Here is a 450,208-nt window from a genome sequence, read left to right as displayed (position 1 = left end):
TGCGGCCTGCAGTTCGACGAGCAGACGCCGGGTGGCCTGCTCGGCGCCGGCTTCCAGTCGTCGGCCGGCCTGCCGGTGATCAACATCGCCGGCTGCCCGACGCATCCCGGCTGGGTCGTCGACACGCTGGAAAAAGCCGTTTTGGAAGGGTTGACCGTAGCGGACCTCGACGAATACGGACGGCCGCTGCTTTACGCCGGCGAACTGGTCCATCACGGCTGCGCCCGCAACGAGTTCTACGAATTCAAGGCCAGCGCCATGAAGCAGTCCGACCTCGGCTGCCTCATGGAAAACCTCGGCTGCAAGGGCACCCAGGCGCATGCCGATTGCAACCTGCGGCCGTGGAACGGCAGCGGTTCCTGCCTGCGCGGCGGCTTCGCCTGCATCGCCTGCACCGAACCCGGTTTCGAATCGCCCGGCCACGCTTTCCAGGAAACGCCCAAGCTGGCCGGCATCCCGATCGGCCTGCCGACTGACATGCCGAAAGCCTGGTTCGTCGCGCTCGCCGCGCTGTCCAAATCGGCGACACCGAAGCGCGTACGCAATAACGCCGTCGAGGATCATCCGGTGGTCATGCCGGCGGTGCGCAAAAAGGGCGGTGGCAAGTGAGCCGGATCGTTGTCGGGCCATTCAACCGCGTCGAAGGTGATCTCGAGGTCAGCCTTGATCTGGAGGCCGGCCGCATCCAGTCGGCGCAGGTCAATTCGCCACTCTTCCGTGGCTTCGAACAGATCATGGTCGGCCGCGCCCCGCTCGACGCGCTGGCCATCGTGCCGCGCATCTGCGGCATCTGCTCGGTCGCCCAGTCGGCGGCCGCGGCCTCGGCGCTGGCCGGGGCGATGGGCGTCGTTCCTACGGTCAACGGGAAAATATCGCGAAATTTGATCTGTGCCACCGAAAACCTGGCCGATCACCTGACGCATTTCTACCTCTTCTTCATGCCCGATTTTGCCCGCCCGGCCTATGCCGACCGGCGCTGGTATCCGGCCGTTGCCCAACGCTTCACCGCGGTCAAGGGGGATGCCGCGGCCGAAGTATTGCCGGCCCGTGCCGGCTTCCTCCGAATGATGGGCTTCCTCGCCGGCCGTTGGCCGCATACGCTGGCCATCCAGCCCGGCGGCAGCACGCGGGCGATCACAGCCGGCGAGCGCATCCGCCTGCTGGCCTTGCTTCGCGAATTCCGCGGCTTTGTCGAAAAACGCCTGTTCGGCGACTCGCTGGCCGCCGTTGCCCAACTGGCCAGCAAGGATCAGCTACTCGCCTGGGCCGATGGGCGAGCCGGTGATTTCCCCGCCTTCCTGAATGCTGCGACGGACCTCGGTCTCGATAAACTCGGCCGCGCCTACGACGCCTTCCTGTCCTACGGTGCTTACGGCCTGTTTCCGGCCGGCACCTGGCAGGCCGGGCAGGCGGCAGCTTTCGACCCGGTCGCCATCGACGAAGACACCACCAGCGCCTGGCTGGCAGCCGGCCAACCGCGCCACCCGGCGCAGGGCGAAACCATCGTCGACGCCAACAAACCCGACGCCTACACCTGGTGCAAGGCGCCGCGCTATGCCGGCCAGCCCTTCGAAGTCGGCGCCCTGGCCCGCCAGGTCATCGCCGGTCACCCGCTGGCCCTCGACCTGATCCAGCGGGACGGCGCCAGCGTCATGGCCCGCGTCGTCGCCCGCCTGCTCGAACTGGCCCTCGTCCTGCCCGCCATGGAAGGCTGGGTGAATGCCCTGCAGCCCGGCGAGCCCTTCTGCGCCCACGGCGACATGCCCGAAGACGCCAGCGGTACCGGCCTCGTCGAAGCCGCCCGCGGCAGCCTCGGCCACTGGCTCAGCATCAGGCGCGGCCGCATCGAGCGTTACCAGATCATCGCCCCGACCACCTGGAACTTTTCCCCGCGCGATGCCTCGAACCGGCCCGGCCCGCTCGAACAGGCACTCGTCGGCATGCCCGCCGGCGAAGGCGCGCCGCCAACGGTCCAGCATGTCGTGCGCTCCTTCGACCCGTGCATGGTGTGCACGGTGCATTGACCCGGTGAGTGTTTCCCGGCGCCTCGGGTAAAGTAGCAATCCAGCCACCGCGATCAGCCTCAGGAAAGCATGCCCGGTCTTCAGATAACACTCTCCAGCACCTTCAACCGGTTTTTCGAATCGGAAAAATCGAGCGGGGTCTTGCTGATTTTCTGCACGATTATCTCGCTGGTCATCGCCAACTCGGCTTTCGGCCCGGGCTATATGGATCTCTGGCATATCAAGGTGGCCGGGCTGAGTCTCGAACACTGGGCCAACGATGGGCTGATGGCGCTGTTTTTCCTGTTTGTCGGGCTGGAGTTGGAGCGCGAGTTGTACGTCGGCGAACTGTCGAATTTCCGCAAGGCCTTGTTGCCGATCATCGCCGCGGCGGGCGGCATCGTGGTGCCGGCGGGAATCCACTATGCGCTCAATGCCGAGATGCCGACTCAGGCCGGAGCAGGGATTCCCATGGCGACCGACATCGCCTTCGCGCTCGGCGTGCTGGCCCTGCTTGGCAGCCGGGTGCCGGCTTCGCTCAAGATTTTCCTGACAGCACTGGCGGTCATGGACGATCTGGGGGCCATCGTCGTCATCGCCATTTTCTACACGGCTAATTTCTCGCCGGCCTATCTGCTCGCGGCGCTCAGTGTTTTTGGCGTGTTGATCGTGCTCAATCGCCTGCGCGTGATGTCGTTGCTACCCTATCTGCTGGGCGGTGCGCTGATGTGGTTCCTGATGCTGAAATCCGGGGTGCATGCCACCATTGCCGGGGTCTTGCTGGCTTTCGCCATTCCTTTTTCCGGCCCTACCGATGACGAATCCTCGCCATCGCACCGTCTCGAACACTTGCTGGAAAAGCCCGTGGCCTTCATCATCCTGCCGATTTTCGCGCTGGCCAATACGGGGATCGTCATTGCCGCCGGCTGGCAGAACGAACTGCTGTCCAGCAACAGCCTGGGCATTCTCGGCGGGCTCGTTCTCGGCAAGCCGCTCGGCATTTTCCTGGCCAGCCTGCTCGCCGTCCTGGTCGGTGCCTGCGTCCTGCCCGGCGACCTCAAGTGGCGCCATATTTTCGGCGCCGGTCTGCTCGGCGGCATCGGTTTCACGATGTCCATCTTCATCGCCAACCTGGCTTTCCCGGGCAGTCCGGATCTCGTCAATGGCTCGAAAATGGCCATTCTGAGTGCCTCGCTGATAGCCGGGGCGCTCGGTTTTCTCTGGCTGAGATTTTCCGGTTCGACCCGGTAATACTTGAAAATTGGCTGTTTTTTCCGGTTGACCGTGACTTCCACGGTCAACCGGAAAAAACAGCCAAAATTGAAACTCGCCGGGTGCTATCCGGCGCATGCCTTTGGTATGCTTGGCCGCTAGTCCAGCCTGAAAAGCGCACCGCATGAAGCAGACAACGACGTATTACGACTTGCTGGAAGTGAGCTCGCATGCCGATCTGGCCGAGATCACCTCCGCCTACCTGAGAATTTCCCGCGAGCTGGCCTCGGGAAACAGCCCGCTCGGGGCGCCCGAGGCGGAGTTTCGGCTGAAGCTGGTCAAACATGCCTACGAGGTGCTTTCCAGCCCGTCGCGCCGCTCGGATTACGATGCCGGCCTGACGACGCGCGGCGTTGCGCCGTCGCTGGCGGAGCAGACCATGCATATCGAAGTGGCGCTGGAGGCTAAGAAATGGAGCCCGATCCGGCGCTTGCTGACGATCATCGCCGGACTCATGATCTTCGGCATGGTCATGCAGATCGGCGCCACCTACATGGCCTACCAGCGGGCTTCGGCGCTGGGCGGCGGTGATCCCGCATCGCCGGCGGCCGAAAAAGTTTATCTCCAGGATTTCTACCAGACCTACGGTATTCGCGCCGCGAGCAAGGCCGAGGCAGATTTGCTGCTGGCCGACATGAAGCGCAAGGAGCAGGCCGAGCGCGAGGAAACCCAGAGTCAGCGTCTCGTCGAGCAGCAGGAGCGCGAACAGCGGCGCTTCGAGGAGGAGTCCCGGCGTCTCGGGGCCGAAGTCTCGGCCAATCTGCGGCGAGCCGAGCAGGAGGCCGAGCGGGCTCGGGAGGAAGAAATCCGACGCAAGGAAGAGGCCGAACGGCGGGCGAAAGAAGAGGATCTGGCCCGCCGGCAGCGCGAAATCGAGCGCTTCCGTGGGCGCAGTTTTTCGTCGGGCGAGTGATTTTCCGTCGCGTGCGCCAAGCTGAGATCAGCGCCAGAAAGCCGCTTCACCGGATCGCCGGCTTCCTGGCCTGCAGCATTTTCGTCGTCGCTCTGGCTGCCTGCCAGCGGTTCAGTGCCAGTGATTTCGTCGGCAAATGGCAGTCCTCACGCGCTGTTACGCCCATCCATCTGGCCGCCAACGGCGAGTGGGAAATCCGTCAGGACGACGGCAGCGTCCTGCAATACGGCGTCTGGCGCTACGAAGACAAAAAAATCATCTGGAGCATCAAGGAGGGCAGTCGGGTGATCGACGATCCGACCCCCGTGCTTGCCGTCGAGCGCGCCGAGTTCAGGCTGAAAGAGCGGGATGGCGCGACGACCGTTTTCCGCCGTCTCGAGTGACCGCCGCGCCGACGGAAAATGACTTGGTAATTTCCCGGCTGGCTCATTAGACTGGAACTGTTGCCGTACGTAGCTTGATCAGCCCGATCTGCTAGCGAAGGAGTCCAAAAATGTCCCCGCTCATTGCCTTCTGGAATCTTGAAAACCTCTTCGCGCCCGAAGGCTTTCCGGGGCGCGAGCCGTGGCTCGCCAAGGCCATGCAGAAGGAGCTCAAGGGCTGGTCGGAAACGTTGTTCAAGCGAAAGATCGCCCAGCTCGGCGCTATCATCGTCCGCATGAAGGAGGGCGCCGGCCCCGACATTCTGGGCGTCTGCGAGGTTGAAAACCGTTTTGCCCTGCAGGCCCTGGCCGACCAGCTCAACCATGCTTTGCCGGCGCGCAATTACCAGCTCGTTCATGTCGATTCGGGGCGCGATCAGCGCGGCATCGATACCGCATTTCTGTTCGACGCCAACCAGTTTACTGCCAAGATGGACGAGCTGTTTTCGCACTGGGTCATGCGCCAGACCGGCACGCGCGATATCACGCAGATCACTTTCGTTGCCCCCTCTGGCAAGCAACTGGTCATGCTGGCCAACCACTGGCCGTCACGCTCGTCATCGACCGGTGACGGGGCGGAATATTCGGCCGGTTTCCGCGCCACGGCGGGCGAAACGCTGGCTTATTGGCACGGCCGGATTCGCGAAGAGAAGGGTGACAATACTGCCGTCATCGCGTTCGGCGACTTCAACGACGAACCCTTCGACCGATCCGTCACCATCCATGCCCAAGGCCTGCGCGACAAGGGTGATGTCTCGCGGGCAAAGAGCGCCAAGTTCTACAACCTGAGCTGGGAATATCTGACGGTGATGACCCAGGACCACAAGGGCAACCAGCGCCTGCTCAACGGCACGCTGTATTTCGGCGGCGATGCCAGCCTGTTCGACCAGATCCTGATTTCACCCGGCCTGCTCACCGGCAAGAGCGGATGGCGGACGGTTGGTGGCAGCGCGCGCATCGAGGCCTATCCGCCCATGGTCAGCCATCGCGTCGGCGAAGGCCCGATCCGTTTCGGGCTGCCGGCCGGCGATGTGGCTGAAAACGTCAATCTGGACGGTTACAGCGACCATTTTCCGGTGTCGGTCCGCATCGAAGAGGTTTGATCGGGCGCCGCAGCGCCCGACCTTCTGTCTAGAAACCGATCTTCCGGCTCCGCCCCATGCGGGCCTGTTCGAAATCCCGCCCTTCCAGCCAGTTGCGGCCTTCCAGCTTGGCTGTCCCGAAGGCGGCGAGCAGGCGTTTGCGCATGTCGCGCGGCGGTAGCGAGCCGAGGCGTTCGAGCACCGCTTCGTCGGCTTCCGGCGGGAAACCCCAGTCGTGCTGGCCGACGATTTCGCGGTACAGCGCGGCAGCAATGCTGATGGCGGCGTCGTGGTCGGGGCGCGGCACTTCGTAGACGTTCATGCGGTTGAGAATCGGCTCGGGGATCGAACGTTCGTCGTTGGCCGTCGTCACCCACAGGATGTGCGAGGCGTCGATGTCGATGTCGATGAACTCGTCCTTGAAGGCGCGCGCCGTGTCATGTTCGAGCAGACCGTAGAGCGAACCCATCGGGTCGTAACGCGAATCGCCGCCGGCCTTGTCGATTTCGTCGAGGACGACGATGGGGTTGGCGTAGTCGCCATGGACCAGCGTGTGCGCCACCTTGCCGGGCTTGGCGTTGTTCCATTGCGAGGATGCTCCCGAGAGCACCCAGCCGGCGGTTAGCGAACTCATCGAGATGAATTCGTGGCCGGTGCCGAGGCGGGACGCCAGTTCGCGGGCGAAATGGGTTTTGCCGATGCCCGGCTCGCCAAGCAGCAGGATGGGCGTGAAGCTCATCGGCTCGTTGCCGGCCACCGAGAGGGCGACGTACTTCTTGAGGTCGTCGATCACGTCGCTGAAATTGGGGCAGGTGTCGTAGAGATCGTCGATCATGTCGGCGCCGGTCGGGCGGATCAGGAAACGGCCGCCGCCGCGCTGTTTCATCTTGTCGTAGAGGCTGGCCAGCGCTTCGTTGCGATTGCCGGCTGCTTCTTCCATGGCGCGGTCGATGGCCGCCACGTCGTAGATGGTGCGCTCTTCAGCGACCGAGAGTCGGATTTCACTGTGTGCCATGATGACTTCCTCCATGCGCTCTTAGACCGGTTAACGGATCCAGCGTGCTACGGGTTTAGTCGAGCATATTTCGTTCCCGGTGCCGGGTGGTGGTCATCGAGAAGGGGGGAAACCATTGGCGCAAGGGGCTTTGCGGCTTTCAATAAGGGCGAAATGGCAATTTGAAATTTGGCCGTTTTTTCCGGTTGACCGTAGCAATCCGACAATTTGTGCCCCTCTTTGGAGCGTTCAGTGCTCCGGGTAGAGCAGTTTCTGCGCCGTCTCGAACACCTCGCGTTCCTCGAAGCGAACATGGTCGTAGAGCAAGGTGGCGAAGCGGGCGAGGAGCTCGCTGTCCGGTTCGGCCAGGCGCCGCTTTAGATCGCGCAACTCGGCGTGCTCGGCTAGCGTGCGCGCTACCAGTTCGCCGGCCCCAACAGCGGCCAGTGCGGGCAGCAAGTCTTTTTCTTCGCTCTGGAAATGGTTTTCGAGCGCCTCGGCAAAGGTCTCGACAATCTTTTCCGCCGCCTCGGCGATGGCCAGCGCATGTCCCGAATCGCTGGCGAAGCGGGCCAATCGGGACAGCTTGAGGGCGTGGTGGTGTTCGCGCGACAGTTGCTGCAGGGCGGCATGGCGTTTCATCGGGCACCTCGTTTGGCGTTACGCCGGACTAAAGTCACCAGCGTTGCAATGAAGACGATGAGCACCAGACCGTTCAACAGGGCGGCGTTGTGGCGCAGATCGAAATTGTCGGCCAGCCCGCCAAAGACGCGCAGCGCCAGCGTCAGATGGAGCAGCGCGAGCGGCAGGTAAAGGGCCGGGTGGTAGGGAATCTTGATGCGGGTGACGGCGGGAAAAATGATTGGCGCGTGGCCGAAGACCATGGAAAACACGAAGCCCAGGCCAATGGCGTGCAAGGCCGCATCGCGCCATTCATGGCCGGGGGGGAAGGCACCCGCCAGCCCGAGCAGGCCGGCCGCGAAGAGCCAGGCGTAGCCGGAAAGCAGGCAGGCGGCGATGAAGCGGGTCAGGCCCTCGGTGGCGATGTTGCGGCGGGCGATGTCGTAACGCAGCAGCCAGAGGGCGAGGGCGATCAAACCGGCGGCGAAAAACCGGTCGAGTCCGGCCACGGCGCTGAGCAACAGTACGCCGACGATGGCGATGAAGAGCTTTTGGGCGAGCGGTGGCGTGGGCAGAAAACGGGTCAGTTCGAGGCGTTCGCCGGCGATGGTCAAAACGAGAAAAAGCAGCCACCAGGCCACGGCAGCGCTGATATTGCCGGTAGCCAGCCAAATTAGGTTGCCGACCAGCCAGCAACCGGCGGCCAGGGTCAGGATGATGGTGAAGACGGCGACCTGACGGCGCAGGGCGACGGCGCTGGCGGCAATCAGGCCGAGCGCGCCAAGGCTGCCGAGGATCTGGCCGAGCAGCAGCGGGGCGCCGGCGAGCAGCGCAATGCCGCTGGCCCCGGCCGCCAAGGGTGCGAGATAGGCCCAGTTGCGACCCGCCGCGACGGCGCGTTCGAGGCTGATCACCGTGCCGAAAAAGGCGGCGATCATGAGCGGCCCATGCACGCCGGCGGCCTGCATGGCGGGAGCGGGCACCTCCCAGCCGAGGCGGGCGAGGCCGGCCATGACGCCGCCGAGCAGCGAGAGCATGCCGAAAAAGAGCAGCGGCAAGCGGCCGCCGGGTTTGAGGTCGGCCATTTACGCGCTGTCCGCCTCGTTCCAGCCCAGGCTCAGCCGGCATTTCTCGCTCATCATCGACGGCGCCCAGGGCGGTTCCCAGACGAGGCGGATTTCCGGCTGGCAATCGGCCGGCAGGATGCGGTCGAGCTCCGCGTAGGCGTCATCGACGATCATTTCGCCCATCGGGCAGGCTGGCGAGGTCATGGTCATTTCGATGAGCAGTTTGCTGCCGTCGAGGTCGATACGGTAGATCAGGCCGAGATCGACAATATTGGCGCCGACCTCGGGGTCGACCACCTTGCGCAGGGCGGCGCGGATCTGTTCGGTATCGAGGGCAGCGGTCATCGGAGCCAGACGTTAGAATGTGGTTCGGCCATCCTAGCATCGCGTTTTGAGGCCGTATTTAGCACGGAGCAAAGAACATGGAACGCTTCACAATTTCTTTGGATGAGGCTTTGGCCAAGGAATTCGACCAGCTGATCGCGGCCCGCGGCTACAGCAACCGCTCGGAAGCCGTGCGCGACCTGATCCGCGGCGCCATCGAGAGCGACCGCCAGCGCGAAACGCCCTCCGGCCACTGTGTCGCCAACCTGTCCTACGTCTATAACCACCACGAACGCGAACTGGCCGAACGCCTGACCGGCCTGCAGCACGACCACCACGACCTGACGGTGGCGGCGCTGCACAGCCACCTCGATCACGACAATTGCCTCGAATCGGTCATCCTCAAGGGCTCCACCGCCGATGTCCGCCAATTTGCCGATGCGCTGATGGCCGAACGCGGCGTCCGCCACGGCAAGCTCAACGTCATCGCGCTCGAAGCGGAACATCATCACGCCCACGACGATCACGGCGAAGCCCATGTCCACTATCGTCCCGCCCGCTGATCTTTCCGCCGAGTCACCCCTGCCGCCGGGCGGCGAACAGGCGTGGATCGAAGTCATCCAGAAAATGGACGAGGTCTACAACGACCTCCTGCAATACGAAGTCGCCCTCGAAGAAAAGAACGCCGCGCTCGAAGAGTCGCACCAGTTCATCGAGAGCGTGCTCGCCTCGATGTCGGACATCCTGATCGTCTGCGACCGCAACGGCGGCATCGAGGAGGTCAATTCCTCGTTGCTGCACATCTCCGGCAAGACGGCCAGCGAACTCGAAAAGACCCCCGTCTTCGACCTCTTTGCCGACGACATCGAACGGGCCAAGGCGCGCGACATCTTCGCCCGCTACGGCCGCGAAGGCGTCCACGATTGCGAGTTCTTCCTGCGCGCCGGCGACGGTTCGACTGTGCCGGTGTCGATGAACTGCACACCGCGCCTGTCGCAGACCGGGAAGCTCATGGGCATGGTGGTCACCGGCCGGCCGGTCGGCGAACTGCGCCGCGCCTATTCCGCCTTGCGCCAGGCGCACGACGACCTCAAGCGGACGCAAGGCCAGTTGCTGCACGCCGAAAAGATGGTTTCGCTCGGCCGTCTGGTCGCCGGCGTGGCGCATGAGCTCAACAACCCGATCAGCTTCGTGCTCGGCAACGTGCTGTCGCTCAAGCGCTACGCCAGCCGGCTCGAAAGCTACCTCGGCGCGGTGCATGCCAGCGACGCGGCCGAAGATGGCGCCTTGCAGACCATGCGTCAGGAGCTGCGCATCGACCGCATCCTCGCCGACATGCCGCACCTCATCGACGGCATGATCGAAGGGGCCGAGCGCACGCGTGACATCGTCGATGCGCTCAAACGCTTTTCGGCCGTCGACAAGATGACGCCCGAGCAGGTCAGCCTCAACGAAGTCGTCGAGCGCTCGGTGCGCTGGGTGGTGCAGAGCGCGGCGGCCAATTTCACGGTCAACACGAAAATATCGCCAAATTTGAAATGCTCCGGTTCGTCGGGACAACTCCAGCAGGTCATCATGAATCTCGTGCAGAACGCCTGCGATGCCACGGCCAGCCAGCGGGAGCCCGGCTTGACCGTCAGCGGCGGCATCGAAGATGGCATGGTGATCCTACGCTTTGCCGACAACGGGCCGGGCATTTCCGAGGAACATCTGGGCCGCCTGTTCGAACCCTTCTTCACCACCAAGCCGGTCGGTCAGGGCACCGGTCTTGGCTTGTCGATCAGCTACAGCATCGTCGAACGCCATGGCGGCAAGCTCAGCGCCCACAACCTCCCGGGCGGCGGGGCGGAATTTGTCCTTGCACTTCCGGTGGAAAGTCGCTGACCATTTAGCGGGCATTCTGGCCAGCTTTCAGACGATGAAGTCAATACGAACAACGACTTATTGATCTGGCACGGTCTTTGTATGAAGATGAGTATAAATTTCATACAAAGCCCATGGAACCTCTGCCCTCCGACTGGCTGTCGCTACTCATCCTGACCTTCGTGCTCGGCATGAAGCATGGTTTCGACGCCGACCATCTGGCCACCATCGACGGCCTGACCCGCTACAACGCCCGCACCCGGCCGGGTCTGGCGCGCTATTGCGGCACGCTGTTCTCGCTCGGCCACGGCGCCGTGGTCATGGCCATTGCCCTCGGCGTCTCGGCGCTGGCCGGGCGGTGGGAAGTGCCGGAATGGTTCGGCACCCTGGGCGCCGTGATTTCCATCGCTTTTCTCGTTGCCTTGGGCAGCCTGAATCTGGCCGCGGTGCTCGCCGCCGAACCCCATGAAATGGTCCAGCCGGTCGGCCTAAAGGGCCGCCTGCTCGGCAACCTGCGCCATGTTTCGCACCCGGCGCTGATCGCGCTGGTCGGCGCCCTGTTCGCCCTTTCCTTCGACACGCTGTCGCAAGCCGCTTTCTTCGCCCTGACGGCCACGCAATTCGGCGGCTGGGAACATGCGCTGATTCTCGCCCTGCTCTTCATGCTCGGCATGCTGCTGACCGACGGCATCAACGGCCTGTGGATCGCCCGCCTGATTGCCCGGGCCGATCAGGTGGCGCTCATCGCTTCGCGCGTCATGGCGCTGGTGGTGTCGGGCGTCAGCCTGCTGGTCGCTGCCTTCGGCGCCGCCAAAATGCTGTCGCCGGCGGTCGATATGTGGAGCGAAGGCAAGGAATTGATATTCGGTTTTTCGCTGGTGGCGATCATCGCCCTCAGCTTTATTGCCGCGGTGCGCCTGACGCGCCGGCCTGTGGCGGCCTGACGACTTGGCGATGGGGGATGGCCGGGCGACCGGCTTTTTTAAGCGATGGGTTTAAGAAAAAAAATATTTAGTTCATATTTGATGGTGGCGATGACGGCTGTCGTGGCCCATGAGTCGACCGAACTGTCCGCCGTCGAAGTCCGCGCCAAGGCGGAAAACCTCGAAGGCATTGCGGCGTCAGGCAGCGAAGGCGTGGTTTCCAGCCAGCGCCTGGCCGCAGTGCCCATCCTGCGACCCGGCGAGGCGCTGGAAATGGTGCCGGGCCTGATCGTCACCCAGCACGCCGGCGACGGCAAGGCCAACCAGTATTTCCTGCGCGGCTTCAATCTTGATCACGGCACCGATTTCGCCACCTATGTTGGCGGCGTCCCGGTCAACATGCCGACGCACGCCCACGGCCAGGGCTACACCGATCTCAATTTTTTGATTCCCGAGCTGGTCGACCGTATCAGTTACCGCAAGGGGCCGTACTTTGCCGAGGAGGGCGATTTTTCGTCAGCCGGTGCGGCGCACATTGATTATTTTCGTCAGATCGAGGGGACGCTGGCGCAATTGACGCTCGGCCAGAACGGCTATGCGCGCAGCCTGCTCGCCGGTTCGCCAGAGCTGGGTGGCGGACATTTACTTTACGCCCTCGAACTGTTCCACAACGACGGGCCGTGGCAGGTCGAGGAGCATTACCGCAAATTGAACGGCGTCCTGCGTTACAGCCAGGGCACGCGAAATGACGGTTTTTCGATTACCGGCATGGCTTACTCCGGTCGCTGGAGATCGACCGACCAGATCGCCCAGCGCGCCATTTCCAACGGTACCGTCGACCGTTTCGGCTCGCTCGATCCGACGACCGGCGGCGAGACGCATCGCTACAGCCTGTCCGGCGAGTGGGCCAAGCGCAGGGAAAAGGCACAGAGTAAGGCCAATGTCTGGTGGTTAAAGTCCGACCTCGATCTGTGGTCCAACTTCCAGTATTGCCTGAATGCCGGCTGTCCGCCGGGCGACCAGTTCAAGCAGGCCGAACGTCGGCAGGCCGGCGGGTTCGCCGTTTCGCATGCGATGTTCGATCGCTGGGGCAATTTCGAAGTCGAGAACAGTATCGGCCTGCAGGGACGGGTCGATGATTTGAATCCGGTCGGTCTCTATGCTACCAGCGCGCGCGAAACGGTCAGCACGGTGCGCGAAGACAAGGTGACGCAGCGCAGCCTCGGCCTGTGGGCGCAAAACGAGATGCATTGGACCGAGTGGTTCCGCTCCGTCCAGGGCTTGCGCGCCGACACCTACGATTTCACGGTCGACAGCAATTTAGCGGCAAATTCGGGAAAAGCCAGCGACCAGATGGTGACGCCCAAGCTGGCGCTGATCTTCGGGCCATGGCGCAAGACTGAGCTTTATCTCAATTACGGCCACGGTTTCCATTCCAACGATGCGCGCGGCACGACCATTCGCGTTGATCCGGCCGATGGTGTGACGCCGGTGCAGGCCGTCAAGCCGCTGGTCCGGACCAAGGGTTACGAGCTGGGCCTGCGTTCCGAAATTGTGCCAGGCTGGCAGTCGACCGTCGCCCTGTGGCAACTCGACTCGGCCTCCGAACTACTTTTCGTCGGCGATGCCGGGACGACCGAAGCTTCCCGCCCATCACGCCGCTACGGGGTCGAATGGACCAATCTCTACGTGTTGTCCGACTGGCTGGCGGTCGATGCCGACCTCGCCTGGTCGCATGCCCGCTTCCGCGACCACGACCCGCTGGTCGGCGACACCATCCCGGGGGCGGTGACGACAACCGCCAACATCGGGCTGACATTGGATCACCTCGGCCCCTGGTTCGGTGCCGTACGCCTGCGCTACTTCGGGCCGCGGCCGCTGATCGAGGACAACTCGGTCCGCTCCGGCGCGTCAGCACTGACCAACCTGCGCGTTGGTTACAAATTCAGCCGGCGCACGCAGCTGGCGCTCGACATCTACAACCTTTTCGACCGCAAGGTGAATGACATCGAATACTGGTACGACTCGCAGCTTGCCTCCGAGGGGGCAGCGGTCGATGACCGGCATATTCATCCCACCGAGCCGAGAAGCCTGCGCCTGACCATACGCCATGGATTCTGATCTGTAATTATGAATTATACTTCCAGCGGCGCAACGATTGGAGTACCCTAACGGGTTTTCCCTAATACCTAAATCCCCAGGAGAATCCGTGGAAAAGGATCTGCGCGAAGCCGCTCTCGAATACCATCGCTGGCCCACCCCGGGCAAGATTTCAGTCCGCCCGACCAAGGGCCTGACCAATCAGCGCGACCTCGCGCTGGCCTACTCTCCGGGTGTTGCTGCGGCCTGCGATGCGATCGTCGAAGATCCGGCGACGGCCGCCTGGTACACCTCGCGCGCCAATCTGGTCGGCGTCGTGACCAACGGAACCGCCGTGCTCGGCCTAGGCAATATCGGCCCGCTGGCTTCCAAGCCGGTCATGGAAGGCAAGGGCTGCCTGTTCAAGAAGTTCGCCGGCATCGACGTTTTCGACATCGAACTGGCCGAGAACGACCCGGACAAGCTGATCGACATGATTGCCGCCCTTGAGCCGACGCTCGGCGGTATCAATCTTGAAGACATCAAGGCCCCCGAGTGCTTCTACATCGAGCAGAAGCTCAAGGAACGGATGAACATTCCGGTCTTCCATGATGACCAGCACGGCACCGCGATCATTTCCGGCGCCGCTATGCTCAACGGCCTGAAGGTCGTCGGCAAGAAGATCGACGAGGTCAAGGTTGTCGTCTCGGGCGCCGGCGCCGCCGCCATTTCCTGTGTGAATCTGTGGTGCGATCTCGGCGTCAAGCGCGAGAACATCACCATTTGCGACTCCAAGGGCGTCATCTATGTTGGCCGCCCGGGTGGCATGGACGAGACCAAGGCACGCTACGCCCAGAACACCGAGATGCGCACGCTGGGCGAAGCGCTGGTCGGCGCCGATATTTTCCTCGGCCTTTCCGCTGCCGGTGTTGTCAAGCAGGACATGGTCAAGGCCATGGCTGACAAGCCGATGGTCTTCGCGCTGGCCAACCCGACTCCGGAAATCATGCCGGAACTGGTCAAGGAAGTCCGCCCGGACGCGATCATCGCCACCGGCCGTTCCGACTATGTAAACCAGGTCAATAACGTCCTGTGCTTCCCGTTCATCTTCCGCGGCGCGCTCGACGTTGGGGCGACGCGCATTACCGAAGAAATGAAGATGGCCTCCGTGCGCGCCATCGCCGAACTGGCCGAAGCCGAAGTGACCGATGAAGTGGCCATGGCCTACCCGGGCGCCGATTTATCCTTCGGCCCGGAATATCTGATTCCCAAGCCCTTCGACCCGCGCCTGATCGTCAAGATCGCCCCCGCCGTCGCCCAGGCTGCCATGGATTCCGGCGTCGCCACCCGGCCGATTACCGACTGGGCCGCCTACCGCGCCAAGTTGTCCGAGTTCGTCTATCACACCGGCGTCGGCATGCGTGCCATCTTCCAGGCTGCCCGTCAGGCCAAGGGCAAGCGCATCATCTTCGCCGAAGGTGAAGACGAGCGCGTCCTGCGTGCCGCGCAGGTCGTCATCGAGGAAAAGTTTGCCCGACCGATCCTGATCGGTCGTCCGGGTGTCATCGAGCATCGCCTCGAAAAAGCCAAGCTGCGCATCAAGCCGGGTGTCGATTTCGATGTCGTCAATCCGGAATCCGACGAGCGCTACCGCGAGTGCTGGATGGCTTACCACAAGGCCATGGCGCGTCAGGGCATCACCCCGGCCATCGCCAAGGAAGCCATGCGGCGCAAGCCGACGGTGATCGGTGCCATGCTGCTCAAGCTCGGCTACGCCGACGGCATGATCTGCGGCATGACCGGCCAGTACAGCCATCACCTCGGCGTGATCAGCCAGATCATCGGCAAGCGCCCCGGGGTCAGCACGCTGGCGGCGATGAATTATCTGATGCTGCCGGGCCGCTCGCTATTCATCTGCGACACGCACGTCAACGAAAACCCGAACGCCCAGGAAATCGCCGAAATGACGCTCATGGCAGCCGAGCAGGTCAAGCGTTTCGGCAGCCATCCGAAGGTTGCGCTGCTCTCGCATTCCAATTTCGGTTCCAGCAACTCCGAGTCGGCCCGCAAGATGAGCGTCGCGGCCGGGCTGGTCTCGGCCATGTCGGCTGGCGAACTGGAAGTGGATGGCGAAATGCATGGCGACTCGGCACTCAATGAAGATCTGCGCCGTGAAGCCAATCCGGATTCGCCACTCAAGGGCGAGGCCAACCTGCTGGTCATGCCGAATATCGACGCGGCCAACATTTCCTACAACCTGATCAAGATGACCGGCGGCGAAGGCGTCACCATCGGCCCCATCCTGCTCGGTGCGGCCCGTCCGGTGCACGTGCTCACCTCGACCGCCACCGTGCGTCGCCTGGTTAACATGACTGCGCTGGCCGTCGTGGAGTCCATGGAGCGCTAAGCTCGGCACAACAAAAAGGCGCGGGAGGGAAACCTCACCGCGCCTTTTTATTTTTGGCCGTTTTTTCCGGTTGACCGTGGGAATGCAGTTTCTGGGGCTTTACTCCGTCAAACCGGCCAGGATCTTGCCGTGAATGCCGCCAAAGCCGCCATTGCTCATGACCAGGATGTGGTCGCCCGGCTGCGCAGCGATGACGATCTGGTCGACCAGTCGGGCCAGGTCATCCTCAACGACAGCGCGCTCGCCCATCGGTGCCAGTGCCTCGCGCGCATCCCAACCAAGATTGCCGGCGTAGCAGAAGGCCATATCGACTTCGCGCAAGCTATCCGGCAACTGCGCCTTCATCGTGCCCAGCTTCATCGTGTTTGAACGCGGCTCGAGCACGGCCAGAATGCGCGCCTTGCCGACCTTGCGACGCAGGCCGGAAACCGTCGTTGAGATGGCCGTCGGGTGATGGGCAAAGTCGTCGTAAACCGTTACACCACGGACTTCGCCGCGCACTTCCATGCGCCGTTTGACGTTCTCGAAGCGCGACAGAGCATCCAGCCCCTGTTCGAGCGGGACGCCGACATGGCGGGCGGCAAGCAGTGCGGCACAGGCGTTAGCCCGGTTGTGGTCGCCGGAAAGCCCCCAGACGGTGCGCCGAATCTTGCCGTCGGGCGAGTGCAAAACCAGTTCGCCACGGGCGTCGTCGCCGGTCACGCGATAGCCGTCCGGGGCGTTGAAACGCTCGACCGGCGTCCAGCAGCCGCGCTGCAAAACGCGGTCGAGGCTGGCCTCGGCGGCATTGGAAACGATCAGTCCGGATTGCGGTAGGGTGCGAATGAGGTGGTGGAATTGCGTCTCGATGGCTGCCAGATCGCTGAAGATATCGGCGTGATCGAATTCAAGGTTGTTCAGAACGACCGTCCGCGGCCGGTAATGGACGAACTTGGAACGCTTGTCGCAGAACGCCGTGTCGTACTCGTCGGCCTCGATGACGAAGAACGGTGTGCCGCCCAGTCGGGCCGAGACGCCGAAGTTCAGCGGTACGCCGCCGATCAGGAAGCCGGGATCCATGTTTGCGGCCTCGAGTATCCAGGCCAGCATCGAGGCTGTCGTCGTCTTGCCGTGCGTACCGGCCACGCCCAATACCCAGCGGCCTTGCAGCAGGTTTTCGGCCAGCCATTGCGGCCCGGAAACATAGGGCAGGCCCTTGTCGAGAATGGCTTCGAGCAGTGGATTGCCGCGCGAAATGGCGTTGCCGATCACGAAGATGTCTGGCTTGAGTGCCAGTTGCTCGGTGTCAAAGCCTTCGATCAATTCGATACCGGCGCCGCGTAGCTGGTCGCTCATCGGCGGATAGACGTTGGCGTCGCAGCCCGTGACCTTGTGGCCGGAGTCGACCGCCAGTTGGGCGACGCCGCCCATGAAAGTGCCGCAGATGCCGAGAATGTGAATGTGCATTTCAGTTCGAGCCGTTAGAATGGGGGCGATTTTACCTTGATCGAGTCCCCATGACCCGTCATGAACGGCAACGTACTAGCCCCGGAACACGGGCCAGCATCGCTAGCGCCGCCGCCCGCCTGATGGCGGAGGACGGCATTACCGATTATCACCATGCCAAAAAGAAGGCGGCCCGCCAGTTGGGTCTGCCTGAAAATTCAGCCTTCCCGGACAATGCCGAGGTCGAGGCCGAATTGCGCGCCTACCGCAGCCTTTATCAGGGTGAAGAGCATGAAGAGCTTGTCGCGGCATTGCGCCACACGGCGCTTGAGTTGCTTGATTTGCTCGCCGCCTTCAATCCCTACCTGACCGGTTCGGTCCTCGATGGCACGGCCGGCGAGCATTCGCGCATCGATATCCAGCTGTTTGCCGATAGCGCCAAGGAGGTCGAGATATTCCTGCTTAATCGGGGAATCGATGCGTCCCATGTCGAGGTGCGCAATGAACGGGTTGAGGCAGTGTTGCGCATGGAAACCGATACGGCCGACGCTGACCTCATCATCATGCCGCCAAACATGGAGCGCGTTAGCCTCAAACGTCACGATGGGCGACCGCATGAGCGCATCCGGGCTGATGTCCTGCGCGCCTTACTAAAGGAATAGACTGGACAAGTTGCAGCCATTTGCGGCAAACTTGCAGCTATGACGAAGCGAAAAACTGCTTCCAAGCCGGTCGAAAAGCCTCGTGTCCTAGTCATCCACGGGCCGAATCTGAACCTGCTTGGCACACGTGAACCCGAGCATTATGGCCGGGTAACCCTGTCGGACATCAACATGTCGCTGGCGCGCATGGCCGAAACGGCCGGCGTTGATCTGGAGGCGTTCCAGAGCAACCATGAAGGTGCGCTCATCGAGCGCATCCATGCCGCTCGCGAACAGGGGGTCCGCGCCATCATCATCAATCCGGCAGCGTACACGCATACCAGCGTGGCCTTGCGCGATGCCATCGCGGCGGTGGCGATTCCGTTCGTCGAAGTGCATCTTTCCAATGTGCATGCGCGGGAACCGTTCCGCCATCACTCGTATTTTTCGGACCTGGCCATCGGCGTCATCTGCGGGCTGGGTCATGAGGGCTATCTGCTGGCCCTCGAATATCTGCTTAACAAGCTTAATATTGAATAGTCCGGCTCAGGCCGGACACTTGTGCCCGACGGGCACAACATAGAAGGGAGTCTCCATGGATCTGCGTAAACTCAAGAAACTTATCGACCTCGTTCAGGAATCCGGTATTTCCGAACTGGAAGTGACGGAAGGCGAAGAAAAGGTTCGCATCGCCAAGCATTACGGCACCGTTGCTGCCGCTCCGCAGCAATACTATGCACCGCCTCCCCAGATGGCACCGGGGGCGCCGGCTGCTTCCGCAGTCAACCTTGATGACGAGGACGAATTGCCGGAAGGTCATATCGTCAAGTCGCCGATGGTCGGCACCTTCTACCGCTCGCCGTCACCCGGCGCCGAAGCTTTCGTGCAGATCGGCCAGACCGTCAAGCAGGGCGAAACTCTGTGCATCATCGAGGCCATGAAGCTGCTCAACGAGATCGAGTCTGATGCCTCGGGCGTGATCAAGGCCATCCTGGTCGAGAATGGTGAGCCGGTGGAGTTCGGTGAGCCGCTTTATGTGATTGGCTGATATGGCCATGTTTGAAAAGATTCTGATCGCGAATCGCGGCGAAATCGCCTTGCGTATTCAGCGTGCTTGCCGTGAACTTGGCATCAAGACGGTGGTCGTGCACTCCGAGGCGGACCGCGACGCGAAATACGTCAAGCTGGCCGACGAGTCGGTCTGCATCGGACCTGCCTCCTCGTCACTGAGCTACCTCAACGTTCCGGCCATCATTTCGGCGGCGGAAGTGACCGATGCCCAGGCGATTCACCCGGGTTACGGTTTCCTGTCGGAAAACGCCGACTTTGCCGAGCGCGTCGAGACTTCCGGCTTCGTTTTCATCGGTCCACGCGCCGAAACCATTCGCCTGATGGGTGACAAGGTGTCGGCCAAGAATGCAATGAAGGAAGCCATGGTGCCTTGCGTGCCGGGCTCCGAGGGCGAGTTGCCGGACGACCCGAAGGAAATCGTCAAGATCGCCCGCGCCGTCGGCTATCCGGTGATCATCAAGGCCGCTGGCGGCGGCGGTGGTCGTGGCATGCGCGTTGTGCACACTGAAGCGGCGCTGGTCAATGCCGTGGGGATGACCAAGCAGGAGGCTGGCAGCTTCTTCAACAATCCTGCCGTGTACATGGAAAAGTACCTGGAAAATCCGCGTCACGTGGAAATTCAGGTCTTGGCCGACGAATACAAGAACGCGATTTACCTCGGCGAGCGCGATTGTTCGATGCAGCGCCGTCACCAGAAGGTGATCGAAGAGGCTCCGGCGCCGCATATCCCTGCCCGCCTGATCGCCCGTATCGGTGAGCGTTGCGCCGAAGCCTGCCGGAAGATCGGCTATCGCGGCGCCGGTACTTTCGAGTTCCTCTACGAGAATGGCGAGTTCTATTTCATTGAAATGAACACCCGCGTTCAGGTCGAGCATCCGGTCACCGAAATGATTACCGGCGTTGATATCGTTCAGGAGCAGATTCGCGTCGCGGCCGGCGAGAAGCTGCGCTACAAGCAGAAGGACATCGTCTTCCGCGGCCATTCCATCGAATGCCGAATCAACGCCGAAGATCCCTTCACGTTCGTGCCGTGCCCCGGCAAAATTGAGTTTTATCACCCGCCCGGCGGCCCTGGCATCCGCGTCGATACGCACATTTACCAAGGCTATACCGTGCCGTCGCATTACGACTCGATGGTCGCCAAGGTCATCGCCTATGGTGACACGCGCGATCAGGCCATCCGTCGCATGCGTATCGCCTTGTCCGAAATGAGCATCCAGGGTATCAAGACCAATATCCCGCTGCATCAGGAACTGATGCAGGACGCCCGTTTCGTCGAAGGCGGCACGAGCATTCATTACCTCGAACAGAAACTCGCCGACAAGGGCGAAGTGAAGCTGTAAGCGATGGGCTGGCAAAGTGTCAGTTTCCTGACCGACGCGGCGCATGCCGAGCCGATCTGCGACGCCCTGCTCGAAGCAGGCGCGCTGTCGGCCAGCATTGAGGATGCCGATGCCGGTACGCCAGATGAGCAACCGCTTTTCGGCGAACCGGGATCAGTTCCTAGCTCGGGCTGGACGCATTCGCGCATCGTCGCCCTGCTTGAGCCGGATGCCGATATCGATGCTCTGCTCGGCGAGGCAATTGCGGCCATCGGCCTCAGTGAAGCGCCGGCCTACACGGTCGAGACGGTGGAAGAGCAGAACTGGGTGCAACTGACCCAGTCGCAATTCGACCCGATCCGCGTTTCAGAGCGCCTGTGGATCGTGCCGTCATGGCACGAAACGCCGGACCCGGCGGCGGTCAATCTGATTCTTGACCCAGGCATGGCCTTCGGCACCGGCTCGCATCCGACCACCCGGCTCTGCCTGGAGTGGCTGGAGCGCAACGTCTCCGACGGCTGCACCGTGCTCGACTATGGCTGCGGTTCCGGCATTCTGGCCATTGCCGCCGCCCGTCTGGGCGCTGGCCGCGTCGCTGGCGTCGATATCGATCCGCTGGCAGTCGACGCGGCCCGCTCGAACGCCGAGCGCAATGGCGTGGTCGCACTATTCGCTGATTCGGCCATGCCGGTCGCCGGCGAGTATGATGTTGTCGTGGCCAATATTCTTTCCAATCCGCTTCGCGTTCTGGCGCCGGCCATCTGCGCGCATGTCCGTTCCGGCGGACGTCTGGCCCTGTCCGGCATCCTGCGCGAACAGGCGGAAGAAATCATCGCCATCTACGCCCAGTGGCTACCGATGCAGGTCGCCGATAAGCGCGAAGACTGGGTGTGTCTGGAAGGAATCAAACCTTGATGCGGACGCGCTGTCCGGCCTGTACCACGGTTTTCCGTGTGACGTCCGAGCAGTTGCGCCTGAGAGCGGGCAAGGTTCGTTGCGGTAACTGTCAGGCCGTCTTCAACGCTTTTGACGAACTGGTCAGCGAGGCGCACGAGCCCTTGATCGAGACGCCTGTTGCCGAGGTGGCTGTACCGCAAGACGAACCGGCTTTCCCTGAATCTGATACGTCTTTCGAGGCGCAGGAAATCGAGGCGCCGGAAATTGAACCGGACATCGAACCGGACATCGAACCGGAAGCGGCGGTTGATGATTGGGCCGGAGATCTGCCGCCGGAAACGGTCGAAGAGCCTTTTGTCGAGCCGCCAATAACGGATCAGTTTGAACAACCGGTCGATGCCGCGCCGGAGGATATTCCACCTGTTGACGCCGAACAGTCCGAGGCACTGCTGGCTGTTGAAGCCGAGCCGATTCAGGCGCCGCTTGAAGAGCCACTTGTCGAGTCTCCCGAGGAGTCGACGCAGGCGGCGCGTCAGGCCGGGCTGGTTGCCGCGCGCGAACTGATCGACTCGGGCTCCTTCAACCGCTGGTCGGCGGGAACGCTGGCCAGTGATGGTTTGGGCGGTTTCGAGAGCGAATCGAATCACCGGGCGGTCTGGCCCTTCGTTCTCGTCGCGATTTTGCTGTTGGTCGGCCTGCTTGGCCAATTGGTCTACTACTTCCGCACCGATATCGTGCTGCGTTTCCCCGGCGTTGTCGGGCTGTACGAACTTGCTGCGGTGGACATTCCTCTGCCGCGGAATGCTGCGCTGGTTTCGATTGAAACATCCGATCTGCAATCCGATAACGCTCGCGGCCTGTTCGTGCTGCAAGCCACGCTGAAAAACCGGGCCGGCTATGCCCAGGCCTGGCCGGCGCTGGAATTGAGCCTGACCGATACCAACGATGCCGTGGTTTCCCGACGCGTCATGTTTGCCGCCGATTATCTGCCACCTGGCACGATCTCCGACACCTTTCCGGCCAACGGCGAAATGGCCGTCAAGCTGTGGATCGAGGCCAAGGAGAGCGGTGCCTCCGGTTACCGTCTTTATATCTTTTATCCCTGATCTGACATGACAACACTAATTTGCGGTTCGCTGGCCTTCGACAACATCATGGTCTTTCCGGACCGTTTCAAGAATCACATCCTGCCCGAGCAGATTCACATCCTGAACGTGGCTTTCCTGGTGCCGGAAATGCGCCGCGAGTTCGGTGGCTGTGCCGGCAACATTGCCTACAACCTCATGCTGCTCGGCGGCGAGCCGATGATCATGGCGACGGTTGGTGACGACGCCGCGCCCTATCTCGACCGCCTCGACAAGCTTGGCTTGGCGCGCACCCATGTTCGTCAGGTCAGCGGCAGTTTTACTGCGCAGGCTTTTATCACCACGGACCTCGACGATAACCAGATCACCGCCTTCCATCCGGGGGCGATGAGTTTTTCGCACCTCAACAAGGTCGAGAGCGCGAACGCCCAGCTCGGCATCGTTGCCCCGGATGGCCGCGAAGGCATGATGCAACATGCCCGTGACTTCGCCGATGCCAGCGTGCCGTTCATCTTCGACCCGGGCCAGGGGCTGCCGATGTTCAATGGCGACGAACTGCTCGATTTTATCAAGCTCGCCGATTACGCCTGCTTCAACGATTACGAAGCCAAACTGCTGTGCGATCGGACCGGTCACAGCCTGGAGCAACTGGCGGGCAGCCTGAAGGCACTCATTGTGACGCGTGGTGGCGAAGGCTCCGAGATCTACGCCGATGGCGTACGTCACGACATTCCGTGCGTCGTAGCCGACGAAATCCTCGATCCGACCGGCTGCGGCGACGCCTACCGCTCTGGCCTGCTCTACGGTATTGCCAACGGTTTCGATTGGCTGACGACCGGCCGTCTGGCCGCAGTGATGGGGGCCATCAAGATCGCGCATCGTGGCGGCCAGAATCACCAACCGAGCCGCGAGGAAATCGCCGGGCGTTATCTAAAGGCTTTCGGCACGCAACCTTGGTGATCAAGGCAGCGATGAAACATCGCTGTCATCTTCGGGCAAAGTGCATGTAACAACGCTCGTCCAGACTTGTTCTCCACGAATACAAGGAGAACAAAGATGGAAAATATCCATAAGGCGGCTGGTCGCAGCCGTCCCGAAAAGAAGAGCCTGGCTGTCGGCTTCGCCCGCAGCCAGAGCGATATCCTCGACGCGCAGCGCCTGCGTTACCGCGTTTTTGCCGGTGAAATGGGCGCCAACTTGCCGAGCCGCATCCCCGGTGTTGACCACGACATTTACGATCCGTACTGCCAGCATCTCGTCGTGCGCGACACGCAGACCAGCGAGATCGTCGGCACCTACCGCATCCTGACGCCGGAAAATGCCCGTCAGGTCGGCTATTACTCCGAAAACGAATTCGACCTGACCCGTCTGCAGCATCTGCGCTCGCGTCTGGTCGAGATTGGCCGTTCCTGTGTTCATCCGGATTACCGGACCGGCGCGACGATTACCTTGCTGTGGTCTGGTTTGGCCCAGTTCATGATCGAGAACAGCTACGACTACCTGATGGGTTGCGCCTCGATCAGCATGGCCGATGGCGGCCACGCCGCGGCCAGCTTGTATAATCGTCTGGCTGCCGATCACCTCGGGCCGCAGGAATACCGGGTTTTCCCGCGTTGTCCGCTGCCTTTGGCTGCCCTGCAGCAGGATTTGCCGGCCGAAACGCCGCCGCTGATCAAGGGCTACCTGCGTGCCGGGGCCTGGATCTGTGGTGAGCCGGCTTGGGATCCTGATTTCAACACGGCAGACCTGCCGATTCTGATGCCGATGGCCAAGGTTTCCGGCCGCTACGCCAAGCACTACCTGGGATAAGAACACTGAGCCAGACCAATTTAGCGATTCGCGCTTTCCGGATACTTCGCATCGTCCTGCTGGTGATCAGTGGGGTGCTTTTTTCGCTGTGCGTCTTCCCGCTGTGCAGCGAGCGCAAACGTCTGGCGCTCAAGGCCAGCTGGGCGGCGGCCTTGCTCGATGCACTCGGCGTCGAGGTCGAGGCCGACTTGACGCATGCGGTGCCGGGTGCCTTGCTGGTGGCCAATCATATTTCGTGGATCGATATCTACGTCATCAACTCGGCGTTGCCAGCGGCCTTCGTGTCGAAGGAAGAAGTCCGGCACTGGCCGCTGATCGGCTGGCTGGCGGCGAAGAACGACACGATATTTTTGCGCCGTGGCAGCCGTGGGCATGCAAAGGTGATCAACGAGCAGGTGGCTGATGTTCTGGAAAAGGGCAAACATGTCGCCGTTTTTCCTGAAGGAACGACCACCGATGGTCGGAGCCTGCTGCATTTTCATGCGGCATTGATCCAACCGGCGCTGGCCGCCGGGCGGCCGGTATTGCCGGTGGCGATCTCGTATTGGGAACTCGATGGCCAGCGTAGTTTGGCGCCGCGTTACGACGGCGATATTTCCATGGGGCAATGCACGGCTGCCATTATTGGCCGAAAACGGCTGATTGCCCGGCTGGTGACGACGCCGGTGCGTGGCATGAATGGTGAAGACCGCAAGCAGGTGGCGGCCGAGGCGCGCGAAGCTATCGCTTTAGCGGCAGGGCTTCCGTTGGTGAGCAATCCACTTGAAACACCTGCCGATCTTCGAGCCGGACAGCGGTCAGGTGGCCTCCCCACAGGCAGCCTGAGTCGAGCGCCAGCAGATTCGGCGTAACTTTCAGACCGAGTGCCGACCAGTGGCCGGTAACCAGTACGGCGTCGGCACTTTTCCGGTTCGGTAGATCGAACCAGGGCAGATGGCCGGCCGGTGCGTTGGCCAGCTTGCCCTTGACCTTGAACTCCATGACGCCATCCAGCGTGCAGAAGCGCATGCGGGTCATGGCGTTGACGATGACGCGTAGCCGCGGCCAGCCGCTCAGCTTGTCCGACCAGCCAGCAGGCTCGCTGCCCCACAGGTTGAGGATGAATTCGCGAAAGTTCGGGCCCTGAAGTGCGTCTTCGACCTCGCGGGCCAGTTCGCGGGCACGGGCTGCCGTCCATTGCGGCAGCAGGCCGGCGTGGACCAGGCAGTACTCGCCTTCGGTATGGCAGATCGGCTGGTGGCGCAACCAGTCGAGTAGCTCGTCGCAGTCCGGGGCCTCCAGGATTTCCTGCAGTGTGTCGTCCTTGCCGCGAAACTTGGCGCCGCCTTCGGCGACCATGAGTAGATAGAGGTCGTGGTTGCCGAGCACGGTGACTGCCGCAGGCCCGAGTGACTTGATCAGGCGCAGTGTTTCCAGCGAATGCGGGCCGCGATTGACCAGATCGCCGACCAGCCACAGGCGGTCGGTTGCAGGATCGAAGGCACAGCGTTCGAGGAGCCTCTGCAACGAGTCGTAGCAACCCTGGATGTCGCCGATGGCGTAAGTGCTCATTGCTACGGTCAACCGGAAAAAAAGGCCAAAATTGAAATTCCTGTTTACTCGACGGTTACCGATTTCGCCAGATTGCGCGGCTTGTCAACGTCGGTCCCCTTGACCAAGGCGACGTGGTACGACAGCAGTTGCAACGGAATGACGTGGAGAATCGGCGACAGCTCGCCGTAGTGCTCGGGCAGGCGCAGGATGTGCACCCCTTCCGATTCCGGGATCTCCGAGTCTGCGTCGGCAAAGACGTAGAGTTCGCCGCCACGTGCCTGGACTTCCTTGAGATTCGATTTGAGCTTGTCGAGCAATTGGTCGTTCGGAGCGACCGAAATGACCGGCATGTTGGCATCGACCAAAGCCAGCGGGCCGTGCTTGAGCTCGCCGGCCGGGTAGGCTTCGGCGTGGATATAGGAGATTTCCTTGAGCTTGAGCGCGCCTTCCATGGCAATCGGATAGTGGCGACCGCGCCCTAGGAAAAGGGCGTGATGCTTGTCGGCAAAGCGCTGGGCCCAGGCCTTGATCTCGTCTTCGAGCTCGAGCACCTTGTTGACGGCGACCGGCAGGTGGCGCAGCTGGTGAATGTAGGTGGCTTCCTGTTCTTCGCTCAGGCGGCCCTTGACCTTGGCAGCAACCAGCGTGAGCAGGAAGAGCGCGGCGAGTTGGGTGGTGAAGGCCTTGGTCGAGGCGACGCCGATTTCCGGGCCGGCGCGGGTGATGAAGCGCAGCGCGCATTCGCGGACGATGGCCGACTCCGGCACGTTGCAGATGGCCAGCGTCTTGGTCTGGCCGAGTGACTTGGCGTGACGCAACGCCGCCAGCGTATCGGCCGTTTCGCCGGACTGCGAAATGGCGACAATGAGCTGGCGCGGGTTGGGTACTGAGACGCGGTAGCGGTATTCGCTGGCGATTTCGACATTGCACGGCACGCCGGCAATGCGCTCCAGCCAGTAGCGGGCGGTGAAGCCGGAATGGCTGCTGGTGCCGCAGGCCAGAATGAGTATCGAGTCGACATCGGCCAGCAAGTTGCCGGCTTCGGCGCCGAAAATGCCGGGCTGGATGGTCTTGCTGCCGCCGACGATCTCCAGCGTATTGGCCAGCGCTTCGGGTTGCTCGAAGATTTCCTTCTGCATGTAGTGCTGGTAGTTGCCGAGTTCGACGGCTGCGGCCGAGAGCTGGGAAACATGCACCGGACGCTGGACCGGCGTACCGTCGAGGCGGGTGATCCTGACGTTGGCTGCAGTCAACTCGGCGATGTCGCCGTTTTCCAGATAGACCATGTTGCGCGTCACTTGCAGCAAGGCCGAGGCGTCAGAGGCGGCGTAGTTGCCGGTGTCGGAAACGCCGAGCAGCAGCGGCGAACCTTCGCGGGCGACGATGATCTTGCCCGGCTGGGTGTGATCGATGACGGCGATGGCGTAGGCGCCAACCAGACGCTTGCAGGTGATCTGCACAGCCTTGAAGAGGTCCGGCTCGGTCTTTAGCGTGGCCTGCACGAGGTGTGCGATGCTTTCGGTGTCGGTGTCCGAGGTGAAGACGTAGCCCTGGGCGGTCAGTTCCGTACGCAGCGACTCGTAGTTTTCGATGATGCCGTTATGAACGACGGCAATGCTGCCGGAAACGTGCGGGTGGGCGTTGCGTTCGCAGGGCACGCCGTGGGTGGCCCAGCGGGTGTGGGCGATACCGGTGATGGCCTGGGTGTTGGCCGAGGCGGCTTCGAGTTCGGCGACGCGACCAACCGAGCGGACGCGTTCGATGCTGTTGCCGGCGATGACGGCCAGTCCGGCCGAGTCATAGCCCCGATATTCGAGCTTCTTCAGACCTTCGACGAGAACCGGAACGATGTTCTTGTCGGCTGCTGCCGCGACGATGCCACACATAGCTGATCCTTAAACCTTGTAGTAATCGCGATACCACGCGATGAAGCTATTGACGCCTTCCTGGACCGGTGTGCCCGGGACGAAGCCAACCCAGTCGTTGAGCAGATCGGTGTTGGCGTAGGTGGCCGGAACGTCGCCATCCTGCAAAGGCAACAGACGCTTTTCGGCCTTCTGGCCGAGGGCGTTTTCGATGGCGCCGATGAAGTCGAGCAACTGCACCGGGTTGTTGTTGCCGATGTTGAAGACGCGGTAAGGCGCGTTACTCGTTGCCGGATCGGCGGAAATCGCGTCATATTCAGCGTTGACCGCAGCATTTTTGTCGAGCACGCGGATGACGCCCTCGACGATGTCGTCGACGTAGGTGAAGTCGCGCTGCATGTTGCCGAAGTTGAAGACGTCGATGGGGCGGCCTTCCAGAATGGCCTTGGTGAACAGGAAGAGCGCCATGTCCGGCCGGCCCCACGGACCATAGACGGTGAAGAAGCGCAGGCCGGTCGTCGGCAGGCCGTAGAGGTGGCTGTAGGTGTGCGCCATGAGCTCGTTGGCCTTCTTGGTCGCGGCGTACAGGCTGACCGGATGATCGACGCTGTCGTGCTCGGAGAAGGGCATCTTGGTGTTGCCGCCGTAGACGCTGGAGCTTGAGGCATAGACCAGGTGCTGGACCTTATGGTGGCGGCAGCCTTCGAGAATATGGGTGAAGCCGACGATGTTGCTCTCGATGTAGGCGTGCGGGTTTTGCAGCGAGTAGCGAACGCCGGCCTGGGCGGCCAGGTGGATGACCTTGTCGAATTTCTCGTCGGCGAACAGCTTGTCCATGCCGGCGCGGTCGGCTACGTCGAGTTTGACGAAGCGGAAGTTCGGGTGCGAGGTCAGGCGCTTCAGGCGGCTTTCCTTGAGCGAAACTTCGTAGTAATCGTTCAGGTTGTCGAGGCCGACCACTTCGTCGCCGCGCGCCAGAAGGCGCAGAGAGGCGGTTGAACCGATGAATCCGGCGGCGCCGGTAACAAGAATTTTCACGGAATTGCCCTGAAGAGAAGTTGCTGGATTTTATCGCAGTGCAGCATTGATTTTATGACGCTTGCGCATATTCAGTCGAATCGCGCAATCGCAAGCGGCTGGTGCGTGCCGGCATTTATAATTGCGGCTTCGAAAGTCGTGATTTTATCCGCCGATGCGTATTTTGATCGTGAAAACTTCCTCGCTCGGCGATGTTATCCACAACCTGCCGGTGGTCAGCGACATCCGGCGGCACTTTTCTGATGCGACAGTCGACTGGTGCGTGGAAGAAAGCTTCGCCGCCATTCCGCGCCTGCATCCCGGCGTTGGCAAAATCATTCCGGTCGCCGTCCGGCGCTGGCGAAAAAACCTCTTCAAGACGGCAAGCTGGCAGGAGATCACCGAATTTCGCCGTGGTTTGCAGGCTGATGCTTACGACGCCGTTGTCGATACCCAGGGTTTGCTGAAAAGCGCCTTGATGGCCAGGCAGGCCAACGGCCCGACGCATGGCTATGACGCCAATTCAGCGCGCGAACCGATGGCGGCGAGGTTTTACGACCGGAAATTCAGCGTTTCACGCGAGTTGCATGCTGTGGTGCGCAATCGTCGGCTGGCTGCTGCGGCGCTGGGGTACACGGCCGACGGCGACCTTGACTACGGCATTCAGGCAGCACCCGCCGGTTTTGGCTGGCTGCCGCATCGGCCTTATGTCGTCTTCCTGACCGCCACAAGCCGTGACGACAAGCTGTGGCCGGAAGCAAACTGGCTGGCCTTGGGACAGCAACTGAATTCGCTGGGGATCAGCGCGGTCCTGCCCGGTGGCAGCCCGGTCGAGCGCGAACGGGCGAGTCGGCTGGCGGCGGGGATTCCCGGCGCCGTGGCCGCGCCGGCCATGAACATCCCTGATCTGGCGGCACTGCTCGCCGGTGGTCGTGCCGCGGTCGGCGTCGATACCGGCCTGACCCATCTTGCCGTTGCCCTCAAGGTGCCGACTGTCGCGCTCTACACGGCGACCGATCCCGGCCTGACCGGCGTCCTCGGTGTCGGCTTTTGCTGCAATCTGGGCGGCAAGGAGCAAATTCCTTCACCGGCAGCCGTGCTCGCCGAATTGCAGTCGGCGCTGGCCTGATGGCGCGGTTTTTCTATTCGCTGCTGCTTTACCTGATCACGCCGCTGATCTGGTTGCGCCTGCTCTGGCGCAGCCGCAAACAGGCGGAATATCTCCAGCATCTTGGCGAGCGCTACGGTTTCTATCGCCAACCGGTGCCGAAAAAACTAATCTGGGTGCACGCCGTCTCTGTCGGCGAAACCCGCGCTGCCCAGCCGCTGATCGAAGGCTTGCAGGCGCGCTGGCCGGAACATCGCATCCTGCTCACCGGGATGACGCCGACCGGCCGCGACGCCGGGCAGCAGGTCTACGGCGACAAGGTCATTCAGGCCTATCTGCCCTACGACTACCCGGGTGCGGTCGACCGTTTCTTCCGCCATTTTTCCCCGGCTTTCGGCGTGCTCATGGAAACGGAAATCTGGCCTAATCTGCTGGCTGCCGGGAAACGTCGCAAAGTCCCGATTTTTCTCGCCAACGCCCGGCTTTCCGCGCGCTCGGCCCGCGGCTACGAGCGATTTTCGGCACTGGCCGGACCGGCTTTTTCGGCGCTGACCGGTGTCGCCGCGCAAACGGCAGGCGATGCCGAACGGATCGCCGAATTGGGCGCCACCGCCGTCGAGGTTTGCGGCAACCTGAAATTCGATGTCACCCCACCAGCCGACAAACTCGCTCTCGGCCACGAATGGCGGGCGGCGATCGGCCAGCGACCGGTCTGGCTGGCGGCCAGCACGCGCGAAGGCGAGGAGCCGCTAGTGCTCGAGGCGTGGCGCCGGATGGCCGTTCCCGATGCCTTGCTCGTGCTCGTGCCCCGTCATCCTCAGCGCTTCGACGAAGTGGCTGGCTTGCTGGAGCAGCAAGGTTTACGTTCTGTCAGGCGCAGCCAAAGTTTGCCGGCGGCCGACACACAGGTCTGGCTCGGCGACAGCATGGGCGAGATGGCGGCCTATTTCGCGTTGGCCGATCTGGCCTTCATTGGTGGCAGTTTGCTGCCGCTCGGCGGGCAGAACCTCATTGAGGCGGCGGCTTGTGACTGTCCTGTCGTTGTCGGCCCGCATACCTTCAATTTCAAGCAGGCGACCGAGGATGCGATTGCGGCCGGCGCCGCATTGCGCGTCGACGACCCGGAAATGCTCGCTGCCACGGTCAACCGGATATTTGGCCAAAAAATGAAATTGGCCGAAATGCGCACAGCGGCGGGATTGTTCGCCCGCGCCCATCAGGGCGCGGCTGGGCGGATGCTGGCGCTTATAGCGCGCTGGACGGATCCAGCAGCGCGTTGATCTGGGCGACGTCGTCCTCGCCCAGCGAACCGGTTGCCGCCTTCAAACGCAGTTGCGACAGCAGCGTGTCGAGCGTTGCCCTCGCCAGATCGCGGCGGGTCACGTAAACCTGATTTTCGGCATTCAGCACGTCGATATTGATGCGCACGCCGACTTCATAACCGAGTTTGTTCGATTCGAGGGCCGACTGCGAAGAGACTAGCGCTGCCTTGAGCGCCTTGACCTGGGCCAGCCCATTGGTCACGCCGAGATAATACTGGCGGGCCGACAGTGCGGCGCCACGGCGGGCGGCATCGAGGCCGGATTGTGCCGCAGAGCGGTTGGCCGCTGCCTCGCGCTGGCGCGAAATGGTCAGGCCACCTTGGAACAGCGGAATGTTGAGCTGGATGCCGATATTCTGATAATCGGTATCGTAGGCTCCACCGTAGTTCTGGAGAAACGACTTCGAATGACCCTGATTTGCCACCAGATCGAGCGTCGGATAGTGGCCGGCGCGCTGCTTGTCCACCTCGCGCGCCGCAATGTCGGCAGCGGCCTGCTGGACCTGCACGGGAATGCTGTCCTTCTCGGCGGCAGCGACCCACTGGCTCATGTCGCTGGGCTGCGGCATGGTCAGTTCGGCATCCTTGCGTGTTGTTGCGAGATTGCCCGGCGTCTTGCCGATAATCGCCTGCAAGGCATGTAGCTTGACCTCGAAGTCGCTTTCAGCGGCGATCTCCTGAGCCGAAGCCAGATCGTAGCGGGCCTGTGCTTCATGCGAGTCGGTGATGGTTGCGGTGCCGACTTCGAAGTTTTTCTTGGCTGATTCCAGTTGCTGGGCGATGGCCGTCTTGTTGGCGCGCACGGCCTTGAGGTTTTCGACGGCGTAGATCGCATCGAAATAGGCTTGCGCGACGCGCAGGATCAGATCCTGCCGGGCCTGAACGAAATTGGCTTCGGCCTGCGCCACCTGCAGTTTGGACTGGTCGTACGACACCCAGTTCTGCCAGCGGAACAGGGGCTGCGACAGGGTCAGCTGGTAGCCATTGGAATTGTATTGCGGCTTCGACAGCGTCGGGCCGTTGTGGGTCGAAATCTCGTTCTTGTTCCACACTGTATTGCCCGACAGCGTCAGGCTGGGCAGCAGCCCGGCCAGGCCCTGCGGTGCTTTTTCCCGACCGGCATCGAGTGTTGCCCGAGCCGCGGCAAAAGTCGGGTCATTGTCCTGCGCATCGCGATAGACCTGCATGAGGTCAGCAGCAAACAGCGGGGAAGCGAGCAACTGAGAAACGAGCAGCCAGGCGAGTTTTTTCATGCCAACCTCAATAACGACGCATACTGGAATCGACTTCGCCGGCCCATGCCTCGACGCCACCCATCAGGTTATAGACGGCGCCGTAACCTTGGCGCTCGAGAAACATGGCGACCTGCATGCTGCGGCCACCGTGATGACAGATAACGACGATGTCCTGCCCGGGTTCGATTTCGGCGCATCGCATGGGGATCAGATGCATGGGGATATTCTGCGATCCGGCCAGTTGGCAGAGCTCGATTTCCCAAGGTTCGCGCACGTCGAGCAGAACCGGGCTGGGCCGGCTATCGTCGGCCAGCCATTCGGCAAGTTGTTGGGCGCGAACCTGTTGCATCAGAACGAGAAACTATCCTTGGCGGTGACGCCGTCGAGTGCCGGAATGACCGTCTCGAACAGGTTGACCGTGTTGTAGATGCCGTCGGCCGTGCAGGTGATCAACTGGGCTTCCATGACCGGGGCTTCGCCGACGACGACAGCCAGACGGCCACCGACGCGCAGTTGCTTGAGCAGGGCAGCGGGAACGGCGGGCAGGGCGCCAGAAACGACGATGGCGTCGTAGGGGCCGCGCTGGGACCAGCCATTGGCGCCGTCACCGAGTTCGACGGTGACATTGGTGACACCGGCACGCTCAAGATTCTGTTTGGCGATATCGACCAGCGCCGGGCGGCATTCGACGGTGACCACGTGCTCGGCGCGGGCGGCCAGCAGGGCGGCCATGTAGCCGCTGCCGGTGCCGATTTCAAGAACCTTGTCGGTCTTCTTGAGGCCCAGTTCCTGCAACATCTTGGCTTCAATTTTCGGCGCCAGCATCATCTGGCCGTTGCCGAGCGGGATTTCCATGTCGGCAAAAGCCAGGTTGCGATAGGCCGGAGGAGCAAAATCCTCGCGCTTGACGACGAAAAGGAGGTCGAGAACCTGCGGATCCAGAACATCCCAGGGACGGATCTGCTGTTCGATCATGTTGAAGCGTGCTTGCTCGATGTTCATTGGTGGGTCTCCGCAGACTGAATATTAGCACGAGCTAATATATTGATTCCGACAAATCAAAATTATACCCGACTCTCTTTTTCCGGCTTGCGCAAACCCTGGCGCAGCAGGTCCATATGTATGCGCAAATAGGTCTGCGGATCGCTCTCGGCGCTTTGGCAGCAGCTCATTGAATAGCGCCAGATGAGCAGCATCAGAATGGGGGCGATGACCACGTCGACGGTTGTTTCGACGTCCATGCTGCGGAATTCGCCACTGTCCATGCCACGGCGCAGGGCGCTGGCTACCAGTGCCCGGCCGCGACTGATGACGTTCTCGTAATAGTAGCTGGCCAGTTCGGGGAAGTTTCGCGCCTCGGACACTATTAGCTTCGGGATGCCGGCAAATGCGGTCTGGCCAATTTTTGTCCACCAATTCTGGAGCAGGAGTTCGAGCAGCTCGAAGCTGCAGCCGCTATGTTTGGCCGCAATCGCCTCGTTTTCGGCGATGACCGGGATGATCCCTTCCTGAACCACGGCCTTGAACAGCGCATCCTTGTTCTCGTAATAGAGATACAGCGTCCCTTTCGACACGCCGGCGCGCGCCGCGACATCTTCCAGACGGGTGGCGGCGAAACCTTTGTCGACGAACAGATGCAGCGCCGCTTCGAGAAGTTCGGAGGGGCGGGCTTCCTTGCGTCGCTTGCGGGGGATGGGGATGGCAGACATGGTAACTTAATGACTCGTTGGTCATTAAGTTACCATCGCGGCTACTTTCCGGTCAACGGCCTTCCTTGATCAGGCGGCCGCCCGAGGGCTGGATGGGCCGGGCGTTGTTCTTGTAGAGCCGGCTGAAAATGTTGATCTGATCCGGCGAAACCTGCACCGGCTGCTTCATGACCAGCCACAGCACGCCTTCGGAGCAAGGCGGCGTGGTCAGCGAGCCCATGTAGGTGTAATAGTTGCGGGCGGTCGGCAGCAGGGTATTGAGGTCGATCGTGGTGGTTGGCGGTGCTACCGGCAGGTTCTTTTCCAGCGGCATGTTGTTCCACAGGGTCTGGATGAAGGCGTTCTCCGTGCCGCGTTCGAGCAACACGGCGACAACGGCGAGCTGGCCATCGTCGGCCTTGTGCACGAGGTGGGCGACCATGTCGAAGCGCTGGCCATTGACCTTTTCTTCCGACGGACGATGGAAATGGAACTGGACCAGTTCGTAGGTCTTGCCGGTCAGCGAAATCGAGCTCTCGCCGATTTCGACCTGAACCGTGTGGCCGTTGTCGATGATGCGGAAGGTCGAGGGCTGGTAATTGAACTTGATCGGCTCCAGATCGACCTTGATGCCATCCTTGATGTCGATCGGCGACTGCCGCTGGCCAATGGCGCACACCTTGTTGTTCTGGTCGAGTTTCGACCAGTTTTCCGGGCCGCCGGCGCCTTCGTAATCCCAGTGGATGTGCGCATGTTGCACCGCCGGCTCGCTGTGGGCCAGTTCCAGCATGTAGCCTTCGGAGTGGGTGCTCTGGGGCTTGGGCGCTTTTTTCGGTTTTGGTGCTGGCGCCTGACTGGTGTGAACGACGACGGTCGCCGCCTTCGGTGCAGCCACCTTGGCCGGCGCCGGCGTGGGTGCCGGTGGCGGCGGTGCGGGAGGTGCCGCTTCCTTGGCACTTTCCTTGGCGCCTTCCATGGCCGCCTTGAGATTCGGCCGGATCGACGGAATCGCGCTTTCTTTCAGCGGTGCCGCGCCATGGGCAGCGTCGCTGGCTTTCACGGCATCGGGTTTTTCGGCCTTGGCCATTTCCTTCTTGAGCATCGCCTCGTTGGCGGCTTTCAGCTGGCCGGCTGCCTCGTTGGCTTTCTGGGCAATCTCGGCGGCGCCCTCCTTGGGTGGGCGACAGACTTCACGCAGCACCTTGTCGTCCAGCGTGCCGGTGCGCACCGGCAGGTCGGCGCCCTTGATCTCCTCTTCGCGGACAACGTCGTTCTCATTTTTCTTGAAAACGCGTTTGATCGTGTTGGCGCTGCGCGTCGAACAGTCGTAGCGGGTGAATGCCTCGATCACGCGGTAAGGCGCGCCGGAGCGGCCGTCCACCAGTTCCTTTTCGAGCACGACCCGACCCTGCGCCTCAACGATATTGCCGTCACGTTTCAGACTCGTGCGGTTGAGTTCAATACGTTTGCCCGGTTCGGCCGAAATGGTTTGCCAGGCGGGCGCGGCTGCGGCACCGAAAGGCAGGGCGACCAGCAGGCTGGCGATCATCAGTAGGCGCATCTTGGTTCCCTTGTTTTCTCTTTGCATTCTGGCGCTTGTCGATGATATTTCGGCTGGTTTCGAGAAATCTTGAGCGCATTTTGTCATTCCTTGCATTTTGCCTGTATTTCCAGTAACTTGCAGCCTCTCGTTAGGGGTGCCCGACTGGATTCGGGCTGAGAATCACCCTTCGAACCTGACCGGGTCATGCCGTCGTAGGGAAACGAACTTTGTTGCTCCTTGCCCGTCTTACCCCGCTGCATCCACGCAAGGAATAACCATGAACGCCACCGAACAGTTTCTCGCCGCCAACGCTCACGTTGACGCGGCCGCAGTCCAGCCACTGCCCAATTCCCGCAAGGTTTACATCGAAGGTTCCCGTCCGGACATCCGCGTCCCGATGCGCGAAATCTCGCAGGACGACACGCCGACCGCCTTCGGTGGTGAAAAGAACCCGCCGATCTACGTTTACGACTGTTCCGGCCCCTATTCCGACCCGGCCATCAAGATCGACATCCGCTCCGGCCTGCCCGCCCTGCGCGCCGCCTGGATCGCCGAGCGCGGCGATGTCGAAGAACTGCCCGACCTGAGTTCCGAATTCGGCCGCAAGCGCGCCACCGACAAATCCCTCGACGAACTGCGCTTCCCCGGTCTGCACCGCAAACCGCTGCGCGCCAAGGCCGGCAAGAACGTCAGCCAGATGCACTACGCCCGGCAAGGCATCATCACCCCCGAGATGGAATACGTCGCCATCCGCGAAAACAACAATCGCCGCGCCTACATTGAATCGCTACGGTCAACCGGAAAAATGGGCGAAAAAATGGCTGCCCTGCTCGGCCGCCAGCACCCGGGCCAGAATTTCGGCGCCAGCATTCCGGAAGAGATCACGCCGGAATTCGTGCGTAGCGAAATTGCCCGTGGCCGCGCCATCATTCCGAACAACATCAACCACCCGGAAAGCGAGCCGATGATCATCGGCCGCAACTTCCTCACCAAAATCAACGCCAACATCGGCAACTCGGCCCTCGGCTCTTCGATTCAGGAAGAAGTCGAGAAAATGACCTGGTCGATCCGCTGGGGCGGCGACACGGTGATGGACCTGTCCACCGGCAAGAACATCCACGAAACGCGCGAATGGATCATCCGCAACAGCCCGGTCGCCATCGGCACCGTGCCGATCTATCAGGCGCTCGAAAAGGTCAACGGCAAGGCCGAAGACCTGACTTGGGAAATCTTCCGCGACACGCTGATCGAGCAGGCTGAGCAAGGCGTCGACTACTTCACCATCCACGCCGGCGTGCTGCTGCGCTACGTGCCGCTCACCGCCAACCGCATGACCGGCATCGTCAGCCGTGGCGGCTCGATCATGGCCAAGTGGTGTCTGGCCCATCACAAGGAAAGCTTCCTATACACCCACTTCGAGGAAATCTGCGAAATCATGAAGGCCTACGACGTCGCCTTCAGCCTTGGCGACGGCCTGCGCCCCGGCTCGATCTACGACGCCAACGACGAAGCCCAGCTCGGCGAACTGAAGACCCTTGGCGAACTGACCCAGATCGCCTGGAAGCACGACGTGCAAGTCATGATCGAAGGCCCCGGCCATGTGCCGATGCACATGATCAAGGAGAACATGGACCTCCAGCTCGAATACTGCGACGAAGCCCCGTTCTACACCCTCGGCCCGCTGACCACCGACATCGCCCCGGGTTACGACCACATCACCAGCGGCATCGGCGCCGCCATGATCGGCTGGTACGGTACGGCCATGCTCTGCTACGTCACGCCCAAGGAACACCTCGGCCTGCCCGACAAGGACGACGTCAAGACCGGCATCATCACCTACAAGCTCGCCGCCCACGCCGCCGACCTCGCCAAGGGCCATCCCGGCGCGCAGATCCGCGACAACGCGCTGTCCAAGGCACGCTTCGAGTTCCGCTGGGACGACCAGTTCAACCTCGGCCTTGACCCGGACAAGGCGCGCGAATTCCACGACGAAACCCTGCCCAAGGAATCCGCCAAGGTCGCCCACTTCTGCTCCATGTGCGGCCCGCACTTCTGCTCGATGAAGATCACGCAGGAAGTGCGCGAATTCGCAGCACAGCAAGGGCTGGATGAAGCGGCGGCGTTGGAGAAGGGGATGGAAGTGAAGTCGGTGGAGTTCGTGAAGGCCGGGGCTGAGGTTTACAGCAAGGTCTGACACGGTCAACCCGAAAAAGAGTCAAAAAGGCGACTGACTTAGTCGCCTTTTTCTTTATTGCCCCAGCGAATTCCGTATGATCCAGGCATGATCAACGCCGCCTACTTTAATGCAAGCATTGCCGAGTTTCTGGCTGCAAATAATGACGAGATACTTGGTGCGCTGACGCGTCGCCACGGTTTCAGTCTTGAGCATCAACAGAAACACGCCTGGTCGGCGCAGATTGTTTTCTTGAAAAGCATATTTCCTGGCAATTTGTCGGGGCAGGTCTTTTTCGAGTTTTCGATCCCCCGAATGGGCAAGCGTGTCGACCTTGTGCTCGTCATCAGTGGCGTAATTTTCCTTGTCGAATTCAAGGTTGGCGCCCAGCATTTCGAGCGTTCAGGTATCGAACAAGTCCACGACTATGCGCTGGACCTGAAGAATTTCCATTCAGGGAGCCATGAACTCCCTATCGTGCCGGTTTTGGTTTGTACTAACGCCCAGTTCTCCGAGCTCCCCGAACTTGTATGGGCCGAAGACAGTGTTGCCGAGCCCGTCGGCGTAGCGCCAGTGAACCTTTTGCCGCTTATCCATCAGGTACTGCTCGATCGAAGCGATGCGGAACCGATAGATCCTCGTGGCTGGGCTACTTCGGGCTATCAACCAACGCCAAGCATCATCGAAGCGGCCTTGGCGCTGTACCGTCAGCACGACGTGCGGGAAATCTCGCGCTCGGATGCCGGGGCTCAGAATCTTGCTCAGACCACTGACTGTATCCAAGCAATTATTGAAGGTGCCAAGGCGAATCGAAGGAAGGCGATCTGTTTTGTCACTGGCGTGCCAGGAGCCGGTAAAACGCTGGCCGGGCTGAATATTGCGACAGCTCGTGCCGAAGTGCATGTGGACGAGCATGCCGTGTTTTTATCGGGCAATGGTCCGCTGGTTGATGTTTTGCGCGAGGCGCTTGCCCGCGATCAGTCTGTGCGGGATGGCATTTCAAAAAAAGATGCCCACCGCAAGGTAGCCAGCTTTGTTCAAAATATTCATCATTTTCGGGATACGGAACTGAGCGCAATAAAGCCGCCGGTTAACCACGTAGTGGTCTTTGATGAAGCTCAGCGTGCCTGGAATCTTGAGCAGGCCAGCAAATTCATGCAGCAGAAGCGCGGTTTGCTCGAATTCAATATGTCTGAACCGGCATTTCTGATCAGCGTGATGGATCGTCATGAAGACTGGTGCGTCGTTGTCTGCCTAGTCGGCGGTGGGCAGGAAATAAACACCGGCGAAGCAGGGCTGACCGAATGGCTCATTGTCCTGAAAGAACAGTTTCCCGATTGGCTGGTACATGTGTCACCGCGCGTCGACGATGCGGATTACCTTTGGGCAGAGGAAGCTAGGCAGGCTCTTGTTGAGTCGAGAGTCGTCAGGGATGAGGCGCTGCATCTGGCAGTTTCGTTACGCTCCTTTCGCGCCGAAGCGCTGTCTGACTTCGTTGGGCACGTTGTCGAAAATAAGCCAGAATTCGCCCGAATGGCATTTGCTGGAATAGCTGAAAAGTATCCAGTCGTGCTGGTCCGGGACCTTGAAATCGCGCGCAACTGGGTGCGCCTTCGGGCGAGAGGTAGCGAGCGATATGGCTTGCTCGCTTCCTCGGGCGGATATCGGCTTCGTCCGGAAAGTGTTTGGGTCAAGGCAAAAATTGACGCACCAGTGTGGTTTCTGAACGAACGTAGCGATGTTCGTTCATCGTTCTACCTTGAAGAGGTTGCTACTGAATTTGATGTACAAGGTCTTGAACTGGATTGGGCTGTCATCTGTTGGGATGGTGATTTCCGTCACGGAGACGGCGAGTGGCAGCATTTCAGTTTCCGCGGCACCAGCTGGCAGCGCATGAATGCGAGTCAGCGACAAATATATTTGAAGAATGCCTATCGGGTTTTGCTAACTCGTGCGCGGCAAGGTATGGCGATCTTCATCCCCCGAGGGAATGTCAATGATTCCACTCGTCAGCCATCGTTATACGATAAAACCTTCGAGTATTTGCAGCGCTGTGGACTGCGAGAATTCGTCGGTTGAGGCTGTGTTCGGCCCTGTGTTACGCCATTTACTTTCATTTACAGCCCGGTAACCCACCTTAACAGGGCCTTGGGGGAGTATTCGTCCTGTCGCTTGACCCGCTTGGGTCGGCTAATTTGAACAAGAGGACGAAGAGATGAAAACTACTCCGAACAGCAATATCAAACGTTTCCTGATTGCCGCCAGCGTGGCTTTGGCCATTCCGCTTTCCGCGGCGGCTTTTGGCGGTCATGGCAGTCATGCCGGCTGCAGTATGGAAGCCCATGGCGGGCCGGGCCATCACATGATGGGGGGCAACATGCTGCCGCCGCATCTGCGCGGCTTGAATTTGACCGAGGCGCAGCAGGACAAGGTTTTCGAGATCATGCATGCGCAGGCGCCGGTGATGCGCGACAAGGCCAAGGCGCTGCGCAAGGCCGAGAGCGATCTGCGGGCGCTGACCTCGGCGGCGGATTACAGCGAAGCCAAGGCGCGCGCGCTGGCTGACGAGGCGGCCAAGGCGATGTCGGAAATGACGCTGGCGCGGGCCAAGGCGGATCGTCAGGTGTTCGAGGTGCTGACGCCGGAGCAGCGCAAGCAAATGGCTGAAGCGAAGCCGACCGAGCGCGGTCCGCGCGGTCGTGGCGACGGTCCGCGCGGGGCGGCTGCTGATGCTGCCAAGCCAGCCGGTCGTTGATCCGGGTTTTTGAAACTTGGGGGCCGATGGCCCCCATTTTATTTTTGCCCGATTTTTCTGGTTGACCGTGGAAGTCATCGGCACCGAACGGGAAAGCCGAATCTGCGACAATCGGGCATGCCCGAAAAGCCTTGCCCCGCCGTTCCCTTGCCGATGGCCTGCCGCCCCAATTGCGGCGCCTGCTGTATCGCGCCGTCGATCAGTTCGCTGAACAAGCCGGGCGGCGAGCCATGTCGGCATCTCGATGGCGATTTTCGTTGCCTTATTTTCGCTAATCCGGAGCGGCCGGATTGCTGCGCTGGCCTGCAAGCGTCAGCCGAGATGTGCGGTTTATCCCGAGAGCATGCGCTCAATTGGCTGGCCGAACTCGAAGTTTTGACACATCCGGGATAGTAGAATGCGGCCTCCCCAACTTGGCATAAGCGCAGGCTGCACCCCATGGACCCGATTCTTCTCCTCAAAGCCCTCATTCTCGGCATCGTCGAAGGGCTGACTGAATTCCTGCCGATTTCCTCGACCGGCCACCTTATTTTGGCCGGCGATCTACTGGATTTCAACGATGATCGCGGCAAGTTGTTCGAGATCGTCATCCAGTCCGGCGCCATTCTGGCCGTCGTCTGGGAATACCGCGAGCGCCTGCTTGTCGTGGCGCGCGGCGCCTTCAGCGACAAGGCGGCGCAGAAATTCATCCTCAACCTGTTCGTCGCCTTCCTGCCGCTCGCCATCCTCGGGCTGGCTTTCGGCAAGGCCATCAAGGCCAACCTGTTCAACCCGATTGCCGTGGCGACCACCTTCATTCTGGGCGCCTTCGTCATCCTGTGGGCCGAGAAGCGCGAGCACACCATCCGCGTCCAGACGGTCGAGGAAATGACCCTGCTTGATGCCCTGAAAATGGGCTTCGCCCAAGCCGTGGCGCTGATTCCCGGCACCTCGCGTTCCGGCGCAACGATCATCGGTGGCCTGCTGTTCGGCCTGTCGCGCAAGGCGGCGACCGAGTTTTCCTTCTTCCTCGCCATCCCGACGCTGGGCGCGGCCACCGTCTATCAGCTCTACAAAGAACGCGCCTTGCTCAGTGCCGACGATATCGGCATGTGGGTGGTCGGCTTCATTTCCGCCTTCATTTCGGCCTTTTTGTGCGTGCGCTGGCTGCTGCGTTTCATTTCCAGCCACGATTTCACGCCCTTCGCGTGGTATCGCATCGTCTTCGGCATTGTCGTCCTGATGACCGCCCACTTCGGCTGGGTGCAATGGACCGCCCACTGATCGTTTACCTGCACGGCTTCTGCTCGTCGCCGGCGTCGTGGAAATCGCAGTTGCTGGCCGAAGAGATGGCGCGCCGTGGCATGGCGGCGCAGTTCGTTTGTCCACAACTATCTTGGGTACCCGATGAGGCAGTGGCCAGTGTCAGCCGCCTGATCGAACAGGCCGGTGGGCCGGTGACCTTGATCGGCAGTTCGCTGGGCGGCCATTACGCCAACCATCTGGCCGAAAAGCACGGCGTGAACGCCGTGCTGATCAACCCTGCTGCGGTCGACCGTCTGGATTTGGCCAAATTCGTCGGCGACCATGCCAACTTCCATAGCGGCGAGCGTTTCACCTTCACCGAAGCGCACGCCGCGCAGCTGAAAGCCCAGGTTCGCCGGCCGACGCCGGGGCGCTACTGGCTGCTCGCCGAAACCGGCGACGAGGTGCTGGATTACCGGCAGGCCGTGGATTTCTACGCCGGCTGCCGGCAAACGGTGTTGCCGGGCGGTGACCACGGCTTCACGCAATTTCCCGGCTTCGTGCCGCAAATCATTGAATACGCTGGGCTATAATCCGTCGATGAATGTATTGTTTGAAGAAGATGGCGGCTTCAAGGCCGGCAGCATCATGGCCGACAACGACAGCTCGTTGCAGGTCGAAATGCCTACCGGCAAGCGCAGCAAGATCAAGGCCGCAACGGTGTTGCTACGTTTCGAGAAACCGTCGGCGGCGGCCTTGCTCGATCAGGCCACGCCGCTGGCCGAAGAAATCGAAGCAGAATTCCTCTGGGAGTGCGTGAACGATGGCGAATTTTCGTTTCTTGATTTTGCCCGTGATTACTACGGACACGAGCCCAGTCCGCTCGAAGCGACGGCGGTGCTGCTTGCCGTGCATGCCGCGCCCGTCTATTTCCACCGCAAAGGCAAGGGCCGCTTCCGCAAGGCGCCTGCCGACATTCTCGCAGCTGCTTTGGCCAGTCTTGAAAAAAAGCGTCAGCAAGCGCTCACGATGGAAGGCTGGATTGTCGAGCTGAGAGAGTTCCGCCTGCCGCCGGAAATCGGCGCCATGACCGATGCCCTGCTCTACGCACCAGATCGCAACAAACCCGAAACCAAGGCCTTCGAGACGGCCTGCGCCGAAACCGGCCTGACCGCAGCGCAAATGCTCTTCAAGTGCGGCGCCATCAAGTCGCCCTACTTCCTGCACTACCGCCGTTTCCTGCACGAACAGTTCCCCAAGGGCGTGGCCTTTCCGCCGCTTGAGGCGCCGAAGCTGCCGCGCGACCTGCCGCGCGCCGATGTTCGCGCTTTCTCGATCGACGACGCCAACACCACCGAAATCGACGACGCGCTGTCGGTCGTCAGGCTGCCCGGCATCGGCTCGCGCATCGGCATCCACATCGCTGCCCCGGGGCTGGCCATCGCGCATGGCTCGCCGCTCGACGGCATCGCCCGCGCCCGGCTGTCGACGGTCTACATGCCCGGCAACAAGATCACCATGCTGCCCGACGCCGTGGTCCAGAACTACACGCTGGCCGGCGGCGTCGATTGCCCGGCCGTGTCGCTCTACCTGACGGTCAATGACTCGCTGGAAATACTGAGCCACGAATCGCGGCTGGAGATGGTGCACATCGCCGCCAACCTGCGTCACCACGAAATCGAACCGTGGTTCAACGCCGAAACGATCAACGGCCCGCTGCCCGACCAGCCGTTCAAGGACGAACTGGTGCACCTCTGGCATTTCGCCAACGCCTGCGAAGGCCGGCGCGGCAAGCCGTCGGCGATGCAAGGCATCAACGACTACAACTTCGAAATCGGCGGCGATCTGGCCGATCCGGACAGTTGCACGGTCGAGATTTCCGAACGCAAGCGTGGCAGCCCCCTCGACAAGCTGGTCGCCGAACTGATGATCGTCGCCAACTCTACCTGGGGCGGCCTGCTCGCCGAGAGGAACGTCGCTTGCCTGTACCGCGCCCAGACGCAGGGCAAGGTCCGCATGACGACTTCGCCGCTGCCGCACGAAGGCCTCGGCGTGCCGCAATACGCCTGGATGACCTCGCCGCTGCGCCGTTACTGCGATATGGTCAATCAATGGCAGCTGATTGCCTGCTTGAAGGGCGAAACGCCGGCTTTTGCCCAGAAATCGGCCGAATTGTTCGGTGCGATGCGCGATTTTGAGCAAACCTACGCCGCCTATGCCGATTTTCAGCGCCAGATGGAGCGTTACTGGTGCCTGCGCTGGATCCAGCAACGCGGTTTGACTGAAATCGATGCCACCGTGCGCCGCGAGCAGAGCGTCAAGCTCGACCATTTGCCTTTGTTGCTGCGCGTCCCATCCCTGCCGGCTGATCTGGTGGCCGGGCAGCGCGTGCGTCTGGCCATCGAGAATCTTGATCTGCTGGCGCCGGAAGTGAGCTGTCGTTTCGTGAGCCTGCTTGGCGAAAACAATCTGGCCGACGCCACGGAGGACGAAGAGCAGTGAAAAAGAAGAGATCGTCCCTGCGCGCTGCCCGGGCGGCGCAGCAAGATCGCCGCTTGTGGCTCGCAGTGGGCATCTCTGTACTTTTTCATGGCTTATTGCTGTTCCTGAATTTCCAGTTTCCGGAGGCTTCCCAGGCCTTCCGCGAAAAGGCCATGGACATCATCCTGGTCAACGCCAAATCCGCGCGCAAGCCGACGGATGCCCAGGCGCTGGCTCAGGCCAATCTCGATGGTGGTGGCAATACCGATGAAAACCGGCGGGCCAAGACGCCTTTGCCACCCTCGCCGCAGAAAAACGATGGCGACGCCATCCAGCAGATGCAGCGTCGCGTCCAGGAACTGGAAACTGCTCAGCAGCGGTTGCTCGCTCAGGCGAAGAGTCTGCGCAACATCGCTGCGGCGAATACGGCCACCGAGCAGCCATCGCCGGTCGTGCCCGTAGTCAGTGGATTGGATCTCGCCGAATCGGCCAGGGCCATGGCCCGTCTCGAGGGCGAGATCAGCAAGTCGGCCGACGAATACAGCAAGCGGCCACGCAAGAAATTTGTCGGGGCGCGCACCGAAGAATACGGTCTGGCTGCCTACCTCGATGGCTGGAAACAAAAGATCGAGCGGATCGGGACACTGAACTATCCGCCGGAGGCGCGTGGCAAGCTCTATGGCGCGGTGGTGATTTTTGTCGAATTGCGCGCCGAGGACGGCAGCCTTTACAGCGCCGAGATTTCGCGTTCGTCCGGGCACAAGATTCTCGATCAGGCGGCGTTGCGCATCCTCCGGATGTCGGCGCCCTTCGGCGCCATTCCGCAGCAGGCTTTGGGCGGAGCGACTGTGTTGTCCTTTGCCCGGACCTGGTATTTCATGCAGGGCGACGCCCTCAATACGGCCAACAAATGAGCGATCTGTACTGCGTCTTCGGCAATCCGATTGCCCATTCGAAATCGCCGGCCATCCATGCGGCCTTTGCTTCTGTGAGTGGGCAGGATTTGATCTACGAGGCGCGCCTTGCGCCGATCGATGGCTTTAAACAGGCGATTGCCGAATTCGTTGCGGCGGGGGGCAAAGGGGCGAATGTCACCGTGCCGTTCAAGGAAGAAGCGTTCCGCTTGGCGACGCGCCTGTCCGAGCGCGCGGCGCGGGCCGGGGCGGTCAATACGCTGGCTTTCAACGGCGCCGAAATCTTCGGCGACAACACCGACGGCGCCGGGCTGGTTCGCGACATTGCGCACAACCTCGGCTTTTCGCTGGCCGGCAAACGCATTTTGCTGCTCGGTGCCGGTGGCGCCTCTCGTGGCGTGATCGCGCCCTTGCTGGCAAACAAGCCGGCTTCACTGTTCATCGCTAATCGCAGCGCTGACAAGGCCGTCATGCTGGCACAGGCGTTTTCGGACATTGCTACGGTCGACGCCGGAAATTTCGCAAAAACCGCCGGTAAAAGCTTCGATCTGGTCATCAACGCCACTTCAGCCAGCCTTTCCGGCGAAAGCCTGCCCTTGCCGGCGGGAATCTTCGCGCCGGGCAGCCTGGCTTACGACATGATGTACGGCAAAGGGGAAACGCCTTTCCTGGCGCTGGCCCGCGAGCAGGGTGCGGCACAGCGGGCGGATGGCCTGGGCATGCTGGTCGAGCAGGCAGCCGAAGCCTTTTTCGTCTGGCGCGGCGTGCGCCCGGTGACCGCGCAGGTGCTGGCCGAGTTGAGAGCCAAACTGGCCGGATGAGAGTCGTCGGCCACTGGTTGAAATGGGCCGCGCTGGGCCTGCTCGGGCTATTCCTGATCTGGCAGCTCTGGCTGCTTGGCTGGGTGCTGTTCTGGGGCTGGGTCAATCCCGGTGAAACCCGTTTCATGGAAATTCGTCTGGCCGAAATACGCCAGAAGGCGCCTGATGCCCGGCTCAAAAAACAGTGGGTGCCCTATGAGCGGATTTCGATCCATCTCAAGCGCGCCATCATCTCGGCCGAGGATGCCAAGTTCGTCGATCATGAAGGCTTCGACTGGGAAGGCATGCAAAAAGCCATAGAAAAAAACCAGAAGCGGGGGCGTTTCGCGGCTGGCGGCTCGACCATCAGCCAGCAACTGGCAAAAAATCTGTTCCTGACGCCAACCAAGTCCTATTTCCGCAAGGCTGAAGAGGCGATCATCACGCTGATGCTGGAAAACCTGTGGAGCAAGCGACGGATTCTCGAGGTCTATCTCAACGTGATTGAGTGGGGCAATGGCGTCTTCGGCGCCGAGGCAGCGGCCCGCCATTATTACAACGCCAGCGCCGCCCAGCTCGGGCCGGAACAGGCGGCGCGGCTGGCCGGCATGGTGCCGAATCCGCGCTTTTATGACCGCAATCGCAATGCGCCCGGTTTGGGGCGCAAGACGGCGATCATTCTGGGCCGTATGCCGGGCGCCGAGGTGCCGTGATTTATTGCCGGAATACGGGTTTAACGCAGTAACCCGGCCTTCCGCCCGGTGCTAAAATGCCCCACCTTTTGCGGCGCCGCACCATGAGCGAAGAAGCCCAGCTGACCGATACCGAAGACTTGCAGGAACGCCTCGCCGAGGTGCAGACCCTGCTCGCCCGGCACAAGCTGGTTGAGGAGCTGGTGCACCGGCAGGAAGGTCCGCGCCACAACCTGGTCGAGGGAATGGTGCACAAGCAGCACCTGAATGCGCTGCAGGCCCGCCTCGAGCCGATGCATCCGGCCGACATCGCTTACGTTCTCGAAGCATTGCCGCAGGACGAGCGCCTGATTGTCTGGGGGCTGGTCAATCCGGAGCTCGAAGGCGAAGTCCTGCTCGAAGTATCGGACGCCGTTCGGGAAACCCTGATCGACTCGATGGAGCGCACCGAGCTGGTCGCCGCCGCCGAAACGCTCGATGCCGACGAGCTCGCCGACCTTGCCCCCGACCTGCCGCAAGGCGTTATCGACGACGTTTTCCGCGGCTTGCCGATCGAAGAGCGCGAGCAATTGCGCGCCGCGATGTCCTATCCGGAAGAGTCGGTCGGTTCAATCATGGACTTCGACATGGTCACCGTCCGCGAGGACGTTTCGCTCGAAGTTGTGTTGCGTTATCTGCGCCGTTTCGACGAACTTCCCGACCATACCGATCAACTTTTCGTCGTTGATCGCGATGAACACCTCAAAGGCGTGCTGCCGCTCAACATCCTGCTGGTCAATGAGGTCGAAGTCGAGGTTGGTACGCTGATGCAGACCGATTTCGTCGAGTTTGAACCCGACGACCTCGCCGAAGAGGCGGCCAAGGCCTTCGAGCGTTACGACCTCGTCTCGGCCCCGGTGCTCGACCCGGATGGCAGGCTGGTCGGTCGCGTGACGGTTAACGAGGTGGTGGACTACATCCGCGAAGAAGCCGAGCACGAGCAATTGGCCCAGGCAGGTCTGCGCGAGGAAGAAGACATTTTCGCCTCGGTCTGGGACTCGGTGAAGAACCGCTGGGCCTGGCTGGCGGTCAATCTGGTTACTGCTTTTGTTGCTTCGCGCGTCATCGGCGCTTTCGAGGATTCGATTGAAAAACTCGTGGCGCTTGCCGCGTTGATGCCGATTGTCGCCGGTATCGGCGGCAACTCGGGCAATCAGACGATCACCATGATCGTCCGCGCCATCGCCATGGGTCAGGTCCAGCCCGACGCCATGCGCCGCCTGCTGCGCAAGGAGCTCGGCGTGGCGACGATCAACGGCCTGATCTGGGGCAGCTTGCTCGGCATTGCCGCGTGGTGGCTGTACGGCAGCGTCAAGCTCGGCCTGGTGATGACCTCGGCGGTGACGCTGAACCTGCTGCTGGCGGCGTCGGCCGGCGTCGGTATTCCGCTGCTGCGCCAGAAGTTCGGCGCCGATCCGGCGATGGGCGGTTCGGTGATGATCACCGCGCTGACTGACTCGGGCGGTTTCTTCATCTTCCTCGGCTTGGCGACGCTACTGCTGATGTAACCGGGCGGCCATTTCAATTTTGGCCGTTATTTCCGGTTGACCGTGGCGATCAGTGCGAGTCCGGCGTCAGCAGCTTCAAACCGACGATGCCGGCAACGATGAGCCCGATGCTGACCAGCCGCGCCACTTCCTTCGATTCACCGAACAGGAATATGCCGAGGATCGCCGTACCGACGGCGCCGATGCCCGTCCACACGGCGTAGGCCGTGCCGAGCGGCAGCACCTTGAGCGACCAGCCGAGCAGGACGACGCTGGCAATCATCGCCACCACCGTCGCGGCCGATGGCCCCAGGCGGCTGAAACCCTCGGTGTATTTGAGCCCGACCGCCCAGCCGATCTCGCAAAGGCCGGCGACGAACAGGATCAGCCAGGCGGAAGCCGAGCTCACTTGATTGTGGCGAAGTAAGCGTCGGCAGCCGCGATGGTTGCCGCGATGTCGGCATCGCTATGTGCCGCCGAGACGAAGCCGGCTTCGAAGGCCGACGGCGCGAAGTAATGGCCGGCGTCGAGCATGGCGTGGAAGAAGCGGTTGAAGGCTTCCTTGTCGCAGGCCAGCACTTCGTCGTAGGTGCCCGGGCACTTATCGGCGAAATAGAGGCCGAACATGCCGCCGATGTTCTGGGCGGCGAAGGCGACGCCATGTTTTTTCGCGGCGGCGACCAGGCCGTCGCACAAGGCCTTGGTTTTGGCGGTCAGTGCTTCGTAGAAACCGGGTGCCTGAATGAGCTTCAATGTGGCCAGACCGGCCGCCGTGGCAATCGGGTTGCCGGACAGCGTGCCGGCCTGATAGACCGGGCCGAGCGGGGCGATCTGTTCCATGATGGCGCGTTTGCCGCCGAAGGCGCCGAGCGGCATGCCGCCGCCGACCACCTTGCCGAAGGTGGACAGGTCCGGCGTGATGCCGAACAGGCCTTGCGCGCTTTTGAGGCCGACGCGGAAACCGGTCATCACTTCGTCGAAAATCAGCACCGAGCCGTTTTTCGTGCACAACTCACGCATGGCGTTCAGGAAGGCTTGGGTCGGGGCGATCAGGTTCATGTTGCCGACCACCGGTTCGACGATGACAGCGGCGATCTTGTCGCCATGCTTGGCAAAGGCGTCGGCCAGTTCCTGCGGGTCGTTGTAGGTGAGGACCATGGTGTTCTCGGCTACGCCGGCCGGAACGCCGCTTGACGATGGATTGCCGAAGGTCAGCAGGCCGGAGCCGGCCTTGACGAGCAGGCCGTCGGAGTGGCCGTGGTAGCAGCCTTCGAACTTGATCAGGATGTCGCGGCCGGTGTAACCACGGGCCAGGCGGATGGCGCTCATCGTCGCTTCGGTGCCTGATGAAACCAGGCGGACCATGTCCATCGACGGTACCAGGTCGCAGAGCAGGTCGGCGATGTCGACTTCCTTCTCGGTCGGCGCGCCGAAGGACAGGCCGTCGACGACAGCGGCCTGGACGGCGGCGATCACGTCCGGATGGGCATGGCCGAGGATCATCGGGCCCCACGAGCCAACGTAGTCGGTGTACCACTTGCCGTCGGCATCCTGCACCTTGGGGCCGACGCCCTTCTGGAAGAAACAGGGCGTGCCGCCAACCGAACGGAAGGCGCGGACGGGCGAATTGACGCCGCCCGGAATGTGGCGCTGGGCGCGTTCGAACAGTTGCTGGTTGCATGAGGTCATGACTGGGCTTTCTCGAAAAGGCGTTGATAGGCGGTGGCGCGCGCCGCGATGTCGGGGGCGCTGAACAGGTCGGTGATGACGGCGAGCAGGTCGGCGCCAGCGGCGATGAGCGGCGGCGCGTTGGCCAGCGTGATACCGCCGATGGCGCAGCTTGCTACGGTCAACCGGTTTTTTGCGGCAAAAAACAAATCGCTGCCGGCGAGCGGTGCGTTCGGTTTGGTCGGTGACGGATAGACTGCACCGAAGGCGACGTAATCGACGCCGGCTGCCTCGGCCGTTTGCGCGGCGGCGAAATCGGCGTAGCAGGATGCGCCGAGAATGCGGTTGGGTCCGAGCATGGCGCGGGCTGCCATGAGGTTGCCGTCATCCTTGCCCAGATGCACGCCATCGGCCTCGACGAGAACAGCCAGGGCCAGATCGTCGTTGATCAGCAATTTTGCATTGTGACGGCGGGTCAGTTCACGCAGTGCCCGGGCGCGGGCGACGCGTTCGGGCATGGTGCTGGTTTTGTCGCGATATTGAACGATCCGGCAACCGCCGGCCAGGGCAGCTTCAACCTCGCTGAGCAGACGGGCGCCATCGGCGTGCTCCGGCGTGATGGCGTAAAGGCCACGCAATTTATGCTCCATCAGTTTTGCCGTCGTCCTTCTCTTCATTTTGGCCCGGTTCGTTATCGTCGCCGCGTGCCCAGAAAAAGCGGTCCGGGATGAACTGGCCCATGCCGGCCCGGAAACCGGCGGCCAAGGCTTGCCAGGTGTAATCCTGGGCGTCGTGCACAGCGTCTTCCATGCTGGCTCCGCCGGCGATGCAGCCGGCAATGGCCGAAGCCAGCGTGCAGCCGGAGCCGTGGTAACTGCCCGGCAGGCGTTCCCACTGGTCGCGCCGAATGACGCCATCGGCGCCGTACAGCGTGTTGACCACCTTCGGGGTGTTTTCATGCGTGCCGGTAATCAGCACGTACTGCGCGCCCATTTCAATCAGGCGCTGGGCGCACACGTCGATCGAGGGCTCGCCTTCGTCTTCGTCATTTTCGGCCAGTCGCCGCGCTTCCGGCGCATTCGGTGTGAGCAAGGTGGTTTGCGGCAGCAACATTTCGCGAATCGCCGAAATGACATCCTCGCTCGACAGCTCGTCGCCCCGCCCGGATGCGAGCACCGGGTCGAAGATCACCGGGATCTCCGGGTAGTCCGAAATAATTTCGGCGACCGCAATCACATTCTCGACACTGCCCAGCATGCCGATCTTGAAGGCCGCCACCGGCATGTCTTCGAGAACCGTTCGCGCTTGCTGCTCGAGCAGCTCGGCGCTGACTGCCTGGACGCTCTGCACCCCCACCGTGTCCTGCACGGTCAGCGCCGTCAAGGCACTGAGCGGATGGCAGCCGAGGCTGACCAAAGTGAGGATGTCAGCCTGCATGCCGGCGCCGGCCGATGGGTCGCTGGCCGAAAAGACCAGCACCATCGGCGGACAGGGCGGTGTGGGGGTGGTGGAATTCATTATGATTCGCGCCCTTGGCGGGAGCGAAGGGAATTGGGTAAGATGGCCGCGATTTTATCCGAATCTCGAGGCTGCCGAAGTGCTCATCGGAAAGCTGTGACACTGTTATAGGCATTGCCTTGCCGTAATACTTCCGTAGTATGATGCACCGATAACGCCTCCGTCAGAGGCACAGGGGACAGGGATAGTGGCTGATTTATCCAGACTGCGCGGCGTCAGGGTCATGGTCATTGACGACAGCAATACAATACGGCGTAGCGCCGAGATTTTTCTCGTCCAGGCGGGCTGTCAGGTTGTACTGGCCGAAGATGGGTTCGATGCGTTGGCCAAGATTGCCGACCATCAGCCCAGCGTCATCTTTTGCGACATCATGATGCCGCGTCTTGATGGCTACCAGACCTGCTCGCTGATCAAGAAAAATCCCAAATTCAAGGCCACGCCGGTCATCATGCTTTCCTCAAAGGACGGCTTGTTCGACCGGGCGCGCGGGCGCATGGTCGGTTCCGACCAGTACCTGACCAAACCATTCACAAAAGACAGCCTGCTGCAAACGGTCGCCACGTTTGCTCTGCCGGCCGAGACAGAATCCAATACGTAGCTCAGGGAGAGCACATGCCCGTAAAGAATATTCTTGTTGTCGACGATTCGCCCACTGAGCGCTTTTTTACCGTCGACTTGCTGACCAAGGCCGGCTATCAGGTGACCACTGCGGAAAATGGCGAGGAGGGGATCGCCAAGGCCAAGGCCAGCAAGCCCGACCTGATTCTCATGGATGTCGTGATGCCCGGGTTGAACGGCTATCAGGCAACGCGCACCCTGACTCGCGATGAAGAAACCAAGAATATCCCGATCATTGTCTGCACGACCAAGGGGCAGGAAACCGACAAGATCTGGGGCTTGCGCCAAGGTGCGGTCGACTATCTCGTCAAGCCGCTGAATCCGGAACAATTGCTGCAACGAATTGCCGCGCTGCCGTAATCCAGATGGCCCGGAAAACCAGTCTTCGTGATTTTCAGGAATATCTGGCGACGCGTCTGAGCAATGCGGCCAAGGGTAAGGGATCGTCGTCCTGGCTCGGTGTCGAGGCCGGCGGCGAATCATGGCTGGTCGATCTGTCAGACGGTGGCGAAATCGTTCAGGCCTCTCTGCTGGCGCCCGTCCCCATGACCCACCCGTGGTTTGCCGGGATTGCCAATATTCGCGGCAACCTGCATGCGGTCAGCGACTTTTCGCTCTTTCGCGGCGGTCCGCCCATTGTTCAGAATGCCAACGCCCGTTTGTTGCTGATCGGTGCCCGTCACGGCGTCAATGCCGCGCTGCTCGTATCGCGCATGCTTGGCCTGAAAAATCCTGATGATTTCACCGCCGAACCGGTCGATGCTTCGATGCCGGCCTGGGGCAGGCAGCGTTTTGCCGATACGCAGGGAAAAGTCTGGCACAAGCTTTCGGTGCGCGAACTGCTCGCCGATCAGGATTTCATGAATATCGGGGTTTAACAGAGGGCTTTCGCCCCTACCCCAAGTGGAGGATTTCCATGGCTTTCAGTTTCAAGCTTCCGAAGATTGCAGGTGGTGGATCATCTGCCCAGATGACCGTTTCGGCCGATATGCCCCCGGGCAAAATGCCGTTGCCTGCTTTCCTCGCCGGGCAGCCTGTCATCCAGCAGATGAAGATACTCGGCGGTATCTTCATCGCCCTGCTCTTGCTGATTGCCGGCCTGGTTTTCCACGACAACCGTGAGTCAACCCACAACACGGCTTACATCGCGGCCTCGGGCGAAATGCGCATGTTGTCGCAGCGGTTGGCGAAAGCGTCGTCGCTGGCGCTGCAGGGCAATGCGGTGGCCTTTACGCAGTTGAAAGAGTCGCGCGAAACCTTCGGCAAACTGTTCGATCAACTCTCGAATGGTGGCGAAATCGGCAATGTCAGCGTTCCGCCTTCGCCCGACAGCGTTCGCCCGCAGCTTGAAGCCCTCGGGGAGCGCTGGGGAACGACCGACAAGGACGCGGAAACGGTGATCGCCCAGGAGGCGAACCTCGTTGCCCTGGGCAAGAACGTCGCGACCATCGACAACAAGAATTCGGCGATGCTTGAGCTGACCGAACAGCTGGCTACGCTGAAACTGCAGGGCGGTGCATCGTCGCGTGACATTGCCTCGTCCAACCAGTTGGTCATGCTCACCCAGCGTATCGCCAAAAATGCCTCGGCCCTGCTCGTCGGTGACGAAATCAACCCGGAAGTCGCCTTCCTCCTCGGCAAGGATACCAACGCCTTCCGCGACATCCTGGGCGCCCTGAGCAAGGGTGGCAACGATGCCGACAGCCGCAGCAAGCTCGATAGCCTGGAGGTGGCCTTCAAGGAGTATCAGGGGGCAATTGCCAGCATTCTCGGCAACATGCAGCCGCTGGTCCTTTCCAAGCAGGCCGGTTCGCGGATTTTCCGCGAGAGCGAGGATTTGCTGAAATCAACCGACGACCTGGCCGTGGGTTACCAGCAAGGTCTGGCTGAACGCGGCATGTATATCGTGCTGCTGATCGTGCTGACCCTGATTGCATTGGCCACGCTGGCCTTGCTGGCCAAGATTTATCTTGACGATACCGGGCGTCGCGCTGCGGACGCGGAAGACCAGCGTCACGCTTCGGAGCAGACCAACCGCGAAAACCAGGACGCCATTTTGCGTCTGATGAACGAACTGGGCGACTTGGCCGATGGCGACCTGACCGTTACCGCGACCGTCAGTGAAAACATCACGGGCGCCATCGCTGACTCGATCAACTACACCATTGAAGAACTGCGCGTGCTGGTCGGTCGTATCAATGACGCGGCCAACCGCGTGACTGCGGCAACCGAAATCGCTCGCCAGACCTCAGCCGAACTGCTCGATGCGGCCGAACGGCAATCCTCCGAAATTCAGGAGGCCGGTCAGTCGGCTCTGGAAATGGCGCGCTCGATGTCCGAGGTTTCCGGCAATGCAACGGAGTCAGCCCAGGTTGCCCGGCAGTCGCTGCAGGCTGCTGAAAAGGGTACGGCGGCCGTGCAGGATTCGATCAAGGGCATGAACGAAATTCGCAACCAGATTCAGGAAACCTCGAAGCGCATCAAGCGCCTTGGTGAAAGCTCGCAGGAAATTGGTGAAATCGTGGAACTGATTTCCGACATTACCGAGCAGACCAACGTGCTGGCGCTCAACGCCGCCATTCAGGCCGCCTCCGCCGGTGATGCCGGGCGCGGTTTTACGGTGGTTGCCGAGGAAGTGCAGCGGCTGGCCGAACGTTCCGGCGAGGCAACGAAACAGATTGCGGCGATTGTGAAGACCATTCAAACAGACACCCAGGATGCTGTGTCCGCCATGGAACAGTCGACCCGCGGTGTGGTCGAAGGGGCCAAGCTGTCCGATGCGGCCGGTCAGGCGCTGTCCGAGATCGGCGACGTGTCACGCAATCTGGCCGACCTGATTCAGAGCATTTCCACCTCAACCCAGAATCAGGCTGATTCGGCTACCCAGGTGGCGCGCCTGATGCAAGACATCCTGCACGTTACGGAACAGACAACGGCCGGTACGCAGCGCACAGCACAGGCGGTCGATGAGCTGACTGCGCTGGCTTCTGAACTGAAGGGCTCGGTCGCCGGCTTCAAGGTCGACTGACGATAATCGCGAGAGATTATGAACGCGGCAACGGAATTTGATTTGGGCCCGCTGACGTGGGTCAAGGGCGAAATTGATCTGGCCTTGCAACGCGCCGAGCAGGCGCTCGACGAATATGTCGCGAGCGCCGACCGGACGCAGCTCAAGTTCTGCCGGACCCATGTTCACCAGGTGCATGGTGCGCTGGCCATGGTTGGCCTGGACGGCGTAACACTGCTGACCGAAGCCACCGAAGCCTTGCTCGCCGGCATGGAGGAGGATCGACTGCCCTCCGGGGATGCAGCGGTCACCGTTCTGCGCCAGACATTGAGTGCCTTGCGCCAGTATCTCGATGACCTGATGGCGGGCGAGCCCAACCATCCGCTCGTGCTGCTGCCTGTTTATCAGGAACTGGAGGCTGCTCGCGGCCTGCCCGGCGCGCATCCCTGCGATCTGTTTTATCCCGATCTTTCGCGTCGTCCGCCGAAACGCGAGGGCGACGTGCCCATCCTTGATTCCGACGAGCTCCTGCGCACGCTCAAGGTCAAGCGGATGCAGTTCCAGAAAGGCCTGCTGCGCTGGTTGCGCGATCCGGCCGATGCTGAAACCGGTCGCCGCATGATGCGAGAGGCCATCGCCGAAATCGAAGCCGTCCAGCCGACACCGGCCGCGCGTTCCTTCTGGTGGATTTCTCTCGGTGTCCTTGAAGCGCTGGCTGATCCCGTGCTCGGCGCCGATCCATCGTCGCGTCAGCTTTGTTCCCGCATCGATGCCCAGATCCGGCGTCTGGTCGGCGGCTCGAACAATGTGGCCGAGCGCGTTCTGCGCGAATCCCTTTATTACATTGCCCAGGCGCCGGCCGATCTGAGCCCTGAAATTGCCGAGGTCCAGTCGGTTTTTGCCTTGGCCGATCTGCTGCCGAGCGCCGCTTCTCAGGTGGCACCGCTGCCGCATCACGGTGAATTGCGCAAGTTGCGCGAGACGCTGACGGCGGCTGAAGAGTTATGGAGCCGGTTTTGTACGGGCAATACGGGCAGTCTGGCTGGTTTTGTCGACAATGCGCGTAACTGCGCCCTGCTGACCGAAGAAATTGGCCAGACCGATCTCAAGCGTCTAGGTCAGGGGCTTGGTGCCGTCGCCAATTGGTTGTCCGAAGAGCCTTCCCGCTTCAACGATGCGGTGGCCATGGAAGTGGCCACCACCATCCTGCTGCTCGAGAATGCGCAGGAAAATTTCCGCCGTCTGGGCACCGATTTCGCGCAGCAGGTCGACCTCATGGTCGCTCGCCTCTACGCTTGTATTGCCGGCCGGCCGGCGGCTGACGAGGGCATCCCGCTGCTCGACGAGATGACCCGGCGAGCTCAGGAAAAACTGCTGATCGGTCAGGTTGGCCGGGAAATCCAGAACAATCTGGCGCAGATCGAACAGGCGCTCGACGGATTTTTCCGCGATCCGAGCAAGGCGCATGACCTTCTCCAGCTGGACAATCAGATCAAGCAGATCAGTGGGGCATTGGCCATGCTTGGCCATTTTGGCGCGGTCAACAGCCTCAAGGAATGCGCGGCCAGCATCCATCGATTTGCCCAGGCGGACTATCAGCCGGCCAGTGAGGACTTCGAAGCTGTTGCCGACCAATTGTCGTTGCTCGGCTTCTTTGTGGATTCCCTGCAAAACGGCGAAACCGATTTCGATGCCTTCGTTCGTCGCATGAGCGGCGAGGTTTCGGATGAGCCGGTGCCGGAAGTGGAGGCTGCCGCGGCGCCGACGGTCGAGGCACTCCTTGTCCAGCAGGCGCGCGACATGCAGGTTCTTGCCGATGCGCTCAAGGAAGCGCCGGAAGATGCTCGTCTGCACGATGAACTCAAGCAAAATCTGCAGGACATCCAGAAGGATGCCGACCTTGTCGCCAACCGCGAACTTGGCGAGTCGGCCAAGGCGGCGCTGGCTGCCTTGCAGTCCGGTGTCGAGCTCGATGCCGCCTTGTCCGGGCTCATGCCCCAGGCACCCGACGCGCCGGCGCCTTCCGCTGAAACACTGCAACTGGCCGAATCGACCCACGAAGAGATCGACGCTGAACTGCTGGCTATCTTCCTCGAAGAAGCCAACGAAGTCCTGGCCACTATCGCTGAGCAGAAAGCCTTGCTGGCTGCCACCCCGGATAACGTCGAGGCGCTGACCACCGTTCGCCGCTCCATGCATACCCTGAAGGGTAGTGGCCGGATGGTCGGCCTCAAGGATCTCGGCGAAGCAGCATGGGAACTGGAACAGACGCTTAACCTCTGGCTGCGCCAGGATACGGCGGTAACGCCTGATCTCCAGCGCATGATCGAGGAATCTCACGCCTTGTTTGCCGAGTGGGTCGTTCATCTCGAGTCGGGGCAGGGCCGAGCTCCCGACCCGACGGCTTTGGTCGCTCTGGCGGCACGCCTGCGTGGCGTGGATGTTCCGGCGGCGGTACCGGTTGAAGAAACACCGGCGGTGATTGTTGAGACAGTCCTGCCGGTTAGCGAGCCAGTCGAGGTGCCGGCACTTGAACTGCCGGAAGAAACCCCGGCATTGGTCGAAGAACAGCTCGAGTCACTTGAAGAGCCTGTCGCCTTGCTTGAAGAGGCTCCGCTGGTGGCAGAGGAAGTGTCCGACTTCGCCATCGAACTGCCAGAACTCGAAAGCACCCTGGAAGACGTCGATCAGCCGATCTCGGAGTCTGAAGAGATCGAAATTCAGGCCTTGCCGGACGAGCCGGAGATTCAGGCCGAGCCGGAAGAGACAGTGCTACGGTCAACGCCGGAAAACGAGCAAATTTCGAATGTCTCGACGCCGCCGGCCAGCGAATCGCCGACGCTTTACGACATATTCCGCGAAGAAGCCCGCGGCCATCTGCAGACGCTGGTTGAGAGTTACGCCGTTATCGATGCCAATCCATCGGCGCCGACCACCTTTGAAATGACCCGTGCCGCCCATACCCTGGGTGGCATTGCGGCAACCGTCGGCCTGATGCCGCTCCATCGGCTGGCCATCGCCCTTGAACACGCCTTGTTGCGGCGCGACGGTTCGGGGCAGGCGGAAAGCATTGAAGGCATTGAAACCGTTCGTCAGGCCATCATCACGCTCGAAGAAATGTTTGCCGGGCTGGCATTGCAACGCTCGCCGGACGAGCAGGTCCAGTTGATTGCGGCGCTGGAGGATATATTCCTCCATGCCACCCAGCCTGCCGATGAAATGCCACCCGCCGGTGCCGAGATCATCGAGCTTCCGGGCAGGGTTGCCGAAGTCGCCGAGACTCTGGCCGAGCCGGTCCAGGCCGTGCCGGTAGTCGTGTTGCCGCAACTGAACGACGAACTCGACGAACAACTGCTGCCGATCTTCCTTGAGGAAGCCGTCGATCTGACGCGCGACCTGACCACCCAGGTCCGCGCCTGGCGCAGCGATCTGACCGGTGATGCGGCGCCGCATGCGATTGCCCGACTGCTGCACACCTTCAAGGGCAGTGCGCGCATGGCCGGGGCAATGAATCTCGGCGAAGCGACCCACCATCTCGAAGCCCGGCTTGAAGAAATGCTGCGCGCCGGCCACGTGACGCCGGCCTTCATCGACGAAATCGAAAGTGGCTGCGATGTGCTCGACCAGGCCGTCGAGCGTCTGCGCGCCGGACCTCAGGAGCCGGTTGCTGCGGTGGCGCCAGAACCGGGCGCCGAGACGCTTGCCGCCGAAGGTCAATTGCCGGCGGCCGAAGCCGAGGCGGATGCCGAGGCTGGCGGTCAGCGGGCAACCTTGCGCGTCCGTGCCGATCTGATCGATCGTCTGGTCAGCGAGGCGGGCGAACTGTCGATTGCCCGTACCCGGATCGAAGGCGAAATGCGCAGCCTGAAGGGCTCCTTGCTCGAACTGACGGAAAACGTCATTCGTTTGCGTCGCCAGTTGCGCGAAATTGAAATTCAGGCCGAGTCGCAGATTCAGGCCCGTGTCGCCCAGACGCCGGACAGCGAGGTCGATTTCGATCCGCTTGAACTCGACCGTTTCACCCGCTTTCAGGAACTGACCCGATTCATGGCCGAGTCGGTGAACGACGTGGCGACGGTACAGCAAAGTCTGCTCAAGAATCTTGACGACGCCAACGCGGCGATTCTCGCCCAGTCGCGCCTCAACCGCAGCCTGCAGCAGGAGCTCATGGGCGTGCGCATGGTGCCGTTCGCCAGCCAGACCGAGCGCCTCTACCGCATCGTCCGGCAGACTGCCAAGGAAGTCGGCAAGCGGGCCAATCTGGATATCGTCGGTGGTCAGGTTGATATCGACCGTTCGGTGCTCGACAAGATGCTGGCGCCGATCGAGCACATGCTGCGCAATGCCGTGACACACGGCGTCGAAAGCCGTGACGAGCGCCTGGCCGCCGGCAAGGCCGAGGCCGGCGAAATCGTCATCAAGCTGTCGCAGGAAGGTAACGAAATCGTTCTGGCCATGAGCGACGACGGCAAGGGGCTCGATCTGGGCCGCATCCGGGCGCGTGCTGAGGCCATGGGCTTGCTCCCGCCGGGGCAGGCGGCCGATGAAAAAACGCTCTTCGATTTCATCTTCCAGCCCGGATTCTCGACGGCCTCCGAAGTGACCCAGCTGTCCGGCCGCGGCGTCGGCATGGATGTGGTGAAAACCGAGGTCGGCGAAATTGGCGGCCGTATCGAAATCCAGTCGGAGTTTGGTCAGGGCACCACCTTCCGTCTCTACCTGCCGCTCACGCTGGCGGTAACGCAGACCCTGCTCGTTCGTGTTGGCACCCATCTCTACGCGGTGCCGTCGACGATGATCGAACAGGTCAAGGAAATGAAGGAAAAGGCGCTCGCCGCCGTTCGCGAAAAAGGCGAGATCGAGTGGCAGGGCAATCGTTACCCCTTCCATTTCCTGCCCCATCTGCTCGGCGACATGGAGGCCGTACCGGAGGCGCACCGTCAATACTGGGCGCTGTTATTACGTTCGGGCTCGCAACGGGTCGGTATCCTCGTCGATGAACTCAAGGGCAACCAGGAAGTCGTCGTCAAGAACATCGGCGCCCAGCTTGCCCGCGTCGTCGGTATTTCGGGTGCCACGGTGCTCGGCGACGGCAAGGTCGTGCTGATCCTCAACCCGGTTGCGCTGGCCAGCCGGACAACGGTTTCCAGCGTCCATACCGCCGTGCCCACCATGCTGCCGCCGGTGATGACGGAAGTCGCCCACTTGCCGACCGTGATGGTGGTCGACGATTCGCTGACCGTGCGCAAGATCACCAGCCGCCTGCTCATGCGTGAGGGCTATCAGGTCATTCTGGCCAAGGATGGCGTCGATGCGCTGGAGCAACTGGTCGAGGTGACGCCGGATGTCATTCTGTCCGACATCGAAATGCCGCGTATGGACGGTTTCGATCTGGTCCGCAACCTGCGCGCCGACGCCCGCCTGCGCGCGTTGCCGGTGGTCATGATCACCTCGCGGACGGCCGACAAGCATCGCAACTACGCGCTCGAGATCGGCGCCAACCACTACCTCGGCAAGCCGTACGACGAAGCCGAGTTGCTGGGTATCGTGGCCGGTTATTGCAAAAAATAGCCTGAATTTCCGGTTGACCGTGGGATTCCACGGTCAACCGGAAATATTGCCTAAATTTTAAGTATCGCGTAGCGCGCCAAAGTCTTTTCCCTGGCCGCAGCGTGTTCAACAATCGGCGCCGGATAGTTCCGCCCGATCACCACCCCAATGCTCTCCTGTTCGATGCGCCCCATTTGCCACGGCGAGTGGATGTATTTGTTGGCGACTTTCGCCAGTTCGGGCACGTAACGGCGGATGAATTTGCCCTCCGGGTCGAAGCGCTCTGACTGTGTCACCGGGTTGAAAATGCGGAAATACGGTTGTGCATCACAGCCAGTTGAGGCCGCCCATTGCCAGCCGCCGTTGTTGGCCGAGAGGTCGAAGTCGTTGAGCTGGTTGGCGAAATAGCGTTCGCCGAGCCGCCAGTCGATGCCGAGATCCTTGCTCAGAAATGAGGCGACGATCATGCGCAGCCGGTTGTGCATCCAGCCGCTGTGATTGAGTTGGCGCATCGCCGCATCGACCAGCGGATAGCCGGTTCGCCCTTCCTTCCAGGCGGCCAGGCCAGCCGGCCAGTCGTCCCAGTGCACGGCATCGTAGGCTGGCTTGAAAGCGCTGCCAACGACGTGCGGAAAATGATCGAGGATCATGAAATAGAAGTCGCGCCAGATCAGTTCGTTGAGCCAGGTCGTGTCCTTGGCGGTCAGCGCAGTGCGGACCAGTTCGCGAATGCCGATGGTGCCGAAGCGCAGATGCACCGACAGATAGGAAACGCCCTTCACCGCTGGGAAATCACGCAGCGCACCATAGCGTTCAATGCGCTCCTGGCGGAACTCATCCCACAAGGTGCGGGCACCCGACATGCCGGGGCGGATGCCCAGTTCGTCGAGGTCAGTCGCCGCGAAGCCGATGTCGGCCAGCGTCGGGACGCCCGCCAATTCCTTGCCGGCTAGTTGCCCACGGCAAGGCCATTCGGCGCAGTCGGCAGCGGTCAGGCGCTTCAGCCAGGCATTTTTGTAAGGCGTGAATACCGAAAAAGGGTTGCCAGCCTGGGTCAGCACCTCATTGCCATCGAAGACAGCCTGATCCTTGAAGGCGTGAAACTCGATGCCGCTCGCCTTCAGCGACTCGGTGACGAGGGAGTCGCGCCGTTTGGCCGCGGGTTCGTAATCGCGGTTGGCATACACTGCCGACACGCCGAGTTCCCTGGCCAGTGAGGGAATTTCCTCGGTCGCCCGGCCATGGCGGACGATCAGACCGCCACCCTTGGTGCGCAGGGCCGCATCGAGTTCGACCAGCGATTGGCGAATGAAATGAACACGCCGGTCGCGCCGGCCGGGCAAGGCGTCGAGAATTTCAGTGTCAAAAACAAAGGCGCAATAAACCTGTTGCGCCCCGGCCAGTGCCGCGCTCATGGCGGCGTGGTCATGGTCGCGCAGGTCACGGCGAAACCAGACGAGGGCTTTTTCTTTTTTCATGGTTGGTTTGTACCCTCCCGGCGATTAAAATTCCAGTCATGGACAACGTCAACCTGACCGACAACTTCCTCATCGCGATGCCGACGCTGGAAGACCCGTATTTCTCCAATTCCCTGATCTACATTTGCGAACACAATGAGAACGGGGCCTTGGGGATCATCGTCAATCGCCCGATTGACATGAATCTGGCCGGCTTGTTCGACAAGATCGACATCAAGCTGGAGGCAGAAAGTCTGGCCAACCTGCCGGTCTATTTCGGTGGCCCGGTCCAGCTTGACCGCGGCTTCGTCCTGCATCGCCCAATCGGCAAATGGCAGTCGACGTTGGCCGTCAATAGCGAGGTCGGCCTGACCAGTTCGCGCGATGTGCTCAATTCCGTGGGCAGCGAAGGTCTGCCGGCCGAAATCATCGTCACACTCGGCTACTCCGGCTGGGATGCCGGGCAGCTTGAAAATGAGCTGGCGCAAAATTCCTGGCTGACCGTGCCGGCCAAGGCTGAAATCCTCTTCGACCTGCCGCCGGAAGAACGCCTGCCGGCCGCCATGCAAAAGCTTGGCATCAGCTTTACCCAGCTCTCCGACGTGGCCGGTCACGCATGAGCAGGTCAGCTCGTTGATGGGCACTGTCCTCGCGTTCGACTTCGGTGAAAAGCGCATCGGTGTCGCCACTGGCGAAACGATGCTCGGCACGGCCCACCCGCTGACCACCATCCACGCCGAATCGAACGACGACCGTTTCGCCGCCATCGGCAAACTGGTCGCCGAATGGCAGCCGGTGCAACTGGTCGTCGGCCTGCCCATGCATGCCGACGGTACGCCGCACGAAATGACCCGGCTGGCGACCAAGTTCGCCGAGCGCCTCAAGCGCCGCTACAACCTGCCGGTCGGCTTTGCCGACGAGCGCCTGACCTCGGTCGATGCCGAATCCCGCCTGCGTGAAACCGGCCGCAACAGCAAATCCGCCAAGCCGCTGCTCGATGCCGTGGCCGCCCAACTCATCCTTCAAACCTGGTTCGAAAGCCCGCACCATGTCATCCCATCCTGAAGTTTTGCCCGATGCCGAGGCGCAGTGTCGCCAGTTGGCCGAGCTGATACGCCCGAATCTCTCGAAAAATCCTGCGCTGGTCGGCATCTACAGCGGCGGCGCGTGGATCGCCGAGCGCCTGAAGGAACTGCTCGATTTGCCGGAAGAGATCGGCCTCATCGACGTCTCCTTCTATCGCGACGATTTCGCCGAAAAGGGCCTGCACCCGCAGTGCAAGCCGACGGTCATTCCCTTCGATGTCGAAGGCCGCCATCTGATCCTGGTCGATGACGTGCTCTACACCGGGCGCACGACGCGGGCGGCGATCAACGAACTGTTCGACTACGGTCGTCCGGCCTCCATCGAACTGGCCGTGCTGGCCGACCGCGGCGGCCGCGAGTTGCCGGTGGCCGCAACCTACGGCGCCTGGGGCGTCGAGTTGAACGACAACCTGAATCTGGTGCTCGCCAAACAGGATGACGGTCGACTGGCCTGGAGGATGGAAAATGCATAACCCGCAGTTGAACAAGGATGGCGAACTGACCCACCTGCTGTCGATCGAAGGCCTGCCGCAACGCATCCTGACGCAGATTCTCGACACCGCTGCATCGTTCATGGAAGTCTCGGCCCGCGACGTCAAGAAGGTGCCGCTCCTCCGCGGCAAGAGCGTCTTCAATCTGTTCTTCGAGAACTCGACGCGGACGCGGACGACCTTCGAAATCGCCGCCAAGCGCCTGAGTGCTGACGTCATCAACCTCGACATCAACAAATCGTCGGCCAGCAAGGGCGAAACCCTGCTCGACACCATCGACAACCTCGTCGCCATGCACGCCAACCTGTTTGTCGTGCGCCACGCCTCGAGCGGCGCGCCCTACCTGATCGCCGAGCACCTGCAGCGCATCGGCCGTGACGACGTGCATGTCGTCAATGCCGGTGACGGCCGCCACGCCCACCCGACGCAGGGTCTGCTCGACATGTACACGATCCGTCACTACAAGAAAGATTTCACGCAATTGCGTGTGGCCATCGTCGGCGACATCCTGCACTCGCGCGTCGCCCGTTCCGACATCCACGCCTTGACCACGCTGGGCGTCCCGGAAGTCCGCGCCATCGGACCGGAAACCCTGCTACCCAAGCATCTCGACAAGCTCGGCGTGCATGTCTTTCACGACATGAACGAAGGTTTGAAAGACGTCGACGTCGTCATCATGCTGCGCCTGCAGAACGAGCGGATGACCGGTGCGTTGCTGCCCTCGGCCGGCGAATATTTCCGCCACTACGGCCTGACGCCGCAAAAGCTGGCGCTGGCCAAGCCCGACGCCATTGTCATGCACCCGGGGCCGATGAATCGCGGCGTCGAAATCCACTCGGCGGTGGCCGATGGGGCGCAGGCCGTGATCCTGCCGCAAGTCACGTTTGGTATCGCGGTCCGCATGGCCGTCATGAGCATCGTTGCGGGGAACTGATAAATGAACATCGAAATCAAGAACGGCCGCGTAATTGACCCGAAAAACGGCGTTGACCGTAGCACTTCGCTATTCATTGCCGATGGCAAGGTTGCCGGGCTCGGCGAAGCGCCGGCCGGCTTTGCTGCCGACAAAACCATCGACGCTGCTGGCTGTGTTGTCTGCCCTGGCCTCATCGACCTCGGCGCCCGCCTCAACTCCATCGAAGCCGAACTGGCCGCCGCCGTCGCCGGTGGCGTGACTTCGGTCGTCGTGCCGCCCGACGCCGATCCGCCGCTTGACGAGCCGGAACTGGCCGACCGTTTGGTCCATCGCGGCGCCGAAATCGGCAAGGCGCGTGTCCTGCCTCTTGGCGCGCTGACCCTCGGCTTGCAGGGCGAACGTCTGGCTGAATTGGCGGGTCTCAAAAAAGCCGGCTGTGTCGCCTTCTCGCAGGCCAACAAGCCGGTGACCGATACCGAGGCGCTGCTCCGCGCGATGGAATACGCCGCCACTTTCGATTTCGCCATCTGGCTGCAGCCGCAGGATTACTGGCTGTCGCGCAACGGCATCGCCCATGAGGGCGAGGTGTCCAGCCGTCTCGGTCTGGCCGGCATTCCGGTCGCCGCCGAAACCATCGCCGTCGGCACCATCGTTCAACTGGTGCGCGATACCGGTTGCCGCGTGCACCTGACCCGCCTGTCGTCGGCGGCTGGTGTGGCGCTCGTCCAGCGGGCGCAGCACGAAGGTCTGCCGGTGACTTTCGACATCGGCGTCCATCACCTGCTGCTCACCGAAAACGACATCGGCTACTTCAATCCGCACGCCCGTTTCAGCCCGCCGCTGCGCGCCCAAAGCGACCGTTTGGCCTTGTCGAAAGCCGCTGCTGCGGGTCTGGCCGCCATCTGTTCCGACCACACGCCGGTTGGCGCCGACGACAAGTTGCTGCCTTTCGGCGAAGCCAAACCGGGGGCGACCGGGCTTGAAGTGTTGTTGCCGCTCACCCTGAAATGGGCCGAAGAAGCCGGCGTCAGCCTGCCTGACGCGCTGGCCCGCATCACTTCGGCGCCGGCTACTGTCCTCGGCATGCCCAGCGGTCAACTCGGCGTCGGCGTAGCGGCCGATATCTGCATCTTCGACCCGGAAGCGACCTGGCAATTGACGCCGGAAGCCCTCAAGAGCCGTGGCAAGAATTCGCCATGGACCGGCTACATGATGACCGGCAAAGTGAAGTCCACGCTGGTTGGCGGACGCGTCGTTTATCAGGCTTGAGGCGTTTTCAGTACTGATTCGCCTGGCCGTCTGAGCTGTCGATTCATGGTTTAATCGCCGCATGGATCCACAGCTCACGACGGCCACCCAGCGCATCATCAAAATCCGGCGCGACTACAACACCTGGGTAGCCAACGAAACCCTGGAAGACTACGCGCTGCGGTTTACGCCGCGCAGCTTTCGCAAATGGTCCGAGCTGCGCGTCGCCAACACGGCTTTCGGCGCGGCCTCCTTTCTGGTACTCGAAGCGGTCGGCGCGACCATGCTCGTCCAGGCTGGTTTTCTCAACGCTTTCTGGGCGATTCTCGCCACCGGCCTGATCATTTTCCTGATCGGCCTGCCGATCAGCGTCATGGCCGCCCGGCACGGGCTGGACATGGATCTGCTGACGCGCGGCGCCGGCTTCGGCTACATCGGCTCGACGATCACCTCGCTGATCTATGCCAGTTTTACCTTCATTTTCTTTGCGCTCGAAGCGGCGATCATGGCCTACGCGCTCGAGCTCGCCTTCAAAATTCCACCGGTCTGGGGCTATCTGATCTGCGCGCTGGTCGTCATCCCGCTGGTTACCCACGGCGTCACGGCGATCAGCAAACTGCAGGCATGGACCCAGCCGCTGTGGATTTTCCTGCTCGTCCTGCCCTATGCCTTCCTGTTTCTTGAAGACCCGCAGGCGCTGTCCGGACTTTGGCAATACGGTGGCGAGCGCGGCGGCGATGCCAGCTTCAATCCGCATCTGTTCGCAGCGGCGCTGACCGTCGGCATCGCGCTGGTCACCCAGATGGCCGAGCAGGTCGATTACCTGCGCTTCATGCCGGAAAAAAAGCCGGCCAACAACCGCCTCTGGTGGCTCGCCGTCATCATCGGCGGGCCCGGCTGGGTGGTTCCTGGCGTCCTCAAAATGCTCGGCGGGGCGCTGCTCGCCTGGCTCGTGCTGCGCAACGGCATCCCGGCCGAAAAGGCCGTCGATCCCAACCAGATGTACCTGATCGGCTTCTCGCACGTCTTCGACAACACGACCCTGGCTATCGCTGCGACGGCGCTGTTCGTCGTCATTTCGCAGCTCAAGATCAACGTCACCAACGCTTACGCCGGCTCGCTGGCCTGGTCGAATTTCTTTTCCCGGCTGACCCACAGTCACCCGGGGCGCGTCGTCTGGGTCGTTTTCAATACGCTGATCGCGCTGCTGCTCATGGAGCTCGATGTCTTCCAGGCGCTCGGTCAGGTCCTCGGCCTCTACTCGAACATCGCCATTTCGTGGATGGCGGCCGTTGTTGCCGACCTCATCATCAACAAGCCGCTCGGCCTGTCGCCGCCGGGGCTGGAGTTCAAGCGCAGCCACCTTTACGACATCAACCCGGTCGGCGTCGGCGCCATGGCCATTGCCTCGGCGCTGTCGGTCGGCACCTTCGTTGGATTGTTCGGCGAGGCTCTTCAGCCCTATGCACCGTTTGTCGCGCTGGTCGCTGCCTTCCTCGTTTCGCCGCTGATTGCCTGGGGAACGGGCGGACGTTACTACCTGGTTCGTCCGAAAGAGATTGCGACGGTCAACCGGAAAAAATGCTCAATTTGCGAACGCGACTACGAGGGCGAGGACATGGCTTACTGCCCCGCCTATCAGGGGCCGATCTGCTCGCTGTGCTGCACGCTTGATGCCCGCTGCCATGACCTTTGCAAGCCGCAGGCCAGCCTCGGCGCGCAATGGAACGCGGTGCTCAGGCGCATCCTGCCCAAGGCGGCGCTGCCCTATCTCGAAACCGGCCTCGGCCACTACCTGCTGCTGATGACCGGTATCGTGCCGATTCTGGCGCTCATCCTTGGCGTGCTGTACACCCACGAACTGCTGGCCCTCGGTGCGCCGGAGCAGGCAGTCATCGCCCGCCTGCAGGACAGTTTTATCAAGACCTTCGCCGCACTGCTCATGCTTTCCGGCGTCATCGCCTGGTGGATGGTGCTGACCCAGGAAAGCCGGCGCGTCGCGCAGGAGGAATCGAACCGCCAGACGCAGTTGCTCATGCAGGAAATCGAATCGCACCAGCGCACCGACGAGGCGCTGCAAAAAGCCCGCGTCGTTGCCGAGCACGCCAATCAGGCCAAGAGCCGCTACATCACGGCGATCAGCCACGAACTCCGGACGCCGCTCAACAGCATCCTCGGTTACGCCCAGATTCTCGCCGCCGACGAGGACGTGCCGCCCAATCGCGCGCAGGCGGTCAGCGTCATCCGCAAATCCGGTGACCACCTGCTGTCGGTCATCGAAGGTACGCTCGACATCGCCCGCATCGAAGGCGGCAAGCTGACGCTCGACGTCAAGGCCATGGATTTCCCCGAACTCATGCAACAGATCGTCGGCATGTTCGAGCTGCAGGCGCGCAACAAGGGTTTGTCTTTCGAGTTCCGCCCGGTCGGCGAACTGCCGGCCGTCGTCCGCGCCGACGAAAAACGCCTGCGCCAGATCCTCATCAACGTGCTCGGCAACGCCGTCAAATTCACCGTGCGCGGCGGCGTCACTTTCGGCGTCGAATGCCGGCGCGACATGGCCATCTTCGAAATCCGCGACACCGGCCCCGGCATCCCGGCTGCCGACATGGAACGCATCTTCGAACCCTTCACGCGCGGCAGCAGCGTGCAAGCCGGCGGCAGCGGCGTCGGCCTGACCATCGCCCGCATGCTGACCGACCTCATGGGCGGCGAAATGCAGGTGTCGAGCACGCCGGGCGAAGGCACGCTGTTCCGCATCCGCCTCTTCCTGCCCTCCGTGCATTCGGCGCAGGCGGCGAAGGAGCTGCCGAAACTCAACCGCATCGGCTACGTCGGCGTGCGGCGGCGCATCCTCGTTGTCGACAACGAAAAGGTCGACCGCGACCTGCTGCAAAATGTTCTCGAACCGCTCGGCTTCGTCGTCGAGCAGGCCGCCAGCGGCTACGAATGCCTGGCCGCCGTGCCGCGTTTCGCGCCGCACCTCATTTTCATGGACCTCGGCATGCCCGGCATCGACGGCTGGGAAACCATTCGCCGCCTGCGCCAGCAGGGCCACAACGAGGCCAGCATCGCCATCCTCTCGGCCAATGCCTACGACAAGGGGCTGGACAACGATGTCGGCGTGACGCCCGAGGAATTCATCGTCAAGCCGCTCAAGGTCGACGAACTGCTCACCTGGCTGGGCCGCAAGCTCGACCTCGAATGGGTGATCGCCGATGCGCCGGCTGCGGTGGCACAGACCACGCCGGCCGAACCGCTCCCCCTGCTGCCGCCTGGTGAAACCGACATGGCCGCGCTCGATGAACTAATTACCCTCGGCTACCTGCGCGGCATTCTCAACAAGCTCGCCGAAATCGAGCGGATGGATGCCTCGCACGCCGAATTCGTCCGCGTCCTGCGCGATCTTGCGCGACAATTCCAGTTCGATGCGATGAAGGAAATTCTCAGGAAAATGCGCGATGCCAGCCGTTGACCGCAACATTTCGGACATCGTCCTGATCGTGGACGATGTGCCGGAAAACCTCTCCCTGCTGCACGATGCGCTCGACGAAGCCGGCTACACCGTGCTCGTCGCGACGCACGGCGAAGCAGCGCTGCAACGCGCCCGCCAAAGCCTGCCAGACGTCATCCTGCTCGATGCGCTGATGCCCGGCATGGACGGTTTCGAAGTCGCCCGTCGCCTGAAGGCCGATTTCACGACCCAGCACATTCCCATCGTCTTCATGACCGGCCTGACCGAAACAGAGCATGTCGTCGCCGCCTTCGCCGCCGGTGGCGCCGATTACGTCACCAAGCCGATCCGCCCGGCTGAAGTGCTCGCCCGCATCGCCGCCCACATGGCCAACGCCCGCCAGATGAAGCAGGCGCGCAGCGCGCTCGACGCCTTCGGCCAGGCCACCGTCGCCGTGCGCGCCGCCGACAGCAAGGTCGTCTGGCAGACGCCGCTCGCCCGCAGCCTGCTCAACGCCTATTTCGCCAACCCCGAAACCGTCGCCCCGGAAGAACTGCTGGCCTGGATCGCCGCCGCCCTGCGCGCTCGCGCCGACGGCCGCGAGGCGCCGGCCCTGCTCGTCGCCGCAGGCAATAAACGCCTGCTCGCCTCCTTCCACGACCAGACCGGCGACGACGAATGGCTCGTCGTGCTGCGCGAAGAAAACGACGCCTCGGCCGTCGAATCCCTGATCGCCGCCTTCCGCCTGACCCAGCGCGAAGCCGAAGTGCTTTACTGGGTGGTGCAGGGCAAGACCAGCAACGACATCGGCGAAATCCTCGGCAACAGCCCGCGTACGGTCAACAAGCACCTCGAACACGTCTTCGAGAAACTCGGCGTCGAAACGCGCACGGCAGCGGCCAATCTGGCCATGAGCAAGATGCGCGGGGCCTGAGTCACGCCCGGTTACGGTCGGTCGGGGAGGATAGGCGGCTGCTCAGCCGGCGATGTCTTAGTTGATGTCGCGGCCGTTACGAGGTGGCGAGCGCACTCAGAAATCCTTCGGCATCGGCCCGGATGCACTCGAGATTCCAAGCCCGCAACCGGATGACCGTCGTCTCGAAAACTTCCGGAACGATGAAATAACCTGAAATCTCTGGGCCAACCTCGGAAAACAACCGCACGATGCTCGGGTCGCGCAGCGACGACCCGACGACAATCACCAGCTTGTCCGTTAGCAGATTGCGGACGGCCTGCCACAAATTGGGACGAAGCCGATCAAGCAGCAGCACCTCGCGCTCGTTGAGTACCAGCGACTCCGGCTGACTGACAGAACCGTGCAGATTGACGATAACTCGTTCGGGGAGCCTCGTATCGTTAATTTCCGTTGATACGATGGGGCGCGGCTGGCCGCTGACCAGATCGGCTTCCTCGAAAAGCCCGTCGTAGTTGGTCGTGATGATTTGATCAAAAACGCGCACGGCGTTGCGGTGCGCCGTCGTCGGCTGCACCCCTTGCGGCGGGCGGACCAAACTGGCTACCGCGGCAAGCAATCCGCTTCGCCCTTCTGGGAGTCCCTCGACATCCGTTGCGACGCCGGAGAATGCACTGCTCACAGGATTGGCCTGATAGTCGGGATAGTGCGCGTGCATCGCCTGAACTAGTCGTTGAGCAAAAAAAGCAGCCGAGGGCAGGCCGGCTGCCAACGAAATCCCGGCGCCGGCAAACAGCACAGCTTTCTTTGTCTTTACATGATGACTCAGGCGTGGCGGTAGCTGGGGCAAGGCCGATGAGCCAGCGGGCGCTAGGGGCAATAACGAATTGCCGGCCAATTCCGCGCGCTGGCGGATTCTTTTTTGCTGAAAATCGTCGGTCAATACATTGATGATCGATTCGCCGACCTTGCGGGCCAACTCGAAGGCATTACCAAACTCGCCAGCGATGCCGCCGCGCTCCCAACTGGCCACCAGGTCGCGGAGTGCTCCGATACCCTTCTTGTCGTTCCGGCTTAGTTTCGTTTCATGCGACAAGGTTTTGAAGAAAGCGAGCATCGGCAAGCCGAGTGCCTTGGCCTCGATCACTTCGAGATGGGTCACGGAGTACCCCGTTTCGCTCTTCTGGCCGCTATCCGGTATCCAGCCGTAACGTTCGCCAACGACCAGAACGAAGAGATCGCATGATCGAATCTCCTTGGCGATGCGATCCCAAATTTGACCTTGTCCAGGTAGCCAATCTTCTGCAATCACCGCTTCGATATTAAAGCTGCTCAGCAATTGCTCGATGGCAATCCGTTCATTGACCAAATCCTTCATCGTGCTACTGATGAATACCCGCAGTTTGCCCATGCGTTCCTCCCTTTTGGTCGATTAACGCAAAGCTGGTATGGCAATGTCAAGCGATTCACGCCATCTTAGGCAAGGGGCACGTTTTCGGGACAGTCTGCGCCGGTCAAGATTGGGGTGCGCCGGAAAATGCCTGGGGCGACTCCCTATACAGCTTTAAAGCGGGTCGAAACGTATTTCCATTGCCCTACGCAATCTAACGTATTTCTCTGGAATAACCCCGGCCGTAATCTGACGCTGCACTGCACCAATGCAGTTTGACCAGACACCAAAACCGAGGAGCTTCCATGAGCAATCGTCGCAACTTCATCAAGGCAACCGTACTTTCCGCCGCCCTGGCTTCCATTGGCATGGCCGCCCATGCCGCCGACACCATCAAGGTCGGCGTGCTGCACTCCCTGTCCGGCACCATGGCCATTTCCGAGACCGCGCTCAAGGAAACCGTGCTGATGACCATCGACGAAATCAACAAGGCTGGCGGCGTGATGGGCAAGAAGCTTGAGCCGGTCGTTGTCGACCCGGCTTCCAACTGGCCGCTGTTCGCCGAAAAGGCCCGTCAGCTGCTGACCAAGGATAAGGTTGCCGTGACCTTCGGCTGCTGGACCTCTGTTTCCCGCAAGTCGGTGTTGCCGGTTTACAAGGAACTGAACGGCCTGTTGTTCTACCCGGTTCAGTACGAGGGTGAAGAACTCGAAAAGAATGTCTTTTACACCGGCGCTGCGCCCAACCAGCAAGCCATTCCGGCCGTCGAATACCTGATGTCCAAGGATGGCGGCGAAGCCAAGCGCTTCGTGCTGCTCGGTACCGACTACGTCTATCCGCGCACCACCAACAAGATCCTGCGCGCCTTCCTGAAGTCCAAGGGCGTGGCTGACGCCGACATCATGGAAGACTACACGCCGTTCGGCCACAGCGATTACCAGACCATCATCGCCAAGATCAAGAAGTTCGCCTCCGAAGGCAAGAAGACCGCCGTCGTTTCCACCATCAACGGTGACTCCAACGTGCCGTTCTACAAGGAACTCGGCAACGCCGGCCTGAAGGCCACCGATGTGCCGGTCGTCGCCTTCTCGGTCGGCGAAGAAGAACTGCGCGGCGTCGATACCAAGCCGCTGGTCGGCCACCTGGCTTCGTGGAACTACTTCATGTCGCTCAAGAACCCGGAAAACGACAAGTTTGTGAAGATGTACCGCGACTGGGCCAAGAAGGCCAAGCTGCCGAACGCCGACAAGGTCGTGACGAACGACCCGATGGAAGCTACCTACATCGGTATCCACATGTGGAAGCAGGCCGTCGAGAAGGCCAAATCGACCGATACCGACAAGGTCATCGCCGCCATGGCCGGCCAGACTTTCAAGGCGCCGAGCGGCATCATGTCGAAGATGGACGAAAAGAACCACCACCTGCACAAGTCGGTATTCATCGGCGAAGTGAAGGCCGACGGCCAGTTCAATGTCGTCTGGAAAACCCCCGGCCCGGTCAAGGCCCAGCCGTGGAGCCCGTACATTGCCGGCAACGACAAGAAGAAGGACGAGCCGGAAATGAAGTAATCCGGAGCTACTGTCAGTCGCAGGAACGGGGGCTTCGGCCCCCGTTTTTCATTTTGGGCAAAATTTCCGGTTGACCGTGGGAATGCGGGCGGGGGCGGGGTTTGGGCCGCACTTTTGGCATCGAAAGTGCTTACTCCCTGCCGGAGGCGACGATGACCGCAGTTTTGTCTGTCATTTGTCGCACACTCATCCTGTCCTTGTTGCATTCGATACTACGGAGAGCATCGTGCCCGTACTGACTGAAAATACCACCCTGATCGCACTCAAATCGGCCAAACCCACCGGCCTGGGCATGACCCAGCTCGGCATTCCCGTGCTCGACAGCACTCAGGTGAAGAAGGGCAAGCTGCATGAATTTCTGCAGGCCACCGAGGACGGCAAGGTCGGCCGCCGTTACCAGAACATCCGGGTAACCGCGGTCAGGACAGCCGAAGGCGGCGTCGAGTCGGCCAAGGTCTTCCTGCAGTTCGAGGTCTTCGGCGACGACAACGTGCCGGAAGGCGCCTGCGGCGGCTACACGGTGGCGTTGCTGAGTTGCGCGGACGTTCTGCTGACCCTGCCGGCGAGCAGTCTCTTCCTGCCCTATGGCCGCGCCTGGTACGAGAACCAGGCGGTCTTTGACGTGCCGCTCAGCATCTTCGACAAGGCAGACCAACTGCAACTGACGGTTGCGGCCGATCGGGTTCGGCCAATCTGAGCGCTGACGGTGGTTCAGGCGGGCGGTGTGATGCCACCGGCCGCCAGCTGTCGTTCCAGCGTGTCGGCGGCGGCCGCGATATCCAGCACGCGCCGGCGCATCAGCGCCAGCATTTCGCCGAGCAGCACGGCCGGTGGTGCTTCCATGACGCCCAGGCCAACCAGCCAGCTGGCCAGGGCCGCCTCGTTGCGGTCAAGGGCACGCGCGGTTTCGCGTTGCCAGTCGCTGCCGTAGAGCAGGCGCGCGTTGTCGCGAAAGAGCCGGCGTGCAGCTTCGTCGGCGGCCGTGGCGTCAAGCGGCAGGGCAGTGCCGCCGGCCTCCTCGGCAGCCATCGGCTGCGTCTGCATGGCTTCAGCCAGACGGCTCAGTTCGGGCAGGATGGAGCGCACCAGTTCCAGGCCGCTCAGCGGCACGATCCAGCAACGGTGCTTCGCACTCCAGCGCGTTTTTGGCGCCCAGCGCAGCAGGCGCTCGATGGTGTCGGTGTACTCGGCCTTGATGATGATGGCGCGGTCGGTGGCATAAACCCACGGGTTGGCTGGCAACGGATGGGTGGTGAGGCGGGCGAGGGCTTCTTCGTCGGTCAGCATGGCAGGTGGCGTGCCGGGTTAGTCCGGAGGCACAGCCGCAACAACACTACGACTTGCCAGTTGGCGAGACGGAGGCCTTGGCCGCCGATTTTGATTTTGGCCATTATTTCCGGTTGACCGTGGAATCGCCTTTTTGGCTGCTTCAGCGATCCACGGCCTCCGGCCGGTGCCTCAGACGCGCAGCAGGGCCTTGACCAGGCGTTCCGACAATTGGTCTTCGGTGAATTGCGGTTCGTTCGGCGGGTAGAGGGAGTTTTCTTCGATCTCGAAACCCTCGGCGGCGGACAGGGCACGGAGTTCCTTGATTTTCAGGCAGGCCTTCAACTGGGCGCCCAGTTCGGGATTGGCTCTGGCTTTTTCAGAAAAGGCCTTGATCGGTGCAACGGACATGATTTCTCCTTGGGTTAAAACAAAATGGGCATTGCTTTGGCAGCCGGGTCAGGCCGGAAAGTCGAGCGTTTCCGGATCGTCTCCGGCGTTCTGAATCACGGCCTGGGCCAGCCTGCCGTCCGAGTGATAGTGGTAATCGTGACAAACCTCGATCTCGCCATAAACCATCTTCTCGCAGCGTTTCAGCAAGCCGCCGGCGTCAAACGCCCCACGGTAGAAAGTGTTGCGGTTGCGCATGTCGTCAGCGGCGAGTTCGCCCACCAGATTGAGTGGCAGGCGAGCCCCGCTGTAGCTCGTGAAGTAGCGGATCGTCAGATCGGAGGAGGTCATGGCTGGTTCAGGATTGTCGGATAGACCACAAAAACCCGCCAAAAAAGCAGGTCAGGGACTGAACTAGCAAATTCAGGACCAAGGCGCGCCCGGCGGGGCCAAAGCCCTACGCAATTCATCGTATTCCTGATCGCCGGCCCGCCCCGTAATCTGTCGTTGCACTGCACAAATTGCGGACGGGAATTTGATGAAAAAAACGCTAATAACACTATTGCTCAGCCTCGGCAGCCTGTCGGCGCAGGCCGCGCTCGACCCGGCGCAGGTGCGCCAGCTGGCCGCCGAGGATTCGACCGACAAGGTGGCGGCCATCCGCCAACTGACCCAGATGGCCGACCCGGACGCCGTGCGCGTCCTCAAGGCAATGGCGGAAGACAGCCTGTTCCTGGCCGGCGACAAGGTGGTGATCATCGATGGCGACAAGGCTTTCGATGGGGCGACCGGCGAAGCGATCAAGATGCCGGCCAACCCGGAGTCGCCGACCGTCAACAACCGAATTCGGGGTGAATTGGCCAGCGCGCTGGCCGCGCTAAAGTTGTTCGACGCTGATGTGAGCGTCCGCCTCGCTTCCGCCCAGAAACTGCAAAGCCAGGTCACGCCGGAAATGGCGCCGCTGCTGGCGCGGGCGCTGGAGAAAGAGACCGACGCGCAGATCAAGGCCCTGCTCGTCCTTGCCCACGCCCAGGCAAATCTCGCCAACACCGACCCCGCCGCCCGTCTCGCCGCCGTCCAGGCGCTGGCCGAAACCTCTTCGCCCACCATCAAGAGCGTCCTCCTGCCGCTCACCGAAAAGGCCGGCGAGGCCGATGACAAGGTGCGCTACGAAGCCATTGCCGCGGTGAAAGCCATCGACAGCCGGCTGGCGATCGCCGAGAACGTCGGCCGCGCCTTCTCCGGCCTGTCGCTGGGCAGCATCCTGCTGCTTGGCGCACTCGGGCTGGCCATCACCTACGGCGTCATGGGCATCATCAACATGGCGCACGGCGAGCTGTTGATGGTCGGCGCCTACGCCACCTACGGCATGCAGACGCTGTTCCGCGCCTACTTCCCGGAAGCCATCGACTGGTACCTGCCGGCCGCCATCCCGGTCGCCTTCTTCGCCGCCGCGCTGGTCGGCGTCGTCATGGAGCGCACGGTCATCCGCTGGCTCTATGGCCGCACGCTGGAAACCCTGCTCGCCACCTGGGGCCTGTCGCTGGTCCTGATCCAGTCGGCGCGCGTGCTGTTCGGCGCGCAGAACGTCGAAGTCTCGAACCCGAGCTGGATGTCGGGCGGCATCGAGGTCATGCCCAACCTGATTCTGCCGTGGAACCGCATCATCATCGTCGGCTTCGCCATGTTCGTGCTCTTCCTCGTCTGGGTGCTGATGAACAAGACGCGCCTCGGCATGTTCGTCCGCGCCGTGACACAGAACCGCCCGATGGCCGGCTGCGTCGGCGTGCCGACTTCGCGCATCGACACCATGGCCTTCGCGCTGGGCGCCGGCATCGCCGGGCTGGGCGGCGTCGCGCTCTCCCAAATCTCCAACGTCGGCCCGGACATGGGCCAGGGCTACATCGTCGATTCATTCATGGTCGTCGTCGTCGGCGGCGTCGGGCAACTCGCCGGCGCGGTCTGGGCGGCGCTCGGCCTGGGCATCTTCAGCAAACTGCTCGAAGGCTGGGCCGGGGCGGTCATCGCCAAGATCAGCATCCTCGTCTGCATCATCATCTTCATCCAGAAACGGCCGCAGGGCATCTTCGCCCTCAAGGGCCGTTTCGTCGAGTAAGGCTGAAAACGTCATGAACACGCGCAACAACCTAACCCCCCCCAGCCCCCCCTTGTCAGGGTGGGAGTGCGCCAGCGGTGAATTGACCACCTCTCCCTCCCCTGAGAAGGGGAGGGCCGGGGAGGGGTTTGCCTTTTACCTACTCCCCGCCCGGAGCCACCATGCGTAAGCCCCTCACCCTCCGCATCCTGTCCTCCCTCGACGCTAAAAGCTGGATCGCCCTCGGCATCTTCCTCGCCCTCGCGCTAATCGTCGTCCCGGTCCTCCACCTCAACTTCCCCGAAGACAGCGCCCTGCACGTTTCGACCTACGCCATCACGCTGATCGGCAAGATCATGTGCTACGCGCTGGTCGCCGTAGCGATGGACCTGATCTGGGGCTACGGCGGCATCCTGTCGCTCGGCCATGGGCTGTTCTTCGCCCTCGGCGGCTACGCCTTCGGCATGTACCTGATGCGCCAGATCGGTCGCGACGGTTCCTACGGCGCCGACCTGCCCGATTTCATGGTCTTCCTCGACTGGAAGGAACTGCCCTGGTTCTGGGTCGGCAGCGACAGCTTCGGCTGGGTCGCCTTCCTGGTCATGGCCGTGCCGGCGCTGGTCGCTTTCGTCTTCGGCTACTTCGCCTTCCGCTCGCGGATCAAGGGCGTCTATTTCTCGATCATCACCCAGGCCCTGACCTACGCCGCGATGCTGCTTTTCTTCCGCAACGAGACCGGCTTCGGTGGTAACAACGGCTTCACCGACTTCAAGCGCGTGCTCGGGTACACGATCACCTCGTCGGAAACGCGGCTGGTGCTGTTCGGCCTGACCGCCATCATGCTCGCCGTGACACTGGTCTTCGCCGCCTGGCTGGTCAAGTCGAAGTTCGGCCGCGTGCTCACCGCCATCCGCGATGCCGAATCTCGCGTCATGTTCATCGGCTACAACCCGCTCTGGTACAAGCTGACCATCTGGGTCATCTCGGCCGTGCTCTGTGGCATTGCCGGAGCGCTCTACGTGCCGCAGGTCGGCATCATCAACCCGTCCGAAATGAGCCCGGCCAACTCGATTGAAATCGCCATCTGGGTCGCGGTCGGCGGGCGCGGCACGCTGATCGGGCCGATCATCGGCGCCTTCGTCGTCAATCTCGCCAAGAGCTGGTTCACGGTGAGCTTCCCCGAATACTGGCTGTTCTTCCTCGGCCTGCTCTTCATCGTCGTGACGCTGATGCTGCCGCAAGGCCTGGTCGGCCTGTGGAAGAAAATCATGGCGAAGAAAGGAGCGGAAACATGCTGAACACCGTCGATCTATTCGAGGACGACCGTCCGGAGGGCAGCGACGGCGCCGACCAGATGGGCCACCTCGTCACTGGCGAGCTCGACCTGTCGCATGGCGTCGCGCTCTACCTCGAAGACATCACCGTCAGTTTCGACGGCTTCAAGGCGCTCAACAACCTGAACCTGGCGATCAATGCCGGCGAACTGCGCTGCATCATCGGCCCCAACGGCGCCGGAAAGACGACGATGATGGACGTCATCACCGGCAAGACGCGGCCTGATTCGGGCAAGGCCTTCTTCGGCCAGTCCATCGACCTGACCCGCCTGACCGAGCCCGAAATCGCTCACGTCGGCATCGGCCGCAAATTCCAGAAGCCGACCATCTTCGAGCAGCACACCGTCTTCGAAAACCTCGAACTGGCCATGAAGACCGACAAGCGCGTCTGGAAAAGCCTGATGGCCTGGCTGGCTGGCGACGAGCGCGACAAGATCGCCGAAACCCTGCGCCTGATTCGCCTTGATGGCCAAGCTGACCGCCAGGCCGGCCTGCTCTCACACGGCCAGAAACAGTGGCTGGAAATCGGCATGCTACTCATGCAGGAACCGAAGCTGCTGCTGCTCGACGAGCCGGTTGCCGGCATGACCGATGACGAAACCATGCGCACCGCGGAGCTGTTCGTCTCCCTGGCTGGCAAGCATTCGCTGGTCGTCGTCGAACACGACATGGCCTTCGTCGAAAAGCTCGGCGGCCTCGTCACCGTGCTGCACGAAGGCTCAGTGCTGGCCGAAGGCGATCTCGCCACGGTGCAGAACGACCAGCGCGTCATCGAGGTGTATCTCGGCCGCTGAGTCGGCCGCTGTACGGATTTCATTTTTGGGCAATTTTTCCGGTTGACCGTCGAAACCCCGGCAGCCACCCCGAACAGGACAAAACATCATGTTGAAAGTCGATACCCTCAACCAGGCCTACGGCGGCAGCCACATCCTGCGCGGCCTCAGCTTCGAGGTCAAAACCGGCGAAGTCACCACCCTGCTCGGTCGCAACGGCGTCGGCAAAACCACGCTGCTCAAGTCGCTGATGGGCCTGGTCAAGACCAAATCCGGCTCGATCACCTTCGACGGCAAGGACATCACCCACCTGCCACCGCACGAGCGCGTCAAGGCCGGCATCGGCTTTGTCCCCCAAGGTCGCGAGATATTCCCGCGCCTGACCGTCGAAGAAAACCTGCTCATGGGCCTCGCCACAAAACCCGGTAGCACGCCCATCCCGCAACGCATCTTCGACATGTTCCCGGTCCTCAAGCAGATGATGCACCGCCGCGGCGGCGACCTTTCCGGCGGCCAGCAACAACAACTCGCCATCGGTCGCGCCCTCGCCATGGGCCCGAAACTGCTCATCCTCGACGAACCCACCGAGGGCATCCAGCCATCGATCATCAAGGACATCGAACGCGCCATCCGCATGCTGGCCGAAACCGGCGAAATGGCCATCCTGCTCGTCGAGCAGTACTACGATTTCGCCGAATCACTGGCCGACCAATACCTGCTCATGGAACGCGGTGAATTCATCATGCGCGGCCGGGGTGAAACGATGCCGCAGGACGGTGTGCGGGAGGCGTTGGCCGTGTGATTCCGCAGTCTTCAGCGCCTCGAATCCAATAGCGGGGGATTTCGATTAGTTAAATAAATTAAATATTTTCACAATTCTGTCATCAATAAACCATGTAGATCGTTTTACAGTGAATCACCTTCTCTATTTTCATGATCCGGGCATGCTCAACAACACGTTGATTTTCACCATCAGCCTCCTGCTGGCGCTGGCCACGCTCGGATCACCGTTGCCCATGACACGAAAAGGGAAGGGAATTCGGATCGTTGCACTCGTCGCTTTGTATCTCGGCGCGGTGCTTGGCACGCTATGGATTTTCGATGGCAAATCGGCACTGGCCATTTTGGAGCTGGGATTATTGCTGACGGGGATTGCCAAGTTGATCGCAATGAATTTCAGGATTGTTCACTCCGCCCGCTACCCGAAACACTGGCGCTGCTACTGACGGTTGGTTCGAACACGCAAGGGCGTGCGCATTACTGCGTATTCCCGTCGACCTTTGCTTTCCCGGATAATCCGGCCATGACCTCGCGCCTTCCTGTGTCTCTGCCCGAGCATTCGCCGAGCTGGCATGCCGAGTTGCATCTTGGCTTCGCCCGCCAGGGCGAACGCACGGTGCTGCGCGAAAACCGGCATCGCGGGCCGTTGCGGGTGCAGAAGGCGCTGTATCCGGAGGGCGATGCGCTCTGTCAGGCCATCTTGCTGCACCCTCCATCCGGCATTGCAGGCGGCGACCATCTGGCTATTTCGGCCGAGCTTGGTGCCGAAGCGCATGCCCAACTGACGACGCCGGGGGCTGGCAAGTGGTACCGCAGCGGTGGTGCCGAGGCTTCGCAGTGCATCGCTTTTTCGGTGGGGGAGGGCGCCACGCTGGAATGGCTGCCGCAGGAAACCATCGTTTTCGACGGCGCCCGGGCGCGCATGGAAACCCGTGTTTCATTGGCCGCTAACAGCCGTTATATCGGCTGGGACATCCTTTGCCTCGGTCGTGCGGCGGCAGGCGAGCGTTTTGAGAAGGGGCGTTTTGACCTGTTTTTTCGGGTTGACCGTGGCAATGCGCCGATCTGGCTTGAGCGCGGCGGTTTCGATGGCAACGACGCCATGTTGAGCAGCCCGGCCGGCTGGGCTGGCGCCACGGTGTGCGGCACCTTGCTGTGCGCCTTTCCCGAATTGCCGCAGCAGGCGGCGGCCCTGCTCGAAGCCTGCCGCAAGGTCATCCCCGCCGATGGCGCCAATCACGGCCTGAGCGCCTTGCCCGGCATGCTCGTCGCCCGCTATCTCGGTGACAGCAGCGAGGCTGCCCGTTTGTGGTTCGCCGAGCTGTGGGCCATCCTGCGCCCGGCCTGTTGCGGTCGCCCGGCCGTTACCCCCCGAATCTGGAATACCTGAGGAGTCTTCATGGAACTGACACCCCGCGAAAAAGACAAGCTGCTGATCTTTACCGCCGGCCTGCTCGCCGAACGGCGCCAGGCCAAGGGCCTGAAGCTCAACTACCCGGAAGCCGTGGCGCTGATCACCTGCGCCATCATGGAAGGCGCCCGCGAAGGCAGGACCGTCGCCGAACTGATGCACGCCGGCACGCAGGTATTGACCCGCGCCGACGTGATGGACGGCATCGCCGAGCTGATCCCGGAAATCCAGGTCGAAGCGACTTTCCCGGACGGCACCAAGCTGGTCACCGTGCATAACCCCATCATTTGAGGCGCTGACATGATCCCCGGAGAACTCCTCGCCGAACCCGGCGAACTCGAACTCAACGCCGGCCGGCCGACGATCACGCTGGTTGTCGCCAACACCGGCGACCGGCCGATCCAAGTCGGCTCGCACTATCACTTCTACGAAACCAATGCCGGCCTGAGCTTTGATCGCGAAGCAGCCCGTGGCTTCCGCCTCGACATCGCTGCCGGGACCGCCGTCCGCTTCGAGCCGGGGCAGACGCGTACCGTGCAACTCGTGGCATTGGCCGGTGACCGGAAGGTTTACGGTTTCCGTGGCTTGATTCAGGGGGCGCTGTAATGAGCACAAAGATTACCCGTCAGGCTTACGCCGAAATGTTCGGCCCGACGACCGGCGACCGCCTCCGTCTGGCTGACACCGAGCTGATCATCGAGGTCGAGAAGGACCACACGATCTACGGCGAGGAGGTCAAATTCGGCGGCGGCAAGGTCATCCGCGACGGCATGGGTCAGGGCCAGCGCGTCTCGGCGGAAACCGTCGATACCGTCATCACCAACGCCCTGATCGTCGACGCCGTAACCGGCATCGTCAAGGCTGACATCGGCTTGAAGGACGGCCGAATCGCCGCCATCGGCAAGGCCGGCAATCCGGACATCCAGCCCGGTGTCACGATAGTCATCGGCCCCGGCACCGAGGTCATCGCCGGCGAAGGCATGATCGTCACGGCCGGCGGCATCGACAGCCACATCCATTTCATCTGCCCGCAGCAGATCGACGAAGCGCTCTACTCCGGCGTCACCACGATGATCGGCGGCGGTACCGGCCCCGCGACCGGCACCTTCGCCACCACCTGCACACCGGGCCCATGGCACATCCACCGTATGCTCGAAGCCGCCGATGCTTTCCCGATGAACCTCGGCTTCCTCGGCAAAGGCAACGCCAGCCTGCCGGAAGCCCTGCGCGAACAGGTCGAGGCCGGGGCGATGGGCCTCAAGCTGCACGAAGACTGGGGCACGACACCGGCCGCCATCGACTGCTGCCTGACGGTGGCCGACGAGATGGACGTCCAGGTCGCCATCCACTCCGACACGCTCAACGAATCGGGCTTCGTCGAAGCGACGCTGGGCGCCTTCAAGGGTCGCACCATCCACACCTTCCACACCGAAGGCGCCGGCGGCGGCCATGCGCCGGACATCATCAAGGCAGCCGGCCTGCCCAACGTCCTGCCCAGCTCGACCAACCCGACCATGCCGTACACGGTCAATACCATCGACGAGCATCTCGACATGCTGATGGTTTGCCACCACCTCGACCCGAGCATCGCCGAGGACATCGCTTTCGCCGAAAGCCGCATCCGCCGCGAAACCATTGCCGCCGAAGACATCCTGCACGACCTCGGCGCCTTCTCGATGATGTCGTCCGATTCGCAGGCCATGGGCCGCGTCGGCGAAGTCATCATCCGCACCTGGCAGGCGGCGCACAAGATGAAACTGCAGCGCGGCGCTTTGCCGGAGGACAACGCCCGCAACGACAATTTCCGCGTCAAGCGCTATATCGCCAAATACACCATCAACCCGGCGCTGACCCACGGCATCGCCCACACCGTCGGCTCCATCGAAGTCGGCAAGCTGGCCGACCTGGTGCTGTGGAAACCGGCCTTCTTCGGCGTCAAACCGTCGCTCATTTTGAAAGGCGGCATGATCGCCGCCGCCGCCATGGGCGACCCCAACGCCTCGATCCCGACGCCGCAGCCGGTGCATTACCGGCCGATGTTCGGCAGCTTCGGCAAGGCGCTGAAAACCTCGGTGACTTTTGTTTCGCAGGCGGCTTTGAAGAATCCGGCCGTCGCCGCGCTCGGCTTGAGCAAGCCGCTGGTCGCCGTCTCCGGCACGCGCGCGCTGCAGAAATCGGACATGGTGCACAACGGTGCGACGCCGGAAATTACCGTCGATCCGGAAACCTACGTGGTCATGGCGGACGGTGTGCATCTCTTCTGCGAGCCGGCGACCGAACTGCCGCTGGCGCAGCGCTACTTCCTGTTTTGAGGGCTTATGAATCACACAAAAGCAAACCCCTCCCCGACCCTCCCCTTGTCAGGGGAGGGAGTGGTGGGTCAGCACCCGCCGACCGATCCCCCTCCTGACAAGGGGGGGCTAGGGGGGGTTAGCCTTTACCTGATTCTCAACAAACGCACCACTGCCCCTGCGACCGACTCCGTCGCCCTCGCCTACGACGAACGCAAGCGCAGCCGCCTCAAGGTGACGCTCGCTTCGGGTGTAGAAGCCGGCATATTTCTCGAACGCGGCGACCATCTGCACGGTGGCGACAAACTGGCCGCCGAAGATGGCTCGGCCGTCGTCGAAATCCTCGCCGCCCCGGAAAAGCTCATTGAGGCCGTCGCCGACAGCCCGTTGCTCTTCGCCCGCGCCGCCTACCACCTCGGCAACCGGCATGTGCCCGTGCAAATTCTGCCGACCGAAAACGGCGGCAAGCTGCGCTTTCAGACCGACCACGTGCTGGCCGACATGGTGCGCGGCCTTGGCTGCACCGTGAGCGAAACAGAAGCGCCGTTCCAGCCGGAATCCGGCGCCTACGGTTCGCATGGGGGCCACCAGCACGGCGACGATGAGCCGGCTCCCGACCTGCACAACCCCGGTCACGGCCCGCATCGTTCGGTGCCGAAAATCCACCAGTTCAAGCCGCGCTAAACGGGAAATTTGCCGACATGCCCTACGTCAACGTTCAAATCACCAAGGGTGCCACCCGGGCACAAAAGGCAGAAATCGTTCGTGATATCACCGACTCGCTGGCCCGCGTGCTGGGCAAGAAGCCGGAGCACACGCACATCGTCATCCAGGAAATCGACGACGAGAATTGGGGCTTCGCCGGGCTGCTCACTGACGACTGGAAAAAGCAGCAAGCGACCGGATGAATCCAGCTTCGTCAATGCTGCAACTCGCCCGCCTGCTGCAACTGGCCAGCCCGGCCCTGCCGGTCGGTGCCTACACCTATTCGCAGGGGCTGGAGTGGGCGGTTGAGTCCGGCGTGATTCGCGATGAAGCGGGGGCCGGGCGCTGGATCGCCGACCTGCTGCACAACGGCATCGGCAGTTACGAGGCGCCGCTGGTCGTTGCCTTGATGGCGGCGTGGTCGGCCGGCGATGTTGGCGAAATCGACTGTCTCAACGCCGAATTCCTCGCCAGCCGCGAATCGGCCGAACTGCGGGCCGAAACGGCGCAAATGGGTTTTTCGATGCGGCGCCTGTTGCGTGACTTGCGCGACGATTCGCTGGGCGGTGTGATAACCACGGTCGAAGCCCTGCCGGAAGTCGCTTTCCCGACGGTCTGGTCCGGCATCGCCGCCGCCTGGCAGATCGACCCGGAAGCCGCGCTCACCGCCTACCTTTGGTCGTGGGCCGAAAACCAGGTGATGGCCGCGTTGAAGGCAGTACCGCTCGGTCAAGCCGCCGGCCAACGCCTGCTGGCCGATCTCGGGCGGCAAATCCCCGATGTCACGGTCAACCGGAAAAATTGGCCAAAAACGAAATGGTCCAACTTCACGCCGGCCTTCGCGATTGCTTGTGCGCGGCATGAAACGCAGTATTCAAGGTTGTTTCGGTCTTGAGATGACGGCCAAACCCCTAACCCCCCCCAGCCCCCCCTTGTCAGGGGGGGAGCAGAACACTCCCTCCCCTGACAAGGGGAGGGCAGGGGAGGGGTTGGGGTTTCTCAAATACGAAAAACGCCTGACCACCCTCGCTCGTGCCAACCGCAAAGCCCCTACTCCCGCCGAGAACCTGCTCTGGCAGAAAGTTCTGCGCAGCCGCCAGTTCGACGGCCACAAATTCCACCGCCAGAAACCAATCGGCCCCTACGTCGTCGATTTCTACTGCGCCGAACTGAAGCTGGTCATCGAAGTCGACGGCGACAGCCATGCCGAGCAGGCTGAATACGACGCCCAGCGCACAGCCTTCTTGGGAAGCCACGGCCTGCACGTCCTGCGCTACGCCAATCGCGACATCCTGAACAATCTCCCCAGTGTTTTCGAACACCTGCAAACCCAATTGGAAACACCATGAGCAAACAAGCCTTACGCGTCGGCATCGGCGGCCCCGTCGGTTCCGGCAAGACCGCCCTGACCCTCGCCCTGTGCCAGGCCCTGCGCGAGCAGATCGACATGGCTGTCGTCACCAACGACATCTACACCGCCGAGGACGCCAAGTTCTTGGTCAACCATTCGGCGCTGGCGCCCGAGCGCATCATCGGGGTCGAAACCGGCGGCTGCCCGCACACGGCCATTCGCGAGGATGCCTCGATCAATCTTGAGGCCATCGACCGCCTGCAACGGGCCTTTCCCGATGTCGAACTGATCCTCGTCGAATCGGGTGGCGACAACCTCGCCGCCACTTTTTCGCCCGAACTTTCCGACCTGACGCTCTATGTCATCGACGTCGCCGCCGGCGAGAAGATTCCGCGCAAGGGCGGACCGGGTATCACCAAGTCCGACCTGCTGGTCATCAACAAGATCGACCTCGCCCCGATGGTCGGCGCCTCGCTCGAGGTCATGGCGCATGACGCTAAGGTTCAGCGTGGCGAGCGGCCTTTTGTCTTTTCCAACCTGAAAACCGGCGAAGGCCTGGACCAGATCATCGCCTTCATCCGCGAACGCGGGATGCTTTAAGCGCCTGATTTACGCCGAGGCGAAAGCGGCGATGGCACCGACCTCGGCACCCTGAACTTCCAGCACCTTACGCCGCGAAGTCTGGCCGCTTTTCAGGTTGACCGCCGACTTTGGCAGTTTCAGCGTTTCGGCGATGAACTTGACCAACGCCTCGTTGGCCTTGCCGTCCACCGGCGGCGCGGCGAGGCGGATTTTCAGCGCGTCGCCATGCAGCCCGGCAAACTCGGTTTTCTTGGCGCCGGGTTGGATGTGCAGGGTCAGCGTGATGCGGCCGTCGGCGGCCTGGCGGAACCAGTCGCTCACAGGAACATCAGCAGCGCTTGCAGGAGCAGGATGGCGACCAGCGGCGACAGGTCGATGCCCGAGATCAGCGGCACGATACGGCGAATCGGATCAAGAAGCGGCCGGGTAAGTTGGTGGGCCGGCGCCGACAGCGGCGAGTAGGGATTGACCCACGACAGCACGGCCTGCAGGATCAGCGCGCCGATCAGGATGTACACCGCCAGCCGCAACAGCGCGCGGGCGGCATGCAAGAGGATCATCGGTGCCAGCGCCGCGACGTCAACTTCGCCAAAGCTGCTGGAAGCGCCGACGATGATGCCTGTGAACAGCAGTTGCAGCGCCAGCGCGGCAACCAGGCTGGCCCAGTCGAAACCGCCGGCGCCGGGGATGATGCGGCGCAGCGGCTTGACAGCCCAGTTGGTCAGCTTGACGACGAAATCGCCGATCTGTCCGGCAAAGGAGACGCGCATTGCCTGCATCATGAAACGCAGCAGGAACAGCGTGCAAAAGAAGCTGACGACGGCGTCGAGCAGGAAAACGATGGCTTGCATCAATCAGCTCCGAGAATCTTGCCAAGTTCCTGGCCACGGGCGGCAGCGGCCATGCAGCCGGCGACGATGCCTTCCTTGACGCCACGTTCGGCCATGACCTGCAGGGCTGCTGCCGTCGTGCCGCCCTTCGAGGTGACGCGTTCGCGCAGGATAGCCGCCGGTTCGCTCGACTGGGCAGCCAGCGCGGCGGCGCCCTGGACGGTTTCGATGGCCAGCAGACGACCCTGTTCCGGAGTGAAACCGAGTTCGGCAGCGGCCTGTTGCAGCGCTTCGATGAACAGGAAAACATAGGCCGGGCCGCTACCGGAAATGGCGGTGACGCCATCGATCTTCGCTTCGTCGTCGATCCACACCGTGGTGCCGACGGCGCGCAGTACGCGGTCGGCGGCAGCGCGCTGGTCAGCGCTCACTTCCTGCAGGGCGCACAGCCCGGTGATGCCGGCGCCGATCAGGGCCGGCGTGTTCGGCATGCAGCGGACGATCTGGCGATGACCACCGAGCCAGCGCGACAGGGCCGTCATGTCGAGCCCGGCGGCGATGCTGATGACGACAGCGTTGCCCAGTTTGCTGACGAGCGGCGCGACGGCTTCCTTCATCTGCTGCGGCTTGACGGCGAGCACGAGGATGTCCGGCCCGGCGGGCGCGCTAACAGCGCTGTCATGACATTCGACGCCGTAAGCGGCGGCCAGCTTGGTGCGCGCTTCGGCGCCCGGGTCGATGACATCGATGTCGCCGGCCGCGAAGCCCTGCTTGAGCATGCCGCCGATCAGCGCGTTGGCCATATTGCCGCCACCCAGGAAAACAATCTTCATCTGTAATTTCTCTCACCAAAAATGGCCGTGCCGATGCGGACGATGGTCGCGCCTTCGGCAACAGCTGCTTCAAGATCGTGGGACATGCCCATGGACAGGGTGTCGAGCGGTATGCCCGCCGCCCGGATGTGGTCGTAAATTTCCCGGACCTGACGGAACGGCGCGCGCTGGGCGGCCGGATCGTCGGTCGGCTCGGGGATGGCCATGAGGCCGCGCAGTTGCAGCCCGGGCAGGGACGCAACGGCTCGGCACAGGTCCAGCGCTTCATCCGGCGCGCAGCCGCTTTTGCTGGCTTCGCCGGAAACATTGACCTGGACGCAGACCTGCAGGGGCGGCAGGTTGGCCGGGCGCTGGGCCGACAAACGTTCGGCAATTTTGAGGCGCTCGATCGAGTGCACCCAGTCGAAGTGCTCGGCCACGGCGCGCGACTTGTTGCTCTGCAACGGGCCGATGAAATGCCATTCGAGATTGAGTCCGGCAGTCGCCGCCACCTTGTCGACACCTTCCTGCACGTAATTTTCGCCGAAGGCGCGCTGGCCTGCATCGGCGGCTTCGATCACGCTGGCCAACGGCCAGGTTTTGCTGACCGCCAGCAGGCGTATGCTTTCCGGTGAACGGCCGGCAAGCACCGCGGCATCGCTGATACGGGCCTGGACAGCTTGCAGGTTGTCGGCGATTGCGCTCATAATCCATTGGGAATTAACAACAAACCAAGTATACACGCGCTCCGAGGACGATCCGCATGGACATCACCGAACTGCTGGCTTTCAGCGTCAAGAACAAAGCCTCCGACCTCCACCTGTCCTCCGGCCTGCCGCCGATGATCCGCGTGCATGGCGATGTCAGGCGCATCAACCTGCCAGCCATGGAACACAAGGACGTTCATGGCATGGTGTACGACATCATGAACGACGGCCAGCGCAAGGTTTATGAAGAGACGCTGGAATGCGACTTTTCCTTCGAAATCCCCAATCTGGCGCGTTTCCGGGTCAATGCCTTCAATCAGCATCGCGGCGCCGGCGCCGTCTTCCGGACCATTCCGTCCAAGGTGCTGACGCTCGAAGAGCTCAACTGCCCGAAGATTTTCAAGGAGATTTCTGAGTATCCGCGCGGCATCGTGTTGTGTACCGGGCCGACCGGTTCGGGCAAATCGACGACGCTGGCGGCGATGGTCAATCACGTTAACGAAAACGATTACGGCCATATCCTGACCGTCGAGGATCCGATCGAATTCGTCCATGAATCGAAGAAGTGCCTGATCAACCAGCGCGAGGTCGGGCCGCATACGCTGTCCTTCGCCAACGCCCTGCGCTCGGCGCTGCGTGAGGATCCGGACGTCATCCTGGTCGGCGAAATGCGCGATCTGGAAACCATCCGTCTGGCCCTCACCGCGGCCGAGACCGGCCACCTGGTGTTCGGCACGCTGCACACTTCGTCGGCCGCCAAAACGGTGGACCGCGTGGTCGACGTCTTCCCGGCGGCGGAAAAGGAAATGGTCCGCTCCATGCTGTCCGAATCGCTGCGCGCCGTCATCTCGCAGACGCTGCTCAAGACCAAGGACGGTAGTGGCCGGGTCGCGGCGCACGAAATCATGATCGGCACGCCGGCCATCCGCAACCTGATCCGCGAAAACAAGATCGCCCAGATGTATTCGGCCATCCAGACCGGCCAGAATTTCGGCATGCAGACGCTCGACCAGAATCTGATCGAACTGGTCCGGCGCAACGTGGTGTCGAGCGCCGAAGCGCGCTTCCGCGCCGCCAACAAGGATGCTTTCCCGGCTTGATCCGGGTTGCCAATAGCACAAACGAGGGGAAAGTATGGAACGCGACCAGGCAATGAAATTCATGCACGATCTTTTGCGTTTGATGTCGCAAAAGAAAGGCTCCGACCTTTTCATCACCGCCGGCTTTCCGCCAGCCATCAAGATCGACGGCAAGATCACGCCGGTCTCGAACCAGATTCTGACGCCGCAGCACACGGCCGAACTGGCGCGTTCGATTATGAATGACCGCCAGGCTTCGGAGTTCGAAGCAACGAAGGAATGCAATTTCGCCATTTCGCCGGCCGGCATCGGCCGTTTCCGGGTCAATGCCCTGGTTCAGCAGGGTCGTGTCGGTGTCGTCTGTCGGACGATCAACATGAGCATTCCGACGCTGGATGAGCTGCTGTTGCCCCCGGTGCTCAAGGATCTGGCGATGACCAAGCGCGGCCTGATCATCTTCGTCGGCGGCACCGGTACCGGCAAGACGACGTCGCTGGCGGCCCTCGTCGATTACCGCAACGAGAATTCGTATGGCCACATCATTACCATCGAAGACCCGATCGAATACGTGCACGAGCACAAGAACTGTATCGTCACCCAGCGTGAAGTCGGCGTTGATACCGACGACTGGGGCCCGGCGCTCAAGAACACACTGCGCCAGGCGCCGGACGTTATCCTGATGGGCGAAATCCGCGACCGCAATACCATGGACTACGCCATCGCCTTCGCCGAAACCGGCCACCTGGCATTGGCGACGCTGCACGCCAACAGCGCCAACCAGGCCATCGACCGGATCATCAACTTCTTCCCGGAAGAGCGTCGCCAGCAACTGCTCATGGACCTCTCGCTGAACCTGCGCGCGCTCGTTTCGCAGCGCCTGATTCCGAAAAAAGATGGTCGCGGGCGGATGGCGGCGATCGAGGTCATGCTCAATTCGCCGCTGATTTCGGACCTGATCTTCAAGGGCGAAGTGCACGAGATCAAGGAGATCATGAAGAAGTCGCGCGAGCTCGGCATGCAGACTTTCGACCAGGCGCTGTTCGACCTCTACGAAGCCGGCAAGATCACCTACGAAGATGCGCTACGCAACGCCGACTCGCTCAACGACCTGCGCCTGCAGATCAAGCTGCATGGCAAGGAGTCGAAGGACCGCGATCTATCGACCGGCATCGGTCACCTCGACATCGTCTGAGCCAAAGGAGCCTCTTATGCACGCCATGAAACATTCCATTTTTGCCCTGTTTTTCGGGTTGACCGTGGGAGTCGCCCAGGCCGGGGCGCTCGACGCCATTTCCAGCGGCGATGCCAGTGCCGGCGTCAAGGAAGCGCTGGCCAAGGGCGCTGATTACGCTGTTGCCTCACTTGGCAAGAACGGCGGTTTCCTTGGCAACGACAAGGTCAAGATCAAGCTGCCCGGTTATCTGGAAAAGGCCGATTCGGCCCTGCGCATGTTCGGCATGGGCAAGCAGGCTGACCAACTGGTCGAAACGATGAACCACGCGGCCGAAAATGCCGTGGCCGAAGCCAAGCCTATCCTGACCGAATCGATCAAGAAGATGAGCGTCAAGGACGCCAAGGACATCCTGACGGGCGGCGAGGACAGCGTGACGCAGTATTTCAAGCGCACGTCCACTGATCAGCTGAGCGCCAAGTTCAAGCCGATCGTCAAGAAGGAAACCGCCAAGCTCAAGCTGGCCGACCAGTACAACAAGTTTGCCGGCAAGGCGGCGAGCGCCGGTCTGGTCGATAAACAGAATGCCGATGTCGACAGCTATGTGACGCAGAAGGCCATGGATGGCCTGTTCCTGATGATCGCCGAAGAAGAAAAGAAGCTGCGCGCCAATCCGCTGGGCGCCGGCAGCGATCTGCTGAAAAATGTCTTCGGCGCGCTGAATTAAAGCTATCGGCTTTAAATGCCGTAATTGGGGGCAAGGAGCCCCCAATGAAACTCACCCGTTTGTCGAGCACCACGCAACGCGCCACTCGTGAATCGAGCGAGCGCGTGCGTCCGGTCGACAACGAACAGATTCGGCGGGTCGAAGTCATGGAAGGCATCGAAGGCGATCGCCAGCGCAGTTTGCTGCAGGAGATCGCCGAGGTTGATCCGGGTGCCGTCGGCGACTTTCACGGTCAGGAGCGCGTGCTGCAAGGGGCGCGCGACGTTGCGGCGCAATTGCTCGAAATGGATTTCGGCACGGATAGCCTGATCAAGCCCGGTGTGCCGCTCGATCGCCTGATCGGCATTGACGACACGGTTTGAAGCCATTCCCACGGTCAACCGGATTTATTGCGTGAAACGTAAAAATGGTCGATTTTCAGCATTGAGTCGGTAGGTTAGAATCAAGGCAACCTATCCAGCGCGCCCCGCCTCGTCGGGGCGCCGTCATTTGCAGAGTCATGTCCGGCCTCAATCAACCGCAACGCGAAGCGATCCACTACCTCGACGGCCCACTGCTGGTGCTGGCGGGTGCCGGCTCGGGCAAAACGCGGGTGATCACGCAGAAGATCGCCTATCTGGTGCAGAGTTGCGGCTTCAATCCGCGCAATATCGCCGCCATCACCTTCACCAACAAGGCCGCCAAGGAAATGCAGGAGCGCATCGGCAAGCTGCTCTCCAAACCCCTGGCCGATGATTTGCAGATTTCGACTTTCCACTCGCTGGGCGTCCGCATCCTGCGTGAAGAAGCCAAGGCGCTCGGCTACAAGCCGCGTTTCTCGATTTTCGATTCGGCCGATTGCGCCGGCATCATCAGCGAAACGGCCGGCACCGTCGACAAGGCGACGCTACGCATCGTCCAGTCCACCATTTCCAACTGGAAGAACGGGCTGATCACGCCTGAAGCAGCCCGGCATCTGGCCACTGACGAACATCAAAAGCTGGCCGCCCACGCCTACCTGTCCTACGAGGCGACGCTCAAGGCCTACCAGGCGGTCGATTTCGACGACTTGATAGGTCTGCCGGTCAAGCTGTTCAGCGAGCACCCGGAAATCGCCGACAAGTGGCAGAACCGCCTGCGTTACCTGCTGGTCGATGAATACCAGGACACCAACGCCTGCCAATACCAGCTACTCAAGCTATTGACCGGCGTCCGCGCCCAATTCACGGCGGTGGGTGACGACGACCAGGCGATCTACGGCTGGCGTGGCGCCGACATCGAGAATCTCAAGAAACTGCCGACCGAGTTCCCGGCGCTCAAGGTCATCAAACTTGAGCAAAATTACCGGTCGACCGTCAGAATCCTCAAGGCCGCCAACAACGTCATCTCGCACAACGAAAAACTGTTCGACAAGAAACTGTGGTCCGACCTCGGTCACGGCGAACAGATTTCCGTCACCGCCTGCCGCGACAACGATGCCGAGGCCGAAGGCGTGGTCATGAAGCTGCAGGCCCACAAGTTCGAGCATCGCGCCAAATTCAAGGATTACGCCATCCTCTACCGCTCCAACCACCAAGCGCGGATTTTCGAGGAATACCTGCGCGACCACCGCATTCCCTACCTGCTCTCGGGCGGCAAATCTTTCTTCGACAAGGCCGAAATCAAGGACATCACCGCCTACCTGCGTCTGCTTGCAAACGAGGACGACGACCCGGCCTTCATCCGCGCCGCCACCACACCCAAGCGCGGCATCGGTGCGGCGACGCTGCAGGTGCTCGGTATCTATGCCGGCGAGCGTCATGTCTCGCTGTTCCAGGCCGCTTTCGAAGAGGGCTTCGCGCACCGCGTCCAGCCCCGTCAGCTCGATCCCCTGCTTGAATTCTGCAACTTCATCAATCGCACCCAGTCGCGGGCCAGCAAGGAACCGGCACACCAGGTTCTGCCCGATCTACTCAAGGCCATCGATTACGAAACCTTCCTCTACGACCACGAAGAGGAGCGCACGGCGCAAACACGCTGGGCCAACGTCTGCGAATTCGCCAACTGGCTCAACAAGAAAGGCGAGCTCGATGGCAAAACGCTGGTTGACCTGACCCAGAGCATCGCCCTGATCAACATGCTCGACAAGAAAAATGACGACGAATACGACGCCGTGCAACTGTCGACGCTGCATGCCGCCAAAGGCCTGGAGTACCAAAATGTCTTCCTGGTCGGCGTCGAGGAGGGCATCCTGCCGCACCGCGAATCCATCGATCCAACCAAGATCGAGGAAGAGCGCCGCCTGATGTACGTCGGCATCACCCGCGCCCAGCACACCCTGAACATTTCCTACTGCGAACGCCGCAAACAGGCGCGCGAATTCGTGCCCTGCGAGCCATCGCGCTTCATCGATGAAATGGGCAAGGAGGATGTCCGCTTCACCGGTGGCAAACAGGATGTCCCGCCCGACAAGGCCACCGGCAGCGCCCGGCTCGATGCCATGAAGGCCATGCTGGCTGGAAACAAGCGCTAACCGCTTGGTGACACCCCGTTACAACGGGTTACGCTGCTCATGACATCCGGGCAGTAACCAGTCGCGTTATTCGGCACAAGGCAGCGCAATTTTGCAAAGCCGGATCAAAAACCGAATCAACAACACTGGAGAATCAAAAATGACCAAACAACTCGTCGCCATCATCCTTGCCACCGCTTTTGGTGTTGCCCACGCCGCTGATGTCAAACCAGCCGCTGCTGAAGTGAAGGCTGCTGCCGCCCCGGTCGCCGCCACCGTCAAGGCCGAAGCCCCGAAGGCTGCTGAAGCCGTCAAGGCGCCGGAAGCCAAGCCGGCCGTCGCCGCCACGGAAGTGAAAAAGGAAGAAGCCAAGCCGGTTGCCAAGGTCAAGAAGGCGAAGAAGGCCGTCGAGCCGGCTGCGGCCGCCGCACCCGCTGTGGCACCGGAAGCTGTAAAGGCTGCCGAAGCGGTCAAGAAGTAAGGAAGTCAGTCGCTGCCAGCCAAAAGCGGCACAAGACCGGGCGCCCACGAGGCGCCCTTTTTTACGTCCACGAAAATTACGTCCACGAAAAAGGGAGGCCGCAGCCTCCCTTGATGTGAGCGACGAAGTCTTATTTCGCCTTGCCCATCACGTATTCGACTGCACCCTTGATTTCGTCGTCGGACAGCGTGGCGCCGCCCTTCGGGGGCATGGCACCCTTGCCATTGGTCAAGCTCTTGATCAGCGCATCCTTGCCGGTAGCGAGACGCGGTGCCCAGGCAGCCTTGTCGTCGATCTTCGGAGCGCCGGCTGCGCCGGTGTTGTGGCAGGCGCCGCAGACCGTGTTGTAAATCGTTGCGCCATCGCGAGGGCCGCTGGCGGCGGGTGCTTCGGCCTTGGCCAGTTCAAATCGGGCAACCGGTTGAATGCGAATGTCTGCTTCGTCGGCAGCGCTGCTGGTGGTTGCCGTGGAGCCGCCCTTGTTGGCGGTCAGCGGGTAAATGACAGCAATCAGAATGGCGGCGACGATGATCGTTGCCCACATGATGCTCTTGGAAGAATGTTGCTCGGCCATGCTCAAGACCCCAGTGCAATGTTTAAAAACACCATTATAACGGCGCGGGGCGGCGGCTGAGCAAAAAAAACCCCGCCAGCGGCGGGGTTGAAATTCTCGAAAGGGGGAATTTCGAGAGGAGGGGTTCAATGCACAGTTGCAGTGTAGGTTCCCGAGCCCCCGAAGTCTGTCGTTCTTTCGTAGCCTTCTGTAACAAAATGTGGCTGTACTAAGTTTGTGCGATGCACAAGGCTGGCGAGCAAGCGTAAAAAAGGCACGGAAGCGCCTTTTCGGGCGTGCCGTGCCGATGGCTTTTCGCCAGTTTTTCGGCGACTCAGCTTTCGATGCGGCAGATCTCGACAGCGCTTTTCGGCACCTGGTAATCGGTTGCGAGCTGGTGCATGGCAATGTCCTCAATGGCTTCGCCTTCACTTACGACGAAATGGCGGGCGCCCGAGTAGTCCTGCGGGATGCCGGCGCGGTCCTGGGTAATGCGGTAATGGATCTTGACGTTCATGGCTGTTCTCGATTTATGGACAATTATGGTTTCTGCCAGTCGAGTATAGCCCTAATATGTTGCGGTGCAATATCGGTTTACCACAGGTTCTTTGCGAGCCTGTCGGGCTCAGCTTTTCGCCAGGTCGTCCAGTGTGTTGAAGTTGCCGAAGGCTTCGCTTTGATCGGAAAAATCGACTTCAATGGCAGCCATGTCGGCGCACCATGCCGCAACCTTGCGGCCTCCGCCCTCAAGGTAGGCTTCCAGCGGCGCTAGAAGCGAGCAGCGGCACAGGCAAAATACCGGGTGCAGACGGCCACCGGCCTTGGCGATGGCCAGGTTTGCTTGTGTATTTCGCAGAGCGCCGTATAGACGATTGACCAGATCGAGCGGCAGCTCGGGCGAATCGCAAGGCGCCGTGAGAACCAGCGGTGTTTTGGCGGCAGCAAGGGCGGCATGCAGACCGGCAAGCGGACCGGCGAAGCCAGTGATCTCGTCGGCCAGTACCGGGTAGCCGAAGGCCGCGTATTCTGCCGTGCTCCGGTTGGCGTTGATCAACAGGTGGTCGACCTGTGGGGCCAGGCGCTTGGCAACATGCCAGACCAGCGCTTTGCCGTCATAGAGCTGCAATCCCTTGTCGACGCCACCCATGCGCGTTCCCAGTCCGCCGGCCAGGATGACGCCGGTAATCAGCTCTTCGGGTTCTTTGGCGGTCGGGATAGGCATTGCTTCTGGGTCACATGCTAGGATTGACCATTATGTCCGAACTGGAAAAACTTGCCGAAAGTCTTGGCCGCCTGCTCATCGAGCGTGGCGAATGGCTGGCGGCTGCCGAGTCCTGTACCGGCGGCTGGCTTGCCCAGTCGGTGACGGCGATTGCCGGCAGCTCGACATGGTTCGACCGTGGTTTCGTCACTTATTCCAATGCCGCCAAGGTCGACATGCTGGGCGTTCCCGAAAGCGTGCTGGAGCGCCATGGCGCCGTTTCCGAAGCCGTCGCGAGGGCGATGGCGCAGGGGGTTCTGGCGCATAGCCGGGCCGACTGGTCGGTGGCGATTACCGGCATCGCCGGGCCGGGTGGCGGTTCGCCGGACAAGCCGGTGGGCACCGTCTGTTTTGCCTGGGCCGGCAAGGATGCGGGATGCGAGGCGCAGACCTGCCTTTTCAGCGGCGATCGGGCGGCGGTTCGCGAGCAATCTGTCCGCCACGCGCTCAATGGCCTGATTGAACGAGTTGAGGCGACTGTTTATAGCGCTTGAGGCAGTCGGGGTTTTCCGGGATACTCGGAAATAACACAAAAATTCGAAAAAAAACACCATGCAAAGTCGGCCGGGTGACATCGATGCGTTACGTTGAGCTCAATCGCGAATCCATCGATCAGGCACTGAACGAATGGTCTCCAAGTCAGGCTGGGGCGGGCGTTGTAGCCTTGTTGCCGGAGGCGGAAAAAGATCATCTTTCGGTATTGCAGGAGGCTTGTCGGGAGCGCGGCCTGGCTTTGGCCGGTGGCATTTTCCCGGCTTTGGTCGGCGAGCGGCGTTTTCTGACCCACGGCGTCTGGCTCCTCTGTTTCGATCAGATGCCGCCGCATTTCCTGTTGCCGGCGCTAAACACGGCGGCCGATGCCGTCGGGGCGGTGGTCGCGGCGGCGCGCGAGGGCTTGAAAACCTATCCGCCCGGGGCGCCGAAGCCGACCTTGTTCATGGTTTTCGATGGCATGCTGCCCAATGTTGCCAGCCTTCTCGACGGCATCTATCTTGAGCTGTCGAATCGCGTCGAGTACGGCGGCGTCAATGCCGGTAGCGAGACATTTCAGCCTATGCCCTGCCTGTTCGACGACAGGCAGGTGCTGGGCGACGGAGTCCTTGGCCTGCTCTTGCCTGGCACCATGGCGCCGACGCTTGAGCATGGCTTCGAGCAGCCGGAACGGGCGATGAGTGCGACGTCGACCGAGGGCAACCGGGTCGCCATGATCGACTGGCGGCCGGCATTCGACGTCTATCAGGAAATCATCAAGGCGCAATACGGCATCGACCTGACGCGTGATAATTTTTACGAGTACGCCGTGCATTTCCCGTTCGGCATCCTGCGCGCCAATGGGGACGTCGTGGTGCGCATTCCCGTGGCGCTGGCTGATGATGGTTCGCTCTTCTGTGTCGGCGAAATTCCTGAGAACGCCATGCTGGTTTTGCTCCAGGCGCCTGCTGCCGGGGCGCATGGCTGCATTGGTCGGCTGGCCGAGCATCTGCGTAGTGCCCATGGCTCGCTGCAGGGGACGCAGTTGCTGGTATTTTATTGTGCCGGTCGGCGCATGCATCTCGGCGGCGATGCCGAAGAGGAACTGGCCGAGCTGCAGGCGGCAACAGGTGTTGGCGAGCTGGCTGGCGCCCTGTCGCTCGGGGAGATAGGCAGTACGGTGCGCTGGGGCTACCCGATGTTCCACAATGCAACCCTGGTCTGTTCGCCCTGGCCCGTGCCATGAATCGCGAGCAGATTATCAGCGTACTTTATGATCTTTCGCTGACCATCGGCGGCGAGGTCGGCCTCGACAGCCTGCTCAAGAAAACGCTGCAGCGCCTGCTTTTCCATACCTCGTTTCCGGCCGGTGTGGTCCTGGCAGCGCCGAATGTTACGGAGTTCGGAGTATCGGCCACGCTCGAAACCTCTGTCGGCGACTACCGGCTGGCCGAACGCCACGGGGCGACTTTCAATTTGCCGGCCGGCTTGCTTGCCGGCAAAGTCCAGTTGCTCGACGACGCCGCTCTGCTGCGCGCGTTTTCGCTCGACGAGGCTTATGTTTATTGTCTTCGCCTGCCGGTGGACGCGCAGTACACCATCCTGCTTTTGTCGCCTGCAGCACCTGCCTCCGAGCTCCCTCTGACGCAGATATTCCAGCCGGTGCTGGCCAATCTGGCCAAGGCGATTATTCTTTGTCGCAACAATGAGCGATTGACCCAGGCGCTGGCCAATGACCGCGATGACGCGCGCGCCGAGCTGGCAGTGGCGCTGACCCAGAGTGAACGCGAGCGGGCTTTTCTCGATTCGCTCTATGCCGCGATCCCCGACCTGGCTTGGGTCAAGGATCCAGACGGTGTCTATTTGTCGTGCAATCCGAGTTTTTCGCGGCTCTACAACGCGAGTGAATACGACATTGTTGGGCGCACCGATGATGATTTCGTCAGCAAGGAACTGGCCGAATTTTTCCGCGAGAACGATCGGGCGGCGGCCGCTGCCGGTGGTCCGACGATTAACGAGGAATGGCTGACGTTCGCCGACAACGGCTATCGTGGGCTCTTCGAGACGATCAAGACGCCAATGCGCGACAAGGAGGGGGAGTTGATCGGCGTGCTTGGCGTGGCGCGGGATATTACCGAGCGCCGGCGGGTCGAGGAGGCCTTGCGCAATAGCGAAGCCGAACTGGAGCAGCATCGGCGCCATCTTGAAACGATGGTGGCCGAACGTACCCGTGACCTGGCGCAGGCCAATGCCCGCCTCGAACAAACCCAGTTTGCGATGGACCGGGTGGGGCTGGGCATCCATTGGGTCGATGCTGACGGACGTTTTGTGTACGTCAATCATGTCGCGGCCGAGATACTCGGCTATTCGGTCGACGAATTGCTGCTTCTCGGCGTGCCCGATATTGACCCGGCCTTTCCCCCGGGCGGATTTTTCGAAGCGACGGCGGAAATTCGGCAGACCGGCCGCGCCAGCCTGGATAGCTGGAATCGGCACCGCGACGGCCACCTGATTCCAGTGCACCTCAACATCTATTTTCGGCCGGAGACGGCCAGCGAACCGGCGCGTTTCATCACCTTCGTCAGCGACATCAGCGAACGCAAGCGGGTCGAGCAGGAGTTGCGCGAGGCGAAGGATCTGGCTGAGTCGGCGACCAGGGCGAAGAGTGCCTTCCTGGCCAACATGAGCCATGAGATCCGGACGCCGATGAACGCCATTCTCGGTTCGGTGTACCTGATGCGCCGCGGCGGGGTGGACGATGCCCTGAAGGTGCCGCTGAATCGTATTGAAGCTTCGGGTCAGCACCTCCTGTCGATCATCGACGACATTCTCGACTTGTCGAAAATCGAGGCCGGCAAGCTGGTGCTTGAAGAGGCGCCGCTCATGCTGCCCCGCCTGATGAACGAGGTTGCCGAAATACTGGCCGGGCCGGCGCGCGAGAAGAACCTGGCCTTGCGCGTCGAGTCCGCCGTGCTGCCGGGCTGCCTGCTCGGTGACGCGACGCGGCTGCGTCAGGCGCTGCTCAACTACGCCAATAACGCGATCAAATTCACCGAGCGCGGCACGATCAGGCTGCGTTGCAAGGTGCTAGAGGAAAATGCGGACAGCGTGCTGATCCGGCTGGAGGTTTCGGATACCGGCATCGGCATTGCGCCCGAAGCCCTCGCCCGGTTGTTTTCACCCTTCGAGCAGGCCGATCCGTCGACCACCCGAAAGTATGGTGGCACCGGCCTCGGACTGGCGATCACCCGGCATCTGGCGGCCTTGATGGGCGGCGAGGCGGGAGGCGATAGTACGCCGGGCAAAGGCAGCGTGTTCTGGATCACGGCGCGCCTCAAGCGCCAACTGGATGACAGCGGCTTTCCGTCTTCCCCGGTGCGGGGCAGTGACGTCGAGGCCATGCTGCGCAGCAAATTTGCCGGACGGCTTGTCCTGCTCGTCGAGGATGAGCCGATCAACCGTGAAGTGGCGCAGATGCTGCTGGAAGACGTCGGCCTGGCCATCGATGTGGCCGAGGATGGTATCGAGGCGGTGGACAAGGTGTCCCGGAACAACTACGGGCTGGTCCTCATGGACATGCAGATGCCGCGCATGGATGGGCTGGAGGCGACCCGGCGCATTCGTCAGCTGCCGGATGGCCGGAGCTTGCCGATTCTGGCGATGACCGCCAATGCCTTTGCTGAAGATCGCGAGCAGTGTCTGCTGGCCGGCATGAACGATTTTGTCACCAAGCCGGTCAATCCGACCCTGCTTTATACAGCTTTGTACCACTGGCTGGGCGGCGCGACAGGCGCAAGTCCCGGATTTTCCCAACTGCCACGGTCAACCGGAAAAACCGTCCAAATTTGAAATCTTAAAGTCCCGCTTCGGCGGCGATTGCCTGGAGCAGTGGGGCGACCAGCTTGGCGGCGGGACCTTGGGGCTGTCGATAGCTCACCCAGGTCGTGTGTTTTTCGCCGGGCAGGGTGTAGATCGAGATGGCGAACGGGCAGAAAACGATGTTGTGCGGGTCCATTTCCATCATTTTGCGTGACAACCCGGCCGAGCAGAATTCGATGATTTCCGCCTGCTCGAAGATCTGGCGCGTCGCGCCGATATCCGCGCCGGTGCGGTTCAGCATGTCGGCGATATGCGAGGTGTAATTGATCACCAGCCCGCGGTTTTCGATGGCCATGACGATGGCGTCGCGGGTGTCGACAAAATTGCCGGCCAGCTTTCGTTTGACCATCCACTCATCGGCTTGGGCCACTGTAGCGGCCAGCGCGAAGCACAGCAGAAATGTGAGGTGGCGCATGCGGGTTCCTGTATTAGCGATTTCTGATGCGTTCATTGTAGGCGATGTCCTGCGCCTGCGGTCGACACGAAAAAACAGCCAAAAATCTTATTCAGGCAGCGGCTCGAACAGCGCGGCGAGATCGTCGGTGCCGAACTTGACGTCGACGCGATAGTCGTCGGACAGGATACCGGCGGCCAGTTCCGCCTTGCGTTCCTGCAAGGCAAGAATCTTTTCCTCGATACTGCCGCTGACGATGAGCTTGTAGACGAACACCGGCTTGTCCTGGCCGAGGCGGTGGGCACGGTCGGTAGCCTGGTTTTCGACGGCCGGGTTCCACCACGGATCGTAGTGGATCACGGTGTCGGCCGCGGTCAGGTTGAGGCCGACGCCGCCAGCCTTCAGGCTGATCAGGAAAATCGGCACTTCGCCGTCCTGGAAACGGCGGATCGGCACTTCGCGGTCGACCGTGTCGCCGGTCAGCGTGACGTAGGCGATACCGGCCTTGTCGAGTTCGTGCTCGATGAGCGCCAGCATGCTGGTGAATTGCGAGAAAACCAGAACCTTGCGACCTTCGTCGACCAGTTCGGGCAACATCGCCATGAGCAGATCGAGCTTGGCCCGTTCCGGCACCTTGCGGGCCGCCGTGGCCTTGACCAGGCGCGGATCGCAGCAGACCTGACGGAGCTTGAGCAGGGCATCGAGGATGACGATCTGGCTGCGCGCGAAGCCGCGGTTGGCGATTTCGTCGCGGACCTTGGCATCCATTGCGGCGCGCACCGTTTCGTAGAGGTCGCGCTGGGCGCCTTCGAGTTCGACGCTGCGGATGATGATGGTTTTCGGCGGCAGTTCCTGGGCGACGTCTTCCTTCTTGCGGCGCAGGATGAAGGGGCGGATGCGGCGGGCGAGCAGGGTGCGGCGACGGAGGTCGCCCTGCTTCTCGATCGGCGTCCGCCAGTGGCGGGTGAACTGTTTGCTGGTGCCGAGGAAGCCGGGCAGCAGGAAGTCGAACTGACTCCACAATTCGCCGAGATGGTTTTCCAGTGGCGTACCGGTCAGGCACAGGCGATGCCGGGCATCGACCTTGCGCACCGCCTCGGCGCTCTGGCTCTGGGCGTTCTTGACCGTCTGCGCCTCGTCGAGAATGAGCAGGTGGTAGCTGTGCTGCATCAATTCCTCGGCGTCGCGCCAAAGCAGCGGATAGGTCGTCAGCACCACGTCGTGCTGCATGATTTGCGGGAACAGGACCTTGCGCTCGGGGCCATGCAGCGACAACACCTTGAGGTCGGGGGCGAAGCGCGCCGCCTCGTTCTTCCAGTTGAAGATCAGCGAGGTCGGCAGGATGATCAGGGCCGGCTTGTCGAGACGCCCGGCTTCCTTTTCCATGAGCAGGTGGGCCAGCGTCTGCGCCGTCTTGCCGAGGCCCATGTCGTCGGCCAGGATGCCGGACAGATTGTGCTCGCGCAGGAACTGCAGCCAGGCCAGGCCTTCCTTCTGGTAAGGGCGCAGGTCGAGCTTGAAACCGGCCGGCGGCTCGACATCGCCAATGCCCTGCGCCTTGAGCAGGCGCTCGGCCAGGGCCATGATGTCGCTCTGGCCGCGGAACTGCCAGCGGCTGATGTCGGAGAGTTCGGCCAGGCGTGGCGCATCGAAGCGCGACAGGCGCAGCGTGTTGCCGCCGGTAAAACCGTCGAACAGGTCGATCAGCGTCGCGGCCAGCGGCTTGAGGCGGCCGGCCGGGACGCGCAGGCGCTTGCCGCGGGGGGTGTAGAGATCGATGCCCTCGTCGTCGGGGACGCGTTCGAGTTCGGTCGCTTCGAGCCAGCGCGGGTCAGTGCGGAAAAGATTGGCCAGCAAGGGAGCGAGCGGCAGGCGCTCGCCTTCGACCATGACGCCCATGTCGAGGTTGAACCAGCCGTTATCAGCCTCGTAAAGCTCGGCCTCCCAACCATCGACTTCGATGACGTGGTGGCGGAAGTCCTCGGGGAACTCGATCTGCCAGCCAGCTTCCTTGAGGCGCAGGGTGCCGTCCTGCATGAAGGGTACCCAGCTGGCCTCTTCGGCCAGCCCGTAAATGCCCTCCGGCGGGCTACCGAAGGTGTGCAGGGTGTGCCCGGGAATCTTCTGCAGGCCACAGCCTTCAAGCGCCAGCAGCGACTTGGCTTCATCGTCCGGGCGGCGCTTCAGGCGGATGGTTTCGCCTTCCGGCAGGGTGATGAATTCGCTCTTTTCTTCCGGACGAACGTCGGCATCGCCGTAACGGAAAATGACCTTGGCGACATCGAAGGGGCCGCCGCCGAAGTTCTGCGGATAGCTGCGCCAGGCCCGTTGGCCGTGCGTATGCAGCGTTTCGAGTTGCAGGATGGGAATCAGCGGCGCATCGACCAAGCGCAGGCGAGCACCGGCATCGGAGCCAGGCAAGGGCAGGTCGGGTGCCAGTTCGGACAGCGCTTCGGCCACCAGCGCCGCTTCGTTGGCGGAGAGCGGCGGCAGCGAGAACAGACGGTTGATCACGTCCGGATTGCCGGTGACCTCGAGCGGCCCGGCTTCGCCCTCGGCCAGATCGATGTACCACGGCGGATCGACGGCGACGATCATCTCGGCCGACGGATCCGGCTTGAGGTGCGGCCGCTGGAAACCCATGCCGTCGACCTGCCAGCCGATGCTGGCCGGTCGGGTTGGCCCGGCGTTGAGCGGCAGACCGAGATCGTCCTCGGGGTACAGTCGGTGGCTGGCCGCCATGCGTTGCAGGATTTCGGCGCCATTCTTGGGGCCCAGGCCGAAGGCGCGCAGGCCGGTTTCATGGCCGCGGTCAGCCCAGATCAGGCGCAGGATGCCGAGGTCTTCTTCATTGACGAACTGCGGCGGGGTGACCAGTGCGCGGTCCACCTTCCACCATTCCTCGGCGCTCTCCGGATACTTGCCCTTGCGGATCTCGATGCCGAACTGGCGCTTGTCGGCCGTCCATTTCAGGATATAGAACAGCTGCTGGCGGGCGCTGGCCGGACGGGCCTTTTTCTTGGCGACGGCGACCGAGACGCGGCGCAGGTCTTCGAGCCAGGACAAGGCGCTGCCGCTGACGTGCTCCTTCGGATTGCGCTCTTCGATAGCCTTGAGCAACATGGCGGCAACGTGTTTGCAATGCTTGCCGGCCGAGCAGGTGCACCGGCTGATCACCGCCATCTCACCACTCTGGGCTTGGCTCAGGTAGGCCTGCGCGACGTAGGGCTCGCTTGACGAACCAGGCACCAGCGCACGCATCTGGCTGCCCTCGATGCTCAGGTCACGAACCAGGTCAACGTAAGGCCGGGCCTTGTTGATGTCGCGCGTGGCGAACCACTCGGCGATGTTCTCTTCTGTGAAGGTGGTGAGGTTGACTACGGCCATCGGCGGTCAGGCAACCAGCGCGCCGACAAGCAGCGCGAGGAGCAGGGCGATGATGGCCAGCCAGCGGTTTTGCTGCTGCTGGACGGCGATCAGGCGATCGAGTTGCGGTTGCAGGTCAGCCTTGGCCGGCTGGGCCAGCGCCTGATGGACAAGGCGCGGCAGTTGCGGAATGGTCCGGGCCAAATAGGGAGCTTCCTGCTTGAAGCTGCGAAGCAGCCCGCGCCAGCCAATCTGCTCGCTCATCCAGCGCTCGAGGAAAGGCTTGGCAGTGGTCCACAGATCGAGTTCCGGGTCGAGCTGACGACCGAGGCCTTCGATGTTGAGCAGGGTCTTTTGCAGCATGACCAGTTGCGGCTGGATTTCGACGTTGAAGCGGCGCGATGTCTGGAACAGGCGGAGTAGCACCTTGCCGAAGGAAATATCCTTGAGCGGGCGGTCAAATATTGGTTCGCAGACGGCGCGAATGGCGGCTTCGAACTCGTCGACCCGGGTGTCTTTGGGCGCCCAGCCGGATTCGATGTGAGCTTCGGCAACGCGCTTGTAGTCGCGGCGGAAGAAGGCGAGGAAATTCTGCGCCAGGTAATTCTTGTCGGAATCGGTCAGCGTTCCGACGATGCCGAAATCGAGCGCGATGTAGCGGCCGTCCGGGGCGACGAAGATGTTGCCGGGGTGCATGTCGGCATGAAAGAAGCCATCGCGGAAAACCTGGGTGAAGAAGATTTCGACGCCGGCCGCCGACAGCTTGGAGAGGTCGATGCCGTCGGCGCGTAGCTTGTCGATCTGCGAGATCGGCGTGCCCTTCATGCGCTCCATGACCATCACGGTCGACGTGCAGAAATCCCAGTAAATCTCGGGGACGATCAGCAGCTTCGAATCGGTGAAGTTGCGGCGCAGTTGCGAGGCATTGGCCGCTTCGCGCATGAGGTCGAGCTCGTCGCGCAGGTATTTGGCAAATTCGGCGACCACTTCCCGTGGCTTGAGGCGCTTGCCGTCGGCACACAGCTTTTCGAGCAGCATGGCCAGGTTGTCCATGAGCGCCAGATCGTGCTCGATGACCGAAAGCATGTTGGGGCGCAATACCTTGACGGCGACTTCATGGCCGCCATCTTCGGCGTGCAGCTTGGCAAAATGGACCTGCGCGATCGATGCGGAGGCGATTGGTGTCGGGTCGAATTCGGCGAAAACCTCACTGGCCGGTCGGCCATAGGCTTTTTCGATTTCGGCGAGGGCGAGGTCGGAGGCGAAAGGCGGGACCCGATCCTGAAGTTTGGCCAGTTCGTCGGCAATGTCCATCGGCATCAAGTCGCGTCGCGTAGACAGTACCTGACCGAACTTGACGAAAATCGGGCCGAGCGCTTCGAGGGCGAGGCGCAGGCGGACGGCGCGGGGCGTCGACAGGTCGCGCCAGAATTGCAGGGCGTTGGCAAGGCGCACCAGGCGGCCGCTCGGCTCGTGTTCGAGCACCATTTCGTCGAGGCCGAAACGGCTGGCGACTGAGGCGATCTTGAGCAAACGAAGGAGACGCATGTGGACTGTAAACGCCGGCCGGGCCGGGCAAAATCGCTAAACGAGCATGTTAACACGCCAACGGCGGTTGCGCCCCCGTGATTTGCGACTGTTTGAGTCAGCCGGGTTGCGCCAACAATCTTGCAATGAGGCGTGGGCAATGGGATAAACTCGATATTGAAACCTGCCAGTGTCATGCTCCGCCACCCTTAGCCATTCGAAGCGTTGATGAACGAACCGAAACATCCCTCCGTTATCGCTCGCGAGGCGCTCAGGCGACTCGCGAGCAGTCAATTGGCCCCGACGCCGGCCAATTACCAGGCTTGCTATAACGAAATCGCCAATCTTCCCAATGTCCCGGCATTTCCGGAGGCGCAACTGCGGGAGCTGCTGGGCGAGTTGCCGGTCCGCAACGAAGCGCAGAAAAAGCAGCTGGACAGGCTTTCTGCCGCGATTGCCAAGCGTAGCTGGCAGGGGGTCAAGGAGTCCTTGGCAGCCTTTGCGCAAGCTGGCGAGTCGCGCCTCCATGAGGTCGGTATGCATGCCCTGGCGCCAGCCCTGCCGGGTGAATTTGCCGGCAAGCTGGCGCGTTTCGTCGAGTGTGTGCTGCCGGCGCTTGGTGAAGAAGATTCACGAATTCTCAGCGTGGCCGGTGAGCTGCTCCTGTTGCTGCGGCAGCCGGCGGTTGATATCGGGCAGGTCCAGGCGCTCTTTGGCAGCCTGACGTACCAGGCTGTGTTCGCGGCCGAGGAGCAGGTCGAGATCAAGGGCTCCCTGCTCAAGTTGCTGCACCTGATTATTGAAAACATCGGCGAACTGAGTACGGACGACAGTTGGCTCAAGGGGCAGATCGACGGGCTGTTGGCCAGCGTGGCGCCGCCCTTGACCCTGCGCCATCTCGATGAAATGGAACGGCGCCTGCGTGATGTCATGGAGAAGCAGGGGCGTGCCAAATCGCGTTCGGTCGAAGCGCAAGCTGAAATGCGCCATATGCTTGCCGAGTTTATCGAGCGTTTGGGCGTAATGAACCAGTCGAGCACCGAGTTCGAGGGGCGGATCGAGGCCAGCGCCCGCCAGATCCAGCAGGTTTCCCGTATCGAGGATCTGAAGCCATTGCTCGACGACGTTATCGCGGCGACGCATGCGATGGCCGAGGAGACGGCAATCTCGCGCGAACAGTTGAAAGGTCTGCAGGAAAAGGTGGTGGTGACCGAGGCGGAGCTTATCCACCTGCATCAGGAACTGGATAGCGCCAGTGCCCTCGCCCGCCACGACCCGCTGACCGATGCCCTGAATCGCAAGGGGCTGGAGGAGGCGATGGATCGCGAAATTTCGAGTATGCGGCGCAAGGAAGCACCATTGTCGGTCAGCTTGCTCGACATCGATAATTTCAAGAAGCTCAACGACAGTCTCGGTCACGAGGCCGGCGATCGTGCCTTGGTTCATCTGGCCGATGTGGCGCGGCGCAGCATGCGGCCGAGCGATACGCTGGCCCGCTATGGTGGTGAAGAGTTCGTGGTCGTCATGCCGGATACGAAGCTTGAACAGGGCATCGAGGCCATGGCCCGCCTGCAGCGGGAACTGACCAAGGCGATCTACATGGCGGGGAATGAAAAGATCCTGATCACCTTCAGCGCCGGGGTTGCCCAACTGGCTGTCGACGAGTCCGCTACCGACGCCATCCGGCGCGCCGACCAGGCGATGTACCTGGCCAAACGCGCCGGCAAGAACCGCGTGATGGGCGGCTGAAGGATCGTTTGTCGATGGACTTGAGTCACGGCTTTCCGCCGGTTGCCGATCCGTCGGCGCGGGTGCTCGTTCTCGGCAGTCTTCCCGGCAAGGCCTCGCTCAATGCGCAGGAGTATTACGCCAACCGGCAAAACGCCTTCTGGCGCATCATGGGCGACCTGATCGGCGCCGGCCCCGACCTGCCTTATGCGCAGCGGCTGGAGAGCTTGCGCTCGGCCGGCATCGCGCTGTGGGACGTGATTGCCGCCGGCGAGCGGCCGAGCAGCCTGGATGCCGATATCGTCAAAGACTCGGTTCGTGTTAATGATTTTTTGGCATTTTTTGCTGTTCACCGTGGGATTCGTCGTGTTTTCTTCAATGGAGGGGCAGCCGAGGCGACTTTTCGCCGCTATGTCTTGCCCACCCTGCCGGGGGCGGATTTGCAGTTGATTCGCTTGCCATCGACCAGTCCCGCCCATGCCGCCAGCCGCTACGCAGACAAGCTCGCGGCATGGTCGGCGATTGTTGCGCCGGCCAAATAAGTAGGGATCGGCAGCGTATAATCGACGTTTTGCAAATTTTCGCCCCAAATCAATGCCCCTAGACGTCAAATCCCAGCTGACCGCCCTCCTGCAACAGGCGCTGGCCAGCGTTGCACCGACTGCAACCGATACCCCCATTCAACTTGAGCGGCCGCGCGATCCGACGCACGGTGACTTCGCGACCAACCTGGCCATGCAGTTGGCCAAGGCGCTGAAGAAAAACCCGCGTGAGATTGCCCAGCAGTTGGTCAACGAATTGCCGGTGTCGGCGCTGGTTACCAAGGCTGAGGTGGCTGGGGCCGGCTTCATCAATTTCACCCTTGATGCCGGCGCCAAGACGAGCGTCGTCAAGGCGGTGCTGGCCGAGGGCGAGAATTTCGGGCGGTCTACACTCGGTGGCTGGCAAAAGGTGCAGGTCGAGTTCGTTTCGGCCAATCCGACCGGCCCGCTGCACGTCGGCCATGGCCGCGGCGCGGCTTATGGCGCTTCGTTGTCCAACCTGCTGACCTTTGCCGGCTGGGATGTGACCCGCGAGTATTACGTCAATGACGCCGGTCGGCAGATGGACATCCTGGGCTTGTCGACCTGGCTGCGTTACCTCGAGCAGAACGGCGTCGATGTGCCCTTCCTGCCCAATGCCTATCAGGGCGACTATGTGCGCGATATGGCCAAGCAGATGAGCGCCGCGCACGGCACCAAATTTGTTCGCCCGGCAGCCGACGTGCTGGCCGGAACGCCCGGTTTGCCGGACGCCGAGCGGGCCGACGACGAGGCCAAGCGCCAGCGCGACCAGCACCTCGATGCCCTGATCGCCAACGCCAAGACCTTGCTCGGCGCCGACTGGCCTTATGTCCATCAGCACGCCTTGTCCGAGCAATTGGCCGACGGCCGCAACGATCTGGAGGAGTTCGGCGTTCATTTCGACGTCTGGTTCTCCGAGCAGGCATTGTTCGATACCGGTCTGGTTGCCCGCTGCGTGGATCTGCTCGAAAAGAACGGCCATCTGTACGTTCAGAATGGCGCCCGCTGGTTCAGGTCGACCACGTTTGGCGACGAGAAGGATCGTGTCGTCCAGCGCGAGAACGGCCTCTACACCTATTTCGCTTCGGACATCGCCTATCACCTCAACAAGTTCGAGCGCGGTTTCGACAAGGTCATCAACATCTGGGGCGCCGATCACCACGGTTACATTTCCCGCGTCAATGGCGCGATCACCGCCCTTGGTCTGGATGCCGGCAAGTTGCAAGTGGCGCTCGTCCAGTTCGCCGTGCTCTACCGCAATGGCCAGAAAGCATCGATGTCGACGCGTTCCGGCGAGTTCGTCACCCTGCGCGAATTGCGCAGTGAGGTCGGCAACGATGCTTGCCGTTTCTTCTACGCCCTGCGCAAGTCCGACCAGCACCTCGATTTCGACCTTGATCTGGCCAAGAGCCAGACCAACGAGAACCCGGTTTATTACATCCAGTACGCCCACGCCCGCATCTGTTCGGTGGTCAATCAGTGGGCCGGTGATCAGGCGACGCTGGAAGATGCCAACCTATCGTTGCTCAGCAATCCGCGCGAACTGGCGATTGCCAGCAAGCTGACCGAATTCCGTGACCTGATCGACAACGCTGCCCGCGAACTGGCGCCGCACCTGATTGCCTTCTACCTCAAGGATCTGGCCGGCGAGTTCCATGGCTGGTACAACGCCGAGCGCATGCTGGTTGACGATGCCGCCATGCGCGATGCCCGCGTCGCCCTGGCCGTCGCCGTTCGCCAGACGATACGCAATGGTCTGACCATTCTGGGCGTCAGCTGTCCGGAATCCATGTAAGGAATTGCCATGAGTCGCGATATGAAGCCCCGCAAGAGCCAGCCGGCGAAAAAGAAGGCGGCTGGCGGTACGCTGGTCGGCATGTTCATTGGTCTGGTCATCGGCATCGGCATGGCGGCGGGCGTCGTCTGGTACCTCAACAAGTCACCGCTGCCTTTTGTCGAGCGGGCGCAGCCGCCGGCCCGGGGCGATGCGGCCAATGGCAAGAACGGTCAGCCGAGCCAGCCGCTGGCGCTGCCCGGCAAGCCGGGCGATCCGATTCCGGAAAAACGCTTCCAGTTCTACGACATCCTGCCTGGCAAGGCCGATGCGGTGCCCGACAAGGTACCCAAGCCGGACGCCAAAAAGGAAGAGCCGAAGAAGGAGGACAAGAAGGAAGACTCCAAGGAGTCGAAAACACCGCTCTTCCTGCAGGCCGGTTCGTTCAGTACGGCGCAGGACGCTGACAACCAAAAGGCCAAGCTCGCGTTTATGGGTATAGAGGCCGTTGTCCAGCAGGTCATGATTCAGGACAAGACCTTCTATCGGGTCCGTGTCGGTCCGTACACCAAGATAGATGAATTGAACAAAGTCCGTGCCGAGCTTGCCAAATCAGGCGTTGAAGCCCAACTTGCCAAATAGGAGTTACGAATGAAGGATGCACGTCGCAGTTTCGTCGGTTCCGTTTTTGCCCTTTTTTTCGGGTTGACCGTAGCAATGCCGTCGTTTGCTCAGGGCCCGGCCTATACACCGATCAGCCCGGCCCAGCCGACTGAGGATGCGGCGAAAATCGAAGTCCTCGAGTTTTTCAGCTACGGCTGCCCGCATTGCGCCGATTTCAATCCGCTGCTGACGGCTTGGGCCGCCAAGCTGCCGGCCGACGTGGTCGTCAAGAAGGTGCCGATCACCTTCGGGCGCGCTGCCTGGGCCAATATCGCCAAGCTCTACTACGCGCTGGAAATCACCGGCGACCTGCATCGTCTTGAGGGCGAGGTCTTCCGGGCGATTCATGGCGAGCGCGTCAATCTGTTCGACGAAAGAACGCTGACCGAATGGGTCGTCAAGAAGGGTGTGGACGCCAAGAAATTCGGCGAAACCTTCAACTCCTTCGGTGTCATGAGCAAGGTCAAGCGTGCCGACCAGATGGCGCAGGCTTACAAGATCCAGGGTGTGCCGGCTTTGGCAGTCGATGGCAAGTTCCTGATCGGCGACATGGGCTTCAACGAGAAGCTGGCTGTTGCCGACAAGTTGATCGCTCAGGCGCGCAGCGAGAAATCCAAGGGCGCCGGCAAGAAATAATTGACGCTTAAAGTCTTCATCACAGGCGCCTCGTCGGGAATCGGCGAGGCGCTTGCCGTTTACTACGCCGCCCAGGGCGCCATTCTGGGCCTGGCGGCGCGGCGAAACGAATTTCTCGAGGCATTGAACCAGCGTCTGGGCGGTCAGCATGCCTGTTACGCGCTCGATGTCAGCGATGCGCCGGCCCTGCATGCCGCTGCTACCGATTTCATTGCCCGCTTCGGCGCGCCGGACATCATCATCGCCAACGCCGGAGTCTCAGCCGGAACGCTTACCGAATTCGAGGAAGACCTCGCGGCCTTTCGCCGGATCATGGACATCAACGTCTTTGGCATGGCGGCCACCTTCGCCCCGTTTATTCCCGCCATGAAGGCGGCGGCCGGCGAGAAACGCCTGGTCGGCATCGCCTCGGTCGCCGGCATTCGCGGTCTGCCCGGTGCCGAGGCCTATTCGGCCTCGAAAGCGGCGGCCATCGCCTACCTGGAAAGCCTGCGCCTCGAAATGCGACCCTACGGCATCAAGGTCGTCACCATTGCGCCGGGCTACATCGAAACGCCGATGACCGAAATCAATCCCTACAAAATGCCGTTCCTGCTGCCGGTCGATCAGGCGGCATCCCGTTTCGCCGCGGTGATCGCCCGTGGCACCAGCTATTCGGTCATTCCCTGGCCAATGGGTGTCGTCGCCAAAATCCTGCGCGTCCTGCCCAACTGGCTATACGATAGCCTGTTCACAAGCGCCCCGCGCAAGCCGCGCGGCTTGTTAAAATAGCCTGAACCTTGAAACCTCAGTTGACCGCTTACCCATCCCCGTCCAGCCGCATGAATACTGACCTCTGTGCCTTCGAATCAATTCACCCATGGGGTGACAGCGCTACGCGGCCGCTGGCACGCTTGGTCGGGCGCCCGGCTTTGTCGCTCCTCCTGGCAGGCATGAGCCTGCCGCGTCGTCGCTTCGCGCCGGCCATCCCGCCCAAACGCACCATCAGCCGCGTCCAACTGAGGTTTCAAGGTTGATGCTAGAACTCAAGATCAACGGCGAAGCCCGCCAGTTTTCCGAAGCGCTGACCGTGACCGGCTTGATCGAACAACTCGGCTACACCGGCAAGCGCATCGCCGTCGAACGCAACGGCGAAATCGTCCCCAAGAGCCAGCACGCCACGACGGCGCTGGTGTCGGGCGACCAACTTGAAATTGTCGTCGCCGTCGGCGGCGGCTAAGGAGACTGCTCCATGCATCAATTGACTATCGCCGGTAAGGCGTACCGTTCCCGTTTGCTGGTCGGCACCGGCAAGTACAAGGATTTCGCCGAAACCCGGGCGGCCATCGACGCCTCCGGTTCGGAGATCGTCACCGTGGCGATACGCCGCATGAACATCGGCCAGGACCCGAGCCAGCCCAATCTGCTCGACGCTCTGCCGCCCTCGCAATTCACCATCCTGCCCAATACCGCCGGCTGCTACACCGCCGACGACGCCGTGCGCACCCTGCGTCTGGCCCGCGAACTGCTCGACGGCCACCCGCTGTGCAAGCTCGAAGTCCTCGGCGACCCGACCAGTCTCTTCCCGAACATGCCGGAAACCCTAAAGGCCGCTGAAACCCTGGTCAAGGATGGCTTTCATGTCATGGTCTACTGCTCGGACGATCCCATTCAGGCCAAGATGCTCGAAGAAATCGGCTGCGTCGCGGTCATGCCGCTCGCTTCGCTGATCGGCTCCGGCATGGGCATCCTCAATCCGTGGAACCTGCGCCTGATCATCGACAACGCCAAGGTGCCGGTCATTGTCGATGCCGGTGTCGGTACGGCGTCTGACGCTGCTATCGCCATGGAACTCGGCTGCGACGGCGTGCTGATGAACACCGCCATTGCCCACGCCAAGAACCCCGTTCTCATGGCCAGCGCCATGAAGAAAGGCGTTGAAGCGGGCCGCGAGGCTTTTCTGGCCGGCCGTATGCCGCGCAAACTCTACTCGGCCGACCCGTCGTCGCCGACTTCCGGATTGATCGGCTCATGAGCGATACCCCCCTGATTCAACCGGCCGCCGTCGGCGAAGGCGTCTACGAAGAAGGCCGTGAGGGCTATGGCCACATCAAGAGCTACGTCCGCCGCGCCGGCCGCATGTCGTCGGCGCAGGAAAACTACTACGCCGAGATGATGCCGAAGATCGGCGTCGTCTATGTCCCGCAGCCCATCGACCTTGCTACGGTCTACGGTCGAAATGCCCCGAAAATCCTCGAAATCGGCACCGGCATGGGTGAAACCACGGCCAAGATTGCCGACGCCAACCGCGATAACGATTACCTCGGCGTCGAAGTGCATGTGCCGGGCGTTGGCGCGCTGTGCAAGCAGATCGCCGAGCGTGAGCTGAGCAACCTGCGCATCTGCCAGCATGACGCCGTCGAAGTCGTCCGCGACATGCTGCCCGAAGCTTCGCTCGACGGCGTGCACGTTTTCTTCCCCGATCCATGGCACAAGGCGCGCCACAACAAACGCCGGCTGATCCAGTCGCCCTTCGTCGCGCTGCTTGCCTCGCGCCTCAAGCCGGGCGGCTATTTCCACTGCGCCACCGACTGGGAAGAGTACGCCCACCAGATGCTGGAAGTGCTCTCGGCCGAACCGACTTTGGCCAACAGCGCCGACGGTTTTGCGCCGCGCCCCGAATACCGCCCGCTGACCAAATTCGAGAACCGCGGTATCCGCCTCGGTCATGGCGTTTGGGACGTGATTTTCCGCAAAAAATAGCTGGCAGATTAATGGTGCCTGAGTAGAATGAGAATCGGGATTTGTCAGAAAAAATGAGGAAATCATGAAAACAACGAAAATTGCTTCCGCTGGTTTGTTGCTTCCCTTCCTGGTAATTGCGCTGTCTTCTGCCCCGGCATCGGCCGCTGATCGTTCCGGCAAGGAAGTCGTCGATACGGTCTGTGCCGCCTGCCATACGACCGGCAAGGATGGCGCTCCCAAGATCGGCGATCAGGCAGCCTGGGCCGAACGCGCCGCCAAGGGCCTGGACAAGTTGACGCAGAATGCCATCAGTGGCGTTCGCAACATGCCGGCCCACGGCGGTCAGGCCGCGTTGTCCGATCTCGAGATGACCCGCGCCGTCGGTTACATGGTCAGCGGCGGCAAGGCCGCCGATGCGAAGAAGGCCGCCAAGGCCGCGAAGTCGCGTACTGGCGAACAGGTGGTCAAGGAACGCTGCCAGGAATGTCACACCAGTGGCAAACAGGGCGCGCCGAAACTGGGTGACATGAACGACTGGAAACCGCGTCTGCAAAATGGCGTCGATCCTTTGATCAAGTCCGCGATCAACGGCCACAACTCGATGCCGGCCCGTGGTGGTCTGGCCAATCTGAGCGATGTCGAAATGAAGGCCGCCGTCGAGTTCATGGTCAGCAAGACGGGCGGCGCTGCACCGGCCAAGTAATCTCCGGCGGCCTGTGGCCGCTCGAAATGGCGAAATGCCGGCATCCAGCGATGCCGGCATTTTTATTTTTGCCGAGCAAGATGGCCGCCTGTTCAGGGCTTTGGCGATGCGTGTCCGGGTGCTAGTCGTCGCCTCGTCATGCGCCGACGTTGGCGGGCTGTTAAACTCTCGCGCCTCAATGACAGCAAACCGGGAATGATTCATGTGGTTCCGTAATCTCCAGCTTTACCGCCTGCCGACGCCGTGGAATATCGACCTCGCCAAATTTGATGAACAACTGGCCCGCGGCCCGTTCGTGAAGTGCCCGAGCAACCAGCCGATGAGCCGGGGCTGGGTATCGCCGCGCCGCGATGGCGCGCTGGTCTATTCGCTCGGCCAGCAGTGGATGATTGCCCTGAGCGTCGAGCAGCGCCTGCTGCCGTCGTCGGTGGTCAATGACGAGGTCAAGGAACGCGCCGAACTGGTCGAAGCCCAGCAGGGTTACGCCCCGGGCCGCAAACAGCTCAAGGAACTGCGCGAGCGTGTCACGGAAGAACTCATGCCGCGCGCCTTCACTCGCCGCCGCACGACCTACGTCTGGCTTGATCCGCAAAACGGCTGGTTCTGCGTCGATGCCGGTAGCCCGGCCAAGGCCGAAGAGGTCATCGAGCATCTGCGTCATTGCCTCGACGACTTCCCGCTGACCATGCTCCATACCCAGGTTTCGCCACAAGCGGCGATGGCCGATTGGCTGGCTGGCGGCGACGCCCCGGCCGGCTTCACCATCGACCGCGATTGCGAACTGAAGGCGGCCGGCGAAGAAAAGGCGGCCGTACGTTACGTTCGTCATCCGCTCGATGGTGACGAGATCAGTGTCGAGATCAAGGCCCATCTGGCCAGCGGCAAGATGCCGACCAAGCTGGCCCTGACCTGGGATGACCGCATTTCCTTCGTCCTCGGCGAAAAGATGGAAATCAAGCGCCTCGCCTTCCTCGACCTGCTCAAGGAAGAAGCCGAGAAATCGGCCGAACACGCCGACGAGCAGTTCGACGCCGATTTCGCGCTGATGACCGGCGAACTGTCGCGTTTCCTGCCGCAACTGCTCGACGCGCTGGGCGGCGAGGTCGTCGAAGAAAAATGAAAGACATCGACGCCTGCCCCTGCGGCAGCGGCAGGCGTTATGCCGAATGCTGCGGTCAACTGCATTTTTCGGCCAAAAATGAAATGACGCCCGAGGCGCTCATGCGTTCGCGCTACAGCGCCTACGTACTCAAGCTGGCAGATTACCTGCTGGCCAGCTGGCATCCATCGACCCGCCCGGCCAGCATGGACCTGGCCGAAGACGACGGCACCAAATGGCTCGGGCTGGAGATCAAACGCTGCGCGCAGCAGGATGAAAATCACGCCACCGTCGAATTCGTCGCTCGCTACCGCATCGCCGGACGCGGCCATCGGCTGCACGAAATCAGCCGCTTCGTCCGCGAAGACGGCCGCTGGTTCTATGTCGATGGCGACATTGATCCAGGCACCATCACCGCTTGACCGGGCGCCCGCGCCCACCCTCTGAAGAAAACGAATACCCCATGATCATCCTCAAGAACGTCACCCTGCGCCGCAGCTCGAAAGTGCTGCTCGACAAGACCTCCGTCACCATCAATCCCGGTGAGAAGGTCGGCCTGGTCGGGCGTAACGGTGCTGGCAAATCGACGTTGTTCGCGCTGCTCAACGGCACGCTGCATGAGGATGGCGGCGATTATTCGATTCCCAAGCAATGGCAGATGGGCCAGGTGGCGCAGGACATGCCGGAAACCGAGCAATCGGCCACCGACTTCGTCATCGACGGTGACACCAGGCTGCTCGCCGCCCGCAACGAGGTGCACGACGCCGAAGCCAGCGACGACGGCATGCGCATGGCCGAAGCCTACATGGCGCTCAACGACGCCGGCGAGCACGATGCCGAAGCGCGCGCCCAGTCGCTCATTCTCGGTCTCGGTTTCAAGGTTTCCGAACTGCACAACCCGGTCAACAGCTTCTCCGGCGGCTGGCGCATGCGCCTGCAACTGGCCCGCGCCTTGATGTGCCCGTCCGACATCCTGCTCCTCGACGAACCGACCAACCACTTGGACTTGGATGCTCTCGTCTGGCTGGAGGCGTGGCTCAAGCGCTATCAGGGTACGCTGGTCATGATCAGCCACGACCGCGAATTCCTCGACGCCATCACCGGCGTCACGTTGCACATCGACAACGCCAAACTGGTCCGCTACGGCGGCAATTACAGCAAGTTCGAGGATATGCGTGCCGAGCAGATGCTGCTCCAGCAGGCAACGATGGCCAAGCAGGCCGAGAAGATTGCCCACCTTCAATCCTTCATCAACCGCTTCAAGGCCAAGGCCAGCAAGGCCAAGCAGGCCCAGAGCCGGGTCAAGGCGCTCGACCGCATGGAAAAGATCGCGCCGGTGCTGGCCGATGCCGAGTTCACCTTCGAGTTCCAGGAACCGCAGAACCTGCCCAACCCGATGCTCTCGATGATGGACGTCACCATCGGCTATCCGCCGGCCGAAGAGGCGCCGGCCGGCACGCCGCCAACGGTTATCGTGCGCGGCATCAACCGCTCGGTGATGGCCGGCCAGCGCATCGGCATCCTTGGCGCCAACGGCCAGGGCAAGTCCACGCTGGTCAAGACCATCGCTTGCGAATTGGCGGCGATCAGCGGCGACCTGACCGAGGGCAAGGGCCTCAACATCGGCTACTTCGCCCAGCAGGAACTCGACGTGCTGCGCCCGCAGGACACGCCGCTCGAACACATGGTCCGCCTGGCCAAGGAGGCGATTGCCAACGGCCGCAGCAACGTGCCGGGCCGTGAGCAGGAATTGCGCAATTTCCTCGGCACTTTCAATTTCGGCGGCGAAATGGTCAAGCAGGCCGTCGGCACCATGAGCGGCGGCGAAAAGGCCCGGCTGGTGCTATGCATGATCGTCTGGCAGCGCCCGAACCTGCTGCTGCTCGACGAACCGACCAACCACCTCGACCTCAACACCCGCGAAGCACTCGCCGTTGCCCTCAACGAGTTCGAAGGCACCGTCATGCTGGTCAGCCACGACCGCGCCTTGCTCCGTTCGGTCTGCGACGAATTCTGGCTAGTTTCCAAGGGCGGTGTCGCGCCGTTCGACGGCGATCTGGAGGACTACCAGCGCTACCTGCTCGACGAGGCCAAGCGGGTGCGCGAAGAGGCGTCGGCGGCGCAGAAGAAGCTGGCTGCCTAACAAGCAGCCTTTCGCAAATATTCACAATCGGTGTCATGCCGATGGATTAGGATGGCCTAACCTAATTCCTTGTGGAGAGAAAATCATGGGTCTTCTTGATTCGGTCGTTGGTGCATTGGCGGGTGGGCAATCCGGTGGCGAAAGCCCGCTGCTGAATATCGTCATGCAGCTGATCAACAACCCGCAGTCGGGCGGTCTGGGTGGGCTGGTCCAGTCCTTCCAGCAGGGGGGGCTGGGCAATATTGTCAATTCATGGGTTTCAACCGGCCAGAATCTGCCGATTTCGGCCGAACAGATTCAGGCTGTCCTTGGCGGTGGCAAGCTGCAGGACATTGCTGCGCAACTGGGTATGTCGGCGGAGCAAGCGTCGGGCGGTCTGGCCGATCTACTGCCACAAGTAGTCGACAAGCTGACCCCGAATGGCCAGGTTCCCGAAGGCGGCGATCTGCTGGCTCAAGGCCTGGATATGCTGAAAAAAGGCGGCTTGTTCAGCTAAAGAAAACGTTCGAGCAGGACGTTCAAAAAGCGCCGACCCTTCGCGGTCGGCGCAATCTTTTCCGGGCCGACGACGAGAAGTCCGTCGGCCTCGGCCGCCTTCAGTTCCGACTGGATACCGATCATCGGCTGGGCAGTGCGCGCTTCGTATAACGATGGATGAAAGCCGTCGGCCAGACGCAGCGCGTTCATCATGAATTCGAAAGGCAGGCTCTTGGCCTCAACCTGGGTGTCTTCCTGCACGGCATTGCCGCTGCGGATATTGTCGAGGTAAGCCTTCGGGTGTTTCCAGCGCATCTGGCGCAGGACGCGGTCGTGCAAAGTCAATTTCGAATGGGCCCCGGCGCCGATGCCGAGGTAGTCGCCGAAATACCAGTAATTGAGGTTGTGTTTGCACTGCTTGCCGCGCTGGGCGAAGGCCGAGGTTTCGTAATTGGCGTAGCCGGCAGCAGCCAGCCGGGCCTCGATGCTCTCTTGCATGTCGGCGCAGATGTCTCCTTCCGGTAGTTCGGGCGGGAAGGCGGCGAAGCGGGTGTTCGGCTCGAGGGTCAGTTGGTAACAGGAGAGATGCGAAGGCGAAAAGCTCAGCGCCGTTTCGACGTCAGCGAGCGCTTGCTCATGCGTTTGGCCGGGCAGACCGTACATCAGGTCGAGATTGAACGAGTCGAAATGCTCGCCGGCAAGTTGCGCGGCCCGCTTGGCTTCGGCGGCGCCGTGGATGCGGCCGAGGGCTTTCAGATGATCGTCGTTGAAGCTCTGGATGCCGAGCGACAGGCGATTGACGCCGGCCGCGCGGAAGCCGGCAAACTTCTCGGCCTCGACGGTGCCCGGATTGGCTTCGAGCGTGATCTCGGCGTCCGGCGCCAGCATGGCCAGCGCCCGGAAGGCGGCGATCAGTTCGTCGATGGCGGCCGGCGAGAGCAGGCTGGGCGTGCCGCCGCCGAAGAAAACGCTGACTACGGGCCTGCCCCAGATCAAAGGCAGGGTGGATTGCAGGTCGGCGATCAGCGCATCGACGTATTCGCGCTCAGGAATCATCCCGTTCGCCTCATGCGAGTTGAAATCGCAATACGGGCACTTCTGTACGCACCATGGCACATGGACGTAGAGCGCCAAGGGTGGGGAAACGCGGAATTCGAGCGGTGCTACGGTCGACCGGAAATTTTGGCTAAAAATGGGAATTGTGCGGGCCACGGTTTACAGCGTCGGCAGGCGGGCAATCAGTTTCTGCATGGCCTGGCCGCGATGCGATAGCTGGTTCTTGATTGCACCGTCGAGTTCGGCCGCCGTCTGGCAGTGCGTCGGCACGTAGAACAGCGGGTCGTAGCCGAAGCCGTCGGCGCCGCGCTGGGCTTCAAGAATGGTGCCGTGCCACTCGCCTTCGGCGATGATCGGCTGCGGATCGTTGGCTGAACGAACGAGGACAAGAACGCAGGCGAAATGGGCCCGGCGGTCGGTTTGTCCGGCGAGGTCGGCGAGCAGTTTTTCGTTGTTGCGCGCATCCGATTTCGGCTCGCCGGCATAGCGGGCCGAATAGACGCCGGGCGCGCCGCCGAGGGCGGCGACGCACAGGCCGGAGTCGTCAGCCAGCGCCGGTAAACCGGAGGCTTCAGCGGCATGGCGAGCCTTGGCCAGGGCGTTTTCAACAAAGGTGCAATGCGGCTCTTCGGCTTCCGGAATGCCCAACTGGCCTTGCGGAATGACTTCGAAGCCAAGCGGTGCCAGCAGCGAGTTGAGCTCCTTCATTTTTTTTGCGTTGTTCGAGGCGAGGACGAGCTTTTTCATGCCGTAACTCTCACTCAGCCAGGGCGCTTTGCTGGGCGGCGGTGAGCTGACGGATGCCCATGGTGGCGAGGTCGACGAGCATGCTCATCTGCTCGCGAGTGAATGGCTCGCCCTCCGCTGTGCCCTGGATTTCGACGATGCCGCCAGCGCCGGTCATCACGACGTTCATGTCGGTATCGCAGTCCGAATCTTCCGGATAATCGAGATCGAGAACCGGGGCGCCCTTGTAGATGCCGACCGAAATGGCGGCAACGTGGTCGCGCACCGGGTTGGCCGGCAGCTTGCCAGCCTTGACCAGTCCTTCGCAGGCTTCATAAAGCGCCACCCAGGCGCCGGTGATCGAGGCGCAGCGGGTGCCGCCGTCGGCCTGCAGGACGTCGCAGTCGAGCGTGATCTGGCGTTCGCCGAGGGCCTTGAGGTCGGTCACGGCGCGCAGGCTGCGGCCGATCAGGCGCTGGATTTCCTGCGTCCGACCGGTCTGCTTGCCCTTGGCCGCTTCGCGCGACGAGCGGGTGTGCGTGGCGCGCGGCAGCATGCCGTACTCGGCGGTGACCCAGCCCTGCCCCTTGCCGCGCAGAAACGGCGGCAGGTTTTCTTCGACGCTGGCCGTGCACAGCACGCGGGTGTCGCCCATTTCGATGAGCACCGAGCCTTCGGCATGGCGCGTGAAATTGCGGGTGATCTTGACGGTGCGGAGTTGATCCGGCTGGCGTTGGCTGGGGCGCATGGTGTTCCTCATTTTTTCGGGGTGTATTTGTCGATGGCGGAGCGGATTTCCTCGATCGCCAGCTCGATTTCGTCGTCGCTGAGGTCGCTCTTGTAGGCCGGGTTGCGGCCGAATTCGTCGAGGCGCGTGGTGACTTCGTCCTGGGTCATTGTCTGGGTCGAAATGGCGCTGCTCGCCGTTTCGACGTAGGCGTCCTCCCAGCGCACGGCGACGACGGACAGGTTGTCGCCGTGGGCGCCGCCCTTGAGTTCGGCCTGATTGAGCAGCATCGGCACGACTTGCAGCAGGTTGGAGCCCTTCAGCGCGACAGCCATCATCTCGCCGGACATTTCGCCCCACAGGCCATCCGTGGCAAGCAGGACGACGTCGCCATGAGCGAGCGGCGTCTTGCGCGAAAACTCGATTTCCGGCGGATGCGGGCTGCCCAGGCAGCTGTAGATCTTGTTGCGGTCCGGATGAAAGACGGCCTGCGCTTCGGTGATCATGCCTTCCTCGACGAGCAGGCGGATGCGCGAATGATCCTTGGTCTGGGTGATGACCTTGCCTTCGCGGATCAGATAGAGCCGCGAATCGCCGGCATGCGCCCAGTAGGCGACGTTGTCCTGGACGATGCAGGCGACGCAGGTGGTGCGCGGCGTGTCCTTGAGGCGATGGCGGGCGGTGTAGTCGAGAATGGCGTGGTGGGCGTTGGTCATGCCCTTTTGCAGAAAGCGGAAGGGGTCGCCGAGCACCGGGCGCGCTTCGCGCTGGAATGCATCGGCCAGCGTCTGAACCGCAATCTGGGCGGCGATTTCACCGTAGTGATGCCCACCCATACCATCGGCAACGACCATCAACAGGGCATCGCGCGAGTAGCAATAGGTCGTCCGGTCCTCGTTGTTGGCGCGGCCACCCTGACGGCTTTCCTGATAAATGGTGAATCTCATTGCATCGGCTTCCTGAGTTTATCGACGAAGCGGCCAATCCAGCTCGGTGACGGCTTCGGGCGGGGTGGGGTGACGGTCTCGACGAGCGCCTTTTGCAGGGCAAAAACGCTTTGCGGACGGTAAAGATGGTTGAGGTTGAGGCACCAGTCGATGATCTCAAGCAGGCGGTCCGAGAACTGGCCGTCCCAGCGCATCATGGCCGGCGCCAGGGTGTCCTTCTTCATGCGCGCATCGGCGGCTTGCGGTGCGCTGCCGGCCAGGCAGGCATACATCGAGGCGCCGACGCTGTAGATGTCGCTCCATGGCCCTAGATCCTTGCGCGAACCGTAGTGCTCGGGCGAGGCGAAGCCGGGGGTGTACATCGGCTTGAGGATGGGCTGATCGGTAATCAAGGTCTGGCGGGCGGCGCCGAAGTCGATGAGGACCGGCGTGTTGTCGCCACGCAAATAAATGTTCGACGGCTTGAGGTCGAGATGCAGCAGCTTGTTCGAATGCACTTCGCGCAGGCCGTTGAGCATGCGGGTGAACACCCCGCGCATGAAGCGCTCGGAAATGTGCCCCTGATGTTTCTGGATGAATTCCTGCAGCGTCCGGCCGTGTTCGTACTCCATGACCATATAAACCGTATCGTTGGCGCGAAAAAAGTTCAAAACGCGGATCACGTTGGGGTGCGACAGGCGGGCCAGGGCGCGGCCTTCCTCGAAGAAGCACTTCATGCCGTAGCGAAAGGCGCCCAGGTGTTCGGCCGTAATGACCGGGTTGATATCCCCGCGCGTGCGCAGGGCCAGGCTGTTGGGCAGGTATTCCTTGATCGCGACCTGTCGCCCGGCCTGATCAGTCGCCAAATAGACAATAGAAAAGCCGCCGAGCGAAAGCTGGCGGTCTATTGTGTACTCTTCTAGCAGGTGGCCGTTCGGTAACGGCTGATTGGCTTGTTGCGCCATGGAGCTCGCGGTTATGATGCAATTTCAGGCATTTTCGGGCGTGTTGTCCGGACTGTAAAGCAAGGGATTCCCGATAATGATTTGTAGTATGACCGGTTATGCCGTTAAAACACGTGATTTAGAGCACGGAACGCTGCAACTCGAGCTAAAAAGCGTCAATTCACGCTATCTCGATTTTCATTTCCGCGTTGCCGAAGACCTCCGCGCGCTGGAAATTCCGCTGCGCGAATTGCTCGCCGCCCGCATCAATCGCGGCAAGGTTGAGTGCCGTCTCTCCTTCAATGCGGCGGCCGCCAAGGCCGACCAGCTCAAAATTAACGGTGAGCTGCTGGCCACGCTGAAGTCGCTCAACGAGCGTGTGCGCGGCGAAATGCCCGAGGCGACGCCGCTGTCGGTCAACGAAACCCTGCGCTGGCCCGGCATGTTCGGCGAACAAAACGTCGACTTCGCTGAGCTGAGTCCTGAAGTTATGGCCCTGGCGCGCGACGCGCTGGTCGATTTCACGGCAACCCGCGGCCGCGAAGGTGACAAGCTGGCCGAAACGATCATCGACCGCGTCAATGCCATGCGCGACATCGTTCGCCGCGTCGCCCCGCGCATTCCCGAAGCGCAGGCCATCTACACCGAAAAGCTGCGCCAGCGCCTGACCGAAGCGCTCGGCGGCGCCAGCGACGACCGCGTCCTGCAGGAAGTGGCCGTCTTCGCGACGCGTATCGATGTGGCCGAAGAGCTGGCACGTTTGACCACCCATCTCGATGAAGTCGAGCGTGTGCTCAAGCAGGGCGGCGCCTGCGGAAAACGCCTCGATTTCCTCATGCAGGAACTCAACCGCGAAGCCAATACGCTGGGCTCGAAGTCGGCGATTACCGAGGTTTCGCAGGCATCGATGGAACTCAAGCTGCTTATCGAGCAAATGCGCGAGCAGATTCAGAACCTGGAATAAATCGGGAGTAGCGGATTGACCTGCGGACGGCGCAGGCCAATTTCAATTTTGGCCGTTTTTTCCAGTTGACCGTAGCAAGTTGGTAATCCCGCAGCGGCGGGCGTTTTTCTGAGGTGTCCCATGGCCGGAAATCTTTATGTAGTGGCTGCACCGTCCGGTGCCGGCAAGACGACGCTGGTTCGCCTGCTGCTCGAGCAGGAGAAAACCGTCCAGCTCTCCATTTCCTACACGACGCGGGCGCCGCGCCCGGGTGAGGAAAACGGGCGCGAATATCATTTCGTCGACGCCACCGAATTCCAGGCGATGATCGCCCGCCAGGAATTCCTCGAGTGGGCCGAAGTGCACGGCAATTTCTACGGCACCTCGAAGAAATGGATCGCCGACGAATTGGCGGCTGATCGGGATGTCCTGCTCGAGATCGACTGGCAGGGCGCGCAGCAGGTGCGGGCCTTGTTCCCGCAGGCGATCGGTGTCTTCATTCTGCCGCCGTCGATGGAAGAATTGACCCGCCGCCTGACCGGCCGCGGCACCGACAGTGCTGACGTCATTTCCCGCCGTTTGGCCGCTGCGCAGGCCGAAATGCGCCATGTCGGGGAATTCGACTATGTTATTATTAACGACCAGTTGGCTCAGGCTCTGGATGATTTGCGTGCGGTTGTACGCGCCTCCCGCCTGAGTTTTGGGGCTCAGCGTGCCCGACACGCCGCCCTGTTTCAAAGAATGATCTGATTTTTGAGGTTCCCATGGCTCGCGTTACCGTTGATGACTGTCTGAAAAGAATTCCCAATCGCTTCATGATGACCCTGGCAGCCGCCCATCGCGCCCGTCAGCTGGCCAATGGCGCGACCCCGCTGGTCGACGGCGAAAAACACAAGCCGACCGTTGTCGCGCTCAAGGAAATGGGCGCCGGCAAGATCGGTCTGGAAGTGCTTAACCGCGGCCAGTCCTGAAAGCAGGGGCGGTGAAGACTGATGGGTTCCGTGCCGTCGCCTCTGCCGCCTTTTGATGAGGAACCCGCCTACCGGGTTTTCCTCGATAGTCTCGATTACCTTTCCCCGGCTGAACTAGAGAAAATCAAGGCGGCGTACGCTTACGCAGCCAAGGCGCACGCCAGTCAGCGGCGCATGTCGGGCGAGGCCTACATCACGCATCCGCTGGCTGTCGCCGGCGCCGTCGTCGAGTGGCGCATGGATGTCGACGCGATTGCCGCGGCGCTGCTCCACGATGTGCTCGAAGATACGGGGACCACCAAGCACGAGCTTGCCGAGAAATTCGGCAAGGAAGTCGCCGAGCTGGTCGATGGCCTGTCCAAGCTCGACAAGATGGAATTTGCCTCCTACCAGGAGGCGCAGGCCGAGAATTTCCGCAAGATGCTGATGGCCATGGCGCGCGATTTGCGCGTCGTGCTCATCAAGCTCGCCGACCGCCAGCACAATCTGGCGACGATGTCGGCCATGCGCGCCGACAAGCGTGCCCGCATCGCCCGCGAAACGCTGGAAATCTACGCCCCGATCGCCTTGCGGCTCGGCCTCAACAAACTTTACCGCGAGTTGCAGGACACCTCGTTCCGGCTCATCCACCCGCATCGCGCCGAGGTGCTGACCAAGGCGCTGACTACGGCGCATGGCAATCGCAAGGAACTGCTGACCCGGATTCTCGACGGCATCAACGACAAGCTGGCGCATGCCGGCCTCAAGGCCGAGGTGTTCGGTCGCGAGAAGAGCCTGTACTCGATTTTCCGCAAGATGAAGGACAAGCACCTGTCGTTTTCGCAGGTGCTCGACATCTACGGCTTCCGCGTCGTTGTCGACAACGTGCCGACCTGCTATCTGGCGCTCGGCGCGCTGCACAGCCTGTTCAAGCCGGTGCCTGGCAAGTTCAAGGACTACATCGCGATTCCCAAGGCCAATGGCTATCAGTCGCTGCACACAACGCTCATCGGGCCCTATGGCACGCCGGTCGAAGTGCAAATCCGCACGCGCGAAATGCACAACGTCGCGCAGGAAGGCGTCGCGGCGCACTGGCTGTACAAGGACATGGACGAGTCCAGTGCCGATCTGCAGATCAAGACGCACAAGTGGCTGCAGTCGCTGCTCGAGATGCAGACCAGCGATTCGGCCGAGTTCTTCGAAAACGTCAAGATCGATCTCTTCCCGGACGAAGTCTACGTCTTCACACCCAAGGGCAAGATCATGGCCATGCCACGCGGCGCGACGGTGGTCGACTTCGCCTACGCAGTGCACACCGACGTCGGCCACCACTGCTCGGCGGCTCGCGTCAATCACGAGCTGGCACCGCTGCGCACCGATCTGCGCAATGGCGACCTGGTCGAGATCATCACCTCGCCGCAGGCCAGCCCCAACCCGGTGTGGCTGACCTATGTGAAGACGGGCCGGGCACGCAGCAAGATCCGCCATTTCCTGCGCACCATGCAGAACGAGGAATCGGCCCGCCTCGGCGAGCGCCTGCTGCGCCAGGAGCTGCTGTCGCTCGGTGTCGTGCCGATTTCGATCCCGACGGCGGCCTGGGATCAGATGGTCAAGGCTGGTGGCCAGAAGAATATCGAAGAGGTCTATACCGAAATCGGCCTCGGCAAGCGTCTGCCTTCGGTCGTTGCCCGCCGCCTGCTGGCCCGCGAAGACATGACCAACGAGGTGCCGAGCGGCATGGCGCTGGCCATCCACGGCACCGAAGGCATGGCCATCCAGCTGGCGCGCTGCTGCCAGCCGATTCCCGGTGATCCGATCATCGGCTCGATCCGCAAGGGCAGCGGCCTGATCATTCACACGCATGATTGCCAGGCCATCCGCAAGTCGCGGTCGACCGAGCCGCAGAAATGGATCGATGTCGAATGGGAGCCGGAAGAAGGCAAGCTGTTCGAAATCCGCATCAACGTCGAGGTCAAGAATGCGCGCGGTGTGCTGGCCCAGGTGGCGTCGGCCATTGCCGAGGCTGGGTCGAATATCGAGCATGTTTCGATGGACGCCGACCCGGAACGCCTGTTTACCTCGCTGCGTTTCACCATTCAGGTCGCCCATCGCAACCATCTGGCGGCGGTCATGCGCGGCATGCGACACATCCCGGAAGTCACCCGTATTACCCGTGAAAGGGGAGGCGACACTTGAGGGTCCTCGTGCTGGGGGCGGGCGTTGTCGGTACAACGAGCGCGTGGTATCTCGCCCGTGCCGGGCATCAGGTGACGGTCATCGACCGTCAGCCGGCGGCCGCAGATGAAACAAGCTTTGCCAATGGCGGGCAGATTTCGGTTTCTCACGCCGAGCCGTGGGCCAATCCGCATGTTCTGACCCATCTGGTGAAATGGCTGGGCCGCGAAGATGCGCCCTTGCTCTGGCGCTGGCGGGCCGATCCGGCGCAACTGGAATGGGGTCTGCGCTTCCTCGGCGAATGCCTGCCCGGGCGGACCCGGCGCAACATTGCGGCGATTGTCGCGATGGCGTTGTACAGCCGTAGCCGCCTGCAGGCGCTGCGCCAGGAATTGGCGCTGGAGTACGACCACCTCGAGCGCGGCATTCTGCACATTTATACCGATCGTCAGGAGTTTTCGGCGGCGGTCGAGGCGGCGCAGTTGATGCGCCAGTTCGGGCTCGATCGTCTCACGGTCGACGCCGAAAAATGCCTGGAAATAGAACCGGCGCTGGCCGGCGCCAAGGCGCTGCTGGTCGGCGGCGACTATACGCGCTCCGACGAAACCGGCGACGCCAAGAAATTTACCTGTGCCCTGGCCGAGCGGGCGACGGCGCTTGGCGTCGATTTTCGCTTCGGCACGGCTATCGAACGCATTGCTGCCGGCGGCAGCCAGATCGCCGGCGTTGTCGCCCAGGGCAAGAACGGCGCTGAGTTGCTGACGGCGGACGCCTACGTTGTCGCGTTGAGCAGCTACTCGCCACAATTGCTCAAGCCGCTCGGCATCCGCCTGCCGATCTATCCGGCCAAGGGTTATTCGGCGACGCTGACGCTGGCTGAAGATAGCGTGGCGCCGATGGTTAGCGTCACCGACGACGAGTGCAAGCTGGTCTTTTCCCGCCTCGGCAACCGCCTGCGCATCGCCGGTACGGCCGAATTCAACGGCTACAACCTCGATCTCAATCCGGTCCGTTGCCAGGCGCTGATCACGCGCACCCGCCAGCTTTTCCCCGAACTCAAAACGCTCGGCGAGCCCGAGTTCTGGTGCGGCCTGCGCCCGGCGACGCCGTCGAACGTGCCGATCATCGGCCAGACGCGTTATGGCAACCTGTGGCTCAACACCGGCCACGGCACGCTGGGCTGGACGATGGCCTGCGGCTCGGCGGCCGCTCTGGCCGACCTGATGAGCGGCGCCCAGCCCGAACCGGATTTCCCCTTTCTGAAATGCTGATCGACACCCACTGCCATCTCGATGCGGCTGAATTCGATGCTGATCGGGACGCGGTGTATGCCGCCGCGACGGCGGCGGGGGTGGGGCGGATCGTGGTGCCGGGTGTCACGGTCAACCGGAAATTTCGGCCAAAATCGAAAATTGCCGACTACCCTGGCTGCCTTGAGGCTTACGGTATCCATCCGCTTTACGTCGACCAGTCCAGCCCGGAAGACCTGTCCCGGCTGCGCGACTGGCTCCAGCAGGCGCCGCCGGTTGCCGTCGGCGAGATCGGGCTGGATTTCTACGTAAGCGGCCTCGACATCGAGCGTCAGACCCACTTTTTCATCGAACAACTGAAGCTGGCTCGCGAGTTTGATTTGCCGGTACTGCTCCACGTCCGCCGGGCCATCGACCCGGTGCTCAAACAGTTGCGCCGGATCGGCGTGCGCGGCGGCATCGCCCATGCCTTCAACGGCAGTCGGCAGCAGGCCGATGAATTCATCAAACTCGGCTTCGCGCTCGGCTTCGGCGGGGCGATGACTTTCAGCGGCTCGACGCGCATCCGCGAACTGGCCCGCACGCTGCCGCTCGAATCGATTGTCCTCGAAACTGATGCGCCCGACATTCCGCCGGCCTGGCTCAACGGCGGCCGCAACGCGCCGGCCGAGTTGCCGCGCATCGCCGAGGTGCTGGCCGAATTGCGCGGAATCTCGCTGCCTGCGCTGGTGGCGCAGACGGCTGCCAATGCACGGGCCGTGCTGCCGGCCCTGCAAGCGGATATCTAGGCCGGCCGGCGCCGATTACTCGGCGACGACCAGGGGGCGGATCTCCGCATTGGCCTCGATCCTGGTGAGCCGGCCAGCGTCATCGAAAATTGCTTTGAATTCGCCCCGGCTACTCAGCCAGAAACGCCAGGTCTTGCTTTCCAGATCGGGATTCTCGTCGCTGACCGGGTAACCGACCGCCATGATGACCTGCTCGCGGGTCATGCCCTTGGTCAGGCGGGCGGTGCCAATGGCTTCCTGAATATTCCGGGGATAGGTGTTGAGTCTCTCGAGCGGATCCTGGACAACGACGTAACGCCGGGCAAACGTTTCGAGCGAAATGCTGCGGCTGTAATCGTTGCCGATGTCCTGCTTGCGTCCATTGATCACGACATGGACACGGTTCTTGCCGTAACCGTTCATGGTCAAAGGCGTTCCGGCAGGAATCATCGTCTTGCCTTGACCAACATAGTTGATGTCACTGATCCACGCGCCATCGGTGCGCATGTTGCAGCACAGGAAACCGGCCGTCTGGGCGGCGGCGCTTGCCGACGCGAGTGCGGCAAGGCAGAGCATCATGAAGCGTTTCAAGGTGTGTTTCCTCAAGGTCTGCAGTTGGGGGGGGCGAGCGCAATCCTAGCATTCTCCGGGGCCGCCATTGAAGCTGGGGCCGGGTGCCGTCGCGTCGCAAATGAATGGTCCGGCTGCCTTGGCTGGTGCGGCATTTGATCGCCGTCAACATTCCACCAAGAAGTTTAGGGGTATTTCCCCGATTTGATCTGCGCTAAAGAAGCGTCGTCTTATGGGCGTAGATTGCCCGAGCTGACACTTAACCGATGGGGCGTGGCATGGACATGAAAGTTTCCTCCGGCATCAATATTTCCAGCGTCATTCTCGGCGTTTTGCCCGCCGACACGGCGATGCTCAGCAAGAGCCTGCGCGAACTCGAGGGGGTCGAGGTCCATGCGGTTGGCGAAGATGGCCGGATGATCGTGACGATCGAATCCGGCGACGAAGACAACACCAGCAATATCTTTGAGGCGATACGCCAGATGCCGGGAGTGATCTCGGCCTCGCTGGTTTATCACCAGTACGAATCCGATCCAGATGAGGAGGCCTGAGATGATCGAAGTGAAACTTACCCGGCGTGATTTCATCAAGAGCAACGCAGTCGCGGCGGCCGCTACCGTCGCCGGCATCAGCGTGCCGAACGCCGTCATGGCGCAGCAGGCGGGCAAGGGCGATGGCGTGCGCTGGGACAAGGGCGTCTGCCGCTACTGCGGAACCGGTTGCGGCGTGCTGGTCGGCGTCAAGGAAGGGCGCATCGTGGCCACCCAGGGCGACCCGGATGCCCCGGTCAATCGCGGCCTGAACTGCATCAAGGGCTATTTCCTCTCGAAGATTCAATACGGTAAAGACCGCCTCATGTCGCCGATGCTGCGCATGAAGGACGGCAAGTACGACAAGAACGGCGACTTCAAGCCGATCACCTGGACGCAGGCTTTCGACATCATGGAGGAGAAGTGCAAGGCCGCGCTCAAGGAAGGCGGACCGCGCAATATCGCCATGTTCGGCTCCGGCCAGTGGACGGTGTGGGAAGGCTACGCCGCCGCCAAGCTCATGAAGGCCGGCTTCCGTACCAACAACCTCGATCCCAATGCCCGCCACTGCATGGCCTCGGCCGTTGCCGGCTTCATGCGCACCTTCGGCATCGACGAGCCGATGGGTTGCTATGACGACGCCGAGCACGCCGACGTTTTCGCGCTGTGGGGGTCGAACATGGCCGAGATGCACCCGATCCTGTGGTCGCGCATCACCGACCGCCGACTCAGCGCCAAGCACGTCAAGGTGCATGTGTTGTCCACCTTCAACCATCGCTCCTGCGAGCTGGCCGACAACACGCTGATCTTCAAGCCGCAGTCCGATCTGGCCATCCTCAACTACATCTGCAACCACATCATCCAGACCGGTGCGGTGAACAAGGAATTCGTCGCCAAACACGTCAAGTTCGCCAAGGGCGTGACTGACATCGGCTATGGCCTGCGCCCGAACCACCCGCTCGAAAAGGTGGCCATGAACAACGGCTACCCGGGCGAAGAAGGCAAGCCGAAGGGCAACCCGAACAACTCGACGCCGATGACTTTCGACGAGTTCGCCGCCTTCGTCTCCGAATACACGCTGGACAAGGCGCACGAGATTTCTGGCGTGCCGAAAGAGAATCTCGAAGCGCTGGCCAAGGCCTACGCTGACCCGAAGGTCAAGGTTGTTTCCTACTGGACCATGGGCTTCAACCAGCACACCCGCGGCACCTGGGTGAACAACATGATCTACAACGTGCACCTCTTGGTCGGCAAGATTTCCGAGCCGGGCAACGGGCCGTTCTCACTGACCGGCCAGCCGTCCGCCTGCGGAACGGCGCGCGAAGTGGGCACCTTCGCCCATCGCCTGCCGGCCGACATGGTGGTCATGAATCCCAAGCACCGCGAGCTGTCGGAAAAGCTCTGGAAGCTGCCGGCCGGGACCATTCCCGAGTGGATCGGCCTGCATGCCGTGGCCCAGAGCCGCGCCCTGAAGGACGGCAAGCTCGGCTTCTACTGGACGTCGACGACCAACAACATGCAGGCCGGGCCGAACGTCAATGACGAAATCTATCCGGGTTGGCGCAATCCCAAGGCTTTCGTCGTCGTCTCCGATGTCTACCCGACCGTCTCGGCCATGGCCTCCGACCTCATCCTGCCTTGCGCCATGTGGATGGAAAAGGAAGGTATGTACGGCAACGCCGAGCGGCGTGGCCAGATGTGGCGCCAGCAGGTCAAGGCGCCGGGCGAGGGCAAGTCCGACCTGTGGCAGTACCTCGAGTTTTCCAAGCGCTTCAAGATCGAAGAAGTCTGGCCGGCCGAGTTGCTCGACAAGAACCCGGAGTACAAGGGCAAGACCATGTACGACGTGCTATTCGCCAACGGCCAGGTCAACAAGTTCGGGCTGGACGAAGTCGCCAAGGTTAACGCCCACGGCATCAAGGACTACATGAACGACGAGTCCAAGGCCTTCGGCTTCTACGTGCAGAAAGGCCTGTTCGAGGAATACGCCTCGTTCGGTCGTGGCAAGGCGCACGATCTGGCCAACTTCGACGTCTACCACAAGGCGCGCGGCCTGCGCTGGCCGGTGGTCGATGGCAAGGAAACACTGTGGCGCTTCCGCGAGGGTTACGACACCTATGTGCCGAAGGGCGAGGGCGTGCGTTTCTACGGTTACCCGGACGGCAAGGCCATTGCCTTCGCGCTGCCCTATCAGCCGGCGGCCGAAATGCCCGATGCCGAATACGACCTGTGGCTATGCACCGGCCGCGTGCTCGAACACTGGCACACCGGCTCGATGACCCGGCGCGTGCCGGAGCTCTACAAGGCGATGCCCGATGCCGTGATCTACATGCACCCGGAAGATGCCAAGAAGCGTAGTCTGGCCCGTAACGACGTGGTCAAGGTGGCGACCCGGCGTGGCGAAATCCAGTTGCGGGTCGAAACGCGCGGCCGCAACAAACCGCCGCTCGGGCTGGTTTTCGTGCCCTTCTTCGACGAACATCGTCTGGTGAACAAGCTGACGCTGGATGCAACCTGTCCGATTTCGAAAGAGACTGATTACAAGAAGTGCGCGTGCAAGGTGGTCAAGGCCTGAGGGACTGACCGGAAGAGCAATCAGGGAGTGCCGAACGGGTGGGAGCGGGGCCCACCCGTGCCGGCTGAACTGAACAAGTGATGAAAGCGATGACAGAAAAGACCCCAAAAAGCGCGGCAGCCCGCCGCCAGTTCATTTTCGACTCGGCCAAGATGGTGTGTGGCGTGGGCATGCTCGGCCTCGGGCTTGGTTTGTACGCCAAGCAATCGAAGGCCTTGCCGGCGCTTGCCCTGCGCCCGCCCGGCGCCCTGCCGGAAGATGATTTCCTCGGCGCCTGCATCCGTTGCGGCATGTGCGTGCGCGACTGCCCGTACAACACGCTCGAACTGGCCAAGCCGGAAACACCGGTGGCGACTGGGACGCCGTTTTTCAATGCACGCAACATCCCGTGCGAGATGTGCGACGACATTCCGTGCATCAAGGCCTGCCCGACCGGCGCGCTGGATCACAGCCTGACCGACATCAACAAGGCGAAGATGGGCGTCGCAGTACTGATCGACCACGAAACCTGCCTCAATTTCCTCGGCCTGCGCTGCGACGTCTGTTATCGCGTCTGCCCGGTCATCGACAAGGCGATCACGCTCGACATGGTGCCCAACACGCGCACCGGTCGTCACGCCATGTTCCTGCCGACGGTGCATTCCGAGCACTGCACCGGTTGCGGCAAGTGCGAGAAATCCTGTGTCCTCGAAGAGGCGGCGATTCGCGTCCTGCCGCCCAAGCTGGCCAAGGGCGAGCTCGGCAAGCACTACCGTATCGGCTGGGACGAAAAATCGAAGGCCGGCCAGTCGCTGATCGACGAATCGAAAATGATGGACCTGCCCGACCGCCTGCCGGAGGGCGCCGTTCTGCCCGGTCACTACGATCCGGCCAGCGGTCACACCGAGTCCTTGCGCGGCATGCCCGGCAGCGAAGCGGGCGCCATCCCGAGCTTGCCACCCGGACTGGGGGGCAAGCCATGAGCGCCGTCCAGGGTAAACGTACCGGGGCCGAAGCGGTGGCCGAAAAAGGCTGGCTGCGGGCCCACAAATGGCTGATTCTGCGCCGCATTTCGCAGTTTTCCATTCTCGCCTTGTTCCTGGCTGGGCCGTGGTTTGGCCAGTGGATCGTCAAGGGCAATCTGGCTTACAGCTACACGCTGGGCTTCCTGCCGCTGACCGATCCCTACGTTGCCCTGCAATCGATGGTCACCGGGCATTTGCCGGAAACCCTCGGTCTGGTCGGCCTGGCCATCGTGCTGGTGTTTTATCTGCTGGTTGGCGGGCGGGTTTATTGCAGCTGGGTCTGTCCGGTCAATATCGTTACCGATGCGGCCGGCTGGTTGCGTGGCCGTCTTGGCATCAAGGGCAGCTCGCAATTGAGCCGCAGTACGCGCTACTGGATACTCGGCATGACCCTCGTCGGCTCGGCGCTGACCGGCGTTGTGCTCTGGGAGCTGATCAATCCGGTTTCCATGCTGCATCGAGGCCTGATTTTCGGCATGGGAATGGCGTGGACCGTGGTCCTTGTCGTTTTCCTGTTCGATCTGTTCGTGACCAGTCGCGGCTGGTGTGGCCGGCTTTGCCCGGTCGGCGCCTTTTACAGCCTGATCGGCCGGTGGAGTCCGGTCCGGGTTTCGGCGCCGGCGCGGGCCGCCTGCAACGACTGCATGGACTGTTTCGAAGTCTGCCCCGAACCGCAGGTCATCCGGCCGGCGCTGAAGGGTGAAGGCAAGGGCGTCGGCCCGGTCATTCTGAGTCCGAACTGCACCAATTGCGGTCGTTGCATTGATGTCTGCTCGAAGGAGGTCTTTACCTTCGGGGTACGGTTCAATAACCCGGTTTCCACTGCCCAGCCTGCGGTGACGCAGTCGGAAGCCCGCTGATTATCGAGTTCAAGAGGAGGAGCGCCCATCATGAAAACAACGCTGAAGACGAGATTTGCCATTCTGGCAGCCGCTGCTTGCTGGGCGCTTTCCGGTCCGCTCGCGCTGGCCCAGGACTCACCCAAGCCGATGCGGGGGGCGGACGTGAGTGCTGCCGATCAGGCGCCGGAAGCCAAGAAATACCTGGGCGGCAAACCGGGCGGCCAGGAAAAAGTGGCGCGCACCTACCGCGACCAGCCACCGGTCATTCCGCACGCCGTCGAGAATTTCGACGAAATCACCCTCGAAGAAAACCAGTGCCTGACCTGCCACAGCGCCGATACCTACAAGAAGAAAAAAGCGCCGAAGATCGGCGACAGCCATTTCCGTGATCGTGACGGCAAGGTCCTGCCGACCACCTCGTCGCTGCGCCACAACTGCACGCAATGCCACGTACCGCAGGTCGATGCGCCGCCGCTCGTCGAAAACGATTTCAAGGGCGATCTGGCTGAAGGGAAAACCGCCAAGGGCAAGAAAAAGAACTGAAGCAGCAATCAATAGCGAAAAAGGGAGCCGAGGCTCCCTTTTTTGCTGTCTGGCCGGTCTTTTCAGTTTCGTCGCTGATTGCTACGGTCAACCCGAAAAAGCGGCCAAAAATGAAATGTGCTATGCCGTCTTTCAGGCCTCAGCCAGCACGCCGCGCATTTTCTGCAGGGCCTTGACTTCGATCTGGCGAATCCGCTCGGCCGAAACATCGAACTCGGCGGCCAGGTCGTGCAGCGTGGCGGCTTCGCCTTCCGGCAGCCAGCGGGCTTCAACGATGCGGCGACTGCGCGGGTCGAGCGCGGCCAGCGCTTCGTGCAGACCTTCGTCGTGCAGGCGGGCGACGGCCTTGTTTTCGAGAACGCGGGTCGGTTCGTAGCGCGAGTCGGCCAGGTAATCGATCGGCGCAAAGGCCTCGTCGCCGTCGTCAGGATTGCCTTCGAGCGCGATGTCGCGGCCCGAGAGGCGGGTTTCCATCTCGACGACTTCGTCCTGCTTAACGCCCAGACGCGCTGCGACTTCAGCTGCTTGCGTGCCGTTCAGTGTATCGACGCCTTCGTAATCGCTCTTCAGGCTGCGCAGGTTGAAGAACAGCTTGCGCTGGGCCTTGGTGGTGGCCACCTTGACCAGACGCCAGTTCTTCAGGATGTACTCGTGAATCTCGGCCTTGATCCAGTGCATGGCAAACGACACCAGACGGACGCCACGCGTCGGGTCGAAGCGCTTGACGGCCTTCATGAGGCCGATATTGCCTTCTTGGATCAGGTCGGCATGCGGCAGGCCATAGCCGAGGTAACCGCGGGCAATGGAGATGACGAGGCGAAGGTGCGAAAGCACGAGCTGACGCGCCGCTTCCACATCGCCTTCGTTGTGGAAACGCTCGGCCAGCCGGATTTCCTCGGCCTCGGCCAGCATCGGATAACGGTTCGCCACCTGGATGTAGGCGTCGATGTTGCCGATTGCTGACGGGATGGGAAGTGTCAGGGCATGGGTCATAGCGTAATGTTCTCCTTCATTTACATCTATATATTAGCACTCGCTGCCTATGAGTGCTAAGGGGTGGAAAAAGTTTCCCGATGCGTGGCGTATTGGAAACAGCTCAGGCCGGCTCCAGCTGCCGGGAAAAGCGCTCCAGGACGTGGCCGGTCATGCCTTTGGCCAATTCTTCCTCGCCATAAAAAACAGTGCCCAGATTGTCTTTGCGCAGCATTTCCGACTCCGCCTCGCTGTGGGTGCGCAGGACAATTTCGATGTCCGGATTGAGGGTCCGTGCCGTGTCGACCATCTGCCGAACATTGATCGGGTCGGGGCTGGCGATGACCAGCATGGCCGCGTCGGCGATATGGGCCTGGATCAGGACGGAAGGCTCGCTGGCGTCGCCCGAGACGGCGGCAACGCCTTTGTTGCGCAGGCTTTCGACCAGTTCGCGGTTCTGCTCGGCGACCACGTAGGGAACCCCCTGGCGATCCAGCGCCTCGGCTATCCGGTGCCCGACCCGGCCGAAACCGACCAGCACCACCTGCTTTTCGAGAAACTTGCGCTCGGTGCTCATCGGCAGTTCGGCGTAGGGGTCGCCGCGTTGTTCGAGTTCGCGGGCGACAGCGGATTTGTCGAGAACCCAGCGGCGCAGCGGCTCGATGGCCGAGAACATCAACGGGTTGAGGGCAATCGAGCACAGTGCGCCGGCGAGGATGAGGCTCATCCCTTCGCTGCTCATCAGGCCGAGGGCCTGGCCCAGCCCGGCCAGAATGAAGGAAAACTCGCCGATCTGGGCGAGGCTGGCGGCGACGGTCAGCGCCGTGTTGAGCGGGTATCTGAGGGCGAGCACCAGCCCCATGGCGGCCAGCGTTTTGCCGACCATGATGATGGCGACGACGCCGAGAACCTGCCAGGGCTTGTCGACCAGGATCGATGGCTGGAAGAGCATGCCGACCGAGACGAAGAAGAGCACGGAGAATGCATCGCGCAGGGGCAGGGATTCTTCGGCGGCGCGATGGCTGAACTCGGATTCGCGCATGACCATGCCGGCGAAGAAGGCGCCGAGTGCAAACGACACGCTGAACAACTGGGCCGCGCCGTAGGCGATGCCGATGGCGGCGGCAACGACGGACAGCGTGAACAGCTCGCGCGAGCCGGTGGCGGCGATGTGCCAGAGCAGCCAGGGGATGAGCTTGCGGCCGACGAGCATCATGAGGCCGATGAAGGCACAGACCTCGAGTAGCGTCCGGGCGATGGTGATCCACAGTGCCTGGTCGCCAACGGTGGCCGACGCGTTGCCGCCGAGAATGCCGGCCAGCGGCGGCAACAGGACGAGGACGAGCACCGTGGCCAGATCTTCGACGATCAGCCAGCCGACCGCGATCCGGCCGTTCATGCTGTCGAGAACCCCCCTAGCCTCCAGCGCCTTGAGCAGCACGACGGTGCTGGCGCAGGACAGCGAGAGGCCGAAGAGCAGGCCATGCCCCCATTCCCAGCCCCAGCCCCAGGCCACGGCCATGCCGAGCAGGGTGGCGCAGGCCATCTGGACGACGGCGCCGGGGACGGCGATGCGCTTGACAGCCATGAGGTCGCCCAGCGAAAAATGCAGGCCGACGCCGAACATGAGCAGCATCACGCCGATTTCGGAGAGCTGGGCGGCGATACTCATGTCGGCGACAAAGCCCGGCGTGGTCGGGCCGATCAGGATGCCGGCGGCGAGATAGCCGACCAGTGCGGGAATCTTCATGCGTTCGGCGGCAAAGCCGAGGATCAGGGCGATGCCGAAGCCGGCAGCGAGCGTGGTGATCAGGGGAATGTTGTGGTCCATGGGGGCCTTGGTGAATCGATTGTTTGCTTTTACCGGACGGTCTCCTTTCGGACAAGCAGGGCGGCCCGAAGATTCCCTGCGGAAAAGCCAAGCGCTTCAATCCTTGGCCAATGGCTTGGTATAGTCGCTAACCGGATTCGCTCCTGCCATCGCTCAAAATCGTGTCCACCAACCCCTATCGCGGCCGTTTCGCCCCATCGCCCACCGGCCCGCTGCACTTCGGCTCACTGGTTGCCGCCGTTGGCAGCTACCTCGATGCCCGCACGCAGGGTGGCGAATGGCTGGTGCGCATGGAGGATGTCGATACGCCGCGCAACGTGGCGGGGGCGGCCGATGCCATCCTGAAAACGCTGGCGGCTTTCGGCTTTGAATGGGATGGGCCGGTGTTGTATCAGAGCAGCCGATTCGAGGCTTACGCGTCTGCGCTGGCGCAATTGCGGCGCTCCGGTCTGGCCTACGGCTGCGCCTGCTCGCGCAAGGAAATTGCCGATTCGGCAACGCGCCCGGCGGTGGATGGCGGGCTGGCCTATCCCGGTACTTGTCGGGCCGGCTTGCCGGCGGGGCGGGAGGCTCGGGCCTGGCGGTTACGCGTCAATGATGACGAAATCGCCTTCGTTGATCGCCTGCAGGGACGCGTCGCCCAGCATCTCGAAAGCGACGTCGGCGACTTCGTGCTGCGTCGGGCCGATGGCTTGTTCGCCTACCAACTGGCGGTCACGGTCGATGACGATTTTCAGCAAATTTCGCAAGTCGTGCGCGGCGCCGATCTGCTCGCTTCGACGCCGCGCCAGATCTGGCTGCAACGCTGTCTGGGTTTTGCCACGCCGAGCTACGCCCATCTGCCGGTGGCGGCCAATGCGGCTGGCGAGAAGCTGTCAAAGCAGACGCTGGCCCGCCCTTTGGCGAGTGAGATCGCGGCGGCCGAGCTGGTTCGGGCCTTGGATTTTCTCGGTCAGGCCGTGCCGGCCGAACTGGCCCGGGCGACGGTGGCTGAGGTCTGGGCCTGGGGGCTGGCGAACTGGTCGTTCGCCGCGATTCCGCGGCAACCGGCGATCATCGTTCCTCTGGCTTAGTTTCCTCGCTCTGCCAGTGGCGCTGGCTGTAGCCGGCGATGCCGACCATGGCGCGGACCAGCCCGTAGGCCAGCCAGCGCAGAAAGCGCGAGTGGATGGGCTGGCGCGACAGTTCTTCGGCGAGCAGTTCGCGGGCGCCGATGGCCATGGCACTCCGGAGGCTGGCTTCGAGTTCGCCGGCAAACCCGGCGTCGCGCACGACGAGATTGGCTTCCTTGGCCAGGAGCAGGCTGAAGGGGTCGATGTTCGATGAGCCGACGGTGGCCCACTCGCCGTCGATGACGGCGACCTTGGCGTGCATGAAACTCTTTTCATACTCGAAGATGCGGATGCCGGCGGCCAGTGCGGTGGCGTACAGGGTCTGGGTGGCGTAGCGGAATAGCTGGTGGTCGCTCTTGCCTTGCAGTAGCACGGTGATGCGCACGCCGCGCTGGGCCGCAGCATAGAGCGCGCGGCCGAAGCGCAGGCCGGGCAGGAAGTAGGCGTTGGCGATCAGGATGTCGTGTTTGGCGTTGTCGATGGCGTCGAGATAGGCGTGCAGGATGTCATTGCGGTGCCGGATGTTGTCGCGGATCAGGAAAGCCGCGTTCTGGTCGCCGGCGGCCGCGCAGCAGGGATCGGCCACCGGGGCGAGGCGGAAACGTCGCTTGAAATTGACCCACGACACGGTTTCCCACATCCGGCGCACGGCGTGATGCACCTGGCGGAGGACCGGCCCTTCGACGCGCACGGCGTAGTCGTAGTGCGGGCGCATGTCGAACGGCGCGTTGTTGTCGTCGATGACGTTGATGCCGCCGACGAAGGCGACGCGTGCGTCGATGACGACCAGCTTGCGGTGGAGGCGGCGCAAGCGGTGGCGCTTGAAGTGGAAGCGGCCGATTTCGGGCCGGTAGAACATGGCGCGGACACCTGCCACGGTCAACCGGGAAAAGAAGTCGAATTTGAAATTGCGTGCCCCGAAGCCGTCGACCGTGACATTGACCTGGACGCCGCGCTCGGCCGCCCGGCACAGGGCGTTGGCCACCTGATGACCAATTACGTCGTCGGCGAAGATGTAGCTTTCAAGGTAGATCTCGACTTCGGCCGCGTCGATGGCGGCGAGCAGCGCGGGAAAATAATCTTCGCCCGAGTTGAGCAGAGTGAGCCGGTTTCCCGGCACAAACTCAGCGGCCATGCCGGGTCAGGTGAGCCGACAGCGCGGCGTGATCGGAAATGGCCGACCACGGCATGCCGTGATGGACTTCGGTACGCTTGACGTCGAAGCCGCGCACGTAGATGCGGTCGAGGCGGAACATCGGCATGGCGGCCGGAAAGCTGCACACCGGCTTGCCGGCCGGGCCGCTGAACACCTCTTGCAGGCCGAGGCGGCGCGTCAGGTTTTCGCCAACCCGGTTGCGCCAGTCATTGAAGTCGCCGGCGACGATGAGCGGTGCATTCGGTTCGGCCAGGCTGTCGAGGTAATCGGCCAGCGCCGCCATCTGCTTGCGCCGCGAATAGCCGAACAGCGACAGGTGCACGCAGACGCAATGCGCGGCCGGGCCTTCCGGCAGTTCGATCCGGCAATGCAGCATGCCGCGTTTCTCGAACTGCAGGTGGGTAACGTCCTGGTTGTGGGTATGCAGGATGGGGAAACGCGAGAGGATGGCGTTGCCGTGGTGGCCGTGGTCGTAGAGCATGTTGCGACCGTAGGCCGAGGCCGCCCAGACGTCTTCGGCGAGGAACTCGTGCTGCGGCGAGTCGGGCCAGTCGTCGTGGTTCTCGGCATGGCCGAGGTGCAGCCCCTGGACTTCCTGCAAAAACACGATGTCCGGGTTCAGACCGCGCAGGCGCTCGCGTAGTTCATGCACCATCATCCGCCGATTGAATTGCGAAAAGCCCTTGTGGATGTTGTAGGTGGTGATGTGCAGCGCGGGCTGGGTCATGGGTTCAGGAGATCGCCAGCATGCGGTCGAGGGCCAGTTTGGCCAGCGTCGCTTCGTGGGCCGGCACGGAAATCTGGTTGACCACTTTGCCGTCGACCAGATTTTCCAGCGTCCACGCCAAGTGCTGCGGGTCGATGCGCTGCATGGTCGAGCACATGCAGATGGTGGTCGCCATGAACTGGACGATCTTGTTCTGCGGCAAAACCTCCTTGGCCAGGCGGTCGACCAGGTTCAGTTCGGTGCCGACCAGCCAGCGCGTGCCTTCCGGCGCTTCCTTGATGGTCTTGACGATGTGTTCGGTCGAGCCGACGTAATCGGAAGCGGCGCAGACTTCGAAGTTGCATTCGGGGTGGGCGATGACCTTGCCTTCCGGGTACTTGGCGCGGAAGGCGTCGATGTGCGATTTCTGGAACATCTGGTGCACCGAGCAATGGCCTTTCCAAAGGAGGATTTTGGCCTTCTTGATCTGGGCCGGCGTCAGGCCGCCGAGTTCGAGATCGGGGTCCCAGACGACCATTTCGTCCATGGCGATGCCCATGTTGTGGCCGGTCCACCGACCGAGGTGCTGGTCGGGGAAGAACAGCACTTTGGGGCGACGCTCGAAGGCCCATTTGGCAATGGTGCCGGCGTTCGATGAGGTGCATACGATGCCGCCGTGTTCGCCGCAGAAGGCTTTCAAATCAGCAGCCGAGTTGATGTAGGTGACGGGGGTGACTTCTTCTTCGGCGTTGAGCACCTCGTTGAGTTCGCGCCAGCAGCGCTCGACCTTGGCCAGGTTGGCCATGTCGGCCATCGAGCAGCCAGCCGCGAGGTCAGGCAGGATGGCTTTCTGGTGCGGGGCGGTCATGATGTCGGCGACTTCGGCCATAAAGTGCACGCCGCAGAAGATGACGAATTCCGAATCGGTCTGCGAGGCCAGGCGCGACAGCTTGAGCGAATCGCCGGTCAGGTCGGCGTATTGATAGACGTCGGCGCGCTGGTAGTGATGGCAGAGGATGACGGCCCGCTTGCCGAGCTTGGCCCGGGCGATACGGATGCGCTCATGGCAGGCCTCGTCGGAGAGACGGTTGAAGGGGTCGAAGGCGATGGTGGCTGTTTGCATGCTGTTCTCTGAATCTGGCCATTTCATTTTTGGCCGTTTTTTCCGGTTGACCGTGGGATTATCCCTGAATCCAGGGCAGTCCGGTCTTGCGCCAGCCACCGATGGTGTTGCGATGCCCGTTGGCATCCTTGTCGCCCTCGAAACCTTCGAGGATGTTGAAGCAGGCGTTGTAGCCGGCTTCGGTGGCGGCCGTGGCGGCGGCGACCGAGCGCACGCCGCTGCGGCAGAGGAACATGACCAGCGCTTCGGGATCGACCTGGCGCTTGAGTTCGGCCACGAAGTTCGGGTTGCGCACGCCGCCCGGGTATTGGTTCCACTCGATCTCGACCGCCCCGGCGACCCGGCCAACCCAGTCCCACTCGGCGCGAGTCCGGACATCGACGATTTTGGCGCCGGGCGCCAGGCGCAACAAGTCGCTCGCCTCCTGCGGTGTCAGCTCGCCCTGATAGGCGCGGCCAAGGGCTTGGCCGCGAGCCTGGGCCAGACTGAGTATCTCGGTTAACTTTCCCATGATGTCCAACTGCTAAAATTGCACGTTAATAGTATAGGGCAGACATCATGGGACTTGAGCATCACCTCGCCGTCTCCGCTACCCCGGCCGAGCGCTCGGCCGCGGCGCAGAAGGCGACCTGGGTCAGCGTCGCCGTCAACCTGGTGATGACCGTCGCCCAGCTCGTCGTTGGCTGGTTGGCCCACTCGCAGTCGCTGGTTGCGCACGGATTGCACTCGTTCTCTGACCTGCTCTCGGATTTTCTCGTCATCTACGCCAGCCGGCAGAGCGCCCAGCCGGCTGATCGGTCCCATCCCTACGGCCACGCCCGCGTCGAAACTGCCGCAACGCTGGCGCTTGGAACCTCGTTGGTCTTGATCGGTGGCGGCATACTGTGGGAATCCGGCATGCGTCTCCAGCATGTCGAGGCCCTGCCGACCGTCGAGCTCGCCGCCTTCTGGGTGGCGGTGGCCACGGTGATTTCCAAGGAGGCCTTGTATCGCTACCTGATACGGGTTGCCGAAAAGCTGCGCTCACAACTACTCATCGGCAATGCCCTGCACACGCGAGCCGATGCGGCGTCGGCGCTGGTCGTCGTGGTCGGCATTGGCGGTGCGCTGCTCGGCTGGTCCTTTCTCGACCTGCTGGCCGCGGCGCTGATGGGTTTCATGATCCTGCACATGGGGGGGCGTCTGGCCTGGGGCGCCATCAAGGAACTGATCGATACCGGGCTCGACGACGCCCAGGTCGAGGCCATCCGGCAGACCCTGCTGGCGACGCCGGGCGTGCGCGACCTGCACCAACTGCGGACCCGGCGCATGGCCCATCAGGCGCTGGTCGACACGCATGTCCAGGTTGATTCGCGGATCAGCGTCTCGGAAGGCCATCGCATTGCCGAATCTGCCCGCGCCAGAGTCCTGCGCGAACATCCCGAGGTGCTTGATGTGCTCGTGCACATCGACCCGGAAGACGACATGGACCCGGATACCTACGCGATCCGATTGCCGGCGCGGGATGCCTTGCTCAGCGAACTGCAACCATTGCTGGCCGGCCTGCCCGAGCCGGAAAAAATCGTGCTGCACTATCTGAAAGGCCGGATCGAGGCGGAGGTCTTCTACAGTTCCGCCCTGTTCGAAAATGGCGAGGCACTACGGCAGGCCGAGATTCTCCTGATCGACCGTCTGAAAACGCACCCGCTGATTCGTCGGATATCACTGAACTGTCTTGTTGCACCAAAATAGTGCCGTATTTTTACTGCTTGGCACAATTGTGGTGCGCAAATTCTTTGCTTAAACCCTGCATCTCATTGTGGCAAAATGCAAAGATTACTCGTCGGCGTTTGGCATGCTTTCTGCTAAATGAACCGGGTTACAAATTTTTGATTGTCGCCGGATCGCCCGGCAACTTGTTTTCTTAGGAGATTAAGGCATATGGCAACCCCGCAAGACGTGCTCAAGATGATCAAGGAAAACGACGCCAAGTTCGTCGATTTCCGTTTCACCGATACCCGTGGCAAGGAACAGCACGTCACCGTGCCGGTTTCTGCCTTCAGCGAAGACAAGTTCGAAAACGGTCATGCTTTCGACGGCTCCTCGATTGCCGGCTGGAAGGGCATTCAAGCCTCCGACATGCAGCTGAATCCGGATCCGGCAACTGCCTACATCGACCCGTTCTTCGACGAAACCACCGTTGTCCTGACCTGTGACGTGATCGATCCGACCGATGGTCGTGGTTACGACCGCGACCCGCGCTCCATCGCCAAGCGCGCTGAGGCCTATCTGAAGTCCTCCGGTATCGGCGACACCGCCTACTTCGGTCCGGAACCCGAATTCTTCATCTTCGACGGCGTCGAGTGGAATGTCGACATGTCCGGCTGCTCCCTGAAGATACATTCTGCCGAAGCAGCTTGGGGTTCGGGCGAGAAGAACGACGGCTCCGGCTCCACCGGCCACCGTCCGACCGTCAAGGGCGGCTACTTCCCGGTTCCCCCGGTCGACAGCCTGCACGACATCCGTTCGGCCATGGTCCTGACCCTGGAAGCCCTCGGCTGCCCGGTTGAAGTTCACCACCACGAAGTCGCTACTGCCGGTCAGTGCGAAATCGGTACCGTGTTCAACACCCTGGTCAAGCGTGCCGACCAGACCCAGATCCTGAAGTACGTTGTGCACAATGTTGCCCACCAGTACGGCAAGACCGCCACCTTCATGCCGAAGCCCATCGTTGGCGACAACGGTTCCGGCATGCACGTTCACCAGTCCATCTGGAAGGACGGCAAGAACCTGTTCGCCGGCGACGGCTATGCTGGTCTGTCCGAACTGGCCCTGTTCTACATTGGCGGCATCATCAAGCACGCCAAGGCCCTGAACGCCATCACCAACCCGGGTACCAACTCCTACAAGCGTCTGGTCCCGCACTACGAAGCGCCGGTCAAGCTGGCTTACTCCGCCAAGAACCGTTCGGCTTCGATCCGCATTCCGTACGTTGCCTCGACCAAGGCTCGTCGTATCGAGACCCGCTTCCCGGATCCGATCGCCAACCCGTACCTGTGCTTCGCCGCGCTGCTGATGGCCGGCCTGGATGGTATCCAGAACAAGATTCACCCGGGCGACCCGGCTTCCAAGAACCTGTACGACCTGCCGCCGGAAGAAGATGCAGCCATCCCGACCGTCTGCGCTTCCCTCGAAGAAGCCCTGGCATCGCTGAAGGCTGACCATGAGTTCCTGACCCGTGGCGGCGTCTTCTCCAACGACTGGATCGATGCCTACATCGACCTGAAGATGGACGAAGTGAACAAGGTTCGCATGACGACCCACCCGGTCGAGTTCGATCTGTACTACTCCTGCTAATCAGCCGGATACGCAAAGAGGGCGGGATTTCCCGCCCTTTTTTTGTTTACTTTTTCCTGGCTCGGCCGTTAAGTCCGGTACACTCAAATAATTGACAGGAATATTGACGATGATGCGCAGTCCGCTTGCTCTGCTTGTCGCTTTGTTGCCGCTCTCGGTTTCGGCCCAGACGATCTACAAATGTGTCGATGTCAATGGCAATACGACTTATGCCAGTGCCCGGATCGACAAGAATTGCAAGGTGATTTCCAGCGGACCGGAAAATGCCATGCCGGCGCCACCCCGGGCAAAGCCGGCAGGGGCTGCAGCCAATCCGTCTCCTGCGGGCTTTCCTCGCGTACAGGAAGACACCCAGAGGGCGCGCGACGGCGATCGTCGCCACATTCTCGAGCAGGAACTGGCTGGCGAGCAGCGCAACCTTGAGCAGGCACGCAAGGATCTGTCCGAGCAGCAGGCGGCCGGTTCGAGTAGTGACCGGCTAGCACCCTACCGCGACCGCGTCGGGCAACATGAGCGCAATATCCAGGCGATCCAGAAGGAACTGGGGAATTTGAAGTAGCTGTCAGCTATCAGGATTGAGCTGTCAGGGGAGGTTTGAGGGCGCCAAGGCGCCCTTTGCTTTTGTTTGCTAACGGCTAATAGCTCGATCCTCGATCCTGACCTTGTACCAGGCCGCATAGAGTGCCGGCAGGAAAAGCAAAGTCAGCGCGGTGGCGACGATCAGGCCGCCCATGATGGCAACGGCCATCGGTCCGAAAAAGTCGTTGCGCGATAGCGGAATCATGGCCAGTACGGCCGCGGCAGCAGTCAGTACAATGGGCCGGAAACGCCGTACCGTCGACTCGACAATCGCTTCATGGCGCGGTTTGCCGGCAGCCATGTCCTGCTCGATCTGATCGACCAGAATTACCGAGTTGCGCATGATCATGCCGAACAGCGCGATGGTGCCGAGTAGCGCCATGAAGCCGAACGGTTGCCGGAAAACGAGCAGGAACAGCGCTATCCCGATGATGCCGAGCGGAGCAGTGAGCAGCACCATGACGACGCGGGAGACGCTTTGCAACTGGATCATCAGGATGGTGATCACGGCCAGCACGAAGAGCGGAATGCCGGCCATCACCGAGCCGGAACCCTTGGAGGATTCCTCGACCGAGCCGCCGGTGGCGATGTGATAACCGTCGGGCAAGGTGGCCTGGATGGCATCGATCTCCGGTTTGATGCGGTCGACGACGGTGGCGGGCTGAATCTTGCCGTACAGGTTGCCGCGCACCGTGATCGTCGGCTGGCGGTCGCGGCGCCAGATCAGTCCTGCTTCGAAGCTGTGTTTGAGACGGCCGATCTGGCTCAGCGGAACGCTCTTGCCGGCTCGTGTCGGTACCGCCAGATCATCGAGTGACGACAGGTGGCTGCGTTCCTCGCGGTCGCCACGCAGGACGACGTCGATACTCTTTTCGCCTTCGCGGTAGCTGGTCACCGTATAGCCGTTGAGCGACATGTTGAGCAGGGCGGCGATGTCCTGACTGGAAACGCCGAGCAGGCGGGCCTTGTCCTGATCGATTTCGATCTCGACCGACTTCGAGAGTTCGCTCCAGTCGACGTTAACGTTGGATAACTCCGGGTTCTCGCGCATGACCGTGGCGACCTTGGTGGCCGCCTGGCGTAGCGTGGCGAAGTCTTCGCCGGAAATGCGGTATTGCACCGGATAACCGACTGGTGGCCCGTTTTCGATACGGGCGATGTTGCCGCGAGCAGCGAAGCTGTCATTTTCGAACAGTTTGATCAGTCGACCGCGGACGGCTTCTCGCGCCTCGACGTCGCGTGTGACGATGACGACCTGGCCGACATTGCTGGCCGGCAGTTGCTGGTCCAAGCCGAGGTAATAGCGCGGCGCTCCTGATCCAACGAAGGCCATGTAATGTTCGAACTGGTCGAATTCAGCTTTATCCTTGTCCAGCCACTGTTCAAGGCGCTTTGTCTCGGCGTTGATGGCGGCAATCGACGCCCCTTCGGGGAGACGCAGTTCGACGTTGAGTTCAAGGCGGGTCGAGTTCGGGAAGAACTGCTTCTGCACCTTGATCATGCCGACGATGGATAGCGCAAACAGGATGATGGTGACGCCAATGACCAGCCAGCGCCGCCCGACGCACCAGCTGACCAGTTGGCGAAAGCGGGTATAGAACGGCGTACCGTAGACGTCATGGTCTTCGGCGTGGGCCGGGCCGTTCAGGCCGATCTTGTCGAACAGGCGGGCGAGGCGGGGCAGGCGTTTTTCCAGGCGGCTGCTCTGGTGCGCCGCGTGCGGGTTGGGCAGCAGCTTGTAGCCGAGCCAAGGGATGGCGATGACGGCGGCCAGCCACGAAATGAGCAGGGCGACGGCATTGATCTGGAAGAAGGCGAAGGCATATTCGCCGGTCGATGACTTGGCCAGGGCAATCGGAATGAAGCCGGCGACGGTGACCAGCGTGCCGGAGAGCATCGGCCCGGCCGTGCTCGTGTAGGCAAAGGAGGCAGCGCGGGTGCGTTCCCAGCCTTGTTCCATTTTCACCCACATCATCTCGACGGCGATGATCGCATCGTCGACCAGCAGGCCGAGGGCCAGAACCAGCGCGCCGAGCGACACCTTGTGCAGGCCGACGTTGAACAGGTACATGGCAAGAAAGGTGGCGGCCAGTACGAGCGGGATCGAGATGGCAACAACCAGTCCGGTGCGGATGCCGAGGCTGATGAAGGTGACGAGCAGGACGACGATCACCGCTTCGGCCAGGGCCTGCGTGAAGGCTTTGATCGAGCGGGCGACGGCTTCCGGCTGGCTGGTCGCCACGCCGATGTCGACGCCGACCGGCAAGGCTGCCTGCAGTTTGGCGATGCGCGTGTTCAGTGCCTTGCCAAGTTCGATGATGTCGCCACCCTTGGCCATCGAGACGCCAATGGCGAGTGCCGGCTTGCCGCCAAAGCGGACCTGCGTGGCTGGCGGGTCAATGGTGCCGCGCCGGATTTCGGCGATATCGCCGAGCCGGAAACTGCGGCCGCCAGCCCGGATCAGGGTGTCGGCCACGGCCTGCACGCTGTTGAAAGCCCCGCCGGGCCGAATCTGGATGCGCTCGCTGGCCGTCTCGAAGAAGCCGGTGCCGGCTACGGCATTCTGCTGATTCATTGCCTGGACGATGGTCGTTTGGTCGATGCCCAGCGTAGCGAGTTTGGCATTGGAGAGTTCAACGTAAATCTTCTCGTCCTGTATGCCGAAGATTTCAACCTTGCCGACCTGTGGCACGCGCAGCAGTTCATCGCGAATGCGCTCGGCCTGGTCCTTGAGTTGCGGATAATCGAAGCCTTCCGCGGTCAACGCGTAAATATTGCCAAAAACGTCGCCGAACTCGTCGTTGAAGAACGGGCCCTGAATGCCAGCCGGCAGGGTGTGGCGAATGTCGCCGATTTTCTTGCGCACCTGGTAGAACACGTCGGGTACGTTGGCTGGCGGCGTGCTGTCCTTGGCGAAGAACATCACTGTCGATTCGCCGGGGCGCGAGAAGCTGGAAACGCGGTCGATGTAGGGTGTTTCCTGCAGTTTTTTCTCGATCTTGTCGGTCAGTTGCTGCTCGACCTGACGGGCTGTCGCGCCCGGCCAGAAGCTGCGGATGACCATGATCTTGAAGGTGAAGGGCGGATCTTCGGCCTGGCCGAGCTTGCCGTAGGCAAAAACGCCCATCAGCGCGATGGCGAGCAGGAAGTAGCCAACCAGTGTGCGGTGGTGCAGCGTCCAGTCGGACAGGTTGAAGCGGTGGCTCATCGCTTAGCGCTGCCGATCCGGCGTCGTGGCCGCCTTGGCCTGAACTTCCTGACCGTCGACCAGCTTGCCGGCGCCGCTGATGATGACCAGTTCGCCGGCAGCCAGTCCGCCGCTCAACTCGACGCCATCTTCGCGGAAGCGGGCAACCTTGACCGGGTGGGTGGCAACCTTGCCATCCTTGACGACGCGGACCAGCGGACCTTGCCCGCTATCGATCACGGCACTCAACGGGACGATAAGCGTGCTATCGACTGCGCCATCAAGGGCGACGCGGGCCGTCATGCCAAGGCGAACCTCGGGTGGCGGATTGCGAATGCGAATACGCGCCGCGTAGGTGCGGGTTGCCGGATCGGCGGCGGGCGACAGCTCGCGCAGTTCGCCGCGCAAGATGATTTTGGGGGCGGCCCACAGGCTGACGGCGAGGTTTTTGGCGGCTTTCAGTTCAGCCAAACGGCTTTCGGGAATGGCAATGGCGACTTCCTTTTCCTCCGGGCGGGCGACGCGCATCACGGCCTGGCCGGTGGTTACAACCTGACCGGCATCGACGAGAACGGCCGTGACGATGGCCGGAAATTCACTGCTCAAGGTGCCATAGCTGCTCTGGTTGCCGCTGATTCGGCTTTGTGCGCGGGCCTGCTCAAGACGGGCCTGGGCGCTGTTGTAGGCATTGTCCTTGGCGTCGAAGGCAGCCTGGCTGACGAATTTTTTGGCGGCCAGGCCGGCATAGCGTTCGCGCTCGGCGCGAGCCGTGGCGTGCTCGCTTTCGGCGGCAGCCAGTTGGGCGCGGGCGGCTGCAGCGGCCAGTTCGAGATCGGCCGGGTCGAGGCGGGCCAGCGGCTGGCCGGCCTTGATTTCGGCGCCGGCATCGACGAGACGGGCGGCGATTTTGCCGCCGACACGGAAAGCCAGATCGACCTCATGCCGGGCGCGGATTTCGCCGGTATAGACGCTGCCGTTCAGCGGCGCACTGGCTGCGGCCTGGACCAGCACGGTGCGGGGTGCCGGTGGCGTGCTGTCGCCAGCCTGACAGCCGGCGAGAACGGTAGCTGCAGTTACCAGTAAGGCGGCAACACGGGGAGCGGTCTTGATCATATTGGGAGGTCCGGTGGACAGTGATCCGGATGATAATGAACGATTGGTCAGTAACGCAAGTTATCATCAGTAGGGGGTGTCGAATCGCTACAATGGCGGGCATGAACGTTACACATTCTTCCTTTGCCGGCCTTGATCTGCTGGCTTCTGCGGTGCTTCTGCTTGATGACGCACTGGCCATCCGCTATATCAACGCGGCCGGCGAAAACCTGCTGGCCGTAAGTAGTCGTGCCGTGGTCGGCAAGACGCTGACGACCATCTGCACCTGCTCGGCGAGCTTGCAGTCGGCGCTTGATAATGGCTTGAACAACAACTGGGGCTACACCGGCCAGAATGTCGAGTTGAAACTCAGCGATGGCGAAGCCCTCAACATCAACTGCACGGTGACGCCGCTACGCCCGGATATCGCGCCCGGCGTCCGCCTGCTGCTTGAACTGCAGCCGATTCAGCATCATCTGACGGCGACGCGAGAAGAGCGCCTGATCGAGCAGCAGCAAGTCAGTCGTGAGTTGATCCGCAATCTGGCCCACGAAATCAAGAATCCGCTCGGCGGTATTCGGGGCGCTGCCCAGTTGCTTGAGCACGAACTGGCCAATCCCTCGCTCAAGGAATACACGCAGGTCATCATCAAGGAGGCGGATCGTCTGCAGGACCTGATGCAGCGCTTGCTGACCCCGCATCGGGCGATGTTGCCGACGACGGTTAATATCCACGAAATTCTCGAGCGGGTGCGCAGCCTGCTGACCGCCGAGTTTCCTGGTTCGCTGAGCGTTCGTCGCGATTACGACACGAGCCTGCCTGAACTGGTCGGTGATCGTGAGCAGTTGATCCAGGCGGTCCTCAATATTGCCCGCAATGCGGCGCAGGCCATGGGCGGCGAAGGTGAGATCGTTCTCCGCACGCGCTCCCTGCGCCAGGTGACCCTGGCCAAGAAACGCTATCGCCTGGCCATGGAAATCAAGGTTATCGACAACGGCCCGGGCATCTCCGACGAAATTCGCGAGCGCATGTTCTACCCGCTGGTCTCGGGGCGCGAAGGAGGGAGCGGTCTGGGGCTGACCATCGCCCAGAATTTCATCCAGCACCATCACGGCACGATCAATTGCGTCAGCCGGCCCGGCCACACGGTCTTCACGCTCAATTTGCCGGTAGAGCAGGCTTGAGTCTTGCTTCTATCAAGGCCATTCTGAACACATAATGAGCCAACAAAATATGAAACCGGTCTGGGTCGTAGACGACGATCGCTCCATTCGCTGGGTGCTGGAAAAAACCCTGTCCCGCGAAGGTATCCCGTTCAAGAGTTTTGCCTCGGCCAGCGAGGCCATTTCGCAGCTCGAACAAGGCATCGAACCGCCGCAAGTGCTGATGTCCGATATCCGCATGCCCGGCCAATCGGGGCTGGAGCTGCTGCAGGAGGTGAAAACCCGTTTTCCGTCGGTGCCGGTCATCATCATGACCGCTTACTCCGATCTGGAAAGCGCGGTTGCTGCCTTCCAGGGGGGCGCCTTCGAATACCTGCCTAAACCCTTCGACGTCGATCAGGCAGTCGAGCTGATTCGCCGCGCCATTGATGAATCGATGCACCAAAGTGGTGCGGCTGAGGAAGAAGGGCTGGTTCCGGAGATTCTCGGTCAGGCGCCTGCCATGCAGGAAGTCTTCCGCGCCATCGGCCGGCTGGCCCTGTCGCACGCGACGGTGCTCATTACCGGCGAGTCCGGTTCGGGCAAGGAACTGGTGGCGCGCGCCCTGCATCGCCATAGTCCGCGCGCCGACAAACCGTTCATCGCCATCAACACCGCGGCGATTCCCAAGGATTTGCTCGAGTCCGAACTGTTCGGCCATGAGCGCGGTGCTTTTACTGGCGCCCAGGCCCAGCGGCGTGGCCGTTTCGAGCAGGCCGAGAGCGGCACGCTGTTTCTCGATGAAATCGGCGACATGCCGGCCGAGTTGCAAACCCGCCTGCTGCGCGTCTTGTCCGACGGGCATTTCTACCGCGTCGGCGGTCATTCGCCGATCAAGGCCAACGTGCGGGTCATTGCGGCGACGCACCAGAACCTCGACACGCGGGTCAAGGATGGGCTGTTCCGCGAAGATTTGTTCCACCGCCTGAACGTCATCCGTATCCGCCTGCCGGCACTGCGCGAGCGTCGCGAAGACATTCCCTTGCTGACCCGCCATTTCCTGCAGAAGAGTGCGCGGGAGCTTGGCGTCGAAACCAAGCGACTGACCGAATCCGCCTTGAAATACATGAGCGGCCTCGATTTTCAGGGCAATGTGCGCCAACTGGAAAACCTCTGCCACTGGCTGACCGTCATGGCGCCCGGCCAGCAGGTCGATATCAGCGACCTGCCCGGCGAATTGCGCGAAGCGACGCCAGTGTCTTTGTCCACCGATTGGGAAAGCGCGCTGGAAGGCGAGGCCGACCGCATGCTGGCACGCGGGATTCCGGATATCCACGGCGTTCTGTCGCAGGTTTTCGAGCGCATCCTGATCGCCCGGGCGTTGGCCCATACTGGCGGCCGGCGGATCGAGGCGGCGCAGGCGCTGGGCATCGGCCGCAACACGATCACCCGCAAGATCGCCGAACTCGGTATCGATGGCGGCAAGGAGCACGCGGCGGAGTAAAATCCGCCGCATGACATTGATCGATCCCGTCTTGCTGAAAGCGCGGCTGGCTGGTTTGGCCGGCCGCTTTGATGTCGACGCGCTGGACGAATGCGATTCGACGAGCAGCGAACTCATGCGCCGGGCCGAGCGCGGCGCACCGTCCGGCTCGGTCGTCGTCGCCGACCGGCAAAGTGCCGGGCGCGGGCGGCGAGGGCGGAACTGGTTGTCATCGCCCGAATCCAGTTTGACCTTTTCGCTGCTCTGGCGATTTCCCGGTAATGCGGCCAGCCTGAGCGGTTTGTCGCTGGCCGTTGGCGTTGGTCTCGCCCAGGCCATGGAAAATCTTGGCGCCCATGGCGTTTGCCTGAAATGGCCGAACGATGTGCTGCTACGTTCTGGCGACGATTTTGCCAAGCTGGCCGGCATTCTGATCGAATTGTCGTCCGACCGTCGTGGCACGCAGGCGATTATCGGCATCGGCCTCAATCTTGCGCCGCCGACGGGCGATCTGCCGCAGCCAGCAGCCGGTTTGAGTCAGGCTTGTCCCCAGCCAATTGATCGCCATGACGTATTTGCCGCCATCCTCGGCCAGCTGGCGGCCGTGCTCGACACTTTCACGGTCAACCGGTTTTTTGGGCTAAAAATGAAATGGCAGAGCTATCACGCCTGGCAGGATCAGGCCGTGCAAATCCTTGGCGACGGTGAAGAACTGAAGCGCGGCCGCTGCCTCGGCGTCGATGACGATGGCGCGCTACTGCTCGAAACCGCAGCCGGGATCGAACGCATTTTTTCCGGCGACGTCAGCCTGCGCCGCGCATGATTATCTGTCTCGACAGCGGCAATAGCCGCATCAAATGGGGCGTCCATGATGGCAAGCAATGGCTGGCCCAAGGCGCCGTCGCCCACGCCGAGGTCGAACAGTTGCAGCGACTGGTCAATGACTGGCCGCATCCGGCCAAGGTCATGCTGGCCAATGTCGCCGGCTCCGAGGCTGGCGAGCGAATTCGTCAGCAACTTGCGCCATGGCTGCCGGTGTTTTTTGAGGCGCGCTCGGAAGCTGCGCGTTGCGGCGTCACCAACCATTATCTGAAACCGGAAAAGCTCGGCGTCGACCGCTGGTGTGCGCTGATCGGCGCCCGTGGCCTGAGCCCGACCGCCGCCATCGTCGTCATGGCGGGAACGGCGACGACCGTCGATACCCTCGACGCCGACGGCAATTTCCTCGGCGGCCTGATTCTCCCCGGCGGCGAGCTGATGCGCCGTTCTTTGGCCGCCGACACGGCGGCGTTGCCATTCGCCGATGGCCGCCACGCCGACTATCCGCGCTGCACCGACGACGCCATCGTCACCGGCTGCATCGAGGCGCAGGTCGGGGCCATAGAACGGGCCTGGCAGCGACTCGGCAATATCGACAAGGTCTGCCTGCTGTCCGGCGGCAATGCAGCCAGTCTGGCCCCGCATCTGGGTATCCGCTGGCGGGCGGTAGCCAATTTGCCGCTGGAAGGTTTGCTCCGCCTGGCGTTCGACGCTTGAACAAACGCCGGCGAGCGGTGACAATCCGCTGTCATTGCGCCACCTCCGGGAGATTCCATGTTCGATCCGGTCATTAGCAGCCTGCCGGCCTTTGCCGGCTATTTCGCGACAGCCATCGGGCTGCTTGCAGTCTTTCTCGTTCTCTACGTCTTCGTCACGCCCTACAGCGAGCTGGCCCTGATTCGTGAGGGCAACACCGCCGCGGCGATCAGCCTGGCCGGCGCCATTGTCGGTTACGCGCTGCCGATTGCCGTGTCGGTGGCAGCCAGCCACAATATTTACGTGATGATCGGCTGGGGCGTCGTCGCCTGTGTCGTCCAGCTCATGGCCTACATCGTTGCCCGCTTCGCGCTGCCGCAAATCAACCTGAACATTCCGCAGGGCAAGGTCGCCTCCGGGATCTTCCTCGCTTCGCTTTCCCTCGGCATCGGCATCCTCAACGCCGGCTGCATCGCCTGACCTTCAAGGAGAAAACCCATGGCTCTGATGGACTTCATCAAGAAACAGTTTATCGACATCCTGCAATGGACCGAGGATGGCGACGGCACGCTGGCCTGGCGCTTCCCGATGGCCGAGATGGAAATCCAGAACGGCGCCAGCCTGACGGTGCGCGATTCGCAGATGGCGCTGTTCGTCAACGAAGGTACGGTCGCCGATGTCTTCGGCCCGGGCATGGTCAAGTTGACGACGCAGACGCTCCCGGTCCTGACCTACCTGAAAAACTGGGACAAGCTCTTCGAATCCCCGTTCAAGTCCGACGTCTACTTCTTCTCGACGCGCACCCAGCTCGACCAGAAGTGGGGTACGCCCAACCCGATCACCATCCGCGACAAGGAATTCGGCATCGTCCGCCTGCGCGCCTTCGGTATCTATTCGTATCACCTGACCGATCCGAAAGTTTTCTACCAGAAGATTTCCGGTACCCGTGACATCTATACCCGCGAGGAACTCGAAGGCCAGTTGCGCAACACCATGGTCGCCGGGCTGACCGACCTGTTCGGCGAATCCGGCGTGGCCTTCATCGACATGGCGGCCAATCAGGACGAGTTCGGCAAAGCGATGCTGGCCAAGGCCGCACCGATGTTTGCCGAGTACGGTCTGGCCCTCGACTCGCTGGTCGTCCAGAACGTCTCGCTACCCGAAGAGCTGCAGAAGATTCTCGACCAGAAGATCGGCATGAACATGATCGGCGACATGCAGCGCTACACGCAGTACCAGGTCGCCAATAGCATTCCCGATGCCGCGAAGAACGAAGGCGGCATGGCGGCGATGGGCGTTGGCCTGGGGGCCGGTGTCGGCTTCGGGCAAGTCATGGGTCAGGCGATGGGCGCTGCATTGCAGCCGACGGCGCCAGCCCCCGCAGCAGCGCCGATGTCGGCCGACGAAGTCGTGGCAACGCTGGAAAAACTGCACGGGCTGGTCGAAAAAGGCATCCTGAGCCAGGCCGAGTTCGACGCCAAAAAAGCGGAATTGCTCAAAAAACTGAGTTGACCGTAGCAACGTGGCTGTCACTGCCCACTGCCCTTCCTGCGGGGCGCCGGTTGTCTTCAAATCGGCGTCCTCGGTCTTTGCCGTCTGCGAATACTGCCAGAGCACGCTGGTTCGTCACGACCAGAATCTCGAAGACATCGGCAAGATGGCGGCGCTGGTCGAGGACCGTTCGCCGCTGCAACTGGGGGCGGAAGGTAGCTACAAGGGCGTCCATTTTGCCCTGATCGGGCGCATCCAGATCAAGTACAGCCAGGGCATCTGGAACGAGTGGAACCTGCTCTTCGACGACATGCGAACCGGCTGGCTGTCGGAGGCTGGCGGTGAGTACGTACTCACATTTGCGCAGTTCGTGCCCGAGGTGCTGCCGCAATTCGACGCCCTCAAGATCGGCCAGCGCTTCGTGCTGGCCAGCCAGACGTGGACGGTCAGCAACATCGAAAACGCCGAGTGCGTCGCCGGCCAGGGAGAGCTGCCGTTCAAGGTCGGCGCGGGCTATCCGGTTGCTGCGGTCGACCTGAGAAATCAGGCCAATTTCGCCACGCTCGATTATTCGGAGACGCCGCCGCTGTTGTTCGTTGGCGAGGCGGTCGACTTCACGTCGCTGAAAATGGCCAACTTGCGCGACGGCATGGCCGTGCCGACCAAGACGGTCGCGGCCCGCGTTTTTCGCTGCCCGGCTTGCGGCTCGCCGATGGCGGCCCGCTCGCGGGAAATTCTCGCGGTCGGCTGCGCTTCCTGTGGCGCGGTGGTCGATACGGCCGATGAGAGCTACAAGGTTCTCTCGAAGTCGCTCGGCATGCGCGACGAGAAATACACGCCGCGCCTGCCGCTCGGCAGCAAGGGACGGCTTGAGGGCAAGCCGGTCGAAGTCATCGGCTTTCTCGTCAAACGCTGCGTGGTTGACGGCCTGGCTTACCACTGGAGCGAATACCTGCTGGCTGGCGAGCAAGGCACCTACCGCTGGCTGACCGAATACAACGGCCACTGGAATGTCGTCGATGTGCTGTGCAAGCCGCCGGCTGGCGGCATTGTCGAGGTCGAGAACGTTCTCTTTGGCGGGCAGGCTTTCAAGCATTTCTCGACCACGCAGGCGGCGGAGGTCGTGCAGGTGGCCGGCGAGTTTACGTGGCGGGTCCGGCGCGGTGAAACCAATCGCGTCGTCGATTACGTGGCGCCGCCGCTCATGCTGTCGAGCGAGTCGACGGGCAACGATCTGAGCTGGTCGCAGGGCTTCTACGTCGAGCCGCAAGTGATTGCCGAGGCTTTCAAGCTGAAAGCAGATTTGCCCGAGCCGACTGGCGTTTTCGCCAACCAACCGAATTCTTGGGGCGAGACGAATCGGCGGATTTGGGGGCTGTTCTGGAAGTTGGCGCTGGCCGCTATTCTGGTTCAGGCTTTCTTCATCTTCATTTCCAGCGGCAAATTGCTGCTGCGCCAGGATTTCACCTTCGAGCCCTTGCGCAGCGATGAGGTGCAGACCCGCGAATTCGAGATCACCGGCAAGCCGCGCAAGATTGCTGTGAAAAACCAGACCTCACTCAACAACAACTGGATTGGTCTCGACATGATGCTGGTCAACAAGGCGACTGGCGCGGCGTGGCCAGCGGCTCGGGAGGTGTCGTACTACAGCGGCTACGACGATGGCGCGTGGAGTGAGGGCAGTCGGGATGACGAAATCGTCTTCCTGAATATCCCGGCCGGCACCTATTACCTGACGCTCGATCCGGACATGCCGCCGGAAAAGGCGGTCGCCGTGCGTGATCGTGTCGAAGTCCATACCGCCAGCGCCGGCTGGTCGAATTTCGTGCTGGTGATGATTTTCCTGATCATCTTTCCGATCTTCAGCGCCATGCGTCACGCCGCCTTCGAGGCGCGGCGCTGGGCCGAAAGCGACCACGCGCCGGTGAGCAGCGATGATGCGGATGGAGACGACTGATGTTCGACAAACTCACCCTCGCCACCGGCGTCTTAGCCGTGCTGTTCTTTGCCTACGCCCAGCAGCAGGGCTGGAATATGTTCGACAACGTGGCCAACCCATCGCACGGCGGCTCCGGCAGTAGCCGGACTTATCACAAGTAGTCGGCTAGTCCCCGCCTCCGCCACAGCCCCCACCACAGCCGCCGCCATCGGATGACCCTGAGTCGCCGGAGCAGCCGCTACTGCCGCTGCAGCCAATGTGGCTGGCGCAATAGCCCGAACCGGCAGCGCCTCCACTCGCGGCCAGGCAGTCCAGTTGATAGACGAAGCCACCGGCGATGCCCAGCGCGGCATCCAGAGCAAACAGGCGGGGCAGGCGTTCCGGGGTTTTCGGGTTGATCTTCTCGTGGGCGCAGGCCAGTCGCCAGGCGCGCTTGAGGCCGTCGCTGGCCTGGGTCGGCGTGCGCATCGCTTCGGCCGGCGTGTGGTGCAGGAAGCGGCCGAAGGCGTGGCGGCAGAACTTGTCGTACTGCCGTGTGAACAGGATGAACTCATGCCAGGCATCGTCTGCCGCCTGCGATGGCATGGCGACCATGCGTTGGCCGGCCTTGCGGCAAAGCTGAAAATAATCGTCGAGCGCCGCGAAAACTTCGCTGCGCTGCTCGGCACTCAGTTCCGGCCGGCGGGCCGCCAGCCGTTGGTCGAGAAAACGCTGGTAAGGATAGGCGGCGATATACGTCCCGCGCCTCTGCCGGCTCCAGTTGCGCCAGAGCAGAACGGCCACCAGCGCCAGCAGCGAAATGAGGACGATCTTGCCCATGGTCAGCCGTTGATATCGAAGCAGAGATATTTGATTTCGAGGTAATCCTCGATGCCGTATTTCGACCCTTCGCGACCGAGGCCGGACTGCTTGATACCGCCGAAGGGCGCGACCTCGTTTGAAATCAGCCCGGTATTGACGCCGACCATGCCGTATTCGAGCGCCTCGCCCACCCGCCAGCAACGGCCGACATCGCGCGTGAAGAAATAGGCGGCCAGGCCGAACTCGGTGTCGTTGGCCATGGCGATGGCTTCGGCCTCGGTTTCGAATTTGAAGAGCGGGGCGACCGGGCCGAAGGTTTCTTCGCGGGCGACCTGCATGGCGGTCGTCACATCGGCCAGCACGGTGGGCTGGAAGAAGTTGCCGCCGCGTTCGTGACGAGCGCCGCCGCACAGCACACGGGCGCCCTTGCTGAGCGCGTCGGCGACGTGGGCCTCGACCTTGCTCAGGCCGGCAGCGTTGATCAGCGGGCCTTGCGCGACGCCGTCTTCGGTGCCGTCGCCGACCTTGAGGCCGTTCGCCTTCTCAGCGAACCTGCTGGCGAATTCTTCATAGATGCCCGACTGGACGAGAAAGCGATTGGCGCAAACGCAGGTCTGGCCGGTGTTCCGGTATTTGGCGGTCAAGGCGCCGTCGACCGCAGCATTGACATCGGCGTCGTTGAAAACGATGAACGGTGCGTTGCCACCGAGTTCGAGCGACAGTTTCTTGATGGTCGGCGCGCATTGCGCCATGAGCAGTCGGCCGACAGCGGTCGAGCCGGTAAACGACAGCTTGCGGACGATGGGATTGGCGCACAGTTCGCCGCCGATCTCGGCAGGCTTGCCGGTCACCACATTCAACACCCCGGCCGGGAAACCCGCCTGCTCGGCCAGCACGGCCAGCGCCAGCGCACTGAGCGGCGTCGCTTCGGCCGGCTTGATGACGACCGGGCAACCGGCGGCGAGGGCCGGGGCGACCTTGCGGGTGATCATGGCGAAGGGGAAATTCCACGGCGTGATCGCCGCGCAGACGCCGATCGGCTGCTTGATGACGATCAGCCGCGTGTTCGATGCCGGGCTGGGAATGCTCTCGCCGTAGGTGCGCTTGCCTTCTTCGGCAAACCATTCGATGAACGAGGCGCCGTAGATGACTTCGCCTTTGGCTTCGGCCAGCGGCTTGCCGCATTCGGCCGTGATGATCTGTGCCAGGTCGTCGACGTTGTCGAGGATCAGCCGGTTCCAGGTCTGCAGAATCTGGGCCCGACGGCGGGCGGTCAGGGCGCGCCAGGCCGGCCAGGCGGCATTGGCGGCATCGATGGCGCGGCGGGTTTCGGCAGCGCCGCAGAGCGGCACTTCGCCGATCTGCTCGCCGGTCGCCGGGTTGATCACGGCGAAGGTCGAACCATCATCAGCGGCATTCCAGTTTTGGCCAATTTTTCTGGTTGACCGTAGCAAGTCGGTGTTTTGCAGATTCATGGTCTTGAAAATTCCTGTAAAAACGGTAAGTTGCAAATTGTTCCAAGAAGGCACTCTAGCTTGATGCGTATTCCCGTCCTGATCCCTATCTTCCTGTCAGCCCTGCTGCTCGCGGCCTGCGGCAGTCCCGCGCTGCGTTCTGGTTCATCGCCGGAAACTATAGCGCAAGGCTCGCGTCCGGTCAGCGAGAAGGGCAATGAAGTGGTCTTCTATGCCATGGGCCTGATCGATACCGGCTACCGGTTTGGTGGCAAGAACCCCGAAGCCGGGCTCGATTGCAGCGGCATGGTCAGCTACATCTATGGCCGGGCGGCCGGCCTCAAGGTTCAGGGTAGCGCGGCGGATATCGCCCGCAATGGCCGGGCGATCGAGCGGGCCGAATTGCGGCCGGGCGATCTGGTTTTCTTCAACACGCTTAACCGCTCGTTTTCGCATGTCGGGATATTCATCGGCGATGCCCGCTTCATCCACGCCCCCTCGACCAACGGGAAGGTCCGCATCGACCGTCTCAGCGACAGCTATTACGCCTCGCGTTTTGAAGCGGCGAGAACGCTCTTCGACTGAACTCAGTTGGCGGCTGATTCAATCGCCGTAGCAACGCGCTGTCGCAAATCATCGAGGTCGTCGCCCGAGATGCCAAGGAAGTCCAGCGCCCGCGCGAACAGATCGTTGCCGACCTCGATGTCCTCATCAAGGATTTCGCTGAGCAGGTGCTCGGCGACCTGGGTTACGGCAATCAGGGAAAGCGCGCCACCCGGTAAAGTCCGATCCGGCAGGTCGTAGGCATCCTTCTCGTGATGAAAGCGGATAGCCTGGCCAAGAATGGCCGGCAGCCCCCAGTTGCGGACCAGCAATGAACCAACGACGGGATGGCTGCAGGGGTAATACTGTTCTTCTGCCACATTCAGCATGATGCCTTCGCGGCGGCATTTCTCCAGAACCTCGCCGTAATTTGGAAAGCGGCGCATCAACAGCGGTATCGCTGCATCGTGAAACAGCGCATAGGTGTAGGCGGCATCGGGCGAAATCCCGTACTGGCGGCGGGCAATCAGGCTCGATGCCAGAGCCAGCATCGTTGTTCGCTTCCAGAATTGCTCGAGCCACGCCGCCGGCAGTCCCGTGACACTGGCGCGCAGGGCCGAGGCGACCACCACGCACAATACATTCTTCGTCCCGAGACGCTCGACGGCCTTGCGTACGCTGGAAACCGGGCTGCTCGTGCCAAAAAGGGGCGAGTTGGCCAGCTTCAGGGCTGCCGCAGACATGCCGGCATCGCTGCTGATGATCTCGGCGAGCCGGATCAGGTCCGGTTCATCTTTTTGTCCCTCTTCCATGGCATCGCTGACCATGCCTGGGCAGGTCGGGATATCGATGGTGGCAATGACCTTCTGCAGGTCTTCCGGAGACAACTCGTTGTTGCTATGGGTCATTGGGGGCGATTTATGCAATATTGTTGATTTATAAAAGCTTAATGCTGTTCGCAGCATGGACGCAAGGCTTCCCTTGGAGGTAGAATCCTCCCCTCCCAAGGCGCCCGTAGCTCAGCTGGATAGAGTACTGCCCTCCGAAGGCAGGGGTCACTGATTCGAATTCAGTCGGGCGCACCAATATTTTTAACACGAAACCCGCATGGCTAAAGGCTTTGCGGGTTTTTTGTTGTTATGTCATTGGGGTTGGTTTGTTGCGCGTACGGAATCTGTACGGAAATTCGCTGCTGAGATATCGCCTCAGAATGCGTCGATCTGAACCCCTAGAGGGAACTTCCTTGGGAGTGCTTCCATTAGGAAGGAATGCCCAAATCGTGCTACCGCCGAATACGCAATATTTGCAAACACGGGGTGGTTTAGATCGCTGTCGGTAGTGTCGTAGAGAACGTCCATTATTGGCGCGGAGTTGGCATCACCAATCCGAATAAGCCCAATATGGAGGCTCATTGGGCGTACTTGTTCCACCAGTGCAAGGCGTACTCGCGACAAAATATCAGGAGTTGCGCCGAGTGTTTTTTGTAGTTCGATATTCAAATACTCACTAAGCCGAACGAACCTAGCGCTTACCGTATTGCCTGTTGGATGCACCCCTTCGGGGGTGAGCGCATTCACGGCCTTGCGAAGCCAGTCTGCGGTTTGTAGTGCTGTGCTGTAAAGGGTTTCTGCGGATGTTCGCAAGTCAACGTGAACTCCTACAACCATCCTAGACGGAACAAAGTCTGCGTAACTAATAGCGGGCAGACTCAATCCGGTTCGTGCGGTTGATGCAGTTGGGGCATCCATTGTTAATACAGCCTCTCCCTCACTTCCTTGCGTGATCTTTAGTCGAACATTTGGACCAACATTGTCGTCATGCACATATATGTGCGATATCCATGAGTCTTGAACTTCCGTTGAGTCATGATCAATTGGTGGGTTGCCGGACGAGCGAAAGCCAACTGTACAGATTGCGTGCAATCCATTTCCGGCCAGCTCACCAATTAGAAGGACGGGGTAGCCAGATCGAATGAATGCCGCTATTGATGCGCTAAAACGAAGTGGGTTGAAAGCAGTTAAGCCCATTTCTAATCGCTTATCCCCCTCGACAATTAATGGCGAAAGGTTCCAGGCTTTAATGGCTTCAGCAATTTGGTAGGGTGTTAGCCCGTCAGAGGGAAAAACACGTGCACCTAACGATGCTGTCTCGTGTGCAGAGCGAGTGATATCGGCGGTGGTAGGAATCGCATGATGATCGTCAAATGCCGATGAGTGAAACATGGTCCACAGACCAACAGTGGCGCATGCGCCTACCCCTGTATCCTGTTGTTGCCATGCGAGGCCGCTTATCTTAAGAACGATTCCTGCAAGATTGCAGCGATATTCCCTTGATGGGCTCACAACTCGTGGAGTCATGACCGTATGATCTTCATACCAAGCCAGAACGGTTCTGCCGAGTGGGGCTTTGGGAATTGGTCGAAGAACAATGTAGCCCAAATATCTGGACTGAAGGGATTTCTGCGCGGAAATATCACCAGATGCGGCGACTTCTACGTCTTGACGGAGAACGGCAGGTCCGAAAAAAACATGTAGTCGGCGGCATACGTTAGGGTAGCCGGCTGCGCTTACACCATAGAACGCGGAAAATTCAGCTAGGTAGTCGCGGTCAAAATAGTTTTGCTCCTCGATTATTGAGGATGCGCCTAAGTCTGCTAAATACCCTCGCAGATAGTGGACTTGTTGGTGGTCTGCTATAGCTTTTAGCGGATCACTGGCGCCATCAAATTCGTGAAACAGCAATGCACGTGGGCTGTGCATGTGCGCGAGCCCTTATCGAACGCGAACGAAAGCGGCCGCTTCTGAAAGTGCAATAGACCGGAAAGCATTGAGTTTGTCCTGCATCGTAGGAGAAACGTTTTTCAGCGCTGATGCGAGTTGATCCACCTGGGCAGGGCTGTAGGTCACCTGAGAGGCATCAAATGTTGCCTTTTGCGGTGCTGCTGTCCAAAGGGTTTGGTGGGTGAAAGCGTTCATTTGGGTATCTGTCGATTCAGCTTGCGTATTCACTAGAAGCACCTCCGATAGGACAGCGACTTCATCAAAAAAAAGCACTTGATTGTATCAAAATGATTCGAACTCATACATAAGACTTCGGAATAATTATGCATCCAAATCGTAACCGTGGTGTGAAATTCATCGCTTCCATGTGCAAATTATTTGCCGAAATAAAAAATATTAAGCGCATGTTGTTGCGTAAAATTTACCGATATGGTAAATTTTGGTTATTGGACGCAACATATAACGCGAGGGAAACGCAATGAAAATTACTGAATTTGGAAAGGTGGTGCGTAAAGCGCGCCTCGATGCTGAGGTTTCGCTTCTACAGATGGCTAATGAATTGGAGGTTTCTTCTGCATTTTTGAGTGGTATGGAAACCGGGCGTAAAAAAATCACGGAAGAGTGGCTTGTGAAGATTCAGCAGTTTTTCACGGATCGCAACATTGAATTACCAATGCTCTCCGAAGCGGCCGATGTTTCTAATAAATCGGTCAACCTCGAAGGACTTAGCCCCGCACACCAGATGCTTGTTGCCGGGTTTGCTAGGACATCACTGAGTAACGATGAGTTGGAAAACCTAAAGAAGTTGCTTGAGGCCGCAAATGCAAAAAAGGATAAAAAATGATCGGTGATGGACCGCTGGGAGGTTTTCGAGTCGCCGGACGGGGGGTTGCGGATATACGAATATCCGCAGATAACGTTCGGCGCGTCTTGGAAATTGGCGATGCCCCACAATGCATCAACATCGGGTTGCTACTTGACAGCCTCAGCGTGAGGTACGGCATAACATATGACGTACTTGAGCGGGGGGAAATGCCTCATTCAGACGTGGAGGCGTGCTGGGACCCTGAGAGTATGACGATGCATATCCGTGACGACGTGTTTGAAGGGGCTTGCTGGAACGATCCACGTGCGCGCTTTACCGTTTTTCATGAACTTGGGCACGGATTGCTCGGGCATCGTAGAACGATCAATCGGGCGCAGGCTGTTGCAAAGCTGAAGGTGTATGAAGACTCAGAGTGGCAGGCAAATCAGTTCGCCGCTGAGTTTTTGATGCCATTGGAGGTCATTCAGCGCGACGGACTTACAACGGCATTCGAAATCCAGATGCACTTCGATGTGTCGTTCCAGGCGGCAGAGCGCCGCTTTAATCAGCTTGAAAAGCGCGGAGAACTTCCGTGCGTATAAAAACAAATGACCTTAACGCGCCAACGTTAAGGCCATTTGCAGGCGGGCTGAGCATTTACAGCCTGTGCCGGTACTTCGACCGCCGGCAACGTATGTTGAGACGGGTATTTCGTGTAAGCGCGCGAAATTTACCATTGAACTCAATACGCGTCCACCTCCGCGAGTGTCGACAACCATCGATACAAGGAATGAATCATGGGACCGAAAATTGTTCGCGTGACTTCTTACCCGCGCTACCGCTATGGAAAATGGGAACAAGTCTGCACCCATCTCCGTAGCCTGCCGGCATAAGCAGTCGTATTCAAACAAAAAGCCGAGGTTCGCCCTCGGCTTTTTTATGGCCCTTCGTCTCGCTTTTCAGGCTTGTCGTTACCCCTTCCTTGGCTCGCTTGCCCGTTTCATGAAGCCCTGAACATATATTGCAGGGAGTTCGACATTTATAGTCCTGTTGGTGCCGTAAATTCGTACATCCAGCCCCTTCTTGGACATGGAGTTCAGTTGCTCGTCAGTGATGCTTAGATAGAAGTCTTCATAGGTAACTCCTCTGCCAACGCTAGACCTGATTTTCTGGAACCGAAGCTCACCGGCATTCTTGTCAAAGGCGCTTTCGAAGAAGCACCAACCCAATTGAGAAAAGGTGGTTACTAGCAGTTGCGAAGAACCGTTAACTCGTCGCAACCGAATTCCCCCGCCCCCGTCCAGACCGAATGAAATTGTCACGTGCGGACCTTCGATAACTTGAGTTTTTGAGTACTCATCAAACTTGACCTGTGTTTTCTGATATGTCTCCTCAACGCTGCTAGGCGGTGAATTGGCACAACCAACCAAAGACACTACAGCCAGAAAGATAAAGAAACGTTTCATGCTTGTCCTTTAGGTATGGTGTGTCACGGTAAATTCCAATCGCATTAATTGAGAGGATTGTCGACTATAGTCCGAAGACGTACCAAATAGGAATCCCCATGCTCCGGCTGCATGAAACAGAGCGGCGCAGATCAAGCATTTGGAGAGGTTCTACGCGAACTCCGGAAGGGGGCGGGTGTAACCCAAGAAACCCTTGCACTCGACGCCGGTCTTGATCGCACCTTTATTTCAATGTTGGAGCGAGGGCACCGGCAGCCAACATTGCAAACGCTTTTAACCCTTGCTCGCTGCTTGGGTGTGCCTGCCTCAGAGATTGTCGCTAAGGTTGAGTCGCGTTTGGAATAGTAGTTGTCCGGGCTGCACGAATGCAGCAAAAAAAAACCCGGCACTAGGCCGGGGTCGTTGGTCGGCAATACTTCGGTCAACCGACAATGCTTTTGATGGCTGAACGGTTGGCACGAATCACATTGATGATTGCCCGTTCACCTTCCTGCGTCGATAGTCCTTCACTGACTACGCTAGCACTGTCGACCATGTTCATGATCTTCACATTACTTTGCACAGTCGGTGCGGCTGCCTGACCACTCAGACCCCCGTTCAGGATATTTCGCGGGTCATCGGTTCGCAATACTTCCTCGTTTCTCTTCAGGATGGCCGGGTATTCGTTTGGAGCTAGACCGGCAATACCGCCCGTGTGATAGCGAGGGGCACCCATGAACATGAACGGCGAAACTTGACGGACGGGACCTGTGCCCACACCGACTAGTCCACCCTCATGCTTAACCGCGCCGCCAATCAGGCCAGATATTGCGCCGCCCCAACTGCTGTTTTGAATCGCCTTCAGGATCAATTGCTTCATGATCATCGCGGCAATTTCGCGCATGAAGTCGGCGGCGAAGGTCAGGAACGCACGGCCTGTGTCTCGAATGGCATCGCTCCATGATCGTTGACCAACAATTGCACCGCCTATTGCTTCACCCATCGTGTTGAACGCTTGCAAGGAACGTGCGGTGATCAGGTCTTCAATCTGTTTGCCGGTGATTTTGAAGGTGTCGTTCAGTGATTTGCCGCTCACCTTCGCTAGTTCCAGCTTGGCGATAAACGCGTCTAGGGTGACAGGATCAAGGGCACCCCGTAACGACTCGGCAAACGCTTTTGCGACGTCAACCAGCCCTTCGATTTGCGGCTGCAGTGTCGTGATTGTTTGTTCGGTCTGCGTCCGTGCTTCTTCTGACGTGATCAGCGAGGCGGTTTCCTGATCTGCGATAGTTTTCAAGCGGTCGGAACGGGTAGCCAACAGGTTGTTAATGTCACCCTCAAGCCGCTTCAGTTCGTCCCGGTAATAGCGTTGAGTTTCGACCTGCTGCAACTCGGCAACCCCGGCGTCGAGTCTGAACTTGGCCGCGTCTGCATCGCCTGTGGACATGCCGTTCTTGTCCAACTTCAACCGGAAATCCTCGATTTCCCGATAGGTCGACTCATACTGAGAGCGGACAGCAGCGAGGCGGGATTCGAGGTTGGTTTTTCGTGTCTTCCCGGCTGCAGCGTCGACCGCGTCGAGTTTCGCCATCAATGCCGCGCTTTCCGCTGCTAGACCGTCGTTAAACTTCACAATGGTCTGTGCACGCAACTGATTCAAAGCGGCGTCCAGGCGAGCGGTGAACTCTTTACCTGCTTCACCCCCAAGGGTGCCGATTTTGCGGGTAAGGGCGGCATACTGGCTATCGATGGCGTCCAGTTGTGACCGTAGACTGTCGGTCTGCGAACGGTCTAGCTTGGTGTCGATTGCTTCGAGTGAACGGGTGATCTCGTCAATTAGATGCTGTCGTTTCGAAATTTCGGCTTCAGTCGGTGCGGCTTTGCCCGATGGCTTCCCGGTCGGTCGTTCGGTTTGTGCGGCTGGTTGCTTTGCGGTCGTTGGTTTCGGCTTGCGCTCGGCATCCGTCCACATCTGTTGCCCAATATCGCGGATTTTCTCGATATCCCGCTGCATCTGTGCCCTGATCTCGGCAACCCGTCCACCTTGCTCGTCATATTTGGCGGTCAGTTTGTCCAACATCTTGCCGACACTCGCGGCAAGGTCGACACGCCCAATTGCCTGCAGTCCCTTTTGCAGGATTTCCAGCATTTGACGGGTGCCCCAAGTAAAACTGTTGAGCATGCCCACCATCGCGTTTTTCGCGTAACGGGGTATCTCTTCCCAGACGATCAGCGCCCCCGCCTTGATGCGCGTCCACGCTTCTTCCAGGCCGGTAACCAGGGCTACCCCGGCTTTCCTGACTACCTCGAATTCCTCGTTTGCCCATGTGCCGATACTCCAACCGACAAGGGCAGATTGCATCAGCAGGAACGCACCACGGATCAGGCCAAGTTCCTTGATCGCTAATTTCCCATCAGCGGCAAGGGTCTTCAGACCTCCGGCGAAGTCGACCAAGCCTGCAGCGGCTTTCCCGGCTGTATTGAGGGCATATATCCCGGCAAGCGCCTTCAAGACAATCAGCACCTCGTCTGCATTCTTGAGCAACCATACGGCAGCATCGGCAGCAGCGGAAAATCCAGCGGCTAGACCCTCGGCAAACGTCTTCCCGTCTTCACTCTTCAGGGCATCCGTAATCTGGATAATTGCCTTCCTGAACGCATCGGCAAAACCGGCATCTGCTATCGCCAGCTTGAACCCGATGACGGCATTGTTCAGCCTCGCCTGTTCGGCGCTCAGTGATTGCATCGCCCCCGGCAACTGGTCGGCAACGGTGCGCCGGTATTCCTCGGCAATCGCTACCAACTGTTCAGCGCTAACCGCGCCGTCCTTCATGGCCTTATCAAGGTCGGGGTAGGTGTCCTTCAGTGCTTTGGCGGCAACTTGGAACGCCCCGAAAAGCCTATCCCCCAGTTGACCGCGTAGTTCCTCGGCTTGGATTTTCCCTTTCGAGGTGATCTGTTCGAGTGCCTTGAATACGCCGTCCAGATCATCAGCGGACAAGTTCGCAACGCGCCCCACCTCGGCAAAGGCTTCCCAGATATAGCGGATTTCCTCGCGGCTTCGCCCGGCCATTGTGGCAGCAGCGGAAAACTTGGCGTAACCCTTGGCCGCTCGGTCGAACTCAATGCCGATTCTGTCCGCTTGAGCCTTTACATATTCATACTCTGCATCGATCAGCGCCCGGTCGTTGCCAACCGATAAGCCAAGCTGATTTTTCACGCCTTCCCGCGATGAATAGGCACTGACGGCACCCCCGGCAAGGCTTGCGGCTTGTTGAACGCTCACATAGGCAGCCGCCATCCCGACTAGCTGTAGTTTGATACGTTCCAGGGCTTCAGGCACGCCACTACCGGCAAACCGCTTGCCAGATGTCACAGCCTTGTCTATCGCGTCTTCCTGCGCCTTCAGCGCAACGTTGCCGCGTAGGATCATCGTTGCCATGTTGGCTTGCGCATCGGCAATTTTCGCAGTGTCTACGCCGTACTCCTTGAGCCGCCCGGCTGAAGCGTCGAGACGTGCACGCGCTCTCTCCAATGCAGTGCCAGCCCGGTCGACGGCAGCACCTAGCCGGAATTGCTGGTTGACCTGCTTTTCGGTCAGGTCTGCGCCCTTGGTCAGTGAGTTAACGAACGCTTCCTGTTTCGCCTTCGCCGTTTCGAGACGTTGCTGCAGGGTCGTCAAGGCGGCTGTCTGTTTCTCGTATTGCCGGGACTCACTGAACGCGGCGGCAACGGTCCGCAATGTCCGCTCTAGCTTCTGATACGTGGTTTCCAGTTCCTTGACGCTGGCAACCCCTTTACCTGCATCGGTGGCTTGCTTTTCCTGCACCTTCGCCAGCTTGTCGAGTTGGTCGGTTAATTCGGTCAGGCTCTTTTGCCCCTCATACCGGGCACGAATCCGCAGTTCTACACCTTTGGTTTCCATGTTCATGGCGTTCACCTTTTCAGTCGCACAAGTCGAGTGTTGCGACAAATTTTTCGAGTTGCTTACCGCCTTTTTCCGAGATGACAGCCGCCATGCACATCTGCATAACCACGGCGTCTAGCTTCTTTCTCCCGGCTTGTCGGTGTCGGATGATCTCGGCTTCAGTCCAGACTGTTGCCAGGGGATACCGCCTTGCGGCGGTGTGGCCTGCTTCAAGCAACAGCGAGACATCGCGTCGAGTACCCCGGTAAATGGTCAGGTATTGCGGTTCCCCGTCATCGGCTGCCCCGTTCCCGCACGAAGCATGAACAGCCGCAACACGTTTCCCATGTCGACCTCTTCGAAGGTCAATTTGAAAACGGCGGTAATGGCGCGAATCTGCAGGCCGATAGGCATCTTTGCCGCAACGTCGACCGCGCTCGGGTCACCTGCAGCACATGCAATCATGTCGGCAACCAGGGCAGGCGCTTTGTTGATTGTCTGCATCGGGTCAGGCTCACCCTCGAACCATGTCTCGATTAATGCGCCGTGTCGTTGAATCAGGCCCGTCAGGTCGTCCGCGTTGATCCCTCGCAAGGTGATATTGCCGGTCGACGTCTCAAGGGTGATTTCTTGCGGTTTGTAGTCGTTGAATGACATGGTGCCCCCTTAGACGGTCATGGTCGGTTGGGGGGCGGTCGTGTTGACCTGTTCGAGGCTGCGGTGAAACCCACACCCGGCATCTGGTCTTTGCCCGGTTGCCAGAACAACACGGGCGAGGGCGGCAAATGCGAGCGAACCTGTCACGCGTTCATCGATACGTTGACGCGGTCGGTCGGGTTGGTTGGTTGAATTTTGCACGGTCGTACCTTTCGGAAAAGTTGGAGGTTGTAGGCAGGACGAATCACTGCTGACTGCTATTCGGTTTTCGCGTTTTACGAGGGCTACGAGGGCTACGAGGGTTACGGCTGCACGAATGGCAGCGGGTGAGGCGTTTTTATGGATTACATAATTGAACCGTTTGGGTCCTTGGCCGTTTGAACCAGGGGAGCGCGGGTACGCAGAGTCCCGGTTTTCAAGAATTTGCCGATTCTTCTAGGGCACCTATGCCAAACCCGACAGTGAAGAAGACAGCCCCCTCGGTACAATTTTTTATGTCTTCTTCGCCTTCTTGGGTAATTCAGTGTCGCCTTCGTCATACCCCCACGGTGAACGAAGAAGACGAAGGCGGCGAAGAGGACGAAGGCGACACGTGTACGGTGTGTCGGGTTGTCTGTCTGCTTGGTGGTCGACCTGTCACTAGGGCGAAGAAGGCGAAGAAGACAGGTTGTCGCCTTCGTGGTCGGCTCAGAGTTCATCGTTATCCCCTGACATGCCGTCACCTTCGGAAATCTCGCATCCAGGTAATTTCCACCACCAAGCACCGTGAAAAGCGGATTTTTCAGACATGCCGCCAATCTTCTTTAGAGCGCGCTGCAGCTTCTTCTCTCCGTAACCGCGAGCCTCGCCATACTCATAAACGTCGACCGCTCTCATGGGGGCTAGGGTCAAAAGGTCACGTAACCAACTTTCGGCGCTGTCCTCGTTTTTGGCTGTCTGCTCGCCTTCTGTTGCGGCAATCAGTTCGCGTGCATTTCCTGACACCTGCTCACCCCAAACGACACGGCTAGATGTCAGGCCAGGGTGACCAGCGATGTCTACCTGTTCAAGGCTGTATCGAAACCCGCCCCCGTCTGGTCCGATATTCGACTTCGAACGGGTCAGAAGGTATTCACCCGAGGTGTGATCCTTGGCGGTTGCCAACACCACACGGGCAAGGGCAGCAAACGCTAGTGAACCGGTCACACGTTCGGTCGTGTCGCGTCCGCTCGTGCCCTTCGTGAAGTGAGTAATACCAAGCAGACACGCGCCGATTTTCGAGGCAAGGTCGACCAGGGGTTGCAGGCCGCGCCGCACTTCTGCGTTTTTGTGACTGTCGCCGGCAACGGCTGAAACGATAGGGTCGACAACGATCAAACGAACGTCACCAAGTCTTTCAACCTGCGATTGTAGTAACGGCATATCGCGTGCCGGGTCAAACGGGCGGTTGCCATCGGGGCCAATGGCGTCGACCACAAAATGAACGCGGGAAAGGTCCGCATTTGACGCGAGCAAGCGAGGGACCAGGGTATCTTTTGGGTCGTCTTCCCCTGACCAAATAACCGCGTTACCGCGTTCACATGTGCTCCCATCCGGCCATTTACCCCCGGTCGTCACGGTTGCCACCATCGCCATAGCTAGTGTGGTCTTGCCGGTTCCAGGTGAACCCGCCGTCAAGATCATCTTGCCTTGTGCCAACCACTCCAACCAAAGCCACCCGATAGCCTCGGGGGTGATCTGGTCGGCACGTAGTAGGTTGACCGTGTTGTCGAGAGACGTGAACACGTCGTCCGTGTCATCAATGCCCAATTCCCGCAACTTCGCAAAACAGCGGCGATTGAATCCGTTTTCCGCACCGTGCGTGTGAAGACAATGGAAGGTGCCTTGCGTGTACCCGTTTGTGTGCGCCGGGTAATAGATCGTCGACGATTCACCCGACTCTGACGAGTGCTCATCGGCTAGCAGGCAGGCAACATTCAACCCCCCGTCCTTCCGGTACGACTTGAAGTAAGGCGACTTGATCAACCATTGAGCGGTTGGGTCGTTGCTCCAAGCGTCGTGCACTTTATGCGAACGACTGACGGGCATACCGTCGCCTGTGTCGTCCGAAATGACGAGGTTGACCATGTCGCCAAACTCACCGACCAGGAAACCGCTACGGCGCGTCACAGGGTCGTTGACGCCTTCCTCGAATACCGGGGCGGCTGTGTAGTGCAACTGAATAGAGTCAAACAGCGTCGAATCACCCTTGAAGCCGCTACGGGTTGCCCATTGGCGCAGTTGTTCACTGCGGTAAGGCGTTTTAGACCATGCCCAAATGTGGACGCGTAGCCCTTCCTTGGAGAGGTGCCCGAAACTGGCTGATAGTTGCCAGTGAATCGATACGCCGTGAAACTGGCTTGGGAGGTTATTTTCAACCCACTCACGGACAGCCCCGACAGGGTCGACCATCGCATCACGGTCTGTCGTGTGCCTATCGACATCGATCAGTAACCAGTGGTGCGGATCATCACGGAAAAGTGATTTACGCCGTAAAACCTTGCCGCGTTCGAAGTCTTCCGGACATTCGGCCTTTGCGATTTTGTCGCCTAGATATGCCCCACGGATTACGGCTGCATGTGAATCCGTTTCGAGTTCGGTCAACACGGTCGACAGGGTGTGAATGCTGTCGACCTTTCGTGATTCCAGCGTGTAATTTTTCCCTTTTCCGTGTGCCTCGATAGTCCCGTCTGTCTTCCAGGTCTTCGTTTGCGGAATGGTCGGGTGCCTGAGTACGGTCAACGTGTCAGTTGGCATGGTTTCCTCCTTGACCGTAAAACACTGCACCTTTCACCGCCATGTCGACAGCCGTTGGTCGACTATAGATTTCGGTCAGCTTCCCTTTGTGGTTCACATGGATTGTGAGGATTGATTCCGTCGCATTGTCTGCGGCGAGTGGTCCACGGTGCAGGCCGTAACTAGTGATACCCCGCATCGTTGGGAAACTAACTTGAACATCGGCAAGGGGGCCGCTTACCATTTCAACGATTGCCCTTTTGATCCTTTCGCACAGTTGGTCAATGGTCTGCTTTGTGACTGTCGGTGCGCCTGGGTACTCGGCTAGAACCTCGGGCAAGTCATCTGTGAACCCCTCTACTGCCAATGTGGCGAGAGTCAGCACGTAGTAATACTCAAGGTTTTTACGATGAATTCGATATGCTGCTATTGGGAAATTTGTTGACTCGATATAACGATTGGAAATATCGTTCGTTTCGCCGGTTAGTACACATGAGGGGGAGGGGCCAATTGTCGGATTGGCCCTTTTTCTATTGCATCTCATTTGGGGGTGCTCCCTCACAGGCCATTGAAGGCTGCAGGGTTGGCGATATACGCCCTGATATCCTCTACTCGCCACGCAACGCGACGCGCCCCGAGGCGAACGGGTTGAGGAAAACGCCCTGCTTTTACATCTTCAAGGAATGCAGCACGTGAAGAAGGTATGACCTTCAAAACGTTGTTCGCTCTGACGAAACCTTCAGCGGGGAGTGTGTAATTCGCGACAGCCGGGGAGGCTGGTTTATTTCTAGCAGGCATCTCTGTAACTCCTAGTGGGTTATGACTACAGAGACGCATTTAATAGACCCTATTATACAAGGTCAAGTTGTTGAATTTAAACACTAAACAACTATCTACAACCCAAACAAACTATCGGCAACCATAAACAATTTTCGACAACTTTTAATAAGCGAAAATGCCTATTTTTGGTTACACACTGTTACAAATTAAAAAGGCTGCCGGTCATTTTTCAACGACAGGCAGCCCAAAAATGGGGGCGGGGTGTCTGGTCCTACTGTTCTCGCGTGATCGTGGTTAGGCGTTCGCCAATCATCCCTAGCTCTGCCCCGACGTATTCAGCCATTCCCGCAAGCATGGCAAGCGAGTCACCAACGGCTTTGTCGACGTGTTCTTGCTGATTGTCCAAAGTCGGCTTAAACCCGGCCATCTGTGCAGCGATTTGCTGTACTCGCGTAGCTAGGTCGGAAAGGTTGGTAGACTCGTGTGTAGCCATTTCAAAAACTCCCTGTGATGTTGTGGTTAGGGTTGCCTCGGTGTTGGTTCACTAGGGCTTCCCGCATTGCCTGAGTCCGTCAGGCATCGGTAGTGCCCTACAGCATTGCAACCGCGTCGAGTTTCGCGGTCACAACGGAATGCTTGAGGTGTCCATAGTTCGCTTCGATCATGGCAACGGATGTCCCGGCCAACTTGGCAACGATGAATGAATCCATCCCTGCTAGGATCATTTCGCTGATTGCCGTGTGGCGAAGGCTGTACATGACAACGGCGCTCGGTAGCTTTGCGGCGTCGACGGACTCCTTGAAAATCTTCTTCCAGCTATCTTTGTTCCAGCGTTGACCGTATGAGGTCGCAAGCATGGGGGCGGCTCCAATTTTGTCCTTACCGACTTCAGCGAAGAAAGCAGCGGCGGCTGTCGATATGGCTACGGTGCGCGAGCCTGTCTTGCCTTTGAGTGTCAGGCATCCAAGGCGCCTGTCAAAGTCGGATGCGTTTAGCGTTGCCAGTTCGCCGGGGCGAGCGCCAGTGAGCAGCATCGCCTTGACCAACAGTTTCAAGTCGTCTGGGCTGGCTTTCAGAAGTGCGGTGCGCTGTTCCATGCCAAGGAAAGCATCTTTCCTGCGAGCACCAACTTTCGGGAAGGCCTTAACAGTTTTCCATCCGGCATCGGTGGCAACTAGGCGATTGTTCATGGCGAGATTTAGCGCGGCCTTGAAAGTGGCTAGGTTACGGTTTGCGGTGTCCTTGGATCGCCGAATGTCTTCCTCGTCTGCTTCGTCGTCATCATCAATCTGCTCATTCATCCATTTTTGAACGTTCGAGGTTTTGAGCTTGTCGATTGCCAGCTTGCCGACTGTGGCCTCGTAGACCAGTCGGCTAAATCGGCCTTCTGCATCCTTGGCGGTGCTTGTCCGACCTTCGGCCTTCAGGGCGTCGACATAGGTTTCGCAAACCTCTTTGACTGTCGTCACTTTGGGGGATGCACCCTGCTCGCAGGCAGTCACCCAAGCGCGTGCAGCCTTGGCGGCGTCGTCGAATTCCTTGAAGTTGCCTAGCGCCCGGTATTTCTGTTTTCCCTCGTCGTCACGCCAACGGGCAATCCAAGTTCCTTCGCCATCGCTTTCAAGCCGGCGATAACCAATCGCGGCACCCTTCTTGAGCAATTCCCAATACGGTTCGCGCCTGGGGGCGAGTCGGTCGCGCTTGTTCTTGCTGTCGATAGTGTTTGCCATGGTGTTTTTTCCGTACGGAATCTGTACGGAAAGTCTACCCTGAACAATATAATACTTCAATAGTTATCAAATGTTTGATTTACAACGATTAGTTGTATCTCGTGATACCTAGAAAAACACTAAATCCCGCCCTCCGAAGGCAGGGGTCACTGATTCGAATTCAGTCGGGCGCACCAATATTCAATGATTCAGGCCACTTTCGAGTGGCCTTTTTCATGTCGGACTGATCCTCGTACGGAAATCAGGATGGCGCCTTGCCTTCAAGGGGCAGGCTGATTCGGAAGCACGTTCCCTGGCCGGGGGTGCTGCGTACATCCAGGCTACCGCCGTGCTTTTTGACGATGATGTCGTAGGAAATCGACAAGCCCAGCCCGGTCCCTTTGCCTACGGGTTTGGTGGTGAAGAAAGGCTCGAAAATGCGGTTCCGCACTTCTTCGCTCATGCCCTGTCCGGTGTCCTCGATCTCGAACCACACTTGCTTGTTCCCGGTTCCCGAGCGGACGAAAATCTTGCCTTGTTGCTCAATGGCCTGAGCGGCATTGACCAGCAGGTTCATGAATACCTGATTGATCTGGGCGGGGACGCATTCGACCGGTGGAATGTCCCCCAGCTCGCGGACGATTTCAGCCTTGTATTTGAGCTCGTTCCAGACGACGTTGAGGGTGCTTTCAATCGCGGCATTGAGGTCGGCTTGCTGGTGTCCGGCCTGGTCGACGTGGGAAAAGTCCTTGAGATCCTGCACGATCTTGGTGACCCGGCTCAGGCCCTCCTGCGATTCGGCAACCAATGACGGCAGGTCTTCGCGCAGAAAGTCGAGATCCGCTTTCTGGCGAGCCGCTGAAATATCGTCGGGTGCTCCGCTTTCGTAGGCGCTGATGACGTTGAGCAACAGGGAAACGTAGGTCTTCAGGGTGCCCAGGTTGGAATTGACGAAGCCGACCGGATTGTTGATCTCGTGCGCGACGCCTGCCGCGAGTTGGCCGATGGCGGCCATTTTTTCGGATTGCAGCAATTGCTGTTGTGCTTCTTCGACCTTGGTCAGCAGCAGCTCCAGTTCCTTGCGGTCGTTTTCCAACTTGATATTGGCCTCGCCGAGCTGCGAGGTGCGCTCGGCGACGATTTCTTCCAGATGATTCTGGTACTGCCGCAGGTCGTCCTCGGCGCGGTGGCGCTCGGTCACATCCTGCAGGGTTTCAATGGCGCCGATGCGTTGCCCGTCGGCATCGCACAGTGGCGCCGCGGTGAAGAACAGCCAGCGCCCGTTATCGCCCATGTGGGGGAACAAGGCTTCGCCCTCGAAGGCGCCAGCGATGTTGGGCGAGCGGCGAAAATGGCCGTGATAATAAGTGTCGAACTTGTCCTCAAGACTGCCGTCGACGATCAGGTCGGCCATGACCGGGCGGCTTTCCGGATAAAAAGCCTTCCATTGCTCCATTGTGCCGACCATGTCGGCTGCCGGCAGCCCGCTGATCATGGCGCAGGCCTGGTTCCAGTGGGTGATTTGATGCCTGGCGTCAATGACGAAGGTCGGCACCGGGTCGCCATCGATAATCTGGGCAAGCAACTGCTGCATGTTGCGCTTGCTCGCCTCGGCGCGCTTGTGTTCCGATTCGAGCAGTTTTTTCTGGGTCAATTCGACCTGTTGCATGGCCAGCTTGAGACGCCCCTGCTCGACCACCAGTTGCTCGTTGGTCTGTGTCAGGGCCTGGGTGCGCGCCACAACCTGGGCTTCCAGGGTCGTGTTGGCCTTTTCCAGTTCATCATTGCGTGCGGCGATCATCCGGAACATCGCATTCATGCCGTTGAGCAGGCTGGTCGTCGCCGGGTCGGCGACCATGCTTTTTTCTTCTTCGAAAGCCTGTTCCGGCGCCATCCCGGCCCGGATTTTCCGGATCTGGCGGGCCATCGACTGGTCCATGCCGAGGATGTGATGGGCCAGCCAACTACTCAGGAAACGTAAAAGGAATTCCAGATCGCCACTCTGCATGTCGCGCATCTTGACCACCTGCTGGCCGAAATCGGCATGCACTTTGCGGTGGATTTCGGTAAAGCGCGGGTCGCAGCCGGTACTGACCATCAGCTCATCTTCATGCTGGAAATGGGTTACCGCATACTCGATGAGTTGCACCAGCACCTTGTCGATTTCTTCCGGCGGGGTGGACGTGGATTGGTGTTCGATGATCCAGTTGATCAGGCTGACCAGGCCTTGATGCTCGGTATCGACCACCGGCTCCCCGGTAACGAAGCTGTCATTCCAGACAAAAATATCCATGCTCAATCTTCTCCTGTCACCGGGCCGAGTACCCGAAGAATTTCTTCCGGGGTGGTGGCGCCAGCCTGTACACGCTCGACGGCGTGATGGATGATGCTGCGCAGACCCCTTTGCCGGGCCTGACGGCTGATTTCGAGAACGCTGGCGCCGCTGCCTATGCAGTCACGTAACTGGTCGTCGAGGGTCAGAATTTCGTAAATGCCGAGGCGGCCCTTGTAGCCGCTGCCGTGGCAGGTAGTGCAGCCCTGGCCGCGGCGGATTTCGCTGACCTCGGCAAAGGTGCTGCCCAGGCGCGAGATGACGGCCGGGTCCGGCGCCGCCGGCTGGCTGCAGTCCGGACAAACGCTGCGCACCAGGCGCTGGGCGATGATGCCTTCGAGGGCGGTGGCGACGACATAGGGTTTGAGGCCGAGGTCGAACAGCCGGGCAATGGTGGCGACGGCCGAGTTGGTGTGCAGGGTGGAATAGACCAGGTGCCCGGTCAGCGCCGCGTGAAAAGCGACTTCGGCGGTGTCGAAGTCGCGGATTTCACCGAGCAGGATGACGTCGGGGTCCTGGCGGAGCAGGGCGCGCAGGACGGCCGGGAAGGTCAGCCCGATCTTTTCGCGAATCAGCACCTGGCCGGCCATGTCGAGGTAGTACTCGACCGGGTCTTCGATGGTGACGTAGTTCTTGTCGGGCGTCGCATCGTGCTGGAGCAACGAGTAGAGGGTCGTCGTCTTGCCGCTGCCGGTCGGGCCGGTGGCCAGGATGATGCCTTGCGGCTTGGCCACCATGTCGGTGACGCGACGCAGGTCGCTGCTCGAAAAGCCAAGTTTCTCGATGCTGTGGACTGTCGAGTTGCGGTCGAGGATGCGCATGACGATTTTTTCGCCATTGATCGTCGGCAGCGTCGAAATCCGCAAATCGACCATGCGCATCGGCGTTTTGACGGTGATGCGACCATCCTGCGGGCGGCGCCGTTCGGAAATGTCGAGTTCCGACATGATTTTCAGACGCGAGACGAGCGATTGATGCAGGTGATGCGGGATATGGATCTTGTCGGCGAGCACGCCGTCGATCCGGTAACGCACGACGACGCTCTTGGTGCGCGGCTGAATGTGGATATCGGAGGCGCCAAGGCGGATCGCCTCGACGATGATCGCATTGGCCAGCCGGATGGCCGGCGGGGCCTCGGTGTCGCGCAAGAGGTCTTCGAGCTTGGCGACCTCGTCATCCTCGATGACGATCTCGATCCCTTCGTAGGGATCCGGCGAACTGACCAGCGTTTCCAGTTCCTTGAAGTCGACCTCGCCGCCGCCGTAGATTTCATCGACCTTCTTGCGAATGGCCGCGATATCGGCTGTAACCGCATTGATGTCGAGCCCGGCCGTGAAGCGGACTTCGTCGATCAGCCCCTCGTCGAGCGGGTCGGCCATGGCCAGCAACAGGCGGCGGCCGTCGAGCTTGAGCGGCACGACCCCCTGACGCAGGCAGAAGCTGCGCGGGATCAGATCGGTCAGCGCGGCATCGACCTGGAACTCTGGCAGCTGGACTTCCTCGATCATCATGTCGGTCTTGAGCAGCTCGCGGATGCGTCGTTCGGACACCCAGTCGTTCTCGAGCAGTAAGGTGATCAGCGGCTCCTTGCGCCGTTCCTGCTGCAGGGTCAGTTCCTGCAACTGGGCATCGGTGAGCAGGTTCTTCTTGTGCAGCATGATGCCGAGCCGGCTGCGGTGGGTGGCGGCGAGTCGGGAGAGGGCAGAAATTTCCTTCGCCTTCTGTTCGTTTTCAGCGCGCAGGCTCTTGTTCCGGCTGATCAGGTCGAACTGTTCGAGGGCCAGGGCCACCGTGATGCGCAGATCGTCGTCGTTCCAGGGCTTGAGAATGAACTTGTAAACGGCGCCTTCGTTGATGGCGCCCATGACCGCATCGGTGTTGGCATGGCCGGTGAGCATGATGCGGATGGTTTCCGGCGAGCGTTTCTTGACCTCCTGCAGGAACTGCGCGCCGTTCATGCCGGGCATCATGAAATCGCTGATGACCAGATGGATGGGCCCGGTGGCGAATTTTTCCAGTCCTTCCTTGGCGCTCCAGGCGGTGATGACCTCGTAGTTTTCCTGGCGAAAAACGCGGCTGAGCGCCTTGACGATGCCCGGTTCGTCGTCGACGAAGAGCAGGCGGTAGCGCGGTGGTGTGAGGTGCGTTGCCGGCGCCTGCGGTGCCGGGGTCTTGCCGGTGAATAGTGAGGAATAATCGGTCATGACGGCGTTGGAAAGAACATGGTGACGGTGGTGCCGACATCGGGCTGGCTGTCGAGACTGATGCGGCCACTGTGGGCGTGGATGACATTGCGCGCTGTCGCCAGTCCGAGGCCAACGCCGGAGCCGACCGGGCGGGTCGTATAGAACGGCTCGAAGGCATGCTCCATTTGTTCCTTGGTCATGCCGACACCGGTGTCGTGGATGCGGACGACGATGCCCTCGTCGTCCGCTTCGGAGGATATCTTGACCTCGCCGGGCCGGCCGGCATCCTTGATCGCCAGCACGGCATTGCGGATGACGTTGAAAAAGAGCTGGTTGATATGCCCCGGCAGGCAAACGAAGCTGGGCAGGGGGAGCAGATCGAAACGGAAATTGATGCCGGCCGGCATCTGCGTTTCGACCATCTTGGCTGCCTCGTGCAGGCAGTTGTTGAGGTCCGCGTATTCTTCGCTGGCCCGGTCGACATTCGAAAATGCCTTCAAATCGGCGACGATGCGGGCGATGCGCTCCATGCCCTTGGCGCTGTCGTGGAGCAGATCGATGCTGTCTTCGAGTATGAAGTCGAGGTCGAGCGCCTGCCAGCTTTCCGCAGCTGAACCCGGATGTGATTTCAGTTCGGCAAATTTGCCGACGTACTTCTCGAAGGTGGACAGATTGCTGCGCACGAAACCGAGCGGGTTGTTGATCTCGTGCGCCATGCCGGCAGCCAGTTGACCGACAGAGGCGAGTTTTTCGGCCTCGTAGAGCATTTGCTGGCGCTCTTCCAGTTCGCCGACCTGCTTTTTGACGCGGGCTTCGAGTTCGGCCGACAGCGCCTTGTAACGGGCTTCGGATTCGCTCAGGCGGGCGTGTTCGCGCTTGAGCGACTCGAAGTCTTCGGCGACCGATTCAAGGTGCAGTGTCGATGCCATCTTGAAGCGCACCTGGGCCCGCAGCAGCACCAACATGAGATTGCGCGCGGCGCTCAGGGCCGCAGCCGACGCTGTACGGCTCAGCAGGTAGCCGACCGGTTCGAGTTCGAGGATCAACGGTTCGCGGCGAGCCTCGGGCGAGGGCTGTCCCCAGAGGGTTTTCCCGGCATTGTCGATCATGGCGAAATCGCCGCCGAGTAATTCGCTGAGTGCCGCGCCGAGCCTTTCGTGGCTGGCTGCGTCAAGCAGTTCGTCGAGCCGCCACTCGCGGTCGAAGCCCTGGGTCACGCGCTTTTCCCCAGGGCGCCGGCGACGAAGGCATCTTCGCTGAGGCCGTGCTCCGTCTGCAATTTCAAATTTGGGCCAAAATTCCGGTAGACCGTGCGAATGAGCAATTCAAAGGTCGTTTCGATGCCCTGCCCGTTCAAGGCGACGGCAAAGACCAGCGGCCACGGTGCGGCCGACCAGCGTTCGCGGATTTCGGCCTCGGGAACGGCATTCGGCAGGTCGCACTTGTTGAACTGGACGACCATGGGCAGGTGCTCGAAATCCAGGCCGACCCGGGCGCAGTTGGCGGCCAGGCTCTGGAAGGATTCACCGTTGTTGGTCTCCTGGGCGCGATCGGCGTCGGCGACGAAAACCACGCCATCGGCGCGCGATAGCACGGCCTTTCGCGTGCCGTCATGGGCGACCTGGCCGGGCACGGTGAATAGCCGGAATTTGATGAGCAGTCCGGATGGCGCGCGAAAGCCGAGCGGCAGCAGATCGAAGAACAGCGTGCGGTCGTCCTTGGTCTCCATGGTCATGACCTCGCCCTTCAATTCCGGGGCGAGCAGGTCGTGCAGGCGCAGTAGATTGGTCGTCTTGCCGCTCTGCGCCGGGCCGTAATAGACCAGTTTGAAGCTCAGGTGCTGGGCATCGCTTTCCGGCATGGTGCAGTCAGCCTTTGTTTTGAAACTCGGGATCGAGAACGACCGAGCCGTCCGGCCCCCAATTGACTTCGGTGATGCCGGGCTCGATGCGCTCCAGCCGTTCGGCTTCGATTTGTTCGGGCGTGATGTCACCCATTTCGAGACGGACCAGATTGGCCAGCTGGCGGTTTTCCAGCATCAGGTCGCGGTGGGCCAGGGCCTGACCGATGGCCGACATGAGGTCATAGTCGTTCCACGGCTTACCGATGAAACGGTCGATGCCGACTTCATTGACGGCGCGGACGAGGGCGTTGAGATCGGCGTAGCCGGAAAGAATCAGGCGGGCTGCATCGGGCTGGATGGCCTTGGCCGCCTTGAGGAATTCGATGCCATCCATGCCCGGCATGCGGTAGTCGCTCATGAACAGGTCGAACTCTTCGTTCCGTGCGGCCTCCAGCGCGGCCAGCGGCGAATTGAAATCGAAAATTTCAAGGGCGTAGCTCTTCGGGCCGTAGGTACACGGCGCCAGGCGCAGGACTCGTTTGAGGGATTTGAGGATCGATTCCTCGTCATCGACGATCAGGATGCGGCTCATTTTTCCTCCTGGCGAATATAGAGGGTCAGCATTTGCTGTTCCGAGTTTTCCATCTTGACCAGTTGGCCGATGATTTCTGCGGTCAGTGCCGTGCCCTTGGCCAGCAGCAGATAACCGTCACGGTGCATGAGGTCGCGGCTGAGCAGCATTCCCGTCTTCAGGTGCATGGTGCGCAGGGGGATTTCCGTAAAGCCGCTCTTGACGGTTTCGGCGAGCAGGGTTGCGAAGGCGTCAACAACGGCTGGGTCGTAGCGCTTGCCGCGATTTTCGATCAGAAAATTCAGTGCCTCGGCAGGCTTCAGCGGACGCTGGACCAGGGTGCCGATGATCAGCGAGTCATATTCGTTGACCGCTTGCAGGATGCGGCTGCCCTGCGGAATGGCGATGCCGGCCAGGTGGTCGGGGTAACCGCTGCCGTCATAGCTTTCGTGGTGATGGCGGACAAGGATAGCCGCGTCCTTGAATTTGTCGATGCCCATCAGGATGTTCTGGCCAATGACCGGGTGCTTCATGACCAGCGCCCGTTTTTCAGGGGTCAGCGTATTGAAGGGCTTGCCCAATAGCTCGTCGGGCAGGCCGAGCTTGCCGATATCGTGCAGCAGACCGGCCAGCATGATGTTCTGGACCTCGGCATCGGGCAGTTTGAGGCGCTGGGCGACGCTGCGCGCATGCTCCGCCACGCGCCGGCCATGGCCGGAAATCTGGCTGCCGGCCTGACCGCTACGTAGTTCGATCAGCCCGGCAAATACCTGGACGCTGGTCAGAAACGCCTTTTTCAACTCGCTGTGAGTTTGCTCGACAAAACTCAGTGCCTGGCGCAACTCGGCGGTACGGTCGGCGACCTTTTGTTCGAGACTGGCGTTGAGCTCCTTCAATTGATCATTTTGCGCCTGGGTCAGCGAGGAGAGGCGCAGGTTTTCCCGCTTCAGATTCTGGTGTTCGATGGCTTCGGCGACGATGCTGACGATCTCGTTGTCGTCCCACGGTTTCGAGATGTAACGATAGATTTCGCCCTGGTTGATCGCGGCAACGGTCGATGTGATGTCAGCGTAGCCCGTCAGCAGAATGCGCATGACATTGGGCCAGCGAGCACGAACCTCCTTGAGAAAGGTGGCGCCGTCCATTTCCGGCATGCGCATGTCGGAAATGACCAGATCGATTTGTTCTTTCTCGAGTACTTCCAGCCCGGCGGCGCCGCCCTCGGCAATGAAGATGCGATAGCCGTGTGGCCGGAACAGGCGCCGCAGGGCGGAAAGAATGCCCGGCTCGTCATCGACGAAGAGCAGGGTGGGAGGGGCGATCGCCTCGCTCATGATGAAGTCTCCGAAACTTTTGGTTCAGTGTTCTGTTTTTGATTGATGGGCAGTAACAGACGGAAAGTGGTGCCTTGCCCCTCAACGCTTTCAACCTCGATTTGGCCGCCGTGCCGTTTGATGATCCCGTAGGACAGCGAAAGCCCTAGCCCGGTCCCCTTGCCAACCGGCTTGGTTGTAAAGAACGGCTCGAAAATCCGGTTGATGTGCTCCGGCGCGATCCCTTTGCCGGTATCGCTGATTTCGATGCAAATCCTGTCTTCGCCGCGCCGGCTGGTGCGAATGGTGATGCTGCCTTGTGTTTCAATGGCGTGGCCGGCATTGACCAGCAGGTTCATGAAAACCTGGTTGAGTTGCGAAATCAGGCAGAAGACATGGGGAATCTCGCCATATTCCTTGATCACCTTGGCCTTGTACTTCAGCTCGTTCCAGACAATGTTCAGGGTTGAATCGATCCCCTGGTGGAGGTCCGCTTCCTGCCACTCCTGCTCGCCGACGCGCGAGAAATTCTTGAGATCCTGGACGATCTTGCGGACCCGGCCAAGGCCATCCTTCGACTCGGCGAGAAGACTGAAAATGTCTTCCTTGAGGAAGGCGAAATCGTGCTGCTCGAGCAGTCGCCTGATTTCATCTTCGTGGGGGTTGGCTTCGCCCGGCGTGCAGAACAGGGTTTGGTAAGCAGCGATGATGGCTATGAGGTCATGTACGTAGCCATCCAGCGTACCCAGATTGGAGTGAACGAAGCCGATCGGGTTATTCAGTTCGTGGGCTACGCCAGCCGCCAGTTGTCCGATGGAGGCCATTTTTTCCGATTGCATCAACTGGTTGTTGGCTTCTTCAAGGCGCTTGTTGAGTTTTTTCTGCTGACTCAGCGCATCGTCCATCAGCGATTGCTGGGCTTTGCGTTCGGTAATGTCCGTCAGCACCCCATCGTAAAACTCAGGTTTGCCCTCGGCGTCGAGACGAACGATGGTTCGACCAAGCACCCAGACAACCTGGCCTTCGGCTGTGACCAGGCGGTATTCCTGCGCGAAGCGTGGCACCCCTTCGGCGGCGTAGCGCTTTGCTTCCTCCAGCACCCGTGGCTGGTCGTCGGGGTGAATCACATCAAATACGGTGGGCTGCCCCGCGATCAGTTGTTTGGGTGTGTAGCCCCATTGCCGGACATTGTCCGAAATAAAGACCAATGGCCAGCCTTCGGTGCTGCGCGAGCGGAAGCAAACCACCTGGCTCGCATTGACCACCTGCGTAGCAAGGCGCAGCGCGTTTTCGGAACGCTGCCGGCAGACGATCCGCCAGGTCTCGCTGCCGATCAATTGCACCGTTTCGACGTCGAAATCGGTGTAATTCTCCGCTTTGTTGCCGACGCCCGTCATCATGCGGACGGCGCCTTCTGCCATGACCGGAATGCTGAGCAGGCGGATCAGTGCCGAGTGGCCGGGGGGAAGCCCGTGTTTGTTCTCGGCGCTGGCGTAGTCATTGATAATGACAGGCTGTTTTTTACGCGCTGCATCGGCCCAGATGCCCGCTTCTGAAATGGGGTAATGGCTGTCGAAGGCGGCCGTGCAGTAATTCTTCAGCGTGCTGGACGACCAGGCAACCAGTTCGATGGTCACCCCATCGTCATTGACCAGGTGCATGAAGCCAATGACGCTTTGCGTCAGTTCTTCGGCGCGCTCCAGCGCGTATTGCATGAACGCTTTTTCAGGCAGTTCCTCGGCTTTTTTCGGCAACTCCAGCAAGACAGCGGAACAACGGGCCTGCTGGGCAAGTTTGAGCTCGGTCAAGCGACGCTCGGTGACATCGATCGTGATGCCGCCCAGGTCGGCGCTGCCATCGTCGCGGGGAATGATGAACTTGGTGCTTTCAAAGACCCGCCCGTTCCATTCGTCCTCGATTTTTTCCGTGATGCCGGTGGCCAGAATGCGCTCATCGTCGGCGAATACTTTCTGGCCGAATTCGCCAGGAAATGCCTCGGTCGAGATGCGGCCCAGCAACTCTTCAGGTTTGATTCCGAATTGATCCTGAAAGCCTTTGTTGGCTAACAGAATCCGAGAATCAGCTGTCTTGACGTAGGCGCTGCCGGGCAGATGGTCGATAAAACGCTGGAGCATTTTGACCGAGGAGCTCCACTCGGTTTCGGCAAGTACCCAGTTGCTGATGTCTTCGACGATGACGACAAAAAAATCAACCTTCCCGTTAGCCTGGCGGATCGCGCGCGCCGAGATGGCTGTGAAAACAACGGCGCCATCCTTGCCGATAAAGCGTTTTTCCATCGCATAGCCGTCGGATTCACCACGCAGGACGGAATCAAATTTCTTGATGTCCATTTCTGCGTCATCAGGGTGAGTCAGTTCTGACCATGTTTTTTGCATCAGCTCTTCGGTTTTGTAGCCCAAAATCCGACACAGCGACGGGTTCACCGACAGCAAGGTTTTTTCGGGTGATATCGTGGCGATCCCGACCATGGCATAGTCAAAAATAGCCTGGAATCTTGCCTCTTGCTCCATTTCGCGCATCCGGGTGCGCAGCCAGAACAAGACGCACATCGCTGTGAAAAGGAGCAGGGCCCCGGCCACGACCCACTTCTCAAGTGTCCCGTCGGCATCGCCATGGAACTGGGTGCCGACGATGACCACAAAAGCCACCGGCAGGAAGCGCCAGAGAAAAGTGGCTCGCGGGCTAGGGCTCATGCTCACCCTTTGGCAATCCGGAAAGCTTCGCGGATCTGTTCGCGCAGCATGTCGTCATCCCAGGGCTTGGTCAGGAATTTGTAGATGGCACCGCGATTGATTGCCCCCGTCACCGATTCGATATCGGTATAGCCGGTCAGTACGATGCGGATGGTGTCCGGATAGAGCTGGCGAACGCGGGCGAAGAACTCGGTCCCCGACATGTCGGGCATGCGCTGGTCGGAGAGAATGACCTGTACCGGATGCTTGGCCAGATGCTCGAAAGCCGCGGCGGGCGAATTGGCTGTCAGGATGTTGAAGCCTTCCCGGCGCAGCAAACGTGACAGCGAAGTCAGAATATTCGGCTCGTCGTCAACAATAAGCAGCGTCTGCGCCTTTTCGGCTGGCGTGTCGGCGAGCTGCAGGCGCTTTTTGCCGGCCAGCAGTTGCTCGAATTCCGCCGCCGGTAGCGGCCTGCTGAACAGATATCCCTGCATCGCGTCACAGCGTCTGCTCCGCAGGAAGCTGGCCTGCGCTTCGGTTTCAACGCCCTCGGCCAGTACGCTCAGGTTGAGGCTGCGGGCCATGACAATGGCCGCCGAAGCAATCGCCGCGTTGACCGGGTTTTCAGTAATGTCGCGGACAAAGCTCTGGTCGATCTTGATCTTGTCGAAGGGCAGGCGCGAGATATAGGCCAGCGACGAATAACCGGTGCCGAAATCATCGAGCGAAATCTTGATGCCGAGTGTCTTGAGGCTTCGGCACTGGGCGATAGCTTCGTCGATATCGTCGATCAGGGCGCTCTCGGTAATCTCCAGTTCCAGCGCCCCGGCTGGCAGGCCGGTTTCGGCCAGGCACTGGCTGACCAGGCCAGGCAGGTTGGCCTGGCGAAACTGGCGAGACGAGAGGTTCACGGCAATGCGCAGGTTGGCCAGGCCAAGGTCCAGCCACTGCCGGGTTTGCAGGCAGGCGGTACGCAACACCCATTCGCCAATCGGCAGGATAAGCCCGGTTTCTTCGGCGATCGGGATGAACTCGGCCGGGGAGATTGAGCCGAATGCCGGATTGTTCCAACGCAGCAGGGCTTCCATGCCGATCATGTTGCCGCTGTCGAGACTGATCTGAGGCTGGTAGTAAACAGTCAGTTCATTGCGTTGCAGGGCTTGCCGCAAGGCCGCCTCAAGCCCGAGTCGGCGGGCGGCATCGGCATCCATTTCCGGCGAATAGAAACGGAATGTGTTTTGTCCGCTCTTTTTGGTGCGCAGCAGGGCGGCATCGGCGCACTTCATCAGGGCATCGACATCGTTGCCGTTGCGGGGGGCGACGGCAACGCCGATGCAGGCGGTAATGGCGATGGTGTGCTCACCGACCTCGAAGGGAACGGCGATGGCATCGAGCATGCGCTGGGCGAGCGCGATGGTGTCGCGCTCGTGGCTCAGGTTGGCCATCACGAAGCCGAATTCGTTGCCGGAGCGGCGACCGATGGTGTCGCCATCGCGCACCTGCAGATTGAGGCGGCGCGCCACCTCGATCAGTATCGCGTCGCCAACGGGTGGGCCGAGCGTGTCGTTGATGAAGCGGAAGCGGTCGAGGTCGAGCAGGAGGACCGCTGTCTCCCGATTGAAGCGGTGGGCACTGATCAGGGCCTGGCCGAGGCGGTCGGCAAACAGGCTGCGGTTGGGCAGGTTGGTCAGCGGGTCGAAGCTGGACAGGTATTGAATGCGTTCGGCCGCGGCATGGCGCTCCGAAAGATCGCTGAATACGCCGACGTAATTTGTCAGATTCCCTCTTCTGTCGCGTACGGCCGAAATGTTCAGCCATTCGGTCACCAGTTCGCCGTCCTTACGCCGGTTGGTGATCTCGCCCTGCCAGTTGCCGTGCCGGTTGATGGCTTCCCACATGTCGCGATAAAACTCGGGGCCATGCACCCCGGAACGGAGGATGCGGGGGTTTTTGCCAAGCGCTTCGCTGCTGCTGTAGCCGGTCACCTTGGAAAAAGCCTGGTTGGTGAGCAGAATCTCGCTGTTGGCGTCAGTGATGCAGACGCCATCGCTGATGCCGGTAAAGACAACCGATGACAGCCGTTGCTCGGCATCGGCCGTCTTGCGCCGGCTGATGTCGGCCATGGTCCCGAGAACCAGCGCCGCTTTTCCCTGGGCATCGCGGCGCAGTATCCGTCCCCGCGCCTCCATCCACACCCAGTGACCATCAGCATGGCGCATGCGCAATTCTTCGACATGGATTTCGTCACCGTGGCCGGGCTGGTCCTCCATGCTCTGCGCTATCGCGTTGCGGTCTTCCGGGTGAATCAATTCAAGCGTGGCGGCGATGGTCGTCGGCCCTTCTGTCAAGCCGAGGATCCGCGACAGGCTGGGGCTCCACTGGTTGCTGCCGCGTTCGTGATCGTGTTCCCAGATGCCGAAGCCGGAGGTGGCGAGGGCCACCTGCAGGCGGGCATCGAGTTGAGTGTTTTCCGCCACCCGCCGGGCAACTTCCTGCTCAAGCCAGGCCTTTTGCCCGGCCACCATGTCGCGGGCCCGTTTCAGTTCAAGCTGGGCCTTGACGCGGATGCCGAGGATCGCCGGATTGATCGGCTTGGTGATGTAGTCGACGGCGCCTTCGTGGATGCCGCGTTCCTCGTTTTCCGGGTCGTCGAGGGCAGTAACGAATATCACCGGAATGTCGCAGGTTTCGCCATCGGCGCGTAGCGCCCGGAGCACCTCATGGCCATCCATCTCGGGCATCATGACATCGAGCAGGATGAGGTCGGGGTGGGGCGGTAGCCTGGCGTAGCGCAGGGCGACCGGGCCACTGTTGGCAACCCGGACGTCAACGCCGAGGTTGCTGATCATTTCCGAAATGGCGGCGAGGTTGTCCGGCACGTCGTCGACAATAAGCACAATGGGCTTGCCTGGCCCCTGAGTCTTGTTGTCCTGGTGTGTCATGCTTCCCGCTCCCCTCGCATTTCATTCACGAACGCTAGTCTCCCTCGCCAAGCTCGCTCAGACAAGGCATTGCGCACGTTCTCGAGAAATAATTTCAGGCTATCTGTTTTTTTATACTTTCGGTCAGGGCCATTGCGCCATCAAAGTTGAAAATGGCGATTTGCTGGCGCAATTGCTCGCACTCGGCCGGGCAACAACGCTTTAGATCCGTTTTGATCTGATTGAACTGGCGGGTTGCTTCGATATCTCCCGTGCTCAGCAACTTGTACAGCGCATCGATTTGTTTCAGCAGCGCCTGAGCATTGGCTTTTTCTTCCATCTCATCCCGTTGCGGCGTGGCTGTTGTGCGTCGGGCGACATCCGTTGCGGGCAGGTGTTTGGCGAGCAAGGCATAGAGCGCATCGGGATAGACCGGCTTGGCCAGAAAGTCGGTCATTCCGGCCTCGAGGCAGTTTTCCCGGTCGGCGTCAAAGGCGTTTGCCGTCAGTGCGATGATAGGTACCGAGGCCCCGTTTTCCAGGGCGCGAATTTGCCGGGTGGCATCCAGTCCGTTGAGTTCCGGCATCTGGATATCCATCAGGATGAGATCGAAATTTGACTGTTTATACCGGTCGACCGCAAGCAAGCCATTTTCTGCGGTGACGACCTCGAGACCGACGCTGGTCAGTAGTTCAACGGCGATATCACGGTTGATTCGCTCATCCTCGACCACCAGAACGCGTCCTTTCAGTTGCCCCTGTTGCACGCTTTCCGGCACAGGCGCCGCTTCATCCCTGGCCACGCCAAGGCGGGCGGTTATCCAGAAACGACTGCCGACGCCCGGCGTGCTTTCGACGCCGACTTCGCCACCCATCAGTTCGGCGAGGTGGCGGGCAATGGCCAGGCCCAGGCCGGTGCCGCCAAAGCGCCGGGTGGTTGAGCTGTCGAGTTGCTCGAAGGCGTTGAACAGGCGTGCCGTATCTTCGGGACGGATGCCGATGCCGGTATCGCTGACACTGAAGCGGCAGGTCATTTCGTCACCTTCGATGCCCAGCAGTTCGCCGGCGATTGAAATCGAACCGTTTTGCGTGAACTTGACTGCATTGCCGGCAAAATTGAGCAGCACCTGGCGCAGGCGAGTGACGTCGCCAATGGCCCGTTCCGGCAAGGTGCTCGTATCGATGTGCAGGCTCAGTCCCTTGCTGGCGACCCGGTCGCGAATCATCGCGCCAATGTTCTGCAAGACCTCGGCCGGCGCAAAAGCGTAACTTTCGAGCAGTACCTTGCCCGCCTCGATTTTCGACAGATCGAGAATATCGTTGATGATCTGCAACAGATGCTCGGCGGCGGCCGAGACCTTGAGCAGCTTTTCGTGCTGGTCGGGTTGCAGGGGGGTTTGCCTGAGCAGGTAGTTGAGGCCGATGATGGCGTTCATCGGTGTGCGGATTTCATGGCTCATGTTAGCCAGAAATTCCGATTTGGCCCGATTGGCCGAATCGGCCTTTTCCTTGGCGGCAGCCAGTTCGCTCGTGCGCTGCTCGACCTGTTTTTCCAGGTGCCGGCGGTGGGCGTGCAGTTCGGCCTCGGTCTGCCGGCGTTCGGTGATGTCTTCCTTGACCGCGACGTAGTGGGTGACCGCCCCGTTGTTGTCACGCACCGGCGATATGGTGGCCAGTTCGAGATAGTGCGAGCCATCCTTGCGCTGATTGATGAACTCGCCGCGCCAGGCCTTGCCGGCGAGCAGGGTTGGCCACATGTCGCGATAGGTTTCGGGGGGCGTCTCGCCGGACTGGAGAATGCTCGGATTCTGGCCAATGGCCTCGGCTGCCGTGTAGCCGCTGGCCTTGGTAAAAGCCTCGTTGACGAAAATGATTTTGGCCTTGAGGTCGGTGATGACGATGCTCGCCGGGCTTTGCTCGACGGCGGTGGACAGCCGGCGCAAGCCTTCTTCAGCGGTTTGAAGCTGCTGGTTGAGTTCGCGTAGCTGCTTGAGCTGGGCCTTGAGTTTGTGTTCCGCCTGCTTGCGCTGGGTGATGTCCATCGTCATGCCGCCCAGTTGTCGATTGCCGTGGCCGTCATCGACGACGAACTTGGTCGACTCGTAATCCCGGCCGTTGAAACTTTCCTCGATGACAACGGTGCCGCCGTTTTCGATCACTTTCCGGTCGTCGTCGGCAATTTTTTCGCCGAATTCGCCGGGGAACAGTTCCTGGCTGGTCTTACCGATCATGCCGGCCGGATCCATGCCGAGCAGGGTCTGGAATCCGCGGTTGGCCATGAGTACGCGGGAGTCGGCATCCTTGAGGTAAGCCGTACCCGGGATGTGGTCGATGAAACGCTGCAAGGTCAGCAGGGCGTGCTGGTTTTCTTCGCTTTTTTCCTGAAGCTGGCTATCAAAGGCTTTTTGTCGACGTTGGTATTGGAAGAGGAGCAGCGTGGAGCCGGCCGCCACCAGCAGGAAAAGGAGGGCGCGGGTGCTGGCCTGGGTTTTCCAGAGAGCAAATATTTCATCGAGGTCGCGGGCGGCGCCGATAACCAGTGACGAGGTCATGCGCAGGCCCTCGGGTTGCAGGGTACGCATCGACACCAGGCGCTCCCTGCCGAGTGCGTACGACACGCCGGTCATCAGGCTGGCGGTCTGGCCGCTGGCCATGTGGCGCTGGAAAAATGAGCCGGGAACGTTCAAGGAGACCCCGGTGATCGTTTTTGCTTGCTCGGGTACGAGAGCCAGCATCTTGCCTCCGCCATGCACCACAAAAAGGGTGGTTTCGCGGCCGGCATGGATGGAGTGGAGCAAGCTGCCAATGTTCTCGTTATCGATGGTGGCGGTGACGATGCCGGCGAACTCACCGCTCGGTCCCTTGACCATGCGCGCCAGCATCATCGTGTAGGCGCCCAGCGTCGTGACAAAGGGTTCGCTGAGGTAGAGCTTGTTCGGGTCCGGATTTTTCAGGACGGTCTGGAAGTATTCACGCTGGGCAAAGTTTTGCCCGACCAGCTGGCTCCGGTTGCTGGCCTGCACGGTGCCGCTGGCATCGAAATAGGCCAGTGTGCGCACCCCCGCCAGGGCCTGGGTCAGCATGCCCAGTTCGTGGGTGACGATGGCCAACCCGTCCTGGTGGGTGAGTTGCACGGGCAAGGTGTCACGGAGCTTGTCGACGACCACGCTCATCGACTTTAGTCGGCGTTCCAGTTCCTCGGCGACGACCAGGCTGTGGTTCTCGAGCCGCTCCCTGGCTTCTGCCTCGATCCGGCCGTAGGCCTGGATCTGGTCGAAGGCGATTTGCGCCCCGAGCAGAAGCAGGCCGATGCTCAGCGCTATCCATTGCAGGCGATAGGCCCGCCGCCGCATCCGGGCGTTCGAAATATCGACGCTCATCGCGATTGGCTCAAGCCTCTCCCGCCTCGTAGGCGGATAGCGTTACCCCGGCATGGCTGAGCATCTCGCGGATCGATTTGATGTCCGTCCGGCTGCAGGTATTGCTGTTGTGTGGGTGATGCAGGAAGGCTTCAACCTTGTTGAGCGTGATCTTGTAGCGGGCGCCGTGCGCCGGTTCGATCTCGGCGCCGAGGTGGTTGAGCAGCGATTCGATCTCGCGCCAATGAATGTTGGCCGACGGTGGGTCCTGAAAGATGCTGCGCATCAGGTGGGCATGCTTGTGACTCATGGCGAATCTCCGAGCAGGTTATGCCGGCTATTCTATGCCTGTGCGGTGTTGCCGTGTCAGGCGAAAACGATCTTGAGCAGGGCCAGGCAGAGCAAAGTGTAGCCGGCCGCGACAAGGTCGTCGGCCATGACGCCGAAGCCGTTTTTGACGTGCTCGTCAAAATAGCGGGCCGGCTGCGGCTTGGTGATGTCGAAATAGCGGAAAAGCGCGAAGGCGGCCAGTTGCCAGAGGAAAGTGGCTGGCGTCATCATGAGGATGAGCCAGAAAGGCACGATCTCGTCCCAGACGATGCTGCCGTGGTCCGGATCGCCGATGGCGCGGCCGGTGACGTCGATGAACCAGATGCCGCCGAGGTATGCCACGGTCAACAGGAAAAACAGGCCAAAATCGGAAAAATGGTGGTGGAAGAGGGCGAACGTTGCCCACGCGAACAGCGTGCCGAAGGTGCCTGGTGCTTTCGGAGCTAGCCCGCTGCCACAGCCCAGCGCGAAGAAATGCGCCGGGTGGGCGATCAGGAAATTGAGGTCAGGTCGCTTGGCCAAAGTGGTCGTATCCCTTGCTGCCGAATTCGACGGGCTTGCCGTCCGGGTCGAGGACGGTGACCTCGCCGCTCGGCCCGGCCACCATTTCGCCGATGTTCCAGAGCGGCAGTTCGAGTGTCGCGGCGATCTGCGCGATGGCCAGGCTTTGCGTCCCTGGTGCGGTGAAGCACAGCTCGTAATCGTCGCCGCCGGTCAGCTGGCATTCGAGAGCGATGCGCCGAAGGTCGGCGTCGTAGCTCTCGCCCTTGGGCAAATGCGGCAACTGGACGAGCTTGACGGCGGCGGCGCAGCCCGAGCGTTCGGCGATGTGGCCGAGGTCGGCGAGCAGGCCGTCGGAAACGTCGATGGCGGAAGAGGCGATGCCGTTCAGGGCAAGACCGAGGGCGACGCGCGGCCGGGGCTTTTCGAGGGCGCCGACGCACAGGCGCGGCCAAGGCTCGGGCAGTTTGACCTTGTCCTGCAGGTGGGCGAGGCCAAGGCTGGCCAGGCCGGGGCGGCCGGAAACCCAGATCTGGTCGCCAATCTTTGCGCCATCACGGCGCAGGGCGCAGCCCGGTTCGACTTCGCCGATGGCCGTAATGCAGACGTTGAGCGGGCCTTTGGTGGTGTCGCCGCCGATGACATCGACGCCGTACTCTGCCGCACAGGCAAAAAAGCCTTCGGCGAAGGCGGCGATCCACGCTTCGTCGACCGCCGGCAGGGCGCCGGCCAGCGTCACCCAGCGCGGCTGGGCGCCCATTGCGGCGAGGTCGGACAGATTGACCGCCAAGGCTTTCCAGCCGAGGTTCTTGGGATTGGTATCGGGCAGAAAATGCGTGCCGGCGACCAGCATGTCGGTGGTTACCGCGAGTTGCTTGCCGGGCGTCGGTGCGATCAGCGCGCAGTCGTCACCGGGGCCGAGGACGGCCGACGGGGTGGGCCGGGCGAAATACTTGTTGATCAGGTCAAACTCGCCCGGCATCAAACTATTTGCTGCCCTGCTTGCGCGCGGCAACCTCGTCGGCGCGAACGACGGCGGCGATCTTGTCGAGCACGCCATTGACGTACTTGTGGCCGTCGGTGCCGCCGAAAGATTTGGCCAGCTCGATAGCCTCGTTGATGATGACGCGGTAGGGCGTTTCGGGATGGTTGTTCATCTCGAAGGCGCCCATCATCAGGACGCAGGCTTCAATCGGCGAGAGTTCGCTGAACGGCCGGTCGAGGTGCGCCGTTACTTGCGAAACCAGCGCCTCGCGCTGACCGATGATGCCGCGCAGACTGCCAACAAAGAATTCACGGTCGGCCTTGGCGAAGCCTTCCATTTCCGGGGCGTAGGCTTCGATGGCGGCTTCATCGGCACCACCGACGCGCCACTGGTAGAGGCCTTGCAGGATGAATTCGCGGGAGCGGCGACGGGCCGACTTGGGCGGCGCCTTGACGTCGTGGGGGTGTTCGCTGTCGCTGAGGAAAGTGGTCATTGGAGCAGGGCTTTCTGAAGGTTGGCCATTTCGACGGCAGCCTGGGCGCAGTCGCTGCCCTTTGGCTGGGTGCGGATTTCGGCCTGTTCGTCGGTGTCGCAGGTCAGGATGCCGTTGGCGATGGGTACGCCGGTGTCGAGCTGGACTTCCATGATGGCGCGGCAGGAATCGTTGGAAACGACTTCGAAATGGTAAGTGTCGCCGCGGATGACGGCGCCCAGGGCGACCAGCGCGTCGAAGCTGCCGCTTTGCGCCATGGTTTGCAGGACGAGCGGGATTTCCAAGGCGCCGGGGACGTTGGCGATGGTCATGTCGGCATCGGCGACGCCGAGGCGCTTGAGTTCGGTGACGCACGACGAAAGCAGGGCTTCGCAGACTGGCAGGTTGAAGCGGCTCATGACGATGCCGACCTTGAGGCCGGCGCCGTCGAGGTTGTTGTCGTATTCAAAGATGTTGTCGAAACGGGACATGGCTTACAACTCCGCGGGTGTCGTGACGAAACCGGTGACTTCGAGGCCAAAGCCGGTCATGGAGGGCATCTTGCGCGGGCTGGAGAGCAGGCGCATCTTGGAAACGCCGACATCGCGCAGGATCTGGGCGCCGATGCCGTAGGTGCGCGGGTCCCATTTGACCGGGCCGCTCGGGGCGGTGCCGGTCAGGCGCGAGAGGATGGCTTCGCCGTCTTCCGGGCGGTGCATGAGGACGATGACACCGTGGCCGAACTTGGCCATGGCCGACTGGGCTTCCTCGATGGAGAAGGACTGGCGCTTGCTGGCCGGGTCGAGGAAGTCGAGGACGGAGAGCGGTTCATGGACGCGAACCAGCGTTTCGTCGCCGGCCGGAATGCTGCCCTTGACCAGTGCCAGATGGGTCGCGCCACTGGCTTGGTCGACGTAGGCGTGCATGGTGAAATCGCCGTGGGCGGTGCTGATGGTCTTGCTCGTGACGCGCTTGACCAGGGTTTCCGAGGCGGCGCGGTAGTGGATGAGGTCGGCGATGGTGCCGATCTTCAGGCCATGTTCCTTGGCGAATTCCATGAGCTCCGGCAGGCGGGCCATGGTGCCGTCGTCGTTCATGATCTCGCAGATCACCGAGGACGGCTCGAGACCGGCCATGCCGGCCAGGTCGCAGCCGGCTTCAGTATGGCCGGCGCGGACCAGCACGCCGCCTTCGCGGGCGGTGATCGGGAAGACGTGGCCGGGCTGGACGATGTCGTCGATGGTCGTGTTCTTGGCGACGGCGACCTGGATGGTGCGCGCCCGGTCGGCGGCCGAGATGCCGGTGGTGACACCTTCGGCCGCTTCGATCGAAACGGTGAAGGCAGTGCCGTACTGGGTCTTGTTGTTCTTGGCCATCTGGACGAGGCCAAGCTTCTTGCAGCGGGCTTCGGTCAGCGTCAGGCAGACCAGACCACGGCCGAATTTGGCCATGAAATTGATCGCGTCGGGCGTGATGTGTTCGGCGGCCATGACGAGGTCGCCCTCGTTTTCGCGGTCTTCTTCATCGACCAGGATGACCATGCGACCGGCCTTGAGTTCGGTGACGATCTCGGCGGTGCTGGCGATGGCGGGATGGGGTGGCATTGGGGTGTCCGGGAACAGCAAAAGGGGGGTGCTATTTTCGCAGAAACAGGGGATCAGCACATGACTTTAGTGCCTTGGCGCCGACAGGATTCAGGGCAGATAGGCTTCGACCTGGACGCGCAGGCGGACTTCGTCGCCGATGAAGGGGATGCCGTTGTTCAGGCCGAATTCCGAACGACGCAACACGCCGATGGCGTCGGCTCCGCAGCCGCGCAGGCGGCTGGCCAGATTGAGGCCGCATTTGAAGCGGCTGACTTCGAGGCGCAGCGGCCGGCTTTCACCGAGCATGACGAGGACGCCGTCGACGGCGCTGAGTTTTTCTTCGGTGAAAATGAGTTTCTGGCTGCGAAAGAAAATGTAGGGAAAGTCCTTGGCCTTGAACCAGTCGTCGCCGCGCAGCACGTCGTCGCGCAATTCAAAACCGGTGTCGAGCGAGGCGGTTTCGATGCTGATGTCGATGCGGCCGGTTTTCGTCTCGGCGTCGAATTCGACGACGCCGCTGCTCCGGTTGAACTGGCCGCGCTGCGTCGAAAAGCCGAGATGATCGATCTCGAAGCTGGCGTAGGTGTGCGCCGGGTCGATGGTGTATTCGGCGGCCTGGGCCAGGGGCAGGCAGGCGGCGAAAAGCAGGGCGGGGAGGATTCTCACGGTCAACCGGAAAAAAAGGCCAAAAATGAAATGGCGATGGCGGTCTGACCGTGTGGGGTAGAAGCCGTTCCCCTCAATTCGCGGTAGCATCGCTGCCCATGCGGCATGCCCTCCTTTTCTCCGTCTTCGTCATCGCTTCCTGCGGGCTGGCCTACGAGCTGATCGCCGGCGCCCTGTCGTCCTACCTGCTCGGCGACTCGGTGACGCAGTTCTCGACGGTGATCGGCACCTACCTGTTCGCCATGGGCGCCGGGTCGTGGCTGTCGAAATACATTACGCGCGACCTGATCGGGCGCTTCATCCAGATCGAACTCATGGTAGGCCTGCTCGGCGGCTTTTCGGCCATCGGGCTGTTCCTCGTTTTCACCTGGCTGGGCGGGCCGTTCAAACTGGTGCTCTACCTCGCCGTGTTCGGCGTCGGCGTGCTGGTAGGCCTCGAAATCCCCCTGGTCATGCGCATCCTGAAGCGTGAACTGGCCTTCAAGGACCTCGTGTCGCAAGTGCTCACTTTCGATTATCTCGGCGCGCTGGCGGTCTCCATCCTCTTCCCGCTGGTACTGGCGCCGCAGATCGGCATGGTCCGGACGGGCCTGCTGTTTGGCGTGCTCAACGTCGCCGTGGCGCTCTGGGCACTGCATCTGTTCCGCGATCAACTGCCATCGCGGCGTTGGCTTGCTGTGCAAAGCTGGACGGTCTTCGGCCTGCTCGCCGCCGGTTTCGCCGGGGCCGGGCAACTGACGACCATTGCCGAAACCCACCTCTACGCCGACGACATCATCCACGCCGAAACGACGCCCTACCAGCGCCTCGTCGTCACGCGCTGGCGCGACGATCTGCGGCTGTTCATCAACGGCAACCTGCAGTTTTCCTCGCACGATGAATACCGTTACCACGAGGCGCTGGTCCATCCCGGTCTGGCCAGCCTGCCGGGGGCGAAGCGGGTTTTGGTGCTCGGTGGCGGCGATGGCCTGGCCGTCCGTGAAATCCTCAAGTACCCGAATGTCGAGTCGGTAACCCTGGTCGATCTCGACCCGGCGATGACCGATCTGTTCTCAAAGGCACCTGCCCTCGTCGCGCTCAATCAGGGCGCGCTGAGTTCGCCCAAGGTCACGGTAGTCAACGCCGACGCCCTGCAGTGGCTGGAGGAAAGCCGCGAGTACTTCGACTTCGTCGTCATCGATTTTCCCGACCCGGCCAATTACGCGCTGGGCAAGCTGTACACGTCGGCCTTCTACCGCCTGCTCGAAAAACGCCTGTCGGCGCGCGGCCTGATCGTCGTCCAGTCGACCTCGCCGCTTTTCGCTCGGCAATCCTACTGGTGCGTCGTGACGACGCTGGAAAGTGTGGGTTTCAAGACGGCGCCGTACCACGCGCTGGTCCCGTCCTTCGGTGAATGGGGCTACATCATCGCCGGCCGGCAGGAATTTTCGATTCCCACGGTCGACCGGAAAAAAACGCGATTTTTGACATCCGAAATCCTCCCCGGCCTGTTCGAATTCCCGGCCGACATGGCGCGCCTGCCGGCCGAGGTCAATCAGTTGAACAATCAGGTATTGGTGCGAACTTTCGAAGACGAGTGGCGCAAGGTCATCCGTTAGCGCCGCTCAGTGGCGAGGTGGGCCTTGAGGTAAGCCACCGTATCGTCGAAAGGCATCGGCCGGCTGAACAGGTAGCCTTGCAGGAAATCGCAGCCCAGCCCGGAGAGAAAGTCGCGCTGGGCTTCGGTTTCGACACCCTCGGCGACCAGCTCGAGACCCAAGCTGTGGCCCAGGGCGATGGTCGCGGTACAGATGGCCGCGTCGTTGACGTCGGTCTCGATGTCCTTGACGAACGAGCGGTCGAGCTTGAGCCGCTTTATTGGCAGGTGCTTGAGGTAAGCCAGCGAGGAGTAGCCGGTGCCGAAATCGTCGATGGCCAGCACGATGCCCATGGCGGCCAGCTGGTCGAGGATGGACAGCGTCATCTCCGGGTTTTCCATGGCCGTGCTCTCGGTTACCTCAAGCTCGATGTCCTCGGGCAGCAGGTCGTAGCAGGCCAGCGCGCCACGGACGAGGAGCAGCAGGTTTTCATGGCGCAACTGCTGGGCCGAGATGTTGATGGCGACGCGGATGCCGTCGATGCCATGCTTTTTCATGACGCGGATGAGCCGGCAGGTTTCCCAGATCACCCAGTCGCCGAGCGGCTGGATCAGGCCGGTTTCTTCGGCGATGCAGATGAAGCGCAGCGGTGATACCGACCCGAATTTTGCATTGTTCCAGCGCAGCAGGGCCTCGACGCCGAGGACCCGACCGCTGACCGTTTCGATCTGCGGCTGGAAGTGCAGCGAAAACTCGCTGCTCGCCGGTGAAATGGCGGCAATCGCCTGGCGCAGCTCGTTTTCCATCGCCAGACGCTCGCCCGCCGCCTCGTTCATCCGGGCCGTGTAAAACTGGTGATTGTTGCGACCAGCACTTTTCGCGTGGTACATCGCCGTATCGGCGTTGCGCAACAGGGTGCCGGGATCGCCGCCGTCGATCGGATAGAGGCTGATGCCGATACTCGGCGTGGCGTAGAGCACGTGATCGGCGATCCGGTAGCTGTCGGCCAGGTTGCTCTGAATCTTGCTGGCGACGCGGGCGGCGGTCAGCGGTGATTCGATGTCGGGCAGAACGACGACGAATTCGTCGCCGCCGATGCGTGCCACGAGATCGCTGGCCCGCACGCATTCACGCAGGCGCAGCGCGACATTCTGCAGCAACTGGTCGCCGACATGATGGCCCAGCGTGTCGTTGATGTTCTTGAAATTGTCGAGGTCGATCAACATCAGCGCCAGCTGCTTGCCCTCTCGCTCGCAACTGCGCAGCGATTGCGCCAGTTGCGACTCGAAGGCCAGCCGGTTGGGCAGATTGGTCAGCGGGTCGTGATAAGCCAGGTAGGCCAGACGGTCGGCAACCTCGTGGCTGGCGTCGATCTCGGTGTAATTGGCGACATGGTTGCGGACGCTGCCATCGGCGTTGCGCAATACCGAAATCTTGAGGAGGCGCGGATAGTTGGCGCCATCCTTCTGCTTGTTCCAGATCTCGCCTTCCCAGTAATCCTGCGTGTCCAGCGCCTGCCACATGGCCGCATAAAAGTCAGGGGAGGCCCGGCCGGAGGACAAAATGCGCGGATTCTGCCCGATCAGCTCTGCAAGCGAATAACCACTCAGTCGGGACAGGGCGCCGTTAGCCGCAACAATCAGATTCTGGCCATCAGTCACCAGCATGCCTTCATCGCTCTGCTCGAAGGCACACAGAAAGACCTTCCCGGACAGGAGATCCTTGTCCGGTGGGGGCAGGCTGCTCGCTACTGCGTTGGCGCTGGTCATAGAGTCATTCAGACTGTATATGAGGTTATTCTAATCTTCCAATCAGACGTTAAACAGGAAATTCAGCACATCGCCATCCTTGACGACGTACTCCTTGCCTTCGGCGCGCATCTTGCCCGCTTCCTTGGCGCCGGCCTCACCCTTGTAGGCAATGAAATCGTCAAAGGCAATAGTCTGGGCGCGGATGAAGCCACGCTCGAAGTCGGTATGGATGACGCCGGCCGCCTGCGGCGCGGTGTCGCCCTGATGAATGGTCCAGGCGCGTACTTCCTTGACGCCGGCCGTGAAGTAGGTGGCCAGACCAAGCAGCTTGTAGCCGGCGTGGATCAGGCGGTCGAGTCCCGGTTCTTCGAGGCCGAGATCAGCCAGGAACATCTGCTTCTCTTCTTCGTCGAGATCGGCGATTTCAGCTTCGATGGCAGCACAAACAGAAACGACCTGGGCCTTCTCGGTAGCTGCGTGGGCGCGCACGGCGTCGAGGAGCGGGTTGTTTTCGAAGCCGTTTTCGGCAACGTTGGCGACGTAGAGCACCGGCTTGGCGGTGATCAGGCAGAACGGCTTGAGCAGCGCCAGTTCTTCCTTGGAGAAATCGAGGGCACGTACGCCCTTGGCCTGGTCAAGCTGGGCAAAGCAGCGTTCGAGCACAGCCACCAGAATCTTCGCTTCCTTGTCGCCGGAACTGGCCGGACGGCGGTAGCGATTGAGCGCCTTTTCAACGGAGGCCATGTCGGCCAGCGCCAGTTCGGTATCGATGACCTCAATGTCGCGCAGCGGGTCGACGCCACCGGAAACGTGGATCACGTTGTCGTCGGCAAAGCAGCGTACGACGTGCACGATGGCATCGGTTTCGCGGATGTTGGCCAGGAACTGGTTGCCCAGGCCTTCGCCCTTCGAGGCACCGGCGACGAGGCCGGCAATATCGACGAATTCGACGATGGCCGGCTGCATGCGCTGCGGCTTGACGATCTCGGCGAGCTGGGCCATGCGCTTGTCCGGCACCTCAACGATGCCGACATTTGGCTCGATGGTGCAGAAGGGGTAGTTTTCCGCCGCAATACCTGACTTGGTCAGAGCATTGAAGAGGGTGGATTTGCCGACGTTGGGCAGGCCGACGATGCCGCATTTCAAAGACATGGGTTTTCCTAAGTGGTTGCCAACTAAACGGCTTTGCCGTGCAACTGTTGCTGGGCGCCGGCAAAATCTCCGGCGGCGAGTTTGGGCCACGCCAGCAGGCAGCGGGCGAGGGCGTGTTCGATATCCGGCAGCTCATCCTTGCGCGGCTGGTGCAGCACGAAATCGACGACCTGCTGGGACAGGCCGAGTGTGCGCGGGTGGCCAATGCCAAGGCGCAGGCGCCAGAAGTCCGGTGTGCCGAGTTTGGCCTGGATATCTTTCAGGCCGTTGTGCCCGCCGTTGCCGCCGCCCTGCTTGAGGCGAATGCCGCCGGGGGGCAGGTCGAGCTCGTCGTGGATGACGAGAATCTCTTCCGGGGGAATCTTGTAGAAATTGGCCAGCGCCGCCACCGACTGGCCCGAGCGGTTCATGAAGGTCATCGGCTGCAGCAGCCAGGTTTCGCCGACGCGCGCCGCCTTGCCGTAGAACTTGGCCTGCGGGGCGAGTGAAGCCTTCAGTTTGTCAGCCAGATGGTCGACAAACCAGAAGCCGACGTTGTGTCGGGTCGCTTCATATTCCGGGCCGGGGTTGCCGAGGCCGACGATCAGGCGAGGTGGGTTCATGGGCTATAAGTGCGAAAAAGCCGCCGGCGGCATGATGCCAGCGGCGGCTATGACTGCAGGATGCCGGAAATTACTCGGCAGCAGCTTCGCCTTCAGCGGCGTCAGCAGCGCCAACCTTGCCGGCAACGATACCGACGACGACGTCGTCAGTAGCGTGGGCAACCAGCTTGACGCCGTTCGGCAGCTTGAGCTGGGAGAGGTGGATGCTGTCGCCGACATTCAGTGCGGACAGGTCGACTTCGACGAACTCGGGCAGATCCTTGGCCAGGCAATGCACGTCGACTTCGGTGATGACGTGGTTGACCAGACCGCCGTTGAGCTTGACGCCCGGGCCAACTTCTTCGTTGGTGAAGTGCAGCGGCACCTTGATGTGCAGTTCGTGCGTGGCATCAACGCGCTGGAAGTCGATGTGCAGAACCAGCGGACGATAGGCGTGCATCTGGTAATCGCGCAGCAGGACTTGTTCCTTCTTGCCATCAACGACGAGGTTGACGACGGAAGAATGGAAAGCCTCTTTCTTCAGCTTGAGCAGCAGGTCGTTGTGGACGACTTCGATGGCTTGCGGGGCGGCTTCGCCACCGTAAACAATACCCGGGACGGTGCCAGCGCGACGCAGGCGGCGGCTCGCACCCGTTCCCTGCAGCGTACGCGCTTGGGCGATAAGTTCAAATTGCATGGTGATACTCCAATAGTTTTCCCGGTCCGCGACCAGAACGGGAAGGTTAAAAAAACTTAATCGATGAACAGCGACGAGACGGAGTCGTCGTTGCTGATGCGGCGAATGGTTTCGGCCATGATTTCGGCCACGGAAAGCTGACGGATGCGCGGGCAGGCAGCAGCATCGTCGCGCAGTGGAATGGTGTCAGTGACGACCAAGGCATCGAGGTCGGAACTGTTGACGCGCTCGACAGCCGGGCCGGACAGCACCGGGTGCGTACAGTAGGCAACGACCTTCTTGGCGCCATTGGCCTTCAGGGCAGTGGCGGCCTTGCACAGGGTGCCGGCGGTGTCGACCATGTCGTCCATGATGATGCAGGTGCGGCCATCGACTTCACCGATGATGTTCATCACTTCGGAAACGTTGGCCTTCGGGCGACGCTTGTCGATGATCGCCAGGTCGCATTCGAGACGCTTGGCCAGCGAACGGGCACGGACTACGCCGCCGTGGTCGGGCGAAACGACCATCGGGTTTTCGTAATGTTGCTTCTGGATGTCGTCGAGCAGGATCGGCAGGCCGTAGATGTTGTCGACCGGAATGTCGAAGAAGCCCTGAATTTGTTCGGCGTGCAGGTCCATGGTCAGCACACGGTCGACGCCGGAGGCGACGAGCATGTTGGCGACGAGCTTGGCGGCGATGGGCACGCGCGACGAACGCGAACGGCGATCCTGGCGGGCGTAGCCGAAATAGGGGATGGCGGCGGTAATGCGGCCGGCCGAGGCACGCTTGAGCGAATCAACGATAACCAACAGTTCCATCAGGTTATCGTTGCACGGAGCGCAAGTGGATTGCAGCACGAAAATGTCGCGCCCACGAACGTGTTCCTGCAGCTCGACACTGACTTCGCCATCGGAAAAACGGCCGACGTTGGCACGGCCGAGATCGACACTGAGTTGCGTTGCAACATCGGCAGCCAGTTTTGGATTGGCATTGCCGGTGAAGACCATCAAGCTGTTGTAGGCCATTCCCACATTCCTCCGGACCTTCTGCATGCTTACGTGCATTTGCCCGCCACAATGAAAATCGGGCAGGCTTGTGACCTGCCCGAAGGAAACTTGGCTGGGGAAGAAGGATTCGAACCTTCGAATGCCGGAATCAAAATCCGGTGCCTTGACCAACTTGGCGACTCCCCAGCGGGTTGCTCGAACGGGTTCGCGTCCGAGCGAGGCGCGAATAATACAGGAGCTCTTTGGGGAAATCCAGCCCCTCAGCGAATTTTTGCCAGCGGATGTTCGGGCAGGCCATCGGCAATCCAGCCCTGCATGCCGGCCGGAAGGCTTGCCAGAAGGGCCTCGGCCTCGCTGCGTCGGGGAAAGCCGGCGAAGACGCAGGCGCCGGAGCCGGTCATCATGGCGTGTGGGGCGCGGCTTTTGAGCCAGTCCAGATGTTCAGCCACCGTCGGGAATTTGGCGCAGGCGACGACTTCGAGGTCGTTGTGGCCATCCCCGTGCTGCCAGTCTGTCGGGCGAATGGTCGCGGTGTCGCGCTTCAGTTCGGGGGCGCCGAAAATGGCCGCAGTTGGCACGTGGACCGCAGGATGCAGAACCAGATAACTTTCTGCTGGCAGGTCGACGTCGGTAAAGGCTTCGCCGACGCCTTCGGCGAAGGTGTTGCGGCCATGGATGAAAACCGGGACATCGGCGCCGAGCACAAGGCCGATTTTTTCCAGTTCAGGCCGGCTGCAGCCGGTCTGCCACAGATGGTTCAGGGCAAGCAGTACGGTCGCGGCATCGGACGATCCGCCGCCCAGCCCGCCGCCCATCGGCAGTTGCTTGTCGAGGTGGATGGTCGCGCCTTGCCGGCAGCCCGTGGTTTCCTGCAGCAGGCGGGCGGCGCGGACGGTCAGGTCGCTGTCGGCCGGGACGCCGGGAATGGGTGTGGCGAGAACGATTTTGTCATCGCTGCGTGGGTCGAAACGCAGTGTGTCGGCGCGGTCGATGAAGCGGAAGACGGTTTGCAGCAGGTGGTAGCCGTCAGCCCGCCGGCCGACGACGTGCAGGAACAGATTCAGTTTGGCCGGGGCAGGCCAGGCGCTGTGCCAGTTCCAGTCGCTCACGGCGTTTCTTTCCATTCCTCGATGCGCAGGCGCAGTTCGATTTCACCATTGCGCGACAGGGTCAGGCGGCTGGGCAGGGCGTTCGGGCTGTCGTCTTCAAAGGCATAGTCTACTTGCCAGCCGTCTTCGTTTAGTCGGGCTGGGCGGCCATGGGCGTCTGACTCGATCCGAGCCGTTCCGCCCGAACGACCGAGCAGCCAGGCGGGGAGGCGGCTGACCGGCAGGCGCTGGCCGGTGACCTCTTCGATCAGCGTGTCGGGGTCGCTTGCTTCGCTGGTTTTGCCTTCGGCCGTACGCAGGCGGGAAATTCCCGGTGTCGTTTCGATTTCGGCCAGACCGTAGCCGAGCGGGCTGGAGAGCAGCACGCGGTCGCTGCGGTTCTGGTGTGTCCAGGTCAGGCGGCCGCCGGAGTTTTGCACGGCCTGGCCGGGCAGCGTGACGCGTAGTGCGAAGCGGCCTTCCAGTGCAAAGTCGCGGATATTGTCGCGGGCGGCCAGTCGGGCCGGTGGCGTGCTGGCGCAAGCGGTCAGCAGGCTGGCCGCCAGCAGCAGGGTGATGCGTAATTTCAAGGCAGGTATTTCTTGACGGCGCCGTTCAGGACTTCGTTGCCCGGATGGGCCTTGGTGGCTTCCTGCAGGATACGGCGGGCGTCGTCCTTGCGGTTCATTTGCCACAGTACTTCGCCGAGGTGGGCGGCGATTTCGGGGTCAGCCTTGATGCGATAGGCCTGTTCGAGCGTCTGCAGTGCTTCCGGCAGCTTGCCCTGGCGGTAGAGCACCCAGCCCATGCTGTCCATGATGAAGGGATCTTCCGGCGTCAGGCCAAGCGCCTTGGTAATCAGTTCTTGGGCTTCCGGCAGGCGGATGTTGCGTTCAGTCAACGAATAGCCGAGCGCGTTGAGGGCGTGGGCGTGGTCTGGTTTGATCGCCAGCAGGTGCTTGAGATGGATTTCGAGAATTTCGGGCTTGCCTATGCGCTCGGCGGTCAGCGCCGCTTCGTAAAGCAGTTCCGGGTTGTCCGGCTGGGCAGTCAGGGCAAGGTCGAGAACGATGTAGGCGTCGTTGTGGCGGCCGGCTTCGCGCAGGATCTGCGATTCGGCGAGGATCAATTGGGTCCGTTCGGCTGCCGTGCCGCCGCGCGTGTTGTGCAGCAGTTCCCGGGCTTCATTGGTCTTGCCTTGTTGCAGGAGGATTTGGGCCAGCCGGGAGCGGGCGGCGATGTATTGCTCGCCGACGGTGACCTGGCGGTAATGTTCAGCTGCTGCTTCCGTCTTGTTCTGCTCCTGGTCGAGTTGGCCGAGGAAGAAATGAATGGTGCTCTTGTCGGCGAAATCGGTGGTCAACAGGTGCTCGAGTTGGGTCCGTCCGGTTGTCGTGTCGCCTTGCTGCAAGGCAAGCATGGCGACCGGGTAGATGACGTCCGGATTGTCCGGGTTGTCCTTGATCAGGCGATCAAAATGGCGGCGGGCTTCGTCATAGCGTTTTTCGCTGATGAGCAGGCGGGCGAGCGCCAAGCGGGCATCACGGCCGGCTGGGTTGGCGTCGACGAAAGTGCTCAGGCTGTCGATGGCGGTTTGGGGCGATAACCGGGTCTGGAGCTGGGCGCGGGCGAGCGCGGCGCTTTCCCAATCCGGGCGAAGTTGCAGGGATTTTTCGGTTTCGTTCAGTGCGCGCAGGTTGTCGTTGGCATTGGCGGCGGCCTGGGCCATGGCGAAATGGGCTTCAGGTAGGTCGTCGTAGGGGGCGGCAAGGCGGTCGACCAGTGACTGGACGGCTTTTTTGTCGGTGTGCCGGGCCAGCATGCGGTTGAGATGCATCAGGTTGTTGCCCAGATTGGGCTTGTCCTGGGCGAGCAGGGCCGCCAATTGCGGGGCGAGTTCGTCGAGGCGGTTGGCAAGGATCAACAGCGAGGACTGGGATTGCCGGGCTTTGGTCGAGTCGGGCTCGACTTCGAGCCATAATTTGGATAGTTCGAGGGCGCGGTCGAACTGGCGGGCGAAGCCGGCTACTTCCGTGGCCCGGGCGAGGACTTTTGGGTCGCGCGTGCGCTGGGCAAGATCAGTCCACGCGTCGGAGCCGAGTTTGGCGTCGCCGCGCTGCAGTGCAAATTCGCCGACCAGAGCCTGGAAAACCGTGCGCGCCAGCAGGTCTTCCGAGGCGGCCTGGGTGCTCGGGCGCTTGTCGGCTGGTTTGGCGGGGGCTTCGCCGGCGGCCAGGCCGTATCCACCGTGGGTCAGGCCCAGGGTGAGGGTGAGGGCGGCAGCGATTCGCTTCAGTTGCATGGACGGCTTTCGATCGAGGTTTGCGCGATGTTCGCGCCAGAATTGCTTATTGGAACGCATAGAATCCGATAAGTTTGTGATGTTATTTGGGTTTGCCCGGAGGAACAAGCAATGCCGGAATTGCCGGAGGTGGAAGTATGTCGTCGCGGCTTGGCGCCGGAGCTCGAAGGTGCGCTGATCGAGGGCGTGGTTATTCGTGCGCCGAAGCTGCGTCAGGAGATTCCGCGGGAGTTGATCGAGTTGTTGCCGGGCTGCCGCATCGCCGCTGTGCGCCGGCGTGGCAAGTACCTGCTGATCGACTGTCAGCGCACGGGTATTGAAGGGAGCCTGATTGTTCATCTCGGGATGTCGGGCAACCTGCGTTTCGTGTCGCGCGACCAGCCTCCGGCCAAGCATGACCATTTCGATCTGGTGCTGGCCGGGCAGAGTTTGCGTCTGGCCGATCCGCGCCGTTTCGGTGTCGTGCTCTGGCAACCGGGGCCGCCCGCGGCGGCTGAGCTGCATCCCTTGCTGGCAACGCAGGGGATCGAACCCTTGTCGGACGATTTCACGGTCAACCGGATTTTTTCGTCAATTTCGAAACGCAGCGGGCCGATCAAGCCGACCCTCATGGACAGTCATCTGGTCGTCGGCATCGGCAATATCTACGCCTCGGAGAGTCTGTTCCGCGCCGGCATTTCGCCGCTGCGGGCCGCCAACCGGATCAGCCGGGCGCGCTATGAACTGCTCGTGGCGGCCATTCGCGAAACCTTGTCGGATGCCATTGCGGCGGGCGGCAGCAGTATTCGCGATTACGTGCACAGCGACGGCAGTGCCGGCTGGTTCCAGATCCAGGCCGGCGTCTATGACCGGGCCGGACAACCCTGCTTGCGCTGTGGTGGGGTGGTCAGACAAATTCGTCAGGCCGGGCGGAGCACCTATTACTGTACTGGCTGCCAGCATTAAAAAGGTTCTGCAAGTCTATGTATTTATGCTAAATTGAAGTTTCCGATTGCCCGGGAAGGACGCCGTATGTCGCTCGCCAACCAATTCGCTGCCTATACCGCCTGGCGTTCACGCCTGGCCACCTATATCGCTGAGCTTCAGGGCTGGCTGAATACTAACGAGCTGTCCGATGCCCAGAGCGACTTGCGCCTGACGCAACTGCTCGAACGCCTGCGTGAAGACCGGCTCAATGTCGCCTTTGTCGCCGAGTTCTCGCGTGGCAAGTCGGAACTGATCAACGCCATTTTCTTCGCCGACTACGGCAACCGGATGCTGCCTTCGTCAGCCGGCCGGACGACCATGTGTCCGACCGAACTGCTGTTCGACGGTAACAAGCTGCCGTGCATCGAACTGCTGCCGATCCAGACGCGGGCTTCAAACTCCAGCGTCAGCGAATACAAGCGCTTTGCCGACGAGTGGACGAAAATTTCGCTCGATACCGAGTCGCCCGATGCCATGCAGGACGCCCTGCGCCACGTCAGCGAAACGACCCGGGTGACGCCCGAAGAGGCCGGCCGTCTCGGCTTCGAGGTCGGCCAGGGGCAGATCGACCTCTATGTGATTGGCGAGGACGGGCTGGTCGAAGTGCCGCGCTGGCGGCACGCCATGATCAATTTCCCGCACCCGCTGCTCAAGCAGGGTCTGGTCATTCTCGACACGCCGGGTCTCAATGCCATCGGTGCCGAGCCGGAACTGACCCTCTCGCTGCTCCCCAACGCCCATGCCGTGCTGTTCATTCTGGCCGCCGATACGGGTGTGACGCAGTCCGACCTGGCCATCTGGCGCGAGCATATTTGTGGCGGCGGTATGGCCAAGCGTGGCCGGATGGTCGTCCTCAACAAGATCGACGGCCAGTGGGACGAATTGAAATCCACCGAGGAAATCGACGCCGAAATCCAGCGCCAGGTCGATTCCAGTGCGGCCATTCTTGACTTGCCAGCCAGCCAGATTTTCCCGGTTTCGGCGCAAAAGGGCCTGGTCGCCAAGATCAACGGCGATACGGCTTTGCTCGACAAGAGTCGTCTGCCGCTGCTCGAAGCGGCGCTCTCCGAAGAACTGATTCCGGCCAAGCGCGATATCGTCTGCGACAGCACCGAAGGTGAGTTTGGCGACGTCAGCCGGCGCGTGCGCAGCCTGCTCGACACGCGCCTGCTTGGCCTGCGCGAGCAACTGACCGAATTGACCGAATTGCGTGGCAAAAACAAGGGCGTCGTCGAGTACATGATGGGCAAGGTGCGGGCAGAAAAGGACGAGTTCGAGTCCGGCTTGCAGCGTTACTACGCCGTGCGCAGTGTGTTCTCGACGCTGACCAACAACCTGTTCAGCCACCTCGGTCTCGACGTTCTGCGCCAGTTGACGCACGAAACGCGCGAAACCATGCTCGAAGCGGCGTTTTCCAAGACCCTGTCCGATGCCATGGCCGGCTTCTTTGCCGGTTCGCGCACGGCGCTGGCCAAGTCGAACAGCGAAATCGGCGAAATCCTGTCGATGATGGAGGCGGTTTACAAGAAATTCGCCATCGAGCATGGCCTCAAGCTTGGTTCGCCGACGACCTTCTCGCTGCTCCGTTACGAAAAGGAGCTCGATCGCCTGCAGGCGTGGTGCGACGATCACCTCAACACGATGGTCAGCCTGCTCACCCACGACAAGAAGAACATCACTCAGAAATTCTTCGAGGAGGTGGCCACCCAGGTGCGGCGCGCCTTCGAGCACGCCAACCGCGATGCCGAAGTCTGGCTGCGCGCCATCATGGCGCCGATGGAAACCCAGGTGCGCGAACACCAGATCCAGCTCAAGCGTCGTCTGGAAAGCATCAAACGCATCCATCAGGCGACCGATACGCTGGAAGATCGCATTGCCGAACTCGATGGCGTCGAGCAGAACCTGCTGCAGCAGATCGAGGCGCTCGAGGAAATTGTCGGTCGCGTTCAGGACATGCTGGTGCCGCTCGATATCCGGGAATTGCAGGCGGCCTGAGCGGTCGCCGCGGCGAATCTTACGGCCAACCGGGATTGCTACGGTCAACCGGAAAAAAAGCCTAAAACTGAAAACAAAAAACCCGCGAATTTCGCGGGTTTTTTGTTGGGGCGCTGAAAAACTCAGGCGCGTTTGTTGCCGGTCAGCTTTTCGTATTTGACCCACAGCATGTCCTGGGTTTCGACATGGTTTTCATCCTTGGGGATGCAATCCACCGGGCAGACCTGCACGCACTGCGGTTCGTCGTAGTGGCCGACGCACTCGGTGCACTTGTTCGGGTCGATGACGTAAATTTCCTCGCCCTGGGAGATCGCCTCGTTCGGGCACTCCGGTTCGCACACGTCGCAATTGATGCACTCGTCGGTAATAATCAGAGACATAGCTGTTGTTCCTCTCTCGGTTAAGCTGTGGTTTTCGCCCGCAGGCGCTTTTCGACACAAGGTTGCACAAATTTGCTGACATCGCCACCCAGGCGCGCAATTTCACGCACCATGGTAGCGGAGATAAACATGTATTGCTCGCCCGGAGTCAGAAACACGGTTTCGACCTCCGGATAGACGCTGCGGTTCATTCCCGCCATCTGAAATTCGTATTCGAAGTCAGAGACGGCGCGCAGGCCGCGCACGACAACCTTGGCTTCCTTCTCGTGCACAAAGTTCATGAGCAGGGAGTTGAAGCCGACAATTTCGACATTATCGAGGTCGCCGAGGATTTCGGTGGCCATTTCGACACGCTCGGAGAGCGGGAAGCGCGGCTGCTTGGACGGGCTTTCGGCGATGGCCAGGATCAGCTTGTCGAACAGCGTCGAGGCGCGGCGGACGAGATCTTCGTGGCCCCGGGTGATCGGGTCGAAAGTGCCCGGGTAGATCGCTACGCGATGGTTGAGTTTTGTCAAGCTGCTTTCCCGCCTGTGTCTCGCCGCAACAAATGATAGTGGACTTCGCCCGCCCGACCGTGACGCACTGTGCGCCAATCGCCAAGCGATTCGATTTCGTGTTCTGCTTCGACGTAGATCGCAGCATCTTCGTTCAGTGCGCCGGGAAGGAGTGGCTCCAGGCGGGCAATCCAGCCTTTCTTGAAGGGTGGATCGAGGAAGATCAGGTCGAATTTTGATGTCGTCGAGGACAAATATTGTATCGCATCCGCGCGAACGATCTCCATCGCTGCCGGTTTCTGCAGCATTTCGTGGTTTTCACGCAACGCCGCCAGGACTTTGGGCGCCTGCTCGACCATCACGACACGCGCCGCGCCGCGCGATGCCGCTTCGAAGCCAAGGGCGCCGCTACCGGCAAATAGATCGAGGCAATGCCGGCCGTCCAGTTCCTGACCCAGCCAGTTGAACAGCGTTTCGCGGACGCGGTCCGGCGTCGGGCGCAGGCCCTCGCTGTCAGGAAACTTCAGGACGCGGCGGCGATAGTCGCCGCCAATGATGCGAACGGAATTCAATCAGCTGCCACCGTCACCGTAATGAGGTTGTCCGGCCGGACGCGGCGGGCGAAAGCCTGGCGGATGTCGTCAGTCGTCACCGCCTGCACCTTGGCCTGATACTGATCGAGGTAATCGAGCGGCAAGCCGTAAAATCCGATGTTGGCGACGTTGTCGAGAATCTTCTTGTTGCTGTCCAGGCGCAGCGGGAAGCTACCGGTCAGATTGGCCTTGGCGGCTGCCAGTTCGTCCTCGCTCGGGCCGTCTTTCAGGAAGCCGGTCAGTACTTCGCGGGTCACCTTGAGCGCATCCTTGGCTTGCGAGCGCTTGGTCTGCAGGCCGATCTGGAAGGGGCCGGTCTGCTTGAGCGGGGCGAAATAACTGTAGACGCTGTAGGCGTAGCCGCGCTTGTCGCGGACTTCCTTCATGAGCCGCGAGACGAAGCCGCCGCCGCCGAGCGTGTAGTTGCCGACGAGCAGCGGAAAGAAATCCGGATTGCCGCGTTCGATGGCCGGCAGGCCGATGTAGACGTGCGCCTGGCTGGCCGGGTGGGGCAGATTGGTATGGCTCCATTTTGGCAACTCCGGTGCATCCGGCAGCGTCGCCGCCTTGCCTTTGGGCAGTTCGGCGGCGATGGCTTCGGCAATCTTTTCGGCATCGGCGCGCGAGAGGTCGCCGACCAGCGTGATGCTGGCGTTGGCGGCGTTGTAGTAGCGGGCATGGAAGGCGGCAAGATCGTCGCGGTTGAGCGCGGCAACGCTTTCCGGCGTGGCCTGGCGGCCGTACGGGTGGTTCGGGTACATGGTGGCCCAAAAGGCCTTGCCGGCGATGCTGTCGGGGCGGGTCATCGCTTCCTTGAGGCCGGCGATGGTGCGCGCTTTTTCACGGTCGAAAATGGCGGCGTCGAAGCGCGGAGCGTGCAGCACGCTTTTCAGGATGGTCAGCGCCGGCTCGCGCTTGTCTACGGCCGACAGGGTGCGCAGCGAGACGCTGGCGCGGTCGGTGTCGGCGCCGCCGGCCAGGCTGGCACCGATGTCGGCCATCTGTTCGGCAATGGCGGTTTCATCGAATTTGCCGGCACCGAGGTCGAGCGCGCCACGGGTCAGCGCGGCGAGGCCGGATTTGCCTGCCGGGTCAAACATCGAACCGGCGGCAAAATCGACTTGTACGTCGAGCATCGGCAGGACGCGGCTTTCAACGAAGTAGACGCGGGCGCCGGAGGGCGAGACCCAGTGCTCGATCTTGACGCCAGCCAGGGCGACTTGCGAGATGAGCAGGGCGATTGCTACGGTCAACAGTCTTTTCATGCCAAAAACTCCAATAATTTCGGTTGCCAGGCGAGCAGCAGGGCAAGGCCGGCGACCAGCGCCGTCGCGCCAAGGCCCCAGGCAAGGTAGCGAACAAGGCGGCGGTTGGCATCAACCTGGGCGACCAACAGGGCGTTCTGTTCGCTCAGCGCCTGAATCAATTCGCCCGAGGCCAGTATCTGGGTGCGCAATTTGCGCTGAAGGGTTTCCAGGGACGTCAGTCGCGTCGCAACATCGGCATCGGGGGGCGCGACGGGGTCCGCGTCGACGACGGAACCATCGCTATTCTTGCGACCCATGCCCTTCCACAGCTTTTTCGCCCCATCGGCGATGATCGGCGCTTTGCCGAGCACGTCGCTCCACGGCACATTGCTCAGGATGGTCATCCACGGTAAAGCCATGATCTTCCCGGCTCAGTGGCGAGTGGCAACAGCAGGACGGCGCGGTTTGCCGTCGAGCGGTTGCGGATCGAGCAGGCCGATGGTCAGCGCGTCGTCGTTGAAATACTTCTTGGCCACGGCCTGAATGTCGGCGGCGGTTACCTTCTGCAGCTTGTCGAGCATCCGGTCGAGCTTCTGGTAGGGCAGGCCGACCGCTTCGATCTGGCCGATTTCCATGGCCTGGCCGAACATCGAGTCGAGCTTGTAGACCTGGCCGGCAATCAACTGCGCCTTGGCCCGCTTGAGTTCCTGTTCGCTGACGCCATCCTTTTGAACGCGGGCGATTTCGGCCCGCAGGGCGGCTTCGAGATCGCTGACCGTCTTGCCTTCGGAGGGCGTTCCGTGCAGGTAAAGCATGCCGGGGCCGCGCGCCGTGGCGTCGTAATCGATGCCGGCCGACAGGGCAACCTTGTCCTCGCGGACCAGCTTCTTGTTGAAGCGGGCGGCGTCATGGCCGTCGAGGATGGAAGCGAGCATTTCCAGTGCGTAAGGGTCGCTATCCTTGTCGATGTCGCGCAGGATCGGCGCCTTGTAGCCCATGATCAGCACCGGCAGCTCGGCCGGCGCCTTGACGGTCACCTTGCGTGTGCCTTCCTGGGCCGGCTCGACCTGTTGCCGGCGAACCGGCAGGGGGCGGCCTTCGAGCGGCGCGTAGTATTTCTCGGCAAGGGCAAAAACCTCTTTGTGATCGACGTCGCCGGTGATGATGACGTAGGCGTTGTTCGGTACGTACCACGTGTCGTACCAGGCCTTGGCATCGGCCGCGGTCATCGTTTCGAGGTCGTTCATCCAGCCGATGATCGGCCGGCGGTAAGGGTGGGCCTGAAAGGCGACGGCGTTCATTTGCTCAAAGAGCTTGGACTGCGGATTGTCGTCGGTGCGCATGCGGCGCTCTTCCATGACGACCTTGATTTCCTGTTCGAACTCCTTGGCGTCCACGTTGAGGTGGCGCATGCGGTCGGCTTCGAGCTGCATCATGTCGGGCAGCTTTTCCTTCGGCACTTGCTGGAAGTACGCCGTGTAGTCGCGGCTCGTGAAGGCATTGTCGCGTCCGCCGGCAGCAGCGACGCGCTTGTTGAACTCGCCGGGACCGACGCTTGGCGTGCCCTTAAACATCATATGTTCGAGCACGTGGGCGACGCCGGAAGCGCCATCGACCTCGTCGGTGCTGCCGATGCGGTACCAGACCATCTGGACGGCGGTCGGCGCCCGGTGGTCTTCCTTGACGATGACGCGCAGGCCGTTCTTTAGCGTGGTTTCGTAGGGGTTGGCGAAAGCTGCGGTGGACAACCCGGCAGCAAGCAATACGGAGAGCAGGTATTTGAGGCGCATGGGGGGGCTGGGCTTTCTGCTAGAATTCGCGGCTGATTTTGCATCGAATCGGACGGCATCTTAACGGCTTGCCGCCCGCCTGTCAGCAAGGCTTGAGACCACCAACCCCATGTTCAGTTTCCTGAAAAAATCCGGCGCCAACGTTAAAGCCGAAGCCAAGGCCGACGTCCCGGCCGAAGCCGCCGCCCCATCGTGGCGCGAGCGCCTGTTCAAGGGTCTGGCCAAGACCCGCGCCCAGTGGGGCGGCAAGCTCAAAACCATTTTCTCGCGCGGCAAGGTCGACGACGAACTGCTCGAAGAGCTCGAAACCCTGCTGTTGACGAGCGATTGCGGTGTCGAAGCGACGACACACCTGCTCGACGAGCTCAAAAAGGCCGCCAAGCGCGACAAACTCGATACGCCGGACGCCATCCAGAAGGCGTTGCACGACGCCTTGCTGGAAACCCTGCAGCCGCTCGAAAAGCCGCTCGACGTGTCGACGCACAAGCCCTTCGTGATCATGATTGCCGGCGTCAACGGCGCCGGCAAGACGACCTCGATCGGCAAGCTGGCCAAGTATTTCCAGATGCAGGGCAAGAGCGTGCTGCTGGCTGCCGGCGACACTTTCCGCGCGGCGGCCCGCGAACAGCTCGAAACCTGGGGCGAGCGCAACAACGTGACGGTCATCGCCCAGGACAACGGCGACCCAGCCGCCGTGGTCTTCGACGCCATATCGGCGGCCAAGGCGCGCGGCATCGATATCGTGCTGGCCGATACGGCCGGCCGCCTGCCGACCCAGTTGCACCTCATGGAAGAAATCGCCAAGGTCCGCCGCGTCATTCAGAAAATCGACCCGGAAGGCCCGCATGAAACCTTGCTCGTCCTCGACGCCAACATTGGCCAGAACGCGTTGCAGCAGGTCAAGGCCTTCGACAAGGCGATCCACGTCACCGGCCTGGTCCTGACCAAGCTCGACGGCACGGCCAAGGGCGGCGTCGTCACGGCGATCGCCCGGCAATGCCCGAAGCCGATCCGCTTCATCGGTGTCGGTGAGCAGATCGACGACCTGCGCCCCTTCCTGGCCCGTGATTTCGTGGATGCCATGTTCGAGCAATGATCGAAGCGAGCAATTTGACCAAGCGCTATCCGGGCGGCTTCGAGGCCGTCAAGGATGCGAGTTTTTCGATTTCTGCCGGGCAGATGGTGCTCATCACCGGCCATTCCGGCGCCGGCAAGACGACGCTGGTCAAGCTCATTTCGACCATCGAGCGCCCGACTTCCGGTAGCCTTGTGGTCAACGGCCAGAACCTTTCGGCTCTCGGGCGCAGCGCCATTCCGCACGTGCGCCGGCATTTCGGCCTGGTTTTCCAGGATCAGAAACTGCTGTTCGATCGCAACGCGCTCGAGAATGTGTTGCTGCCTCTGAACATCGCCGGTCTGCCACGCCGCGAAGCGATTCGCCGGGCCCAGGCGGCGCTCGACAAGGTTGGTCTGCTGGCCCGCGAAAAAGCCAATCCCATCGCGCTGTCGGGTGGAGAACAGCAACGGCTGGCCATCGCCCGTGCCGTGGTCAATCGGCCGACCATCCTGATCGCCGACGAACCGACCGGCAATCTCGATACCGAATCAGGCATGGCCATTCTCGACATCTTTGCCGACTTTCATCGCGTCGGCGTGACGGTCGTTGTCGCCACGCACGACCAGAGCTGGATCGAGCGTTATCACCCGAATGTCCTGCGCCTAGCGCACGGGAGGGTGGTCGCATGACCTGGCTTATTCACCATCGTGCCGCACTGGCTGCCGCCTTCCGCCGTCTGTGGGCGACGCCGCTCAATACCCTGCTGTCGCTGATCGTCATCGGCATCGCGCTGACCCTGCCGGCCTTCGGCTATGTTGCCCTCGACAACCTGCGCGACCTCGGCCGCAATGCCTCCGGCGTCCAGCAGATCAGCCTGTTCATGAGCCTTGAGGCGAGCAAGAAAGATGTTGGCGAGATCGAAAGCCGCCTGCGTCAGGCGCCCAACGGCAAATGGAAATTTGTGCCGAAAGAGGACGCGCTCAAGCGCATGCAGAGCAGCGAAGGCATGGCTGAAATCGTCGCCAGCCTGCCGCGCAACCCGCTGCCCGACGCCTTCATCATCGAACCGGCCAACACCGAGCCGGAAGCGCTGGAAATCCTCCGCAAGGAAATTTCGGGCTGGCCCAAGGTTGCCCACGTCCAGCTCGATTCGGCCTGGATCAAGCGTTTCGACGCCTTCCTGCGCCTTGGCAAGCTGGCTTTGTGGATGCTGGCCGGGCTGTTTGGCGCCGGGCTGGTCGCCGTCACCTTCAACACCATCCGCCTGCAGGTCATGGCGCAGTCGGCCGAGATCGAGGTGGCGCGCATGATCGGTGCGACAGACGGCTTCATCCGCCGGCCTTTCTATTATTTTGGTGCCTTGCAGGGCGCGCTCGGCGGCCTGCTCGCTGCTGCGCTCGTGCTGGCGGCGCTGCGTCTGCTGGGCGGGCCGGTCGGCGAACTGGCGGCGCTCTACGGTGGCAACTTCAGCCTGCGTCCGCCGGGCCTTGGCGAAACGGCAGGCTTGGCTGCACTCGGCGCTTTCCTCGGCTGGCTTGGCGCCCAGTTGTCGGTCAGCCTGTCGTTGCGGAAGTTTGACTAGCCGGCGCGAGTTCCTTTGCACGGTGGGGGCGGCCGCCCTCGCCGGTTGCGCCCCGGCTGGAAAACCCCCGTTGCCGCCCGGCGAATTGCTCGGCATGAATCACGCGCTCGGCCACCGCTTGCGCGACGGTAATTTTCCCGAACCTTCCGAAACGCGAAAAACCGGTGTGCTGATCGTCGGTGGCGGCATCTCCGGGCTTTCTGCGGCATGGAAACTGGCCAATGCTGCGGTCGACGACTTTCTTGTGCTGGAAATGGAAAGCGAGGCCGGCGGCAATTCGCGGGCCGGGCAGTCGCCGCTCGTCGCCTACCCGTGGGGCGCGCATTATTTACCGTTGCCGGGCCAGGATGCCGTGCTGGTGCGTGAGCTGTTGGCCGAGTTGGGCGTGTTGCAAGGCGATCCGGCAGCACTCAAGCCGACCTACGACGAGCGTTATCTGTGCGCGACGCCGCAGGAGCGGGTCTATCGGAACGGTCTGTGGGACGAGGGTTTGCTGCCGCAACGTAGCATCGATGCGGCTGAGCTGGCGCAGCAAAAGCGTTTTCATGAACGGATGGATGAACTCAAGCGAGCCAAAGGCCGCGACGGCCGCCGGCTGTTCGCCATTCCGATGGCGCTGTCGAGTCGCGATTCTGAATGGCTGGCGCTCGATCGGATTTCCTTCGCCCAGTGGCTGACCGACAACGGCTACACGGCACCGACCGTGCACTGGCTGGCCAACTACGCCTGCCGCGACGATTACGGCATGGCGCACGATCAGGTTTCGGCCTGGGCCGGACTGCACTACTTTGCCTGCCGTGACGGCGAAGCGGCCAATGCGGCGGGTGATACGGTCCTCACAGCGCCCGAAGGCAACGCCTGGCTGGCGCGCGGGCTGGCCAAAAAGTCGGGTGATCGCATCGTCACCGGGGCTCTCGTCTGGCGTATCGAGGCAGGAAAAACGGGTGTCGCGGTCGACGTGCTTTTAGGGGCTAAAACCGTGCGCTTCGAAGCCCGGCAACTGATCTGGGCGGCGCCGGCCTTCGTCCTGCCGCGCGTCTGGCCGGCGATGCCTGGCGAGCTCAAAGCGGCCGCATTGGCCGGCGATTACGCGCCGTGGCTGACCGCCAACCTGCATCTGTCCGATCTGCCGGAAGAGCGCCACGGTGCGCCGGCGGCGTGGGACAACGTGTTCTACGACAGCCCCGGCCTCGGCTACGTCAGCGCGACGCATCAGCTGATCCGCCGTCGTTTGAGCGGCACGGTGTTCACTTACTACCGCGCGCTGCACGACGTGGCGCCGGCCGAGGGGCGTCGGCTGCTCATGGAAACGCCACGCGCCGCCTGGGCCGAAGGCATCCTGGCCGAACTCGAACGCGTTCATCCCGATATCCGCAAGCTGACGACGCGCCTCGACATCTTCCGCAATGGCCACGCCATGCGTCGCCCGGTGCCGGGCAGCCTCTTCCACGGTCAACGGGAAAAATTGGCCAAATTTGAAATGCCGCGCATCACGCTGGCCCATGCCGATCTGTCCGGATTTTCCTTGTTCGAGGAAGCGCAGTATCGCGGCGTCCTTGCGGCCGAGCGCGTTCTCGGGCGTTACGTCGCGAGGTAATGCAGCAGTAGCATCTTGAGGTCGTCAGGCTCGACCGGCTTGACGATGAAGTCGTTCATGCCCGCCTCGATGCAGCGCTTGCGATCTTCGGCAAAGGCGTTGGCGGTCATCGCGATGATCGGCAGCAGCGTGTGTTGCGGCAGGGCGCGAATCCGGCGGGTGGCTTCGAGGCCGTCCATTTCCGGCATCTGCATGTCCATGAGGACCAGATCGTAGTTGCGGGTCTTGAGCAACTCGAGGGCTTCCCGGCCATTTTCCGCCGTGTCGGCCGTGGTGCCGAATTCCCTGAGTAGTTCGAGCGCGATCTCGCGGTTGATCGGCTCGTCCTCGACGATCAGCAGATGACGCCCGGCCAGTGTTTCCTGGACGGCTTGCAGGGGCAGACCGGCATGGCTCGAGGTCAGGGCGTCCATGGCCACGTCGCCCGGTTTGAGGCAGGCGGTAAACCAGAAAAGTGAGCCCCTGCCCGGCTGGCTGCTGACACCCACATCGCCACCCATCAGTTGGGCGAGGCGGCGGGTGATGGCCAGGCCGAGGCCGGTGCCGCCGAATTTGCGGGTGGTCGAGGCGTCGGCCTGCTCGAAGATACCGAACAGGCGCGGGATCGATTCCTCGGTGATGCCGATCCCGGTATCTTCAACTTCGAAGCGCAGCAGGGTTTCGCCACCGATCTCGGAGATCCGGCGGGCCCGGACCGTGACTTTGCCCTGCTCGGTGAACTTGATGGCGTTGGCCGTGTAATTGATCAGGCATTGCGTAATGCGCGTCGGGTCGCCAGTCAGCGTCCGCGTGAAATCGTCGGACTCGGTGTGCAGGACCAGCCCCTTTTCGCGAGCGCGCTCACCAAGAACCGAAACGACACGCTTGAGGATGCTGGCGATGTCGACCTTGGTGTCGTCGAGTTGTAGCTTGCCGGCCTCGATTTTTGAAATGTCGAGAATGTCGTTGATGACGGCAAGCAAATGCTGCGAGGCGTTGTCGATCTTGTCGAGGCGGTCGATCTGCTCAAGTGTCGGGGCGTCGCGGCGCAGCAGGTGCACCATGCCGAGGACGGCATTGAGCGGCGTCCGGATTTCGTGGCTCATGTTGGCCAGGAAGGCGCTCTTCGAGCGGCTCGCCGCCTCGGCTGCCTGGCGCGCAATCTCCAGTTGCTCGGTGCGCTGCCTGACTTCGGCTTCGAGGTGATGGCGATGCTTTTCCAGTTCCAGGGCATCCCGGCGGAGTTCGCTGATGTCGGAGAAGGAGACGACCGTGCCGCTGATCTGGCCGTCGCGCAGCGTCGGCGTGATGGTCAGGCGAACCGGGAACATTTCGCCATTCTTGCGCCAGAAAACGTCTTCCGTTCGGCGCGTCTGTCCGTCGACGGCTGTCAGGTGAAGCGGGCATTCGGCCTGCGGATAGGGCTCCCCATCGGCGCGATGATGGTGGAAAAGCCTATGGGTGCTGCGCCCGAGCAACTCGCCCTCGCTGAAGCCGAGCAGGGCCAGGCCGGCCGGGTTGATGAAGGAGCAGACGCCATCGAGGTCGGCGCCGAACACGCCCTCGCCCAGCGTTTCAAGAATCATCCGTTGCCGGGCCTCGCTCTCCATGAGGGCCTGTTCGGCGCTGGCCAGTTCGCGCAGGTCGACGTCGAGGCAGAACATCATCGGGCCGAGGTCGGCCGTATCGACGACGGTGTGGCTCGAATAGACCTCGACCGGATGGCCATCCTTGTGGTGTAGGGTCAGGCGCCCGGCCGGAACGCCGGTCTTGTTGATGAACATCCAGTGCACCGCGTTGCGCACGCCGTCCTGCAGTTCGGGCGGGATGATCAGTTCGAGCAGCGACTTGCCGATCGCTTCGTGGGCGGTATATCCGTACAGCGCCTGCGAGGCATGGTTCCAGTAGGCGACCGTGCCATCTTCCAGATAGCCTTGGATGGAAAGGGCGTCGACATTCTCGAAAATGGCACGAAACCGTGCTTCGGTCGCCGACAATTCGGACATGGCGAGTGCCGTCCGGGCGCGCTCCGTCTTGAGCCGCCGATTGGAGCGGATCAGGATCAGGACGAAAAACATCAGCCCGCCGGCGACGCCGATGATGGCGATGCCGATCAACGAGGCATGCTGGTTGATGATGTCGCTGACGCTGACCTTGGGGCCTGTTTCGAAGGGCGGCAGGCGCAAATGCCGCAGCAGGTCTTCGACCGGGCGATAGTCGCCGGGAATGGCGAAACCGTGGATTTGCGCGGCGCGGGCAACGGCGCCGCCATGCGGCAAGGTGAGGATGTCGGCGGCGATCTTGCGGGCAAAATTCTGGTCGGCCCACGGCATCGCCGCCAGCGCCCATTGCGGATAGAGCCGGGTCGAATGGGCCAGCGGAAAGCCGTCATCCCGGGCATTGACGACGCGCAGGCGCCCGATGTCGAGCTTGTGTTCTTTGGCCATGGCCTCGATCAGGCCGGTGCGCACAAAGGCGGCGTCGACCTGTCCGGCGAGCAGTTGCTGGATGGCCTTGTCCTGCGGCTGGCCGGTTTCGATCAGGGTGGCGTCCGAGGATAGATCGATGCCGCGCAACATCAACTCGTAGGCCTGAGCCTGGTAGCCGCCCAGCGAACTGATGCTGTTGGTGGCGATACGTTTTCCGGCAAGGTCGGCAAGGCTCTGGATGTTTTTTTGGTCGCTGCGGGTCAGGATGACGCCGCCGAGCGCCGAAACTATCTGCTCGCCCTCTTTTTCGATCAGCGTGGCGAGTGGCGAGAGCAGGCCTTCGCGCTGGGTCAGCGCGATGTAGTGACCAGGCTGGGTGAGGACGAAGTCGACCCGCTTGTCGCGGATGGCCGAGTCCAGTTCCGGGTAGGTCAGTGCCAGCAGTTCGAGTTGTATTTCTGGATTGGCCTTGTTGAGGTATTCAATCAGCGCTCGCCAGCGCGCAGCAGTCTCGGCCTTGGGGCGGGCGGCAAGGATGGCGAATCTGGCCGTGTTTTTCGTGTTGGCACTGGGGCCAGCCGTTGTTTCTATGGTCGTGGCGCTGTCCGTTGCGTTCAGGGTCGGCGTCGGGGGCTGCTCTTCGGCGTTGGCTGCCGACAGTCCGAGCACCAGGCACAGCGTAGCCGTGGCCTTGAAGAGCCGATGGCAGGCTGGGGCTGGGCAGTTATCGCGCACACGAACTCCGCTCGGAATTTTCACGTCACGACGCGTTTAGATTTGCGTCTGGTGATTTGCCAGATATTTTATTCCAGATGGAATGACCGGGTGGTCATATCTCACGGTAGAGAATAAATTTCCGGCGCGCTTCCTGCCACGCCGCTTCGTCGGGGCAAGTCAGGCGATCGAGATCGTCGGCCAGCGTGGCCGGATCGTCGACCCATTCGCGCAGCAGCGGCGAGCCGTTGATGAGATCGATGGCCAGGCGGTCGTGTTCGTACTCGTAGGCGAAGTCGCGCCATAGCGGGTAGTCCGGGTAAAGCCGGCGGATGGCCTTGAAGGCGAGGGCCTGAATGCGCCAGGGTTTGAAGGCGGCATGGTCGTAGTACGGCCCTTCGCAATGGATCTGGATGCCGTGATTGAGCTTCCCGGCGTGCTTGTGGAAGGTCGGTTCGAACCAGCATTCGCGCAGCTTGCAACCGGCCAGCCAGTGCGGGGCGAAGGCGTGCATTTCGGCGAGTACGGCGCGGGCGTCAATGTCCGGGGCGCCGAATAGTTCGAGCGGGCGGGTCGTGCCGCGTCCTTCGCTCAGGGTCGCGCCTTCAAGCATGACGGTGCCGGCGTAGGCGCGCGCCATCCACAGGTTGGGGGCGTTCGGGCTGGGGTTGATCCAGGTGCGTTCGACTAGCGGCCAGCCGTAGCCGGGGGCGGCGTCGGGTTGCCAACCTTGCATGGTGACGACTTGGTAATCGACGTCGAGCTTGAGCGTGGCGATAAACCAGTGGCCGAGTTCGCCCATGGTCAGGCCGTGGCGCATCGGCATGGGGCCGGCGCCGACGAAGCTCTCCCAGCCGTCGCGCAGGGTCAGGCCTTCGACGGGGCGGCCGGCCGGGTTCGGGCGGTCGAGGACCCAGACGCTCTTGCCATGTTTGGCGGCGGCTTCAAGCACGTAGCGCAGCGTCGTGATGAAGGTGTAGATGCGGCAGCCGAGGTCCTGCAAATCAACGAGCAGGACATCGAAAGTGTCCATCATGGCGGCGGTCGGCCGGCGCACTTCGCCATACAGGCTGAAGATCGGGATGCCGAGTTGCGGGTCGAGAAAGTCGGGTGACTCGACCATGTTGTCCTGTTTGTCGCCGCGCAGGCCGTGCTGCGGGCCGAAGGCGGCGCTGAGTTTCAGATCGGGCAGGGCAGCCAGGGCGTCGAGCGAATGGGTCAGGTCGGCGGTCACCGAGGCCGGATGGGCGAGCAGGGCGATGCGCTGGCCAGCCAGCGGGCGGCGCAGGGCGGGGTCGGCGATCAGGCGGTCGATGCCGAAGAGGACGGTCTGGGTCATGGCGTGTTTCGCTTCAGGGTCAGGGCAAAGCTCTGACGGACGTGGAAATCGGGCTGGGCGGCGCAGTGGGCCAGTGCCCAGTAACTCTTGCTGCCGTCGGCTGCTTCGATGACGGCGGTGAGGCCAAGGTGCAGCGTATTGCCGGTCGGCAGCAGGGCAGCGGGGAGGCTGGCGCGCAGGGCGAAACCGTCGGCCAGCGGGGTGAAGCTCAGTTGCGGCTCGGCGGTGGGGGCGAAGGCCTCGTCACGCTCCCGGTAGCCGGTGAAACGGTAGGCCGCCCACTGGCCGGAGGGCGAAAAATTGAATTCGCGATAGCCGGCGTCGGCTTCGGCCACGAAGGCTTCGCAGCAGGTGTGCTGCCACAGGCCGTCGGCCGGGCCGGGCGGCTGCGGCGCGGGAAGGCGGAGAGCCGACGGTGGGCAGGTGACGCGGTAGTCCAGCGTCAGGTCACCATCGGCCGTCATCGCGGCAGTGACTTCGATGCCACAGGGCTGCGCAGAAAGGGCGGCCGGGTGGCTGAGCAGGGTGGCAATCGTCGGGGCGGACAAGGCAGGGGCGGGCGTCAAAATGGTCGGCAGCCGGTACTTTAACTGCTTGTTTCGGTGCTTGTTACGGTCAACCGGAAAAAACGGCCAAAATCGAGACGCACCCTTGGTCGGCGAATGCTTTTGGAGTAAGTTACCGCCTTTCAGAAAACACTTTCCGGGAGAGAAAAGTGACACCGCTGCGGATCAACCTAGAACAAGAAGACATTCCAACCCACTGGTATAACATTGTTGCCGACCTGGCCAACCCGCCGGCCCCGCCGCTCGGGCCCGATGGCAACCCGGTGCCGCCGGAAGCAATGGGCGCGATTTTCCCCGGCCCGATTCTCGAGCAGGAAATGTCGGCTGAGCGCTGGATCGCCATTCCCGAAGAGGTCCGCCAGATCTACGCCCTGTGGCGCCCGGCGCCGCTCTGCCGCGCCCTGCGTCTGGAGCAGGCGCTCGGCACGCCGGCCAAGATTTTCTACAAATACGAAGGCGTCTCGCCGGCCGGTTCGCACAAGCCGAATTCGGCCGTGCCGCAGGCCTATTTCAACAAGATCGCCGGCACCAAGCGGCTGACCACCGAAACCGGCGCCGGCCAGTGGGGCTCGTCGATTGCCTTCGCCGGCCAGATGTTCGGCCTGCCGGTGCGCGTCTACATGGTCAAGGTCAGCTACGAGCAGAAACCGTTCCGCCGTTCGATGATGCAGACCTGGGGCGCTGAAGTCTTCGCCAGCCCGAGCAACCTGACCAACGCCGGCCGTGCCGCGCTGGCTGCCGACCCGGACAACCAGGGCTCGCTCGGCCTGGCCATTTCGGAAGCCGTCGAGGAAGCTGCGGCTGATCCCGGCACCTGCTACACGCTCGGCTCGGTGCTCAACCACGTGCTGCTGCACCAGTCGGTCATCGGCCTTGAGGCCAAGAAGCAGTTCGACAAGATCGGCCTCTACCCGGACGTGATCTTCGGGCCGTGCGGTGGCGGTTCCAGCTTCGGCGGCATCGCCTTCCCCTTTCTGGCCGACAAGGCAGCCGGCGACAAGCGCGCCACCAACCTGCGCTGTGTGGCAGTCGAGCCGACTTCCTGCCCGACGCTGACCAAGGGCCACTACGCCTATGACTACGGCGATGTGTCCGGCTACACGCCGATCATGAAGATGTACACCCTCGGCCACGACTTCATGCCGCCCGGCATCCACGCTGGTGGCCTGCGCTACCACGGTGATTCGCCGCTCGTTTCGCAACTGCTCCACGAGGGCCGGATCGAGGCGCTGGCCGTGCCGCAGATCGCGACTTTCGAGGCTGGCGTCCAGTTCGCTCAGGCCGAAGGCATCATTCCGGCGCCCGAGTCCTGCCACGCCATCCGCGCCGCCATCGACGAGGCCTTGAAGTGCAAGATCACCGGCGAGGCCAAGACCATTCTGTTCAGCCTGACCGGCCACGGCCACTTCGACATGGCGTCCTACGACAAGTATTTCTCCGGCAAGCTCGAAGACTACGATTACCCGGAAGCCGCCATTGCCGAATCGCTCAAGCATTTGCCCAAGGTAGGCTGAATCCGTGAAAGCGCTCGTCTTCCTGCTCGTTCTCGCCAACCTGCTGTTCTACGCCTTCAGCGAAGGTTACTTCGGGCGGCCGGACAATCCGGATGCCGGGCGTGTCGAGCAGCAGGTTCTGCCCGAGCGCATGCGCGTCGTCTCGCGCGGCGAGGCGCCGGGGACGCCGCTCGTCAAGCCCACGCAGGTCGTTCCGAATGGTGCGCCGGCTACGGAAACGCCGGCGCCGGGGAGTGTAGAGGGAGACAAGCCAGCTGCGACTGAAGCGGCCCCGGAAGCCAAGGCGGAGAAGGTTCAAGTCGCCGGCGTCGCCGAAGTGGCTGACAAACCGCCGATCTGCCTGACCTGGCGCCCCCTGCCGCTGGCCGATGGCGAGCGTCTGGCCGCGCTGCTGGCCAAGCGTTTTGGCGATTACAAGGTGACCCGGAAACTGGTCGCCTCGGAAGGCAATGGCTGGTGGGTGTTCATTCCGCCGCTGCCCAGCAAGGCCGAAGCGGAAAGGAAATCCACCGAATTGCGCGAACTGGGCGTGACGGAGTTTTTCATCGTGCAGGATGAGCTCAATCGCAATGCCATTTCGCTCGGCGTCTTCTCCTCCGAAAAGGGCGGGCAGGACAAACTGGCCGAGTTGAAAGCCAAGGGCGTCCGCTCGGCGCAGGTTGCGCCGCGTCCGGGCAAGGACAGTTTGGTTACGTTGCAGGCGCGCGGCCCGGTCGGCGACAAGGTCGAGCTGATCGGCGCGGTCGGCCGCCTGCTGCCCAAGGCCGACACGCTGGCCTGCAAGTGAGCCAATACGTCGTCGGCCTGACCGGCGGGATCGGCAGCGGCAAAAGCACGGTCGCCGATCTCTTCGTCGCACAAGGGGCGGGGCTGGTCGATACTGATGCGATTGCCCGCGAATTGACCCTGGCCGGGGGGGCGGCGATGCCGGCACTGACGGCTGAATTCGGCCCGGAAGTCTTGGCGGCCGATGGCGCTCTCGACCGCGTAGCGATGCGCCAGCTGGCTTTTGCTGATCCGTCGGCGAGAAGCCGGCTTGAAGGTATCCTGCACCCGCTGATTCGCCAGGTTTCGGCCGAACGCTGCAAGTCCGCGACCGAGCCCTACGTCATTCTGGCCGTGCCGCTCCTCGTCGAATCCGGAAATTACCGGCAACGCTGCGACCGAATCGTCGTCGTCGATTGCCCGGAAAGCCTGCAAATAGAGCGTGTCATGGCGCGGAACGGGTTGTCGGCGGAAGAGGTCAAAGCGATCATGGCCGCCCAGGCGACGCGCCAGCAACGGCTGGCCGCGGCCGATGATGTCGTGGTCAACGATGGGGATCGGGAAAAAATTGTCGGACAAGTCAAAATCCGCCACGCAAACTATCTAGCACTTTTGGCTGAAAAACTTAAAGCAAGCTGTTGAGATTTGAATGCAAATGGCTCAGAATAAACAAAATTTTCCGTTTTCTCGGACACCGGCCGCGTGATCACCTACGAATACCCGTTTAATGAACGCATCCGCACGCTGCTGCGTCTGGAAGATTTGTTCGAAAAAACGGCGTATTTCGCCCAGGAAGACGGCCACATGGAGCATCACGCCGCGCTCCTTTCCCTGTTCGAAATCCTTGAGGTGGCCGGTCGCGCCGACCTCAAGATGGACCTCATCCAGGAACTCGAGCGGCAACGGCAAACCCTGCTCGCCTTCCGCAACAACCCCGAAATTTCTGAAGAAGCGCTGTCCGGCGCCCTCTATGAAATCGAACAATCGTCGGCCGCGCTGCTCGGTATGACCGGCAAGATCGGCCAATACCTGCGCGAGAACGATTGGCTCATGGGCATCAAGAGCCGGGCCGCCATTCCCGGTGGCGTCTGCGAATTCGATCTGCCGTCCTACCACTGGTGGCTGCACCGCCCGGCCGATGTCCGGCGCAGCGCGCTGGAGGGCTGGACCAAGCCGATGCTACCCTTGCGTGATGCGGCGACCATCGTCCTGCGCCTGCTGCGCTCGAGCGGTCGCCCGAAAAGCTACTCGGCGACCAACGGCCAGTTCCAGCTCAATCTCGGCGGCTCTGCGGCGCAGATGGTCCGCGTCACGGTCGGTGTCGACGAACAGGCCATTCCCGAAGTCAGCGCCAACAAGTATTTCCTCAACATCCGTTTCACCAAGCCGCCGGCCGGTGAGCTCAAGGCGCGTAGCTGCGAACGCGACGTTCCCTTCGACCTGACCTTCTGCAATCTGTAATGGCTGTGCGCAAGGTCCGCTGTCCGCAATGCGGCGATGACGCCATCTGGGCCCCGGAAAATCCGTGGCGCCCGTTCTGCTCCGAACGCTGCAAACAGATCGACCTCGGTTGCTGGGCCAGCGATTCGTATCGCATCGGCGGCGCGGTCAGCGATGAAGAGGCCGGGACGCCCGGCCTCGACTTTCCGGATCAGCCGACGCGCTGAATCTGGTCGTTCCGGTGACTTCCACGGTCAACCGGAAATTTTGCCCAAAATTGAAATGCCCAGACAGCCAGGCTTACCAGCCGCGCATCAGCGCGATGCCGTGGGCGCCATGTTGCTGTGCTTCCGGCAACATGGTCGGCAGCATGCCGCCCAGCGCCAGCACGGGGAGCGTGTTGCCGGCCAGTTGCCGGGCGAACTCCGGCCAGCCGAGGCCTGGGGTTTCGGGATGGCTGGGCGTCGGCAGCACCGGGCCGAGCAAAGCGTAATCGAAGCCAAGTTCGCCGGCGCGGGTGATTTCCGCCGCGCTGTGGCAGGAGGCGCCGATCCACGTGAAATCGGGGCGCTGCGTGCAGGCGGCCAGCTTGATCGACGACAGATGGATGCCGTCGGCGCCAACCTTCCGGGCAATCTCCTCGTCGTCGTTGATAACGACGAGCGCACCATGGCTGTGCGCCAGCCGGCAAACGGCTTCGGCGAACCACAGGCGTTGAGCTGGCGGCCAGCCCTTGTCGCGTACCTGGATCAGCCGCAGCCCGGCCTGGAGCGCCTCTTCCAGCCGTTCCAGCTGGCGTTCCGTGCCCTCGTCCTCGGCGTTGGTGATGGCCATCGTGGTCGGCAGCGACAGGGCTTTGAGGATCGGATCGTTGGCAGGCAGGATGGGGGCGACGGTGGCTGCGTAGCCCGTCCGTTGCCATTCGACGGCTGAGTGTTCAAGCGGCGCCGTGATGCCGATTTCGCCGTCCCACGCCGTGACCCGCCAGAAATTGAGGCGCACCGTGGCGTGCGGGTAAGTGAATTGCCGGGTCAGCCATGGCGAGCACGCGGTGACGGTGATGCCAAGTTCCTCCTGCAATTCGCGGATGAGCGCGTCGCGGATGCTCTCGCCGGGCTCGACCTTACCGCCGGGGAATTCCCAGTAGCCGGCGTAAACCTTGCCTTCAGGGCGCTGGGCGAGCAGGAATTCGCGGCCGTCGGCGCGCAGCATGACGGCGGCGGCGACTTCGACGATCTTCGTCACTTGGTTTTCTTTCGCGATGCTTTCTGGCGCCCGGCCAGGTCGCGGGCAAACTGCCAGGCGACGCGCCCGGAGCGCGAGCCGCGGCTCAGCGCCCAGTTCAGCGCCTCGCGCTCGCTGGCGGCAATGACCTCTTCGCTGACGCCAAGCTGGCGCGCCCAGTGATTGGCGATGGCCAGATAGTCGTCCTGGCTGAACGGGTAGAAGGAAATCCACAGGCCGAAACGTTCGGACAGCGAGATTTTTTCCTCGGTGGTTTCGCCGGGGTGGATTTCGTCATCGACGCGATGCGTTTCGAGATTTTCCGAGAAGTATTCCGGCATCAGGTGGCGGCGGTTCGATGTGGCGTAGATCAGCACGTTGTCGGGCGGCGCGGCGATTGAGCCGTCGAGCACCGATTTGAGCGCCTTGTACGCCGTCTCGCCGGCCTCGAAGGACAGGTCATCGCAAAAAATGATGAATTTTTCCGGTCGACCGTCGACCAGATCGACGATGTCGGCCAAATCGATCAGATCCTCCTTGTCCACCTCGATCAGGCGCAGGCCCTTGCCTGAGTATTCATTGAGCACGGCCTTGACCAGCGACGACTTGCCGGAGCCGCGCGTGCCGGTCAGCAACACGTTGTTGGCGGTCTTGCCGGCGACGAACTGGCGCGTGTTGGCGGTAATGCGCTCTTTCTGATCGTCGATGTTCTCGAGATCGGACAGGCGGATCGGGTGCGGATGGCGCACCGCCTGCAACCAGCCGCGGCCATTGCTCTTGCGCCAGCGGAAAGCGACGGCCGATTGCCAGTCCGGCGCCTGTTGAAGCGGCGGCAGGGAGGCTTCGAAGCGGGCCAGTACCGCTTCGGTGCGGGCAAGCAGACGTTCCAGGGAGGGAGTGTTGGGCATGGTGGCAGGTATACTTCGCGGCAAATTGCGAACTCTAGCGAAACCCATGCGAAAAATCCAAACGGCAGCCCTTTTATTTCTCACCTTGCTGGCCGGCTGCTCGACCGTGCCGCCCAGCGTCGCGCCGGCGACTTGCGCGCCCTGTCCAGCCTGTGCCGCCTGCCCAACGCCCGTGCCTGTCGCGCCGACGCCTGCGCCAACAACCCCTCCTGTTTTCACGCGCTCGTTTCATCCCGCTGGCTGGGGTGATCTGCCCGGCTGGGCCGCTGACGATGTGGCCGCTGCCTGGCCCGCCTTCCTGCAGTCCTGCCGCGGTGTCGGCAGCAAGCCGAATGGGGCCGGCTGGAAGCGTGTCTGCGATCTGGCGCGGGTGGCGGATGGCAAGCCGGGTCACGATCCGCGCCGTTTCTTCGAGCAGCATTTGAAACCCTATGCCGTCGCCAACGGTGATGGCGCCACGAGCGGCATGATCACCGGCTACTACGAACCGCTACTACAAGGCAGCCGCTCGCGTAGCAAAGGCTACGAGCAGCCCGTGCGCGGCGTGCCGGACGACCTGCTGACCATAGATTTGTCGGCGGTCTTTCCCGAGCTGAAAGACAAGCGCGTGCGCGGCCGGCTGGAGGGCAACAAGGTCGTGCCCTATTGGTCGCGGGCCGAAATTGCGGCGCGCGGCGAAAAACTGCCCGGCAAGACCCTGCTTTACGTCGACGACGCCGTCGAGCTGTTCTTCCTGCAGGTCCAGGGTTCCGGCCGCGTCCGACTGGCCGATGGCAGCGTGGTTCGTCTCAATTACGCTGACCAGAACGGGCATCCCTACCAGTCCATCGGCAAGGCGCTCGTCGAGCGCGGCGAACTGAAACTCGAAGAAGCATCGATGCAGGGCATCCAGGCTTGGGCGCGGGCCAATCCGTCACGCCTCGACAACCTGCTCAATACCAATCCGAGCTATGTTTTCTTCCGCGAAGTGGCGAACAGCCAGGACGGTCCAATCGGCGCCCTGGGCGTCCCGTTGACAGCCGAGCGCAGCATCGCCATCGATCCGCGTTCGGTGCCGCTCGGTTCCCCGGTCTTCCTGGCGACGACGCGGCCGAATACGGCAATGCCGATGAATCGGCTGGTCATGGCGCAGGACACTGGCGGCGCCATCAAGGGCGCGGTGCGAGCCGATTTCTTCTGGGGTTTCGGCAAGGAAGCCGGCGAGCAGGCCGGGCGGATGAAACAGAATGGCCGGTTGTGGGTTCTTTTACCGGTCGAGCTTGCCCCGAAATAAGGCGCTGGCGCACCGTTAGTGAGCGCGCGCCTGTAATTCGGCACTCATATGGTGCGATTGAACTGTTTTGGTATTTGGCAATGCACTGATTTATAACAATATTGGCGCACTGGAATGGTGCTTGCTTCCTGCCTCCCCATTCTTTGATTGGGGTGATTCATGGAAACGGTTCAATCCAGTAGCAACGTGTTGTTTATCCTGCTCGGCGCCATCATGGTGCTGGCCATGCACGCAGGCTTTGCCTTCCTTGAGGTCGGCACGGTCCGCAAGAAAAACCAGGTTAATGCGCTGGTCAAGATCCTCAGCGATTTTGGCGTATCCACCGTGGCCTACTTCTTCGTCGGCTACAGCATCGCCTACGGCGTCAATTTCTTCAGCGGCGTCGAGACGCTCATGGAGAAAAATGGTTTCGAACTGACCAAGTTCTTCTTCCTGCTTACCTTCGCGGCAGCGATCCCGGCCATCATTTCCGGCGGCATCGCCGAACGGGCGAAGTTCAACCCGCAACTGATCGCCACCTTCATGCTCGTCGGTTTTGTCTATCCCTTCTTCGAAGGCATTGCCTGGAATCAGGCCTTCGGCGTCCAGGCCTGGCTCAAGGCCACCTTCGGCGAGGAGTTCCACGACTTCGCCGGCTCTGTCGTCGTCCATGCCATGGGCGGCTGGATCGCCTTGCCGGCCGTGCTCCTGCTCGGCGCGCGCCACGGCCGCTACAGCAAGGACGGCCGGATTTCAGCGCACCCGCCTTCATCCATTCCCTTCCTGGCGCTCGGTGCCTGGATCCTGACGGTCGGCTGGTTCGGCTTCAACGTCATGAGCGCCCAGACCCTCGACAAGATCTCCGGCCTGGTTGCATTGAATTCGCTCATGGCCATGGTCGGCGGCACGCTGGTCGCGCTCGTTGCCGGCAAGAACGACCCGGGCTTCCTGCACAATGGGCCGCTGGCCGGTTTGGTCGCTGTTTGCGCCGGTTCGGATCTGATGCACCCGATCGGTGCACTGGTCGTCGGTGGCGTGGCCGGCGGACTGTTCGTCATGATGTTCACTTTGGTGCAGAACCGCTGGAAGATCGACGATGTGCTTGGTGTCTGGCCGCTGCACGGGATGTGTGGTGCCTGGGGCGGCATCGCCGCCGGAATTTTCGGCAGCAAGGCGCTGGGCGGGGCAGGCGGCATCACCTTCATGCCGCAACTGATCATGACCGCGATGGCCATCGCCGTCGCCTTGATTGGCGGCGCGCTGGTCTATGGCACCCTCAAGGCGACCATGGGTTTACGCCTTGATCAGGAGGAGGAATACGAGGGCGCCGACCTCAGTATTCACCGGATTACGTCTACGCCGGAGCGCGAACCGAACTGGTGATTTTTTGAACTGAAACAATCAAGTCCGTTGGATTGACAGGAGGGAGCCGGGAGGCTCCCTTTTCAATTGGAGGGCCAAAGCGGCCACCTTGCGACTGCTGCAACTCCTTGAGGGAACAGCTGTCATCAAGGGGACTTTGGCGTGCGGTCTGCAATTTGCATTTGGCATGTCGCCCGGGGTAAATTTGACGCCTTTCCGCCTGACTTGAGGAGTTTCAAAATGCGCCAGCTGGCAAGGGTCGTTCTCGTTTGCGCTGTGTTTTGTGCTTCTCTGGTTAATGCTGAGCCTGTCGCGCTTGGTCTGCGGCTTCAGGAGGGCGCGACATACAACTGGGTTTCTGTAAACGAGCGAGCCACCGACTCAGCCAAGGGGAAGCAAGCTTCCAAAGCGACGACGCCTTTCTCTCTCCTGGTTCTCAGAGCAAGCAAGGATGCTTTCCTGCTTGAACTCGGATATGGCAAGAGCGAACTGGCCATGCCGGCGGAGAATCCCGAGGCTCAGCGATTTTTGAATGATGTCCAGGAAATCGTCCAGTCCCTCAAGTTCCGGGTCGTCGTGGATAACCGCGGCCAGATTCTGGACCTGCAAAATTTCGAGGAGGTTCAGGCTGCCGTCAAGAATCTCATCGACAAGCTCGCTGCTTCCACCAGGAATGGTCTGCCGGAGCAGGTGAAAGCCCAGTTGCAAGCGATGTTCAGTACCAAGCAGGCTATCGTGGGCGCGATGCTCAAGGACTTGCCGCTTCTCTTCGTTGGTGCTTCGGCAGATCCCAATGCCAAAGCGCCGATCAGGTTCGAGTCTGAAATGCCTAATCCATTTGGCGGCGCCCCATTCAAGACCTCGGGTGTAACAACAGTTTCGAGGCTGCCTGAGAACAAGCACATCCTCAAGCTGGAAACCCGGCAGTCGGTCAAGGCCGAGTCGGTTGCTCAGCTGATTTCCCAGATGGCGCAAGGAAAAATGAACAAAGTCGACGAGGAGAACATGAGGAAACAGCTAAAAGGCATGAGTATCAAGGACAGCCTGAAGGCAACTGTTGACCTCAACACCGGCTTGTCCAGTCAGGTCAGGTTCGTCAGAACGACGACTCTGCAAGATACTAAACGGGTCGATACCAAGGAGTTCTCGCTGGTTAACTAGGCCGCGGGATGGGCTTGGTAGAGCGCTCGCACTGGCGAGGGCTGTCATTGCCGGCGCTTTGCAATTCAATTGCTTACCTTCCCGGCGCCTGAGAGATTTGATTGCTTGTCTTCCTGCCAAAATTGAGCGGCCCGACTTGCTCGGGCCGTATTTGTCAACAGCTGTGATTTTCTTCACTGACCGACTTTTTGCTTGGCCATATCCTGAAACTGAAGCGGGGCAGTTGAGCTCCCCGAACGATGGCGAAGCGAGGTGTGCGATGGTCGTGAAAAATGAGAAACGGATGGGGCGCGACCGCCGAGCCCTGGAATCCGGCCCGCCAAACGGCTGGCGTGAGCGGCGCAAGAGTGTGGAGAGGCGGCGTCTCGAAGTCGATGAAATTCCGTTTTCGGAATGGCTGGCGTATCGGCCGGTTCGGGCCGAGAGCGAAACGCAAAAATAATCCGGATCGCAAAATGGAAAAAGGCCTCGCCGGATTGCGAGGCCTTTTTGTTTATGCGCAGGCGGAGGCTAGTCTTCCCGTTCGTAAACTACGTCGGAACGGCGATTTTCAGCCCACGACTCTTCGTCATGACCGGTTTTTTTCGGGTTGCTGGCGCCCAGGGTTTTGATACTGATCTGCTTTTTCCTGGCGCCATGGCTGGCCAGTGTGGCGCGCACGTTTTCGGCGCGCTTAAGACCCAGCTGGTGATTGTAAGCAGCGCTGCCGCGTTCGTCGGCATTGCCTTCGATGCGCACGCGGGCCTTCGGGTGTTCGGCCAGGTAGTTCGCGTGGGCGCGTAGCGCCGGGTCGTAGTCGGCCTTGATGGCGGCGCTGTTGAGGTCGAAATAGACGCTGCGCTGGGTGCGCAGGCCGACCGGGTCCATCTTGATCGGCGCTTCGGGCGTCGGGCTGGTGGCCAGTGGTGCCGGGTTGGTCGCCGGCAGGCTCGAACCCGGTTGCAGTTCGGCGGGAACCGGCTTGCCGAGCAGGCCGGGGTGCACCTTGAGCGGGCCGCTTTGCGAGATGTGCTTGCTTGGCGGAATCTCGGCTTTAAAGGCGGCGCAGGCGGTAAGCGTTGTGGAAAGGAGGAAAGCGATAGGCAGGGAAGCGCGCATCTTGTTTTTTCGGCGGCGTGAGGAAGCTCGAATCATAGCCCCTCGTATGGTCGGCGAATAGTCTTGTCGGCGGATGGGGGGTGGCGAGCGCAAGGTGAATTTGTTTTCTGGAATAAGTAAATTCACATTTCATCTTTGTGGTTATAAGTGGGTCGGATAGATTCGCTTTCATTGTCCTTCGAGGTGAACCATGACCCATTTCCGCAAATCCATTGTTTCCGTTCTGCTGTCGCTGGTGGCGTGTGCCGCACTGGCCGACGCCACCTTGCTCAATACGTCCTACGACGTCGCCCGCGACGTGTACAAGGATTACAACCCGTTGTTCCAGAAATACTGGAAGGCGAAGACGGGCGAGAGCCTTGAGTTGAAGCAGTCGCATGGTGGTTCGAGCAAGCAGGTGCGGGCTGTGGCCGATGGCCTTGAGGCCGACGTGGTGACCATGAACCAGGCCAACGACATCGAGTTTCTGGCCGACAAGGGGCTGGTCGCCAAGGACTGGGCGAAGAAATTCCCGAACAATGCCTCGCCTTACACCTCGACGATGGTTTTCATCGTCCGCAAGGGCAACCCGAAGGCGATCAAGGACTGGTCCGACGTCGCCGGGCCGGGCGTCCAGATGATCATTCCGCATCCGAAAAACACCGGCAACGGCCGCAACACCTACCTGTCGGCCTGGGCCTGGGCGCTCAAGCAGCCGGGTGGCAGCGATGCCAAGGCGCAGGAATTCCTCGGCAAGCTGCTCAAGAATGCGCCGCTGTTTGCCGCCGGTGGCCGCGATGCGACGACGACTTTCATGCAGCGCAAGATGGGTGACGTGCTGATCACCTTCGAATCCGAAGCCGAAATGATCGCCAAGGAGTTTGGCAAGGGCGAATTCGAAGTGGTCTATCCGAGCCTGACGATGCAGACTGAATTCCCGGTCGCGCTGGTCGAGAAGGTCGTCGACAAGAAAGGCACGCGCAAGCAGGCGCAGGCTTACCTCGAATATCTGTGGTCGAAGGAAGGTCAGGAAAATGCCGCGCAGAACTATCTGCGGCCGCGTGATGCCGAGCTGTTGAAGAAATATGCGGCTTCCTTCCCTGCCGTGAAGACCTTTACGGTCGATGAAGTGTTCGGTGGTGCCAACAAGGCATTTGCTGCCCACTTCAAGGATGGCGGCAGCTTCGACCAGATTTACGTTGCCAAGTAAGCGGTGACGCAACCGTCGGGCGGGCTGCTTGAACTGCGGTCCGGCCTGTTCCCACGGTCAACCGGAAATTTTGGCAAAAATTGAAATCCATGGCTGCAAAAACTCACCGCGTGTTGCCCGGCTTTGGCCTGGCGCTGGGCTACACACTGGTCTATCTCTCGATCCTGATCCTGCTGCCGCTCGGTGGCATGATCCTCAAGGCCTCCGAACTCGGCTTCGGGCAGATCATCGACATCGCCCTCGGCGAGCGCTCGCTGGCCGCCTTTCGCGTCACCTTCGGCGCTTCGTTTCTGGCCGCGGCGATCAACGCCTTCTTCGGCCTGATCGTCGCCTGGATACTCGTGCGCTACCCGTTTCCCGGCAAGCGCTTCGTCGATGCCCTGGTTGATCTCCCTTTCGCCCTGCCGACGGCCGTCGCCGGCATCACGCTGGCCACGCTGTACGCTGGCAATGGCTGGCTCGGCCAGTATCTTGAGCCGCTCGGCATCAAGGTCGCCTACACGCCGCTCGGTATCGTTTTTGCGCTGACCTTCATCACGCTGCCCTTTGTTGTGCGCACCCTGCAGCCGGTGATTGAGGACATCGAAACCGAAGTCGAGGAGGCCGCCGCCTCGCTCGGTGCTTCGCGCTGGCAGACCTTCGTCAAAGTCATTTTCCCGGCCATTTTCCCGGCCCTGCTCACCGGCTTTGCCCTGGCCTTTGCCCGCGCTGTCGGCGAATACGGCTCGGTCATCTTCATCGCCGGCAACCTGCCGCTGGTTTCAGAAATCACGCCGCTGCTCATCATCTCCAAGCTCGAGCAATACGACGTGCTCGGTGCCACGGCGCTGGCCGTGGTCATGCTCGGCCTGTCCTTCATCCTGCTGCTCAGCGTCAATCTGCTGCAATGGTGGACGGCCAATCGCCACAAGAACAGCGAGCCGCTCGAAGTCACGGCGGCCAAGGCGAGCGGGGTGGCGGCATGAAATCAACACGCGCCACGCAGGAACCGGTCTGGGTTCGCTACGGCTTGCTGACCGTCGGTCTCGGCTTCCTGTTCTTCTTCCTCGGCCTGCCGCTCGTTGCCGTATTCGTCGAAGCGCTGGCCCAGGGCGTGCCGATCTACATCGAAGCCCTGAAAGAGCCGGAAACCGCCTCGGCCATCGGTTTGACCATCGGCATCGCGCTCGCCGTGCTGCCCTTCAATATCGCCTTCGGCGTCGCCGCGGCGTGGGCCATCGCCAAGTTCGAGTTCCGCGGCAAGAGCCTGCTCATCACGCTGATCGACCTGCCCTTTGCGGTCAGCCCGGTGGTCGCCGGCCTGATCTTCATCCTGCTCTTCGGCTCGCAGGGGACTTTTGGTCCGTGGCTCTCCGAGCACGACATCAAGATCATCTTCGCCGTCCCCGGCATGATCCTCGCCACGCTGTTCATTACCTTCCCGTTCATCGCCCGCGAACTGATCCCGCTCATGCAGTCACAGGGCAAGGACGAGGAAGAGGCTGCGGTGTCGCTCGGTGCCTCCGGCTTCCAGATGTTCTGGCGCGTCACGCTGCCCAACATCAAGTGGGGCCTGCTCTATGGCGTGATCCTGTCGAATGCACGGGCGATGGGCGAGTTTGGCGCCGTGTCGGTGGTTTCCGGCCACATCCGTGGCGAAACCAACACCCTGCCGCTGCACGTCGAAATCCTCTACAACGAATACAACGCCATCGGCGCCTTCGCCGCGGCGTCCATCCTTGCCCTACTGGCGCTCGTCACGCTGGTCGCCAAGACCATCGTCGAGTGGCGCATGAAAAAAGAAACCGAAATGCTGAACGCGGTGCTGGCACCGGAGAAAACCTGATGAGTATCGAAATCCGCAACATCTCCAAGCGCTTCGGCAATTTTGTCGCGCTTGACAACATCAACCTCGATATCCCGACCGGCGAACTGGTCGCCCTGCTCGGCCCTTCCGGCTGCGGTAAGACGACCCTGCTGCGCATCATCGCCGGCATGGAAAGCGCCGATCAGGGGGAGATTCTGTTCTCAGGTGCCGAAGCCACGCACCTGCACGCCCGTGATCGCAATGTCGGCTTCGTCTTCCAACACTACGCGCTGTTCCGCCACATGACGGTGTTTGAGAATGTTGCCTTCGGCCTGCGCGTCAAGCCGCGCAAGGAACGGCCGTCGGACGCCGATATCAAGCGCCGGGTCATGGAGTTGCTCGGCCTCGTCCAGCTCGACTGGCTGGCCGACCGCTACCCGTCGCAGCTGTCCGGCGGCCAGCGTCAGCGTATCGCGCTGGCCCGCGCACTGGCTGTCGAACCCAAGGTCCTTCTGCTCGACGAACCCTTCGGCGCCCTCGATACCAAGGTGCGCAAGGAACTGCGCCGCTGGCTGCGTCGCCTGCACGACGACATGCACATTTCCAGCGTCTTCGTCACGCACGACCAGGAAGAGGCGCTGGAGGTCGCTGACCGCGTCGTCGTCATGAATCACGGCAAGATCGAGCAGATCGGCTCGCCGGACGAGGTCTATTCCAGCCCGGCCTCGCCCTTCGTCTACCAGTTCCTCGGCAACGTGAACGTCTTTCACAGCCGTCAGCAGGGCGCCTACGCCGAGGTCGAGCGCGGGGAAGCGGCTGAAAAAGCGACCGCCTTCGTCCGTCCGCACGATATCGACATCACCCATCAGCCGGCCGAGGATGGCTTGCAGGCGACCGTCCAGCACGTCCATCCGATCGGCCCGGTGGTCCGTATCGAACTGCTGCACGGCAGCGAGATCGTCGAAGTCGAGTTGTCGCGCGAGCGGCATGAATCGCTGCAACTGGCGGCCGGCCAGTCGGTGTGGTTCCGGCCGCGCCAGATGAAGGTGTTCGGTGCTGATGCCTTGCCACGGTCAACGCCGGAAAAGCAGGCATTTTTGTTCTGATCCAGATCGGGGAAGGGCGTCACGGGCGGATGTTATAATCAGCGCCCATTTCGTGCGCGCCAGCCCTATCCGGTGATTTTTACCCTCGGCATCAACCATCATTCCGCGCCGCTCGCCATCCGCGAGCGGGTAGCGTTTGGCGCCGACAAACTGGGCCATGCGCTGGGCGACCTGACGCGCGACCGGCCTGTCCGCGAAGTGGCCATCCTGTCCACCTGCAACCGCACCGAGATCTATTGTTCGGCCGAATCGCCCGAGGTCGTCATCGACTGGCTGGCGCATTACCACCAGGTCGAACGTGCCGAACTGGCCCCCTACATCTATACCCACGACCAGCCGGAAGCCATCCGCCACGCCTTCCGCGTCGCCAGCGGCCTCGATTCGATGGTCATCGGCGAGCCGCAGATTCTCGGCCAGATGAAAGACGCCGTGCGCGCCGCCGAAGAAAACGGCACCCTCGGCACGCAACTGCACAAGCTTTTCCAGCGCTCGTTCTCGGTCGCCAAGGAAGTCCGTTCGACGACAGCCATCGGCGCCAACATCGTCTCGATGGCCGCTGCCGGCGTCCATCTGGCCGAACGCATTTTCGAGTCGATTGCCGGCCAGCGCATCCTGTTCATCGGCGCCGGCGAAATGATCGAACTGTGCGCTGCCCACTTCTGCGCCGGCAAGCCGAAGCAGGTCACCATCGCCAACCGGACGGTTGAGCGGGCGCGTGCCCTGGCCGAGCAGTACGGCGGTACGGCCATCCGCCTGGACGAACTGGGCGAGCATCTGGCCGCTCACGACATCGTTGTTTCCTGCACAGCCAGCCCGCTGCCGATCATCGGCCTGGGCATGGTCGAACGGGCGATCAAGACGCGCCGCCACCGGCCGATCTTCATGGTTGACCTTGCCGTGCCGCGCGATATCGAAGAAGAAGTCGGCAAGCTCGACGACGTCTTTCTCTACACCGTGGACGATCTGGCCCAGGTGGTTGAAAGTGGCCTGGAGTCACGGCAGGCGGCGGTGGTCGACGCCGAGGCGATCATTGCCAACCGGGTGCAGGACTTTCTCGGCTGGCTAGAATCGCGCGACACAGTGCCGGTCATTCGCTCGCTGCGCGATTCGGCCGAACGCATGCGCCGGCACGAGATGGAGCATGCGATAAAGCTGCTGGCCAAGGGTGAGGCGCCGGAAAAGGTGCTCGAGCAGTTGTCGCAACGCCTGACCAACAAGTTCCTGCACGCCCCGACGCAGGCGCTGAATTCAGCTGACAATGGCGAACGGGCTGAACTGCAGGCCACGGTAAGCCGACTGTTCCATCTCCACGCTGGTGACTGAGAGCCCACTTTCCGGCTCGGCGCGGAGCAGACAGTTTCGGCCGCTGCGCTTGGCCTGAAGCAGGGCGGCGTCGGCCGCCTGAATGATGCTTGATGGCGTGATGAAATAAGGCAGGGCGGCGATGCCGCAACTGAAGGTGGCGTGCACCGAGCCCTCGGCGTGCGCGTGCGGCAGCTCAGAAAAATCCTGGCGTATCTGGTCGAGCAGGACGGTGGCCCGCTCCAGTTCGGTATCGGGCAGGGCGACGATGAACTCCTCGCCGCCGTAGCGGCCGATCAGGTCGGTGTTGCGCAGACGGCCACGCAGCAGCCAGGACAGGCTGCGGATGACCTGGTCGCCGACCGGGTGGCCGAAGCGGTCGTTGATCGATTTGAAACGGTCGATGTCGATCATGGCGACAACCATGCGGCCGCCCGGCATGGCGTCGTGCATCATGCGTTCGATCTGATCCTTTGCCGTAGCGTGGTTAAGCAGGCCGGTCAGGCTGTCGTGGCGGGTCGAGTGCAGCATTTCCCGGTAGCGCTGGATCTTTGTCTTGACCACCGCCGCCAGAATGATCGGATTGGTCGGCTTGGTCAGGAACTGGTCGCCACCGAGGCGCAAGGCCTCAACCTGCTGGGCAATGTCACTTTCGCTCGACAGGTAGATGACCGGCAGCGAATGGTATTCGGGTACCTGGCGCAGGGCGCTGGTCACCTCGACGCCGCTGCAGAAGGGCATGTGCATGTCCATCAGGATGGCATCGGGCTTGTATTCGGCTGCCGCTTCGAGCAGTAGCCGAGGGTCGTTGATGGCCCGGCTGTCGATGCCGTGCTGGGATAAGGAGCGCCGGACGTGGGCGATGGCGGTGGCCGAGTCTTCGACGATCAGCACGCGATGCGTTTCTTGTTCCTGCGTCTGGGCCAGATCGAGAATGCGTGACAGGACGTCGCTGACCGTATCGCCAAGCGGCACGCAGGCATCGGCGCCGGCGCGCTGGAGGAGGACGATGCTTTGCAGGTTGCTCGGCACGGACAGGCAATAGAAATAACTGCTCGGGAATTCGGTGCGCAAGGCCATGATGTCGGCAATCGCATTGGGCGGATAAGCCCGTCCTTTCTGCTCCGGGATGAACAGGATGGCCAGTGGCGGCTGCTCTGAATCCGGCGTTTCTCCCCAGCCAACGTGGCTAGGGATGAAGCCAAAAAAGCCCAGTTGCTCGCTCAGCATTTTCGTCGCTGGGTGGTTCGGCCGGGATACGATGACAATCTGACGCGGTTGCTGGCTGGTATTTTCGCGCTCGGCAAGGTCGTCCGTCTGACGTCTTGCCGGGGTGGCCGGCGTTTCGTGGCGGCGAAGTTCGCTCAGGATGATGATCAACTGCCGACTGATGGCATTCGCCTGGTCATGCGGGATGGGGTGCATGGAACTGTCGCCGAACAGGGTCAGGGCAGTGTTTTCCAGTTCCTGGCAGGCGCGGACCAGTCCCGGCAGGTGACGGCGGTTGAGTTGCTCGGTCAGGCCATTGAGCGACAGCGTGAATTCGACGAAAAGGTCGACTTCACCTTTGGCGCGATAGTGTTCCCAGCGCGATTCCAGCGTTGCCGCCTGTGCGATGAGGGAGTGAGGAATGTGGGGCATGATTGTTGAGATCTGCAATCGAACAATTATGCTTGGTGAATCTTCCCGTGGCAATCTCCTTCCATCGCCGACGAACGGTGTTCTCGGGTACCATTACGCCCCCTTGAACCATTTGCTGACCGGCTTGCGATATGAAATCGAGCATCCGCCAAAAACTCGAACTGCTGGTCGATCGCCTCGATGAAATCGACCGCATGCTGTCGGCGCCGAGCACGGCGGGGGACATGGATCAGTTCCGCAAGCTGTCGCGGGAACGCTCCGAAATCGAGCCGGTCATTGTCCAGTTCAATGCTTTCCGTCAGGCGGAAAACGATCTGGCCGAAGCCGAGGCAATGCGCGACGACCCGGAAATGCGCGACTTCGCCGAGGAAGAAATCGCCAGCGCCAAGGCGCGCCTGCCCGAACTCGAAATTGAGTTGCAGAAGCTGTTGCTGCCGAAAGATCCCAACGACGAGCGCAGCGTGCTGCTCGAAATTCGTGCCGGGACGGGGGGCGACGAGTCGGCGCTGTTCGCCGGCGATCTGTTCCGCATGTATTCGCGCTACGCCGAGCGTCAGCGCTGGCAGGTCGAAGTCATGTCGGCAAGCGAGTCGGAGCTCGGCGGCTATCGCGAAATCATCTGCCGGCTGGCTGGCAACGGCGCCTATTCGCGGCTCAAGTTCGAGTCCGGCGGCCACCGCGTCCAGCGCGTGCCGGAAACCGAAACGCAGGGCCGCATCCACACCTCGGCGTGCACCGTGGCGGTGATGCCGGAAGTCGACGAAGTCGAGGACGTGAACCTCAATCCGGCCGACCTGCGCATCGACACTTTCCGCGCTTCGGGCGCCGGTGGTCAGCACATCAACAAGACCGATTCGGCCGTGCGCATCACCCACCTGCCGACCGGCATCGTTGCCGAATGTCAGGATGGCCGTTCGCAGCACGCCAACAAGGCCTCGGCCATGAAGGTGCTGGCGGCGCGCATCAAGGACGTTCAGGTGCGCGCCCAGCAGGCGCACATTTCGAGCACCCGCAAGAGCCTGATCGGCTCCGGCGACCGCTCCGAACGCATCCGCACCTACAACTTCCCGCAGGGGCGGATCACCGATCACCGCATCAACCTGACGCTGTACAAGATCGCCGCGATCATGGACGGCGACATGGACGAACTGCTCGGCGCGCTGGCGGCGGAACATCAGGCCGATCTGCTGGCCGAACTGGCCGAAACGAACGGCTGAGCTGGCCGAAACGAACGGCTGAGCCTGGCGACCCGCCAGATTTCGACGCGGGTCCGTGAAATATTTCCGGTTTTTGCTGGCCGCGCCGGCGGCCTTAGTCCGAATGGCTCATTGGTAGGCTGGTTGAGCCTGGCTGATAATCGATCGTCAATTATTCGCTCTGGCTATCCCATGAAAAAATCCCTTCTCGCTCTGGCCTTTGCCACTGCTTTCGCCGGTTCGGCCAGCGCTGCCATGCAGTCCGTCGATGCCGGCAATTACACTTTCACCTATGACGACAGCTTCTGGGGCATTGCTCAGGGCACGGTCTTTGGCCAGAGCGGCAATACCTTCACCTTCAGCAATCTCGGCTACTCGGCTGCGGCGGCTGGCCAGCGCAGCGGCGAGAGTTCTGCGGACTTCCTTGACTGGACCTATGTCGGGGCGGTTTCCGTCCAGGCCAAGTCCGGCTATCAGATTCAATCGATCATTTCCGGTGCGGTTGGCCAGATTACGACGACGGTTGGCAGTGCTGACGGCGCGTATGCCTATGCTGGCGCCAATACCTTCGCCCAATGGAATGGCTGGGGCGGCGTCTACGGCGACACCTCGACCTACTCGGAAAAGGATGGCTCTGACAGTTTTGGCGCCAACGGTCCCTACAATGTCTCCGGCAGTGCCAATCTGGACGGGGTCCAGCAGGCTGAACTGACCTACTTCCAGACCAGTGGCTGGGTGACCGTTGCCGGTCGCGACAGTTCGGCCAGCATTTCGCACGATGCGTCGTACTTCACCGTTCAGGTCAGCGCCGTTCCCGAAGCCGACAGCTACGCCATGTTGCTGGCCGGTCTCGGCGTTATCGGTGCCCTGGTTCGTCGTCGCGCCAAGCAGCTTTAATCGCCGTTTGGCGGTACCGGAAATGCCAAATAGGCCGCGGTTGCGGCCTATTTGTTTTTGGTCTGCAGGCAGACCCGATTGCCACGGTCAACCGGAAAAAATGGACAAAATTGAAATCCTGCCGCGTCGCTCAGAAATGCACATTCAGGGCCACGTTGAATGAGCGTCCCTTGCCGGGAACCGACATGCCCCACGGAATACCGTTGGTCGTCATCGAGTTGCCCTGGCCCAGATAAGCACCGCCGAGCGGCATGAGGTAGAACTTGTTGAGGGCGTTTTCAAGGCCGATGTCGAGGCGGGCGTATTTCCAGTCGTAGCTTGTGCGCAGATTGAGCAAGGTGTAATCCGGGGTCCGCACCTCGTTCCTGACCTGAGAAATGGTGTCCTTGTTGTCGACCCACAGGGTTTCAGCCGTCGTTGTCCAGCCAGCCAGGCGATGGGTCAGGGCCAGCTTCAGGTTGAGCGGCATCATGTGGTAGAGGTTGTCGCCGGTTGTCCGGTTCTTGCCCCTGACGTAATTGAGCGCGCCGCTCAGCGTGAAACTGCCGAAATCCTCGCTGCGGCCAAGCAGTCTGTGGCCGGACAGATCCAGTCCGTACAGTTGGGCCGACTGATTGACGTACTGCAGCGAGACGTAGCCGTCGGTCTTGGTCAGGTTGCTGGCGCCGCCGCAGCCGGAGAGGTCACAGCGCTTGGCATCGATGAAATTGTCAACGTAGGTCAGGTAGGCCGTTGCTTTGAAGCCCCAGCCAGCCTTGTCAGCGGCGTGCCAGTCGGCGGTCCCGCTGAAGGTATGGGCGACTTCCGGCTTGAGGTCGAGATTGCCGATGTAGGCATTGCCGTCGCCGACGAAATTGTTCATCAGCGCAGCCATCGAAAAAGCTGACCAGGGGTAGCGTTCGTAGAGATTGGGTGAGCGGGTTTTGCGGGCGAAGCCGGCCTCGTAGGTCTGCATCGCATCCGCCGTGTAGCGCGACAGTAGCGTCCAGTCGATATTGTTGTCCTGGCGCCGGTGATCGCTGGCGTTGAATCTGGCCGAGTCAGCGCCGTAGTTGCCAAAGCCGGGAGCGTAGCCCTGTACCGATCCGGCATCCGAGGTGACGGTGTCGCTGCGCATGCCGATCAGCGTCAGCCATTTCGGGGTCCATTGCGCTTCCCATTCGGCAAAGAAACCGAGGCGGTCGCGGCGGCCGTGGCGAATGTTCCAGAAATCGTCGCCCGACATCGATCCCGGCGTCGGGCCGAGCGGCGGCCACCAGTCGTTCAGACGGTAGTTCTGGAAGTCGCTGCCGACGCGCAGCGTATCCGTCGGCGACAGTTCGATGCTGCCCTTGAGCAGCCCGCCCAGGGTCGTCGCTTCGGTGTCCATCGGCATGACCATGCCGTAGAAGCGGTCCTGGATCATGTCCATGTGGTGCTTGAGATCCTGGTGGAACACCCTCGCTTCGAGCTGACCCCACTGGTATTGCCCGGTGTAGGCCAGATTGACCAGTTTGTTGACGTTGGAAGGCTTGTCCTTGTCCACGACGTAATTGGCCGGATTGCCTGGATCGGGGGCGCTGGCGATCATGTCCATGCGCTGGTTCGGGAAGCCTTCAAAAAGCAGCCGTTGTTCGCTGAAGGTCAGTTCGAGCAGATGATCGGCCAGATTGAGCGCCAGTCCGAGGCGCCGGTTTCTTGAGCCGGCGTATTCGCTTGAACCCACCTCGTTGCCGGCCAGAGGACGCTCGCCCATCATCTGCCAGAGGCCGGGTATCTTGAAGTCCTTTGCCGCCCGGTAATTGTCGGATTCGGAATTCGATTCGGCGTAGGAAACATTGACATGCTGGCTGGCCAGCGTGGCACCGAAGCTGTAGCCGCGGGCGTTGCCATTGCTGCGGGTGAAGGTGCCAGCCCGGCCTTCGGCGAGGAAGCTTTGATCGGCTTTGGCGAATTTCGGCGGCGCCGATTTCACCTGGATCGTCCCGCCGATGCTGTCGCCGCCCAGGCTGGCCGGCGTGATGCCGGCAAACACCTCGACGCTGGCGACGCTCGTCGGGTCGATGAAGGACAGCGCCGAGTTCATGTGGTTCGGGCAGGCCGTCATGAGGTCCATGCCGTCGACCTGCGTGCGCAAACGGTCATCCGCCAAGCCGTGAATCACGGGCAGGCTGGAAATGCCGCCGGCGCCGTAGAGACTGACGCCGGGAATGTCCTTGAGCAGTTGCGCGCTGTCGCTGGTCGCCGTGCGTTGCGGGGCCAGGTCCTGCTCGTTGCGGCGGGCGGCGCTGTGCAGCGAGTCGCCTGTCCGGCCGGCCGTAACGACGACCGAGGGCATAGTCTGCGCTGTCGTGTCGGCGCCGTCCGGATTGGGCTCTGCCTGGTTCGCCGATGGCGGGGGGGCGATAGTCGTCTGTGCTGGGGCTGTTACCTGAGCCGTCGCCTCAAGCGAGGCGGCGGAAAGCAGCGCGACGAAGGAATTGGCCAGTAATTTCCTGGCAGCTGCAGTCGAATGAAATGGAATCAAGATTGCCTGACATCTTTGGAGTTGCCGGGTAGCGGTCTGCCCACCGGAGTGGCGCGCAGACCGTCAAAATTAGCCGTTCTTGCGCCGTTTGCGCGCAACCAAGCCCATCAAGCCGAGGCCGGCCATCAGCATGGCGTAGGTTTCAGGTTCCGGAACCGGCGCCGCCAGGGTGATCGTCTGCGAAACCGGATAACCACTCATCGTTCCGATGGCGCCATAACCGGCCACGCTGGTTCCGGTCATGCAAACGGCGCCCATCATGCCGCCGGGCGCGCAGTCGGCGTAGGCCAATTTGTCGATCTGGTTTTGCGTCAGGGCGGCCAGGGGATTCGTGGTATTCACGAAGATCATGGCGTAAGCGTTGCCCGAATTGTTGCCTGCTCTTGGGAAGCCGTAATAGACCCCACCGGCATCGACGCCGGCCTGCGGACTCCAACCGTCGCCGCCCGTTCCTTTCCAGAAGGTATTGCTGCTGTTGTTCTTGAACGTGGTGACCAGCAGGCCATCGTTGATGCTGTCAGCGTTGGTGTCGACTGCAACCGACGATAGTTGATAATCGAGCGTCAGCCAGGTCATGGTGTCATTCGGATAGACGGCAGAGGTGCCGGTCATCGACTCACTGAGGATGCCCTTGAGGTTGCTGACCGTCTTGGTCACGTCATCGAAGTCGAAGGTGCCGATGAATATCGAGTCATTCGGCTGGGTATCGGGTTCAAAAAACGTTTCCTGGACCTTGTAAGTCGTAACAGCGGCCTCGGCCACCTGAACGGCACCGATCATGGCCAGTGCACTACTGATCAACAGCATTTTCTTCACGGGTATTTCCTTTCTTGCAGTTATCAGGTGAACCTTCACCTGCATCTCTCACCAGAGGCCTGCGCTGCGTTCCTCGCGAGGCGCAGGCTGCGGATATCAGTTGGTCCTGCGCCGACGGGCGATAAAGCCGATCAGCCCGAGACCGGCCATGAACATGGCGTAGGTTTCCGGTTCGGGTACTGCTGCGGTGATTGTCTGGGTGATCTGGTCGACGCCGCGCATCGTTCCGCCGGTTGTTCCGGTGGCGCTCAGCCAGCCGGTCATGCAGGTGCCCATTCCGCCCATCAGCGAACCCGTAGTGCAGTCGCCATAGGCCAATTTATAGTTCTGGGCCGGAGTCAGAGTCGCCTCAGGGTCAAGCAGATTGACGAAGATCGTGACGTAGGCATTCTGGTTGCCAAACTGCCGCATGCCCCCGGTGGCAAAGCCGCCGCCCTGAAAAACGTCGGTCGTGTTCTGGTAAAAACTGCTTACCAGAAGGCCGCCCAGCGCCGCGTCGTAGACGGACGACAATTGATGACTGAGGTATCGCGTAGCCTGCAAAGCGGGATCGGCATTGGTCATGGCTTGGCTGAGCAAACCTTGCAGATTCGATACGGTCTGGGTGGCCGAATCAAAGTCGAATGTCCCGGTGAAGTAGGTGTCCCGGTCCGGAGCGCTGTTATAGACAACCTGATTGAATCTTTCCGTGACGTTGTAGGTGGTCACGGTGGCCTGTGCCGACTGAACACTGGCAACTGCTGAAAGCGCGCCGACGATCAGCGCATTCCTTATTTTTCTATCAAACATTGATGCTCCCCTTTTTGTTGAAAACCGGTGGCTACTTCGCGATCAGCCGTGACGGATCAGGCTGATCGATTTTTCGGCGGCCAGTTTAGGGGGGCATCTGTGGTAAATGAATGTGGCATATCGTCGCACCCGTTCTCGTTAGGGGCTTGCCGGTCCCGCCGGTATAATCGGGATGGCCGCACTGACGGCTCTTTTCATTTATCGCGAAAGATTCGTCGTGCAGTCACTGGGTGAAAACTGGCGCAAGGGGCAGAAGCTGCTCGCCGAGGCGGGAATCGAGTCCGCGCGGCTCGATGCGCGACTGCTGCTCGAATACGTCGCCGGCTGCCGCCACACCGATCTCCTGATGTCCCCGGAAAGTCCATTGTTGCTCCCGGCCCAGCAGGTGTTTGACGAATTTTTGGTGCGCCGGGCGAGTGGTGAGCCGCTGGCCTACCTGACCGGGGAAGCGGAGTTTCGCGGGCGGGTTTTTCAGGTGTCGCCGGCCGTTCTGATCCCGCGTCCGGAAACCGAAGTGCTGATCGAATTGGCACTCGAAAAATTACGGGGCATGGCTGCGCCGACGGTTGTCGATCTCGGCACCGGCTCGGGCATCGTCGCCATTTCCCTGGCGCTTGAATGTCCGCAGGCGAGGGTTGCGGCGGTCGACCTGTCGCCCGAGGCAATTTCCGTGGCGCGCAACAATGCCGGCCGGCTTGGTGCCAGGATCGAATTTCACGCAGGCGACTGGTTCGCGCCGCTCGCCGGCGAGCGCTTCGATCTCATCGTTTCCAACCCGCCCTACGTCGCCGACGGCGACCCGCATCTGGCCCTCAACGGCCTGCCCTTCGAGCCGCAAATGGCGCTGACCGATGGCGCTGATGGCCTTGATTGCATTCGTCGCATTGTTGCCGACGCGGCGGCTCATCTGAACCCCGGCGGCTGGCTGCTCTTCGAGCACGGCTACGACCAGGGCGAAGCGAGCCGGAACTTATTGACCTCTGCGGGGTTCAAAGCCGCATCCACTTTCCTCGACCTGGCCGGCATAGACCGCGTTTCAGGCGCCCATTTTTAAATCAGGAGAAATCATGTCCGACGTTCAGCAACGCATCCACGCCACAGTGACCGGCAACCCGGTCGTCCTTTACATGAAGGGTGACGCCCGTTTTCCGCAATGCGGTTTTTCCGCGACTTCCGTGCAGATCCTGAAGGCCTGTGGCGTCGAAGACTTCGTTACGGTCAATGTGCTGGCCGACGAAGAAATCCGCAATGGCGTCAAGGAATACGCCAACTGGCCGACCATTCCCCAGCTCTACATCAAGGGCGAATTCGTCGGCGGCTGCGACATCATGAAAGAGATGTACCAGACCGGCGAACTGCAGCAGATGCTGGAAGGTATCGCGGCCTGATTTTCGGCTCGCCGGAAACGCAAAAGCCGGGGAGCGTCCCCGGCTTTTTTATTTTTGGCCGAAATTTCCGGTTGACCGTGGGATTGGCCGGCGTCAGATCTCGGCGACCTGGAACTCGATGGCCGGGCCGTTGGCGACGATATCCTTGACAGCGCAATGGGCGATGCTCTCGAGGATATTGGCCTTCTGTTCGGCGGTGAAATGCTCGGGGAAGCGCACCTCGGTCTTGAATCGGGCCAGGGTCAGCGGACCGCCGGTGCCGGCGAACGGCTTGCAGGCGATTTCGATACCGGCGGCGGGGATGCCGAGTTCCTTGCAGGCTTTCTTGGCATAGACCGCCGCGCAGGCGGCGAGGGAGGCGTAAAACGCTTCGAGCGGGTTCATCAGGGAGCCATTTACAGAGTAATTGGCTTCGTGTTTGGCGCTGCTCACCTTGATGAGCGGGGTGTTGTCGACAACGGTTGAGTACATGCTGATCTGCCTTGGGTTTAGTTTTGGGCGACGTCGGATGGATAAATATCAACGTTCGCTTATATGTTAAACCTCTAATCCGTTCGGCGCAAAAAAAGACCGCCGGCGCAAACCGGCGGTCTTTTCGTTTGAGGCGGGAAAATCAGCCCAGACGCTGGCGGGCGCGGGCGATGGCGGCCTTGACCTGGGCCGGTGCGGTGCCGCCGATATGATTGCGGCTGGCCAGCGAACCTTCTACGGTCAACACGGAAAAAACGTCATTTTCGACTTGCGGGCAGAAGGCGCGGATTTCTTCGAGCGTCAGTTGCGGCAGATCGACGCCCTTCTGCTCGGCTGCCTTGACGGCGTGGCCGACGGCTTCGTGGGCATCACGGAAGGGGAGGCCCTTCTTGACGAGATAGTCGGCGAGGTCGGTCGCCGTGGCGAAGCCCTGGGTTAGCGCGGCCTTCATGTTCTCGGCGCGGACCGTGATGCCGCCGGCCATGTCGGCGAAGATGCGCAGGGTGTCGGTCACGGTGTCGACGGCGTCGAACAGCGGCTCTTTATCTTCCTGATTGTCCTTGTTGTATGCCAGCGGCTGCGACTTCATGAGGGTCAGCAACGACATCAGTTGGCCGTACACGCGGCCGGTCTTGCCGCGCGCCAGTTCCGGCACGTCCGGGTTCTTCTTCTGCGGCATGATCGACGAGCCGGTGCAGAAGCGGTCGGCGATCTGGATGAAGCCGATGCGCGGGCTCATCCACATCACCAGTTCTTCCGACAGGCGGCTGATGTGCATCATGAGCAGGGCGCAGGCCGAGGTGAATTCAATGGCGAAGTCCCGATCCGACACGGCATCGAGCGAGTTTTCGCAGACGCCTTCGAAGCCTAGTTGTTCAGCGACGAATTCACGGTCAATCGGGTAGGTCGTGCCGGCCAGCGCGGCGGCGCCGAGCGGCAAGCGGGCGACGCGTTTGCGGCAATCGACGAAGCGCTCGGCATCGCGCCCGAACATTTCGAAATAGGCCAGCATGTGATGGCCGAAGGTGACCGGCTGGGCGACCTGCAGGTGCGTGAAGCCGGGCATCGGCGTCGCCGCTTCTTTCTCGGCCAGATCGACCAGCGCCGAACGGAAAGCCTTGATCAGGACGAGGATATCGTCGATCGAATCGCGCAGGTAGAGGCGGATGTCGGTAGCGACCTGGTCGTTGCGCGAACGGCCGGTGTGCAGGCGTTTGCCGGCATCGCCGACGAGCGCGGTGAGGCGCTTCTCTATGTTGAGGTGCACATCCTCAAGGTCGAGCGACCATTCGAATTTACCAGACTCGATTTCTTCGGTGACGACGGCCATGCCGCGTTCGATATCAGCGAGGTCGGCGGTGGCGATGATGCCCTGTTTGGCCAGCATCCGGGCGTGGGCCAGCGAGCCGCGGATGTCCTGGCGCCACATGCGCTGGTCGAAATCGACCGAGGCGGTGTAGCGTTTGACGAGATCGGAAACCGGCTCGGAGAAGCGTCCGGCCCAAGTGTATTGATTGGCGTTGGAAGTCATGACTCTGGTCTAGAATGGGGCAAATCGGCGACGAATTTGGAACAAACCCGCACAAAGATGACAAGTATACGGCACTTTCCTGCAACCCACCCTCTGCCCGACTGGCGCAATTTCGGGGTCATGCTGCGCGTCCTGCTCGGCATCAATGTGCTGGCAGTGCTCGCCGCGCTCGTGCAGTCGGCCAATCTGGCCGGTTGGGCCGGGCACTATGTCGAACTGGCCGCGGTTGTCCAGCCGCTGCTGTTGATCGGTCTCGGCCTCTTGGCGTTGCTGCGCGATGTCTTGTGGCGTCTGCCCTTGCGCCTTGGTCAGATGTGCGTGCTGGCCCTGGCCGGCGGGCTGGCGGCGGCATTGTTTTTTTATGCAACTTCGCTCGGGCTGGCCGAGGGCGGCAGCGTGTGGCGTGCCGTTCTGCTGGCCATGGCGGCCACGGCCTTGCTCCTGGTCTATTTCGACCTGCGCTCGCGCGCCTTCTCGCCCGTGCTCAGCGAGGCGCGGCTGGCCGCGCTCAACGCGCGTATCCGGCCACACTTCCTGTTCAATTCGCTGAACGCCGTGCTCTCGCTGATTCGCGCCCGGCCGCAGCAGGCCGAAATGGCCCTCGAGTCCCTGTCCGACCTCTTTCGCGCCGCCATGCGCGACCCCGGCGAGCTGGTCAGCCTGGCCGACGAAATCGCCCTCGGCAAACAGTATCTCGAACTCGAAACACTGCGCCTCGGCGAGCGTCTCGCGGTCGACTGGAAAATCGGCGCCATTGCGCTGGATCTGCCGATTCCGCCGCTCATGCTGCAGCCGCTGCTCGAAAACGCCGTCTATCACGGTATCGAGCCGTCACCGGAAGGCGGTACGGTACGTATCGGCATCGAACAGCGCGGTCAGGAACTGCGCATTGCGGTTGCCAATCCGACCGTCGGTCAGGTCCATCATGCCGCTGGCAACCAGATAGCGGTGGCCAACATCCGCGAACGGCTGGCCTTGTATTACGATCTCGAAGCCCGTCTGGAAATCGAGACGGGGGATCATTCCTATGAAGTTCGCATTTTCCTGCCATGCCAACGTCGCAAGCCCACGCCAGCTCGCTGAAGGTTCTGCTCGTCGATGACGAGCCGCTGGCCCGCGACCGCCTGCGCGAACTGCTCTCCGATATCGCCGGCCAGTTGCCGAGCGAAGTCGTCGGTGAGGCCGGCAACGGTCTCGCGGCGCTCGACATCCTGCGCGACAGGCCGGTCGACGTCGTGCTCGCCGACATCCGCATGCCGGGCATGGACGGCATCGAACTGGCAACCCACCTAGGCCGCCTCGAAAAACCGCCGGCCGTCATCTTCACCACGGCCTACGACAACTACGCCGTGCAGGCCTTCGACCTCAACGCCGTCGACTACCTGCTCAAACCCGTGCGCACCCAGCGCCTGCTTGCCGCTTTGCAGAAAGTGCCGGGGCCGCCGCCGGATGCAGCGCTGCTCGCCGGCATCGGCCACGAAATGCGTGGCAGCGGGCGGACCCACCTTTCCTGTCACGAGCGTGGCCGGTTGCTGCTCGTGCCGATCGGCGAAGTGCTCTACTTCAAGGCCGACCTCAAATACGTGACGGCCAGGACCCTGGAGCGCGAATACCTGCTCGACGACACGCTGGCCCATCTCGAAACCGAATTTGCCGAGCGCTTCCTGCGTCTGCACCGCGCCGTGCTGGTCGCCAAGGCCGCGCTCGCCGGCTTCGAAAAGGCCGCTGGCGACGATGCCGAGGCCTATGGCTGGGCGCTGCTGCGTGGCGTTCCGGAAAAGCTGCCGGTCAGTCGCCGCCAGTGGGTGCCGGCAAAAGCGTTGGTCAAGAATTCCTGAATGTTCTCCGAGATAGCCCAATGAGTCGAATCTGCCCCCACTGCAACTATGCCCGACAGGCCACCGATAGCGCGCCGGATTGGCAATGCCCGTCCTGCGAGAAAGCCTACGTCAAGGCGAGTGCGCCGCTGCCGCCGGAAAACCTGGTCCAGTACGGTCCGAATGCAGAAACCCGCAGCGCTGGACCGGGCAAGTGGCTGCTTATCCTGATCGCTTTCGGCGCCGCCTTTTGGTTCGGCCGGCCCTTGTTGCAGCAGGGCAGCACGCCGCAGGCCATGGCGGCGGCGTCGACCGAGCAGCCGGAAGTGGTTCTCTACGCCACGAGCTGGTGCGGCTACTGCAAGATGACGCGCGAGTTCTTTGCCGCCAACGGCATTCGTTACAGGGAAGAGGACATCGAGCAGAGTTCGACGGCGCTCCAGCAACACAAGAAGCTGGGCGGCAACGGCGTGCCGCTGATCGTCATCGGCGACGAGGTCGTCAAGGGCTGGAACGAGCAGTCGCTACGCCAGTTGTTGGGGCCCTGGATGCGGAGCTGATCGCACCGCCGTAGCGCTGTTCCGGTCAGGCCGGGGTCGGCATGGCTTGTTCGGCAAGACGCGGCGTGGCGCGCTGTGGAACGAGATCAGCGTCGAGCAGACGTTCGATCCGGAAAAAAACCTCGTAGCGCGAGAAGGGCTTTTTCATGAAGTCGTCGGCCCCGATCCGGGTGCCGAAAAACTGCTCCATCGCCTGTTCGTTGCCGCTCATCATGATGACCGGGATGTTGCGCGTCGCTGGGTCGCGGCGGATGGCGCGCAGGGCGGCGAAGCCGTTCATGCCGGGGAGCACGATGTCGAGAAAGATCAGTTCCGGTGGCTCCGGGTGCAATTGCGCCAGCCCGCTTTCGGCGTCGAGCGCTTCGAGCGTTTCATAGCCGGCCGAGCGGAGAAATTTCTTGAGTACGGTGACGATGGTCTTCGAGTCGTCAATGATCAGGACGCGCGTGCCTTCGCGAGCGTTGATCCGTTCCTTGCCGCGCCGTTCGTTGATCTGCGGGGCGCGGCTGGCGAGGGCCGGCGCAGAGGGGCGAGGCGGAGTCGGCGCGATGCTTGGCGGGTTACGCCGGAAGAGCGAGCGGATTTGTTCAAGAATGCCCACGATTGTCCCCTTGATCAATGCAATGCCTGGTGCCGAGTATCGTTTGCGGGCAATCCGGCCGCCCGCTGTCTCTGGTTGTAGCCCGGTATTTTAGAGCGCCTTATGCATTTGTTCTCGGCTATTTGTGGGTGGTCGGGAAATATTCGATCGCTATGTGACAAACCCGGGAAAAATTCCCGGGTTTGCAGTGAACAGTTCCCGAGCCACCCGAGGCAAAGGCAGCGAAGATCGCCGGTCAGCTCAAGGCCGAGCCATGTGGCCCGAACGGTTTTAAGGCCGCGGCAAAAAAATCAACACATCCATCCGGAGACAATATGCAGTTCAAGCCAAGGACAATTGCCAGCGCCGTCGCATCCGCCATGATGCTCATGGCGCTGACGGCCCATGCAAAAGACCAGATCATTGCCGAGCAGGTATCCGTCAGCGGGATTCTTCCTGACCGCCTGGAGTCCGTGCCGGGCGCCTTCTCGGTTATTGATGAGAAAGAACTCAAGGAGAGCGCTCCGTTCTCCATTCGCGAGGCGCTGACGCGCACCCCGGGTGTGCACAGCGTTGGCGAAGACTCTTTCGGGCTCGGCCTGAACATTGGCGTGCGCGGCATGGACCCGCGGCGGACCAGCCGCACGCTGCTGCTCGAAGATGGCATGCCGCTGTTTCTGGCGCCCTATGGTGATCCGTCGGCCCATTACTCGACACCGCTCGAGCGGGTGCAGCGCATCGAAATCGTCAAGGGTTCGGGACAGGTGCTGTACGGCCCGCAAACGGTCGGCGGCATGATCAACTTCGTCAGCCGCCCGCTGCCGGCGAATGGCCTCGCCGGCAGTGTCACGGCCACGCTCGGCAACAATGATTTCTCCGGCCTGCATGCCAATGTCGGTTACGGCGGCGAACTGGGTGGCGTCATGCTCGATGTCCTGCAGAAAAAAGGCGACGGGATTCGGAAGAACCACGATTTTGACGTTCGCGAGTACACCCTGAAGGGCCAGCTGAAGATCAGCGAACGGCAAACAATCCATGCCAAGCTCAGTCAGTTCATCGAGGACTCGCATATTTCGGAAACCGGCCTGGGTACTCTCGAGTATGCGGAAGACAAGTTCCAGGCGCCCACCGGCAAGAACGACAAATTCGAACAGGAGCGCAACACTTTCCAGTTGCAGCATGTTTTCGCGATCAATGAACGGAGCAAACTCAGCACCCAGTTTTACCGGGTCAGCAACAAGCGCGCCTCGTTCCGGCAAATCAACGATCCGGGCGGCTTTGACGATGCCGGCAATAACTCGACCGGCTATTCGGTGATCGACCGTTGCAGTACCGCAGCAACTGAAGCCAATGCCGCCACTTGCGGCGGTCGCTGGCGCCCGCGCGAGTACGATTACTGGGGCATCGAACCGCGCCTCGACTTCAGCCACAATCTGTTCGGTATTGAAAGTGATGCGGTGATTGGCCTGCGCTACCATGCTGAGGACATCAGGCGAAACCAGTTCCGCGATGCCAGCCCGCTGGCGCAAAGTCAGGCCTGGGCGGAACAGTTCGGTACGCACCGCGAAGACATTCGCATCGATACCAAAGCCTGGTCTTACTACGCGCAAAACACCTTCCATGTCGGCAACTGGTCATTGACCCCCGGTGTGCGGGTTGAGGATTATGAAATCAGGACCGACATCGTCCGGGCCGACGGTGAGGAACAGAATAATCCCGAATCGAATCTGAACAACCGGCAGACGGTCGTCCTGCCCGGCTTCGGCCTGGCCTGGAACGGCATTGCCAAGACCACGCTCTTTGCCGGCGTGCATAAGGGCTTCGCCCCGCCGCGCCCGGACCGCGACATCAACGAGGGAAGTGGAGCGAACACCGCCGTGGCTGACAAGACCAAGGCAGAGGAGAGCACCAACTGGGAAATGGGCTTGCGCTCCAGTTATTTCAAGGGCGTCGGTTTTGAGGCCACCTTGTTCCATACCGACTTTGACGAAATCGTTATCAACAATGGCGCCGGCACCTTCATCAATGGCGGCGAATCGAAAATGTCCGGTCTGGAACTGGCGGGCCGGGTCGATTTCGGGCGCATCTTCGATACGGCGCACAACGTTTACATCATGGGTTCCTACACCAACCTGTTCACCGCAAAATTTGCCAGAAGCAGTCCGAATGCCGCCGTCGACGGCATCGTCAATGGTGACCGCCTGCCTTATGCGCCACGCCATCTGGCCTCGTTGAATGTCGGTTATCAGCACCCGTTCGGGATCGATGCCCGCGTCGGCGTGGATTATGTCAGCAGCCAGGAACCGGATAGTTTCGCCCGCGTTCTGCCGCCGGTGGATGCAGCACTTTCCGGTCTGTCCGGGACGATTCCGTCCTACACCCTGGTCAATGCCTCGTTGCGTTACAAGCCGCAGGGCAGCAAGGTATCGTTCTTTCTGAGCGGTCACAATCTGGCCAACAAGGAGTATCTGGCGACCCGGGTCGATGGCATGGCTGCCGGTCGCACCCGGCAAATCCTTGGCGGGGTCACCTACGCGTTCTAGCAAAGCTGCCGGCCGAAAACGGCAAACCTCGCTGCTGATTGCCTGATGCAAAAGCCCCGGTACGATGCGACCGGGGCTTTTGTATTTCAGTGCCGCGCCAGGCGCAGCGGTTTGGCGGGCCGCTGATCAGCCGAGTGCTTTGGAAACCACCTCCAGGACATCGCGCGACAGACCGACGTGGTCGCGGATGTGTTCGAGGGCGATGCGGGCGTGACGCTGACGGTCGGCGTCGAACTTCTTCCAGCGGTCGAAGCTGCGGGCCAGGCGCGAGGCGACCTGCGGGTTGCGGTCGTGCAACTGGAGCACGCAGTCGGCGATGAAGGCATAGCCTTCAGCGGTGTGGAAGCGAACGAGGTTGGCGCCAAAGGCACGCAACAGCGCGTAGACCTTGTTCGGATTGGTGATGTCGAAAGCCGGGTGCGTGGTCAGTGCCTTGACGGTGGCCAGCGTGTCCGGGCGGCGGCTGGTCGATTGCGCGGTCAGCCATTTGTCGACGACCAGCGCTTCATGCTGCCAGCGGGCGTAAAAATCGGCCAGTGCCGTTTCACGTTGCGGGCAGGTTTCGGCATTGACGTTGGCCAGCGCCGACAGCGCGGCGAACTGGTCGGTCATGTTGTCGGCGCTGTTGAACTGAGAGAACGCCAGTTGGCGGCTTGCCTCGGTGTCGAGTTCAAGCAGGTAGGCGAGACAGACGTTGCGCAGCGCGCGGCGGCCTGCTTCGGCGCTGCTCGGCGTGTAGGCGCCGGTCGGGGCGAGGGCGACATAGAGGCTGGCGAATTCGTTTTCCAGCTGTTCGGCCAGATGCCGGCGCAGGGCGTTGCGGGCGGCGTGCAGGGCGTCGGGATCGACGATGGCCATGGCTTCGGCCAGCGTTGATTCGCCGGGCAGGGTGAGCGCTTCGGCGACGAAGGCGGCGCCGCGCTCGGCTTGCGTTTGCAGCAGGCGGCGGGCGGCGTTGACGAAACTGTCTGGCCAGACGGGAGACTGGCCGGCAGCGATGGCGGCGGTGGCGTCGAGGATCAGCGTCGAGGCGAGGCGCTGGCCGGCTTCCCAGGCGTTGAACGGGTCGCTTTCGTGGGCCAGCAACAGGGTCAGTTGTTCGGGCGTGTAGTCGAAGTCGAGGACGACCGGGGCCGAGAAGTCGCGCAGCAGTGAGGGCACGGGTTCGGCAGCGATGTCGTTGAAGACGAAGGATTGCGTTGTGGCAGTCAGGTGCAGCGTGCGCTCGGTGCCGGACAGCAGGTCGCCGTTGTCGGCGAACAGGGCGACACGGATCGGGATCAGGGTCGGCGCGTCGTCGCTGGCGCGCGGGTTGGTCTGCGTGCAGGTCAGCGTGTAGGTTTTCGATTCAGCATCGAAAAAGCCGTCGACCGTGACATGCGGCGTGCCGGGCTGGTTGTACCAGCGCATGAATTGCGTGAAGTCGAAACCGCTGGCGGCGGCCATGGCGGCGACGAAATCCTCGCAGGTGACGGCCTGGCCGTCGTGGCGGCGGAAGTATTCATCCATGCCGGCGCGGAAGCCATCGCGGCCGATCAGGGTCTGGATCATGCGGATGACTTCGGCGCCCTTTTCGTAGACTGTCGAGGTATAGAAATTGTTGATCTCGACGAAGCTGGCCGGGCGGATCGGGTGGGCCATCGGGCCGGCATCTTCGGGGAACTGGGCGGCGCGCAGGCCGCGTACTTCGCGGATGCGGGCGGTTTGCCGGTTGTGCAGGTCGGCGCCGAATTCCTGGTCGCGGAAGACGGTCAAACCTTCCTTCAGCGAGAGCTGGAACCAGTCGCGGCAGGTCACGCGGTTACCGGTCCAGTTGTGGAAATATTCGTGGGCGACGACGCGGTCGATGTTCTCGAAATCGACGTCAGTCGCCACATCGCTGCGCGCCAGCACGTATTTCGTGTTGAAGATGTTGAGGCCCTTGTTCTCCATGGCGCCCATGTTGAAATCGCCGACGGCGACGATCATGTAGTGGTCGAGGTCGCATTCGAGGCCGAAGCGTTCTTCGTCCCACTTCATGGATTTTTGCAGTGCGGCCATGGCGTGCGGGCATTGGTCGAGCTTGCCCGGTTCGACGTAGATGGCGAGCTGGACGTCGCGGCCGGAGGCGGTGCGGAAAGTGTCGCGCAACACGTCGAGCTTGCCGGCAACGACGGCGAACAGGTAGGCCGGCTTCTTGAACGGGTCGGCCCATTTCGCCCAGTGGCGGCCGCCGGGCTCGTCGCCGGCGGCGACCGGGTTGCCGTTGGCGAGCAGGACCGGGTAGGTCGTCTTGTCGGCGTGCAGGGTCGCAGTGTAGGTGGACATGACGTCCGGACGGTCGAGGAACCAGGTGATGCGGCGGAAGCCCTGGGCTTCGCACTGGGTGAAATAGCCGTCGGCCGAGCGGTACATGCCGGACAGCCGGGTGTTTTTGTCGGGATCAATGCGGACGACGGTTTCCAGCGTGAAAGCGTCGGGCAGGTCGCTTAGCGTCAGCGAGCTGGGTGTTTCCGATTTTGGCCAATTTTTCCGGTTGACCGTGACACTGAGCGTTTCCAGCTCTTCGCCGTCGAGGACCAGCGGCCGGGCCTGGACTGCGGGGTTGCGGCGCATGGCCAGCGTCGCGCTGACGGTGGTCCCGCCGGATTCGATGTTGAAGTCGAGATCGACCGTGTCGATCAGATAGGCGGGGGCGGTGTAGTCCTTGAGATGGACGGTCTGGGGGGTATCGGTTTTCATGGTTTGACAGGCAGTCGGGGGGACTGCCGATGATACGTCAAACCGGTGCCCACAGCCTGTCTGGCAGGTTGTGGGCGGGCCATCGGGGGCGGCTAGTCGCGGCCGTGGCCTCGATCGTCACCGCGTCCGCGACCACGGTCGTCGTGGCGATCCCGGCCGCGATGATCGTCGCGGTAATCGTGCCGGTCACGGCGATGGTCGTCGCGGTAGCCATCACGACGATGGTCGCGGTGGCCGTGCCGTTCGCGGTAGCGCGGGGCGTATTCCTGTTGATACCAGTTGTCCTGGACGAAGTAGACGCGTTCGCCGCAGGCGCCGTAGCGATGGCAATGCCGGCGCCAGTCGCGGGCATGGCCGGGCGGAACACGTAGGTAGAGCGGCGGGCGGCCGACCGGCGCGCGATGGATCATCATCGGTTCCGGAAAGAGCAGGGGCGGTGGCGGGAAACCACCGATGTCGAGGCGGCCGTAGAAGCCCGGCTGGCCGATATTGATCGAAACCTGGGCGGAAGCGGGGGCGCTGAGGGTGGCAGCGGCTATGGTGAGGGCTATCAGGATGTATTTCATGGAATCAATTTCCTTGTTGGGGTGTGCCTGAATAACGCGTTCGATCATGGTGAGGATGACGCGGCGGCATGCAACAAATTGTAAGTTGATGTTGCCGTGTAACGACTGATTTTTCGCCGCGACTAACGCCGTTGCCAGACTTGCCAGCGTTCGCGACCGGCGAAGACCGGGATTGAATCGTCGACGGCGGTATCCTCGATCAGTTCAAAATTTGAAGCGAGCAATTCGCCCAGTTGCCCGGGCAGGATCCCGAAGGGCGGGCCTTTCGGCTGATCGCAGAGGAAGAAGAAGCCGGCCAGCCGGCCGCCCGGTGGCAGCAGTTCGGCAACGCGTCGGCCCCAGTCGGCCCACAGCTTGCGCGGCAGAGCGCAGAGGAAGGCGCGTTCGTAGATCAGTTCGACGGGTCGGGCCGGCGCGAAGGTGAAGAAATCGGCGCAGACCAAGTCGACCGGGGCATCGCCCAGAATGTTTCGCGCCGTCTCGATGGCGATAGGCGAGAAGTCCAGCGCGGTGACCGGCCAGTCGATTTCAGCCAGATGGGCCGCCTCCCAGGCGCTGCCACAGCCGGGGATCAGCGTATTGAGGGGCGCCGGCTGGCGGGCGATGAAGTTGGCAAAGGCATCCGGCACCTTGCCGGCGTCCCACGGCGTGACGCCTTCGCCGAAGCGCTTGCACCAGAAATCCGGGTGTTCCGGACGCTGATCCGGTGGCTTGATGGTTTCGCTCATGGTTTTTTCAGGGCGCGGGCTGATTGCTCGACGGCGTCTTCAAGATAGCTCTGGTAAAAGTCAGGCAGCCGGGCGCCGACGATCGGATAGGCCAGCTGGCGGCCATCCGGGCCGTAGAAAGCGACGACCGGCACCAGCTTGACCTTCTCGGCGCTGGCGACGCGGGCGTGCGTCGAGACGCCACCCTTGAAGTCGGTGAGCGCCTGAGTTTCGCCATCCTGATTGATCTGGCGGATGACCACGCGATCACGGAAGCGCGGGTTGGCGGCGAGTGGCTTGAGGTAGTCGCGTTTGACCGCTTCGCAATATTTGCAGTCCTGGCGGCTATAAATGACGATCAACGGGCCGCCGGCCTTGGCTGCCTGCGCCGACTCGGCGTGCAGGTCGATGGCGGCCGGCAGGTCGGTCGCACCCCAGGATGGTGCGGCCAGCCATGCTAGAATCAGCCCTCCCCAAAGCCCTGCCCATTGCCTGCTCATGTCCCGTCCTTCGAAGATTGTCATTGCCTCCCGCGAATCCCGTCTGGCCATGTGGCAGGCGGTGCATGTCAGAGAACGCTTATCGAGTTTAAATCCCGGGACTGAAGTTGTCATTCTCGGCATGACCACCAAGGGCGATCAGATCCTCGACCGCCCGCTCGCTGAAATCGGCGGCAAGGGCCTGTTCATCAAGGAACTCGAAGTGGCAATGGAGGAGGGCCGCGCCCACCTCGCCGTCCATTCGATGAAGGATGTGCCGATGGTCATGCCCGAAGGCTTCGTGCTGGCCGCCATCTCGGCCCGCGAAAATCCGCGTGATGCCTTCATCTCGAACAAGTACAACGAGCTGGACGATCTGCCGGCCGGCGCCATTGTCGGCACCTCCAGCCTGCGTCGCGAATCGATCCTGCGCGCCAAATATCCGCAGCTCGTCATCAAGAGCCTGCGTGGCAATCTTGATACCCGCCTGAAAAAGCTCGATGCCGGCGAATACGACGCGATCATCCTGGCCGCCGCCGGCCTGATCCGCCTCGGCATGGAAAATCGCATCAAATCCGTGTTGACCGCAGAACAATCGCTGCCGGCGCCCGGTCAGGGCGCCCTGGGTATCGAACTGATCGATGGCGCGGCCGACATGGCCGACGTTGTCGCACCGCTCAACGATCCGGAAACGGCTCACTGCGTCAAGGCCGAACGTGCCTTCTCGCGCGCCTTGGGCGGTTCCTGCCAGGTGCCGCTCGGCGGCTACGCGATCATCGAAAACGGCCAGCTCTGGCTGCGCGGTTTTGTCGCGACGGCCGACGGCAAGGAAGTGGTCAGCGCCGAATTGCGTGGCAACCCTGCCGACGACGAAGCGCTTGGCCGTCAGCTTGCCGAGACGTTGCGTGCTCAAGGTGCCGATGCCATTCTCGCCAAGCTGGCCTGTCACGCCTGATCAACGCATGAGCTCCGTCGGCCCGCTCACCGGCCGAACCATCGTTGTCTCCCGGCCGCTGGCGCAGGCAGCGCCGCTGGCCGAGGCGATTGTTGCCGCTGGCGGTACGCCGCTGATTTTTCCGCTGCTTGAAATATCGCCGGCCGCCGACCCTCAGCCGCTGGCCGAAGCGGCTGCCCGGCTGGGCGACTATGCCCTGGCTGTGTTCATCAGTCCGAACGCCGCCGATCATGCACTGCCGGTTTTGCTGGCGCAGCAAGCCTGGCCTGAATCCCTGATCCCCGCCGCAGTTGGCCAAGGCACCGTGAAGTTGCTGGCCGAGCGCGGTATCCACGGCTGCATCGCGCCGACCGAGCGTTTCGATTCCGAAGCCTTGCTCGAGTTGCCGGAGGTCGCCGCCGAGCGTATCAAGGGCAAACGTGTCGCCATTTTTCGTGGCGATGGCGGCCGCGAACTGCTCGCTGATACGCTGCGCGAACGCGGGGCGACGGTCGATTGCATCACTTGCTACCGCCGTTCCGGGCCGTCCGCCGGTGTCGCGCCGCTGATCTCGGCCTGGCGGTTTGGCCATCTCGATGCGCTGACCGTATCGAGCAGCGAAGGCCTGCGTTATCTGGTCGATCTGCTCGACGCCGAAGGCCGTGCCTTCCTGCAAAAGACGCCGCTCTTCGTCCCCCACGCCCGCATCGCGGAAAACGCCCGGGCTTTGGGTTTAAGCAACATTCTCCTCACCGAAGCAGCCGACGCCGGCATCCTCGCCGGCTTAGTTGCTTATAATTGGCCGGCATGATGCCCGAAAACGAAAATCCCTCCCCGACCACGATGACTTATCTCCCGGCGCCGCGCGCCAAAAAGATCAGTCCGTGGCTGTTTGTAGCGATAGCCGCGCTGGCGCTGGCCGGCTGGCAGTGGTTTGAAACCCGCCAGAAGCTGCTCGATGTCCAGCAGGAAGTCAGCCAGAAATTGGCCGAGTTCGACACCGGCAACAAGGAGGACCGCGGCGCCCAGAAACAGTCGCGTGAACAGGTCGAAGCACTGCAGGCCCGCCTCGGCGCCGTCGATGGCAAGATTGCCGAATTCCAGGCCCAGTCAGCGACCCTACAAGCGCTCTATCAGGACATTGCGCGCAGCCGCGAAGAGCTTGCCCTGATTGAAGTCGAGCAGGCCATCGTGCTCGCCGGGCAGCAATTGCAACTGGCCGGCAATCTGCCGGTCGCCGTGCTCGCGCTGCAAACTGCTGATGCCCAGCTGGCCCGCCTCGACCGTCCGGCTCACCTGGCCCTGCGCAAGGCGCTGGCCAAGGATCTGGCCCGTCTCAACGCCCTGCCTTTCGTCGATATGCCGGGCATCAGCCTGCGCCTGGAACAGGTGCTGGTCGGTGTCGACAAGCTGCCGCTGGTTTCCCACGGTCGACCGGGAAAAACGGCCGAAAATGAAAAGGCTGCGGGCGCGCAATCGTGGTGGGAACGCACCGGCGGCGCCATCTGGCAGGAAATGAAGGGGCTGATTCGCATCCAGCGCTTCGACCGCGAGGACGTGGCGCTGCTGGCGCCCGGTCAGGGCTACCTGCTCCGTGAAAATCTAAAGCTGCGCCTGCTCAATGCCCGCCTCGCCTTGTTTGCGCGCGATCAATGGACTTATCGCAACGAGCTCAAAGCCGCGCAGGACATGCTGACACGCCATTTCGACGGCAACGACAAGGCTGTGCAGACGGCCCAGACCACGCTGCGCCAGATGACGGCAAGTGAAATCAACGTCGAGCTGCCGACTCTCAATGAAACTCAGGCGGCCTTGCGCAACCTGCGTCCGGGCAAGGAAAAGCGGTGAGAGGGCTGTTCTGGATTGTCGCCCTGTGCGGCCTGGCCGTCGCCGTCGCGCTCGGCGCCCGCTATAACGATGGCTACGTGCTCGTGGTTTTTCCGCCGTGGCGGGCCGAGGTCTCGCTCAATCTCTTCATCATCGCGCTGCTCACCCTGTTCTTCGTGCTCTACGCCGGAACGCGGGCGCTGGCGGTAACCTTCGGCTTGCCGAAACGCGTCCGTGAATACCGCGCCCAGCGCCAGCGTGAAAGCGCCGGCCTGGTTTTTCAGGACGCCGTTCGTCTGCTCTTTGAAGGCCGTTTCGGCCAGGCGCTCAAAAAGGCGACGGAAGCCCACGGGGCCGGCACCGCGCCCGGCCTCTCGGCACTGATCGCCGCCCGCGCCGCCCAGCGCATGCGCGAGCCGGAAAAGCAGCAATACTGGCTCGAACACGCCAAGACCGATGACCCGCGCACCGAAGCGGCAACGCTCATGCTCGATGCCGAAATGGCCAACGAAGCGCGTCGTTTCGACGAAGCGCTGGCCGCCCTCGAAAAACTGCAGGGCAAGCAGGGCCGCCACATCGCGGCGCTGCGTCTCGAGTTGCGTGCCCGTCAGGGCGTCGGCGACTGGGACGGCGTGCTCAAGCTGGCTCGTCAACTGGTCAAGCGCGACGCGCTGCCGGTCGAAGTGGTTAGCGAAATCCGCACGCAGGCCCATCTCGGCAACATCGCCAAACGCGTCGCTGATCAGGGAAAACTGACTACCTATCTGCGCACGGTGCCCGAAGACGAGCGCGGCCGTCGTGTCGTCCTCGCTGCGGCACGAGCACTGGTCGCCCTGGGGGCCGAGGCCGAAGCACAGAAACTGATTGAATCCGTGCTCGATGCGGTGAAAAACGAAGAGTGGCAACCCGAGCTGGTGGCCATTTACGGCCGCCTGACCAACAATGAGCAGACCGCCCGCATCGCCAAGGCTGAGGGCTGGTTACGCCAGCACCCGGACGACGCCCGCCTGCTCAAGGCGCTAGGCCGCATGTGCATCCGCCAGCGCCTGTGGGGCAAGGCGCAAAGCTATCTCGAAGCTTCCTTGTCGGTCGCCCCTTCGCAACAGGGCCACCTCGAACTGGCCCGGCTGTTCGACCAGCTCGACCGGGCCGAAGAAGCCAACAAGCACTACCGCGCCAGCGCCCTGCTCGACGCCCGCTAGGCGCCGCTGGCGCCTGGCTTTTTATCTCAAACCCAGTCCTGCGGTTTGAGAAAGACTTCGTAGAGTTCGGCTTCAGGCGTGCCGGCTTCCGGTTGCCAGTCGTAGCGCCATTTGACGATCGGCGGCATCGACATCAGGATCGATTCGGTGCGGCCGCCCGATTGCAGGCCGAATAAGGTACCGCGATCCCAGACCAGATTGAACTCGACGTAACGCCCGCGGCGGTAGGCCTGGAAATCGCGTTCGAGCTCGCCGTAAGGCGTGTCGCGACGTTTGGCCAGGACCGGCAGATAGGCTTGGGTGAACGCGTTGCCTACAGCCTGGGTCAGGTTGAAACAGCGCTCGAAACTGCCTTCGTTGAGGTCGTCGAAAAACACGCCGCCGACGCCGCGCGGCTCGTTGCGGTGCTTGAGGAAGAAATACTCGTCACACCACTTCTTGTACTTCGGATAGACCTCGTCGCCGAACGGCGCCAGCGCATCCTTGCAGGTCTGGTGAAAATGGACCACATCTTCCGTTTGACCGTAGTAAGGCGTCATGTCCATGCCGCCACCGAACCACCAGACATCCTCTTCGCCTTCCTTACGGGCGACGAAGCAGCGCACATTCATGTGCGCTGTCGGGCAGTACGGATTGCGCGGATGGAGAACGAGCGAAACACCCATCGCCTCCCAGGCGCGGCCGGCCAGTTGCGGACGGACGGCGGTGGCCGAGGCGGGTAGCGACGAACCGGTGACGTGCGAGAAATTGACGCCGCCGCGCTCGAAGAAACCACCTTCCTCGATCAGCCGCGAAATGCCGCCGCCGCCTTCCGGGCGCTCCCATGAATCGGTGCGGAAAGGCTGGCCATCGAAGGCTTCAAGTTCGGCGACGATGCAGGCTTGCAGTCCCGTGAAATAGGTTTTCAGCTGGGCGGTGTCTATGCTCATTTTGTGTTTTCAGGAATCTGTTGAGGGGGTGGCCGAGGCCTGCAATACATAGCGGTTTCGGCCTTCCGCCTTGGCTTGGTACATCGCGCTGTCGGCCTGGCTAACCAGTTGCTTGACGGTTGTCGTCCCGGCCTGCTCTCCGGCGCAGACGGCAATGCCGATCGAAACGCCGACATGAATCTGCAGGTCGTTGATGACGATCGCTTCGGCGAGCGCATTGATGCATTTCTGGGCGACCCGCTCGGCGGCTTTCTGCGGTTTCTCGGTATCGGTGAGCAGGATCAGAAATTCATCGCCGCCGAGGCGGGCGACGGTATCCACATCGCGAACGGCGGCCTGCAGACGGTGGGCAATTTCACCCAAAACGCGGTCGCCGATGCCATGACCATGCGTGTCATTTACCGGCTTGAAACCATCGAGATCAAGGAAAAGCAGGGCCAGGCCGAGGTGATTGCGCTGTATCCGGTGCAGTTCGTTTTCCAGGCGCTCGTCGATCAGCCGGCGATTCGGCAGGCCGGTCAGCATGTCATGGTGGGCCATTTCGGCCAGACGTTGCTCCTGTTCCAGCAGGCGGTCCTGCAGGCGATTAAAGCTATGCGCGACATCGGCCACTTCATCGGCGGTGTGGGTCGCCACGGGTTGCATCGGGCGCTTGCCTTCGGCCATTTCGTGGAGCTCCCGGGCGAGCAGGGCAATCGGCTTGAGCAGCCGGCTGAGCACGGCGAACAGAACGACGATGCTTGGCAAGGAGAGTAGCGCAGTGATCAACAGGGTGTTGCGCAGCGTGTTCGAAACGGGCTCGAAAGCATCATCGGTCGATTGGCGGGCAACCAGCAGCCAGTTGCTGCGCGGCACTTCGGCGCTAGCGACCAGCTCGTCCTGATTGGCTGCGTTGCGAATGATTTTGATGCCGCGCAGGCCGTTGACCGCCGCATCGAGCACCGGGTCATCGCCGGTGTTGGGCATCGGTGTCACGGCGGTTTCTGCGTCAGAGGTCAGAACAACGAGGTGATGTTGCGGCGAAACGAGCTGGTAACTGCCATTTTTCCCAGGGCTGGTACCGAGAATCAGGTCGAGAAAGCCGGGGGTTGCCAGTGGAGTCACGCCGGCGAGAACACCGAGCAGTTTCTGGTTTGCATCGAAAATTGGAATCGCAATGACCAGTGCCGGCTCCTTGGTTGCCCGGGCGATCAGCGGTTTGCTGATGAAGGGCTGGCGGGTAGTTGTCGCGCCGATGAACCAGTCACGGTCGACAAAGGATTTCGGCCGGGTTTTCAGGCGCGGGGCATCGCCGATGGTCGGCCCGCCATCGGGCGGGATCACCATCAAGCCAATCGGAAACAGGGTGTGGATGGCCTTGCGGTCTTCCAGCCATTGCTGCATCGCCGGCGGATTGCTGAACAGCGCCTCCGGCATGTTGAGCGCGACCCGTTTGAGGCTTTCCAGGCGCAGCGTGACCTTGGCGTCGATGTCCCGGGCAATGTAGTTGACCGTGGTCAGCTGCTGCTTGGACAGCACCTCCTGCATGTCGTCATGCAGGATGCGGGTGGCGAAAAAGGTAATCAGGCTGATGCCGGCCAGAAACAGCAGAACCGATACGACGGCAATCCGCATTTTCAGACTGCTGCCGAACCACGGCATCATCGCCCTGAGTCCTTAGCGGGAGATGGCTCGGTAGCCGATGTCCTTGCGGAACTGCATGCCATCCCAACTAATCTGCACGGCGGCCTCGTAGGCGCGCTTCTGGGCCAACTTGACGTTTTCGCCGAGCGCGGTGACACACAGCACGCGGCCGCCATTGGTGACCACCTTGCCATCCAGTTCAGCGGTGCCGGCATGGAAGACGTGGGCGTCATCGCCGAAGCTGTTGCCAACCGGCAGGCCCTGGATGACGTCACCCTTCTTCGGGGTGTCCGGGTAGTTGGCGGCGGCAAGCACGACGCCCAGCGCAATGCGGCGGTCCCATTCGGCTTCGACCTGATCGAGCGTGCCGGCGATGCCGTGTTCGAGCAGATCGACGAAATCAGACTTCAGGCGCATGAGGATCGGCTGGGTTTCCGGGTCGCCCATGCGGCAATTGAATTCGAGTGTCTTGAGCGAGCCATCCTTGCCGATCATCAGGCCGGCGTAGAGGAAGCCGGTGAACGGGATGCCGTCGGCCGCCATGCCGCGCACGGTTGGTAGAATGATTTCGCGCATGGCCCGGGCGTGGATTTCCGGGGTGACGCACGGAGCAGGCGAGTAGGCGCCCATGCCGCCGGTATTCGGGCCGGTGTCACCGTCACCGATGCGCTTGTGGTCCTGACTGGAGGCGAGGGCGAGGACGTTCTTGCCGTCGACCATGACGATGAAGCTGGCTTCCTCGCCGTCGAGGAAATCCTCGATGACGACGCGGGCGCCGGCATCGCCGAGCTTGTTGCCAGACAGCATGTCGTCGATGGCGGCATGCGCTTCTTCCAGCGACATGGCGACGACGACGCCCTTGCCGGCAGCCAGGCCGTCGGCCTTGATGACAATCGGCGCACCTTGCTTGTCGATGTAGGCATGTGCTGCGGTCGACTCGGAAAAAGTCTCAAAACCAGCCGTCGGAATGTTGTGGCGAGCCATGAAACGCTTGGCGAAATCCTTGGAGGACTCAAGCTGGGCAGCTTCCTTGGTCGGGCCAAAAATCTTCAGGCCACGAGCGCGGAACACATTGACGATGCCGGCGGCCAGCGGCGCTTCCGGGCCGACGACGGTGAGGTGAACCTTGTTCTGCTCGACGAAATCAGCCAGGGCTTCCGGATCGGTGATGTTGACGTTTTCCAGCTCATGCTCGCGCGCCGTGCCGGCATTGCCCGGGGCAACGAACACCTTCTGCATGCCTTGGGTCTGCGCCAGGCGCCATGCCATGGCGTGCTCGCGGCCGCCGGAACCGATGACTAGAAGTTTCATGGCTGATCTCTGTTGGGTTTTGTTTTATTAGTGACGGAAGTGACGGGCGCCGGTGAAGACCATGGCCAGACCATGTTCGTCGGCCGCTGCGATGACTTCCTCGTCGCGCATTGAACCGCCCGGCTGGATGACGGCCTTGGCCCCGGCCGCAGCCAGCACATCGACGCCATCGCGGAACGGGAAGAAGGCATCCGACGCAACGACCGAACCGTTGAGGTCGAGGCCAGCGTGCTGGGCCTTGATGCTGGCGATCTTGGTCGAATCGACCCGGCTCATTTGTCCTGCACCGACGCCGAGGGTCATGCCATTGCCGCAGAAGACGATGGCGTTGGACTTGACGAACTTGGCGACGCGCTCGGCGAAGAGCAGGTCTTCGATCTGCTGGGCAGTTGGCTGAACCTTGGTGACGATCTTCAGGCCGGAAGCCTGCGCCGTGAAATCGTCCGGCGTCTGGACGAGCAGGCCGCCACCGACGCGCTTGAATTCCAGCGTGTTCAGTACGCGGGAAATCGGCACGACGAGGACGCGCAGGTTGGTCTTGCCGGCCAGCGCGGCCTTCGCTTCAGCTGTGAAGGATGGGGCGATCAGCACTTCGACGAAGTGCTTGCGCTCGTTCATGGCGTTCACCACATCGAGGCCGACTTCGCCGTTGAAGGCGATGATGCCGCCGAAGGCCGAGGTCGAGTCGGTCTTGAAGGACTTTTCATAAGCGCCGAGCAGCGTGCCGTCAATGGCCACACCGCACGGGTTGGCGTGCTTGACGATAACGCAGGCCGGGGCGTCGAAGGACTTGACGCATTCCCAGGCGGCATCGGAGTCGGCGATGTTGTTGTAGGACAGTTCCTTGCCTTGCAACTGGGTGTAGGCGGCGATGCTGCCGGCAACCGGGTTCGGTTCGCGGTAGAAGGCGGCGGACTGGTGCGAGTTTTCGCCGTAACGCAGGATTTCCGTGCGGTCGAAGGCCAGTTGCAGCTTGGCCGGGAAGATGGCCGGCACCGGAGCGGCGTCGGCCGGCTTGGCTTCGGCGCCTTCGTCCAGGCCGGTCAGCCAGTTGGCGATCATGCTGTCGTAGCGGGCGGTGTGGGTGAAGGCCTTCTTGGCCAGACCGAAACGCGTCGCCAGTTGCAGGGCGCCGGCATTGGCCTTCATTTCGGCGAGCAGCGGAGCGTAGTCTTCCGGATCGGTGACGATGGCGACGCCGGCATAGTTCTTGGCCGAGGAGCGGACCATGGCCGGACCACCGATGTCGATGTTCTCGATGGCATCTTCCAGCGTCACGCCAGCCTTGGCGATGGTCGCGGCGAAGGGGTAGAGGTTGACGCAGACGATGTCGATGGTCGGAATGCCGTGCGCTTCGATGGTCGCCAGGTGTTCCGGCAGATCACGACGGGCCAGGATGCCGCCGTGCACCTTCGGGTGCAGGGTCTTGACGCGACCGTCGAGCATTTCCGGGAAGCCGGTGTAGTCGCCGATTTCGGTGACGGCGAGGCCGGCGTCACGCAGCATTTTGGCGGTGCCGCCGGTGGACAGCAGCTTGACGCCTTGGGCGGCGAGGCCCTGGGCGAATTCAAGAACGCCGGTTTTGTCGGAAACGGAAATCAGTGCTTGCTTGATGGTCATGGCGATTACAGTAGTTGGTGTTCGGTGAGTTTCTTGCGCAGGGTATTGCGGTTGATGCCGAGCATCTCCGCCGCCAGCGTCTGGTTGGTGCCGGCCTTGGCGAGCACCACTTCGAGCATCGGTTTTTCGACGCTCTTCAAAACCATGTCATAGATCGCGCCCGGCTTTTCCCCGTCCAGATCGCGGAAATACTGCTCCAGTGCGTTGATGACGCACTGCCCCAAATCATGTTGGCTCATGCTGCCAACGCCTCCTCTTTGTCATATTTTAAAATATCGTTTTCTTCCGCCTGGCGGATGAAAAACTCGTTCACTGCCTGCATCTGTTGTTCGATGCTGGGCAGGACGTTCATTTCCTTGCGGAAGGCCGCCGAGCCGACCAATCCCTTGGTGTACCAGGAGATGTGCTTGCGGGCGACCTTGAACCCCGTTTCCGGGCCGTAGAAAGCGTAAAGGTCTTCGAGATGCGCCAGCAGGATGCTGTGAATCTCGGTGACCCTGGCCGGCGGCAGATGCTCGCCGGTTTTCAGAAAGTGTTCGATCTCGCGGAACAGCCAGGGACGGCCCTGGGCGGCGCGGCCGATCATGATGCCGTCGGCGCCGGTGACATCGAGCACGTGCTTGGCCTTTTCCGGCGTCGTGATGTCGCCGTTGGCGATGACCGGAATGCGGATCAGCGTCTTGACCAGCGCGATGGTGTCGTATTCGGCTTCGCCGGTGTATTGCTGGCAGCGCGTCCGGCCGTGGATGGCGACGGCACGGATGCCGGCGGATTCGGCGATGCGCGCAATGGTCGGGGCGTTCTTGTTGGCGATGTTCCAACCGGTGCGGAATTTGAGGGTGACCGGGGTGTTCGGGACGGCGGCGACGACGGCATCGAGAATGCGGCCGACCTGCTCCTCGTCCTGCATCAGCGCCGAGCCGGCCATGACGTTGCAGACTTTCTTGGCCGGGCAGCCCATGTTGATGTCGATGATCTGGGCGCCGTTGTCGACGTTGTGCTTGGCCGCTTCGGCCATCATGGCCGGGTCGGCGCCGGCGATCTGTACGGAGATCGGCGCGACTTCGCCTTCGTGGTTGGCCCGGCGCAACGTCTTCTTGCTGCCGTAGAGCAGCGAGTTCGAGGTGACCATTTCAGAGACAGCCAGCCCGGCGCCCATCTTCTTGCACAACTGGCGGAAAGGACGATCCGTCACGCCGGCCATGGGAGCAACAAACAAATTATTTCGGAGCTGGAAACCGGCAAATTCCATGGGCGTACGAGGGCTCTGGTGAATCTCGGGAAGCCGGGAATTTTACCTGAGTTGGCGCCTAAAAAATAGTCAAATCGTGAAGCTCAGGGTTAACAGCAAAGCAAAAATAAGTTGCAGTCCGGCTGTCGCGGCGAGGATGTTGTTGAACCCCGGGCCGGGGGCTTCGCGGTGGAAGCGGCGGATCAGTTTGACGGCGAGCGGCAGCGACAGCAGTGGCAGGGCGCACGGCCAGCCGAGGTCGGCGAGCAGCGGCAGCAAGGCGTAGGGGGCAAGCATTTCGGCGGCGTAGAGGTGGCGAGTCAGTGGCCGGCCAAGGCGGACGGCCAGCGTGCGTTTGCCGCTTTTGGCATCGCCGTCGAGGTCGCGGTAATTGTTGACGGTGATCACGGCCGCGGCGTGGAGGCCGACCAGCGTTGCGGCCAGCAGTGCGGTGGGCGTCAGGCCAAAGGTTTGCAGGTAATAACTGCCGCCGACCGCGACCAGGCCGAAAAAAATAAAAACGAAGATTTCACCGAGCGGCCCGTAGGCAATTGGCTTCGGCCCGCCGGTGTAGGCCCAGCCGGCGGCCAGCGAGGCGAGGCCGATGGCGACGATGGGCCAGCCGCCGTGGGCGACCAGATAGATGCCGCACAGGAAGGCCAAGGCGAAACTGAGCCAGGCGCCGGTCTTGACCTTGTTCGGTGTCAGCCAGCCTTCGGCGGTGGCGCGTTTCGGGCCGAGGCGGCCCGGTGTGTCGGTACCGCGCAGGAAATCGCCGACGTCGTTGAACAGATTGGTGCCGATCTGGATGAAGGCGGCGCCGAGTGCGGCGGCGAGGAGCGGCAGCCAGAGCCGCGTGCTGCTGTCGTGCCAGGCGATGGCCGTCCCGACGAGTACTGGCGACAGCGATACGGAGAGCGTCTTCGGGCGGCAGGCGAAGAACCAGGCGGTACTTGTTTTCATGCGTCGGTGGGAGGATGGGCGGAGCGGCACTGTAACCGATGCCCGGGCTTGCCGCCTTTGGTCTGGATCAAGGCCAGGCGCGGGCGCCCCAGATCATGCGCTTGGCGACGAAATGGCGGGCCGGCGGGCAGATGTCGAGGGCGAGCAGACCGAGGCCGCGGGCGAGTTTGAGCGGGGCGAAGTCGTTGGAGAAGGTGCGGACGATCTGGTCGGTGAAGAAGGCGCTGGCGCGGCGGTCGAGGCGGCGACTGGCGGCGTAGGTGGCCAGATTGCTACGGTCAACGCCGTTTTTGAGCAAAATTTCGGATAGTTGCCAGGCGTCGCGGATGCCGAGGTTGAAGCCTTGGCCGGAGACAGGGTGCAGGGTTTGCGCCGTGTTGCCGATCCACACTTCGTTGCCCTTGACCAGGGTGCCGCGCAGGCGAAGAAAGAGCGGGAAGCGGCTGCGTATGCCGGGCTTGGCGAAGCGCAGGCGTTGGCCGAACTGTTGTTGCAGGGCGGCAATGAAGGTGTCGTCGTCCATCGCCATGACGGCGTCGGCCTTGGCTGGCGGCAGGGTGAACACGATGGAGAATTCGTCGCCGAGCGGCAGCAGGGCGAGCGGGCCGTCGGGGGTGAAGCGTTCCCAGGCGCGCTTGTTGTGGCCCGGCGTTGGGGTGACTTCGCAGATAACGGCATGCTGTTCGTAGTCGCTGACCTTGACGGCCGGATCGTCGCCGGGCGTGCCTTCGGCGTGGACGAGCAGCTTGGTCCGGATGGTGCGCAACTGGCCGGCATGGCGCAGCGCTACCGTGACGCCGTCGTCGTCGGGCGTGATGTCGAGGATTTCTGCTTCGGCGAGCACGGCATCGGCGGCCAGGTTTTTTGCCAGCGCACCGGCCAGATCGCGGTAGCGGACGACGTAGCCGAGGGCGGGCAGGTCGTATTCCCGGTGGTCGATCAGCGTCCGGCCGAAACCGTCCTTTTGCGAGATGTGGATGGTTTCGATCGGCGTCGCGGCGCGCGTCGGCCAGCTGTTGATCTGTTCCAGCAACTGGCGGGCGCCGTGCGACAGTGCGAGGGCGCGCGGGTCGTCTTGCTGAGCTTGCTGCGGTCGACGGTCAATGAGCAGCGATTTCTGACCGCCGGCGGCGAGCGCCAGATGCAGGGTCATGCCGACCGGGCCGGCGCCGATGATCAGGATGTCGACGTTTTCGACAACGGGCTCAGTCATGGCGCATGACTTCCTCGATTTCGGAGACCGCCTTCGGCGCCGTCGTGAAAATGTCGCAACCGGTTTCGGTGACGCGCACATCGTCCTCGATACGGATGCCGATGCCGGCCAGCGCCGGTGGGATGTCGGCGCCGGGACGGATGTAGAGGCCGGGTTCGACGGTCAGCGTCATGCCAGGTTGCAATTTGGTCCATTCGTCGCCGACCTTGTATTCGCCGGCATCGTGCACGTCGAGGCCGAGCCAGTGACCGGTGCGGTGCATATAGAAACGCTTGTAGTCGCCCTTGTCGATCAGGTTGTCGAGGTCGCCAGTGAGCAGCTTGAGGTCGATCATGCCTTGCGTCAGGACGCGCACGGCGGCATCGTGGCCTTCCATGAAATGGCGGCCGGGGGCGGTGGCGGCAAAGGCGGCCTCCTGGGCGGCGAGGACAATTTCGTACACGTCCTTCTGCGCCGCATTGAAGCGGCCATTGACCGGGAAAGTGCGGGTGATGTCTGCCGCGTAGCCTTCGACTTCGCAGCCGGCATCGATGAGGACCAGCGTGTTGTCGTTGAGGATTTTGTCGTTGGAGACGTAGTGCAGCACGCAGGCGTTGGCGCCGCCGGCGACGATGGGCGTGTAGGCGTGGGCGTCGGCGCCGCGCTTGCGGAATTCGTAAGTCAGTTCGGCTTCGAGTTCGTACTCAGCCAGGCCGGGGCGGCAGGCGTGCATGGCGCGGGCGTGGCCGGAAGAGGCTATGTCGGCCGAGCGCTGCTGGATGCCGGCTTCGGCGCTGTCCTTGACGAGGCGCATGCGGTCAAGTTCTACGCGCAGGTCGTGAATGGCGCGCGGCGCCCGCTTGCCGGCCCGGGTCTGGGCGCGGACTTCATTGAGCGCCTTGGCGATCCGGGCGTCCCACTCGGCGTCGTGGCCGATGGCGTGCCACAGCGTGTCGCGGTCGACGAGGAACTCGGCCAGTTTCTTGTCGAGTTGCTCGATCGGATAGGCGGCGTCGAAACCGAAAGCGGTCTTGGCCGCTTTCGGGCCATAGCGGTAGCCGTCCCAGATTTCGCGCTCTTCGTGTTTTTCGCGGCAGAAGAGGATCGATTTTGGCTTCTTGCCGCCGATCAGCACGACGACCGCTTCCGGCTCGGGAAAGCCGGTCAGGTACCAGAAATAGCTGTCGAAGCGGTAGAGATGGTGGGCGTCGCGGTTGCGGATGACTTCCGGCGCGGTCGGCACGATGGCGACGCCATCGCCGATGGTTTTCAGCAGGCGCTTGCGGCGGGCGAGAAAGTGGGCGTGGCTCATGCGTTTTTGAGTTCCTGATCCAGTTCGGCCAGACGTTGTGGCGTTCCTACATCGACCCAGCGGCCGGCGAAGCGTTCCCCGGTCAGCGTGCTGGCGGCGATGGCAGCATCGAGCAGCGGGCGGAGTTTCATGATCGTGCCGGGTTGGACCCCAGCAAAGAAGGCTGGCGAGAAGACGCCGATGCCGGCGTAGGTGAAGGTTTGCTCCCCATTGGCGTAGACGACGCGTTCGCCGTCCAGGCTGAAGTCGCCGCCCGTGTGGTGCGCCGGATTGGCGACCATGACCAGATGGGTGGCCGGTTTCCAGCCTTCCACGGTCAACCGGAAAAAACGGCCAAAATCGAAATCGCAATAAACGTCGCCATTGACCACCAGAAACGGCTGGTCGCCGAGCAGCGGCAACGCGGTGGCGATACCGCCGGCAGTTTCGAGCGCGCCCGGCGGTTCGGGCGAATACTGAATATGCAGGCCCCATTGCGACCCGTCGCCCAGCGCCTTCTCAATGAGCGAACCGAGGTGGGCGTGGTTGATGACGATTTCCTTGAATCCCGCCGCCGCCAGCCGTTCCAGATGCCAGACGATGAGCGGCTTGCCGCCGGCCAGCAGCAGCGGCTTGGGCGTGTGGTCGGTGAGCGGCCGCATGCGTTCGCCGCGGCCGGCCGCGAGGATGAAGGCTTTCATGTCGCCCTTAGCGCCGGTAGCCGATCTGCTCGGTATTGCCTTCCAGCTTGTCGAGCAGGTTGAGCAGGGGCTTGAGCTGGACGTAGCGGTGGGCCGTCTTGCGGGCGTAGTTCATGAAGCGCGGCAGGTCTTCGCTGTATTTTTCCTTGCCGTCGCGGTACTTGAGGCGGCAGAAGATACCAAGTACCTTGAGGTGGCGTTGCAGGCCCATGAGTTCGTAGTCGCGCCAGAAGGCACCGAAATCCTCGCGTACCGGCAGGCCGGCGGCGCGGGCTTTTTCCCAGTAGCGGATGACCCAGTCGATTTCCTGTTCTTCTTCCCAGGAAATGAAGGCGTCGCGGAACAGCGAGACGATGTCGTAGGTGATCGGGCCGTAGACCGCATCCTGAAAGTCGATGATGCCCGGCGTCAGGCGCTCGGCACTTTCGACGACCATCAGGTTGCGCGGCATGAAGTCGCGGTGCACGAAGACCTTGGGCTGGTTCAGCGCATTGTTGATGAGGAACTTGAAGGTCCGGTCGAGCATGGTCTTTTCGCTGTCGTCGAGCTCGACGCCGAGGTGGCGGTAGATGAACCATTCCGGGAAAAGATCGAGTTCGCGACGCAGTAGCGTAGCGTCGTAGGGCGGCAATGTCGCTGCGGTCGACGAGCATTGCCATTTGACCAGGACGTCGAGGACCGGGCGGATCAGCATGTCGGCCAACGACAGATCAGCGTTCAGTGCGTCGAGATAGCCGATACGGCCGAGGTCGGTGAGGACCAGAAAACCGTTGTCGAGATCCTTGTCGAGGATGCGCGGCGCGGCGAGGTCAGCCTTGGCGAGCAGTCCGGCGACGTGGATGAAGGGTTTGCAGTCTTCTTTTTCCGGCGGTGCGTCCATCAGGATGCGCGTCTGGCCATCCGGCCAGGTCAGCCGGAAATAGCGGCGGAAACTGGCGTCGGCCGAGGCCGGGGTGATCTGAATGGACTGCTCGGGAAAGCGACTGGCAACCCAGTCTTTAACAAGTTGATCGCGCGGCATGGGTTCCATAAGCGGCTAGGGTTCGCTTCGTTGTAAAATGGCGCGATTTTAACACTCGGGCATCGGCCGTTCCGGTCCCAAACCACTACTGATTGCCTTGATGCCCGGTTTTTCGCGCCGTCCGCTCGCTGTTTTCGTCTGCTGCCTGTTTGTCGGGGCGCAGGCGAGCCATGCCGCCGACGACGTGCTGCGCCTGCAGCTTTCGGGGGGCGGATTGAGTGCCGAGGCGCCGGTGGAGTCGCCCGAAGTCATGCTGTTGGCGGCCGCCGATGTGCCGCTTCGCCTGCGTCAGGAACGCCGTTTCAATGTGCAGGGCAAGAAGCGCCAAGCGTCGACGCCGGCTGTGGTCGGCATCGAGTTTCCGGCCGTGCTGAAGAAAGATGACGATTACCCGCTGTTTCTCAGCGCCGAACAGATCGAAGGTCAGGCAGAAGAGCTTACGGTCGCCGAAGGCAATGTCGAACTGCGCAAGACCGGTTCGCTGATTCTCGCCGACCGTCTGACTTATCGTATGCTCGACGACGAGATCGAGGCCTTTGGCTCGGTGCGTGTGCTGCAGGACGGCACCGAAATCGATACGCCGCATTTGAAGATGAAACTCGACGAGCAAATCGGCTCGGCCGAAGACGTGCGCTACCGTATTCTCAAGGAAACGCCGAGCAAGTTCTACAGCTCGACGCCGACTGTCGTGACGGTCGCCGGCACCAACGCCAATACCTCCGGCGCGCCGATGATGCTCAATGTCGCGAACAGCTACGGCCTGCCGACGCAATCGCCGCCGCAGCGCCCGACGGAAGCAAACGGCCGGGCGGAACGTGTCGAGTTTGAGGGCGAAAACCAGTACACCTTCTTCTCGAATTCCTTTTCGACCTGCAAGCCTGGGCAGGAAGACTGGTACCTGCAAACCGCGGAAACGCACCTCGATTACGACAACAATGAAGGCACGGCCAAGCACGCATCGCTGTGGTTCGGCGGTGTGCCGCTCTTTTATTCACCGATCGCTTCGTTTTCGCTCAACGGCCAGCGCCGTTCCGGCATTCTGCACCCGCATTTCTCGACCTCGACGCGCAGTGGCGTCGATTTCACCCTGCCCTATTACTGGAACATCGCGCCGAACTACGACCTGACGCTGTTTCCGCGTTACATGAGCAAGCGTGGCTTCCAGCTCGGGGTCGAGGCTCGCTACCTCGACCACAATTTTCAGGGTGTGACCCGCGTTGAGTATCTGCCGAACGACGAGTCGGCGAATCGTCAACGCTATGGTTACCGGATCCAGCATCAGCACAACCTCGGGCAAGGGGTATCGGCCGCCATCAACTGGAACGGCGTTTCCGACGATTACTACTGGCAGGATCTGTCGTCCCGCCTGTTGCAGACCTCCGCGACGCAGTTGCCCAAGCAGGTTTCGCTGAGCTACGCGCCGTCGCCCTGGCTGCAGAGCAGCATGCAGGTCTTGCGTTACCAGACCCTGCAACTGGACCCGTTGGTGCCGATCACCCGTCCTTATTCTCTCGAGCCGCAGCTCAACATCACCGGCTACCGGCCGAATGTGCTGCACACCGATCTCAGCATGATCGGCCAGTTCTCGCGCTTCACCCATGTCGATAGCACGAAGATACAGGGCGACCGTCTCGTCTTCTATCCACAGGTCTCGCTGCCCCTCGTCCATCCGGCCTTCCAGATTACGCCCAAGGTCGGCCTGCACATGAGCCACTATGGATTGAGCAATCAGCTGGTCGGTCAGGAGAGCAGCTTCAACCGCGTTCTGCCGACCTTCACGCTCGATTCGACGATGGTTTTCGAACGCGAGGGCGACTGGTTTGGCAACGGCTACATCCAGACGCTGGAGCCGCGCCTCTACTACGTGAATATTCCGTACAACGATCAGAGTCAGATTCCGCTCTTCGATACAGCGCTGTCCGACTTCAACTTCGCCCAGATCTTTTCCGAAAACCGCTACAGCGGCTACGACCGGATCAACGATGCCAATCAGCTGACCGCCGCCGTGACGACGCGCCTGCTCGACGGCGAAACCGGTGTCGAGCGTTTCAAGGCCATGGTCGGCCAGCGTCACTATTTCAAGCCGCAGCGCGTTGCGATTACCGGCGAGACGGCGCGCACTGCCGATTTTTCCAATCTGGTCGCTGCGGTCAACGGCCTGGTTGCGCCAAAAACCTATACCGACGTGGCCTGGGAGTACAACTTCCGCGACAACGTCAGCGAACGTTTCTCGGCCGGTGTACGCTTCCAGCCGGAGCTCGGCAAGGTACTGTCAGGCAGTTATCGCTATACGCGCAATCCGCTGACCGGCGATTCGACCGTCGACCAGATCGATGTCGCCGGCCAGTGGCCGATCGCCTCGAAGTGGTACGCCGTCGGCCGCTACAACTATTCGCTGCGTGACAAGAAGACCCTTGAGTCGATTGCCGGTGTCGAGTACAACGCCGGTTGCTGGGCCGTTCGCGTTGTCGGTCAGCGCCTGGCGGCGATTTCCGGTACCCCCAACGACACGCTGTTTTTCCAGCTGGAACTCAACGATTTCGGTAGTATCGGCACCAATCCGATAGGCCTGCTCCGGCGTAGTATTCCGGGCTATGGCAAGATCAACGAGTTGCCCAATAGCAGCAGCCTGCTCACCTCCCAATGAAGACCATGACCCCATTTATTCGCACCCTGCTTGTCCTCATCTGCTGCCTCGGCGGCCTGCTGGCGCATCCCGTGTCCGCCGCGCCGGAGGAACCTATCGAAGCCGACCGCATCGTCGCTGTCGTGGGCGACGAGGTCGTCACTTATTATGATTTGCGCACTCGCCTCGAAGCCGCACTCAAGCAGTTGCAGAAGCAGGGAACGCCGCTGCCGCCGCAGGATGTGCTGGAGCGTCAGATGCTTGAACGCCTGATCATGGAGCGCGTGCAACTGCAATACGCCCGCGATTCGGGCATGCGGGTCGATGACAACCAGCTCGAACAGGCCATTGGCCGCATTGCCGCCGGCAACAAGATGACCCTGCCGCAGTTCCGTGCCGCGCTGGAAAAGGACGGCGTGCAGTACGCCCAGTTCCGTGAGGAAATTCGCAACGAGATGGTGACCGTTCGCCTGCGCGAACGCGAGGTCGACAGCAAACTGATTATTTCCGATGGCGAAATCGACAACTACCTGGCCACACAGGCGGCCAGTGGTGGCGGTGGCGAGGAATACCAGCTGGCGCATATCCTCTTGCGCGCGCCGGAGTCGGCCAGCCCGGAGCAATTGCAGAAACTGCGTCTGCGCGGCGAGCAGGCGCTCAAACGGGCGCAGGCCGGCGAAAATTTTGCCCAACTGACCGCCGCCTTCTCCGATGCGCCGGACGCCTTGCAAGGCGGCGATCTCGGCTGGCGGGCGCTGAATCGCCTGCCGTCCCTGTACGCCGAAGCGGCCGGCCGGCTGCAGGCCGGCCAGGTCAGCGAGCTATTGCGCTCGTCGGCCGGTTTTCACGTCGTCAAGCTGCTCAACAAGCGCGGCGGCAGCGCCCCGGCTTCGGTGCAGCAGACGCATCCCCGTCACATCCTGATCCGCATCAACGAAGTGGTCTCCGAGTCCGATGCGCGGCACAAGCTCGAAACCATTCGCGACCGCATCGTCAACGGCGTCGATTTTGCCGAACAGGCACGCCTCAACTCACAGGACGGTTCGGCCGCCAAGGGCGGCGACCTCGGCTGGCTCAGCCCGGGCGATACCGTACCGGAATTCGAGCGTGCCATGAATTCCCTGAAAATCAACGAACTGAGTCCGGTCGTCCAGTCGCCCTTCGGCATGCACCTGATCCAGGTCATCGAGCGCCGCGAACGCGACGTTTCCGAAGAGCGCCAGCGCGGCGTGGCCCGTCAGGCCCTGCGCGAACGCAAGCTCGATGAAGCCTACCAGGACTGGCTGCGCCAGCTACGTGACCGTAGCTACGTCGAAAACCGACTCGAAGAAAAGTGATGCCCCCGGTCATAGCCGTGACCAGCGGCGAGCCGGCCGGCATCGGTCCGGAGCTCTGCCTGCGTCTGGCCGGCTATGAAGGCGATGCCCAGCCGGTCATTCTTGGTGACCGCAATCTGCTTGAAGCGCGGGCAGCCGCGCTCGGGCTGCCGGTTCGCATTGTCGATTTTTCGCCGAAAATTCCGGTTGACCGTGGCAGTCTACCCGTTATCCACATTCCGCTCGCCGTACCCGCGCAAGCTGGCCAGCTCGATGCCGCAAACGGCCCCTACGTGCTGGCGCTGCTCGACCGCGCCCTGGCCGGTTGCCAGTCCGGCGAATTTGCCGCGATGGCGACGGCGCCGGTGCATAAAGGCGTCATCAACGACGCCGGCGTGCATTTCACAGGCCACACCGAATACCTTGCCGACAAGACCGGAACGCCACTCGTCGTCATGATGCTGGCCGGCGACACCGAGCGCGGCCCGCTGCGCGTTGCGCTGGCCACCACGCATCTGCCGCTCAAGGACGTCTCGGCGGCCATCACCTCCGAGGTGCTGGAAAAAACATTGCGCATCCTCCATGCCGATCTGCGCGGCAAGTACGGCATCGTGCAGCCGCGCATCCTCGTCGCCGGTCTCAACCCGCATGCCGGCGAAGGTGGTTACCTCGGCATGGAAGAAATCGAAGTCATCACGCCGGTGCTCGAAAAGCTACGTGGCGAAGGCATGCAACTGTCCGGCCCATATCCGGCTGACACCATGTTCACGCCGCCCATCCTCGCCCAGGGCGATGCCGTGCTCGCCATGTACCACGACCAGGGCCTGACCGCCCTCAAGTACGCCACCTTCGGCAAAGGCATCAACGTCACGCTCGGCCTGCCCATCATCCGCACCTCGGTCGATCACGGCACGGCGCTCGAACTGGCCGGCACCGGCAAGGCCGATCCGGGCAGCCTGTTCGAAGCCGTCGCCGAAGCCGCGCGCATGGCCACAAGGAAAAAACAATGAAGGGTCACGTCGCCCGCAAACGCTTCGGCCAGAATTTTCTCGTCGACCACGGCGTCATCGCCGCCATCGTTTCGGCGATCAACCCGAAGCGCGACGATGTCGTCGTCGAAATCGGCCCCGGTCTGGGGGCGATTACCGAGCCGCTCATGCAGCGCGTCGATCACCTGCACGTCGTCGAAATCGACCGTGACCTGATCGCCCGCCTCAAAAAACAGCACCCGCCGGAACGTATGACGATCCACGAAGGCGACGCCCTGGCCTTCGATTTCGCCAAAATTGGCAAGAACCTGCGCCTGGTCGGCAACCTACCCTACAACATCTCGACGCCGCTGCTCTTCCACCTCGCTGACTATGTCGACGTCCTGCACGACATGCATTTCATGCTGCAGAAGGAAGTTGTCGAGCGCATGGTCGCCGAGCCGGGCAATGCCGATTTCGGCCGCATGTCGGTCATGCTGCAATACCGTTTTTATCTCGAATGGCTGATCGACGTGCCGCCGGAAAGCTTCGATCCGCCGCCCAAGGTTCAATCAGCCGTTGTCCGCCTGATCCCGAAACCGGTTTCCGAACTCAATGCCAAGAGCCAGGAAAAGCTCTCGCAGGTCGTCCTGACCGCCTTCTCGCAACGCCGCAAGATGCTGCGCAATACGATGAAAGGCATGCTCAGCGACGCCGGATTCGCCGAGCTCGGCATCGCCCCGACCCTGCGTCCGGAGGATGTTTCGGTCGATGACTACGTGCGCATTGCCAATTACCTGACCGCCGGGGCGTAGCGAGAATCCCACGGTCAACCGTAAAAAATGCCCGAAATTGAAATGTTCGGACCCATGAAAAAACCCGCCGAAGCGGGTTTTTTTGCGGACTCGAAGTTGTTTACTTCGTCGAGCAGGTCTTGATGCCGAACAGCGTGTAGGCCGGGCACCAGCCCATCAAGCCGGTGGCCAGCGGCACAATGCCAATGTAGCCCCAGACCGGCAGTAGGCCGGCAGCAGTTGCGCCGATCAGGCCGGCGCCAGCAACGATGCGAAGGATTTTGTCGATACCGCCAACATTTGCAGCCATGGTGTGTTCTCCGTCAGGTTATGTGTACAACGCCAATGTAACGGGCTGGCCCGGCGGCGTATGTAACCTCGGTCACACAGCAGCGAGTTTTTGCAGACCGGCGCGGTCGGTTACCGTCAGCTGTTCGCGGCCCAGCGTGACCAGACCCTGCTCGGCAAAACCTTTGAGCAGGCGGCTGACGATTTCGCGGACGCTGCCCAGTTCGTCGGCCAGTTGCTGGTGCGTGACGCCGAGCACCGTTTCATTGCGGGCCAGGATCAGTTTGGCCAGTCGCTGATCGAGGCGGGCGAAGGCGACTTCCTCGACCAGTTGCATGAGTTCGCCGATGCGGTCGGCGAACAGGTGAAAGACGAAATCGCGGAACGGGGCGTGCTCGACCATCAACGCAGCAAAGGCGCCGACCGGCAGGGCGAGCAGGGTGAGCGGCGTTTCGGCGATGCCGCGGGCGTTGTAGTCGGTGTGGCCGAGCAGGCAGCTCGATGAAATGATGCACGAGCCGCCGGGCGCGACGCGGTAGAGCATGAGTTCGCGGCCGCTGGCGGCCAGCTTGATGACCTTGATGCTGCCTTCGAGCAGCAGCGGGAAGCCCTGGCAGGGCTGGTGTTCGGCAAAAACCTGGGTGCCGGCCGGTAGCTGCATGATGGCCTGTGGCGGGAGCAGGGCGGCGAGCCGGTCGGCTGGCAGGCCGCGCAGCGCCGGGTACAAATTCAGCACTTTTTCCCGGTTGACCGTGGAATTCATGGTCAGCCGCCTACTTCCGCCCACACCGGGGCGTGATCCGACGGCCGCTCCAGCTTGCGCGGGGCGCGGTCGACGCCGGCCGCTGTGCAGCTGTCGGCCAGCGGTTTCGAGAGCAGGACATGGTCGATGCGCAGGCCCTGGTTTTTCTGGAAGCCGAGCATCCGGTAATCCCACCACGAGAAGGTCTTTTCCGGCTGCTCGAAGAGCCGGAAACTGTCGCTCAGGCCGAGTCCGATGAGGCGCTGGAAGGCGGCGCGTTCGGGCGGCGAGACGAGAATGCAGTCGGCCCAGCGTTTCGGGTCGTGCACATCGCGCTCGTCCGGGGCGATGTTGTAGTCGCCGCACAGCGCGAGCTTCGGGTACTTGGCCATTTCCTCGCCAATCCAGACGGCCAGCCCGTCAAGCCAGCGCAGCTTGTAGTCGTACTTGTCGCAGCCCACTTCCTGGCCGTTCGGCATGTAGGCGCAGATGACGCGCGTGTCGCCGATTGTGCCGCTGATCAGGCGCTTCTGTTCGTCCGGAAAATGCGGGTTGCCGCAGACGACATCGGCAATCGGTTCGCGGGCGAGCAGGGCGACGCCGTTGTAGGTCTTCTGGCCGGAGAAAGCGACGTGGTAGCCGGCCGCCTCGATCTCGGCGCGCGGGAAATTGTGGTCTTCGAGCTTGAGTTCCTGCAGGCATAGCGCGTCCGGTTTCGCCGAGGCCAGCCAGTCGAGTAGATGCGGCAGGCGGACCTTGAGCGAGTTTACATTCCAGCTGGCGATCTTCACTTGCTCTCGCCGCTCGTGATCTTGGCTGCGCTCTTCGGGTAGCCGGCGAGGTCGAGCAGGTTGTTGTAGGCGCCTGCTTCAAAACCGCGCGAACTCTGCTTGCCGACTTTCAGTGAAGGCACGAAAGTGTCGCCGACCAGATCCTTGAGTTCGGCGACATCTTCCGGCTTTTGCACCATCTTTTCGGTGAAAGGCACGCCGCGCCCGCTCAGCAGGTCGCGTGCATTCTTGCAGTCATTGACGCAGTCGGCGGAGGTGTACAGCGTGACCGGAAACGACTCCATCGCCCGTTTGGTGGCAAAGGACAGACCATCGCTGGCTTCCGGCTTGCCGCCGACCTTGACAACGCCTTTCGCCCGGCCCGGCGGCGGGGTGTCCGAAACGACGGTTTGGCCGCCGGTATCGGTCCATCGATAGGTTTCGGCTTGCACGCCGGCAGTCGCCAGCACCAGACACAAAGTGAGCAGATAACGCATGGCTTTTCTCCCTGAAACGCTTAAGCCGCAATCATACCGCTATGACGAAGCAGTGCATCGACGCTCGGTTCGCGACCACGGAAAGCCTTGAACGACTCGATGGCCGGGCGCGAGCCGCCGACCGACAGGATTTCGTCGAGGAAGCGCTTGCCGACCGTCGCATCGAACGGATTTCCAGCCTCTTCGAAGGCCGCATAGGCGTCAGCCGACAGCACTTCGGCCCATTTGTAGCTGAAATAGCCCGCCCCGTAACCGCCGCCGAAAATGTGCGAAAAACTGTTCGGGAAACGGTGCCATTCCGGCGGCAGCAGTACGGCGACTTCCTTGCGCACGTCCTTGAGCACGTCCATCACGGTCAACCCGGATTTCGGGTCAAAATCGGAATGGATCAGCATGTCGAACAGCGAGAACTCGATCTGGCGCACGGCCATCATGCCGCTCTGGAAGTTCTTGGCGGCCAGCATCTTGTCGAACAGTTCGCGCGGCAAGGTGGCTCCGGTATCGACGTGGGCCGTCATGCCCTCGACCACTTCCCATTCCCAGCAATAGTTTTCCATGAACTGCGACGGCAGTTCGACGGCATCCCATTCGACGCCGTGGATGCCCGAAACGCCGAGTTCTTCGCCGCGCGTCAGCAGATGGTGCAGGCCGTGGCCGGTTTCGTGGAACAGCGTGGTGACGTCGTCGTGCGTGAAAGTCGCCGGTTTGCCGCCGTTCGGTCGCGAGAAGTTGCAATTGAGGTAGGCAATCGGCTTCTGAATGCCGTTGAGCACCCGGCGCCGTGAGCGGGCTTCGTCCATCCAGGCGCCGCCGCGCTTGGTTTCGCGGGCGTAAAGGTCGAGGTAGAACTGGCCGACCAGATCGCCGGCCGGGCTTTCCAGCCGGTAGAAACGGACATCCTCGTGCCAGACCGGCGCCGTATCGGGCTTGACCTTGACGTTGAACAGGCTCTCGATGACCTTGAACAGGCCGCCCAGCACCTTGGGCTCGGTGAAATACTGCTTCACTTCCTGCTCGGAGAAAGCGTAGCGGGCCTGCAGCAGCTTTTCCGAAACGTAGGCCGCATCCCATGGCTGGAAGTCGGTCAGGCCGAGTTCATCCTTGGCGAAGGCGCGCAGTTCGGCGATGTCCTTCTCGGCAAACGGCTTGGCCTTGGCCGCGAGTTCACGCAGGAAAGCGAGCACCTGGGCCGGCGTGTCGGCCATTTTCGGGGCCAGCGACACTTCGGCGAAATTGTTGAAGCCGAGCATCTTCGCATCTTCGACGCGCAGTTCAAGCATGCGCTGGATGATCGGCGTGTTGTCCCATTCCGGCTTGCTCGAACCATCGTGGAATTCGGCGGCGCGCGTCGCGTAGGCGCGGTACATGCGGGCGCGCAGCTCGCGGTTGTCGGCGTACTGCATGACCGGGCCGTAGGACGGGGCTTGCAGGCTGAAACGCCAGCCCTCGACGCCAGCTTTCTCGGCGGCGGTCTTGGCGGCTTCCTTGGCATCGTCGGGCAGGCCGGCGAGCACAGCTTCGTCGGTAACGATTTCAGCGAAGGCGTTGGTCGCGTCGAGCAGGTTTTCGGCGAACTTGGCCGAGAGCTGCGACAGTTCTTCCATGATCGCCTGGAAGCGCGGCTTCTGGTCATCCGGCAATTCGGCGCCGGACAAGCGGAAATCGCGCACTTCGTTGTTGACGACCTTTTTCTGTTCGACGCTCAGCGTGGCGTATTCGGCGCTGTCGCGCAGCGCCTTGTATTTCTCGAACAGCTTGAGGTTCTGGCCGAGTTCGGCGTAGAAGCGCGAGACTTCCGGCAGCATCTCGTTGTAAGCCTCGCGCCAGGCGGGAATGTCATTGACCGAATGCAGGTGGCCGACGATGCCCCAGGCGCGGCCGAACGGCTCCAGGCCATCGGATAGCGCACCGGCAAAGTCCTGCCAGGTGGCCGGGGTGGTGTCGGCGGTCAGGCGTTCGATCAGCTCGCGGCCGGCGGTCAATAGCGATTCGATGGCCGGTTTGACGTGTTCGGGCTGAACGGTGTCAAAACGCGGCAGGTCGGAGAAATCGAGCAGGGGATTGGCGGTCGTCATTTTTATATTCCAGGCAAGAAAAACGGGCGGTCAGGCCGCCCGTTGAATCTGGGGGCAGAAACCCTATTCTACAAGCTCGCGGTAGGCATGCCACGAGGCATGGCCGAGAATCGGCATGATCAGGACCAGGCCGAAGAGCAGGGTGGCGAAGCCGAGCAGAGTCAGACCGACGAGTATGGCTGCCCATAGCAGCAGGGGACCGGCATTGCGCACGAAGGCGCGCAGGCTGGTCATCATGGCCGTGGCCACGTCGGCGTCGCGGTCGAGCATGAGCGGGACCGCAACGACGCTCAGCGCATAGACGAAGAGCGCCAATACGCCGCCGAGCAGGAACCAGGTGGCGGCGAAAGCCAGGTGCTGGCCGTCGAAGAGGATTTCGTTGAGGTAGGCGCTGGCCATCGGCGCCGAGGTGGCGTCGATCAGGGCGAAGGCGACGGCGGAAAAACGTTCCCACATCAGCATGATGAGGGCCAGGATCAGCCCAAAAAAGGCCAGTGACTGGCCGTTGCGCCGGAAACACTTGAGCGAATCGATGAACAGGATTTTCTCGCCGGCCTCGGTGCGCCGGCTCAACTCGTAAAGCCCGGCCGCGAGCAGCGGCGCGACGAGGAAGAAGCCGGAAATGGAAACCGAGAGCAGATGCGGGCTCTGGAGCAGGGCGAGGATGATCAGGTCGCCACCCAGCGCGAAGAGCAGGCCATAGGCCAGCGAGGGCAGCGGGTTGGCCTTGACGTCCTGCCAGCCGGCGCGCAGCCAGTGCAAGGGGCGGTCAGCGGCAATGCGCCGGATGTGGGGTAAGGGCACCCCTTGCGCATGGAAATCGGAAAGCAGGTTCATGGCAGCCTCCTCTGTCAGGGTTACGGACATTTGACCGGGGAGAGGGGGCGGGGTTCAGTTGAAGGGTTGGTCCGGGATCAGCCAGGAGCGGTCAAACGTTATGCGATATGATTGCCAATCTCAATGCCAAGTCATTTTATTAGGACTTCATTCATGTCGGACGACAGAAAAAAATTTCTTAGCCAGTTAATGACCCATTCAGCAAAATACATGGGCATCGTGATGATTGGGCTATGTCTCAGTGCCTGTTCTGAAAGCTGGAAAGAGGAGGTTCAGTTACAAGACGGTCGCATTCTAGTTGTCGAAAGAGAGCTTATTTCGGAGGGTGGAGGGGACGAATGGGCAAGCAACCGTTCAGGCACAAAGCCAAAAGAATATGTCATTAGATTCGTAAATCCAGATCAATCGGGAAAGGTAATCGAGTGGCGTTCGATAAAAAAATCTCCGCAAACTTGGCCTGAAATACCGCTGGTTCTTGACATGGCATCCGGCAAGCCTGTCCTCCTTTCGATAGTGGCTATCTCGCCTGGTTGTGAGGTTTATTCAAAATACGTTCATCAGGATGGTCGATGGATTGAAGAGCCGCTCCCCGAACAATTTGCTCAGCGCACAACGAACCTTCTTTTTGGAAGCCACAAAGAAATGCCGGCGCTCGTCAGTTTGAAAGATAAACGCATCAGAAATAACTACGTAGGCGTTAGAAACAAGCACTTGCAGGTAGGTCCAAACCACAAGGTTTGTGGCTAATTTAGCAATAAATGTTGAATTTGCCTTTCTTGGCACCGAACGTCGCCTTCGGGCATAACCCAGCCTCTAAAAAGATACCATCGCCCCCGCAGCTTTTTATTCCCGGTCCTGAATCGCAAAACAAAAACGCCCGCATTGCGCGGGCGTTTTTCTTGAAGCGACCGGTATTAGGTAGCACCTGCCCCTAGACAAATTAACCGCGGCCTGGCTGGCCGTATCCAGCTTGGTGGCAGGTGCCACCCCAACCCCATGAAGGTCGGCAACCGCACTGTGTAGCAGTTGCCCCTCCAATACCGTCTGACCAGGGCTTAGCGTTGACGTACCCCTCCACCGGAGTTGCGCCATGACCACCGACAAGCCCATCCCTGACGATTTCCCCCGCAGCACACCGCTCAGCGCGGTGGCCGGCGCCCAACCGAAGCTGGCCGCTCGAAAGGTCGGCGACCGGTACATCGTCGGGCTCACCGAGGAAGAACTGCAGAGGCGCTACTCCTACTGCGATGACCTTGCGCAGCAGCTCATGGCATATTGCCAACGGAAGGCACTGGAGCATCCCGACTGGACTTATGAAGCCAACCTGGACCGGATGGCGAGAGGCGTCGCCCAGAAGGCCGAGGCTTGGGACCTCTCAGTTGAGGAGCAGCAGTGGATAGTGGGCCAGGTCAAAGCCCTGCTGGGCTGGTAGCGCGCCATGGCTCAGGTATTGGATGTCCGGCCACTGCGAGTTGCAGGCCAGCGCGCCACCGAGCTAGAGAAAGTCTACGTGGGTTTGCTGCGAGTCGGCCACCATGATGGCCGGCGGTCGCTCAGCCTGGTGAATTCCAAAGGCGAGCTTCAACTAGGTCCGTTGCTGGACCCCGAGTTCGCAATGGCTGATTTTGACGGGTTGGTGCTTGGAGGAAAGGAGCCCGAGACAGGACTCCTTCAAGAATGGCAAATCCTCTCGGCGAGGCGGCTTGAGGGATATCCAGCGCATCAGCTTTGGTAAGGTAAATCCACAAAAAAGCTACCGCTTCATTGACTGTTTTGCGTCAAGGAGCTGTCGTTCAATCTGCCACGTATTAACGTTTGCGTCGCTCAAGTCCTTCAGGACTTCCTTCGTCATTGATGGGATGTCATAGTTTTGCTGACCAACCCACCCCTGCCGAATGGCTACCCTGGTTGACCGGCGCACGAAGTCGGAGCTACCCCGAACCACGCCGATAGCAGCAACACCATTCAGCAAGAGGAGAATACCCGAGCAATCCTCAGAGTGAAGGTAGTTGTGGCCAAGCACCCCTTGTAAGCCAGGCAGCCTATTCGTATCGATTCCTAGAAGATGGAGTTCATGACTACCGGGCGTCGACAACTTACCCAATACAAACTGTCGCCATACCTCAAGCGCTTTTGCCAACATATCGCGTTCAAGCTCAGGCAGCGACACTCTCGTTAATTGGTTAAATGGTAGGTCTAAGTCACTTTCGCGTTTAGTCGACGGCGGCGAGTGTAGTAGCACAGCAGCAGCTTTTGCCGCCATCCCCGCTAAAAATCTAGCCATCCACGACTCGTAGCTGAGATTGCGAGTCCCTTTAATTTGCCATTCAACTAGAAATTTTTTCTGCGCGAAGGCTTCATCACGGCTCATTGCTAATTCACAGTCCGAACAGCATAGCCGGTGCTTAGATAGGTCTTGGTGGTACTGGCCAACTCGCGTATGGGGGTTTTGAAAGCGAGGGGCTTCGCCTAATTCTTTGGCCATCCATCGCCGAAAGAAATTTGGCACGACATGGCTCAAAACCAACTGCTTAGGCTCACCACAGAGAATACACCCGGGCAGCGGGTTGAGTTTTCGATACATCTGAAGCTCTCCATGATGCTCAGTTTGTTTTTCGAGCAGGTCTCAACTAGCCGCTGACCTTATAAGGTACGGCACTGTCGGCAGCTTACTGTATAGCTATGAGCGTCATCTATGCAGCCACCTAAGGGCTAGCTGGCGCCATGCGTTCACGGCTATTATCTTGGAATATGCCAAAAATCTACCTAGCAAAGGATTAGCAATGGACTTTATCGACCAGCTTCGCGCCCTGGCTACCCGCATCGCCAGCACCAAGGACCTCATTCAGACAGAAGAGGCCACCAAGAACGCCATGGTGATGCCCTTCATCCAGGCACTTGGATACAACGTGTTCGACCCGCTCGAGGTCACCCCTGAACTGGTCGCGGACGTCGGCATGAAAAAGGGCGAAAAGGTCGATTACGCCATCCTCAGCGCCGGCAAGCCCATCCTCCTGTTCGAATGCAAGAAATCTGGCGCCGAGCTCAACGTCAATCACGCGTCCCAGCTGTTCCGCTACTTCCACGTCACCGAAGCCCGCTTCGGCGTCCTGACCAACGGCATCCGCTACCAGTTCTTCACCGACCTGGAACAGCCCAACAAGATGGACGAGAAGCCCTTCCTCGAATTCAACATCCTCGACTTCAAAGACCAGGAGGTCGACGAGCTCAAGAAATTCGCCAAGGCCAGCTTCGATGTCGATACGATTCTGGTGACCGCGAACGACCTAAAATACACGCGGATTATCCAAAACCAACTGGCTGAGTGGATGGTGAATCCCTCGGAAGACTTTGTCCGCCTGGTTGCCGCCGACCACCTCGCCGGCAAGCGCTTCACCCCAGCGGTCAAGGAGCAGTTCACGGCCATCACCAAGCGCGCCTTCCAGCGGCTAATCGGGGACCGCATCAACGACCGGCTGCGCGTAGCCATGGCGCCGGAGCACGCCGCTGAGGCTGCGCCCAGCACCCCCGAAGCCGCACAGCAAGGCCCGGCGGACCCCGCCACCGATATGGCTGCCATTACCACGACCCTTGAGGAAATCGAAGGCTTCCACATTGTCCGCGCCATCCTGCGCGACCTGGTCTCCGCCAAGCGCATCGTAATGCGTGACGCTCAAAGCTATTGCGCCATCCTCTTGGACGACAACAACCGCAAGCCGATTTGCCGTCTGCGCTTTAACAATACGGCCCGCCTCGTTATCGGCCTGATGGACGATAAGAACGAGGAGCGCGTCTCACTGGCTGACTTGGATGACATCTACAAACACGCGGACTTCCTCAGAAAGACCGTACAAGGCTATCTCTAGCCTATCGCTGGCCAGTTGACACTGGCTATTTATACAGTATCATGCCTTCATCGAACAAACATTCGACGAGGGCATGATGAGCGATGAAACATACCTGCAGCGGCTCCAAGACTATTACGCGACCCATCGCGTCCTGCCGTCCTTCGCCCAGATAGGCGAACTGCTCGGCCTCAAGTCCTCCTCCTCGGTCGCCGCCCTCGCCAAACGCTTCAAGGAACGTGGCTACCTCGAGTCCGGTCCAACAGGCCGCCTGGCGCCAGCCAAGCGCTTCTTCGAGCGCGAGGTGGTCGATACCGTCCGCGCCGGCACACCCCATCCGGCCTTCGGTAATCCCCTCAAGACCCTGTCCATCGACGAGCACCTGGTGGCCATCCCGTCCAAGTCCGTCCTGCTCGAGGTTCGTGGGGATTCCATGGAGGATGCTGGTCTCTTCGAAGGCGACATCGTGGTGGTCCAGAAAGGCGCGCCGGCCAAACCCGGCGATATCGTCGTGGCCATCGTCGATAACGACTTCACCGTGAAGTTCCTGGCCTACGACGACAAGGCAGAAGACTTCTACCTACAGCCCGGCAACAAGGCTTACGCCCCCATCCGCCCCGAGTTCAGCTTCGAGGTATTTGGGAAGGTCGTCGGGTCCTTCAGACGATATGCGGGGTCTCGCGTACGCCTTCATTCTTCGGCTTCGGCGGCCGAACAGTGAAGCGAATGTCCTCATAACCCAGTGCCACCAGGCAGCTGAGAAAGAACGGAAAGGAGAAGGAGCCACGGTTAATCTTGTTCCGCAACGCCCGCTCTGTTTCCTGAATGCCCAGCTTCCCTAGCTCGAGCGCCAGCTTCTTGTAGCCGACGTCATCGCGCGCCAGCAGGCCCTTCAGGATGCCTGCGGCCTCGTTTTCCCAATGGTCCTTCATCGTCTGTCCTTATGTTGTGCCGCGCGCACCGACAGGGGCTTCGGCCAGCCAGGTTTTTGGCCGGTGCAAAACGACCCATTGGCGATGTGAATCGACGCATTGGTGAATACGAAGCCCGGATTCCGAAAAAGCGGTGCGTACACAGTTAACCCAAGGCCCTGTCATGCCCGATGTCTCAGCACTATCTCCTCTCCGCCCAAGCACGCACGCTATCGCTGGCCAAGCTACTGGCCTTCAGCGATGCCGAGGCGCGCGCCATGTTCGCGCGTGTCCGCTGGGGTGCGGAGCGCAAGCAGGTCTGCCCGCATTGCGGGGTGGTTCGGGAGCACTATTTTCGGGAGCGCCAGGACCGCTGGCGTTGCCGTGATTGTAAAGAGTATTTCTCCGTCACGTCAGGCACCGTCTTCGCCAACGCGAAGCTGCCCCTCCAAAAAATCCTGGGCGCCATCGCTCTCTACGTGAATGCGGTCAAAGGCCTGTCGGCCTGCCAGCTGATGCGCGACCTGGATGTCCAGTACAAGACCGCCCTGGTGCTCCTGCACAAGGTCCGGGAATCCCTGTGGCTCAAGCAGGACCTGACCAAGTTCGAGGGAACGGTCGAGGTGGATGGCGCCTACGTCCATACCTACCGCCGGCCGAAGAACAAGAAGGCCGAGCGCAAGGACCGGCGCCTGGCCGAGAACCAGAACCCGGAGAAGTGTTCCGTCCTGGTCATTCGGCAGCGAGGCTCCAACGATGGCGAAGGGGCGGACCGCAGCCGCATCGTGGTCATCCCGTCGGAGAATTCCAACGACATCGTGGCCGCGGTCCGGGCCAACGTTGATGAGGATGCGACGGTGGTTACCGACGAGGCCAATGGTTTCACGGAGCTAGGCATCTGGTTCGAGCACAAGGTGGTCCCGCACAACGAGACCTATTGCACCGAGGATGGCACCAACCAGAACCAATCGGAGTCGTTCATCGCGCGGTTCCGACGGCTGTTGTTCGGCCAGATACACAAGCTGAAGCGGAAGTATCTGGACGTGTATGCCTATGAAATTGCGTTCCGGGAGGACACCCGGCGGCAGGACAATGGCAGCATCTTTGCTCGGGTGCTGGAGGCCTGCCTAAGGGCTCGACCGTCGAGGGACTGGTCCGCGTACTGGCAGGGTAACAAGCGACTGCATGACTCGGTGGTCAGCTTTGAGGATGGGCGGCCGGTGCGTCGGTTGTATGTGGCGCCTGCGACGGCCAAGAGGGGCATAGAGACGTGATTGAAGTGCCGCGACTAAGGCTGTCACTTAGCTGCCTCCACGCTTTGCTTTTCCGGGGAATAGGACTCCTTGCCATCGCCACTGCTTACAGTCGGCTGGCTAGTAGTAGCTGCAGGCCGGCGACTAGCTTTATCGGGGAGAGCCAGCGCATACACCCCGTAGAGGAAGAACAACCCTAACGCGACGAGGAGCAACCTTCCAGAATCATTTGCCCTTGCGGCATCAACGCGGCGGTTGAAGCCGTCTGGCTCCGGTGGTGCGATTTTGGGGTGCGCCGGGATAATTAACGAACCGATTAGACATACCAGGGAGACGGGAAAACCCAGAAATAAAGGACTGACTCCCGCCTGGTCTATGGCCAGGGCAATTGCTCCTGGCACCGATGCCAGTATTGCCACAACGTGGGCCGCGCGCATTGAAATACCTCCTTGAAACGCTACCTCCTGTATAGCTAGGAGATAGGCCTAACCGGCAATCTCAGCCCTACGGAGTCGCAGCGCCTAGCTCAGCAGTTCGCTATACGGAGGCATGTCCCATCACCCTGAGAGCCCAGCTGACCGCTTTCGGCTAAGCGAACGAGAAAAGGAGCGTCGTTTGGCTGAGGTACGGACTCGCCTTGCGGCTTCGACAACCACAGCAAATAGCCAGACAGCGAGGGCTGGTGTTTGGATTTGGGTGCTACTGATTCTGCTGGTCGGGGTCGCTGTCTGGGGACGAACGCACTTCGGGGTTGCCCAGTAGGGCTTATGGATTCAGGGACCACCGCGTCGGCTGTGCTGGTGTGGCTACGATACTGTCCTTGGCGACCAATCCGTCCAGCACCCTCTGTACCCGTTGGTGTAGCCGGCCGATGTCGTGAAGCTCGAGGTCGATGCATTGAGTCTCCACGATATGCGTGGTCAGCTCATCTATCGTAGGGCTGTCGAGCTTCCGCAGGCCGGCGAGGACGGCCCGCTTGAGAGCACTCCCTGGTAAGGGAAACGCCAAGTGGAATCGTAGCTGTCTCAGCTCAGCCAGGACGACCGTAGGGGCAACTAGCGGGAGCGCGTTGGCCAGCGCCTCGATTGCCGAGTTGAGCCTGGCCAGCTCGGGGGCGGCCCGCGGGTGGTCGCGGCGTTCAGCCCAGAACTTGCGCTCGCCGAGGAGCTGGCGGTATTGCTTGACCAGGCTGTCGCTGTGGACTGGCCTTACTCGGACGGAGCCTTGAGACGCCATAATCCTGCCTGGTTAGACTCGTGCTCGTGAAGTCGCTCTATCGTTCCCTTGTTTGCCAGGGCCGCTAATCTATGCCGAACTGCTTTGCGTAAGCCTTGAAAATCGTCCCCGGTTTGCAACTCGAACCCGGTTTGGTCCGCTAAGCAGAGGGTAACCTCGTGGGTGCTCAAAATCGCGCCATTCGAGTCGCGCATTACGGTGAGGACTCCTCGCGTAATAGCGCCCCATGCTAAGGCATGCCTTTTTGGGAATGTTTGGCGGGCTATCAAGGGTTGCTGGTCACTGAACACCACCTGCAAGGCCGAGTCGATGGCTAGCATCTTCTCCGTGTTCCCCTGCAGCAGGGCGTCGAGCGCCGCGACCTGTTCCTTTAAGCTCTCAATCTGGGCGAGCAGCTTCTGTTGTCGTCTGCCTAGCTTTTGGTTATCGCCGGCCAGCCGGCAACGCGCATGTCGCAGGCCAAGCTGGCCCATCGTAACTGCCATAAGGTCCTCTCTAATCAAGTGGCTCGTAGGCCACTCTTGAGTTTAGGGAGGGGATACCTTGATGTCGGAGCAGAGTTCGGGGGGCAAGTGCTACATACAGGCGTTGCGCTTGTATGGGATTGCCCCCGTCAGGCTGCCGCGCGGCGGTTAGCTTGTCTAGGGGCAGGTGCTACCTAATACCGGAAGCGACGGTCGCTTACAACGTCTTGCCGGTGAGTTTTTCGTAGGCTTCGATGTACTTGGCGCTGGTCTTGGCGATGACGTCGGCTGGCAGCTTGGGGCCGGGAGCGACTTTGCCCCAGTCCAGGGTTTCGAGGTAGTCGCGGACGAACTGCTTGTCGTAGGAGGGCGGGTTCTTGCCTTCCTCGTACTGGTCGGCCGGCCAGAAACGCGAGGAGTCCGGGGTCAGGGCTTCGTCGATGAGGTGCAGGGTGCCGGCGGCGTCGATGCCGAATTCGAATTTGGTGTCGGCGATGATGATGCCGCGGCCCTTGGCGTAGGCGCAGGCTTCTTCGTAGAGGCGGATGGCGGCGATGCGGGCTTCGTCGGCCAGTTGGGCGCCGTTCTTGCCAGTGCCGGCCAGGGCTTCGGCCAGGTCGGCGGCGCAGTTGGCCTGGGCGACGGCGAAGGAGACGTTTTCGTCATGATCGCCGACTGCCGCCTTGGTGGCCGGTGTGAAGATCGGGGACGGCAGCTTCTGGGCCATTTTCAGACCAGCCGGCAGGGCGATGCCGCAGATGGCGCCGGTTTCCTGGTAGTCCTTCCAGCCGGAGCCAATGACGTAGCCGCGGACGACGGCTTCGATGGGCAGCGGCTTGAGGCGCTTGACGACGACGGCGCGGCCGCGGACTTGGTCGCGCTCGTTTTCGGCGACGACGGTTTCCGGATCGATGCCGGTCAGCTGGTTGGGGACGATGTGGCCGAGCTTTTCAAACCAGAAATCGGCGACGGCGGTGAGCACTTCGCCCTTGCGCGGAATCGGGTCCGGCAGGATGACGTCGAAGGCAGAGAGGCGGTCGGTCGTAACGATCAGCAGCTTGTCGGCATCGACGGCGTAGATGTCGCGAACCTTGCCCTTGTTGAGCAGGGGCAGGCTGGTGATGGAGGACTGGAAGAGCGGAGTGGTCACGGCAGATTTCCTGAAGGCGAAAAAGGAAGGATTATAAATTAATGCGGCGTTTCACCGGCTTCGGCCGCGAGTTTCTTGCGCATCTGGCGGGTGCCCCAGAACACCAGTCCGGCGATGACCGGGATCGAAATCGCGGTGATGACGTCGGTGTTGAGATGATGCAGCTCCTTCGTGCCCTTGGCCAGATACTGCACAAGTTGCGAGCCGTAATAGGTGAGGACGACGACGGAGAGGCCTTCGACCGTTTCCTGCAGGCGAAGTTGCAACTTCGCACGTTGGTTCATCTGGCCAAGCAGTTCCTGGTTCTGGCGTTCCAGTTCAATGTCGACGCGGGTGCGCAGCAACTGGCTGTTGCGGGCGACGCGGGCCGAGAGTTCTTCCTGGCGGCGACTGATCGCTTCGCAGGTGTTCATCGCCGGCAGCAGGCGGCGCTGCATGAATTCGAAGAAGGTCGGCAGGCCGGAAATGCGCGTCTCGCGCAGTTCTTCGATGCGCTGCATGACCAGCCCGTGATAGGCGCGCGAGGCGCCAAAGCGGAAGGTGGTGCGGGCCACCGAGTGTTCGACATCGGCGGCCAGCGCCGACAGGGTGCCGAGCACGCCGCGCTCGTCATCCGGTGTCTTGGCCTGGCCGATGCTGTCCATCAGTTCGGCCAGCTGCTTTTCGCCGTCGTAGAGCCAGCGGCTGACTTCCTTGGCGACGGGCAGGCCGAGCAGGGACATCAGGCGGTAGGTTTCGATCTCGACCAGGCGCTGTACGGTGCGGCCGGTCTGGCGCTGGGTCATGCCGTCATTGAGGACAAGAAAGCGCGAGAAGCCGTTGTCGATCTTGAAGTCGGTGAAGATCCAGGCGGTGTCGTCGGCGACCCGGGCGGCGACCATCGTCCGGCCGTTCGGCGTCAGGCTGGCGAGCACTGAATCCGGGCTGATTTCGTCGGTCGACCGCAGCTCTACGTGGGTGGCGACGATCAGTTTTCCCGGGATGCCGGAGATCCACTCGGGATGCACGGCGTCGAAGGCGGTGACATCCGGGTGCAGCTCCTCGCCGGTGGCCAGCGGCCGGAAGAAGGTGTAGCTCGAAAATTCGGTGTGCAGCTCCCAGCGCATGCGGAAGGCGCCGGTGTCGATCATCATGTGCGAATCGGAACTGTCGATCGAGTTGCAGACGTGGCCCTGGCAGAGCTTGGTGAGGTTGTCGCGGGCGGCCGGTGCCTTCTCGGTGCTGTGCTTGAAGACCAGGTGCGAGACGAGCACCGCGCCGACCAGCGGCACGGGCGGCCGGGCGTGGAACTCGTTGTTGAGGCGCTGGCGGAGCGGGTGCTCCTGCAGTTCGGAAAGCATCAGGCGTGGGTGCATGATCGAGGTCGATTCGTCAATGGTGCGGTGCAGCAGATTGTAGCGTAAGCACTTCAGGATGCGGTGCGGGCGGCCAGGTAGCGGCCGAATTCCTTTTCCAGACCCGGTGCCGCCTGTTCCAGAAGGAATTCGCGGAAGCGCTGGCCGGCCGGCAACAGGCGCTTGCTGTTCATGTGCACGACGTACCAGGTACGCTCGATCGGCGTGCCGATGATGTCCAAAACGCTGACCTCGGACGTCTTCAATTCGAGCGGCAGGGTGTGCAGCGAAATGAGCGCCACGCCCATGCCGGCCATCACCGCCTGCTTGATCGTCTCGTTGCTGCCCATGCTGATTGTCTTGGCCGGCGTGAACAGGTGGTTCTTGAACATTTCCTCGGCGACGCGGCGGGAGCCGGAACCCTCTTCGCGCAGGAGGAAGGTTTCGTGGCGGAGTTCCTGCAAGTCGAAACGGCGGGCGTCGCGCAACGGGTGGTCGGCCGGCCCGATCAGCACGTAGGGATGGCTGGCCATCGGCTCGGCGTGGGCGTCGATCTCGACCGGGATGCGGCCCATGACGGCGAGGTCGATGGCGTTGTCCTGCAGCTTCTGGAGCAGGCTCTCGCGGTTGCCGACCGAGAATTGCACCTCAATGCCGGGATGGGCCTGCGAGAACTGGGCGAGCAGACGCGGCATGAAATACTTGGCAGTGCTGACCAGACCGACCGACAACTGGCCGGTTTCGCCACCGAGCAGCCCTTGCAGGTTGGCCTCGGCATCCTTGATCTCGCCGAGGACGCGCAGGGCGTGGTGCATGAGCAGGTCGCCAGCATCGGTCAGGGCGACGCCGCGGCCCATGCGCTCGAACAGCGGCAGACCGACGTTGTCTTCGAGCTGCTTGAGCTGCATCGAGACGGCCGGCGGCGTCAGGTGCAGTTCCTCGGCGGCACGGGCGTAGCTCAGGTGGCGGGCGGCGACGACGAAGATCTGCAACTGGCGGAGCGTCAAGGTGCGGATGAAGTTCATGTTCAGGGTCGCTCGGGTTTTTTGGGTGTTTGGTAAGCGATAGTTTAACGCCGAGGTGGGTTCCACGGTCAACCGGAAAAAATGGCCAAAAATGAAATCCACTATTCAAGCACCCAAGCCCGAGCCCGGATCGTTTCACCGGGCCCCTTGAGAGGTGCCGAGCAACGCAGGGGCTGGCGGGAAAAGGGCGAGGACTGTCTGAGGGCGAAGCCCGAGTTCCGCAGCCCCCGCCAGGCTCGAGTAGCGCAGGGAACCGGCGCAGCCGGCACCGACCCAGGGTCGCCTTCTTCTTTGGCTACTTTCTTCTTGGCGAAGCAAGAAGAAAGTACGCTCGCGCCTCAAGCGCGAAAACCTGCGGTTGCGAAGGGGCACCGGCACCTCAAGCGTGAAACCCACCGGGTGTAAGACCCCGGCGCCTAATCAAAGCCGCCGAATCTTCTCCAGCAAGGCCGTGGTGGATTTCTGGTGAATGAATGGTATGGAGTGCACCGTCCCCCCCCAGCCCCGCACCTCCGTGCAGCCGACAATCTTGTCCACCGGCCAGTCGCCGCCCTTGACGAGAATGTCCGGCCGACATTCGAGGATGCGCTGCAGCGGCGTGTCCTCGTCGAACCACGTCACCAGCGCCACACATTCGAGCGCAGCCATGACCGCCAGCCGGTCTTCGAGCAGATTGACCGGCCGATCATCCCCCTTGCCCTGGCGTTTGACCGAGGCGTCGGTGTTGAGCGCGACGACCATGCTGGTCCCAAGCGCCGCCGCTTGCGCCAGATAGGTGACATGGCCGCGATGCAGGATGTCGAAACAGCCGTTGGTGAAGACCAGCGGGCGGGCGAGCTGGGCGACTCTGGCGGTCAACTGGTCGGGCGGGCAGATTTTCGTTTCGAAGCGGGGGGCGGCGTAGGTCATGGCGACATCACGAGTTGAGGACAGGGCATCATTTTAGTGGCTTTGGCTGTCGGCGCGGCCTGTCATCCCCACGTAACATCGGCTGGCTAGTGTGCAGGGCACTCCATCGAACCCAGCGGAATTCACTTGCCCTTGCTCCGGCGCAGCACCTTTCTGGCCCTCTTTGCGCTATTTGTCAGCGTCTCGCTGACGGGCTGTTCGCCGCGCCAGATGGTCGTCGGCAGCATCGCCGACGAACTGGCGGCACAAGGCCAGGCCAGCGAAAACGATCTCGATCTGGCCCGCGAAGCGAGCGCCTTTTACCTGAAGCTGTCGGAGTCCGTGCTGCGCAGTGACCCTGGTCATCGCGGGCTGGCCGAGGCTGTGGCCGGTGGCTTCACGCAGTACGCCTACGCCTTCGTCGCTTTCGAAGCTGACCGCATCGAGGCTAAGGATGCCAAGGCGGCAGAACGCCTGCGCCGCCGGGCCGCTCAGCTTTATCGCCGGGCCCATCAGCATGCGATGGCGGCGCTGGAAAAGGAAACGCCTGGTTTCGCCCATGCACTCAGCGCGCCGCTGGCGGCCGACCAGCCGAAGTTGGCGCCGGCCCAGGTCGGCCTGGCTTACTGGGCCGCAGCCTCGTGGGGCGGCTGGATTTCGCTGTCGAAGGATGATCCGGACGTGGTGGCCGATCTGCCGCAGGCCGTGCGCCTGACGCAACTGGCCTGGCAGGCTGACCCGGCCTGGGGGCAGGGCGCGCTGATCGGATTGCTGGCTACCTTTGAAGCGTCACGCCCGGGCGGCAGTCAGGCCCAGGCGCTGGTCTGGTACGACCAGGCCATCGCTCAGGGCGGCGGAAACAGTGCCGGCGCGCTGGTCGGCAAGGCCGAGGGCTACGTCCAGCCGGCCGGCGACCGTGCGCTGTTCGAGTCGCTGCTCAAGCGGGCCGTGGCCATCAAGGATGCGCCGGATAGCCCGCAGGCGCTGCAAAACGAAGTCATGCGCCGTCGTGCGGCATGGCTGCTGGAACAGGCGCCCGACCTGTTCTGAAATTCCTGGAGATGACAATGAAAACCAGACTGGCTGCGCTCCTGCTCGGCACCGTGCTTGCCCTCAATGCCTACGCCGCCGACAAGCAGTTGCGCATCGGCACGCTGGCTTCGAAGAATTCGCTCTATCACCGCCAGCTCATGGAACTTGGCGAAGCCTGGCGCACGGCGCAAGGCGGCAATGGCAAGTATCTGGTCTATCCGGATGGCAGCCAGGGGGGAGAGACGGACATGGTGCGCCGCATGCGCATCGGCCAGTTGCAGGGCGGCCTGCTCTCGGTGGTCGGGTTGCGCGAGATCGAGCCGTCGATTGCCGCGCTGCAGAACATGCCGATGATGTTCAAGAGCTGGGAAGAGGTCGATTACGTGCGCGAAAAGATGCGCCCGGCCATGGAAAAGAAGTTCCTCGAAAAGGGTTTTGTCGTGCTTGCTTGGGGCGATGCCGGCTGGGTGCGCTTTTTCAGCAAGACGCCGGCCTTCGCGCCGAATGATTTCAAGGGCATGAAGTTCTTTGCCTGGGGGGCCGAGGCCGACCAGCAGGAAATCATGAAGAACCTCGGCTACACGCCGGTACCGCTCGAAACCGCCGACATCCTGCCGGCCATCCAGACCGGGATGATCAACGCCGTGCCGTCGACACCGTATTTCGCGTTGGCGACGCAGATCTACACGACGGCCAACAACATGCTGGACATGAACTGGTCGCCGATTGTCGGCGCCCTGATCGTCACCAAAAAAGCCTGGGACGAACTGACGCCGGAAGGTCAGGCCATCGTCCGTGAAGCCGGTGCCAAGGCCGGCGTCCAGTTGCGCGCCAAGGCGCGGCAGGAAGTCGATGAGGCGGTCGAGGCGATGAAAAAGCGCGGTCTCACCGTCAACAAGCCCAATGCCGAACAAATGAAAGAATGGAACGCGCTGGCCGACGGGCTCTACCCGCGTATCCGCGGCAAGCTGGTGCCGGCCGAGCAGTTCGATGAGGTCGTCGGGCTGCTCAAGGCCTTCCGCGCCGGCAAGAAATAGGGCTGCCCGGAGCTGAAAAGTATGAATCCCTGGCGCCGTCTCGGTGAATTCGATGCGCTGATTGCTGGTGGCGCGCTGCTCGTCATGCTGCTCGTGCCGCTGCTTGAAATCGTTCTGCGCCCGCTGTTCGGCTCGGGCATCGATAATGCGCCGGTGCTCGTCCAGCACTGCGGCTTGTTGCTCGCCATGTTCGGGGCGCTGCTCGCCGAACGCGGCCTGCACCTGAGTGCGCTCGGTGCCGGCTTCACCGCCTCGACCAATCCGCTCGTCCGCAATAGCGCGGTGGTTTTCGGCAAGGCCAGCGCCGCCGTGCTCTGCGGCATGCTGGCGCAGGCCAGCTGGACTTTCGTCACCACGGAAATGGAAATGCCGCGCGACATCGCCTACGGCATCGCCGGCTGGATGTTCGAAATCGCCATGCCGGTCGGCTTCGCGCTGCTTGGCCTCAAACTCGCCTCACGCATCACGCCCAACCTGGCCGGCCGCGTCGCCCTGGCGCTGGCCCTGCCAGCCGCCGGCTACGCCTTCGCCCAGCATTTCGACGGCAGCAGCTTGCCGATCTGGCCCTTCGCCCTGTGGCTGACGCTGATCCTCTTCTGCGGCGCGCCGATCTTCGCCGTGCTCGGCGGGCTGGCCCTGGCGCTGTTCTGGAGCGAAGGCCAGCCGCTCGCTTCGGTGCCGCTCAGCCACTACCAGATTACCGTCAATCCTTCGTTGCCGGCGTTGCCGCTGTTCACGCTGGCCGGCCTGCTCTTCGCCCGGACCGGCGCGGCGGCCCGACTCGGCGAGGTGTTCACGGCTGCGTTCGGCAGCGGCGTGGCCGGTACGGCGATTGCCGCGGCGGTGCTTTGTTCCTTCTTCACCGCCTTCACGGGCGGTAGCGGCGTCACCATTCTGGCTCTCGGCGGCCTGCTCCTGCCCCTGCTGACCAAGGCCGGCTTCCCCGAACAGCGCGGCATCAGCCTGGTGACCAGCGCCAGCGCCCTCGGCGTGCTGCTGGCGCCGTCGGTGCCGCTGATCATGTACGCCATCATCGCCCGCGTGCCGATCAACACCATGTTCCTCGCCGGCGTGCTGCCGGCGGTGCTCATGGTTGCCTGCCTGCTGTTGGTCGGCGGTTATTTGCGGCGGGGCGGCATTGCTACGGTCAACCGGGAAAAAGAGCCAAAAACGAAAAGTCTGGGTAGCGCCCTGTGGGTCGCCAAATGGGAGTTGTTGGCGCCGGTCGTCGCCATCGGCTCACTGGTCAGCGGCATCGCCACGCCGACCGAGAGCGCCGCGCTGACGGCCATGTACGCGCTGCTCACGCAGTCCATCGCGCATCGCGAACTCGACTGGCCGCATTTCCGGAAAACGCTGGTTGATTGCGCCGAAGTCATCGGCGGCATCATGCTCATCCTCGGCATGGCGCTCGGCCTGACCAACTACCTCGTCGATGCCGGCATTCCCGATGCGGCCATCGAATGGGTGCAGTCGGTGCTGCCCAACAAGTTCGCCTTCCTGATTGCCCTGAACCTCTTCCTGCTGCTGGCCGGGGCCTTGATGGAAATCTACGCGGCCATCGTCGTTCTCGTCCCGCTGCTGTTGCCCGTGGCGCTCGCCTACGGCATCGATCCGGTGCACTTTGGGGTGATTTTCCTGGCCAATATCGAGATGGGTTTTCTCTGCCCGCCGGCCGGCATGAACATCTATTTCGCCTCGGCGATGTTCGCCAAGCCGATCCGTTATGTCGCCGCCGCAGTCTTGCCGGCGGTGTTCGCCATGTTCATCGGGGCGTTGATCATTTCGGCGCTGCCTTTCCTGGCGACCTGGTTGCCACAGGCTTTCGGCGTGCACTGAGGCTTAAAGCAATCAGGCCGCCTTGCGGCGGCCTGAGCGATGGTTCAGCGGCTTTCGACCGGCGCACTGGCCGGCGGCGGGGTGCGCGCGCCCAACGTCTGGTTGTCGAGACGGCGGGTGTCTTCATCGCCGACGACTTCGAGCACATTGACCACTTTTTTGACACCCGAGGTGGTGCGCGCGACATCGACGGCAACCTTGGCTTCGCGGGCGTTGACGATGCCCATCAGATGGACGATGGCGCGCTCGGTGACGACCTTGATGTGGTTGGCCGAGATCTGGTTGGAGTCGACCAGGCGGGCCTTGACCTTGGAGTCTATGTAGGAATCGGTGCTGCGGCTGCCGAGCGACGAGGCCGGGCCGACACCGAGTTCGTTGTACACCTCGCGGACGCCGTCAAGCTTGCGCGTTTCGGCTTCGACGGCGGCCTTGGCTTCCTCGTTCGGCACTTCGCCGGTGATCAGCACGCGGCGGTTGTACGAGGTGAAGTTGATGTGCGAGAAAGTCTTGTATTGATCAGGAACGCGCTGGCCAGCCTTCCATTCGGTCGTTTCGTCGTCGGTTTGCGTGCCGGTCGAGCGGCGATCATGGGCCGACATGACGCCGGCCGCAGCGCCGCCGACAATGACCGGGACGCAGCCCTGGAGCATGGGCAGGGCAAGGATCAGCGCCGCAGCGGCGAGGGTGAGTTTGGCTTTTTGCATCATTCGACTCCCAATAAAAGTGCATCGATCCCATCGCACAGGCAATGGATGACGAGCAGGTGGGTTTCCTGAATTCGCGCCGTCCGTTCGGCCGGCACGCAGAGATGAATATCGTCGTCACGCAGCATTTCGCCGATCAGGCCACCGCCCTTGCCGGTCAGCGCGACGATGTGCATGTCGTGCTCGTGCGCCGACTTGATCGCTTCGATGACGTTGGCCGAGTTGCCCGAGGTCGAAATGGCCAGCAGCACGTCGCCGGCATGGCCGAGACCGCGTACCTGGCGGGAGAAAATCTGGCTGAACGAATAGTCGTTGGCGACGGCGGTGATGATCGAGGTGTCGGTGGTCAGCGCGATGGCCGCCAGTTCCTGGCGCTCGGCCTCGAAGCGGCCGATCAGTTCGGCGGCGAAATGCTGGGCATCGCCGGCCGAGCCGCCGTTGCCGCAGGCCAGGATCTTGCCGCCATTGATCAGGCAGTTGGTCATCGTTTCGATCGCCGCGGCAATCGGGGCAGCCATCATTTCAACGGCGTTCAGCTTGGTTTGGGCGCTGTCTTCGAAATGCTTGGCAACGCGGGCGATCAAATCCATATCGTTCAATGAGTTGGGGCTAGAAGTGAAAGCATTCTACCTCACAGCTCGACGAAGACTTCGAACGCCAGTCGTTGCCATGGATTTTTGTTGTCGCTCAGCGACGACACGCGGGCGCTCAGCCGGTCGCCGGCGTCCATCGCGGCGGCCACGGCGCGGTTCTGGGCGCGCGGCACGTAGCCGAGCTGGTGGCCTTGCCACTCGACGCGGATGGCGTTGCGGTCATGCTTGTTGTCGGGTTCGCGGATCAGGGCGAGGGCGTCGCCGACCTTGATTTCCGACCAGAACGTTTCCAGCGCGTAAAACTGGCTGCCGGCCAGCGGCGAATTCTGCACGAGCATGCGCACGCTTTCTGCCTGCGCCGTCGTCAGCCACAAGGCCAGGCTAATCGTCAGCAGAAAACGCATTTTTTATCCATTCGAGCTGGTCGCCATCGATCAGCACGCAGTCGAAACGGCAATCGCAATCCCGCTTGCCGAGCAGGTAGTGCTGGGCGGCGAGGATGATGCGCCGCCGCTTGCTCGCTGTGATGCTCGCCCCGGCCCCGCCGAAGTCGCTGCGGCTGCGCTGGCGGACTTCGACGAAAACCAGCACCTTGCCGTCGCGGCAAATGAGGTCGATTTCGCCGCCGCGGATTCTGAAATTGCGCGAAATTTCCGGTAGACCGTGGGATTCGAGATAACGCGCCGCCCGCTCTTCGGCTTCGCGGCCGCGCGTCGTGGTGGTATCGTTGGTCTTTGCCTGCATGTTGATAATAATGACGGAAGAATCCGCCGCATTGTATGTCGTCCCGACACCGCTCGGGAATCTCGCCGATTTGACGCGTCGCGCCGAGGAAATCCTGCGCACCGTGCCCTGGGTCGCCGCCGAGGACACCCGCCACAGCGGCCCGCTGCTCAAGCAACTTGGCGCCCAGGCGCGGACCATTCCGGCCCATCAGCACAACGAACACGAAGCCGCTGCCCGCATCGTCGAAAAACTGCAGGCCGGCGAAGCCGTGGCGCTGATTTCCGATGCCGGTACGCCGGGTATTTCCGATCCGGGTGCCCGCATCGTCGCTGCCGTGCGCGCTGCCGGCTGCAAGGTCATCCCGCTGCCCGGCCCGTGTGCCGCGACGACGGCGCTGTCCGGCTCCGGCCTGCTCGACGAACATTTCCTGTTCTACGGTTTTCTGCCGAGCAAGGGCGGCCAGCGCCGGCAAGCCCTGGAGGAACTGCGTGAGCATGAATGTGCGTTGGTATTCTACGAAGCGCCGCACCGCGTACTCGAAACGGTCGAGGACATGGCGACGGTGTTCGGCAACCGCACGCTGGTCATCGCTCGCGAACTGACCAAGCTGTTCGAATCGATCCATTCCCTGCCGGTGGCCGAAGGGCTGGCCTGGCTCAAGGAAGATCCCAACCGCCAGCGCGGCGAGTTCGTGCTCATGCTCTCGGGTGCCCCGGCGAATGCCGAAAGCGGCGAAGGCGAACGGGTTTTGAAGTTGCTGTTGGCTGAGGGGTTGCCGGTCAAACAGGCGGCCAAACTGGCCTCGGCGATTACCGGCGCGGCGAAGAATGCGCTTTACGACCTGGCGCTGGCGCTCAAGGCTGGATAGGGCGCAGCCTTTGGTCGTTTGAAGTCAGCCGATTTCGAACTCGAAAACCTGCTCGCCAGCAACCTCGCAGGAGTGGCCGAAGCCGATTTGTCCGCTGCCGCTTAGGGTCACCATGTTTTTCCGGACCGCTTTTTCCGGGGCGTTGCCTGATTTGACGAAGGTGCCGTTCATGCTCAGGTCGACGAGGACGTGGTTGTCGAGTTTATAGATGATCCGGCAATGCTGGCGGGACGCATTCGGGGTCCGGATCACCACGTCATTCTCGGGCGAACGGCCGATCGTGATGACTGACTTTTCCCCGTCGAAGCGGTAGCTGCGCTCACCCTGGCGCAGGATCAGGCTGACGCCCGGGGGCTTGGCGGTCTCTGGCGGCGCTACTGGTGCTCGGGCTCTTAGCGGCGGAGTCGGTGTCGGCGCGGGCAGCATGGGAATGGTCCCCCAGTCGACGAGATGGGCGGCAATGCCAATATTTTCGCGGACGAGGAGTGCGGTTTTTTCGCGCAGTATTTCGGGCAAGGCTTCGACAACCGTCCCCGCCGCGACAATGCTGCCTTCCCCGAGCAGCGTTGCCAGCCGGGCGGCCGCTGTTTCTCCGTCGCTTTGGTCGCGTCCGGATTTCGCCGGGTGGATGCCGATCTTCAAGCCGATCTGGGTTTCCAGAATCTGCGGGATAACGGCGCAGCGCCGCTGCATTTCGCAGGCTACCAGGACCGCCGCCTCGGCCGTATCGAAGGCGGCCAGCAGACCCTGCGGCATTTGCCGGATGAGCGAACCGCCGTACGAGGCAAGAACCCGCTCCAGGCGGCTGAGCCGGCGGCGAAACAGCTTGCCCAGCAAGGCTTCGTCGGGCGCGTTGGCTTGGGCCGAAACCTTGAGTACCGCGGCGTGCAGCAGATAGATATTGGCGGGCTCGCCGGTGGCTGGCGTTGCACCGGCGAGGGGGCGGAGTGGGGTGTCGTACATGGCAGTCTGATAACCGGATTTTTTTGGCGCCGATGTCCAGAATGCGTGGGCGGCCTAGGTGGGGTTCCTCCCGGCAACCGGGATGTAGAGAAATCGGCACACCCAGATTAACAGTTTGCGCTTGTCATTTTGTAAAGCTTTGTGGCTGGTTTGCAAAAAGTGAGCTGGTTCTGTTGTGGCGAATCGTCCCGACTACGCCGGGCAGCCTGTTAAAATTACTGCAAACCGACCCGAGAACCGTCATGCAGATCACCATCACTCGCCCCGACGACTGGCACCTTCACCTGCGCGACGGCGAAGCCCTGGCTTCCGTCCTTGCCCACACGGCCGCCCAGTTTGGCCGGGCCATTGTCATGCCCAACCTCAAGCCGCCAGTGACCACCGTCGATCAGGCGGCCGCCTACCGTGACCGCATCGTCGCGGCGCTGCCGGCAGGCGCCAGCTTCGAGCCGCTCATGACGCTCTACCTGACCGACAACACGCCGGCCAGCGAAGTCGCCAAGGCTGCCGCTTCCGGCTTCGTCAAGGCAGTCAAGCTCTACCCGGCCGGGGCGACGACCAATTCCGACGCCGGCCTGACCGACATCGCCAAGGCCTACGACGCGCTGGCCGAAATGGAGCGCGTCGGCCTGCCGCTGCTCGTGCATGGCGAAGTGACCGACCCGAAAATCGATCTCTTCGACCGCGAAAAGGTCTTCATCGATACCGTACTGCTGCCGCTGACTCAGCGTTTTCCGCAGCTCAAGGTGGTCATGGAGCACATCACGACCAAGGATGCTTCCGATTTTGTGCAAAATTCCGGGTTGACCGTGGCAGCGACCATCACCGCCCATCACCTGCTCTACAACCGCAACGCCATCTTCCAGGGCGGCGTCCGGCCGCACTGGTACTGCCTGCCCGTGCTCAAGCGCGAAACGCACCGCGAGGCACTGGTTGCCGCGGCGATTTCCGGCAATCCGAAATTCTTCCTCGGCACCGATTCGGCGCCGCACGCCAAGGGCGCCAAGGAGGCCGCCTGCGGCTGCGCCGGCTGTTATACCGCCTATGCCGCCATGGAGCTCTATGCCGAAGCCTTCGAACAGGCCGGGGCGCTGGATAAGCTCGAAGCCTTCGCCAGCTTGAATGGCCCCGATTGGTATGGCCTGCCGCGCAACAGCGGCAAGATCACGCTGGCCAAACAGGACTGGACCGTGCCGGCCGACTACCCCTACATCAGTACTGATACGATCGTTCCGCTGCGCGCTGGCGAAACGCTGTCCTGGAAAATGCTCTGAGGAAAACCATCATGCGTCTGCGCCACCTCCTGCTGCCGCTGCTGGCCGCTCCGCTACTCACCGCCTGCGTCAACGACGGCGCGACGTATGAAATCGACAACACCCGCGAGCACGTGCTGTCGCTGATTCGTGAACAGCCGTATTTCTGGGACAGCAAGGTCGAGTTGTACATGGTTGTTTCGCGGATGCCGGCCTGCATGCGTCGGCACAGTCTGGGGGCGGCTACGGAAAAGACCAGGGTCGAGGTTTATCAGGTACCGTCCGGGGCTTTCATCATCAAGGCTGGCAAAAAAATGTTCGCCACCGAAACGCAGACCTGCGAGAGCTTCGCCAAAATGGACAGCGAACCGCCCGAAGGCATGGGCCAGCTGATGGGTTCCTTCCGCGTCAAGAAGGGCGAGCTGGTTTTCGTCAAGGAAGAGCAAGGCGAATCGTCGGCTGACGAGTGAGTCTTTACGCGTCGCCGCTGTTCAATCCGCTACGGCCGTGGCTGGATCGCCTGCCGCAAATGCCGGACGCCTCGGCGGTAGCCGAACTGGCCGAACAGTTTCCCATTCATGCCGCGAACGGCCAGCGCATCCGTTTCGTCCCGCCGCGTCCTGATGGCCTGGTCTACGAATGCCGGATCTGGGACAGCGGCGAAGTCGAAACCCGACCCGACAACTGGCATGACTTCTTCAATGCCCTGGTCTGGCTCCGTTTTCCGCAAACCAAGATTGCTGTCAGCGCCGCTCACATGCGCGCCATGCAGGCGCCGGGCGAGGCGCGCGGCACGACCCGCGATGCGCTGACCCACTTCGACGAATGCGGCATCGTCGTGTTGTCCAGTCAGCCGGAACTGCTTGAGCTGCTGCGTAATTTCCAGTGGAAGGAATTGTTCGTCGAGCGACGCGCCGAGGTGATTCGCTGCATGCGTTTCGTGATTTTCGGCCACGCCACCTACGAGCAGATGCTCAGGCCTTTTCGCGGCCTGACGGCCAAGGCGGTGCTCTACGAAGTGAGCGAGGCTTGGCTTGAGATGGGCGATTCAGAGCAGCTTGCTGCGGTCGACAAGCTTCTGGCCGCCGATTTGATCAGCGGTCGTTACACCCGGCCTCGCGATTTTCAACCGCTACCCTTGCTGGGGATTCCTGGCGTTACGCCGGACAGCGAAGATCCGGCGTACTACGACGATACCTGGCAGTTCAGGCCAGGCCGTCGGGCGACGGCAAAACCGGCTGCTTAGTAGCGGCGGCGTTGCTGCGGCATCGGCGAGCCGCGGTTTTCGATGTGGCGGAACGTGATGCGACCCTTGGTCAGGTCGTAGGGCGACAGCTCCAGCGTCACTTTGTCACCGAGCAGAATGCGGATGTGGTTCTTCTTCATCTTGCCGGCCGTGTAGGCGATCATCACGTGACCGTTTTCCAGCGTCACGCGGAAACGACCATCCGGAAGCACGTCTTCGACGACGCCTTGCATTTCCAGTAGTTCTTCTTTTGCCAAGTGTTGTACTCCAGTAATCGTAAAAAATGTTCAGGGGGTGGTGACGGCGGCTGGTGCCGCGTCGGTAGAAAGCGCCTCGTGCCGGTGGCGCGGTAATTCCCACGGCTGGCCGGCTTCGGTGATGGCGCTGATGGTGATCACCGGCGGTGGCGAGAGAACGCCGCCGAAGATGGTCGCAAAGGATACGTCGGCGGCATCGCGGCCGGTGGCCAGACGGACAAAGCCCATCGGGATCGCCGTGCCGGACGGGTCGAACAGATACCAGCGGTCGCCGAGGAAGACCTCGACGTAGGCATGGAAATCGGTCGGGCCCAGCAACGGGTCGGCACCGTAATCGATACCGGTGGTAAAACGGGCCGGAATGTTCAGGGCGCGGCAGATGGCGATCATCAGGTGCGCGAAGTCGCGGCAGACGCCCACCCGGTCAATCAGCGTATCGAGCGCGGCAGTGGCTGAATTGGTGGTGTTGCCCTTGAAGGTCACATGCTTGTTGACCCAGTTGCGGATGGCTTCGACCCGGCGGTAGCCCTTGGGCAGATGGCCGAACTCGCTCATCGCCAGAGCTGCCAGCCGGTCGGACTGGCAGTAGCGGCTCGGATAGATGTAGGTCAGGGCCGACAGCGGGAGCTTGGCGATCGGCGTTTCCTGGATCAGGTCGGGCTGGTCGACCTGCTGTTTGATGTCAAGCACGGCCTTGTAGCTGATATGCAGCGGACCGGGGGCGCCGGTCAGGCGCAGGTAGCGGGTGCAGGTCGCCGGGTCGGTCTGAATCGTGTGCGGAACCTGCTGACTGATGATCAACTGTTCGTTGATGATCGTCTGGCTGGCCGTCTTGGCCGCGTGGATGTTGAAAACGAAATCGGCGCCCTGAAAACCCAGTTCATAGTGAAGATCGATAGTGAACTGAATGCGGACCATTTATTCCCCGAAAGTGATGATCGTCCGATATCCGGCAATCCGGACAGGCTCGGGCGAGCAATGAAACAGCGCTTTGCGACGGGAAATGGTGACTTCGGCGTGCCGGAAATCGTCGATTGACGGGGCGGCAGAGGAACGGCATTTACGCGGGCAGAACGGTGGAGTCGGATATTTTTACTCCGACGAAGCCAGCATCTTACGCGCCGATCCCATGTGTGGCAAGGGACGGAAATGAAAAGCGCCGAATATTCAATCCCTTGCCGGTGTTTTGGCAAGGGATTTTGGGGCGTTTCAGGCGGCCTGCGGTTGCTCTCCGCGCATCTGCATGACGCCGAGGCGATTGACACCACTCAGCAAGGCCTTGATCGAGGCGGTGACGATATTGCTGTCGACGCCGACACCGTAGCACTCGCCGCTGTCTTTGCCAGCCACCTCCATGAAGGCGCAGGCCCGGGCGTTGCCGTCCTCGCCCATCGGTACCATCGAACGTTCCTCGTAGCTGCGCACCTGGATGTTGATGCCGGCACTCTGCAAGGCGTGTACCGCGGCATTGATCGGACCGTTGCCCTCGCCGGTGAGAATATGCGGCGTGCCATCGATATCGATGTTGAGACGAATGCCCTGGGCGCTGCCATGCTCGAAAAGGTGATGTTCGCGGTAGCGGATCGGGCTGGCTGCGTCGAGGTAGGTCTTGGCGAACATGGTCCAGATGCCGTCAGCGCTTACTTCGCCGCCATGGGCGTCGGTATGCTGCTGGACGACGCCCGAGAACTCGACCTGCAAACGGCGCGGCATGACCACGCCGTGCTCGGTTTCCATGAGATAGGCGATGCCACCTTTGCCCGACTGGCTGTTCACCCGAATGACCGAGTCGTATGAACGGCCGACATCGGCCGGATCGATCGGAAGATAGGGCACCGCCCATTGCTCGTCTGCCTCTTGAGCCGAGAACCCCTTCTTGATGGCATCCTGGTGGGAGCCGGAGAAGGCCGTGAAAACGAGATCCCCGACGTACGGGTGGCGCGGATGGATTGGGAGCTGGGTGCAGTGTTCGACGGTGCGGGCGATGGCATTGATGTCCGAGAAATCGAGGCCGGGATGAACGCCCTGCGTGTACATGTTGAGGGCGAGGGTGACGAGGTCCACATTGCCGGTCCGCTCGCCATTGCCGAAAAGACAACCCTCGACGCGGTCGGCGCCGGCCATGAGGCCGAGTTCGGCGGCAGCGACGGCCGTGCCGCGGTCATTGTGCGGGTGGAGGCTGATGAGCACGCTGTCGCGGCGGGCGAGATTCTTGTGCATCCACTCGATCTGGTCGGCGTAAATGTTCGGTGTGGCGATTTCGACAGTGGTCGGGAGGTTGAGGATGACCTTGCATTCCGGCGTGGCCCCCCAGGTGGCGGTCACGGCATCGCAGACCTCGAGGGCGAAATCGAGTTCGGTGGCAGTGAAAAGTTCCGGGCTGTACTGGAGCGTGATCTTCGTTTCCGGCATTTCATCGGCAAGCTGGCGGATGAGCTTGACGGCATCAACGGCCATGCTGACGACTTCTGCCTTGCTCATGCCGAAAACGTTGTCGCGGAAGGTTTTGCAGGTGGCGTTATAGACGTGGACGATAGCCTGCTTGGCGCCCTTGATCGATTCGAAGGTGCGGCGGATGAGGTGTTCGCGGGCCTGGGTGAGGACTTCGATGGTGACGTCGTCAGGAATGTGGCCGCCTTCGATCAATTCTCGTACGAAGCCGAATTCGGTTTCCGAGGCCGAGGGAAAGGCGATCTCGATTTCCTTGAAGCCTATGGCGCAAAGTGTCTTGAACATGCGCATTTTCTTCTCGGCGTTCATCGGTTCGAAAAGCGCCTGGTTGCCATCGCGAAGATCGGTGCTCATCCAGATCGGCGGCTTCTCGATGACGCGGTTCGGCCACTGGCGGTCAGCGAGGCGGACCGGCGGGAAGGCGGTGTATTTGGTGGCGGGCTGGGTGATCATGGCGTGCTCCGGATAAAATTTTCGATAGCGAAATATTAGGCCAAAGGCGCCGGCAGGCGATTGCGAATTGATGTCTGGTTCGATGTATTATTGGCAGAAAGTTGTGGTAATTATTTGATATTGGGAATTTTATGGAACTGGATCGCTACGACCGGCAAATTCTTGCCATCCTGCAAGTCGATGGACGTGTCAGCAACCAGGATCTGGCTGATCGCATCGGCCTGTCGCCCTCGCCATGCTTGCGCCGGGTTCGGGTGCTTGAGGAGTCGGGGCTGATTACCGGCTACCGCGCCATGCTCGACGCCAAGAAGCTGGGGTTGTCGCTCATGGCGTTGATCGGCATTTCGATGGATCAGCACACGCCGGAGCGTTTCGCCAATCTGGAGACGGCCATCGGTGATATTCCCGAGGTGCTGGAGTGTTTGCTGATCACCGGTCAGCAGTCGGACTATCAGTTGAAAGTGGTCGTCCGGGACATGGATGCCTACCAGGATCTGCTGCTCAACAAGATCACGCGCATTCAAGGGGTGACCGGCGTGCACACCAGTTTTGTCCTGCGCAAGGTGATCGATCGTACGACCTTGCCCGCTTAGGCGTGTCCAGGCAATGGGGCTCGTCTGGCATTGTTCTTGTGTGACTTAGTCGCGGACGCGGTCGAAGACCATCGACACGGTGTCGGCCGGATCGTGAATATGCGAGGGCCGCGGACTCGGTTGTGTTTGGGCGAAGTAACGTTCCCATTGCCGGTCAGACAACTCGACTTCGCGGACCGAGGTAACGCGCCGTTCGCGCGACTGGCGTCTTTCCCGAATGTCGCTCGGTGGGCCCATATCCCGCCTTCTTCGTTCGCCTCGTTTGCGACGTTCCCCGGCGTTGGCGGTCGGCAGTTGGAGGTCTTCTGGTACTTTGGCGCCATGGGCCAAAAGCAGCTCGACGATATGCGTATGCTGGCCCCGGGATGCCATGCGGATGGGGCCGCCGGCGCCCTGGGCGTTGGGAGCATGGATGTCGGCCCCGCGTTCGATCAGTTCGCGCACGATGTCGGCATGGCCCTTGAAACAGGCGATCCGCATCGGCAGGCCGGGGTCGCCGTGCATGTCGGCTTCCTCGATCACGGCGCCGTGATCGAGCGCTGCTTTGACCGCATCAAGATTTCCCTTTTCGATGGCTCGCCTGAGTGCGCTGTGCATGGACATGAAATTGTTCTCCAGAAAAAACCGGCGACTATCTATTTTGCATTGTTTTTGACGCTCGGACGCGAAGCATAGCCATGGATGGCGATAGCGGCTGTCAGATTTTTCACGAATCGGATGTCGGGCGATGCGATTCGGCTGCTTTTTATTGGTGTCCACAATGCGGCCCGGGGCTAGCTTGCAGGCGCGTATAATCCGCAGCGGAAAGTTGGCCAGGCAATCGCTGGGCGTCCGGGGGAAACTTCGGCGCCGGGAGGAAAGTCCGGGCTCCATTGGGCGGGATGCCAGTTAACGGCTGGGTGCTATAAGTTGCCAGACGAAAGTCGGGCGACCCAAGGCAACGGAAAGTGCAACAGAGAATAGACCGCCGATGGCGTCGCAAGACGCACAGGTAAGGGTGAAACGGCGAGGTAAGAGCTCACCGCGTCCACGGTAACGGCGGACGGCACGGTAAACCCCATCCGGAGCAAGACCAAATAGGGAAGCTGAGGCGTGGCCCGCGCTGCTTCCGGGTAGGTTGCTTGAGCCTGTCGGTAACGGCAGGCCTAGAGGAATGATTGCCGAACCCCGCAAGGGGGGAACAGAACCCGGCTTATCGGCCGACTTTCCAATCCTGAACCGTTTTACGCATTACATCGCGATCTTGTTTTCAGTCATCCATTCCTTGGCGATTTTCCATTCGCCATTTTCGCGGATGACCAGCAGAACCTTGGTCCGCGCCATTTCCCGATAGCTGCCCGCGGCATAGTCCTGCAGGAAGGTGGCCTTGAACTGATCGGCGTTGAGGCGCTCGATGCCGAGCTCGCGGATCTGGATGTCGATCGGGGCGCCGGCCGAGAGTTTCTTTGTTCTTGCGGCTGCCCACGCCTCGCGCGAACTGCCGTCGGCGGGCGTAAATTTCTGGCTATAGGCGTTCAGGTAGTTCGCGATGTCGCGTTGTGCCCACGCGTTTCGCCAGCCAGCCAATAGCTCGCCAACCTGCGCCTTGTCGCTAATTTCTGTCGTAGCTGGCGCAATCAATGCGGACTCGGGAGGCGCCGGTGCGACCGTCGGGGGCGCTGTCAATGTCAGGAGGGGGACGGGCGGGGTGGCCGGAACTTGTTGGTGAGGGGCGCCCAGCCACATCATTCCTGCGCCAAACAGGGCGGAAATCAGGGCGGTGAGGATGAGGGAGCCAGTCCCGAAGGATTTCCCGGTGTCGCTTGTTTTCGGGGTATTTGGGAGGTCTGCTGCTGTGCCCGAAGCGTCCGGTTCGCCCAGAGCTGCCTGTAATTGCTCAAGACGGCGTGCCATGGCACGTTCCTGTTTGTTGTTGTCAGGATTGGCCGGGTGTCTCGGACTGTGGGTTGAACGGACGCTTTTTGACTCGCTGCTTGCGAAAAATGCGGTTGCTGATTCGATGATGCCGCTGGCGGGGAGGGGGGGCGAAATGGCCACAGGGCTGATCCTCTGGGGGTGAGTACTGCGACGAATGTGCTGATTCGCTGACATTGTTAACCTGCGTGCTTTTATCGACTATCGAATAATTCACAGTTTCGTTGATTGGCATATTCACATCGGAGCGGCTCGCGATTGGTGTTGCGCTTCTGCCCTACAATGCGTCCCATGACTGCTACTGAATTTCCTGTTATCGCCTGGCTTGAAGGGAGTGAGACCAAATCCGCCCGCTGGCGCTCCGAGGCTGGCTTGCCGGCGCATGACAAGGTCGTCGTGGCCGATGACCGCCTGAGTGTCGATGCTGCCTGGAAGTTGGCCAGCGAGGGAACGGCGATGCTGTGGCGGGGCGACTGGCAGAACGCCCGCCATCTGTTGCAGGGCTTGAGTCGCCGTGCCGAGCGTCCACCGCGGTCGGGCAGCCAGAAAAAGCCGGCAACGCCAGCCGAGGCATTCGATCTGCATCGCCGGAATCAGGGGCGACGGGCGCAGGCGCTCGGCCTGTTGCTGGTGCCGCTCGCTGCCGATTACAGCATTCCGCTACGGCGAGCGCAGGATGTCCGGCAGGCTTGCGTCGAGGCTTACGGGCCGCCGACTGGCGAGGATTCCGTGCTGTCTTTACGCGAGTTGCTGGCTGTCGTCAGCGCCCACGAATGGCGCAAGAAGGGCGTGCCGGTGCCGGCAGTGGAGGGGCGCATCTATCCGCATTACGGCGTGTTTTCGCCGGTGCGCGGGGAGTATGTCGATCTCGTTGCCAAGGCGCCGTTGCCGGCCAATTGTGATCTGGCCTTCGATATCGGCACCGGTTCCGGCATCATCGCGGCGATTCTGGCCCGGCGTGGTGTCAAGCAGATCGTCGCGACCGACATGAACGAGCGCGCCTTGGCTTGCGCCTCCGAAAATGTCGAAAAATTGGGGTTGACCGCAGCAATCCGCCTTGTGAAGACCGATCTGTTCCCGGAAGGGCGGGCGAAACTGGTTGTGTGCAATCCACCGTGGTTGCCGGCGCAGCCGACTTCGCCGGTCGAGTACGCGGTCTATGATCCGGACTCGCGCATGTTGCGCGGTTTTCTCGGTCGTCTGGCCTCGCATCTGGAGGTCGATGGCGAGGGCTGGCTGATTATTTCGGATATCGCCGAACACCTCGGCCTGCGCTCGCGGCAAAAGCTGCTCGGCTGGATCGAGATGGCCGGGTTGAAAGTCATAGCCCGTCTCGATACCCGGCCGAAACATCCCAAGGCGCAGGATGCGAGTGATCCGCTGCACGCGGCACGGGCCGCCGAGGTGACTTCGTTGTGGCGGCTCGGCCGGGCCGATGGAATAAACTGAATGCGTCTTCCGTATACCTTGGTGTAGCCCCCCAAAACCAACGGAGATCATCATGAAAACGAAAAACCTGCTTCTCACGCTGCTCATGTCGGCCACGCTGGCGGCTTGTTCAGGTGTCGGTACGCGTGCCGCTGCGCCGGCCATGGTGTCGGATGGCATGCTGACCGGCAGCAATGGCATGACGCTTTATGTCTTCGACAAGGATGCCGCCGGCAGCGGCAAGAGCATGTGCAACGGCCCGTGCGCCGCCAACTGGCCGCCGCTGATGGCCATGGATGGCGACATGGCGAGTGGCGACTACAGTGTTGTCACCCGCGACGATGGCAAGAAACAATGGGCCTTCAAGGGCAAGCCACTGTATTTCTGGGCCAAGGACCAGAAGGCCGGTGACAAGACCGGTGACGGCTTCAACAACGTTTGGCACGTAGCTAAACCTTAAGCAGACCGTGGACAGCCGCGCGATCATCGCCGAATTGCCTCGCCTACGCCGTTACGCGCGGGCGATGCTGGGCGACCGCGCGGCGGCGGACGACCTCGTGCAGGACACCCTTGAACGCGCCTGGAACCGCTTTGCTCAATGGCGGGCGGGCAGCGATTTGCGGGCCTGGCTGTTCGGCATCATGCACAACCTGCGCGTAGACCAACTGCGGTGCGGCAGCTTGCCGACCCATTCGCTCGACGACGATGCCTGCGAGGTGCCGACGCGCGCTACCCAAAACGACCGGCTCGAAGTGATGGATATCGAGTCCGCCCTCCGCCAATTGCCGGACGACCAGCGTGAAGTGCTGTTGCTCGTCGGGCTGGAGGAAATGACTTATGCCGAAATCGCCGCAGCGCTGGGCATTCCGATCGGCACCGTGATGTCCCGCCTGTCGCGTGGACGCGAACGCTTGCGCCAGATCATGGAAGGCCGGCAGTCTGGCGCCAATTTGAGGGTTGTACGATGAGCCCGCTCAATATCACCGAAGACGACCTGCACGCCTACGTCGACGGCGCCTTGACGCCAGCGCGGCGGGCCGAGATCGAAGCTTATCTGGTTCTCTATCCCGAGGACGCCGAACGCGTTCGCGCCTATCGCGCCCAGAACGAGGCGCTCAAGGCGTTGTTCAATCCGGTGCTGGTCGAGCCTTTGCCGGACCATTTGCAGGCGCTGACCGTGCAACCGGTGAATGCCACGGTCAACCGGAAAAAATGGCCAAATTTGAAATCCTGGCCGCTGCAGCAGATAGCCGCCGGTGTGGTTGTCGCCACGCTCGGCGGTGTCGCTGGTTGGCTGGGGCATGGTCAGTACCAGAGCGCCGAACACATGGCGCAGGTCGTCGTGCCGCTATCCCGACAGGCCGCCGTCGCCCACGTGGTTTACAGCCCCGATGCGCGCCGCCCCGTTGAGGTCACGGCCGATCAGGAGGAGGCGCTGGTCAAATGGTTGTCCAAACGTCTCGGTACCCCGGTCAGTCCGCCCAAACTCGGCGCCCTCGGTTACGAACTGGTTGGCGGCCGTCTGCTCCCCGGCAATGCCGGCCCGGTCGCCCAGTTCATGTATCAGGAGGCCACCGGCCAGCGCATGACGCTGTACGTGACGACCGAAAATGCAACCCAGCCCGAAACCGGCTTCCGTTTCGCCCGCGAAGGGCAGGTCAACGTTTTCTACTGGGTCGATGGTAAATTCGGCTACGCCCTGTCGGCGAGCACCGCCAAGGGCGAACTGGCCAAAGTGGCGACGGCGGTTTACGACCAACTCGAAGCAAAAAAATGAACGCCCTTGTTTTGAACGAAAGCGAAGTTGAATTCACCGCCATCCGCGCTCAAGGCGCGGGCGGGCAGAACGTCAACAAGGTGTCGAACGCCGTGCATTTGCGCTTTGATATCGCAGCCTCCAGCCTGCCCGGTGAAATCAAGGAAAAGCTGCGGGCCATGCGCGATCAGCGGATCAGTAGCGATGGCATCGTCGTCATCAAGGCACAAAAGCATCGCAGCCTTGAGCGCAACCGCGAAGACGGGCTGGTTCGCTTGCGCGAACTGATTGCCGCGGCGGCCTTTGTGCCGGTTGTCCGGCGGCCAACCAAGCCCAGCCGAAGCGCACAGCGCAAGCGCATCGAGAGCAAAATAAAACGCGGCCAGGTCAAACTACAGCGCGGCCGCGTTAGTGAATAGCAGGAAGCTTTTGGGTCAGCCTGGCTGACCCTTTTATTTAGGTCTTGACGCCCGGCTTGCGGCCCGGAGCGGCTGACGGCATGTAGCCGGAAACGCGGCAGAACATGCCTTCGGTCGGCGTGCCGTTCTTGAACGTCGTCATGCTGCATACCGAAATGGCTTTTTGAGCGGACAGTTCGAGGATCGATGTACGAACATCCGACAACGCAATGCCTGTGCCTTTCGCAATATCAGCATCGAGCAATTGGCCGTGCTTCTTGAGGTGCGTGAGGATGGATTCTGTATTCATGTCGAATGCCTTTACAAAAAATGCCTAAAAAACCTGCCACTTCGCGTCAGCAACGGGGCTTTCGTCGAAGTGCCTACCGGGTACTTCTGAAACATGCGGCCAAGCCCGGAGGCTTGGTCGCAGAACTGCAAGTTGGTGGGCCTGCACGGACTTGAACCGTGGACCAAAGGATTATGAGTCCTCTGCTCTAACCAACTGAGCTACAGGCCCGGAAAGCTTAGTTGCCGTTTTGGTCCAGGAAGCTGCGCAGCTTGTCGGAGCGGGTTGGGTGACGCAGCTTGCGCAGCGCCTTGGCTTCAATTTGGCGGATACGCTCGCGGGTGACGTCGAACTGTTTGCCGACTTCTTCCAGCGTGTGGTCGGTGTTCATTTCGATACCGAAGCGCATGCGCAGGACCTTGGCCTCCCTCGTCGTCAGCGTGTCGAGGATTTCCTTGGTGACGCCGCGCAGGCTGGAGTACATGGCTGCATCGGCCGGCGCCAGGGTCAGCTGATCTTCGATGAAATCGCCAAGATGCGAGTCGTCGTCGTCGCCGATCGGGGTTTCCATGGAGATCGGCTCCTTGGAAATCTTCATGATCTTGCGGATCTTGTCTTCCGGCATGTCCATCTTCTTGGCCAGCGTTGCCGGATCGGGTTCGGCACCCGTTTCCTGCAGGATCTGGCGGCTGATCCGGTTCATCTTGTTGATCGTTTCGATCATGTGCACCGGGATGCGGATGGTCCGCGCCTGGTCGGCGATGGAGCGCGTGATGGCCTGACGGATCCACCACGTGGCGTAGGTCGAGAACTTGTAGCCGCGACGGTATTCGAACTTGTCCACGGCCTTCATGAGGCCGATGTTGCCTTCCTGGATGAGGTCGAGGAACTGCAGGCCGCGGTTGGTGTATTTCTTGGCAATCGAGATGACCAGACGCAGGTTGGCCTCGGTCATTTCGCGCTTGGCGCGACGGGCCTTGGCTTCACCGGTGGACATCTGCTTGTTGATGTCCTTGAGGTCCTTGAGCGGAATGCCGATGCGATCCTGGAGGGCGATCAGCTTCTTCTGCTCTTCCTTGATGTCCGGTGCACAGCGCGTCAGGATGGCCAGGTAGGTCTTGGGGGCGGCGGCGATTTCGGCGTCCACCCACTCCAGCGTCGTTTCCTTGCCCGGGAAGGTCTGGATAAAGTGCGGACGTGGCATCTTGACGCGGTCGACGCAGATTTGCTGAATCTTGCGCTCGGAGCCGCGAATCTGTTCGACCATGCCGCGCACGCTGTCGCACAGGCGTTCGATCGAGCGCGAGGTGAAGCGGATGTTGAGCAGTTCATCGGAAATCTGCTGTTGCAGTTTGAGGTAGGCCTTGTCATGCGGGCCCTTGCTCGACAGCAGCTTCTGCATCTTGGCATGCACGCTCTTGATGGCCTTGAAACGCTCCAGGGCATCGGTCTTGAGTTGCAGCAGCGAGGCGGAAGCAGCGCCAGCGGCACCTCCGTCGCCGTCCTCATCCTCGTCGTCCGTTTCCTCTTCTTCGGCTTCGGGCATTTCGGGAGCTGCGGCGACTTCTTCGGTGGCGTTCGGGTCGATCAGGCCATCGACCAGTTCGTCGATGCGCATCTCGTCGTTCTCGACCTTGGCGGCCATGTCGAGAATGTCGGTAATCGTGGTCGGGCAGGCGGAAATCGCCTGGATCATGTGCTTGAGGCCTTCCTCGATGCGCTTGGCGATCTCGATTTCGCCTTCGCGGGTGAGGAGTTCAACCGTGCCCATCTCGCGCATGTACATGCGGACCGGGTCGGTGGTGCGGCCGAATTCGGAATCGACGGTGGACAACGCCTGTTCAGCTTGCGCTTCGACTTCTTCGTCATCGGCAGCAACGGCAGCGGTGTCCGACATCAGCAGGTCTTCGGCAGCCGGGGCTTCGTCGAAAACCTGGATGCTCATTTCGCTGAAGGTCGAAATGATCGCTTCGATACTTTCGGCGTCGACCACGTCGTCCGGCAGGTGGTCGTTGATCTCGGCGTAGGTCAGGTAGCCGCGCTCCTTGCCGAGCTTGATCAGCGTCTTGAGGCGCGTCTTGCGCGCTTCGGCGTCGAGCGGTTCGGGGGCTTCAGCCATCTGGCCTTGCAGCAGCGCCTTCTCGGCTGCCTTCTCCTTGGCCTTGCTGATGCGAGCCTTCGGGGCTTCCTTAACGGGGTCTTTTGCCTTAGCCATGAACACGATCCATAGAATTCGAGAAAACCATAAATTTTACCACAACTTAGCTGCGATTTGCTTGCTTGCTGAGCAGTTGTATGTAAGCCATTTTTTCCGCAGCGCTGAGTCCGGCCACGCCAAATTGATGGGCTTTCGCCTGCAATTCGGCAAAAGCACGTTTCTGGCCGCCTTCCTGCAACTTGTCGAGGGTGTCGCGAAACTCTTCGTCTGCTTCATCTTCGTCAAACGGCTGGCCGAGAAGTTCCGATGCGGCGTTTTCGATCATGCTTTCCTCCGGTTGGCCACGCAATTGCTCACGTATCCCGGCGTAGCTGCTGGCATCATCGTTGGCGCTGACCAGGTCGTGCAGGCGAATCAGCGCGGCGCGCTCAGGGGTGTCGGGCAGAAGATCGATCGGCAGCTGGCTGGCCAGTTGCGGCTTGTGCAACACGATGCGCAGCAGGTTGCGGGTCAGCGACGGCGCGGTCCGCTTGGCCTTGGGCGGGGCGGACGGCGTGTAGGATTTGAGTTCGCACAGGCGCTCGACTTCACCCTGGGCAAAGCCGCTGGCTTCGGCCAAGCGCTTGACTAACTGCAGGCGCAGCAACGGCGTCGGCAGTTTGAGCAGCAGCGGCTTGGCTTCGTAGATCAGTTGCGCCTTGCCTTCAGAGCTGGTCAGGTCGCAGCGCTGGGCCAGTTCGCGCAGCAGGAAGTCGGAGAGCGGCATGGCCTGGATGACTTGCCGGTCGAACTGTTCCTTGCCGAATTCGCGGATGTAGCTGTCCGGGTCATGTTCCTGGGGCAGGAAGATGAAGGCCAGACGCTTGTTGTCGGCCAGTGCTTCTAGCGAGTTTTCCAGGGCCCGCCACGCCGCTTTACGCCCGGCGTTGTCGCCGTCGAAACAGAAAACGATGCGGTCGACCTGGCGTAGCAGCTTGGTGACGTGGGTGGCGGTTGTGGCCGTGCCGAGTGTGGCGACGGCGTTGCCGACGCCGTTCTGGGCCAGCGCGATGACGTCCATGTAGCCTTCGGTGACGATGGCGGTGTCGGTTTCGCGCAGGGTCTGACGGGCTTGCGGCAGACCGAACAGTTCGCGGCCCTTTTCGAAGAGCGGTGTTTCCGGCGAATTGAGGTATTTCGGTTCGCCCTGGTCGATGATACGGCCGCCGAAGGCGATGATCTCGCCCTTGGGATTGATGATTGGAATCATCAGGCGGTCGCGGAAACGGTCGTAGCGGCGGCCGGACTCGTTTTCGATGACCAGTCCGGCGACCTTCAGTTCGTCAGCGTTGTAGTCGGGGAAAACTCCCTGCAGATTCTGCCAGCCATCCGGCGCGTAGCCCATGCCGAAGCGGGCGGCGATTTCTCCGGTCAAGCCGCGTTTCTTGCAATATTCGATGGCTTTCGGTGACTGCTTGAGCTGGTCTTTGTAGTACTGCGCGGCGCGCGCCATGATCTCGATCAGCGTTCGCGTCTGGCCGGGCTTTTCGTCCTTGAAGCTGCGCCCTTCGCTTTCCGGCACCTGCATGCCGGCGCGAGTGGCGAGATCCTTGACGGCATCGACGAAGCCGAGGCCCTGGTATTCCATGACGAAGCTGATTGCCGTGCCGTGGGCGCCGCAGCCGAAGCAATGGTAGAACTGCTTGGTCGGGCTGACCGTGAAGGACGGCGATTTTTCATTGTGGAAAGGGCAGCAGGCGGCGTAATTGGCACCCGCTTTCTTGAGTGGTACGTAGCTGTCCACCAGGTCGACGATGTCGACCCGGGCCAGCAGATCCTGGATAAAAGAATCCGGAATCACGACGTGCCTCGCGGCTTAACCGGCTAGCGCCGCTTTGACCAGTTTCGAAACCTCGGCCATGTCGGCCTTGCCGGCCAGTTGCGGCTTGAGCACTGCCATCAGCTTGCCCATGTCGGCCGGGCCTTTGGCGCCAGTGGCAGCAACAGCGGCGGCGACCGCCGCGGCGGTTTCCTCGGTGCTCATTTTTTCCGGCAGATAGACAGCGAGGACGGCGATTTCAAATTTTTCGGCGTCGGCCAGTTCCTGGCGACCGGCAGCTTCGTACTGGGTGACGCTGTCCTTGCGCTGCTTGGTCAGCTTTTCGATGATGGCGACGACGGCGGTGTCATCGAGTTCAATGCGCTCGTCGACTTCCTTTTGCTTGAGGGCGGCGAGCAGCAGACGAATCGCGCTCAGCTTGGCCGTTTCCTTGGCCTTCATGGCCGACTTCATGTCTTCGGTGATGCGTGCTTTCAAACTCATTTTCGGCTTTCTTAAAGCAAAGAGCCGCCAGCTGTTGGGCGGGCGGCTCTTTTGTGCTGCGAAATTTTTCTGATTAGAAAAGTTTCGGCGGCAGGGTCAGGCTACGGAGGCGCTTGTGCTGGCGTTTGACAGCAGCGGCAGCCTTACGCTTGCGCTCGGCGGTGGGCTTTTCGTAAAACTCACGGGCGCGCAGCTCGGTCAGCAGACCCGTTTTTTCGACGGTGCGCTTGAAGCGGCGGATCGCAACTTCGAACGGCTCATTTTCCTTGACACGAACGTTTGGCATATAAATCACCCCCTTCCGTTAGGCGCCTGCCAGGTCAAGTGAAAGGCAGTGCGCGCAAAATTTGTTCCGCAGACTTTGCGGGTAGCCCAACAGTATATGCGAGAAAACCTTGTTGGTCCAAGTGTTAAAATCGACGCCATGCTAGTTCTTGGTATTGAATCTTCCTGCGACGAAACCGGTATTGCGCTCTACGACAGCGCAGCCGGCCTCCTGTCGCATGCGCTCCACTCGCAAGTGGCGATGCACGCCGAGTACGGTGGTGTCGTTCCCGAACTGGCTTCGCGCGATCACATCCGGCGCGTCGTGCCCTTGCTGCGTGAGGCGCTGGCGCAGGGCAATCGCTCGCTCGACGAGGTCGATGCCGTGGCCTACACGCGCGGTCCGGGGCTGGCCGGGGCGCTGCTCGTTGGTTGCGCCTTTGCCGAAGCGTTGGCGCTGGCCATCGACAAGCCGACCATTCCGGTGCATCACCTCGAAGGGCATTTGTTGTCGCCGCTGTTGTCGGCCACGCCGCCGACCTTTCCGTTTGTCGCCTTGCTGGTCTCTGGCGGTCACACGCAATTGATGCGGGTGACCGGCGTCGGCGAGTACGAACTGCTCGGCGAGACGCTGGATGATGCGGCCGGCGAGGCTTTCGACAAGAGCGCGAAGCTGCTCGGCCTGCCCTATCCGGGTGGTGCCTTGCTGTCGAAGCTGGCTGAGTCGGGCACGCCGGGGGTTTATGAATTGCCGCGGCCGATGCTGCATTCGGGTGATCTGAGTTTCAGTTTTTCCGGGCTCAAGACGGCGGTGCTGACGCTGGTGCGTGAGCACGCCGAGGACATGAGTGAGCCTTTCAAGGCTGATGCGGCGCGGGCTTTTCAGGAGGCCATTGTCGAGGTGCTGGTCAAGAAATCGCTCAAGGCGATGAAGCAGACCGGCCTCAAGCAGTTGGTGGTGGCCGGTGGCGTTGGCGCCAACAAGCAGTTGCGGGCGACGCTCGACGACGAGGCACGGCGCAAGCGGTTCAGCGTTTATTACCCGGAGCTGGAGTTCTGTACCGATAACGGCGCGATGATCGCGCTGGCCGGTTGCCTGCGCCTGCAGGCCGGAACGCCGGCCAAGGCGGCGGGCAGTTTTGCCATTCAGCCGCGCTGGCCGTTGAGCGATTTGATCGGTTAATTCCGGGCGTGGGCGACGTTGAAGCTGTCGACGCCGTCGAGTCCGATCAGCTTGACGGGCATTTCGGCGAGTGGTTTGCCGATGCCCTGGCCGAGGGCCACCGCGACAAAACGCCATTCCTGGGCGCGGCCATGGTAGCCAACGGAAAACGAGCCACCGGCCACTTCGTAGCCCATATCGAGCAGGGCTTTCCGGATGTAGACTTCCTGTGGCATGAATTCAGGCAAGAAACGCAGGCTGACCGAGATGGCGTGGCGCGATGGTAGCCAGGCTTCGAGCTTGGAAACATAGAGCATGCAAGCGGCCGAGAGCAGCGTGAGCAGGATGGCGGCGCCGTAGAAACCGATACCGACCAGGATGCCGATGACCGATGCCGACCAGATCGAGGCGGCGGTGGTCAGGCCGCTGATGTTGAGGCCTTCCTTCATGATGACACCGGCGCCGAGGAAGCCGACACCGGTGACGATACCCTGGATGACCCGCGTCGGATCCGGCATGGGAACGGCGGCACCACCGGCCTGGAGCAGCGCGGCGCCGCCGTACCAGGAACCGGGGTAACCGGCAATGACCGTGCAGGCGCAGGAGGCGACGCAAACCAGTCCGTAGGTCCGCATGCCGGCGGCACGGCCGTGGTAGGAGCGTTCGTAGCCAAGGATGAAGCCGAGCAGCAGGGCGCCGACCAGGTTCATGAAGACGATGATGTTGGTGGCAATTTCGTTGGCCGACCAGTAACTGGACAGCGCTTCAACTGAAAGGGCGTGCATGCTTGGCGTCCGCTGGGCGATGGCGCTCAGTGTTCTCCAATTCGCCCCCTGCCGCAAGGTTTGGCGTTAATCGTCACGCAGCGATTTGAAAATTGGCCAAAATTTCCGGTCGACCGTGGCGATACTCTTTTTCTTCTTCTTTTTCAGCTTCGGGCAGTCTTTGCACGGCGGATGGTGCTTGCAGCATTTCTTGCTCATGGTGGCCTCCGTTTAGTTCCGACGGGCCACACAGTAGGTGGCGCCGGCCTTGAGGGGCCACGTGTCAGCATCGACCGTCGCCACATTTCGCCGTGTACGACGCGGGCTTTTACCGCGAACGGGTGATTGTGCGAATCGAGCACGGCATCGGCGGGCCAGGTGCGTTCAAGCACCTCGTCGAATCCTTCGGCGAGGGCTAGCGCCTTGAATTCATCGAAGGTGCCTGAAAGCATGGCTTGGTCTCAGAGGGCGGACAGAGCTGCGGCGTAGTCGGGTTCGTTCTTGATTTCGCTGACCAGTTCACTGTGGATGACCTTGTCGTTTTCGTCGAGGACGACGACGGCGCGGGCGGTCAGCCCGGCCAGCGGGCCGCTGGTGATGGCGACGCCGTAGGCTTCGATGAACTCGCGGCCGCGCAGGGTGGACAGGTTGACGACGTTATCGAGACCTTCTGCGCCGCAAAAGCGGGCCTGGGCGAAGGGCAGGTCGGCCGAGATGCACAGGACGACGGCGTTCGGCAATCCGCTCGCCTTGGTGTTGAACTGGCGGACAGATGTGGCGCAGGTCGGCGTGTCGATGCTCGGGAAAATGTTGAGGATCTTGCGTGTGCCGGCGAAGCTGGCGAGGGCGACGTCGGACAGATCCTTGGCGACCAGCGAAAAGGCGGGGGCCGTGTCGCCCTTTTGCGGGAATTTGCCGGCGACGGTGATGGCGTTGCCGCCGAGGGTGACGCTTTGGGTCATGGGTTTTCCTTGGTGTTTGGAACGGAGGCACCGTTTGACGGGGGCGCTCCATTTTGGTTCATTGCTCAGAAGTTGTCGGGCAGGGTCGCCAGGATGTCGACGTAGGGTTGCCATGCCAGCTCGTCGAACCAGCGATCAATGAAATTCGAAATCATGGTGGCCTCCTGAAGTGGTTCGGGTCGTGATGACCTGGTGACCTCAGTGTAGGCAGCGCGGATTTAGTGATCCAATCGATTGATCGAATGCGATGGATTGGAATTGGCTATCGCGCCGACGCAAAAAACGCCGGCGAACCGGCGTTGTTGTGGCGAGGCCTTGGCCTCAAGCCTTTTTCTTGCTGCCGATCTTCGATTCCTGGCCGGCCATCAGGCGCTGGATGTTCTGCCAATGCTTGCCGATCAGGGCCATGCCGAGGATGCCGACGACGACCGTCTGGCCGTTGCCGCCGTGCATCAGCACGGAAATGACCGGGGCCATGGCGGCAGCGATGACGGCGGCCAGCGATGAGTAGCGGAAGGCGTAGGCCATGAACAGCCAGGTGCCGGCGACGGCGAGGCCGAGCAGCGGGTCGAGCGCGATGAGCACGCCGGCGGCGGTGGCGACGCCCTTGCCGCCCTTGAATTTGAGGAAGATCGGGTAGAGATGGCCGAGGAAGACGGCGAGTGCGACGAGGCCGATGACGGTGCTCGAAAAGCCCATCTGCTGCGCGATGAAGACGGCGGCCCAGCCCTTGAGGGCATCGCCGAGCAGGGTGAATAGCGCGGCCTTCTTGTTGCCACTGCGCAGCACGTTGGTGGCGCCCGGGTTGCCCGAACCGTAGGTGCGCGGGTCGGCCAGCCCGAAGAGCTTGGAGGAAATCATGGCGAAGGGAACGGAGCCGAGCAGGTAGGCGGTAACGAGGGCGAGGGCAATTTGCATGGGGCGCTTAGGTGGCTTTGGTCGCTGGGGTACAATCGCGCCAAATTTTACACCGCTGCTGCGGTCGACCGCCTTATGGACATCATTTTCCTCGAAGAACTGCGTGCTGAAACCTGGATAGGCATTTATCCGCGCGAAAAGGCCATGCCGCAGACGGTCGAAATCTCTTTGCAAATTGGCGTGTCGACCGCTTCAGCCGGGGCCAGCGACGACATTCGCGACACGGTCGATTACGCCGTGGTGGTCGACCGCCTGCGGGCCGATCTGGCCGCCGTGCACTTCAATCTGATCGAGGCGCTGGCCGAACACGTGGCGAGCTACGTGCTGGAAACCTTCGCCGTGCACTGGGTCCGCGTGTCGGTCGCCAAGCTCGGCATGATGCCGGGCGTCAAGCGCGTCGGCGTGATTATCGAACGCTCGCTCTGAGCGTTTGGCCTCATCGGGCCATTTCAATTTTGGCCATTTTTTACGGTTGACCGTGGGAATGCCCAGGGCCGGCTAAAACGCCGCCGCCAGCACCGTCATCACGGCGAAACCGGTGGCCAATCCAGCCGTTCCGGCGCCGACTCGCCCCGGTTTGTGCGAGGCCGGAATCATTTCGTGGCTGACCACCCAGAGCATCGCCCCGGCCGCTGCGGCGAGCGCCATTGGTAAGGCGGCGCCGGCGACGGTGCTGGCGATGACCCCGAACAAGCCGCCGACCGGTTCGACGAGGCCGGTGCCCAGCGCGATCAGGGTGGCCCGTAAAGGCGCGGCACCCAGCGCCACCATGGCGCTGGCGACGATCCAGCCTTCCGGGATGTTCTGCAAGGCGATGCCGAGGCTCATGCCGTGGTCGGCGCCTGCCGCTGCCGCGACGCCCACCGCCAAGCCTTCCGGCACGTTGTGGATGGCGATGGCGGCGACGACGAGGGCGACGTTGGGTTGCATGCCGCTGCTTTCGATTTCTTCGACGTGTTCGTGCGGCAAGCGCCGATCCAGCATCTGCATGGCCGCGATGCCAGCCAGCAAGGCGCCGGCCGTGGCCATGCCGAGCGACCACACGGCATCGCTGGCCATCACCGTCTGCACGGCCGGGACGAGGAGCGAGAAAAGGCTGGCGGCGAGCATCATGCCGCCGGCCAGGCCGAGCATCGGGGCCATCAGCCGTTCCGACGGGCGACGGAGCATGAGCACGGGAATGGCGCCAAGCCCGGTTGCCGCGCCGGCCAACAGGCTGGCTTCAAGCCCCTTGGCGGCCATCGGGTGGGCAGCGAGCCAATGGACGGCCTGTTCGATGCCGAAGGCGATGGCAACAACGGCCATCGCCATGCCGACCCAGAGGTGGCGACGGGCGGTCGGCCGGGCATAGTGCTGGATAACGAGTTGGGTCATGGTGGCGCTCCTTTGTCTTGAGTGCCACTTTACGAACTGCGGAGCTATAGCTCCAATCGATTGATTAAATACCGTCGATTGTTATTGGCAATCATCCCTTGAGCGCCGCCTCGACCACCTTCGGCTGCAGTGTGCGCAGGATGTCGTGCGGATGGACGCCGACCAGAAAGCCGCGTTTTCCGCCGTTGATGTAGATCAGCGGCAGATCGAGGATGGTCTTTTCGATATGCACCGGCATCGCCTTCTTGGTGCCGAAGGGACTGGTGCCGCCAACCAGGAAGCCGGTGTGGCGGTTGGCCACCTCCGGCTTGCACGGCTCGACCTTCTTGCAGCCGATCTGCCGCGCCAGTTCCTTGGTCGACACCTTGCAGTCGCCGTGCATGAGGACGATCAGCGGCTTGGCGTTCTCGTCCTCGAAAACCAAAGTTTTGACGACCGCATGTTCATCGACGTTGAGTTCGCGCGCCGACACCTTGGTGCCGCCGTGTTCCTCGTAATCGTAGAGATGGGTCGAGAAGGCCACCTTGTTCGCCTTGAGGAACTTGGTGGCTTGCGTTTCGGGGGCGTGTTCTGGTTTTGCCATGGCGTGACGGGTTTCAATGTTCTTGACTGATTTTACATCTCCCGCCGAGACAGATTGGCGGGCGTCTTGGGCTGAAAATAGAGACAGGCTTGCCCCGAGGAAGCGATCACATCAAGTTCGGGCCGGCGCCGGCTTTTGAAATCGAGGGCGCGGCAGCCATAGCGGAACGGCAATTCGTGGGTGATGAAATAGTGGGCGCACTGGTTGCAACGCGGCGATGACATGGGCCTCTTTCAACCGCGCGGGTGATGCACCGCGTGCAGCGTCTTGAGCCGTTCGCGGGCGACGTGGGTATAAATCTGCGTCGTCGAAATGTCGGCGTGGCCGAGCAGCAGTTGGACGACACGGAGGTCGGCGCCGTGGTTGAGCAGGTGGGTCGCGAAGGCGTGGCGCAGGACGTGCGGCGACAGCTTTTCCGGGGCGATGCCGGCGATCAGTGCGTAACGCTTGATCAGGTGCCAGAAAGCCTGGCGGGTCATGGCACCGCCGCGGGCGGTGACGAACAGGTCGTCGCTTTGCTGGCCGTTGAGGATGTCCGGCCGGGCTTCGTTGAGGTAGCGCTTGATCCACTCGATGGCCAACTGGCCGAGCGGCACCAGGCGCTCCTTGCTGCCCTTGCCAAGAGCACGCAGGACGCCGTCGGCGAGGCTGACTTCGTGCAAGCGAAGGCCAACCAGTTCCGAGACGCGCAGTCCAGTGGCGTAGATGGTTTCGAGCATGGCGCGGTCGCGCAGGCCGAGTGGGGTGTCGAGATCGGGCGCGTCGAGCAGGGCTTCGACCTGTTTTTCCGACATGACCTTGGGCAGGCGCGAGGGGCGGCTCGGGTTGGCCAGCTTGAGCGTCGGGTCGGCGACGATGCGGCCGCGGCCGAGCTGCCAGCGGTAGAAGCGGCGTAGCGTCGATAGGTAGCGGGCCTGCGAACTGGCCCGGGTTTGCTTGGCGAGGTGGGCGATGAAGCCGGTCAGCGTCGTTTCGCGCAGGTCAAGCAGGGGCTCGGGGGCGTTGTTGGCCAGCCACAGGGAGAGCCGGCCGAGGTCGGAGCGATAGCTGTTCAGCGTCGCCTTGGCCAGACCGTCTTCCAGCCACAGGGCGTCGCAGAAATTGTCGATCTCGGCGAGGTCAGCCTGGGAGGCTGGATTCATGCGTCAATAGCCAGCGTTTGACGTCGAGCAGGAAACCGCCGCGCTCGCGGGCAAAACCGCCGAGCCCGCCGCCGGTGGCGACGACGCGGTGGCATGGCACGACAACCGGGTAAGGATTCGAGCCACAGGCCTGGCCAACAGCACGCGGGGCGTTCTTGATATTTTTCGCCACTTCGCCGTAGGTGTGGGTCCGGCCGGTCGGAATGGCCGAAATCTGTTCCCAGACGCGGCGCTGGAAATGGGTGCCGACCAGGCGCAGCGGCAGGCCGAAGGTGAATTTTGGGTCGGCGATGTAGGCCTTGAGCTGACGCGCGGCTTCGGCTGCAAGTGGGGTTGTGGCGGCAACTTCCGGGCGTGGTTCGAGAAAGTCGATGCCGGTGATTTCGTCGTCGCTGCACTGTACGCCAAGCGAGAATCCAGGCGCGGCGACGATGGCTTGATAGGCGTTGGTTTTCATGGTGCCTCCGTGGTCATTGCTACGGTCGACCGGAAAAAATGGCCAAAATTCAAAAAGCCGACAAGCCGGTCTGGGCGCGGCCGAGGATCAGCGCATGCACATCGTGCGTGCCTTCATAAGTGGTGACCGATTCGAGATTGACCATGTGGCGGATGACGCCGAATTCATCCGAAATGCCGTTACCGCCCAGCATGTCGCGGGCGTTGCGGGCGATTTCCAGCGCCTTGCCGGTGCTGTTGCGCTTGAGCAGCGAGACCAGTTCCGGCGTCGCGCTTCCGTCGTCCATCATGCGGCCGAGGCGTAGCGCCCCCTGGATGCCCAGGGCGATTTCGGTTTGCATGTCGACCAGCTTTTTCTGGATCAATTGCGCCGCGGCGAGCGGCCGGCCGAATTGCTGGCGGTCGAGCGTGTATTGCCGCGCCGTGTGCCAGCAGGCTTCCGCGGCGCCGAGGGCGCCCCAGGAAATGCCGTAGCGTGCCGAGTTCAGGCAGGTAAACGGGCCTTTCAGGCCGCTAGCCTTTGGCAACTGGTTTTCGGTCGGCACGAAGACCTCGTCCATGACGATGTCGCCGGTGATCGAGGCGCGCAGGCTGACCTTGCCGTTGATGACCGGCGCCGACAGCCCGGCCATGCCTTTTTCAAGGATGAAGCCGCGCAAGGCGCCGGCGTCATCCTTGGCCCAGACGATGAAAATATCGGCCATCGGCGAGTTGGTGATCCACGTCTTGCGCCCGGAAATTTTCCAGCCGCCCGGTACGCTGCGCGCCACGGTGGAGGCGCTGGACGGGTCGGAACCCGAGTTCGGCTCGGTCAGGCCAAAACAGCCGATCAGCTCGCCCTTGCCCAGCTTCTTCAGATACTTTTCCTTCTGCGCATCCGAGCCGAACTCGTAAATCGGCAGCATGACCAGCGAGGATTGGACGCTCAATAGCGTGCGGTAGGCCGAATCGACGTACTCGACCTCGCGGGCGATCAGGCCATAGGAAACGTAATTGAGCCCGGCACCACCGAACTGCGGCGGCAGCGTCGCGCCGAGCAGGCCCATGTCACCCATTTCGCGGTAGATCGCCGGGTCAGTCGTCTCGTTGCGGAAGGCGTCGCGGATGCGCGGCTGCAGCGCCTTCTGGGCAAAATCGCGGGCGGCATTGCGGACTTGCCGCTCGTCGGCTGCAAGTTGGCTGTCAAGCAGGAAGGGGTCTTCCCAGTGAAATGTGTTTTTTGCCATGGGTTTATTTGAAGAAACGAGCGAACCAGCCTTTCGTTTCTTTTTTTGTCTCCTTTTCCTCGATGAGCGAAATCATATTCGTCTTCACCGCGCTTACATAGTCGGCATCGTCGTGTTTGATGTGGCTGACCAGCCAGCGGGCCAGCATGTCATGCAACTCTTTACCGATATCCTCGCCCAAATTGAGGCGTTCCTGGTACTCGCCGACCTTGCGGGTGAACAGCTCATGCACCCGCTTGTGTGCCTTGACGTATTGGTAGCCCGCATCTTCCTGCAGGCTTTCCTCGAAGGCGAAATGCGAGAGCGTGTAGTCGACGCAGGAATCGACGATTTCCTTGACCTTGCGCTTGTCGATAATGAGGTTGGCTGCTTCAAGGTTGTTGATGTAATCGACAATCTGCCGATGCTGTTGATCAATGACGTTGATGCCGGTGTTGAGATTGGGGGTCCAGGCGATAGCCATCAGCATTCCTTTATTGGGCAAAAAAACGGCGCCAATTTTATGACATATTGCTTGGCTGATGCGAATGTCGTTGTGCTGGCTTCAGGGCGGCGACAAAAAAGCCCCGGTGTGCCGGGGCTTTCTGTCGGGATAATGGGCCTCAAGCGCGAACGTGCCCGTCGCCCAGTACGATCCATTTCTGGCTGGTCAGTCCTTCCAGGCCGACCGGGCCGCGGGCGTGGATCTTGTCGGTCGAGATGCCGATTTCGGCGCCCAGGCCATATTCGAAACCATCGGCGAAGCGCGTCGAGGCATTGATCATGACCGAGGCCGAGTCGACCTCGCGCAGGAAGCGCATGGCTTTCGGGTGGTTGTCGGTGACGATCGCTTCGCTGTGATGCGACGAGTACTTGTTGATGTGCTCGATGGCTTCATCGATGCCGGCTACCACTTTGACCGAAATGATCGGCGCCAGGAATTCGGTGTAGAAATCCTCTTCCGTTGCGGCGACGGCGTTCGGCACGATGGCGCAGGTTTCGGCGCAACCGCGGATCTCGACGCCCTTGGCGGTCAGCATGTGGGCAATCGGCGGCAGCAGCATGGCAGCGACCGAGCGGTCGACAAGCAGCGACTCGGCGGTGTTGCAGGTGCCGTAGCGCTGCGTCTTGGCGTTCTCGACAATCTTGAGTGCCTTGTTCGGATCGGCTTCCTCTTCGAGGTAGACGTGGCAGTTGCCGTCGAGGTGCTGGATCATCGGTACGCGCGATTCGGCCAGCAGGCGGGCGATCAGGCCCTTGCCGCCGCGCGGCACGATGACGTCGACGAATTCGCGCATGGTGATCAATTCGCCAACGGCGGCGCGGTCGGTGGTGTCGATGACCTGCACGGCATCGGCCGGCAAGCCGGCGGCTTGCAGGCCTTCGTGGACCAGCGCGGCGATGGCGCGGTTGGAACGGATGGCTTCCGATCCGCCGCGCAGGATGGCGGCGTTGCCGGATTTGAGGCAGAGCGCTGCGGCGTCGGCGGTTACATTCGGCCGGGCTTCGTAGATGATGCCGATGACGCCGAGCGGCACGCGCATCTTGCCGACCTGGATGCCGGACGGCTGGTATTTGAACTCGCCCATTTCACCAATCGGATCGGGCAACTTGGCGACCTGTTCGACGCCTTCGGCCATGCTGTCCACGCCCTTTTCGCTGAGCGTCAGGCGGTCGAGCATGGCGGTTTCAAGCCCGGCAGCGCGGGCGGCGGCCAGGTCTTGCTGGTTGGCGGCGACCAGAGCGGCTTTTTCGCGGCGGATGGCGGCGGCGATGGCGAGCAGGGCGGCGTTCTTTTCGGCCGTCGAGGCCGCGGCGATACGGCGCGAGGCAGCACGGGCCTGACGGCCAACGGTCTGCATGTAATGCTTGATGTCCATGATGTTCTTCGTGCGGGGCAAAGGAACATTATAGCCAGACAAATAAGTGGGAACTTCTAGAACCGGGTAAACTCTTATCCGCAACGACAACAGGGCTTTCCGTCGAGGACAAGATGGCTGAAAAATTGATTTTGCCGACCGAGGTTAAGGTCTGCGCTACGTGTAGCTTCTGGGATGGCGAACGGCAGGTGGACGCCGAGATGAAGCTGGTGGTGGTTTCTGATGAATGTTCAGGGGAATGCCTGGTGCAGGAGAAGAACAAGCCCGGCTTGCACGACGTGCGTCAGGAGCATACCTGTCTCTGGGAAGATCTGGAGCCGGACGCGCCACCTGAGGACAAGGCCGCCGACCCCAAGGCGGCTTGATTATTTAACCGCGGTGAGGCGCAGGCCGAGCCGCAGGAATTCTTCCCAGATATTGCCATGACCGATGCCTTTGGCCAGTCGGTCGATCTTGCCGGCATGTTGTAGTGCCGCTTCGAGCCCTGCGGTCGATAGCCGTTGCAGCGCCTTCTTCACCGGATTGGCGCGCGGCCCCCAGACCTTGGCATCCTTGAGCAGCATGTCCACCGGCTTGCCGGCATCCATGCCGGCGCGAATGATGGTCAGCGCCCGGATTTCCTCGCTCATCGCCCACAACACCAGCGGCGGCGCTTCGCCTTCTTGCATGAGGCCGTCGAGCGTCCGCGTCAGGCGGGCGAGATCCCCCGAGAGCAGCGCTTCGCGCAGGCCGTCGATGTCGTAACGGGCGACGTTGAGGACGGCATCGCGAATCTGCGCCATGCTGAGCTGGCCGGCCGGGTAGAGCAGGCCGAGTTTCTGGATTTCCTGGTGGGCGGCGAGCAGGTTGCCTTCGACGCGCTCGGCGATGAACTTGAGGCTTTCGAGGTCGGCGCTCTGTTGCTGGCGACGCAGGCGGCCGACGATCCAGCCCGGCAACTCGGCCAGTGGCGGGGCCATGAGTTTGATGGCGACGCCGGCATTGACCAGGGCGGTGAACCAGACAGCCTTTTCCTCGCGCCAGTCGAGTTCGGGCAGGGTGATCAGCAGCAGGTTGTCCATTGACAGGTTCTGGCACCACTGCTGCAGCGCCGCGCTGCCTTCCTTGCCGACCTTGCCGGTTGGAACGCGCAGGTCGATCATTTTTTTATCGCCGAACAGCGACATGTTGCCGCCGGCGGCGAGCAATGTTCCCCAGTCGAATTGCGGCAGCACAGTGAGCACTTCGCGTTCGCTGTAGCCCTGCTGGCGCGACTTGGCGCGGATGGCGTCGGCGGCTTCGATGACCAGCAGTGGGTCGTCGCCGTACAGAACGTAAAGCGGCCGCAGTTCGCGTTCGAGGTGGCTCGCCAGCTGATCGCCCTTGAGCAGCATTACTCGTCGTCTTCTGCTGCGTCGGGGTTTTTCGGCTTGATGATGCTCAGCCGGCGCATGATCTGGTTGACCAGATCATTGGTCATGTCGCGCCAGAGCAGGTTTTCTTCGAGATCCTTGGCGAGAATGTTCGAGTCGTCGAAAGAAATATCGCGGGTCAGGGCCACCTCGTTGGGCGGAACCAGCACCTGCCCCTTCTGATTGACGATGCGGAAGGTGTAGGTCAGCTGCAGCCGGTATTCGCGCACGCGGCCCTGGGCATTGACGCTCAGGATGGTCTTCAGGCGGCTGTCGCCCAGTTGCTGGAAGATGGCATCGGCCGCCTTGGCATCCTCGACGATCTCGGTGCTGCCGCTGGCCTTGATGTAGCGCTGCAGCCAGATATTGACTTCAGCCGTGTCCGGCAAGGCGATGTACATCGTCTTGTAGGGCAGATTGCCGCTGCCGACGCCGCGCAGATGGAAGCCGCAGCCGGTGAGGGCGGCGGAGATGATCAGGGCGAGAAGCAGGCGGAGCGGCGAACGCATGGCGGCTTTCCTTAGACGACGATATTGACCAGACGGCCCGGCACGACCACGACCTTCTTCGCCGGCTTGCCTTCCATGAACTTGACGGCGCCTTCAGAGGCCAGCGCGGCAGCTTCGATGTCCGCCTTGTCGGCTTCGGCAGAGACGCGAATGGAACCACGCAGCTTGCCGTTAACCTGCACCATGAGCTCGATTTCATCCTGCTTGAGCGCAGCCGGATCGGCCTTCGGGAAGGCTGCCGAGCCGGCATCCTGGCCCGGTTTCAGCTCGGCGTAGAGCGCCTGACCGATGTGCGGGACGATGGGGAAGAGCAGCAGGGCGATGCTTTCCAGCGTTTCCTGGGCCAGCTTGCGGCCCGTGGCATCGGCGAGATCGGTCTTGTCGTAGGCGTTGAGCAGTTCCATGACGGCGGCGATGGCGGTGTTGAACTGCTTGCGCCGGCCGTAATCGTCGGCAACCTTGCCCATGGTCTGGTGCAATTTGCGGCGCAGGTCGGCTTGCACGGTCGACAGGGAATTTTGCTCAAAATTGGAGTCGACCAGGCCGCCCTGAACGTGGTCGTAAGTCGTCTTCCACAGGCGGCGCAGGAAGCGGTATGCCCCCTCGACGCCAGCGTCAGACCATTCCAGCGACTGGTCGGGCGGCGAGGCGAACATGATGAACAGGCGGGCCGTGTCGGCGCCGTACTGGTCGATCAGGGCCTGCGGATCGACGCCGTTGTTCTTCGACTTCGACATCTTCTCGGTGCCGCCGATGACCACCGGCAGGCCGTCGGCCTTGAGCGTGGCGCCGGTCGGTCGGCCGCGCTCGTCGGTCACGACATCGACGTCGGCCGGGTTGATCCATAGCTTCTTGCCAGCATCGAGATCGCGGAAGAAGGTGGGCGCAACGACCATACCTTGCGTCAGCAGGTTGGCGAATGGTTCGCCGAGGTCGCCGATCAGGCCGACATCGCGCATCAGCTTGGTGAAGAAGCGCGAATACAGCAAATGCAGGATGGCGTGCTCGATACCGCCGATGTACTGGTCGATGCCGCCCTTGCACCAGTAGGCGACGCGCTCGTCGACCATGGCCGTGCTGTTGTCCGGGCAGGCGTAGCGAAGGAAGTACCAGGACGACTCGAAGAAGGTGTCCATGGTGTCGGTTTCACGGCGAGCGTCGCCGCCGCACTTCGGACAATTGCACTCGTAGAACTCGGGCATCTTGGCCAGCGGCGAGCCGGCGCCGGTGATTTCGACGTTCTCGGGTAAGACGACCGGCAACTGGTCATCTGGCACCGGGACGTCGCCGCAGGTCTTGCAGTGAATGATCGGGATCGGGCAGCCCCAGTAACGCTGGCGGGAAATGCCCCAGTCGCGCAGGCGGAACTGCACTTTCTTGTCACCCAAGCCCTTGGCGGCGAGGTCGGCTGCGATGGCGTCGACAGCCGCTTCGTAGCTCAGGTCGTCGTACTTGCCGGAATTGACCAGCTTGCCGCGTTGCTTGTCGGCATACCACTCAGCCCAGGCTTCATGGCTGAACGAGGTTTCGCCGTCGACGGCGACAACCTGCTTGATTGGCAGGTTGTATTTCAGGGCAAAAGCGAAATCGCGCTCGTCGTGCGCCGGCACGGCCATTACGGCACCATCGCCGTAGCTCATCAGCACGTAATTTCCGACCCAGACTTCGACCTGCTGGCCGGTCAGCGGATGGGTGACGTAGATGCCGGTCGGCATCCCCTTCTTTTCCATCGTCGCGATGTCGGCCTCGGCGACGCCGCCCTTCTTGCATTCCTCGATGAAATTGGCCAGTTCCGGGTTGTTGACCGCAGCACGCGTCGCCAGCGGATGTTCAGCGGCGACGGCAACGAAGGTGACGCCCATGATGGTGTCGGCGCGGGTGGTGAACACCCAAAGCTTTTCGTCGGTATCGTCGGCCAGCGGGAAGGCGAAGCGCACGCCGGTGCTCTTGCCGATCCAGTTTTTCTGCATCAAGCGCACCTGCTCGGGCCAGCCCGGCAGGTTGTCGAGTTCGCTCAGCAGTTCTTCGGCGTAAGCGGTGATCTTCATGTAGTACATGGGGATCTCGCGCTTTTCGATGAGCGCGCCGGAACGCCAGCCGCGGCCGTCGATGACCTGCTCGTTGGCGAGCACGGTGTGATCGACCGGGTCCCAATTCACGGTGCCGAGCTTCTTGTAAACCAGGCCCTTTTCGTAGAGGCGGGTGAATAGCCACTGTTCCCAGCGGTAGTACTCGGGCGTGCAGGTGGCGAATTCGCGTTCCCAGTCGATGGCGAAGCCGAGCGACTTGAGTTGCTGGCGCATGTAATCGATGTTGGAGTAGGTCCAGCCAGCCGGCGGTACATTATTTTGCAGTGCAGCATTTTCGGCCGGCATGCCGAAGGCGTCCCAGCCCATCGGCTGCAGGACGTTGTAGCCCTGCATCTTGTGGAAACGGGAAAGCACGTCGCCGATGGTGTAGTTGCGGACGTGGCCCATGTGCAGTTTCCCGGACGGATACGGGAACATCGACAGGCAGTAGTACTTGGGTTTCGTGGCGTCTTCGACGGCGCGGGCGGCACCGGTCTTGTTCCAGTGGTCCTGGGCGGCGCGCTCGATGTCGGCCGGGGTGTATTTGTCCTGCATGGGCATGGCGGGGTTCATTCGCTGAAAATCGGAGAGTAACCGCGAATTATACCGGTTGATCCCGACTCGTCGGCGAAGAGGACAAAGGCGGGGCAAGACAACAGCGCCCGGCGCTGCCTTTGGGCGTGTTTGGCGTCGACCATAACGGCCAGACGCTTGCCGCAGACTGAATCAGTGACCGGGCGGGGCCGATGCTGAGCCTGCACGCTCCGCATCGGCGGGATTCAACTTAACGTTGCCCGGTCACGCCGCTTTTTTTTGCGGATACATGCCTTCCCAGGTGTTCTGCCAGTAACGGTAGGCATTCTGGGAGGCGGCCAGCGAGAGCAGGGACATCCGGGACTGGTGACGCCACATCCAGGAAAGCTGGGGAGCGGGAGCCAGGCTGCAGGATTGAACGTTGCCTACTTCGTCCTCGACGATGGTCAGGAAGCGATCAACGGCCAGGCCGTAGTAGGCGGAGCCTTCGGTTGTGCCGGTGAGATACTCGGCTTCGCTGACGGCGCGGCGCCACAGTTTGAGCGCGAGCTCGTCGCTGATGCCGGCCTTGCGGGCGATCCAGGGCAGGATCTTCGGTGCATTCATGCTGTTCATGCTGATTCTCCTTTACTACGTTGTAGCGGTAGCTACTTGCTGTATGACTGCCTTGTGGGCAAATTGTTTTGTGCACTGCAATATATTTTTTGCCAAGTATACTTGGCTAGATTTTGCGGTGTGTAAAAAACCGTGCGCTTTCGTTTGTTGCGTTGCACAATCGCAACAAATTGGTCTGACCAGTTTTCCATTCCCGCTTTTTATGGCGGACATTCTACGCCTTTGGTAATAATTTTTCTGTGAAATAATTCATGTCCGATCTGCTTGCCAACTTAAATTCGCCGCAACTTCAGGCTGTTACCTTGCCGCCGGTGCACGCCCTGATACTTGCCGGCGCTGGCAGCGGTAAGACCCGGGTGCTGACCACGCGCATCGCTTGGCTCATGTCCACCGGTCAGGTCGGGCCGCACGGCGTACTGGCCGTGACCTTCACCAACAAGGCGGCGAAGGAAATGACGGCGCGGCTGTCGTCGCTGGTGCCGATCAACACGCGGGGCATGTGGATCGGCACTTTTCACGGCCTGTGCAACCGCCTGCTGCGGGCGCATTACCGTGAGGCGGGGCTGCCGCAGACCTTCCAGATCCTCGATTCGGCGGACCAACTGGCGATGGTCAAGCGTCTGCTCAAGAACCTCAATGTCGATGATGAGAAATATCCGCCGCGCGAGCTGTGCCACTTCATCAATGCCCATAAAGAGCAGGGTTTGCGGGCGGCGCAGGCCGAGGTTTACGACAACTACACGCAAAAACGCGTCGAGTTGTACGCCGAATACGAGACCCAGTGCAACCGCGAAGGCGTCGTCGACTTCGCCGAACTGTTGTTGCGCTGCTACGAATTGCTGCAGCGCAACGAACCTTTGCGCAAACACTACCAGGATCGCTTCCGTTACATCCTGGTCGATGAGGTGCAGGACACCAACAAGCTGCAATACGCCTGGCTGAAACTGCTGGCGGGCGGTGGCGCCGTGGTTTTTGCCGTCGGCGACGATGACCAGAGCATCTATGCCTTCCGCGGCGCCGAGGTTGGCAACATGCGCGATTTCGAGCGCGATTACGCCGGCGATAATGTGATCCGGCTCGAACAGAACTACCGCTCGCACGGCAATATCCTGGCGGCGGCCAACGCCATCATCAAGAACAACCGCGAGCGCTTGGGCAAGAATTTGTGGACGGACGCCGGCGAAGGCGAGCTGATCCGGGCTTTCGAGGCGTATTCGGATCTCGACGAGGCGCGTTTCGTCGTCGAGGAAATCCGCGAACTGGTCCGCGATGGCATCTCGCCGACGCAGATCGCCCTGCTTTACCGCTCCAACGCCCAGTCGCGCGTGCTCGAAAACGAGCTTTTCACGAAAAACGTGCCGTACAAGGTCTATGGCGGACTGCGCTTCTTCGAGCGGCAGGAAATCAAGCACGCCCTGGCCTATCTGCGGTTGCTCGGCAATCCGGACGACGACACGGCTTTCCTGCGCGTCGTCAATTTCCCGACCCGCGGCATCGGCGCACGTTCGCTCGAAAACCTGCAGGCGACGGCGCATCAGACCAATTCCAGCCTGTACAACGCGGCTGCCTCGTTGACTGGCAAGTCCGGGCAGACGGTCGGCGCCTTCATCCGCTTGATCGAGCAACTGCGCGTCGAGACGGAAGGCTTGCCGCTGCCGGAAATGGTCGAGCACATTATCGAGAAGTCGGGTCTGGCCCAGCATTACCGGACCGACAAGGAAGGCCAGGACCGGCTGGAGAATCTCGACGAACTGATCAACGCCGCCGCCACTTTCATCGATGACGAAGGCGCCATCGGCGAAGGCGGGGCGCTGGTGTCATTCCTGACCCTGGCTTCCCTCGAAGCCGGCGAACATCAGGCCGGTGAGGGTCAGGAAGCCGTCCAGCTCATGTCGGTACACGCCGCCAAGGGCCTGGAGTTCGACGTGGTTTTCATCACCGGCTTGGAACAGGGCCTGTTCCCGCACGAAAATTCGATCAACGCCGGCAAGGATGGCCTCGAGGAGGAGCGGCGGCTGATGTACGTGGCGGTTACCCGCGCCCGCCAGCGTCTTTACGTTTCCTGCGCGCAGACCCGTATGCTGCATGGCCAGACGCGCTATTGCGTGCCGTCGAGCTTCCTCGATGAAATCCCCGAGCAACTGTTGCTCAAGCTCAACAAGAAAGCGGCGCCGGCGGCGGCCTTCCCGGCTTTCGGCTCGTTCGGCGGCGGCTATGCCGAGCCGGTGGCGGCCGGCGGCCTGCGTATCGGGCAGACCGTCGAGCACGCCAAGTTCGGTATCGGCGTCATCGTGTCTACCGAAGGGCGCGGCGCCGATGCGCGCGTTCAGATCAATTTCGGCGGCAGCGGCATGAAGTGGCTGGCGCTGGAATACGCCAAGCTGACGCCGGTTTGAGCGCTTCCGGTCGACTTCCACGGTCAACCGGAAATTTTGACCAAAATTCAAATCGTCGGAAGCTAGATCGCCGGCCGGCACGGTGATAACCTCGTTATCTCGCAAAAATAAGCAGATAACGAGGAGATCACCATGCCCTGCGCCATTCGTCTTCATCAAAACGGCGGTCCGGAAGTGCTGTCCTGGGAAACGGTTGAGGTACCGGCGCCGGCCCCCGGTGAAGCGACGGTTCGCCACCACGCCGTCGGCCTCAATTTCATCGACGTTTATCACCGCACCGGCCTCTATCCGGTGACCCTGCCCTCCGGCATCGGCATGGAAGGCGCCGGCGTCGTCGAGGCGGTGGGCGAGGGCGTCAGCGAACTCAAGGTCGGTGACCGCATCGCCTACGCTGGCGGGCCGCTTGGCGCCTACGCCGAAGTCCGCAACATTCCGGCGCACCGCCTGCTCAAACTGCCTGATGCCATTTCTTTCGAAACTGGCGCAGCGATGATGCTGCAAGGCCTGACCGCGGCCTACCTGCTGCGCAAGACCTATCGCGTGCAGCCGGGCGATGCCGTGCTCATCCAGGCTGCCGCCGGCGGCGTCGGCTTGATCGCCTGCCAGTGGGCGCGGGCGCTCGGCGCGACGGTCATCGGCACCGTCGGTTCGCCGGCCAAGGCCGAGCTGGCCAAGGCACACGGCTGCCACCATGTGATCAACTACAGCACCGAGAATTTCGCCCAGCGCGTCCGCGAAATCACCAACGGCGAAGGCGTCGCCGTGGTCTATGACGGCGTCGGCAAGGATACTTTCACCGGCTCGCTCGACAGCCTGCGGCCGATGGGCATGATGGTTTCGTTCGGCAATGCCTCAGGCCCGGTGCCACCGCTCGACCTCATCGTGCTGTCGCAAAAGGGCTCGCTCTTCGTCACCAGGCCAACGCTCATGAATTACACGGCGAAGCGCGAAGATCTTGTCGCGCTGGGCTCCGAGCTGTTCGATGTCGTCGTCTCCGGCCAGGTCAAGATCGAGGTCAATCAAACCTACGCCCTGAAGGATGCCGCCCAGGCTCATCGTGATCTCGAGGCGCGCCTGACCACGGGTTCCACCATCCTGTTGCCATGATGGCCAAAATCAAGGCTGGACTGCTTTCGCTGCGCGACCTGTTCGCCACCGCCTGGTGGATCGTCCTGCTCGCCGGCATCGGCTTCGCGGTCGCCTACCAGTTCGTCGAGCCGGCGCCGCCGACGAAAATCGCCATCAGCACGGGCAGCGAAAGTGGCGCCTATTACCAGTTTGCCAAGCGTTACGCGACCATCCTGGCCAAGAACGGCATCACGCTCGAGGTCCGGACTTCGGCCGGTTCACTGGAAAATCTGGATCGTCTGAAAAACGATGAAGTGCAGATCGGCTTCGTCCAGGGCGGTGTCGTGCCGCCAAACCCCGATCCCGACGCCGTGGATGATTCCGGCCTGCTCTCGCTCGGCAGCCTTTTTTACGAGCCGGTCTGGGTCTTCTATCGCGGCGACAAGGTGCTGACCCGCCTGACCGAGCTCAAGGGCAAACGCATCGCCATCGGCCAGGAAGGCTCGGGAGTGCGCCAGTTGGCGCAGCAGTTGCTCGACGCCAACGAAATTCCCGCCGGCAAGCATCTGGTCCCGCTGGCCGGCCTGTCGGCGGCTGAAGAGCTGCAGCAGGGGCGGATCGACGCCGCTTTCATCATCGCCGCGGAAACGGCGCCGGTCGTCCAGGTGCTGATCCGCTCGCCAGGCGTCAAGCTCATGAGCTTCGCCCAGGACCGCGCCTACCAGCGCCGCTTTCCTTTCCTGACCAAGCTGACCTTTCCGCAGGGCGTCGCCGATCTGGTCCGCGATTTTCCGCCGGAAGACATCAAGGTGCTGGCGCCGACGGCCAACCTGATCGTCCGCGACGACCTCCATCCGGCCTTGCAGGCGCTGATCCTGCAGGCGGCCAGCGAGGTGCATGGCAAATCCGGCTTCTTCCAGGATGCCGGCGAATTCCCGTCCTATATGGACCAGATGCTGCCGCTGTCGCCCGAGGCGGCGCGCCACTTCAAGTCCGGCCCCTCCTTCCTGCAGCGCTACCTGCCGTTCTGGCTGGCGGTGCTGGTCGACCGGCTGATCGTCATGCTGGTCCCGGTTTTCGTGCTGCTCATCCCGCTGCTCAAGGTGGCGCCGGCGATTTACAACTGGCGGGTGCGCTCCAAGGTGTTCCGGATCTACGGCGAGCTCAAGTTCCTCGAAGACGACCTCAAGCTCCATTTCGATCCGGCCAAACTGGCCGACTATCGCAGCCGGCTCGATGCCCTCGACGATGAGGCCAGCGCCCTGCACATCCCGCTCGGCTTCACTGATCTGGCTTATACCCTGCGCGAACACGTCAATCTGGTTCGCCATATCCTCGACAAGAAGGAATCAGCAACATGAAGGCGTTTCTCGTTGCCAATCCCAAGGGCGGCTCGGGCAAAAGCACGCTGGCGACCAATCTGGCCGGCTATTTTGCCAACAAGGGTGAAGAGGTGATGCTCGGCGATATCGACCGTCAGCAATCGTCGCGCGAATGGCTGGGCATGCGCCCCTTCGCCCTGCCCACCATCGATACTTGGGCGGTCGGCGAAGACAAGATCTCACGGCCGCCCAAGGGCACCACGCACGTCGTCCTCGATACCCCGGCCGGTCTGCACGGCAAGCTGCTCGAACGCGTGCTCAAGCTGTCGACGCGGGTCATCGTGCCGGTCCAGCCATCGATGTTCGACATGCTGGCGACCCGCCATTTCCTGGCCGAACTGCTATCTGAAAAGGCCGTGCGCAAAGGCAAGGCCGACGTCGCCGTGATCGGCATGCGGGTCGATGCGCGAACCCGTGCGGCCGGCGAGCTCGAACGCTTCTTCGCCACCTTTGACCTGCCCGTGCTGGCCTACCTGCGCGATACGCAGACCTATGTCCAGGCCACGGCCGCCGGCATGACCATCTTCGACCTGCCGCCGTCGCGCGCCGAGCGCGATATCGAGCAATGGCAGGCGATCATCAAGTGGGTCGAGGCGGAGTAGCCGATTCCCACGGTCAACCGGAAATAAAGCCCAAAAACGAAATCAGGCCGACTCGGCCTTGCCGCCCAGCCACTGTTCCAGCTTGGCGTAGAGCAGTTCCGGCTTGACCGGTTTTGCGATGAAATCCGACATGCCCGCTGCCAGGCAGCGCGCCTTGTCTTCGGCGAAGGCATTGGCCGTCATCGCCAGGATCGGGGTCGTTGCATAGCCGGGCAGGCGGCGGATGGCGGCGGTCGCCAGCAGGCCATCCATGTTCGGCATCTGCATGTCCATGATGATCAGGTCGTAGCGTGTCTCGCCGGCGCGCTCGAGGGCGATGGCCCCGTCGTCGGCGACATCGATGACCAGGCCAGGCAGGCATTGCAGCAGTTCGAGCGCCACTTCCTGGTTGATCGGGTCATCTTCGGCCAGCAGCACGCGTTTGCCGCTGAAGTTGTCGAGCCCGGTGGCGCCCGCCTCGCCGGCTGGCGTGGCGGATGGCTCGGCCGCGTCCGGCGCCGCCTTGTCGAAAGCGACGGTCAGAATGAAGGTGCTGCCCTCGCCCGGCGTGCTGTTGAGCTCCAGTCTGCCGTTCATGAGCCGGACCAGTCGCCGGACGATGGCCAGGCCGAGGCCCGTTCCGCCATGGCGCCGGGTGGTTGATCCATCGGCCTGTTCGAAAGGCGAGAAGATGCGCTCCTGCGCCTCGGGCGGGATGCCGATGCCGGTATCCTGAATGACCAGGCGAGCGGTCAGGGTGCGCGCCGTCTCGGCGGCCGTCGTGGCGCCGATTGAAACGCGGCCCCGGTCGGTGAATTTGACGGCGTTGTCGATTACGTTGAGCAAGATCTGCTGCAGGCGCAAGGGGTCGCCGAGCAATTCCGTCCCGGCTAGCCGCGGGTCGATGTCGAGCTCCAACTGCAGGCCCTTGGCCGCCACTTTGTCGCTGACCAGGCTTTCGATGTTGGCGATGATGCTGCCCAGGCGCAACGGCGTTTGCTCCAGCGTCAGTCGTTCGGCGTCGATTTTCGACAGGTCGAGAATATCGTTGAGCAGGCAGAGTAGATGGCCGGCGGCCTTGTCGATCTTGCCCAGCTTGTCGCGTTGTTCCGGGTCGCTGCTGCGCCGGCTCAGGATGTGCGTCAGGCCGATGATCGCGTTCATCGGCGTGCGCAGCTCGTGGCTCATGTTGGCGAGGAAGGTGCTCTTGGCGCGATTGGCCGTTTCGGCAGCTTCCTTGGCCAGTTCGAGATCGGCCGTGCGCGAGGCGACAAGCTCCTCAAGGTGCGCCCTGTAACCCTGCAATTCAGCCTCGGCCTGCTTGCGCTTGGAGATGTCGATGATGATCCCGATCACCGCCGGCTGGCCTTCGTAATCCACCGCGGTACCGAAGACCTCGACGGCCACCGTGCCGCCGTCCGTGCGCAGACCGGAAAAGCCGTAATGCAGCGCCTCGATTTCACCGCTTTCACGCCGCCGGACGTTGTCCATGACCCTCTGCCGGTCCTCCGGGGCAACCAGATCGATGACCGCGACGCGGTCGATGATCTCCTCCGGCGAGTCGTAGCCGAAAACCTTGGCAAACCACGGATTCACATAGCGAAAATGTGGGCCCTGGATGATGTAGACCCCGGCCAGCGACTGCTCGACCAGACCGCGGAACTTGCGTTCGGCCGAACGCAGCTCCTTTTCGATCTGGACGCGCGACGTAATGTCGTGGCCAACCATGACCAGCGCCTGGCGGCTGCCATCGGTGCCAAACAGGGGGACTTTGGCGACGTCGAAAACCTGCTCACCACCCTTGTCGTCGCGGAAAATCAGTTCGTCATGCAGGCGTTCGCCGTTGGCCCAGACTGCCTCGTCCGTAGCCTCAAGCAGGGCGAGCGGCGCCGTGTCGAATTTGCCCGAGGCCGCCAGCTCCTGGCTGGTCGAGCCACGATAATCGGTGTTGCTCAGGCCCAGCATGCGCAGCAGGAGGGTGTTGGCTTCGGTCCACCGGCCCTCGCCGTCCTTCAGGCAGACAATGTCGGGAAGGGTGTCGATCAGCGTTCTCAGACGCTTCTCGTTCTTGCCCAAACGCTCGGCGTAGCCCGTGATGTGCCGCCGGTAGCGCTCGTTGCGGCGCAGCCAGAAAAAAGCCATGAGGCCGCTCAAGGTGCCGCCGATGGCGATGCTGAGCGGCAATGGCGTCCACGTGATGCGGTCGAACTCGGGGCGGCTGTGCAGTTGCGCAGCCCATTGGTGACCACCAAATTCAATCGCCAGCGTGACGTGCTGGCGGCCGCGCGCCGACGTTTTTCCGGCGTGCGAGTCAAAAAGCAGGTTTTCCGGTGCCACGGCCAGGTCGTAGAGCTCGATCTCGACGTCCTTGTTGTCCTTGGTGATTACGCTGGACAACAGGTCGTGCGCCCGGAAAGCCGCGTAGCTCAAGCCCTGCAGAGCCGCCCGGCGTTCCTCAACGGTCTCGCGGCGCTGGCCGGCCCGGTAAACGGGCATATAGATCAGGAAGCCGGGCTGAACCTGCTGACCGATTTCCTGGAGCAGGGTGATCTTTCCCGACAGGGCCGGTTCTCCGTTGTCCCGCGCCCGTTCGATGGCGCGCCGGCGAACCGGTTCCGAGACCATGTCGTAGCCGAGAGCGATCTGATTGAGTTCGGTGAATGGCTCGAGAAAAATGATGCTGCTGTACTGTTCGCGTTTGCCGCCGGGTTTGATGGTGTAGTCGGGAAAGCCCTCGGCCCGGATGCTTTGCTCATGGGCCGCCTTGTCGCGGGGGTGGATCATCAGCGAATAACCGGTGGCCTGGATGCCGGGCAAGGTTCTGGCCAGTTGCAGGTTGCTCACATAGCTGTGCCATTCTTCGCGATTGACATCGTCGCTCGCTTCAATGAAGGCCGCCGCCCCACGCAGGACCTGGGCATGGGTATTGAGGCGGGAGAGCAGGATGCTGCGTTCCTGTTCGGCCCGATAGAGGAAGCGCTGGTAAATCTGTTCTTCGGTGCTTTGCCGAACAAAGCTGTAGAGCCCGGCGGTGATGGCCAGAATGAGGCCGAGCGCGAACCAGGCACCACCTTCCCTCAGCAGGAGCTGAGGGAGATAGTGGCCTTGTTGACTGCTGTCGAGTGGGCCATGTCCTGATTTTTCCACTGTTGCATTTTTTGTTGATTATGCTTTCACGATAGCACTATCTGGGGCGTGTGTGGACAGGGTAAATCACTGATTCAAAGACCTGCAGTTAGCGCGCTTGTGACCGCGTGAGCGGCCAGTTCGCTCGCCGCGCGCAGCAGGTGACGGCCATCGTCGAGCCGCGTGCGTCCAGCCTGGTTGAGCATGGCCTTGCGCCCTTCGCGCAGGAATAAGGTGATGCCGAGATCGCCTTCCAGTTTGGCCACGGCGTGCGACAGCGCGGAGGGCATGCGCTGTTTATTGTTGAACACCACAAATACTATGGTGACTAATCATTACGATTCATTCACAAGGAGATTGCAGTGATCCAGCTTCGCCCTTCTGCCGAACGCGGTTACGCCGACCATGGCTGGCTGCGCGCCAAACACAGTTTTTCCTTTGCCGATTATCACGACCCGGACGAAATGGGCTGGGGTGCCCTGCGCGTCATCAACGAGGACCGCGTCGCCCCGGGTACCGGTTTCGGCCGGCATGGCCATCGCGACATGGAAATCGTCACCTACATCCTGTCCGGGACGCTCGAGCACAAGGATAGCCTCGGCCACGGCGGCTTGATCCGGCGCGGCGAAGTGCAGCGCATGAGCGCCGGCAAGGGCATCCTGCACAGCGAGTCCAACCCGTCGGCCGACGAAGAAACGCACCTGCTGCAAATCTGGATCGAGCCGGCGCAGCACGGCACGCCGGCCAGCTACGAGCAGCAGGCCCTGCCGCTCGCCGAGCTGCGCGGCCGCTGGCGGCTCGTTGCCTCGCCGGACGGTGCCGACGGCAGCACGACCATCGGCCAGGATGCGCGCCTGTGGGCCAGCCTGCTGGCGCCCGGCGAAAGCATTGATTACCGCTTGGCGGCCGGCCGGCTGGGCTATGTGCACGTTATCTACGGTCAACTGGAAATAAACGGCAAAAACGTAAATGCCGGTGACGGCGCCAAGATTGCCGACGAAACCGACCTCCGGTTTTTGGCGAGTGCAGAAGCGGAATTCCTGCTCTTCGACCTGCCGCCTGCCGCATGAGCATCGTCGTTTTTCACTCCGGTTACGGCTGCGGCAAGCGCGTTGGCGAAGTCCTGGCCAGCGTCGCCGCCGCCCGTCTGCACGGATAAAGGCTGGCACAGATGGCCCCCCGGCCGCCTGCTGGCTGCTATAGTGAGATCATTCCCCTTCGTTCCGGAGTGATCGCATGGCAATGACAACCTCGCTGGCCGACTTGGCAATCATTCTGGTCGAGCCGTCGCAAATGCAGGCGCATCTGGTCAGCCGGATGCTTGAGCATCAAGGGGTCAAGAAAGTCACCGTTGTCGACACGGCTAGCGCCGCGCTGGCGTCGCTCAAGGTCGAGAGCGCGAACGTCATCGTAATCAGCAGCCTCTACCTGCCTGATCTGGCCGGTACCGAGCTGGTCGCTGCCATGCGCGCCGAGGCTGATTTCGAAACCGTGCCCTTCATTCTCGTTTCCAGCGAAACCCGGCCGCAGGTGCTCGAACCCGTTCGTCAGTCCGGCGCCTGCAGCATCGTCGCCAAGCCTTTCGACGAACAGCAGTTGTCGCGCGCGCTCTATGCTGCCGCCGACTACCTGAATCCGCCGGAAGACCTCGACGTCGCCGAAATCGAAAACCTCCGCGTTCTGGTGGTCGATGACAGCTTGGCATCACGTCGCCATTTGCGCCGACTTCTCTCGGAACTGGGCATTGAGCGCATCACCGAGGCGGTCAATGGCAAAGAGGCTGTGACACTCCTCGAGCAGGCCATGGTCGACCTGGTCATTACCGACTACAACATGCCGGAAATGGATGGTCGCGAGCTGACCGAATACATCCGCACGCAAAGCTGGCAGGCCGAGGTGCCGGTGCTCATGGTGACCAGCGAACAGAACATGGGTCGCCTGGCCGCCGTCGAGCGAGCCGGCGTTTCCGCCATCTGCGACAAGCCTTTCGAGGCCGGCAGCATTCGTCGCCTGATCAGCGAAGCGCTGACCCGTTAACCGGGACTCGCGCCGGCGAAGCGCTGCGCTTCCCGGTTTATTTTCGTAGTGAAACCTGAGAAATTTCACGGTTTCTGGGTGCGAAAAATCAAGCGCTGATCCATTCGGACTATGCCGTTTGCGACCTGTGTCACAAGCGCGCAATGTGCGCACGCCAATCTTCGGACAATCCCCGGCCGCCGGTATCGGTTCACGTTGCGTTCGGCCGCGGGGAGCTATTTCCCCCCTTTCGAATTGAATGGAGTCGCTCATGAAGAAATCCCTGCGCATTATTGCGGCCGCCCTGGCCATTGCCGGTCCTGGTGCGGCATTCGCTACTGTTTCCCTTCCCAATGTCCAGATTACTGAATGGATGTACAACGGTACTGGCACGACCGGGGAATACATCGAATTCACCAACATGGGTTCGGTTGCCGTGGACTTTTCCGGCTGGTCTTTCGATGACGCAAGCAGAACACCTGGCTCTGTCAGTCTGGCCGACTTTGGTCTGGTTGGTGCTGGCGAGTCGGTTATTTTGACCGAAGCTACCGCGGCAGAGTTTCGTTCCGCCTGGAACCTCGGCGCCAGCGTCAAGGTGATCGGCGGCAATACCAATAACCTTGGACGTGGCGACGAAATCAATCTTTACGCTGCTGGTGACGTTCTCGTTGACCGCCTGACCTATGGTGACGCTGTCTTTCCGGGCACCATCCGCGCCCAGAATGCCAGCGGCAATCCGCTGGCTGCCACCGATTTGACCTCCGAGACCATCACCGCCAACTGGGTGCTGGCTTCCGCAGGCGATGCTTATGGTTCCTATTACTCTGGTTCCAGCGTTGACTTGGGCAACCCCGGAACTTTCATTTACGCACCAGTACCCGAACCTGACAGCTATGCCATGTTGCTGGCAGGCCTTGGTCTGATCGCTGGTCTCGTTCGTCGCCGTAAAGTTTGAGACGGAGCAAATAGCATGATCAAGAAGACAATAATTGCATCTCTGCTGGCATTCGCCAGCTTGTCCGCATCGGCGCAGACCTCGCTGGACCTGTCGCGTTACCAGGTGTCCGGTACGTACAACCTCGATACTTTGTCCGACATGGGCTTGGAAGCCTCCGCCGTGACCTACGCGCGGGATCGGGGCTCGTTGTTTTTTGTCGGCGATGAAGGCCTGGGTGTCGTGGAAATCTCGCTTACCGGCCAGACCTTGGGCCAAATGAATTTCAACTGGACCGGTACCGGCAGCACCAACAACGATGCTGAAGGCCTGACCTATCTGGGCAATGGCGTGCTGGTCGTTGCTGAAGAACGTCTGCAGGATGCATTCAAGTTCAACTATGTGGCCGGTGGCACCGTAGCCTTGGCCAATGCCGAATTTGTGTCAATCGGCACCACTGTCGGCAATGTCGGTACCGAAGGTATCAGCTACGATCCGCGCAATGGCAGCTTCGTATCGGTCAAGCAGGACGGTCCGGTGGCTTTGCTGGCTGGCGGCCTGACGTTCGCACAGGGCGGTGGTGTTTCTTCGATGAGCACGCTTTATTCGGGCACGACCTCACTGTTCGGGGTCAACAGTTTCTCGGACGTGCAAACGCTTTCCCCGATTGATGCCTTGGTTGGTACCGCTGCAGCCGACAATCTGCTGATTCTGAGCCTCGACTCCAAGAAGCTTATTGAAATCAACCGTTCCGGTCAGGTGTTGAGCAGCCTCGATCTCAGCGGTGTCACGAATCAGGCCATCGAAGGCGTGACTGTCGACGAAAAGGGAACGATCTATCTGGTCGCGGAAGATTCCGGCATGCCGAACTCGAAGCTGTTCGTATTGACCGCCCCGGTTCCCGAGCCGGAAACCTACGCCATGTTGCTGGCTGGTCTTGGTCTGCTCGGCGCCGTGGCGCGCCGCAGGAAGCTGGCGGCCTGATCCGCCGGTTTTCAGTGAGGCAGACGGGGGCTTCGGCCCCCGTTTTCGTTGACTCAGCCGGCGTTGCCGATTTTTGTCGCCAGCCGGCGGATGGTGATCCGGCGGACGACGACGATCAGCGCTAGCAGCACGAGTAGCGGGTCGAGCAGGACATCCCACAGGTTGGCGAAAACGCCACTGGCGTAGCCGGCGAGGTCGATGGCGAGAATCGCTAGCCAGACGTCAAGCCGCTTCCACCACAAGACCAGGCCGAGTGGCAGCAGGGCGGTCAGCAGTAGCGTCGGCTGGTAGCCTAGAGCATACGGATCGAAGGAACCGAAGCCGAGCGAGGCGGCATAGAACGGTATGGCGAAAACGAGCAGGCCTAGTGCCGGGCGGTAGCCCAGCGGCGATGGCGTTTTGTCGGCCAATTGCAGGATGGCCAGCGCCACGAGGGTCAGCGATGGCGTGCCAAAAAAGGCGTGCATGCCGGGTGCAATGCCGACCACCAGGGCCAGCGTCGTCGCCGCCAGCGCGACGCGGGCGCGCAGCTCGCCGAAGGGCACGAGGGCGGTCAGCGCCCCGAAAATCAGAGCGTGGGCGAGTAGACCGTAGGCGGCCAGCAGGTTCATGGCTGCCCCCCGTCGAGCCAGGCTTCGCTAAAAACGACATGCTTGATGCCTTGCCGGCGCCAGTCGTAGGCGAGGTGGATGCGCCCGTCGCGGCCGAGCTGCAGGGATGGGTTGCCGTAGTCGGCGCCGCCGTCGGGGGCGGTTTCGACGGTGCGGACTTCCTGCCAGGTTTTGCCCTGATCGGCCGACAGCAAGAGCAGCAGGGCCTGCCGGCCGCTGGCCGGGTTGCCGGCGAGCAGCAGGCGGCCGCTCTTCAGGCGCAGCAGGGCGACGGAGGCGTTCGGATTGGGCACGGCGATGGCTTCGCCGGCCTGCCAGCGCTGGCCACCATTGTCCGTCGTCGCTACCCGGACCGAACCTGGAGCCGGGCCGGCATCACGCAGCACGGCCATTGCTCGCTGATCATCAAGGGCGGCCGCGGCCGGTTGCAGCGTGGCGGTTATGGCTGGCAGGCGAGCCTTGTCGAGAATTTGCCCGGTTGCCGACAGGCGTAGCCATTCACCGTGCTGCCCGATAAAGTCGTGGCTGATCGCCAGCCCCAGACCGCCATCGGCCAACGGCACGGGGGCGCAACGAACGGCACCGCCAAAATTGGCGAACGGCGAGGTTTGCAGGCGGGCCGGTTTCGTCCAACTCTTGCCGCCATCGGTCGACACACTGTGGTTGATCGAACTGCCCAGCGTACTGCTGGCGTACCACAGATGCAGCCAGCTTCCTTCGGCATGGAGGACAGGGTTGCCGAGCCGGCCGATCTGGGCAAAGGTGCCGCCAGCCGTGCTTTCGGGCGTGGCGACCTGCACCGGGCTACGCCAGCCGCCACGATCGCGCACGCTGAAATGGACGGTCATCGCGTCCTCGGGGCCGGCCAGCCAGGCCGCGGCAATGCGGCCATCGGGCAATTCGGTCAGGTTGGGGGCGGCGGCCGTCAACCCCGCATCGCGCCAGAGCATTTCATTGACGAAAAGGGCCGGCAATGTCGATGCAGCGGCGGCCGGAGGTGGTGCGAATGCCGCTGCGCCGGGCGTCGGGGCACGCCAGAAAGCCCCGGCCAGCGCCGCGGTGAACAGAAACAGCAAGACGGGGTGATAGGGAGGCGGCATGGGGCAGAAGTTTAACCGGCTTGCCTGGAGGGGGGTGAAATTTGCTCATTTCCCCAGTTTTCTCACATTGTTGCATAGCCGATTCTGTGATAATCACGCGTACCTGGGAGGGTAAATAATAATGCGGATTAAATATTTCGTATTCGGCGCATCGGCCGTCGTCGCGGCGCTTTTCTTCGGTGGCGCCTATTGGTCGCTCGATCGCATTTTTGACAATGTCGTACGGGCCAATGCGGCCCGCGCCTCCGAGGCGACGACCCGGATTACCTTTGCTTCGATGTACCAGTTGATGAGCCAGGGTTGGCGGCGCAGCCAGGCGGATGCCTTTTTGCAGGCGATCGCCGAATCAGGCAAGGAAAACGGGCTGACGGTGCAGATTTATCGCAGCCAGGTTGTGGTCGATCTGTACGATGAAATCGAGCAGCCGCCATTCGATGCTGATCTCAAGACCGTGATAGCCAGCGGCAAGCCCTTGCGACTCGATACGGTTGATTACGCCCGGCATATCTATCCGCTGGTTGCCGAGGCCAAATGTCTGCGCTGCCACCGCAATGCCGAGGTCGGATCGGTGCTTGGCGCCGTCGAGGTGCGCCAGGACTACGCCAGCCTGCTGGCCGATGCCCGGCGTGACCTGTACCTGGCTTTTGCCCTGCTCGTGCCGTTGGCGGCCTTGCTGGCCGGCGCTGCCGTGTGGTGGGTCGGGCGGCGCATCGAAGGTTCGCTCGATGGCCTCCAGGCAGATTTCGATCAGATCAATGCGGTCGGCGATTTGCGTCGGATTGCCATTGCCGATCACGACTTTGGTTTTGTTGAACTCAATCGCGTTTTTGCCGGGCTCGGCCGCTTGTTGAGCAAGCTGAGAACGATTGCCGTCGACAAGGACATTTTGACTTTCGAGATCGGCCTGCTCGAAAAATTCGTCATTACGTCCGATGTCGTGCGCGACTGGCGCGACTACGTCGGGCGCCTGCTGGTCGATATCAACAGCGTGCTGCCGGCGCACACCCTGTTCTCCATTTTCAAGATCGATGACGAACTGTTCGATCTGGAGATTTTCTGGTTGGGGCCGGTGACCGAGCCTACCCGCATCATGATGGAACAGCATATTCGCCGGGAGTTGGCCAGCTTGCCGAGTTTCGGCGATATCGGTGTGTGCAATATCCACCACCATGTGGCCAGCGCAAAGACTGAGCCCGTCTCGCTGTCGGAAGATGAGGTTGCGCTGCGCGTCAAATCCTTCTTTGTCGATAAACCGAAAATCGGCGGTATTGTCGGCATTGGCGTGCATGCCGGCGTGCTCGAAGACGAGACGCGTTACCTGGTCATGGATAGCGTTTTGTCCACCTTGCTCAACGTCGTCGGCTCGGTCAAGGCTATCTACAAATACACCCGTGACCTCGAGTATTACGCCACCCGCGATCCGCTGACTGACCTGTTCAACCAGCGCGTTTTCTGGGAATTGAGCTCCTACGAAATTGGCCGGGCCCAGCGTCACGGCTACAGTTTCGGCTTGTTGCTGATCGACCTCGATAATTTCAAACTGGTCAATGACAACTACGGCCATACGGTTGGCGATACCTATCTTCAGCGTCTGGCGCGCCAGGTGCAGGATGCCTTGCGCGATGGCGATATTCTTGCCCGCTACGGCGGCGACGAGTTTGTCGTGCTCCTGCCGGAAGCCGAGGCCGACGCGGTGGTCATGGTCGCCGAGCGGGTTCGCCAGGCGATCGAGTCGCTCGACGTGGTGACGCCGCAGGACGCCCACGTGCGCGGTACGGCATCGATCGGCCTGGCAGTTTTCCCTGACCATGCCGACAATGCCAAGGATCTGCTGCTCTTTGCCGACAACATGATGTATCGGGCCAAGGCGGCCGGCAAAGGGCAGGTCACCGTACCGACTCAGGACGATATCGTTTCGGTATTCCGCGACATCACCCAGAAGAGCGTCATGGTCCTCGAGGCCATCGAGGCGAAGCGTGTCGTGCCTTTCTTCCAGCCTATCCTCGATATTGCCGAACGGAAGATCGTGGCCTATGAAGTGCTGTCCCGGATCGAACTTGAGGGCCAGATCATTCGCGCCGACGAATTCGTCGAAATTGCCGAAAAGATCGGTGTCATCCACCGGCTCGACATGCTGGTCATCGATCAGGCCTTGACGATCCTCGCGGCCCAGGGGCACCAGGGCGAAATCTTCATCAACCTGTCGCCGCGGGCGCTGGTCTTCAATGAATTTGCCCGCGACTTGCGGCGTCTTGTCACGAAGAGCGGCATCTTGCCGCAGAACATCGTTTTCGAGATTACCGAGCGCGATACCGTCAAAAATCTGTCGCTGCTCGAGCGCTTCCTCAACGACCTCAAGGCCGACGGCTTCAAGCTGGCGATCGACGATTTCGGCTCCGGCTTTTCATCCTTCCACTACCTGCGTCGCTTCCCGATCGACTATCTCAAGATCGAGGGCGATTTCATCGCCAACATGCTCAACAGCGAGAAGGACCGCACCTTCGTGACCAGCATCCGTTCGCTGGCACGCGACATGGGCATCACCGTGGTCGCCGAATATGTCGAGTCGGCCGAGGTCCTGAAAGAACTGGTCGGCCTCGAAGTCCAACGCGCCCAGGGTTACTACATCGGCCGGCCGGCGCGCCATCTGCTGCCGGTCGATTGGCAGCCGGCCGAGTAATCAGCAGCCTTTGTATTCCGGCTTGCGTTTCTGCATGAAAGCGTCGATGCCCTCGCCGGCATCCTCGCTCATCATGTTGCAGGCCATCACCTCGCCAGCGTAGTCGTAGGCTTCCGTCAGGCCCATTTCGAGCTGCTTGTAGAACATGCCCTTGCCCATGCGGATGGCGACGGCGCTCTTGCCGAGGATGTTGCCGGCCAGGCGTTCGATTTCGGCATCCAGCGCATCGAGCGGCACGACGCGATTGACCAGCCCCTTGGCGCGGGCTTCCATGGCGTCGATGAACTCGCCGGTGAGCAGCATTTCAAGCGCCGCCTTGCGGCCCAGGTTGCGCGCCAGGCCGACGGCCGGCGTCGAGCAGAACAGCCCGACATTGATCCCAGAAACAGCAAACTTGGCGACATCGGCGGCAACCGCCAGATCGCACATCGACACCAGCTGGCAGCCGGCCGCCGTGGCAATGCCATGCACGCGGGCGATGACCGGCTGCGGCATCCGCGTGATGCTCAGCATGAGCTGGCCGCACTGCCTGAACAGCGCCTGCATGAACTCCTTGCTGTGATTACCGCGCATTTCCTTGAGATCGTGCCCGGCGCAAAACGCCTTGCCAGCCCCGGCGATGACGACCACACGCACGCCGTTCGAGCCGGCGATGGCATCGAGTTCGGCCTGCAGGGCGCTCAGCATGTCCTTCGACAGCGAGTTGAACTGGCCGGGACGATTCAGGGTCAGCGTGGTCAGGCCGTCGGCGCGATCGGTGCGCAGGACGAGGGGTTCGGTGGTGGTCATGGTGTCTCCAATATTTGTTGGGATTATTAACGCTTGCTGATTTTACCCCCGCAGGAGAGCCCCATTCCATAGCGGAGCGCCTGACGACGGGGTGTTCTGAAATCATGGAGACGCGAGCAACGGGGGGCCGATGCGCGCCAGGATAGGCGCTGATTTCTCGAGAAATCAGCCGTTGCTACGGTCAACCAGAAAAAACGGCCAAGAATGAAATTGGCTTGTGAGCAGCCAAACGATGCGGGCTTACTGCGTCGCGCTGGAATGCCGTGATCTGTCCCGATTTTTTAGGCCTTTTCGGCACCATTTCAGGGCAGATTCATGTCGGATATCTTTACATTGAGCCGGCATCCCGTGCAGGGAAGATGATAATCGCATTGCAACTATATGAATTTCATGTAACAAAATACCGATGAGCTATGCGGCACGGATATTGCATGCTGTCTAAATATTTTACTCTGAGGAGCTTGCATGAAGATTCGATCACTTGTTTTGGCCATTGCCACACTTGCCACCGTGGCATCTGCCCACGCTGCAATCCAGACTGCTGATTACGGCTCATACACCGTGAGTTACGACGACAGCACCATTTTTGGTGGGCCGACTTTTAATTCCAGCGGTGGTGCTGGCTCTGTGGGATTTGGCTGGGATATTCCGACTAGTGTAAACGTGAGCGCTAGCGATTTTGGCCCGCCAGCAGTTTCAACTTTCCTTCTACCTGACTTCACGATCTCTGCCAATGCAGGCTGGAGCCTGAGTGGCCCCTTTACGGCCAGCATCGGCAATCTCGTGTACTTCGAAGCTGGTAGTGCACTTACCGGCGCGGTGGCGAGTGGTTCGGTTTCAGTGAATGGCGCCCCGAGCGGTCCTTTTAGCGCTGCCTTGGATAGGACGGTGATAGTTTCAACTCCAGGATTCAGCACAGGCTACTTTAGCGGAACCGCCAGTGTTTCTCAGGGCTCGTTTTCCACACTGACTGTTTCCGGGGGAGCGCTGTCGCTAATGGCTGCTGTTGGGCCACTCGGCGCGGTTGCCGCTATCACAGCCCAAGACCAAAACAAGATTAGTTTCGATTTTGTGGCTGTTCCGGTCCCGGAACCCGAAAGCTACGCAATGCTGCTCGCCGGTCTGGCAGTAGTTGGCAGCATGGCCCGACGTCGCCGCCAGGATTGATTTTCGGCTATCAAGCCATCGCTTGTAGCAAAGGGCCTTCGGGCCCTTTTTTTATGTCCACGCACATTTTCGAGCGTGGATAGCTTGATTTCTGGTCGGTGCGCAGAACGAAGGGGCATAGGTGTCTCCATTGCTGGTGTTATTGGGGGGCGGCCGTATGGCCGATGGTCTATGAAGAAATGCTGACTACCTCCGGAAATCGGCCTGTCGGTTCTGTAGCTTTTGGTACAGACCCCGCTTTGGCCGGTGATTAAGGTAGCTCCTGCACCATCTCATAGTCATTTCAGGAGAGCCGCCAAATGCAAGCCATGCGTTATTTTCTCGACACCCACGACCGCGCCCGCGGCAGCTTCCCGGCGCAATTGAGTCCGGAAGAATTCGAGGTCTTCTTTGCGCAGTACGAAACCGCCTGTCAGGCCGAAGGCGTCATTCCGCTGCGCACCCATGTCGGCTTTGCTGAAGGCCGCGCCTTTTGCCTGAATCTGGCGCCGGACGCCGAGTCGGTGCGCCGCGCCCACGAGCGCGTTGGCCTGCCCTGCGACGACATCAGCGAAGTCACCACGGCCACGCCGGGCGACACCTTTTTCCGTCGTCGCGCTTGATTGTCGGCCGGGCGGCGGGCCGCTATCGCCCGCCGCTGGCTATTCCAGAGGTTCCAGCATGGACAACGCACTCCTTGGCATCGGCCTTCCCGCCGTCCTCATCGGCTTCGCCACGCTCGCCTTCATGGTGCACCGCGAGCTGGGCCCGTTCGCCGGCCTCAACGTTGCCGGGCGCTGGCTGCTCACCGGGCTGTTCGGCATGGGCTTCGTCGCCTTCGGCATCAAGATGGCCGTCGCCCTGGCCATCGAACGCCTGCCCGAACAGACCATCACGCCCTTGCTGGCCATGCAGGTCGTGGCGGCAAGGGGCGATGAACAATTCGACACCGGCTTCATCAACCCGGCGCCGGCCCGGCAAGCCCACTACGTCTGGGAAGCCCTGCCGGAAGCGGCGCCCGAGCCGGCCGACAACCCCGGCAGCGCGGCCAAGGTGGCGCTCGGCAAGCGGCTCTTCAACGAAAAGAAACTCTCCGGCGACGGCACGCTATCCTGCGCCAGTTGCCACGACCTGAGCGGTCACGCTGGCGCCGATGCCCGGCCAACGGCGCTCGGCATCGACCGCCAGAGCGGCCCGCGCAACACGCCGACGGTGTGGAACGCCGCCTTCATGTCGCGCCTGTTCTGGGACGGCCGCGCCACCTCGCTCGAAGAACAGGCCATGGGGCCCATCCTCAACCCCATCGAAATGGGCCTGTCCACATCGGCCGAAGCCGAGCGCCGTTTGCGCCAGGACGCCAGTTATCGCCAGGACTTCGCCCGCGCCTTCGGCGACCGCCAGCCGATCACTTTCGCGCGCATCGCCCAGGCGATCGCCGCCTACGAACGCATGCTGATCACGCCCGATGCCCCCTACGACCGCTTCGTGCGCGGCGACGCCACGGCGCTCAACCCGGCCCAACTGCGCGGCATGGCGCTCTTCGAATCGACCGGCTGTGTCCTCTGCCATCGCGGCCCCAGCTTCAGCGACGCCGGCCTGATCGGCGGCGAATCGGCCTTCCGCATCTTTCCCGCCAACGCCACGCCCTACGAAAAAGAATACGACCTGCTGCTCGACGGCAAACGCGGCGTCTGGCGCATCGCCTCTCTGCGCAACGTCGCCCTGACCGGCCCCTGGCTGCACAACGGATCGGTCGACAAACTCGAAAACGTCGTCCGCATCATGGCCAGCGCCCAACTCGGCCGCTCCGGCAAGCTCAACACCTGGCTCAACGACGACCGCCAGCTCGGCAAGGCTGACCGCTCACCGATAGGCGACAAGGAAGTCGCCGACCTCGTGGCGTTTCTGGAGGCGTTGAGCAGTGAGCGGCTGGTGGCCGGGGCGGGAAAGGGGAGAGGCTGATTTCCGGAGGATTGGGGCGTTGCTACGGTCAACCGGAAAAAACGGCCAAAAATGAAATCTGCTTGGAAGGGGCCAAATCACTCTAACGCTTGAGCTCAAGCCGCAGCCCGTCAGGGCCGTCGGGCCTGCAGCGAATGGTTATGCGGCAGCACTCATATCAGCGTCCAAATGCTTCCGCCAAGATATAGCGGCATGCACCATAGATGTCTTTCAGCTTTTCATCTCCCGAAAGTACCCCATCAAAGAACGTTGCATAGGCTGCCAAGTAGCAATCAACGGCATCGTTTCTGAGTTTTTCAGGTCTTGCTCTATCTGCGCCACCAACGCCTACCCACCACAGAGCCAATACGGTATTTGCAAGAGAAACCCGGAATATGTAGGTATTAGGTAGCTCAAGCCTTGTTGGAAACCTTGTTGCTGAAGGATGCTGCTCAAATAAGTGGGTGGAGAGTTCAGACGTAAACGCCATGATTTTTTTCGCCATTGCTTTAGTAACCCCCGACTGCTTACGAATGGCCAATAGCTCTTCTTTTGTAAACAGAGAGGCAAAATCTGAGTAGGCGCTGGCATTCTGGCTGGTACCAGAAAGAACAAGTTCGAGTTGATCCGCCGCGCTAGCAGCTTTACTCGCGTAACCCTTGGCGTACCTACTACTTCCATTTGCGGCCGCCTCAACTTCGCGGAAGAAGTTCGGAAGTAACGCCGTCTGGTTATCGTCAATCAGGCGACGCTGCAGTCCAGCTGGTCGCCCGGAAAGCCCGCAAACTCGTTTGATGTCTTTCAATACAAAGACCTGCGCAGGGTAAGGTGCAAGCGCCTTTACTGTCCGCCTTAACGTCTCCATGCTTCCGGAGTTATACAACTCCATCGCAACGTAATCTGTTAGAACGACAGCGTTTCTTGGAGAGGCCGCAAGAAACGCCCGCACTAGAGCTTCGTTCTGTATGTAGTTCGTGTCTGCTATCTTTTTCATGCTGAATTGCTAGAAGTGGGCGACAAAACTGTCGCCTACTCCGGAAATGCGTCCGATAAGCTGGCAGACAGGACTGCCAAAGGCGCACCTTTCGCAATGATCTTGGGCGGCTGCTTGCATATTTCCGAGTGATTCCTGATGACATACCAGACAGTATGAATTTTCGGCTTAAATTGCAAATGACATGTTTCTGGCGCAGTATTTTGGGCGTCTCAGAATCCCTGCAAGAGGATTTCAATTTCGGCCATTTTTTCCGGTTGACCGTAGCAATGTGCCTCGCCGTGGCGCCGGGTTCTTGTGCAGGTAATTTCCATGGCATTAAACTCGTCGGCACTGCCGGTCAGTGGCCCGTCTGGTTCTCGTTGCCCGGCCGTGAGCAGGGAGGTGGTCCGTCACGAAAGGTCGGGCGATGATCAAGCTTGAGGATTTCAGTCCGTTTTCCAGCCTGACGGCGGCCGGCAAGAGCCGGTTACGCGAGGGGGTGGTGAGTCGGCATGCGGTTTCCGAGGCGCCTTTGCTGTTCAAGGGGCAGCAGATTTCCGGGGCCTACTTCGTGCTGGAAGGGCGCTTGCGGGTTTATTCGCTGGCGCCGAATGGGACCGAGGCGACGATGTATTTGATCGATGCCGGCGAGACTTGCGTCTTCGCGCTGAACAGCCTGTTCAACGATCTGCTTTATCCGGCCTGGGTGCAGGCTGTGTCGGAAACGACGCTGGCTTTCCTGCCTGGGCCGCTGTTCCGGGCGCTGTTTGCCGAGGAGCCGGTGATTCGGGATCTGACGGTGCGCACGCTGTCGACGCTGGTTTTTCGGCTGATGGCGGAGCTTGAGGAGGTGCATTCGTTCAAGCTCAATCAGCGGCTGGCCAACTTGCTGCTGACGCATGCTTCGTCGGCCGGCTCCCTGGCGATGACGCAGCAGCAGATGGCCTTTCATCTGGGGACGACGCGCGAGGTGGTGGCCCGGTTGTTGGGTGAATTTGTTTCGCTGGATTACGTCGAGACGCGGCGAGGGGGGCTGGCGATCCGCAACGTTGCCGGCTTGAGCCGGATCATCAGCGCGGGTTAGGGGCGCGCTGATTCGATCGGATCGGTCATTCGCCGCTCGGGGCCTCGTTAGTGCCCGGGGCGTACCAGGCGCGGTTGACGACTGTTGACCGCGCTTCGATCAACAGGTCTTGAAGGTGGTCTGGGTTCGAGTAGATGGCGAGCCACTCGAAGCCGTTGGTGCGCGACAGCAGGCAGCACAGGGTTTGGCCGTCGGCGACTGCCAAGCGGGCGAAGCGGACGGCGCTTGGGGTGTGCGGGACGGTGGAGTTGCCGAAGATGAATGCAGCCTGGCAATGGGGGAAGATTTCCCGGCTGGGGAAGTCGGCAGCCGGCATGGCGAGGACGATGGAGCCGCGTTTGCCGCCGGAGGCGTTCCAGAGGAGTTCGTGGCCACGAATCGGTTCGCCGTCGAGCGAAATGACATGCTTGCCGCGTTCGCGCCGGACGATCGATTGGGCGACCGTGAATACGTCGGATTTTTCATCCAGTTCGTAGACCCAGGCGGTTTGCGTGGCCTTGAGCAGCGGACGCAGTACGGTTTCATGCCAGGGTAGCGGCTGATGTTGCTGCTGGCGGATGGCCAGCCAGTCTTCGCTGGGCATGACGCGCAGGGTGAACGCGCCGGTCCGCTCCAGTGCTTCACGAAAATTCGGCGGTAGGGGCATCGTGGGTGCGGTCCATCGAACGAGGGCAGAGTCGGACAGTATGAATTTTTCCGGCGGATTGCAATTGGCCTGTGCGGGCGGCTGGTTTTTCACGGTGCCGAAGTGCGGTAAGGACATTTCAGTTTTGGCAGTTATTTCCGGTTCACCGTAGCAATGCGCGTTGGCGTACTTAAACAGAAATGCCCCGGCTGGCCGCGGTAAAATGTCGCCCATGAATTCGCCGCGCTACGTCCACCTCCGCCTCCATTCTGAATACTCCGTTACCGATGGCATCGTGCGCATCGGTGATGCCGTCAAGCGCGCGGCGGGAGATGGCATGCCGGCCATGGCGCTGACCGATCTGGGCAATCTGTTCGGGCTGGTCAAGTTCTATTCCGGGGCGCGCGGCAAGGGGGTCAAGCCGATTGCCGGGGCGGATGTCTGGATCGCCAATCCGGAGTCGCCGGACGATGCTTATCGCCTGCTGCTGCTGGCCCGCAACAACGCGGGTTACAAGCAGTTGTGCCAGTTGCTGAGCAAGGCTTATCTGGTTGAAGGCCGGCGTGACCGGGCTGAACTCAATCGCGACTGGTTCAACGAAGTTGGCTGCGACGGGCTGATCGCCTTGTCCGGGGCGCATCTCGGTGATGTCGGTGAAGCGCTGTTGAACGGCAATTTCGATCTGGCTGGCGAGCGGGCCAAGGCCTGGGAGGCGATTTTCCCTGGCGCCTTTTATCTCGAAGTGCAGCGCTACGGCCAGGCGCAGCAGGAGGCCATTGTCCAGCAGACGGCCGATCTGGCTGGCGAGACGGGCATTCCGCTGGTCGCCACGCATCCCATCCAGTTCCTGAATCGCGACGACTTCCGCGCCCATGAAGCGCGCGTCTGCATCGCCGAAGGTTACGTGCTGGGCGATACGCGGCGCCCGAAGCTGTACACGGAAGAGCAGTATTTCAAGACGCAGGCCGACATGGTCCAGTTGTTCGCCGATCTGCCGGAGGCGCTGGAAAACACGCTGGAAATCGCCCGGCGCTGCAACATCACGATGACGCTGGGCAAGAACTTCCTGCCTGATTTCCCGATTCCGCCGGGCATGACCATCGGCGAATATCTGGTCGATGAGGCGGAGAAAGGGTTGGAAGTCCGCCTCGCCGAGCTGTATCCGGACCCGGAAGTGCGCGCCCAGCGCCGGCCGGAGTACGACGAGCGCCTCGTCTTCGAGTGCAAGACCATTCTCCAGATGGGCTTCCCAGGCTACTTCCTGATCGTGGCCGACTTCATCAACTGGGCCAAGAACAACGGCGTGCCCGTCGGGCCGGGCCGGGGTTCCGGCGCCGGGTCGCTGGTCGCCTACAGCCTGCGCATTACCGACCTCGATCCGCTGGCCTACGCCCTGCTGTTCGAGCGCTTCCTGAATCCGGAACGGGTGTCGATGCCCGACTTCGATATCGACTTCTGCCAGGACAACCGCTGGCGGGTCATCGAGTACGTGCGCCAGCACTACGGTGAGGACGCGGTCAGTCAGATCGCCACCTTCGGCACCATGTCGTCGAAGGCGGTGATCCGCGACGTCGGCCGCGTCTTCGGCCTGCCGTACTCAATGTGCGACCGGATTTCCAAGCTCATTCCGATTGTCCAGAACAAGCCGGTGTCACTGGCCGAGGCGCTGGAGCAGGAGCCGCAGCTCAAGGAAATGATGCAGGGCGACGGCGATGGCGAAACCGTCCGCGAACTGTTCGATCTGGCCAGCCGGCTTGAAGACTTGACGCGTAATGTCGGCATGCATGCCGGCGGCGTGCTCATCGCGCCGGGCAAGATCACCGATTTCTGCCCGATTTATCAGGCGACCGGCAGCGATGCTTCGACGGTGTCGCAATTCGACAAGGATGACGTCGAGAAGGTCGGCCTGGTCAAGTTCGACTTTCTGGGCCTGCGCAACTTGACGATTATCGAGCTGGCCGTCGAGTACATCCGCCGGATGACCGGCGAGAAGCTCGATTTGATGAGCCTCGGGTTCACCGATCCGGCCGCCTACCAGATTCTCAAGGACGCCAACACGACGGCGATCTTCCAGGTTGAATCGGAGGGCATGAAGAAGCTGCTCAAGAAGCTGGCGCCCGACCGTTTCGAAGACATCATCGCTGTGCTCGCGCTCTATCGTCCCGGCCCGCTCGGTTCCGGGATGGTCGATGACTTCATCCTGCGCAAAAAGGGCCAGCAGAAGATTGATTATTTTCACCCCGACCTGACCGCCTGTCTGTCGCCGACTTACGGCGTCATCGTGTATCAGGAACAGGTCATGCAGATCTCGCAGATCATCGGCGGCTACACGCTCGGTGGCGCCGACATGCTGCGCCGCGCCATGGGCAAGAAGAAAGCCGAGGAAATGGCCCTGCACCGCGAAACCATCGCGGCCGGTGCCAAGCAGAAGGGTTACGACCCGGCGCTGGCCGAGCAGTTGTTCGACCTGATGACCAAGTTCGCCGAGTACGGCTTCAACAAGTCGCACACCGCCGCCTACGCCGTCGTCACCTACCACACCGCCTGGCTCAAGGCGCACCACTGCGCGGCCTTCATGGCGGCGACGATGTCGTCCGATCTCGACAACACCGACTCGGTGAAGATCTTTTACGAAGACACCATCGCCAACAAGATCAAGGTGCTCGGGCCGGACGTCAATGTCTCGAATTACCGTTTCGAGCCGGTCGACCGCGGCACCATCCGTTACGGTCTGGGGGCGGTCAAGGGGACCGGCGAGCAGGCGGTGAACGTCATCCTCAAGGCGCGCGAAACCGGCGGGCCGTTCAAGGACCTGTTCGATTTCTGCCAGCGCTGCGACAAGCGCATGGTCAATCGCCGGACCACCGAGGCGCTGATCAAGGCCGGTGCATTTGACGCGATTGCGCCGCTGGTCGCGCCGGGCAAGGGTGCCGATCGCTGCAAGCTGCTGGCCACCGTCGGCATCGCCATGGATTTTGCCGAGCAGCTGGAACGCAACGCCATGCAGACCAGCCTGTTTGACGTCGGTGACGTGGCGGACGAACATGCGCCGGAATACGTAAACGTTCGCCCGTGGGACGAAAAGACGCAGTTGATGGAAGAAAAGACGGCGCTCGGTTTCTTCTTCTCCGGCCATCCGTACAATACCTGCAAGAAAGAACTGTCGCGTTTCGTTCGCAGGCCACTCAACCGGCTGGAACCCTCGAAGGAGTTGACGACGCTGGCCGGCGTCGTGGTCGGTGTGCGCACCCAGATGACCCGGCGCGGCAAAATGCTGTTTGTGCAACTCGACGACGGCACCGGGATGATCGAGGTCACCGTTTTCAACGAACTTTTCGAAGCCGAACGCGCCAAGATCGTCACCGACGAAGTGCTGATCATCGAAGGCAAGGTGCGCTACGACGACTTTTCCGGCGGCAACAGCGTGACCGCCGACAAGCTCATGACGCTCGGCGAGGCGCGGGCCCGTTTCGCCCGGCATCTGCTGCTCAAAATGAACGGCAATTCCGATGCGCACAAGTTGAAGTCATTGCTGACGCCTTTCTCGCCCGGCACCGCTGCCGTGCGCGTCCGCTACCGCAATGCCGACGCCGAGTGTGAACTGCAACTCGGCAACGCCCTGCGCGTCCGCCTCGACGACGCTCTGCTCGAAGCCTTGTCGGGCTGGCTACAACCGGAAAACGTCGAAATAATCTATTCGTGACGACGCTGATTGACCGGGCTCTGCTCGCCAGCCTGACTGCCGAAGCCGAACAGGCGCCTCGCTTGCGCAAAAATCGCAACTTTCATCCGGGGGATGCCTATCCGGCCCACCGTTTGCTGATTGCCATCGAGCCCGGATCGTATGTCGCTCCACACCGACACCTCAATCCCGATAAGGACGAGACATTGCTTGTCGTCTGTGGGCGACTGGGAGTTGTCATTTTTCAGGCCGAAAATGCCGTTGACCGTAGCATCGTGCTGCAGGCCGGCGGCGAGGTGATAGGCATCGACATTCCGCATGGCGTTTTCCATACGGTTCTTGCGCTGGAGCCGGGCACCGTCTTTTTCGAGGCCAAAGCCGGTCCCTACGTGCCGATTGCCGAATCAGAACGCGCTCCCTGGGCCCCGGCCGAGGGGACTCCTGCCGCCGACGACTACCTGAAAGAGTTGCTGGCGCAGTTCGCCTGAGTCGCCTTGTCCTGGGTTTGCAGTTCCTCGGCGGACTAGTTGAACTGCAATATCGGCCGCTGACATTGTCATATATAAAAAATATTGCAATGCAGCATATATTTCGCAATTTTTAAAAATAATCAATTAAATTAAGTAATTGTCGCTATGTGGCGACATATTGCTATGCAAAAATAATATTGACGTTGGAATTTTTGCTGCTAGTATGACATTCCGTTTGCATTGTCTTTGCGAACATGTCTTTAACCACTAGTCCTGTGCAGGAGTGCTAATGTTCAATCAACTCAAACCGCTGGCCGCGCTAATCGCCACGGCCTTGATCTCAACCAGTGCGCTGGCTGCAACGCAGACGCTGGATGCCGGCAACTACACCATCAGCTATGACGACTCGTTTCTCGGGTTGTTCGGTACTCCGACGCTTACAGCTTCTGGTATCTCGTTCGCGACAGGTGGTGTCCCGGGTTTTACCGCTGTCAATTCTGTTCTTGAGGCCACCGTTTCCCTGACTATTACTGCTGATGCGGGTTACAAGCTGACGAGTTTTAATCTGGGCGAGAAGGGTTCATATTTCAAAGTGGACAACTCCTCCTCCGTGTTTGTGGGGGGTAACTTGACTGTTCAGGATCTGGTGAATACGAGTTCCAGCGTGATTAAAGACATCGTAACTGTGCCGCTGACTGACACTACTACGTTCAACAGTCAATTTCATGTTTCGACTTGGAATGCCAGTACCAGTGCACATCTAGAGACTGCAAAGGCAGCTGTCAGCATCTTTGATGTCCTCGGTGCGATTCCCGCAAATGGCGGATATGCATCCATCGGCAAGACCAATGTGATTCTTGATGTTGGCGTTGCCGCTGTTCCGGAACCCCAATCCTTCGCCATGCTTCTGGCTGGCTTGGGCATCATCGGTGCTGTAGCGCGTCGGCGTCGTATTGGCGCTTGATTCCGATGCAAGGCGGCCCCCGCAAGGGAGGATGCTGAAAAAGATAAAGCCCCTCGCGAGGGGCTTTATCTTTTTGTGATGACGACTTTGGGCCGCTATTTCACCAGATCGGTCTTGAAGCCGATGCGCACGGCACCCCAGTGGCGGCCGCCGATCAGGACGGGCATCGAGAGGTCGGCCAGGATTTCGCCGGTGTCGCGGACGTAGGTCTGGAACAGTGAGGACTTCTGGTTCTTGGCCAGCTTGAGGCCGACCGGGTCGTTGAATATCCGCTTGTGCCGGCATTTGACCAGGTCGACAGCCGGGTCGCCGCTCGGTTGATTGGAAAAGACGCCATTGTGGGCCGGCGCGTAGCCGTTGGTGTCGACCGAGAGCGAATAGGTCAGGCCGGGCACGTCGCGCAGCAGGTCGTCGTACATGCGGGTCAGTTCGCCGTCGCACTGGCTGTCGTAGGCCGTCGTGTAGCGCTTCGGGTTGGAGCCGGGAATTTCCTTGTAGGCCTGATCGAAGACATTGACCCCGCGGTCGGCCATTTTCTGCAGCACGGCAACGACGTTGTCGCGGAAACCGGCGCACTTGTCGTGCAGGGTGTCGAACATGCTGTTGCCGGTGCGGAAATCGGCCAGCGTGCATTGCAGGTCTTCGGTCGATTCGCGCAGGGTCTTGGCACTGTCCAGGCACTGTTTCATGCGCCCGGAAATGTCGCGCGAATGATCGCGGATGCCTTCGACTTCGTGGTGGATTGTCTGATTGCTCTCGCGCAGGTTGTAGATCGCGGTCGAAATGGACGACAACTGCTCGGTAGTCTGCTTGAAGTCGGAGACCATGGTCGTCAGGTCGGCCGCCGAGGTTTCGATGTAGCCATTGGCCCGCGTCACTTCGCCGACAATGGTCTGTGTCTTGGCCGAGGTGTCGGAGACGAGGTTGATCATCGACTGCGTGTTCTGGCCGATGACCTGGGTTGCCGTCTTGACCTTTTCCGCCAGTTTTCGCACTTCGTCGGCGACCACGGCAAAACCGCGGCCCGCTTCGCCGGCCCGGGCGGCTTCGATGGCGGCATTGAGCGCCAGCAGATTGGTCTGGTCGGAAATATCGTTGATCAGCGAGACGATCTGGTCGATCTTCATTGAATTGGTGTGCAGTTCGGCCACCGTCGCCGAAAAATGCTCAATGTGCGCGTTGGTCGAGCGCATGGTCGAGGCCACCGTTTCCATCTGCTCCAGCGAGCGCTGGGCGAGGTCGAGGTTGTTCTGGGTCGATGCCTGGATGGCGTCCGAATTCCTTGCCACTTCACTGACCGCCTGATTGACCAGGTTGCTCGACTCGAAGACGTTGGCGGCGAGGGCTTCCTGGCGGCGCACGGCGTCGTCGGTCTGCTGCACCTGACTGTTCATCCGGGCGGCGTCGGCAGCAATGCTTACGCTGCGCTCGCGGGCATGTGAAATGAGGCCGCGGACACGGCTGAAAAAGCGGTTGATGTTGCCGGAAATGCGCCCGGCGGCATCGCTGCCGGCATGGCCTACCGAGTACGAAAGGTCAGCACTGCCGTCAGCGATCGCCGCGATGTCGCGGTCAATCTTCTCGAGTGCGCTGCTGTTGCCAAAAAATCCCATGGTGTGTCTCCTGAATCTTTTTTAGTGGACGGGATTGCGGTGCAATGTGATCGTCCGCCCGATTTTTTCAGGCGGCGTCATTCTTTGTTTTTAGTTGCTGCGCTGGCGAGCTGCCAGGCGGCCGAGGATGAATCCCTTGATTTCATGGAAGGGAATCGGCTTGCCGAAGATGGTGATGTCGGAGGGCAGGCCGCGCTCGAGAATCTCTTCGCGGTCGATGGCGCTGACGACGATGATGTCCATGCGGGCCAGATCGGTATTGGCGCGCAGGCGGCGGATCATTTCGAAACCGTCCATGCCCGGCATCATGAGGTCGGCGATCAGGATGTCGGGGACACGCTGGCCGACTTGCAGCAGGCCATCGAAACCGTTGGCGACGATGCGCAGTTTGACTGGCAGGTTCCAGCTATCGACGGTCATCTGGTAGAGCATTTGCAGGGTCAGATCGTCTTCGGCGACGAGGATTTCGATCTGGCCGCCATATTCCTGGGCGCTTGGCGTCAGGTTGCGCCGACGGGCGAGCAGGGCATCAACTGAAGCAACCGGAATGCGGCGATGTCCGCCGGCAGTTTTCCACGCTTCGAGCGCGCCGCTTTCAACCATGTTCTGAACTGTGCCCAAGGAAACACCCAGACGGAGGGCTGCTTGCCTGGTGCTGAGATATTCGGAATCGGCCATGATCTTGTCTTTGCTGAAATTACAAATTCGCCAAATTTTATCCTGTAATCGCGCGAAACTACAATAAAAAAAACCCGAGGCGTATTGGCGCTCGGGTTTTTGTCGCCGATGCCCAGTCCGTGGGCAAATGCGCCGTTTACAGTTTCTTGGCGTTCTTGGCCAGGTAGGCGGCAACGCCTTCGGTCGACGCGGTCATGCCGGGTTTGCCCTTGCTCCAGCCGGCCGGGCAGACTTCACCGTGCTCTTCGAAGAATTGCAGGGCGTCGACCATGCGCAGCATTTCGTCGATGTTGCGGCCGAGCGGCAGCATGTTGACGACCTGGTGCATGACGACGCCGCTCTTGTCGATCAGGAAGGACCCGCGCAGGGCGACCCCGGCGGCTTCGAGCTCGACGTCGTAGGCGCGGCAGATGTCGTGCTTGACGTCGGCGACCAGCGGGTAGCCGACCTGCCCGATGCCGCCTTCCTTGACCGGGGTGTTCTTCCAGGCCAGGTGGGTGAACTGCGAGTCGATCGAGACGCCGATGACTTCGACGCCGCGCTGCTCGAATTCGTACAGGCGATGATCGAAGGCGATCAGCTCGGACGGGCAGACGAAGGTGAAGTCGAGCGGATAGAAGAAGAGAACGACGGGCTTGCCCTTGAAGGAGGAGAGCTTCAGTTCCTTTATTTCATTGTTGCCATATACGGCGGTGGCGGTGAAATCCGGTGCTTGCTTGCCAACGAGAACGGCCATGGGGAGCTCCTTGTATTGATGGGTTTGTGGGGTGGGGGGAGCAGGCAATTTAACCAAGCTGGCATAAGGTGTCAAACGGCTATTCCGGCCCGAAGGGCCCAGCCGGAAAGCGGCACGGCCTGTCCGCAAAGCCTGGGTCGCTGGCATAATCACGGCATGAAAATAACGATAGCCGAGCAGACTGGCGGAGGGGCTGGGTCATGCTGAAGGTGCTGGTTTTTCTGCCGGTGGTGGGCGCGCTCCTGCTGGCCGTTCTGCCAGTGCGTCGCGCCCTGCCGCTGTGGCAGGTGGCGATGGCCTTTGCGCTGGGGGCGCTGGGTTATTCGCTGTGGCTGGCCGGGCAGTTCGACACGGCCGGGCCGGCGCTGCAGATGTTCGAGAGCCGGGCGTGGAATCGCCGGCTCGGTTCCTATTTTGCGCTCGGTGTCGATGGCATTTCCTTGGCCATGGTCCTGCTGACCGCGCTGCTCTCGCTGATTGCCGTGCTGATGTCGCGGCGCATGGAAGCGGGGGCGCGACTTTATTTCGTGCTGGTGCTGCTGCTCGAGTCGGCGATGTTCGGCGTCTTCATGGCGCGCGACTGGTCACTGTTTTATGTTTTCTGGGAAGCGACGCTACTGCCGCTGTTTTTCCTGATCGACCGGCTGGGCGGCCCGAACCGGCAACGCGCGGCGCTCAACTTCTTTCTCTACACGCTGGGCGGTTCGGTGTTCATGCTCGTCGCGCTGCTCTTTCTATATGACGCGGCGCCCGGCCACAGTTTCGCCATGGCCGACATGGCCGAAGGCGGGCGCGGCCTGCCGCTCAATACGCAATTGCTGATTTTTGCCGGCTTTTTCATCGGCTTCGGCGTCAAGATGCCGGTCTTCCCTCTGCACGGCTGGCTGCCGCTGGCCCATGTCGAGGCGCCCAGCCCGGTATCTATTTTGCTCTCCGGTGTGCTGCTCAAGATGGGCGCCTACGGGCTGATCCGTGCTGCCGAAACGCTGCCCGCCGCCTTGCTGGCGACGCAGGACTGGCTGGTCGTCATTGCCTTCATCAGTCTGCTTTACGGCGGCATCCTCGCTTGGCGCCAGCAGGACTTGAAAGCGATGGTCGCCTACTCGTCGATCTCGCACATGGGTGTCGTACTGCTCGGTATCGCCACGCTCAATGTCACCGGCCTGACCGGCGCCGTCATGCAGATGGTGGCGCACGGGCTGACCGCCGGCCTGCTCTTTCTCGTCGTCGGTTTGCTCTATCAGCGCACGCACAGCCGCGATCTGGCCGATTACGGCTCGCTGCTCGGCAAGGCGCCGCGCTTCGCTTTCTTCACGGCCTTCGGGCTGCTTGCCGCGATCGGCCTGCCGGGCAGTGCCGGCTTCATCGCCGAACTGCATGCCCTGGTCGGTGGCTATCAGCGCTGGGGCGGCTGGGTGCTGATCTTGTGCCTGGCCATGCTCATCGGCGCGGCGTACAGCCTGCGCGTCATCGGTCGTCTGTGCCTGAAAGGCAAGCCGATGGACCTGCCGGACATGACGCGGACCGAAGCGGTGGCGGCCGGGATTTTGGCGCTGTGCATCGTTGGCCTTGGCGTCTGGCCGGCGCCTTTGCTCGACCTGGTCGCCGGCAGTGTCGGCCAGGTCGCCCGACTGTTCGGGGCATGAGATGAACGCCGAACACGACCTGCCCATCCGCCAGCGCCTGGCCCACTGGGTCGAGCATCTGACGCATGTGCTGCCGGCGCAGGCGCCGATCCGCGATTTCGTGCACCACAACACCCTGCACGGCTTCCAGCATCTGCCGTTTGCCGAGGCGCTGACGGCAGCTTCGGCGCTGACCGGGGCGACCACTTATTGGCCGGAAGCGAAGTTCCGCGACTGCCTGGCCAGCGGACGCATCAGCGCCGACGACCTGAGCGCCGCCTTCGACGATTTCGGCCTGGCCGGTCTGGATTTGCCGGTCGTGCGGGCGCTCACCCGGCGCGACATCCTCCTGGCCAGTCTGCAGGCCGGCAACGAAGTGCCAGATGCCAGCCGTTTGGACTGGCTGCAGCGCGAGGGCGGGCTGGCAGAAGATTTCATTTTTGACCATTTTTTCCGGTTGACCGTAGCATCGGTGTCCAGCCCGGAGGCGCAGCCCTGGCGAGCCCAGGCGTCGGGCCGCTGGGCTGTCTTGCAGGCGCGGGTGGGGAAGGGCTGGACGTGGCGCGGCCTGCTCGAACATCTGGCCGACGAGGACATCCTCGAACGGGTGCGCAGCATCCTGCAGCGCCATCTGGCGGCGCATCTCGACCTCGGCGTCGCCGCCTGGCGCAACCCGGCTCAGGATCAGGGCTTCTTCGCCGCCTGGCGGGCCAGTGCCGGGCTCGATCTGGCGTGGGAAATGGATGAGTTGCCCAACGTCCGCGACGAAATCCTGCACCTGCCGGACAACCCGATCGACGTTCTGCTGGACGAACTGCCCCGGCTGATGCCGGACGACAGCCTGTGGTACGGCTACCTGCAGCGCCTGTCCCTTGAGTTGCCCGGCTGGTCCGGCATGTTCCTGTGGCGCGACCGCAACCCGCAACGCGGCGACGGCACGCCGGTCGCCATGATCGATTACCTCGCCGTCCGCGTCCTCCTCGAACGGCTGCTCACCGACGATCTGATCCGGCGCGTGACCGGCGGCCCGACGACACTGGCCGATTTGCCGGCCTATTACGTCGCACATCCGGAAGAACTGCTCATCCGCGACATCCGCCATGCCCCCTGGCTACCCGAAGCCAAGCAAGATCGCGCCGCGCGGCTCGTCGATTTGGCCCGCAACGGCCATGTCGACGCCGATGAGTGGCGTCTCCTGGCGGAATCCGTGGCGCCGCTCGTCGGCCGGGCGCAAGCGCACGGCGACGCGTGGCGCCTCGCTGCGCTGAGCCGGCAGCTCGGCCTGACGCTGTCTGACCTCGAAACGCTGAGCCGCGAAGAAGTCGCCGCCCTGCAAACCTGCGCCGGCAGCCTGACTGCCGAGCAGCGCAGCCAGATCTGGCTGCTTGCCTACGAACGCCATTACCGCGAACAGCTTTTTTCGGCGCTGACCGCCAACTATCCGCGCCAGACCGCGCCGGCCACGCCATCGGCGCAAGTCGTCATGTGCATGGACGACCGCGAGGAGGGCACGCGCCGCCATCTCGAAGAAATCGCGCCGGACATCGTCACCTATGGCGCCGTCGGCTTCTTCGGCGTGCCGATCTACTGGCAGGGGCTGGACGACCCGGGCAAGACGGCGCTCTGCCCGATTGTCGTGCGGCCGACCCAACTCGTCCGCGAACTGGGCGGTGTCGGCGGCGAAATCGAACAGGGCCAGCGCGCCGCCCGCCGCGAAAAGCGCCTGCACTGGCGCGAACTTTTCTATCAGGCGACGCGCCGGCGCGCCGTGGCCGGCCCGATTCTGACTGCACTCGGCAGCCTGCCGGCCATCGCCGCGCTGACGGCGGTGACGTTGGCCCCCGGCTGGTTCGCCGAAACGGCACGGCGCTGGCGCGAGCAATACGACGGCCGGCTGGCCACCCGGCTGGTCCTGACCGCCGAGCAGAAAATCGAGGCGACGCCGGAACAGCCGCAACTTGGCCTGACCGATGCCGAGCAGATCAAGTACGTCGAAGACTTCCTGCGCATGATCGGTCTGGCCGGCAATTTCGCCCCGCTCGTCCTGTTCTTCGGCCACGGCTCGGGCAGCCGGAACAATCCCCACCTCTCGGCCTACGACTGCGGCGCCTGCTCCGGCAAGCACGGCGGGCCGAATGCGCGGATTTTCGCGGCCATGGCCAATCGTCCCGAAGTCCGGGCCGGGCTGGCGGCGCATGGCTTGCTGGTTCCCGAAACCTGCTGGTTCATCGCCGCCGAGCACAACACCTGCGACGACGGCGTCGAGTGGTACGACCTCGACACCGTGCCGGAACGCTTCCAGGCAGCGCTCGACACGCTGCTGGCCCAGATCGGCGAAGCCTGCCGGGCGCATGCGGCCGAGCGCTGTCGCCGCCTGGCCTCGGCGCCCGTTCGTCCGACCCCGTGGAAAGCCCGCCAGCACATGCTCGGCCGGGCCAGCGACATTTCCCAGGCGCGGCCGGAACTGGGCCACGCCACCAATGCCGCCGCTTTCATCGGCCGGCGCGACATGAGTCGCGGCCTCTTCCTCGACCGCCGCGTTTTCCTGATTTCCTACGATCCGGCCAGCGATGACGACGGCAGCATCGTCGAAGGCATCCTGCTCGCCGCCGGACCGGTCGGCGCCGGCATCGCCCTTGAATATTATTTCTCGACGGTCGACAACGAACATTTCGGCTGCGGCTCGAAAATCACCCACAACATCACCGGCCTGTTCGGCGTCATGGAAGGCGCCGACTCCGACCTGCGCACCGGCCTGCCCTGGCAGATGGTCGAAATCCACGAGCCGATGCGCCTGCTCGTCGTCGTTGAACAGACGCCGGAAGTGCTGACCGCCATCCTCAATCGCCAGCTGCCGCTGCAGGAACTGATCAATAACGAATGGATTATTTTGGCCGCCAAATCCCCGTTGACCGCAGCAATCGAGCTTTACTGCCCACGCCGCGGCTGGCTGCCGTGGTCTGGCTCGGCTGTGCTGCCGCAGGTGGGGCGCTCGGCAGACTGGTTCGCCGGTGAGTCGGAAGCGCTGGCGCCGGCGATTGTTCTTGGTGGGGCCAGGGCAACTACGCTCCTCCCCCTTCAAGGGGGAGGCAGGGAGGGGGATGGGTTCGGGCACGGAAGCCCGCTGACCCATCCCCTCCCCAACCCTCCCCTTGTCCCAGGGGATACCGTCCCTACGGGACATAAAGGGGAGGGAGCTATTTTCCCGACGATGGCGAGCTTCAAGGAGCCCAAATGATGGTCCTGCTCGAAATTCTCCCTAACTGGATCTGGCTCGTCCCCGTCCTGCCCCTCGTCGCCGTCGTCATCAACGCCACCCGGGTTCTCCTCGGCACGGCCACCGGCGACGCTGCCGAGCCGCTGACCGCCCGCCTGTCGTCGCTGGCGGCTTTCGGCGGTCTGGTCCTTATGCTGGCCATCGATACGTTGGCCCTGATCGACGCCCCGCCCGGCCATCTTCGCCTCGCCCACTGGTTCGGCAACGGCAACTGGGAGGCCACCTTCTCTTTCATGCTCGACCCGCTGTCGCTGACGCTGGGCACGCTGACGGCACTGATCGGTTGGCTGGTCATGCGTTTCTCGGCCAATTACCTGCACCGCGAGGCCGGCTTCCATCGCTTCTTCATCGCCCTCAGTTTCTTCCTGGCCGGCATCCAGCTTGTCCTGCTCGCCGGCAACGGGCTGCTCGCCTTCGTCGGCTGGGAAATGTGCGGCGTCTCGTCTTTCCTGCTCATCGGTTATGCCTGGCATCGGCCGGTGGCGACCGGCAACGCGCTGTTCGCCTTTGTCACCAATCGCGGCGGCGATGCCGGCTTTTTGCTCGCCCTCGGGCTGGCCGCCACTTGGCTCGGCGGTTTCGAGTGGACCCTGCTCTCGAAAGCCTCGCAGATCAGCGTCGTCAATGACCGGCTGCTGGTCATCGGCTTCGTCATTGCGGCGCTCGCCAAGTCGGCGCAACTGCCGTTCTCGGCGTGGATCACCAAGGCGCTCGAAGGGCCGACACCGTCATCGGCCATCTTCTACGGCGCCGTCATGGTCCATGCCGGCGTCTATTTGATGCTGCGCCTCGAACCGCTGCTCGTCCAGGTCCCGGACGTCATGTTCGGCCTGGTTGTCGCCGGCGTCCTGACGGCGATCTACGCCTGGCTGTGCGGCCTGGTGCAGACCGACGTCAAGTCGGCGCTGATCTTCGCGACGCTGTTCCAGGTCTCGCTGATGTTCGTTGCCATCGGGCTGGGCTGGACGACGCTGGCCCTCGTCCATCTCTGCCTGCATGCCGGCTGGCGGGTCTGGCAGTTCCTCGTCGCGCCATCGTGGCTGGTCATCACCCGCGAGCGGCCGCCTCCGCCGCCGGCCTGGCTGCGTAACAATCAGTTGCTGTACACCGCCGCCCTGCAACGTTTCTGGCTCGACAAACTGGCCGATACGCTGTTCGTCCAGCCAACCGAGTCGTTTTCCCGTGATGCCCACGCCTTCGAAGAGCATTTCATTGATCATGCCATCGGCCAGCCGGGGCAGGGCAAGGCGGTCCATGCTGACCGCCCGCTGGTCGTCGTCGATGGCTTGCCGGGGCGCCTGCTGGCTTGGGCCTCGGATGTCCTGCAGCGCATCGAATACCGCCTGTTGCTGCGCGGCAAGGGCGGCACGGCGGAAAAGCTCATGCACCGGGCCGGCGCCTACCTGCGCACGCTGGAAAACCTGCTTGAACAGCCGCGCTACCTGATGATGGCCGTGATGGCGACTTTCGTGGTGATTCTATGACCAGCGGCCTGAGCGAAATTTTCTGGACCGAGCAGGCCAGCCTGCCGCTGCTGCTCGCCCTGCAATTGCTGCCGCTGCTCGGCGCGGCCGTGGTTTATGCCCTCGACGAGCGGCGCACCGGCGTCACGCTCGGCAAGGTCTTCGCCCTGGGCGAACTGCTGCTCTGCATCGTCGCCGTCAGCCACATCAACCCGACCCTGCCCGCCCTGCAACTGGCCGAACGCTTTGCGCCGCTGGCCTACCACGTTGCAGTCGACGGCCTGAGCCTGCTCTTTTTGCTGCTCGTTGCGCTGCTGACTTTGCTCATGACGCTGTACGGCATGAGCCGCGGCATGATCTCGCCGGGGCGGCTGTTTGCCGTGCTGCTGCTGGCCGAAACCGGGCTGGTCGGCATGCTGGTGACGGTCAATGTGGCGTGGTTCGCCGCCTTCTCGGCCCTCGAATTGTGGGCGGTGGTTTTCCTGCTCCGGCGCTGGGCTTCGTCGCGGGCCGAAATCCACGCGCTGGCCCGCTTCGTCCAGTATCAGGCCTTCGGCTGGGTGCTCTTCGCGGCTGGCTGTCTGGTGCTCGGCTGGGGGCATGCCGAGGCGACGGGCGGCCGGTGGAGCTTTGATCTCTTCGATCTGGTCGGCGCCGTGCCGGTCGGCAAGTTCCAGACTGCCGCCTTCTACCTGCTGTTTTACGGGCTGGCCGTGCGCACGCCGCTCTTCCCGCTGCACGGCTGGCTGCCCAACATGGCGCAGCATGGCCTGATCGCCGTCGCCCCGGCGCTCATGGTCGGCGTCAAGGTCGGCATCTACGGCATGATGCGTTTTGTCCTGCCGCTGACCCCGGCGGCGGTCGAGACCTGGCAGCCCTACGTCGTGGGTTTCGCCATGGCCGGCGTCTTCTTCACGGCAGCGCTGGCTTTCCAGCAGAGCAACCTGCGCCGCTTGCTGGCCTTTGCCGTGGTCAGCCACACCAGCCTGCTCGTCATCGGCCTGTTCAGCCTGCACGAGTCGGGCATCCAGGGCGCCATGCTGCTCGCCGCCAACTTCGGGCTGGCGGTGACCGGCATGTGGTTCATTGTCGGCTTCGTCTTCCGGCGCACCGGGACGACCGAGTTGCACGAACTCTCCGGCCTGTTCGAGCGCATTCCCTTCCTCGCCATCGCCTTCCTGACCTTCGGCCTAGCCATCGTCGGCATGCCCGGCACGCCGGGTTTCGATGCCGCTCACCTGATTCTCGAAGCCTCCATCGACAAATTCGGCGCCCTGCCGACGGTGGCGACCGCTCTCGGCAACGTCGCGGCGGCCGGCTTCCTGCTCTGGGCTTTTCAGCGGGCCTTCCTGTCGCAGGCGAAAGCCGGCGGCCACGATGTCGACCGCACCTTGCCGATGGAATACGTCGTCTGCGGCATCGCGCTGGCCGCCATGCTGGCCATCGGCTTCTTCACCGAACCCTGGCTGTACCTGACCGAAACGGCCAGCCAGGCGGCCGCGGCGAGGTTCGTGCGATGAGCCTGCCGCTGCTCTCTCTGCTGATTTTTGGTCTGCTGGCCGGCATCACGGCGATCTGGCTGCTGCCGGCGCGGGCGACGCGCCATGTCGTGGCCTTCACCATGCTCGTCACGCTGGCTCTGGCCACCGCGGCGCTGGTCGCCTACGACCCGGCCGGGGCGCGCTTTCAACTGCTCGAACGGGTGTCGTGGATCGCCAGCCTGAATATTCATTACCTGGTCGCGGTCGACGGCATTTCCGTGCTGTTTTTGCCGGCCACGGCGCTGCTATTTCTCGGCTCGCTGGTCGCCAGCTGGAACGCGGTGCCCGACGCGCCGCGCCTGCATTACAGCCTGCTGCTGTTGTTCCAGATGGCGACGCTGGGTATTTTCTGCGCCCTCGATACGGCGCTGTTCTTCGTCTTCTGGGAACTGACGCTGGTCCCGCTCTATTTCCTGCTCGGTCGCTGGGGCGTGACCGGCGGCAGCGCCCACGCTGCGGCGCGCTATTTCCTGATCATGCTGGCCGGCGGCATCCCGCTGCTCATCGCCTTCGTCATCCTCGCCACCAGCCAGCCGGTGCTGACCTTCGACCTGACGGTCCTGCTCGGCGCGCCGCTGCCGCGGTCGACGCAAACGGCGGTTTTCCTGCTCTGCCTGATCGGTTTCGGCGCCAAGGTACCGCTCGTCCCGCTCCACACCTGGCTGCCGCAGTTCGCGCTGGCCGCGCCCGGTTCGCTGACGGCCCTGATCGTCGGCCTCAAGCTCGGCGCCTTCGGCCTCATCCGCTTCGCCATCCCGCTCGCGCCGCAGGCTGCGCTCGACCTGCACTGGCTGCTCGCCGGGCTGGGCACCGTCGCCATCCTCTACGGCGCGGTCGGCATGCTGGCCCAGAGCAACCTGCGCGTCGGCCTGGCCTACGCCAGCATCTGCCATGTCGGGCTGGCCGTGCTCGGCCTGGCGTCCTACACGGCGCAGGCGGCGCAGGGCGCGGTGTCCTTGCTGCTCAGCTTCTCGGTGGCCACCGGCGGGGCTTTCGTGCTGCTCGAATTCCTGCGTCAGCGCACCGGTTCAACCGACGTCAACGCGCTGGGCGGCGCGGCCAAAACCATGCCGCTGCTCGCCACGGGTTTCATGATCTGCGGCCTGGCGGGGGTCGGCATGCCGGGCACGAGCAGCTTCCCCGGCGAATTCATGCTCATCATCGCGGCGCTGCAAAGCCACACCGGTGCCGGCATGGCCGCGCTGTTCGGCCTCTCCATCGCGGCCGGCGGTTTCTTGTCGCTCTATCGCAAAGCATTTTTCGGCCCGGTGACCCGGGCGACGGTGGCCAATGCCAGCGATCTGCGGCCGCGCGAATGGGCCGTGCTTGTCGCGCTGATCGTCATGATCGTCGGCATTGGCATCAACCCCGGGCCGTGGATCGAGATCGTCAGGCCGGCGGCTGAAGCGTGGGCGGCAGGGCTGGGGCGCTGATCCTGGGTGTGCCCTGGATTTCAATTTTGGCCGTTTTTACGTTTCACGTAGTAAACCCGGTTGACCGTGGGAATCGGGAATCCGGAATCCGGTGTTGCGGGCCGGCTTACTGCCCGAGCAACTTCCCGAACGTCTCGCCCAGTCCACGGACAACGTTGCCGCCAGCCCCGCCGACGCCCCGGGTCAGCCCTTCGAGGCTGATGCCGAGACTTTCCGCCAGGCCCGCCCCGATGCGGATCAGCATCTGTTCGTTGAGGGAAAAGCGTGGGTCGTTGATGTCGCCGTCGAGGGTGAACTGGATCTGGATGGCGCCTTCCCGGCTCTTCATGAGCGCCACGGCGGCGGCCTGGGGGACGCCCATGAAGGAGCCGTTGCTGCTCAGTTCCAGATCGTGCAGGGTCAGCATGCCGGGGGCGTTGAGGCGGCCCTTGGCGACGACCGAGTGGATCTCCAGATCCATGCTGCCGCGCTTGACGCCGGTGTCGGCGGCGCGGATCAGGTAGGGCTTGAGGGCCAGCAGGTCCACGTCATCGAGGCGCGCCTTGATATCCGACTCCTTGCTGGCAAATTCCGTCCGGCCAATGATCTCCAGCCGACCGTCGTGATGCGGCCCCTTGAGCACGCCGCTGACCTGCAGCCTGCTCTGGCCGAGCAGGTCCGACAGATGCAGGTCGTCGAGCGAAAGCGCGATTTGCTCCAGGCGAATTTTCAGGGCTGGCCGGCTGACGCTCGCGTCAAAGTATTCAATCGCGCTGTCCACCAGTTCGATATGCCCGATGCTGATCTGCGGCCCGCTATCGGCAGGCTTGGCGGGGCGGTCAGTCAGCCCCGGCAGAACGTGCAACTTCTGGTCCGTCGTGCGCAACATCGAAAGATAAGCCCCTTCGATGCGAATGCTGCGCACGACAATCCGGGCGCTGAACAAATCGAGCAGCGAAGGCACCACCAGCACCCGCTCCGCCCGCAGCAAATCCGCCGCCGGCCACGCCGGCTTGCCCCCGCTGAGCGCCGGCAAGCGCAACCCGAGAATCTCCACCCCGCCCAGCCCAACACGCATCTCGCGGATTTCCCCGCTCGGCCCCAGCGCCTGCTCGATCCGACCCTTGAGCCCATGCACAGCCACCTGGAAAACCAGGAACAGCACGACCAGCAAGGCAATCAGGATGCCAAGCAGGCGCCGGGAGCGGAGTTGAAAGTTCATGGCGACAACGGGAATTTGCTTGAGCTGCAAATGGTACCCAAATTCGCCCGACGCTCAATGCGGAGGCTACGCTGCCCGCCACCCGCGTGCTCTCCCTGACCGGCGAATGGACGTCTCTTTTGTTTGGGCCGACCCGCTGAACACCACCCGAGTCGCCCACCGGAAAATTTCATTTTTGGCCGGTTTTTACGGTTGACCGTAGCAAGCCCGGTTGACCGTGGAAGTCTGAAAATCAGGCCTTCTTGACGAATTCCGACTTGAGTTGCATGGCGCCGATGCCGTCGATCTTGCAGTCGATGTCGTGATCGCCGTCGATCAGGCGAATATTCTTGACCTTGGTGCCGACCTTTACGACCGACGACGAGCCCTTGATCTTGAGGTCCTTGATGACGGTGACCGAGTCGCCGTCCTGCAGCACGTTGCCGTTGGCGTCCTTCCAGACGCGGGCCTGCTCGGCGTTTTCGCCGGCATCCTTGCTCCACTCATGGGCGCATTCCGGGCAGACGTAGTTGGTGCCGTCTTCGTAGGTGTATTCCGATTTGCACTTCGGACAGTTTGGCAAGCCGCTCATGGTGTTTCCTTTTCAGTAATCTTCTTCAAAACCGCCCATCAGATTGGGCAGCAGGATGTAGGCGCGTTTGAGGGAGTCCGTCAAATCGAGGCAGACATTGTCGTCGCCGAGATGATCGATGAAGCCCGACCGGTAAAGCAGCGAGCCGGGTTGCGAGTTCATGCCGCAGACGATTAGCGTGCAACCGCGTTTCGACAGCTTGTCGCGCAGATTCTCAAGGCCTTCGAGGCCGGTGGTGTCGAGCTGGATCAGGCGCGTCATGTCGAGAATGACGACTTCCGGATGCCCCTCGCGCGGGTCGAGTAGTTCTTCGAGCTTGTTCACCGCACCGAAGAACAGCGAGCCGAACATCTGCCAGGCAGCGACCCGCATCGTGCCGTCCGGGTAGAGGAACTGCGGTTCCTGGGCTTCTTCGCTGAGCGGCAGGCGATCGATTTTGGTCAGTTCCGACATGCGGTAGATGAAGAACAGGCTGGCCAGGACCATGCCCAGCTCGACGGCGATGGTCAGGTCGAAGAGCACGGTGACAAAGAAGGTGGCGAGCAGGATGATCCGGTAGTTGTAGCTGTAACGGCGCAATTCGACGAACTGGTGCCATTCGCCCATGTTGATGGCGACCACCATGACGATGGCCGATAGCGTGGCGAGCGGGACGTACGAGGCGAGCGGCGCGGCAACGAGGACGATGCCGAGCAGCACGGCGGCGTGGACCATGCCGGCGATTGGCGTCCGGCCACCGGACTTGACGTTGGTCGAGGTGCGGGCAATGGCGCCGGTCGCCGCAAAGCCGCCGAACAAAGGCGCGGCGATATTGGCCAGCCCCTGGGCCACCAGCTCCTGGTTGGGGTCGTGACGGTCGTCAATCTGGCTGTCGGCAACGCGGGCCGAGAGCAGCGACTCGATGGCACCGAGCAGCGCGATGGTGATGGCCGGCGAGATCAGTTTGCCGAAATCGTGAATCGACAGGTCGGGCAGCCCGAAGCCGGGCAGTTCCTGCGGAATGCCGCCAAAGCGGCTGCCGATGGTCTGTACCGGCAGGTCGAACAGGTAGGAAATCAGCGTTCCGACCAGCAGCACGGCGAGCGGACCGGGGGCGCGGCGCAGCAATGATAAGCGTTGGGCCAGCCAATTATAGGAAAGGAGGAAGACAAAGCAGGCTGAGGCCAGGCCGAGGGTCGGCAGGTCGACCGTGTGGGCGTTGGCGGCCAGGGTCTTGATGCGGTGAAAGAATTCAGCCGGCAGGCTGTCGATTTGCAGGCCGAAGAAATCCTTGATCTGGGCAAGGAAGATGACGACGGCGATGCCGTTGGTGAAGCCGATGACGACGGTAACCGGGATGAAGCGGATGAGTTGCCCCATGCGGGCGAGACCCATGGCAAGCAGAAAAATGCCGGCCAGAATGGTGGCGCCCATCAGGTTGGCATAGCCGTGGATGGCGACGATGCCGTAAACAATGGGAATGAAGGCGCCGGTCGGGCCGCCGATCTGCACGCGCGAGCCGCCCAGCGCCGAGGTGATCAGGCCGGCCACGATGGCCGTCCAGATGCCGGCCGTCGGCGAGCAGCCCGAGGCGATGGCGAAGGCCATGGCCAGCGGCAGGGCGAGGACGCCAACCGTGATTCCCGCCGCAAGGTCCTTGCCAAATTGCGCGCGATTATAAGTTGGCAGGCAATCCAGCAGCTTGGGACGGAAGGCGATTTTCATGATGCGCGCTCGGAGGGTAAGCGCAGCATTATATGAGTGCCCTATTAATCGTCAATATTAATCACATGTTAATATGATGTAACACGAATCAAACAAGAGTGAGTCATGGAGAAACGCACAGCCCGCTTGACCATCCTGATCGATCCCCAGAAGAAGAAAATCTTCGAGGAAATCTGCGCCGCCCAGGATCTGACTTCATCCCAGGTTGTCCGTCGCCTGGTGCGTGAGTACATCATTGAAAATGCCGGCGACCGCGAGTTGCCGGCGTGGCTCAAGCCGAGCGGCAAGCCCGCCGATTAATCCGGTTCGTTTTCAGGCGCTTTCCGCACCTTGTCCGGGTGATTTGCGCTGAGATAGGCATCGAACTTGGCCTGCATTTGCGGCGACTGCTTGGCCAGTTCGCGCAGGATGCGCGCCACCGCCCAGAGCATGACGGCAACGCCGCCGGCGGTGCAGGCCACGGCTTCCACGGTCGACGTCGGGAAGTCGGCCAGAATCGCCCCCTTGCCGGCAGCAAACCAACTGGCCCCGATGCCGACGCAGGCCAGGCCGAACATGTCGACCAGCGCATAGAGAAATATCGGGCCGGTCAGCGTCGGGCGAGGTGGGCGATTGGTTCGATTGAGCATGGGCGTGGCTGGTAGTGGATCGGTTTTTTGATATTTATCAAATGGTCTTGACAAAGCGAAAGTCGAGGCTTGACTTATGCACAGAGTTGGGGCGATTTGGTACTCAACTTTTCTTTCTGGCTGATAGATTTGCCAGATTGACGTGAAGAATTAAATATCGTTTAAAATCAATGAATTGTCATTAAGCTCAAGTTTCGGGCAGGGTAAGGAAAATCCTTGTGGAACGGTCACTTAGCGACTTACCCCTTGATTCATTCACAGACTTATCCACAGTTTTTGTGGATAGTTCCAAAAGCCTAAACGGTGTAGCTAGATTGGCTGGCTAAGTTAAAGTGATACCTTAGGTTGTGTCACAATTTTGCTGCGGCGCAGCAGTGGATTCCCTGCTGCGCCGGCCGTTGCCAGCGGCATCGCTTTATTTCACTCGCATTCCGGGTTGAGCACCCGAATCCGGCGACAAAAGGAAAATCCCGGGGGTTTTGCCCTCGGTGTCCGAGGCGGCCAGAACCATGCCTTCCGACAACCCGAATTTCATCTTGCGTGGTGCAAGATTGGCCACCATGACGGTCAGCCTGCCAATCAGTTGCGCCGGGTCGTAAGCGGCCTTGATGCCGGCAAAGACATTGCGTGTTTCGTTGTTGCCGACGTCGAGCGTCAGGCGCACGAGTTTGTCGGCCCCCTCGACGTGTTCGGCGTTGGCAATGCGGACGATACGCAGGTCAACCTTCATGAAGTCGTCGATGTTGCAGAACGGCTCCCACGGGCTTTCAGCCTTCACTTCGTTCTGCTGATGCTCGGCGTGGCGCTGCTGCGATTGTTGCTCCTGGGTCGGCGCCAGTGATTCCTTGTTGGCCTCGACCAGTTTTTCGATGAGCTTCGGATCGACGCGCGTCATCAGGTGCTCGTAGGTGTTGATGCCATGACCGGCGGCGAGCAGGCTTTGCGTATCGCTCCAGTTGAGCGGTGCGATGTTGAGGAATTTCTCGACCTTGCCGGCGACTACCGGCAGGATGGGCTTGAGCAGTACGGTAAGCAGGCGGAAGAGATTGAGCGCATTGGTGCAGGCCGCGTGTAGTTCAACTTCGCGGCCTTCCTGCTTGGCCAGTTCCCACGGTTTGACGCTATCGACGTACTGATTGGCGGCATCGGTCAGTGCCATGATTTCGCGCATCGCCTTGCCGAATTCACGGGCTTCGTAGAGTTCGGCGACGCGGCTGGCAGCTTCCTGGATGGACTTGATGGCCGGCAGGTCGGCAGCGGCCGGTGCCAGTTGGCCATTGAAGCGCTTGGCGATGAAACCGGCCGAGCGGCTGGCGATATTGACGTACTTGCCGACCAGGTCGGAATTGACGCGGGCGCTGAAATCCTCGAGGTTGAGGTCGATGTCTTCCATGCTCGCCGACAGCTTGGCGGCGTAGTAATAGCGCAGCCATTCGGGGTTGAGGCCGGTGTCGAGGTAGCTCTGGGCGGTGATGAAGGTGCCGCGCGATTTTGACATCTTGGCGCCGTCGACCGTAAGAAAGCCGTGCGCAAAAATCTTGGTCGGCGTGCGGAACCCGGCGTGGGCCAGTTCGGCTGGCCAGAACAGAGCGTGGAAGTAGAGGATATCCTTGCCGATGAAGTGGTAAAGCTCTGTCGTTGAATCCGGCTTGAAGTATTCGTTGAAGTCCAGACCGTTCTTGCTGCACAGGTTCTTGAAGGAGCCCATGTAGCCGATCGGTGCGTCGAGCCAGACGTAGAAATACTTGCCCGGTGCGTCGGGAATCTCGAAGCCGAAGTAGGGCGCGTCGCGGGAAATATCCCAGTCGGTCAACTTGTTCTCGCCGGGGGCGCCCAGCCATTCCTGCATCTTGTTTGCGGCTTCCGGCTGGAGTACGCCATATTCTTTGCTGGTGTACGCGCGCAGGAAAGACTCGCAGCGCGGGTCTGATAGCTTGAAGAAATAGTGCTCCGAGCTGCGCAGTTCCGGCTTGGCGCCGGAGATGGCGGAATACGGCTCCTTGAGGTCGGTTGGTGCGTAGGCGGCACCGCAGGACTCGCAGTTGTCGCCGTACTGGTCCTTGGCGCCGCATTTCGGGCATTCGCCCTTGATGAAGCGGTCAGGCAGGAACAGTTGCTTGACCGGGTCGTAGTACTGCTCGATGGTCCGTGTCTCGATCAGGCCGGCGGCGCGCAACTTGCGGTAGATGTCGTTGGCGCAGTCGCGCGTTTCGTCGGAGTTGGTGCTGTAGAAATTGTCGAAGCCGACGCCGAAGCCGGCGAAGTCGCGCGAATGCTCGCCGTGGACGCGGGCGATCAGGGCTTCCGGCGTGATGCCTTCCTTTTCGGCGCGCAGCATGATCGGCGTGCCGTGCGTGTCGTCGGCGCAGACGTACCAGCATTCGTTGCCGGCCATCTTCTGGAACCTTACCCAGATGTCGGTCTGGATGTACTCGACCAGATGGCCAAGGTGAATGGCGCCGTTGGCGTAGGGCAGGGCAGAGGTGACGAGTATTTTGCGCGACATGGATGGGCAAGGCTGGAAAAATAAAGGGCAATTTTACCGCGAGGAAGCAGGGAGGCGATTCACAAATCCCCAAGGCACATTCGCTGGCAATTGTTGCAGAACGTAAACTAGTATGCTTGTTTGGTAAAACATGATCGGTGGATCATTGCCGAAGGCGCATGATGGGCGCAGAATCGCGGCGAAATGGGAGGGGTTATGAATTTTGCAGTGGTCGAGGACAGTAGAAGCCAGGCTGAGGTACTCAAGGCGCTGTTGAAGAGTGAAGGACATCAGGTCGAGGTCTTTGCGGATGGGCGCTCCTGCATCGAGGCGCTCAAGACGCGAAATTTCGATTTCTTCGTGATTGACTGGAACCTGCCCGATATTGGCGGCGACGAAGTACTCAAACATGTGCGCGAAAAGTGCGGCTGGGACGTTCCGGTCGTCTTCTGCACGGGGCGTACTGACGAGGAGGCGGCCTCGGATATTCTGCGCCTGGGCGCCGACGACTATATTCCGAAGCCCATCCGCTACATGGAATTCATGGCGCGCATTCATGCCCTGCTGCGCCGCCGCCAGGCACGTCCGGCCACCGTACAGTTCGGCAGCATCGAGATCGACATGGAAGGACGGCGCATCAAGCTGGCCGGTGTCGATGTCGATCTGACCCAGCGCGAGTTTGAACTGGCGGTTATCTTGTTGAACAACGTCGGTCGCGTGCTGTCGCGCGATGAGTTGCTGACCAGCGTCTGGGCGCGCGATGCCGGGGTCGATACGCGGACCGTCGATACCCACGCTAGTCGTCTGCGCAAGAAACTCGGGCTGGCTGGCGAAAGCGGGCTGATGCTGTCGTCTGTTTATGGTCAGGGCTATCGTCTGGATACTGTCCAGCAGGGCTGATTTCCACCAACGGTTTCGGGTATACTGGACAAAATCACTCGGGTATTGCCCGTTGCTCACCCCAAAACCGGAGTTTCCATGAGTCTTACAGAACAGCAAGTCAAGGCTGCGCTATCTGCTGCGGTCGACCCCAATACTGGCAAGGATTTCGTTGCCGGCAGGGCGGTCAAGAATGTCAAAATCGATGGCAACGATGTGTCGTTCGACATCGAACTGGGCTATCCGGCAAATAGCCAGATCGATCCGATCCGCCGGCAGGTGATCGCTGCCGCGCGCACGTTGCCGGGCGTCGGCAACGTCTCGGCCAATGTTTTCAGCAAGATCGTCGCCCACTCCGTGCAACTTGGCGTCAAGCTGCTGCCGGGGGTCAAGAACATCATTGCCGTCGCTTCCGGCAAAGGCGGCGTCGGCAAGAGCACGACAGCGGTCAATCTGGCCCTGGCGCTGGCTCAGGAAGGGGCCCGGGTCGGCATTCTCGACGCCGATATCTATGGCCCGTCGCAGCCGCAAATGCTCGGCCTGGCCGGCCAGCAGCCGGAATCGAAGGATGGCCAGAGCATGGAGCCGCTGGAGGCTTATGGCGTGCAGGCGATGTCGATCGGCTTCATGGTCGATGTCGAGACGCCGATGGTCTGGCGTGGCCCGATGGTCGCCCAGGCGCTTGATCAGATGCTCGGCCAGACCAACTGGAACGATATCGACTACCTGATCGTCGACATGCCGCCGGGCACTGGCGACATTCAGCTGTCGCTGGCCCAGAAGGTGCCGGTGACCGGTGCGGTGATTGTCACGACACCGCAGGACATCGCGCTGATCGACGCGCGCAAGGGCCTGAAAATGTTCGAGAAGGTCAATATTCCGATCATCGGCATCGTCGAGAACATGAGCATCCACATCTGTTCAAAGTGCGGCCACGAAGAACATATCTTTGGCGAGGGTGGCGGCCAGAAGATGTGTGCCGATTACGATGTCGAGTTCCTGGGGAGCTTGCCGCTGGAACTGGCGATTCGCGAGATGGCCGATGGCGGCAAGCCGACCGTGGTCGGCGCGCCGGATTCACGGACGGCTGAGATCTACCGCGCCATAGCCCGCCGTGTCGCTGTCAAGATTGGCGAGAAGGCCAAGGACATGACCTCGAAGTTCCCCAATATCGTGGTTCAGAATACGTAAGTTTTTTGCCAAAACCCCAGACAAAGGCGGGTAAAATCCCGCCTTTGTTTTTTGTCGAGCGGAACCGGAAAAATGACCATCAAATCAGACAAGTGGATTCGCCGCATGGCGGCAGAGCACGGCATGATCGAGCCGTTTTCGCCGGAGCTGGTGCGCGAAGCCAATGGTCAGAAAATTGTTTCCTACGGCACGTCGAGCTACGGCTACGACATCCGCTGCGCCCGCGAATTCAAGGTGTTCACGAATATCAACTCGACCGTCGTCGATCCGAAGAACTTCGATCCGAAGTCTTTCGTCGAGATTGAGTCCGATGTCTGCATCATTCCGCCGAACTCGTTTGCGCTGGCCCGCACGATGGAGTACTTCCGCATTCCGCGCTCGGTATTGACCGTTTGTCTCGGCAAGAGCACTTATGCCCGCTGCGGCATCATTGTGAACGTCACGCCCTTCGAACCCGAGTGGGAAGGCTACGTCACGCTGGAGTTTTCCAACACGACGCCGCTGCCGGCCAAGATCTACGCTGGTGAAGGTTGTGCCCAGGTGCTGTTTTTCGAGTCCGACGAAGTCTGCGAGACGTCGTACAAGGACCGTGGCGGCAAGTACCAAGGGCAGGTCGGTGTCACTTTGCCGAAAATCTGACCTCAGACCGTAACGAAATCGTCTTATTCTGTGACCCGCTGCGGCGGGTCGCCGCATTTTAAGGATTCAACATGCGCTTCCACTTCCCCGTCATCATCATTGACGAAGACTTCCGTTCGGAGAACACCTCCGGTCTCGGTATCCGCGCGCTGGCCGAAGCCATCGAGAAGGAAGGCCTGGAAGTGCTGGGGGTCACCAGTTACGGCGACCTGACCTCGTTCGCCCAGCAGCAGAGCCGCGCCTCGGCTTTCATCCTGTCAATTGACGACGAAGAGCTGGCTCTTGAGCCGGAAGAGACGCTGGCCGAGCTGCGTGCCTTCGTCAAGGAAATCCGCAACCGCAATGCCGAGATCCCGATCTTCCTGCACGGTGAGACGCGCACTTCGCGCCACATTCCGAACGACGTGCTGCGTGAGCTGCATGGCTTCATCCACATGTTCGAAGACACGCCGGAATTCATCGCCCGCAACGTCAAGCGCGAAGCCCGCGCCTACCTCGACTCGCTGCCGCCGCCGTTCTTCCGCGCACTGGTTCATTACGCGGCGGACGGCTCGTATTCCTGGCATTGCCCGGGCCACTCCGGTGGCGTCGCTTTCCTGAAGTCGCCGGTCGGCCAGATGTTCCACCAGTTTTTCGGCGAGAACATGCTGCGTGCCGACGTCTGCAATGCTGTCGAGGAACTCGGCCAGTTGCTCGACCATACCGGCCCGGTCGCCGCTTCCGAGCGCAATGCGGCGCGCATTTTCAATTCGGACCATCTGTATTTCGTGACCAATGGCACCTCGACCTCGAACAAGATCGTCTGGCACTCGACCGTCGCGCCCAACGACATCGTTGTCGTCGACCGCAACTGTCACAAGTCCATCCTGCACGCCATCATGATGACCGGCGCCATCCCGGTATTCCTGATGCCGACGCGCAACAATTTCGGCATTATCGGGCCGATCCCGAAGTCGGAATTCCTCTGGGAGAACATCCAGAAGAAGATCGCCGCCAACCCGTTCATCACCGATAAGACGGCCAAGCCGCGCGTTCTGACCATCACCCAGTCGACCTACGACGGCATCCTCTACAACGTCGAGGACATCAAGCAGGAGCTGGATGGCAAGATCGACACGCTGCATTTCGACGAAGCCTGGCTGCCGCATGCCGCTTTCCACGATTTCTATGGCGATTACCACGCCATCGGCGCTGATCGTCCGCGCTGCAAGGAGTCGATGATTTTTTCGACGCAGTCGACGCACAAGCTGCTGGCCGGCTTGAGCCAGGCCTCGCAGATTCTCGTCCAGGATGCGGAGAACCAGAAGCTCGACCGCGATATCTTCAACGAAGCCTATCTGATGCACACCTCGACTTCGCCGCAGTACTCGATCATCGCCTCGTGCGATGTGGCGGCGGCGATGATGGAGGAGCCGGCCGGTACGGCGCTGGTCGAGGAATCGATTGCCGAGGCCCTCGATTTCCGCCGCGCCATGCGCAAGGTGGACGAGGAGTGGGGCGCCGACTGGTGGTTCAAGGTCTGGGGGCCGGACGACCTGTCCGAGGAAGGTATCGAGGAGCGCGAAGCCTGGATGCTCAAGCCGGGCGAGCGCTGGCACGGCTTCAACAACCTGGCCGACGGCTTCAACATGCTCGACCCGATCAAGGCAACGATCATCACCCCGGGCCTCGACGTCGATGGCGACTTTGCCGACGAATTCGGTATCCCGGCCGCCATCGTCACCAAGTACTTGGCCGAACACGGCGTTATCGTCGAGAAGTGCGGCCTGTACAGCTTCTTCATCATGTTCACCATTGGCATCACCAAGGGCCGCTGGAACACGCTGGTGACGGCGCTGCAGCAGTTCAAGGACGATTACGACAAGAACCATCCGCTGTGGAAGGTGCTGCCCGAGTTCGTACAGAAGAACCCGCGCTACGAGCGCGTCGGCCTGCGCGATTTGTGCACGCAGATCCACAGCGTTTACAAGCAGAATGACGTGGCCCGCCTGACCACCGAGATGTATCTGTCGGACATGGTGCCGGCCATGCGTCCGGCCGATGCCTTCGCCAAGATGGCGCATCGCGATATCGAGCGCGTGCCGGTCGATGAACTCGAAGGCCGCGTCACGGCCGTGTTGCTGACCCCTTACCCGCCGGGTATTCCGCTGCTGATTCCGGGCGAGCGCTTCAACGCGACGATCTGCAACTACCTGAAGTTTGCCCGCGAATTCAATGCCCGCTTCCCCGGGTTCGAGACCGACGTCCATGGTCTGGTCAAGGGGGCCGATGGGCGTTACTACGTGGATTGCGTGCGCTGACAGGCACGAATCGTCGTTCGGTGCAGCGTGTAAAACGCTGCTCCGGACGACGATGATTTACTGCTTCCGGTAGGTGACGAAAGCGCAGCCCGCGCTTTTCAAATTTGATGTTTTTTTCCAGTTGACCGTGGAAATCTCGGGAAACCACGCATCGCCCTCGGGTTCGAGGTCGACTTCGGTGATTTCGAGGCGGTCGGCCAAGGCCATCGCCTGGGCGTAAATTTGCTCGCCGCCGATGATGAAAACGGTGTCGGCGGATGATGCCAGTTTCAGGCTGTTTTCCAGGGAATCGGCCAATTCGGCACCGGGGGCGGCGTAGTCGGTTTGCCGGCTGATCACGATGTTGCGCCGGCCGGGTAGCGGACGAAACCGCGGCGGTAGCGACTCCCAGGTCTTGCGCCCCATGATCACCGTGTGGCCGGCCGTCAGCGCCTTGAAGTGCGCCATGTCTTCGGGAATGTTCCAGATTAGCTGATTATCCTTGCCGATCACGCGGTTCTTCGCCACGGCGGCGATGATGACGACTTCAGTCATGGGGTTCGCTCCGGAAACGGCGCAAATGATTGATCAGTCCGCGCGTCGACGGGTCGAGACCGTCGGTCGGCGCCTCGTCGCGTATGCAGGGGGCGAGCTTGCCGGCCAGTTGCTTGCCGAGTTCGACGCCCCACTGATCGAAGGAGTTGAGGTTCCACAGCACGCCAAGGCAGAAAACCTTGTGTTCGTAGAGCGCGATGAGTTGGCCCAGGGTGAAAGGGGTCAGCTCGGGCAGGATGAGCGTCGACGACGGCTGGTTGCCGGGAAAGCGGCGGAAGGCCAGCAAATGCTCGGGGATGCCGGCGGCGCGTGCTTCCTCGACAGTCTGGCCGAAAGCCAGCGCCGACGACTGGGCGAGGCAGTTGGCGAGCAGGCCGCTGTGGTGGCCAGGCAGCGGAAAGTCGGATTTGCCGAGGGCGATGAAATCGCAGGCAACCAGCGCGCTGCCCTGGTGCAGTAGCTGGAAGAATGAGTGCTGGCCATTGGTCCCGGCTTCGCCCCACAAAATCGGATTGGTCGGGTAATCGACCGCCAGACCGTCGCGGTTGGCGCGCTTGCCGTTGCTTTCCATTTCGAGCTGCTGCAGGTGCGAGGGCAGCAGGGCCAGCGAGTGGCTGTAGGGAAAGACTCCGTGGCTGTGGGCGTCGAGGAAGTTGGTGTTCCACAGCGCGACGAGGGCCAGCGTCAGTGGCAGGTTGCTGTCGGGCGTGGCTTTGAAGAAATGCTCGTCCATGGCGTGGGCGCCGGCGAGCAGTTGTTCGAAATGACGGAAACCGACGGCCAGCGCGATGGGCAGGCCGATGGCCGACCACAGCGAGAAGCGGCCGCCGACCCAGTCCCAGAATTCAAAGACGTTTTCCGGTGCGATGCCGAACTCGGCCGTGGCGGCCAGATTGGTCGAGGCGGCGACGAAATGCCGGGCAATGGCCGCTTCGTTGCCGGCCGCGGCGACTATCCAGTTGCGCGCGGTACGCGCGTTGGCCATGGTTTCCAGCGTCGTGAAGGTCTTGCTGGCGACGATGAACAGGGTGCTGCGCGGGTTGAGGCGGGTCAGCGTGCTGGCCAGATCGGCGCTGTCGAGGTTGGAGACGAAATGGACGTTGATGTCGGGCTGCTGGAAGGCGGCCAGGGCGTGGACGGCCATGCGCGGGCCGAGATCCGAACCGCCGATGCCGATATTGACGACATCCGTGATGCGCTCACCCGAAAAGCCTCGCCATTGGCCGCCGTGGATCTGTTCGCAAAAGCCGGCCAGGCGGGCGAGCACGCTTTTGACCTCGGGCGGTGCCGCATCACCGGCGCGCAGGTCGGCATGGCGGACCGCGCGGCCTTCGGTGTGATTGATCGGCTCGCCGGTGCGCATGCGCTCGATCCAGGTGCGCAAGCCGGCCTGTTCGGCCAGTTGCCGAAGCAAGCCCATGGTGTGCTGGTCGAGGCGCTGTTTCGAGTAGTCGAGCAGGAGATTGTCGGCCTGCACCGAGAAGCGATAGAAACGCGCCGGATCAGCTGAAAATAGGTCGCGCAGGTGGCGGTGCTTGATGCTGCGCGCGTGTTCGGCCAGCGCGAGCCAGGCGGGACGAAGTGGCACCTGCATGGTCAGACGGCCACCTGGGCGGCGATGTGCGGATGCGGGTCGTAGCCGTCGAGACGGAAGTCTTCGAATTTGAAGGCAAAAATGTCGTTGACCGTGGGAGTGATCCACATCGTCGGCAGCGGGCGCATTTCGCGCGAAAGCTGGAGTTTGGCCTGGTCAAAATGATTCGAATAAATGTGCGCGTCGCCGAATGTATGGACGAATTCGCCCGGCTGGTAGCCGCAGACCTGGGCCAGCATGAGGGTAAGCAAGGCGTAGGAAGCGATGTTGAACGGCACACCGAGAAAGATGTCAGCGCTGCGCTGGTAGAGCTGGCAGGACAGCTTGCCATTCGCCACGTAGAACTGGAACAGGCAATGGCAGGGCGGTAGCGCCATGCTGTCGACGTCGCCCGGATTCCATGCGGAAACAACATGGCGGCGCGAGTCGGGGTTGTTCTTGAGGCTGCCCACCAGTTGCGTGATCTGGTCGATCACACGCCCGTCCGGCGTTTCCCAGCGGCGCCACTGTTTGCCGTAAACCGGTCCGAGATCGCCGTTTTCGTCGGCCCATTCGTCCCAGATGCGGACGCCGTTTTCCTTGAGGTAGGCGATATTGGTGTCGCCCTGCAGGAACCACAGCAATTCGTGAACAATGGACTTCAGATGGAGCTTCTTGGTCGTGACCATCGGGAAACCCTTGGCTAGATCGAAACGCATCTGCCAGCCAAAGACCGAGCGCGTGCCGGTGCCGGTGCGGTCGGATTTTTCGTGCCCGTTCTCGAGAACGTGGCGCATCAGGTCAAGGTAGGGCTGCATCGAGTCGGCTGTCCGGAGCTATCAATAAACGATCTATTCTACATGGCAGGCCGAAACGTCGCTCGGCCACAGAGGCGAAATTATCCACTGGTAATATTGCCGGAATGTGGAAATTACTCACGGCAGACGGCGATTTGTCGGTTTACACTGTTAAAAAATAATTATTGAAGGAGGGGGGCGGTGCTCAACAAGGTAGCCAATCTGGGCGGGTTCTTTGCCCAGAAATCAGATCATCCACTGGCCAATGCGCGCGAATTGCGCAGAGTCCTCAGCGAATTGCCCAAGGACAACGCCTTCAAGGCGCTCGACGAAATCTCCGGTTGGCTCGAATCGCTGGAAGGCGTCAGTAATTTTCCCAGTGGCACCTTGTACGAGGTTCTCGAGCAGTTCGAGGAAGCGGCTCAGCCGCATCTGAAGCGTCTTTCCCGCGAGTATTTCGGGAGCGTTCGTCTGTCGAAATCCGAAGAAAACCGTCTGTGGTCGATCAATTATGCTTTCTGGACCCGCCTGGGCGCCGCCTATGAGCGCTGTCTGCCGGCCATCGGCGAGAAAGGTCGGCCCGGCGAGTTGCCGAAGTTGGTGCTGCCGACATTATGCGTTCGCTTGATGGTAGCCCTCGGCCGGGCCCTCAAGTGGGAACAGTTTCATTATGGCCCGTCGCGGGACATCTGTTGGCAGAGCCTGGGGCGCGCCTTGATGGCGGCTGAGGAGGCGGGCGTGGCAGGCAAGGCGGTAGCCTTGCCGGGCAGGAGTGGCATGACCTCCCCGCTGCACGAATACCAGAAAGTCATGATATTCCAGGCGGCGTCGCTCGATAGCCTGCTGCCGGTCGGCATCGAGCTGGCCGAACAGATCATCGCCCATTTTCTGCCCGGTTTTGTATTTACCGTCGAGGCTCAGATTGATAGCGTCTATTGGGTCGATCTCAAGCTGGCTCAGCCGCCGCTGCGCCTGGCGCGCCGGCCGGCCAAGGCCGAGCCGACGCAGCGCTTCCTCAAGCCCGGCGCGGCCCACGAGGCGATGCAGGCGGTCCTCGAGACGCTGGAGCGAGGTGGCGACATGCCGCCCGAAATCAGTCTTGGCGGACAGTATCCGGTCAAGCTGCTGGTCACGGTGTTCCGCCATTTGACCAACTACCTTTCACCGATGCCGCCGCAGCGCCTGCACGACCGCCATCGCGTCACGCACCGCATGTCGGTGCTGAATGGACTGGTCAACGCTTTCGTTGTTTTCTCCGATGAGTTTGGCGGTCAGGCGGCGGGTTTGCCGACGGACACTTGGGTTGCCGAAAATGTCAGTCGCGGTGGCTTCGGCGCCTTGCTCAGAAGTGCGCCGGGCGAATGGCTGAAGGTCGGCGCCCTCGTTGCCATGCAGCCGGAAGGCGGTGACAACTGGCTGCTCGGGGTGATTCGCCGTTATCACCGGCTATCCGAAAAGGATGCCCGCGTCGGCATTCAGGCTTTGGCCACGAAAGCGCTGGCGGTAGAAGTGCAGATTCGGGCCGTGTCCAGCTATGCCGCGGCAGCGGGAACACCGACCCTGATGCTGCTCGACGGCAACGAGGCCGATGAGTTTCGGATCATCTTGCCGCCGATGACCTTCGACCAGCGCGAAAGCCTGGAATATGTCCGGGATGGTCAGCGCTTCCTGCTGACGCCGATTGCCCTGAGCGAGCAGACCGCCGATTACGAACTGGCGCGCTATCGCCGGAGTTCGCTCGGCTGATCAGGACTTGGGTGGGCGAATTCCCGATTTGGGCCGGAAAGCCTTGATCACTGCCTCATTCGTTTCGACATAAGGGCCACCGATCAGGTCGATGCAATAAGGCACGGCGGCGAAGATGCCGACGTGGGCGACCGTCCCGTCAGCGTTGCGAACGCCTTCGAGCGTTTCTTTGATCGATTTCGGCTGGCCGGGCAGGTTGATGATCAGCGCCTGCTTGCGGACGACGGCCACTTGCCGCGAGAGGATCGCGGTCGGCACGAAATTGAGGCTGATCCGCCGCATTTCTTCGCCGAAGCCGGGCATTTCCTTGTCGGCGACGGCCAGCGTCGCTTCCGGCGTGACGTCGCGCAAGGCCGGGCCGGTGCCGCCGGTGGTCAGGACCAGATGGCAATTGCTACGGTCAACCAGAGAAATCAGCGTATTTTCAATTGTCTCGCGGTCGTCGGCGATCAGCCGGGTTTCGACGCGCCACGGCGTAGTCAGCGCCGAAGTCAGCCATTCCTGCAGGGCAGGGATGCCCTTGTCTTCATAGACGCCGGTCGACGCGCGGTCGCTGATCGAAACGAGGCCGACGACCAGTTCATCATTCATCGCCAGCTTTCTGTTCAGCCGCGGGCGTGCCCTGCTTGTCGAGTTCCTGCAGTATCTGGAAAATGGCGCGGAAATTTTTCGGCGGCTTGTTGTTTTCCTGCTCCTTCAACGCATTACGACGCAGCTGGCGCATGTGCTGGAGGTCGATGGAGGGCCAGACTGCTGCAATTTCAGCCAGATAGGCTTCGTCTTCGAGGAAGCGATTGCGGAAACGCTCGAGGCGATGCAACCGCGCCGTCTCGGCTGAGGATTCGCCGCGCAGCATGGCCAGGCCGGCGCGGATCGGTTCGTCGTCGACGCCGCGCATGAGCTTGCCGAGATACGCTACCTGCCGGCGATGGGCGCCGTGGGCAGTGATCTTCTGGCATTCGCGCACCGCTTCGAAAATGTTTTCCGGCAGCTTGATCGCCTTCAGTTGGCCGACCGAAAGCTCGACCAGTTCGGCGCCAAGATCGCGCAATTCATGCATCGCCTCTTTCTTTTTGGTCTTCGAGGGGCGGCCGGTGTCTTCGGTGAAATCTTCTTCTTGCATGGGGTGCGTCCGGTGCTGGCAATAACGGGCTGTTATGATAGCGGCTTTCCCGCTCCGACGCCGCCTCCATGTCCGAAACTGCCGCATTTTCCTATTCCCACGCCACCCTGCAACAGCTCTCCGAGGATGTCCTCAAGCACGCCAGGAGCAAGGGAGCGACGGCCTGCGAGGTCGATGTCTCCGAAGGCTTCGGGCAGTCGGTGACGGTGCGCTGCGACGAGGTCGAGACCATCGAGTTCAATCGCGACAAGGGGATCGGCATCACGATCTACTCCGGCCAGCGCAAGGGCTACGCCAGCACCTCCGATTTTTCGGCCCAGGCGCTGCGTGAAACGGTCGAGGCGGCGCTCGACATCGCCCGCTTTACGGCCGAGGACGATTGCGCCGGGCTGGCCGATGCAGCGCTGATGGCCAAGGATGTCCCGGATCTCGATTTGTACCATCCCTGGGCGTTGACCGTAGAGGACGCTATCGAAACGGCGCGTCGTTGCGAACAGGCGGCTTTTGAAGCCAGTCCGCTGGTCAGTAATTCCGAAGGTGCCTCGATTTCGACGCAGCAGGCGCATTTCGTCTCGGCCAACAGCCTTGGCTTCATGGGCGGCTACCCGACTTCGCGCCATTACATTTCGTGCTCGGTGATTGCTGGCGAGCAGGATGCCATGCAGCGCGACGACTGGTACACGACGCATCGCAATGCCAGCCGTCTCGACGACGCCGCGCAGGTCGGCCGTATTGCCGCCGAACGGGCGATTGCTCGCTTGGGCGGGCGCAAGGTCAAGACCGGCGAATTCCCGATCATTCTCGAAGCGCCGCTGGCCGGCGGCCTGCTCGGCAGCCTGGTGCACGCGGCGAGCGGCGGAGCCTTGTACCGCAAGTCGTCCTTCCTGCTCGATCAGCTCGGCAAGAAAATCATGCCGGACTTCATCCAGATAGCCGAACGCCCGCATATTCCCTGCGGCCTGGGCAGTGCCTCCTTCGACAGCGACGGCGTGGCGACGCGCGACCGTGACCTGGTCACCAACGGCATCCTGCAGGGCTACTTCCTGAGCACCTACACGGCGCGCAAGCTGGGCATGCAGACGACGGCCAACGCTGGCGGTAGCCACAACCTGGTCATCGAACCCGGCGAACTTGGTCTGGAGGGCCTGATGGCAAAAATGGGCCGCGGCCTGCTCGTTACCGAACTGCTCGGCCACGGAATCAATTACGTGACCGGTGATTATTCGCGCGGCGCCGCCGGTTTCTGGATCGAGGATGGCAAGATCGCCTACCCGGTCGAGGAAATTACCATCGCCGGCAATCTCAAGTCCATGCTGGCCGGCATCGTCGCTGTCGGCAATGATGTCCAGGTGCGCGGCAGCAAGCAGACCGGCTCGATCATGCTTGACCGGATGACCATCGCCGGCGAGTGACCTGATGGGCATCGGGTCTGTTAGCCGCTGGTGTATTCAATGCTAATTGACTATTTTCCGTTTGCAATCAGGGGTTTCCCTGATCGGGTTTTCTCCAATCGCGGTTTTTCCTTCGTTTCCTAGAATGGGGTCTGTTGTAAAAACCTCAAAAATTCACTGTCTAGGAGACAAAATGCAACGTCGTGATTTTCTGAAAAAGGCTTCCATCGGCGCTGCCGCCGGTGCTGCCGCTACCGTCGCCGCACCGGCGATGGCCCAATCACTGCCCAGTATCAAATGGCGCCTGACGTCCAGCTTCCCGAAGAGCCTCGACACCATTTACGGCGGGGCCGAGCAACTGGCCAATCGCCTGCGCGAACTGACCGGCGGCAAATTCGACATCCGCGTCTTCCCGGGCGGTGAAATCGTCCCCGGCCTGCAGGCGCTGGACGCCGTGCAGCAGGGCACCGTCGAGTGCTGTCACACTGCTTCCTACTATTACGTCGGCAAGGATCGCACCTTCGCCTTCGGCACGACCATTCCTTTCGGCATGAATGCCCGCCAGACCAACGCCTGGATGTACCAGGGTGGCGGTCAGCAACTGCTCGACGAGTTCTATGCCGGCTACAACTGCGTCTCCTTCCCCGGCGGCAATTCCGGCACCCAGATGGGCGGCTGGTGGCGCAAGGAAGTGAAGACCGTGGCTGACCTTAAGGGCATCAAAATGCGTATCGGCGGCCTCGGTGGCGCCGTGCTGACGCCGCTTGGCGTCGTGCCGCAGCAGATCGCCGCCGGCGACATCTACCCGGCTCTGGAAAAGGGCACGATCGACGCGGCCGAGTGGATCGGTCCGTACGACGACGAGAAGCTGGGTTTCTACAAGGTTGCCAAGAATTACTACGGTCCGGGCTGGTGGGAGCCGAGCACCTGTCTCGAGTTCTTCGTCAACAAGAAGGAATGGGACAAGCTGCCCAAGGAATACCAGGCCGCCTTCGCCTGTGCCGCAGCCGAAGCCAACGTGACGATGACCGCCGAGTACGATCACAAGAATCCGATCGCGCTGGCCAAGTTGCTGCAAAACGGCGTCAAGCTGCATGCCTTCTCCAAGGAAATCATGGAAGCCGCCTACAAGTCGGCCCTGCAGCTCTACGCCGACGAGTCGGCCAAGAACCCGGCCTTCAAGAAGATCTACGACTCGTACACCAAGTACGCCAAGAGCCAGCGCGCCTGGTTTGCGGTGGCGGAAATGCCGATGGACCAGTTCAATCAGACGCATCGCTGATCGTTACCGGTCATTCATTCAAAAAAGGAGCTTCGGCTCCTTTTTTTATGGGCAGCGAACGGCGGTATCGCCGCAATGCATGGCGCAGTCGAGGGTTAGGGTTTTCCACTACTCGCAAAATATCGGCTCTTGGTGAAGAATGAGGCAATCGTCATGAACGGCGATCCCTATTTTTGGAGGAGACAACATGCAACGTCGTGATTTTCTGAAGAAAGCTTCCGTTGGTGCCGTCGCCGGCGCCGCCGCAACAGTCGCCGCTCCGGCCATCGCCCAGGCCCTGCCCAACATCAAGTGGCGCCTGACTTCCAGCTTCCCGAAGAGCCTGGACACCATTTACGGCGGTGCCGAAGTGCTGGCCAATCGCCTGCGCGCCATGACCGGCGGCAAGTTCGACATCCGCGTCTTCCCCGGCGGCGAAATCGTCCCCGGCCTGCAGGCGCTGGATGCTGTGCAGCAGGGCACCGTCGAGTGCTGCCACACCTGCTCGTACTATTACGTCGGCAAGGACAAGACCTTCGGCTTCGGCACCTCGGTCCCGTTCGGCATGACGGCGCGTCAGATGAACGCCTGGATCTACTACGGCGGCGGCCAGAAGCTGCTCGACGAGTTCTACTCCAACTACAACGTCCTCTCTTTTGCCGGCGGCAACACCGGCACCCAGATGGGCGGTTGGTGGCGCAAGGAAGTGAAGACCGTGGCTGACCTCAAGGGTATCAAGATGCGCATCGCCGGTCTCGGCGGCACCGTCTTCTCGGCGCTGGGCGTCGTGCCGCAGCAGATCGCCGGTGGCGACATCTACCCGGCGCTGGAAAAAGGCACCATCGATGCGGCCGAGTGGGTGGGTCCGTACGATGACGAAAAGCTGGGTTTCTACAAGGTTGCCAAGAATTATTACTACCCGGGGTGGTGGGAACCGGGCCCGACCATTCACTTCTTCGTGAACAAGGCCGAATGGGCCAAGCTGCCGAAGGAATATCAGGAAGCCTTCCAGGCCGCCGCCTTCGAAGCCAACGTGACGATGATGGCCGAATACGACCACAAGAACCCGGCGGCACTGGCCAAGCTGATGCAGGCTGGCGTCAAGGTCAAGGAGTTCTCGTCAGAAATTCTCAAGGCGACCTACAAGGCGGCAACCGACATGTATGTCGACGAAGCCGGCAAGAACCCGGCCTTCAAGAAGATCTACGTCGAGTACGACAAATACCGTCGAACCCAGTCGGCCTGGTTCAGTTTGGCCGAACGACGGATGGATGGATTCCTGCAGACCGGGAAGTAAGGCGCGCCACGGTCAACCCGAAAAAACCGCGAAATTCGCGGTTTTTTTATGGGTGTTCAGAGCTTCTTGCCGAACTCGATCAATTCCATGCGCCAGTTGTTGCGGGGCGCATCGTTTTCTATTTTTACGCTGGCCTTCACGCTCGGGGCATACCAGTAGGTTCGGGTAAAGGGGAAGCTTCTGCTGTTGCCCATATTGTGGACAGTGAAGTAGCCCTCCATGACCAGCTTGTAGGCGTCGAAACTGCCTGCTGGAACGGTTATTTTTTCCTGGCCGACGACCTTGACTTCGTACTGGCTGCGCCCGTCAGAACCGGTCGCCTTGTTCAAGGTCTTGCCTTCGTGGCGCCACTTGTCGCCCACGGCCAGGGGGAATTTGAATGCACGGGAAGCGGGCTCGAAACGGCTTTCCGGTGTTTCCAGTGGGTTCCATTCGGTGGTGTAGATTGCCGGGCTGCCATTTTCCGTTGCCTCGATCCGGTCGTTGTCGGTGGCTGTGATGATGCGTTCGGTTTGCCCGGTGACCAGTTGGGTAAGCCCGTCTTTCGTTTCATATTTCCAGCGATCGCCAACTTCGATGGCTGGACGTTCCACGTTCTGCGCGTGAGCCAGACCGCTAGCCAGCAGTGCCAGAGCCAGCATGCCGGGCCGGATTTTTGTGGGCAATAAATGGGTCATTTTCTCCTCCTCGTGCGATGTCGTTTAGCGATGCTGTTCGCATTGTGTAGGCAATAAAAAACCCGCGAAGTTCGCGGGCTTTTTGATTTTGGCCTTTTTTTCTGGTTGACCGTGAAGTCTGTTATTCCAGCAGGCTGCGCAGCATCCAGGCATTCTTTTCATGAATCTGCATGCGCTGGGTCAGCAGGTCGGCGGTTGGTTCGTCGCCGGCCTTGTCGACGATGGCGAAGATGCCGCGGGCGGTCTTGGTGACGGCTTCCTGACCGGCGACCAGTTGCTTGATCATGTCCTCGGCCGAGACCTTGCCTTCGCTTTCCTTGATTACCGTGAGCTTGGCGAATTCGCTGTAGGTGCCGGGGGCGGCGACGCCCAGGGCGCGGATGCGTTCGGCGATCAGATCCAGGGCGTTCCACAGTTCAGTGTATTGGTCCATGAACATCACGTGCAGCGTGTTGAACATCGGGCCGGTGACGTTCCAGTGGAAGTTGTGGGTTTTCAGGTAGAGGGTGAACGAGTCGGCGAGCAGATGGGACAAGCCGTCGGCGATTTTTTCGCGATCCTTCTTGGTGATTCCGATATCCATGATTTTCTCCCTTCGTTGATCAGGTGGACCTTTGACCAGAAAAACAAACTGGTCAGGCAACGATTGAATGATGCGCGTCTGGCTGGCGCGCCGCCAATTCATTTTGGCTATTCTCACGATAGCCCGGCCCATTTCCCACGGTCAACCGGAAAAAATGGCTATTTTTCAACAAAGGCGCGTTCGATCACGTAGTCGCCGAGCTTGCCGGTGTGATGGTTGCCGACTTCGAAGCCGCGAGCGTCGAGCATGGCAGCCGTGTCTTCGAGCATGGCCGGGCTGCCGCAGATCATGGCGCGGTCGGTGGCCGGGTCGAGCGGCGGCTGGCCGATGTCGGTAAAGAATTTCCCGGATTCGATCAGGTCGGTCAGGCGCCCCTCGTTGCGGAAGGGTTCGCGCGTCACTGTCGGGTAGTAAATGAGCTTTTCCTTGACCCAGTCGGCGAAGTACTCGTGCTCCTTGAGATCCTGCTCGATGTAGTCGTGGTAGGCCAGTTCATTGGTCCAGCGGACGCCGTGAATGAGGATGACTTTTTCGAAGCGCTCGTAGGTTTCCGGATCGTGGATCAGGCTCATGAAAGGCGCCAGGCCGGTGCCGGTGGCGAACATGAACAGGCGTTTGCCCGGCTTGAGGTCGCGCAATACCAGCGTGCCGGTGGGCTTCTTGCTGACCAGCAAGGGGTCGCCCGGCTTGAGGTGCTGCAGACGGGAAGTCAGCGGGCCGTCCTGGACCTTGATGCTGAAGAACTCGAGATATTCCTCATGGTTGGCGCTGGCGATGCTGTAGGCGCGGGTCAGCGGGCGGCCATCGACTTCCAGACCGATCATCACGAACTGGCCGTTGGTGAAGCGCAGGCCGGGGTCGCGGGTGGTGCGGAAGGTGAACAGACTGTCGTTCCAGTGATGGACGGAAGTGACGGTTTCGGTGGCCAGGTTGCTCATGCTGATGCTCCTTCTTGTGCAGAATGAGACCGATATTAGGCGGCATCGTTTATTGATAAAAGCGGGTAATTTGTATATCAGTCATCTAAAATTCAGATATGAAAATTACGCTGCGCCAGATCGAAGTCTTTGCCGCCATCGCCCGTCTGGAAAATGTTTCGCGGGCGGCGGCGCAGCTCAACATGTCGCAATCGGCAGCGAGCACGGCCCTGCTCGAGCTGGAGCGCCATTTCGATTGCCCGCTGTTCGACCGCATCGGCAAATCGCTGCGCCTCAATGGCAGCGGGCGCGGCTTGCTGCCGCAGGCCGAAGATATTCTGGCCCGGGCCGGTGAGGTCGAGGGCTACCTGGCTGGCGGTCGTCTGGCCCCGGTTGCCGTCGGGGCGACACTAACTATTGGCAACTATCTGGCCACGCTGGTGGTCGTTGAATACCTGCAAAAGAATCCCGGCAGCCGGGTCGATCTCAGTGTCTGCAACACGCAGCAGGTGATCGAACGCCTGCGCCGCTTCGAGCTCGATCTCGGCTTGATCGAGGGCGAAGCCAGTGATTCCGATCTGATTTTCGAACCCTGGCTCGATGACGAACTGGTCGTCTTCTGCGCCCCCTCACATCCTCTGGCGGCGGCCGGATCGGCGCGGTCGACCGCGCTGGCGGCGCAAAAATGGATAGTCCGCGAACCGGGTTCGGGAACGCGCGCCCTGTTCGACCGAGCCGTACGGGCTGTCGGCGTGGATCCCGACGTCTGTCTGCAGCTGGAGCATACCGAGGCCATCAAGCGCGCCGTCGAATCCGGCCTGGGCATCGGCTGCCTGTCGCGGTTATCGCTGCGCGAAGCACTGCGGCGCGGCAGTCTGGTCGAGATCAAAACGCCGGAACTGGCGCTACGCCGGCGCTTCCAGTTCGTCCGCCAGCGCCAGCGCCATGTCAGCACCGCAACCCAAATGTTCATCGACGAGTGCCTGCGTTTCTCGGCCAGGGCGACCGACACCAGCGAACTGGCCCTGCCCTTCATCCCCTGAGCAGGACGAAAAAAAAGCGGGGTCCGCAGACCCCGCCCTGATGCGAGCTGGCGAAATTACTTGCTGTCGCTCTGCAGGCCCTTGAGCAGGGCTGCCGCATCCGCGTCCTCGTTGCCTTCCTTCTTTTCGTCGGGTTCCTCTTCGCTCTGTTTCATGAGCGAGTCGAGATCGATGGCGGCCGGCGCTTTGCCTTCCTTCTCCAGGCGCTGCTGTTCTTTCTGCGCCTCGTCGCCGTAGCTGACGATGTTCGGGAAGATGATGATCAGCGCGACCATGATGATCTGGATGCAGACGAAGGGAATGGCACCCCAATAAATGTCGGTCGTCTTGATCGAACTGGGGGCCACCGAGCGCAGGTAGAACAGCGCGAAGCCGAAAGGCGGATGCATGAACGAAGTCTGCATATTGACCGCGAGGAGCACGCCGAACCAGACCAGATCGATGCCCAGCTTGTCGGCCACCGGGGCGAGCAGCGGCACGATGATGAAGGACAGTTCGAAAAAGTCGAGGAAGAAGGCGAGTATGAAGACCAGCAGGTTGACCACAATCAGGAAGCCGACCTGGCCGCCGGGCAGTCCGAGCAGCAGGTGTTCGACCCACAGGTCGCCATTGACGCCTCGGAAGATCAGGCCGAAAACCGTCGAGCCGACGAGGATGAAGATCACGAACGACGACAGCTTGCCGGTCGTTTCCATGGCCTGCTTGAGCAGCTTGAAGCTCAGGCGTTTGCGGGCGATGGCCAGAATCAGCGCACCGGCTGCACCCATGGCGCCGCCCTCGGTCGGCGTCGCAATGCCGAGGAAAATGGTGCCGAGAACCAGGAAAATGAGGACCAGCGGCGGAACCAGCGTAGTCAGCACGCGAAGCAATAGCTTGAAACCACGCAGGGTGCGGGCTTCCGGCGGCAGGGCCGGGCACGTGGCTGGTTTGATGATCGACAGTACAAAGACGTAACCGACGTACAGCCCTGTCAGAATCAGGCCCGGGACGAAAGCGCCTTCGTACATGTCGCCAACCGACTTGCCGAGCTGGTCGGCCATGATGATCAGCACCAGCGACGGTGGAATGATCTGGGCCAGCGTGCCGGAAGCGGCGATGACGCCGGAGGCCAGTCGCTTGTCGTAACCGTAGCGGAGCATGATGGGCAGCGAGATCAGGCCCATCGAGATGACCGAGGCGGCAACCACGCCGGTCGTCGCAGCAAGCAGGGCGCCGACGAAGATGACCGCGTAGGCCAGGCCGCCGCGCATCGGGCCGAATAGCTGGCCGATGGTGTCGAGCAGGTCTTCGGCCATGCCCGATCGCTCGAGGATCAGTCCCATGAAGGTGAAGAACGGGATGGCCAGCAAGGTGTCGTTGGCCATGATGCCGAAGATCCGCTCCGGCAGAGCCTGAAAGAGTGCCGGGTGGAGCAGGCCGAGTTCAATGCCGATCAGGCCGAAGAAAATGCCGTTGGCAGCCAGCGCGAAGGCGACCGGATAGCCGAAAAGGAGGAATAGAACAAGCGCGCCAAACATCAGCGGTGCCATGTTGGCAATCATGAACTCCGCCATTATTTGGCCTCCTGTGCTTTGGCTGCAGCGATGGCTGCGGCCAGTTCTTCTTCGGCCGTCGGGCCCTTTTCCTTGTTGTTCGGGTCGTCAATTCGTCCGGCCAGGAAGCCAATGCGCTTGATCAGCTCGGATATGCCCTGCAGGGCGAGCAGCGTGAAGCCGATGGGTAGCAGGATCTTGACCGGCCAGCGAATCAGGCCTCCGGCATTGGAGGACATTTCCTGGATCTTGTACGATTCGGCGACCAGCGGCAGTGATAGCCAGAGTACGGTAACCACCATCGGCAGCAAGAAGAACAAGGTGCCGATGATGTCGATGACGGCCAGACCGCGCGGCGACAACTTGCCGGACAGCACGTCGATACGGACGTGCTCGTTTTTTTGCAGGGTATAAGGTGAGCAAAGCAGGAAAACAGCAGCGAACAGGTACCACTGGATTTCCAGCAGGCCGTTTGAACTGTCATTGAAGATAAAGCGGTAACTGGCGTTGCTGGCGCAGATGATGGTCATCACCAGCACCAGCCAGAATGCAGCTTTGCCGACGCGCTCATTGAGCCAGTCGATCAGCTGCGAGAGCTTGAGCAGAAGGGTCACGAAAAAGTCCTCCTCGGTTGATAGAATTCCCGGCTTCTAAGGCCGGGGTAAATTGAAAATCAAAGTGGGCCAAATTTACAGCGAAGGCGAGAGGCAGAGAATGGTGGAAATCCCTACAACCCGGACAACGCAAATCTGTCTGGTGCGCCACGGCGAGACCGAATGGAACGCCGAGCGGCGCATTCAGGGGCAGATCGACATCGGCCTCAACGAAACCGGTGTGCGCCAGGCCATGGCGGCCGGGCGCTGGCTCAGATCGGCCGGCATTGTCGCGCTCTACAGCAGCGATCTCAAGCGGGCATGGACCACGGCGCAATCAATTGGCGCCGAACTCGGGCTGGTGCCGACACCGGTGCCGGAAATGCGCGAGCGGCGCTACGGCGTCTTCGAAGGGCTGACTTACGACGAGGCGAAAGCCAATCATCCGGAAGGCTACGCCGCCTTCGAAGGGCGTAATGCCGACTACGATTTCGAGAAGGGCGAAAGCCTGATCACCATGTTCGAGCGCGTGACCGGCAAGCTCAAGGAACTGGCGGCACGCCATTCCGGCGAGACCATCGCCATCGTCCTGCACGGTGGCGTGCTCGATATCATCAACCGTTTTGTCCGTGGCAACTCGCTGGAAACGCCGCGCGATTTCCTGATTCCCAACGCCGGGATCAACTGGATTGCCACTGTGGACGGCCAGTGGAGCCTGAATGCGTGGGGCGAAACCGACCATCTCGAACCGGGCGCCCTTGACGAGCTTCCGGCATGATAAAATTCGACCCCTTTTCAATGGCTTGAGGCATTTGACATGTTTTCCGCGAAAGACACCCTGGCAAAAGTTGATCCTGAACTCTGGAAGGCCATGCAGGCCGAAGTGCAGCGTCAGGAAGACCACATCGAACTGATCGCGTCCGAAAACTACGTGAGCAAGGCCGTCATGGAAGCCCAGGGCTCCCAGCTCACCAACAAGTATGCCGAAGGCTACCCGGGCAAGCGTTACTACGGTGGCTGCGAATACGTCGACGTCGTCGAGCAGATCGCCATCGACCGTTTGAAGAAGCTGTTCGGCGCCGATGCCGCCAACGTCCAGCCGAATTCCGGTTCGCAGGCCAACCAGGCCGTGCTCATGGCCTTTGCCAAGCCGGGCGACACCATCATGGGCATGAGCCTGGCCGAAGGTGGTCACCTGACCCACGGCATGGCGCTCAACATGTCCGGCAAGTGGTTCAACGTCGTTTCCTACGGCCTCGATGCCAACGAAGCCATCGATTACGACAAGATGGAAGCGCTGGCCCGCGAGCACAAGCCGAAGATCATCGTCGCCGGCGCCTCGGCCTACGCCCTGCGTATCGACTGGGAACGCTTCGCCAGGATCGCCAAGGAAGTCGGCGCCATTTTCTGGGTGGACATGGCTCACTACGCCGGCCTGATCGCCGCCGGTTTCTACCCGAACCCGGTGCCCTTCGCCGATGTCGTGACCTCGACCACGCACAAAACTCTGCGCGGCCCGCGCGGTGGCGTCATCCTGATGAAGGCCGAGCACGAAAAGGCCCTCAATTCCGCCATCTTCCCCGGCCTGCAAGGCGGCCCGCTCGAGCACGTCATCGCAGCCAAGGCCGTCGCCTTCAAGGAAGCCGCGACGCCGGAGTTCAAGAACTACCAGGAACAGGTCATCAATAACGCCCGTGTCATGGCCCGCGTACTCGGCGAAGAGCGCGGTCTGCGCATCGTTTCCGGTCGCACCGAAAGCCACGTCTTCCTGCTCGACCTGCGGGCCAAGAACATCACCGGCAAGGAAGCCGAAGCCGCCCTCGGTCGCGCCCACATCACGGTCAACAAGAACGGCATCCCGAACGACCCGCAGAAGCCGTTCGTTACCTCCGGCATCCGCATCGGTTCGCCGGCCATGACGACGCGTGGTTTCACCGAAATCGAAGCTGAAACCATCGCCCATCTGGTGGCTGACGTGCTCGAGGCGCCGAACGACGAAGCCGTTGCCGCCACCGTGCGTGCCAAGGTTGCTGCCTTGTGCGCCAAGTTCCCGGTTTACGGCGCGTGAAAATTCCAGCGCTTGCCCGCACGGCGCTGCCTTGTTCGGGCGGCGCGCTGGAATTTTCGGGAGTTTGAAGTGAAATGCCCCTTCTGCGGCAACGACGACACGGCGGTTGTTGATACCCGCCTCTCCGACGAGGCGGATGTCGTTCGTCGCCGCAGAAAGTGCAACGCCTGTGACAAGCGTTTCACCACCTACGAGCGGGCTGAAATCCAGCTGCCGCAAGTGGTCAAGAAAAATGGCCTGCGCACCGAGTTCAGCCGGGCCAAGCTGCGCGCCAGTCTGGAACTGGCGCTGCGCAAGCGGCCGGTGTCGATTGAATCGGTCGATGCCGCTGTCGCCGATATCGAGGAAAGATTGCGTTCCGCCGGTGAGCGCGAGGTGACGACACAGCAACTGGGCGAACTGGTCATGCGCGAGCTCAAGAAGCTCGACAAAGTGGCCTACATCCGCTTCGCCTCGGTCTATCGCAACTTTGAAGACGTGGATGCCTTCTCCAAGGCGATCCGCGAAGTTTCGCCAACCTCCAAGAAAAAATGAGCTTTTCAGCCGTCGACTACGGCATGATGGCGCGCGCCCTGCAGCTGGCTGAGCGCGGCCTGTGGACGACATCGCCCAATCCGCGGGTTGGTTGCGTCGTGGTCCGCGACGGTGAAATCGTTGGCGAAGGCTGGCACGAGAAAGCCGGCGAGCCGCATGCCGAAGTCCATGCCCTGCGCGCCGCTGGCGAGAAAGCCAAGGGCGCGACGGCTTACGTGACGCTGGAGCCGTGCAGCCATCACGGCCGCACGCCGCCCTGCGCCGAGGCGCTGATTGCTGCCGGCGTTTCGCGCGTCGTGGCGGCAATGACCGATCCGAATCCGCTCGTGTCTGGCAAAGGCCTCGCCTTGTTGCAGGCGGCTGGTATCGAGACGGCGAGCGGTTTGCTGGAAAACGAGGCGCGCGAACTGAACATTGGCTTTGTCTCGCGCATGACGCGTGGCCGGCCGTGGTTGCGCCTCAAGGCGGCGGCCAGTCTGGATGGAAAGACGGCTCTCAACAACGGCGTCAGCCAGTGGATCACCGGTCCCGATGCGCGGCGTGACGGTCACGCCTGGCGGGCCCGTGCCTGCGCCATCCTGACCGGTATCGGCACCGTGCGCGACGACGATCCGAGTCTGACCGTGCGCGATGTGGCGACGACGCGTCAGCCTTTGCGCGTGGTAGTCGATAGCCGGCTGGAAATTCCGCTGACGGCGCGTGTTCTGCAAGGCGAGCCGGTGCTGATCGTTGGCGCCGTTGAAAATGCCGAAAAAATGGCATTGCTACGGTCAACCGGAAATTTCGTCGAAATTTTAAATGACGGCGCCGGCAAGGTTGACCTCAAGGCGCTACTCGAATTGCTTGCCCAGCGCGGCATCAACGAGGTGCATGCCGAAGCCGGCTTCAAGCTCAATGGTTCGCTGTTGCGCGAAGGTCTGGTCGATGAACTACTGCTCTATCTGGCGCCCTGCCTGATCGGCCACGACGCGAGCGGCTTGTTCAACCTACCTGAACTGACTAGGCTAGACGGCAAGCGGCGCTTGAAGATTCGCGATCTGCGCCAGCTTGGCGAAGATATTCGCCTGATCGCACGTTTCCCTTAGGCCCGCACACGGCACAATCGTCGTCTTTCCGGAAACGGACGGTGCGCCATTCCATGGTTAGCGCATCGAGCAGCAATAGCCGCCCGGTCAGCGTTTCACCGATGTCAGCTGCCAGCTTCAGGGCCTCGGCCGCCTGCATGGTGCCGATGATGCCGGTCAGCGGCGCGAAGACGCCCATCACGGCGCAGCGCACTTCCTCGACATCCTCGCCTTCAGGAAACAGGCAGTGGTAGCACGGCGAATCGTCGCGGCGCAGGTCGTAAACGCTGATCTGGCCATCGAAGCGAATGGCCGCACCGGACACCAGCGGCTTGCGGTGATGCACGCAGGCGCGATTGATGGCGTGCCGGGTGGCGAAATTGTCAGTGCAGTCGAGAACGAGGTCGGCGCTGGCAACCAGCGCATCGAGCGCTTCGCCCGATAGACGCTGCTGCAGCGGAATGATCTCAATGTCAGGATTGATGGCGCTCAGCGCCTGCCGGCCGGATTCGGCCTTGGCCATGCCGACACGTGCCTGGGTATGCAGAATCTGGCGTTGCAGATTAGTGAAATCGACCGTGTCGTCATCGACCAGCGTGATCCTGCCAATCCCTGCCGAGGCCAGATAGAGCGCCGCCGGCGAGCCAAGACCGCCAGCCCCGATGATCAGCGCGTGAGAGTCAAGAATGCGCGTCTGGCCTTCGATGCCCAGCGCGTCGAGCAGGATGTGCCTGCTATAACGGAGAAGCTGCTCGTCGGTCATTTTAGGATCGAGTTATTAGGATCGAGGATCGAGGATCGAGTGGTTTTGCTAAAAGCTCAATCCTCGATCCTAAATGCTACTTATATTCCCGCCACTCCGGCGGCGTGTCGTCATGGTCGCCGTGCGGGTGGTGTTCCCAGGCGTTCACATAGGCTTCCTGGGCTGAGCGTTTCAGGCGTTTTTCCGGGGCGCCGATGTTGTGCAGCTGGGTCTCTTCGACGTAGTAGATCAGCGCCCGGGTCAGTTTCGTGTACAGCGTGTTGTCGAGATGAAAACCCTTGTCGACCAGATGCTCGTCAAGCTCGCGCAAGGTGTGTTGCTGTAGATCGTAGCTGACACCCAGCGAGCGCTTTTCGAATCGGGCCTGAACCTCAAGTTCATCCAGATGCTGCAGGTCATCTGCCGCTTCGGGCACCTGGCCCGGCGGAAACTTGGAGAACAGGATTTCCCGGTTTTTCTTGAGGTCTGTGTCGGCCATCATCCCTCCCGATCAATGAACTATTGCGCCTTATTCTGCATGATCTGAAGACCCTTGAGAAGATTCAGCGCCTGCTGGAACTGGTAGTCGCCCTTGGTGGCGTACTCCAGACGTTGCGGCATTTCTTCCTCGGCATCTTCCTTCTTGTCCTTGCCGTTTTTGGGTGTCTTGGCCGCGCCCTTGGCTTCCGGCTTTGCCGCTTCCTTGGCAGCTTCCTTGTCGCGGTCGTTGCTCAGGTGGCGGTCGAGATCGGCTTCGCGCACGCGAATTCCAGGGCTGGAGCCGTTGGCGCTCTCTTCGACAACGATGTCCGGCGTGATGCCCTTGGCCTGAATCGAGCGGCCTTCCGGCGTGTAGTAGCGGGCCGTGGTCAACTTGATGGCGGTGTTGCCCGGTAGCGGCAGAACGGATTGCACCGAGCCTTTGCCGAAACTCTGGGTGCCGACGATGATGGCGCGCTTGTGATCCTGCAGGGCGCCGGCGACGATTTCCGAGGCCGAGGCAGAGCCACCATTGACCAGCACGACCATCGGCACTTTCTTGGCTTCGACAGGCATGGTCTTGAGCGGATCTTCCTTGCTGCCGCGCAGGTAATCCTGTGCCCGAGCCCGGAATTCCTGCTTGGCGTCGGCGGTGCGACCGTCGGTCGACACGACCTTGACGTCGGGTGGCAGGAAAGCCGCTGAAACGCCGATGGCGCCATTGAGCAGGCCACCCGGATCGTTGCGCAGGTCGAGCACCAGACCGTTCAGCTTGTTGCCATCCTTGTAGAGGGCGGAAACATGCTTGGCCAGTTCGGCGACGGTATTTTCCTGGAACTGGGTGACGCGCACCCAGCCGTAGCCGGGCTCGACCAGCTTGGATTTGACGCTCTGCACCTTGATCACTTCGCGGATCAGGGTCAGCTCGATCGGCTTGGTTTCGCCCTTGCGGATGATTGACAGTTTGATCGGCGTCTTCGGCTTGCCGCGCATTTTCTTGACGGCATCCGACAAGGTCAGGCCTTTGACCGGTGTTTCATCAAGTTTGAAGATCAGGTCGCCGGCCTTGACGCCAGCGCGATAGGCCGGGGTGTCTTCGATTGGCGAAACGACCTTGACCAGGCCGTCTTCCATGCCGACTTCAATGCCCAGTCCGCCGAACTCGCCCTGTGTGCCGACCTGCAGATCCTTGAAGGCATCGGCGTCGAGGTAGGTCGAGTGCGGGTCGAGGTTGGACAGCATGCCGGAAATGGCATTGGTGATCATCTTCTTGTCTTCGACCGGCTCAACGTAGCCCTGCTTGATGGCGCTGTACACCTCGGCAAAAGTGCGCAACTCATCGATAGGCAGGCCGGGTTTGACTTCCTTGTCGGCCATGGCCGGGAAGTTCAGGCTGATCAGTGCGCCGGCGACAAAGGCGCCAACGGTCAAGCTAATAGTTTTAGTTTTGCTCATTTCAAGCTGGCCCATTTCATCGGGTCGATCGGTTGCCCTTGGTGGCGGAGTTCAAAGTATAAACCCGATTCGGGATTGCTCCCGCTGTTACCCACAGTGGCTACCGTTTCTCCACCCTTGACGGCCTGGCCGACTTGTTTGAGCAAGGCATCGTTGTTGCCGTAGATCGACAGGTAGGCGTCGCCGTGGTCGACGATGAGCAGATTGCCGAAGCCGCGCATCCATTCCGAGAAGACAACGCGGCCGCCGGCGATGGCTTTGACCTCGCTGCCGGCACCGGCCTTGATGAACAGGCCGCGCCAGGTGCCGCCGCCATCTCGGGCCGAACCGAAACGGCCGGAGACCGCGCCGCGTACCGGCAGGCGCAGGCTGCCGCGCTGGCGGGCGAAACTGCCGTTGCTCGGGGCGGGTTCGTAGTGGTTTTCGGCTTCGACGGTTCTTGGGCGGGTGGGCTCTATGGCGGGAGTCGGGCGGGCGATTTCCCGCTCTTCTGTATGCGCCGGGCGCTTGTCCTTTTCCCGTTCCTTCTCGCGCTCTTTTTCCTTTTGTCTTGCCGCCGCCTGCCGTGCTTCGGCCAGCCGTGCGGCTTCGGCGGCCTTGGCCGCCCGTGCCGCCTGGGCAGCAAGGATTTTTGACAGCCGATCAATGAGCTGCGTCATCCGCTTTTCATTTTGTTGCAGGGTGCCGATTTCCTTGCGCTGGGCGCTGACCTTGCTGGCCAACTGGGCGTACAGCGCCTGGCGCTCCTCGCGCTGCTTCTGCAAATCGGCATGGCGCTTTTTCTGCTCGGCCTCGACCTCGGCCAGTTCGGCGCTGCGCTCCTTGGCATCGGCGGCCAGCGATTTCTTCTTGTCCAGCGTGGCGTTGATTTCGCCCATCAGCTCGGCGCGGGTCAGCGCAATGGCCGACAGGTAATGCAGGTCGCGCGCCATCTGGTTGGGATCGTCGCCGTTGAGCAGCAGTTGCAGCGAGTCCGGGGTGCCGCGCAGGTATTGTTTGTAGATCAGTTTTTCCAGCTGCCCTTGTTGTTGGCTTAGCGTAACGCCGAGTTCCTGCGATTGTTGTTCGAGGTTTTTGAGCTTTTTTTCCAGTTGACCGCGGGAATCGTTCAATTCGTGCAGTTCGCGTTGCAGCCGCGAAATCTGGCGGTCGGATTCGCGCAGGCGGTCGCCGGCGTCAGCTTTGCTCTCTTCGCTGCTGGATAATTCCTTGCGTAATCCTTCGATTCGACTGCGCAATTCGCCCAGATCGGCCTGTTTTTCGGCGATATCGGGCGAGGCGACGATCTGGGCGGATTTTTTTTCGGCCGCAACTGGCTTGGCACCGACCGGCGCTGCGCCCAGGAAAACCGCGGCAATCAGTGCCGCTGTCAGCCTTTTGCCGGTGGGCCGAGGGCTGCGCTGGCCGGGCCGGGTGTGTCCAAAGGTCATCGCGGATTGATTTCGATTAAGCGAAACGTAAAACGCTATTTTATAATGCGCCATTCACCGAAACGAGGTTTTATCTTGGAAACGCCAACCTTCAGTTTGATCGACAAGCAGGAGCACATCGAGCTGGCCGCCCGTGCGCTGAAATCCATCGCCCACCCGCTGCGCCTGAAAATCCTTTGCGTGCTTGGCGAACAGGAGGCGTGTGTGCAGGAAATCGTCGAGGCGGTGGGCACCTCGCAAAGCAATATTTCCCAGCATCTGGCCATCCTGCGCGAAAAAGGTGTGCTGGTTACCCGCAAGGACGCCAATCGCGTCTTCTACCGGGTTGGCGATCAGCGCACACTGCAACTGGTCAGCATGATGCGTGAAGTTTTTTGTGGGACGGAGGCTTAAGTGATACCGATGGAATTTATCAACCAGAATATTCTGCTGGTTTCGCTGGTCGCGGTCAGTGGTCTTTCACTGCTTTGGCCGATGGTGATGCGTCCTTCGGGCAACAGTGTCGGGCCGGCCGAGGCGACACAACTGATCAATCGTGAAGATGCGGTCATCCTCGATGTCCGTGAATCCACCGAGTACGCTGCCGGGCATTTGCCGGAAGCGAAGAATATTCCGGGCAGCGCGCTGGCCGGGCGCATTGGCGAGCTGGGCAAGTTCAAGGACAAGCCGATCATCGTCTGCTGTGCCTCCGGCATGCGCTCGAACAAGGCTTGTGGCGATCTCAAGAAGCAGGGCTTCGAGAAGTTGTACAACCTGTCCGGTGGCGTTGATGCTTGGGTGGGTGCCGGCTATCCGATCAAGAAGGGAGCCAAGAGCAAATGAGCGCTCATGTCCTGATGTATACGACGGCAGTCTGTCCGTATTGCACACGCGCCAAGCAATTGCTCAAGGCACGCGGCGTGGAGCAGATCGAGGAGGTTCGCGTCGATCTCGATCCTGAACGCCGCGATGAAATGATGCAGAAAACTCAGCGGCGTACAGTGCCGCAAATCTTCATCGGCGAAACCCACGTGGGTGGCTGTGACGATCTCTATGCCCTCGATGCCTCCGGCCAGTTGAAGCCGCTGCTCGAAGGCTGACTAAACCGATTCAACTTCTGAAAGAAAACCATGGAACAAAACGCTCAGCCCGTCTTCGGTATTGAAAAACTCTACGTCAAGGATCTGTCGGTCGAAGTGCCGAATGCGCCGGAAATCTTCCTTGAGCGCGAAGCGCCGCAAGTCGAGATCCAGCTCAATACCGGTGGTCGTACCGTCGGCGACAGCGTCTACGAAGTCGTGCTGACCGTGACGGTTACCGCCAAGATGGGCGAGAAGACGGTTTTCCTGGTTGAAGTCGGCCAGGCCGGTATCTTCCGCATTCAGAACGTGCCGGAAGAGCAGATCGAGCCGCTGATTGCCGTCGCCTGCCCCAACATCCTCTTTCCGTACGCCCGCGAAGCCGTGTCCGATGCGGTCAGCCGCGCCGGCTTCCAGCCCATCGTGCTGCAGCCGGTCAACTTCGAAGGCATGTACATGCAGCGCCTGCAGCAGCAGGAACAGGCTGGCGCGCCGGCTGAAGTGTCGATCCAGTAAGGTGATTGCCATGTGGCGTCGCGCGCTTGTCGCCCTGTCGCTGATCAGCGCTGCCGGAGCAGCGCTGGCTATCGACTACCGCTCGGTCAGTGTGCCGGCGGCCATCCTGTTCGATGCGCCGTCGCTGCAGGGCAAGAAGCTCTACCTGATCAAGGCGCAGACGCCAGTCGAGGTCGTCGTCAAGCTCGAAGGCTGGTTCAAGGTGCGCGATGCCGAAGGGACGCTGGCCTGGCTGGAGTCGCGCAACCTCGTGGACAAGCGGACGCTCGTCGTGACCGCGCAGAAAGCTGAAATCCGCCAGTCGGACAAACCGGAATCGACGGTGCTGGCCGAACTGGACAAATGGGTGGCTGTTGAATTCATCGAACCCGCCTCGCCGGGCTGGGCCAAGGTGCGCCATCGCGACGGCGCGACCGGCTACATTCGTTCGACGCAGGTCTGGGGCCTATGAAAATTTCGCTGCTTGGCGCTGGTGCCTGGGGCACGGCGCTGTCCATCGCCTTTGCCGGCAAGCATGAGCTGACGCTATGGTCGCGCGAAGAGGATGTCGCTGCCGACCTGATGGCGACGCGCGTAAACCATCGTTTTTTCCCGGGCTACAAGTTGCCGGACTCGGTCACCGTATCGACCGATTTCGAGGCGGCTGTCGCTGCCGCCGAGTTGCTCATCGTGGCGACGCCGATTGCCGGTCTGCGGCCCACTGTCGAACGCATCAAGGCGATCGGCTGCAAGTTGCCGGTGTTGTGGGTGTGCAAGGGTTTCGAGGCGGGTAGCGGCAAGCTGCCGCATCAGGTGGTGGCCGAAGTGCTCGGCCAGCAGGCCTTGTGCGGTGCACTGTCCGGCCCCAGCTTTGCCGAGGAAGTGGCGGCCGGGCAGCCGACGGCCGTGGCGTTGGCCGGCAATGACCCTGCCTTCGCCCGCGAGGCGGCGCGCCAACTCCATACGGCGCGCCTGCGCATCTACGCCAACGATGATCTGGTTGGCGTCGAAGTCGGTGGTGCCGTCAAGAATGTGCTGGCCATCGCGACAGGTGTTTGCGATGGACTTGGGCTAGGCCTGAATTCCCGCGCGGCGCTGATGACCCGCGGCCTCGCTGAAATTGCCCGGCTTGGTCTGGCGCTGGGTGCTGACCGCCAGACTTTCATGGGGCTGGCCGGCATGGGTGACCTGATCCTGACCTGTACCGGCGACCTGTCGCGCAACCGTCGCGTCGGTCTGGCGCTGGCCCAGAACAAGTCCCTGCCACAGATACTCGAAGAACTCGGCCATGTTGCCGAAGGCGTTTATACGGCGCGTGAGGTCGATCGCCTGTCGAGCCAACTCGGCGTCGACATGCCGATCAGCGCTGCTGTGGCAGCCGTGTTGGATGGTCGTTTGAGTGCCGCGCAGGCCGTCGAGCAGTTGATGGCGCGCGATCCGAAAGAAGAGTTGGCCTAGCTGGCGCCTGCGAAGCCGGCTTGGCGCCAGGCTTCGAAGACGGTGACGGCAGCAGCGTTGGAGAGGTTGAGGCTGCGCTGCCCGGCCTGCATGGGCAGGCGCAGTCGCTGTTCCGGCGGAAACTCGGCGAGCACTTCCGGCGGCAGTCCGCTGGTTTCGCGACCAAAAACAAATACATCGTTTTCCTGCAGAGCCGTATCGAACGGACTGCCCGTGCCCTTCGTCGTCATGGCAAACAGGCGTCGCCCGGCCAGTGCCGCCTTGCACGCGTCCCAGTCGGCGTGACGCACGACACGGGCGTATTCGTGATAATCCAGCCCGGCCCGGCGCAAACCCTTGTCGGTGATGTCAAAGCCGAGCGGTTCGACCAGATGCAACTCGGCCCCGGTGTTGGCGCACAGGCGAATGATGTTGCCCGTGTTGGGCGGAATTTCGGGCTGGTAGAGAACGACGGCAAACACGCGACGGCTTTCGAACGGTGAAGGGGGCGAATTAGAGCATGGATTCAGTGCCGTAGCGCACGGGCGATAACGGCAACGGTGACCTCGGCGGCGCCGTGCAGTTTAAGGACGCGGGCGCACTCGTTGGCGGTGGCGCCGGTGGTCATCACATCGTCGATGAGCAGCAGGCGCTGGCCGGTGAAGTCGCGCCGACACTCGAAGGCTCCGCGGACGTTTTTATGGCGTTCCTTGTGCGGCATCGCGGCTTGGGGCGGCGTTATCCGCGTGCGCAGGACATTCCCACGGTCAACCGGGATTTTTGCCCAAAATTGAAATGCCTTGGCGATCTCGGCGGACTGGTTGAAACCCCGTTCCTGGAGACGTTCGGCGTGCAAAGGCAGGGGGACGATGCAGTCGAAGGCATCGGCGGCGGTCAGTTCGGCCAGCTTTTGCCCGGCCCAGCCGGCTACCGCCAGTTGGTGCCCGTACTTGAGTGCATGAACGATCCGGTCGGCGGGAAAGTCGTAGCAAAAGAGGGCGATGGCGCGGTCGAAATGTGGTTTGTCGCGCAGGCAGGCGCCGCAGCGTTCGCCATGCGTTGTCGGGACGGCGCAGATCGGGCACAAAGCCTTGGGCAACAGCGGAAGATCGTTCGTGCATGGCGGGCAGAGCAGGCCTCCTTGGCTGTCGGCGCCACAGAGCAGACAGCTTCCCGGCAGGACGGCATCGAGGATTTTCCGGCCAAGCCGTTTGAGTCCATCGGGCTGGGGTAAAATTGACAGCCAGCCGGAGTGTCCGTGATAATCCATAATTACCGATGCGCTTCGTATCTGATTTTTATAGCATTTTTCACGCAAGGCCTTTCATGCAAGCTAGCTCCATCGCCGCCGTTTCGTCTGTTTCCCAGTCCGCTCCCGCCCACATCTGGTCGGTCGCTGAAGTACTCGCGCTCTATGAGTTGCCGCTGATGGACCTGATCTGGCGGGCGCAAGGTGTGCACCGCGAAAACTTCGATCCGAACGCCATTCAACGCTCGACGCTGCTTTCGGTCAAGACCGGTGGCTGTTCCGAGGATTGCAGCTATTGCTCGCAATCTGCCCGCTACGACACAGACACCGAGCGCGAACGCCTGATGCCGCTCAACGAGGTGGTTGCCGCCGCTCAGGCCGCCAAGGCCAAGGGCGCTTCGCGCTTCTGCATGGGCGCCGCCTGGAAGGGGCCGAAGGACAACGATCTCGACCGCGTTCTCGACATGGTCCGCGAAGTGAAGGCGCTGGGCATGCAAACCTGTGTGACGCTCGGCATGCTCAAGGAAGGCCAGGCAGGCAAGCTGAAAGAGGCTGGCCTCGACTACTACAACCATAATCTTGATACCGACAAGGAGTTCTACGGTCAGGTCATCAAGACGCATACCCAGGACGACCGTCTCGATACCCTCGAGCAGGTTCGCGATGCCGGCATCAATGTCTGTTCCGGCGGCATCATTGGCATGGGCGAATCGCGCAAGAACCGCGCGGGTTTGCTTGTCCAGCTGGCCAACCTGCCCAAGGCGCCGGAGTCCGTGCCGATCAACAACCTCGTGCCGATTCCCGGTACGCCGCTGGCCGACAAGGATCGCCTCGATCCGTTCGAGTTCGTGCGGACCATCGCCGCCGCGCGCATCATGATGCCGACCTCCTGGGTTCGCCTGTCGGCTGGCCGTCAGGAAATGAGCGACGAACTGCAGGCCCTGTGCTTCCTGGCCGGCGCCAATTCGATGTTCTACGGTGATTTCCTGCTGACTACCGGCAATCCGGATATCGAGCGCGACGACGCGCTGTTTGCGCGTCTCGGCGTCAAGGCAATTTGAGCCCTGTCAGCCCGCATTCCGGATTCGTCGACCGGCAGCACGTCGGTCGACGCTTCGCCCGGGTTGCGGCAAGTTACGGCGAAGGTGATTTCTTCGCCCGCGAAGTCGATCGCCGGATGCAGGAGCGACTCGATTTCGTCAAGGTTGAACCGAAGCGGATTCTCGACCTCGGTTGCAGTCGTGGCGGGAGCTTTCCGGGCTTGTCCGCCCGTTATCCCGACGCTGAACTGATTGGCCTCGATGTCGCGCCGGCCATGCTTTCCGCCGGCCGTATCCCGCGCGCCGGCTGGCAACGCTGGCTGGGCATCGGCAGGACGGTCGAGCCGCTTCGCCTCGCTGCCGATGCGGCCAATTTGCCCCTGAAATCGCGGTCGACCGCAATCGTCTGGTCCAACCTGCTCTTGCACTGGCTGGACGATCCGATTCCAGCACTGGCCGAAACGCATCGTGTGCTCGAAGTCGGCGGTCTACTCATGTTCTCGACGCTCGGCCCGGATACGCTCAAGGAACTGCGCGCCGCTTTTGCCGATGGCTACGCCCACACCCAGCGTTTCGCCGACATGCACGATCTCGGCGACATGCTGGTCGGCTGCGGTTTCGCCGATCCGGTCATGGACATGGAAGTCATCACGCTGACCTACGACGATGTGGATGCCATGTTCGCCGAATTGCGCGCTGCCGGCTCGTCGTGCGCCATGAAAGCCCGGCGCCACGGGATGACCGGCCGGAAATCCTGGGAAAACGGCAAGGTGGCCTACGAAGCGATGCGCAAGGACGGCCGGCTGCCGGCGACCTTCGAAGTCATCTACGGCCACGCCTGGAAGGTTGAGCCGAAGAAAACGCCGGACGGCCGCGCCATCGTCCGCTTCGATCTGCCACGCAAAGGCTGATCGCTCCTCGGGGCATTTCAATTTTGGTCAATTTTGCCGGTTGACCGTAGCAATCTGCGGCAAAGATCAATCCGGCTTCTGTTTGAAGAATTTCAGCGGTTTCACACCCTGAAATTGCGGTACCGGGATCGCCTTGCGCTTGCGCTCACGAATCCGCCAGCCGAGCAGAAGAGCGACGGCAACGGAGTAAGCCAGCGGCCACAACAGAGCTGTGGCCTTGACCAGCCAGAAATAATGCACCGTGGCGAGAATGCTGATCAGGTAGATGCTGCGGTGCAGTTCCTGCCATTTTCGTCCGCCCAGCTGGCGAATTGCCCAGTTGCTCGAGGTCGCGGCGAGCGGAATCAGCAACAGGAAGGCGGCAAAACCAACCGTCACGAAGGGGCGCTTGAAAATGTCCTTGGCGATGTCGTCGATCACAAAGTCATGGTCAAAACCGATGAAACTCAAAAAATGTAGCGTGGCGTAGAAAAAACAGAATAGCCCGAGCATGCGCCGCAGCCGGGTCAGCCAGTGCATTTGCGTTATCGCCCGCAGCGGCGTGACGCACAGCGTGATGAGCAGCAGGTTGAAGGTCCAGGTGCCCGTCCAGCGCTGGACAAACTCCACCGGGTTGGCGCCAAAGTCGCCCGTGTAGGCGGCCCACAGCAGACGTATGGCCGGCAGCAGGCAGAGGGCGAAGAGGGCAATCTTGATCCAACCAAGCTGGCGGTTGTCGGGGTTGAAGCTCATGTCAGAAATTTTTCCGTAAATCCATGCCGGCATACAGACCGGCGACCTGCTCGGCGTAGCCATTGAAGGGTAGCGTCTTGCGTTTGAGAAATTCGCCGAGACGGCGTTCGTTGCCCTGGCTCCAGCGCCGGTGCGGGACATCCGGATTGACGTTGGAGTAGAAGCCATACTCGTCAGGCCCGGCTTTCATCCACGCCGTTTGTGGCTGTTTTTCGACGAAGCGGATGCGAACGATGGATTTTGCTCCCTTGAAGCCATATTTCCAAGGCACGACGAGACGGAGCGGGGCCCCGTTCTGCTTCGGCATGACCTCGCCGTACATGCCAACAGCGAGAAGCGTCAGCGGATGTCGCGCCTCATCGAGCCTGAGCGCTTCGACATACGGCCAGTCGAGCAAGGGAATGCGCACGTAGGGCATTTGTTCGGGATCGGCTAGGCTCCAGAATTCGACAAACTTGGCATTGCCCGTCAGCTCGACCCGTTTGAGCAGTTCGCTGAACGGAAAGCCAACCCAGGGCACAACCGCACTCCAGCCTTCGACGCAGCGCATCCGGTAAATGCGCTCCTCGAGCGGCGCCCATTTCAGGATGTCTTCGATGGCGAAGGTTTTCGGGGTTTTGACTTCGCCGTCGATAGTCACTGACCACGGCCGCGTACGCAGACGGTGCGCGTTTTTAGCCGGGCTGTCCTTGTCCGGCCCGAATTCATAAAAATTGCCGTAAGTCGTCATCGACTGGTATGGCGTCAGTTTGTCATCGCGCGTCGACAATGGGCTGGAGAGCAGATTTCCTAATGGGCTGCCCCGTCCCTCACGGCTTTCTGCGCCATGGGCCAGGCCGAGGCTAGCGGCGCCGACACCGAGGGCGAGCGTTCGAACGAACTCGCGGCGACCCGCATAAATCTGGGGTTCGGTGATTTCGGAATTGGGAATTTCCGGGGCGTGACGAATCAGCATGATGGTTCCTGGGGGCTTGCATATCCATTAGTCGGCGTTCCTCCCGAATCCTTACACTCGAGGTCGGGGGAAAACTGGCGACTGGCTGGATTTCAGACTGCCAGGATGCCTGCAGGTTCAGGCAGAAAGCGCGGCGCGTAACTCGACGATGTCTTCTTCGGCTGTCTGCAATAGATCGGCATAGCGCGCCCGGTCAGCCTCGCGCCTGGCTTCTTCCTCGGCATCGTGCGTGCTGTTTTGCCATGGCAGGCCGTTGCCGGCGAGCACGATGGCAAAATAGAGAATGTCGCTGATGGTGCAGGGCGATTCGACGGAACTCAAATGGCTTTGATCGCGCACCGCGTCGGTGATCGATGCTGGCAGCCCGAGAATGTGCAACAGACTCTCGCCTATCCCTTCGTGCCAGCCCGCCAGAAGTTCGATCATGGCCGGCTCGTCGTTGCGGTATTCGGGGTATTCCGCCGCCCGAAATAGCAGGTAAAAAATGCCAATGTTGTGTACCAGTCCGGTCAGCATGGCGTTGTCCGGCGGGACACGACCCAGATGGCCCGCCAGCACACGGGCGATCGCCGCAACCCGCAGCGAGTGTTCCCAGGTTTGTCGGGCAATGTGATCGTAGGCGGCGAGATTTTTCGATTTCAACATCTGATCCATCGCCACGGCCAGCGAGGTCGTACGGACGATGTCGAAGCCCAGTCGTCGAACCACGTTATTCAGATTGGAAATCTGTTCACCGGCCGGGTTGTAGCTGACGGAGTTGGCCAGACGCAACAGCTTGCTGCAGATCAGCGGCTCGATGCTGATCGCCTGTACCACCTGATCGGTGCTGGCAAACGGATCTTTCAGCGCGTTGCGAACCAGCAGGGCCGCATCGAGACAGGTCGGGAAATTGATATCGCCCGACAGGTCGCGGGCGATATCTTCGAGTATATGAAAGTGAATGCTGCGATTGCTTGCCATCTCAACCGGCGATGTAATGTTCCAGCTGGGCAATTAGGAATTGCTGGTCGCAGATGGTTTCCTTAACCAGGTCACCAATGGAGATGATGCCAAGCACATTTCCTTCGTCATCCAGCACTGGCAGGTGGCGGAAATGCTTTTCGGTCATCAGGGCCATGCATTCGTCGAGAGACACGCTTGGCGTAACGTAGGCCACCTTGTCGCTCATGATTTCGCTGACCAGCGTTTCCTTCGAGGTCTTGCCCTGCAGGATGATCTTGCGGGCATAGTCGCGTTCGGAAAAAATGCCGACCAGTTGTTCGCCGTCGAGAACCAGGACAGCCCCGACTTCGTGCTTGGCCATAACGGTGAGGGCGTGAAAAACAGTGTCGCCAGGTGCGACGACTGCCAATGGGCGATTTCTGCCTGCGAGAAGCTGTTTGAGCGTCTTCATGTTTTGCCTCCTACTCCGGTGGGGTGTTGTGCGTCCAGTCTAGTCGCGTCGACGTGGACTGCCAAGCACCAGAAAAACAAAAAGGCAGCCGAAGCTGCCTTTTCTTTACTGGTGCGCAAATTAGCGCAGGCCGGCAGCGTATTCGGAGACGGCCTTGATTTCGACGTCGGACAGCTTGGCGGCGATCATGCGCATCATTTTTTCCGGATCGTTGGCACGTTCGTCAACACGGAACGCCTTCAACTGGGCTTCGGTGTATTCCTGGAACTGACCAGCCAGACGCGGGTACTGGGCAGGCAAACCGGCACCAGCCGGGCCGTGGCAGCCGGCGCAGGCGGGAACGCCCTTCTTGAAGTCACCCTGACGCCAGATTTTCTGGCCCAGCGCGATCTGTTTTTCATCCTTGGCGGCAGCCGGCTTCTGTTTCTGGCTGGCAAACCAGGCGGCGACGTTCTTGATGTCGTCGTCGGACAGCGGTGCAGCCATACCGGCCATGATCGGGTTGTTGCGCACGGGCGGCTTGTCGCCAACCGGCTTGAAGTTCTTCAGTTGCTTGGCGATGTATTCCTCAACCTGGCCAGCCAGGTTCGGATTGGCCGAAGTCGGGCTGTTGCCATCGACGCCATGACAGGCGACACAAATGGATTCAGCGATAGCCTTGCCTTTTGCAGGGTCAGCCTTGGCATGCGCTTCTTCGGAAGCGTGGGTGACGAAACTGGTGGCGAAAAGGATCGCCAGTGCCGCTTTACGGATCATTTCGAACTCCTAGTGCGCGTTTATGGGCGCTTTGGCCGGAACGGAGGTTACAAACCTGTTATTCTATATCAGTTCGCCGCCCTCTTGGCGGGTCTTCCGAGTTTTTTATGCCTCTGTTCCAACAGGCGGTTTTTTTGACAACCGTCGCCAATCTCCGTGATTTACCGCAGGATTCCGTTCGCGAAGTTGCCTTCGCCGGTCGTTCCAATGCTGGCAAGTCTTCCACTATCAATACGCTGGCGGGGCGTGTTCGCCTTGCTTATGTCAGCAAAACGCCGGGCCGGACGCAGCACCTGAATTATTTCACGCTGGCCGACGGCAAGTATTTCGTCGACCTCCCCGGCTATGGCTACGCCAAGGCGCCCGAGGCGATCCGCTCGCAGTGGGAGGGCCTCATTGGTCCTTACCTGAGCAAGCGGGATCAACTGGCTGGGCTGGTTGTCATCATGGATATTCGCCGGCCGATGACTGACCTCGATTTACGCCTGATTGACTGGTTTCGCCCAACCGGGCGACCGATCCACATTCTGCTTTCCAAGGCCGACAAGCTGAGCCGCCAGGAGCAGATGAAAGCCCTGAAATCGGTGAAGGCCGAGGTGGCGACCTGGGGTGATGCTGACCTGTATTCGGTGCAGCTCTTCTCAAGCCTGAAAAAGACCGGTGTTGAAGAAGCTGAGGGCGTTCTCGCCAGCTGGCTGGAAATCGAAATCAAGCCGAAAGAAAACAAAGGGCCCCCGGATAAGGGGGGTCCGGGGGCCAAAAAGCCTTAACTGGGTCAAGGCGCCCGCTCAGGGAGGTGAAGCGGGAGACAGCGCGTGCCATCTGCGGAATCTGACGCGCGTCAAGGCGGGAAGTTCCGCCGAGTATGAAAATTTTTCTGTGTTGAATTGATCGAGGTTGAAGCATGGCAGTTGTGAGCGGTGGTTTTCCCGGAACCAGGATGCGCCGGATGCGGCGTGATGATTTCTCCCGCCGTTTGATGCGGGAGTCGGTGCTGACGGCCGACGATTTTATTTACCCGGTCTTTGTGCTGGAAGGCGAAGGGCGCATCGAAAAGGTGTCGTCCATGCCCGGCGTCGAGCGCCAGTCGCTCGATGTTTTGTTGAAGACGGCGGAGCGGGCGGTGAGGCTCGGCATCCCTGCTTTGGCGCTATTTCCGGTGATCGATGCGTCACTGAAGTCGTTAGGGGCCGAAGAGGCGTACAACGCCAATGGTCTGGTGCCGCGCGTGATCAAGGCGCTAAAGCGCGAATTTCCGAATCTTGGCGTGATAACTGACGTGGCGCTCGATCCTTATACCAGCCACGGGCAGGATGGCTTGATCGACGAAACCGGTTACGTGCTCAATGATGAGACGCTGGAAGTGCTGGCCAGGCAGGCGCTTTGTCATGCCCAGGCGGGGGCGGATGTCGTGGCACCGTCGGACATGATGGACGGTCGCATTGCCCGGATCCGGGCTGAGCTCGAAGGCGCCGGGCAGATTTACACGCGCATTCTGGCTTACTCGGCCAAGTACGCTTCGGCCTTCTATGGCCCCTTCCGCGACGCGGTTGGCTCGGCCGGCAATCTCGGCAAGGGCAACAAGTACACCTACCAGATGGATCCGGCGAATACCGACGAGGCGCTGCGCGAAGTGGCGCTTGACCTTGAAGAAGGTGCCGACATGGTCATGGTCAAGCCCGGCATGCCGTATCTGGACATCGTCCGGCGCGTCAAGGATGAGTTCAAGGTGCCGACCTATGCCTATCAGGTCAGCGGCGAATACGCGATGCTCAAGGCGGCCGCGCAGAACGGCTGGCTGGACGAGAAGGCCTGCGTGCTGGAGAGCCTGCTGGCGTTCAAGCGAGCCGGGGCCGATGGCATCCTGACCTATTTCGCGCTCGATGCGGCGGAATACTTGAAGGGCTGAGGTTAGCGATTCAAGACGGAAAAATGGCGGCCTCGGCCGCCATTTTGTTTTTCAGGCGCCCGGTGCGCCGGATTGCGACAGGCAGGCGAAGTAGAGCATCGGCCATTGCTGCGGCCATTGAGTCAGCGGTTCGCGCGTGAAGCCGCTGCGCGCGTATTGTTCCCAGCGGCCGACGACGTAGCAGCGGAGCAGGTTGGCCAGGGCGCCGAAGTCGGCGTCGGGCTTGAGGTTTTCCTGCGTGGCGGCGATACGCAACGCCAGTTTCATGGCGGCTTCGACTTTGTCGAGCAGGGCATTGATGCGGGTCTGCAAGCGCTCGTTTTCATTGACCAGGGCATCGCCGATCAGGACGCGGGTCATGCCGCGATTGCGTTGGGCAAAGCGGAGCAGTAGGCCGATGATCAGCTCGACTTGCTTGAAACCTTCGCTTTCCTCGGCGGTGATCTTGTTGATGACGCTGAACAGGCTTTGTTCGATGAACTCAATCAGGCCTTCGAACATTTGCGCTTTGCTGGCGAAATGGCGGTAGAGCGCCGCTTCGGAACATTCCAGTTTGGCGGCCAGCGCGGCGGTGGTGATTTTTTCCCCTTTCGGGGTTTCCAGCATTTCGGCTAGCGTCTGCAGGATTTGCAGGCGGCGTTCGCCCGGTTTTGTCGCCATGTTTCCCCCTCCTCAGATTTCATTTTTGGCCGAAATTTCCAGTCGACCGTAGCATTTTGATAATTGTGTTGCCGAGCGGATTTTAACGTCAACAAAAGGCGACTGGCGTGAGCCAGCGCTCACCCACACGGTTTTCATGCCCAGCTTTTTGGCGGTGACCAGGTTGGCCAGACTGTCTTCGATCATGATGCAGCTGCGCGGGTCGAGATGCTCGGCGCGGAGCAGGGTGCGGAATCCGGCGAGCATGGGTTTGGGTTGGAAACGCAGGTTTTCGACCGAATAAACGGCATCGAAACAGCGACCGAGGCCGGTGAGGTCGAGGATGGCTTCGGCGTAATGGCGCGGCGCGTTGGAGAAAATGATCTTGCGGCCGGGTAGTCGACGCAGAGTGTGCAGCAAGGGCTTGTCGAAGACGACCATGCGCGGCAGGTCGGGAAACTGGTGGGTCTCCCAGAGGAAATGGCGCGGGTCTGTCCCATGGTGACGCATCAGGCCAAGCAGCGTGGCGCCATAGCGCTCCCAGTAGCCTTGTCGAATGCGCGTCGCCTCGTGCTCGTCTACGCCCAGATGGCGCTCGATGTATTGGCGCATAGACCGATTGATGTGGGGAAAGATATGCGGCGTCGCGTTGTGCAGCGTGTTGTCGAGGTCGAACAGCCAGACCGGGTTTTTCATGACATTTCCCGTTGCAGAAAGGAAAAAGCCCGCTGGCGCGGGCTTTTCGGGCTGCTTTGCCGCATCAGTGCGACTTGATCATTGTGCCAACCCCGTGGTCGGTCAGGATTTCGAGCAGTAGCGCATGTTCGACCCGGCCGTCGATGATGTGCACGCCCTTGACGCCATTGCGGGCGGCATCGAGCGCTGAGCCGATCTTCGGCAACATGCCGCCGGACAGCGTGCCATCCTCGACCATTTCGTCGATCTGCTTGGGCGTGATGCCGGTAATCAGATCGCCGTTCTTGTCGAGCACACCTGGTGTGTTGGTCAGCAGGACCAACTTTTCGGCCTTGAGGACTTCGGCGATCTTGCCGGCGACGACGTCGGCGTTGATGTTGTAGGTCTCGCCATCCTTGCCGACCCCGATCGGGGCGATGACCGGGATGAAGGAGCCCTTGTCGAGGTGGTCGATCAGAGTCGGGTCGATGGAAACGATCTCGCCAACCTGGCCGACGTCGATCAGGTCGCCCGGGTTGTCCTTGTTTTCCAGCATGAGCTTCTTGGCGCGGATGAAGTTTCCGTCCTTGCCGGTCAGGCCGACGGCTTTGCCGCCGTGCTGGTTGATCAGGTTGACGATGTCCTTGTTGACCTGGCCGCCGAGCACCATTTCGACGACTTCCATCGTTTCGGCATCGGTGACGCGCATGCCCTGAACGAATTCGCCCTTCTTGCCGACACGGGCGAGCAGGCTTTCGATCTGCGGGCCACCGCCATGCACGACGACGATGTTGAAGCCGACCAGTTCAAGCAACACGACATCACGAGCGAAGCAGCTTTTCAGGTGCTCGTCGGTCATCGCATTGCCGCCGTATTTGACGACGATGGTCTTGCCGTGGAAACGCTTGATGTAGGGCAGGGCTTCGGCCAGAACGGCGGCCTTGATGCCGGGGGTGAGGTCTTCGATGCTCATGGCGGGCTCCAAGTGGAATCGCCGCGGATTGTACAAAGAAAAAGGCCGGAACGGGGTCCGGCCTGTTGTCAGCGGTTTAGACGTTAAACGACGCTCAAACGTTTGCTGGTCGTTTCGGTCCGCTTGGGCAAGGTCAGCTCAAGGACGCCATCGTTGAACTTGGCGACCGCTTTGCCATCGTCGATTTCCTGTCCCAACTGGAACGAACGGGAAACCTTGCCAAAATAGCGTTCGGAGCGCAGTACGCGCTCGCCTTCCTTGGTTTCCTTCTCCTGTTTGACTTCGGCGCTGACCGAGACCTGATTGCCATCGACGACGACATGAATGTCTTCCTTTTTGACGCCCGGCAGGTCGGCATGGATCAGATAGCAGTCGCCTTGTTCCTTGACATCCATCTTGATGGATGGAGGCTGGGTCGGGGCGCCGTCATAATCCACTGGACGTACGAAAAAGCCGCGGAACAGGTCGTCGAATGGGTCGATTCGGGTGATGTTTGCCATGGTTTTCTCCTTGGTGAATGAAGCCTCATGGACCAAATATAGGAGAGGTTTTGGCGGTTTCAAGTCCCGAAAGAGGGCCTTTCGGGGAGCATGAGAATGGCATCCCGGTTGCTCCATGAGAAGCAGTGCTCGGCGGCCTCTCGCCAGGGTAGCCATTGCCAGTCCCGGTGTTCGTCAGGCGCCGTGACGATAGCCGGTCGTTCAGCAAGTTGCAGGCTGAAGACATGTTCAACGTTATGGCTGACCGCTGGCGCGTAGCGGTGTCGCCATTCGGTAAAAATTTCGAAGGTGTTGCTCATCTGCCAATCAACAAGGAGGCCATTGGCCGTGGCTATCCCGGTTTCTTCGAAGACTTCGCGGCGAGCGGTGTCGATCAGTGCTTCGCTACCTTCACGGCTGCCCGTTACCGATTGCCAAAATCCCGGGTGGGCAGATCTCTCTAGCAGGAGTACGTCAAGGGCCTCGGTGTGAATGACGACTAGAACGGAAACCGGCTGTTTGTGGCCGGTGGTCATGCCTCGGCGAGTGTCGTAATGCCACGGGCCGGGGCGTCGATCAGGATCCAGAAGGGCACATGTGTTTTGCGCCTGTCTTCGGCTGCCGCCTGCAAGACTTCGATCAAGGTGGCGAAATCAACCGGGTGCGCTGCACGCAAGCGGGTTATGCCGTTGATGAACAGGACGTGACCCTTGGCGGGTCGCCAGTCGGGGTCGGTCAGGCAGTCATAGAGCGCATCGAAATTGGCGCCGTACCAGCTCGGAAAATCGAGCGCGCTACCGAGTTGAAGCAATACGTCCTGCGTTGAAGCGGGCCTGACGATGTCGGCCTTCAGGACGCAGAAATCAGCCTGCTTGGCCGCTGTTTCGATGGTCGATTGTTGAGTTGCCACCAGGTGGAATACCCCGGATGCACTGGCATTTTCGAGCAGGTTGTCGCTCATCGATATGTCCCTATTCCGCGATTTGCCGAAAGGTCCGGTAGTGGTCGTCGGTGTAATAGTAGTTGCTGTCCCGGCCGGCGACGATCCGGCGAGGCCCGCGATCCTTGCGCCACGGTGTTTTTACCGTGTATTCGCGGTAATAGCCACGCGGGTGCAAGGGCAGGCGTTTTTCGAAGTTGCCGAATACGATGCCATCTCGCTCATAGGGAAACGGGCCGCCGGCCTTGATCAGGGCAAGTGTTTGCCGGGCTTCGGTGGGCAAATTTGCCACCAAAATCGTGTCGACCGTAGCATCGCGCCCGAAACTGAAAGCAAATGCGCTCCCGATCGCCAGCCAGGCGACGATCAGGAGGCGCAGGAAAGTCTGCATCGGCGTTTAGGTCGGGCTGACTTCGACTTGCGTTTCGACCTTCTGGCGCAAACGGATGTGCAGTTCGCGCAATTGCTTCTCGTCGACGCCGGACGGCGCGTCGGTGAGCAAACACTGGGCGCGCTGGGTCTTCGGGAAAGCAATCACGTCGCGGATCGATTCGGCACCGGTCATCATGGTGACGATGCGGTCGAGACCAAAAGCCAGGCCGCCGTGCGGCGGGGCGCCGTACTTCAGCGCGTCGAGCAGGAAGCCGAACTTGGCCTGTTGCTCCTCGGGGCCGATGTTGAGGGCCGAGAAAACCTTTTCCTGCACATCGGAGCGGTGGATACGCACCGAGCCGCCGCCCAGTTCCCAGCCGTTGAGCGCCAGGTCGTAGGCCTTGGCCAGGCACTTGCCCGGATCGCTGACCAGCAGGTCAAGATGCTCGTCCTTGGGGCTGGTGAACGGGTGGTGGCATGCCGACCAGCGCTTGTTTTCATCGTCGTACTCGAACATCGGGAAGTCGATGACCCACAGCGGAGCCCACTTGGCGCCGGTGACGAAGCCCTTTTCGTGGCCGATCTTGATGCGCAAGGCGCCAAGGGCGTCATTGACGATCTTGGCCTTGTCGGCTCCGAAGAAGATCAGGTCGCCGGACTGGGCGCCGGTGCGCTCGATGACGGCCTTCAGCGAAGCTTCCGACAGATTTTTGACAATCGGCGACTGGAGGCCAGTTTCGTTGATCTGGGTGACGTCATTGACCTTTATGTAAGCCAGCCCACGGGCGCCGTAGATGCCGACAAACTGAGTGTAGGCATCGATCTCTCCGCGGGTCAGCGTGGCGCCGCCCGGAATGCGCATGGCGGCGATGCGACCACCTTCGCTGTTGGCAACGCCGGCAAAGACCTTGAAGGCGACATCCTTGAACGCATCGGTAACTTCAGTCAGTTCAAGCGTGACGCGCAGATCCGGCTTGTCGGAGCCAAAGCGGTGCATGGCTTCGGCATAGGTCATGCGCGGGAAGTCAGGCAAGTCGACGTCTATGGCTTCCTTGAAGACAGTGCGGATCAGCTTTTCCGTCAACGCCATGATTTCGGCCTCGCTCATGAACGAGGTTTCGATATCGACCTGGGTGAATTCGGGCTGGCGGTCAGCGCGCAAATCCTCGTCGCGGAAGCATTTGACGATCTGGTAGTAACGGTCGTAGCCAGCCACCATCAGCAACTGCTTGAAGAGCTGCGGCGACTGCGGGAGGGCAAAGAACTGGCCCGGATGAACGCGTGAAGGCACCAGATAATCGCGTGCGCCTTCCGGGGTCGACTTGGTGAGCATCGGTGTTTCGATATCGATGAAACCGTTGTCGTCAAGGAAGCGGCGGAAGGCGCGGGAGGTTTTGTAACGCAGCATCAGATTGTTCTGCATCTGCGGACGACGCAGATCAATGACGCGATGCAGCAGGCGAACGTTCTCGGACAGATTGTCTTCGTCCAGTTGGAACGGCGGCGTGACGGATGGGTTCAACACCTCGATCTCGTGGCAGAGGATTTCGATCTCGCCGGATGCCAGGTTGGCATTGGTCGTACCGGCCGGGCGCGGACGGACTTTGCCGGTGATCTTCAGGCAAAACTCGTTGCGGACCGATTCGGCGATGGAGAACGTGGCGGCACGATCAGGGTCGCAAACGACCTGCGCCAAACCTTCGCGATCGCGCAAGTCGATGAAAATAACGCCGCCGTGGTCGCGCCGACGATGGGCCCAGCCGCACAGGGTAACGATTTGCCCGTCGAGGGCGGCATTAAGTTGTCCGCAATAATGGGTACGCATGAAGCTTTCCGGTTGATTCAGGTGTTGGTAATGACGCGGGGGTGTGGCTGGGGAGCCACGACGCCCATCGAGATAATGTATTTGAGCGCTTCGTCGACGGTCATCTCGAGTTCGATGACATCCTTGGCCGGAAGCATCAGGAAAAACCCCGAGGTCGGGTTGGGCGTGGTCGGCACGTAAACGCTGACATGCTCGCCATCGAGATGATTGACGATATCGCCTCCGGGGCTACCGGTCTGGAAGGCGATGGTCCAGCTGCCCTGGTGGGGGTAGTGAATCAGCAGGGCCTTGCGGAACGCATTGCCATTCGGGGAGAAAAGCGTGTCGGAAACCTGCTTGACACTGTGGTAAACCGAGTTGACCACAGGGATGCGAGCCAGGATCTTTTCTGACCAGACAACGAGTTTCTGGCCAATGAAATTGGTGGCGAGCAGGCCGGTAAACAGGATCATCGCCAGCGTCAGAACCGCCCCGGCGCCAGGAATGGCGAATCCGACCAGGCTTTGCGGATGCATGCCCTCGGGCAGCAGACGCAAGGACTGATCAAGCGTGCTGATGATCATCGACAGCACCCAACCGGTAATGACCAACGGGACCCAGATCAGCAGGCCCGTGATGAAATAGCGTTTAATCAGTTGGCCACGCACGACGAGCAGCTTCCTTCTCCGGTCTGACACGGGGGGGCGGCATCTGCTTTCTTGCTACCACCCTTGAAGTCGGTGGCATACCAGCCACTGCCTTTGAGCTGAAAGCCGGCGGCGGAAAGTAGCTTGCTGTAGCTTTCCTTGCTGCATTCCGGGCAAATCGTGAGCACGGGATCGCTCATTTTTTGCAGATGTTCTTTCTGGAAGCCGCAGGAGTCACAGCGATATTCGTAAATCGGCATGGGAGTCCTCCAAAACCTTGAATTATAACCGAGAGTCAGAGTTGGCTATGTTAGGGTGAGGACGGCTTTTTTCAACCGATAAGACCAAGATAGCTGTGCGTGATCGAATTGCCCCAGAAAAGAGCGATGCCTCCAGCTGCCGCGAGGTAGGGGCCGAACGGAATCGGAACGTTGCGTCCGTGCCGGGTGGCAACGATCAGCGTGATGCCGACGATGGCACCGACCACCGAGGAGAGCAGGATAATGGCTGGCAGCATCTGCCAGCCCAGCCATGCGCCCAGTGCGGCAAGTAGTTTGAAATCGCCATAGCCCATGCCTTCCTTGCCAGTGACCAGCTTGAATAGCCAAAATACGCTCCACAGCGCCAAATAGCCGAGCATCGCGCCGACGACCGCGGAGGGCAGGTCGGCATATGCTCCCCACAGGTTAAGAGTGAGACCCAGCCAGAGCAATGGTAGCGTAATCGAGTCCGGCAACAGTTGAGTGTCGAGGTCGATGGCGGCGAGTGCAATCAGGGACCAGACCAATATGAGTGCGCCGGCCGCTTGAAGTGTCGGGCCGAAATGCCAGGCAACATAGGCCGATACGAGGCCAGTAAGCGCCTCGATGATCGGATAGCGGGGCGAAATGCGCGCATGACATCCCGAGCATTTACCCTTGAGAATCAACAGATAGCTGACAAGCGGGATATTCTCGATGGCTGTAATTTGGTGGCCACAGGTAGGGCAGCGTGAGCGTGGTTTTGCCAGTGATAGAGGCTCTGCCGCGGTCGCTCCCTGCTCTCCGCGCAATTCGGCACATTGCGCCTGCCATTCCTGCTCCATCATTTTGGGTAGTCGGTGAATGACTACATTGAGAAAACTGCCAACACACAGGCCAAGCAGCCCCGCCGCAGCAGCCAGACCGCCCAGGGTTTCCGGAAGCATTAGACGACGGCTCCGATCTTGAATATTGGTAGATACATTGCAACAACCATGCCGCCAATCAGCGTACCGAGGACTACCATGATGATGGGCTCCATCAGGCTGGACATCGCATCCACAGCGTCATCGACTTCCTGTTCAAAAAAATCGGCAACCTTGGAGAGCATGGAATCCAACGCACCAGACTCTTCGCCGATGGATACCATCTGAATTACCATGTTGGGAAATAGATTCACGTTCTGCATTGCGGTAGTCAGGTTGGTACCTGTGGACACCTCACTTTGAATTTGTCGGGTCGCAACTTTGTAAACGTGATTGCCGGCCGCGCCGCCGACTGACTCAAGGGATTCGACCAGTGGTACGCCGGCAGCAAACATAGTGGCCAAGGTTCTGGTCCATCTAGCAATTACTGACTTGCGGACAATTTCTCCAAAAACGGGCATTTTCAGAAGTAGTCGATCCATGGCCATCTGGATTTTTTCTGAGCGCTTCCAGCTCTCAAGAAATGTATAGAGGCCACCGCCAAGAATGCCGAATATCGCCCACCAATAGGCAACGAAAAAGTCTGAAAGCGCAATCACAAACAAGGTCGGCGCTGGGAGGTCGGCACCAAAGCTCTTGAACACATCCTTAAATGCTGGGATCACGAAAATCATGATCACGGCAGTGATGATGAAGGCAACAACCAAGACTGCAATCGGGTAGAACAGTGCAGACTTTATCTTGCCTTTGATTGCTATTATTTTTTCCTTATAGGTTGCAAGGCGGTCCAGCAATGTGTCCAGAATGCCGGCCTGTTCGCCAGCTGCGACGAGATTGCAATACAGTGCATCGAATTGCAGTGGAAACTTGCGGAACGCTTGAGACAGGGAACTGCCTGTTTCAACATCTGACTTAATATCGAGCAGTAATTTGCCGACTGCGGGATTGGAGTGTCCTCGACCGACGATATCGAACGACTGCAACAGCGGGACGCCTGATTTCATCATGGTCGCCAACTGGCGGGTGAACAGGGAAATATCTTTTTCCGTAATCGTGCCACCAGTCTTGAAGCGGACTTTCTTGGCCTTAATGCTGGTTATGCCTTGCCGACGCAGCGTGGTTTGCACGACGGAGTCGCTGGCTGCGCGCATTTCTCCGCGAACGGCTTTGCCATCTTTGTTCTTTCCCTCCCAGAGGAAGGTGTTTTCCTTGACTGCCGAGGCCCTAGATCTTGCGGCGGTAGCCATATTTTTTCCTTTTCATTAGGCGTTGGTAGTGCTTAAGACTTCGTCAAGTGACGTCATGCCTTGTTTTACCTTCAACAAACCGGATTCGCGCAGGTTTTTCACCCCTTCAGCCTTGGCTTGGGCGCCCAGATCAAGCGCAGTGGCTCCGCTCAGGATCAGGCGCTGCATGGCCTCGGATATTGGCATGACCTGATAGATGCCAACTCGCCCTTTGTAGCCAGTACCTTTGCAGCGATCGCAACCGCTCGGGCCGAACAGTGTCCAGGATCCATCGAGGTCTGCCTCCGCATACCCCGCATCAAGAAGTGCCTGTTCTGGAACTGTGATGGGTTTTTTGCAATTGCAGAGTCGACGGGCCAAACGTTGAGCGGTGATCAGGAGAACGCTGGAGGCAATGTTGAACATGGGGACTCCCATGTTCATCAGGCGGGTCAAGGTTTGCGGTGCGTCATTTGTATGCAGTGTCGAAAGTACAAGGTGGCCTGTCTGGGCAGCCTTGATCGATATCTCTGCGGTTTCCAGGTCGCGGATTTCGCCGACCATGATGATGTCCGGATCCTGGCGCAGAAAGGCTTTGAGCGCGACGGGGAAAGTTAGTCCCGCGCGGTCGTCGACGTTAACCTGATTGACGCCGGGGAGGTTTATTTCAGCAGGATCTTCGGCCGTCGAAATATTGATGCCATCCTTGTTCAGGATGTTCAGGCAGGTGTAGAGCGATACCGTTTTGCCGGAGCCGGTTGGCCCGGTCACCAGAATCATTCCGTAAGGCCGGCTGATGGCTTCCAGCAGAGTGGCTTTCTGTTCCGGTTCATAGCCGAGTGCCTCAATGCCCAATGTGGCGGAAGTAGGGTCGAGAATCCGCATAACGATCTTTTCGCCCTGCAATGTCGGCAGGGTACTGACCCGGAAATCGATGGCCCGATTCTTCGATAATACGAGTCGCATCCGCCCATCTTGGGGGACACGCTTTTCGGCAATATTCAGTCGGGAAATGACCTTGATTCGCGAGGCGATTTTTTCCTTGATCGCCAAGGGGGGCGTGGCGACTTCACGCAAGATACCGTCGACCCGAAAGCGGATGCGATAGAACTTTTCGTAGGGTTCGAAGTGGATGTCGGAAGCGCCGTCGTTGATGGCATCCAGCAACATTTTCTGAATGAATTTGACAACCGGAGCATCATCAATCTCCTGGCCGGCCACTTCGTCAGCTTTGCCTGCCGCTTCTTCGTCGAGAAAGTCGAGGTTGATGTCTTCGCTGGTGAAATTCTTGAGTGCATCCGCAGCGGATTCGGCGTACTTGGCAACCAGAGGGGCGAGTTTCGATTGCTCGACGACGATGGGGTCGACAGCGAGTCCGGTCTGAAAGCGTATTTCGTCGAGGGCGCGCAGATTGGTCGGGTCGGCGATGGCGACCGAAAGACGGTTGCCACGCTTGTTGAGCGGGATGACTTTGTGGGTGGCGATCAGCTTTCTGTCGATCGCGTCTGACGGGATGTGCGCCTCATCGAATGCGGCGAGATCGAGTAGTGGATAGCCAAAGGTGTCGGCAACGAAACGCGCGATATCGAGCGCGCCGGCTTTTTGGCTGATTATGATCTGCTCGATCAGCGATGTCTTGCTGCTGTGAGCTTGTGCCAGCAATTGTTCTGCCTCGGCCTCCTTGAGTTGCCCGGCCTGTACAAGGGCTCGTGCCAGGCCGCCGAGTGGAGGATTTTGAGGTGTTGCTGCCATTGATCGATATGGAAATGCCGATTAGATCGCTTGATGATGCTACGCAGGCGCCCGTTTGTAAAGGATCGCTCGGTTGCCAGGCGGGTTCAGGTCGAAAGTTGCAGACGTTAACGACACCTCTGCGTCGGGTCTCATGCTCTTGAATGGCGACCCCGGCAGCGCCGCCGAAAAGGGGGTGTCTGCTGCTTAGACGCGTCCGAGGATGACTTCGGCGACGAATCGACTGCCAACGTAGGCCAGAATCAGCAGCGCGAATCCGGCCAGGGTCCAGCGCAGGGCGCGTTTGCCACGCCAGCCCCAAACGTGGCGCCCAACAAGCAGTGTGGCAAAGATGCCCCACGAAGCGAAGGCGAACAGGGTTTTGTGATCCACCGTCAGAGGTTTGCCAAACAGGGCTTCGGAGAAGAAAACACCGCTACCGACAGTCAGGGTCAATAGAACGAAGCCGACGAGCAGCATGCGGAACAGCAACTTTTCCATGGTCAGTAGGGGCGGCAGGCTGTTCAGACTGCGTTTCAGCGAGTGCTTGTGCAGGGCGTTTTCGGTAAAGCCCATGAAAATCGCGTGCAGTGCAGACAGGGTCAGCAGGCTGTAGGCCAGCATGGCGGCCAGGAAGTGGAGTTTGAAGCCGGTGGCGCTGGCGTGGGCGACCAGATGAACGTTCGGGAAGAAGACGGGAAGCGCGGTGCATAGTGCTGCCAGCGGCAGAACCATGGGCTGCATGCCCTCCATGCGTGCCATGAAGCTTTCCAGCCAGTAAATGAGAACGGCGAGCCACATCATGAGCGACAGGGCAAAACTGAACGAGAAGCGCATGCCGACTTCGGCAAACAGGGCGTCGTAAAGGCCGGTGGCGTGCACGACCAAGGCGGTGGCAATGGCAACCCGTTCCCAGATTTGCATGGGACAGGCGACACACTGGTTTTCTCCCTCGCGCCAGCGGGTGTTCCAGAAATGGAAGCCAAGTGCACCATAAAGCAGGGCAGCAAGAATGTGCGGCAGAAGCTGAATTACAATATCAACCATCCTTAGATTCTACTAGAAGCCCAAACGACATGCTCGATAACCTGACCAATCGCCTTGCTCGCGTCATGAAGACGCTCAAGGGCGAAGCTCGCCTGACCGAAACCAATATTGCCGATGCCTTGCGCGAAGTGCGTATGGCGCTGCTCGAGGCCGACGTGGCCTTGCCGGTGGTCAAGGATTTTATCGCTGCAGTGAAGGAAAAGGCGGTCGGCGAGGCGGTGATCGGTTCGTTGAGCCCGGGTCAGGCGCTGATCGGCGTTGTGCACGCCGAACTGACCAAGATCATGGGCGATGCCCACGAAGGCATCAATTTCAATACCCAGCCGCCGGCGATTATCCTGATGGCTGGTTTGCAGGGCGCCGGCAAGACGACGACGGTCGGCAAGCTGGGCAAGTTCCTCAAGGAAAATCACAAGAAGAAGGTGCTGGTTGTCTCCTGTGACGTTTATCGTCCGGCGGCTATCGAGCAGTTGAAATCGGTGGCCGGGCAGGCCGGGATCGATTTCTTCCCGTCGACCATTGGCGAGAAGCCCGAGGCGATTGCCGTGGCGGCGATTGACTGGGCCAAGCGTCATTACCACGACGTGTTGCTCGTCGATACGGCCGGCCGTCTGGCTATCGACGAAGAAATGATGGCCGAAATCAAGCGGCTGCATGCCGCGATCAACCCGATCGAAACATTGTTCGTCGTCGATGCCATGTTGGGCCAGGATGCGGTCAATACGGCCAAGTCCTTCAACGAGGCATTGCCGCTGACGGGCGTCGTGCTGACCAAGCTGGATGGCGATTCGCGTGGTGGTGCAGCGTTGTCGGTGCGCCATGTCACCGGCAAGCCAATCAAGTTCTCGGGTGTGGGCGAGAAGCTGACCGGGCTGGAGGCTTTCCATCCGGAGCGGATGGCCTCGCGGATTCTCGGTATGGGCGATGTGTTGTCGCTGATCGAAGATGCCAAGAAAGGTCTGGATGAGGAAAAGGCGATTGCCTTCGCCAAGAAGCTCAAATCCGGCAAGGGCTTCGATCTCAACGATTTCAAGGAACAGATCGGCCAGATGCGCAATATGGGCGGCCTGTCGGCGCTGATGGACAAGATGCCGGCACAGATCGCCCAGATGGCCGGTCAGATGCCGGCCGGGGCTGAGAACAAGATGGTCGGACGGGTCGAGGGGATCATCAATTCGATGACGCCGCTTGAGCGGGCCAAGCCGGAACTGATCAAAGCCAGCCGCAAGCGTCGCATAGCGATGGGGGCGGGGGTTCAGGTGCAGGAGGTCAATCGCCTGCTCAACCAGTTCGAACAGTCGCAGAAAATGATGAAGATGATGGCCAAGGGCGGCATCGGCAAGCTCATGCGTGGCATGAAGGGAATGATGCCTGGGATGCGCTGATTTCATTTTTGGGTCTTTTTTCCGGTTGACCGTGGCAATCCCACGGTCAACCGGAAAAAAGGCCCAAAATCAAAGTCCTGACTGTGCCAGTCGGGAAGGTTTGTCGTAACCCCACTGGTTCTGCCAGGCGGCGCGGACCATGTTCGGATATTCCGGTTTTCCCAGGCTGCCGTTGTAGCGGCCGAGGGCGCGGAAGTAGTCGCCCTTTTCGATATCCAGGTAATGACGCAGGATGGTGCAGCCGTAGCGCAGGCTGGTCCGCAGGTCGAACAGCGAGTCATCCGGGCGGCCGATCACCTTGACCCAGAAGGGCATGACCTGCATGTAGCCGCGCGCCCCGGCCGACGACACGGCGTATTTGCGGAAGCCGGATTCGACCTGCATCAGGCCGAGCACCAGCTGCGGATCCAGCCCGGCGCGGGTCGCTTCGTAATGCACGCTGCGCAACAGATCGATGCGGTATTCGCGGTTCGGGATGCGTTTTTCCAGCCGGCGCGACATCTCGCCCAGCCAGTCGGCCGCCTCCATCGGGGTCTTGAACGAACTGACTGTCGGGCGGGAGTCTGAGACAGCCTTGTGCAGCGCAGCCTGGACGCTGGCCGAAAGCGGTTCATATACTTGCGCGCCGGCGAAGGCCGCTGACGCGCCACACAAACAAAGGGCCGCAATCAGGCGGCGCACAACTTTCCTTTGAGGACGCTGAGTACATCGGCTTGCGCGATCATCGTCGGTTCAGCATCGCGGCGGCCCTTGTATTCGAGCTGGCCTTCGTTCAGACCGCGCTCGCCAATGACGACGCGATGCGGGATGCCGATCAGTTCCATGTCGGCAAACATGACGCCGGGGCGCTCGTTGCGGTCATCGAGCACGACGTCGATGCCAGCCGCCTTCAATTCACCGTATAGCTGGTCGGCGGCCGCCTTGACAGCCTCGCTCTTGTGATAGCCCATCGGCACCAGGCAGACCTCGAACGGCGCTATGGCCGGCGGCAGGATGATGCCTTTGTCGTCGTTGCCCTGCTCGATGGCGGCGCCGACGATGCGCGACACGCCAATCCCGTAGCAACCCATTTCCATGATCTGGCTCTTGCCGTTTTCATCGAGGTAAGCGCAGTTCAGCGCCTCGGCGTACTTCTGGCGGAGCTGGAAAATGTGGCCGACTTCGATGCCGCGGAGGATTTCCAGCGTGCCTTTGCCGTCGGGCGAAGGATCGCCAGCGACGACGTTGCGGATATCGGCCACTTCCGGTTCCGGCAGATCGCGGCCAAAATTGACGCCGGTCAGGTGGAAACCTGCCTCGTTGGCTCCGCAAACGAAATCGCTCATCGCGGCAACGCTGCGGTCGGCAAAAATAGCCACTTTTTTCCGGTCGACCGTGGAAGGGCCGATATAGCCGGGCTGGCAGCCCAGATATTCCTCGACCTCGCGCTCCGTAGCGAAACGGAAGGGGTTGATGGCGACAATCTTGCTCGCCTTGATTTCATTCAGTTCGTGGTCGCCGCGCAGCAAGAGCAGGGCGAATGTCGTGCTGCCATCTTCCTTCTCGCTCATGACGGCAATCGATTTAACGATTTTTTCCAGCGGTACGCCCAGGCATTCGGCGACATCGACGCAAGCCATCTTGCCCGGTGTGGCGACCTTGGTCATCGTCAGCGTCGCAGCGCCGCGCGCGGTGGACGGCGCCACGGCCTCGGCCAGTTCGACGTTGGCGGCATAGCCGGAATCCGGGCAGAAAGCGATATCATCCTCGCCGGAATCGGCCAGAACGTGGAATTCATGCGAGCCGGTGCCGCCAATCGAGCCGGTGTCAGCCGCCACGGCACGGAACCGCAGGCCCAGGCGCGTGAAAATCCGGCTGTAGGTGTCGTACATGTTGCAGTATTCGCGCTTCAAATCGTCGAAAGACGAATGGAACGAGTAGCCGTCCTTCATCAGGAATTCGCGTCCGCGCATGACGCCAAAACGGGGACGAATCTCGTCGCGGAACTTGGTCTGCACCTGATACAGGTGAATCGGCAGCTGACGATAGCTCTTCACATCGCGCCGCACGACGTCAGTAATCACTTCCTCGTGTGTCGGGCCGATGACAAATTCGCGCTGGTGACGATCCTTGAAACGCAGCAGTTCCGGGCCGTATTGTTCCCAGCGGCCGGATTCCTGCCACAGTTCGGCCGGCTGCACGGCCGGCATCAGCAGCTCAAGCGCACCGGCATTGTTCATCTCTTCGCGCACGATATTCTCAACCTTGCGCAGCACACGCAAACCGAGCGGCATCCAGGTATAAATGCCCGCCGCGGCGCGCTTGATATAGCCGGCGCGCAGCATCATTTTCTGGCTGATAACTTCAGCGTCGGCCGGCGCTTCCTTGAGTGTTGTAAAAAAGAACTGCGAAGTGCGCATGGGATGCTCTTGAATTCGTTGCGAAACCTCGATTTTACACGGTCCCGCTTCTTTGCATGCGGGAGCCCTTTGTGAAAGAATCCGCCTAACTACTAATTTTCAGGATTTCTATGCTCGACCGCGAAGGCTATCGCCCGAACGTCGGCATCATTCTTTGTAACGCCAAGAACGAGGTTTTCTGGGGAAAACGCATACGTGAACATTCCTGGCAGTTTCCGCAAGGTGGCATCAAACGCGGCGAAACGCCGGAAGAAGCCATGTTTCGAGAACTGCACGAAGAGGTCGGGCTCCTGCCCGAACACGTGCGTATCCTTGGGCGAACCAAAGGCTGGTTGCGTTACGAAGTGCCGACACACTGGATCAAGCGCGAATGGCGCGGATCCTACAAGGGCCAGAAACAGATCTGGTTCCTGCTTCGCCTGGTAGGGCGCGACAGCGACGTCAGTCTGCGCGCTACCAACAAGCCGGAATTTGATGCCTGGCGCTGGAACGATTACTGGATTCCGCTCGATGCGGTGATCGAGTTCAAACGCCTGGTTTACGAGCAGGCGCTCAACGAGCTCGTCCGCTTCATCGATTTCGACCGCAAAGGGACGAAGCACCGACGGCTGTCTGGTGAGCCGTCGGATTCCGATGTTCCAGCCTCGCACGAGGATTAACCATGTCATTGTTCCGCAGTGCATCGCTCTTGTTGGCTGCCACGCTGGTATCCGCCACGGCTTTTGCTGATTTCGAAGAGGATTACGAGAGCAAGCAATGGCAGGAAATCGAGGTTCAGCTGCCGGCGGCGCCCAAGCAAGAAACTTTGCTGCCGTTTTACGTCAGCGCAGCCACTGAAAACCGCTTTTTTATCGATGGGGCGACGCTCACCGTCGGTAGCGATGGCGTCGTGCGCTACGTCCTGCTCGTCTTGACGCCGCAGGGCGCCCGCAACGTGACCTACGAAGGGATGCGTTGCGAGACTCGTGAGCGTCGTATCTATGCCTCGGGGCGGCTGGATGGAAGCTGGTCGAAGGCCCGGAAAAACGAATGGGTACGCATTCAGGATGCCTATGCGAATCGTCAGCATGCAGCGCTCTTTCTTGAGTATTTCTGCCCAGTTGGCAACATTGTGCAAGATGCCGCTGAGGCGCGAAACGCCTTGATAAAAGGCGTGCACCCGGATAACAAGCGCTGAAGCCATGTCTCCTGATCAACTGATTGTCGAATTTGACCGTGCCTTGCGCACAGTGCTTGTGCCGGCACGCAGCGTTCGTTCAACGCCTGGCGAAGCGTTACCGGAAGCTGATCTGGATGCCGAACAAAAGGGGCATGCTATTGGCCTGATGCGTGTCAACCACTGCGGTGAAATTTGCGCTCAGGCGTTGTATCAAGGGCAAGCACTTACTTCCCGGGATCCAGCAATCCGCGAGGCGCTACGTGGCGCCGCTAACGAAGAAACCGAGCATCTTGCCTGGACAGAACAGCGTATTACCGAATTGGGGGGGCGCAAAAGCCTGCTCAATCCGTTCCTCTATCTTGGTTCGCTGAGTCTGGGGCTTGCCGCGGGCGCTTTGGGCGACAAATGGAATCTGGGTTTCCTGGCTGAAACCGAGCGGCAGGTCGAAGCCCATCTGGACGGGCATTTGCTTAGTTTGCCTGCGGAGGATGGCCGTTCGCGGGCGATAGTCGACCAGATGCGCCTAGATGAGATCCAGCATGCCGAAACGGCCGTTCAATATGGTGCGGCCGAACTTCCCTCTCCGATAAAAATCGCCATGAAAATGGCGGCCAAGGTGATGACCGGGGCCGCCTACCGCATCTGATCTGCCAATAAGGGGATCAGTCTTCTTCGATGATTTCGAAGTCGTGCGTGATCTCTGCTGTCTTGGCCATCATGATTGATGCCGAGCAATATTTGTCTTTTGACAGCTCGATTGCGCGCGCAACGACATCAGGCTTGAGCTGCTTACCTTTGACGCGGTAGTGAAAGTGGATGTGCGTGAAGATCTTTGGATCGCTCTCGGCGCGCTCTGCCTTCAGGCTGACATCGCAACCGCTAACGGCGTGGCGCCCTTTCTTCAGAATCAATACGACGTCAAATGCTGTGCAACCACCGGTGCCGGCCAAAACCATCTCCATTGGACGCAGGCCCAGATTTCTTCCTCCTGCCTCTGGTGCGCCATCCATGACCACGGCGTGACCGCTGCCGGTCTCCGCGACAAACGACATTCCAGCATCGTTACCCATCCATCTAATGGTGCATTCCATAGTGATCTCCTTGCAAGACCGTGAATTCTAACGGATGTGATGTGTTCGGGCTTGATCTCGGAGAAATGCTGCGCCGCAGCAAATTATTGCCTGTTTTTCACCGGCGACGGGGTTGTCATATGTTTTCGTAATGGTAAATTTAGTGAATTGTTAATTGTATTACTGCTTTAAATCAATATATTAATCTATATAAATAATATTTATTTTTAAATAATCAATCAAATGGTGCGTTGCACAAATATATCTTGTGCTCTGCGCGCAGTTCGTGGAGAATGCAAAGCGTACGAACTGTAGTGACTTAACAGCGATGAGTTCTTCAGTTCAGATTTGTCTCCTCCACCCTCCTCCTTTGGTGTGGATTTAACGCGGCTCAGCGAGCCGCGTTTTTTTTGTCCTTTTGTTGTTGAAATGAATGGATGGGCATTGACACCTGTTGCAGGAGTCGACTAGAATCCGCGCCTTTCTCCAATCTGCGCCCAAATTTTTCAGGACGGCACACTTATATGAAAACGTTTTCCGCCAAGCCACATGAGGTGAAGCGCGAGTGGTTTGTGGTAGACGCCACAGACAAGGTGCTCGGCCGCCTCGCAACCGAAATTGCCCGCCGTCTGCGTGGCAAGCACAAGGCTATTTACACCCCGCACGTTGATACCGGCGATTTCATCGTTGTTACCAATGTCGAAAAGCTTACCGTGACCGGTAACAAGGCCGAAGATAAAAAGTACTACCGTCACTCCGGTTATCCGGGCGGTATCTACGAAACCAACTTCAAGAAGATGCAGCAGCGTTTCCCGGGCCGTGCCCTGGAAACCGCCGTCAAGGGCATGCTGCCGAAGGGTCCGCTGGGCTATGCCATGCTCAAGAAGCTTAAGTGCTACGCTGGCGAACAGCATCCTCACACTGCCCAGCAGCCGAAGGCTCTGGAAATCTAAGGGGTTATCATGGCTGAAGGTTATTTTTACGGTACCGGTCGTCGCAAGAGCGCCGTTGCTCGTGTGTTCATGAAGCGCGGCTCTGGCGCCATCGTTGTTAATGGCAAGCCGGTTGATCAGTTCTTCTCTCGCGAAACGGGCCGCATGATTGTGCGTCAGCCGTTGGCGCTGGTTGAACAGTTGAGTGGCTTTGATATCAAAGTCAACGTTATCGGCGGTGGCGAATCCGGCCAGGCAGGCGCAGTTCGCCACGGTATTACCCGTGCGCTGATCGAATACGATGCTGCACTGAAGCCCGCGCTGTCGAAGGCTGGTTTCGTCACTCGCGATGCCCGTGAAGTCGAGCGTAAGAAGGTCGGCTTCCACAAAGCCCGTCGTCGCAAGCAATTCTCCAAGCGTTAATTCGTTTCGCGAAGAAAAAGCCGCCTTTGGGCGGCTTTTTTGTTTTTGGGTCGCGGAGTATCATGCCTCCTCGCTTTGTGGTCGGTGCCTTGATGTTACCTATGGTCAAGAATTTGAAATCATGGTGAGGGGGATGGGGATGGGTCGCATGTCGAGCCGAGACGAATTCACGGTGTTATGCCAACTCCTGCTGTAGCCCTGAGGCTGAGGCGGTTTCGACGGCGTTTCGGAATTGCGGCGCCGAAGGTGGTTGTGCGAAGTCATTTCCCATGGCAATGGCTCGCTCTGCCAGTTGTGTTGTTGGCTCTCTTGGTTGGGGCTGTCGGATGGTTGATGGCTCAGCGCAATGAGACGGGGACGCTGGGGCAGGAAGTAGAGGTGTTGCGTCAGCAATTACTGGCGCAACAAGAGGAGTTGAATATTCTCCGCTCGGGTGCAGGAGTCGGCCGAAACGCGGTCAGTATTGAACGGGCAACTCAGCAGCAATTGCTGGGAAGAATTCAGGGCTTGGAAGCTCAAAATGCTGCGCTTAAGGAGGATATCCTTTTGTATGAGCGATTGATCCCGGTGGCTGGAGAGGGCGCTGCTATTCGTATTGAGAACTTTCGAGTTGCTCAGGAGGTGCCGGGGCGTTTTCGCTATCGATTGCTCCTTGCATTTCAGCCCGACAGCCAGAATCCCGATTTTCGTGGGCGCCTTCAGTTGGTCGTTAATATTGATATCTCCGGAAAGAGGGGGCAGTTGCTATTGCCAGATAAACGGGAAAGTCTCGCGGAGTATCAGTTTGAGCTAAAACATTTTTTGCGTCGTGAAGGGGTGTTTGAGTTGCCAGTGGGGGCTGTCTTGTTGGGGGTGGAGGCCAGGGTTCTGCAGGGTGATACACTTAGGTTCAAGCGATTGGCTCAACTCTAGGAGTAGACCAGATGTTCGGAAAAAAAGTAGAAAGCAAATCCTTGGGGCGTATCGATAGTCTGATTGGTGCCGGCACTCGTGTAGAAGGCAGTATTTGTTTTACAGGAGGATTGCGCATTGATGGAGAGGTTAAGGGCAGTATTCTTGCCGCCGAGGGGGCCTCTTCCTCCATGCTTGTGCTGAGTGAGCATGCGCGGGTTGAGGGAGCGGTGAATGTGGCTCATTTGGTAACGAACGGCACGGTTGTCGGTCCGGTTGCTGTGACTCAGTCGCTGGAGATGCAATCAAAGGCACGCATTGTCGGTGATGTTGAATACGCCATAATTGAAATGCAGCAAGGTGCTGTCATCGAAGGTCGCCTGCTCCATTCGGCCAGCAAACCGGTGGAACTAAAGTTGGCGACTTCTGCCTAATTTTATTGACCGTGATTTCGTCGGCTCGCATAATTTCGCACGAATTTTCTCAGGAGTTTGTCTTATGAACGTAGTTGCTGAAACGACCTCGCCTTTTGTTTTTACTGATAGTGCTGCCGGCAAGGTAAAGGAACTGATCGAAGAGGAGGGTAATCCCGGCCTTAAATTGCGTGTTTTCGTCACTGGCGGAGGGTGTTCCGGTTTTCAGTACGGATTCACTTTTGACGAGGAGGTCAATGAAGACGATACGACCATGGAAAAAAATGGCGTTACCCTGCTGATCGATCCAATGAGCTATCAATATTTGGTCGGGGCTGAGATTGACTACAGTGAGGGGCTGGAGGGTGCGCAGTTTGTCATTCGTAATCCGAATGCAACCTCTACCTGTGGTTGTGGGTCATCGTTTTCGGCTTGATTGATTCTATTTGTGAAAAAGGCGGAGGCGGCGAAAGCCGCCTTTTTTGCGGCTATTGAGTTCCGTTGGGTGTTCGAGAGATTGATATTCTTGAAGTTGTCTACGGTGTAATTGACTGATTTCAGTGGTGTGGTTGATGGAGGTTGGAGAAAGTTTCAGTTTTGTGTTGACGGCGTGGATTTAATCAGTAGAATGCGCACCTCTCCTGCGGTGCCGGGCGTTTCCGGCGGTTGTAGGGGAGTCAGGCGAAGCAAGAAATTTTGCAGAAAAGCTTGACGGGAGGTGAGAAGTTCTTCATAATCTTGCCTCTCCGCTGCAGACGAAGCGAAAGCGACGGCGCGGTGAAGTAAGAAGCTCTTTAACAATTTGGACAACCGATAGGTGTGGGTGCCTTGATGCGAAGCGACGCAAGTCGCAAAAAGTATTAAAGGCAATCACACGGATGGAGAGATCCATCGAGGTAGATGTAACAATCTACCGTCAGTGAATTGTGAGTTGTTTTTTTGTTGGATTGAACTGAAGAGTTTGATCCTGGCTCAGATTGAACGCTGGCGGCATGCCTTACACATGCAAGTCGAACGGCAGCACGGGAGCAATCCTGGTGGCGAGTGGCGAACGGGTGAGTAATGTATCGGAACGTACCTTTCAGTGGGGGATAACGTAGCGAAAGTTACGCTAATACCGCATATTCTGTGAGCAGGAAAGCAGGGGATCGCAAGACCTTGCGCTGATTGAGCGGCCGATATCAGATTAGCTAGTTGGTGAGGTAAAGGCTCACCAAGGCGACGATCTGTAGCGGGTCTGAGAGGATGATCCGCCACACTGGAACTGAGACACGGTCCAGACTCCTACGGGAGGCAGCAGTGGGGAATTTTGGACAATGGGGGCAACCCTGATCCAGCCATGCCGCGTGAGTGAAGAAGGCCTTCGGGTTGTAAAGCTCTTTCAGCCGGGAAGAAAACGCATGGGTTAATACCCTGTGTGGATGACGGTACCGGAATAAGAAGCACCGGCTAACTACGTGCCAGCAGCCGCGGTAATACGTAGGGTGCGAGCGTTAATCGGAATTACTGGGCGTAAAGCGTGCGCAGGCGGTTTGTTAAGATAGGCGTGAAATCCCCGGGCTCAACCTGGGAACTGCGTTTATGACTGGCAGGCTAGAGTATGGCAGAGGGGGGTGGAATTCCACGTGTAGCAGTGAAATGCGTAGAGATGTGGAGGAACACCGATGGCGAAGGCAGCCCCCTGGGCCAATACTGACGCTCATGCACGAAAGCGTGGGTAGCAAACAGGATTAGATACCCTGGTAGTCCACGCCCTAAACGATGTCAACTAGGTGTTGGGTGGGTAAAACCATTTAGTACCGGAGCTAACGCGTGAAGTTGACCGCCTGGGGAGTACGGCCGCAAGGTTAAAACTCAAAGGAATTGACGGGGACCCGCACAAGCGGTGGATGATGTGGATTAATTCGATGCAACGCGAAAAACCTTACCTACCCTTGACATGTCCGGAAGCCCTTAGAGATTTGGGTGTGCTCGAAAGAGAGCCGGAACACAGGTGCTGCATGGCTGTCGTCAGCTCGTGTCGTGAGATGTTGGGTTAAGTCCCGCAACGAGCGCAACCCTTGTCGTTAATTGCCATCATTCAGTTGGGCACTTTAACGAGACTGCCGGTGACAAACCGGAGGAAGGTGGGGATGACGTCAAGTCCTCATGGCCCTTATGGGTAGGGCTTCACACGTCATACAATGGTCGGTACAAAGGGTTGCCAACCCGCGAGGGGGAGCTAATCCCAGAAAGCCGATCGTAGTCCGGATCGTAGGCTGCAACTCGCCTGCGTGAAGTCGGAATCGCTAGTAATCGTGGATCAGCATGTCACGGTGAATACGTTCCCGGGTCTTGTACACACCGCCCGTCACACCATGGGAGCGGGTTCCGCCAGAAGTAGGTAGCCTAACCGCAAGGAGGGCGCTTACCACGGCGGGGTTCGTGACTGGGGTGAAGTCGTAACAAGGTAGCCGTAGGGGAACCTGCGGCTGGATCACCTCCTTTCTAGAGAAGCATCTCTGGCACCCACAACCTATCGGTTGTTCATGAGTAGCAAACAGACGAGGGTCTGTAGCTCAGTCGGTTAGAGCACCGTCTTGATAAGGCGGGGGTCGTTGGTTCGATTCCAACCAGACCCACCAACGTCA

Annotated in this window: 435 protein-coding genes, 4 tRNA genes, 1 rRNA gene, 1 other RNA gene, 1 pseudogene and 1 riboswitch (1 of these 443 running past the window's edge); of the genes and pseudogenes, 227 read left to right on the top strand and 215 right to left on the bottom strand. The window is 61.2% G+C overall.

Annotation, left to right across the window (positions count from 1 at the left end; translation table 11 throughout):
- From KI610_RS18770 to KI610_RS18745, 6 genes are all read left to right on the top strand, one after another.
- On the top strand, positions 1–609 hold the 3' portion of the coding sequence (locus KI610_RS18770) for an NADH-quinone oxidoreductase subunit B family protein (protein WP_226496458.1). It extends 393 nt beyond the left edge of the window; only the last 609 of its 1,002 coding nucleotides appear in the window; the start codon falls outside the window, past its left edge; it ends in the stop codon at positions 607–609.
- Complete coding sequence (locus tag KI610_RS18765) at positions 606–2,024, top strand: nickel-dependent hydrogenase large subunit (protein ID WP_226496457.1); 1,419 nt, start codon at positions 606–608, stop codon at positions 2,022–2,024. Before KI610_RS18770 ends, KI610_RS18765 begins: the two co-directional genes overlap by 4 nt.
- Before the next feature lie 69 nt (positions 2,025–2,093).
- On the top strand, positions 2,094–3,254 hold the full coding sequence (gene nhaA / locus KI610_RS18760; protein ID WP_226496456.1) for a Na+/H+ antiporter NhaA: 1,161 nt from the start codon (positions 2,094–2,096) through the stop codon (positions 3,252–3,254).
- A gap of 145 nt (positions 3,255–3,399) precedes the next feature.
- Complete coding sequence (locus KI610_RS18755) at positions 3,400–4,188, top strand: J domain-containing protein (protein ID WP_226496455.1); 789 nt, start codon at positions 3,400–3,402, stop codon at positions 4,186–4,188.
- Positions 4,185–4,571 carry a hypothetical protein gene (locus KI610_RS18750; protein WP_226496454.1) on the top strand — a complete coding sequence of 129 codons (387 nt, stop codon included), beginning with the start codon at positions 4,185–4,187 and terminating at the stop codon, positions 4,569–4,571. Before KI610_RS18755 ends, KI610_RS18750 begins: the two co-directional genes overlap by 4 nt.
- Before the next feature lie 110 nt (positions 4,572–4,681).
- Complete coding sequence (locus KI610_RS18745; protein WP_226496453.1) at positions 4,682–5,713, top strand: endonuclease/exonuclease/phosphatase family protein; 1,032 nt, start codon at positions 4,682–4,684, stop codon at positions 5,711–5,713.
- Positions 5,714–5,741: 28 nt separating this feature from the next.
- Here the strand turns inward: KI610_RS18745 and KI610_RS18740 are convergent, their stop codons facing one another.
- The 4 genes from KI610_RS18740 to KI610_RS18725 form a co-directional block, all read right to left on the bottom strand.
- The gene (locus KI610_RS18740) at positions 5,742–6,707 is read right to left on the bottom strand and encodes an AAA family ATPase (RefSeq protein WP_226496452.1); all 966 of its coding nucleotides are present in this window, start codon (positions 6,705–6,707) and stop codon (positions 5,742–5,744) included.
- 228 nt (positions 6,708–6,935) lie between these two features.
- Complete coding sequence (locus KI610_RS18735; RefSeq protein WP_226496451.1) at positions 6,936–7,328, bottom strand: hemerythrin domain-containing protein; 393 nt, start codon at positions 7,326–7,328, stop codon at positions 6,936–6,938.
- Positions 7,325–8,392, bottom strand: coding sequence for a hypothetical protein (locus tag KI610_RS18730; RefSeq protein WP_226496450.1), 1,068 nt, complete (start codon positions 8,390–8,392; stop codon positions 7,325–7,327). Before KI610_RS18730 ends, KI610_RS18735 begins: the two co-directional genes overlap by 4 nt.
- On the bottom strand, positions 8,393–8,719 hold the full coding sequence (locus KI610_RS18725; protein WP_226496449.1) for a metal-sulfur cluster assembly factor: 327 nt from the start codon (positions 8,717–8,719) through the stop codon (positions 8,393–8,395).
- Between the two features lie 77 nt (positions 8,720–8,796).
- On the opposite strand from KI610_RS18725, the gene nikR reads away from it, so the two are divergent.
- The 5 genes from nikR (at position 8,797) to KI610_RS18700 (ending at position 15,970) form a co-directional block, all read left to right on the top strand.
- Positions 8,797–9,261 carry a nickel-responsive transcriptional regulator NikR gene (nikR, locus tag KI610_RS18720; RefSeq protein WP_226496448.1) on the top strand — a complete coding sequence of 155 codons (465 nt, stop codon included), beginning with the start codon at positions 8,797–8,799 and terminating at the stop codon, positions 9,259–9,261.
- Positions 9,236–10,582, top strand: coding sequence for a PAS domain-containing sensor histidine kinase (locus KI610_RS18715; protein ID WP_226496447.1), 1,347 nt, complete (start codon positions 9,236–9,238; stop codon positions 10,580–10,582). The genes nikR and KI610_RS18715 overlap by 26 nt, the downstream gene beginning before the upstream one ends.
- A gap of 113 nt (positions 10,583–10,695) precedes the next feature.
- On the top strand, positions 10,696–11,505 hold the full coding sequence (locus KI610_RS18710) for a HoxN/HupN/NixA family nickel/cobalt transporter (protein ID WP_226496446.1): 810 nt from the start codon (positions 10,696–10,698) through the stop codon (positions 11,503–11,505).
- A 90-nt stretch (positions 11,506–11,595) separates the two neighbouring features.
- Entirely contained in the window at positions 11,596–13,605 is a 2,010-nt protein-coding gene (locus tag KI610_RS18705; RefSeq protein WP_226496445.1) for a TonB-dependent receptor, read from the top strand.
- 88 nt (positions 13,606–13,693) lie between these two features.
- Positions 13,694–15,970, top strand: coding sequence for an NADP-dependent malic enzyme (locus KI610_RS18700; protein WP_226496444.1), 2,277 nt, complete (start codon positions 13,694–13,696; stop codon positions 15,968–15,970).
- Positions 15,971–16,069: 99 nt separating this feature from the next.
- Here KI610_RS18700 and mpl read toward each other — a convergent pair whose 3' ends face one another.
- Positions 16,070–17,416: a UDP-N-acetylmuramate:L-alanyl-gamma-D-glutamyl-meso-diaminopimelate ligase gene (gene mpl, locus KI610_RS18695; protein ID WP_226496443.1), complete on the bottom strand. Its 1,347-nt coding sequence runs from the start codon at positions 17,414–17,416 to the stop codon at positions 16,070–16,072.
- Between the two features lie 50 nt (positions 17,417–17,466).
- Here mpl and KI610_RS18690 point away from each other — a divergent pair, with 50 nt between their 5' ends.
- From KI610_RS18690 to KI610_RS18650, 9 genes and pseudogenes are all read left to right on the top strand, one after another.
- Entirely contained in the window at positions 17,467–18,057 is a 591-nt protein-coding gene (locus KI610_RS18690; RefSeq protein ID WP_226496442.1) for a hypothetical protein, read from the top strand.
- A 39-nt stretch (positions 18,058–18,096) separates the two neighbouring features.
- Positions 18,097–18,576 carry a type II 3-dehydroquinate dehydratase gene (gene aroQ / locus KI610_RS18685; protein WP_226496441.1) on the top strand — a complete coding sequence of 160 codons (480 nt, stop codon included), beginning with the start codon at positions 18,097–18,099 and terminating at the stop codon, positions 18,574–18,576.
- Between the two features lie 55 nt (positions 18,577–18,631).
- Positions 18,632–19,084 (top strand): acetyl-CoA carboxylase biotin carboxyl carrier protein, encoded by a 453-nt coding sequence (gene accB / locus KI610_RS18680; RefSeq protein WP_226496440.1) that lies wholly within the window; start codon positions 18,632–18,634, stop codon positions 19,082–19,084.
- 7 nt (positions 19,085–19,091) lie between these two features.
- Entirely contained in the window at positions 19,092–20,450 is a 1,359-nt protein-coding gene (gene accC / locus KI610_RS18675) for an acetyl-CoA carboxylase biotin carboxylase subunit (protein WP_226496439.1), read from the top strand.
- Between the two features lie 3 nt (positions 20,451–20,453).
- Positions 20,454–21,344, top strand: coding sequence for a 50S ribosomal protein L11 methyltransferase (prmA, locus tag KI610_RS18670; RefSeq protein ID WP_226496438.1), 891 nt, complete (start codon positions 20,454–20,456; stop codon positions 21,342–21,344).
- Positions 21,344–22,432 carry a DUF3426 domain-containing protein gene (locus tag KI610_RS18665; RefSeq protein WP_226498578.1) on the top strand — a complete coding sequence of 363 codons (1,089 nt, stop codon included), beginning with the start codon at positions 21,344–21,346 and terminating at the stop codon, positions 22,430–22,432. The genes prmA and KI610_RS18665 overlap by 1 nt, the downstream gene beginning before the upstream one ends.
- Positions 22,433–22,438: 6 nt before the next feature.
- Positions 22,439–23,371: a carbohydrate kinase family protein gene (locus KI610_RS18660; RefSeq protein WP_226496437.1), complete on the top strand. Its 933-nt coding sequence runs from the start codon at positions 22,439–22,441 to the stop codon at positions 23,369–23,371.
- A 96-nt stretch (positions 23,372–23,467) separates the two neighbouring features.
- A complete protein-coding gene (locus KI610_RS18655; protein WP_226496436.1) occupies positions 23,468–24,220 on the top strand; it encodes a GNAT family N-acetyltransferase in 753 nt (250 codons plus the stop codon).
- 62 nt (positions 24,221–24,282) lie between these two features.
- Positions 24,283–24,702: pseudogene (locus tag KI610_RS18650) on the top strand (lysophospholipid acyltransferase family protein); the annotation flags it as partial.
- Positions 24,703–24,940: 238 nt separating this feature from the next.
- On the opposite strand, the gene KI610_RS18645 reads toward KI610_RS18650, so the two are convergent.
- Genes KI610_RS18645 through KI610_RS18635 form a run of 3 tightly spaced genes read right to left on the bottom strand, consistent with a single transcriptional unit; the run spans position 24,941 to position 28,656 of the window.
- A complete protein-coding gene (locus KI610_RS18645) occupies positions 24,941–25,771 on the bottom strand; it encodes a symmetrical bis(5'-nucleosyl)-tetraphosphatase (protein WP_226496435.1) in 831 nt (276 codons plus the stop codon).
- A 44-nt stretch (positions 25,772–25,815) separates the two neighbouring features.
- Positions 25,816–27,639, bottom strand: coding sequence for a glutamine--fructose-6-phosphate transaminase (isomerizing) (glmS, locus tag KI610_RS18640; protein ID WP_226496434.1), 1,824 nt, complete (start codon positions 27,637–27,639; stop codon positions 25,816–25,818).
- A gap of 9 nt (positions 27,640–27,648) precedes the next feature.
- Positions 27,649–28,656 (bottom strand): NAD-dependent epimerase, encoded by a 1,008-nt coding sequence (locus tag KI610_RS18635; protein WP_226496433.1) that lies wholly within the window; start codon positions 28,654–28,656, stop codon positions 27,649–27,651.
- A 169-nt stretch (positions 28,657–28,825) separates the two neighbouring features.
- On the opposite strand from KI610_RS18635, the gene waaC reads away from it, so the two are divergent.
- Complete coding sequence (gene waaC, locus KI610_RS18630) at positions 28,826–29,764, top strand: lipopolysaccharide heptosyltransferase I (RefSeq protein ID WP_264179053.1); 939 nt, start codon at positions 28,826–28,828, stop codon at positions 29,762–29,764.
- Positions 29,761–31,023, top strand: coding sequence for a lipid IV(A) 3-deoxy-D-manno-octulosonic acid transferase (waaA, locus tag KI610_RS18625; RefSeq protein WP_404827511.1), 1,263 nt, complete (start codon positions 29,761–29,763; stop codon positions 31,021–31,023). Before waaC ends, waaA begins: the two co-directional genes overlap by 4 nt.
- Here the strand turns inward: waaA and KI610_RS18620 are convergent.
- The 5 genes from KI610_RS18620 to KI610_RS18600 all read right to left on the bottom strand — a co-directional run bounded on the left by KI610_RS18620 (position 30,989) and on the right by KI610_RS18600 (position 35,548).
- Positions 30,989–32,317, bottom strand: a complete 1,329-nt coding sequence (locus KI610_RS18620) for a TolC family outer membrane protein (protein WP_226496430.1) — start codon at positions 32,315–32,317, stop codon at positions 30,989–30,991. The genes waaA and KI610_RS18620 overlap by 35 nt on opposite strands.
- Positions 32,318–32,324: 7 nt before the next feature.
- On the bottom strand, positions 32,325–32,648 hold the full coding sequence (locus KI610_RS18615; RefSeq protein WP_226496429.1) for a rhodanese-like domain-containing protein: 324 nt from the start codon (positions 32,646–32,648) through the stop codon (positions 32,325–32,327).
- A complete protein-coding gene (locus KI610_RS18610) occupies positions 32,648–33,301 on the bottom strand; it encodes a protein-L-isoaspartate O-methyltransferase family protein (protein WP_226496428.1) in 654 nt (217 codons plus the stop codon). The genes KI610_RS18615 and KI610_RS18610 overlap by 1 nt, the downstream gene beginning before the upstream one ends.
- A 62-nt stretch (positions 33,302–33,363) precedes the next feature.
- Entirely contained in the window at positions 33,364–34,008 is a 645-nt protein-coding gene (locus KI610_RS18605) for a TetR/AcrR family transcriptional regulator (protein WP_226496427.1), read from the bottom strand.
- Between the two features lie 52 nt (positions 34,009–34,060).
- Complete coding sequence (locus tag KI610_RS18600) at positions 34,061–35,548, bottom strand: carbonic anhydrase (protein WP_226496426.1); 1,488 nt, start codon at positions 35,546–35,548, stop codon at positions 34,061–34,063.
- Between the two features lie 122 nt (positions 35,549–35,670).
- Positions 35,671–35,766: riboswitch (TPP riboswitch) on the top strand.
- A gap of 41 nt (positions 35,767–35,807) precedes the next feature.
- Here KI610_RS18600 and thiC point away from each other — a divergent pair.
- The 10 genes from thiC to mgtE all read left to right on the top strand — a co-directional run bounded on the left by thiC (position 35,808) and on the right by mgtE (position 48,116).
- Positions 35,808–37,724, top strand: a complete 1,917-nt coding sequence (gene thiC / locus KI610_RS18595) for a phosphomethylpyrimidine synthase ThiC (protein ID WP_226496425.1) — start codon at positions 35,808–35,810, stop codon at positions 37,722–37,724.
- Positions 37,725–37,811: 87 nt separating this feature from the next.
- On the top strand, positions 37,812–39,782 hold the full coding sequence (locus KI610_RS18590) for a DUF2075 domain-containing protein (protein WP_226496424.1): 1,971 nt from the start codon (positions 37,812–37,814) through the stop codon (positions 39,780–39,782).
- Positions 39,783–39,918: 136 nt separating this feature from the next.
- The gene (locus tag KI610_RS18585) at positions 39,919–40,458 is read left to right on the top strand and encodes a Spy/CpxP family protein refolding chaperone (protein ID WP_226496423.1); all 540 of its coding nucleotides are present in this window, start codon (positions 39,919–39,921) and stop codon (positions 40,456–40,458) included.
- Positions 40,459–40,896: 438 nt separating this feature from the next.
- Entirely contained in the window at positions 40,897–41,721 is an 825-nt protein-coding gene (locus KI610_RS18575) for an undecaprenyl-diphosphate phosphatase (protein ID WP_226496422.1), read from the top strand.
- Complete coding sequence (locus KI610_RS18570; RefSeq protein ID WP_226496421.1) at positions 41,706–42,275, top strand: YqiA/YcfP family alpha/beta fold hydrolase; 570 nt, start codon at positions 41,706–41,708, stop codon at positions 42,273–42,275. The genes KI610_RS18575 and KI610_RS18570 overlap by 16 nt, the downstream gene beginning before the upstream one ends.
- A gap of 7 nt (positions 42,276–42,282) precedes the next feature.
- The gene (locus tag KI610_RS18565) at positions 42,283–44,184 is read left to right on the top strand and encodes a ribonuclease catalytic domain-containing protein (RefSeq protein WP_226496420.1); all 1,902 of its coding nucleotides are present in this window, start codon (positions 42,283–42,285) and stop codon (positions 44,182–44,184) included.
- The gene (locus KI610_RS18560) at positions 44,181–45,077 is read left to right on the top strand and encodes an energy transducer TonB (protein ID WP_226496419.1); all 897 of its coding nucleotides are present in this window, start codon (positions 44,181–44,183) and stop codon (positions 45,075–45,077) included. Before KI610_RS18565 ends, KI610_RS18560 begins: the two co-directional genes overlap by 4 nt.
- Positions 45,074–45,898 carry a shikimate dehydrogenase gene (gene aroE, locus KI610_RS18555; RefSeq protein ID WP_226496418.1) on the top strand — a complete coding sequence of 275 codons (825 nt, stop codon included), beginning with the start codon at positions 45,074–45,076 and terminating at the stop codon, positions 45,896–45,898. The genes KI610_RS18560 and aroE overlap by 4 nt, the downstream gene beginning before the upstream one ends.
- Positions 45,895–46,590 (top strand): monofunctional biosynthetic peptidoglycan transglycosylase, encoded by a 696-nt coding sequence (gene mtgA / locus KI610_RS18550; RefSeq protein WP_226496417.1) that lies wholly within the window; start codon positions 45,895–45,897, stop codon positions 46,588–46,590. The genes aroE and mtgA overlap by 4 nt, the downstream gene beginning before the upstream one ends.
- A gap of 83 nt (positions 46,591–46,673) precedes the next feature.
- Positions 46,674–48,116, top strand: coding sequence for a magnesium transporter (gene mgtE, locus KI610_RS18545; protein WP_226496416.1), 1,443 nt, complete (start codon positions 46,674–46,676; stop codon positions 48,114–48,116).
- Between the two features lie 49 nt (positions 48,117–48,165).
- On the opposite strand, the gene sugE is transcribed toward mgtE, so the two are convergent.
- From sugE to thiD, 4 genes are read right to left on the bottom strand one after another with little or no spacing between them, the layout of a single operon-like run.
- Complete coding sequence (sugE, locus tag KI610_RS18540; RefSeq protein ID WP_226496415.1) at positions 48,166–48,504, bottom strand: quaternary ammonium compound efflux SMR transporter SugE; 339 nt, start codon at positions 48,502–48,504, stop codon at positions 48,166–48,168.
- Positions 48,501–49,784 carry a glutamate-1-semialdehyde 2,1-aminomutase gene (gene hemL, locus KI610_RS18535; RefSeq protein ID WP_226496414.1) on the bottom strand — a complete coding sequence of 428 codons (1,284 nt, stop codon included), beginning with the start codon at positions 49,782–49,784 and terminating at the stop codon, positions 48,501–48,503. Before hemL ends, sugE begins: the two co-directional genes overlap by 4 nt.
- Positions 49,781–50,413 (bottom strand): thiamine phosphate synthase, encoded by a 633-nt coding sequence (gene thiE, locus KI610_RS18530; protein ID WP_226496413.1) that lies wholly within the window; start codon positions 50,411–50,413, stop codon positions 49,781–49,783. The genes hemL and thiE overlap by 4 nt, the downstream gene beginning before the upstream one ends.
- Positions 50,403–51,281, bottom strand: a complete 879-nt coding sequence (gene thiD, locus KI610_RS18525; protein ID WP_226496412.1) for a bifunctional hydroxymethylpyrimidine kinase/phosphomethylpyrimidine kinase — start codon at positions 51,279–51,281, stop codon at positions 50,403–50,405. Before thiD ends, thiE begins: the two co-directional genes overlap by 11 nt.
- Positions 51,282–51,504: 223 nt before the next feature.
- Here thiD and KI610_RS18520 point away from each other — a divergent pair, with 223 nt between their 5' ends.
- Genes KI610_RS18520 through KI610_RS18500 form a run of 5 tightly spaced genes read left to right on the top strand, consistent with a single transcriptional unit; the run spans position 51,505 to position 60,477 of the window.
- Positions 51,505–51,879, top strand: a complete 375-nt coding sequence (locus tag KI610_RS18520; protein ID WP_226405783.1) for a response regulator — start codon at positions 51,505–51,507, stop codon at positions 51,877–51,879.
- A 14-nt stretch (positions 51,880–51,893) separates the two neighbouring features.
- Positions 51,894–52,259: a response regulator transcription factor gene (locus KI610_RS18515; protein WP_226496411.1), complete on the top strand. Its 366-nt coding sequence runs from the start codon at positions 51,894–51,896 to the stop codon at positions 52,257–52,259.
- A gap of 5 nt (positions 52,260–52,264) precedes the next feature.
- On the top strand, positions 52,265–52,777 hold the full coding sequence (locus tag KI610_RS18510; protein WP_226496410.1) for a chemotaxis protein CheW: 513 nt from the start codon (positions 52,265–52,267) through the stop codon (positions 52,775–52,777).
- Positions 52,778–52,815: 38 nt separating this feature from the next.
- Complete coding sequence (locus KI610_RS18505) at positions 52,816–54,927, top strand: methyl-accepting chemotaxis protein (protein WP_226496409.1); 2,112 nt, start codon at positions 52,816–52,818, stop codon at positions 54,925–54,927.
- A 42-nt stretch (positions 54,928–54,969) separates the two neighbouring features.
- Positions 54,970–60,477, top strand: a complete 5,508-nt coding sequence (locus tag KI610_RS18500) for an Hpt domain-containing protein (RefSeq protein ID WP_226496408.1) — start codon at positions 54,970–54,972, stop codon at positions 60,475–60,477.
- 50 nt (positions 60,478–60,527) lie between these two features.
- Here the strand turns inward: KI610_RS18500 and KI610_RS18495 are convergent, their stop codons facing one another.
- Positions 60,528–61,934, bottom strand: a complete 1,407-nt coding sequence (locus KI610_RS18495; protein ID WP_226496407.1) for a cryptochrome/photolyase family protein — start codon at positions 61,932–61,934, stop codon at positions 60,528–60,530.
- A gap of 38 nt (positions 61,935–61,972) precedes the next feature.
- On the opposite strand from KI610_RS18495, the gene KI610_RS18490 reads away from it, so the two are divergent.
- The 7 genes from KI610_RS18490 (at position 61,973) to KI610_RS18460 (ending at position 70,041) form a co-directional block, all read left to right on the top strand.
- A complete protein-coding gene (locus KI610_RS18490; protein ID WP_226496406.1) occupies positions 61,973–62,533 on the top strand; it encodes a YqgE/AlgH family protein in 561 nt (186 codons plus the stop codon).
- Between the two features lie 16 nt (positions 62,534–62,549).
- Positions 62,550–62,978 carry a Holliday junction resolvase RuvX gene (gene ruvX, locus KI610_RS18485; protein ID WP_226496405.1) on the top strand — a complete coding sequence of 143 codons (429 nt, stop codon included), beginning with the start codon at positions 62,550–62,552 and terminating at the stop codon, positions 62,976–62,978.
- The gene (gene pyrR, locus KI610_RS18480; protein ID WP_226496404.1) at positions 62,962–63,471 is read left to right on the top strand and encodes a bifunctional pyr operon transcriptional regulator/uracil phosphoribosyltransferase PyrR; all 510 of its coding nucleotides are present in this window, start codon (positions 62,962–62,964) and stop codon (positions 63,469–63,471) included. The genes ruvX and pyrR overlap by 17 nt, the downstream gene beginning before the upstream one ends.
- Complete coding sequence (locus KI610_RS18475; protein WP_226496403.1) at positions 63,464–64,423, top strand: aspartate carbamoyltransferase catalytic subunit; 960 nt, start codon at positions 63,464–63,466, stop codon at positions 64,421–64,423. The genes pyrR and KI610_RS18475 overlap by 8 nt, the downstream gene beginning before the upstream one ends.
- 3 nt (positions 64,424–64,426) lie before the next feature.
- Entirely contained in the window at positions 64,427–65,674 is a 1,248-nt protein-coding gene (locus KI610_RS18470) for a dihydroorotase (protein WP_226496402.1), read from the top strand.
- Between the two features lie 61 nt (positions 65,675–65,735).
- On the top strand, positions 65,736–69,128 hold the full coding sequence (locus KI610_RS18465; protein ID WP_226496401.1) for a hybrid sensor histidine kinase/response regulator: 3,393 nt from the start codon (positions 65,736–65,738) through the stop codon (positions 69,126–69,128).
- Positions 69,115–70,041, top strand: a complete 927-nt coding sequence (locus KI610_RS18460) for a response regulator transcription factor (RefSeq protein ID WP_226496400.1) — start codon at positions 69,115–69,117, stop codon at positions 70,039–70,041. Before KI610_RS18465 ends, KI610_RS18460 begins: the two co-directional genes overlap by 14 nt.
- 76 nt (positions 70,042–70,117) lie before the next feature.
- Here KI610_RS18460 and KI610_RS18455 read toward each other — a convergent pair whose 3' ends face one another.
- Positions 70,118–71,431 carry a DUF4062 domain-containing protein gene (locus KI610_RS18455; protein ID WP_226496399.1) on the bottom strand — a complete coding sequence of 438 codons (1,314 nt, stop codon included), beginning with the start codon at positions 71,429–71,431 and terminating at the stop codon, positions 70,118–70,120.
- Between the two features lie 284 nt (positions 71,432–71,715).
- On the opposite strand from KI610_RS18455, the gene urtA reads away from it, so the two are divergent.
- Positions 71,716–72,978 (top strand): urea ABC transporter substrate-binding protein, encoded by a 1,263-nt coding sequence (gene urtA, locus KI610_RS18450; RefSeq protein ID WP_264179050.1) that lies wholly within the window; start codon positions 71,716–71,718, stop codon positions 72,976–72,978.
- A 226-nt stretch (positions 72,979–73,204) separates the two neighbouring features.
- The gene (locus tag KI610_RS18445) at positions 73,205–73,675 is read left to right on the top strand and encodes a hypothetical protein (protein WP_226496398.1); all 471 of its coding nucleotides are present in this window, start codon (positions 73,205–73,207) and stop codon (positions 73,673–73,675) included.
- Between the two features lie 14 nt (positions 73,676–73,689).
- Here KI610_RS18445 and KI610_RS18440 read toward each other — a convergent pair whose 3' ends face one another.
- The 3 genes from KI610_RS18440 to KI610_RS18430 all read right to left on the bottom strand — a co-directional run bounded on the left by KI610_RS18440 (position 73,690) and on the right by KI610_RS18430 (position 74,985).
- Positions 73,690–74,265, bottom strand: a complete 576-nt coding sequence (locus KI610_RS18440) for a hypothetical protein (RefSeq protein WP_226496397.1) — start codon at positions 74,263–74,265, stop codon at positions 73,690–73,692.
- A 171-nt stretch (positions 74,266–74,436) separates the two neighbouring features.
- A complete protein-coding gene (locus tag KI610_RS18435; protein WP_226496396.1) occupies positions 74,437–74,655 on the bottom strand; it encodes a Nif11-like leader peptide family natural product precursor in 219 nt (72 codons plus the stop codon).
- Positions 74,656–74,703: 48 nt separating this feature from the next.
- A complete protein-coding gene (locus tag KI610_RS18430) occupies positions 74,704–74,985 on the bottom strand; it encodes a DUF6156 family protein (RefSeq protein WP_226496395.1) in 282 nt (93 codons plus the stop codon).
- Positions 74,986–75,172: 187 nt separating this feature from the next.
- Between KI610_RS18430 and urtB the strand changes: the two genes are divergently transcribed.
- The 14 genes from urtB (at position 75,173) to ureG (ending at position 85,974) form a co-directional block, all read left to right on the top strand.
- Positions 75,173–76,750 (top strand): urea ABC transporter permease subunit UrtB, encoded by a 1,578-nt coding sequence (gene urtB / locus KI610_RS18425; protein WP_226496394.1) that lies wholly within the window; start codon positions 75,173–75,175, stop codon positions 76,748–76,750.
- A 161-nt stretch (positions 76,751–76,911) separates the two neighbouring features.
- On the top strand, positions 76,912–78,027 hold the full coding sequence (gene urtC, locus KI610_RS18420) for an urea ABC transporter permease subunit UrtC (RefSeq protein WP_226496393.1): 1,116 nt from the start codon (positions 76,912–76,914) through the stop codon (positions 78,025–78,027).
- Between the two features lie 56 nt (positions 78,028–78,083).
- On the top strand, positions 78,084–78,857 hold the full coding sequence (gene urtD, locus KI610_RS18415) for an urea ABC transporter ATP-binding protein UrtD (protein WP_226498575.1): 774 nt from the start codon (positions 78,084–78,086) through the stop codon (positions 78,855–78,857).
- An 88-nt stretch (positions 78,858–78,945) separates the two neighbouring features.
- On the top strand, positions 78,946–79,638 hold the full coding sequence (urtE, locus tag KI610_RS18410; protein ID WP_226402579.1) for an urea ABC transporter ATP-binding subunit UrtE: 693 nt from the start codon (positions 78,946–78,948) through the stop codon (positions 79,636–79,638).
- Between the two features lie 142 nt (positions 79,639–79,780).
- Entirely contained in the window at positions 79,781–80,062 is a 282-nt protein-coding gene (locus KI610_RS18405; RefSeq protein WP_226496392.1) for a hypothetical protein, read from the top strand.
- A gap of 77 nt (positions 80,063–80,139) precedes the next feature.
- A complete protein-coding gene (locus tag KI610_RS18400) occupies positions 80,140–81,006 on the top strand; it encodes an urease accessory protein UreD (protein ID WP_226496391.1) in 867 nt (288 codons plus the stop codon).
- A 9-nt stretch (positions 81,007–81,015) separates the two neighbouring features.
- Positions 81,016–81,318 carry an urease subunit gamma gene (gene ureA, locus KI610_RS18395; RefSeq protein ID WP_226496390.1) on the top strand — a complete coding sequence of 101 codons (303 nt, stop codon included), beginning with the start codon at positions 81,016–81,018 and terminating at the stop codon, positions 81,316–81,318.
- Between the two features lie 9 nt (positions 81,319–81,327).
- Positions 81,328–81,633, top strand: coding sequence for an urease subunit beta (locus KI610_RS18390; RefSeq protein WP_226496389.1), 306 nt, complete (start codon positions 81,328–81,330; stop codon positions 81,631–81,633).
- Positions 81,633–83,339, top strand: coding sequence for an urease subunit alpha (gene ureC / locus KI610_RS18385; protein WP_226496388.1), 1,707 nt, complete (start codon positions 81,633–81,635; stop codon positions 83,337–83,339). Before KI610_RS18390 ends, ureC begins: the two co-directional genes overlap by 1 nt.
- Before the next feature lie 63 nt (positions 83,340–83,402).
- Positions 83,403–84,002, top strand: a complete 600-nt coding sequence (gene ureE / locus KI610_RS18380; RefSeq protein WP_226496387.1) for an urease accessory protein UreE — start codon at positions 83,403–83,405, stop codon at positions 84,000–84,002.
- A 17-nt stretch (positions 84,003–84,019) separates the two neighbouring features.
- Complete coding sequence (locus KI610_RS18375) at positions 84,020–84,226, top strand: tautomerase family protein (RefSeq protein WP_226402565.1); 207 nt, start codon at positions 84,020–84,022, stop codon at positions 84,224–84,226.
- 14 nt (positions 84,227–84,240) lie between these two features.
- Positions 84,241–84,918, top strand: coding sequence for an urease accessory protein UreF (locus KI610_RS18370; RefSeq protein ID WP_226496386.1), 678 nt, complete (start codon positions 84,241–84,243; stop codon positions 84,916–84,918).
- 94 nt (positions 84,919–85,012) lie between these two features.
- Complete coding sequence (locus KI610_RS18365) at positions 85,013–85,372, top strand: endonuclease domain-containing protein (protein WP_226496385.1); 360 nt, start codon at positions 85,013–85,015, stop codon at positions 85,370–85,372.
- A complete protein-coding gene (ureG, locus tag KI610_RS18360; protein ID WP_226496384.1) occupies positions 85,369–85,974 on the top strand; it encodes an urease accessory protein UreG in 606 nt (201 codons plus the stop codon). Before KI610_RS18365 ends, ureG begins: the two co-directional genes overlap by 4 nt.
- Before the next feature lie 9 nt (positions 85,975–85,983).
- Here the strand turns inward: ureG and KI610_RS18355 are convergent, their stop codons facing one another.
- Genes KI610_RS18355 through KI610_RS18340 form a run of 4 tightly spaced genes read right to left on the bottom strand, consistent with a single transcriptional unit; the run spans position 85,984 to position 88,305 of the window.
- A complete protein-coding gene (locus KI610_RS18355; RefSeq protein ID WP_226496383.1) occupies positions 85,984–86,277 on the bottom strand; it encodes a DUF167 domain-containing protein in 294 nt (97 codons plus the stop codon).
- Positions 86,274–86,807: a YggT family protein gene (locus KI610_RS18350; RefSeq protein WP_226496382.1), complete on the bottom strand. Its 534-nt coding sequence runs from the start codon at positions 86,805–86,807 to the stop codon at positions 86,274–86,276. Before KI610_RS18350 ends, KI610_RS18355 begins: the two co-directional genes overlap by 4 nt.
- On the bottom strand, positions 86,807–87,619 hold the full coding sequence (gene proC, locus KI610_RS18345; protein WP_226496381.1) for a pyrroline-5-carboxylate reductase: 813 nt from the start codon (positions 87,617–87,619) through the stop codon (positions 86,807–86,809). The genes KI610_RS18350 and proC overlap by 1 nt, the downstream gene beginning before the upstream one ends.
- Positions 87,616–88,305, bottom strand: a complete 690-nt coding sequence (locus KI610_RS18340; RefSeq protein WP_226496380.1) for a YggS family pyridoxal phosphate-dependent enzyme — start codon at positions 88,303–88,305, stop codon at positions 87,616–87,618. The genes proC and KI610_RS18340 overlap by 4 nt, the downstream gene beginning before the upstream one ends.
- 56 nt (positions 88,306–88,361) lie before the next feature.
- Between KI610_RS18340 and KI610_RS18335 the strand changes: the two genes are divergently transcribed.
- The 6 genes from KI610_RS18335 (at position 88,362) to KI610_RS18310 (ending at position 94,233) form a co-directional block, all read left to right on the top strand.
- Positions 88,362–89,405 (top strand): type IV pilus twitching motility protein PilT, encoded by a 1,044-nt coding sequence (locus KI610_RS18335; protein WP_226496379.1) that lies wholly within the window; start codon positions 88,362–88,364, stop codon positions 89,403–89,405.
- Positions 89,406–89,439: 34 nt separating this feature from the next.
- Positions 89,440–90,576 carry a PilT/PilU family type 4a pilus ATPase gene (locus tag KI610_RS18330; RefSeq protein ID WP_310491598.1) on the top strand — a complete coding sequence of 379 codons (1,137 nt, stop codon included), beginning with the start codon at positions 89,440–89,442 and terminating at the stop codon, positions 90,574–90,576.
- Between the two features lie 25 nt (positions 90,577–90,601).
- On the top strand, positions 90,602–91,282 hold the full coding sequence (locus tag KI610_RS18325; protein ID WP_226496378.1) for a DUF4197 domain-containing protein: 681 nt from the start codon (positions 90,602–90,604) through the stop codon (positions 91,280–91,282).
- A gap of 44 nt (positions 91,283–91,326) precedes the next feature.
- Positions 91,327–91,644 (top strand): hypothetical protein, encoded by a 318-nt coding sequence (locus tag KI610_RS18320; RefSeq protein ID WP_226496377.1) that lies wholly within the window; start codon positions 91,327–91,329, stop codon positions 91,642–91,644.
- Positions 91,645–91,781: 137 nt separating this feature from the next.
- Complete coding sequence (locus KI610_RS18315; protein WP_226496376.1) at positions 91,782–93,773, top strand: UvrD-helicase domain-containing protein; 1,992 nt, start codon at positions 91,782–91,784, stop codon at positions 93,771–93,773.
- 139 nt (positions 93,774–93,912) lie between these two features.
- Positions 93,913–94,233 (top strand): hypothetical protein, encoded by a 321-nt coding sequence (locus KI610_RS18310; RefSeq protein WP_226496375.1) that lies wholly within the window; start codon positions 93,913–93,915, stop codon positions 94,231–94,233.
- A 130-nt stretch (positions 94,234–94,363) separates the two neighbouring features.
- Here KI610_RS18310 and KI610_RS18305 read toward each other — a convergent pair whose 3' ends face one another.
- From KI610_RS18305 to mobA, 3 genes are all read right to left on the bottom strand, one after another.
- Entirely contained in the window at positions 94,364–94,807 is a 444-nt protein-coding gene (locus tag KI610_RS18305) for a c-type cytochrome (protein WP_226496374.1), read from the bottom strand.
- 313 nt (positions 94,808–95,120) lie between these two features.
- Positions 95,121–95,303 (bottom strand): hypothetical protein, encoded by a 183-nt coding sequence (locus KI610_RS18300; protein WP_226496373.1) that lies wholly within the window; start codon positions 95,301–95,303, stop codon positions 95,121–95,123.
- Positions 95,304–95,411: 108 nt separating this feature from the next.
- A complete protein-coding gene (gene mobA / locus KI610_RS18295) occupies positions 95,412–96,008 on the bottom strand; it encodes a molybdenum cofactor guanylyltransferase MobA (protein WP_226496372.1) in 597 nt (198 codons plus the stop codon).
- 32 nt (positions 96,009–96,040) lie between these two features.
- Between mobA and KI610_RS18290 the strand changes: the two genes are divergently transcribed.
- The 3 genes from KI610_RS18290 (at position 96,041) to KI610_RS18280 (ending at position 100,367) form a co-directional block, all read left to right on the top strand.
- The gene (locus tag KI610_RS18290; RefSeq protein ID WP_226496371.1) at positions 96,041–96,541 is read left to right on the top strand and encodes a CinA family protein; all 501 of its coding nucleotides are present in this window, start codon (positions 96,041–96,043) and stop codon (positions 96,539–96,541) included.
- Between the two features lie 83 nt (positions 96,542–96,624).
- Entirely contained in the window at positions 96,625–97,764 is a 1,140-nt protein-coding gene (locus KI610_RS18285) for an FIST signal transduction protein (RefSeq protein WP_226496370.1), read from the top strand.
- The gene (locus tag KI610_RS18280) at positions 97,761–100,367 is read left to right on the top strand and encodes a response regulator (protein WP_226496369.1); all 2,607 of its coding nucleotides are present in this window, start codon (positions 97,761–97,763) and stop codon (positions 100,365–100,367) included. The genes KI610_RS18285 and KI610_RS18280 overlap by 4 nt, the downstream gene beginning before the upstream one ends.
- Before the next feature lie 4 nt (positions 100,368–100,371).
- Here KI610_RS18280 and KI610_RS18275 read toward each other — a convergent pair whose 3' ends face one another.
- From KI610_RS18275 to ubiB, 3 genes are all read right to left on the bottom strand, one after another.
- Positions 100,372–100,812 (bottom strand): DUF302 domain-containing protein, encoded by a 441-nt coding sequence (locus KI610_RS18275; protein ID WP_226496368.1) that lies wholly within the window; start codon positions 100,810–100,812, stop codon positions 100,372–100,374.
- 87 nt (positions 100,813–100,899) lie between these two features.
- Complete coding sequence (locus KI610_RS18270; RefSeq protein WP_226496367.1) at positions 100,900–104,178, bottom strand: DEAD/DEAH box helicase; 3,279 nt, start codon at positions 104,176–104,178, stop codon at positions 100,900–100,902.
- A gap of 6 nt (positions 104,179–104,184) precedes the next feature.
- Complete coding sequence (ubiB, locus tag KI610_RS18265) at positions 104,185–105,705, bottom strand: ubiquinone biosynthesis regulatory protein kinase UbiB (RefSeq protein ID WP_226496366.1); 1,521 nt, start codon at positions 105,703–105,705, stop codon at positions 104,185–104,187.
- A gap of 207 nt (positions 105,706–105,912) precedes the next feature.
- On the opposite strand from ubiB, the gene KI610_RS18260 reads away from it, so the two are divergent.
- The 14 genes from KI610_RS18260 (at position 105,913) to KI610_RS18195 (ending at position 118,213) form a co-directional block, all read left to right on the top strand.
- Entirely contained in the window at positions 105,913–107,433 is a 1,521-nt protein-coding gene (locus KI610_RS18260) for a GGDEF domain-containing protein (protein WP_226496365.1), read from the top strand.
- Between the two features lie 14 nt (positions 107,434–107,447).
- Positions 107,448–107,954: a DNA-deoxyinosine glycosylase gene (locus KI610_RS18255; protein ID WP_226496364.1), complete on the top strand. Its 507-nt coding sequence runs from the start codon at positions 107,448–107,450 to the stop codon at positions 107,952–107,954.
- 52 nt (positions 107,955–108,006) lie between these two features.
- On the top strand, positions 108,007–109,770 hold the full coding sequence (gene argS, locus KI610_RS18250) for an arginine--tRNA ligase (RefSeq protein WP_226496363.1): 1,764 nt from the start codon (positions 108,007–108,009) through the stop codon (positions 109,768–109,770).
- A gap of 9 nt (positions 109,771–109,779) precedes the next feature.
- Positions 109,780–110,391, top strand: a complete 612-nt coding sequence (locus KI610_RS18245) for an SPOR domain-containing protein (protein ID WP_226496362.1) — start codon at positions 109,780–109,782, stop codon at positions 110,389–110,391.
- A gap of 9 nt (positions 110,392–110,400) precedes the next feature.
- Positions 110,401–111,048: a thiol:disulfide interchange protein DsbA/DsbL gene (locus tag KI610_RS18240; RefSeq protein WP_226496361.1), complete on the top strand. Its 648-nt coding sequence runs from the start codon at positions 110,401–110,403 to the stop codon at positions 111,046–111,048.
- Entirely contained in the window at positions 111,049–111,819 is a 771-nt protein-coding gene (locus tag KI610_RS18235; protein WP_226496360.1) for an SDR family oxidoreductase, read from the top strand.
- A 244-nt stretch (positions 111,820–112,063) separates the two neighbouring features.
- A complete protein-coding gene (gene thiS, locus KI610_RS18230; RefSeq protein WP_226496359.1) occupies positions 112,064–112,267 on the top strand; it encodes a sulfur carrier protein ThiS in 204 nt (67 codons plus the stop codon).
- 12 nt (positions 112,268–112,279) lie between these two features.
- On the top strand, positions 112,280–113,062 hold the full coding sequence (locus KI610_RS18225; RefSeq protein ID WP_226496358.1) for a thiazole synthase: 783 nt from the start codon (positions 112,280–112,282) through the stop codon (positions 113,060–113,062).
- Positions 113,059–113,790: a tRNA (guanosine(46)-N7)-methyltransferase TrmB gene (gene trmB / locus KI610_RS18220; RefSeq protein ID WP_226496357.1), complete on the top strand. Its 732-nt coding sequence runs from the start codon at positions 113,059–113,061 to the stop codon at positions 113,788–113,790. Before KI610_RS18225 ends, trmB begins: the two co-directional genes overlap by 4 nt.
- A gap of 64 nt (positions 113,791–113,854) precedes the next feature.
- Positions 113,855–114,475 (top strand): c-type cytochrome, encoded by a 621-nt coding sequence (locus KI610_RS18215; protein ID WP_226496356.1) that lies wholly within the window; start codon positions 113,855–113,857, stop codon positions 114,473–114,475.
- Positions 114,476–114,677: 202 nt separating this feature from the next.
- Complete coding sequence (locus KI610_RS18210) at positions 114,678–115,595, top strand: recombination-associated protein RdgC (RefSeq protein ID WP_226496355.1); 918 nt, start codon at positions 114,678–114,680, stop codon at positions 115,593–115,595.
- The gene (locus KI610_RS18205; RefSeq protein ID WP_226496354.1) at positions 115,592–115,996 is read left to right on the top strand and encodes a YchJ family protein; all 405 of its coding nucleotides are present in this window, start codon (positions 115,592–115,594) and stop codon (positions 115,994–115,996) included. Before KI610_RS18210 ends, KI610_RS18205 begins: the two co-directional genes overlap by 4 nt.
- Before the next feature lie 41 nt (positions 115,997–116,037).
- Entirely contained in the window at positions 116,038–117,717 is a 1,680-nt protein-coding gene (locus KI610_RS18200) for an ABC-F family ATP-binding cassette domain-containing protein (RefSeq protein ID WP_226496353.1), read from the top strand.
- 85 nt (positions 117,718–117,802) lie between these two features.
- Positions 117,803–118,213, top strand: coding sequence for a YidB family protein (locus tag KI610_RS18195; RefSeq protein ID WP_226496352.1), 411 nt, complete (start codon positions 117,803–117,805; stop codon positions 118,211–118,213).
- Here KI610_RS18195 and hemW read toward each other — a convergent pair.
- Genes hemW through KI610_RS18170 form a run of 5 tightly spaced genes read right to left on the bottom strand, consistent with a single transcriptional unit; the run spans position 118,210 to position 122,594 of the window.
- Entirely contained in the window at positions 118,210–119,406 is a 1,197-nt protein-coding gene (gene hemW, locus KI610_RS18190; RefSeq protein ID WP_404827429.1) for a radical SAM family heme chaperone HemW, read from the bottom strand. The genes KI610_RS18195 and hemW overlap by 4 nt on opposite strands.
- 3 nt (positions 119,407–119,409) lie before the next feature.
- A complete protein-coding gene (gene rdgB, locus KI610_RS18185) occupies positions 119,410–119,997 on the bottom strand; it encodes an RdgB/HAM1 family non-canonical purine NTP pyrophosphatase (RefSeq protein WP_226496351.1) in 588 nt (195 codons plus the stop codon).
- A 10-nt stretch (positions 119,998–120,007) separates the two neighbouring features.
- Positions 120,008–120,724, bottom strand: a complete 717-nt coding sequence (rph, locus tag KI610_RS18180; RefSeq protein WP_226496350.1) for a ribonuclease PH — start codon at positions 120,722–120,724, stop codon at positions 120,008–120,010.
- 8 nt (positions 120,725–120,732) lie between these two features.
- Positions 120,733–121,650: a PP2C family protein-serine/threonine phosphatase gene (locus tag KI610_RS18175; RefSeq protein ID WP_226496349.1), complete on the bottom strand. Its 918-nt coding sequence runs from the start codon at positions 121,648–121,650 to the stop codon at positions 120,733–120,735.
- Positions 121,647–122,594 carry a serine/threonine protein kinase gene (locus KI610_RS18170; RefSeq protein ID WP_226496348.1) on the bottom strand — a complete coding sequence of 316 codons (948 nt, stop codon included), beginning with the start codon at positions 122,592–122,594 and terminating at the stop codon, positions 121,647–121,649. Before KI610_RS18170 ends, KI610_RS18175 begins: the two co-directional genes overlap by 4 nt.
- A gap of 76 nt (positions 122,595–122,670) precedes the next feature.
- Here KI610_RS18170 and KI610_RS18165 point away from each other — a divergent pair, with 76 nt between their 5' ends.
- The 6 genes from KI610_RS18165 to KI610_RS18140 all read left to right on the top strand — a co-directional run bounded on the left by KI610_RS18165 (position 122,671) and on the right by KI610_RS18140 (position 128,679).
- Complete coding sequence (locus KI610_RS18165; protein ID WP_226496347.1) at positions 122,671–123,537, top strand: YicC/YloC family endoribonuclease; 867 nt, start codon at positions 122,671–122,673, stop codon at positions 123,535–123,537.
- A 120-nt stretch (positions 123,538–123,657) separates the two neighbouring features.
- Positions 123,658–124,266: a guanylate kinase gene (gene gmk, locus KI610_RS18160; RefSeq protein ID WP_226496346.1), complete on the top strand. Its 609-nt coding sequence runs from the start codon at positions 123,658–123,660 to the stop codon at positions 124,264–124,266.
- A gap of 14 nt (positions 124,267–124,280) precedes the next feature.
- Positions 124,281–124,487: a DNA-directed RNA polymerase subunit omega gene (gene rpoZ, locus KI610_RS18155; RefSeq protein ID WP_226402481.1), complete on the top strand. Its 207-nt coding sequence runs from the start codon at positions 124,281–124,283 to the stop codon at positions 124,485–124,487.
- A gap of 21 nt (positions 124,488–124,508) precedes the next feature.
- On the top strand, positions 124,509–126,662 hold the full coding sequence (locus tag KI610_RS18150) for a RelA/SpoT family protein (RefSeq protein WP_226496345.1): 2,154 nt from the start codon (positions 124,509–124,511) through the stop codon (positions 126,660–126,662).
- Entirely contained in the window at positions 126,659–127,912 is a 1,254-nt protein-coding gene (locus KI610_RS18145) for a D-amino acid dehydrogenase (protein WP_226496344.1), read from the top strand. The genes KI610_RS18150 and KI610_RS18145 overlap by 4 nt, the downstream gene beginning before the upstream one ends.
- Positions 127,906–128,679, top strand: a complete 774-nt coding sequence (locus KI610_RS18140) for a TatD family hydrolase (protein ID WP_226496343.1) — start codon at positions 127,906–127,908, stop codon at positions 128,677–128,679. The genes KI610_RS18145 and KI610_RS18140 overlap by 7 nt, the downstream gene beginning before the upstream one ends.
- 15 nt (positions 128,680–128,694) lie before the next feature.
- Here KI610_RS18140 and KI610_RS18135 read toward each other — a convergent pair whose 3' ends face one another.
- Entirely contained in the window at positions 128,695–129,249 is a 555-nt protein-coding gene (locus tag KI610_RS18135; protein ID WP_226496342.1) for a hypothetical protein, read from the bottom strand.
- A 257-nt stretch (positions 129,250–129,506) separates the two neighbouring features.
- On the opposite strand from KI610_RS18135, the gene KI610_RS18130 reads away from it, so the two are divergent.
- From KI610_RS18130 to KI610_RS18110, 5 genes are all read left to right on the top strand, one after another.
- Complete coding sequence (locus KI610_RS18130) at positions 129,507–129,779, top strand: chaperone NapD (RefSeq protein WP_226496341.1); 273 nt, start codon at positions 129,507–129,509, stop codon at positions 129,777–129,779.
- Between the two features lies 1 nt (position 129,780).
- On the top strand, positions 129,781–132,333 hold the full coding sequence (napA, locus tag KI610_RS18125; RefSeq protein WP_404827428.1) for a nitrate reductase catalytic subunit NapA: 2,553 nt from the start codon (positions 129,781–129,783) through the stop codon (positions 132,331–132,333).
- Between the two features lie 80 nt (positions 132,334–132,413).
- Positions 132,414–133,295, top strand: a complete 882-nt coding sequence (napG, locus tag KI610_RS18120) for a ferredoxin-type protein NapG (protein ID WP_404827427.1) — start codon at positions 132,414–132,416, stop codon at positions 133,293–133,295.
- On the top strand, positions 133,292–134,197 hold the full coding sequence (gene napH / locus KI610_RS18115) for a quinol dehydrogenase ferredoxin subunit NapH (RefSeq protein ID WP_226496340.1): 906 nt from the start codon (positions 133,292–133,294) through the stop codon (positions 134,195–134,197). Before napG ends, napH begins: the two co-directional genes overlap by 4 nt.
- 30 nt (positions 134,198–134,227) lie before the next feature.
- Positions 134,228–134,722, top strand: a complete 495-nt coding sequence (locus KI610_RS18110) for a nitrate reductase cytochrome c-type subunit (protein ID WP_226496339.1) — start codon at positions 134,228–134,230, stop codon at positions 134,720–134,722.
- Between the two features lie 132 nt (positions 134,723–134,854).
- Here the strand turns inward: KI610_RS18110 and rpoH are convergent, their stop codons facing one another.
- Both rpoH and ybaL read right to left on the bottom strand, forming a co-directional pair.
- Positions 134,855–135,715 carry an RNA polymerase sigma factor RpoH gene (gene rpoH / locus KI610_RS18105; RefSeq protein WP_226402464.1) on the bottom strand — a complete coding sequence of 287 codons (861 nt, stop codon included), beginning with the start codon at positions 135,713–135,715 and terminating at the stop codon, positions 134,855–134,857.
- Positions 135,716–135,818: 103 nt separating this feature from the next.
- A complete protein-coding gene (gene ybaL / locus KI610_RS18100) occupies positions 135,819–137,525 on the bottom strand; it encodes a YbaL family putative K(+) efflux transporter (RefSeq protein WP_226496338.1) in 1,707 nt (568 codons plus the stop codon).
- Between the two features lie 161 nt (positions 137,526–137,686).
- On the opposite strand from ybaL, the gene gluQRS reads away from it, so the two are divergent.
- Entirely contained in the window at positions 137,687–138,598 is a 912-nt protein-coding gene (gene gluQRS / locus KI610_RS18095; protein WP_404827426.1) for a tRNA glutamyl-Q(34) synthetase GluQRS, read from the top strand.
- Here the strand turns inward: gluQRS and clsB are convergent.
- Genes clsB through KI610_RS18075 form a run of 4 tightly spaced genes read right to left on the bottom strand, consistent with a single transcriptional unit; the run spans position 138,579 to position 142,133 of the window.
- Positions 138,579–139,772 (bottom strand): cardiolipin synthase ClsB, encoded by a 1,194-nt coding sequence (clsB, locus tag KI610_RS18090; RefSeq protein WP_226496337.1) that lies wholly within the window; start codon positions 139,770–139,772, stop codon positions 138,579–138,581. The two genes, gluQRS and clsB, sit on opposite strands and share 20 nt — an antisense overlap.
- Positions 139,762–140,520, bottom strand: coding sequence for an endonuclease/exonuclease/phosphatase family protein (locus tag KI610_RS18085; RefSeq protein WP_226496336.1), 759 nt, complete (start codon positions 140,518–140,520; stop codon positions 139,762–139,764). Before KI610_RS18085 ends, clsB begins: the two co-directional genes overlap by 11 nt.
- 4 nt (positions 140,521–140,524) lie before the next feature.
- Positions 140,525–141,622 (bottom strand): quinolinate synthase NadA, encoded by a 1,098-nt coding sequence (gene nadA / locus KI610_RS18080; RefSeq protein ID WP_226496335.1) that lies wholly within the window; start codon positions 141,620–141,622, stop codon positions 140,525–140,527.
- Positions 141,623–141,680: 58 nt separating this feature from the next.
- On the bottom strand, positions 141,681–142,133 hold the full coding sequence (locus tag KI610_RS18075) for a rhodanese-like domain-containing protein (RefSeq protein WP_226496334.1): 453 nt from the start codon (positions 142,131–142,133) through the stop codon (positions 141,681–141,683).
- A 47-nt stretch (positions 142,134–142,180) separates the two neighbouring features.
- Between KI610_RS18075 and KI610_RS18070 the strand changes: the two genes are divergently transcribed.
- The 3 genes from KI610_RS18070 (at position 142,181) to KI610_RS18060 (ending at position 145,517) form a co-directional block, all read left to right on the top strand.
- Positions 142,181–143,353, top strand: a complete 1,173-nt coding sequence (locus KI610_RS18070; protein WP_226496333.1) for a cation diffusion facilitator family transporter — start codon at positions 142,181–142,183, stop codon at positions 143,351–143,353.
- A gap of 189 nt (positions 143,354–143,542) precedes the next feature.
- The gene (gene glnA / locus KI610_RS18065) at positions 143,543–144,958 is read left to right on the top strand and encodes a type I glutamate--ammonia ligase (protein ID WP_226496332.1); all 1,416 of its coding nucleotides are present in this window, start codon (positions 143,543–143,545) and stop codon (positions 144,956–144,958) included.
- Positions 144,959–145,067: 109 nt separating this feature from the next.
- Entirely contained in the window at positions 145,068–145,517 is a 450-nt protein-coding gene (locus tag KI610_RS18060; protein WP_226496331.1) for a DUF4124 domain-containing protein, read from the top strand.
- A 69-nt stretch (positions 145,518–145,586) separates the two neighbouring features.
- Here the strand turns inward: KI610_RS18060 and KI610_RS18055 are convergent, their stop codons facing one another.
- Positions 145,587–148,745: an efflux RND transporter permease subunit gene (locus tag KI610_RS18055; RefSeq protein ID WP_226496330.1), complete on the bottom strand. Its 3,159-nt coding sequence runs from the start codon at positions 148,743–148,745 to the stop codon at positions 145,587–145,589.
- A 3-nt stretch (positions 148,746–148,748) separates the two neighbouring features.
- On the bottom strand, positions 148,749–149,837 hold the full coding sequence (locus KI610_RS18050) for an efflux RND transporter periplasmic adaptor subunit (protein ID WP_226496329.1): 1,089 nt from the start codon (positions 149,835–149,837) through the stop codon (positions 148,749–148,751).
- 92 nt (positions 149,838–149,929) lie between these two features.
- Between KI610_RS18050 and glnL the strand changes: the two genes are divergently transcribed.
- The 8 genes from glnL to KI610_RS18010 are packed head-to-tail and all read left to right on the top strand — an operon-like array spanning position 149,930 to position 157,547.
- On the top strand, positions 149,930–151,000 hold the full coding sequence (gene glnL, locus KI610_RS18045; protein WP_226496328.1) for a nitrogen regulation protein NR(II): 1,071 nt from the start codon (positions 149,930–149,932) through the stop codon (positions 150,998–151,000).
- Between the two features lie 49 nt (positions 151,001–151,049).
- A complete protein-coding gene (gene ntrC, locus KI610_RS18040) occupies positions 151,050–152,462 on the top strand; it encodes a nitrogen regulation protein NR(I) (protein ID WP_226498570.1) in 1,413 nt (470 codons plus the stop codon).
- Positions 152,463–152,472: 10 nt separating this feature from the next.
- Positions 152,473–153,264, top strand: coding sequence for a biotin--[acetyl-CoA-carboxylase] ligase (locus tag KI610_RS18035; protein WP_226496327.1), 792 nt, complete (start codon positions 152,473–152,475; stop codon positions 153,262–153,264).
- A complete protein-coding gene (locus KI610_RS18030) occupies positions 153,261–153,977 on the top strand; it encodes a type III pantothenate kinase (RefSeq protein ID WP_226496326.1) in 717 nt (238 codons plus the stop codon). Before KI610_RS18035 ends, KI610_RS18030 begins: the two co-directional genes overlap by 4 nt.
- Before the next feature lie 57 nt (positions 153,978–154,034).
- Positions 154,035–154,436, top strand: a complete 402-nt coding sequence (locus KI610_RS18025) for a DUF350 domain-containing protein (RefSeq protein ID WP_226496325.1) — start codon at positions 154,035–154,037, stop codon at positions 154,434–154,436.
- 18 nt (positions 154,437–154,454) lie between these two features.
- Entirely contained in the window at positions 154,455–155,468 is a 1,014-nt protein-coding gene (locus KI610_RS18020; RefSeq protein ID WP_226496324.1) for an SPFH domain-containing protein, read from the top strand.
- 10 nt (positions 155,469–155,478) lie between these two features.
- Entirely contained in the window at positions 155,479–157,404 is a 1,926-nt protein-coding gene (locus KI610_RS18015) for a DUF4178 domain-containing protein (RefSeq protein ID WP_226496323.1), read from the top strand.
- A complete protein-coding gene (locus KI610_RS18010) occupies positions 157,404–157,547 on the top strand; it encodes a hypothetical protein (protein WP_226496322.1) in 144 nt (47 codons plus the stop codon). Before KI610_RS18015 ends, KI610_RS18010 begins: the two co-directional genes overlap by 1 nt.
- A gap of 4 nt (positions 157,548–157,551) precedes the next feature.
- Here the strand turns inward: KI610_RS18010 and KI610_RS18005 are convergent, their stop codons facing one another.
- Both KI610_RS18005 and KI610_RS18000 read right to left on the bottom strand, forming a co-directional pair.
- A complete protein-coding gene (locus KI610_RS18005; RefSeq protein ID WP_226496321.1) occupies positions 157,552–158,205 on the bottom strand; it encodes a glycine-rich domain-containing protein in 654 nt (217 codons plus the stop codon).
- Positions 158,206–158,207: 2 nt separating this feature from the next.
- Positions 158,208–159,662 (bottom strand): NAD-dependent succinate-semialdehyde dehydrogenase, encoded by a 1,455-nt coding sequence (locus KI610_RS18000; protein ID WP_226496320.1) that lies wholly within the window; start codon positions 159,660–159,662, stop codon positions 158,208–158,210.
- A 63-nt stretch (positions 159,663–159,725) separates the two neighbouring features.
- On the opposite strand from KI610_RS18000, the gene KI610_RS17995 reads away from it, so the two are divergent.
- Entirely contained in the window at positions 159,726–160,226 is a 501-nt protein-coding gene (locus KI610_RS17995; RefSeq protein ID WP_226496319.1) for a C40 family peptidase, read from the top strand.
- 2 nt (positions 160,227–160,228) lie between these two features.
- Here KI610_RS17995 and KI610_RS17990 read toward each other — a convergent pair whose 3' ends face one another.
- Positions 160,229–161,092, bottom strand: coding sequence for an HDOD domain-containing protein (locus KI610_RS17990; protein ID WP_226496318.1), 864 nt, complete (start codon positions 161,090–161,092; stop codon positions 160,229–160,231).
- Between the two features lie 100 nt (positions 161,093–161,192).
- On the opposite strand from KI610_RS17990, the gene KI610_RS17985 reads away from it, so the two are divergent.
- Positions 161,193–161,269 (top strand) — tRNA-Arg (locus KI610_RS17985).
- 120 nt (positions 161,270–161,389) lie between these two features.
- Here the strand turns inward: KI610_RS17985 and KI610_RS17980 are convergent.
- Both KI610_RS17980 and KI610_RS17975 read right to left on the bottom strand, forming a co-directional pair.
- Positions 161,390–162,943, bottom strand: coding sequence for a hypothetical protein (locus KI610_RS17980; RefSeq protein ID WP_226496317.1), 1,554 nt, complete (start codon positions 162,941–162,943; stop codon positions 161,390–161,392).
- 12 nt (positions 162,944–162,955) lie between these two features.
- On the bottom strand, positions 162,956–163,159 hold the full coding sequence (locus KI610_RS17975; protein ID WP_226496316.1) for a hypothetical protein: 204 nt from the start codon (positions 163,157–163,159) through the stop codon (positions 162,956–162,958).
- A gap of 283 nt (positions 163,160–163,442) precedes the next feature.
- On the opposite strand from KI610_RS17975, the gene KI610_RS17970 reads away from it, so the two are divergent.
- Positions 163,443–163,808: a helix-turn-helix domain-containing protein gene (locus tag KI610_RS17970; protein WP_226496315.1), complete on the top strand. Its 366-nt coding sequence runs from the start codon at positions 163,443–163,445 to the stop codon at positions 163,806–163,808.
- Between the two features lie 236 nt (positions 163,809–164,044).
- Positions 164,045–164,371, top strand: coding sequence for an ImmA/IrrE family metallo-endopeptidase (locus tag KI610_RS17965; RefSeq protein ID WP_226496314.1), 327 nt, complete (start codon positions 164,045–164,047; stop codon positions 164,369–164,371).
- A gap of 369 nt (positions 164,372–164,740) precedes the next feature.
- Here the strand turns inward: KI610_RS17965 and KI610_RS17960 are convergent, their stop codons facing one another.
- Entirely contained in the window at positions 164,741–165,235 is a 495-nt protein-coding gene (locus KI610_RS17960; RefSeq protein WP_226496313.1) for a hypothetical protein, read from the bottom strand.
- Positions 165,236–165,346: 111 nt separating this feature from the next.
- On the opposite strand from KI610_RS17960, the gene KI610_RS20185 reads away from it, so the two are divergent.
- Entirely contained in the window at positions 165,347–165,580 is a 234-nt protein-coding gene (locus tag KI610_RS20185; protein ID WP_226496312.1) for a helix-turn-helix domain-containing protein, read from the top strand.
- Between the two features lie 76 nt (positions 165,581–165,656).
- Here KI610_RS20185 and KI610_RS17950 read toward each other — a convergent pair whose 3' ends face one another.
- From KI610_RS17950 to KI610_RS17845, 22 genes are all read right to left on the bottom strand, one after another.
- Positions 165,657–169,145, bottom strand: a complete 3,489-nt coding sequence (locus KI610_RS17950; protein WP_226496311.1) for a tape measure protein — start codon at positions 169,143–169,145, stop codon at positions 165,657–165,659.
- Between the two features lie 249 nt (positions 169,146–169,394).
- Positions 169,395–169,778, bottom strand: coding sequence for a phage pre-tape measure protein (locus KI610_RS17945; protein ID WP_226496310.1), 384 nt, complete (start codon positions 169,776–169,778; stop codon positions 169,395–169,397).
- A 687-nt stretch (positions 169,779–170,465) separates the two neighbouring features.
- A complete protein-coding gene (locus tag KI610_RS17940; RefSeq protein ID WP_226496309.1) occupies positions 170,466–172,553 on the bottom strand; it encodes an AAA family ATPase in 2,088 nt (695 codons plus the stop codon).
- Positions 172,543–173,076, bottom strand: a complete 534-nt coding sequence (locus tag KI610_RS17935; RefSeq protein ID WP_226496308.1) for a hypothetical protein — start codon at positions 173,074–173,076, stop codon at positions 172,543–172,545. Before KI610_RS17935 ends, KI610_RS17940 begins: the two co-directional genes overlap by 11 nt.
- A gap of 14 nt (positions 173,077–173,090) precedes the next feature.
- Entirely contained in the window at positions 173,091–173,330 is a 240-nt protein-coding gene (locus KI610_RS20180; RefSeq protein WP_226496307.1) for a helix-turn-helix transcriptional regulator, read from the bottom strand.
- A gap of 572 nt (positions 173,331–173,902) precedes the next feature.
- Entirely contained in the window at positions 173,903–175,042 is a 1,140-nt protein-coding gene (locus KI610_RS17925; RefSeq protein ID WP_226496306.1) for a tyrosine-type recombinase/integrase, read from the bottom strand.
- A gap of 241 nt (positions 175,043–175,283) precedes the next feature.
- Entirely contained in the window at positions 175,284–177,314 is a 2,031-nt protein-coding gene (locus tag KI610_RS17920; protein WP_226496305.1) for an ATP-binding protein, read from the bottom strand.
- 2 nt (positions 177,315–177,316) lie between these two features.
- A complete protein-coding gene (locus KI610_RS17915) occupies positions 177,317–179,557 on the bottom strand; it encodes an ATPase, T2SS/T4P/T4SS family (RefSeq protein WP_226496304.1) in 2,241 nt (746 codons plus the stop codon).
- Complete coding sequence (locus KI610_RS17910) at positions 179,554–180,756, bottom strand: sensor histidine kinase (RefSeq protein WP_226496303.1); 1,203 nt, start codon at positions 180,754–180,756, stop codon at positions 179,554–179,556. Before KI610_RS17910 ends, KI610_RS17915 begins: the two co-directional genes overlap by 4 nt.
- Positions 180,753–181,400, bottom strand: coding sequence for a GTP-binding protein (locus tag KI610_RS17905; protein ID WP_226496302.1), 648 nt, complete (start codon positions 181,398–181,400; stop codon positions 180,753–180,755). The genes KI610_RS17910 and KI610_RS17905 overlap by 4 nt, the downstream gene beginning before the upstream one ends.
- A 7-nt stretch (positions 181,401–181,407) precedes the next feature.
- Positions 181,408–181,974: a response regulator gene (locus KI610_RS17900; RefSeq protein WP_226496301.1), complete on the bottom strand. Its 567-nt coding sequence runs from the start codon at positions 181,972–181,974 to the stop codon at positions 181,408–181,410.
- Positions 181,971–183,287 carry an HD domain-containing phosphohydrolase gene (locus tag KI610_RS17895; protein ID WP_226496300.1) on the bottom strand — a complete coding sequence of 439 codons (1,317 nt, stop codon included), beginning with the start codon at positions 183,285–183,287 and terminating at the stop codon, positions 181,971–181,973. Before KI610_RS17895 ends, KI610_RS17900 begins: the two co-directional genes overlap by 4 nt.
- Positions 183,284–185,980 carry a PAS domain S-box protein gene (locus KI610_RS17890; RefSeq protein WP_226496299.1) on the bottom strand — a complete coding sequence of 899 codons (2,697 nt, stop codon included), beginning with the start codon at positions 185,978–185,980 and terminating at the stop codon, positions 183,284–183,286. Before KI610_RS17890 ends, KI610_RS17895 begins: the two co-directional genes overlap by 4 nt.
- Positions 185,981–185,982: 2 nt before the next feature.
- Positions 185,983–188,904: an EAL domain-containing protein gene (locus KI610_RS17885; RefSeq protein WP_226496298.1), complete on the bottom strand. Its 2,922-nt coding sequence runs from the start codon at positions 188,902–188,904 to the stop codon at positions 185,983–185,985.
- Positions 188,905–188,998: 94 nt separating this feature from the next.
- Positions 188,999–192,262: a PAS domain S-box protein gene (locus KI610_RS17880; protein WP_226496297.1), complete on the bottom strand. Its 3,264-nt coding sequence runs from the start codon at positions 192,260–192,262 to the stop codon at positions 188,999–189,001.
- Positions 192,263–192,272: 10 nt separating this feature from the next.
- A complete protein-coding gene (locus KI610_RS17875; protein WP_226496296.1) occupies positions 192,273–192,551 on the bottom strand; it encodes a type II toxin-antitoxin system HicA family toxin in 279 nt (92 codons plus the stop codon).
- 56 nt (positions 192,552–192,607) lie between these two features.
- Positions 192,608–193,093 (bottom strand): phosphatidylglycerophosphatase A family protein, encoded by a 486-nt coding sequence (locus tag KI610_RS17870; RefSeq protein ID WP_226496295.1) that lies wholly within the window; start codon positions 193,091–193,093, stop codon positions 192,608–192,610.
- A complete protein-coding gene (thiL, locus tag KI610_RS17865) occupies positions 193,077–194,054 on the bottom strand; it encodes a thiamine-phosphate kinase (protein WP_226496294.1) in 978 nt (325 codons plus the stop codon). The genes KI610_RS17870 and thiL overlap by 17 nt, the downstream gene beginning before the upstream one ends.
- 4 nt (positions 194,055–194,058) lie before the next feature.
- Complete coding sequence (gene nusB, locus KI610_RS17860) at positions 194,059–194,550, bottom strand: transcription antitermination factor NusB (RefSeq protein WP_226496293.1); 492 nt, start codon at positions 194,548–194,550, stop codon at positions 194,059–194,061.
- Positions 194,547–195,020 (bottom strand): 6,7-dimethyl-8-ribityllumazine synthase, encoded by a 474-nt coding sequence (gene ribH, locus KI610_RS17855; protein ID WP_226496292.1) that lies wholly within the window; start codon positions 195,018–195,020, stop codon positions 194,547–194,549. The genes nusB and ribH overlap by 4 nt, the downstream gene beginning before the upstream one ends.
- A gap of 3 nt (positions 195,021–195,023) precedes the next feature.
- Positions 195,024–196,133 (bottom strand): bifunctional 3,4-dihydroxy-2-butanone-4-phosphate synthase/GTP cyclohydrolase II, encoded by a 1,110-nt coding sequence (ribBA, locus tag KI610_RS17850; protein WP_226496291.1) that lies wholly within the window; start codon positions 196,131–196,133, stop codon positions 195,024–195,026.
- 90 nt (positions 196,134–196,223) lie between these two features.
- The gene (locus tag KI610_RS17845; protein ID WP_226496290.1) at positions 196,224–196,781 is read right to left on the bottom strand and encodes a YceI family protein; all 558 of its coding nucleotides are present in this window, start codon (positions 196,779–196,781) and stop codon (positions 196,224–196,226) included.
- Positions 196,782–196,879: 98 nt separating this feature from the next.
- Between KI610_RS17845 and KI610_RS17840 the strand changes: the two genes are divergently transcribed.
- Entirely contained in the window at positions 196,880–198,379 is a 1,500-nt protein-coding gene (locus KI610_RS17840; protein WP_226496289.1) for a polyamine aminopropyltransferase, read from the top strand.
- Here the strand turns inward: KI610_RS17840 and KI610_RS17835 are convergent.
- From KI610_RS17835 to KI610_RS17795, 9 genes are all read right to left on the bottom strand, one after another.
- A complete protein-coding gene (locus KI610_RS17835; RefSeq protein ID WP_226496288.1) occupies positions 198,376–200,127 on the bottom strand; it encodes a putative bifunctional diguanylate cyclase/phosphodiesterase in 1,752 nt (583 codons plus the stop codon). The two genes, KI610_RS17840 and KI610_RS17835, sit on opposite strands and share 4 nt — an antisense overlap.
- 42 nt (positions 200,128–200,169) lie before the next feature.
- On the bottom strand, positions 200,170–201,261 hold the full coding sequence (gene ychF / locus KI610_RS17830) for a redox-regulated ATPase YchF (RefSeq protein ID WP_226496287.1): 1,092 nt from the start codon (positions 201,259–201,261) through the stop codon (positions 200,170–200,172).
- 23 nt (positions 201,262–201,284) lie between these two features.
- The gene (pth, locus tag KI610_RS17825; protein ID WP_226496286.1) at positions 201,285–201,863 is read right to left on the bottom strand and encodes an aminoacyl-tRNA hydrolase; all 579 of its coding nucleotides are present in this window, start codon (positions 201,861–201,863) and stop codon (positions 201,285–201,287) included.
- Between the two features lie 70 nt (positions 201,864–201,933).
- Positions 201,934–202,539: a 50S ribosomal protein L25/general stress protein Ctc gene (locus tag KI610_RS17820; RefSeq protein ID WP_226496285.1), complete on the bottom strand. Its 606-nt coding sequence runs from the start codon at positions 202,537–202,539 to the stop codon at positions 201,934–201,936.
- A gap of 56 nt (positions 202,540–202,595) precedes the next feature.
- Positions 202,596–203,546: a ribose-phosphate pyrophosphokinase gene (locus KI610_RS17815; RefSeq protein ID WP_226496284.1), complete on the bottom strand. Its 951-nt coding sequence runs from the start codon at positions 203,544–203,546 to the stop codon at positions 202,596–202,598.
- Between the two features lie 91 nt (positions 203,547–203,637).
- Positions 203,638–203,714, bottom strand: a tRNA-Gln gene (locus tag KI610_RS17810).
- Positions 203,715–203,788: 74 nt separating this feature from the next.
- Complete coding sequence (gene ispE / locus KI610_RS17805) at positions 203,789–204,652, bottom strand: 4-(cytidine 5'-diphospho)-2-C-methyl-D-erythritol kinase (RefSeq protein WP_404827425.1); 864 nt, start codon at positions 204,650–204,652, stop codon at positions 203,789–203,791.
- Positions 204,634–205,206, bottom strand: coding sequence for a lipoprotein insertase outer membrane protein LolB (lolB, locus tag KI610_RS17800; protein ID WP_226496282.1), 573 nt, complete (start codon positions 205,204–205,206; stop codon positions 204,634–204,636). The genes ispE and lolB overlap by 19 nt, the downstream gene beginning before the upstream one ends.
- A complete protein-coding gene (locus KI610_RS17795) occupies positions 205,203–206,918 on the bottom strand; it encodes a tetratricopeptide repeat protein (protein ID WP_226496281.1) in 1,716 nt (571 codons plus the stop codon). The genes lolB and KI610_RS17795 overlap by 4 nt, the downstream gene beginning before the upstream one ends.
- Before the next feature lie 111 nt (positions 206,919–207,029).
- Here KI610_RS17795 and mutM point away from each other — a divergent pair, with 111 nt between their 5' ends.
- A complete protein-coding gene (mutM, locus tag KI610_RS17790) occupies positions 207,030–207,863 on the top strand; it encodes a bifunctional DNA-formamidopyrimidine glycosylase/DNA-(apurinic or apyrimidinic site) lyase (protein WP_226496280.1) in 834 nt (277 codons plus the stop codon).
- A 66-nt stretch (positions 207,864–207,929) separates the two neighbouring features.
- Positions 207,930–209,879, top strand: a complete 1,950-nt coding sequence (locus KI610_RS17785) for a dynamin family protein (RefSeq protein WP_226496279.1) — start codon at positions 207,930–207,932, stop codon at positions 209,877–209,879.
- Positions 209,880–210,001: 122 nt separating this feature from the next.
- Here the strand turns inward: KI610_RS17785 and KI610_RS17780 are convergent, their stop codons facing one another.
- From KI610_RS17780 to KI610_RS17755, 6 genes are read right to left on the bottom strand one after another with little or no spacing between them, the layout of a single operon-like run.
- Complete coding sequence (locus KI610_RS17780) at positions 210,002–210,259, bottom strand: YfhL family 4Fe-4S dicluster ferredoxin (RefSeq protein WP_226402276.1); 258 nt, start codon at positions 210,257–210,259, stop codon at positions 210,002–210,004.
- Positions 210,260–210,279: 20 nt separating this feature from the next.
- A complete protein-coding gene (gene coaD, locus KI610_RS17775; RefSeq protein ID WP_226496278.1) occupies positions 210,280–210,774 on the bottom strand; it encodes a pantetheine-phosphate adenylyltransferase in 495 nt (164 codons plus the stop codon).
- Positions 210,771–211,325 (bottom strand): 16S rRNA (guanine(966)-N(2))-methyltransferase RsmD, encoded by a 555-nt coding sequence (rsmD, locus tag KI610_RS17770; RefSeq protein WP_226496277.1) that lies wholly within the window; start codon positions 211,323–211,325, stop codon positions 210,771–210,773. The genes coaD and rsmD overlap by 4 nt, the downstream gene beginning before the upstream one ends.
- On the bottom strand, positions 211,322–212,611 hold the full coding sequence (locus KI610_RS17765; RefSeq protein ID WP_226496276.1) for a M16 family metallopeptidase: 1,290 nt from the start codon (positions 212,609–212,611) through the stop codon (positions 211,322–211,324). The genes rsmD and KI610_RS17765 overlap by 4 nt, the downstream gene beginning before the upstream one ends.
- Positions 212,608–213,012 carry a hypothetical protein gene (locus tag KI610_RS17760; protein WP_226496275.1) on the bottom strand — a complete coding sequence of 135 codons (405 nt, stop codon included), beginning with the start codon at positions 213,010–213,012 and terminating at the stop codon, positions 212,608–212,610. The genes KI610_RS17765 and KI610_RS17760 overlap by 4 nt, the downstream gene beginning before the upstream one ends.
- Positions 213,013–213,024: 12 nt before the next feature.
- Positions 213,025–214,383, bottom strand: coding sequence for a M16 family metallopeptidase (locus tag KI610_RS17755; RefSeq protein ID WP_226496274.1), 1,359 nt, complete (start codon positions 214,381–214,383; stop codon positions 213,025–213,027).
- Positions 214,384–214,492: 109 nt separating this feature from the next.
- Here KI610_RS17755 and ftsY point away from each other — a divergent pair, with 109 nt between their 5' ends.
- The 4 genes from ftsY (at position 214,493) to KI610_RS17735 (ending at position 218,619) form a co-directional block, all read left to right on the top strand.
- The gene (gene ftsY / locus KI610_RS17750) at positions 214,493–215,479 is read left to right on the top strand and encodes a signal recognition particle-docking protein FtsY (protein ID WP_226496273.1); all 987 of its coding nucleotides are present in this window, start codon (positions 214,493–214,495) and stop codon (positions 215,477–215,479) included.
- Complete coding sequence (locus KI610_RS17745; protein ID WP_226496272.1) at positions 215,476–216,129, top strand: cell division ATP-binding protein FtsE; 654 nt, start codon at positions 215,476–215,478, stop codon at positions 216,127–216,129. The genes ftsY and KI610_RS17745 overlap by 4 nt, the downstream gene beginning before the upstream one ends.
- Positions 216,126–217,022 (top strand): permease-like cell division protein FtsX, encoded by an 897-nt coding sequence (gene ftsX, locus KI610_RS17740; RefSeq protein ID WP_226496271.1) that lies wholly within the window; start codon positions 216,126–216,128, stop codon positions 217,020–217,022. The genes KI610_RS17745 and ftsX overlap by 4 nt, the downstream gene beginning before the upstream one ends.
- A gap of 94 nt (positions 217,023–217,116) precedes the next feature.
- The gene (locus KI610_RS17735) at positions 217,117–218,619 is read left to right on the top strand and encodes an FAD-dependent oxidoreductase (RefSeq protein WP_226496270.1); all 1,503 of its coding nucleotides are present in this window, start codon (positions 217,117–217,119) and stop codon (positions 218,617–218,619) included.
- Here the strand turns inward: KI610_RS17735 and KI610_RS17730 are convergent.
- The 3 genes from KI610_RS17730 to KI610_RS17720 all read right to left on the bottom strand — a co-directional run bounded on the left by KI610_RS17730 (position 218,604) and on the right by KI610_RS17720 (position 223,646).
- Positions 218,604–221,762 carry a PhnD/SsuA/transferrin family substrate-binding protein gene (locus KI610_RS17730; RefSeq protein WP_226496269.1) on the bottom strand — a complete coding sequence of 1,053 codons (3,159 nt, stop codon included), beginning with the start codon at positions 221,760–221,762 and terminating at the stop codon, positions 218,604–218,606. The two genes, KI610_RS17735 and KI610_RS17730, sit on opposite strands and share 16 nt — an antisense overlap.
- Positions 221,763–221,856: 94 nt before the next feature.
- Positions 221,857–223,080 carry an exo-beta-N-acetylmuramidase NamZ family protein gene (locus KI610_RS17725; RefSeq protein ID WP_226496268.1) on the bottom strand — a complete coding sequence of 408 codons (1,224 nt, stop codon included), beginning with the start codon at positions 223,078–223,080 and terminating at the stop codon, positions 221,857–221,859.
- Complete coding sequence (locus KI610_RS17720) at positions 223,077–223,646, bottom strand: DOMON-like domain-containing protein (RefSeq protein WP_226496267.1); 570 nt, start codon at positions 223,644–223,646, stop codon at positions 223,077–223,079. Before KI610_RS17720 ends, KI610_RS17725 begins: the two co-directional genes overlap by 4 nt.
- 149 nt (positions 223,647–223,795) lie before the next feature.
- Here KI610_RS17720 and KI610_RS17715 point away from each other — a divergent pair, with 149 nt between their 5' ends.
- Genes KI610_RS17715 through KI610_RS17695 form a run of 5 tightly spaced genes read left to right on the top strand, consistent with a single transcriptional unit; the run spans position 223,796 to position 227,592 of the window.
- Entirely contained in the window at positions 223,796–225,160 is a 1,365-nt protein-coding gene (locus KI610_RS17715; RefSeq protein ID WP_226496266.1) for a TrpB-like pyridoxal phosphate-dependent enzyme, read from the top strand.
- A gap of 4 nt (positions 225,161–225,164) precedes the next feature.
- The gene (locus tag KI610_RS17710; RefSeq protein WP_226496265.1) at positions 225,165–225,947 is read left to right on the top strand and encodes a hypothetical protein; all 783 of its coding nucleotides are present in this window, start codon (positions 225,165–225,167) and stop codon (positions 225,945–225,947) included.
- Entirely contained in the window at positions 225,944–226,567 is a 624-nt protein-coding gene (coaE, locus tag KI610_RS17705) for a dephospho-CoA kinase (protein WP_404827424.1), read from the top strand. Before KI610_RS17710 ends, coaE begins: the two co-directional genes overlap by 4 nt.
- 60 nt (positions 226,568–226,627) lie before the next feature.
- The gene (gene zapD / locus KI610_RS17700) at positions 226,628–227,386 is read left to right on the top strand and encodes a cell division protein ZapD (RefSeq protein WP_226496264.1); all 759 of its coding nucleotides are present in this window, start codon (positions 226,628–226,630) and stop codon (positions 227,384–227,386) included.
- Complete coding sequence (locus tag KI610_RS17695) at positions 227,386–227,592, top strand: DNA gyrase inhibitor YacG (RefSeq protein ID WP_226496263.1); 207 nt, start codon at positions 227,386–227,388, stop codon at positions 227,590–227,592. Before zapD ends, KI610_RS17695 begins: the two co-directional genes overlap by 1 nt.
- Positions 227,593–227,665: 73 nt before the next feature.
- Here the strand turns inward: KI610_RS17695 and KI610_RS17690 are convergent, their stop codons facing one another.
- Positions 227,666–228,610 carry a Nudix family hydrolase gene (locus KI610_RS17690; protein ID WP_226496262.1) on the bottom strand — a complete coding sequence of 315 codons (945 nt, stop codon included), beginning with the start codon at positions 228,608–228,610 and terminating at the stop codon, positions 227,666–227,668.
- Positions 228,607–229,497, bottom strand: coding sequence for an ATP-binding protein (locus tag KI610_RS17685; protein ID WP_226496261.1), 891 nt, complete (start codon positions 229,495–229,497; stop codon positions 228,607–228,609). Before KI610_RS17685 ends, KI610_RS17690 begins: the two co-directional genes overlap by 4 nt.
- Before the next feature lie 46 nt (positions 229,498–229,543).
- Here KI610_RS17685 and mltA point away from each other — a divergent pair, with 46 nt between their 5' ends.
- The 4 genes from mltA (at position 229,544) to KI610_RS17665 (ending at position 233,714) form a co-directional block, all read left to right on the top strand.
- The gene (mltA, locus tag KI610_RS17680; protein ID WP_226496260.1) at positions 229,544–230,770 is read left to right on the top strand and encodes a murein transglycosylase A; all 1,227 of its coding nucleotides are present in this window, start codon (positions 229,544–229,546) and stop codon (positions 230,768–230,770) included.
- Between the two features lie 159 nt (positions 230,771–230,929).
- On the top strand, positions 230,930–232,132 hold the full coding sequence (locus KI610_RS17675; protein WP_226496259.1) for an ammonium transporter: 1,203 nt from the start codon (positions 230,930–230,932) through the stop codon (positions 232,130–232,132).
- Positions 232,133–232,351: 219 nt separating this feature from the next.
- A complete protein-coding gene (locus KI610_RS17670; protein WP_226496258.1) occupies positions 232,352–233,272 on the top strand; it encodes a hypothetical protein in 921 nt (306 codons plus the stop codon).
- Positions 233,273–233,555: 283 nt separating this feature from the next.
- Entirely contained in the window at positions 233,556–233,714 is a 159-nt protein-coding gene (locus tag KI610_RS17665) for a hypothetical protein (protein ID WP_226496257.1), read from the top strand.
- Positions 233,715–233,782: 68 nt separating this feature from the next.
- On the opposite strand, the gene KI610_RS17660 is transcribed toward KI610_RS17665, so the two are convergent.
- Complete coding sequence (locus KI610_RS17660) at positions 233,783–234,370, bottom strand: OmpA family protein (protein ID WP_226496256.1); 588 nt, start codon at positions 234,368–234,370, stop codon at positions 233,783–233,785.
- Positions 234,371–234,560: 190 nt separating this feature from the next.
- Between KI610_RS17660 and KI610_RS17655 the strand changes: the two genes are divergently transcribed.
- The 5 genes from KI610_RS17655 to hemA all read left to right on the top strand — a co-directional run bounded on the left by KI610_RS17655 (position 234,561) and on the right by hemA (position 239,774).
- Positions 234,561–235,559 carry a sulfate ABC transporter substrate-binding protein gene (locus tag KI610_RS17655; protein WP_226496255.1) on the top strand — a complete coding sequence of 333 codons (999 nt, stop codon included), beginning with the start codon at positions 234,561–234,563 and terminating at the stop codon, positions 235,557–235,559.
- Between the two features lie 89 nt (positions 235,560–235,648).
- A complete protein-coding gene (gene cysT / locus KI610_RS17650; protein WP_226496254.1) occupies positions 235,649–236,524 on the top strand; it encodes a sulfate ABC transporter permease subunit CysT in 876 nt (291 codons plus the stop codon).
- Complete coding sequence (gene cysW / locus KI610_RS17645) at positions 236,521–237,384, top strand: sulfate ABC transporter permease subunit CysW (RefSeq protein ID WP_226496253.1); 864 nt, start codon at positions 236,521–236,523, stop codon at positions 237,382–237,384. The genes cysT and cysW overlap by 4 nt, the downstream gene beginning before the upstream one ends.
- A complete protein-coding gene (locus KI610_RS17640; RefSeq protein ID WP_226496252.1) occupies positions 237,384–238,451 on the top strand; it encodes a sulfate/molybdate ABC transporter ATP-binding protein in 1,068 nt (355 codons plus the stop codon). Before cysW ends, KI610_RS17640 begins: the two co-directional genes overlap by 1 nt.
- A 72-nt stretch (positions 238,452–238,523) precedes the next feature.
- The gene (gene hemA / locus KI610_RS17635; RefSeq protein ID WP_226496251.1) at positions 238,524–239,774 is read left to right on the top strand and encodes a glutamyl-tRNA reductase; all 1,251 of its coding nucleotides are present in this window, start codon (positions 238,524–238,526) and stop codon (positions 239,772–239,774) included.
- Here hemA and KI610_RS17630 read toward each other — a convergent pair.
- A complete protein-coding gene (locus KI610_RS17630; RefSeq protein ID WP_226496250.1) occupies positions 239,700–241,394 on the bottom strand; it encodes a GGDEF domain-containing response regulator in 1,695 nt (564 codons plus the stop codon). The two genes, hemA and KI610_RS17630, sit on opposite strands and share 75 nt — an antisense overlap.
- A gap of 131 nt (positions 241,395–241,525) precedes the next feature.
- Between KI610_RS17630 and prfA the strand changes: the two genes are divergently transcribed.
- Together prfA and KI610_RS17620 are read left to right on the top strand one after the other, a co-directional pair.
- Positions 241,526–242,611: a peptide chain release factor 1 gene (prfA, locus tag KI610_RS17625; RefSeq protein WP_226496249.1), complete on the top strand. Its 1,086-nt coding sequence runs from the start codon at positions 241,526–241,528 to the stop codon at positions 242,609–242,611.
- A gap of 171 nt (positions 242,612–242,782) precedes the next feature.
- Complete coding sequence (locus tag KI610_RS17620) at positions 242,783–243,487, top strand: PEP-CTERM sorting domain-containing protein (protein ID WP_226496248.1); 705 nt, start codon at positions 242,783–242,785, stop codon at positions 243,485–243,487.
- 130 nt (positions 243,488–243,617) lie between these two features.
- Here KI610_RS17620 and KI610_RS17615 read toward each other — a convergent pair whose 3' ends face one another.
- From KI610_RS17615 to KI610_RS17605, 3 genes are all read right to left on the bottom strand, one after another.
- Complete coding sequence (locus KI610_RS17615) at positions 243,618–245,993, bottom strand: TonB-dependent receptor (protein WP_226496247.1); 2,376 nt, start codon at positions 245,991–245,993, stop codon at positions 243,618–243,620.
- A gap of 69 nt (positions 245,994–246,062) precedes the next feature.
- On the bottom strand, positions 246,063–246,800 hold the full coding sequence (locus KI610_RS17610) for a PEP-CTERM sorting domain-containing protein (RefSeq protein WP_226498568.1): 738 nt from the start codon (positions 246,798–246,800) through the stop codon (positions 246,063–246,065).
- Positions 246,801–246,905: 105 nt separating this feature from the next.
- Entirely contained in the window at positions 246,906–247,598 is a 693-nt protein-coding gene (locus KI610_RS17605) for a PEP-CTERM sorting domain-containing protein (RefSeq protein WP_226496246.1), read from the bottom strand.
- Between the two features lie 172 nt (positions 247,599–247,770).
- On the opposite strand from KI610_RS17605, the gene prmC reads away from it, so the two are divergent.
- Both prmC and grxD read left to right on the top strand, forming a co-directional pair.
- Positions 247,771–248,652, top strand: a complete 882-nt coding sequence (gene prmC, locus KI610_RS17600; protein ID WP_226496245.1) for a peptide chain release factor N(5)-glutamine methyltransferase — start codon at positions 247,771–247,773, stop codon at positions 248,650–248,652.
- Positions 248,653–248,665: 13 nt separating this feature from the next.
- Positions 248,666–248,986 carry a Grx4 family monothiol glutaredoxin gene (gene grxD, locus KI610_RS17595; RefSeq protein WP_226496244.1) on the top strand — a complete coding sequence of 107 codons (321 nt, stop codon included), beginning with the start codon at positions 248,666–248,668 and terminating at the stop codon, positions 248,984–248,986.
- A gap of 93 nt (positions 248,987–249,079) precedes the next feature.
- Here grxD and KI610_RS17590 read toward each other — a convergent pair whose 3' ends face one another.
- A complete protein-coding gene (locus KI610_RS17590) occupies positions 249,080–249,457 on the bottom strand; it encodes an OsmC family protein (protein WP_226496243.1) in 378 nt (125 codons plus the stop codon).
- Between the two features lie 142 nt (positions 249,458–249,599).
- Entirely contained in the window at positions 249,600–250,988 is a 1,389-nt protein-coding gene (gene argH / locus KI610_RS17585) for an argininosuccinate lyase (protein ID WP_226496242.1), read from the bottom strand.
- Between the two features lie 57 nt (positions 250,989–251,045).
- Here argH and KI610_RS17580 point away from each other — a divergent pair, with 57 nt between their 5' ends.
- The 3 genes from KI610_RS17580 to KI610_RS17570 are packed head-to-tail and all read left to right on the top strand — an operon-like array spanning position 251,046 to position 253,365.
- Positions 251,046–252,071: a sensor histidine kinase gene (locus tag KI610_RS17580; RefSeq protein WP_226496241.1), complete on the top strand. Its 1,026-nt coding sequence runs from the start codon at positions 251,046–251,048 to the stop codon at positions 252,069–252,071.
- Positions 252,038–252,826, top strand: a complete 789-nt coding sequence (locus tag KI610_RS17575) for a LytR/AlgR family response regulator transcription factor (protein WP_226496240.1) — start codon at positions 252,038–252,040, stop codon at positions 252,824–252,826. The genes KI610_RS17580 and KI610_RS17575 overlap by 34 nt, the downstream gene beginning before the upstream one ends.
- A 20-nt stretch (positions 252,827–252,846) precedes the next feature.
- On the top strand, positions 252,847–253,365 hold the full coding sequence (locus KI610_RS17570) for a glutaredoxin family protein (RefSeq protein WP_226496239.1): 519 nt from the start codon (positions 252,847–252,849) through the stop codon (positions 253,363–253,365).
- A gap of 25 nt (positions 253,366–253,390) precedes the next feature.
- On the opposite strand, the gene KI610_RS17565 is transcribed toward KI610_RS17570, so the two are convergent.
- The gene (locus tag KI610_RS17565; RefSeq protein WP_226496238.1) at positions 253,391–253,966 is read right to left on the bottom strand and encodes a response regulator; all 576 of its coding nucleotides are present in this window, start codon (positions 253,964–253,966) and stop codon (positions 253,391–253,393) included.
- A gap of 314 nt (positions 253,967–254,280) precedes the next feature.
- Between KI610_RS17565 and KI610_RS17560 the strand changes: the two genes are divergently transcribed.
- The gene (locus KI610_RS17560) at positions 254,281–256,488 is read left to right on the top strand and encodes a TonB-dependent receptor family protein (RefSeq protein WP_226496237.1); all 2,208 of its coding nucleotides are present in this window, start codon (positions 254,281–254,283) and stop codon (positions 256,486–256,488) included.
- 126 nt (positions 256,489–256,614) lie between these two features.
- Here the strand turns inward: KI610_RS17560 and pepN are convergent, their stop codons facing one another.
- The 4 genes from pepN to KI610_RS17540 all read right to left on the bottom strand — a co-directional run bounded on the left by pepN (position 256,615) and on the right by KI610_RS17540 (position 260,982).
- A complete protein-coding gene (gene pepN / locus KI610_RS17555) occupies positions 256,615–259,209 on the bottom strand; it encodes an aminopeptidase N (protein ID WP_226496236.1) in 2,595 nt (864 codons plus the stop codon).
- 92 nt (positions 259,210–259,301) lie between these two features.
- Positions 259,302–259,775, bottom strand: a complete 474-nt coding sequence (locus KI610_RS17550; protein ID WP_226496235.1) for a hypothetical protein — start codon at positions 259,773–259,775, stop codon at positions 259,302–259,304.
- Between the two features lie 122 nt (positions 259,776–259,897).
- Positions 259,898–260,503 (bottom strand): methyltransferase domain-containing protein, encoded by a 606-nt coding sequence (locus tag KI610_RS17545; RefSeq protein ID WP_226496234.1) that lies wholly within the window; start codon positions 260,501–260,503, stop codon positions 259,898–259,900.
- Positions 260,500–260,982 carry a SoxW family protein gene (locus tag KI610_RS17540; protein ID WP_226496233.1) on the bottom strand — a complete coding sequence of 161 codons (483 nt, stop codon included), beginning with the start codon at positions 260,980–260,982 and terminating at the stop codon, positions 260,500–260,502. Before KI610_RS17540 ends, KI610_RS17545 begins: the two co-directional genes overlap by 4 nt.
- On the opposite strand from KI610_RS17540, the gene hemC reads away from it, so the two are divergent.
- The 4 genes from hemC to KI610_RS17520 are packed head-to-tail and all read left to right on the top strand — an operon-like array spanning position 260,981 to position 264,924.
- On the top strand, positions 260,981–261,916 hold the full coding sequence (gene hemC / locus KI610_RS17535) for a hydroxymethylbilane synthase (RefSeq protein WP_226496232.1): 936 nt from the start codon (positions 260,981–260,983) through the stop codon (positions 261,914–261,916). The genes KI610_RS17540 and hemC overlap by 2 nt on opposite strands.
- Before the next feature lie 7 nt (positions 261,917–261,923).
- Positions 261,924–262,706, top strand: a complete 783-nt coding sequence (locus KI610_RS17530) for a uroporphyrinogen-III synthase (RefSeq protein ID WP_226496231.1) — start codon at positions 261,924–261,926, stop codon at positions 262,704–262,706.
- A gap of 32 nt (positions 262,707–262,738) precedes the next feature.
- Positions 262,739–263,743 carry a uroporphyrinogen-III C-methyltransferase gene (locus tag KI610_RS17525; RefSeq protein ID WP_226496230.1) on the top strand — a complete coding sequence of 335 codons (1,005 nt, stop codon included), beginning with the start codon at positions 262,739–262,741 and terminating at the stop codon, positions 263,741–263,743.
- Complete coding sequence (locus KI610_RS17520; RefSeq protein ID WP_226496229.1) at positions 263,740–264,924, top strand: heme biosynthesis protein HemY; 1,185 nt, start codon at positions 263,740–263,742, stop codon at positions 264,922–264,924. The genes KI610_RS17525 and KI610_RS17520 overlap by 4 nt, the downstream gene beginning before the upstream one ends.
- A 26-nt stretch (positions 264,925–264,950) precedes the next feature.
- Here the strand turns inward: KI610_RS17520 and hemF are convergent, their stop codons facing one another.
- The 11 genes from hemF to KI610_RS17465 form a co-directional block, all read right to left on the bottom strand.
- Entirely contained in the window at positions 264,951–265,853 is a 903-nt protein-coding gene (gene hemF / locus KI610_RS17515; protein ID WP_226496228.1) for an oxygen-dependent coproporphyrinogen oxidase, read from the bottom strand.
- 9 nt (positions 265,854–265,862) lie between these two features.
- Positions 265,863–267,497, bottom strand: a complete 1,635-nt coding sequence (locus KI610_RS17510) for a sensor domain-containing diguanylate cyclase (RefSeq protein ID WP_226496227.1) — start codon at positions 267,495–267,497, stop codon at positions 265,863–265,865.
- A 12-nt stretch (positions 267,498–267,509) separates the two neighbouring features.
- Entirely contained in the window at positions 267,510–268,787 is a 1,278-nt protein-coding gene (gene purD / locus KI610_RS17505; protein ID WP_226496226.1) for a phosphoribosylamine--glycine ligase, read from the bottom strand.
- A 27-nt stretch (positions 268,788–268,814) separates the two neighbouring features.
- A complete protein-coding gene (purH, locus tag KI610_RS17500; RefSeq protein WP_226496225.1) occupies positions 268,815–270,407 on the bottom strand; it encodes a bifunctional phosphoribosylaminoimidazolecarboxamide formyltransferase/IMP cyclohydrolase in 1,593 nt (530 codons plus the stop codon).
- 5 nt (positions 270,408–270,412) lie between these two features.
- Positions 270,413–270,646 (bottom strand): Fis family transcriptional regulator, encoded by a 234-nt coding sequence (locus KI610_RS17495; RefSeq protein WP_226496224.1) that lies wholly within the window; start codon positions 270,644–270,646, stop codon positions 270,413–270,415.
- Positions 270,643–271,659, bottom strand: a complete 1,017-nt coding sequence (gene dusB / locus KI610_RS17490; protein WP_226496223.1) for a tRNA dihydrouridine synthase DusB — start codon at positions 271,657–271,659, stop codon at positions 270,643–270,645. The genes KI610_RS17495 and dusB overlap by 4 nt, the downstream gene beginning before the upstream one ends.
- 69 nt (positions 271,660–271,728) lie before the next feature.
- The gene (locus KI610_RS17485; protein WP_226496222.1) at positions 271,729–272,601 is read right to left on the bottom strand and encodes a 1,4-dihydroxy-2-naphthoate polyprenyltransferase; all 873 of its coding nucleotides are present in this window, start codon (positions 272,599–272,601) and stop codon (positions 271,729–271,731) included.
- A gap of 67 nt (positions 272,602–272,668) precedes the next feature.
- Positions 272,669–273,814 (bottom strand): FAD-dependent monooxygenase, encoded by a 1,146-nt coding sequence (locus KI610_RS17480; protein WP_226496221.1) that lies wholly within the window; start codon positions 273,812–273,814, stop codon positions 272,669–272,671.
- Positions 273,807–275,105, bottom strand: a complete 1,299-nt coding sequence (locus KI610_RS17475) for an aminopeptidase P N-terminal domain-containing protein (RefSeq protein WP_226496220.1) — start codon at positions 275,103–275,105, stop codon at positions 273,807–273,809. The genes KI610_RS17480 and KI610_RS17475 overlap by 8 nt, the downstream gene beginning before the upstream one ends.
- A complete protein-coding gene (gene murU / locus KI610_RS17470; RefSeq protein ID WP_226496219.1) occupies positions 275,102–275,785 on the bottom strand; it encodes an N-acetylmuramate alpha-1-phosphate uridylyltransferase MurU in 684 nt (227 codons plus the stop codon). Before murU ends, KI610_RS17475 begins: the two co-directional genes overlap by 4 nt.
- Before the next feature lie 7 nt (positions 275,786–275,792).
- Positions 275,793–276,806 (bottom strand): aminoglycoside phosphotransferase family protein, encoded by a 1,014-nt coding sequence (locus KI610_RS17465; protein ID WP_226496218.1) that lies wholly within the window; start codon positions 276,804–276,806, stop codon positions 275,793–275,795.
- A gap of 100 nt (positions 276,807–276,906) precedes the next feature.
- Between KI610_RS17465 and KI610_RS17460 the strand changes: the two genes are divergently transcribed.
- From KI610_RS17460 to rsmA, 4 genes are read left to right on the top strand one after another with little or no spacing between them, the layout of a single operon-like run.
- Complete coding sequence (locus KI610_RS17460) at positions 276,907–279,453, top strand: LPS-assembly protein LptD (protein WP_226496217.1); 2,547 nt, start codon at positions 276,907–276,909, stop codon at positions 279,451–279,453.
- Positions 279,450–280,769, top strand: a complete 1,320-nt coding sequence (locus KI610_RS17455) for a peptidylprolyl isomerase (protein WP_226496216.1) — start codon at positions 279,450–279,452, stop codon at positions 280,767–280,769. The genes KI610_RS17460 and KI610_RS17455 overlap by 4 nt, the downstream gene beginning before the upstream one ends.
- Positions 280,769–281,758, top strand: coding sequence for a 4-hydroxythreonine-4-phosphate dehydrogenase PdxA (pdxA, locus tag KI610_RS17450; protein ID WP_226496215.1), 990 nt, complete (start codon positions 280,769–280,771; stop codon positions 281,756–281,758). The genes KI610_RS17455 and pdxA overlap by 1 nt, the downstream gene beginning before the upstream one ends.
- A complete protein-coding gene (gene rsmA / locus KI610_RS17445; RefSeq protein WP_226496214.1) occupies positions 281,755–282,531 on the top strand; it encodes a 16S rRNA (adenine(1518)-N(6)/adenine(1519)-N(6))-dimethyltransferase RsmA in 777 nt (258 codons plus the stop codon). Before pdxA ends, rsmA begins: the two co-directional genes overlap by 4 nt.
- 100 nt (positions 282,532–282,631) lie before the next feature.
- On the opposite strand, the gene KI610_RS17440 is transcribed toward rsmA, so the two are convergent.
- The 6 genes from KI610_RS17440 to KI610_RS17415 form a co-directional block, all read right to left on the bottom strand.
- On the bottom strand, positions 282,632–282,820 hold the full coding sequence (locus tag KI610_RS17440; protein ID WP_226496213.1) for a YgaP family membrane protein: 189 nt from the start codon (positions 282,818–282,820) through the stop codon (positions 282,632–282,634).
- 72 nt (positions 282,821–282,892) lie between these two features.
- Complete coding sequence (locus KI610_RS17435) at positions 282,893–283,561, bottom strand: Crp/Fnr family transcriptional regulator (RefSeq protein ID WP_226496212.1); 669 nt, start codon at positions 283,559–283,561, stop codon at positions 282,893–282,895.
- A 2-nt stretch (positions 283,562–283,563) separates the two neighbouring features.
- Positions 283,564–284,331: an exodeoxyribonuclease III gene (xth, locus tag KI610_RS17430; protein WP_226496211.1), complete on the bottom strand. Its 768-nt coding sequence runs from the start codon at positions 284,329–284,331 to the stop codon at positions 283,564–283,566.
- Positions 284,328–284,807: a glutaredoxin family protein gene (locus tag KI610_RS17425; protein ID WP_226496210.1), complete on the bottom strand. Its 480-nt coding sequence runs from the start codon at positions 284,805–284,807 to the stop codon at positions 284,328–284,330. Before KI610_RS17425 ends, xth begins: the two co-directional genes overlap by 4 nt.
- A gap of 20 nt (positions 284,808–284,827) precedes the next feature.
- Positions 284,828–286,882, bottom strand: coding sequence for a M3 family metallopeptidase (locus tag KI610_RS17420; RefSeq protein WP_226496209.1), 2,055 nt, complete (start codon positions 286,880–286,882; stop codon positions 284,828–284,830).
- 63 nt (positions 286,883–286,945) lie between these two features.
- Positions 286,946–287,719: a DUF2189 domain-containing protein gene (locus KI610_RS17415; RefSeq protein ID WP_226496208.1), complete on the bottom strand. Its 774-nt coding sequence runs from the start codon at positions 287,717–287,719 to the stop codon at positions 286,946–286,948.
- Positions 287,720–287,872: 153 nt separating this feature from the next.
- Here KI610_RS17415 and KI610_RS17410 point away from each other — a divergent pair, with 153 nt between their 5' ends.
- From KI610_RS17410 to KI610_RS17400, 3 genes are all read left to right on the top strand, one after another.
- On the top strand, positions 287,873–288,466 hold the full coding sequence (locus KI610_RS17410; RefSeq protein ID WP_226496207.1) for a hypothetical protein: 594 nt from the start codon (positions 287,873–287,875) through the stop codon (positions 288,464–288,466).
- A 343-nt stretch (positions 288,467–288,809) separates the two neighbouring features.
- The gene (locus KI610_RS17405; RefSeq protein WP_226496206.1) at positions 288,810–289,151 is read left to right on the top strand and encodes a hypothetical protein; all 342 of its coding nucleotides are present in this window, start codon (positions 288,810–288,812) and stop codon (positions 289,149–289,151) included.
- 6 nt (positions 289,152–289,157) lie between these two features.
- Positions 289,158–289,454, top strand: a complete 297-nt coding sequence (locus KI610_RS17400; RefSeq protein ID WP_226496205.1) for a hypothetical protein — start codon at positions 289,158–289,160, stop codon at positions 289,452–289,454.
- Between the two features lie 18 nt (positions 289,455–289,472).
- Here KI610_RS17400 and KI610_RS17395 read toward each other — a convergent pair whose 3' ends face one another.
- Positions 289,473–290,303, bottom strand: coding sequence for a hypothetical protein (locus KI610_RS17395; RefSeq protein ID WP_226496204.1), 831 nt, complete (start codon positions 290,301–290,303; stop codon positions 289,473–289,475).
- Positions 290,304–290,502: 199 nt separating this feature from the next.
- On the opposite strand from KI610_RS17395, the gene KI610_RS17390 reads away from it, so the two are divergent.
- Together KI610_RS17390 and KI610_RS17385 are read left to right on the top strand one after the other, a co-directional pair.
- Positions 290,503–291,585, top strand: coding sequence for a type I restriction endonuclease (locus KI610_RS17390; RefSeq protein WP_226496203.1), 1,083 nt, complete (start codon positions 290,503–290,505; stop codon positions 291,583–291,585).
- A 76-nt stretch (positions 291,586–291,661) separates the two neighbouring features.
- Entirely contained in the window at positions 291,662–292,285 is a 624-nt protein-coding gene (locus tag KI610_RS17385) for a LexA family protein (protein ID WP_226496202.1), read from the top strand.
- Here the strand turns inward: KI610_RS17385 and KI610_RS17380 are convergent.
- Entirely contained in the window at positions 292,224–292,496 is a 273-nt protein-coding gene (locus KI610_RS17380; RefSeq protein WP_226496201.1) for a DUF6471 domain-containing protein, read from the bottom strand. The genes KI610_RS17385 and KI610_RS17380 overlap by 62 nt on opposite strands.
- 170 nt (positions 292,497–292,666) lie before the next feature.
- Between KI610_RS17380 and KI610_RS17375 the strand changes: the two genes are divergently transcribed.
- Positions 292,667–293,749 carry an IS1595 family transposase gene (locus KI610_RS17375; protein ID WP_226496200.1) on the top strand — a complete coding sequence of 361 codons (1,083 nt, stop codon included), beginning with the start codon at positions 292,667–292,669 and terminating at the stop codon, positions 293,747–293,749.
- 23 nt (positions 293,750–293,772) lie between these two features.
- On the opposite strand, the gene KI610_RS17370 is transcribed toward KI610_RS17375, so the two are convergent.
- From KI610_RS17370 to rfaE2, 6 genes are all read right to left on the bottom strand, one after another.
- A complete protein-coding gene (locus KI610_RS17370) occupies positions 293,773–294,165 on the bottom strand; it encodes a hypothetical protein (RefSeq protein ID WP_226496199.1) in 393 nt (130 codons plus the stop codon).
- A gap of 771 nt (positions 294,166–294,936) precedes the next feature.
- Positions 294,937–295,449 (bottom strand): hypothetical protein, encoded by a 513-nt coding sequence (locus tag KI610_RS17365; RefSeq protein ID WP_226496198.1) that lies wholly within the window; start codon positions 295,447–295,449, stop codon positions 294,937–294,939.
- Positions 295,450–295,645: 196 nt separating this feature from the next.
- Entirely contained in the window at positions 295,646–296,578 is a 933-nt protein-coding gene (locus KI610_RS17360; protein ID WP_226496197.1) for a phosphoribosylaminoimidazolesuccinocarboxamide synthase, read from the bottom strand.
- Positions 296,579–296,616: 38 nt separating this feature from the next.
- Positions 296,617–297,933 carry a DUF3422 family protein gene (locus KI610_RS17355; protein WP_226496196.1) on the bottom strand — a complete coding sequence of 439 codons (1,317 nt, stop codon included), beginning with the start codon at positions 297,931–297,933 and terminating at the stop codon, positions 296,617–296,619.
- Positions 297,934–297,986: 53 nt separating this feature from the next.
- Positions 297,987–298,937 (bottom strand): LysR family transcriptional regulator, encoded by a 951-nt coding sequence (locus KI610_RS17350; protein WP_226496195.1) that lies wholly within the window; start codon positions 298,935–298,937, stop codon positions 297,987–297,989.
- Positions 298,938–299,357: 420 nt separating this feature from the next.
- Positions 299,358–299,846, bottom strand: a complete 489-nt coding sequence (rfaE2, locus tag KI610_RS17345) for a D-glycero-beta-D-manno-heptose 1-phosphate adenylyltransferase (RefSeq protein ID WP_226496194.1) — start codon at positions 299,844–299,846, stop codon at positions 299,358–299,360.
- 126 nt (positions 299,847–299,972) lie between these two features.
- Here rfaE2 and KI610_RS17340 point away from each other — a divergent pair, with 126 nt between their 5' ends.
- From KI610_RS17340 to KI610_RS17330, 3 genes are read left to right on the top strand one after another with little or no spacing between them, the layout of a single operon-like run.
- Entirely contained in the window at positions 299,973–300,875 is a 903-nt protein-coding gene (locus KI610_RS17340) for a TRAP transporter TatT component family protein (RefSeq protein WP_226496193.1), read from the top strand.
- Between the two features lie 17 nt (positions 300,876–300,892).
- Positions 300,893–301,894: a TRAP transporter substrate-binding protein gene (locus KI610_RS17335; protein WP_226496192.1), complete on the top strand. Its 1,002-nt coding sequence runs from the start codon at positions 300,893–300,895 to the stop codon at positions 301,892–301,894.
- A gap of 21 nt (positions 301,895–301,915) precedes the next feature.
- Positions 301,916–303,733, top strand: a complete 1,818-nt coding sequence (locus tag KI610_RS17330; RefSeq protein ID WP_226496191.1) for a TRAP transporter large permease subunit — start codon at positions 301,916–301,918, stop codon at positions 303,731–303,733.
- A 44-nt stretch (positions 303,734–303,777) separates the two neighbouring features.
- On the opposite strand, the gene KI610_RS17325 is transcribed toward KI610_RS17330, so the two are convergent.
- Genes KI610_RS17325 through KI610_RS17310 form a run of 4 tightly spaced genes read right to left on the bottom strand, consistent with a single transcriptional unit; the run spans position 303,778 to position 305,774 of the window.
- Positions 303,778–304,437, bottom strand: a complete 660-nt coding sequence (locus KI610_RS17325) for a BON domain-containing protein (RefSeq protein WP_226496190.1) — start codon at positions 304,435–304,437, stop codon at positions 303,778–303,780.
- Complete coding sequence (locus KI610_RS17320) at positions 304,437–305,027, bottom strand: phosphoheptose isomerase (protein ID WP_226496189.1); 591 nt, start codon at positions 305,025–305,027, stop codon at positions 304,437–304,439. Before KI610_RS17320 ends, KI610_RS17325 begins: the two co-directional genes overlap by 1 nt.
- 41 nt (positions 305,028–305,068) lie before the next feature.
- A complete protein-coding gene (locus tag KI610_RS17315) occupies positions 305,069–305,434 on the bottom strand; it encodes an HIRAN domain-containing protein (RefSeq protein WP_226496188.1) in 366 nt (121 codons plus the stop codon).
- Positions 305,412–305,774: a YraN family protein gene (locus KI610_RS17310; RefSeq protein ID WP_226496187.1), complete on the bottom strand. Its 363-nt coding sequence runs from the start codon at positions 305,772–305,774 to the stop codon at positions 305,412–305,414. Before KI610_RS17310 ends, KI610_RS17315 begins: the two co-directional genes overlap by 23 nt.
- 10 nt (positions 305,775–305,784) lie before the next feature.
- On the opposite strand from KI610_RS17310, the gene rsmI reads away from it, so the two are divergent.
- The gene (gene rsmI / locus KI610_RS17305; RefSeq protein WP_226496186.1) at positions 305,785–306,624 is read left to right on the top strand and encodes a 16S rRNA (cytidine(1402)-2'-O)-methyltransferase; all 840 of its coding nucleotides are present in this window, start codon (positions 305,785–305,787) and stop codon (positions 306,622–306,624) included.
- Between the two features lie 24 nt (positions 306,625–306,648).
- Here rsmI and KI610_RS17300 read toward each other — a convergent pair whose 3' ends face one another.
- Positions 306,649–307,587 carry an FHA domain-containing protein gene (locus KI610_RS17300; protein WP_226496185.1) on the bottom strand — a complete coding sequence of 313 codons (939 nt, stop codon included), beginning with the start codon at positions 307,585–307,587 and terminating at the stop codon, positions 306,649–306,651.
- Positions 307,588–307,829: 242 nt separating this feature from the next.
- Between KI610_RS17300 and pyrC the strand changes: the two genes are divergently transcribed.
- From pyrC to KI610_RS17285, 3 genes are read left to right on the top strand one after another with little or no spacing between them, the layout of a single operon-like run.
- Positions 307,830–308,861 carry a dihydroorotase gene (gene pyrC, locus KI610_RS17295; protein WP_226496184.1) on the top strand — a complete coding sequence of 344 codons (1,032 nt, stop codon included), beginning with the start codon at positions 307,830–307,832 and terminating at the stop codon, positions 308,859–308,861.
- Positions 308,862–308,872: 11 nt separating this feature from the next.
- A complete protein-coding gene (locus tag KI610_RS17290; protein ID WP_226496183.1) occupies positions 308,873–309,310 on the top strand; it encodes a hypothetical protein in 438 nt (145 codons plus the stop codon).
- Entirely contained in the window at positions 309,307–310,086 is a 780-nt protein-coding gene (locus KI610_RS17285; protein WP_226496182.1) for a DUF3025 domain-containing protein, read from the top strand. Before KI610_RS17290 ends, KI610_RS17285 begins: the two co-directional genes overlap by 4 nt.
- On the opposite strand, the gene infA is transcribed toward KI610_RS17285, so the two are convergent.
- The 3 genes from infA to leuA form a co-directional block, all read right to left on the bottom strand.
- Positions 310,083–310,343, bottom strand: coding sequence for a translation initiation factor IF-1 (gene infA, locus KI610_RS17280; RefSeq protein WP_226403651.1), 261 nt, complete (start codon positions 310,341–310,343; stop codon positions 310,083–310,085). The genes KI610_RS17285 and infA overlap by 4 nt on opposite strands.
- Before the next feature lie 30 nt (positions 310,344–310,373).
- Positions 310,374–311,261 carry a transglutaminase-like domain-containing protein gene (locus KI610_RS17275; protein WP_226496181.1) on the bottom strand — a complete coding sequence of 296 codons (888 nt, stop codon included), beginning with the start codon at positions 311,259–311,261 and terminating at the stop codon, positions 310,374–310,376.
- Positions 311,262–311,552: 291 nt separating this feature from the next.
- Positions 311,553–313,247 carry a 2-isopropylmalate synthase gene (gene leuA / locus KI610_RS17270; RefSeq protein WP_226496180.1) on the bottom strand — a complete coding sequence of 565 codons (1,695 nt, stop codon included), beginning with the start codon at positions 313,245–313,247 and terminating at the stop codon, positions 311,553–311,555.
- Between the two features lie 131 nt (positions 313,248–313,378).
- On the opposite strand from leuA, the gene KI610_RS17265 reads away from it, so the two are divergent.
- Positions 313,379–313,840: an Lrp/AsnC family transcriptional regulator gene (locus tag KI610_RS17265; protein WP_226496179.1), complete on the top strand. Its 462-nt coding sequence runs from the start codon at positions 313,379–313,381 to the stop codon at positions 313,838–313,840.
- A gap of 45 nt (positions 313,841–313,885) precedes the next feature.
- On the opposite strand, the gene KI610_RS17260 is transcribed toward KI610_RS17265, so the two are convergent.
- A complete protein-coding gene (locus KI610_RS17260) occupies positions 313,886–314,443 on the bottom strand; it encodes an ankyrin repeat domain-containing protein (protein WP_226496178.1) in 558 nt (185 codons plus the stop codon).
- A 201-nt stretch (positions 314,444–314,644) separates the two neighbouring features.
- Between KI610_RS17260 and rnpB the strand changes: the two genes are divergently transcribed.
- Positions 314,645–315,051: RNase P RNA component class A (gene rnpB, locus KI610_RS17255), an RNA gene on the top strand.
- Between the two features lie 19 nt (positions 315,052–315,070).
- Here the strand turns inward: rnpB and KI610_RS17250 are convergent.
- A complete protein-coding gene (locus KI610_RS17250) occupies positions 315,071–315,733 on the bottom strand; it encodes a nuclear transport factor 2 family protein (RefSeq protein ID WP_226496177.1) in 663 nt (220 codons plus the stop codon).
- Positions 315,734–316,036: 303 nt separating this feature from the next.
- On the opposite strand from KI610_RS17250, the gene KI610_RS17245 reads away from it, so the two are divergent.
- The 5 genes from KI610_RS17245 to arfB all read left to right on the top strand — a co-directional run bounded on the left by KI610_RS17245 (position 316,037) and on the right by arfB (position 319,357).
- Complete coding sequence (locus tag KI610_RS17245; RefSeq protein ID WP_404827422.1) at positions 316,037–317,203, top strand: methyltransferase; 1,167 nt, start codon at positions 316,037–316,039, stop codon at positions 317,201–317,203.
- Positions 317,204–317,255: 52 nt separating this feature from the next.
- Positions 317,256–317,642: a COG4315 family predicted lipoprotein gene (locus tag KI610_RS17240; protein ID WP_226496175.1), complete on the top strand. Its 387-nt coding sequence runs from the start codon at positions 317,256–317,258 to the stop codon at positions 317,640–317,642.
- A 64-nt stretch (positions 317,643–317,706) separates the two neighbouring features.
- The gene (locus KI610_RS17235; RefSeq protein ID WP_404827421.1) at positions 317,707–318,150 is read left to right on the top strand and encodes an RNA polymerase sigma factor; all 444 of its coding nucleotides are present in this window, start codon (positions 317,707–317,709) and stop codon (positions 318,148–318,150) included.
- The gene (locus KI610_RS17230) at positions 318,147–318,959 is read left to right on the top strand and encodes an anti-sigma factor family protein (protein WP_226496173.1); all 813 of its coding nucleotides are present in this window, start codon (positions 318,147–318,149) and stop codon (positions 318,957–318,959) included. The genes KI610_RS17235 and KI610_RS17230 overlap by 4 nt, the downstream gene beginning before the upstream one ends.
- Positions 318,956–319,357, top strand: coding sequence for an alternative ribosome rescue aminoacyl-tRNA hydrolase ArfB (arfB, locus tag KI610_RS17225; protein WP_226496172.1), 402 nt, complete (start codon positions 318,956–318,958; stop codon positions 319,355–319,357). Before KI610_RS17230 ends, arfB begins: the two co-directional genes overlap by 4 nt.
- Positions 319,358–319,394: 37 nt before the next feature.
- On the opposite strand, the gene KI610_RS17220 is transcribed toward arfB, so the two are convergent.
- From KI610_RS17220 to rpsU, 6 genes are all read right to left on the bottom strand, one after another.
- On the bottom strand, positions 319,395–319,646 hold the full coding sequence (locus KI610_RS17220; RefSeq protein WP_226403662.1) for a transcriptional regulator: 252 nt from the start codon (positions 319,644–319,646) through the stop codon (positions 319,395–319,397).
- 133 nt (positions 319,647–319,779) lie between these two features.
- A tRNA-Ile gene (locus KI610_RS17215) sits at positions 319,780–319,856 on the bottom strand.
- Positions 319,857–319,863: 7 nt separating this feature from the next.
- Complete coding sequence (gene rpoD, locus KI610_RS17210; protein WP_404827420.1) at positions 319,864–321,840, bottom strand: RNA polymerase sigma factor RpoD; 1,977 nt, start codon at positions 321,838–321,840, stop codon at positions 319,864–319,866.
- Positions 321,841–321,886: 46 nt separating this feature from the next.
- Entirely contained in the window at positions 321,887–323,623 is a 1,737-nt protein-coding gene (dnaG, locus tag KI610_RS17205) for a DNA primase (RefSeq protein WP_226496170.1), read from the bottom strand.
- Positions 323,624–323,638: 15 nt separating this feature from the next.
- Positions 323,639–324,085, bottom strand: coding sequence for a GatB/YqeY domain-containing protein (locus tag KI610_RS17200; RefSeq protein ID WP_226496169.1), 447 nt, complete (start codon positions 324,083–324,085; stop codon positions 323,639–323,641).
- Between the two features lie 73 nt (positions 324,086–324,158).
- Positions 324,159–324,371 carry a 30S ribosomal protein S21 gene (gene rpsU / locus KI610_RS17195; protein ID WP_226496168.1) on the bottom strand — a complete coding sequence of 71 codons (213 nt, stop codon included), beginning with the start codon at positions 324,369–324,371 and terminating at the stop codon, positions 324,159–324,161.
- Positions 324,372–324,509: 138 nt separating this feature from the next.
- On the opposite strand from rpsU, the gene tsaD reads away from it, so the two are divergent.
- Complete coding sequence (gene tsaD, locus KI610_RS17190) at positions 324,510–325,532, top strand: tRNA (adenosine(37)-N6)-threonylcarbamoyltransferase complex transferase subunit TsaD (protein ID WP_226496167.1); 1,023 nt, start codon at positions 324,510–324,512, stop codon at positions 325,530–325,532.
- Here the strand turns inward: tsaD and KI610_RS17185 are convergent.
- From KI610_RS17185 to plsY, 3 genes are all read right to left on the bottom strand, one after another.
- Positions 325,529–326,296, bottom strand: coding sequence for an MgtC/SapB family protein (locus tag KI610_RS17185; protein ID WP_226496166.1), 768 nt, complete (start codon positions 326,294–326,296; stop codon positions 325,529–325,531). The genes tsaD and KI610_RS17185 overlap by 4 nt on opposite strands.
- 440 nt (positions 326,297–326,736) lie before the next feature.
- A complete protein-coding gene (gene tpx / locus KI610_RS17180; RefSeq protein WP_226496165.1) occupies positions 326,737–327,237 on the bottom strand; it encodes a thiol peroxidase in 501 nt (166 codons plus the stop codon).
- Positions 327,238–327,558: 321 nt separating this feature from the next.
- A complete protein-coding gene (gene plsY / locus KI610_RS17175) occupies positions 327,559–328,155 on the bottom strand; it encodes a glycerol-3-phosphate 1-O-acyltransferase PlsY (protein WP_226496164.1) in 597 nt (198 codons plus the stop codon).
- Between the two features lie 75 nt (positions 328,156–328,230).
- On the opposite strand from plsY, the gene KI610_RS17170 reads away from it, so the two are divergent.
- The gene (locus KI610_RS17170) at positions 328,231–328,581 is read left to right on the top strand and encodes a dihydroneopterin aldolase (protein ID WP_226403686.1); all 351 of its coding nucleotides are present in this window, start codon (positions 328,231–328,233) and stop codon (positions 328,579–328,581) included.
- 72 nt (positions 328,582–328,653) lie between these two features.
- On the opposite strand, the gene KI610_RS17165 is transcribed toward KI610_RS17170, so the two are convergent.
- The 8 genes from KI610_RS17165 to KI610_RS17130 all read right to left on the bottom strand — a co-directional run bounded on the left by KI610_RS17165 (position 328,654) and on the right by KI610_RS17130 (position 334,795).
- Entirely contained in the window at positions 328,654–329,529 is an 876-nt protein-coding gene (locus KI610_RS17165; protein WP_226496163.1) for a ZIP family metal transporter, read from the bottom strand.
- A 91-nt stretch (positions 329,530–329,620) separates the two neighbouring features.
- Positions 329,621–330,112 carry a Cys-tRNA(Pro) deacylase gene (gene ybaK / locus KI610_RS17160; RefSeq protein WP_226496162.1) on the bottom strand — a complete coding sequence of 164 codons (492 nt, stop codon included), beginning with the start codon at positions 330,110–330,112 and terminating at the stop codon, positions 329,621–329,623.
- Between the two features lie 32 nt (positions 330,113–330,144).
- Positions 330,145–330,336 (bottom strand): hypothetical protein, encoded by a 192-nt coding sequence (locus KI610_RS17155; protein WP_226496161.1) that lies wholly within the window; start codon positions 330,334–330,336, stop codon positions 330,145–330,147.
- 9 nt (positions 330,337–330,345) lie between these two features.
- Positions 330,346–331,254, bottom strand: coding sequence for a site-specific tyrosine recombinase XerD (gene xerD / locus KI610_RS17150; RefSeq protein WP_226496160.1), 909 nt, complete (start codon positions 331,252–331,254; stop codon positions 330,346–330,348).
- Positions 331,232–331,711 carry a methylated-DNA--[protein]-cysteine S-methyltransferase gene (locus tag KI610_RS17145; protein ID WP_226496159.1) on the bottom strand — a complete coding sequence of 160 codons (480 nt, stop codon included), beginning with the start codon at positions 331,709–331,711 and terminating at the stop codon, positions 331,232–331,234. The genes xerD and KI610_RS17145 overlap by 23 nt, the downstream gene beginning before the upstream one ends.
- Positions 331,712–331,760: 49 nt before the next feature.
- Complete coding sequence (locus KI610_RS17140) at positions 331,761–332,936, bottom strand: acyl-CoA dehydrogenase (protein WP_226496158.1); 1,176 nt, start codon at positions 332,934–332,936, stop codon at positions 331,761–331,763.
- Positions 332,937–332,940: 4 nt separating this feature from the next.
- Positions 332,941–333,399 carry a bacteriohemerythrin gene (locus tag KI610_RS17135; protein WP_226496157.1) on the bottom strand — a complete coding sequence of 153 codons (459 nt, stop codon included), beginning with the start codon at positions 333,397–333,399 and terminating at the stop codon, positions 332,941–332,943.
- A gap of 139 nt (positions 333,400–333,538) precedes the next feature.
- Positions 333,539–334,795: a glutamate-5-semialdehyde dehydrogenase gene (locus KI610_RS17130; protein WP_226496156.1), complete on the bottom strand. Its 1,257-nt coding sequence runs from the start codon at positions 334,793–334,795 to the stop codon at positions 333,539–333,541.
- A 113-nt stretch (positions 334,796–334,908) separates the two neighbouring features.
- On the opposite strand from KI610_RS17130, the gene KI610_RS17125 reads away from it, so the two are divergent.
- Positions 334,909–335,160: a hypothetical protein gene (locus tag KI610_RS17125; protein ID WP_226496155.1), complete on the top strand. Its 252-nt coding sequence runs from the start codon at positions 334,909–334,911 to the stop codon at positions 335,158–335,160.
- On the opposite strand, the gene holA is transcribed toward KI610_RS17125, so the two are convergent.
- The 4 genes from holA to KI610_RS17105 all read right to left on the bottom strand — a co-directional run bounded on the left by holA (position 335,161) and on the right by KI610_RS17105 (position 339,913).
- Positions 335,161–336,168 carry a DNA polymerase III subunit delta gene (gene holA / locus KI610_RS17120; RefSeq protein ID WP_226496154.1) on the bottom strand — a complete coding sequence of 336 codons (1,008 nt, stop codon included), beginning with the start codon at positions 336,166–336,168 and terminating at the stop codon, positions 335,161–335,163.
- A complete protein-coding gene (locus KI610_RS17115) occupies positions 336,168–336,695 on the bottom strand; it encodes an LPS-assembly lipoprotein LptE (RefSeq protein WP_226496153.1) in 528 nt (175 codons plus the stop codon). The genes holA and KI610_RS17115 overlap by 1 nt, the downstream gene beginning before the upstream one ends.
- Positions 336,696–336,706: 11 nt before the next feature.
- A complete protein-coding gene (leuS, locus tag KI610_RS17110; RefSeq protein ID WP_226498567.1) occupies positions 336,707–339,319 on the bottom strand; it encodes a leucine--tRNA ligase in 2,613 nt (870 codons plus the stop codon).
- Positions 339,320–339,562: 243 nt separating this feature from the next.
- The gene (locus tag KI610_RS17105; RefSeq protein ID WP_226496152.1) at positions 339,563–339,913 is read right to left on the bottom strand and encodes a hypothetical protein; all 351 of its coding nucleotides are present in this window, start codon (positions 339,911–339,913) and stop codon (positions 339,563–339,565) included.
- Positions 339,914–340,164: 251 nt separating this feature from the next.
- On the opposite strand from KI610_RS17105, the gene KI610_RS17100 reads away from it, so the two are divergent.
- The 4 genes from KI610_RS17100 to KI610_RS17085 all read left to right on the top strand — a co-directional run bounded on the left by KI610_RS17100 (position 340,165) and on the right by KI610_RS17085 (position 345,361).
- Entirely contained in the window at positions 340,165–342,309 is a 2,145-nt protein-coding gene (locus KI610_RS17100) for a UvrD-helicase domain-containing protein (protein WP_226496151.1), read from the top strand.
- A gap of 132 nt (positions 342,310–342,441) precedes the next feature.
- Positions 342,442–343,416: a quinone oxidoreductase family protein gene (locus KI610_RS17095; protein ID WP_226496150.1), complete on the top strand. Its 975-nt coding sequence runs from the start codon at positions 342,442–342,444 to the stop codon at positions 343,414–343,416.
- Positions 343,413–344,738 carry a TAXI family TRAP transporter solute-binding subunit gene (locus tag KI610_RS17090; protein WP_226496149.1) on the top strand — a complete coding sequence of 442 codons (1,326 nt, stop codon included), beginning with the start codon at positions 343,413–343,415 and terminating at the stop codon, positions 344,736–344,738. Before KI610_RS17095 ends, KI610_RS17090 begins: the two co-directional genes overlap by 4 nt.
- A complete protein-coding gene (locus KI610_RS17085) occupies positions 344,735–345,361 on the top strand; it encodes a ParA family protein (protein ID WP_226496148.1) in 627 nt (208 codons plus the stop codon). The genes KI610_RS17090 and KI610_RS17085 overlap by 4 nt, the downstream gene beginning before the upstream one ends.
- Before the next feature lie 42 nt (positions 345,362–345,403).
- Here the strand turns inward: KI610_RS17085 and KI610_RS17080 are convergent, their stop codons facing one another.
- The gene (locus KI610_RS17080; protein ID WP_226496147.1) at positions 345,404–348,487 is read right to left on the bottom strand and encodes a CHASE domain-containing protein; all 3,084 of its coding nucleotides are present in this window, start codon (positions 348,485–348,487) and stop codon (positions 345,404–345,406) included.
- Positions 348,488–348,561: 74 nt separating this feature from the next.
- Positions 348,562–348,777, bottom strand: coding sequence for a LysR family transcriptional regulator (locus KI610_RS17075; protein WP_226496146.1), 216 nt, complete (start codon positions 348,775–348,777; stop codon positions 348,562–348,564).
- Between the two features lie 51 nt (positions 348,778–348,828).
- Between KI610_RS17075 and KI610_RS17070 the strand changes: the two genes are divergently transcribed.
- From KI610_RS17070 to KI610_RS17055, 4 genes are all read left to right on the top strand, one after another.
- Positions 348,829–349,536, top strand: a complete 708-nt coding sequence (locus KI610_RS17070) for a pirin family protein (RefSeq protein ID WP_226496145.1) — start codon at positions 348,829–348,831, stop codon at positions 349,534–349,536.
- 166 nt (positions 349,537–349,702) lie between these two features.
- The gene (locus tag KI610_RS17065; RefSeq protein ID WP_226496144.1) at positions 349,703–350,503 is read left to right on the top strand and encodes a response regulator; all 801 of its coding nucleotides are present in this window, start codon (positions 349,703–349,705) and stop codon (positions 350,501–350,503) included.
- Between the two features lie 250 nt (positions 350,504–350,753).
- Positions 350,754–351,437, top strand: a complete 684-nt coding sequence (locus KI610_RS17060; protein ID WP_226496143.1) for a lamin tail domain-containing protein — start codon at positions 350,754–350,756, stop codon at positions 351,435–351,437.
- 15 nt (positions 351,438–351,452) lie between these two features.
- On the top strand, positions 351,453–352,400 hold the full coding sequence (locus KI610_RS17055) for an SdiA-regulated domain-containing protein (RefSeq protein WP_226496142.1): 948 nt from the start codon (positions 351,453–351,455) through the stop codon (positions 352,398–352,400).
- A 53-nt stretch (positions 352,401–352,453) separates the two neighbouring features.
- Here the strand turns inward: KI610_RS17055 and KI610_RS17050 are convergent, their stop codons facing one another.
- Together KI610_RS17050 and KI610_RS17045 are read right to left on the bottom strand one after the other, a co-directional pair.
- A complete protein-coding gene (locus KI610_RS17050; RefSeq protein ID WP_226496141.1) occupies positions 352,454–353,011 on the bottom strand; it encodes a hypothetical protein in 558 nt (185 codons plus the stop codon).
- Complete coding sequence (locus KI610_RS17045) at positions 353,008–354,111, bottom strand: exo-alpha-sialidase (RefSeq protein ID WP_226496140.1); 1,104 nt, start codon at positions 354,109–354,111, stop codon at positions 353,008–353,010. Before KI610_RS17045 ends, KI610_RS17050 begins: the two co-directional genes overlap by 4 nt.
- A 121-nt stretch (positions 354,112–354,232) precedes the next feature.
- Between KI610_RS17045 and KI610_RS17040 the strand changes: the two genes are divergently transcribed.
- Positions 354,233–356,791 carry a putative bifunctional diguanylate cyclase/phosphodiesterase gene (locus tag KI610_RS17040; protein ID WP_226496139.1) on the top strand — a complete coding sequence of 853 codons (2,559 nt, stop codon included), beginning with the start codon at positions 354,233–354,235 and terminating at the stop codon, positions 356,789–356,791.
- Here the strand turns inward: KI610_RS17040 and KI610_RS17035 are convergent, their stop codons facing one another.
- The gene (locus KI610_RS17035; protein ID WP_226496138.1) at positions 356,792–357,580 is read right to left on the bottom strand and encodes an enoyl-CoA hydratase; all 789 of its coding nucleotides are present in this window, start codon (positions 357,578–357,580) and stop codon (positions 356,792–356,794) included. It lies immediately after the preceding gene.
- Positions 357,581–358,045: 465 nt separating this feature from the next.
- Here KI610_RS17035 and KI610_RS17030 point away from each other — a divergent pair, with 465 nt between their 5' ends.
- From KI610_RS17030 to KI610_RS17020, 3 genes are all read left to right on the top strand, one after another.
- Positions 358,046–358,747, top strand: a complete 702-nt coding sequence (locus KI610_RS17030; RefSeq protein WP_226496137.1) for a PEP-CTERM sorting domain-containing protein — start codon at positions 358,046–358,048, stop codon at positions 358,745–358,747.
- Positions 358,748–359,046: 299 nt separating this feature from the next.
- Positions 359,047–359,349 (top strand): DUF4242 domain-containing protein, encoded by a 303-nt coding sequence (locus KI610_RS17025; protein ID WP_226496136.1) that lies wholly within the window; start codon positions 359,047–359,049, stop codon positions 359,347–359,349.
- Between the two features lie 58 nt (positions 359,350–359,407).
- Positions 359,408–360,688: a cytochrome-c peroxidase gene (locus KI610_RS17020; protein WP_226496135.1), complete on the top strand. Its 1,281-nt coding sequence runs from the start codon at positions 359,408–359,410 to the stop codon at positions 360,686–360,688.
- Between the two features lie 157 nt (positions 360,689–360,845).
- On the opposite strand, the gene KI610_RS17015 is transcribed toward KI610_RS17020, so the two are convergent.
- Positions 360,846–361,661, bottom strand: coding sequence for a hypothetical protein (locus tag KI610_RS17015; protein WP_226496134.1), 816 nt, complete (start codon positions 361,659–361,661; stop codon positions 360,846–360,848).
- A gap of 409 nt (positions 361,662–362,070) precedes the next feature.
- Here KI610_RS17015 and KI610_RS17010 point away from each other — a divergent pair, with 409 nt between their 5' ends.
- Entirely contained in the window at positions 362,071–362,727 is a 657-nt protein-coding gene (locus KI610_RS17010) for a Crp/Fnr family transcriptional regulator (protein WP_226496133.1), read from the top strand.
- 25 nt (positions 362,728–362,752) lie between these two features.
- On the opposite strand, the gene KI610_RS17005 is transcribed toward KI610_RS17010, so the two are convergent.
- Entirely contained in the window at positions 362,753–363,373 is a 621-nt protein-coding gene (locus KI610_RS17005) for a hypothetical protein (protein WP_226496132.1), read from the bottom strand.
- A 202-nt stretch (positions 363,374–363,575) separates the two neighbouring features.
- On the opposite strand from KI610_RS17005, the gene dnaE reads away from it, so the two are divergent.
- The 3 genes from dnaE (at position 363,576) to KI610_RS16990 (ending at position 368,468) form a co-directional block, all read left to right on the top strand.
- Positions 363,576–367,055: a DNA polymerase III subunit alpha gene (gene dnaE, locus KI610_RS17000; RefSeq protein WP_226496131.1), complete on the top strand. Its 3,480-nt coding sequence runs from the start codon at positions 363,576–363,578 to the stop codon at positions 367,053–367,055.
- Positions 367,052–367,522 carry a WbuC family cupin fold metalloprotein gene (locus KI610_RS16995; RefSeq protein ID WP_226496130.1) on the top strand — a complete coding sequence of 157 codons (471 nt, stop codon included), beginning with the start codon at positions 367,052–367,054 and terminating at the stop codon, positions 367,520–367,522. The genes dnaE and KI610_RS16995 overlap by 4 nt, the downstream gene beginning before the upstream one ends.
- A gap of 271 nt (positions 367,523–367,793) precedes the next feature.
- Positions 367,794–368,468 (top strand): PEP-CTERM sorting domain-containing protein, encoded by a 675-nt coding sequence (locus tag KI610_RS16990; RefSeq protein ID WP_226496129.1) that lies wholly within the window; start codon positions 367,794–367,796, stop codon positions 368,466–368,468.
- 95 nt (positions 368,469–368,563) lie between these two features.
- On the opposite strand, the gene KI610_RS16985 is transcribed toward KI610_RS16990, so the two are convergent.
- The 3 genes from KI610_RS16985 to KI610_RS16975 form a co-directional block, all read right to left on the bottom strand.
- Positions 368,564–370,081, bottom strand: a complete 1,518-nt coding sequence (locus KI610_RS16985) for a methyl-accepting chemotaxis protein (RefSeq protein WP_226496128.1) — start codon at positions 370,079–370,081, stop codon at positions 368,564–368,566.
- Positions 370,082–370,171: 90 nt separating this feature from the next.
- On the bottom strand, positions 370,172–370,759 hold the full coding sequence (locus KI610_RS16980) for a response regulator (RefSeq protein ID WP_226496127.1): 588 nt from the start codon (positions 370,757–370,759) through the stop codon (positions 370,172–370,174).
- Positions 370,760–370,895: 136 nt separating this feature from the next.
- Positions 370,896–371,495, bottom strand: a complete 600-nt coding sequence (locus KI610_RS16975) for a peroxiredoxin (protein ID WP_226496126.1) — start codon at positions 371,493–371,495, stop codon at positions 370,896–370,898.
- Positions 371,496–371,695: 200 nt separating this feature from the next.
- On the opposite strand from KI610_RS16975, the gene KI610_RS16970 reads away from it, so the two are divergent.
- The 5 genes from KI610_RS16970 to KI610_RS16950 are packed head-to-tail and all read left to right on the top strand — an operon-like array spanning position 371,696 to position 380,834.
- Entirely contained in the window at positions 371,696–373,141 is a 1,446-nt protein-coding gene (locus KI610_RS16970) for a complex I subunit 4 family protein (RefSeq protein WP_226496125.1), read from the top strand.
- 1 nt (position 373,142) lies between these two features.
- Positions 373,143–376,358: a DUF2309 domain-containing protein gene (locus tag KI610_RS16965; protein ID WP_226496124.1), complete on the top strand. Its 3,216-nt coding sequence runs from the start codon at positions 373,143–373,145 to the stop codon at positions 376,356–376,358.
- The gene (locus KI610_RS16960; protein ID WP_226496123.1) at positions 376,355–377,881 is read left to right on the top strand and encodes a proton-conducting transporter transmembrane domain-containing protein; all 1,527 of its coding nucleotides are present in this window, start codon (positions 376,355–376,357) and stop codon (positions 377,879–377,881) included. Before KI610_RS16965 ends, KI610_RS16960 begins: the two co-directional genes overlap by 4 nt.
- The gene (locus KI610_RS16955) at positions 377,878–379,380 is read left to right on the top strand and encodes a complex I subunit 4 family protein (protein WP_226496122.1); all 1,503 of its coding nucleotides are present in this window, start codon (positions 377,878–377,880) and stop codon (positions 379,378–379,380) included. Before KI610_RS16960 ends, KI610_RS16955 begins: the two co-directional genes overlap by 4 nt.
- Entirely contained in the window at positions 379,377–380,834 is a 1,458-nt protein-coding gene (locus KI610_RS16950) for a complex I subunit 4 family protein (RefSeq protein WP_226496121.1), read from the top strand. Before KI610_RS16955 ends, KI610_RS16950 begins: the two co-directional genes overlap by 4 nt.
- 106 nt (positions 380,835–380,940) lie before the next feature.
- On the opposite strand, the gene KI610_RS16945 is transcribed toward KI610_RS16950, so the two are convergent.
- The 3 genes from KI610_RS16945 to KI610_RS16935 all read right to left on the bottom strand — a co-directional run bounded on the left by KI610_RS16945 (position 380,941) and on the right by KI610_RS16935 (position 384,310).
- Positions 380,941–382,035, bottom strand: a complete 1,095-nt coding sequence (locus KI610_RS16945; protein ID WP_226496120.1) for a DUF748 domain-containing protein — start codon at positions 382,033–382,035, stop codon at positions 380,941–380,943.
- A gap of 232 nt (positions 382,036–382,267) precedes the next feature.
- The gene (locus KI610_RS16940) at positions 382,268–382,606 is read right to left on the bottom strand and encodes a zinc ribbon domain-containing protein YjdM (RefSeq protein ID WP_226496119.1); all 339 of its coding nucleotides are present in this window, start codon (positions 382,604–382,606) and stop codon (positions 382,268–382,270) included.
- 12 nt (positions 382,607–382,618) lie between these two features.
- The gene (locus tag KI610_RS16935; protein ID WP_226496118.1) at positions 382,619–384,310 is read right to left on the bottom strand and encodes a SulP family inorganic anion transporter; all 1,692 of its coding nucleotides are present in this window, start codon (positions 384,308–384,310) and stop codon (positions 382,619–382,621) included.
- Between the two features lie 105 nt (positions 384,311–384,415).
- On the opposite strand from KI610_RS16935, the gene KI610_RS16930 reads away from it, so the two are divergent.
- Positions 384,416–384,610: a ribbon-helix-helix protein, CopG family gene (locus KI610_RS16930; protein WP_226496117.1), complete on the top strand. Its 195-nt coding sequence runs from the start codon at positions 384,416–384,418 to the stop codon at positions 384,608–384,610.
- Here KI610_RS16930 and KI610_RS16925 read toward each other — a convergent pair.
- Complete coding sequence (locus KI610_RS16925) at positions 384,607–384,939, bottom strand: hypothetical protein (RefSeq protein WP_226496116.1); 333 nt, start codon at positions 384,937–384,939, stop codon at positions 384,607–384,609. The genes KI610_RS16930 and KI610_RS16925 overlap by 4 nt on opposite strands.
- Before the next feature lie 415 nt (positions 384,940–385,354).
- Positions 385,355–387,445 (bottom strand): methionine--tRNA ligase, encoded by a 2,091-nt coding sequence (gene metG, locus KI610_RS16920; protein ID WP_226496115.1) that lies wholly within the window; start codon positions 387,443–387,445, stop codon positions 385,355–385,357.
- Positions 387,446–387,640: 195 nt separating this feature from the next.
- Between metG and KI610_RS16915 the strand changes: the two genes are divergently transcribed.
- The 4 genes from KI610_RS16915 to KI610_RS16900 all read left to right on the top strand — a co-directional run bounded on the left by KI610_RS16915 (position 387,641) and on the right by KI610_RS16900 (position 392,433).
- Positions 387,641–388,324, top strand: coding sequence for a response regulator transcription factor (locus KI610_RS16915; RefSeq protein ID WP_226496114.1), 684 nt, complete (start codon positions 387,641–387,643; stop codon positions 388,322–388,324).
- 78 nt (positions 388,325–388,402) lie between these two features.
- The gene (gene apbC, locus KI610_RS16910) at positions 388,403–389,494 is read left to right on the top strand and encodes an iron-sulfur cluster carrier protein ApbC (RefSeq protein ID WP_226496113.1); all 1,092 of its coding nucleotides are present in this window, start codon (positions 388,403–388,405) and stop codon (positions 389,492–389,494) included.
- Between the two features lie 72 nt (positions 389,495–389,566).
- Positions 389,567–390,133, top strand: coding sequence for a dCTP deaminase (gene dcd, locus KI610_RS16905; protein ID WP_226403733.1), 567 nt, complete (start codon positions 389,567–389,569; stop codon positions 390,131–390,133).
- 71 nt (positions 390,134–390,204) lie between these two features.
- A complete protein-coding gene (locus KI610_RS16900) occupies positions 390,205–392,433 on the top strand; it encodes an arginine/lysine/ornithine decarboxylase (RefSeq protein ID WP_226496112.1) in 2,229 nt (742 codons plus the stop codon).
- Between the two features lie 57 nt (positions 392,434–392,490).
- Here KI610_RS16900 and KI610_RS16895 read toward each other — a convergent pair whose 3' ends face one another.
- Genes KI610_RS16895 through KI610_RS16885 form a run of 3 tightly spaced genes read right to left on the bottom strand, consistent with a single transcriptional unit; the run spans position 392,491 to position 395,358 of the window.
- Positions 392,491–392,967: a dihydrofolate reductase gene (locus tag KI610_RS16895; RefSeq protein ID WP_226496111.1), complete on the bottom strand. Its 477-nt coding sequence runs from the start codon at positions 392,965–392,967 to the stop codon at positions 392,491–392,493.
- The gene (pgi, locus tag KI610_RS16890) at positions 392,960–394,561 is read right to left on the bottom strand and encodes a glucose-6-phosphate isomerase (RefSeq protein WP_226496110.1); all 1,602 of its coding nucleotides are present in this window, start codon (positions 394,559–394,561) and stop codon (positions 392,960–392,962) included. The genes KI610_RS16895 and pgi overlap by 8 nt, the downstream gene beginning before the upstream one ends.
- Positions 394,562–394,563: 2 nt before the next feature.
- On the bottom strand, positions 394,564–395,358 hold the full coding sequence (locus KI610_RS16885) for a thymidylate synthase (protein WP_226496109.1): 795 nt from the start codon (positions 395,356–395,358) through the stop codon (positions 394,564–394,566).
- 180 nt (positions 395,359–395,538) lie between these two features.
- Between KI610_RS16885 and KI610_RS16880 the strand changes: the two genes are divergently transcribed.
- A complete protein-coding gene (locus tag KI610_RS16880) occupies positions 395,539–397,083 on the top strand; it encodes a hypothetical protein (protein ID WP_226496108.1) in 1,545 nt (514 codons plus the stop codon).
- Here the strand turns inward: KI610_RS16880 and mog are convergent, their stop codons facing one another.
- Complete coding sequence (mog, locus tag KI610_RS16875; RefSeq protein WP_226496107.1) at positions 397,084–397,674, bottom strand: molybdopterin adenylyltransferase; 591 nt, start codon at positions 397,672–397,674, stop codon at positions 397,084–397,086.
- Positions 397,667–398,206 carry a ribosome biogenesis factor YjgA gene (gene yjgA / locus KI610_RS16870; RefSeq protein ID WP_226496106.1) on the bottom strand — a complete coding sequence of 180 codons (540 nt, stop codon included), beginning with the start codon at positions 398,204–398,206 and terminating at the stop codon, positions 397,667–397,669. Before yjgA ends, mog begins: the two co-directional genes overlap by 8 nt.
- Before the next feature lie 68 nt (positions 398,207–398,274).
- On the opposite strand from yjgA, the gene pmbA reads away from it, so the two are divergent.
- The 3 genes from pmbA to KI610_RS16855 all read left to right on the top strand — a co-directional run bounded on the left by pmbA (position 398,275) and on the right by KI610_RS16855 (position 402,155).
- Positions 398,275–399,618 (top strand): metalloprotease PmbA, encoded by a 1,344-nt coding sequence (pmbA, locus tag KI610_RS16865; protein WP_226496105.1) that lies wholly within the window; start codon positions 398,275–398,277, stop codon positions 399,616–399,618.
- A gap of 172 nt (positions 399,619–399,790) precedes the next feature.
- A complete protein-coding gene (locus tag KI610_RS16860; protein ID WP_226496104.1) occupies positions 399,791–400,879 on the top strand; it encodes a TRAP transporter substrate-binding protein in 1,089 nt (362 codons plus the stop codon).
- Positions 400,880–401,066: 187 nt separating this feature from the next.
- Positions 401,067–402,155: a TRAP transporter substrate-binding protein gene (locus KI610_RS16855; RefSeq protein WP_226496103.1), complete on the top strand. Its 1,089-nt coding sequence runs from the start codon at positions 401,067–401,069 to the stop codon at positions 402,153–402,155.
- A gap of 56 nt (positions 402,156–402,211) precedes the next feature.
- Here the strand turns inward: KI610_RS16855 and KI610_RS16850 are convergent, their stop codons facing one another.
- The 3 genes from KI610_RS16850 to KI610_RS16840 form a co-directional block, all read right to left on the bottom strand.
- Entirely contained in the window at positions 402,212–402,832 is a 621-nt protein-coding gene (locus KI610_RS16850; protein ID WP_226496102.1) for a DUF3108 domain-containing protein, read from the bottom strand.
- 121 nt (positions 402,833–402,953) lie between these two features.
- Complete coding sequence (locus KI610_RS16845) at positions 402,954–403,415, bottom strand: Dps family protein (RefSeq protein WP_226403745.1); 462 nt, start codon at positions 403,413–403,415, stop codon at positions 402,954–402,956.
- 158 nt (positions 403,416–403,573) lie between these two features.
- Entirely contained in the window at positions 403,574–404,353 is a 780-nt protein-coding gene (locus KI610_RS16840; protein ID WP_226496101.1) for a ferredoxin--NADP reductase, read from the bottom strand.
- 98 nt (positions 404,354–404,451) lie between these two features.
- Between KI610_RS16840 and KI610_RS16835 the strand changes: the two genes are divergently transcribed.
- Entirely contained in the window at positions 404,452–405,375 is a 924-nt protein-coding gene (locus tag KI610_RS16835) for a LysR substrate-binding domain-containing protein (protein ID WP_226496100.1), read from the top strand.
- A gap of 56 nt (positions 405,376–405,431) precedes the next feature.
- On the opposite strand, the gene KI610_RS16830 is transcribed toward KI610_RS16835, so the two are convergent.
- Together KI610_RS16830 and KI610_RS16825 are read right to left on the bottom strand one after the other, a co-directional pair.
- Positions 405,432–406,928 (bottom strand): TRAP transporter large permease, encoded by a 1,497-nt coding sequence (locus tag KI610_RS16830; RefSeq protein WP_226496099.1) that lies wholly within the window; start codon positions 406,926–406,928, stop codon positions 405,432–405,434.
- Positions 406,928–407,521: a TRAP transporter small permease subunit gene (locus tag KI610_RS16825; RefSeq protein ID WP_226496098.1), complete on the bottom strand. Its 594-nt coding sequence runs from the start codon at positions 407,519–407,521 to the stop codon at positions 406,928–406,930. The genes KI610_RS16830 and KI610_RS16825 overlap by 1 nt, the downstream gene beginning before the upstream one ends.
- Before the next feature lie 100 nt (positions 407,522–407,621).
- Between KI610_RS16825 and KI610_RS16820 the strand changes: the two genes are divergently transcribed.
- The 4 genes from KI610_RS16820 (at position 407,622) to ribD (ending at position 411,187) form a co-directional block, all read left to right on the top strand.
- The gene (locus KI610_RS16820) at positions 407,622–408,278 is read left to right on the top strand and encodes a histidine phosphatase family protein (protein ID WP_226496097.1); all 657 of its coding nucleotides are present in this window, start codon (positions 407,622–407,624) and stop codon (positions 408,276–408,278) included.
- Positions 408,279–408,317: 39 nt separating this feature from the next.
- Entirely contained in the window at positions 408,318–409,568 is a 1,251-nt protein-coding gene (glyA, locus tag KI610_RS16815; RefSeq protein ID WP_226496096.1) for a serine hydroxymethyltransferase, read from the top strand.
- Positions 409,569–409,637: 69 nt separating this feature from the next.
- Entirely contained in the window at positions 409,638–410,102 is a 465-nt protein-coding gene (gene nrdR, locus KI610_RS16810) for a transcriptional regulator NrdR (protein ID WP_226403752.1), read from the top strand.
- Complete coding sequence (ribD, locus tag KI610_RS16805) at positions 410,099–411,187, top strand: bifunctional diaminohydroxyphosphoribosylaminopyrimidine deaminase/5-amino-6-(5-phosphoribosylamino)uracil reductase RibD (RefSeq protein WP_226496095.1); 1,089 nt, start codon at positions 410,099–410,101, stop codon at positions 411,185–411,187. Before nrdR ends, ribD begins: the two co-directional genes overlap by 4 nt.
- Here the strand turns inward: ribD and KI610_RS16800 are convergent.
- The 4 genes from KI610_RS16800 to KI610_RS16785 form a co-directional block, all read right to left on the bottom strand.
- Positions 411,102–411,929 carry a HesA/MoeB/ThiF family protein gene (locus KI610_RS16800; protein ID WP_226496094.1) on the bottom strand — a complete coding sequence of 276 codons (828 nt, stop codon included), beginning with the start codon at positions 411,927–411,929 and terminating at the stop codon, positions 411,102–411,104. The genes ribD and KI610_RS16800 overlap by 86 nt on opposite strands.
- A 76-nt stretch (positions 411,930–412,005) precedes the next feature.
- Positions 412,006–412,407: a hypothetical protein gene (locus tag KI610_RS16795; RefSeq protein ID WP_226496093.1), complete on the bottom strand. Its 402-nt coding sequence runs from the start codon at positions 412,405–412,407 to the stop codon at positions 412,006–412,008.
- A gap of 20 nt (positions 412,408–412,427) precedes the next feature.
- Positions 412,428–413,843: a S41 family peptidase gene (locus tag KI610_RS16790; protein WP_226496092.1), complete on the bottom strand. Its 1,416-nt coding sequence runs from the start codon at positions 413,841–413,843 to the stop codon at positions 412,428–412,430.
- Positions 413,840–415,273: a murein hydrolase activator EnvC family protein gene (locus KI610_RS16785; RefSeq protein ID WP_226496091.1), complete on the bottom strand. Its 1,434-nt coding sequence runs from the start codon at positions 415,271–415,273 to the stop codon at positions 413,840–413,842. The genes KI610_RS16790 and KI610_RS16785 overlap by 4 nt, the downstream gene beginning before the upstream one ends.
- 75 nt (positions 415,274–415,348) lie before the next feature.
- Here KI610_RS16785 and KI610_RS16780 point away from each other — a divergent pair, with 75 nt between their 5' ends.
- Genes KI610_RS16780 through KI610_RS16755 form a run of 6 tightly spaced genes read left to right on the top strand, consistent with a single transcriptional unit; the run spans position 415,349 to position 418,284 of the window.
- Complete coding sequence (locus KI610_RS16780; protein ID WP_226496090.1) at positions 415,349–415,666, top strand: ArsR/SmtB family transcription factor; 318 nt, start codon at positions 415,349–415,351, stop codon at positions 415,664–415,666.
- 9 nt (positions 415,667–415,675) lie between these two features.
- Entirely contained in the window at positions 415,676–416,095 is a 420-nt protein-coding gene (locus KI610_RS16775; protein WP_226496089.1) for a rhodanese-like domain-containing protein, read from the top strand.
- Positions 416,092–416,352, top strand: coding sequence for a glutaredoxin 3 (gene grxC, locus KI610_RS16770; protein ID WP_226496088.1), 261 nt, complete (start codon positions 416,092–416,094; stop codon positions 416,350–416,352). The genes KI610_RS16775 and grxC overlap by 4 nt, the downstream gene beginning before the upstream one ends.
- A gap of 30 nt (positions 416,353–416,382) precedes the next feature.
- Positions 416,383–416,847, top strand: a complete 465-nt coding sequence (gene secB, locus KI610_RS16765; RefSeq protein ID WP_226496087.1) for a protein-export chaperone SecB — start codon at positions 416,383–416,385, stop codon at positions 416,845–416,847.
- A 10-nt stretch (positions 416,848–416,857) separates the two neighbouring features.
- The gene (locus KI610_RS16760) at positions 416,858–417,298 is read left to right on the top strand and encodes an SH3 domain-containing protein (protein ID WP_226496086.1); all 441 of its coding nucleotides are present in this window, start codon (positions 416,858–416,860) and stop codon (positions 417,296–417,298) included.
- A complete protein-coding gene (locus tag KI610_RS16755; protein WP_226496085.1) occupies positions 417,295–418,284 on the top strand; it encodes an NAD(P)H-dependent glycerol-3-phosphate dehydrogenase in 990 nt (329 codons plus the stop codon). Before KI610_RS16760 ends, KI610_RS16755 begins: the two co-directional genes overlap by 4 nt.
- Here the strand turns inward: KI610_RS16755 and KI610_RS16750 are convergent.
- Together KI610_RS16750 and KI610_RS16745 are read right to left on the bottom strand one after the other, a co-directional pair.
- Positions 418,281–418,745: a tRNA (cytidine(34)-2'-O)-methyltransferase gene (locus KI610_RS16750; RefSeq protein WP_226496084.1), complete on the bottom strand. Its 465-nt coding sequence runs from the start codon at positions 418,743–418,745 to the stop codon at positions 418,281–418,283. The two genes, KI610_RS16755 and KI610_RS16750, sit on opposite strands and share 4 nt — an antisense overlap.
- A gap of 44 nt (positions 418,746–418,789) precedes the next feature.
- Positions 418,790–419,533, bottom strand: coding sequence for a ComF family protein (locus KI610_RS16745; RefSeq protein ID WP_226496083.1), 744 nt, complete (start codon positions 419,531–419,533; stop codon positions 418,790–418,792).
- Positions 419,534–419,589: 56 nt separating this feature from the next.
- Between KI610_RS16745 and bioB the strand changes: the two genes are divergently transcribed.
- Complete coding sequence (gene bioB, locus KI610_RS16740) at positions 419,590–420,573, top strand: biotin synthase BioB (RefSeq protein ID WP_226496082.1); 984 nt, start codon at positions 419,590–419,592, stop codon at positions 420,571–420,573.
- Positions 420,570–421,463: a methyltransferase domain-containing protein gene (locus tag KI610_RS16735; protein WP_226496081.1), complete on the top strand. Its 894-nt coding sequence runs from the start codon at positions 420,570–420,572 to the stop codon at positions 421,461–421,463. The genes bioB and KI610_RS16735 overlap by 4 nt, the downstream gene beginning before the upstream one ends.
- A 66-nt stretch (positions 421,464–421,529) precedes the next feature.
- Here the strand turns inward: KI610_RS16735 and KI610_RS16730 are convergent, their stop codons facing one another.
- The 5 genes from KI610_RS16730 to KI610_RS16710 form a co-directional block, all read right to left on the bottom strand.
- A complete protein-coding gene (locus KI610_RS16730; RefSeq protein ID WP_226496080.1) occupies positions 421,530–422,195 on the bottom strand; it encodes a protein-methionine-sulfoxide reductase heme-binding subunit MsrQ in 666 nt (221 codons plus the stop codon).
- A gap of 1 nt (position 422,196) precedes the next feature.
- Complete coding sequence (gene msrP / locus KI610_RS16725; protein ID WP_226496079.1) at positions 422,197–423,150, bottom strand: protein-methionine-sulfoxide reductase catalytic subunit MsrP; 954 nt, start codon at positions 423,148–423,150, stop codon at positions 422,197–422,199.
- 117 nt (positions 423,151–423,267) lie between these two features.
- Positions 423,268–424,110, bottom strand: coding sequence for an HDOD domain-containing protein (locus KI610_RS16720; RefSeq protein ID WP_226496078.1), 843 nt, complete (start codon positions 424,108–424,110; stop codon positions 423,268–423,270).
- Position 424,111: 1 nt separating this feature from the next.
- Positions 424,112–424,543, bottom strand: a complete 432-nt coding sequence (locus tag KI610_RS16715; protein WP_226496077.1) for a CBS domain-containing protein — start codon at positions 424,541–424,543, stop codon at positions 424,112–424,114.
- A 120-nt stretch (positions 424,544–424,663) separates the two neighbouring features.
- Positions 424,664–425,299, bottom strand: coding sequence for a c-type cytochrome (locus KI610_RS16710; protein WP_226496076.1), 636 nt, complete (start codon positions 425,297–425,299; stop codon positions 424,664–424,666).
- A gap of 107 nt (positions 425,300–425,406) precedes the next feature.
- Here KI610_RS16710 and yihA point away from each other — a divergent pair, with 107 nt between their 5' ends.
- Both yihA and hemB read left to right on the top strand, forming a co-directional pair.
- Positions 425,407–426,069, top strand: a complete 663-nt coding sequence (yihA, locus tag KI610_RS16705; protein ID WP_226498566.1) for a ribosome biogenesis GTP-binding protein YihA/YsxC — start codon at positions 425,407–425,409, stop codon at positions 426,067–426,069.
- A gap of 179 nt (positions 426,070–426,248) precedes the next feature.
- Positions 426,249–427,208 (top strand): porphobilinogen synthase, encoded by a 960-nt coding sequence (gene hemB, locus KI610_RS16700; protein ID WP_404827419.1) that lies wholly within the window; start codon positions 426,249–426,251, stop codon positions 427,206–427,208.
- 51 nt (positions 427,209–427,259) lie between these two features.
- Here hemB and slmA read toward each other — a convergent pair whose 3' ends face one another.
- The 14 genes from slmA to KI610_RS16630 all read right to left on the bottom strand — a co-directional run bounded on the left by slmA (position 427,260) and on the right by KI610_RS16630 (position 438,906).
- Positions 427,260–427,868: a nucleoid occlusion factor SlmA gene (gene slmA / locus KI610_RS16695; RefSeq protein WP_226496074.1), complete on the bottom strand. Its 609-nt coding sequence runs from the start codon at positions 427,866–427,868 to the stop codon at positions 427,260–427,262.
- Positions 427,869–427,880: 12 nt separating this feature from the next.
- Positions 427,881–428,543 carry a pyrimidine 5'-nucleotidase gene (locus tag KI610_RS16690; protein WP_226496073.1) on the bottom strand — a complete coding sequence of 221 codons (663 nt, stop codon included), beginning with the start codon at positions 428,541–428,543 and terminating at the stop codon, positions 427,881–427,883.
- A gap of 64 nt (positions 428,544–428,607) precedes the next feature.
- The gene (argB, locus tag KI610_RS16685) at positions 428,608–429,495 is read right to left on the bottom strand and encodes an acetylglutamate kinase (RefSeq protein ID WP_226496072.1); all 888 of its coding nucleotides are present in this window, start codon (positions 429,493–429,495) and stop codon (positions 428,608–428,610) included.
- An 83-nt stretch (positions 429,496–429,578) separates the two neighbouring features.
- Positions 429,579–429,995: an Hsp20/alpha crystallin family protein gene (locus KI610_RS16680; protein WP_226496071.1), complete on the bottom strand. Its 417-nt coding sequence runs from the start codon at positions 429,993–429,995 to the stop codon at positions 429,579–429,581.
- 59 nt (positions 429,996–430,054) lie between these two features.
- Positions 430,055–430,510: a dihydroneopterin triphosphate diphosphatase gene (gene nudB, locus KI610_RS16675; protein WP_226496070.1), complete on the bottom strand. Its 456-nt coding sequence runs from the start codon at positions 430,508–430,510 to the stop codon at positions 430,055–430,057.
- On the bottom strand, positions 430,507–430,935 hold the full coding sequence (locus KI610_RS16670; RefSeq protein ID WP_226496069.1) for a barstar family protein: 429 nt from the start codon (positions 430,933–430,935) through the stop codon (positions 430,507–430,509). Before KI610_RS16670 ends, nudB begins: the two co-directional genes overlap by 4 nt.
- A 10-nt stretch (positions 430,936–430,945) precedes the next feature.
- On the bottom strand, positions 430,946–431,305 hold the full coding sequence (locus tag KI610_RS16665; protein WP_226496068.1) for a ribonuclease domain-containing protein: 360 nt from the start codon (positions 431,303–431,305) through the stop codon (positions 430,946–430,948).
- Positions 431,306–431,311: 6 nt separating this feature from the next.
- Entirely contained in the window at positions 431,312–433,111 is a 1,800-nt protein-coding gene (gene aspS / locus KI610_RS16660) for an aspartate--tRNA ligase (protein ID WP_226496067.1), read from the bottom strand.
- 17 nt (positions 433,112–433,128) lie between these two features.
- Positions 433,129–433,743: a DUF502 domain-containing protein gene (locus KI610_RS16655; protein ID WP_226498565.1), complete on the bottom strand. Its 615-nt coding sequence runs from the start codon at positions 433,741–433,743 to the stop codon at positions 433,129–433,131.
- Positions 433,743–433,997, bottom strand: a complete 255-nt coding sequence (locus KI610_RS16650) for an FmdB family zinc ribbon protein (protein ID WP_226496066.1) — start codon at positions 433,995–433,997, stop codon at positions 433,743–433,745. The genes KI610_RS16655 and KI610_RS16650 overlap by 1 nt, the downstream gene beginning before the upstream one ends.
- A gap of 71 nt (positions 433,998–434,068) precedes the next feature.
- On the bottom strand, positions 434,069–434,923 hold the full coding sequence (locus KI610_RS16645; protein ID WP_226496065.1) for a prepilin peptidase: 855 nt from the start codon (positions 434,921–434,923) through the stop codon (positions 434,069–434,071).
- A complete protein-coding gene (locus KI610_RS16640; protein WP_226496064.1) occupies positions 434,923–436,149 on the bottom strand; it encodes a type II secretion system F family protein in 1,227 nt (408 codons plus the stop codon). The genes KI610_RS16645 and KI610_RS16640 overlap by 1 nt, the downstream gene beginning before the upstream one ends.
- Positions 436,150–436,164: 15 nt before the next feature.
- Positions 436,165–437,880 (bottom strand): type IV-A pilus assembly ATPase PilB, encoded by a 1,716-nt coding sequence (gene pilB, locus KI610_RS16635; RefSeq protein WP_226496063.1) that lies wholly within the window; start codon positions 437,878–437,880, stop codon positions 436,165–436,167.
- A 186-nt stretch (positions 437,881–438,066) separates the two neighbouring features.
- Positions 438,067–438,906, bottom strand: a complete 840-nt coding sequence (locus KI610_RS16630) for a cytochrome C assembly family protein (protein WP_226496062.1) — start codon at positions 438,904–438,906, stop codon at positions 438,067–438,069.
- Between the two features lie 29 nt (positions 438,907–438,935).
- Here KI610_RS16630 and ffh point away from each other — a divergent pair, with 29 nt between their 5' ends.
- Entirely contained in the window at positions 438,936–440,291 is a 1,356-nt protein-coding gene (ffh, locus tag KI610_RS16625; RefSeq protein WP_226496061.1) for a signal recognition particle protein, read from the top strand.
- Positions 440,292–440,360: 69 nt separating this feature from the next.
- On the opposite strand, the gene KI610_RS16620 is transcribed toward ffh, so the two are convergent.
- Entirely contained in the window at positions 440,361–440,972 is a 612-nt protein-coding gene (locus KI610_RS16620; protein WP_226496060.1) for a lytic transglycosylase domain-containing protein, read from the bottom strand.
- Positions 440,960–442,690, bottom strand: coding sequence for a proline--tRNA ligase (locus tag KI610_RS16615; RefSeq protein ID WP_226496059.1), 1,731 nt, complete (start codon positions 442,688–442,690; stop codon positions 440,960–440,962). Before KI610_RS16615 ends, KI610_RS16620 begins: the two co-directional genes overlap by 13 nt.
- A gap of 110 nt (positions 442,691–442,800) precedes the next feature.
- On the opposite strand from KI610_RS16615, the gene KI610_RS16610 reads away from it, so the two are divergent.
- From KI610_RS16610 to coq7, 3 genes are read left to right on the top strand one after another with little or no spacing between them, the layout of a single operon-like run.
- Entirely contained in the window at positions 442,801–443,349 is a 549-nt protein-coding gene (locus tag KI610_RS16610; RefSeq protein WP_226496058.1) for an RNA pyrophosphohydrolase, read from the top strand.
- Between the two features lie 2 nt (positions 443,350–443,351).
- Positions 443,352–443,867, top strand: a complete 516-nt coding sequence (locus tag KI610_RS16605; RefSeq protein WP_226496057.1) for a CNP1-like family protein — start codon at positions 443,352–443,354, stop codon at positions 443,865–443,867.
- Positions 443,868–443,871: 4 nt separating this feature from the next.
- Entirely contained in the window at positions 443,872–444,495 is a 624-nt protein-coding gene (gene coq7 / locus KI610_RS16600) for a 2-polyprenyl-3-methyl-6-methoxy-1,4-benzoquinone monooxygenase (protein ID WP_226496056.1), read from the top strand.
- A gap of 16 nt (positions 444,496–444,511) precedes the next feature.
- Here the strand turns inward: coq7 and KI610_RS16595 are convergent, their stop codons facing one another.
- Positions 444,512–444,940, bottom strand: a complete 429-nt coding sequence (locus tag KI610_RS16595; RefSeq protein ID WP_226496055.1) for an OsmC family protein — start codon at positions 444,938–444,940, stop codon at positions 444,512–444,514.
- Between the two features lie 503 nt (positions 444,941–445,443).
- Here KI610_RS16595 and rplM point away from each other — a divergent pair.
- The 7 genes from rplM (at position 445,444) to KI610_RS16560 (ending at position 450,202) form a co-directional block, all read left to right on the top strand.
- On the top strand, positions 445,444–445,872 hold the full coding sequence (gene rplM / locus KI610_RS16590; RefSeq protein ID WP_117607868.1) for a 50S ribosomal protein L13: 429 nt from the start codon (positions 445,444–445,446) through the stop codon (positions 445,870–445,872).
- A 9-nt stretch (positions 445,873–445,881) separates the two neighbouring features.
- Positions 445,882–446,274, top strand: a complete 393-nt coding sequence (gene rpsI / locus KI610_RS16585; RefSeq protein ID WP_226403796.1) for a 30S ribosomal protein S9 — start codon at positions 445,882–445,884, stop codon at positions 446,272–446,274.
- 333 nt (positions 446,275–446,607) lie between these two features.
- Complete coding sequence (locus tag KI610_RS16580) at positions 446,608–447,186, top strand: DUF6776 family protein (RefSeq protein ID WP_226496054.1); 579 nt, start codon at positions 446,608–446,610, stop codon at positions 447,184–447,186.
- Positions 447,187–447,197: 11 nt separating this feature from the next.
- On the top strand, positions 447,198–447,599 hold the full coding sequence (locus KI610_RS16575; protein ID WP_226496053.1) for a bactofilin family protein: 402 nt from the start codon (positions 447,198–447,200) through the stop codon (positions 447,597–447,599).
- Between the two features lie 64 nt (positions 447,600–447,663).
- Positions 447,664–448,014, top strand: a complete 351-nt coding sequence (gene erpA, locus KI610_RS16570) for an iron-sulfur cluster insertion protein ErpA (protein WP_226496052.1) — start codon at positions 447,664–447,666, stop codon at positions 448,012–448,014.
- A gap of 513 nt (positions 448,015–448,527) precedes the next feature.
- Positions 448,528–450,065, top strand: a 16S ribosomal RNA gene (locus tag KI610_RS16565).
- A gap of 60 nt (positions 450,066–450,125) precedes the next feature.
- Positions 450,126–450,202: transfer RNA gene (locus KI610_RS16560), tRNA-Ile, on the top strand.
- Positions 450,203–450,208: the final 6 nt, after the last annotated feature.

Source organism: Ferribacterium limneticum (genome assembly GCF_020510565.1).
Classification (GTDB): Bacteria; Pseudomonadota; Gammaproteobacteria; order Burkholderiales; family Rhodocyclaceae; genus Azonexus; species Azonexus limneticus_B.
This window is presented reverse-complemented; position numbering and strand designations above follow the sequence as displayed.

Excerpts from the sequence above, each read along its gene's own strand:
- KI610_RS18200 (WP_226496353.1), top strand. The coding sequence starts at position 116,038 with ATGATCATCCTCAAGAACGTCACCCTGCGCCGCAGCTCGAAAGTGCTG.
- ureA (WP_226496390.1), top strand. The coding sequence starts at position 81,016 with ATGGAACTGACACCCCGCGAAAAAGACAAGCTGCTGATCTTTACCGCC.
- KI610_RS18225 (WP_226496358.1), top strand. The coding sequence starts at position 112,280 with ATGCATCAATTGACTATCGCCGGTAAGGCGTACCGTTCCCGTTTGCTG.
- gmk (WP_226496346.1), top strand. The coding sequence starts at position 123,658 with ATGGCCGGAAATCTTTATGTAGTGGCTGCACCGTCCGGTGCCGGCAAG.
- KI610_RS18165 (WP_226496347.1), top strand. The coding sequence starts at position 122,671 with ATGATTTGTAGTATGACCGGTTATGCCGTTAAAACACGTGATTTAGAG.
- pdxA (WP_226496215.1), top strand. The coding sequence starts at position 280,769 with ATGCCCCCGGTCATAGCCGTGACCAGCGGCGAGCCGGCCGGCATCGGT.
- KI610_RS17310 (WP_226496187.1), bottom strand. The coding sequence starts at position 305,774 with ATGCAGGCAAAGACCAACGATACCACCACGACGCGCGGCCGCGAAGCC.
- argH (WP_226496242.1), bottom strand. The coding sequence starts at position 250,988 with ATGACTTCCAACGCCAATCAATACACTTGGGCCGGACGCTTCTCCGAG.
- KI610_RS18460 (WP_226496400.1), top strand. The coding sequence starts at position 69,115 with ATGCCAGCCGTTGACCGCAACATTTCGGACATCGTCCTGATCGTGGAC.
- KI610_RS17570 (WP_226496239.1), top strand. The coding sequence starts at position 252,847 with ATGAGTCGAATCTGCCCCCACTGCAACTATGCCCGACAGGCCACCGAT.
- aspS (WP_226496067.1), bottom strand. The coding sequence starts at position 433,111 with ATGCGTACCCATTATTGCGGACAACTTAATGCCGCCCTCGACGGGCAA.
- KI610_RS18285 (WP_226496370.1), top strand. The coding sequence starts at position 96,625 with ATGCGTTACGTTGAGCTCAATCGCGAATCCATCGATCAGGCACTGAAC.
- KI610_RS17090 (WP_226496149.1), top strand. The coding sequence starts at position 343,413 with ATGATGGCCAAAATCAAGGCTGGACTGCTTTCGCTGCGCGACCTGTTC.
- KI610_RS16745 (WP_226496083.1), bottom strand. The coding sequence starts at position 419,533 with ATGGATTATCACGGACACTCCGGCTGGCTGTCAATTTTACCCCAGCCC.
- KI610_RS18325 (WP_226496378.1), top strand. The coding sequence starts at position 90,602 with ATGAAACATTCCATTTTTGCCCTGTTTTTCGGGTTGACCGTGGGAGTC.
- KI610_RS16755 (WP_226496085.1), top strand. The coding sequence starts at position 417,295 with ATGAAAATTTCGCTGCTTGGCGCTGGTGCCTGGGGCACGGCGCTGTCC.
- glmS (WP_226496434.1), bottom strand. The coding sequence starts at position 27,639 with ATGTGTGGCATCGTCGCGGCAGCAGCCGACAAGAACATCGTTCCGGTT.
- KI610_RS16940 (WP_226496119.1), bottom strand. The coding sequence starts at position 382,606 with ATGAGCGGCTTGCCAAACTGTCCGAAGTGCAAATCGGAATACACCTAC.
- KI610_RS17035 (WP_226496138.1), bottom strand. The coding sequence starts at position 357,580 with ATGACCACCACCGAACCCCTCGTCCTGCGCACCGATCGCGCCGACGGC.
- KI610_RS16980 (WP_226496127.1), bottom strand. The coding sequence starts at position 370,759 with ATGGCCGATTCCGAATATCTCAGCACCAGGCAAGCAGCCCTCCGTCTG.
- hemL (WP_226496414.1), bottom strand. The coding sequence starts at position 49,784 with ATGACCTCATGCAACCAGCAACTGTTCGAACGCGCCCAGCGCCACATT.
- KI610_RS16720 (WP_226496078.1), bottom strand. The coding sequence starts at position 424,110 with ATGGCAAGCAATCGCAGCATTCACTTTCATATACTCGAAGATATCGCC.
- KI610_RS17130 (WP_226496156.1), bottom strand. The coding sequence starts at position 334,795 with ATGGACATCAAGCATTACATGCAGACCGTTGGCCGTCAGGCCCGTGCT.
- KI610_RS17370 (WP_226496199.1), bottom strand. The coding sequence starts at position 294,165 with ATGCGCGCGGCCCACGTTGTGGCAATACTGGCATCGGTGCCAGGAGCA.
- KI610_RS16930 (WP_226496117.1), top strand. The coding sequence starts at position 384,416 with ATGGAGAAACGCACAGCCCGCTTGACCATCCTGATCGATCCCCAGAAG.
- dnaE (WP_226496131.1), top strand. The coding sequence starts at position 363,576 with ATGTCGCCCATGAATTCGCCGCGCTACGTCCACCTCCGCCTCCATTCT.
- tpx (WP_226496165.1), bottom strand. The coding sequence starts at position 327,237 with ATGACCCAAAGCGTCACCCTCGGCGGCAACGCCATCACCGTCGCCGGC.
- KI610_RS17395 (WP_226496204.1), bottom strand. The coding sequence starts at position 290,303 with ATGTATCGAAAACTCAACCCGCTGCCCGGGTGTATTCTCTGTGGTGAG.
- KI610_RS17245 (WP_404827422.1), top strand. The coding sequence starts at position 316,037 with ATGCGTCCCATGACTGCTACTGAATTTCCTGTTATCGCCTGGCTTGAA.
- KI610_RS18660 (WP_226496437.1), top strand. The coding sequence starts at position 22,439 with ATGACAACACTAATTTGCGGTTCGCTGGCCTTCGACAACATCATGGTC.
- KI610_RS18315 (WP_226496376.1), top strand. The coding sequence starts at position 91,782 with ATGTCCGGCCTCAATCAACCGCAACGCGAAGCGATCCACTACCTCGAC.
- KI610_RS18620 (WP_226496430.1), bottom strand. The coding sequence starts at position 32,317 with ATGAAAAAACTCGCCTGGCTGCTCGTTTCTCAGTTGCTCGCTTCCCCG.
- KI610_RS17185 (WP_226496166.1), bottom strand. The coding sequence starts at position 326,296 with ATGCACGCCCTTTCAGTTGAAGCGCTGTCCAGTTACTGGTCGGCCAAC.
- nadA (WP_226496335.1), bottom strand. The coding sequence starts at position 141,622 with ATGCAAACAGCCACCATCGCCTTCGACCCCTTCAACCGTCTCTCCGAC.
- KI610_RS16845 (WP_226403745.1), bottom strand. The coding sequence starts at position 403,415 with ATGGATATCGGAATCACCAAGAAGGATCGCGAAAAAATCGCCGACGGC.
- purH (WP_226496225.1), bottom strand. The coding sequence starts at position 270,407 with ATGACCATCAAGCAAGCACTGATTTCCGTTTCCGACAAAACCGGCGTT.
- KI610_RS18615 (WP_226496429.1), bottom strand. The coding sequence starts at position 32,648 with ATGCAACAGGTTCGCGCCCAACAACTTGCCGAATGGCTGGCCGACGAT.
- KI610_RS17220 (WP_226403662.1), bottom strand. The coding sequence starts at position 319,646 with ATGAATACAGAATCCATCCTCACGCACCTCAAGAAGCACGGCCAATTG.
- KI610_RS18140 (WP_226496343.1), top strand. The coding sequence starts at position 127,906 with ATGCTGATCGACACCCACTGCCATCTCGATGCGGCTGAATTCGATGCT.
- KI610_RS18175 (WP_226496349.1), bottom strand. The coding sequence starts at position 121,650 with ATGAGATTCACCATTTATCAGGAAAGCCGTCAGGGTGGCCGCGCCAAC.
- KI610_RS17460 (WP_226496217.1), top strand. The coding sequence starts at position 276,907 with ATGCCCGGTTTTTCGCGCCGTCCGCTCGCTGTTTTCGTCTGCTGCCTG.
- pilB (WP_226496063.1), bottom strand. The coding sequence starts at position 437,880 with ATGGCAGCAACACCTCAAAATCCTCCACTCGGCGGCCTGGCACGAGCC.
- KI610_RS17970 (WP_226496315.1), top strand. The coding sequence starts at position 163,443 with ATGAAAATTACTGAATTTGGAAAGGTGGTGCGTAAAGCGCGCCTCGAT.
- KI610_RS18205 (WP_226496354.1), top strand. The coding sequence starts at position 115,592 with ATGAAAGACATCGACGCCTGCCCCTGCGGCAGCGGCAGGCGTTATGCC.
- mutM (WP_226496280.1), top strand. The coding sequence starts at position 207,030 with ATGCCGGAATTGCCGGAGGTGGAAGTATGTCGTCGCGGCTTGGCGCCG.
- mpl (WP_226496443.1), bottom strand. The coding sequence starts at position 17,416 with ATGCACATTCACATTCTCGGCATCTGCGGCACTTTCATGGGCGGCGTC.
- KI610_RS18330 (WP_310491598.1), top strand. The coding sequence starts at position 89,440 with ATGGAACGCGACCAGGCAATGAAATTCATGCACGATCTTTTGCGTTTG.
- KI610_RS17040 (WP_226496139.1), top strand. The coding sequence starts at position 354,233 with ATGCGGATTAAATATTTCGTATTCGGCGCATCGGCCGTCGTCGCGGCG.
- murU (WP_226496219.1), bottom strand. The coding sequence starts at position 275,785 with ATGAAAGCCTTCATCCTCGCGGCCGGCCGCGGCGAACGCATGCGGCCG.
- KI610_RS18470 (WP_226496402.1), top strand. The coding sequence starts at position 64,427 with ATGAACATCGAAATCAAGAACGGCCGCGTAATTGACCCGAAAAACGGC.
- KI610_RS16885 (WP_226496109.1), bottom strand. The coding sequence starts at position 395,358 with ATGCAGCCCTACCTTGACCTGATGCGCCACGTTCTCGAGAACGGGCAC.
- KI610_RS18495 (WP_226496407.1), bottom strand. The coding sequence starts at position 61,934 with ATGAAAAAAGAAAAAGCCCTCGTCTGGTTTCGCCGTGACCTGCGCGAC.
- metG (WP_226496115.1), bottom strand. The coding sequence starts at position 387,445 with ATGTCGCGCAAAATACTCGTCACCTCTGCCCTGCCCTACGCCAACGGC.
- napH (WP_226496340.1), top strand. The coding sequence starts at position 133,292 with ATGAGCGCCGTCCAGGGTAAACGTACCGGGGCCGAAGCGGTGGCCGAA.
- thiS (WP_226496359.1), top strand. The coding sequence starts at position 112,064 with ATGCTAGAACTCAAGATCAACGGCGAAGCCCGCCAGTTTTCCGAAGCG.
- ribBA (WP_226496291.1), bottom strand. The coding sequence starts at position 196,133 with ATGCCACCCCATCCCGCCATCGCCAGCACCGCCGAGATCGTCACCGAA.
- KI610_RS17755 (WP_226496274.1), bottom strand. The coding sequence starts at position 214,383 with ATGCGCCTCAAATACCTGCTCTCCGTATTGCTTGCTGCCGGGTTGTCC.
- KI610_RS17975 (WP_226496316.1), bottom strand. The coding sequence starts at position 163,159 with ATGAACGCTTTCACCCACCAAACCCTTTGGACAGCAGCACCGCAAAAG.
- KI610_RS18070 (WP_226496333.1), top strand. The coding sequence starts at position 142,181 with ATGGGACTTGAGCATCACCTCGCCGTCTCCGCTACCCCGGCCGAGCGC.
- KI610_RS18400 (WP_226496391.1), top strand. The coding sequence starts at position 80,140 with ATGACCTCGCGCCTTCCTGTGTCTCTGCCCGAGCATTCGCCGAGCTGG.
- KI610_RS17030 (WP_226496137.1), top strand. The coding sequence starts at position 358,046 with ATGAAGATTCGATCACTTGTTTTGGCCATTGCCACACTTGCCACCGTG.
- KI610_RS17815 (WP_226496284.1), bottom strand. The coding sequence starts at position 203,546 with ATGGCCTACAACAGCTTGATGGTCTTCACCGGCAATGCCAATCCAAAA.
- KI610_RS17915 (WP_226496304.1), bottom strand. The coding sequence starts at position 179,557 with ATGACCGATTATTCCTCACTATTCACCGGCAAGACCCCGGCACCGCAG.
- KI610_RS16945 (WP_226496120.1), bottom strand. The coding sequence starts at position 382,035 with ATGAACTTTCAACTCCGCTCCCGGCGCCTGCTTGGCATCCTGATTGCC.
- KI610_RS18705 (WP_226496445.1), top strand. The coding sequence starts at position 11,596 with ATGACGGCTGTCGTGGCCCATGAGTCGACCGAACTGTCCGCCGTCGAA.
- KI610_RS17400 (WP_226496205.1), top strand. The coding sequence starts at position 289,158 with ATGGCTCAGGTATTGGATGTCCGGCCACTGCGAGTTGCAGGCCAGCGC.
- KI610_RS17230 (WP_226496173.1), top strand. The coding sequence starts at position 318,147 with ATGAGCCCGCTCAATATCACCGAAGACGACCTGCACGCCTACGTCGAC.
- KI610_RS18490 (WP_226496406.1), top strand. The coding sequence starts at position 61,973 with ATGGACAACGTCAACCTGACCGACAACTTCCTCATCGCGATGCCGACG.
- KI610_RS18020 (WP_226496324.1), top strand. The coding sequence starts at position 154,455 with ATGGCTCTGATGGACTTCATCAAGAAACAGTTTATCGACATCCTGCAA.
- KI610_RS17765 (WP_226496276.1), bottom strand. The coding sequence starts at position 212,611 with ATGAAAAGACTGTTGACCGTAGCAATCGCCCTGCTCATCTCGCAAGTC.
- KI610_RS18350 (WP_226496382.1), bottom strand. The coding sequence starts at position 86,807 with ATGCAAGCCATCGTTTTCCTGCTCGACGCCGTCGTCAGCTTCTTTTGC.
- KI610_RS17010 (WP_226496133.1), top strand. The coding sequence starts at position 362,071 with ATGATCAAGCTTGAGGATTTCAGTCCGTTTTCCAGCCTGACGGCGGCC.
- KI610_RS17355 (WP_226496196.1), bottom strand. The coding sequence starts at position 297,933 with ATGCACCCACGCCTGATGCTTTCCGAACTGCAGGAGCACCCGCTCCGC.
- urtA (WP_264179050.1), top strand. The coding sequence starts at position 71,716 with ATGAGCAATCGTCGCAACTTCATCAAGGCAACCGTACTTTCCGCCGCC.
- KI610_RS17410 (WP_226496207.1), top strand. The coding sequence starts at position 287,873 with ATGTCGGACGACAGAAAAAAATTTCTTAGCCAGTTAATGACCCATTCA.
- prmC (WP_226496245.1), top strand. The coding sequence starts at position 247,771 with ATGGCCGCACTGACGGCTCTTTTCATTTATCGCGAAAGATTCGTCGTG.
- urtE (WP_226402579.1), top strand. The coding sequence starts at position 78,946 with ATGTTGAAAGTCGATACCCTCAACCAGGCCTACGGCGGCAGCCACATC.
- KI610_RS17875 (WP_226496296.1), bottom strand. The coding sequence starts at position 192,551 with ATGAGTCACAAGCATGCCCACCTGATGCGCAGCATCTTTCAGGACCCA.
- KI610_RS16895 (WP_226496111.1), bottom strand. The coding sequence starts at position 392,967 with ATGACTGAAGTCGTCATCATCGCCGCCGTGGCGAAGAACCGCGTGATC.
- KI610_RS17330 (WP_226496191.1), top strand. The coding sequence starts at position 301,916 with ATGAATCCCTGGCGCCGTCTCGGTGAATTCGATGCGCTGATTGCTGGT.
- KI610_RS16790 (WP_226496092.1), bottom strand. The coding sequence starts at position 413,843 with ATGAGCAAAACTAAAACTATTAGCTTGACCGTTGGCGCCTTTGTCGCC.
- KI610_RS17610 (WP_226498568.1), bottom strand. The coding sequence starts at position 246,800 with ATGCTGTTGATCAGTAGTGCACTGGCCATGATCGGTGCCGTTCAGGTG.
- KI610_RS17390 (WP_226496203.1), top strand. The coding sequence starts at position 290,503 with ATGGACTTTATCGACCAGCTTCGCGCCCTGGCTACCCGCATCGCCAGC.
- KI610_RS18645 (WP_226496435.1), bottom strand. The coding sequence starts at position 25,771 with ATGAGCACTTACGCCATCGGCGACATCCAGGGTTGCTACGACTCGTTG.
- mtgA (WP_226496417.1), top strand. The coding sequence starts at position 45,895 with ATGAGAGTCGTCGGCCACTGGTTGAAATGGGCCGCGCTGGGCCTGCTC.
- KI610_RS16575 (WP_226496053.1), top strand. The coding sequence starts at position 447,198 with ATGTTCGGAAAAAAAGTAGAAAGCAAATCCTTGGGGCGTATCGATAGT.
- KI610_RS17960 (WP_226496313.1), bottom strand. The coding sequence starts at position 165,235 with ATGAAACGTTTCTTTATCTTTCTGGCTGTAGTGTCTTTGGTTGGTTGT.
- KI610_RS16640 (WP_226496064.1), bottom strand. The coding sequence starts at position 436,149 with ATGGCTACCGCCGCAAGATCTAGGGCCTCGGCAGTCAAGGAAAACACC.
- pyrC (WP_226496184.1), top strand. The coding sequence starts at position 307,830 with ATGCAGATCACCATCACTCGCCCCGACGACTGGCACCTTCACCTGCGC.
- KI610_RS17265 (WP_226496179.1), top strand. The coding sequence starts at position 313,379 with ATGGAACTGGATCGCTACGACCGGCAAATTCTTGCCATCCTGCAAGTC.
- cysW (WP_226496253.1), top strand. The coding sequence starts at position 236,521 with ATGAAATCAACACGCGCCACGCAGGAACCGGTCTGGGTTCGCTACGGC.
- KI610_RS17510 (WP_226496227.1), bottom strand. The coding sequence starts at position 267,497 with ATGATGCCGTGGTTCGGCAGCAGTCTGAAAATGCGGATTGCCGTCGTA.
- KI610_RS18150 (WP_226496345.1), top strand. The coding sequence starts at position 124,509 with ATGGGTTCCGTGCCGTCGCCTCTGCCGCCTTTTGATGAGGAACCCGCC.
- KI610_RS17250 (WP_226496177.1), bottom strand. The coding sequence starts at position 315,733 with ATGGCACGCCGTCTTGAGCAATTACAGGCAGCTCTGGGCGAACCGGAC.
- yihA (WP_226498566.1), top strand. The coding sequence starts at position 425,407 with ATGCCTCTGTTCCAACAGGCGGTTTTTTTGACAACCGTCGCCAATCTC.
- KI610_RS17495 (WP_226496224.1), bottom strand. The coding sequence starts at position 270,646 with ATGAGCCAACATGATTTGGGGCAGTGCGTCATCAACGCACTGGAGCAG.
- KI610_RS17315 (WP_226496188.1), bottom strand. The coding sequence starts at position 305,434 with ATGCGTTTTCTGCTGACGATTAGCCTGGCCTTGTGGCTGACGACGGCG.
- KI610_RS18375 (WP_226402565.1), top strand. The coding sequence starts at position 84,020 with ATGCCCTACGTCAACGTTCAAATCACCAAGGGTGCCACCCGGGCACAA.
- grxC (WP_226496088.1), top strand. The coding sequence starts at position 416,092 with ATGAGCGCTCATGTCCTGATGTATACGACGGCAGTCTGTCCGTATTGC.
- KI610_RS18130 (WP_226496341.1), top strand. The coding sequence starts at position 129,507 with ATGGACATGAAAGTTTCCTCCGGCATCAATATTTCCAGCGTCATTCTC.
- KI610_RS16935 (WP_226496118.1), bottom strand. The coding sequence starts at position 384,310 with ATGAAAATCGCCTTCCGTCCCAAGCTGCTGGATTGCCTGCCAACTTAT.
- KI610_RS16985 (WP_226496128.1), bottom strand. The coding sequence starts at position 370,081 with ATGGGATTTTTTGGCAACAGCAGCGCACTCGAGAAGATTGACCGCGAC.
- KI610_RS17335 (WP_226496192.1), top strand. The coding sequence starts at position 300,893 with ATGAAAACCAGACTGGCTGCGCTCCTGCTCGGCACCGTGCTTGCCCTC.
- erpA (WP_226496052.1), top strand. The coding sequence starts at position 447,664 with ATGAACGTAGTTGCTGAAACGACCTCGCCTTTTGTTTTTACTGATAGT.
- ispE (WP_404827425.1), bottom strand. The coding sequence starts at position 204,652 with ATGGAAAGAAACGCCGTGAGCGACTGGAACTGGCACAGCGCCTGGCCT.
- KI610_RS18210 (WP_226496355.1), top strand. The coding sequence starts at position 114,678 with ATGTGGTTCCGTAATCTCCAGCTTTACCGCCTGCCGACGCCGTGGAAT.
- KI610_RS17025 (WP_226496136.1), top strand. The coding sequence starts at position 359,047 with ATGCAAGCCATGCGTTATTTTCTCGACACCCACGACCGCGCCCGCGGC.
- KI610_RS17405 (WP_226496206.1), top strand. The coding sequence starts at position 288,810 with ATGACCACCGACAAGCCCATCCCTGACGATTTCCCCCGCAGCACACCG.
- KI610_RS17560 (WP_226496237.1), top strand. The coding sequence starts at position 254,281 with ATGCAGTTCAAGCCAAGGACAATTGCCAGCGCCGTCGCATCCGCCATG.
- KI610_RS16715 (WP_226496077.1), bottom strand. The coding sequence starts at position 424,543 with ATGAAGACGCTCAAACAGCTTCTCGCAGGCAGAAATCGCCCATTGGCA.
- KI610_RS16580 (WP_226496054.1), top strand. The coding sequence starts at position 446,608 with ATGGCTCAGCGCAATGAGACGGGGACGCTGGGGCAGGAAGTAGAGGTG.
- ntrC (WP_226498570.1), top strand. The coding sequence starts at position 151,050 with ATGAAACCGGTCTGGGTCGTAGACGACGATCGCTCCATTCGCTGGGTG.
- KI610_RS18590 (WP_226496424.1), top strand. The coding sequence starts at position 37,812 with ATGATCAACGCCGCCTACTTTAATGCAAGCATTGCCGAGTTTCTGGCT.
- KI610_RS18655 (WP_226496436.1), top strand. The coding sequence starts at position 23,468 with ATGGAAAATATCCATAAGGCGGCTGGTCGCAGCCGTCCCGAAAAGAAG.
- KI610_RS18505 (WP_226496409.1), top strand. The coding sequence starts at position 52,816 with ATGGCTTTCAGTTTCAAGCTTCCGAAGATTGCAGGTGGTGGATCATCT.
- KI610_RS17945 (WP_226496310.1), bottom strand. The coding sequence starts at position 169,778 with ATGTCATTCAACGACTACAAACCGCAAGAAATCACCCTTGAGACGTCG.
- KI610_RS18195 (WP_226496352.1), top strand. The coding sequence starts at position 117,803 with ATGGGTCTTCTTGATTCGGTCGTTGGTGCATTGGCGGGTGGGCAATCC.
- KI610_RS17785 (WP_226496279.1), top strand. The coding sequence starts at position 207,930 with ATGTCGCTCGCCAACCAATTCGCTGCCTATACCGCCTGGCGTTCACGC.
- rph (WP_226496350.1), bottom strand. The coding sequence starts at position 120,724 with ATGCGCCCCAGCCAACGCCAGCCGGATCAACTCCGCACCGTCAAGATC.
- mltA (WP_226496260.1), top strand. The coding sequence starts at position 229,544 with ATGCGAAAAATCCAAACGGCAGCCCTTTTATTTCTCACCTTGCTGGCC.
- arfB (WP_226496172.1), top strand. The coding sequence starts at position 318,956 with ATGAACGCCCTTGTTTTGAACGAAAGCGAAGTTGAATTCACCGCCATC.
- KI610_RS16710 (WP_226496076.1), bottom strand. The coding sequence starts at position 425,299 with ATGATCCGTAAAGCGGCACTGGCGATCCTTTTCGCCACCAGTTTCGTC.
- KI610_RS16975 (WP_226496126.1), bottom strand. The coding sequence starts at position 371,495 with ATGGCCGTTCTCGTTGGCAAGCAAGCACCGGATTTCACCGCCACCGCC.
- KI610_RS17890 (WP_226496299.1), bottom strand. The coding sequence starts at position 185,980 with ATGAGCCCTAGCCCGCGAGCCACTTTTCTCTGGCGCTTCCTGCCGGTG.
- KI610_RS18665 (WP_226498578.1), top strand. The coding sequence starts at position 21,344 with ATGCGGACGCGCTGTCCGGCCTGTACCACGGTTTTCCGTGTGACGTCC.
- KI610_RS17385 (WP_226496202.1), top strand. The coding sequence starts at position 291,662 with ATGAGCGATGAAACATACCTGCAGCGGCTCCAAGACTATTACGCGACC.
- KI610_RS16665 (WP_226496068.1), bottom strand. The coding sequence starts at position 431,305 with ATGCAGACTTTCCTGCGCCTCCTGATCGTCGCCTGGCTGGCGATCGGG.
- KI610_RS17015 (WP_226496134.1), bottom strand. The coding sequence starts at position 361,661 with ATGAAAAAGATAGCAGACACGAACTACATACAGAACGAAGCTCTAGTG.
- KI610_RS17530 (WP_226496231.1), top strand. The coding sequence starts at position 261,924 with ATGAGCTCCGTCGGCCCGCTCACCGGCCGAACCATCGTTGTCTCCCGG.
- KI610_RS18570 (WP_226496421.1), top strand. The coding sequence starts at position 41,706 with ATGGACCGCCCACTGATCGTTTACCTGCACGGCTTCTGCTCGTCGCCG.
- KI610_RS17415 (WP_226496208.1), bottom strand. The coding sequence starts at position 287,719 with ATGAACCTGCTTTCCGATTTCCATGCGCAAGGGGTGCCCTTACCCCAC.
- thiC (WP_226496425.1), top strand. The coding sequence starts at position 35,808 with ATGAACGCCACCGAACAGTTTCTCGCCGCCAACGCTCACGTTGACGCG.
- KI610_RS18245 (WP_226496362.1), top strand. The coding sequence starts at position 109,780 with ATGAGTCGCGATATGAAGCCCCGCAAGAGCCAGCCGGCGAAAAAGAAG.
- leuA (WP_226496180.1), bottom strand. The coding sequence starts at position 313,247 with ATGATCACCCAGCCCGCCACCAAATACACCGCCTTCCCGCCGGTCCGC.
- KI610_RS18240 (WP_226496361.1), top strand. The coding sequence starts at position 110,401 with ATGAAGGATGCACGTCGCAGTTTCGTCGGTTCCGTTTTTGCCCTTTTT.
- KI610_RS17900 (WP_226496301.1), bottom strand. The coding sequence starts at position 181,974 with ATGAGCCGCATCCTGATCGTCGATGACGAGGAATCGATCCTCAAATCC.
- hemC (WP_226496232.1), top strand. The coding sequence starts at position 260,981 with ATGTCCCGTCCTTCGAAGATTGTCATTGCCTCCCGCGAATCCCGTCTG.
- thiL (WP_226496294.1), bottom strand. The coding sequence starts at position 194,054 with ATGCCGGGCGAGTTTGACCTGATCAACAAGTATTTCGCCCGGCCCACC.
- KI610_RS17905 (WP_226496302.1), bottom strand. The coding sequence starts at position 181,400 with ATGCCGGAAAGCGATGCCCAGCACCTGAGCTTCAAACTGGTCTATTAC.
- KI610_RS18085 (WP_226496336.1), bottom strand. The coding sequence starts at position 140,520 with ATGACCCAGCCCGCGCTGCACATCACCACCTACAACATCCACAAGGGC.
- KI610_RS18060 (WP_226496331.1), top strand. The coding sequence starts at position 145,068 with ATGATGCGCAGTCCGCTTGCTCTGCTTGTCGCTTTGTTGCCGCTCTCG.
- KI610_RS16990 (WP_226496129.1), top strand. The coding sequence starts at position 367,794 with ATGTTCAATCAACTCAAACCGCTGGCCGCGCTAATCGCCACGGCCTTG.
- KI610_RS17630 (WP_226496250.1), bottom strand. The coding sequence starts at position 241,394 with ATGCCCCACATTCCTCACTCCCTCATCGCACAGGCGGCAACGCTGGAA.
- plsY (WP_226496164.1), bottom strand. The coding sequence starts at position 328,155 with ATGCAAATTGCCCTCGCCCTCGTTACCGCCTACCTGCTCGGCTCCGTT.
- KI610_RS18745 (WP_226496453.1), top strand. The coding sequence starts at position 4,682 with ATGTCCCCGCTCATTGCCTTCTGGAATCTTGAAAACCTCTTCGCGCCC.
- KI610_RS17990 (WP_226496318.1), bottom strand. The coding sequence starts at position 161,092 with ATGACCCATAGCAACAACGAGTTGTCTCCGGAAGACCTGCAGAAGGTC.
- KI610_RS17735 (WP_226496270.1), top strand. The coding sequence starts at position 217,117 with ATGAATCACGCGCTCGGCCACCGCTTGCGCGACGGTAATTTTCCCGAA.
- rsmA (WP_226496214.1), top strand. The coding sequence starts at position 281,755 with ATGAAGGGTCACGTCGCCCGCAAACGCTTCGGCCAGAATTTTCTCGTC.
- KI610_RS16650 (WP_226496066.1), bottom strand. The coding sequence starts at position 433,997 with ATGCCGATTTACGAATATCGCTGTGACTCCTGCGGCTTCCAGAAAGAA.
- KI610_RS17925 (WP_226496306.1), bottom strand. The coding sequence starts at position 175,042 with ATGGCAAACACTATCGACAGCAAGAACAAGCGCGACCGACTCGCCCCC.
- KI610_RS18005 (WP_226496321.1), bottom strand. The coding sequence starts at position 158,205 with ATGGGCAAGATCGTCCTCATTTCGCTGCTGGCGCTGGTGGCCGTTCTG.
- KI610_RS16800 (WP_226496094.1), bottom strand. The coding sequence starts at position 411,929 with ATGACCGACGAGCAGCTTCTCCGTTATAGCAGGCACATCCTGCTCGAC.
- KI610_RS18000 (WP_226496320.1), bottom strand. The coding sequence starts at position 159,662 with ATGAATCTGCAAAACACCGACTTGCTACGGTCAACCAGAAAAATTGGC.
- KI610_RS17695 (WP_226496263.1), top strand. The coding sequence starts at position 227,386 with ATGGCTGTGCGCAAGGTCCGCTGTCCGCAATGCGGCGATGACGCCATC.
- KI610_RS17420 (WP_226496209.1), bottom strand. The coding sequence starts at position 286,882 with ATGACGACCGCCAATCCCCTGCTCGATTTCTCCGACCTGCCGCGTTTT.
- KI610_RS18260 (WP_226496365.1), top strand. The coding sequence starts at position 105,913 with ATGAACGAACCGAAACATCCCTCCGTTATCGCTCGCGAGGCGCTCAGG.
- rplM (WP_117607868.1), top strand. The coding sequence starts at position 445,444 with ATGAAAACGTTTTCCGCCAAGCCACATGAGGTGAAGCGCGAGTGGTTT.
- KI610_RS16860 (WP_226496104.1), top strand. The coding sequence starts at position 399,791 with ATGCAACGTCGTGATTTTCTGAAAAAGGCTTCCATCGGCGCTGCCGCC.
- KI610_RS17795 (WP_226496281.1), bottom strand. The coding sequence starts at position 206,918 with ATGCAACTGAAGCGAATCGCTGCCGCCCTCACCCTCACCCTGGGCCTG.
- thiD (WP_226496412.1), bottom strand. The coding sequence starts at position 51,281 with ATGAATTCCACCACCCCCACACCGCCCTGTCCGCCGATGGTGCTGGTC.
- KI610_RS17065 (WP_226496144.1), top strand. The coding sequence starts at position 349,703 with ATGGCAATGACAACCTCGCTGGCCGACTTGGCAATCATTCTGGTCGAG.
- KI610_RS18740 (WP_226496452.1), bottom strand. The coding sequence starts at position 6,707 with ATGGCACACAGTGAAATCCGACTCTCGGTCGCTGAAGAGCGCACCATC.
- KI610_RS17155 (WP_226496161.1), bottom strand. The coding sequence starts at position 330,336 with ATGTCATCGCCGCGTTGCAACCAGTGCGCCCACTATTTCATCACCCAC.
- KI610_RS18290 (WP_226496371.1), top strand. The coding sequence starts at position 96,041 with ATGTCCGAACTGGAAAAACTTGCCGAAAGTCTTGGCCGCCTGCTCATC.
- KI610_RS18430 (WP_226496395.1), bottom strand. The coding sequence starts at position 74,985 with ATGACCTCCTCCGATCTGACGATCCGCTACTTCACGAGCTACAGCGGG.
- KI610_RS17995 (WP_226496319.1), top strand. The coding sequence starts at position 159,726 with ATGCGTATTCCCGTCCTGATCCCTATCTTCCTGTCAGCCCTGCTGCTC.
- holA (WP_226496154.1), bottom strand. The coding sequence starts at position 336,168 with ATGCTGCTCAAGGGCGATCAGCTGGCGAGCCACCTCGAACGCGAACTG.
- KI610_RS16615 (WP_226496059.1), bottom strand. The coding sequence starts at position 442,690 with ATGCGCACTTCGCAGTTCTTTTTTACAACACTCAAGGAAGCGCCGGCC.
- nusB (WP_226496293.1), bottom strand. The coding sequence starts at position 194,550 with ATGACCACTTTCCTCAGCGACAGCGAACACCCCCACGACGTCAAGGCG.
- KI610_RS17045 (WP_226496140.1), bottom strand. The coding sequence starts at position 354,111 with ATGCCGCCTCCCTATCACCCCGTCTTGCTGTTTCTGTTCACCGCGGCG.
- KI610_RS18390 (WP_226496389.1), top strand. The coding sequence starts at position 81,328 with ATGATCCCCGGAGAACTCCTCGCCGAACCCGGCGAACTCGAACTCAAC.
- KI610_RS18320 (WP_226496377.1), top strand. The coding sequence starts at position 91,327 with ATGAAACTCACCCGTTTGTCGAGCACCACGCAACGCGCCACTCGTGAA.
- KI610_RS18605 (WP_226496427.1), bottom strand. The coding sequence starts at position 34,008 with ATGTCTGCCATCCCCATCCCCCGCAAGCGACGCAAGGAAGCCCGCCCC.
- KI610_RS17950 (WP_226496311.1), bottom strand. The coding sequence starts at position 169,145 with ATGAACATGGAAACCAAAGGTGTAGAACTGCGGATTCGTGCCCGGTAT.
- KI610_RS16830 (WP_226496099.1), bottom strand. The coding sequence starts at position 406,928 with ATGGCGGAGTTCATGATTGCCAACATGGCACCGCTGATGTTTGGCGCG.
- KI610_RS16670 (WP_226496069.1), bottom strand. The coding sequence starts at position 430,935 with ATGAGCGACAACCTGCTCGAAAATGCCAGTGCATCCGGGGTATTCCAC.
- clsB (WP_226496337.1), bottom strand. The coding sequence starts at position 139,772 with ATGGCCGCTGAGTTTGTGCCGGGAAACCGGCTCACTCTGCTCAACTCG.
- KI610_RS17660 (WP_226496256.1), bottom strand. The coding sequence starts at position 234,370 with ATGCGCGCTTCCCTGCCTATCGCTTTCCTCCTTTCCACAACGCTTACC.
- KI610_RS17435 (WP_226496212.1), bottom strand. The coding sequence starts at position 283,561 with ATGAATTCCACGGTCAACCGGGAAAAAGTGCTGAATTTGTACCCGGCG.
- msrP (WP_226496079.1), bottom strand. The coding sequence starts at position 423,150 with ATGCTGATTCGTCACGCCCCGGAAATTCCCAATTCCGAAATCACCGAA.
- KI610_RS18730 (WP_226496450.1), bottom strand. The coding sequence starts at position 8,392 with ATGGCCGACCTCAAACCCGGCGGCCGCTTGCCGCTGCTCTTTTTCGGC.
- urtC (WP_226496393.1), top strand. The coding sequence starts at position 76,912 with ATGCGTAAGCCCCTCACCCTCCGCATCCTGTCCTCCCTCGACGCTAAA.
- KI610_RS17575 (WP_226496240.1), top strand. The coding sequence starts at position 252,038 with ATGCCAACGTCGCAAGCCCACGCCAGCTCGCTGAAGGTTCTGCTCGTC.
- KI610_RS18335 (WP_226496379.1), top strand. The coding sequence starts at position 88,362 with ATGGACATCACCGAACTGCTGGCTTTCAGCGTCAAGAACAAAGCCTCC.
- KI610_RS17640 (WP_226496252.1), top strand. The coding sequence starts at position 237,384 with ATGAGTATCGAAATCCGCAACATCTCCAAGCGCTTCGGCAATTTTGTC.
- KI610_RS17290 (WP_226496183.1), top strand. The coding sequence starts at position 308,873 with ATGCGTCTGCGCCACCTCCTGCTGCCGCTGCTGGCCGCTCCGCTACTC.
- KI610_RS17135 (WP_226496157.1), bottom strand. The coding sequence starts at position 333,399 with ATGGCTATCGCCTGGACCCCCAATCTCAACACCGGCATCAACGTCATT.
- KI610_RS17455 (WP_226496216.1), top strand. The coding sequence starts at position 279,450 with ATGAAGACCATGACCCCATTTATTCGCACCCTGCTTGTCCTCATCTGC.
- tsaD (WP_226496167.1), top strand. The coding sequence starts at position 324,510 with ATGCTAGTTCTTGGTATTGAATCTTCCTGCGACGAAACCGGTATTGCG.
- KI610_RS17940 (WP_226496309.1), bottom strand. The coding sequence starts at position 172,553 with ATGCCAACTGACACGTTGACCGTACTCAGGCACCCGACCATTCCGCAA.
- KI610_RS17005 (WP_226496132.1), bottom strand. The coding sequence starts at position 363,373 with ATGCCCCTACCGCCGAATTTTCGTGAAGCACTGGAGCGGACCGGCGCG.
- KI610_RS16605 (WP_226496057.1), top strand. The coding sequence starts at position 443,352 with ATGTCATTGTTCCGCAGTGCATCGCTCTTGTTGGCTGCCACGCTGGTA.
- KI610_RS17980 (WP_226496317.1), bottom strand. The coding sequence starts at position 162,943 with ATGCACAGCCCACGTGCATTGCTGTTTCACGAATTTGATGGCGCCAGT.
- glyA (WP_226496096.1), top strand. The coding sequence starts at position 408,318 with ATGTTTTCCGCGAAAGACACCCTGGCAAAAGTTGATCCTGAACTCTGG.
- KI610_RS17545 (WP_226496234.1), bottom strand. The coding sequence starts at position 260,503 with ATGAGCGAAACCATCAAGCCACCGGATCAGCGTCCGGAACACCCGGAT.
- KI610_RS18110 (WP_226496339.1), top strand. The coding sequence starts at position 134,228 with ATGAAAACAACGCTGAAGACGAGATTTGCCATTCTGGCAGCCGCTGCT.
- KI610_RS17580 (WP_226496241.1), top strand. The coding sequence starts at position 251,046 with ATGACAAGTATACGGCACTTTCCTGCAACCCACCCTCTGCCCGACTGG.
- KI610_RS17880 (WP_226496297.1), bottom strand. The coding sequence starts at position 192,262 with ATGAGCGTCGATATTTCGAACGCCCGGATGCGGCGGCGGGCCTATCGC.
- KI610_RS18725 (WP_226496449.1), bottom strand. The coding sequence starts at position 8,719 with ATGACCGCTGCCCTCGATACCGAACAGATCCGCGCCGCCCTGCGCAAG.
- argS (WP_226496363.1), top strand. The coding sequence starts at position 108,007 with ATGCCCCTAGACGTCAAATCCCAGCTGACCGCCCTCCTGCAACAGGCG.
- rpoZ (WP_226402481.1), top strand. The coding sequence starts at position 124,281 with ATGGCTCGCGTTACCGTTGATGACTGTCTGAAAAGAATTCCCAATCGC.
- secB (WP_226496087.1), top strand. The coding sequence starts at position 416,383 with ATGGAACAAAACGCTCAGCCCGTCTTCGGTATTGAAAAACTCTACGTC.
- xerD (WP_226496160.1), bottom strand. The coding sequence starts at position 331,254 with ATGAATCCAGCCTCCCAGGCTGACCTCGCCGAGATCGACAATTTCTGC.
- KI610_RS17100 (WP_226496151.1), top strand. The coding sequence starts at position 340,165 with ATGTCCGATCTGCTTGCCAACTTAAATTCGCCGCAACTTCAGGCTGTT.
- KI610_RS18050 (WP_226496329.1), bottom strand. The coding sequence starts at position 149,837 with ATGATCAAGACCGCTCCCCGTGTTGCCGCCTTACTGGTAACTGCAGCT.
- urtD (WP_226498575.1), top strand. The coding sequence starts at position 78,084 with ATGGGCCACCTCGTCACTGGCGAGCTCGACCTGTCGCATGGCGTCGCG.
- KI610_RS18435 (WP_226496396.1), bottom strand. The coding sequence starts at position 74,655 with ATGTCCGTTGCACCGATCAAGGCCTTTTCTGAAAAAGCCAGAGCCAAT.
- glnL (WP_226496328.1), top strand. The coding sequence starts at position 149,930 with ATGGCGGGCATGAACGTTACACATTCTTCCTTTGCCGGCCTTGATCTG.
- KI610_RS16950 (WP_226496121.1), top strand. The coding sequence starts at position 379,377 with ATGAGCCTGCCGCTGCTCTCTCTGCTGATTTTTGGTCTGCTGGCCGGC.
- KI610_RS18405 (WP_226496392.1), top strand. The coding sequence starts at position 79,781 with ATGCTCAACAACACGTTGATTTTCACCATCAGCCTCCTGCTGGCGCTG.
- ftsX (WP_226496271.1), top strand. The coding sequence starts at position 216,126 with ATGACCTGGCTTATTCACCATCGTGCCGCACTGGCTGCCGCCTTCCGC.
- KI610_RS17260 (WP_226496178.1), bottom strand. The coding sequence starts at position 314,443 with ATGTCCATGCACAGCGCACTCAGGCGAGCCATCGAAAAGGGAAATCTT.
- KI610_RS17665 (WP_226496257.1), top strand. The coding sequence starts at position 233,556 with ATGGGGCGCGACCGCCGAGCCCTGGAATCCGGCCCGCCAAACGGCTGG.
- KI610_RS18030 (WP_226496326.1), top strand. The coding sequence starts at position 153,261 with ATGATTATCTGTCTCGACAGCGGCAATAGCCGCATCAAATGGGGCGTC.
- KI610_RS17125 (WP_226496155.1), top strand. The coding sequence starts at position 334,909 with ATGGCTGAAAAATTGATTTTGCCGACCGAGGTTAAGGTCTGCGCTACG.
- pth (WP_226496286.1), bottom strand. The coding sequence starts at position 201,863 with ATGAACCCACCTCGCCTGATCGTCGGCCTCGGCAACCCCGGCCCGGAA.
- aroQ (WP_226496441.1), top strand. The coding sequence starts at position 18,097 with ATGACGAAGCGAAAAACTGCTTCCAAGCCGGTCGAAAAGCCTCGTGTC.
- KI610_RS17465 (WP_226496218.1), bottom strand. The coding sequence starts at position 276,806 with ATGCCGCGCGATCAACTTGTTAAAGACTGGGTTGCCAGTCGCTTTCCC.
- KI610_RS20180 (WP_226496307.1), bottom strand. The coding sequence starts at position 173,330 with ATGCCTGCTAGAAATAAACCAGCCTCCCCGGCTGTCGCGAATTACACA.
- KI610_RS18455 (WP_226496399.1), bottom strand. The coding sequence starts at position 71,431 with ATGGGCAAACTGCGGGTATTCATCAGTAGCACGATGAAGGATTTGGTC.
- rsmI (WP_226496186.1), top strand. The coding sequence starts at position 305,785 with ATGACGGAAGAATCCGCCGCATTGTATGTCGTCCCGACACCGCTCGGG.
- KI610_RS17095 (WP_226496150.1), top strand. The coding sequence starts at position 342,442 with ATGCCCTGCGCCATTCGTCTTCATCAAAACGGCGGTCCGGAAGTGCTG.
- KI610_RS16835 (WP_226496100.1), top strand. The coding sequence starts at position 404,452 with ATGAAAATTACGCTGCGCCAGATCGAAGTCTTTGCCGCCATCGCCCGT.
- slmA (WP_226496074.1), bottom strand. The coding sequence starts at position 427,868 with ATGGCGACAAAACCGGGCGAACGCCGCCTGCAAATCCTGCAGACGCTA.
- KI610_RS16690 (WP_226496073.1), bottom strand. The coding sequence starts at position 428,543 with ATGAAAAACCCGGTCTGGCTGTTCGACCTCGACAACACGCTGCACAAC.
- KI610_RS16785 (WP_226496091.1), bottom strand. The coding sequence starts at position 415,273 with ATGACCTTTGGACACACCCGGCCCGGCCAGCGCAGCCCTCGGCCCACC.
- ybaL (WP_226496338.1), bottom strand. The coding sequence starts at position 137,525 with ATGGACCACAACATTCCCCTGATCACCACGCTCGCTGCCGGCTTCGGC.
- KI610_RS17485 (WP_226496222.1), bottom strand. The coding sequence starts at position 272,601 with ATGAAAACAAGTACCGCCTGGTTCTTCGCCTGCCGCCCGAAGACGCTC.
- KI610_RS18170 (WP_226496348.1), bottom strand. The coding sequence starts at position 122,594 with ATGGCGCAACAAGCCAATCAGCCGTTACCGAACGGCCACCTGCTAGAA.
- KI610_RS17675 (WP_226496259.1), top strand. The coding sequence starts at position 230,930 with ATGGAAACGGTTCAATCCAGTAGCAACGTGTTGTTTATCCTGCTCGGC.
- KI610_RS17020 (WP_226496135.1), top strand. The coding sequence starts at position 359,408 with ATGGACAACGCACTCCTTGGCATCGGCCTTCCCGCCGTCCTCATCGGC.
- KI610_RS18370 (WP_226496386.1), top strand. The coding sequence starts at position 84,241 with ATGCTGCAACTCGCCCGCCTGCTGCAACTGGCCAGCCCGGCCCTGCCG.
- rpoD (WP_404827420.1), bottom strand. The coding sequence starts at position 321,840 with ATGGCTAAGGCAAAAGACCCCGTTAAGGAAGCCCCGAAGGCTCGCATC.
- KI610_RS16760 (WP_226496086.1), top strand. The coding sequence starts at position 416,858 with ATGTGGCGTCGCGCGCTTGTCGCCCTGTCGCTGATCAGCGCTGCCGGA.
- pyrR (WP_226496404.1), top strand. The coding sequence starts at position 62,962 with ATGTCATCCCATCCTGAAGTTTTGCCCGATGCCGAGGCGCAGTGTCGC.
- KI610_RS17655 (WP_226496255.1), top strand. The coding sequence starts at position 234,561 with ATGACCCATTTCCGCAAATCCATTGTTTCCGTTCTGCTGTCGCTGGTG.
- KI610_RS17200 (WP_226496169.1), bottom strand. The coding sequence starts at position 324,085 with ATGAGTTTGAAAGCACGCATCACCGAAGACATGAAGTCGGCCATGAAG.
- KI610_RS17935 (WP_226496308.1), bottom strand. The coding sequence starts at position 173,076 with ATGAGATGCAATAGAAAAAGGGCCAATCCGACAATTGGCCCCTCCCCC.
- KI610_RS18585 (WP_226496423.1), top strand. The coding sequence starts at position 39,919 with ATGAAAACTACTCCGAACAGCAATATCAAACGTTTCCTGATTGCCGCC.
- KI610_RS16645 (WP_226496065.1), bottom strand. The coding sequence starts at position 434,923 with ATGCTTCCGGAAACCCTGGGCGGTCTGGCTGCTGCGGCGGGGCTGCTT.
- rdgB (WP_226496351.1), bottom strand. The coding sequence starts at position 119,997 with ATGAAAAAGCTCGTCCTCGCCTCGAACAACGCAAAAAAAATGAAGGAG.
- leuS (WP_226498567.1), bottom strand. The coding sequence starts at position 339,319 with ATGCAGGACAAATACACCCCGGCCGACATCGAGCGCGCCGCCCAGGAC.
- KI610_RS17475 (WP_226496220.1), bottom strand. The coding sequence starts at position 275,105 with ATGAGCCACGCCCACTTTCTCGCCCGCCGCAAGCGCCTGCTGAAAACC.
- KI610_RS16630 (WP_226496062.1), bottom strand. The coding sequence starts at position 438,906 with ATGGTTGATATTGTAATTCAGCTTCTGCCGCACATTCTTGCTGCCCTG.
- KI610_RS17670 (WP_226496258.1), top strand. The coding sequence starts at position 232,352 with ATGCGCCAGCTGGCAAGGGTCGTTCTCGTTTGCGCTGTGTTTTGTGCT.
- KI610_RS16925 (WP_226496116.1), bottom strand. The coding sequence starts at position 384,939 with ATGCTCAATCGAACCAATCGCCCACCTCGCCCGACGCTGACCGGCCCG.
- KI610_RS18275 (WP_226496368.1), bottom strand. The coding sequence starts at position 100,812 with ATGCGCCACCTCACATTTCTGCTGTGCTTCGCGCTGGCCGCTACAGTG.
- KI610_RS18690 (WP_226496442.1), top strand. The coding sequence starts at position 17,467 with ATGACCCGTCATGAACGGCAACGTACTAGCCCCGGAACACGGGCCAGC.
- KI610_RS16965 (WP_226496124.1), top strand. The coding sequence starts at position 373,143 with ATGAACGCCGAACACGACCTGCCCATCCGCCAGCGCCTGGCCCACTGG.
- KI610_RS16840 (WP_226496101.1), bottom strand. The coding sequence starts at position 404,353 with ATGAGCAACCTGGCCACCGAAACCGTCACTTCCGTCCATCACTGGAAC.
- dusB (WP_226496223.1), bottom strand. The coding sequence starts at position 271,659 with ATGGAATTTGCCGGTTTCCAGCTCCGAAATAATTTGTTTGTTGCTCCC.
- ureG (WP_226496384.1), top strand. The coding sequence starts at position 85,369 with ATGAGCAAACAAGCCTTACGCGTCGGCATCGGCGGCCCCGTCGGTTCC.
- KI610_RS16960 (WP_226496123.1), top strand. The coding sequence starts at position 376,355 with ATGATGGTCCTGCTCGAAATTCTCCCTAACTGGATCTGGCTCGTCCCC.
- KI610_RS17375 (WP_226496200.1), top strand. The coding sequence starts at position 292,667 with ATGTCTCAGCACTATCTCCTCTCCGCCCAAGCACGCACGCTATCGCTG.
- KI610_RS17170 (WP_226403686.1), top strand. The coding sequence starts at position 328,231 with ATGGACATCATTTTCCTCGAAGAACTGCGTGCTGAAACCTGGATAGGC.
- KI610_RS18305 (WP_226496374.1), bottom strand. The coding sequence starts at position 94,807 with ATGGCCGAGCAACATTCTTCCAAGAGCATCATGTGGGCAACGATCATC.
- KI610_RS18510 (WP_226496410.1), top strand. The coding sequence starts at position 52,265 with ATGGCCCGGAAAACCAGTCTTCGTGATTTTCAGGAATATCTGGCGACG.
- KI610_RS17745 (WP_226496272.1), top strand. The coding sequence starts at position 215,476 with ATGATCGAAGCGAGCAATTTGACCAAGCGCTATCCGGGCGGCTTCGAG.
- KI610_RS17780 (WP_226402276.1), bottom strand. The coding sequence starts at position 210,259 with ATGTCTCTGATTATTACCGACGAGTGCATCAATTGCGACGTGTGCGAA.
- KI610_RS17300 (WP_226496185.1), bottom strand. The coding sequence starts at position 307,587 with ATGTACGACACCCCACTCCGCCCCCTCGCCGGTGCAACGCCAGCCACC.
- KI610_RS18515 (WP_226496411.1), top strand. The coding sequence starts at position 51,894 with ATGCCCGTAAAGAATATTCTTGTTGTCGACGATTCGCCCACTGAGCGC.
- ribH (WP_226496292.1), bottom strand. The coding sequence starts at position 195,020 with ATGTCCCGTTTCGACAACATCTTTGAATACGACAACAACCTCGACGGC.
- KI610_RS16820 (WP_226496097.1), top strand. The coding sequence starts at position 407,622 with ATGGTGGAAATCCCTACAACCCGGACAACGCAAATCTGTCTGGTGCGC.
- KI610_RS18075 (WP_226496334.1), bottom strand. The coding sequence starts at position 142,133 with ATGGGAAAGTTAACCGAGATACTCAGTCTGGCCCAGGCTCGCGGCCAA.
- hemF (WP_226496228.1), bottom strand. The coding sequence starts at position 265,853 with ATGAGCATAGACACCGCCCAGCTGAAAACCTATTTCACGGGACTGCAA.
- KI610_RS17115 (WP_226496153.1), bottom strand. The coding sequence starts at position 336,695 with ATGCGTTCGCCGCTCCGCCTGCTTCTCGCCCTGATCATCTCCGCCGCC.
- KI610_RS17895 (WP_226496300.1), bottom strand. The coding sequence starts at position 183,287 with ATGAGCGAGGCGATCGCCCCTCCCACCCTGCTCTTCGTCGATGACGAG.
- KI610_RS18300 (WP_226496373.1), bottom strand. The coding sequence starts at position 95,303 with ATGAACGTCAAGATCCATTACCGCATTACCCAGGACCGCGCCGGCATC.
- KI610_RS18710 (WP_226496446.1), top strand. The coding sequence starts at position 10,696 with ATGGAACCTCTGCCCTCCGACTGGCTGTCGCTACTCATCCTGACCTTC.
- KI610_RS18280 (WP_226496369.1), top strand. The coding sequence starts at position 97,761 with ATGAATCGCGAGCAGATTATCAGCGTACTTTATGATCTTTCGCTGACC.
- KI610_RS17275 (WP_226496181.1), bottom strand. The coding sequence starts at position 311,261 with ATGGTCCGCATTCAGTTCACTATCGATCTTCACTATGAACTGGGTTTT.
- KI610_RS16595 (WP_226496055.1), bottom strand. The coding sequence starts at position 444,940 with ATGGAATGCACCATTAGATGGATGGGTAACGATGCTGGAATGTCGTTT.
- grxD (WP_226496244.1), top strand. The coding sequence starts at position 248,666 with ATGTCCGACGTTCAGCAACGCATCCACGCCACAGTGACCGGCAACCCG.
- purD (WP_226496226.1), bottom strand. The coding sequence starts at position 268,787 with ATGAAACTTCTAGTCATCGGTTCCGGCGGCCGCGAGCACGCCATGGCA.
- pgi (WP_226496110.1), bottom strand. The coding sequence starts at position 394,561 with ATGCAGGTGCCACTTCGTCCCGCCTGGCTCGCGCTGGCCGAACACGCG.
- KI610_RS17050 (WP_226496141.1), bottom strand. The coding sequence starts at position 353,011 with ATGAACCTGCTGGCCGCCTACGGTCTACTCGCCCACGCTCTGATTTTC.
- dcd (WP_226403733.1), top strand. The coding sequence starts at position 389,567 with ATGACCATCAAATCAGACAAGTGGATTCGCCGCATGGCGGCAGAGCAC.
- KI610_RS18755 (WP_226496455.1), top strand. The coding sequence starts at position 3,400 with ATGAAGCAGACAACGACGTATTACGACTTGCTGGAAGTGAGCTCGCAT.
- ribD (WP_226496095.1), top strand. The coding sequence starts at position 410,099 with ATGAGCTTTTCAGCCGTCGACTACGGCATGATGGCGCGCGCCCTGCAG.
- napG (WP_404827427.1), top strand. The coding sequence starts at position 132,414 with ATGAAAGCGATGACAGAAAAGACCCCAAAAAGCGCGGCAGCCCGCCGC.
- aroE (WP_226496418.1), top strand. The coding sequence starts at position 45,074 with ATGAGCGATCTGTACTGCGTCTTCGGCAATCCGATTGCCCATTCGAAA.
- KI610_RS17140 (WP_226496158.1), bottom strand. The coding sequence starts at position 332,936 with ATGGCAAAAAACACATTTCACTGGGAAGACCCCTTCCTGCTTGACAGC.
- KI610_RS17380 (WP_226496201.1), bottom strand. The coding sequence starts at position 292,496 with ATGAAGGACCATTGGGAAAACGAGGCCGCAGGCATCCTGAAGGGCCTG.
- KI610_RS17965 (WP_226496314.1), top strand. The coding sequence starts at position 164,045 with ATGCATATCCGTGACGACGTGTTTGAAGGGGCTTGCTGGAACGATCCA.
- prmA (WP_226496438.1), top strand. The coding sequence starts at position 20,454 with ATGGGCTGGCAAAGTGTCAGTTTCCTGACCGACGCGGCGCATGCCGAG.
- rpsU (WP_226496168.1), bottom strand. The coding sequence starts at position 324,371 with ATGCCAAACGTTCGTGTCAAGGAAAATGAGCCGTTCGAAGTTGCGATC.
- KI610_RS18520 (WP_226405783.1), top strand. The coding sequence starts at position 51,505 with ATGGTCATTGACGACAGCAATACAATACGGCGTAGCGCCGAGATTTTT.
- KI610_RS18600 (WP_226496426.1), bottom strand. The coding sequence starts at position 35,548 with ATGCGCCTACTGATGATCGCCAGCCTGCTGGTCGCCCTGCCTTTCGGT.
- napA (WP_404827428.1), top strand. The coding sequence starts at position 129,781 with ATGATCGAAGTGAAACTTACCCGGCGTGATTTCATCAAGAGCAACGCA.
- KI610_RS17365 (WP_226496198.1), bottom strand. The coding sequence starts at position 295,449 with ATGGCAGTTACGATGGGCCAGCTTGGCCTGCGACATGCGCGTTGCCGG.
- KI610_RS18475 (WP_226496403.1), top strand. The coding sequence starts at position 63,464 with ATGCATAACCCGCAGTTGAACAAGGATGGCGAACTGACCCACCTGCTG.
- KI610_RS18215 (WP_226496356.1), top strand. The coding sequence starts at position 113,855 with ATGAAAACAACGAAAATTGCTTCCGCTGGTTTGTTGCTTCCCTTCCTG.
- KI610_RS16955 (WP_226496122.1), top strand. The coding sequence starts at position 377,878 with ATGACCAGCGGCCTGAGCGAAATTTTCTGGACCGAGCAGGCCAGCCTG.
- rpsI (WP_226403796.1), top strand. The coding sequence starts at position 445,882 with ATGGCTGAAGGTTATTTTTACGGTACCGGTCGTCGCAAGAGCGCCGTT.
- mog (WP_226496107.1), bottom strand. The coding sequence starts at position 397,674 with ATGAATGATGAACTGGTCGTCGGCCTCGTTTCGATCAGCGACCGCGCG.
- KI610_RS17620 (WP_226496248.1), top strand. The coding sequence starts at position 242,783 with ATGAAAAAATCCCTTCTCGCTCTGGCCTTTGCCACTGCTTTCGCCGGT.
- rpoH (WP_226402464.1), bottom strand. The coding sequence starts at position 135,715 with ATGACCCATGCCCTGACACTTCCCATCCCGTCAGCAATCGGCAACATC.
- KI610_RS18270 (WP_226496367.1), bottom strand. The coding sequence starts at position 104,178 with ATGGCCGTAGTCAACCTCACCACCTTCACAGAAGAGAACATCGCCGAG.
- KI610_RS17480 (WP_226496221.1), bottom strand. The coding sequence starts at position 273,814 with ATGACTGAGCCCGTTGTCGAAAACGTCGACATCCTGATCATCGGCGCC.
- KI610_RS17085 (WP_226496148.1), top strand. The coding sequence starts at position 344,735 with ATGAAGGCGTTTCTCGTTGCCAATCCCAAGGGCGGCTCGGGCAAAAGC.
- rfaE2 (WP_226496194.1), bottom strand. The coding sequence starts at position 299,846 with ATGACCTACGCCGCCCCCCGCTTCGAAACGAAAATCTGCCCGCCCGAC.
- KI610_RS17425 (WP_226496210.1), bottom strand. The coding sequence starts at position 284,807 with ATGCGTTATCTGCTCACTTTGTGTCTGGTGCTGGCGACTGCCGGCGTG.
- yjgA (WP_226496106.1), bottom strand. The coding sequence starts at position 398,206 with ATGCAAGAAGAAGATTTCACCGAAGACACCGGCCGCCCCTCGAAGACC.
- KI610_RS18055 (WP_226496330.1), bottom strand. The coding sequence starts at position 148,745 with ATGAGCCACCGCTTCAACCTGTCCGACTGGACGCTGCACCACCGCACA.
- KI610_RS17235 (WP_404827421.1), top strand. The coding sequence starts at position 317,707 with ATGCTGGGCGACCGCGCGGCGGCGGACGACCTCGTGCAGGACACCCTT.
- KI610_RS17325 (WP_226496190.1), bottom strand. The coding sequence starts at position 304,437 with ATGCAAAAAGCCAAACTCACCCTCGCCGCTGCGGCGCTGATCCTTGCC.
- KI610_RS17350 (WP_226496195.1), bottom strand. The coding sequence starts at position 298,937 with ATGAACTTCATCCGCACCTTGACGCTCCGCCAGTTGCAGATCTTCGTC.
- hemB (WP_404827419.1), top strand. The coding sequence starts at position 426,249 with ATGCGGCGTGATGATTTCTCCCGCCGTTTGATGCGGGAGTCGGTGCTG.
- ybaK (WP_226496162.1), bottom strand. The coding sequence starts at position 330,112 with ATGGCAAAACCAGAACACGCCCCCGAAACGCAAGCCACCAAGTTCCTC.
- thiE (WP_226496413.1), bottom strand. The coding sequence starts at position 50,413 with ATGGAGCATAAATTGCGTGGCCTTTACGCCATCACGCCGGAGCACGCC.
- coq7 (WP_226496056.1), top strand. The coding sequence starts at position 443,872 with ATGTCTCCTGATCAACTGATTGTCGAATTTGACCGTGCCTTGCGCACA.
- KI610_RS17605 (WP_226496246.1), bottom strand. The coding sequence starts at position 247,598 with ATGTTTGATAGAAAAATAAGGAATGCGCTGATCGTCGGCGCGCTTTCA.
- KI610_RS16855 (WP_226496103.1), top strand. The coding sequence starts at position 401,067 with ATGCAACGTCGTGATTTTCTGAAGAAAGCTTCCGTTGGTGCCGTCGCC.
- KI610_RS17920 (WP_226496305.1), bottom strand. The coding sequence starts at position 177,314 with ATGGATATTTTTGTCTGGAATGACAGCTTCGTTACCGGGGAGCCGGTG.
- KI610_RS16900 (WP_226496112.1), top strand. The coding sequence starts at position 390,205 with ATGCGCTTCCACTTCCCCGTCATCATCATTGACGAAGACTTCCGTTCG.
- mobA (WP_226496372.1), bottom strand. The coding sequence starts at position 96,008 with ATGCCTATCCCGACCGCCAAAGAACCCGAAGAGCTGATTACCGGCGTC.
- KI610_RS18575 (WP_226496422.1), top strand. The coding sequence starts at position 40,897 with ATGGACCCGATTCTTCTCCTCAAAGCCCTCATTCTCGGCATCGTCGAA.
- cysT (WP_226496254.1), top strand. The coding sequence starts at position 235,649 with ATGGCTGCAAAAACTCACCGCGTGTTGCCCGGCTTTGGCCTGGCGCTG.
- KI610_RS16915 (WP_226496114.1), top strand. The coding sequence starts at position 387,641 with ATGAATTTTGCAGTGGTCGAGGACAGTAGAAGCCAGGCTGAGGTACTC.
- ruvX (WP_226496405.1), top strand. The coding sequence starts at position 62,550 with ATGGGCACTGTCCTCGCGTTCGACTTCGGTGAAAAGCGCATCGGTGTC.
- KI610_RS20185 (WP_226496312.1), top strand. The coding sequence starts at position 165,347 with ATGAAACAGAGCGGCGCAGATCAAGCATTTGGAGAGGTTCTACGCGAA.
- KI610_RS17820 (WP_226496285.1), bottom strand. The coding sequence starts at position 202,539 with ATGCAATTTGAACTTATCGCCCAAGCGCGTACGCTGCAGGGAACGGGT.
- KI610_RS17440 (WP_226496213.1), bottom strand. The coding sequence starts at position 282,820 with ATGGCTGCAAATGTTGGCGGTATCGACAAAATCCTTCGCATCGTTGCT.
- KI610_RS17885 (WP_226496298.1), bottom strand. The coding sequence starts at position 188,904 with ATGACACACCAGGACAACAAGACTCAGGGGCCAGGCAAGCCCATTGTG.
- KI610_RS18565 (WP_226496420.1), top strand. The coding sequence starts at position 42,283 with ATGAATGTATTGTTTGAAGAAGATGGCGGCTTCAAGGCCGGCAGCATC.
- KI610_RS16610 (WP_226496058.1), top strand. The coding sequence starts at position 442,801 with ATGCTCGACCGCGAAGGCTATCGCCCGAACGTCGGCATCATTCTTTGT.
- urtB (WP_226496394.1), top strand. The coding sequence starts at position 75,173 with ATGAAAAAAACGCTAATAACACTATTGCTCAGCCTCGGCAGCCTGTCG.
- KI610_RS18440 (WP_226496397.1), bottom strand. The coding sequence starts at position 74,265 with ATGCTGACCGACGAAGAAGCCCTCGCCCGCCTCACCACCCATCCGTTG.
- nikR (WP_226496448.1), top strand. The coding sequence starts at position 8,797 with ATGGAACGCTTCACAATTTCTTTGGATGAGGCTTTGGCCAAGGAATTC.
- KI610_RS17055 (WP_226496142.1), top strand. The coding sequence starts at position 351,453 with ATGATCAAGAAGACAATAATTGCATCTCTGCTGGCATTCGCCAGCTTG.
- argB (WP_226496072.1), bottom strand. The coding sequence starts at position 429,495 with ATGAGCATCGAAGACCTCACCCCCGGCATCAAGGCCGCCGTTCTGGCC.
- KI610_RS18465 (WP_226496401.1), top strand. The coding sequence starts at position 65,736 with ATGGATCCACAGCTCACGACGGCCACCCAGCGCATCATCAAAATCCGG.
- KI610_RS16795 (WP_226496093.1), bottom strand. The coding sequence starts at position 412,407 with ATGGCCGACACAGACCTCAAGAAAAACCGGGAAATCCTGTTCTCCAAG.
- ychF (WP_226496287.1), bottom strand. The coding sequence starts at position 201,261 with ATGTCTTTGAAATGCGGCATCGTCGGCCTGCCCAACGTCGGCAAATCC.
- KI610_RS16775 (WP_226496089.1), top strand. The coding sequence starts at position 415,676 with ATGGAATTTATCAACCAGAATATTCTGCTGGTTTCGCTGGTCGCGGTC.
- prfA (WP_226496249.1), top strand. The coding sequence starts at position 241,526 with ATGAAATCGAGCATCCGCCAAAAACTCGAACTGCTGGTCGATCGCCTC.
- KI610_RS18715 (WP_226496447.1), top strand. The coding sequence starts at position 9,236 with ATGTCCACTATCGTCCCGCCCGCTGATCTTTCCGCCGAGTCACCCCTG.
- accC (WP_226496439.1), top strand. The coding sequence starts at position 19,092 with ATGTTTGAAAAGATTCTGATCGCGAATCGCGGCGAAATCGCCTTGCGT.
- pepN (WP_226496236.1), bottom strand. The coding sequence starts at position 259,209 with ATGAAAACCGATACCCCCCAGACCGTCCATCTCAAGGACTACACCGCC.
- KI610_RS17540 (WP_226496233.1), bottom strand. The coding sequence starts at position 260,982 with ATGAGCAGGCAATGGGCAGGGCTTTGGGGAGGGCTGATTCTAGCATGG.
- pmbA (WP_226496105.1), top strand. The coding sequence starts at position 398,275 with ATGTCCGAAACTGCCGCATTTTCCTATTCCCACGCCACCCTGCAACAG.
- nhaA (WP_226496456.1), top strand. The coding sequence starts at position 2,094 with ATGCCCGGTCTTCAGATAACACTCTCCAGCACCTTCAACCGGTTTTTC.
- KI610_RS18035 (WP_226496327.1), top strand. The coding sequence starts at position 152,473 with ATGACATTGATCGATCCCGTCTTGCTGAAAGCGCGGCTGGCTGGTTTG.
- ftsY (WP_226496273.1), top strand. The coding sequence starts at position 214,493 with ATGTTCAGTTTCCTGAAAAAATCCGGCGCCAACGTTAAAGCCGAAGCC.
- KI610_RS18610 (WP_226496428.1), bottom strand. The coding sequence starts at position 33,301 with ATGAACATCGAGCAAGCACGCTTCAACATGATCGAACAGCAGATCCGT.
- KI610_RS17525 (WP_226496230.1), top strand. The coding sequence starts at position 262,739 with ATGACTTATCTCCCGGCGCCGCGCGCCAAAAAGATCAGTCCGTGGCTG.
- KI610_RS16970 (WP_226496125.1), top strand. The coding sequence starts at position 371,696 with ATGCTGAAGGTGCTGGTTTTTCTGCCGGTGGTGGGCGCGCTCCTGCTG.
- KI610_RS17320 (WP_226496189.1), bottom strand. The coding sequence starts at position 305,027 with ATGGATTTGATCGCCCGCGTTGCCAAGCATTTCGAAGACAGCGCCCAA.
- KI610_RS16850 (WP_226496102.1), bottom strand. The coding sequence starts at position 402,832 with ATGACCCATTTATTGCCCACAAAAATCCGGCCCGGCATGCTGGCTCTG.
- KI610_RS18310 (WP_226496375.1), top strand. The coding sequence starts at position 93,913 with ATGACCAAACAACTCGTCGCCATCATCCTTGCCACCGCTTTTGGTGTT.
- KI610_RS18025 (WP_226496325.1), top strand. The coding sequence starts at position 154,035 with ATGTTCGATCCGGTCATTAGCAGCCTGCCGGCCTTTGCCGGCTATTTC.
- trmB (WP_226496357.1), top strand. The coding sequence starts at position 113,059 with ATGAGCGATACCCCCCTGATTCAACCGGCCGCCGTCGGCGAAGGCGTC.
- ubiB (WP_226496366.1), bottom strand. The coding sequence starts at position 105,705 with ATGCGTCTCCTTCGTTTGCTCAAGATCGCCTCAGTCGCCAGCCGTTTC.
- glnA (WP_226496332.1), top strand. The coding sequence starts at position 143,543 with ATGGCAACCCCGCAAGACGTGCTCAAGATGATCAAGGAAAACGACGCC.
- KI610_RS18735 (WP_226496451.1), bottom strand. The coding sequence starts at position 7,328 with ATGAAACGCCATGCCGCCCTGCAGCAACTGTCGCGCGAACACCACCAC.
- KI610_RS17240 (WP_226496175.1), top strand. The coding sequence starts at position 317,256 with ATGAAAACGAAAAACCTGCTTCTCACGCTGCTCATGTCGGCCACGCTG.
- bioB (WP_226496082.1), top strand. The coding sequence starts at position 419,590 with ATGCAAGCTAGCTCCATCGCCGCCGTTTCGTCTGTTTCCCAGTCCGCT.
- KI610_RS17550 (WP_226496235.1), bottom strand. The coding sequence starts at position 259,775 with ATGAAATACATCCTGATAGCCCTCACCATAGCCGCTGCCACCCTCAGC.
- KI610_RS17165 (WP_226496163.1), bottom strand. The coding sequence starts at position 329,529 with ATGACCCAACTCGTTATCCAGCACTATGCCCGGCCGACCGCCCGTCGC.
- KI610_RS17060 (WP_226496143.1), top strand. The coding sequence starts at position 350,754 with ATGAAGAAATCCCTGCGCATTATTGCGGCCGCCCTGGCCATTGCCGGT.
- ffh (WP_226496061.1), top strand. The coding sequence starts at position 438,936 with ATGCTCGATAACCTGACCAATCGCCTTGCTCGCGTCATGAAGACGCTC.
- nudB (WP_226496070.1), bottom strand. The coding sequence starts at position 430,510 with ATGACCACCGGCCACAAACAGCCGGTTTCCGTTCTAGTCGTCATTCAC.
- KI610_RS17145 (WP_226496159.1), bottom strand. The coding sequence starts at position 331,711 with ATGAAAACCAACGCCTATCAAGCCATCGTCGCCGCGCCTGGATTCTCG.
- KI610_RS17840 (WP_226496289.1), top strand. The coding sequence starts at position 196,880 with ATGCGGCATGCCCTCCTTTTCTCCGTCTTCGTCATCGCTTCCTGCGGG.
- apbC (WP_226496113.1), top strand. The coding sequence starts at position 388,403 with ATGAGTCTTACAGAACAGCAAGTCAAGGCTGCGCTATCTGCTGCGGTC.
- ureC (WP_226496388.1), top strand. The coding sequence starts at position 81,633 with ATGAGCACAAAGATTACCCGTCAGGCTTACGCCGAAATGTTCGGCCCG.
- KI610_RS18340 (WP_226496380.1), bottom strand. The coding sequence starts at position 88,305 with ATGAGCGCAATCGCCGACAACCTGCAAGCTGTCCAGGCCCGTATCAGC.
- KI610_RS17760 (WP_226496275.1), bottom strand. The coding sequence starts at position 213,012 with ATGGCTTTACCGTGGATGACCATCCTGAGCAATGTGCCGTGGAGCGAC.
- accB (WP_226496440.1), top strand. The coding sequence starts at position 18,632 with ATGGATCTGCGTAAACTCAAGAAACTTATCGACCTCGTTCAGGAATCC.
- KI610_RS17590 (WP_226496243.1), bottom strand. The coding sequence starts at position 249,457 with ATGTACTCAACCGTTGTCGACAACACCCCGCTCATCAAGGTGAGCAGC.
- KI610_RS18010 (WP_226496322.1), top strand. The coding sequence starts at position 157,404 with ATGTTCGACAAACTCACCCTCGCCACCGGCGTCTTAGCCGTGCTGTTC.
- mgtE (WP_226496416.1), top strand. The coding sequence starts at position 46,674 with ATGAGCGAAGAAGCCCAGCTGACCGATACCGAAGACTTGCAGGAACGC.
- KI610_RS16680 (WP_226496071.1), bottom strand. The coding sequence starts at position 429,995 with ATGGCAAACATCACCCGAATCGACCCATTCGACGACCTGTTCCGCGGC.
- KI610_RS18255 (WP_226496364.1), top strand. The coding sequence starts at position 107,448 with ATGGACTTGAGTCACGGCTTTCCGCCGGTTGCCGATCCGTCGGCGCGG.
- proC (WP_226496381.1), bottom strand. The coding sequence starts at position 87,619 with ATGAAGATTGTTTTCCTGGGTGGCGGCAATATGGCCAACGCGCTGATC.
- KI610_RS17725 (WP_226496268.1), bottom strand. The coding sequence starts at position 223,080 with ATGACCCAGACCGTCCTCTTCGGCATCGACCGCCTGATCGCCGACCCC.
- KI610_RS16730 (WP_226496080.1), bottom strand. The coding sequence starts at position 422,195 with ATGAGCTTCAACCCCGACAACCGCCAGCTTGGTTGGATCAAGATTGCC.
- KI610_RS17105 (WP_226496152.1), bottom strand. The coding sequence starts at position 339,913 with ATGAACAGCATGAATGCACCGAAGATCCTGCCCTGGATCGCCCGCAAG.
- KI610_RS17685 (WP_226496261.1), bottom strand. The coding sequence starts at position 229,497 with ATGCCCAACACTCCCTCCCTGGAACGTCTGCTTGCCCGCACCGAAGCG.
- KI610_RS17835 (WP_226496288.1), bottom strand. The coding sequence starts at position 200,127 with ATGACCAGCGCCAACGCAGTAGCGAGCAGCCTGCCCCCACCGGACAAG.